The organism is Mucilaginibacter gossypii (assembly GCF_017569325.2).
GTDB lineage: Bacteria > Bacteroidota > Bacteroidia > Sphingobacteriales > Sphingobacteriaceae > Mucilaginibacter > Mucilaginibacter gossypii.
On the sequence record NZ_CP071878.2, the window covers coordinates 5,244,763 to 5,706,135 of the forward strand.

Below are 461,373 nucleotides of genomic sequence, written 5' to 3' on the forward strand. Positions count from 1 at the left end.
CGCAAAAAATAGCCAACTTATTATTGGGTGTTTCCCAAAAGCGGGAACAAAAGCAGGGAGCCGAGATGCCTGGTTTTAAGAAAGGCGACGAGATCGCTTATATGGATACCACCTATAAAGTGCTGGAAACCTACAAAACCAAGAGCATTAAAGTGGAAGATGGCGAAGGCGCGCGTAAAGTACTAAAGCCGGATTACGGACTTTATAAATCCTTACTGGAGGCGAAAACCAATCCTCGTGAACCGGAAATGGTTTTAGAGGAAGAACAGGGCCAAGCCGAGGAACAGGGGCAACAACAAAAAATAGGGCGTTAACATGAACCCGATAAAGTTTCACGAAGATGATCTCCCGGTCAAGGATCTGGAGACCATTGGACTGGCCTCAGGAGGTCAGCTCCTGTTAAACGTCGATGACCTGAAAGCCTTGCTTTCAGGTCGCCGCACAAGCTTAATGGAATTGCATGACCTCGAAGCCGAAAATATCAAGATCAAATCTATCAATGCGAAGATATCATTGAAACCTAATGAAAAGGGCCAGCTTGATCTTTTGATCCATCCGATTTACCGGGATGCGGAGATCCCTGATCTGTTGACCAATAATGAAGCCCTGCAACTGCAAAAGGGTGAGGTAGGCAGCGTACTAAGAATTACCCTCGATAACCATGGCAATAAAAAGGAAATGCTCGTTGAATTTGATCCGGAAACAAAAGAGTTTATCGTTTCGGATACGGAGAAGATCCTGGCCCCTGATATGGTCAATAACGAATTCCTGACCCAGGCTCAAAAAGAGAACTACCGGAAAGGCAAGGAAGTGCAGGTACCGGACGGCACCCGCTTCAGCTATTCGGCAATAGACAAGCATGGCATCCGCTCCAATAAACTGGCACTGGTTGCATCCATCCTGATGGATGGCGGTTTATCCTATATGGTTTTTAAAGGGCTGAATGCCTTATTCAACCAGAAACGTGACCAAAAGGCTGCTGAGAAATTGAGCCCCGGTTATTACCAAGCGATCAAGGATATTGAGAATCAGCACGGATTTAAACCGCATCAGTTTGAACGCTCCCAACATCGCAACGGCAGATAATACCAATGAACACCATGTTAACAAGGCTTGGAGTACCACCGGAACTCCAGGCCTTTTTTAATATTGACGATGATTTGGACTTTGATTATTGTGATGCGTATGAACATTGTGGCGAGGGCTTTCATAAGATTCCGACAACCCAAAATCTTTGGGTGGCTGGAAATAACACCGCCTCAACAGTGATCATTACCTATTCCGTAATGGAGGCCATCGCGTTTCTAACGCTTCACCGTCACCGGTATCCACGGTTGGAGCAATTGGCAGTCGTGGCCATTGGAAACAGATTTTATAAAGAACAGGCCAATTGGATCAGGGAGAACTTTCGCGGGAGAAAATTTGTGCTTGTTTTTGGTAAAGACCTTATTGGTCATCTCACCGATATCAAATTAACAGCCGGAATAAAGAATTTGAACATTAGGATATTTCATTCCGAAAATCAAATTTTGATTTACCGGGGTAATTTATTTCGGGCCTTTGATCAGGAGCGGATCTCCCTTCATGCTTTCCAGGAAGCCTTTAGTATTCGGCCACGTTTCCGAACCGGTAAGCCGGTACAATCATTAACTTTTTTAGATCAATTAAAACATGACGCAGAACGATGATATTTTATTAAAGCCAGCAATGCTGTTTGCATTCCTGAAGGCTTTGCCGCTGATGTTGCTGGCCATCACTTTTCTCTTACTGGCCTGGTGGCTGTCGCCTTATTTTATCCTTTTCAGCCTTGCGGTTTGCGGCGTAGCCTGGTACCGGCTGTTATACATCCGCAGTTTTCAATATTTGATCACTACGGAGTATATCCGCATGACGCGTGGTATATTCTTTAAGCGTGTTGACCAACTGGAAATGTTCAGGGTGAAAGATTACATAATTACCCAATCGTTTATTCTCCAACTATTTAAACTCATGTACCTGACACTGAAAAGTACTGACCCTGAAAACCCAGTAATCCAGTTTATAGGAATCCCTGAATCTGCCATCACCGACACCATCAGGGATAGGGTGCAACAGTCTCGTCATCACAATAATATTTACGAATTAAACTGATATATACTTGAAAATTGCTAATTTAATTAGTAATTTTAATCAATAAATTTGAGTTATGAAAGCCATCGTCCGAAACATTTTATTAGCCTGTTTAATATCCATGTTTGCCTTTTTCGGGGCAGTAGCCAGAAAGCACGCTAAGGATAAAATGACCAAAGCCCAGAAAGCTGAAGCCAGGAAGGAAACATTAACCTGTTTATCTGTGGCATTTTTAGCTTGTGGTGCCTGCGCCTGGCGCTGTAATATCCTTTATAAAAGGATCAACGAAGAACGGGAATACCAGCGCAGGTTCAATGAGTATATGCGTAATTCAGCATTTAACAGGGAGTATTGATACTCGAATTAAATTATCAGTTTGCAGCATCTTAAAGCGGACGTCTTGTCCGCATTCTGATATGGTTTAGGTTAAAAAGTCCGGCGGCAGCGCTTAGAACTTTTTTCTTTTTTAGACCTCTTATCAGCAACTCATTACTTTTTTAATAGCTGACAGCTCAACTGTAAAAGCATTTCCAACTACAAAATCATGGAACAAGAATTAGAGATCATTGCCTTTGGGGCGATCCCCTTTGTTATTGACCGGGAGAAACAGGAATTCAGGCAATTTAACAGGCCGGATAACGTCATCAAATTTGAGGATTTAAAAAAGGAGGAAGGTTATTACTCAGCACGTTTTGATAACAATGCCAATTATCTCTCCATCGCCCGAATGAATTTTGATTCGGACAAAACAGACATCAAGGATGTTTTGCTCCCTGCGCCGATCATTGATTCCCCGGAATTACTAACTGATAATTTCAAGCATGACCTAAATACATCGAGCAATCATCAGGAATGGGGTTTTTACCTGTCTGACCACGCTACGGCGCTACGCCTTTCAGGGACGTTGCCACATATTGATTTGGCAGGTACCGATTTTACTATCGATTGGCGGTTGAAACAATTAAGGGAGACAGAGGAACCTTGGAAAAATATTAGTCTTAAGGAAATGGAAATGTCGGACAGCGGGGAAGAATATCTCTGTTTTTTCAATACCGAAACTCACGAACTATTTGAACCCGATGAAAACCTGTTTGAATTACCGGATAAGGTCGTCGTACTGGAAATACCTTATGAAATAAAACTGGACCCGGTTGCAGTTGCAAGGGAATATGGGATAGGGGAAACGGATTTATTAACCGACCACCCCTTTCAGATGATATTAGTGGCCAAAGTTACACCGTTATCAGAAACCGGGCTGTCGAAGTTCATTGAAGATAATAATAAGAGAAGAAACGATCAACAAGATGACCGCGGCCCTAAACGCGGCCGATAATACATCTTGTAATAGTTGATCCGCAAACCCAGGGCAAGGGCCGCCCGCTCCACAACATCAGACCATGAAAAACAACAGTTTATTAAACAAAGATTTAGCACTTAACTACGAGCAATTTTCCGATGCCATCACCAACGATTTTATAGGCACGGACTTTATTGACCGCCTGGAATGGGCCATGCTCATGATACAGCAGAATTTTAATCAGATGCGTCTGGCGGAATACCTGCCTGCCGTAACACGCAACCATTTCGATAAAGCGTATCTAATGGCCGGGGGCGAAGATAGTTTAAACAATAATGTAAAATTTTTCAGGCCATTCACTGATTTGCAGGCAACACCTGATATCTTCCCTGACCTGAACATTAAAGTAATGACGTTCGAGGAGACCATACAACTTAACAAGGTCAAGCAACTGGATATCCGCACGAAACAAGCGCTAAGATCTAAACTTCATTACGCCTATGAGATTTCTTCCGCATTCTACAACAAAAAGACAGAGGCATTTTATGGTTGTAAAAATGGATACGAATTTAACAGGGGCTTTTTCTCTCTACGTACTAAGGTCGATAACGCGGACAAACTTTCTTTCAGCGAAATACCAAATTCTATTTCCCTGCATCCCAATTATACCATGCCGGCCAACGCGGTCACCTTATTGCCTAAAAAACAAATTGTTGACGTAATGAAGCTGATCGCCATGTCCTACCAGGTAGCTATGTCAATGTATTACGAGTGGTCCATCTATATCAAGGAATATGACAACATAGGGCTGATTGTGCCAATAGAACCGCAGATACTGTCTGAGCTATATAAGACGTCGCTCATCAAGTTTGAAAGCAAAAAACAGATGGTGCACTTTGTTAAGGAGCACTATCGGAGAAAGGTTGCTGCACCCGGGGAAGACTATACCGTTTTTATAAACCGTTATTTGCGCGGTGAACACCGGTTCAATTATCGGGGATTTTATGCAGAAGTTATCCCCCCTAAATATGACCTGGTGCGTGCCAGAACCAAAAAGAAATTTGTTGACGGTTCGAAATAAACCCTATGAATGAACTGATATATTTGTACATACCGATGGCTGCCAAAAGAAAAGTTAAAAATAATAACCCTGTAAAAAGAACGTTGCCGCGTTCCCAGCGCCTCCTCCAAGGCAAAAACTGGATTGGGAATTACAATGGTAAGAACATCGTTCGGGGTTACGCCAAACATTTTCGGGTCGATTTGCTATGCGCAATCAAGGAACTTAGGCTGCTCGGTGTAATCATAACCGAAAAGTATGAGGAAACAGTTCAGCAAGCTTTAGCAGTTCATGCCAGCCAAAAGAAACTGAGGGAAGAACAAAAAGCATCATCAGGTGCCAACGTGTTGGGCGATAGCGATGATAATTTTGCGTTTATCGTTGGCTATACGAACGGCGGCGCTCCTTATGGTGTTCGCTGGGATGACATGCCACCCGCTGACGACGATACAAATTAATGTGCGGTTAATCTCTTCTTCGCACCTATAAACCCGTTTGCCGGCTGATACTATTTTCTGTATACATGGTCTTGCTCAAACGCAGGATTATTCCAGGCTGTTGATTGTTCAATCAACAATACTCAATAACCCTAATAAAATACAATCTACTTATATCAGGTATTAATACCTGTCTCATAATAGCGTTCCGCAGTCGCCGGTTACGCATCCAACCTCTTGATTTATCATCATGGCAATAGAAGTAGTCACTAAAGACGATCTCGAAGCGTTTCGCCAGACGCTGTTGAATGATATCCGCTCATTGTTAGCCAACAATAAACCCGAAGCCAAAGAATGGCTCAGGTGTGCAGATGTCCGGAAATTGCTCAAAGTTTCGACTGGCACCATTCAAAATCTAAGGATTACCGGGAAACTAAAATCCCAGAAAATCGGCGGAATGCATTTTTATAAACTCACCGACATCCAAAATATGCTTAGCGGTAAAAATAATTGACGATGCCTGACACCTACATTATTTCAGAACTCTATGGTAAGATGTCTGAAGATTCCCGCGTAAGCGTATGGCATATCAGCCTTTATATCACCATGCTTATTTTATGGCAACAAAGCGGGTTCAAAAAACAAGTGAAAATTTCGCGGAAAAAACTAATGACGAAGGCCCACATTGGCAGTATAACAACCTACCATAAATGTATAAATCAATTATGTGACTTTGGCTACATTCTATACCAGCCTACTTATGATTGTTATGCGGGTAGCGTTATTGAAGTTATCACTTAGTTTATTAGGCAGCTTTCGCCTGACCCTTCCCTTCAAAATGCCGTTCCGGCGAACTTCCAATCCCTTTACAAACTATTTAAGAGGAGTATAAGACTGTACAGTCTTATACTCCTCTTGTTTAACTATGCTAATGCGGGCCTTTTCTTAATTAAACGCTTCTTCAGCATGTTCATGTCTTCACTCACCTTAAAGTCAAGTGTTTTTGCATAATGCTGCGTTTGCTTTATAGTCGCGTGTCCCAGCATTTTAGATACGGTTTCTATCGGTACACCGTTATTTAAGGTCACCGTCGTTGCAAATGTATGGCGAGCAATATGATAAGTAAGCTCTGTTTGAATGCCACAGCAGTCTGCTATCTCTTTAAGATAGGAATTCATTTTTTGATTAGTCAGTACCGGTAGAACCACTCCATTAACGATACATTTCGGGTGACTGTCGTATTTTTTTATAATGCTAATCGCTTCCTTTAACAAAGGTATTCTTGATAAAGCATTCGTCTTTTGCCGGTTAATAAAAATCCACTTCTCCCCGTCTACCCCTTTTTGTATATCACTCCGTCTTAAGTTTTTTACATCTATATAAGCAAGTCCGGTATAGCAGCTAAAAAGGAAGATATCCCTTACATTACTTAATCTTACGTTTTCAAAATCCTTTTCGGCTATCCGTTGAAGTTCGATGTCTGTTAATGCGGTTCGCTCCAGGGGCTTTCTCGTTAATTTGAAATTGGAGAATGGGTCGCCCGGCAACCATTTACTCTTCACACAGATCAATACGATCTTTTTAAAGTTTACTAAATATTTCATGGTGGTGTTGTGATCGCAATTCCTGACAGTCTTTAACCAGAAAGCATACTGTGAAATAAATTCATGATCGAGGTCCTTAATATCCCTGTCATCAGCTCCATACTTCCACTTTATAAAATCCCTGGTGTGATTATAAGAAATGTTGTAGCGCTGCATGGTGCTGGCGGCAAAGTCAACCCCTTGTAATGCTTTCATCTGGGCGTTATGCACACTGAATACTTCCAGGATCTTTTTACGCTTCTCGACATTGCCGGTAAGTATATCTTTTATCGCCTGTGCGGAAACTTCTCGATCAGCTTCGATCAGTGATCTTTTAGCCTGGTAAATTTGCTGTTCTAATGCATCCAGGTAATAATTTAATTCCCTGGCATCTTCCCTTGTGCCCACGGCTCTTGCAGCGGAAGAGCTCCATTTGGAGGCTTCCCATTTTCGCTTGGAAGACAGCTCAACTGATTTACCATCTACCGTAATCTTTAGGTAAATGTAAAGGGGGCCTTTTTTCTGATTTTTGGACTGTTTCAAATAAAAAAGAAGTCCGAAGCTTTTTTCTAACATAAACTAACATTTTAAAGGTTAAACAAATGTCGGTTTAGATCATCATCCAAACAAGATGTCCACGCGCTGGACATGCTCTATATCAATCCGTTATGCTGTTTTCATTGCGTCTTTTTTCGGTTTTGAAATGACGCAATGAATGACGCAATAGAATTATGTGTTTTAATGCGAGTTTTGGTAAAGTGCTGAAACAAAAAAGGCCCTTAATCTACGATTAAAGGCCTTTTTGATGTTTTTGATAACATAATCAGCGGAATGGACGGGACTCGAACCCGCGACCCCATGCGTGACAGGCATGTATTCTAACCAGCTGAACTACCACTCCTCCGTTTGGGTGTGCAAATATACAAACCATTTTATTCTACACAAATTGTTTTTTCAAAAAAGTTCATTATTTTGAAAATTAAGCACTTTTTTGCGCGGCGTGCCTTTTTTGATGGCTGTAAATTACTGATATTCAACATTAAACCAGGAAATCACATAATATAAATCCTGTAGAAATTTAATAGTAGTTAATTCACTTCAAAGCTAAAATATTGGCTTGCGATGTCACCTTGTAACGTAACCCCTTGTACAATTCCTATATATTTCCCTGTTTGATCAGACGTATAAAACGACAACTGATTTTTACCAGCGGCTGAAGTATTGATATCCGGCCCCCAATAAAGCAGGTTTCTGAAATCGGGTAACCTGTTTTTTACTGACTGTTCAGTGTCGTATACCGGAGAATAAAACTCACGCTGCAATTGCAGACCTTCATAATCGAGCACTACTGCCTTTGGGTCTATTTCAACACCGCCAAGATCGCCCTTATAAGTTGTAAAGCTTAAGATTCCTTCGTAAACAGATGGCCCCCAATAATACCGGTACGGAACATCTTCCAGCTTACGAACTTTCAACGGGTCAATACCCATAACCTTATCTATGTTAAAAACAGGTACGTCATCAAGCATCACTAAGGGGTCGCCATCTAAAAATCCATTACCATTCAATACTTTGATGTGATACCGTTTTTGCGATCTGTTAACCCAAACCTCCTTTACATACTCTCTCAATATCTCTTCCATTGTAGTAAAGCGGGTATAGTTATCCAAAAGATAGGTTTTATAGGGAGTTGTATAAAAACCCGAACTATCAACCTGCGGCTCATAAAAATGCTTGATCTTATTGCCTAAATAAATATTTTGAACCTGCGTGCTCAGGCTTCGTTCTTCAATGGCACTTTGCATGCCCCGGGTTAGGTTAAATTTTAATATTGGGGATTTTGCGAATTGTTCAGAAAAAGGGCTTAAAATATCAATATGATAGGTGGTATCCCGTTCTGAATTGGTTTGAACTACTATTTCGCCGGGACCATAAAGTTGTCTTGTATTAAAAATCAACCTGCCTGTCGAATCGCTTTTTGCGGCATACAGCTGTACCCGTTTTCCCGGGACACTTAAATAAGCTACTACATCTTTGGCAATACCACCGGTTTGCGTATTGGTTATTTTACCGGTAATCAGGTGCCCGTCATACTCTGGCAAAAAACTAAATGCCGCCTGTTTATTACCAAATACATTATCCCATTGAAACCTTCGCCACCCTTGTGTTAGCATGAGGTTATCAAGGGCCGTGTCGGCTTCAGCATCGGAATTTTTGAAATAGTAGCCTGGCGATTCAATATTTCCACGCAAATCTGACTTGAGCCACAGATAGCTGAATATTTCGCCGGCATCAATATTTTGCAATGAATCAATCTTATAAACCGACATTGACAGGTTAGCGGGTTTTACATGCCCCAAAAAGTCTTTTGCATCAATATCAACACTTACTTTTTTACGGCGGGTGTATGAAGGCTGATCAGTGGAGGCCTCGATAATGAGGTCCTGTTTAGGACGTTTAAAATAAAGCCTTTCGCACACGGGTTGTCTGGCGCTATTGAAAATTGTTAAGTGCGACACTCCTTCGCCCAATTTAGCTTTATCAAGCGTAAAAATGGCAGCACCGCTATTAAAGGGTGCTGCCATACCGGCTTTAACCGATTGGCCTGTATGAGCAAACAGATATAATTCGCCAGCTTCAACGCCGGCTCCTTTTACTGTGATCTCCACATGTGTGCTACCTGCATCTTTTACAGCCATTACGTAACCCCGACTTTCAACGGCAGGTAACTCTTTAGTAACAGCCGGGGTATTGCCCGATTTAATAACAGCCGTATAAACATTCCCGGCTATCGGGGTGAATAAAAAGCTGCCAATACCAAATTTCAATGGCCGGAAGCGCGCTACCGTATCGTGCTTCTGATCAACAATAAAACCTCTGCATTCACTTAAGCCTGTAGCGTCTGATGCTGTAAGCTTAAAAGCAACTTTACTGCTAATACCCGCAACAAGGTTCCCTCCTTCCGGGAAAAACTGAACATCGTAGCCCGGTGACTGTGCTTTAGTTATGGCTTCGGGAGATTTTAGAGGATTAATAATGGTTATATTCTTTTCGAAATAATAATCAGGACTGAAATTTTTCATCCAGTTGGTATATGCCCTTAATTTATAATTCCCGTTACTTGCCGATACGGGGATATAAACAGAGCCGCTACCGAGGCCGTTTTTTATTTCTATTTTAGTTTGTATTATGGCATTTTGCTTGTTGTCTAACACATCAACATATACAACTTTGCTAAGACCAAGCGGCTTATGATAAGTGGCGTCAACGTTATATGCCTTAAACCATAAGATTTCGCCGGTCATATAGGCGCTTTTGTCAGTATGTACAAAAATCTTTTCCTGTACAGTACCCTGATAGTATTTGGTAAAGCTGTCGGAGATTTGGCTTATAGTTTGTGCCACCCCGTTCAATGACAACAGTAACATGCCGGAAATCATCGGAACCATAGCAAGTTTTTTAATTTCATTCATAGCCAAACCTTATTGATTTATTTTCATGGCATCATTCATAAACTTTTTTATCTCTCTATCCAAAATGAGGGGGTTTGTACTCGTCCCCTGATCCTGCAATCGGTACATTCAATTGATGAATAAGTATAACCTATTACATTCATTTTCTCGGTTATATCAAGCACAGGTATTGAATTACCATTAATTATGATGCCCAGTACATCATTTTGTTTGGTTTTGGGATTAAAAAAGAGTGCAGTATCAAGGGGACCGCAATCATATGGATATGTAGGCGCCCAATCGCGAGGGAGATCGGCATTATCAATAAATACCCTTTTCGATTGAATGTTGGTTACACTTATATAGCCAATAACAGGCTCAGCCGGATCTTTAAGATTGTGGATATTCCCTGTTAACTGCGATGGCTGGGCGTCAAATATACTTCCTAACTGCTCCGTGTTTTTTTTCATGTTTTCCCAAAACTGGTAAGCTTCTTTAGTTAACGCATATTGCTTTAGTAAAATGGAATAACGGGTTTCTATTTTCTCGGATGTTGAAGCTATGGTTGTTACCGGCTGCTGATATATTACATCTTGCGACAGCTTAGCTGATGATCCTATCACTATGGTGCTTGATTTGCTCCCCGCGAAACAATAATAGCTGCTTTCACTAACCGGCCGAAAAACAACTGCCTTAAGCACCTGGTCAACCATGTATGCCGACTGATATCTTGAATGGAACCGCCAGGTTTCATCATAACTCCAACGATAATAACGGGTGCTATTTGCGGCATCGTGCGTATTCACATAAATCTGCACGTTGTTGTTTTTAATATTAAATCCTATGCTGTCAATAGGTTGTGTCTTTTTAACCACAACATAATCTGATGCATATTCTTTGCTATCTCCTGTAATAATATGCAATCGATATTTTTTTGAGGCATCCAGATTAAGCGCCGGTATAACATAAGTCCCACTTCCCCGGGGCGTAAGTGAATATGCTGCTCCCCCTTCGGCTTCAACAGATACCGCGCAATTATCAACTCCGCTTGTGCTTACAGTGCCCGAAATTTTAACCGTTCTGCTTAATTTTATTATAGTTGAATCGCTGCCATTGTTTATCACCCCTTCAACAACCAGGTAATGATTAGGCGAATCCACAATTTTAGGATTATATGGCTTTTTGCAAGTACTGTAAATACCTGCCAGCAACAATAAAATCAATATGTATCGTTTTCCTTTCATCTCTTTCTGTTAAAACCTGATATTGTAATTAATAAATGGAATAGGTTTAGCAAATATGGATAGCTTATATCCGTTAATGGCCCCGCCCTGTTCGGTAAAGAATGTTGAGTATGCGTTTTGCCTGCCGGTTAAGTTATATACACCTATTGTAAATGAGTTGTGTGTTAACTGATGTACCTTATGGTTCCCCTCTATGTTCATTGAAAAATCCGACCTGAAATAATCCGGGATGCGGTATTGGTTCCTGTCTGAATAAAATACCCGTTCGGAACCACCATATTCATACTTGGCAATAGGTAGCGTAATAGGACGGCCTGTGCTGTAGGTAAGATTTAAGGAAACGCTGAACCTATGTGAAAACCTGTAGTTACTAATAAAATTAAAAGCATGTGGCTTATCAAAATTTGCAGGATAATAAGCCCCTCCATTAATCAAATCGCCTGCGTTAGGATCATTTTGTCTTAAAAACGTACGCGAATAGGTATAGCTGATCCATCCATTGGCTTTCCCGGTGGCTTTTTTAACTAAAAACTCAATCCCATATGCCTTCCCCTGTGTACCTACCACATCTGTTTCAATATGATGGTTTAATACCAGGTTGGCTCCGCTCTTGTAATCAAGATAATCCCTTAACCGTTTGTAGTAAACCTCGACCGACATTTCAATGGTGTTTGATTTTAAATTATGATAAAGGCCTAATGATACCTGGTCACCATATTGCGGTTTGATATTAGGATCGCTTAGTTGCCAAACATCAGTGGGAGATATGGCTGTTGTGTTTGATAACAGGTGAATATACTGCCTGAGGGTGTTATAGCCGCCCTTGATCGATAGGTTATCGCCCAGTTGATATCTGGCCGAAAGCCTGATTTCGGGCCCCGAATAAGTTTTAATAAACTTACCACTCGCGTAATAGGTACTATCCAACAGGTTGGCGCTTGTTTTAGGCAGATTAGGCGCATAATTATACACCGTTTGCGGCCCCAGGAAATTGTAGATTGAATACCTTACACCGCCGCTTATCAACAGGTCGTCGGTCACGTCAAACTTGTCGCCCAGGTATAGGGCGCTTTCCAGAGCCTGTTGTGTAGCGATAACATCAGGAGCTACCAATGATTGGGCGCCAAGAGGCTGAAAGTTGCCTGGATGGAGCTTATAATAAATGGAACTTAGCCCAAAATCGACAGTATTTTTGCGGTTAAGGTAATAGGTAAAATCCGTTTTAAAATTACTCTGGTTAATATCAAAATTCAGCTTGTAAGCATTTACCGGGTTATCGGCGCTTGAAACATCATATTGGTACTTGTCTATCCCGGCCGTAATAACACTGAATAGTTTGTTATTAAAATTATGCTTCCATTTTAGGTTGATATTCCTGTTGCTGTAACTGTAAGCAGTATCGCTATTAAGCCTGAATTTATCTTTGCTTATGTAGCTGGTTAGATACAGGTTGTTTTTATCATCAATCTGGTGGCTTATATCCAGGTTAAGATCATAAAATGAAGCCGAACTGTGTTTGTAGGCATCGGGCAGGAGTTTAAGGAGCCAGTCGGAGTAAGTGGTACGCCCCCCGAATGAAAACGAGGTTTTATTCTTGATGATAGGCCCTTCAACGTTAAGCCTGCTGGTGATTAAACCAATGCCAGCCGAACCGGTAAATTTCTTTTTATTACCCTCACGATTGGTAACATCCAACACCGATGATAAACGCCCGCCGAACCTTTCGGGAATACTGCTTTTATATAATTCAATATCCTTAACTATATCAGGGTTAAACGATGAAAAAAAGCCAAAGAAATGCGAGGGATTATAAATGGTGGCGTCATTCATCAGGATGAGGTTCTGATCGGCCGAGCCGCCACGAACGTTAAAACCCGTGGTAGCCTCGCCTACCGATTGAACGCCGGGCAGGGTAAGCACTACCCTTAAGATATCGGCCTCGCCAAATACCGTAGGTACTTGTTTTATGCTTTTAATATCAAGCCTGTTCACCCCCAATTGAACATTACGCACGTTAGCTACTTTCTCGGCAGAGATCTTTACTTCTTTAAGACTGGTTACCTGTTCCTGCATCTCAATAATGATTTTACCGTCCGAGTAAAGCATGATCTGCCTGCGGGTATCGCGCATGCCAATGCCCCTAACGCTTAAAACCTGCCTGCCTTTGGGTAATTTGATAGTGAAATAGCCAAACTGATCGGTAGCTACACCTGTTTTGGTATTGGTTACATATATGCTGGCACCTGTTACAGATTCGCCCGATTTAGCTTCCTTTACATATCCCGAAAGCGTTGCCGTACCCGCCTCAATAGTGTTGGTTTTGATCCCTATTTCGTATAGCTTATTTTCGGTTGTTGCTTCGGGTATCTTTTTATCTTTATCAAGATCAGCATTAGCCGGGGATACACTCATATTTGCTGCAGTTGCATTGGCAGTTGTAATGCCAAAATAACCTACCGCCAGCCCGGTTTGTATTTCGCGCCCTTTAGTTAAAAACACCTGCTGTTGTTTGGTTATGGCGAAACTAAAACCGGTGTTTTTAAAAGCCTGGCTCAATATGGTTTCAATAGGTTTATTGGTTGCTTGCATAGTTACTTTCAAACTATCAAACTGCATGGCGTCGTAAAAAAAATGAAAGCCTGATTTTGCTTCCAGTTCTGTTACAAACTGCTCAATAGTAGCTTGTTGAAAGTTCACGCTGATTGATTTTACCGGACCCTGCTGGGCCTGACACAGTTTAATTAAAATCAAAAAACAGAAACTTAAAAAGTAAATTTTTTTCATCCGGTTATTTTATTTCCTGCCTTACACATTTAATGCTATATCATTTTTTGCCTTGTTATTAAATAATAGGCACACCACATTAATTTGTTAAATGATCATAATAAGTAGTTACATCCACTATAGCCTGTTCCTGATTTTCGCGAAAGTCAATATGATTTGCTTTTATATATTGCCGCAACTCCTTCTTTTTATCCTTAAAAATATCTAACAGTCCGCCCTTTCCGCTAAAACTGAAATAGTTACCCCCTTTTTTAACATAATAGTCGCTTGTTTCGCTAAAAAAAGATTCGATGGTATTATTTCCCGTGTTGGTTTGGATGCTCTTGGCCCTTTTTACAATGATCCCGATCTTTTTTCCCTGGTATAATTGATCATAAAAACCGGTAGCAGGGCGGGCCTGGCCTGTCGAATCGGTAGTAATGCGTATAAAATGATGGTTAAGCAGCCAAAACTCCGGCACACGCTCGCTTAGTAATGAAATTTTGGTAAAGTGGTTATAAAGCAGTATAACCACCAAATCTTTATTCAGATCATATAACATCGGGACATCGCGATAAACCGCGGTCCCGTATTTTACATCTCCAGCCGTAAATAACTTATTGTCAAAAACATATGCATTACCTTTTATTATGGGATCATAAAACTCATATTCGGGCCCATTATATAGGTGTGATTGTTGACCTATAGTAGTGTGATAATTAGCAATTACGAGGCCTAAACCCGTGCTATCGGCGCCCGTTTGTGCAGAAACGTGACCGTTTGCCGTTGTGCCCCAGGTGATAACTAAGGCCAGGAGTGATTTTTTTAACATTTAGGTTTTTATAAAAACGGAATTTACATGACTTTCACTTAATTACCAAGTGTCTTTCCCTTAATACGCTAAAGCAAGTGTATTAATCGTGTTACATAAAAAAGCGACTGGGGGACTACAACGTACTATTACGAATGAGCTAAAACAAATGCAACAACCATTGTTAAATAATTGCGTATTACGCAACTAAATTATCTCCCCTCTTCTGTAACAACCGCCCCCTGTCATCGTCTTATTTTTGTGTAGACAATTTTACAATATCACCTCAATAAAACATCTACCTTAGATTAAGCGTTTAAATGCCGGTTTGTCTCCGGCTCAATACCTGCAGCGCCGCGCAAACCCAATAGGCTACACAGGTTTTACCTAAAAATAACACATACTAAAATGGCTATTAACTTACAAAAAGGGCAGAAAATTGATATCGGCCTTTCAAAAATGACAGTTGGCTTGGGCTGGAACCCAAACGAAGGCACAGGTTATGACTTCGATCTTGACGTATCGGCTATCATGATCGATGTTAACCGACTAGTACCCCAGGATGAATTTTTTGTATTCTATAATAATGTCGACTCGCCCGAGCAATCTGTACATCATACCGGCGATGACCCAACAGGCGGTAACAGCGATGGCGGCGATGATGAATCGATCACTGTTGACCTCACTAAGGTAGATGCCCGCGTCCAGGAGATCCTGTTTGTGGTAACTATTCACGAAGCACAGGCGCGCCGTCAGAACTTTGGCCAGGTGCGTGACTCATACATTCGTATCTTAGATAACCAGACAGGTGCTGAGGTTTGCAAATATGAATTGGGCGAGGATTTTTCTATCGAAACAGCAATCGAGTTTGGCAGGTTATACAAACGCGGTGGCGCATGGAAATTTGAAGCATCGGGCGTGGGTTATAAAGAAGACCTGGCTTTCTTTTTAAGTAAATATTTCAAAGGGCAAATAATCAAATAAGGCAATGGCTATAAATTTGGTAAAAGGTCAAACAATTGACCTGCGTAAAAATGATAAAGGCGAAAGTTTCGACCTGTCGTCGGTGACTATAGGTTTAGGCTGGGACGTTAGGAAAAGTAATGGTGGCGGCTTTTTAGACAAGCTGTTCGGCGGTGCCGAAGAAGCCGAGTATGATTTGGATGCAATAGCATTTTTATTAGATAAAAACGGCAAAGTGGCTAATCGCGGCTATGCCAAACAAACCGCTAATGGGCGTACCATCAATATGTTCGAGGGAGATGTGATTTACTTTAACTCGATGCGCCATCCTTCGGGACACATCTGGCTTACCGGCGATAACCGCACCGGGGCCGGTGAGGGCGATGACGAGCAGATCATCGTAAAGCTTGATTCGCTCGATCCGAAATATGACCGCATTCTTTTCCTGGTAGCCATTTATCAGGGGCGTAAAAACAATCAACACTTTGGCATGGTGGAGAATGCTTTCATCCGCGCGGTTGACAGCCATGGTAAAGAGATCGCTAAATTCAGTCTCTCCGGCGATTCAACCTATAACGGTATGTGTTCGATGACCTTTGCGGAAGTATACCGCAAAGACGGCACCTGGAAATTCCGTGCCATAGGTGATCCGCATAGTACTGATAGCCTTTCGGAATTGCTTCGAAACTATTAATATAAAAACATGTCATTGCGAGGAGGGACAACGAAGCAATTGCACGTAAGCATAGCCGCTCTGTATAGCAAGCGATTGCCACGCTACGCTCGCAATGACATTTTAGTTAAGTTTAATTCTACCTAAACATAAATGTACCAGCACTATTCATTTGATCTGTGGCTCACGCTGATCAAGTCAAACCCATACTTTAAGATAGAACGCACTAAGATCTTTCACCGGGATTTTAATCCCGGCGGTAAAAGCATTGACGATGTGGCAAGCGCTTTCAGGCAGGTTGACCTCATGTGCAATGCCGTGAACGAACGTACTGGTAAAAACATTGATGCCGATGAAATGTACCTGATGGTGATCAGCGCAATTAATGATAACCAGTATCCGCTTGCCGATGTTAATATAGATAAGCTGTATGCCGACATGGAAACCCTGCTGTTTTACTATCTGCCGGTGCTTTACTCACCTGTAACAATTGAGGTGTTACAGCATCTAAAACAAAAAGGTGATTGCTCATTGAGTATTTTAAGTAATACAGGCTTTATAAAAGGACAAACGCTCCGCAAGGTAATGGTTAAATTGGGGTTGGATACGTTCTTTAACTTTCAGATCTATTCGGACGAAGAAGGGATGTCGAAACCTAACCGGGAACTGTTTAACCTGATGGTGCAAAAAGTTAAAGATTGTAACAAACCAAAGCAGATAAGCCTGACAGATATCATACATATAGGCGATAACCCGGCAGCAGATATAGCAGGGGCTAATGATGCAGGCCTCAATAGCTTGCTCATCAATTCAAACAACTTACCCATTTTAACCTTATTAAGTTTATGAAAGCTACCTACTCGTTACATCACATCAACAGCGCAACACATTTTGGTTTCGATGCCGATGATTACAGTCGCTTTAAATTTGGCGATGGTGAAGTATCCCGTTATTTCGGTACCGATTTGGCAGATGGTTTCATCGCGGAGCATTTAAGCAGGCAGCCCATAAAAAAACAATTAGTAGTGATATCGAGCCCATACTCGTTTATCCCTACGGCTACCTTCGCTATGAAAAACCACTTTGTGTGCAGGCTTAACCGCTGGCTGGCTCATCATGGTTATCCTGTTGTACAGGAAACCAAGGTTCATCGTACCATAACTTATAAGGAAGATTATGGCGAGCTGGATGCCGAGCAAAGGATTAATTTAATAGGTAACGATTCGTTTCATATTGATAAGGATTTTCTTAAAGACAAAACCCTGCTTTTTTTAGATGACATCAAGATCACTGGCAGTCATGAGCGCATGATTATGAAAATGGTACATGAGTATGGCTTACAAAACGACATTTACATGCTGTACTTTGCCGAACTGGTGAACAAAAACATACACCCCAATATTGAGAACTACCTCAATTATCACCATGTTAAAAACATCTATCATTTAAATGATATCATTAAGGGCACTAATTTTTGCATCAACACCCGCATAGTAAAATATATTTTAAATTACGATCACGAAAGTTTTTGCATCTTTATACAAGATCAAGACAGCAATTTCATAAACTTGCTGTATGATATGGCTTTGGGTAATGGTTATCATACCATTGAAGCCTATACACCTAACTTAAACTTTATTAAACAAAACCTATTAATAAACAATAATAAACTAATTCAGCATGGCAATTAACTTGCAAAAAGGCCAAAGGGAAACTATTGGTGCCCCTAAATTTACGATAGGCCTTGGTTGGGATACAAACAGCTCATCAACAGGCTCGGCTTTTGATTTGGATGCTTCGGTGTTCATCATGGGCGATAATAAAAAAATACTGGCCGACGAATTTTTCGTTTTCTATAATAACTCAAAGTCTCCGGATGGTGCTGTTGAGCATACCGGCGATAACCTGACCGGTGCAGGTGACGGTGACGATGAGCAGATTATTGTCGACTTGTCAAAGATCGATCCGCGTGCTACTGAAATCTGCATCGTGGTGACTATCCACGAAGCCGAAAGTCGCCGCCAAAATTTCGGGCAGGTGCGCAACTCTTTCGTCCGCATTTTTGATTCGGCTACCAATACCGATATTTTGAAATACGAGCTGGAAGAAGATTTTTCGATAGAAACTGCCGTTGAGTTTGGCCGCATCTACAAAAAAGATAATAACTGGAAATTTGAAGCTGTAGGCGTAGGCATGAAAGGTGGCCTGCAGGATTATTTAAACAAATACAACTAAACATATGGCTATCAATCTTCAAAAAGGGCAACGGATCAGCCTCGAAAAAAGTAATGGCAGCAAATTGCAAAATGTATGTGTTGGGATAAACTGGGGCGCGATAGAAAGAAAAGGCCTGTTTGGCTTTGGCACTACGAAAGAGGCCGTTGACCTTGACGCCAGCTGCATTTTATATAACGACAGCAAACAGCTAATTGACGTGATCTACTTTGGTAACCTGCGTTCAAAAGATCGCTCGGTTAAACACAGCGGTGATGATCTTACCGGTGACATGGCAGGTAACGACGGGCTGGATAACGAAGTGATTACCGTTGATTTTGCTACGCTTAGCCCAACCGTAAGCTATGTAGCCTTTGTGTTGAACAGCTTCCGCGGCCAGGATTTCGGCAGCATTCCATTTGCATCTATCCGAATTTATGAAGGTACGCCAACCCGCGTTAACGAAATCTTCGCTACTTATGATATTGCGCACAGCAAAGATTTTTCAGGTCACGTATCTATGGTGATGGGCGTGTTTTACAAAAAGAACGGCGAATGGAAATTTAATGCCATCGGCGAACCAACCCGCGACCGTAAATTGGAAGAAACAGTGAAAACTGTAACCGCAACCTACTTGTAAAAGTTTAATTCATTGATCTTAAGTATTAAGCCGGGTGGCGCTTAAGATCAGCTAATTAAGTACTACTAAATCATTAATAATAAGATTATGGAAAGTGCACCAAACAATGATGAACTAAATCTGAATATACCACCGCTGATCACTCCAACCAATCTGGATCTTCCGGCGGCAGCCGCACCAACCGGCAATGTGCCTATGAAGGTGGATAAACAAGGTAATGTAAACCTTGACGCTATACCAAACCAGGATTTGCAAAAATACGGTGAGATGGGTAAGGACATCAACCCAGCTGATGTTAACTCGATACTGAACTACGGCGTTGAGGTACAAAACTCCATGGAGAAATATAGCAATAACTTCCTTACTTCGGTACGTACCTATAATTCAGGCGAAGTAGGCGGGCTGATTAACGAGTTGCTTACCGAACTTAATTATATTGATGTTGATGAGCTGAACCAAAACGCGTTTACGTCATTCATTTCACATATCCCTTTTATGAAAAAGCTGGTGGTTGATACCAAAAAGCTTTTCCAGAAATACGATACCGTGGTTAACAATATTGATAAGATCACCAATAAGATCAAGGCAGGCCGTGTTAATTCGTTAAAGGATAACAGTTCGCTGCAAACCATGTTTGACAGCAATGTTACCTACATTAAACAAATGGAAGACCTGATCATTGCTGGTCAACTCAAGTATAATGAGCTTAACGAAAAGCTGGCAGTGATGGACGGTAACCCAACGGCTTACCAGGATTATGAAATTGCCGACCTGCGCGATTTTGTGAACCGTTTGGATAAACGCCTTGCCGATTTAAAGGTAGTACGCTTTATCATGATGCAATCGCTGGCACAGATCCGTGTGGTGCAGAACAACAATACCACCATTGCCGAAAAAGCACAGTCTATTGTATCAACCACAATCCCGGTTTGGAAAAACCAGCTCACCATAGCTGTGGCCCTGAACCGCCAGAAAGAGAATGTGGAGATGCAAAAGAAGATTTCAGATACAACCAACACCATTTTACAAAAGAATGCTGAAATGCTGAAACAAAACAGTATTGATGTAGCCCGCGAAAATGAGAAAACGGTAGTATCGTTAGACACACTGAAAAAGACTACTTCATCACTTATTGAAACCCTTACCGAGGTAAAACGCATTCACGACGAAGGCACAGCTAATCGCCGCACATTGAATACCGAACTTCAAAACCTGGAAACAGAGTTGAAGAAAACGGTAACGAGTGTGAGTTAAGCGCCCGCATGACGCGATAAATAACCGTCATTGCGAGGTACGAAGCAATCCCCGATGCGCAGAGTCGCTCTGTATAGTTCGCGATTGCTTCGTACCTTATAATGACGTGTCTGTAAGAGATTCATAATCAAGCTGCTTTTTGGAGTGTAAGACCAAGTTTTTGCGCTTCTTTTTGCAGACGGCTGATCTTTCTTGCCTTTTGAACCTCTACATCTTGCTGGACTTTAGTGACATCGTAGGCTTCCTGTTTAAGTACCATATTATAAAATATCACGGCTATTTTCCTGGCCACTGCTTTAATAGCTTTTGCCTTTCCCTTAGTTGCAGCTAATTTTCGGTATTGCTGCCCTAACGGCCCCTTGCTTTGCCACAGGCAGTTTGCCGCCAACCTGAAAGCCTGCGTAGCCGGGTTGTGGGTGATCCGTTTTTCATAGCCTACGAGCTTGCCTCCTGTTATTTTAGGACGGGGTGACAGGTTTAACCAACTTGTAAAATGGCCTGCGGTAGGCCATTTGCTCATCTCAGGCCCTGTTACTGCCAGTATCGTTAGCAAGCCGATCTCATCCAAGCCTTCCACTGCTGTCAGGTCCACGCCCAAAATTGCTACCAGGTAATCTTTTAAGTTGATATGATATTGATTCTTGCGGACCATGCCTTGTTTCTTTGAGCTTTTTATCTCCGGTGCCAATAGTTTAAGCGTTTGTTCGATGTGCTGTTCGTAATAAAGCATCTGCTCTTTAAAAAAGTCGTATGCCTTTAGGCTGCCCCTAAGTGTATTGATCTGGCTGTCCCGGTAGTCTCCCTCAAGAGAATGGAGCAATTCCTGCTGACTTGCTTTCAGCCGTTTATGATCGATACTACAAAGCAGTTTTTCCGGATCTGAGATCCCTGAGCAGATCATCCGCAAAAGCTTCATGCCGCATACACCTTCAATATCGCTGATCAGGTGCTGGAACTTGATATTCATTTTGGTCAGGGTGTTTTGGATACGGTTGAGTGTATCGCTTTTTTGGTCCTGGCAGATCTGCCTTTCATGGATATATTGCCGCAGGTCCTGGTAACAGGCCGGAGCAATATGTGATTCGCGTAAAAGACCATGGGTAAGCAGCTTATGCAACCACTGTGCATCATTAATATCCGTTTTTCGTGCCGATACATTCCGATAATGGCTTGGGTTGATCATCACCACCTTTATGCCCCGGGACTCAAGGATACTATGCAGGGGCATCCAATAGTTGGCGGTTGATTCCATCGTTACGATCTCCACCTTTTCCCCCTGTAGCAAGTCGGCCAGTTTATTAAGACTGGAGGTAAAACTGTCAAACTGTTTCAGGTGGATCTGATCCCTGGAATCAGTGTAAGATACGACCATGAGCATACTCCCTACATCGATCCCGGCTGATCTGGGGTAAAGAATCCCAAATCGTTCCATCTTTTTTGAACCTGCAGGAGTTCCTGCCCCCTTCTTCTTTTTGTTTTGTTTAGCTTTGCCCATATTTTTAAAAAACAGGGCAAACTCTGCCGCTTTAAAAAGTCTAAGCTTAAAAGCGCGGTAAACCACCAGTTGGTCAGAACTGGTGGTTCCCTATAATGTTTTTTGCAAAAAGCGACAGTCCCAAACTCGCAAGCGGGCTCTTAAAGGCCCCAAGGGTTATACGGGGTGTGTAGTTTGCCCGATGTTCAAGACAAATATCTTACTTCTCATCGCAATGCATGTCATTTCATTTTTTTTCAGGGCTTCCCTGATGGTTACTCGCAATGACGGTTTTTGTTTATATTCATTGTCATGCTGAACGGAGTGAAGCATCTTCTTCACCCTGTATTTTAGCTTTGCATTTCCGTTAAGCACATCGAAGAAGAGCCTTCGCTATCGCTCAGGATAACAAATAAAAATCACCCTGCCTCAACCACGCTTTTCCCATACCTGTTTATAACCTCAGCCAAAATCAAATTAGGCACCCAGCTTAAAAAGGCAATGATGAGGTAGTTATTATGAAAGTTTACGCCGTTACCCAAAACAGTAAACAGCCAGATATAAAACCGCAAAGTAACCGCGCCGAAAGCCAGCGCATAACTCCGGTTCATCATTTTAATATGATCATCAATTCGCCCTTTCTTAACCAATAAAAACGCCGCCAGGGTAAAGGCCACCCACAATGTATTCTGAAGTAAAAAAGATATAAATACGCCTGTACCCCGGTTTATAAAAAGCGTCATGATATAAGCGCCCGGTGCCGCGAAAAACAGCACGCCGAACACATACAGCTTTCCCAATGCCCGGTGTAGGGCTTTGTTATTATATACTTTTTTTGAAAACTGGAAAAAACCGGCTAACAGGATCACACTGCTGCCTATAATATGACAATAAAAAGCAGGCAGGTACCACCCGGTTTCAACCGCCTTTTGTTTGATGTGCAAAAAGTAGGAGTCATGATTAAAATCCCAGTATTGAATAAATGTGCCCGCGCAGAGTATAAATACCCAGAAAAAGGCAAAACATCTTAATATGCGGGCGGTAATGCTCATTTAGCTGCAAGTACATTAGGCTTTATTGCCGGCAATCCTTTAAGCTTCTGGTCTATCCACTGGATGTTATACTTATCAATCTCGGTAAGCGAATCCTGAACGCTGACGTTTTCTGATTTATAATGCCCGTAAAATTGTTGTTCGAACATCTCCGTCCAGCGTTTGTCTTTAAACTTATAATTATAATCGGCATAGATTTCGTTTTTCATGTATCGCAGCACTTCTGGTGAAATTGCCCCATTGCTGGTCATTTCATATCGGCCATCGATCATCTTATAACAAACGTAACAGCCATCAATAAAATGGTTGTCCATTTTACGAAATTTAGTAAATGCAAAAACCCTTTTGGTGTTCCTCGTTTCCTCCACCTTGCCGTTTTGTATCTTTAACAGATGAAATACTGGCAGTTCATTTAGGTATGTGTTGTTATATAATTCAATACTTCCAACAGATGTTACTTTGACCTCCAGTAACGAATCGCTGAGCACATTGATGTTAAACTCATTGCAGCGGCCGCTGAATTCGCCGCCCCCCTCTTCGGTGTTAATATCGGTATCGATCCTGTAACCATACAGTTTATTATTCTTGTTATCAATAAGTACCATGTTATTGCTGTCATAAAATTCAGAACGGCCACCTATAAAATAATCGCGGATTGAGTAATAAGCACTTTGGATCCAATTATCGCTGCTTGTTGCTGAACTGTTTACAGGCAAAGCTTTGGCTTTTACAATGTACTGACTGCTTGACTCTTCAAAATAAACATGGTTTCGCAACGGATTTTTAAACTGCTTAATTCCAGAAATTAAATGCAGATCATCAAGGTATGAAGGAGGGATGTAAATTGCACCATGCTGCTCCCTTGAATTAAACTCGGTAATACCACCTGCCGGGCTTTGATTTAAAGTGAACGAAGCCGGTTGCTTAAGTTTACCGAAAATATCCTTCACGTGAATATCCGCCTTTTCCGAAACCGTATAATCGCTTTTCAGCCAAAAATAATCATCACCCTTCCTGATAGCTGCGACGTTTTCAGCATCGTTCAGAGGGAATATCTGGTCATATTCAACAGGTAATACTACTTTGCCGCTAAGATCATAGAAGCCGCGTTTGTGGTCTTTTTCTACTTCAACAAGGTTAGGGAAAGTGCCGCCTATGGTATAAACAAGATCGTATTCGGCCGGAATTATCTCTTTGTAATCAGGACTTACTAAACCCATTTTATAGGTTTTAGCGGTATCTTTTTCCTGCTGAAATTGTTCTGAAAAATCCCATTTACCTTTTACCACATAAAAATAGGTTTGATCTTTAATGTGGCTAAACCAGATTATGCTATCGTATTTGGTCTTTAGGTTATTAGCATCGGCGAAAGCCTTTAAAGTTACCGGGCTGTAAATCTCTTTATCACTGTAATTTTTTTGCCAGGCACTGCTTTTATAAGCTATATAATCGGTCATGAAGCTGGTGCCATCAACCTGGTAAATTTTGTATTTGTTATTCTCTTCTTTTTCAATAGCGAACGTCAAACTACTTAGTCTGTTGCTGAGGTGGTCACCACTAAACGTTACCGGCACAACTGCAACCGCAAGTTCGGGGTTCGTAAAGCTGATTGTGCTTTGATCAACATTCAATTCAAGCTTAAACGAAGTTTCGGGATCTTCGGTTTTGTTGAGCAAAGCCGTGATTAGCCGGTTGATAGGTTCACTGTTTTGTTTATCCGGGAAATATGAAAGCAGTGAGTCGCGGTTACCTTTAATTAACTGTTGATTGAAGCTTTTTAAGAACTGCGTTATATCTTCTTGTTTTGGAGATAAAGCGCTCTTTCCTTTTAGTAAAAAGTATCCGCCTATAGCTAAAACAACAACCGTTACGGTAATAATGAGGATAGGTTTAGTTTTCATACAACCAAGATAATGCATTTTTTGAAATAGTAGAAACGAGCCAAAATACTTAAAATTAGACCAATAAATATTACTTATATTACATAATAACCATATAGTTAAAATCTATATAGCATCAATTATTAGTATTCGGGAGGCGGTTTAAAATTTTTATATTTGCATAAACATTAAAAGAAATATCAAAATATGTTAACGATAGGACAAAAATTCCCCGAATTTTCTAAAACAGCAGTAGTAAGCCTTGAAAAAGGTAAAGAGTTTGAAACCCTTACTTCTGAGTATTTAACCAACGATGACAACGTTTGGACTGTAATGTTCTGGTGGCCAAAAGACTTTACTTTTGTTTGCCCTACTGAAATTGCTGAATTCAACAAAAACTTTGTCGAATTCCGCGACCGCGAAACCCGTTTGATCGGTGCTTCTACCGACTCTGAATTTGTTCACGCTGCCTGGAGAAGAGATCACGACGATCTGCGCGATTTGAAATTCCCTATGCTTGCTGATACTTCAAAATCATTAGCCGAAGACCTGGGCATTTTAGAGCCAACTGAAAAAATTGCTTACCGTGCTACTTTCATAATCGACCCACAAGGTATCATCCGTTGGGTATCAGTTAACGACTTAAGCGTTGGCCGTAACGTGAAAGAAGTATTACGTGTACTTGACGGTTTACAAACTGACGAACTTTGCCCTTGCAACTGGGAAAAAGGTCAGGAAACTTTAACTGTATAATTATACAACAGATAAACGTCCCCGTACTGTATTTCGGTGCGGGGATTTTTTACACCCTTTTTTAAGCTAAGGAAAAGCCAAAAGCGGAAGGCTAAAAGCCTAATGCTGAAAGTTGTTTTTTATATAAAGACGCATAATTGCGTCTCCGTAGGACAAGCCACATTGCATGGTGTTTAACCTCCTTAATTTGCATACAGGAGACGCAATTATGCGTCTCTACAATAAGAAAATCACCCCAAAAAATGAACGAAAGTACCGAAGTGATCCAGGAGATACTTGAAAGTATCGGATTAGATAAAAATTACCGCACAGCCAGCCTGAGCCTTTTAGAAACAGGTGAATCACGCTATCTGCGCGACCTTAAACTGAACTTTACCAGCACCCTTACTTCTGCACATCTAACTAATAAAGAATGCGCCTTGCTGGGTTTGGCTACTGCTGTAAACAATAACAATGTTCCGCTTACCAACTTCTTTACCAAATACGCTAAAGAAAACGAAGCTACCGATGCCGAAATTGCCGAAGCTGTAGGTTGCGCCTCATTGCTGGCATCAAACAACGTATTTTACCGTTTCAGGCATTTTACCCAAAAGGAAAAGTACACCCAGATCCCGGCACGAATCCGTATGCAACTCATGATGAAACCGGTAACCGGTAAAGAATTTTTTGAACTGGCCAGCTTAGCTGTATCGGCTGTTAACGGTTGCGAAATGTGTGTAAACGCACATGAGGATTCGCTTATAAAATTAGGCACCACCGAGGAGCGTATTTTTGATGCCGTACGTATAGCATCATTAATTACCGCTACAGGTAAAGTTATATTTTAACAAGCTTAACTTATTTTAACAATGAAAAAGGCATGAAATTTTATTATTTCATGCCTTTTTCATAAATAGTATTTTATTGCCCAATAAAATTTGCGTTTATTAATTAAAATCCAGTAAATTTATACCTTAAGATTAAACAAGCCCCGGTCGCAATATTCAAATATGTTGTTTATGCGGGAGGAGTTACTTAAATTTTAATTGTTAATTTTTTTTGGGGAAAGCCGTTCCGGTAATAGTGGAACGGCTTTTATTGTTTTAGTGCGAATCGGCAACAGCTTTCAGCTTTTTGAACGGCTGCAGATAAAGCAACGGTATCGAAAATAACATCACCAATCCCGATATCCAATAAGCATCATCATACGTTAACAACAATGTTTGCCTGGTAACCATACCTTCAATAGCCTGGTATGCCATATGGGTAGCATCAATCATTGATTTGCCTTTGGCCATAAATCCCTGGGTAAGCATGTGCAAACGGTCATTAAACGGATTGTTATACGGATTGATATTTACAAGCAGATTATTGCGGTGCACACCCTGGCGTATATGGATGAGGGTGGTTAATGTAGCTATCCCGAAAGATCCACCCAACTGGCGCATCATATTGTTCAAGCCCGATCCCTGGCCTAACTCAGGGCCCTTCAAATCTGCCATGGCCAACGTAGTAAGCGGCACGAACAATAAAGCCATACCCACACCACGGATTAATAACGGTATTAACACATCCTTTTCGCCGGTAGCCAGTGTCGAATTGCTTAACATATGTGTAAATACATAAAAAAGGAACATGCCCGCAGTAGCCATAAACTGGGCTGGTATGCCCTTATTCAGCATTTTGCCTATAAACGGCATCATTACAATGGTACACAAACCACCGGGGAACAACAGCTCGCCTGTTTGCTGGGCATTAAAACCAAGCAGGTTTTGACAAAACACCGGGAACACGAATACCGATCCATACAAACCAAACCCGAGTATAAAGGATGTGAACATCCCCACGGCAAAACTTCGGTGCCGCAGAATGCTGAAGTTTACAATCGGGTGCTCGGTACTCATTTCGCGCCAGATGAATAATATGGTACCTAATACAGCCGATATAGTTAAAACCAGGATGTATGGCTTAGCAAACCAGTCTTCACTTTCACCTTTTTCAAGTACGGTTTGTAAGCTGCCTACTGCAATAGCCAGCAAGATAATACCCCACCAGTCAACAGGTTTGCCTTTGGCATCCTTGGGTGTTTCCCGCACGAAGGTGTACGTACAAAACGCCGCCAGCGCCCCCACCGGGATATTTACGTAAAAGATCCAGGGCCATGAGTAGTTTTCAACTATCCAGCCGCCAATGGTTGGGCCTACAGTTGGACCTACTACCGCTCCCAAACCAAATAGCGCGGTTGCAGTACCTATCTGCTCACGGGGCCAGGTTTCAAGTAATATGGCCTGGGCTGTCGAAATCAGACCACCGCCGGCTATACCCTGAATAATCCTGAACAATACCAGCTCATCCATGCTGTGCGCGTTACCACATAAAAAGGATACGATGGTAAACACGATGATAGATGCCATGAAATAATTTTTACGCCCAAAACGGCCGCCCAGCCAACCCGACATGGGCAATATGATCACGTTTGCTACCGCATACCCGGTAACTACCCAGGCCACATCCTCAAGGGTTGCGCCAAGGTTACCTTGTATGTGAGGCAACGCTACGTTAACGATAGTGGTATCTATCAGCTCCAGTAATGAGGCTGTGATCACCGTAATGGTGATGATCCACTTTTTAAAGCCAGTTTCAGCCATAATGTTATTCTTTAATTACAGATACGTTTACGCTCATACCAGGGCGTAATTTTGCAAGCTCTTCTTTAGTGCCGTTGATTTTAATTTTTACAGGCACACGCTGTACAACTTTTACGAAGTTACCGGTAGCATTATCCGGAGGCAACAGTGAGAATTTGGCACCTGTAGCAGGCGAAAAATTGTAAACCTGGCCTTCCAGCTTCATGTCTGGATAAGCGTCAACTTCAATTTCAACTTTTAAACCATTTTTGATATTGGTAAGCTGTGTCTCTTTGTAATTAGCGGTAATGTAAAGGCTGTTATCATTCACTATTGAAAACAAAGTTTGACCAGCCTGTACCAGCTGACCTAACTGTACATTCTTTTTAGAGGCTAAGCCGCTTGCCGGAGATTTCACCAGCGTGTAACTCAATTGCAGCTTTGCATAATCAATATCAACCTGCCTTTGTGATACACCCGTGTGGGTAACAGCCAACTGGCTGCGGGTTGTACCAATTTGCTGAACAGCAGCTTTGTACTGATCCTGCGATGCCCTGTAATTAGCTTTTGCAACATCCAAGTCGGCCTTAGCCTGGTCAAATTGCTGCTGGGTTACTGATCCGTCTTTTACCAGGTTGGCGTAACGGTCGTAATCTTTCTGTACTTTTTCTAAATGGGCCAGGTTTGATGAAACCTGGGCTTTTGCACTTGCAGAGTTTGCTTCGTTAGCAAAAATTTGCGATTGATTTACATTAATGCCTGCGCTTGCGCCAACTTGTGCCGCCTGAGCCTGCTCTAATTTTACTTTATAGTCGCGGTCATCAATTTTAACCAGCGGCTGACCAACATTAACATGGGTGTTTTCTTCAAAATAAATTGAATCAACGTAACCGCCAACGCGGGCAACTACAGGGCTGATATCGCCGTCGATCTGGGCATCATCAGTATCAATGTGTTTGCTAAAGTAGATGTATTCTTTTATACCGAAAATTACGCCGCCAATAAGTACAATACCTAATATGATGGGGATAACTTTATTTTTCTTTTTCGGTTGTTCCGGTGTTTCTTGTTCCTTTGCCATTTTATTTAAAGGTTTGGTATTATTATTTGTTGATTTTTCCTGTTGATTTTTGTAGCGTATAGTAAGCAAGACCAGCATCGGCTTTAGCCAATTCTAAGTTGATCTGTGCCTGGTAAAGCAAGGTTTCTGCATCTGCCCTGTCTGTTGCGGATGCTATATTGCTTTTGTATTTCGATTCGAGGATTTTGTTGTTTTCACCAGCCTGATCGATAGCGGTTTGTAAAAGTTTAACCTTTTCAAGCGCCTGGGTGTAGTTCTGGTAGCTTTGGTTAACCTCGTCTTTCACACGATCTGTGGTGATACTTTTATTGATGTCAACCTGCTGGCTCTGGATCTGGGCTTCCTTTACCTTGTTCTTGTTAGTCCACAATGAGCCGAAGTTCCATGACAGCGTTAAGCCGGCCGATAGTGGAGTAATAAAATTGCCGCTTTTAGGTATAGGATTGGAGTTAACATCTACATAGTACCCTGCAACCGAAGCGCCTAAAGTTGGCAGCTCATTAGCTTTAATACTCTTGATATTGGTTTCGGCAACACGACTACGCAACGCGAATTGCTTAAACTCCGGGCGTACAGCCATTGCTGTATCAAGGTAAGCTGTCAACGGAGCTACCTGCCTGTCGGCCTCCTTAATCTGATCTATGTTTAACTGTGTACCTTCAGGTAAACCTAACAACACGTTAAGGTTATAGTTAATGATACGGCGGTTAGTTTCCAGGTCAACGCCATTAACTTCAATGTTTGAGCGTTGCAATTGAAAACGCAGTACATCGTTTTTAGTAACTAAGCCTTGTTCAAAAAAGCGTTGTGCCTGTTTAATCTGGGCATCAACAGTAGTTAAGTTTTGTGTTACTACTTTTTTGCTTTGCAATACTTTGTACAAGTTGTAGTATGAGCTGATTATATCGTAAACAATCTGGTCTTTATCATTCTCTACATCCAAACGGGCAACCTGTGTAAGCAAGTCGGTTGACTGGCGGGCATATTTCAATTTACCACCGGCAAATATGGTTTGGTTTAAAGTTAGAATGCCAAGGTAAGCATCAGCGCGGTTAGGCAAATTAAAGCTTGACTCGCCTAATGCAAGCCTGTTGGCCGGAATTTCAGCATGGTTATAGCCGTAGCTCACTTTACCTGTTGGCAGGGCTTCATCTTTGGCCTGGTTGTATTCAGAAACAGCCTGTTCAACCTTTGAGTTTGATAGCTTTAGTGTTTTACTGTTTTCGAGGCCATGTTTAATAGCCTCATCAAGTGTAATTGTCCTGTCTTGTGCGCTGGCAGCAAAAGGCAGGCTTAAAACTATCAGGGCGATACTGCCGCGTAAAACGGGCCGTAACACCTGCTTTAATAGCTTAAGGTGATTGGTTTTGTTATTTTGAGTTGTCATGTTCTTTTACTAAATAAGCTTTTAAAAGTCTTTTCATGTATGTTTTAACACGTGGTTTCAGTTCATTTTCCATAAACTTTTCATCACGAATATCATGTCCCAATACTAATGATGATATCTGAGGCATGTTAACTATATAATTTTTTGTACCAAAAAGGGTTGCTATTACCAACGGTATATCGGCATCTGCATGAAACAGGCCGTTGTTTACACCTTCTTCCATAATTCTTTTTACCTCATATACATTTACCATCAGTATCTCGATGATCTTATCGGTAAGATCGCCACGTTTGTTCATGGACACTTCCCTGTTAATGAGTTTTTGAAAACAGTTGTTGGCGATGATGCGTTCAACGTAATTGTCAATACATTTATCCAATTTATCCCAGGCGTTCATGCTGCCGTCGCTGCTAATATTTTGCAGCAGCGTACGGAACGAATTGATCTTGCGTTCAAAAACTGCCAGGAAAAGTCCTTCTTTTGATCCAAAATAGTAATTGAGCATAGCCATGTTTACACCGGCTTCGCCCGATATGGTACGGGTGGAGGCTCCGTCATAACCCAGGTCCGCGAACACCTTTTCGGCCACGTCGAGGATATGTTCCTTTTTATCTATTTTATCTTTTTCCATTGTTTTAACGGCACAAAATTAATCAAACGATTGATTAAGCGTATCGGATTGAAGCAGAAAAAGTTAATCGGTTGATTAAGATTACCATCGAATGACAGATTTGTTTGACAACCTTAAGAAAATTGTAAAAAATAAAAGTATTTGTTGAAACATTTAATATGAAACATCAAAAATCTTAACAGATTGACGGCCACAGTAATGGTTTTGTTATATTGTTGATACAGGAAATACAGAATATCTATCTTTCAATATATTTGTTGCTATGAAGCGTATCCACCTCATTGTAGTATTTCTGCTAACAACTGCATTTTCAAAAGCCCAAACCAACCCGCCTACCGATCTCGGCACTATTCAGCAAAACCTTAAAAAACTTGATGTGCTTGGCAGCGTATTATATGTGGCGGCCCATCCCGATGATGAAAATACCCGCCTGCTGGCCTACCTTGCGCAGGAAAAACATTATCGTACCGGTTACCTATCGCTCACCCGCGGCGATGGCGGGCAAAACCTGATAGGTAATGAGCAAAGTGAACTGCTTGGTTTAATCCGTACGCAGGAATTGCTGGCCGCCCGTCGCGTTGATGGAGCCGAACAATTTTTTACCCGTGCTAATGATTTCGGCTTTTCGAAAGGACCGGAAGAAACACTAAAAATCTGGGACAAAGAAAAAGTATTGGGCGATGTAGTGTGGGTGATCCGCAAGTTCAGGCCCGATGTGATCATCTGCCGCTTCCCTACAACCGGCGAAGGTGGTCATGGTCATCATACCTCATCGGCCATATTAGCGCAGGAAGCTTTTACAGCTGCTGCCGATCCGAGCCGTTATCCCGAGCAATTAAAATATGTAAAGCCATGGCAGGCCAAACGCCTTATGTGGAACACCTTCAGCTTTGGCAGTGTTAATACTACCGCTCCCGATCAATTTAAAATTGATGTAGGTGTTTATAACCCAATCTTAGGTAAAAGCTATGGCGAAATAGCTGCCGAAAGTCGCAGTAATCATAAAACCCAGGGCTTTGGCTCGGCCAAGCAACGCGGTGAATCATACGAGTTTTTTAAAACTATTTTAGGCGATGCCCCTCAAAACGATTTGATGGATGGTGTTAATACCACCTGGAAACGAGTTAAAGACGGAGACGCTATTGCAGCCATGATAGGCGTGATCAGCCGGAACTTTATCAGCGAAGCTCCTGAAAAGTCTTTGCCCGCATTGGTGCAATTACTGATGAAAGTTGAGAAAGTACCGGATACCTACTGGCGTGAACAAAAAACTAAAGAGCTAAACAATCTCATAGCGGCATGTGCCGGCCTGTGGTTTGAGGCTTATGCTACTGAGTCAACTTACTCACTCGGCGATAAAATAGGCGTGCGCGCGCAGGTGATCAACCGTTTTAATTATCGTGTTAAAATAAACAGCATTGATGCCAATGATAACTCTTTGGCTTTGCAAAGCAAGGAGATCCCATTTAACCAACTCCAAACTTTTGAAACCACTGCCGCAGCTTCCATGCTAACGCAGCCTTACTGGCTGGCCTTACCGCATCCAATAGGTGTTTACACTTTGCCGGATAACACGCTTGCCGGTAACCCTGAAAATCCTGACCTGCCAAAAGTTACTTTCCAGTTTATTATTGAGGGTAAGCCCATAAATATCGACCGCCGAATTGTATATAAATACGTTGACCCGGTTAGGGGCGAGGTTTATCAGCCTATTGAAATAACGCCGCCGGTAACCGCTAATATTGAAGACAAGGATTATATTTTCAGCACGCAACAAGCACAAACAGTACTGGTAAAGTTGAAAAGTTTTACCAAAGCAAGTGGTACCATCAGCCTGAAACCCGCTGCCGGATGGAAAATAAGTCCCGAAAAAATTGACTTTACCGATAAGGACAAAAACGATGAATGGTCGGTGGCATTTACGGTTAGTCCAACCGATACCAAAACCAACACAACCGATCTGGAAGCAGTTGTTAACGCCAATGGCAAACCGTTTTCACTTAGCCTTCGCCGTATCAGGTATGATCACGTACCAGCTATTACCCTATTTCCGCCGGCACAAACAAAGCTTGTTTACCTCGATCTTAAACATAACGGCAGAAAAATAGGCTACATTGCCGGTGCCGGCGACCAGATGCCTGAAGCCCTGCGCCAGGTAGGTTACGAAGTACATATCCTCACCGAAAATGAAGTAACAAACGGCGATCTTTCGGGCTATGATGCCATCGTTACCGGCGTACGGGCCTACAATGTGAACGAGCGACTTGCTTATCAGCAATCGAAGTTAATGGCATATGTAAAGAACGGCGGCAACCTAGTAGTGCAATACAATAACAACAATGGTATTGTTGTAAAGCAAATAGGCCCATATCCGTTTACCGTAGTGAACCGCAGGGTTACTGACGAAAACGCCGAAGTGACGATTTTAGATCCGCAAAATCCGGTATTAAACTATCCTAATAAAATAACCAATGATGATTTTAATGGTTGGATCCAGGAACGCGGATTGTATTTTGTAAGCAATATCGACCCGCAGTACAAACCCATTTTGCAAATGCATGATAAAGGAGAAGAACCCCTTAACGGATCATTAATTGTTGGTGATTATGGCAAAGGCAGGTTTATATATACTTCACTTGCATTTTTCAGGGAGCTGCCTGCCGGCGTACCGGGAGCTTACAGGTTGTTTATTAATCTATTAAGCAAACCAAAGTAAAAGAATAAATGCGTATTGCCAGGCGAAGACATCAGGGTCCTCTATGAGAGACCCTGATGGAACATTAAAAAATCATGATGACGTATAAAAATATTTTAGCGATAGTGCGTGGGCCGCGTTAGTGATAGTAGCGGATACCGGCCTTGTGGCTAATGCCTGTGCAGTATGAGCGGATAGCGCGGCCGCAGGCAACGCCCATATTTATGATATTGATCAAAAAACACATTTAAAAATCAACAACTTACAATAACGAAGACAAAGCGACCGGAGGGAACTCATTAATACCTATATAATTATTAATAATCCCAAACTGTACAAGCAGCCACACAGAACTGCTCTTCTAAGTGGGGATTGCTTCGTACCTCGCCATTAAGGCTATCTTTATCTTTTCCTTTATTAAACGCGACTATCCGGCAAAAAACACTTTACGTTATCAAAACCGTGTCAATTTCAGCTTATTAACATTTTTTTAATATAAAACTCTTTCAATTACAGTAAATTCTATTTACGTTTGAATTTTTTCTTGATGTAGCTTCAAATAATTTTTTACCCTGAAGCACATGTTACGCGTCGACAGTTCCAAACCATGCCAAATTATTTATGCCATTGCCAAGCATGACTACCTGTCGTATGTTATTGAACCACACATTGTTCAGCTTAATCCGAACGGTGAATTTTCACTAACACACCAGCGTTTATTTTCCAATACCGCCAAAGAATTTTGCGAGTTTCTGGACGATACCGATATCAGGCTGATCAAACTACTGGAAGAGATGGAGCAGGGAAATGTGATCAAAAGGTATTATAAAAAGCCAATCCGTCCGTTCGAGTTTTTCTCCAAGATCTTCAACGAGCAGATGTTTGACATGATCCGCCCAAAACTGGAGAAGCGGATAGCTGAAGCGTTATCGTTACTTTGCGGTAAGCAGGTATACCAGATGAGTAAGGAAGGCTATCCGGGCGAACGCAAACTTCAGCTGGCTACCGAGGCGGCATCGGTGTTATTTCATTTCAGGCGCAGTGAAGAAGAGATCAGGTATTTTCCTACCATCAAATATCAGGGCATGCGCATTGAGTTCATGTTTAAAAATGCCGAGATCATTTGCAATCACCCGGCCTGGATGCTGCTCGACGATACCCTGTATTATTTTGATAAGGAGATTGAAGGTAAAAAACTACAGCCCTTTCTGAACAAACGTTTTATTGCCATCCCAAAATCGTCGGAGCAATCATACTTTGAAAAATTTGTAGCCCCGCTTATCGAAAAGCATAATGTTTACGCCGAAGGGTTTACCATCAATACCGAAAAGTATGATGCCTGCCCTGTGCTTAAACCTATTTATATTGAAGGCGGTACTTCGCAGCTGCAACTTTCTTTTAAGTATGCGGGCTATGTATTTCCTTATGGCGATGGCAGGCACATTTCTGTGCGGATGGAAAAAACCGGCGATGATTACCTGTTTCACCGTATTAAACGTTCAACTACCTGGGAAAAAGGCAAAATGCACCAATTGGAGCAAATGGGGCTTAAAATAGCTTCATCATTGTTCCAAAACCTTGAAGTTGCCGGACACGATGAAGATGACGACCGCTCGTTCTCTGTTTTTGAATGGCTCAATCAGCATCATGATCAGCTTATTGAACAGGGCTTTGAACTGGAACAGCCTGAAGGGCAAAAACGCTACGTATTTGGCAGCAGTAAAATTGAACTGGTAGTAACCGAAAATAACGACTGGTTTGATATCAACGCCATGGTGAGCTTCGGCCCCTACCGTATTCCTTTTATCCAGCTTAAAAATCATATCCTCAATCATAAAAAGGAGTTTACCCTGCCATCGGGCGAAATTGCGGTAATTCCTGAACAATGGTTTTCGCAATATGGCAACCTGCTGCACTTTACCGAAGGCAGCAATGATTTAAAACTACGCCGTCACCATATTGGCCTCGTTACCGATTTAGCCGAAGGCGAAATGGCCAGCGTTACCATGACCCGCAAACTGCAAAAGCTCACCAATTTTGATGAGCTTGAGGACGCGCCGATGCCCGTTAATTTTGAAGGCAATTTACGGCCATATCAAAAAGCCGGTTACAATTGGTTCCATTTTTTAAAGCAGTACCATTTTGGCGGCTGCCTTGCCGATGATATGGGTTTGGGTAAAACCATCCAAACTTTATCGCTGCTGCAAAAGCACAAGGAAGATACGGAAGAAGCCGGAGGCAAAGCCACTTCGCTGGTAATCATGCCAACCTCGCTGATATATAACTGGCTTAATGAAGCCCGCAAATTTGCACCGCAGTTAAAGCTTATGGTACATACGGGCACCATGCGTTACCGAAGTGCCGAAGTTTTTGCCAATTACGATGTGGTGATCACTACCTATGGTATCAGCCGCATTGATATTGAAATGTTTAAAGGCTTCTTTTTTGATTACGTGATCCTGGACGAAAGTCAGAACATCAAAAACCCATCATCAAAATCTTACCAGGCGGTTAAACAGCTCAAGTCGCGCTTTAAATTGATCTTGAGCGGCACCCCGGTCGAAAATTCGGTCAACGATTTGTGGACGCAAATGTCGTTCATTAACCCTGGTTTATTGGGTGCACAGCAGTTTTTCCAAAACGAGTTTGTGGCGCCGATAGAAAAGAAAAAGGATGAAGATAAGGCCCGCAAACTTCAGGCCCTGATCAAGCCTTTTGTGTTACGCCGCACCAAAGAACAGGTAGCAACAGAATTGCCACCCAAAACTGAAAATCTTTTTTACTGCCAGATGACCGAAGAACAATCTTCGGTTTATGAAGAGGTAAAATCCGAATACCGGAATGAGTTGCTGAAAAGCCTGGAGGATGGCACGTTCGCTAAAACACAGATTCAGGTATTGCAGGGCTTGATCAAGTTAAGGCAAATTGCTAACCATCCTATCATGATCGATAAGGATTATGAAGGCGACAGCGGTAAATTTGAAGATGTGGTGCATACCTTAGGCAACGTGCTTGATGGTGGTCACAAGGTGCTCATATTTTCGCAGTTTGTAAAACAGCTTAGCATTTACCGCGAGCATTTTGAGCGCGTTGGTATTCCTTACGTCTATCTGGACGGCGCTACGCAAAACCGCGGCGATGTGGTTAAACAATTCCAGGAGGATGAAAAAACGCGTGTGTTCCTAATCTCGATAAAAGCGGGGGGCGTAGGCCTTAATCTTACCGAAGCCGATTATGTGTTTATTCTCGATCCATGGTGGAACCCGGCTGTTGAGCAGCAGGCCATTGACCGCACACATCGTATCGGGCAAACCAAAAACGTTTTCATTTATAAATTCATCACCAAAGATTCGGTTGAAGAAAAGATCCTGGCCCTGCAGCAGCGCAAACTCAGCCTGTCAAGGGCGTTGATCACTACCGAAGAAAGCTTTATTAAATCACTTACGGCAGAGGATATTAAGGAAATATTGGGGTAAATGCTTTTCCCAAGCCCTCCCCTAAAGGGTGAGGGCTTTAAAAGAAAAAGCGATTAGTAATTAATGCTCATCGCTTTTTCTTTTTTCAACATACTCTTGTGCTCGTTTATAACGAGCGCAAGAAGTAGAAGTAGTACTTGAACTATTTTAACTTGCTCAGCGCCGCTTTCACCCTTGGTATCAAGGCCTCAATTTCATGAAGCGGGGTTGCACCGACCGATGCCCTGAACCAGTTCACTTCATCACCTGTACCAAAGGCGGAGAATGGAACAAATGCTGCTCCTGCTTCTTTAATCAAATAAAAGTTAATATCTGCCGAATCTCTTAGCACTTTGCCATCGGGAGTAGTTTTGCCGCTGTAATCTATTTTAAGTGTAAGATAGATAGCGCCCATAGGTTCAATCGAGTCCACATTTAAGCCGCTGGCTTTCATCTCCTGGAAACCTTCGTGCAGGGCAGTAAGGCTTGCCTGAATCTTTCCCTTTAAATCATCAAGATAACTGTTTACATCAGCCTCATCAGTTAAAAATTTGGCCATAGCCATCTGTTCAGGCTTTGGCGACCAGGCACCCATGTGGCCTACAATGGCTTTCATATTTTCGATAACCAGCTCCGGCCCGAAACCCCAGCCTACACGTACACCAGTTGCTGCAAAACATTTTGAACCGCCATCAACGAAAATGGTATAATCTTTTAATTCAGGACGAAGGGTTACCGGATCGTAATGCTTATGCTCGCCAAAAGTTAACTGCGAGTAGATTTGATCGTATAGTAAATACAGTGGTTTCTCACCCACTGCACGGCTCTTGTTTTCGGCAATTACAAGGTCGCAGATCTCTTCCAGGTCCTTTTTGCTGAACATAGTACCGGTAGGATTTAAAGGCGAACACAACGCCAGCAAAGCCGCTCCTTTTAAATGCGGGCGAATATCATCTGCCGTAGGCATAAAATTATTTTCAGGAGCAGTAGGGATAATCACTGCATCGGCATTCAGCAGATCGCTGTAATGGTTATTGTTCCATGACGGTGCAGGGAAAACCACTTTTTCGCCGGGGTTAACTACCGCCAAAAATATAGAATAGATCAGCGGGCGCGAACCACCCGAAATCAGGATTTGGTTGGGTGCATAGTCAAGACCTAAACTTCTTTTCAAAAAGCCACTTACACTCTGGCGCAGATCAAGCATACCATCAGCAGCCGGGTAGTTGGTTTGATTATGATTATAGGCGTCTATAATCTTTTCCTTTAGAGGAGTTGGAATAGGATAAATATTGGAATCGAAATCGCCAATGGTAAGGTTGGCGATATTCTGGCCTTGTCGTTTTAATTCGTTGATCTCGCCCGCAATCTTAATGATCTCCGAGCCATGCAAATTTTGAGCTAATAAAGAAACACTCATGGATTTATGTATTTATGAGCGGCAAAGATAGCCGATTGAGGTGAAAGGCGAAAGGATAAAGGCGAAAGGTTGGGAAGAGCGCAGAAGCTAAATGGTGAAAGACTATTGAGGTGATTATAAAAGCTGTAGGTTAACAAACCGAAATAAAAACCTTTTTCCTTTCGCCTTTGACCTTTCACCTAAAAGAAAAGGTCAAAAGCAGAAAAGAAAACCTTTTGCCTTTGACCTTTCGCCTTTAACCTTAAAAGCTTATAAATACGCTTTGCGCAGTTTAATGATCCGCATCCAGTGCATGAGTTTCATTACGGGGTAAACAGGGTCTATTTCAAACCACTTAGCGCCGAAATTAGCTTTATTCGGATGCTTATGGTGATTGTTTTGAAATAGTTCGCCCAGCATTAAAAAATCAAACGGGGTAGTATTTTTTGACTTATCTCCATTATCAAAATTTTGATAGCCATATTTATGGCCGCACCAGTTTACAATAGCACCATGAATTGGGCCCATTAAAAAGTGAATCGGGATCAGTAGATACATCCACCATGCGGTAGCAAATTCTACATAAAATAAAATATATAAAATGCCGAATGAAATACGGGATACAACCGATGATCCTATGAAATCAACAAAACGCCATTCAGGAATGTTACCTTTAAAACGTTCTTCAGGTTCTTTAAGCTTCTTTACATGCAGCCTGTAGCTCTTAGCTGTATATACCATCATCTGGAAAACATCCTTAAAAAAATGAGGCGAATGCGGATCCTTTTCGGTATCACTATATGCGTGGTGTTCACGGTGCATAATGGCATAAGCCCTCGGGTTTAAAAACGATGATCCCTGGCAAACATAAGTAAGCAGGTAAAACATTCCTTCGTAAAACTTATTGGTTGTGAACATTTTGTGAGATGCGTACCTGTGCAGGAAAAACGTTTGAAAAAATAGCGACAGAAACCAGTGCGCTATAAAGAATATGATAATAACCATTGAATTGTAGAAAATAGACTTATTTATAATCTTTCCAAAGATACGATTTAAAGCCTTATAAAGTTTTTTAATATGTGAATAATGATACCGGCGTTAATAAAAAATGCCGTTACTGGTATAGAAACGGCATTTAATTAAAAAAGTTATTTACCGGAATTACAATAGTTCAAACTGTTTGGCCAACAATCGGTACGATTCAAGCCTGTCTTCAAAGTTTTCGGTAATGGTAACAGCCATGATCTCATCCACTTCATAGTCATTGGCAAGCCACATTAACTTCAGCTTCAGCTCGGCAGGCGAACCGGCAATTACACGGTAACGATTATAACGAATGCGTTCCTGTTCGGCAGGTGTATACTCCACATCTTTCACATCGTCATAGCTTAGCGGCACTATTGGCCCGCCTTTTTCAAACTGCAGAAAGCGATGGTCCATAACGGCCTGGTGTTGCTTTACTTTTTCTTCATCTTCCGAACAGAAGATAAACACCGCTACATTGGCCTCTGGCTGTTGCAGATCATCAGATGGCTGAAATCGCTCCTTGTACATTTTAACACTTTCAGGTCCGCCATTGGGGTTAATAAAATGTGCAAAGGAAAAACCCATACCGAAATGCGCTGCAAACAAGCCGCTTTGTCCGCTTGAGCTTAGCAACCACATGTTAGGCACGGTTTTAATCTGCGGGATAGCCCTGATACGCGCCTGTATGGTTCCCGGTTCGTAAGTATCATGAAAGTAATTCTGCAGATCGGCCAGTTGCTCAACAAAGTCCTGCTCCCTGAACTGGTTTGAAGGGTTAAGCGCGGCTGCGGTGATCCTGTCAGTACCCGGCGCGCGGCCCATTCCAAGGTCAATCCGGCCGGGGAACAGCGCCTCCAGCATCCTAAAATTTTCAGCAACTTTAAGGGTGCTGTGGTTTGGCATCATGATACCGCCCGACCCCATGCGCATGTTTTTAGTTTCGCCGGCCAAATGGGCTAATAATACTTCGGGCGTTGAGCCTGCTATAATACCCATATTATGATGTTCCGAAATCCAGAAGCGGGTGTAGCCAAGGGTATCGGTATATTTTGCCAGTTGTATAGTTTCCTGTATGGCCTGCTCGGCAGTAGCGCCTTTTCTTATTGGCGACTGGTCGAGCACGCTCAGTTTAATTTTGTTTGTGCTCATATCTATTGTGAACACAAAAATAAGCATCGGGTTGCAGGCGGGCTTTATGCCAGGGCTTTTATGGCATTGCAATTACTATTACTGCTGCATTAATTTTGACCCTGGTAATAAATAAGCCCCGCCTGGTGAGCGGGGCCAAACATAATTAACTATTTATAATTGATTTGAAAAAATCCGTATTGATTACGAGCATCCCATTGAGTTGCCGCAGTTTAAGCATTTATAACAGGTACCTGAACGAATCGTGGTATGCCCGCAAACGTTACAGCTTGGCGCATCACTTTGTACACCCATACTAACATCGAAAGATAAGCCTTTTCTTTGAGCATTAATAGAATTATCTGAAGATAGCGTAGATGGCTGGTACACATTGGTTTCATCGGCATTAAAATCCTCATCACCCATTTGCGGGTTTCCCAATATGCCATTTTTATCGGTTATGATGTGTACCAGGTCGGTGCGGTCCTGGTATTCATAGCCCAGCATCCTGAAAATATAATCGATAATGGAGGTTGCACTTTTAATATTGGTATGCCCTACCACCATTCCCGCCGGTTCAAAACGGGTGAAGGTAAATTTTTCTACGTATTCTTCCAGCGGTACACCATATTGCAGGCCGATAGAAACCGCGATGGCAAAACAGTTCATCAATGAGCGGAAGGTTGCACCTTCTTTATGCATATCTACAAAAATCTCGCCCAGGGTACCGTCCTCATATTCCCCGGTACGTACAAATACGGTTTGCCCGTCAATACTGGCCTTTTGCGTAAAGCCGCGGCGTTTGTACGGCAGGTGTTTCTTTTGCACCACGCGCGAAAGCTGGCGCATAAAATTTGTATCCTTTGATTTCTCCATGATGGCCATGGCTGCTTCAATAACCTGCTCGGGTGTCAGATCGCTCAGTTTTACGTTAGCAGCTTCGCCTAATACTTCTTCAATTGTATCCAGCTTGTCATCAGCTTCTTCCTTAACATCTGATTTGGTTGAGAGCGGTTGGGATAGCTTACAGCCATCACGATAAAGTGCGTTGGCTTTCAAGCCCAACTTCCACGAAAGCTCGTAGCAATCTTTGATCTCATCAACTTTGGCTTCGTTTGGCAGGTTGATGGTTTTTGAAATGGCACCTGAAAGAAACGGCTGCGCTGCTGCCATCATTTTGATGTGCCCATGGGCATGGATATAGCGCTGGCCTTTTGCGCCGCATTTGTTGGCGCAATCAAAAATAGGATAGTGATGTTGTTTCAGGTACGGCGCTCCCTCGATGGTCATAGTACCGCAGATATACTCATTAGCTTCTGCAATTTGTTTTTTGCTGAAACCAAGTGCGCGCAGCACATTAAAATCGGGCGCATTATACTGCTCGGCCGTGATGCCCAAACGTTTCAAACATTCTTCGCCCAGCGACCAGATATTGAAAGCAAAACTGATCTCAAAGGCAGATACCAGGCCTTTGTCCAGCTTTTCCAGTTCATCATCATTAAAACCTTTGGCTTTAAGCGTATCTATATTGATATGCGGAGCACCTTTTAGGGTCGCTGCACCTTTGGCATAATTAACAATGGCGGTAACTTCATGTTCCTGGTAACCTAAATTGCGCAAAGCCTCCGGTACGGCCTGGTTAATGATCTTGAAGTAACCGCCGCCCGATAGCTTCTTAAATTTCACCAGTGCAAAATCCGGCTCGATACCCGTAGTATCACAATCCATCACCAAACCGATAGTTCCCGTCGGAGCTATAACAGTGGTTTGGGCGTTGCGGTAGCCATATTTTTCGCCCATTTCAACAGCCTTGTCCCAGGCATTGCAGGCAGCTGAAAGCAGGTAATCGGGGCAATGCTTTGGGTTAATACCCGGAGGGGTAATTTCCAGTCCCTCGTAGTTTTCGGTAGAGTTATACGCAGCATATCGATGGTTGCGCATCACCCGCATCATGTGCTCCTTATTATCATTATAACGGCTGAAAGCACCCAGCTCACGGGCCATTTCGGCTGAAGTTGCATACGCAGTGCCGGTCATGATGGCGGTGATGGCGCCGCCAATAGCACGCGCTTCGTCACTATCATAAGGTATGCCGTTCACCATCAGGGCCGAACCCAGGTTGGCATAACCAAGGCCAAGCGTGCGGTAATCATAGGATAATTGTGCTACTTCTTTTGATGGGAATTGAGCCATCAATACGGAAATTTCCAGTACAATGGTCCACATGCGGCAGGCATGTTCAAAACCTTTTACATCAAATACACGTGTTTGCGGATTAAAGAAATGAGCAAGGTTGATGGATGCCAGGTTACAGGCCGTATTATCCAAAAACATATACTCCGAGCAGGGGTTAGATGCATTGATCCTGCCGCCTTCGGGGCATGTATGCCACTCATTGATGGTGCTATCAAACTGAACACCGGGATCGGCACAGGCCCAGGCAGCAAAAGCGATATCGTCCCACAGTTTTTGCGAGGATATGGATTTAACGGTTTTGCCGCTCATCCGGCTGGTTAAATTCCAGGCCGAGCCGGTTTTAAGTGCTGTGAAAAAGCTATTGGGAATGCGTACCGAGTTATTGGAGTTTTGACCCGATACCGTGCGGTAGGCCTCGCCTTCATAATCAGACGAATAACCTGCGGCTATCAGGGCTGCTACTTTCTTTTCTTCTTCCACTTTCCAGTTCACAAAACCCTCAATTTCGGGGTGATCCAGGTCAAGGCAAACCATTTTGGCTGCCCTGCGGGTTGTCCCGCCCGATTTGATAGCTCCCGCTGCCCTGTCGCCTATTTTCAGGAATGACATCAGGCCTGATGAATAACCACCGCCCGATAGTTTTTCACTCTCACCGCGGATCTTAGAAAAGTTTGTACCTACGCCCGATCCGTATTTGAAAATACGGGCCTCACGAACCCAAAGGTCCATGATGCCGCCCTCGTTCACCAAATCGTCATCAACAGAAAGGATGAAGCAGGCGTGCGGCTGCGGGCGCTCATAAGCTGAAGTTGACTTGCTCAACTGTTCTGTTACCGGGTCGACATAATAGTGCCCCTGTGGTTTGCCGGTAATGCCGTATGAAGTATGCAAGCCGGTATTGAACCATTGCGGCGAGTTTGGAGCAGCCAGTTGCCCAATAATAGTATAAACTATTTCATCATAAAAAATCTCAGCATCTTTTGACGAAGCAAAATAACCATATCGCATGCTCCAATCCTTCCAGCAGTTGGCCATACGGTGGGCAACTTGTTTAATGCTTTTTTCAGATCCGGTTGAGCCGTCGGGTTGAGGTACGCCTGCCTTACGGAAATATTTTTGAGCCAGGATATCAGTAGCCACCTGCGACCAGCCCGCCGGTACCTCAACATCGTTCATTTCAAATACAGCATCGCCTGAGGGGTTGCGGATCACCGACGATCGCTTTTCATATTTAAACAGGTCGTAAACACTGGTACCTTCTTTGGTGAAATAGCGTTCGGCTTTGAGCCCCTTTTCCCCACTTGCTGCGGGCGCCTTCCTGGTAATGTTTTTAGCCATAGCTTTTACAGATTATGATAAAATTAACTGAGTACGTGCAACGTTAAAAAGGTTCAGGGGTTTTAAATCAAATCTATTAGTATGCTGAACAGCATAATAGCCGGAGTTTTCCACATGCCTGGAATAACATGCATCCCTTGTTCTTATGCAAGATAAATTAATTGATTTTTAAATACTTGCAGTGTTGATAATTAAGAATTGATGTATTTTTTTTGAAAAAGGCATATAGTTTTAACAATGCTCAGTCACTGTGTTTTAGCCTGCCGGCGCCAGTCTTGTGAGGTTGCATGTGTGTAAGGTTGACTCTTGCTTTCTAAAACAAAAAGCCTCCGGATTGCTCCGGAGGCTGGGTTAATTGTTATATTAAGATCAGTCAACAATTACATCTCTAAAAAATGGTCGAAAGTATCGCTGCGGATACCTAACCTTAGGGTTTCAAGCGGGATGATATCCGTTGGGGCGATATTACCCAAGCTAACATTTGCACCTATCAATTTAATGAACCAAACCTGCTGTGCTTTTTGAGGCGCTTCCCATATAATTGTCCCTTCGGGGATCTGGGTTAGGATCTCATCAATCAACCCCTGGCGTACCTCTCCCGAATCACGATAGATACCAACGTTACCGCTTTCACGAGCTTCGGCTATCACCTTCCATGAGCCGGCCTCAATTTCGGCATTCATCAATTTGATCCATTTATAAGGAGCAAAAATCTTTTGAACATCTTTTGAGCCAACTTCGGATATTACCGTAACTTGTTTGGCCAGCTCGCTGATATAGTTACATTTTACATCATGCTCAATAGTGATCGAACCATCGGATACTTCGCAATGTTCCAGCTGGTACTTATCCAATAAACGGCGGTAATCGTCAAACTGGTTACGTACAATAAAGGCCTCAAACAGGGTGCCCCCAAAATAAACAGGGATGCCGGCCTCCCGGTAGAGCTTTAGCTTTTGTTCAAGATTAGGGGTTACATATGATGTAGCCCAACCCAGCTTTACAATATCGGTATACGGCCCGCCAACTTCAATAAAATCTTCAACCTGGCGCAAGCTAAGGCCTTTGTCCATAACCATGGTAATGCCTTTATCGCGGGGTTTAGTTGTACGATCAGGAAGATGATTAATAGTGTAGTTCATTGTAAGTATTTGTTATAGCCTATAACTAAAAGTTCTAACGAGGCAAAGGTCGCAACAAATATGCAGATGTGCAAATTTCAAATGTTAAATGATTTTAAAGCTCATGGTAAATTCATTGTTGGTAGTGAGTGGGTTGATATGCCGTCATCTTGCGGCCGCGCGTTTATCTTAAAGCACGAAAAGACACATATTCTATGCGTCTTTTCATGCTTTACCTTATTAACAGATAGAACCATTCACCTAATCAACTCAATCAACCATTCTCCCTACTTAGTATATCTGTTGATAATATCCACAATCACTTTATTCTTTTGCAATTGCGGCAGGTAATCAAACAGGATGTAATGTTTTTCCGGATCGGCTGCTAAAGCATACTCCAGGTTGTTAAGGGCTTCATTGTATTCGCCTTTGGCAAACAGGTAGGCAACCATACGATAGTAAAGCTCGGCCGCTTCGGGGTTATTTTTGATAGCCTGGGCTATAATTTCAATAGCTTCATTAAGCTTTTGCTGCTCGTAAAGTATCGACGAATAATCAAGCCAGGCATCAATATCAAGCGGATTTAGCTCAACCACCTTTTCGTAAGCCTTTTCTGCTTCATCCAAATGCCCGAGCTTATATTCGGCATCGGCAATAGCAAACCAGTAATCGGCATTGGCGATGTCAAGGTCAAGCGCTTTTTTATAAAAGTGCAGGGCCTCAAAATAGCGCTCCTCAAAATCAAGGGTTACACCTATCCCAAACCAGGCATCGGCCAGCTTTGGATCCATTTTAACCGATTTTTTGTAGAAAGCCCGGGCGTCGTCCATTTGCTCCAGCTTTTCGTAGCATTCGCCAATGGCACAATACGTATCGGCATTAGGCTGTTCATACTCAAAAGTATGACGGTATACTTCTATAGCTTCTGCATATTTTTCAAGGTTAACCAGTGCGTTGCCTTTGTTAAAATAGGCCGAAGCAAAGCTGTCCTTAATTAATATAGCATAGTCATAAGCATCGATGGCTTTTTCAAACAGACTCAGCTTGGTATAAGCGTTGCCCAAGTTATACCAGGCCGCGTAGCTGTACGGTTCGTTATCGATATATTGCTGATAAAACTGTACGCTTTCCTGCTGGTTGTCCATTACGTCGTAGCAAAAAGCCAGCTCGTAAAGGGCATCCTGGTTTTCCATATTTTGCTTAAGGCAAAGCTTAAGATAGGTTATAGCAGTATCATAATCGCCCATGTTTTGATAAACGTAAGCTATGTGCAGCAGGATCTCGTCGGTCTCTTCGGCAAGGTCAAGCGCTTTTTCGTAATTTTCCAGCGCCTCGGAGTAACGCTCCAGGCTTTCGTACAGATTACCACGGATGATATAGATATCCGCGTCAGATGCTTCGAGCATAGCAGCTTGGTCCAAAGCGGCAAAAGCCTCCGGAACCTTGTTGCTTACCACAAGCAGTTGGGCCTGTTTAATCAGGAAAATTGCCGCAAAAGGGTGCTGGCTTCTCGCGTACTCTGCTACCTGTAATGCCCTGGCCGGATCATTTTTTTCGATGTAGTAGTCGATAATGTTCTCAAACGCCTGGGCATCAAAAAAGTACAAGTCCTGATTTCTGATCATTTCCTCGTACCGTTCTACCGAGAATTTTGGGTCTTCGGTAAAACCAAATTCAAATTCTTCTTCCATTCAATTTTGTTTGCAGAACATCCGCTTTAGGTTGACAAATTGCCTTGTAAAGACTTATTGAGTTCAAATTACAATAAGTAAGCATCCAAAATGCAATTTAGTTTTCAACATTCAAACATTCTTAACAACTGTTCAATACAAAGCATTGATAATTAATGACAATGGATACAACAGGCAAGCGATGAGTGATTCTGAAAAATTGCCCTAAAGATTTCTACCTTTGGCAAAAGTAACAATTATGGAGCCTAATATTTCAGATATCCTAAAACGTTTACATATAAACGATATTAATGACGCCTTTAGTACAGGCAGTACCTGGGGCAGCAGCAACGGTGCTGCAGTAAAAAATATAACATCGCCGGTCGATGGCAAAAAAATAGCATCAGTAAGGCTGGCAACCGAAGCAGATTATAACCAGACGATTAAGCAGGCCGCCAAGGCATTTAAAACCTGGCGTAAAACCCCGGCACCTAAACGGGGCGAAATAGTGCGCCAGATTGGTGAGGCTTTACGCGCAGCCAAGCATGACCTGGGCACCCTGGTATCCTACGAAATGGGCAAAAGCCTGCAGGAAGGCCTGGGCGAGGTGCAGGAAATGATAGATATTGCCGATTTTGCAGTTGGCTTAAGCCGCCAATTATATGGCTTAACCATGCACAGCGAAAGACCAGAGCACCGCATGTATGAGCAATACCACCCGCTGGGTATAGTGGGTATTATTTCGGCATTTAACTTTCCTGTTGCAGTTTGGAGCTGGAACTCCCTGCTGGCCTGGGTGTGCGGCGATGTATGCATCTGGAAACCATCCGAAAAAACGCCTTTAACAGCTATTGCCTGCCAGCATATAGCACAGGAGGTTTTTAAAAAGAATAACATTGAAGAAGGCGTTTCATGCCTGGTTATCGGCGACCGCAACATTGGTGAGCTCATGGCTGCTGATACGCGTGTTCCCTTAATTTCAGCCACAGGTTCAACCCGTATGGGTAAAGCGGTGAGCGCCGCGGTTGGTGCAAGGTTGGGCAAAAGCCTGCTGGAGCTTGGCGGTAACAATTCAATTATCATCAGCGAAAATGCCGATTTGGACATGTCGCTCATCGGCGCGGTGTTTGGTGCAGTGGGTACTGCCGGCCAGCGTTGTACCAGTACCCGCAGGCTTATTATTCACGAAAGCGTTTACGATGCCTTTAAACAAAAATTAGTTAGCGCCTACAAACAAATCAGGATTGGAAACCCATTGAATGAGCACAACCATATGGGGCCGTTGATTGACGCCGATGCTGTTGCCTTGTATCTTGAGTCGATTGAAAAATGCAAAGCCGAAGGCGGCAACTTTGTAGTTGAAGGCGGCAAGCTGGAAGGCGCAGGTTATGAATCTGGTTGCTATGTTAAACCGTGCATTGCCGAAGTTAAAAATCACTTTAAGATAGTGCAGCATGAAACCTTTGCCCCTATCCTTTACCTCATTAAATACAGCACTATTGAGGAGGCCATCGACCTGCAAAATGGTGTTCCGCAAGGACTGTCATCGGCTATTATGACCAATAATTTGCGCGAGGCAGAACAATTTTTATCCTACGCAGGTTCTGATTGCGGAATTGCCAATGTTAACATCGGTACATCGGGCGCCGAAATAGGCGGCGCTTTCGGTGGCGAAAAGGAAACCGGCGGCGGCAGAGAATCAGGTTCGGATGCATGGAAAGTTTATATGAGGCGACAAACCAATACTATAAACTATTCAAAAACGCTGCCTTTAGCCCAGGGGATAAAGTTTGATTTGTAGTTTCTGAACCAGGATTTGGAGGAGTTTTTAGGATTTATGGGATTGCTGTTCCTATTTTATAAGTAGGACACAAGAAAAAATCCTGTCCATCCCCATAATCCACCCAAATCCCAGTTCAGACAGTGTTAGGGATAGTAGCGGATACCGGCCACGAGCGTAAGGCCTGCAGGCGTATGAGCGGATAGCCCGGCCGAAGGCAACGCCCCGGAAAATAAAAATTAACCTAAATGAAAGCCGGCACGTAAAAAGCCTGGTAAGATTATATAGAAACTAAAACGATTCATTAGTCTTTAAATAAAGACATCATATTAAACACTGTTCATGTTCAAATTTTGCAAGTACTTAAGCGCAACCACTTTATCAGCAGCATTATTAGTTAATTTACCGGCATCGGCACAACAGGCCCCTGTTACCGATCCTGCCCCGCCAAAAGCCTGGCATCTGCTTGATTTAAAGGAGAGCGGCTTTTACGGCATCAGCTTAAAGCAGGCTTATATGTTTGTGCAAGGCAAAAAAAGCAAGCCGGTTGTTGTTGCAACTATTGACAGTGGTGCCGATACCTCACAAACGGATCTTAAAACAGTGCTATGGATAAATAAAAAAGAAATTCCGGGAAACGGCATTGATGACGACCATAACAGCTACGTTGACGATATACACGGATGGAACTTTTTAGGCGGCCCCGGCGGCAAAGCCGACTTTACCGAAACCACAGAAGAGGTACGTGAATACAATAAATTAAAAGGTAAATATGCCTCGGTTACGGATTCGACTGCTACCAATAAAAAAGGATATGCTTACTGGCTGCGTGTTAAAACGGTTTATGATTCAACAGTAAACAAGGCCAATACCGAAATCGGCCAGCTTTCGCCGGTAATGAACGCGTTGATGGTTACCAGCGGGTATATTAAGCGCGGTCTGAACTTACCGGCAAACGGCACTTTTACCCAGGCCGACCTTGTTAAGGTTAAAGCCACTAATGACACCCTAAGCCAAAGCAAATATGTTTGGGAATCGGTATTTTCGCAGGAGGGAGCCGGTTCTACCAACGCTAAAATCATTAAAGACCTGAGCGAATATCTTGCAAAGCTCAACAACGATGTATCGCCTGATCTTACTTCGCGTAAGCGCGTTGTGGGGGATGACCCTGATACTATGGATGGCAAACCATATGGCAATAACCTGGTAAAATTTGCCGATGCGGCACATGGCACCGGTGTGGCCGGGCTCATTGGCGCGGTGCGTAACAACAATTATGGTATCAATGGTGTGGCCGATAATGTAAAACTGATGATCATTAAGGCCATCCCTAATGGCGATGAATATGATAAAGACGTAGCCAATGCTATACGCTACGCGGTTGATAACGGCGCCAGGGTGGTTAACATGAGTTTCGGAAAAAAGATCTCGCCGCATAAGGAATGGGTAGATGCAGCTTTCAAATATGCTGCCTCAAAGGATGTTTTATTAGTGATGGCTGCCGGTAACGATAACCAGGACACGGATCTTCAGCCCGAATTTCCAAATGATACTTTCTTAGATGGCTCGTCGACCGATGCCGATAATGTGATCAGTGTTGGAGCTTCGGGGCCTAAGTTAGGGCAGAATCTTGCCGGCGATTTTTCAAATTATGGCAAAAAAAGCGTGGATATTTTTGCGCCAGGGGTAAAAGTTACCTCCATTACTACCGATGCTGAGGTTGATACAGAAGACGGCACCAGCTTTTCGTCGCCAATAACGGCAGGCATTGCGGCTTTGATATTAGAATACTATCCAAGCCTGAGCGCTAAGCAGGTAAAGGAAGCTATTTTAGGCTCGGCAACACCGCTAAGGGGCACCATGGTATTAAAACCCGGCAGCAAAACCGAAAAGGTTGATTTTACAACGCTATCCAAAACCGGGGGCATTGTAAATGCTTACAAAGCATTGCAACTGGCCTCAAAGATGAAAGGCGACAGCTTAGCAAATTGATTTTTAACAATGTTACAGCGATTTTTGCGCACATAAAAATCGCTGTAACATAACCTTTTACCTTTAACCTGGCGCCTTTCGCCTCTTCAAAGGGGCAAAATAAAAAAACACTTTCCAGTTATGGTATTTTTCTCTACATTTGCGGGCTAATTGTTGCTCATTGAAATCGCTTAAAAAATATTCGATTCCCTTTACGGGGCTTAAACTTGGAAAACACCAGTTTGAGTATGACATACAGGATGACTTTTTTGATGAGTTTGAATATTCGCTCGTAAAAAAAGCAACCCTGCACTGCGAGGTTGAACTGGATAAGCAGGAAACTATGCTGATCCTGAATTTTAAGATAGACGGCACAATTGATACCACCTGCGACAGGTGTTTATCGCAACTGCCGCAGCAGGTTGATATTACTGAACAGCAACTAGCTAAGTTCAGCGATGAATTGATAGATGAAGACGAGGAGATCATTACCCTTGGCAAAAACGATCATGAGATTGATGTAGCCGGGCTGATTTATGAATACATTAACGTTGCAGTGCCGTTTACATCGGTTTGCGACAACGAGGGTGAAACCCCTTATTGTGATAAAGAAATGCTTGAAAAACTAAATAGCTTTTCGGCAAATGGTGAACAAAGTGAGCAAACAGACCCACGGTGGGATGCGCTCAGGAAAATGAATAAATAATTAATATTAGGATATTATGCCACATCCAAAGCGGAAATTTTCGAAATCAAGGAGAGATAAACGCAGAACGCATTACAAAGCGGAAGCTCCAACTTTAACTACCTGCCAAACTACAGGCGCTGTGCATTTGCCGCACAGGGCATATACTGTTGATGGTAATGTTTACTACAACGGTAAAGTTCTTATTGAGAAAGCAGCAGTAGCATAAGTTTAATTTTCTGAAAATGAAGATTGGCTTAGATATTATGGGCGGTGATTACGCTCCCAAAGCAGCTGTTTTAGGAGCTATCGAAGCGTATAAAACTTTATCTGCCGACCAGAAACTGGTGCTTATTGGCGATAAGGAAGTTACAGTAAGTATTCTTCAGGAAAATGGTGTAAGCCCTGATAACTTCGAGTTTGTACATACAACCGAAGTTATTGGTATGGGTGAGCACCCCACCAAAGCTATTGTTCAGAAGCCTGATTCGAGCATATCAGTTGGGTTCCAACTGTTAAAAAGCGGCGAAATTCAGGCCTTCTCATCGGCTGGCAATACCGGCGCCATGCTTGTTGGTGCCATGTTCAGCGTAAAAACTATTCCGGGTGTTGTACGCCCGGCAATGACTACTATTGTACCCAAACTTAAAGGCGGTTTGGGTATTTTGTTGGATGTAGGTGCCAATGCCGATTGTAAGCCCGATGTGCTTGTTCAGTTCGGCGTGCTCGGCAGCTTGTTTGCCCAAACCGTTTATGATATAGCCAATCCACGGGTTGCGCTCATAAATATTGGCGAAGAGGAAGAAAAAGGTAATATCCTTAGCCAGGCCACCTACCCATTAATGAAAGCTACAACGTTGTTTAACTTTGTAGGTAATGTTGAAGGACGCGATCTTTTCAGTGAAAGCGCCGACGTTTATGTATGCGACGGTTTTACCGGCAATGTAATATTAAAGCTTGCCGAATCGTTCTATATTATAACGCGGAAGAAACAGCTAAAGGACGAGTTTTTTGACAGGTTTAATTATGAACAATACGGTGGCAGCCCTATACTGGGTGTAAATGCCCCCGTTGTTGTTGGTCACGGCATCTCGAGCCCCGAGGCAATAAAAAACATGGTCCTTTTATCAAAGAACATGGTAGAGAGTAACCTCGTTGATAAAATAAAACAAGCATTCCAGTAATTTTATAAAGATGAGTAAAGTTCATGCCGCTATTACCGCAGTACATGGTTACGTTCCCGACTATGTATTAACCAACCAGGAACTGGAAACAATGGTTGATACAAATGACGAATGGATAACCAGCCGTACCGGTATCAAAGAGCGGCGCATATTAAAAGGCGAAGGCCTTGCTACATCTGATATGGCGGTCCCTGCCGTTACCGAGCTGCTCAGAAAACGCGGCATCGGTGCCGAGGAGATCGATCTTATCATCTTTTGTACTACTACCCCCGATATGATCTTCCCGGCTACAGCAAACCTTTTAGCGCATAAAATTGGTGCTAAAAACGCATGGGGATTTGATTTGCAGGCAGCCTGTTCAGGCTTCCTATACGGTTTAACATCAGGCGCACAATTTATTGAAAGCGGTAAGCACAAAAAAGTATTGGTAGTAGGCGGCGATAAAATGTCGGCTATTGTTAATTATGAAGACCGTGCTACCTGTATTATTTTTGGCGATGGCTGCGGTGCTGTATTACTTGAGCCAAACGAAGAGGGTAACGGTATCATCGATTCTATTTTAAAGAGCGATGGTTCGGGTGCACAGTATTTAAACCTGAAAGCCGGCGGCTCATTGAAACCGGCAAGCCACGAAACGGTTGACGCTAAAGAACACTTCGCCTACCAGGAAGGCCAGGCCGTATTTAAATTTGCAGTAACCAATATGGCCGATGTTGCGCACGAGGTAATGGAACGCAACCACCTTACCGGTGATGATATTGCCTGGCTGGTACCACACCAGGCCAACAAGCGTATTATTGATGCTACTGCAAACCGTACAGGTATAAGTTCAGATAAAGTGATCATTAACATCGAGCGCTATGGCAATACCACCAACGGCACCATCCCGCTTTGCCTGTGGGAATGGGAAAGCAAGTTTAAAAAAGGGGATAACCTTATTTTAGCAGCTTTTGGCGGTGGCTTTACCTGGGGTTCAGTTTATTTAAAATGGGCTTATTGATGTACAGATTATAGATGTTCAAATTTCAGATGTGCAGATGTGCAAATTTCTATTAAAAAGCATATTTGATATATCAAAAAATTAAAACATCCGTAAAAAGTGCATGTTATCTGCTTATGAACAACGTAACTAACAGGCTACTTATGGTATCCGCTCACTAATTAATCAACACATAACTTGCATATCTGCGCATTTGCATATCTGCACATTTGACTATAACTTAGATATAAACTTTGTCCAAAACCAATTAATCCTTCAACATGGATATTAAACAAATTCAGGACCTTATTCGCTTTGTTTCCAAATCGGGCGTGAACGAAGTATCAATCGAGCAAAAAGATTTTAAGATCACAATAAAAACCAACGAGGTGCAACCTACAGTGGTTCATGCCACTATTCCGGCAGTTACGCAACCTGTTACACAGGCATTACCAACTGCACCGGCTCCTGCGCCTGTTGAGCCTGCTGCTCCTGCTGCTCCGGATACGTCGAAATACATTACCGTAAAATCACCAATGATCGGTACTTTTTACCGTTCATCAAGCCCGGATAAACCCCTGTTTGTTAATGTTGGCGACGAGATTAAACCAGGTAGCGTAGTATGTATCATTGAGGCTATGAAACTGTTCAATGAAATTGAATCTGAAGTTTCAGGCCGTATAGTAAAAGTACTTGTTGATAACGCTTCACCAGTTGAGTACGATCAACCACTGTTTTTAGTAGAACCAGTTTAATTGATGCACATATGTGCAGATTACAGATGTGCAGATGATATTTAATTCGTTTGCACATTTATAATTTACATATTTGCCCCTCAATCATTCATTAATATTTTTCATCTGCATATTTGCACATCTGTAATTTGCACATTCAAGAAAAACAATGTTTAAAAAAATATTAATAGCTAACCGTGGCGAAATCGCCCTTCGTATTATCCGCACCTGTAAGGAAATGGGTATTAAAACGGTTGCTGTATATTCAACTGCAGATCGCGACAGCCTTCACGTTCGTTTTGCCGACGAAGCTGTTTGTATCGGTCCGCCGCCAAGCCGCGATTCTTATTTAAATATTCCTAATATCATTTCGGCTGCCGAGTTAACCAATGCCGATGCTATCCATCCGGGTTACGGTTTCCTGTCTGAAAACGCTAAATTTTCGGCCATTTGCGCTGAGTATGGTATCAAATTTATCGGTGCTACTGCCGAGCAGATCAACCAGATGGGTGATAAAGCTTCGGCCAAAGATACCATGAAAAAAGCCGGTGTGCCTATTGTTCCCGGATCTGATGGTCTGCTTGCCGATGTAAAATCGGGTATTGCTATCGCCAATAAAATAGGTTACCCTGTTATATTAAAAGCAACTGCCGGCGGTGGCGGCCGCGGGATGCGTATCGTTTGGAAAGACGAAGAGTTTGAGAATGCCTGGGACTCGGCCCGTGCCGAATCAGGTGCAGCCTTTGGTAACGATGGCTTATACCTTGAAAAATATGTTCAGGACCCGCGCCACATCGAAATTCAGGTTGTGGGCGATCAGTTTGGCAAAGTATGCCATCTTTCTGAACGTGACTGCTCTATTCAGCGTCGTCACCAGAAACTGGTTGAGGAATCACCCTCCCCTTTCATGACCGAAAAACTCCGTAAAAAAATGGGTGAGGCAGCTATTAAAGGCGCCAAAGCTGTTAAATATGAAGGTGCCGGCACTGTAGAGTTTTTGGTTGATAAAGATCGCAACTTCTACTTTATGGAGATGAACACCCGCATCCAGGTAGAGCACCCGGTTACCGAAGAGGTGATTAACTTCGACCTGATCAAAGAGCAAATTAAGGTAGCTGCAGGAATCCCTATTTCAGGTAAAAATTACGAGCCAACAATGCATGCCATTGAATGCCGTATCAATGCCGAAGATCCGTTTAACGGTTTCCGTCCGTCACCGGGTAAAATAACCAATTTCCACTCACCAGGTGGTCATGGTGTACGTATTGATACACACGTGTATACAGGCTATGTCATCCCGCCAAACTACGATTCGATGATTGCAAAGGTAATTTGCGTGGCCCAAACCCGCGATGAAGCTTTAAGCACTATGGAGCGTGCATTGAGCGAATTTGTGATAGAAGGCGTTAAAACTACTATTCCATTCCATTTAAAATTATTGAAGGATCCTAACTTCCGCGCTGGTAACTTTACCACCAAGTTTATGGATACATTTGAAATATAATTCAAACTATCTTCATAAAATACTACGTACTTAGCAAGATAGCGTTTATACAGCGGTATATATTACAATGAGCGAGAACAAGATCATCAAGGCCATAAAGGATAAAGGTAAAACGTTAGAGGCAGAAATGTCTTTCTTTGATCACCTCGAAGCCTTGAGATGGCACCTCGTAAGAGCTTCGGTAGCAATTGTAATATTTACCGCTGTTGTTTTTTACTACTACGACTGGATCTTTGATACCATTATCATGGGCCCCAGTAAATCAACCTTCTGGACTTACCGGATGCTTTGCAAAATTGGCGCCGCCCTGCACCGTGATGGTTTTTGTATTGACAAAGTAAACATCAAGCTCATTAATACCGAAATGGCGGGCCAATTTACCCTGCAAATCAACTCGGCATTAATTATCGGTATCACATTGGGCGTCCCATATCTGATATGGGAAATCTGGCGGTTTATCAAGCCGGCCCTGCATGACGCCGAGCGAAAAGCCGCAACAGGCTTTGTATTTTATGCCTGTGTGCTTTTCTTTTTAGGGATCACTTTTGGGTACTTTGTGATCACGCCGATGTCTATTAATTTCCTGTCGAGTTATACAGTAAGTGCGGTTATCCAAAATTTATTTGATATCGATTCTTATATTTCGTCAGTAGCTACCCTTACCTTGGCTACAGGCGTTGTTTTTCAATTGCCAATCATCGTTTACATATTGGCCAACCTGGGTGTCATGACCCCTAAGTTCATGAAAGAAACCCGTCGTTATGCCATTGTGGTGATCCTGGTCATAGCCGCCGTAGTTACCCCTACACCTGATATGCTTACCATGACGGTGGTTAGTATCCCCCTGTTTGTGTTGTATGAAGTTAGTATTGTTGTAGCAGGCCTTGTTGAAAAACGTAAGATTAAAAAGGAGCTTGATTTCGAAAAAGGCAACTAACAGGTTTTAATATTGCTGTTTTTATTGCCCGGGATTGCAAATAGGTGAAATCTGCATATTTTATACTGGATTAATCCAATTTTTGAGCAGGCACACACTGGTCGCTTTATAACAAATTATTTACCTTTAAAAAGTAGTAAAACGTTATATTTTTGTTAAATGAAACAGGGACTAAAAATCGCTATCGGTTCGGACCACGCCGGATATGAATACAAACAAATTTTAACAGAGGCTTTATCATCAGTCGAAATAAAAGATTTCGGCACCTATTCATCCGAATCGGTTGATTATCCCGATTTTGCCCACCCTGTAGCCAATGCCGTTGAAAGCGGTGAATGCGACCTCGGAATCCTGATCTGCGGCGCAGCAAACGGTGTGGCTATAACAGCCAATAAACATCAGAACATCCGCGCAGCTATTTGCTGGAAAGAAGAAATAGCAGTACTGGCCCGTAGCCATAACAATGCCAACATAGTTTGCGTACCTGCCCGCTTTGTTACCCCCGAAGAAGCGAAGGCTATAGTAACTACATTTTTAAATACTGAATTTGAAGGCGGCAGGCATGCCAACCGTGTGGAAAAGATAGCCTGCATGTAATTAGGTTAAAGGGAAAAGGCGAAAGGTTAAAGTTTTTTTTATCTCTTCGTTTGTTTTACAAAATGCAGCTGCCTTTTGCCTTTCACCTTTAACCTCAAAAAAAGAACTATTAACTAAAAGAATGAATAAATTACCACTATTGCTGATCGCGCTGGCTTCGGCAACGACAGCCTGCGCCCAGCAGAATGCCACGGCAATGAAATATGCCGGGCTGATAACTGCTGAAGATGCGAAAAAGCACCTGAGCATCCTGGCTTCGGATGCCTTTGAAGGCCGCGAAACTGGCAAACCAGGCGCTGAAAAGGCCGCTAACTATATAGCCGCCGAATTTAAAAAATTAGGGCTTCAGGCTCCTGTTAACGGATCGTACTTTTTTGATGTTCCCCTTACCGAAAATGCGTTAAAAGTAACGGCATTCACCGTTAATGGTAAATCGTTTGAATATGGTACCGATTTTTATTTAGGAGGAGCATTCCCGGATAAAAGCACATCAGTCAACGATATTGTTTTTGTTGGGTATGGTACCGATACCGAAATAGGCAACATCGATCTTGCCGGTAAAATTGTACTTTGGATCAACGAAGACAGGCCCGAAGCAGGCACAACACCAAACACCAGCTACCGCATGAGCAATGCGCGTATGAAGGTTGTAAAAAACTTACAAAGCAAAAATCCGGCTATTATATTAGCTGCTAACCCCGGTATTGCCGCCGCACTGGCCCGTTTTGGAAAAAGCGTAACAAGTCCGCGGTTAACCATTAAAGACGAAGCAGGCAAACCGGCAAACACCAATGCCCCTGCATTTAACATCACTGCAGCGTTGGCTGACGAATTGGTAAAACCAACCGGCAAAACTTATGCTGATCTTAAATCTGCTTCGGCAGCATCTACTACTCCTGCAACAGATATTAAAAACAACGTGGTTATAAACTACGCAACTACTAAAAAAGATGTAAAAGCGGTTGATGTGTTAGGCTATATGCCGGGTACCGACCTGAAAGATGAAGTGTTGGTCTTTTCGGCACATTATGACCACATCGGTTTAAACCCCGACGAAAAGGCTAAAGATAAAGTAAACAACGGTGCAGATGATGATGGATCAGGTACTACCGGCGTTCTGGAAATTGCCCGCGCTTTTGCTAAAGCTAAAAAAGACGGGCACGGGCCACGCCGCAGCATCCTGTTTTTAGGTAACGTTGGCGAAGAAAAAGGTTTATTGGGTTCTGAATATTATTCAGATCATCCTGTATTCCCGTTGGCTAATACCATTACCGATTTAAACATTGATATGATTGGCCGCGTTGGCGAAGAATACATCGGCAAACCCGATTCTGCAAATTACGTGTACCCCATCGGGTCGGCCATGCTAAGCAAAGAACTGCATGAAATTGGAGAGAATGCCAATAACACTTACACCAAGTTAAAGCTTGATTACAAGTATGACGATCCAAATGATCCGAACAGGTTTTACTACCGCAGCGATCATTACAATTTTGCAAAACATGGCGTACCAATCATATTTTACTTTAATGGCGTACATGCCGATTATCATCAACCAGGCGATGAAGTAAGCAAAATCAATTTCCCGCTACTCGCCAAACGCGCTCAACTGGTATTTTACACCGGATGGGAACTTGCCAACCGCGATAAACGCCCTGTAGTGGATGCAACTGCTGCCGGAGGGAAATAGTGAGTGGTTGATTGGGAGAGTGGTTCTCTCATTAAAATAAAACACAAAAGGCGCACAATATGCGCCTTTTGTGTTTTATAAATAACTGCCGCGGGTTTAGCGCAGCGTAACCCGTGGGTTGTATCGGTTAAGTTTTCAACTTAACCGCTGAAGCTGAAAGCTTCAATTATTTAGAACCACGGGTTACGCTGCGCTAAACCCGCGGCAATGAGAAGCTTTTAAAACTTTCTAACATGTTATCTGTTCAAAAACAACCACTCACATAATCAACTTAATCAACCACTCACCCAAAAAATAAAACAAAAATCCTACTTTCGCATATATGGGAGCAACCTCGGAAGAATTTTTGGTAAAATCGGAGGAGAAGGCTTTTGATGCCGATCACCGTCGCATCATCAACTTCAATATTGACCGGTACAATACAGCGGTATCGCGGGGCCTTTCGCGCATTATCAATTTAGATAATGCCAAAAAGAAAGGTCATGTGCTTAAATGGAAGGTGATGGAAAACCTGGATAAGTTCCTACCCGAATTTGAGGCCAATTTTCAGAAACGAGGCGGCAAGGTGATTTGGGCTAACGACGTAGAAGAGGCCCAGCGTGAGATCCTGAACATCATCAAAAAAGCCAACGCCAAAACTGTGGTGAAATCCAAATCGATGGTTACGGAAGAAATTCACCTGAACGAGTTTTTGGAGGGCAATCAAATAGAATCGCTTGAAACCGATCTGGGTGAATATATAGTGCAGCTGTTGGGCCAAAAGCCATATCATATTGTTACCCCGGCTATGCACCTCAGCAAGGAGGATATCGCGAAACTTTTCCACGAAAAATTTGGCACCCCCATTGATGCCACGCCCGAACAGATTACACTGAAAGCACGCGAGTTGCTTCGCGAAAAATATGTACAGGCAGATGTGGGTATTACCGGCGCTAATTTCCTACTGGCGGATACCGGTAGCATCGCCATCAGCGAAAATGAAGGCAACGCACGCCTTTGCACTACATTTCCTAAAATACATATTGCTATTGTTGGTATTGAAAAAATCATCCCTTCAATTACCGATCTGGACCTGTTTTGGCCAATGCTGTCAACACACGGTACCGGCCAAAATCTTACGGTTTACAATACCATATTAAGCGGTCCGCGTAAGCCAGATGAAACCGACGGACCTGAGGAAATGTACGTAGTACTGCTGGATAATGGCCGCACCAACCTGCTGGCAAAAAAAGACCAGCGCCAGGGCCTTTACTGCATCCGTTGCGGGGCTTGCCTTAACGGTTGCCCCATTTATAAAAACATTGGAGGCCATACTTATGCCACCACTTACAGTGGCCCGATAGGCTCTATTATTACCCCGCATACTCAGGGGATGGAAAATTTTAAACACCTGAGCTATGCTTCAAGCCTGTGTGGTAAATGTACCGAGGTTTGCCCGGTTAAGATCGACATCCATAAAATGTTGCTCCTTAACCGCCGCGATGCGGTGAACGAAAACCTGGTTACCAATAAAGAACGCTGGGGCTGGGCTATCTGGAAAAAAGGAATGCTTAAACGCAAACTTACCGATTTTTTTGGCGGCGGCATGAAAAACTTCCTGCTTAAAACCTTCTTTAAACGTAATTGGGGCCATTTACGCGAGATGCCGCATGTAGCTGATAAATCATTTAGCAAGCAATGGCAGGAAATGAACAACACACCCGAAGAATAGTGCTATGCGTAAAATAATCTTAAACGTCGCTGTTAGTCTCGATAGCTATATTGAGGGCCCGAATGGTGAGTACGACTGGTGCTTTGACGACCAGGATTATGGCCTTACCGACTTTTTTAAAGCCTGTGATGCCATGTTCATCGGGCGCAAAAGTTATGAACTGATTATGCGTACCGATCCAAAAATGTTTGCTGCCATGAAAATGTATGTATTTTCGGATACACTTCATGATCCGCAAGCTGATAATGTTGAAATACTGAGGTCTGCTGATTTTAAAAGCAGGATCGAAGAAATCAGGAGCCAGGAAGGACGCGATATCTGGTTGTTTGGCGGGGCAGAACTTGTTGAAGCGTTTATCAAAAAAAATCTAATCTCCGAATTATTACTATCAGTACACCCGGTAATTTTAGGTAGTGGAAAACCACTTTTTACAAATATAAAAGAACGTATTAACCTGGTATTGCTTGGTGCCGAACAATTTTCAAGCGGACTTATTCAACTCAGATATATCGTCAAACCGTAGTTCAAATCTGTAATTACTTGAAAGCTAAAGTTAAAGGCCTATATGCCTGCTCTGCGCTTAGTTGCCCTATCCTACTTCAATAACCACAAAATCCTTTTGCATCCGTTTCACCTGCTCGGCCATGCGTTTAATAAACAGGTAATTTGCTGTACCGCCAATAACCGCGCCTACAACCGGAACCAGGCGTTCGGCAGTGCGGGTGCCTAATATCATGAGCATCCTTTCGGCAATGCCTTCCATCATGGATTTGGTGATAGCCACGCCGGCTTCCACCTTTACTGATGTTGCCACTAACGACATAAAATCGTCGAACCCATTATCATATGTGCCCCGGTAATAATACATAATGCCCATAATAGCCCTAAACTGCTGGGTGATCAAATTGATGAAATCAAATGGGATCCCCGCTACGAGGGTAAACATCCCCCCGCTGCCGGCCATAGCCCCCGAACCTGCTGCAAGACAAGCGCACTGGTTAATAAAACCTTCGAGGCCGAGTTTATCAACGCCGTTTTTTATTTTAAGCTGATCGATACCTTCAAATATTTTCCTAAACCCCATATGGGCAAGGCTTTCGGTATGTAAACGGATATCATTACCTATTTTATTGAATTTGATGAGTTTCATTGTTTATAAATTATTGGCAGTTATTACGCCGCTGTACTATTAACAACAGATCCATCTGCGTGTTTGTAAATTTGGTGGAAACAGAACAAATAAGTTTTATGGGATAGCTAAGCCATATTTTTCATCCTGATCGGGATCGCTCATATAGAGGCAGGCTTTTTCAGGTGGAATGATTTTCTAAAATTGCGAGAAACTAACCTTGAAGGGTAATTAATTTAACCTATATGTTTCCTTAAGTTTTCAATTGCCCCAACGGGTACTGCCAGTTCGCCTAATTTGGCTATTACAACCTCGGGGCCGGGTAAAAACAGTGCCATAGTATTAGCCCGGATAACCTCTTGTACGCGAATCCGCAAAGGCTCACCCAATAAAGATAACCCGCCGCCCAACACTATGATATCAGGGTGAAAAAGATGTACGGCGTGTGATAAGCCGAAGCCCAGGTCGGCAGCGGTATCATTCAATATTTTCAGCGCATCTGCATCTCCCTGTTCCAAAGCAGTTAGTAACATTTTGGCCTCGCCTCCATTTACATCCGCACAAAGTTGGGCCAGTTTACCATCAGGCTTTTGAGCGATTACTGTACGGATCTTTTTGTCAACCGCCCAGCCCGAGCAGCTATCTTCAAGCGTAAGGCCTTCGCGGTTAAGGCGGATGTGCCCTATCTCAGCTTCTCCGGGTTTTGTCCCGTGATAAATTTGGCCGTTAATGACCATTCCGGCACCTACACCACTGCCAAGAGTTACATAAAATACATGTTCATAGTTACGCCCGGCCCCTTTTAATGCCTCGCCAAGGGCAGCTGCATTAGCATCATTCTCCAAAATAACCGGTACATTAACCTGCTGCTGCAACCAGCCCGAAATATTAAATCCGTCCCATCCGCTTAACTGGTGCGACTTAGCAATGCAGCCCGCCTCCCTGTCAACCGGTCCGCCAAAACCGATGCTTATGCCTTTAATGATATACTCTTTTGAAATATTGGTGATGGTTTGGGCAATATGCTCCCTGATCCCTGCGGCACCCAACACTCTGTCTACCACAAAACGAAATGTCCTGTTGATAATAAAACTATCATCGGCCAAAACTACTTGCAGTTTGGTTCCGCCTATTTCAATACCTATATAGCAATTTTGCATGGTTAAAATATCCTGCATCCCGGTTCTAAAAATCTTGCTTCTAATATCTCGCTGTCTTGTCTCCGGTTTTGGCTTCTACTTCCACTTAAAACTTTTAATCATCACCGCCATGTCCTGCTTTATAAAACTAAGCACAGGTTGTATGGAGTCGAGCCGGGGTTCGGTGTTAAAATATAGCGCTCCCCGTATATAATTATGCACACTATCTGTAAGGAAAAACTGCGCCGATGAAGCGGCATTGCCGTCTATGGTATAATAAATGCCATAAACTTTTTTATCGGCATAATGGATGATGCCCTCGTCAATGGATGTGGCTTTTACGGTATGCTTAAAGGCGAAGGTGCGGGCATCCTCCACCAGTTGGTTAAACTCTTTTTTTGAGGTGATGGGCTGATAGCTTAAATGCAGTGTGGCATTAAACCGCGGGAACTGCATGTTTATCCAGCAAGGTTTGGCACCTCGCTTTTTATCCGGTTCTATAAAGGTGTACTTGGGATATGTAAAAGCATACGGGCAACCAGCAGCGTAATCCTGGTATTCTTTTTTTGGGAACGGAATGCGATAGTAGCCGCGGGGCTTGGGCGCGTAATCATGATTGCCGCCGCATGCAGCCAAAAACAATAGCGCCGCTGCCAGTAAACTTACATACTTCATGGATGTTTCTCCTTTGAGTTCCAGATTTCCCATGATTTTTCGGCCTGCAAAACCAGCATTTCATAGCCATTTTTAGTTACCGCGCCGCGCTCGCGGCCGTGTTTTAAAAACAGGGTTTCTTCGGGATTATAGATCAGGTCGTACAAAATATGATTTTCGCCAATAAAATCATAAGGTATAGGCGGGCATTCATCAATATTAGGATGGGTACCCAAAGGAGTTGTATTGATGATAAGTTTGTGCTGTAAGATATGGTGCGGCTGGAGATCTTTAAACAAAATATTATCCGCATGGTGTGTTGGCTTGCGGGTAACAACTTTATATGTGATACCTAAATTTTCCAGTACACATTTTACTGCTTTTGCGGCACCCCCATCGCCCAAAACCAGGGCGTCATCGTTGCCATCGCCAATTAAAGGCTTTAATGATTCCTCAAACCCATAAATATCGGTATTATAACCTTCCAGTCTGAAATCATGGTCTTTAACCCCTATCTCGCCCGAAAATGCGGCTTCAATCGGGCTTTCGGCAGTCACCCTGATACAGTTTACAGCGCCGGCTGTACGGGCGTCATGCTCTATCCAATCTAAAAAAGGCAGCACGTTTATTTTATGAGGAATGGTTACATTAAGACCGCAAATATCCGGATGCTCATCAAGCAGGTCCTGCAGGTCCTTGATATGCTCAATAGGGTAAAGATCATAGCGTGCATCTGTAATCCCTTCGTTTTTGAACTTTTCGGTAAAAAACTTTTTTGAAAATGAATGAGAGAGCGGAAAACCAATTAGCCCGTAGTGTTTCATGGTCAATTTTATAACGATATCAGCTGCTAAAGTAATCAATTATAGCTTAAGCTGGCATAGCTTTAATGGTGTAATATTAACAGCAAAACTGGCAGTTTTAACTATTGATTTAAAACGGGTAAGCTGAAAAAACCTTGGATAAAAATTGTTATAAGGAGATTTATTTCAAATTAAGGTAATTCCGGGCGCCGATAAAATTGTAATTTGGGCTTCAATATCATGACCCCTATTACAATTTACCCTATTCATCTTTTCCGAAGGATCATCCCTTTTTGTGTTATCATTTTATGCAGCTTTGCTGCACTGGCTCAAAGTCAATCCCGGCCCGCTAAAGAACCTGTATTAAAAATGCTCCGCAGCATGAAAAGTCCGGATTCGGCAGCTGTGCTTGCAAAAAAGCTGATCGATTCGGCCAGGAAAAACAACAATAAACCATTTGAAGCGCGGGTATTGCTGGCCCGGGCTTACCAGGCTTATGGCATAGGTAATGAACATGATGCTTTAACGTTTGGCCAGGAAGCTACCAAATTGACAACCACGGCCGATTCACTTACTTATGAAAAAGCACCAATAATGGTAGCCTACATGCTCAGCCGCGAGGCCAAAACGGTTGAAGCCTTAAACGTTGCCTTTAAAATACTGAAAGAGTGCGATAATCAGGGATGGAAAAGTTTGAGTATAGACTGTCGGGCTTGTATTGCCGATATTTATCGATCTATAGGTAACCCTAAACAAGCCCTGCCTTATGCTGAGCAAGCTTCAAAAGATGCATTGAGCATAAAAGATACAGCTTCTTATATTTTTGCGCTGAGTAACCTATCCAACATCCTTTCCGAACGGAGTATATCGTCGCCTGGTAACCTGGTAAAAGCTACCCGGCTAATGGAACAGGTACTTGATAAAAAGTATGCTCATTTTCTTTCAGATTTTAGCATAGCCCGTTACCAGGGTAATCTGGGCCGGCTTTACCTCATGACCAACAAGGATAAAAAGGCTGAGGAGATCCTGATGAAATCACTGGAATTATCCCGCAAAGGCGAGTTCAAAACTCTCGAAAAGCATAACCTTAACGAACTTATGACCATGTATGTTGATCATAAGGAGTTTAAAAAGGCCGCGCGATACGGGGAAATGGCGGTTAGTATCCAACCCGAATCACAAAGTAACATCACCGTCCAAAAAAACATCTATAATCATTTAACCGATGCATATGAAGGTATTGGTGATTATAAAAACGCTTTTAAGTATAGTTATCTGTACCGGCGGCTTAATGACAGCATCAACCAGCTCGATAAAGCAAGGGATGCTTCCGAACTGGATAAAAAATACCAGGCCGATAAACGGTTATTAATAGCCGCCGGTGAGACTAAGCTGGTTGAGGTACAACGGAATTTTTTAATTGTGCTTGCGCTGTTTATAGTAATGTCCTCCATTATCAGTTATCGTTGGTTTATTCTTAAAAAGAAAAGAGAGACGGCCTTACTGGCCGAAGAACATAGTCAGCTGGAAAAAATGGATGCTATGAAAACACGCTTTTTTACAAACGTAAGTCATGAATTACGCACTCCATTAACGCTCATCATGGGGCCGGCGGTTCAGCTCCTGGCTTTTACTAATTATGAAGATGAACAGCGTAACATGCTGCATTCGATATTACGCAATAGCAAAAAGCTACTGAATATGACCAACGAATTGCTTGATCTTGGCAAGTTGGAAGCAGGGAAATTAGCATTACAACCCAAGCCCGTTGCATTATTATCATTTGTGAAGATACTATACCAGGGTTTTGTATCGGCCGCTGAATATAAACAAATCGATTACAGACTGCTCAACTTCATTGATCCGGCGCTTTTTGTTTTGCTCGATCAGGAAAAGTTTGAAAAAATAGCTAATAACCTCATCAGTAATGCCATTAAGTTTACGCCTTATGCAGGTACTATAACCATTACTGCTGATATAAAGCTGGAAATGATTGAGTTTGGAGTAGCCAATACCGGTGTGGGGATTCATCCGGATGATTTGCCCAATATTTTTGACCGTTATTACCAGGGCAGGGGTAATAACGCGCCCTTAGAAAGCGGCACAGGCATAGGCCTTGCTATAGCGCGTGAACTAACAGAACTGATGGGCGGGCATATTACAGTTGATAATAATTGGGGAAAGGGTGTGTTTTTTAAGATAGTTATCCCGTTTAAGGCAACTGAAAAGCCGGCAACTGAAGTGGCCGGAACAGAAGCCGTAATTGTTTCGCATAGTAAAACCGTGGGGAAAGACACTAATGGGGAACTTATTATGCTGGTTGAAGACCATCATGAAATGGCTGCTTATATTGCAGATATTTTACGGCCACAATATCGACTCATCACTGCCGGCAATGGCCGCGCAGCACTGCAAAAACTGCAGGATATGCCGGTAATGCCCAGCCTGATCATATCAGATGTGATGATGCCCGAAATGGATGGCTTTACCCTGCTTGAAACCCTGAAGCAAAGCCCGGCTTACTGCAACATCCCGGTGATAATGCTCACCGCACTGGCCAATACACGGCATAAGCTTAAAGCGCTTCATATTGGTGTTGATGATTATCTCACCAAACCATTTTTAAGCAGTGAATTGCTTGCACGCGCTGTCAATCTTATTAATAACGCAGCCGCCCGCTCCGGGGCTACCATTCCTGATGATGATGAGCTGATTACAGGAACCAACGATCTGCAGATTGAACAACCGGCAGAAAATCCGGGCTTGAAACTTTCGCCTGCCGATTTATCCTGGCTTGCGGAATTAGAAGCCCAGGTACGAAAACATACCGGCAAAACCGATCTTACCCTTGCCGCACTGGGCTATGAACTGGCGATCAGTGAGCGGCAATTGTTTCGCCGCATAAAATCAATTACCGGACTTACGCCTAATAAATACATCCGCGCCATTAAATTACAAATAGCACGCGAAGCTATCGAAAGCGGGAAGTACCGCACCATTGCCGAAGTATCATATGCCGCGGGGTTTGATACACCTGCATACTTTGGCAAATTGTTTAAGGAATATTATGGCCGCGACGTTAACGAGCTACTTTAAACAATCCGGCCGGTTATCATTGTCTTTTTAATTTTCAGAAATCTTTAACTGACAGGAGGCCTTTTTAAGCAAATGGCGGTTTTATAAAGCTAAATGGCAGTTTTATTATATCGCTTTTAGGCAGCTTTGTGAGATACAATCACCCCCTAATATAATGACCGTGACTTTTAATGAGGATAACCTCCGCACCCTTAACAGCCAAACCGATACAATACCAACTATCGGCAAAGCGCCTGATGCAATATGCCCGAGATGCAAAAACAAATTTTGTGACCGGATAAAAAGAGGTGCTATTGTTAAACTGTTGCTTCCCCGGCTTGCAGTAAAACGCTATCGCTGCAGCAGGTGCTCAAACAGGTTTTATAAACGCGGATAAATTTATTTAAGCATCTACCTTTTATTTTTTAGGATAGCAAGAGAAATCAGCCTTTCAACTTAAACCTGAATTATGCCTGATTTTAATTGTGCTTTGCCGGTTTACTTTCGGGTAGCCGGCATTGTTTTTTATGAAGGGACCTCATCTTATATCCTACAAGGCGGAATACACTATTCCATTGATGCCTGCATATACCGCCAACAAAAAAGCCCGCCAGTTATCCCGGCGAGCCTTCTTCATTAAAAGTAAGATTTTAAATAACCTTATTCCACAACGCTTAATTTAAGCGTATTGGTTTTACCCTGTTTAATTATAGGGGTAGAAGCAGTGTTAACAACTACGTCGCCCGTTTTAATCAGGCCTTCGGCTTTAAGAGTGTCATTAACATCAGCAATGGTTTGATCTGTGCTTTCCAGCTGATCATAATAATACGCCCTCACACCCCAAACGAGACTAAGTGCATTCAATAGCTGCTTGTTTGATGTAAAGATATATGTACTGGCTTTAGGCCTGTGGCTTGATATTTCAAATGCAGTATAACCTGAAGTAGTCATGGAAACGATACCTACCGCATTACTTTGCTCAGCAATATGTACGGCAGATTCGCAAAGCGCATTGATCAGGAAATCCGGAGATGACGGATCTTTAGCAGGCGCTTGTTTAGGAGCGTTAAACGGATAGCCTAATTCTTCAACATTGCGTACAATTTTGGCCATAGTTTCAATAACAATAACCGGGAACTCACCAACTGATGTTTCGCCGCTTAACATAACCGCATCGGCACCATCAAGTACAGAGTTAGCAACGTCATTCACTTCGGCACGGGTTGGGCGTGGTGTGGTGATCATTGATTCCAGCATCTGGGTAGCTACGATAACCGGTTTTGAAGCAGCGCGACATTTACGGGCAATCATTTTTTGTAGTAACGGTACTTCTTCAAGCGGCATTTCAACACCAAGGTCACCACGGGCAACCATTACACCATCTGTAGCAGCAATAATGGCATCAATATTTTCAATAGCTTCCGGCTTTTCAACTTTGGCAATTACCTTAGCCGCCGAACCGTTGCGTGCTATAATACGTTTCAAGTCAATGATATCCTCGCCTGTACGAACAAAAGAAAGACCGATCCATTCAACATCCTGTTTAAGGGCAAATTCAAGGTTGATCAAATCTTCTTCGGTTAAGCTTGGGATAGACACTTTGGTGTTAGGCAGGTTAACCCCCTTGCGTGACGTTAAGATACCGCCGTGAACAACCTCACATATAACTGTATCAATTTTGTTGGTTTCAATAACCCTTAACTGCAGTTTGCCGTCATCAAGCAAAATAATTTCGTTTGCCTGTACGTCCTGTGGGAAGGTATCATAAGTAATATAGATCTGCTCATCGTTACCAATACACTCGTGAGTGGTAATTTTAATGTGCGTTCCGTTAACTAAATGAATACCGCCGTCCTTTACCAGTCCGATGCGGATCTTTGGGCCCTGTAAATCGGCCAGGATACCTACGTTGGTTTTGTATTGCTCGTTAATTTCACGGATAAGATCGATCACTACCTTATGATCTTCAGGCTTACCGTGCGAAAAATTAAGACGGCAAACGTTAACACCTGCCTTGATCATCGCTAATAAAACATCCTTTTTAGCTGATGCCGGCCCCATGGTGGCAACAATTTTTGTACGATTATAGTATAGTTCCATATTATTCGGGTTAAAACTGGAGGGTATTTAATGATTGTAAAACCAACATCTTTTTAAATTCGGCGCTAAAATAAAAGATTTTCCCGTGATTTTATTTTTTTTGGGTCAATCTTTACAGCTGCAACTATCTCTGGTATTTTATTAAGCGATGAAATGATCGTATCAAGCTCATTATCATCTATATAGTTGCGGATCATTAAAAAATAGTCGGCACTTTTTATTTCAGGCACCAGGTAGCCATCTGAGCCTTTATTGCCTATAAAGAAGAAGTCTGTTTCGGTGGTCTCCCAACTGTAACGGTATAATGAAAACAAAACAGGTTCGCTCCCGGGGTAAATATCTACTTCCAGGTCATCGGTTTTTACGAAATTAAAATTTAAGTACTTGTTTATAAGAAAACAAACCCGGTAATCTTTAAGTGAGCTTGTTACTGCAATGAGCACAAAATCAAAATCGATCTCAAACTTTAAAAATTTCCTGTTCAAAATCATTACTTTTACGCCGTCAAAATTACTAATACAAACCGTTTCAATAAAATTTTGTTTAGAGATTTATATTGTAAAAGTTTTAGATTTGTTTATTGACAGAATTTATTTTTCTTTGCACTGAATTTTTATTAATCATTAAACTATAAAGACTATGTCTGATATCGCTTCAAGAGTAAAAGCTATTATCGTAGAAAAACTGGGTGTTGACGAAAGTGAAGTTACGCCAGAAGCGAGTTTCACCAACGATCTTGGTGCCGACTCGTTAGACACCGTGGAATTAATCATGGAGTTTGAAAAAGAATTTAACGTGGCTATTCCTGACGATCAGGCTGAAACTATTGGTACTGTTGGCCAGGCAGTTGCTTACCTTGAAAAAAACGTTAAATAAAACTCCTTAACTGGATTAAATGGAGTTTAAAAGAGTTGTAGTAACCGGGCTTGGAGCACTTACTCCTATTGGTAACACTGTTTCAGATTATTGGAACGGACTGATCAATGGAGTAAGTGGCGCTGCCTTGATCAAAAGTTTTGATACCGAAAAATTCAAAACTAAGTTCGCGTGCGAAGTAAAAGACTTTGACGCGGATGGTTTTTTGGGCCGTAAAGACGCCCGCAAATTGGATCCCTTTGTACAATACGCCTTATTTTCAACCGAAGAAGCCGTAAAAGACGCAGGATTAGATTTTTCAAAACTGGATACCAGCCGTATTGGCGTTATCTGGGGCTCGGGTATTGGGGGGTTAAAAACTTTCCTCGACGAGGTGACAGCCTTTGCCAAAGGTGATGGCTCTCCGCGTTTTAACCCGTTCTTCATCCCTAAAATGATTGCTGATATAGCGCCCGGCCATATATCTATTAAATATGGTTTGCGCGGCCCCAACTTCACTACTGTTTCAGCATGTGCTTCATCAAACAATTCCCTGATAGACTCATTTAACTATATCCGTTTGGGTAAAGCTAACATGTTCATCAGCGGTGGTTCTGAAGCCATTATCAACGAAGCCGGCATAGGTGGTTTTAACGCCATGCATGCATTATCAACCCGTAACGATGATCCGGCAACGGCATCACGTCCGTTTGATCTGGACAGGGATGGTTTTGTGGCTGGTGAAGGAGCAGGTACTATTATTTTAGAGGAGTTAGAACATGCTAAAGCCCGCGGCGCTAAAATATACGCCGAAATGGTTGGTGGCGGCATGAGCGCCGATGCCTATCACATGACAGCACCTCATCCCGATGGCTTAGGCGCCGCGTTTGTAATGCGCGCAGCCCTCGAAGATGCTAACCTTAGCCCTGCCGATATTGATTATGTGAACGTTCACGGCACATCAACCCCAATCGGTGATCCGCAGGAAATTAAAGCAATACAGGATGTGTTTGGCGATGATATTTACCGTATCAATATTAGTTCAACCAAATCAATGACTGGCCATTTACTTGGTGCTGCCGGCGCGGTTGAAGCTATTGCATCGATACTGGCATTAAAACATGGTATCATCCCTCCAACCATTAATCACTTTACTGATGATCCGGCTTTTGATCCTAAGATCAATTTCACTTTCAATACCGCTCAAAAACGCGATATTAATATAGTGCAAAGCAATGGATTTGGTTTTGGCGGACACAACGCTTCTGTAATATTTAAAAAGTACGAAGATTAATTGTGGTTTGATGCCTATAAGTCGGTTCTACAAGCTTTATATATCACCCAACAGAAAGTATGTTAAAATTTTAAAGAATTTGCTCGGTTTTGTGCCGGGCAATTTGTCTTTATACCGCATGGCTTTCCGTCATAAATCGGTAGCCCAAAACATCAAGAAGGGGGTAAAAAACAGTAACGAACGCCTGGAGTTTTTGGGCGATGCCGTACTGGGCAGTGTTGTTGCTGAAGTACTTTTTAAATTATACCCTTATGAAGATGAGGGCTTTTTGACCGAATTACGCTCAAAAATAGTAAGCCGTGTAAACCTTAACGCACTCGGAAAAAAACTTGGCTTTGATAAATTGATAGAGTATGACAACCGTATGCTTAACTCGAGCAGGCAGGGATCATTACTGGGCGATGCCTTTGAAGCCTTGATTGGCGCGGTTTATTTGGATAAAGGCTATGACTTTACCAAAAACTTCCTCATCAACCACATCATAAAACCTCATATCGATATTCATACGCTTGAGCAAACGGAAACGAACTTCAAAAGCAAGCTTATTGAATGGTGCCAGCGACATGGCCGCGATATTATTTTTGAACTGGTAACCAACCAGGACGGCGAAAGCACCAAGCTTTTCACTGTACAGGCCAATATAGATGGTGAAGTAATGGGCTCGGGCAAAGAATTCAGTAAAAAGAACGCCGAAAAACTTGCCGCCGAAAAAGCATGCGAAGCCTTGGGCATCTGATTCAAAGTTTTTTAACAATTAAAGCGGTGGCTGCTTTTCTTTTTTAAGCTGCACCGGCCCCTCTCCCAGTTTTACAGTTGAATCGGGCACGATGAATGTTGGACTGTTTAGCTTTTCGAGCTTTTCTTTATCACTGCTGTTTTTGTAATATTCATATGCCCGTATGGTGTGCTTTATCAGGTCATAATCAGTCCAGGCTTTAATATCTTTGTAAGTAGGCGTATAATAATTCATGAATTTACGGGCAAGGCTATCAGTAGCCAGTCCGGTATATTGCTTCACAAATGGGATGTTGTAATGTTTGTGAATTTCGGCCTGCTCCAATTCACTTTGGGCGTTTTGAGCAAAGCGACGTGCGCGATTGGGAGTTGTTCCTAAAAGCTCGTAAAGGCCGGTTACTGGATTACTTAAAAAAGATAACGCGGGCGGCTTGCCATTATAATAAGTTCCCTGTTTCTTATAATCGTTTAACACCTGGTTTATCTCCTGCCTCTTGGTTTGGCCAACAACTTTTACCTCGTCAAGTTTTATAATGGGCTGCATGTAAACGGGCATGTCGCTATTGTTCAGTACCACTACTTTTTGAGGGGTATAGTCATCGCGGGAAAAAAGCAGGGTATCGCCAACACGGGTCTTTATGCTAAACCAGCCAACATCATCACTAAGTATCAATGTTTTGGTATTCAGATCTTTAACAAAAACCTGTCCTACACGCTCATTAGTTACCTTTTTTGAGATAACCCCTTTTACCGTAAACTCCTGGGCCGAAACATGAACGGTTATAAGGCATAGAACGCCTGTTACAAGCAGGTATAAATAGTTGCGCATCAGTGATAATTGAACGTAAATATAGGAAGTGTATTTTATTTGAAATGTGAAAAAGTGTTAAAGGGCTTCGCCCTGGTGGTTAGAGGTTAGAGATTGGAGGTTAGTTTTGCCATGTAAAAGCAAAAAAACATAACATTAATCATAAATGATTACCGTAAACCGTCGTTTCTCCGGGTGAAAAACACTAATCTCTAACCACCAACCACTAATCTCTAAATTTGCTATCTTTGCCGCATGATAAAATCCATGACAGGGTATGGAATTGCCAGTTTTGATTCGGGCAGTACAAAATATACCGTAGAGGTTAAATCCCTGAACAGCAAATTTTTAGAATTATCACTTCGTTTGCCGAAGATTTTTGCCGAAAAAGAGTTTCAACTGCGTAATGACTGCAGCAAACTTATTGAACGCGGTAAAGTTAACTTATCTATTAACACCGAGCAGGTAAGTCAATCAGTAAAAGCGGCAGGCATTGATAAAGATCTGCTTAAACATTACTACAATCAGCTTAAAGCGGTAAGTGAAGAGCTCAGCGAGCCAACCGGCAACCTGCTTCAGCTGGCATTGGGCTTACCGGAGGTTGTGAAATACGAAGAAGATACCATATCCGAAGATGAGTGGAAAGCCGTTGAGAAAACTTTCCAACAGGCGATGGCCGCTTTCCAGGACTTCAGGGCTCAGGAAGGTAATGTTATTGAACAGGAAATCAAAGGTCGTATCAATACCATATTAAAAAACCTGGAGCTTGTTGAACTGGAAGATCCAAAACGTGTTCCTTTGATTAGGGAGCGTCTTAATACATTCTTAGCCGAAGCCGCAAGCCGCGAAGCTATAGATCAAAACCGGTTTGAACAGGAACTGATCTATTATATTGATAAGCTTGATATTACCGAAGAAAAGGTAAGGCTGAAAGCGCATTGCGAATACTTTATCGAAACATTAAAAAACGCTGATGCAAACGGCAAAAAGCTGGGCTTCATTTCGCAGGAGATTGGCCGCGAGATCAATACATTAGGATCAAAAGCCAATGATGCCAACATCCAGAAACTGGTAGTAGGCATGAAAGAAGAGCTTGAAAAAATTAAAGAACAACTGTTAAACGTATTATAGTTCATCAGTTCACTGGTTCATTAGTTCATTGGTATTTTAAAGCTATGAACTATGGCACCAATGAACAACTGAACTAATGAACTAATGAACGATGACCAAAGAAGGTAAACTCATCATATTTTCGGCTCCCTCAGGTGCTGGTAAAACCACCATAGTACATCATTTGCTGGGAAAAATTCCTGATCTTGAATTTTCCATTTCGGCCACCACGCGTGAGCGCCGCGGCGATGAGGTGCATGAAAAAGATTACTACTTTATAAGCAAAGAAGAGTTTTTGCACCGCATTGCCAAAAAACAGTTTGTTGAATTTGAAGAGGTTTATACCGGTACATTTTATGGCACGCTCCGTACCGAAATTGAGCGCATTTGGGCAAAAGGCAAAACGGTAATATTTGATATTGACGTTGAGGGTGGCTTGCACCTTAAACGCAAATATGGTCCCCAGGCTTTGGCCATATTTGTACAACCGCCATCGCTTGAGGTTTTAATTGAAAGGTTGACCGGCCGTGGCACCGATAGCGAAGAAAAACTGAAAGAACGCTTTGCAAAAGCAGAAAAAGAGCTTAAATACGCTCCGCAATTTGATATTATACTCAAAAATTACGATCTTGAAACGGCTTGCGCAGAAGCGGAGGAATTGGTGAGTAACTTTATTAGCCCCCCGGCCCCCTAAAGGGGGAGTGCAAAAAACTCATTTTGTACACCGGGAGCATTTAATCTACAAAACTTTTAATTTCCCCTTTAGGGGTTAGGGGCACAACATGAAGATAGGCTTACTGTTTGGTTCATTTAATCCTATACATATAGGGCATTTGATTATTGCCAATTATATGGCAAACCATACCACGCTTGATAAGGTGTGGCTGGTTGTATCGCCCCAGAATCCGTTAAAAAAGTATGGCGATCTGATCAACACTTATGACAGATTGGAGATGGCCCGCCTGGCTACTGATAATGCAACCAATATTAGTGTGAGCGATGTTGAACTAAAGTTGCCCCAGCCATCGTATACCATTGATACCCTTGCTCATTTAAAGGAAAAATACCCCGAGCATGAGTTTGCCCTCATCATGGGTTCGGATAACCTTGGTTCCCTGCATAAGTGGAAAAACTATAAGCTTATCCTACGCGATTACCGCATTTACGTGTACCCGCGCCCCGGCTATGAAAACGCCGAACTGGCCGATCACCCTTCGGTTACCATCACCATGACGCCGCTTATGGAGCTTTCGGCAACGTTTATCCGCAAATCAATAGCCGAAAAAAAGAACGTGCAGTTTTTTGTACCAGATCCGGTACTGAAATTTATTGAGAGCAAAAGCTTGTACAGGTAACTCTGTAAATCTAAATCGCCCATCATTGCTTCGTACCTTACAGCAATGACAGGCGATTATTAAGTGTGGGTTTACCCAATAAAATGATATAAAAACACAACTTCGCCTGTAAAAGCCGGTTTGCGTTGGTCTTTTATTTCAAGTTCGATGGCCATGGTGGATTTCGTTGTGCCACGAAGGTTAAGCAAGCTGGTTAGCTTTACTTTTAACCGTACCTCATTATCAACCAGCACCGGTTGTGCAAAACGAAGGTTTTCGATACCGTAATTAATTTCCATTTTCAGGTTTTCGATCTTTACGATCTCTTTCCATAGGTGAGGGATAAGCGAAAGTGTAAGGTAGCCATGTGCAATGGTTGACTTAAACGGACTTTCAGTTTTTGCCCTTTCCGGGTCGGTATGGATCCATTGGTGATCGAGGGTTGCATCGGCAAATTTGTTGATCTGCTCCTGCGTAATGGTGTGCCATGATGATACGCCAAGGTCGTTGCCAACCTGCTGTTCAAACTCCTGAAAACTGCTGATTACAATCATATTGGTTTATTGATAGTTAGGTTTTTTTAATATTGAAGCCGCAAAGGTATTAAATTATAGTGTTTATTCGCCCAGTAATGCCTTTAAGCTTTCCAGTGTATCAGCCTCTTCTTTGGGTTTATCATGCCGCCACCTCAGGATCCGCGGAAAACGCAATGCTATGCCCGATTTATGACGGGTGGATTTATTGATGCCCTCAAAACCTATCTCAAACACCAACTCGGGCTTTACGGTACGTACGGGACCAAATTTTTCGATGGTATTGCGTTTTACAAAATAGTCGACCTTATTGATCTCCGCATCGGTAAGCCCCGAATAAGCCTTGGCAAAAGGCACCAGCTTGTCGCCATCCCAAACGGCAAAAGTATAATCTGTATACAGGTCGGCCCGGCGGCCATGACCTTTTTGGGCATAGATCATCACAGCATCCACCGATAGCGGATCGATCTTCCATTTCCACCAATCGCCCCTGCGGCGTCCTACCTGGTAGGCCGCGCTTTTGCGTTTCAGCATGATCCCCTCGGCTATCATAGCACGCGACTGTTCCCTGATACTTCCAAGCTGCTCCCAGCTTTCAAACTGAATCAACGATGAAATACGGAACACTTCGGAATATCGTGTCTCTGTTTGTAACTGTTCCAAAATTTCCCGTCTTTCAGTTTGGGATTTATAGCGGATATCTTCGCCTTTATGTTCCAGACAATCATAAGCAATAACGGCTACCGGGCTTTCTTCCAGAATTTTTTTGCTGAGGTTTTTTCTGCCGATACGCGTTTGCAGCACGTTAAACGGCATAGGCAAGCCATTTTGGAAACTGAGGATCTCGCCGTCAATCACCGTACCATCGGGCAGGGCATTTAAAAAGAGATGCAGCTCAGGAAACTTTTCAGTAGCCAGATCTTCGCCACGGCTCCAGATAAAAATCTCGCCGCCGCGCTTTATCATTTGCGCACGGATCCCATCCCACTTCCACTCAGCCTGCCAATCGGATGCATCACCGAGGGCGATCCCTACTTCAGCAGGAGTTTTTTGTTTTTCGGACGTTTCCTGGATAGGATAGGCCAGGAAGAAAGGATAAGGCCGGGAGATATTAGCTTCGGCATCCTGCTCCGCCATCAATTGCGAAAACTGATAAGTTTCGGGCAGCCAGCTCCCCATAATGCGATGGGTAAGTACTGCGGGTTCGAGTCCGGAAATATCCGCCAGCGCCTTGATTACCAGATTTTGCGATACCCCAACCCTGAAACTGCCGGTAAGCAGTTTATTAAACACAAAGCGTTCCTGGCTATCCAGTATGGCCCATGAATCCATCAGCCATTCTTTTTTTTGCTCTTCAGTTTTATCGTTAAGGGCATTGATCTCGGCTATCCATTCGGTAAGCGTTTTGCTGCTGCTTGCGTCACTTTGTGGCATAAGTAATGCCATAGTTTCCGCCAAATCTCCAACTACATGATAGCTTTCCTCAAAAAGCCAGGCAGGAATGTGTGATGCCTCGATGGCCCAGTTTCGTACCAGCGTTGAATTGATCTGCCGCTTTGGCCGGCGACCTGTAAACAAAGCAAGCATGTGCATTTTATCGGTATCGGGCACTGTATTAAAATAGTCTTTTAATACTTTAACCTTTTCGTTGGTTTTATTGGTTTCGTCAAGCGAAAGAAAGAGTTGGGCGAAGGCTTTCATGAATCGGCCCCTCCAACCTCACCTAAATCCTCTCCAAAGGAGAGGACTTCCTTTTCTGGTTCTCCGGCGCTTGGAGCCTCCCCTTCGGGGAGGTTGGAGGGGTCTTCTTCGCCTCCATACAATGTATGCACCTCCCGGGCATTAAAACCAATCTCACTTAAATATCTCGAAAACGTGGCTGTGTATCCATGGGTAAGGTAAACGCACTCGCAATTCGTAGCGTCAATAGCGCTAATGAGACCATCCCAATCGGCATGGTCAGAAAGCACAAAACCCCTGTCGGCAGCGCGACGGCGTTTAGCCCCGCGAATAGCCATCCAACCCGAACAATAACCAAAACTATACGGCTGAAACTTACGCATCCAGGGCGTACCTACTGATGAGGGCGGCGCTATGATGATGCCTTTCCTAACTTCTTCTTTTGAGCTTTCCTGCGTTATCCTTTCAGTTGGATTTAGTAATACACCATTGCGGCGCAGGGCTTCATTGGTATTTTCGATAACACCATGAGTATAAACCTTGCCATTAAACAGATCGAGGTTTTGCAATATTCGTTGTGCTTTTCCTAAAGAATAACCCACCAATACCGTGGCCAGTCCGTTATCAAGGTTATTACGCCACCAGCTATTAATCTCGTTAAAGGTTTGTACCTGCGGTTTCCATTGGTAAACCGGCATCCCAAAAGTACACTCTGAAATAAAGTGATGGCATTTAACCGGCTCAAACGGAGTAGAGATCCCATCATCTTCTACCTTGTAATCGCCGGATACTACCCAAACCTCGCCTTTGTATTCAACCCGGATCTGCGCTGAGCCGATCACGTGGCCTGCCGGGAAGAGAGACACAGTAACACCATTCTTGTGTACTATTTCACCATACTCAACCGTTTGCAGGTTGATTTCGCCTAAACGGTACAATAAAACCTCGCGCGAAAGATGATGGGCAAGGTAATGTTTATGCCCCCAATAAGCATGATCGGCATGGGCGTGGGTTATTACAGCATTATCAACCGGCTTCCATGGATCGATATAAAATTTGCCCTGCGCGCAGTAAATCCCTCTATCTGTAAATTCAAGCAGCGGTTTTTTAGCCATGTTATATAAACTACTGATAAGCAAATTGGTTTGCCCCCGGGGCCCTAAAGGGGGAGCATCCCAAAAACAAAAAAAATGTCATTTCGATAGAGCAAGGGCAGACTTGAGCGGCGGGGCGAAAGAGAAATCTTATACATCCACCCTCTGTTCGTCGAAATGACATCTTTTTTGAAATCACGTTATGGGCTATTTAAACCACAACCGCGCCTGCTTCTCATCTACCTGTAATCCTACCTCTCGCCCCAACACCAAACTATTGTTATCCGGGATATGCCCGGCCGGGAAATCGAAACATACCGGGTAGTCGTATCCTTTAACTATATCCATCACTATTTGCGAAACAGTTTGACCGAAAGGGATATCATTATCTTTAATATCAGTAAAGCCACCTACTACCAGGCCGGCAAGATTTTTTAGTTTACCCGCCCTGTCCAACATGCGCAGCATTCTATCTACCGAATAAAGATATTCCCCAACGTCTTCAATAAACAGAATTTTCCCCGCATAATCTAAATCGGATACCGAACCTGCAGAAGCCACCAACAGCGACAAGTTGCCGCCTACAATAATACCTGTAGCTTCGCCTGGCTTGTTGAAATCGTGAGTTATAAACTCATAGCTTAAGTCTTCGCCAAATAGTGCCCGCCTTAAGGTATCTATTGAATGTTTAGATGCATCGGGGATATTAACTGGCATTTGTCCGTGTATGGTTTGCGCACCATAGTTAGCGAACAGGTGAGTATGCAAAAGGGTTATATCACTAAAGCCAATAAGCCATTTTGGATTTTTTGCAAAGTGGCTAAAATCCACCTTGTCAATCATCCTGACTGTTCCGTAGCCTCCGCGTGCGGCAATGACGGCTTTGATACTGTCGTCATCAATAAAACGCTGCATATCGGCTGCTCTAAAATCGTCATCACCGGCAAATTGGTGAAATGAGGCTTCTACAGTATCTCCCAAAACAACTTCCAGTCCCCAGCTCTGCAGAAGCGCGATAGCATCTGTCATGGGATTGGGTAGCTTTTTTGCAGGGCAAGTGATGGCTATTTTGTCGCCTTTTTTGAGGTATGGGGGTTGAGTTTGAACCATGATTTTAAAGATTGAACGATTACCTTGATAATAAGAGAAAAAAATCAGGAAATCCTTAAATCATAAGCATCATGGTTCAGGCATTTTTCCCACTTAAATCAATTATCTTTGCACACTATTTACCAAGGCGATATTTAATGTCACAACTCAACAAATATAAACGATTCACCATTACATCGGCCCTGCCTTATGCCAACGGCCCCTTACATATTGGCCACCTGGCGGGCGCTTACTTGCCGGCAGACATTTTTGTGCGGTATTTGAGGCTGAAAAAGAAGGATGTAGTGTATATATGCGGCTCGGATGAGCATGGCGCTGCTATTACCATCAAAGCCAAAAAAGAGGATACTACCCCGCAGGCCATTATCGATAAATATCACAAACAGATAAAAGACAGTTTTGAAGAGTTTGGGATAGCATTTGATATTTATCACCGTACCTCTTCGCCTATTCATCATGAGCTAAGCCAGGAGTTTTTCCTGAACTTGTATGAAAAGGACGAGTTTGTTGAAAAATTTTCCGATCAGTATTTTGACGAAGACTATCAGCAGTTTCTGGCCGACCGTTATATCGTCGGTACCTGCCCTAATTGCGGTAACGAAAATGCCTACGGTGATCAATGCGAGCGCTGCGGTACCTCCCTTAGCCCTACCGACCTCATCAACCCGATCTCGACCCTGAGTGGCAAAACGCCCGTGCTTAAATCAACCAAGCACTGGTACCTGCCCTTGGATAAATACCAGCCATGGCTGGAGCAATGGATTGACGCGAAAGAAGGCAGCTGGAAAGTGAATGTTTTTGGCCAGTGCAAATCATGGCTAAAATCGGGCCTGCAGCCACGTTCCATGACCCGCGACCTTGACTGGGGTATCGACGTTCCATTAGCCGAAGCCAAAGGCAAAAAGCTTTACGTTTGGATGGATGCGCCTATCGGTTATATTTCGGCCACTAAGCAATGGGCTATTGATAATAAAAAAGACTGGAAACTATACTGGAAAAAACAAGCCGACGAGCAGGATGATGCTTGCTTATTGCATTTTATCGGTAAGGATAATATTGTTTTCCACTGCATTATTTTCCCATCTATACTGCATGCGCACGGCGAATATATTTTGCCGCAAAACGTACCGGCCAACGAGTTTTTGAATTTAGAGGGTGATAAACTTTCCACTTCACGTAACCACGCGGTTTGGCTGCATGAGTACCTGGAAGAGTTTCCGGGCAAACAGGATGAATTACGCTATGTACTAACCTCCATCCTACCCGAAACCAGCGACAGCGAGTTTACCTGGAAAGATTACCAGGCCCGGGTAAATAACGAGCTGGTAGCCATATTAGGTAACTTCGTGAACCGGGTAATGATATTGATGCACAAGTTTTACGGTGGTAAAATTGAAGCTGATACCGACAAAATAGCATTTACCGACGACAGCCTGAGCACCGGCATCGGCGAATATTATGATGAGATAGAGAAAAACCTTGAGGCCTACCGCTACCGCCAGGCCTTGCAGGCTGTAATGGATATGGCCCGCTTAGGTAATCGTTACCTGACCGAAAAAGAACCATGGAAAACCATTAAAACAGATCCTGCCGCTGCCAAAGAAGCACTGCACAACTGTTTGGTGCTGATTGGTCACCTGGCTACCGTGGCGCAGGCCTTTTTACCCGCTACAGCTAAAAAGATCATCACCATGCTTAACCTGCCTAATGAGCCGATAGCTTATGACCAGGAAATGTATTTCAATAACGGTCACCAGTTAAACCCGGCTGCCTTGTTGTTTGAAAAGGTAGAGGATGATGTAATAGAAGCCCAGCTTAAAAAACTTGCAGATAAAAAGGTCGTAGCTCCGCCAAAATCAGCCGATGTACTACCTGCAAAGGAAAACGTTAATTACGAAACCTTTGCAACCATGGATATCCGCACCGGTACCATTTTAGCAGCCGAAAAGGTTGCCAAAACCAAAAAGCTGCTGAAGCTGACTATTGACACAGGCATCGACGAACGCACCGTAGTATCAGGCATTGCCGAATATTATGAGCCGGAGAACATCATCGGTCAAAAAGTAAGCATCCTGGTAAATCTGGAGCCAAGAGAGATCAAAGGCATCGTATCGCAAGGCATGATCCTGATGGCCGAAAACAGCGAAGGCAAGCTGAGCTTTGTTGCCCCTACTGAAGATTTCCACAATGGCGCAGTAATCCGTTAAATGTGCAGATTTAAGATGCGCAAATGAGCAGTTTTTAAATTTTGAATTTTAGGGTGTGATTTTTCATTGAAAAATTGCACCTTTGCAAACTAAATAAAAGATCGGTCTTTTTTGAGGCTGATTTTTAAACGGTCCCGTAGTTCAACGGATAGAATAGGAGTTTCCTAAACTCTAGATATGAGTTCGATTCTCGTCGGGACCACTATAAAGCCAGTAATTGAGCATAATTACTGGCTTTTTTGCTTCAAGGGGGAAACAATAGGGGAAATTTATTTGAAGCGACTTGACTGCAAATGATCTCTATTAGGCGTTTGCTAACTTATAATTCAATTATAATAATTTGGATCAGCGGCTGTATTCTTTCTCATTCATCATCAACTCATAAATTTATTATTCATAAGTATCCATTCAATAGATATTAGATTTGTGGTTATATTTATCGGTTAAAAATTCTGATTATTAACCGCGAATATGGCAGAGAAAGTTGAAAAATATACTCCAAAGCAAGAGAACAAGACAGTTGAAACGCCGGATTTAGAAAGGTATTTTTATTGTGATGAAAGCGGATTACCAATCTTTTTAACAAAAGAAATTCATAAAGCTGAAAAGAAGATAATTTTCTATCCATTTAGAATAAATACTGCTGATGGTTCTGTCGTCGCTAAGAGAATTCAAAGGTTAGAATTTATTGGGTGGGATAACGTACAAGATATACCCAACGATTTTAAGTTAAATGGAAAATATGGCCTGAGAACACCGAGGTCTAAGAGTTTCTTTAACGCCTTATATAGCAAATATAAAGACGTAAGATATTTCACCATCGGAATCAATATTGAAAATAGTTTTAAATCAAATCATATAATTTTGAATTGGGCTGATTTGAGATTGATGTTCAACGAAATATATACTCAGCGAAGCTTTTATGAAAGAGAAAGATCATATCTGATAAACAAGGGTCTTTCTAAGATAAACGACGCTTTATTCCTGCCTCCAAGGCATCTGCGCGGAGGAGATATAAACAAATTTCTGCATAAATTTGACTCATTCGAAAGGATAGCCCCCGAAGATTTAGACTCCCTTTACGCTGTGTTGGAGGTCGTACCGCCAAGTATAATTAAGACAACATCCAATTTTATAAATGCCAAGGAACAGATCAATAAGGTTTATATTGAAGACATAATAGAAAAATTTGAAAAGCTCATGTCCTCAACGAAGGACAATGAAAAGCAGTGGCAAGAGTTTTTTGAGAAAAACACATGGATATTGTCACACCTTTTTCCATATGAGGTTATATTACGAGAGCGGGAAGCATATATTGGCGGTAAAACTATTGGTAACGACAATGGGAGAATAATTGACTTCTTGTTTGAAAATGGATTTAAAGATAATTACGCGCTGTTAGAAATAAAAACTCATAAAAAGGAACTCCTTAAAAAACAAGTTTATAGAAAACCTTCTGTTTTCGCTATGTCAGATGATTTTTCTGGAGGTGTTGGGCAGTGTTTGGATCAGAAAGATATATATTTAAAAGAGTTCGGGAAGTCACACGCTTCATTTGACCCCAAATGCATTCTTATTATAGGAATGAAAAGTATCTTAAGTGCCGAACAAAAACATTGTTTTGAGTTATTAAGATCGAGTCAAAAAAATATAGAAATAGTAACCTTTGATGAGATTTTAATGAAATTAAAAGGGTTGATGAAGGTCTTGAGTTATAGTGTATAAAGCTAATATATATACCGCTTCAAAGGTTAATGAGATAACTGAGCGTCTTAGTTATTCTCAATAAATTTCATACGTTTTGATGAAAATTTCCCCTACTGTTTCCCCCATCAAATCTATAAGCACTAAAATCTTGTCCTATTTTTAAATTTACAACCTTCTCTATAGTCCTAATAGGAATCGAAAATTAAGCGTTGTCTATGAAGTCAATGAAAGGCCTTAATATATAAAATAGAACATATTCACTTAAAGCCCAATAATAAAAGTAGTATTATGGGATTTCTTCAATAATATGCTTTGAAAATAGAAAATTGATGTTTAGGTTTAATGAAAAGTTTTATGTAAACCTTTCACAATGAGCATTCATAATAATTATTTTAAGCTAAATCTGTCAAAGTTTATTGGCATTATCTTAATAGCGATCACGCTGTGTTTATTTGGTATTTTTTTTAAGATTACAAATCCACAAATCAGCAGCTTGATTTCTGGACTTGCGACCGGATTTGCGTTAGCAACCGTTCAATTTTTTTTCAGTTGGTATGAGTACGCCAAAATTGATAAGTATGAAAGGTTGAAGATTAGAGATATTAGGCCAGACCGTGACAATAGAGAGTTATATGAGTCTTTAATCATCAATTCCAAAAAGGAAATAATTGTTTTAGGCTCTACAGCAACACGTTTGATAAATGATTTTGCTGATTCGAACAGTAGTCAACCGCGGAACAAAGTGCTTCTCAGCGCTTTAAGTAAAGGAGTTGTTGTTAAGATTCTTTTACCGGATCAAATTTTTTTACATACCAATCAACAAGCCCAGTTTTCCATAATCAAAACAAAATTTGAAGCGATTGCTGGACAGTATCCTAATTTTCAGTTCAAATATTTCCAACACGAGCCCTATCATAGTATTTTTTTAGCTGATGACGACTGCATCTTAGGGCCAATTTTTCCAGGGGTATCGAGTAAAAACACTCCGTCAATACACGTAGATTCATCAAGTCCTTTTGCAAAAACATACTTAGATTATTTTAACAATGAGTGGCAGTAAAGTAATAACGATCAAGGCATATCCTCGCATTCACGTCACTTTGATAGGAATGAATGATGTAGGGCTGAGGATTAATGGCGGTATAGGCTTTTCAATTAATGAACCATTTATTGAGATAAAAATTTTGGAGTCAAAGACCTTTGACATAACTGATAATAGAAGTGTGCCTATGGATGATTTACAACGCTCTCGCCTAAAAATCAAGCTGGAGGCGATAAGGCAAAAGCTAAGTTTAAATTTAAATGTTAATGTTGTAATTACTGGTTCTCTTCCAACCCATTCAGGCTTTGGTTCTGGTACTATCATTAGATTAGCATGCATTGAAGGTCTGCTCATCATAAATGAATATGTTTTTAACAGAGACGAACTTGTTCAAATGTCTGGCCGCGGTGGAACATCTGGAATTGGCATTCGGACATATTTTAAAGGTGGCTACGTCTTCGATATTGGACATAAAAATTGGGGACAAAAGCTTCTACCATCATCTAACAAAGAAAGTAACCCAATACAAACATTATTAATTTCGGAAGGAAATATTCCCAAATGGAGTATTGGTATTTGTTATCCGATTCACCCTATTCCGATGACGGATACTGAAAACCAATTTTTCTCAAAGAATACCAAGTTAAAAGAAGTGACTGTTTATGAGACGTTGTATCACGTTGTATATGGAGTATTGGCGGGAATAAAAGAAAATGACATAAAACTTTTTGAAAAAGGAGTGAAGGCAATCCAACATTGCGAATGGAAAAAATCTGAGCGTGATTTATATTTCAACGAACTCCAAAATGCCGAAAAAGTATTGTATGAAAATGGCGCGTCAATGGTGGGGATGAGCAGTCTTGGTCCCGGGCTTTTCTTTTGGGGGAAAGATATTTCGTCTGTGATTGTTCAATCAAGCCAAAATCTGCGCAATTGGAATTTCTTAAATACATTTACGAATAATTTAGGAAGGCTTTTAACAATCGAAAATGCTTGAATTGATATTTCTTACATCCAGTAAAGAAAAAATTGCGCATGCAAAATATTTATCAAGAGATTATCCTGTCAAGATTTCGAAAAAGAGAAACTATGGTATAGCGTATATAGAACCGAGAATAAATGATCGGGAAGAGCTAATAAAGCGAAGTGTAGAAGATGCAAAGATTAGATTTAAAAAAAATACCGCTAACGCAGAGGAAAAGCTCTTTTTTATCGAGGATACATCTGTAATTATTCACGCATTAAGCGACAAAGCAGAGTATCCAGGTGTTGATATTAAGTATTGGATGAGGGAGAATGACTTTGATCAAGTAGACAAAATGCTTAAAAACGCGGGGAACAACCGCAATGTCACTGTGAGATCAGATGTCATGTTAGTGCTGGATAAGAACTTACAAGAAAAATTTGGGACCACATTCATTACATTCACGAGTTTCTCAGACGGAGAAATAATTGCAAAAGAAATTGAGCTTAAAACACAGCCCTTGTATCCTTGGCTTAACAATTTCACGTTCAATAAATGGTTCGTACCCGCAGGTGAAAACGTTCCTATGAGCAAATTGCCTATCGACAAGGCGGATAAATATGATTTTCGATCAAAGGCTTTCAGGGAGATGTATGTTTTTCTTAAAGCAAATGGTTATCTAAAAAGTGACTTACCTCATCAACAATTAGAATTATTTGAGCCGGTTGTATTTGTTATATGTGGACCTTCATGTGCGGGCAAAACTACATTATCTTCCTTCCTTCAAAGTAAGTATAATTATTACCACTTTGAAGCCAGCGATTTCATGTACCTAAGTTATTATGAAAGTCATGGTATAAACTCATCAGTCTCGATTGGTGATTTTGCGGCATCCGCACTAAAGAGCAATCCATCAATAGTGACGGATCAGATACTAAATCATATTCGAGGGTTTAAACACATTCCAATTGCAATAACTGGTTTTCGTTCGCCAATAGAAGTTGATGAATTCTTAGAGAGATACAGAGGTTCCTTGAATGTAAAAGTCGTTTACATAGAGTCTAATGAGCAAATTCGTTTTCAAAGAAATCTATTAAGGAATCGAAGTGATGTAGTTAATTCTTTTGATAAATTTCAAAAAAAAGACGAGCAACAATTCAAAATGGGGCTAAATATTATCAAAAATAAATATTCAAACGGAATATTAAAAAATGAATCGACCCTGAGAGAGTTCCTCGAAACCTTTGAACATATATATCGAAACGAATTACAGGGGGGGTTCGTTAATTATGCAAAGAAATTACCCAAGTTTATGCGAAGAAAAAGTTTGGAAAACATAATTATTCAAACTCTATATGACAATACCTTAAAATCTTACACAACAACTGAGATTTCTCATTTGATAAGAAAAAGCGAGTACAAATTGACTAAAAACAAAAACAACATTAGTAGATATTTCAATCAGACCTTTCATCCATTTTATGAAATATTAATAAATGAAGATGGAAAGGTTTCTTATCAGCTATCTCAAACAGGCAAATCTTACGGAAAGTTATTAAGACAAGATAAGGCCGATGACCTCTGATATTTATTCTATGAAAGAGTTGTCATAACCATCAGTATCAACTGTTGCAATAAAATATCCGGCGCCCTGCAGCACATTAGCCGAATGTATTGTCTCCTTGGGTATAAAAAGTAGTAGCTGGTGACTTTACTTCATACACCTCATCATCAAGTGTTATCTCAAATATTAAATTTTCCGAGCCTCCAATCATATTCCATTCATCACAAGAATAGCGATGCCTTTTTGAATATTTCCGACGCTCGAATGAGAGTTCACCTCGTATCTCATGTATAGCTATATGCATCCCCAAATTAGCCCCGCTCCTATTCCTGACATTAACAGTCTTTTAATAGGCGCTACGCCATAATACCTTATATTTTCAAGAGGAACCTCGATGCCATGCGAGATCGGTTTTTTATTTTTTTGCGTCATATATATATTCCTTAAAAAGAGTTTGCGTTCCCATTTATATATAGAAGATTATAGTACCTCGACAGCACAATCTCTATATTTTATATTGCCGATTGGTGATAGGCTAATTCAATTACAAGTATTTACCAACATCTCAATTAAAGATTTAAGTCATCATAAGAATTAATCATCATCTACGAAATTAAGGAAAACGTTCAAGCAATGAAGACCGTTTCTTTAAAATAACCCGGCAGATAATATTGTAACAAACTGGGGCAAGATGGGTAAGTCATATTTGTTTTAGTAAAAAACAAGTAAATTGTTACTTCAAGGAAAATGGATATCTTTGTTTCGATGACCGAAAATAGTACTATCAATTTTAAATCATTTCCAACAACAAGATATCAAGGAAGTAAAAGAAAAATTTTATATTGGATACATGAATGCATAAAGGAATTAAATTTCAAGCAAGTTCTTGATGCATTTGGTGGCTCGGCCAGTTTTAGCTATTTAGCAAAAAAAATGGGTAAAGAAGTCGTATATAACGACTTGATGAAATTCAATTACCTTATAGGAATCTCTTTAATTCAAAATCAAACTGTTACGGTTAGCCAAGATGACATTGACTATGTGCTACAAAACAATCCATTATCAGATGCTTCAAGATTTATACAGGATAATTTTCAGGATATATATTTTCTTGATCATGAAAATGAATGGCTTGACCGCATCATATCAAATATAAATACCTTAAAATCAAGCGAGGATGACTTGTTATATAAGCAAGCGATTCTTTTTAATGCTTTATTTCAATCAGCCCTGGCTAAACGCCCATTTAATCTTTTTCATCGAAAGAATCTTTATATCAGAACTGCCGATGTAAAACGTAACTTCGGAAACAAAACAACTTGGGAAAAATCTTTTGAAGCGCACCTTGTTACTTTCATAAATCAGATAAACAATGCAGTTTTCGACAATGGAAAATACTGTTTGGCGAAAAATGAATCAGCGTTTTTACTTGACCGTTCGGACGCAGATTGTGTATATTTAGACCCACCATATTATGGATTGACTGGAACTAATGAGACCTCAAATTATTTTCGATGCTACCACTTTTTGGAAGGCATCGCAAATTATGGAGACTGGGACAAACTGATAAATAATGAGGCTGTTAATAAGGGGTTCAAGGCTGAAGTTACCGCAGGTCACTTTAACAAGTTTGATATTAACATTTCCTTTGAAGAACTTTTCCATACCTTTATGCATAAAACCATTATATTATCATACAAATCGGGAGGGAACCCTTCTATTGAACACTTAGAAAGTATGCTGATGAAAATGGGAAAGAATGTCACGACTAAAACAATTGGATATTCATACGCATTAAATCGCGATGGCAAAAAAGGGACACCAACTGTAGAGGCACTAATTGTAGCGAAATAATGGCATCACGTATATGGCCTAAAAAGATTACTGTTGATAGGAAGATTGTACAAACTCTTAGCGGAGCTACTTATGACAGCTTTCCTAAGTCAATTAAAGAACTTATCATAAATAGCTTTGATGCCTTATCTTCAGAGGTAAATTTATCTATTGACCTAAATACCCAAACTCTCACTGTTGAAGATAATGGTGTAGGTATGACCGATGATGATTTTGATTTTTATATCAGGATTGCAGGCAGTACACGTAACAAAGAAAGCTCGGCCCACGGACACTATTCCCGCCCAAAAGTGGGTAAATTTGGCATTGGCTTTTTATCCACTTTCCCTTTCTTTCAGAACTTTTATATTGAAAGTAAGAAAAAGAACTCATCCGAGTATCTATACGCAAATATTCCTTGTGCTCGATATTTTGATTCAGAAAACAGAATGTCTGACGTTAGCGACATTCCTATTTCGGGCGGTATCAGAGCTAACAGTACAGAAAGGTCAAGGCAATACACTAAAATTGTGCTATCAGGATTTACCAAGTTGTCTTGGGCCTTCTTTAATGAGGAATATAATATCAAGGGGCGAAGGGATACAATATTAAAGTATTCCGCTTTGGACAGGCTTGAATGGGAATTATCAGAGGACTTACCAGTTCAGCATGAAGATCCTCGCTTTGATGAAATAATACAGTTTGATCCAGATCAATTGCCTTTTCATGTGTATTTAGATGGCAATGAGATAAAACGAAAGTCATACGGTTCGACTGTATTAGATAGTAGTAGCAAAATTGAAGAAATTGGCAATATAAAATTTAAATATTTTATTGCTACTAACTATAATCCTATAACCCCTGTCGAATCTCGGTATTTAAAAATTAGAAATTTAAACGTTGGTGTGGGAGGGCGAGAGACGTTTGGTATTGGGTTAGAAGGACGTTTATACGGAAAATTGGCTTGGATAACGGGCGAAATAAATGTATTAGAAGGATTAAATGATTTAATTGCAGCATCTCGTGATAAATTCAATTACAGCCCCGATTTCGAAGACTTCAAAGAGTTTTTTCGTGAAAAACTAAGAACATGGTCAACTAATATAGAAGCCGTAAATGATTTACAAAAGGACATCACTAATGTTCAGCAGAATACATCAGTCAAGACACTTAAGAGCATTACTGGCAACAGTATTGAAAAGCAAATTCAAAGCCTCGAAAAAAAGGGATTTACGGTAAAAACTGGTTCACAAGGTGTATCGTCATCGCCTATTAGCTTAAATAAGACTGCAAAAGAGATAACAATATACCAACCTGTTGTTGAAATTGAAAAGATGCTAAAGATTGGTGATGAGACATATGTGTTAAAGGACCAAAAATGGGATTATAGAAGTGATATTTTTCCCGCTTGTAAAATAGTTAGCAATACCCTTATCATAAACAGTGATTATCCTTTGTTTAATAGAAGTATATTCGACTCAATATTGAAAATACAGGTAATAATTTTAAATAATCATTTATCTGGATTGATTGATATTGCTACTTTTACCAAACTTCAATCAGACATACTTAAAACCTTTTTATGATTATTTCAAGCGTTAAAATTAACAATTTCAAAAGCCTGATAAACATTGAAATCAACACATTGAAAAGTGTTAATTTACTTTACGGCTATAATAATAGCGGTAAGTCGAACATTCTTAAATTTCTTGAAATAGTTTTTAAGAAAAAGTCATTTGAACAATTTGCTCAGTCGAACATAAGCGGTAGTAGTGACACAATTACAAGAAGATCTGTAATAGAAACAACTGACTTTCACAGAGGTGAGATTTATGACTACCCTTTCTATTTCTTTCAGAATGGTTGGAATAGTGGGGACACTATTGACTTTGAAATTGAGCTTGACGTAACGAAAGAAGAGGTTGCTACAGTTCCTTATCTACTTGAAAATTCACTTTATATCGTAAAAGACAAAATACCTGTAATTATTACAGGGCGATTTTTGCCTAAAACTTACGATACATTTGAGATGGGGCTAACCCGAGTAATACTTGACGGTAATACCATTCAAACTTTCAACGGACAATCCACAATTTTATTCCCTACAGTAAAAGGGGCAAGAAGTGAAGCAGAACTCGACAATTTCTTGCGATTGTTTAATGATATGGTTTTGCTAATAGATAGTGACCGCTATTTTCAGGACGAAAAGTTTGGCTTTGAAAGTGGCATTGAATTGAACTCAAAAACATTAAAACGCTGGTATTATGAACTATCTCTTGATTTTGAGCAAAATGATTATTTCAAAGATATTCAGGCATTCATAAATGGTTTTGATATTCAAGATGAAGCCAACGAAAATTTTAATAATTTACCATTCAAAGGTGATATTTCTGTAAAAAAATTAGCTGAAAATATTGAGGTCTTCCTAAAAACCGGCACAATGAATTTACCAGTCAAAAATTTTGGTACAGGCATTCAACAAATCTTCTACATCCTAACGAAAATCTTTTCATCAAGAGCAAAAATTATTTTAGTTGAAGAGTTCGAACTTAATCTTTCTAAAAGATATCAGATTGAATTTCTGTCGTATCTTAAAGATTATTTTCAAAAGTCAGGAAAGCAATTAATATTTACTTCTCATAGCCCTTACATAACAGAAAAAACCGGTATTATTGATTCTCATTACGAGGTCTCAATATCGAAAAAAGGAATTACATCAATAACATCGGAAGAAAGAGGAGAAAGTGGGCATAAGGACTGGATAATTAACCAATAGGGGTTGCTATATGCAACAGGCTTAGATAACGCAAGATATCTTCATTAATAATGGAGAGAAATGCTTCTAAAGAAATATCCTTTGCCGCTGAATTCTACAAAGTCTAAGGGTACCAAATGGGTAAAATTCCAACGACATGGAAACTTACCCGCCTGCATAAATTTGACAGCCAATAAAGATGAAATGTCAAAAAAACTCATACTCGATATTATTCTCGTCGGAAAACGAACTTGAGCAAATAATTTACAGTATGCCTTTATTGTTCGGTTGTTCGGTAAAGAAATGATAGCGCAAAATTTAGCAACAAAATATTTGCTCTATTTAAAAATATTATAAAGCTGACATAAGAGTCAGCTTTATAAGTTTCCTTGCCTCTCAAGTGAGATAAAATCAATAAAACGCAAAATTAAAAGTTAATAACTCATCTGAATCTTTTTTAAATCTTCGCGAGTTACTTTTTTTGATTTCTGAATACTTGATTTCTGCTTGCTTAATCCTAAACTCAACTTTTTCTCGCACATAAGGCGATTGCTCTTCTTTTCTTTGCTTCTTTCTTTTTGGAATCGAAAAAAAGAAAGAAGGTCTTTATCATCTTAATTACATTACCTAAAGACCGTAATCTCGACCTAAGTTATATCGCGTAAACGATTTACAGAACCAAATCAAGGTTTATTCGAGTAAAAATTAAGATGAAAAAATCAAACGCATTCAACGAAGCCGAAGGTCAAGAAAAATTCAAATCAGCCTATGAAATGTTTAAAAGAGATCACCGTACACTTGTCGCACCTACAGCTGTCTTCTACGATCAGAATTTAACAATACCGGCACGGATATTATTTACTGTGATAATCGGCCTTTCATTCAAGCAAGGGTACTGTTACGCTACTAATGACTACTTAGCTGCAAAGCTCAATGTTAAACGTACCACTATCATAAAATATGTTGCTGAATTAGAAAAGCAAGCATTAATTACACGAGAACCTTTTGTAAGGAAAATGATGAAACGAAGGAAAATCTATGTTCAATTCGCAGAGATGTGCAAAAGATACCCTGCCGAAATTGAAACAGCCTGATAAGATAAATTTTCACTTTAAAAACTTGATATTTTAACCATGCTTTTTAAATTCACGTCGAACAACTGAACAATTAAGAGATGAATTTGAGCGAGGCTGAAGACAAGGTATACAAATTAGTAAAAGAGATAAAAGATGCACTAAACAATAGTCATTACGAAATACGTGAAAGTCTTGAAATTGGTGAAACTGGTGCTCAGGTATCAATTTTAGATTTGTCAACACATGTTGGATACAGGGATCATTTTTTAGATCTTGGAGACGAATTGGTAGATACTTTGTCTTTCCTCAGTACCTCAACGAAATTCAATAACAATAAACTGATCATTTGGGTTATAAATGAACTCAATCCTTACACCTCTTTAATCTGGTCAGTTAAACATATCGACGGAAGCTTATCATCATATGAAGAATTAACAGATCCTAACATATTGAATGAAATAAACCTTTTTGAAGAAGAAAAGAAAAAGGCTCAGGCAGAACTTATTTCAGTCCTAAAATCCTTGCTCGATAAAAAGCTAATTCTGAATTTGCCCCAACTTACGTGGAATGGTTCACAAATACAACTAATCTCACTGTTCTATAAGTTGGTAGAAAGAGGTTGGCTTGAAGAACCCAAAAATAGTATTAACGTCGTTGATTACGCAGCTTTACTGGACGCTGTATTCAACTTTGAAGTCGGTGAGAAAAAAGGGAGCACTAATAAAAGCGAAAATCTCAGGCGTTATTTACAAGCTGATAAAAAATCAGATGTTATTAATTCAGGAAAATCTTTTGACAACATTAGGCACCGGAGCAAATAATTGTAAAACAGATAGTTAATTCAAAGATAAATCCACAAAATCATTGTGATTGCTTAGTGGCTGAAACAGGCTCATCTTTGTTTCAGCAAAAGCAAATCGCATGGAAAAAATAAAAAAATTACATTTAGAAAAACTAAACCGCGCACAGACCCGACTGTTAGATTTCGAAGAAATCTCCTATAACGGAGCGCTAATAGAGATCCCCATCAAAGAACTTGTACGCCCCAATTACAGTTCTCGCTTACTTGTAGACAATCAACAAAAAGCCATTGCAACATCCTTATCCAGATTTGGGTTTTTAGGAGGCATTTTTATTGAAGGCAGAAGCAATCATGTAATCGATGGTTGGCACAGAGCCGAACAATGGAGAAAGATGGGTCAGAAGCTCATCCCTTGTTACAAGGTTGTTTGCACGCCAGAGCAAGAGCGCTCATTACATCTGAGTTTAAACCAACAATCAGCTACTTGGAATCCAGAAACATTTGGTATTGAGTTTAAGGACTTCAATCTGGAAGATGACTTTGGTATAAGGCCAGACGACCTTCGCTTAGAAAGTAAACCCTTTACATCAAAGTTTAACGATCGCCCAAACGAAACTACGAGTGATTTTATCAAGTTTTCCACCACGATTCCCGCAGAGCTTTATGATCGCCTAAAGTTGATCAGAAAACAAATGCAAGCCCCGTCAATTGCAGCGGCAGTCACAAATCTGATCAAATTCTACGATGAAAGCTATTAGAGTTATTTCAAAGCACTTAAGCGTTCAAGAGCTTCGTTTGCTTAAAAAAATGCAACCTGCCGCCGAACATGTAACGGAAATAATTGATAACGACGCGATTGTTTTTTGCGGTGGAAAAATCGTTGCGGTTTACAAAAAAGTTGACTTTAATACTGATGAGGCTCGCCGAGCTTGCTTGCAAATGAAGTTCACAAGTCAAGTGAGATCAAGTGGAATAAGTTCATTAACAGTGAATATCAATGCATCACCCCGAAGACCAAACTTGGATAATAAATGTTGGATTTCGAGGCTTCGCAGATCAAGTGTGTTGACCCACCAAATATTTGAGCAAACGGCCAGGGAGTTATCAAAATATTATCGTAGTTACTTCAAAAAGAGATTTGTCAATCAAGTAAAAACTACTTTTTCGGGTGTAAAAAAAGTTGATAAGGCCTATAGGATCAGGGGGACTCCATTTACCGGGGGAGTTGTCAATAAAAATTCTGCTTTACCATATCATTTTGATTTAGCAAACACCGATGATGGTATATCATGTATGCTGATTCTTAAATGGGGTGTAGCAGGCGGTGAATTGATATTACCTCAACTTGATATAGGTTTTGCTTGTCAAGATAACTACGTGCTATTATTTGACGGTAAATCTTACTTGCACGGAGTAACTCCCATAATCAAATCAGCAATAGGCACAGGATACAGATACACAATCGTGAATTATAATAACAGCGGCATGGACTTGTGTTTACCACCTTTCGAAGAAGAAGTACATTATCAGCAACACTTGGAAAAACAGTCCGATATAAAACGCAAAAAAATTAAGAACAATGAAAAATGAATGGATAAAAGAATCAAATCAGAATAATAAAAACAACAAGTCGATAGCCCAAAAAAAGAAGGATGTACTTCTTCACTTGCAAGAATGCTATGGCATCATAACTATTGCCTGTAAGCGTGCAGGCATCGGACGCACGATGTTTTATGAGTATTTAAAAGATCCCTCATTTAAAAAAAAAGTTGATGAAATTAATGACAGCTACGTCAGCTATGCTGAAACTCGCCTTATGGACCTGATCAGAACAGGTGATAGATCGGCAATCATATTTTACCTAAAAGCCAAGGGCAAAGACAGAGGATATTGCTAAATATCAATAAGTTATTGATAATCAATAACTTAAATATAAATAAATTTTAAAATCTCAAATATCCGCTGGATATTAATCAAAAAAAATAATTCAATATGGAACACTCATATTCTGTTAAAACACACCTTCGTTTAGATAAAACGAGGGCGGACGGTACCTGCCCGATATACTTTTTTCTAAGATTTGGAGCAGTAGTTACCAAAATTCCATCTAAGAAATACATCGATCCTAAAGATTGGAACTTCAACGACAGTAAGCCTAAGTTATCGGCAAAAGATGGACGGTTGCTTGCAAAGTTTTTAAGTGATAAAGTTAATGGTTTTGATACGTTTATGCTTGGGGAGCAAGCATTAGGTAAACCTGTCACCCTGCTTGTAGCTAAATCCTATTTTAGCAATAAAACTAAACTTGATTTATTTGACTTTTGGGAGCAGCAAGTCAGCTTATGGGAACATAAACTATCTCCCAATACCATTAAATCATATAATTCCGTGTTGGGAATACTAAAAGGATTCAACAAGAAGCTTTCCTTCGGCGATCTAAGCCCATTACTCATAAACAAATTTGATGAATACCTTGCTAAGAAAAGGGCTAATTCTTTAAATGGTAGGTTCGTAAAGCACAAGTGCTTTAAGTCAATCATTAACCAAGCTATTAGTAATGGTTATATCAAAGAAAACCCGTATCGTTTCTTCAAGATCAAATCTACCCTTGGTATCCGGGAATATTTAACGATTGAGGAAGTTAAACTCCTGATAAACGCCGATATCCCAGCAAATATGTCAAATTTATATGTTGTAAGAGACCTGTTTCTCTTTAGTTGCTACACCGGACTAAGGTATTCGGACGTTATGAACCTTAGAGTTGAAAACGTTAAGATTGATAAAGACCAACCACGGCTAGAAATACAAGTCATTAAAACTGAAAGGAAATTGATTGTGCCACTATCCCAGGAGGCCTTAGATATAATTAAGTTATATACAAAAATCAATTCAAAAAATCTGCAAAGGCTCGCTTTGCCTACTATGGCAAACCCAACAATTAACAAGGCCTTAAAAGATTTGATGGAGATCGCGGGAATTGAGAAAAGCATATCTTTTCACTGCGCAAGGCATACTTTTGCAAGTAACCATGTTGAAATTGATACATCCATCGTACACTTAAAAAATTTATTAGGGCATAGGAATTTGGCCCAAACACAATTATATGCAAAATCGACTATGGACGACCTTTTCGGCTCTGTAGCGAAAATGAACGATGCTTATAAAACAATAAAACCAGCATGAAAACAAATAGGTTCAATTTACTTATAGAAGAGTTGTTAGATGTCAACATTCAGGGCAGCCTTCCGATTACGACTAATTACGTTTCACTACGTTATGTGAATACAGACTTGATCATGTTTATCAGCAGAATCATAAATAAACATCAAGAATTGGAGAAAAAAATATTGATATTGTTGAAGTTCAAAAAGATTATAGCTCAAACACCACGGGTTCCAGATGAAGAACAATATAGGACTGATAGGGCATTTTTTGACTCTATCGAACGAGAGCAATTGTTAAATGACCCGATCAAGTTCATAGACGCAGAATTGGGTTATTTACAGGAAAGGCAGGCAACCATCTTAGCATCAAATGATAGTCCGCAAAAAGATTGGTTGACTGCAAAAGAAGTTTGCTTAAAGTTCGTTTTCAGCAGATCTTCCTTGAACAGGCGTGTAGCAGAAGGGTTGCCTTATGTACAGCTGGGAGGTAAGAAGATGTTTAGTGTTAGTCAAATTTCTGATTGGCTTAAAAATCAAACAGACTAATAAACAGCATGAAGGGGGCACGTAAAATTGTCCCCTTAATTGTTATTTTTGAGCATGTTGTAATAGCTTAGGATCACCGTCAGCGCCTACAATCATCTGCGTTTGTTAAATAAAAGGTATAACCTCTCGATTGTTTGAGTTTAAAGCACTAAATAGCAGCGTTAAACACGCAAATTGACTTAGAGTGAGATAATGTCCAGTTAAGATAATTATTTGTCTTAGGGCATCTAAAATTACCGGATAACTTTACAATCAATAAAAATTAGTGTCATCATGACAATATATTGAGTTCTTGTTAACAATCAACGTATTGCTAAAAGCCTAATCACATTATCGATTTGCTTTTGCTAAAGCTTGCTAAGCACAATAACAATTATAGTAACAAATAAGATTATTCCGAATATAAACCAATCAACTCTTTTATTTCGGGGTATCTTTACAATTAATGGAGTTTCAGCTTTCTCATAGGTTATGGCTCCGTTATTATCAGTTATTTTGATGTCACCTCTTCCCGGATAAAATGCGTTGCCACACATGAGACAGGTTATTACTATTCTGTTTGCTTCGTTGGCGCTGGCAATATATCCGAACACTCGCAGATCGGTGGACGTATATCCCCTTTTATTTGATGATATTTGTTCCGATTGGCATTTAGGACATACAACTTCTCTTTTCATCGATAATTGAATTAATAATTAGTAGAGAGGAATAGCGTCAGAAGTTTGGATTCCATTAGCTTTTTGAAAATCAGACCATTTTGAAGTAACATCGACCTCATAGTTAAATTCCTTTTCATCATTAGTAGTGATGATTGTTAAAGTCGATTTTAAAGTAGCTGATTTTGGAGTTCTTTTAAAGTTATCTAAATCAATATAAGGGTGATTTTTAAAAGGGTCTATCGCAAACTTTATGCGGTTAACTTGATCTTTTAACCAAGTTGTTTTACCTAATACCATCATATCAAGTTCATCCTTACTACCATCTTTGTATTCTATTTTTAAAGTGGCTTCTTTGATTTTGATATCCACTATATCGTGACCTGTGCTATTTTCAAAAGCAACTGTTCCGCCAAATACAATCTGTTCATTATAGACAGAATGAATAAAAGATAAACTATCTTGATTAGAAATGCTTTTTAGAGGAGATTTACCACAAGAAAATAGAATTAAACTATAAATTATGCTTATCAAAGCAAAAACTGGGAAGATTGATTTTTTTATCATCGGTTAGGGTTTTAATAACAAAGCGTGGAACGTCACTAATGCTCTGCTACTGAGGGGGTCGAATCCCTATCTGACAAAGCATAGCAACGCCCACGCTTTACCGTGAGCGTTATCGCTAAACTTCCCCATCAGATTTGAATGTTTCGACCTTTCAGTAGTGGGATTGTTTGCTTAACGCAAAATCTTATATGTTTTTAGTTACATTTATTTCATGCTCTAAAGTAATAAACTGATTTGAGGGGCGAAAATTTATTTATATCGACTATTAATATTATTTACAATGTGCTATCTTCAAATATTAATTGGGGTAAATGAAATGCCATAGATTCATTGATTTTTTTGAGGAAGCCGTTGTACCTTATAAAGAACGGCACAAGGAACATATAAGATTAGATGGTAGAACTTCAGGAGGTAACAGGAAGGCCTTTGGCCACTTTTATTACCAAGATAAATATTGGAAAGTTGATAGCGACACTTGGATAGAGAAGTTAGACATTGCTTTTAATGAACTGCAAAAAGGAGTAGATCCATTTCGAATTATGAAAACAAGAAATAGCAAAAACGAATGCCTGATTATAACGGGTCAGAAAGGAGCCAAGCACTTCTATGTTTATGCTATTTAGAGCCTAAAAGCAATAATTTTCTATAAATATCGAGGGGAAATTATAGGGGAAATTTATTTGATTTAAAATGGTTTTTGATGATTTAATTTGGATCAAAATGCTTTGTTTTTACACATCATATGCTAAATAAGGTTGAGAAAAAGAGTTTCGTCGGGACCACTTAGAACGCTCTTTTCTTATGTGAAAAGAGCGTTTTTTCGTAAAAAGGTAAAGCTATAGGGCGAATTTGAGTAGTTGGGAATGACAATAAAACAGAGTGATTCGAAGCTCAAATTTGTTTGAATGGCTTAAACCTATAAATTTTTCCATTCTATCTTATATCGTGATTTGTATGCAATTTTGCTTCTTTCCTCAAATTTAAATCACAACAGTGCACGTCTGATCCAGCTTTATTGATGAAGTTAAATTGGGAAATATAGGTAATGATGTAAAAACAACGCGCTTTATGCAAACGTGTTGTTTTTACTTGGTACGTGATCGCCCTACAAATCTGGATGAGTGACTTCCTCGTTCGAAGTCGAGCTGCAGTCGATTAATTCACAGATTCGATTGCAGTTTTTACACGGCGTGCAAATTGTTCCGCTTCATTTTCTGTCACTATCGTAACCTTAACCACAGTATCACTTTGAGATAGGGTGTCTTTAATGAAGCTTGCTAAATGATCGCTGTCCCTTGGAGAGGTTGTCAGAAAGAACAAGTTCATTTTTTCGTTGGATGACCCGAGCTCCTTGATGATCCCCGACCATTTATAAACCTTCGTCTTTATAGCATCTTCCCTCTTTAAATCGAATGAAAGACTTTGATAGCAGTTCCAAACACCGTTCTTCCACGCCTTGTCAAATTTAATTTGATCATTGTGTGTTTTTACTGTATGATCCTTTAACCTAGCAGTGATTCCAAGCTTATCAAAATGTGTCTTATATATTTTATTCCATGCATAGGAATCAGTATGGGCTTCTTTCGATGCATCGGAATTATATTTTTCAATCAAACGAACAAATAGGTCTTGTAACGCCTTCTCCGGGCGGATATCCAAACAGCATTTAACTTCAGATAATTGTAATGAGTTGTTATCCCTCAGTAATATACTTTTCGTTATGTCCGATAGTTTTGGATCCTCCTTCAGTCTAATCGATTCACTTGAACTAAAAAAAAGTAGGTCGAGATTAACAGTCTTGATCTCTTTTTGAAAATGTTTGAGCGTGTTGATCAGGAAATGCCCATTAAACTCTTCAAAGAAATTGGAAATACGGCTAAATTTGTTTAAAACACGTGCTTCCAGGAAACGACTTTGAGGTTCAAAAACAACGATGCCGACGTTGACAAACTCGCCTGTCGTCCGATCGTGTACATATCTCAGGATTTGATACTCGATTTTTTTCATAACAGTATACGGTTTAACTCATTGGAAAATAGATCTGCATTCGCAATTAACGAATTTAAATAGGCTTTAATATCCGTTACCTGATTACTTAACCATTCAGCAGGGATAATAGTTTCTATTTTATTCCAAAATGTATTATCGATCAGACTTAACTTATTCTGAAATCTTGAAAAATCAAACTGCTTTCCCTTCAATCTATTGAAGCAAAAATTTTGGCTGACCCATTGCATATCGGATTCCCTGATCAGCCATGGTTCTTGGTTTCTCATAAAGGGTAGTTCCAGTGTATAGCTGAATGCCAATTCATGATCAAAAATCAAGATATCATCCCCATTCGTTAAAAAATTCGGCTTATCAACTCTGCGATCAACGTTGCTGATACATAGATCAAAAGCGTAAAGATCGACCAAGTTGGCTTCGAGCCGTTCTGTAATAACTTGGTCTTTCATAACCGGTAGATAACCTCTTTGATATTCACTGCCAAAATTAAAGCCTAAACTATTTTGTGCAACCCTAAAATTGTCATTACCATGCATTAATTTGACAAATTCATCCGAAATATGGATTATTACAGGTTCCGGTACATTGAAATCAAGCTCTCGCGCGATTAATGCAGCGATCAGTTCACGTGCACTAGCATTCGGTGACATGCGCTGCGATCGGATAAACTTTATTACGTAGTCACCTTTAATTTGGTTTTGTTCACAAATGCCTACAATGAGTTGGGGCAACGTGGTACCAGAGTCAAAAAGCTCACCTGGCTCGACCGCATGGACGAGTGGAAGAAAATAATCGGGATGTGATAGTTTAAGCACTGAAAATGATGATGGTTGTAAATGTAATAAATTTTGCCTTGAAAATGAAAAGCATCCATTTATAAATTAATGGTAATAAGTAATATTCCGACGATAGAGGATTGCTTATGTTTAAGCAACGACAATTACATTAAAATGAGATGCATCAAATAAGCGCAAGTCTTCCAAAAATGGGGGATGATTTAAAGCTTTCGGGATCTCTAAAGGCACCAACCGGCAAAACTGCATCGACATGAAAGCGTGCCTTTCTCCATAGATTTGACAACCAATAATAATAAAAATCAGTAAAAGCCCACTTTGTATATTCTCATCGAGATCGCTTAATAAGAAAGCCTCAAGTCAGAAGATTTGAGGCCTTTTTGTTTGATAAAAGTGCTCCCCCTTACCCCTGCTCAATCTGCTTCAAACTATCCATCTTTTTATAGGCCAAAAACCCTTTGATATCCTCAAAATGTTCACGAACGCGTTTGTTGCCAAACTCGAATACTTTTTGCACCAGCCCGTCAAGAAAATCACGGTCGTGAGATACCAGGATCAGTGTTCCGTCGAAATCTCTTAGGGCATCTTTGATGATATCCTTGGTTCTCATATCCAAGTGGTTGGTTGGCTCATCCAGGATCAATACGTTTACAGGTTCCAGCAACAGTTTGATCATTGCTAAACGTGTTTTCTCACCGCCCGAAAGTACCTTTACCTTTTTGGTGGTATCATCGCCGCTGAACATAAATGCACCCAAAAGATCTTTGATCTTTACCGTGCCATCGCTTAAAGGGATCTGATCTATAGTTTCAAATACTGTTAAATTCTCATCTAACAAAGCCGCCTGGTTTTGGGCAAAGTACCCGATCTTGGCGTTGTGACCTACTTTTAAACTTCCCTCAAAATCAATCTCGCCCATAATAGCTTTAATCATGGTCGACTTACCTTCACCATTTTTACCAACAAAAGCCACTTTTTCGCCCCGCTCAATCACCATGGCTGCCTTTTGGAACACTACATGGTCACCATAGGTTTTTGTCAGGTCTTCAACCATTACCGGGTACTGTCCAGAACGTGGCGATGGTGGAAATTTCAACCGCAAGGCAGATGTATCCACTTCATCTATCTCAATGACCTCAAGCTTTTCGAGCATTTTTACGCGGGATTGTACCTGCAAAGTTTTGGAGTACGTGCCTCTGAACCGGTCAATAAATTCCTGGTTATCGGCTATAAAACGCTGTTGTTCTTCGTATGCTTTTAATTGATGTACCCGGCGGTCAGCACGCAACTGGAGGTAATGGGTGTACTTGGCTTTGTAATCGTAGATCCTGCCCATGGTAACCTCGATGGTACGGTTGGTGATGTTATCAACAAATGTACGGTCGTGGGAGATAACCATCACCGCCTTTGCCGAGTTAACCAGGAAGTCTTCCAGCCATTGTATACTTTCAATATCCATGTGGTTGGTAGGCTCATCCAGCAAGATCAGGTCTGGTTTCTTTAACAGAATTTTGGCCAGCTCGATCCGCATGCGCCAGCCGCCCGAAAACTCGGAAGTTTGGCGGGTAAAATCCTTGCGTTCAAAACCTAAACCCTTCAATACCTTTTCTACCTCCGCATCATAATTCACCTCCTCCTGCGAATAAACTTTTTCGCTCAGCTCCGATACCCGTTCAATCAGCTTCATGTAGTCGTCACTATCGTAATCGGTGCGGATGTTGAGTTGTTCATTCACCTCGTCCAGCTCTTTCTGCATCTGATTGGCCTCGTCAAAAGCTTTCATCGTTTCCTCAAAAACGGTAACGTTATCCTGGGTAAGCAAGTGCTGCGGCAAATAGGCTATTACCGCGTCCTTTGGTCCGGTTACGTTACCTGTAGTAGGTTTGGCAGCGCCGGCGATGATCTTGAGGATGGTCGACTTGCCTGCACCATTCTTACCCATCAGGGCTATCTTATCATTCTCGTTGATAGAGAAGGTTACATCGCTAAATAAGGTGGTTCCGCCAAATGAAACGGAAATGTTGTTGACATTGATCACTGTATGCTAATATTGAATTGCGCGCAAAGATAAGCGAAAGACATAGAATTATGGCAGGAAGTATGAAGAGACACTATCGGACGGCGTTTGCCTATACCGACGTTGAAGATTTGCAATCCACCTATATCAAAAAAATAAATAGCAAATAGCCCAATTTAGGAAACACTGCAAGCTATGAGCTTAGAAATATCCTCGCTGAGGCCGAATTATCAGTAAAAAGCCTTCAATCTTCAGATCAAAGGCTTTTTACAAGATATAGGTTAACGGTGGGGAGATCATCTAACCATCCGCTGAATCTCCGCTGTTTCTTTTTAATAGTAAACCTGGGTTACTGGGTAATATTCACCGTTCCCATATCAGTGACGGTGCCGTTTGTTACCGAAATGTTAGTTACTGTTTTGATGGCATAGGGGCTAACCGGCACAAATTTCACCTGGTAACTGCCTGCTGCGAGGCCAGGAAAATAATATTTACCGGTGGCATCTGTAGTTGAGCCAATGGTGTCGGCACCTGTAATAGCGTATACCTTCGGTGAGGATGCGACAGGACTAACTACACCGGTCAGCGCACCCGAAGCGGCAGTGGCAATTGCGCGGATCACTGGTTTGAGGATGTACTTGCCATTACCGGTAAGTACAACGGATTGCGCGGCGTCGAAGTCCAAACGCATAGTATAAGCGATACCGGCGGTAAGCTTATCATGAACGTTCAGCTTCACGCCGGAGGTCTGGCCGCTTGGCGTAGTCAGGTCATATGATACTCCGGCTACAATCACACGGTTACCGCTGTCGTTCAACACCAGGCGCACCTGCTGAATAGTCCCTGCGGGGATATCCTGGTCGGCCAGCACAGTATCACGGCCCGAACGGAAACGCAGGATATCAACCGCGCCTCCATCCACATTGAGCGTTTGTTCACCCTTGTCGGTTACAATGATCACACTTTTGATATTCAGGATTACGGCATCAAAAGCGCCGGGGGCATCGGTCATCTTCACGGTTACGTGGGCGGTACTCCCGTTATTGGTACTATCCTTTTTACAGGAAAAGAGCATAAGGCTTAGGGCTGCAGTAAATAAAAATAGCTTTTTCATGATTTAAAAAGTTTGTTTATTTGAGGGAACAAATCCGCCTATTTTTTGTGTCAATGTGACGATGAATGAGGTAATTGTGTCGACGAATAGCCGCGGAATGGTTTTTCACCGATGCATTATTCCCTTTTGCCGCAAACCCTGCTCAAATCAGTCGTACCTTCATTCGTAGCGGTACTCCAAATACTGATATCATTTTAAGCAATAAAGGCACGGCTTATAGCACAATTCATTATTTCGAAGAAATTATCATGCCTTGCCTCCATTTGGCCCGAACAGAAAAAGGTATAATCAATTAACATAAATACATTCTTCACAATTATCAATCCCCCTTTCTTTTTAAATTAAATACCTGTATTTTAGATAATTAATTTCTCCCGCCGGGTAGAATTCGCCGAAAGGCATCACCAGTTTTAAACCGATAATTACTAAAAAAATGGAACAGCAACCTAACCAGCCATCACCCGAAAACATTATGAAAATTGGCACAGGGTTTTGGGCCTCAAAAATCCTTTTAACCGCCGTAAGTTTTCAATTGTTCACCCGGCTTGCCGAAAAGAAAACCATGAAAGCCAACGATATCAAAAACATTTTAGGGCTTAAATGTACCGACAGGAATGTTTACGATTTTTTAGATGCGTTAACCATTTTTGGGTTTTTAAAGCGTGAAGGTATTTTGGATACGGCTATTTATTCAAATTCTCTCGACACAGATACATTTTTAGATAAAAATAAGCCATCATATATTGGAGGCATCCTTGAAATGATGAACAATCGCTTATATACATTTTGGGGTAGCCTGGGCGAAGGGCTGCTTACCGGGCTTCCGCAAAACGAAATAAAAAAAAGCGAGGATTTTTTTGGCTTAATATATTCAGATCCTGAAAAATTGAAAGGGTTTATTAATGCAATGAGTGGCATTCAAATGGGGAACTTTATGGCCTTTGCTCAAAAATTTGATTTTACCCAATATAAAACACTGATTGATGTAGGCGGTTCGGCCGGGCTACTTTCATTGATGGTTGCCAGGCATAATGCCCATATGCGTTGCATCAGTTTTGACCTCCCGCCGGTTGAGCCTGTCGCAAACGCAACTATACAGCAATTCGGGCTATCCGACCAGGTAAAAACAGCAAGCGGCAACTTCTTCACTATGCCGATACCCAATGCTGATGTTGTTGTAATGGGAAATATCCTGCATGATTGGGATGAGGAAAATAAAATATCATTAATGAAAAAAGCTTATGACGCGCTCCCCGCCAACGGAGCATTTGTAGCTATCGAAAACATAATAGATGATGAGCGAAAGCAAAATGTTTTTGGAATGTTGATGAGCTTGAATATGCTTATTGAAACAGGTACCGGATTTGATTACACATTTGCCGACTTTAACAGATGGGCAAATATTGCCGGGTTTAAATCAACTTCAATTATTCCATTAACCGGGCCATCAAGCGCGGCAATTGCATACAAATAGATCAGGGGTTCGATATTACTGAGAGTAAAAGAAATACAGGCAAGAAGTTAGAACCTAATTAAAAAATAGCACGGCTGGCACCTCCGTCTACCTGTATGGTTGTCCCGCTGATGTATGCCGCCTGGGCAGATGAAAGGAATGCTACCAGGGCTGCAAACTCTTCCGGCTTACCAATGCGTTTGAGTGGAATGCTTTTAGCTTTTTCCTTAATTGCCTCTTCGGGGTCCACGTCCTGGGGCAGTGTGTGCCTGATCCGATCTGTCAAAATAAGGCCCGGCGCAATGTTATTGACGGTAATTCCATAAACGCCTAATTCGTCGGCAAGCATTTTGGCCGTACCAACTACGCCCATACGCATCGCGGTAGACAGCACCGAGTTGGTCAATACAGACTTGACCGAACCGCTAACGATATTGATAATACGGCCGCTGCCTGCCGTTTTCATGAACGGCAATACCAACCGGGATGTGCGAACGAAACTGAGCATATTTTGTTCATAAGCCTGTTGCCATTGAATGTCGTCAAAGCTCTCAAACTTTCCGAAAGGTGGCCCGCCGGCGTTATTAACCAATATATCTATCCGTCCGTATAGGCTGCCCGCCCCATTTATAAACGAAGTCAATTGCCCGCTATTGCTAACGTCTACCGGGAAGCAGGACACTTCATTGCCCGTTTTTGAGCTGATTTCTTCTGCGGCCTCGTTAAGTTCTGCCGCGTTCCGGGAACCGATGATGACTTTCGCGCCTTCTGCTGATAAAGCCATTGCCGAGGCTTTTCCTAATCCTTTACTTGCAGCCAGCACTACAGCTACCTTTTGATCTAATCCGAGGTTCATAAGCAAATCTTTTAAGAAGCAAATCTCCTGAATTTTTAACTATAAGACCTGCTGTTCTAAAAAATTGACGATTAGCCCACAGTCAAACAACTATTCAGTTTTTTGCGAAAGATTACAAATACTCCATGTGGTTATTACTTTGATTTTGGGCTGATTTTTCTTTCACCTGTTTGCCCTGCTCAGTTTCCTTCTAAACCTTGAAGCCAGGGATTCCAAATCGCGTTTCTCAATGTCTTCAGGCTTATGGAACTGGGATAAAACAAGGGCCCTTGAAAGTTGAATAGTACCGTTGGTGGTTTTTACAAGAACGTTGTCTCCGCGTTCTGAATGATTTTTATAATTTCCGATTTGAGGATCGATACCGGCAAGGCGCATCAATAATTCAACTATAGCATAGAGCGGCAGTTTGTTCTTCGACATACATTTTGCTTATGTTGTTTAATACTAAGTTAAGTATATTTTAACAATTAATAAATAATACCCCTTCTCTGGCCTTACAAGGCGTGGTGTGATAAGGCCGGCCAAACAAAAATTTATAGCCTAAAACTATCTTCATTCTTTATTATCATATATCATAAATTTACCTCTATGAAAAAACTAACCTTTTTAACCTTATTTGCCCTGCTCAGCAAATTTGGTTTCGCACAAAATTTAAACAGTATGCAATGGTACAGTAAACCTCAAAAATCATTAATAGAAGGCAGTACGCTGCACATGACCGTTGACCCCGCAACCGATTACTGGCGGATAACACATTATGCCTTTATCAGGGATAACGGTCCATTTTATTTTACCGAACAGGAAGGTGATTTTGAAGCCAGCGTAAAAATTACCGGGGCCTACAAAGAGCTGTTTCACCAGGCCGGGTTAATGGTAAGGATAGATAACAAAAACTGGATAAAAACCGGAATTGAATATGTTGACGGAGTGCAAAACGTAAGCGCAGTGGTTACCCGCGAAGTTTCAGACTGGTCGGTAGTGCCGAGGCATGACAGTCCCAAATCGGTTTGGCTGAAACTGCTGCGTAAAGGCGATTTCGTAGAAATCAAATATTCGTTCGATGGTGAAAAATATGATATGCTCCGCCTGGCTTATTTTCCGCCCAATGTAAAAGCGATGATTGGCATGGTTGCGGCAGCACCCGGCAAACAAAGCTTTGATGTAAAGTTTGAAGATTTTAAAGTACAGAAGATCAGCAAGTAATTTTGCCGGAAGATGGATAGAGCTAAGTCTTTGAACTGGAGTTTGAAGGCTTTTTTATTTTAAAAGTATTATGGTAGAAAGAGGAAGAATACCGCTTTCATTACATTTCCACCATTTTTATTATTTTTGCCCCGGTAACCAACCATTCCCTTTATGTGATAAATAATTTCTTTCAGGACAAATAAACAGCGCCGTTACCACAACGCCCCTGCAATTATTCACCTTTTTAAAGAAAGAAATTATGCTTATTCTGCACGATATCACTTATATACACCCTAACCGCGATCTTTTATTTGCCGGTATAGATCTCGTAGTTAATAAAAACGATAAAATAGCCCTGATAGGCAACAATGGCACCGGGAAATCAACCCTGCTTAAAATATTAGCCGGAAACTTACAACCCGCAAGCGGTGTGGTAAAAACCGGTTCGAAACCATATTATGTACCCCAGATTTTTGGACAGTACAATGCGTTTAGCGTTGCCGAAGCCCTGCAAATAGCCGATAAACTAAACGCCTTAAAGCAGATTCTTGAAGGCAATGTTACCGACGAAAATATGACCCTGCTCAATGACGACTGGGCTATTGAGGAACGCTGCCAGGAAGCGTTTATACATTGGCAGCTTAAGGATATTGATTTGTCGCAAAAAATGGGCACGCTTAGCGGCGGGCAAAAAACAAAAGTATTTTTAGCAGGCATCGCCATTCATCGCCCCGAAATAGTTTTGCTGGATGAGCCGAGCAACCATTTGGATAACACAAGCCGGGAGCTGTTGTATAATTATATCCAATCAACCAATAATACGCTGGTGGTGGTTAGTCACGACCGTACCTTACTCAACTTACTTACTACGGTTTGCGAACTTAGCAAGCGGGGCATAACCGTTTACGGGGGAGACTACGATTTTTATGCCGAACAAAAAATGATGGAGAGCGACGCCCTGAACCAGGATGTAAAAAGCAGGGAGAAAGCGCTCCGCAAGGCTAAGGAAACAGAAAGGGAATCAGTTGAACGGCAGCAAAAGCTGGATGCCCGTGGTAAAAAGAAACAGGAAAAAGCCGGTGTGCCCACTATCATGATGAAAACGCTTAAAAACAGTGCCGAAAAAAGCACCTCGAAGATGAAGGGTGTCCATGCCGAAAAAACTGATGCTATCGCACAGGAACTAAGCCAGCTGCGTACACGGTTGCCGGATATTGATAAAATGAAGATGGGTTTTGACAATTCGGCACTTCATAAAGGGAAAGTACTGATAACCGCTAAAGATCTCAACTTTGGATACGGAGATCAGCAGCTCTGGAACCCGCCCCTAAGTTTTCAAATCAACAGCGGCGAAAGGCTGGTGATCAAAGGGGCAAACGGCTCGGGCAAAACAACGCTGATAAAGATGCTGCTGGGCTCACTGAAACCGCAATCCGGCACAATTGAACGCGCGGCAGTTAAAGCCATTTATATCGACCAGGATTATTCACTCATCAATAACAAGCTCAGTGTTTATGAACAGGCAGAAGAATATAATTCGGGCGTATTGCAGGAACATGACATCAAAATTCGCCTCAACAGGTTTTTGTTTACTAAGGCGTATTGGGATAAACCATGCAGCGCCCTGAGCGGTGGCGAAAAAATGCGGCTGATGCTCTGTTCATTAACCATCAGCAACCAGGCACCAGATATGATCATCCTGGATGAGCCCACCAATAACCTCGATATTCAAAACATCGAAATTTTAACAGCAGCTATTAACGATTACCAGGGAACGCTCATCGTTGTATCGCACGATGAATATTTTTTAAAGGAGATAAACGTAGAACAGGAGATTTTGATAAGGTAAAAAGATAGAAAAAAAGGGGCCACCGTTTGCTTTGCATACAGCTGGCCTCTTTTGTTTTACATTTATTTAAAACCCCTTCTTCCTTGTGATCCCCGGCTTTCTGCTTTTCCGCTCTGCAGGTTCGGGAACACCTTCGGCACCATAGCTGCGGGCCATTTTGGCTATGCGCTCTTCCATGGTCTCGGTAGTCAGTTTTTCCCGGCCAAGACTGTCAACCATGATCGGAAAGGCGAAAGGTGTTGGTCGCTCAATCACTTTCAAAATGATATTTTGTGTTTGGATCCGTTGCAAAGCAGCCCTTAGCCTGAACTCTTCTAATTGAAAGGCTAAAGCCTCATTATAGGCCTGGCGTACCAGTAAGTTATCCGGCTCATACTCGCTGAAAACTTCAAACAGCAATGAGGTTGATGCCTGCAAATGCTTATTCTTAACCTGCTGACCGGGATAACCCGTGAAAACCAAGCCACCGATATGTGCTATATCCCTGAAACGGCGGCGGGCCATTTCATTGGCGTTTAAACTGTGCTGAATATCATCTATCAGGTTATCTATCGAAAAAAAGCCGGTATCCTCCAGTGCTTCTTCAATAGGTATATCTTCGTCGGTAAGCAATTCAAAGCCGTAATCATTCATGGCGATAGAAAAACTTGCAGGCCTTATTTTACTGATGCGATAAGCCAGCAGCGATGCCATACCTTCGTGAACCAATCGTCCCTCAAAAGGGTAAAACAGCAAGTGGTGCCCCTCTTTTGATTTAAATGACTCGATCAAAAACTCATGGCTTTGCGGCAGGTGCGATAACTGTTGCTGCAAATCAAAAAGCGGCTTCAAAGCTTTAACTTCAACGTCTTTTTCGATGCCATGCGCCACCTCATCCAGCTTAAGCCTGAATACAGCCGCCAGTTGCGATGACAGCGGCATGCGTCCCCCGTTCCAACTCGGGATGATGCCTTTGGTTGAGTTGGATTTTTTAACGTAGGCTGTCATTTCTTTCACCCGTACAAACTCCAAACTCCGGCCTGCAAACCAAAAGGTATTCCCGGGTTTTAACTTCGATACAAAGGACTCTTCAATAGTACCCAAACTACCGCCGCTTAACCATTTAACACGGATACTCAATTCGCTGGTGATGGTACCTATACTTAAGCGGTGCCGCATGGCTACTCTGCGGCTATTTACTTTATACAATCCGTTTTCAACCTCAACTTTTAAAAATTCATCATACTGGGCAAGTGTTTTACCGCCGCTGGTGATAAAATCAAGTAGCTGACCAAATTCGTTCCTGCTCAGATCAGCAAAGGCATAGGTGGTTTTAACCTCCTTAAACAGTTCATCGGCGTAAAAACCATCAGACACGGCCAATGTCACCATGTACTGGATCAGCACATCCATGGTAAGCAGCATCGGATCGCGGCTTTCAAAAATCTTATCCTTAATAGCTTCCTTCAGCGCCGCGCCCTCCAATAACTCGAGCGAGTGCGTGGGTACAAAATAAGCCAGAGATGTCGCTCCCGGATGGTGCCCGCTTCGCCCGGCACGCTGCATAAAACGGGCTACACCTTTAGGACTGCCAACCTGTACAACGGTATCTACAGGGCGAAAATCAACCCCCAGGTCCAAACTTGAGGTGCACACCACCAGTTTTAGGGCTTCGGCATGCAGGGCGGCTTCTACCCAGTTGCGCAGCTCGTTATCCAATGAGCCATGGTGCATGGCTATGATGCCCGCATACTCGGGGTAATTATCCAAAATGGCATGGTACCAGATCTCCGATTGAGAACGGGTATTGGTGAATATCAGTGTGGTTTTACTTTTGGCAACTATTTCCATCACCTCGGGCAGCAGCTTTAAACCGATATGCCCCGCCCAGGAGTAATTCTCAATATTTTGCGGAATAATAGACCGGATATCCAGCTTTTTCTCCAGGTTAGCGCGCACCATTTTAACCTGTTCCGACGGAAAATCATTTCCTAATAAAACTTCGGCAGCCTGTTCAAGATTGCCAATAGTTGCGGAGATACCCCAGATTTTCACCCCACCCCAACCCTCCCCCTCGGGGAGGGAGCTTTTTTCTAAATATTGCTTAATGGAATCAATTACCTTTTCAGGATTTTGCAACACTTCATCATTAGTATATCTCAGCACGGTATATCCCTGTGAATTTAAATATGCTGTCCTTTCTTCGTCTAAATGTTGTTGTTCTATGCTGTTATGATATCCTCCATCAACCTCAACAATCAATTTCTTCTCAAGGCAGATAAAATCTGGTATATAATTCAACACAAGATGTTGCCGCCTGAATTTATATCCAGTCCTTTTACCTCTCAATAATTGCCACAAAATATTTTCAGCTTCGGTAGGTTGATGACGCATAAACTTTGCATTATCAATATTTGCCTGCCAGCTCAAAGCATCGGTTGTATGATAGCCGGGATATTTTTCTTTTACTTTAGTATCTAACTTTTCGGCTCCCTCTCCTTTGGAGAGGGTTGGGGTGAGGTGCTTTAACCTGGACAAACCCAACTCCACCTGCACTCCCCTCTTCGTACCCAACAACTCGTGCCATTCATCAATTACAACCACCTGCAGCTGACTGAACAGTTTAGGATATTCCTTTTGGGCAAGCATGAGGTGCAAGCTTTCCGGCGTGGAGAGCAGCACTTCGGGCTGCTTTTTTTTGAGGGCCTGTTTTTCGGCAGCGGGGGTATCCCCGGTTCGGGTAGCTATGCGCCATGGTAAACCTATCTCATCGCAGGCTTCCTGCATGGCTTTACGGATATCGTTGGTAAGCGCCCGTAATGGCGTTATCCAAAGCATCAGCAAACCGTTATTTTGTTTTGTTTTATAGGTATCGGGATGTGTGTTGATGAACGCCGCCAAAAAAGGCAGGAACAGGGCAAAAGTTTTACCGCTGCCAGTGGGAGCATTCAACAAGCCTGAATAGCCGCCAAGGTACGCCTCCATCATTTCGGCCTGGAAAGGGAACTGCTCCCAGTTTTTTTCCGTGTACCATTGCTGTATAACCTGTTGGCCGATGCTTGTCATTATCCTGTTAACAAAAATTTTGTTGTTTGGTTATAGGTGAACCAAACATGCCAACAAAATAACTATTAAATTGGTTATACTCTTATGATCAGAAATAGCTTAATAATTATCTCGATCGCCATATGCCTTTTAGCCTGTGGCAATAACTCAAAAAAAGAAACAACTTTAGCCGATACCAATCACATACCCAAGGACACCACAGGCCAGCATTCAGGCAATAAAAACGATACCACCATTCATCATACTATGGCATCGGATACCGGCACCGCCAATGTCCCCCAATCCGGCTGGCTGATAACTCCCGGCAAAAGCATCGGGCATATTATTTTAAATGATGATGTTCAAAATGTGATAAAGCAATTGGGCAAGCCCGATAGCTCCGACGCGGCCATGGGCAGTTCATTGATGACCTGGTTTGCCAAACATGATATTACCCGTTACCGTACCGCTGTTTTTTCGCACCGCAACATGGGCGGTAAGGATGAATCAATAAGTCACATACAAAAGATCCTCATAACATCGCCACGGTTTAAAACCGGTGAGGGCGTAAGTGTAGGTTCAACCAAACAGGATATTAAAAAATATTATTCATTAAAGCCAACCTCTACCTATACCAACAATGGCGATAAGGTGCAGATTTATACTGATTTGGCTAAAGGCATCTCCTTTGAAATAGATGGCAGCGGCCGTTGCGTTGGCGTGGTAGTGCATAAAGCCAATAATACTGCAGTGGCTTATTTGAATATGCATTGATTGTTTTCGACGTAGAAACACATAATTGCGTCCTGGGCATACAAATCATGATAATTAGGCAAAGCCGCCTGTCCTCCGGAAGACGCAAATGTGATGCGTCTCTACAAATAAAGAAGGCCTTCCCAAAACGGAAAGGCCTTCTTTATTATGATATCGACTATCCTTATTTCTTTTCGGGCATCAATATCAGTTTAATCAAATTTTTACCGCTCAGGTATTTATTGGCGGCATCTTTGGTGCTTTGAGGGGTTATTTGTTCAAGGCTGCTTACATGCCCCAGGATCTGATCAGGGTTTTCGCCGTTTTGCGATGTAGAGGCAAGATATCCTGCCCAGAAAACATTTTGTTTAAGCTGTTGCTGGGTTGAACGGGCTTCTTCGGCAACAAATTTCTGGATATCTGCCGGCAAGGCGCCGTTCTGTTTAATTTTGGCTATCTCCTCCATGGTAGCGTTGATCAGCTTATCCACATTTTCGGGTGCGCAACCAAAAGATATGGTAAAAGTGTAACGGCCTCCCGGAATTTTATGGTAGCCGGCCCTTACCCCGGGAGCATATACACCGCTTTCCTGCTCACGTAGCCGTTCAATAAGTTTAATGTTCAGTACTTCTTCCAGCGCATCTACCTGTATATTGTTAGCTTCATTGTAATCATAATCGCCGCTAAAAACCAATTGTACTGTGCTTTTTTCACCTACCCCTTTATTCACCGTTTTGGTGATCAATCCTGCAGGCGGCTCAATATTCATGTTTTTATAAGTTTCCTTGCTATTGGTTGAGGGCAGGCCGCCAAGGTAATGCTCCAGGTATGGCTTAATTGTTTCCACGTTAAAATTACCCACCAGGGTAAAGGTAAAACCACTGGCGTCGGCAAAGCGTTTTTTGTAAAAATCGTAAGCTTTATCAAGTGTTGCCGCATTTAACCTTGGTAAGGTAGTTACCATGCCACGGAAATTATAGTTACTTAATACAGCCGATACCGTATCCTGGTAAACACTTCCGGGATCAAGCCCGCGGGTACTCAATACCGACCTGGTTTGATCGATGTTGGCATCCCAGATGTCTTTGTCTTTACGCGGCTGGGTAAAGTACAGGTAAATCAACTGAAGGGCTGTTTCAAAATCGGCTGGTGAGGTATTTCCCGAAATACCCTGTGCAAACTCACTGATATACGGCGAAATACTCAGGTTTTTGCCGGCCAGTTTTTTATCAAGCATACCCTGGTTAAACTGCGCTATACCGCTACCGCTGATAATAGATGAGGCCAGATTTGCCGACGTAAATTCATCATCACTTGCCAGTGATGTACCGCCAAAAGCATAACCGTTTATCAGGATCTGATCGTTACGGTATTCAGTAGGTTTTAAGATCACTTTTAAACCATTGCCTAAAGTAAGGGTGGTTGTACCAAGGGCCTCATCTGTTTCTTCTTTAGCAACTTTAGTACCTTCAGGAACTTTGGCCAGCAGCGGGTCACTTGATACATTATCAATATAGGCAGTTACATTTTGGCCGCCTGTGGCAATCCAGTTCAGCAAGGTTTTTTCATCGGGCAAATTAGCTTTTTCTTTATCCGGGGCCTGTACTACCACCACACGGTTTTGATCGCTGATAAATTTACCGGCCATAGCATTCATATCGGCCAGGCTTACTTTATAGATATTGCCTATATAAAAATTGTATTCATAGCTGATGCCGGGGATAGCCTCGCCGGTTAAAAAGTTGGCCTGGTATTCACGTACAAAATTTGCCGAAGGGGTTTTATCCCTCTCCCGGTAAGCATTCCCAATACCAACCAGTGCATCCTGCTTGGCGCGCTCCAGTTCGGTAAGGGTAAAACCAAATTTGCGGGCGCGTTCAGATTCGGCCACCACGGCTTTAACCGCTTTTTCAAGTTCGCCGGGTTTGGCGACAACCAGTGAAGTATAAGCATCCTGGTCGCCAATAAAATTACCATAGCTGGTACGGCCATATAAAAACGGTGGATTAGGTTTTTGCAGCAACTCGTTTATGCGCGAGTTAAGCATCTGGTTAAACAACTGTATCCTTACCTGCTGCATGTAATCGCCGGTAGTTTTAGTAACCGTGCCGGGATGTTTTACAATGATCTGTGCAACAGTGTATGGATACTCCGGATCCGTAACAATTTTTACCGCCGTACCCGGTGTTGCAGGTACGGAATATTTTGTCCTCGGCTTTTCGGCGGCCGGGTTTTTAAGCTGTGAAAAGTTTTGTTTAATGAGCGCCTCAACACGTTTTGGGTCAAAATCGCCCACGGCAACAACAGCCTGCAAATCGGGGCGATACCAATCCTGGTAAAAAGCTTTGATGGTTTCCGGCTTAAAGTTTTTCAGGATGTCTTCTTTACCTATAGGCAAGCGCAACGCGTACCTTGAGTTATTAAGCAGTACGGGCAATGTTTGTTGTTGTAAACGTTCCTGGGCATTTTTGCCACGAAGGCGCTCTTCTTCCAAAACAACGCCGCGTTCTTTATCAATTTCTACAGGATCAAAACTTACATACCCGGCCCAGTTAGCCAGTATATTAAAGCCTTTTTCAAACACGCTGACGGTATCAGTTGGCAGAGGTAATTGATATACAGTTTCGTTAAATGAAGTGTAAGCGTTTAAATCGGCGCCGAATTTTACGCCTGCTTTTTGCAGGTAGTCAACCATCTGATTTTTTGGAAAATCGCGTGTGCCGTTAAAAGCCATGTGCTCGGTAAAATGGGCCAGGCCCTGCTGATCGTCATTTTCCAAAACCGAACCGGCTTTATTAACCAGGTAAAGTTCGGCCCTGCTTTTAGGCTCAACATTGGCACGGATATAATAAGTTAAGCCATTGGGTAATTTACCAATGATCACATCCTTGTCAACCGGTAATATATCGCTCTTGGCAGCAATGGCCTGGGTGCCGGGTTTATTTTTAGGCGACGGAACAGGTTTCTTTTTTACTTGTGCAAAAGCACTTCCGCCCGAAAGTGTTAAAGCCAATAGGGCCAGCGGAACGTATTTGTTCAGGTTCATTATAAAGTTTAAATAGTCAGGGTACTAAGATGCAAAACGAAAATCTTAGTTACAAAGTATTGTTATGAAAATTAATGTTTTGTAGCTGATTTTGAGGCTGGCTTTTTAGCGGGAGCGTGATTAGCCGGAGCCTGGTTAGAAGAACCAAAAGCATCCTGCATCATTTGTGTTAGCTCATCTTTATGTTCTGCAACGGCATTCTGGCCAACCATCATCCCCCTTTGCATTAACGCAGGCAATTTTGAGCTTACTTTTTGTCCTATCGGTGAGCTATAAAACACAGAAATCTGATTAAGCTCATCTTCAGTAAATTCTTCAGCATAAATAGCTGCCATCTTATCTTTAAGCAAATCCCAGGTAAAGTATTTGTTCATAAAGGTTTTCATCACATCAATGAATTTGGCACGCTGCTCTGCAGGCATTTGACTACTTGAAGTGCTAATGATATTATCCATCATTCCGCCAAACTGTTTATCTATACCAATAGAAACTAACAATTGCTCAGCGGCCTTTAAATGTGATTGGGAAATAGTTTGAGTGTTTGTTTGCGCTTTTAAGCTTGAAAAAGAAAACAGGATGATTCCTGTTAATGCGATAAGTTTAAGTTTTAGGTTCATATTAAATTTTGATAAAGATCTTTTTGATGTAGAGCACCCACATCACTACCCATAAAATGAGCACCGTAAATATAGCGCTAATCAGCGAAGCATTTACAGGTGAAAAATAAGGAGCAAAAAAAGTTTGATAAATAGATGAGCCGTTTATTTTAATCATCCCCATATAATGCGGAATAAAGCCCGACAGCACATAAGCTGTTATGGCATTTGCACCAAATACCACAAAGGGATAAGTAAAGCGTTTGTACCCTTGTACGTCAATAAGCCAGTAGCATAAAGCCAGCCCAATGGTTGCCAGGCCTCCGGTATAAAGCACAAAGGAACTTGTCCACAAGGCTTTGTTAATAGGAAAAAACAAATCCCAGAACAAGCCTGCTATAACCGCGATTATTCCGTAAACAAACATCCAGTTAGTTTTGATGTTGTCATCGTGGTCTCTACGTTTTAGCCAGCTGCCCACCCTAATGCCAAACAGGGCTGTGGCAACGGCGGGAATAGTTCCCAGCAAACCTTCCGGGTCCCAGGTATGCGATTCGCGCCAGAGGTGATCGGGCGTAAATACCAGCCTGTCTATCCATGCCCCCATATTGGTTTCGGGCTCCAGGTTGGCATAACCCACGCCCGGTACCGGGATAAAGGTCATGATGATAAAATAACCTATAAGTGCGATGGCAAAAATCCAATCGCGTGTTTTTTGTGATGTTTTGAGATAAAGCACCGTGCTGATGAAATATACCAGGGCTATGCGCGGCAACACACCTGGCAAACGTAAATGAGCCAGCCCGGTATCGGGGTGAAAGATTAGTTGAGTTATCCAGGGGATCAGCAGCAGGATCACGGTACGGCGCAGCGCCTTCAGGATGAGTTTACTATGCGATACCGTAGCCTTTTTACTTTCCATGGCATATATAACCGATACGCCAACCATAAACAAAAAGAAAGGAAAAACCAGGTCGGTAGGTGTACAACCGTTCCATTTAGAGTGTTCGAGCGGTGCATAGATATGCCCCCAATCACCGGGATCATTAACGAGGATCATCATGGCGATGGTAATGCCCCGGAACACATCAAGAGAAAGAAGGCGTTTTGGTTTTTCGATTATAGCTGAGGTCATAGGCTACATTAAAGAAATTCCCTCCCAAGGGAGGGGTGCGTTTGGAATGTGCATTGGCAGGGAGGGGTTTATATACCTTGTTAAAAAACAGTGCTAATCGATGAAACCCCTCCCTACACCCTCCCAAGGGAGGGAATCGCACAAGGCCTCCAATTATTAACCCCATTGTCCACTTCAATTGACAATAGGGTTCAATCCAAATCCTTAAAACATATATCGTTTAAACGCCTCCATAGCCTCATATTCAGCAAGGCCAAGGCGGTCATAGCGCTGGGCGGTGTCGCGGGTGCGGTCTTCTGCACGTACCCAAAACTCCCTTGCATCATCACCAGGGAATACAGGCCTGTCCTTTTGCGACTGGTGTTTGAAGATCGCATTTCGCTTCCTGATCACCTCCTGTGGCGACAATGGTACTGCCATCTCTATCTCATGTGTTTCAAACTCATGCCATGCACCACGGTACATCCACAGCCAGCAGTCTTCTACCCAGGCTTCTTTACCTTTTAACCTGTCCAGTGCAGCTAAGATGATCTTGAAGCACACCAGGTGCGTACCGTTAGGATCTGCAAAGTCACCTGCCGCGAAGATCTGCTGTGGTTTTACTTTTTGAAGCAGGTCGATGGTTAATTGAATATCTTCCTCACCTACCGAGTTCTTCTTCGTTTTACCGGTTTCGTAAAACGGCAGTGCCATGAAGTGGATATGATCATCCTGTAAGCCTGCGTATCTTGCGCCTGAAATCGCTTCCGTTTTCCGGATGAAGCCTTTTACGTTTCTGATTTCCTGGGTATCAATTTCGTTTGGTTGTTTGGTTGGGAAGAAGGCACGCATATCTTCATATGACTTTTGAAGATGAGCGGTGTCTTCGCCGATGCTCTTTGTGAAATCGATAGCAAACTCCATGTACCTTAGCACGTCATCATCCCAAACGGCGGTATTGCCTGATGTTTGGTAAGCTACGTGTACATCATGCCCCTGGTCTACCAAACGGATAAATGTACCGCCCATCGAAATCACGTCATCATCCGGGTGTGGTGAAAAAATGATACTTCTCTTTTTAGCAGGCAGTGCCCTTTCCGGCCTTTGTGAATCATCCGCATTCGGTTTGCCACCCGGCCAGCCGGTGATGGTATGCTGGATCTGGTTAAAAATATCAATGTTGATATTATATACAGGCCCCTGCTCTACTGCAAGTTGGGCCATGCCGTGGTTATTGTAATCTTCTTCGGTTAGTTTCAGTACCGGTTTGTTAACCTCATCCGCCAACCAGATCACCGCCTTTTTCTTTAACTGGTTATCCCAAACGCAATCTTTCACCAGCCACGGGGTATCAAACCTGGTTAGTTCTGACGCGGCATCTGCATCCAGTACAAACTCTACATGTTGTGACAATTGCAGGTAAGTTGCAGGTACTTCACCCGAGATCTCCCCTTCCACCGCTTTTTTGATGATCGGTGCTTTCTTCTTGTTCCAGGCCATCAGGATGATTTCCCGGGCCTTGAAAATAGTACCGATACCCATGGTAATGGCTTTAGTTGGCACATTCGCCTTACCACCAAAATCCCTTGAAGCATCACTCCTGGTCAGGTCGTCAAGCGTTACCATCCTGGTTCCTGAGTTTGGTGCAGAACCCGGCTCGTTGAAGCCGATGTGACCTGTACGACCGATACCCAGGATCTGAAGGTCTAAGCCGCCAAGTTCTTCTATCTGCTTTTCGTAAGCCAGGCAGTAGCCTGCTACGGCTTCTTTATCCAGTGTACCATCCGGGATGTGCACATTAGCTTTATCTATATCAATATGGCTGAACAGGTTTTCGTACATGAAGGTTACATAGCTTTGTGCTGCTGTGGGCTTCATGGGGTAGTACTCATCCAGGTTGAAAGTGATCACATTCTTAAAGCTCAAGCCTGCTTCTTTGTGCTGCCTTACCAGTTCGGCATATACCCCTATCGGGGTTACACCGGTGGCTAGCCCTAATACCGCTTTTTCGCCTTTAGCTTGTTTCGCGCGGATCAGATCTGCTATCCGGTTCGCTACCGCTACCGAAGCTTCCTGCTGGTTGTTGTATACGCTTACCGGTAACTTCTCGTAACGTGTCTCTTCCAATAAATTTAATCGTGCCATGAATCTTAGGAAATGAAAATGAGGTTAGTTGTTGTAAACAAATATATCAGATATTTACATAGTGCCGTTATTATTTTAACTTTTGCGGTGGTGTTAACCCATCTAAATGGGGTTAACACGGGTTAACACATTTCAAACCTTCAAAATACAAAACATTAATAATCAATAATTTAAATACAGTCGCGGGTTACTCTAAACTGATATTTTCGAGCAATTAATACATCCAAACGTTTGCCCCTGTTATTGACAAAAGCAGGTGCTGATGACGCCTGCCACGTTTAACCGGCATTAGACCATAAGACAAGTATCATTAAATACTGATAGTTTGCCGACATCATTATCTTATTTCGTTAGCTATTTTAACAACAAATCATCGTCACTAAAATATTAAATGCATTGCCCCAACTTTTGCGGGTTGCCGTACAAATAGTAATTTAAGCCCATGATAGCATTGAACCATAACCTGCAGCACCTGTTTAGCATCGCTCAAAAACCATCAAAAATGGGTGTCGGCCTAATGTCTGGCACCTCATTGGATGGGCTTGACATTGCCCTGTGCAAATTTACCAGCAATGGTTTAAGCACTCATTTTGAGCTGGTGCAATTTATCACAATCCCCTATCCGGATGAGTTTAAGCTGCAAGTTCAGCAGGTATTTGCCCGGCGTAATACAGATCTGGAAAAGGTAACTTTACTTAACGCTTATATAGGCAGCTACCACGCCGAACTGATATTGCAGGCACTTGGTCAATGGAACGTCGACCCACAGGAGGTTGATTTTATCGCCAGTCATGGTCAAACTATTTACCATGCCCCCCAGCGTTTACATCAGCATAAAAACTATCCTAACGCCACTCTGCAAATTGGCGACGGCGATCATATCGCCGTAAAAACCGGCATACTAACCATCAGCGATTTCAGGCAAAAGCATATTGCTTCCGGGGGAGAGGGCGCTCCGCTGGCCTTATATGGTGATGTATTATTGGGCAATAAAACCGGCCAAAACCGGGTGCTGTTAAACATAGGAGGCATTGCTAATTTAACCTGGCTTCCCGGCGATGGTGATTTTAACCGTGTGCTCTGTACAGATATTGGACCCGGCAATACACTCATCGATGCTGCCTGCCGAAAATATTTTGATAAGCCTTTTGATGAGGATTCAGCCATAGCTTACAGCGGGCAGGTAAATGATGATCTATTAACGGCGCTCCTCTCCCATCCATTTTTTGACGAAAAAGCCCCTAAAACCACCGGACCAGAACTGTTCAACCTTGCCATGGTTGCTGAAGCACAGCAACGGTCAGGTACCGGGCAAATTAGTGGTGAAGACCTTATTTGTACCCTAAGTGCCTTCACCGCGGCATCCATAGCCGGTTTTGTTAAGGAAAATATCACAGGGGATCATGTTAAAATTTTTACCAGCGGCGGCGGGGCGCGAAATCCATTTGTTATTGGGGAATTAAAAAAACTATTGCCCCAAGCGACAATAGAAGATAGCAGTTTACTGGGGATCAACCCCGATGCCAAAGAAGCTATATTATTTGCTTTATTAGGTAATGAAGCCTTATGCGGTGAGCCGATCAGTATCGGTGTTAACCCGGCAGTATTGATGGGAAAATTCTGCTTCCCAGTTTAAGCGGGGAGTTCAAATTGATTATTCCCACGCAGAGCGGCATCACATACGTCTATACACTTGCGCTGTAAACGCATTAAATAGCTTATCGCCCCATCTGCTGCTTCATGAACCTTCTGATCCGCTGCAACAAGGTACCCTTTCTGTTTGCCAGGAAATTTTTGATCGCCTTATAAGCCTCTTCATTCTCCTCTATGGTGTCGGGAAATTGCGTTACCTGTTTGCGTCCCATTTGCACATGGTACATATCCTCTTTATTGGAGTGCACGCCAGTACCATCATGGCCTATATTTTGAATAAGCGACTGCGACGGGTTCAGTGTCAACCCGTTCTTCAAAAAAATAGAGGCATACCAGCGAATGGCCCATGAATTATTTTTACCGGCCTTAAACTGCTCTATCTGCTTCCAGAAATTCATTTTGCCTTCTATCGAAAAGCGGGCTATTTTCAGCGTATCAAACTGAGCAATCAGCTTATCAACATCGGGTTCAAAGTTTTTCCAGGCGCGGGCCCAGGTTGCCCAGCCCCAGCTGGTGGCTGCACGATAAAAGAATGTTTCGGGTAGTTTTTTGTCGTGCAAATTGTACATATAGGCGCCGATATGCATTACCTGTTCCTGGTTTGCATATTTTGTTAATGCGTCATTAAAATACTGCAAAGTATATGGGGAAGATAACAGATCGTCTTCAAAAACAATCACTTTGCCATATTCATACACCAACTGTGTTACCCCGCTGATGATGGATTCGGCCAGACCGAGATTATGATTACGCAAAATAATTTTTACCGATTTAAAACCGCTTACATCTTTTACCAGTTGCCTCACCTGTTCAACCTTTGGCTTATCGGCATCAGTTTTGGCTGAATCGCAAAAAATATACAAGCGCGACTCATCGGCCAGCAAATTTTGCTGCAAATAACTGATGGTACGGCGGGTATGGTCGGGCCGGTTATAAACAAAAAGAGCTATCGGGGCAAGATTTTGCATGGTATGATTTCAGCAGATCAGGTATTTCTATTTAAACACCTTGCATTAAGCGGGGCATTTAATTTGCAAGGCAAAATTATACCATAACCTTCCGATTACAAACAAATAAAACAATTTGTTTTTATTCTGCCGATTTTACCGTAAATGTGGTACGGCGGTTAAGTTGCCTGCCCTCGGGGTTATCTTTGCCATTTGGTAATTTGTTTGGGGCGATGGGCATTCTTTTGCCATAGCCGCGGGCTGTGATACGTGCAGACTTAATGCCTTGCAGTAACAGGTAATCAACACAAGCCTCCGCACGGGCCTGCGACAACTTCATGTTCGCTGCGTCAGTGCCTATCCCATCGGTATGCGAGCCAAGCTCGATCTTAATTTTAGGGTTATCGTTCATGATGGCAACCAGTTTATCCAGCGTATCAAATGATTCGGATCGGAGATGGGCGTTACCAAAATCAAAATAAATATTCTCGATAGTTATCTGAACATTGATCTTATAATTCTGCAGGCAAATTTCGGGGTTAATGAGCGTATCAATACCCGGCTTTACTATCGGTGCAGGAATAACTTTGGTAAAGTACCCCTTTTGCGAAATCTCCAGCTTATACCTGGGCAGTTTTTCCTTTACCTGGAAAACATAATCGCCTTTGGCATCGGTTACCTTAACGGCCAAACCCATTTTCACATCGGGATCTTTAAGGATTACCCTTGCCCCTGCCATACCACCGTTAGTGTGGCAATCAATTACACGGCCACTGATATATAAAAATTTATACTGCCCGGTAAACAGGCTTAAGCAGCAGTCAGAGCCGCGTGCCGAACTCAGGTAAAATTTATTTGGATTGGTTGGATCAAGGCTATAGTATAAGTCGTCTTTAGATGAGTTAACCGGGTAACCTAAATTAACCGGGGCCGACCAATGACCAAAATCTCCTTCGCTGCGGTAAACATCAAAGCCGCCCATACCGGTAAAACCATTCGAGCTAAAAAACAACACTTTATCGGCCTGGTCATAATATGGCGACTGTTCATCATATGCTGTGTTTACCGCATCGCCCAGGTTACTTACAGTTTTCGGTTGCCCGGCATCATCAAGGTTACTTTCCCAAATGTCGTCACCGCCTTCACCGCCGGGCCTGTCGGATGAGAAAAACAATCGCCGGCCATCAGCGCTAACAAAAGGATGCTTGGAATTATAGCCTTCGGCATTAACAGTATTATTCAGCCTTACCGGCTGCTGCCATACGCTGTTTACCAGTTGACTAAAATAAATGGCAGATACTGTTTTCCCGTTCTTTTTATACCAGCGGGTAAGGTACATCCTGGTGCCGGTACCATCAAGCGCAGGTGTAGCGTATTCAATTTGTCCTTCTTTATCAAACGCGTTAAAGTTTGTGGCAAGCGCTTTAGTTGAATCAAGGATGGCCGAACTGTAAACCCTGTTGGTATAAAACTTATCCTTATCAACCAGGCGCGATGAGGTAAACCAATACCTGCCCAGGTTAACGGTAAGGGCGTAGTCGCCCTGGTCTTTATTTAAAAACACCAAAGCTGATACATCAACGGCGCGTGGGTGTTCCAATTGCTTCAAGGCATATTCGCACGAGATTATTTCTTTTTTAGCGAGAGCGGCATACTGCGGATCGGGAGCGTTGCCTGCAAAATGCTTTAACTGGACCAATGCTTCATTATACTTCCCGTTTGCCTGCAGGCAGATGCCGTACCAAAGCGGTATTAACGGATATTGGCCAGCTGGTGCTTCATTAGCCAATTGGGCATACCATATGGTAGCATCAGTATAGTCTTTATACAGACGATATGATTCGGCCAGGCGATAAATGATATATTGATTGGTCTCAGCCTTTTTTGAACTGATTTTTTTGCCCGCAGATGAACGCGGCACACTGCTTTTGGGCTCATCAGTTGTACCATCGGCAATATGCTTGTAATAATAGGCGGCAGTATAGTACTCATGCCTGTTAAAGGCAGTATCGGCCAGTGCCCTGTAGTTTTTCGCCTGTCCAAATGAAACCAACGGAAAAAACAATAGTAAGAAATAAGGTAATAGTTTTTTCATATTATATCCTTGGGCAAATTGGGGCCGGGGAATCAGTGTAGCGACTAAATATATAGCTTATTGATAGTTCAAAACCGCCGCGGCCTGATGTAACCGCGCGAAGCCCTGAAGTATTAAAATCATAACTGGCACCAATCACCATCCTGCGTATATGGTAACCAACATTGGCAATTGCAGCGTCCTGTAAGCGGACCATACCACCGAGTACAAGTCCGTTATCATCGGCAAACTTAAGTTCGGAATATAATCCGAAAGCTTTGATCTCGCCTTTACCTTGTTTAACGTAAACTGCGTTTGGGATCAGGTCAAAAAAATCAGACGCTTTTATACGGACGCCGCCATGTGCAGTAAACCGCATAGGCAATTTGCTGGCTATACCGCCAGCGGCAAAAGGATCTGTTACATCATTGATATGGTTAATGCTAAGCCCGCCAAACAAATTGGCTTTATTCATCGGGTCGGCATTGTAATAATAGATACCGGCGCCTGCATCAAATACCGTTTTTGACGAATAGCCAAAATTTTCGAAATTGGGCAAGGTAGGGTCAAAGCCGCTGTTCGGGTCGTACTGGTTATCAGACTGGAGTTTACCCGGATCAAAATTACGGCTGATAACTCCCGCCTGCAAACCAAAGTGCAGCCGCTGATTACCATCGCCTGACAGGGTTATGCCATAACCAAATGAACCATAAGCTGTAAAGTAATTATACCCGGCAGTGCCTGCTTTTTGATCAAGTATATTAAGGCCTAAGCCCACTTTATCGGTTGGTTTAAAATCGGCAGATACCCCTGCTGTGCGGTAGCCATTGCTGATGTTTGCCCACTGGTCCCTGTAGTTGGCAGATAAGCGTGTGTCGCCGTCAAAAACGCCCGTAAGCGCCGGGTTAAGCCAAAGCGGGTAAGCGTAGTATTGTGAAAAATGCGGATCAACCTGCGCCTTCACCTTTCCTGCAACTGCAAACTGCAGCGCTATCGTAATAATGAGTAGTAGTTTCTTCATCTTAATAGCGTAATTGTTCCTTTTTTATTCAATTGCGCCCCGTTATTCATTGTAGCTTTTAAATAGTATACATATACCCCTACAGGCATCAATGAGCCTTTATAATAACCATCCCATCCTTTGTTAACATCAGTTGATGTAAAAACCAATTGTCCCCATTGATCATACACATAAAAAGAAAGTGTTTTTATATTTTTTCCATGTGCATAAATAATGTCGTTATTTCCGTCGCCATTGGGGGTAAAGTTGTTGGCTACATATATTACATTGTTATTATCGATGGTGGCGGCAGTAACCGCGGCCGATGCCCCGCTAAGCGTACATGACGATGCTCCCAAAGCCTTCACTGTAATGGTAACAGACTCGTTTAGGCCAAGACCTCCCACTTTATGCGTTAAACCGTTACTGCCCGAACTTGGCGCAGTATAGGTTAAACCATTGTTGGTACTTACCAGGTAACTGGTAGCGCCGCTTACCGCGCTCCACTCAAAAGCTACGCTCGATGACGTAACTTCGCCAACCGTTACCACGGGCGCATTAAGCGGTTTGGTCATCTGTACCTGCACTGTGACTCTTCCGCTGCTGTTACACCCAGTGCTGTTGGTTGCTTCCAGGTAATAATTTTTTGCCGATGTTAAGTTAGCCGCAACATAGGTATTGCCCTGGGCAAGCAGGTTTCCACCCGTCGGTGCATCGTACCAGGAAATGACTGCTCCGCCTGATGCTGAAGCGGTTAATGTAGCGCTGGTGCCCGGGCAAACAGATGTTCCCGAACTGCTTACTGTAACCACCGGCAACTGAATGATAGCTACGCTAACCGTTCCCCGGGCCGAGGAACCGCACCCTGCAGCGTTGACAGCCTGTACATAATAGGTTGTTGCCGCTGTTACGTTGCTGATTGTATAACTGGTCCCTGTATGTAAAATGTTAGCTTCGGTTGCGCCGCCGTACCAGTTATAAACAGCACCACTTTGCGCGTTTTGTATGGTAATTGTCGTTGTGGAGCCGGAGCAAACGCTAATAGTGCTTTGCGTAAATTGCGGTACCGCCGGTAATGGCGAAACAGTTACCTGTATTGTTGTTAAAGGACTGCTGCAGGTGCTATTAGATGCCTCAACATAATAACTTTTGCCTGCGTTTAATACAGGAGTAGTGTATGACGTACCTGTAGCAAGCACCGTGGTTTTAGCCGACGAATCATACCAGTTGTATGTAAATCCGGCCTGCGGCGAGGCAACCGTCAATGTCGCCGGGGTTCCCTGGCAAATGGTTATCGTTGACGCTGCAAGCGATGGAGGAGGTGGTGGTGTTGAAACCTTAATGAGCACCACATTACTAAGCGCCGGAGTTGTACATGCCCCGGAAGAAACCATACGGCGATAATAAGTATCATTGTTTAGCACCGGCGGGTCATAGTTTTTCGATACAGCACCCGAAATATCATTAAATGTTGCGTTATCTGTGGATGATTGCCATTGATATGAAAAAGTTCCATCGCCCCCTCCGGGCACGCTACCCGTAATAGCCGCTGGATTACCTGTTGAACAAAATTGGGTAACAGCTGGCGCTACTATTGTATTGTTATTGACTGCTGCTATCGGCCTTACGGTAACATCATAATAAGAATCATAATCCACTACGCCGGCGGTAGAGATCCTGCGGCGCAGGCTGTATACAATACTTGAAGCAGATGTATTTGTTAACGAAGATGTGATATAATCTTTTTGAGTATTTGCCGACGGTGCATTTACCCAGTTTCCGTTGTTATTTATTTGCCATAGATAACTGTCGGGCACAGGGTTTTTTATATCGCCGTTAAGTACAGCCGCAGCAGCGGAGCAAATGGTAATTGCCTGCAGGGGGACGACCCTAATATGGTATGGAGTAAACCTTGGTTCAACAGACCGCGGCTCCACGTTAACAGGCAATGGGGTTTCAAATGCCCGGCTAAACCCAGCGAACGGGAGAAAAGACAGGCAAAACATTGCCCATAATACTATTTTATATAGAGGTGCAGGTTTAGGGCGCATAGTTTAAATTAACGGATAATGATAATAATTATCTTTCATATTACTAAATTTTCAAAATATTTTAATCATTAACGAAACGATTTCAAAGCCAATCCGCGTTGAGTTAGCCCAATCAGTTATGTTAATTAATTATTTTTGTTAATTCAGGTTTATCAATAACGTTATATTACAACGGTATCCTAAGCTCTTCTACGGTACAATTAATTATAATGTTCACATTATCAAAAAATTTCAAACTATACTTTACTGCAATTGAAGCTATCACAAATTTTTACCTTTTAAAGGACAGGGCAAAGCCGTACCGGTTGAGGGCATGGTGTGAAAAAACATGAATTATTAATAGCCCAATTTACAGGAAGCACATTGAATAAAGGCCTGATGAAGGGGGCGGCCTGCGGCGCTAACGGTTTTATTTAATTAACCATAAAGGGTAAATGCAGCCCGGATAATAACATAAACGGCAATAATATTGTGAACGGATGGCAATAAAACTTTATAAAGGCCTGGAATACTATAGCAATTAATACAACTTAACTCATACCTTTTTCAGGATGCGATCAAATACTATATTAATATCTTCTGAAATTTTTAAAATATATGCCAAAAACACATAAACCACGCCCACGATAACCGATCTGTAAATCATATCTGCGAATACATTCTTTAACGACGGAAGATAAAGCCCGATAAGCAGACAAACCGTAAAAATCAGTAATATATAAACGTGCGCCATTGCAAGAGGCTGCAGGTTAAACTTAATTTTAACAAACAACCAATAAGCAAAGTTTAGTACAAACATGGTGATCAGGTATGATAAGGCGGCTCCCATCATGCCTAACATAGGTATCAGAACCAAATTTGACAGTACACAAAAAACCACCCCCGAAACAATAAAAACAGTGGTGAGCTTGTAATACTTGGATACATTCATGATATAGCCATTTAACCCTCCTGTCATATCAACCAGAAAGGCAACGCCCACTATAATAAATACATTGAAATAATTGGCGTACTCAGGTTTATGTAACAACATTATAATAAACGACCTGTTAATAACCAAGCCTATGAAAAGCAGGCAGCCGATAAGCATTTGTACTACTGATGTCTTGTAATAAATTTTACCAATCTTTGCCAGATCATTGGTAACCCATGACTGGGCTATGATCTGCAGTGAGGTGCGGCTCAATGCCTTTGCCGGTAAACTTATTACTACCGCAATGGCGAAAAACGTACCGTAAATACCTACATAACTAAATGACTCTTTGGTAAGCATGCTCAGCATCAGGGTATCAAGGTTCTGGATCATTACAAAGGAGCTGCCACTTAATACCGTAAAAATGCCATAACTAAAAAACGTTTTTCTTTCGTTCAGCAGCTGAGCACCAACAGTCGAAAACTTAAAGTGCCGGCCTTTTCTAATATAAGCAAGCAACACCAATACAGCCACCAGGTTAGCTGCTATATATATCATCAAAAAAACATGGTAATCAACCAGCTTAATAGCTATGAGCAAAACGCCCGCAGTTGTGAACAAACGTAATCCTACTTCGCGCAAAAAGGAAGAAAGCACATTTTTAAATACCGTAAGCGCCAGGTTTTCCAGAACAGAAAATACCAGCGTAAAAAATGACAACGGAATAAGGTAATAGAAATACCTGATCAGTAACGGAGCTCCATTCTTATTCTTATAGTAACTAATAATAAAATCCTTAAAAACTACAAAAAGCACCGTGAAGATCGCAAAACCTATCAGGCTCCAAACAGTTACAAAAGATGCGAAACCGCCATGTTTTTTATCGTCGCTGCGATAGTAAGGGAAATATTTAAGAATGATATTACCAATACCTAATCCCGCAAGTTGTGCATACAGCAGCGATATGGTCCCCATTAAAATAAAAAAACCGATCTCTTCTGTGGTAAGGATACGCTGAAAAAGAATGATAAGATTAAAGAAGCCTAAAGCAACTCCCGCATACAATATGAGGCTGTTAAAAAATCCCTGCTTTTGTAAAAGATTCATTTAATTTTATTGTTGCTTATACTACTTTGAATAATATGATCAAGCAAAGCGATGCGCATGTGAATATCATAGTTTTTGACAATATGATCATGAGCAGCTAATCCCATTTTCGCGGCTAATTCCACGTCGCCCGCAATACGCGTCATTTTAGCTGCCATATCATCGATGTCGTGTTCAGCAACCAGAAAACCTGTTACGCTGTCAATAACAGCCTCTTTTATACCGGCGTGAGCTGTGCTTACGATGGCCAAACCTGCAGAAGCTGCTTCAAGAATGGTATTGGGAGTTCCCTCCATATCACCGTCGGCGGCCGTTACCGAATGCTGTACAAAGCAACGTACTTTTTGCATAAGTGCTCGGATCTCAGCAGACGTCATTACACCGGTCAATGTTACACTATCTGTAAGGCCAAGTTCTGATATTAGTTGCCTTGTATTATCAAAAAGAGGCCCGTCGCCTACCATCCATAAATGAGCTTCCGGAAAACCCAAATGTACCTGCATAAAGGCCCGGATGACCGATTGAGGTGATTTTTTTTCAACAAACCGGCCAACTGACAAAAAATAAGGACCGGAATTTATTATATCCATCAGTGGAAACTTAGCTCCGTCAACGCCATAAGGATTAAGATGTATTTTTGATGCCGGGGCACCCATTTCTTTTAAAGCCTTAACCATATCGTTTGATACCGCAACAATTGCAGAAGCATAATCAAAGGCAACACGATAAAGTGGCAAATATTTTGCTATCGTTGGTTTGTGATGCGCATCTGCACCATGAAAATGAATAATCAGTGGCACACCGGCCATTTTACAAGTCGATGCAATCGCCGCACCTACCATACCATATTCGGCAAGTACAACATCGATCTTATTTTCCTTTAGATAAGCAGAAAGAGCTCTTATGCGAACTCCTATCTCCTTTTTTTTTAAAATCCTTTTTTGAACGAGATAAGCTAACAGCGAGAACTTTGAGCGGATAAGAAATTTCCCTTCATGGTTATAAAGCGGAAAGTCGCCGCCATAGAGTACTTTTTTGTTCCCCTTCAACCTATCGATATGAGCTTGTATAAAGGTTTCAGAAAAGGTGGATTTATTTGGCTTAACTATACACAAGTTGAACGTATCCTTCATATCAACCAAGTTTTCTCTTCACGTAAAACCTACGAAATACGCTGCTAAACTTATTAATGGCTTTGTTTATAATACGCTTTGCACGTTGTGAAGATGTAACGGGCTTGGGATAAAAGAAAGCAGCCTCAAAGTCGTCATTTTTTTCCAGTACAATGTGGGCATAATCACCTACATTCCAAACACTTTTGGATTCATACAGTATTACTTCTGCACCTATATCGGCAGCCAGTTTGCCAACGGTTTCAAAAGATATATGCTCATCAACCGGCTGCATCGTTTCCGGCTTGTTTACCAATGACCATTTAAGGTTATGCGGTGTGGGCACGGTTAAAACTATCCGCCCCTTATTACTTAATATTTTTGCAAGGGCCGCGTGTACCTCCGGCCTGTCAACAACTGCAATATGCTCATAAACGTCCATAAAGATGATCAAATCAAATTGCTCATCAAACGTATCTTTAGTAAGTATACTTTCCCTAAAATCCAGTTTATTATCTGCAAAAAGCTTTTGGGCAACCTGTATAGATAAGGTGCTGATATCAATACCTGTTATAACCGCATCTGGCCAATATTTATGCATCCGTGAACAGATATTGCCCATGCCACAGCCTACTTCCAATATCCTTTTTGGTTTCGTTGTAAATCGTTTTATGGTTTCCCAGCCAAGCTCTATGCGGGGATTAACTACGATGTAGTCGTTAAGCTTATTTTTAACGTGCTCGTCGTAGTATGACACTACATTTTCGCGGTTGGGATTTTCGGTCATTACAGATACAGAGTAAATATGCTTTGCTTTGCAGGCGCAAAGTTAATAAATAATATTAAAGGGGGCTTTTGGAGCAGCGATGACATAGATAGCCCTATTGCATTGTGCCGGTGTTTATCTGTTATTACCTTTCACACATAGCTAATTTACCAGTTTTAAATAACAAATAAACCCAGACTGGAACAACCTGAAGAGTTGCAATACGCGGTTGTATTAAAAAAATAAGAAGACCGGAATATCATTAACCGGTCCTCCTATTTTTTAATTATCCGTGCAGCTCTTAATATTTCTTTGATATAAATAATTTATGAATTTCATAGGCACTCAAGGCCCTGTGATAAATCCTTACTTCATCCATAGCACCACGTACAAGGTACCCGTCCGATGAAACACCTGGGTTATCACGCCCAATATACAGGTCGGCATCTGTGTTCATGTTAGGCACCGGCATATTGTTTGTTATGTTATCAAGCACACCGTCAATATAGATACTTAGCTGATGTTTGGGCAGATCGTAAACACTTGTAATTAAATGCCACTGATTTAAACTAACAACTTGAGTTCCGCGTGCTGCGGCACTGCCGCCTCCTGTGCCGTAAGTTACAATACCCAATGTTGAAAACCCATAGCCCGTGATACCCCAGGCCCATCCGTTTTCAATGCCTGAATAATGCTTCGTTAATAGATTGACACCGTACGAGTAATTGTACTGATCTAACTTAACCCATGTACTTAATGTGATGCTTGTATTGCTTAAACGTAAAGCCTGGTTATCTTTTACAACAATATAGCTGCTCGATCCATTGAAATAGAAAGCACTGTTTGCGTTTCCGAACCTATCGGTTGTTGATGATATGTCATTGGCTTTACCGTTATTTTTATAGGGCGAAAAATCGTTAAGGTTATTATTGAAAGGGTAATACGCCAACAGGCCTATACTTAAGCTGTCCTTAACAGTTACCAGGCAGGTGGCTGTTTTTGTTTTGGCAGAATCAGTAACCCAAATCTTTGAGGTGCCTTCATTCTTAACGGTGATTTTTCCTGTTTTAGACACAGAAACAATCGAAGTATCAGAAGATTGCCATAAAAACTTTGAGGTATCAAACGAAACGGGATCTACCTTCAAATCCATTTGCAACACGTTACCTATGTAAGCGGTTAAAGTATCAGTTATTGTTATTCCCTGAAGCTTTACAGGCTGAGGAGTGGGATTGTTTTGCTCTTTATGACAAGATGAGTAAATGACAATAGCGATTAAAGCCAATAAAAGCGGTATTCTTTTTTTCATGTAATAAGGTTTTGGCTTCAAAGATATAAAACTTCGCATAAATTAGCACAACACTGCGCCAAAACCCATCAATACCAAAGGAAAATCAATTGGCGGCTTTCACCGGACTACCTGAGGCTGCCTTTTTCTTAGCAGCTGTTTTTGTAGTCACCAGCACAACACCATTTACGGCCCTCTCGCCATAAATAGCCACAGTATTTTTATCTTTTAACACACTTATCCGTTCGATATCGTTCGGATTAATTTTACTTAACGATGTACCCTGGGCCAGGGCTATCCCATCTATAATAATTAAAGGCGCTGATTTACCGCTATACTTGTCACTAACTATCACATGCTGCCTGGTGGTATCAACAACCAAACCGCCATATATTGGCCTGTCTTCGCCCGACGGATTTACAACATCCCCGGTTTTATTTTCGCCTGGTTTTGCAGATTTATCATCGGCCAGTGTAAAGCTTATCGGCACAGAATACTGTACTTTCACCGGCTTGCCATTCTGAATTCCAGGTTTCCAGGCCGGCGATATACTAAGCACTCTTACAGCTTCCTCGTCGCAACCTGAGCCTATCCCTCTTACAACCTTCATGTTTGATAACGACCCATCTTTTTCAACAACAAAAGTTATGATCACCCTGCCCTGAACATTATTATCACGGGCGGTTTTGGGATACCTCAGGTTAGTCATCAGGAACTTTCCAAACGCTTCCAACCCACCTTTAAACTCAGGCACCTGCTCAACTGATGTAAATACCGGATCAGAACCTGATTGAGCCGAAACTATTGAGAATGTTACAGGTGCAGTAGTCTTTGTAGTATCATCGCTGGGAGCAAGTGTAAAACTGATAGGCACTGAATATTGAGTCCTTACCGTCCGATTTCCCTGCATACCGGGCTTCCAGTTAGGCGATAGTTTTATCACCCTTAATGCTTCGTTATTCAGATCATCCGTAATACCCTTTACAATCCTTTCATTTGAAAGCGTGCCATCCTTTTCAACAACAAAGGTTATGATCACCCTTCCCTGGATCTTTTGTTCACGGGCTGTTGCAGGGTATTTTATATTGGTAGATAAAAATTTACCAAAAGCCCCCAGCCCGCCCGGAAACTCGGGCAAACGGGCAACCGCAGTATATACCGGTGAGGTATCAGCTGCTACAACCTGCCTTTCAAGTTTAAGAGGCTCATCAATAGTAATCTCCGCCACTTTACTGGCCGGCGTCGAGAAAACTTTATCGGCCTTAGTGTTGATGACCGTAATGGTATCACTATTATTAATTGTAGCTGATGACAGTACCATCATCAAAATAAACAGAGGGGCCGACAGTCCGTATTTAATAAGTGTTATGCGGTGCGATTTATTTTTTTGCAACATGATAATACGTTCTTTCAACAAACTTTTGTTAAAAAACGAATTAACCAAGTTGTGTGAAGGCGTATTAAATGTTTGGCTTAAAAGCAGCATGGCATAATCGGCCTTATCCGTACCGGCTTCAACAGCATGCCTGTCGGCTATAAACTCGTGAATATGCTTGATCGCCCGACGATAGAAATAAACAATCGGGTTAAACCAGTTAATGATCATCACCAGTTCAACCAGCAACACATCGGCCGAATGCCATTGTTTGGCATGTACATCCTCATGCGTGGCAATTGCTTCATTGGCCTCCCCATCGGCATTTAATTTCACGGTTTTGAAAAAGGAATAGGATACCTGTGATTGCGGCTGACTAATCACCTTTTTTAGCTTAAACAACTGCCAGATCAATCTGAGCGATAAAAAAACGATACCCGCCGCATATATAATAAACAGCACCTCCCCTATACTAATAGGCGATTCTTCAATAGGTTTAAAGTGATAAACCAATACCGGGCTACTGTACAGGGTATACTTTACCTGCTGGGTAATAAATAGATTTTGCACCCAATCGGCCTGGATAACGGGTATCATAAATGATAGTAAAGCGGCACTTACCAGGTAAAGCCTGTTAAGCTGAAAAAAGGTTTCTTTGCGAAGCAAAAGCACATAAAACCCGTAAAACAGCAACAGGTATATGTTTACCAGTAATAAATATTGCCACCAGTTCATAATTACTTTTCTTTTAGTTTTTCAATCAGTTTCATGATCTCATCGGCCTCTTTCAGGTCGATCTTTTCTTTCTTTACAAAAAATGAAAGCATACGGTTAACAGAGTTGTCAAAATAACCGCTCAGTAATTTGTCGGCAGCAAAATTCTGGTATTGCTCCTTGCTGATTACCGGGTGATACTCATGACTTTTACCAAACGCTTCATGCCCAACAAAACCTTTTGTTTCCAGGATCCGGATAATTGTCGATACCGTATTGTAAGCTGGCTTGGGTTCAGGTAACTGTTCGATAACGTCTTTAACATACCCTTTTTTTAATTGCCAGAGCACTTGCATAATCTGCTCTTCGGCGCGGGTTAACTCTTTAATTTCCATGTGCGTACTTTAAATATTAATACCTCGTGTATTAATGTGTTTAATTGGTTAAACTAAGGTAAGAGATGTATTTTATATTTACAACTAAATTTTTAGTTATTAATTTCTTAAACTTTAAATCATCATATTCGTTGTGATACTTCATACCATTTTATAAATGAACATAACCTTCCATGGTGCTGCCCGTAACGTAACCGGCAGCAAGCATTTACTCCGCTTAAACGACGGTACCAGCATATTATTAGACTGCGGCATGTTCCAGGGCCTGGGCGAGCAAACCGAAGAAATGAACGAACATTTTGGCTTTAATCCCAAAGGTGTAACGCACATGATCCTTTCGCACGCGCATATTGACCATTGCGGTTTAATTCCCCGGCTCGTTGCCGAAGGATTTGAGGGAAACATTTATTGCACCTCGGCCACGATGGACCTTACACGCATCCTGCTGCTCGATTCGGCAAAGATCCAGGTACAGGACACCGAGTATAGTAACAAACACCGCATCCGCAAAGGCTTGCCGCTGCTTAATCCTCTGTACACCGAAGAGGATGTGATGGAGGCCCTTCGCCTGTTCAAAATTGTTGAATATGGCGAAGAGTTTGAAATTACCCCTGCCGTAAAATTCAACTTTACTGATGCCGGGCACATTCTGGGCAGCGCGGCAGTGCATATTACCGTTACAGAAAACGGCAGGGATACCCACATTACTTTTAGCGGCGATGTTGGTCGTTATGACGATCTGCTGTTGAAAAACCCGCAAACATTTGAGCAGGCTGATTATATTTTACTGGAATCAACCTATGGTGATTCCCTGCATAAAGAACTGGGGCCTATTGAAGAATCGCTGCTGGAGATCATTAAAGAAACCTGCGAAGTTAAAAATGGCAAGGTAATTATCCCGGCATTCAGCGTTGGCCGTACGCAGGAATTACTGTACGCCTTAAACAGCCTGGAACTGAAAGGTATCCTGCCGGATGTTCCTTATTATGTAGATAGCCCGCTATCGGAAAAAGCAACCGAAGTATTGATGAACCACACCGAGGTTTATAATAAAAATGTGCAGGAAGTTTTAAAACCGATGCCAATCCTTTTGGGTTTAAGGGCTTGCGCTTTATTGAAAGTGTAGAGGAATCAAAGGCACTGAATAACGATCCGCGACCTTGTGTCATCATTTCCTCATCGGGCATGGCTGAGGCCGGACGGGTAAAGCACCACATTAAAAACAATATCAATAATCAAAAGAACACTATTTTAATGGTAGGCTATGCTGAGCCAAATTCATTGGGCGGCCGGTTATTAAAAGGCGATCATGAGGTACATATTTTTGGTGAAATGTATGAGGTAAAAGCCGAGGTCCGCTCCATCAAATCAATGAGCGCCCACGGCGATTATGACGACCTGCTCCATTTCCTGGCCTGCCAGGACCCCGCATTGGTAAAAACCGTGTTTCTTGTTCACGGCGAGTACGAAGTGCAGCAGCATTTTGCCGCGAAAATTAAAGCGCACGGCTTTCATCATGTTGAGATCCCGTACCAGCATCAGAAGATAGTTTTGGAATAGGGAGTTTAAACAAATAAAAACAAAAAATTGTCATTTCGATAGAGCATGGGGGGATATGAGCACCGCGCGAAAGAGAAATCTTATACACCCTGTAAATCCCCTAAGCACATCTCATAAATCCCACTATACCTCTATGGAAATGACAATCTTCCAGTTACAAAATATCTACCTTTAAAAATGTGGAATCATAATTATTACGTCTATATCACTACTAACCCAGGCAAAACTGTATTGTACATCGGAGTCACCAATGATATAAGCATAAGGGTTTTGCAACATCTCGAAAATAAAGGAACTAATAAATCTTTTGCGGGCAAATACTACTGTTACCATTTAGTTTACTACGAACATTTCACCCACGTTGAGCACGCCATAGCCCGGGAAAAGGAGATTAAAAAATGGCGCCGAGAAAAGAAAATTGCTTTAATCGAGTCGACTAATCCGGGCTGGGAATTTTTAAATCAAAGTGTAATCGACTAATATCAATTGCCACTCATTTGCATCAAACAGCGAAGGCAAGACACCTCAAACAAAAAGCCTTATGCAAAACACATTAATCTAACGTGGTGTATAAGATTTCTCTTCAGCGCGACCGCACAATCCCCCCTTGCTTCATCGAAATGACATCAGCTTGTATTTATATCTATGGCATTTTTTTACTCTTTCCCTACCTGTTTTATCACCGCTATAATATCCTCTTCGCCAAAAGCAGCTTCGGCGGCCTGATAGGTTTGATAAGCAGTTTCTCCAAGCGGTGTAGCCAAACCGAGGCCTTTAGCCAGGCGCAGATCTTTAGCGATATGTTTTAAGGCGAAAGCTGCCTGGTAATTATTGTTAACAATGGCATCGCCTTTTATTTTGATAAAGGGACTGCCTAAAGCACTATTGCTGATCAGCGTAGTTAATGCTTCTGCTTCAATGCCATTTTGTTGTGCCAGCGTTATTGTTTCGGCAAGGCCTTGTGCAACAATACCAAGCAAAGTATTAATGGCCAGCTTAGCCGCGTTACCTGCACCGGTACCACCAACCAGTATAACCAGTTTACCCATTTTTTCGAGGATAGGTTTAGCCTGCTCAAATGCGCCGGCCTCGCCTCCAACCATAATAACCAGCATAGCATCTTCCGCTTGTTTGACACTGCCTGATACCGGGGCATCCAGGTAATAATTACCTTGAGCCTTGCATGCCGCTGCTATCTCCTTACTGATAGCAGGCGAAACTGTGCTCATGTTAATGATTATTTTGCCGCTTACTTTTGCCGCAAGTAAACCTTCATCACCATGAAAAATATCATTAATCGCATTATCGTCTGATACCATGATAAAAACAACATCAGCAGCATTCAACAATAAGGCAGGCGAAGCAGCTACACCAATGCCCTGTGCCTTAAACGCCTCTTCCTTATCCTTGCTTCGGTTATAAACACTGAGCGGATATCCGGCTTTAATTAATTGCTGCGACATTGGAACGCCCATTTTACCTAATCCTATCCATCCTGTTTTAACTGTATTCATAGTAGCTATTTTATTTTTGTTTTATATAGATTTTATTGATGTCAATTTCTCTCTTCTAAGTCATCTAAACAGACGACAAAAACCTAATTACCGAATATTTTTACGGATCCGGCTCAATGATTGAGGCGTTACGCCCAGGTAAGACGCAATATCGGTAAGTGACACTCTCCCGGCAACCTCGGGCTGCCGTTCCAAAAACAACCGGTACCTTTCCGACGAATCGTAACCAAGATAGGTGTTGCGCGTTTTTATCTTCTCCATAAGCGTATGCTGCGAAATCTGATCGATCATTCCTTTGAGATAAGGCAGCTTTTCATATAAAGCCAGCAGGTTGCTTTTGCTAACAACCAATAGTTCTGTATCGCAGGCGGCCTGAATGCTTTCATCAGCGATCAGGTTGTTATTAAAGCTGTACAGAATGGTGCAAAACTGATTGTCCTTTAAAAAGAAATAAGTAACCTCATTCCCCTTGTCATTTCGCGCCATAATACGCAGTATGCCGTTGGTAATAAAAAAGAGCTGTCTTGCTACATGCCCCAGCTGCAACAGCGTATCCCCTTCCTTAAATTTCATGGGCTCAAAGGCTTTTAGTATAAGCTCCTGATCATCAACCGGGATAGGTTTTAACTGCTGTAACCTGGCTATAAGTTGCTGTTGCATGATACAAAGATCAGGTAAAATAGAAGTAAAAGCATCAATAAAAAAAGCCATTGTGAACGAAGCACAAGCCCTCTCTTCCGGGGAGGGTTTGGGTGGGGCTAACCCGCCTGCCCTATTTCCAATTTACTGATCTTATTGCCGGCACCAATCGTAAAATTAAAATAGGTTTTAAAATCGCCCCACTGGTCGCTGTGAAATTTGCCGTATAGGTGCAGGCCGTTTTGTTCCACCTTATCGATACTGGTAAAACGTTCATGGCCTAAAGCTTTTTCAAAAAAAGTTTTAAAGTCCATTTTATTACCATCATCAAAAAGCTGGGCATCATTGGTGAACAAGCTAAACCAAGCCTGCTTATCTCCGCTTTGCAGGGCGTCGATGGCTTGTTTTACTATCGGGTTATTTAACTTTTCGGTGTTCATGGTATTGATGTTTTGGATAGTTGCAGCAAGTGTTTTTGCAGCCTGAGCGTTTACTGCAGAAGTAATTAATGTGCCATATATGATATAATGATTAAGCGTTTTCATGACATGGTAGATGTATAATCAAATAATGCTACTTTTTGAATTAAATACAGGTAGCAGCTTATAGCTATGACTATAAGCTGCTACCCTATGTTACTAAACTGACCGTTAATTTGTTGCGCCGCCGTTTACCAACAGGTGTTGTCCGTTCACAAATGAGGAAAGATCGCTGGCAAAAAACTCGGCCACATTGGCCACATCTTCAACTTCGGCCAGGCGGCCCATCGGACAACTGTCAAGCAATTGTTTTCTTAACGCGGGGTAACTATCAGCTTCGGCAAAGATACCTGAATGATCAACAGCAAACGGTATGATAGAGTTAACTGTTACACCATGGTGACCAATTTCTTTCGAAAGGATATCAACCAAATACCTTGGCGTAGCTTTGCTGCCACCATACACTGCCATTCCGGGTACAGGGAATGAGGTTGTGCTTGAAGCGATGTAAATAAATACGGCCATTATCTTGTACATTTTTAGCAGCCTGCTGCATAGTAAAATAAGTGCCTTTTGTATTAATGCCAAATACACGGTCGAACTGTTCTTCGGTAAAATCAGTTACCGGGGTTTCCACCAGTTCGATACCGGCGTTAGCTACTACGATATCTATTTTACCAAACGCTTCTTTAGCTTCTTTAAAAAGCCTTTCAATATCAGCTACTTTACTTACATCGGCCTGCACAGCAATTACATTTGCACCCATCGCTTTGATGTTGCTGACCACTTCATCCGCCGATGCTTTATCGCGCGAATAGTTGATCACGATATCGGCACCTAATGCTGCATAACGTTCTGCAATTGCTTTACCTAAACCACGGGCCGAGCCTGTTATTACCGCTACTTTATTATTTAATGAGTTCATTATTGTTTTTTTTTGATTACACCGATGGGATTTGATTTCACCGATGCTTGATTAATGATTCTGTGATTATTATTGTCTTATTTCGTGATTCTTGCCGTCTTGCTTCTATCATTCCCCCTTCAGGGGGTTAGGGGGCTTACGCCATTGCACCATTAGCCCCGATATTTTGTGCAGAGATCCATTTGGCGTCGTCGCTTGCCAGGAAGGTTACTATTTTGGCAATATCTTCAGGCTCACCGATGCGGTTAAAAGCTGATAATGACGCCAGGCGGTCGATCAGCTCCTGAGGTTTGCCTTTGGTAAACAGTTCGGTATTTGTTGGCCCGGGAGATACTGTATTGACGTTGATACCCCTCGCGCCAACCTCTTTGGCAAACACGCGGGTTAATTGCTCCACGGCGCCTTTGGTGGCTACATAGGTAGCATAAGTTGGCATCATAACGCGGGTAGTGGTTGATGAAAAATTGATGATACTGCCGCCATTGGCCAGTTTAGTTGCGGCTTCGCGCATGGTATTAAATGTTCCGCGAACGTTGATATCAAACTGGCGGGTAAAATCCTCGTCGGTAGTGTCTTTTATTAATTTGGTGATCATGATGCCGGCGTTGTTTACCAGTACATCAATTTTGCCGTAATGGGCTATCGCTGCGTCAAACATAGCTGCTACTTCGTCAGCTTTGCTAACTTCGGCCTGCAGGGCAATGGCATCGCCGCCTTGTTGTTTGATAGAGTTTACGGTTTGGTCAGCAGCTTCTTTGCCGCCTGCGTAGTTGATAATTACTTTAGCGCCTTCGGCTGCTAATTTGTGAGCTACTGCTGCACCGATACCTCTTGAGGCGCCGGTTACTAATACTACTTTTGATGCTAATGTGTTCATGGTTTCCTTTGTTGTGTATGTTTTGTTGTCGTAGATTGACAATACAAAGGTGGCAAGGGCGAGGCCCCTGAATGATACACATATCAAAGCATTACATACGAATATCTAAGATTGGCTTATAAATTTTGTTTGAGATGGTTTAAAGTAGAGACGCCTTACATGCCTCTCCCATAGGACAAGCAGCCTTGTAAGTTATCAAGCCAGCTTACTTTATAGACATCTTTATTAAGAGGATACCCTATGGTGCTCCCTCCTGAACAGCACCGGCGACAAATCAGTATGCTTTTTAAAATAATTACTGAAATGGGTAGCTTCAGAAAAACCCAGGCGATAAGCAATTTCTTTAATGGAGAGTTTTGAGTTCTGCAAGAGGGCCTTGGCCTCAGTTATAGTTTTTTCGGCAATCCATGTGCTGATGGTTTTGCCGGTTTTTATTTTGATAACATTACTCAGATAGTTGGGATGAAGGCTTTGCGCATCGGCGTAGTCCTGCACCCTGAAAGCCTGTTCGGCTGTACCATTGCTCAGGTCGCGATAATGTTTTTCAAGCAGGCGTTTAAAGTTTTTTACAATTTCCGAGCTCCGGTTGCCTTCATATATCGGGTTATAATCTTTCCAGAAATATTCTTTGAATTTTAACAGTACCACCACAAACAGGTTACCGATGACCCGGTAACGGTATGGGCTATCTGAATTATACTCTTTCAGGATCTGGTGATATAAAATATCAAACTCCTCAAAAATTTCGGGCGTAAGTACGCGGGCCGGAAATGTTTCGGCCAGCAAAAAAGGGAACTCATCAAAAATATTGGCATGTACGTTTTCCTTCAAAAACGATTCGCTCAGCGTAAACAGGTATACATCACCAATACGCTCCCAGTTAAACGAACGGAAATGGCCCGGATTGGTAAAGTAAATAGCTCGCGGCTGTAGCTTATGATTTTGCTCATCAATGGTATAATCACCACTCCCATCTTTAATGAAGGCAAAGACAAAAAAGTTAAGCCTGCTCAAGGGCGATTTAAACGGCGTAGGCTGATTAATATCTTTCAGGTTAAAAACCGTAAAATCGGTATGTTTTATCAGCTCAAGTGGCAAGCCCAGGTGCTTGTACTGATCATAAAGTGTATTAAAGATCTGTTTTTCATTATCCTGGTGATGCATGACGAGATGTTTGCACCAAAGCTATGAGGGATACGGTAGATTTGCAATAACGGGCTAATCAATAAAAAACGGCGCATCAGTTACAATACGCCGTTTTCTATTTTAGATCTAAAATATTTTTAATCAAAGCTTACGCTGCCGTAACTGGTATTGATGGTAATGGTTTTATCACTACCACCTTTACCTAAATGACCTTTGTAGGTTTTTGTCGGACTATAGCCACGTTCACCGTCGGCAGGGGTTTTACTGGTGATGTTAACATCATGGCCGCTATAGTTAAAGCTACCGTAGTGCACAGTGATATCAAAATCAGCATTCTGGCCGTCGCTCACTCCCAGTTTTACACTTGAATATGATGAATTAACCGAAAGATTTTTCACATTTTTATCAACCTCTTCAATCTTTAACGCCCCACTGAATTTAACGTTGATATTACCCGAAGTAGTAATACGGCCAATTTTGGCCGAGCCGTAGCTTACATCAGCATTGAGTTTATCACAATCACCAAGATTAAGGCTGCCATAGGCTACATCCAAATCGCTGCCGGTAAGGTTGCCGATAGTTGCACTGCCATATTTAACCCTGATCTGGCAAGCTGGGTTGCTTAAGGATTTGGCGCTAAGGCTGCCATATGAGTTATTGATATTGAGTTTACCGCTCAGGTCGGGCAACTCGGTACTGCCATATTTGTTGTTAATGGTAAGCGGATTTTTGGCGGGCATGTAAACGGTATAATTGATCTCCATTTTACGCACAGAGTTTTTCTTACCAAACAGGTTGCCCCAACTGCCGTTATCATCATCGTTTTGATTGATGTAAGTTTTGAACGATACACCCGAGCCGTCTTTGCTATCCCTGATAGTTACGTTATCAAGCAGTTTTTGTGCTTTATCTTCATCATTGGCCCCAACTTTAATCTGTACATCAACCTTAACCTCGCTTTTAGCCCAGGTAATTACCGTGATTTTGCCAAATTTATTATCAATGTTAATCACATCGTTGCCGTCAACATTATAGCTTTTGCTGTAGCTTTTTGTTTTTTCAACTATATCGCCATTCTGCACCTGTTGCTCATAGCGCTCATCACCATTGTAACTGTAGCTAAAGTTCTGGTCGAAGTTTTTAAAGCCGAAATTTATATTAGGACTAAGCATCTCAAATTTATCAGCAAACTTCAAGCTGTCAAATCCTTTAAATTTCAAGCTATCCTTAAACTTAAAAGCAAGCTGTTTGTTCAGCTTCAGCATATTTTGCATTTTAAAATGCATTTGCTTTTGCTGCTGCACGCGCAGGTTGCTCATTTCCTTTTGCAGTTCGTGCATTTTGGCATTCAGCTCCTTCATTTTTTGCTGATACTCCTTACTGTCGGTTACCGAAGTCCAGTTCTCCACGGTCAACCCGGCAGCAGGCGGCGGCGTGGGAGGTAATAGGGGTTTTACCGGTGCAGGCGGGGCTGCAGGACTTACCTGTGCAAAGTTTGCTGTACTTATGGCTAATAAGCCGATAAGCATAAGCAGGGCCGGACTAAATATTTTTGGTTTCATTGTTTTGTTCCTTTTTCATCTGGTTAAACTGTTCAATTACATTTAATTGCTGAGTTAGCACCTCGGTTTGTATTTGCAGGTTCCGGATCATTGCACGTAAAACACGTTCCTGGTTAGGGCTGGTGGCTAAATCACTGTTTAGTCTTTTATAGGTGGAATCCATCTTGGCTATCTCGGCGCTGAACTCCTTGTATAGCTGAGGATCATTTTTAGATGCTGACTTAAGTTCGGTAAGCTTGGTTTCAACAAGCGATGCATAGCGCACCTGCTGTTGTGCGTACTCGGGGTTAATAGCGGCAAGGTCAACGCCTTTTGTGCCTTTTTGGGTTTGTATATATATGCCGAAGCCTATGCCCATTATGATGATGACCGATGCGGCCACTTTTAGCACGAAGCCCAGCGAAAAAGTCTTTGCTTCCCGCTTTTTTGGTTGTTCCTGCTCCTGGTCCAAAAAATTGAGCTGTGCCTCAATTTTACCCCACAAATCTGCCGATGGTTCTATTTCGTTAAATTCCTCGTTATTGTCGTGCATGAAATCTTCAAATCGCTTGCTCATGATACTTGTCCTTTCCTGTTTAAAATTTCAATTAACTTTCTTTTAGCTCTCAAAAACTGGGTTCTTGATGTGTTTTCTGATATATTCAATATTTGACCTATTTCTTCGTGGTCATACCCTTCAAGCAGATATAATGATATCACCACGCGATAGCCATCGGGCAACTGGTTCATGCCTTCTTTTACCCTGGCAACCTGGTACTGCAGGTCTTCATCGTCCCAGCTCTCGTCATCGGCAATATTTTCAAGATGGCCATCTTCCAGCTCAACCAGTTCCAGCTTTCGTTTGCGCAGCAGGTTGATCGACCGGTTTACAACGATCTGCTTAAGCCAGAGGCCAAATGTGGTATCCTGCCTAAAATCCTTCAGCTTGGCAAAGGCATCCACAAAAGCTTCCTGCAGCACATCTTCTGCTTCGGCAATATCGCCCACGATCCTAAAGGCCACGTTCAGCATAGCTTTTGAATACAGACGGTAAAGCTCATAGCAGGCTTTTTTGCTACCCTGCTTGCACTCAACTACCAGGTTGTAATGTTTATCAATATATATTGCTTCCAAATTCGTGACCGGCTTCAGGTTAATAGACGCAAGGCATTTTACAACGTTGCACGTATGTGAAAAATATTTTTTTAATAAGGAATAATTTTTTTGACAGTTTTAAGTTAAGATGGATTTAGATAAGCAAATCGCCTGAAAAATGCCTGACAAAATAGTTTGATAAAACAGCATAATCAAGACGTGTCAATGCTTCGTTCCTAATGATGCACTCATAAGTTATTGATTATTAAATATATTTTAAAAATCAACTCTATAAATATTGGGCGTTGCCTGCGGCCCGTGCTATGCGCTCATACTGCACAGGCATTAGTCACAAGGCTGGTATCCGCTCCTATCACTAACGCGGCCACCGCACAACATCGCTAAAATATATTGTACACGTTATCATTTTTTTCAGGATTTCACATGGTGGTTCCTCGCAATGAGGCTTTTTTAAACATCATCCGCACATCATCCGGCAATCCCTTAATCTCAAAAATCAGGGTTCAGATATTCATCCACCGCTTTCACCGCATTATCATACCTATCCTGCCCAAGGCCTGATATTACTACATACCGGGCGTTGAGCGCCTGGAGTTCGCGGTGCCAAACGTTCATGAAATATGCGCGCTTGGTTGGGAAATTGCGCAAGGGATCATCCTGCCAGGGCAGATCGATATCCAGCAGTAAATAAAAATCATAAGGATGGTGGGGCAATTCGTCAAGCACCTCCTGCGGGGCGCTGCCAAACATTTCCTCGCTCCAAATCTTTACTGTTAAAAAAGTAGTATCACAAATCAGGATTCTGTTGGCTTGTGGCAGCAGTTTTTTTTCGAGCGCCAGCTGGCCATGAAACATGTTTATCTCATCCTGCCAGGTGCAATCATCAATGAGATTGGCACAATACTCGCGCGAATACTCAGGTACAGCTATTGTGTTATAATGTGCCGCCAAATATTCGGACATCGTGGATTTACCTGTCGATTCGGGGCCTACAACTGCTATTTTGAGTATTTTGTTCATGAGGTAAAATTACAGTAAATAACCCCCCCCTCATGGGAGGGGATTTCCGTCAAAGTGTTCTTTTTTTCGCCAATGACAACAGCGCAGCTATTGGGAAGACAAAAATGTCATAGGAGGAACAAAAGTAATCGTATGCTATACAGGGCGGCTTTGCTGCTGTGCGATTGCCACGCTATCGCTCAGCAATGACATGTTCTTTTATTCTTTTCTGTAAAGGGAGCAAACTAATCTCTAATCACTAACCTCTAATCACTTATTCCGTTTTCTTCGGAACCCTTGTTGGTGTATCCTGGCCCGAAACTATAGTGCGCGAGCTCAGGGCTATCGCGCGGATGGCCGAAGTGATATTATTCACATCCAGCGAACTAAATTCATCGCCAACAGTATGATATAATTTGTCAATATCAATCTGGTCGGTTGAGATGGTGTGGGCCGGTACGCCAACTTCGGCCAGCGACGCGTTATCACTTCTGTAAAACAGGTTCTGGTCTGGGTAAGGGTCCGGGTAAAACTTAAAGGCGGTACCTTTTAGGTTCTTCTGCAGGATCTTGCCAAAATCAGATCTTTCAAACCCGGTAATAAATGCCGAGTTAGTGCCAAATTTAGATGCCTTACCAATCATTTCGATGTTGAACATAGCAACTACCTTATCTGCATCTATTTGTTTGGCAAAATACTGCGACCCGTATTCGCCAATCTCTTCGGCAGTAAAGGCTACGAAAATAAGCGTACGGGCATTATTGTTGAGCTTTTTATAGTATTTAGCCAGGCTCAATACCGCGGTTGTGCCCGAGGCATCATCATCCGCGCCATTGGCAATACTATCAGTTACTCCGGGCTTATCGGGTTTGATAATGCCCAAATGGTCGTAGTGGCCCGAAAATACCACGTATTCATTCGGTTTGGTTTTTCCAGGGAGGATACTGGCAACATTAAACAGCGGCAGTTCTTCGTTTTTGATATCGCAGTTAACATCAAATGATGCTGTGTTATCGAACTTGCCCAATACAAATACCAGGGGCCGTTTTACTGTGCCTTTAAAATTTGTGCTGCCTGCCCCAAGGTACGACTTAACCCGGCTAAACAGATCTTTAAACTTAGGGTCGATCAGCAAAAGTGTTTTTTTGCCGCTTTGTGAAGCTGCCCGGTACTCGGTCCTGAAATTTTTATCCGCACCAACGGTAACTACCTGTACATCTTTATCGCTTGCCCATTTAAACGAATCCGTACTGCTTGCAAACGCGCTGTCGGCAGCTATAGCTTTGCCATTGATGCTTACAGTCAAGCTAACAGGGGTCGACCGTACCATCGTAAAGTTTTGACGGTAACCGGTATTACCTGCCATAGGTTTAAGGCCGGCCTTTTTATATTCGCTTTCAATAAACTGAGCAGCTTTTTCAATGCCCGGCGTAAAAGTGGCCCTGCCCTGCATATCATCGGCCGACAGGGTTTTGATAATCCGGGCTACATCATCTTTACTAATGAGTTTATTAACATCCTGCGCAAAGCTATAAGCCGAAACGCTTAACAATGCCGCTGTTATTATTGAGATCTTTTTCATAGTTATTTGACTTTTGACTGTAGCCAGTTGTTACGGAAAGTTTCCTGTTCTTTGCTCAATTGTTTACCTGCCTTTTCAAAGGTTACCACTTCAAAGTTGGGGTTTTCCTCAAGCGTTATCGTAGTTTCATGGGCACCGGTCCGGTTTTTATAGTTTACCATGATCTTATCGCCCGGCTTTTTATCGGCGATGGCATCATTAAACCCTTTCTGATCTTTAATATCTTTTCCATCAACTTTCAGGATCACATCACCCGCATCGATGCCTGCCTTGTAAACCGGGGTACCTATAGTCGTGCTTGAAAGTATTGGCAAACCTTCGGCATCTGCAGCACGTGCCTGCCCGGCGCGGCCACGGCCCGGAGTAACCGCCAGCGGACCAGCCCAGCCTTTGCCCGGCTGTACTTTACGTAGTACGAGACCTGCTTTAGCTAACAGTTCTTCGTAATTGTTTTTGTCGGTTCCGTTGATGTAACGCTTAAAGAAATCGGCCGCAAACTTAGGGTTATTGGTTACTTTACCTAAATCGGTTTGCAGATCAGGAATGGTATACGGTTTCATTACTTTACCCCTGCTAAGCCAAACAGCACGCATATAATCATCAAGCGTCATGTTAAAATCGCTGCGGAGGCGAAGATCGAGCGCCAACGCAATAGCACCGCCATAAGTGTAATAACTGGTAAAATCGTTAACGTTATTATTAGGGTCGATAGATACTCCTGCATCTGCAAAAACCGAATAGCGGCTCATTTGGGCGGCCGAATATTTGGCAGCGGCAGGTGTGTTTAAGATCTGGTTTACCAAACCGGCAATGGTTTTGGTATAATCATCAACCGTTACAAAACCGGCGCGGGCAAGTAATAATTCGCCATAATATTGCGTAAAACCTTCGGCAAACCAAAGCTCGCTGCTCATGTTGGCGTGTTCAAAGTTAAAAGGCTCCAATGATTTTGGACGGATGCGTTTTACATTCCAGCTATGGAAGTATTCATGTGCATAAACACCCATGAGGTTATTTTCAAATCCTTCAACCTTGGGTGCCGGAATAGTTATAGAAGTTGAGTTACGATGTTCCATACCGTCGCCTGATACAGCGGGGTTTACATCGCTTACAAAAGTGTACTCGCCAAAATCATAAGTGGGCAGTTCGCCAAATACGGCTTTTTCTTCCAGCACCAGCTTCTGGATCATCTTGCCGAAGTTATCAATCACCGCCTGGCTATCGTCTGAGTGCATGGTAAGGTTTATTTTTTCTTTCTTGCCATCGGTATTTACTACTTCCCAACTGCTGACGTTATAATTGGACAGTTCGGTAGGGCTATCCATCATATATTGCAGATTGGGTGCGCTGTACACATTTGAGCCTTCATGTTTAAGTTGTGAAGCTACTTTCCAGCCGTATTTATCAATGTCGTTAAACTCAAAAGTAAGGGGGCGTTTATCCTGCCCTACCACCCACATAAACGTGGCGGGCATATTCAAGTGGGCATGACTCGGATCGATAGAAGCATAAGTACCATCGGTCCAATTGCCAAAAAGTGTATAGCTCACTTTCACCGCTGCCGGATGTTCTCCCACTTCGTAAACATCGCCTTCAATTTGGGTTAAAGGCAGCTCCTTACCTTCAACATCGGTAGCTTTAACGTTGTAAATATTTTTACCAAACTCATGGGTTGCATACCGGCCGGCAGATGAGCGGCTCATCCGTACCCTGAAAGCGCCTGATGGTGCCTGCGGAATGGTCATGCTTATCTCAGCCTCGTGATGGGCCGCGTTTGGAAACGATATGGAATAGTAAATAGCTTTTTGTGGTTCCTGCTGTGCCATAACACTGCACGCAAGTACCGAGGCGGCGGTAAAGAGTAGTAATTTTTTCATCAACTTAAATTATCAGCGTTGAAATTACTATTAAATCGCGAAAAAATAATATCAATATTATTATGCAGAAAATCGTTCTTTAAATAGGTAATGCAATCAGCAGCGGATAAAATGAATTTTTGCGTTCACTTCTACATATTAACTGTGGCAGGTTTAAAAAGCGTTAGTGTAAAGAACCTCTACACCCCATTTAAAAAGGCTTAATCCGGTCGCTTTCATTTTATTATATGTACATTTAAAGAAATTCGCCGGCTTATGATCCTTTTTTCAAAGAGAAATCTATACTACACCGATTACCAATGGACTACTTACATCCCGAATGATCCGCGTGTAAATGGCAGGCCCGATCATACTGCGTTCAATAAAAATGAAGGGAACGAGATGGTATACCTGATCAATAAATTAATGGTGATTTGGGATTACCGTTTTGCCAATACCGGCAATAAAATGGAAAAACTGATCCACAATGAACTTCCTGCCGATATCACCAGCCAGGAAGGTGTGCAGAACTGGCTTAAAACAAATTTGAAGTTTTAGAGTGAAAAAGCAAAAAGCGGAATGCTTAAAGCTTAAAGCCAATAGTTTTATGATCATTGCTATCTAACAACACTATAAAAAGATAACATGAAATCAATTAAACGCTTTGAGCTTTCTGCCTTAAGCCTTAAGCTCCCCTCTTATCCAAACAACAAGCTAAAAACCTCTTCGATACTACTTACAATTTTGATGTCGATATCGTAGCGGGACAAATCCATACGCTTTTTATCCTGGCCGCTGGCGGGGAGGTTATATTTGGAGATAAAGATCTGGTTAAAGCCAAGCTTCTGCGCTTCGGCAATGCGTTGCTCTACGCGGTTTACCGCCCTGATTTCGCCCGAAAGTCCCAGTTCGCCTGCAAAACAGGTTTTGAACGGAATGGGCATATCTTCGTGCGATGAAATAATGGCCGCCGCCAAACCAAGGTCAATAGCCGGGTCCTCAACCCTAATACCGCCGGTAATATTCAGGAACACATCCTTTGCACCCAACCTAAAACCGCAGCGTTTTTCCAATACAGCCAACAACATACTCATACGTTTGGTATCGAAGCCTGTAGCAGTACGTTGTGGCGTTCCATAGGCCGACGCACTAACCAAGGCCTGGGTTTCAATCAGCATCGGTCGCATCCCTTCCAAAGTCGCCGAAATAGTAATACCGCTTAATGGCGCTTCCCGGTGCGAGAGCAGGATCTCCGACGGGTTGGACACTTCCCTCAATCCTTCACCCATCATTTCGTAAATACCCAGCTCTGATGCCGAGCCGAAACGGTTTTTGATGGTACGCAATATGCGGTAAACGTGGTGCCTGTCGCCCTCAAACTGCAGCACGGTATCAACCATATGCTCCAGTATCTTAGGCCCGGCAATCATACCGTCTTTGGTAATATGACCAATTAAAAATACCGGCGTCGAAGTCTCTTTAGCGAAGCGAAGCAATTCGGCGGTACATTCCCTAACCTGCGATACACTGCCCGGCGTTGATTCGATATGTGCCGAATGCAGGGTTTGAATCGAGTCGATCACCACCATATCCGGTTCTAATGATTCTATCTGTTTAAATATGTTTTGGGTTGAAGTTTCTGTCAGGATGTAACAAGCACCGCCCCCCCCGCCCCCTAAAGGGGGAGCTACTATTCCACTTCGCCCTGTATAGTTTCCGCTGTTGGCCTCCCCTTCAGGGGGCGGGGGGGGCGAGATCAACCTTTCGGCACGCATTTTTATCTGCCGTTCGCTTTCTTCGCCCGATACATACAATACTTTTTGGTTAGGCATGTTAAGAGCAAGCTGCAGCATCAGCGTTGATTTGCCGATACCGGGTTCGCCACCAATGAGCACCAGTGAACCGGGCACTATACCTCCGCCTAAAACGCGGTTAAATTCTTTATCAGGCGTGGGTACACGATGTTCTTCGGTATAGGTGATATCAGCCACCTGCACAGGTTTATTGGCCCGCTGCTGACTGGTTGACGCAGGTTTCCAGGCAGGTACCGCCGCATTGCCTTTTTCAATCACCTCCTCAACAAAAGTGTTCCATTGCTGGCATGACGGGCATTTACCCAGCCATTTAGGCGATTCAAAGCCACAGCTTTGACAAAAATACGCGATCTTGGATTTGGCCATTATTTATTCAGATGTGCAGATTACAGATATGCAAATATGCAGATTATTTTGATTTTTACTAATTAAATTAGCAAAACAATATCTATTTCTTATCAGCATAAATCCTGAAGTACCCGCATTCTTTGAGCGCTTCTTTATAGTAAGCCGTGTTATTGTATTTCTCTTTTAACTGTGCGAAATATTTGTAATACGCATTCGTAACAGGCTGACTGGCTTTTATATCGGCAAACTTATCGGCACCTTTAAATTCCGGATCATTATATATTTCATTCAGGGCACATTTACTCAGCATAAATGTACAGCGGGCTCGCTGTTCATCTGTGGTGGCGTTTGTGCGGGCCAGTTGATAGTACTTCATCGCAATTTGCATCGATGTCAATTTATCTTCCATGCGCTGTTCGCCTTCATAATAATAGCGGCCGGTTGGCCCGGTAGCTACCACATCCGATTCGTAAAACAACCGGGCGTTACCGTAGTATGTGATATTGTAATAGGCATTCGCAATGGCATAGGTGTTACTGTATATGTTTTTGCCTTGCTTAATTTCTGTATTTAAAGTGTTAAGCGTTTGCAGAAAACTTAGCGGCGTATATTTTTGCTTTTGCCGGGCTGCATGATCACAGTCATGGCAGTCAACTAATCTACCGGTAAAGGGGTTGCCTGCAAGCACAAAATCTTCGGGCTTCATTTTTTTGAGTTGAGCAATAGCTTCAGGTAACTTTTGCTGATAAACCAATGTGATAGCCTGATGGTAATATAAATTGTTAAGGGTTATAGGATAATAACGCAACATCGTTTGTTCAAAAGCAGTTTTATCCGGTTTATTTAACAGATCTATCATGTGCTGCACCCTTGTGCTATCCGCATAAAAATCCTGTGCATTGTTGTTAAAGCATACCTCCCTTATTGGGTTGCCTTGCTTTTTATAAAGCCGCGATATGGCAAGGTTACAAACCGAAATGGCATTATCAAACCGCAGGTCTTTGATCTTAATCTTACTATCGCGCAGGTTGGCAAGCCAGTTAAGGGGCTCCGTTAATTTTGCCTCTGCAGTGGCATCCATTTTTTTAAGGTTTTTGATATATAACATAAGGTCGAGCAACTTGCCCTGTGCTACAATCATTTTATCGCCGGCGGGGAACTGGTTTTTTGCTGTAGCATAAAACTTACCGGCTGCGGTGTAATTGCTATCCAAAAAGTTAAGGTAACCTGCCGCGAGGTTCCAATAGTAAGGCTTGGCTGTATTATTTTTAAGGGCAATGTTTTCAACAAGCCGTTTACCATCGTTATCGGATTTTATTACCGAATCAGCAGGTTTACCGCCTCCTGTTGTGGCCTCCCGGATGTTAATCAGACGGCTTAGCAGCAGGTCCAGTTTTTCGGATTTTGGGTTGATAGCCGCGATAGTTTTTATAGCCCTTGCGGCATCATATTGTACGCCCATCATATGCCACAGGGTTATTTTCTCTTCTGGCGTTTTGGCGAGCCTGAGTGTGGCATTCCAATCACTTTCATTTTGCGGGTGGAAGCTCCAGAAACTCGGGATCTTTAATTTATAAGTGTAATCATAACAAAGACTATACAAGTAGTTTGATAGGGCGTAGTTTTTTTGCCTGTAATAATATCCGGCTATATAGCCCATTGTACGGTAGTAAATGAGGTTTTTAGGAAAATGATCTTTGAACTGATTGAACAATTTAACAGTTATTGCCGACGACGAATTATCCAGGAAGTAATAATAACGAACGGCTTGAAACCATAAACGCTCCTTGATAAAAGGATCTGTTTCGGCATCGAAGGCACTAATCAGCGTTGAAGCCAGCTTTACCGGCGAATGATTGGGCTTTACTTTGTCCCACGAATAATATTGATCGTTTACCGAATAAGCCTCACTTATTTTCGCCAGCTTCAGGTAGCTATAAAAAGCTTTGAGCATTTTTGCTGATACAGTACCGGTACTCATAACGGGGTATTTAGCGGGCAATACTTTGAGCGCGCCGGCTGATTTTTGGGAAATGGAATCAACAGCGCCGGCACTGGCTTTAATAAGCAGGTACTGAAGTGAAGCTTTGCTGAATTGATGGTTAAAATGATCGTACCATTCGTCAACAATAATATCGTTATACCAGGTATTGCTCCCATCCGTATAGCCTAAGCCATAGTAAACCTCGTTGCCGGTATAAAAGAATGGGGAGTATTGCTTGTTGACAAAATATTCGGGAGTGAAAACGGAATATTCTTGCTCGTACGAGTCGGCACAAGCCCAGATCATGCCTGCTATCGTTAGCGTACATAAACTAAAAACGAGCAGAAATTTGCGTAAGGGTTTCCTGGTTAAATTTTGAAAGGTCGATATTGGCCAGTTCATAGTAAATGATAGTTGTATGTTTTTGTTTAGGCAGATGCTGTGTTAATTGTTGGGCAGCAGCGTTCAATGTATTGCTGTCCGTTTCTTCAAGTTTAAAAATATCATTTTGTTTGATATAAATTCCATCAAGAAAAAAGCTTGTTTTGGCCCTGTAATTTGCCTGCCCTTCAATTGGTTCAAAATGAGCCTGATCGGAAAGTTGCCTTCGCCCTATTTTTCCATATACCTGGATCACCCGGCCCTCCCTGATATGAATAGCCCAGGAAAATAAAGGCAAAGCAATATCCAGCTTCAGGGGATATCTGCCCAGGTAAGCGATATACTTATCCGCATCATCGCTATTGTATATTGAATTGGGCTGCTGCAAATCGGAGTTGAGCTTGCCCATGTTGTAAAACATCAATACCCCGCGGTCGGCAGGAGGCACACCTGTACGGTCTTTAAATTTAACCTGGTGCAGGCGGATGGTTGCTTCCAGTTGTTTTTTGTTAAGCTTTTTAAAAGCCTTAAGGAAGCTGAAGTATTTATCCCTGGTGCTTAATGACCAGTCACAATCAACCTGTACTTTGGTATAGTTGATCTTCCTTTCCGCGGCCAGTTCATTGATCAGCTTATTGCAATGTTCGGCAAGGCTGACTACAGCAGTATCTGCAGTGTTTTCGAAAGTTTTATTGGTGATGTAAATAACCGGGGTAATATTTAAGCCCGCCGGGAGCTCATTAAGTTGAACAATCGCATTAGGATATGAGCGTTGTTCTCTATCGTTCCAGCTTACATCAAAAAAACGGATATAGGCATTGTTGCCGGTTTGCTTTAGTAAGGCTGTTTGCTGTTGATTAAGGTTGAAGCCGGTTTTCCAGTAATAAAAGGCTGTTGTGGCATTGCCGGGTTTGCGACAGGAAGCCGTTGTTAACAATGCAGCCATTACTATCAACCACCGGGAATATTTAAGCATAGGTTATGAAATAGGTTGTTAACGATGGTAAAGTAAGGGATTTTTTTTATATTGTTTTAGAGGGGATAGGCTTGCGCCCGTACCCATATAAAAGATGCTTATGGTAGAAATTGTTTTCTTGAATGAACCCGATAAATATTTTGATGAAGGCGAATTTATCGCTCATCTTCCTGCAGTTGAAGGAGAAGGTGAATTGTTAAAAGAGCTGAGTGCGGTACTTAAATTTCCAGACTATTTTGGGGGTAATTGGAATGCCGTTTACGATTGCCTGTGTGATTTTCATTGGATAGAAAAGAAAGGAGTTGTGCTGGTGCATAGTGTTATGCCCATGCTTACCGAAGAAAAGCTAAAAGCATATATAGAGGTACTTCATGATGCAACTAAAAGCTGGGCCATTGATGAAGCACATTATTTTAAAGTGATTTTCCCTGTAAAATCGATGCCGTTTTTAGAGCATATTTTGACGGATTTTAAAAAATAAAAACCTGAACTTCGACCCATCTTTGGTTAAGATCCAATAATCAATAATAAAGTAAGCTATGGAGATAAAATACATGAAGGTACTGAATGACAACCTATCAGTAACAGCAGCGTATACCGGAGTTAAAGAGGCTGTAAGCCCGATTTCAGTTGAAGAAATTATCGCCTTGGAAAACAAGTATAATGGTGGCAGACTATTTCCTGCAGCCTTGCGTGAATTGTTGTTTTTAGCCGGAGGGGATTGTTATGTACTGGATTATGGAATGAATGATAGTCAGGAACAGATGCAGGAGAGCTCCAGAAAATATATGACTGTTTTCGGGCGTAACAGGGTTATTGCGAGGCCTTTTTATGTGATAGACGTTTACAACACAGGAGATCAGTTTGTATTTGTGTATCTGGACGAAGGAAAAGATGACCCTGATGTTTATGAGGCTTTGATAGGATATAGATTAAATGATTGGATACATCTTGTTAAGTCTCCTTTGAGTGCTCTTATAGATGGCCGAATAAAGAGATTTTTAAGTGGCGGTAATCCGTTTTGAGAAGGTTTTAAAAACTTTCAACTTAACTGTATAAGAAAACAAATTCCTATTTTATATAAGAGGGCACACAAGCAGAATGCTTGCCTTATCTTAGGCCGAAGTTACGCTGCGCTAAACACCAGAGAAGTAGAGAGGAACTTCGGCCAGCATTATTAATACCTTACTTATTCAATTTCTTTTCAACTGCACTTCGTTGGTTGGAGCCTGCTGATTTTTTTGCCGCTTCCACCTTTTTTGCGGTTGCTCCTTCTTTGCGTGCTTCATAGTTCAATTCGTGTGGTTGCTCTGATACAGAGTTCCTTTCCACTTTTACTCCTCTTTTTGACATAGCTTTTCTTATTAGATGTAACAGTTTAACAACGTCACATTTCAATGATTTTAACCACCAGGAAAATAATTATCTTTTTTAATTAATTACAACTAAATGAAATGTAGCTTGTTCAGCTATAAAGAAAAAAGCTATGAAAAACCTATTTGCACAAAAAAACAATACCGGATTATGGATCACAGCCGGCATAACAGGAGTTTTGGCAGCAGGCGCGGGGATCTGGTTTTACTTCCGCGGCAAAAAATCAGATGAAATAGCCGGCTCCCAACAGGAACACGTTCAGGATTATCTTGAAGCCAAACACCCCAAAAAGAAAAAACATAAAACCGATGTGGATGAGCTGGCAGACCTGGTACATCATCAGGCAACCTGAAAAGACTGTACGCCCCTAACTGGTCGGAGTTAAGCAGCTGGCACACCTTCGACCAGGAGGGTTGCCGGCACGAACCAAACCGGAAGCAATACGACAACTATTATTAAGTAAACGTTATCTATGTGAGGGAACGTACCGGTACTTAAACAAGTATTTACTCTTCTGATGTTAGCATTACGGCGCACAGCGCCCTTATGGTTTCAGCTAACTTACCTTCCGCGTTTAATGCTATAAGTTCAGTCTCCCTAAAAACCCGTTTATGTGATTTCCCCTCGTGCTTTGCCTCAATAGTAATAAAGGCTTCGGCGTTTAAGCTATCAGGACCTGATCTCGTTACCTTTAAAACTTCGAAGTTTGGCTCGAAAATCTCTTTTATTTTATCAATTATCTCCATATCTCAAAAATAAATGTATTGGTTTTAAAAAACATCAGATCAAATCGGGCTATTTTTCACATTTACTTATGTCTTGCTTTTAATAACCAACATTTGATTACCTCCTTTTTGAAATTCGTAATCTACTTTTTGTATATCAATATTAAAATCGCTGCCAAGCACCTCAAGTAATTCGTCAAAAAACACTGGAGCCCCGGCATTGAGGTTTAATATTGGGAAGATCCGCAATTCGGGGCATATGCGCATGATCTCCCGTATCGCCTCTGTATGAAATTTTAACCCCAGGTTATCATACAGCAATAAAAAATGAGAGCTTAGGCCCAACTCAAATGCGTTATCCGCGAAAGAGGTTTTAGCGGGCATGGCATATTTAATATATCTTTGCCGAAAGCAGTCCTGGTCAAAATCCCGCAGAAAATGGTTCATCGCGGTCATTCTTATTTCCTGCAGTTTTTCCACATCTTTAATGTTGTTCCAAACAAACTTATCGGCGTTAGCCCTCACCTGGGCTATCACTTCTACACAGGTTTCATCAATCCGTTTTCGGATATCATCGGTCGAAAATTGATATAAAGGATCGATGGAGGTAACCTGCTTACCCACTGCGTGCATTTCCGCATTAAAACTTGCCGGACCATCACCTATACTGACAATCTTTTTGGTAACATCATTGGCGCTGAGGTTAAACATTTGCTGATATTCGGTAAACGTGCGGCCCCAGGGCACAACGTTATTTAGTTCAAAAGCCATTATTATAATTTTTGTTACAGATAAAAAAGACGGACCTATATAATGATACTGCCGGACGGATACTGAAAAAAGGACTAATACCTGATAGTCGTTATGATACCGGCTGCACAAAGCTGTGACGCCACCAATTGAGTTTGGTTATGTGATAATTGATCATTGATGGGCAAGATATGATTAAAGACTGGCAATAGCAAGGTTTGTTATTTATTCCAAATGCTAACCAACATAAGGCTGACGTCATCTCTGCTGCCATAAGGCTATTGCACCTGATACATATGCCGAACACAGCGACAGCCACGACAGGTAACCCTGTTTTGAATTGGATTTAAGGTACCCTAAAAACAAAAAAGAGCAGGTGCTCATCCAACACCTGCTCTTTTTAAAGATCTTTAATTTTGTGCCATTTTCAAACAGTTGCACTTCTGAATTTTTACAGTTTGATTTCTTCGTCTTTTGATGAGAAGAAATGGAATTCCGTGATCTGATACGATGGGTTACTTTTAACCTTTATCCATTGGCCATATTTGATAAACCACTTCATTTGGCGGTTATAGATGCCCTTTTTAATAAAAGCCTCAATATATGGGTGTACGCACAGGGTTATTCCTTTTTCGTTTTGCTCGGTAAGGATATAATTGAAATTGTTCTCAATATCATCCATCAGCAAAATGGTTGGCCTAATAGTCCCTGTACCATTACAGGTAGGGCAAACCTCGCTGGTAACGATGTTCATTTCGGGCCTTACACGCTGACGGGTGATCTGCACTAAACCAAATTTGCTCGGAGGCAAAATGGTGTGCTTGGCACGGTCGTACTGCATTTCGGCACGCAGAAAATCAAAAAGCTCTTTACGGTTTTGCGGTTTGTGCATGTCGATAAAATCGATTACCACAATGCCGCCCATATCGCGCAGGCGTAACTGCCTTGCAATTTCTTTAGCTGCTTCTTTGTTTACCTGGTAAGCGTTCTCTTCCTGGTTTTCTTTGCTGGCCGTACGGTTACCGCTGTTTACGTCAATGACGTGCAGGGCTTCGGTATGCTCAATTACCAGGTAAGCGCCGCCGGCAAGGTTAACTGTTTTACCAAATGCGCCTTTAATCTGCTTTTCGATACCGAAATGGTCAAATATAGGCTCCTTATGCTTGTGCATGCGGACTATACTCTCCATATCGGGCGAGATTTCATGAATGTATGACCGAATTTCTTCGAACATACTATTGTCATTGGTATAAATGTGCTGAAAATCGGGGTTCAAAATATCCCTGAGGATAGTTGATGTGCGCCCTATTTCGCCCAATACCTTTTTTGAAGGCTCAACAGAAGGAAGCTTGGTAATAAACTGTTCCCATTTCGAGATCAGGTCAAGCAAATCTTTCTGCAGCTCATCAACCCCTTTACCTTCGGAAACTGTACGGATGATAACGCCAAAATGCTTTGGCTTAATGCTTTCAACTACTTTACGAAGACGTGTGCGCTCGGTATTGCTTTTTATCTTTTTCGAAATAGAAATTGCTTCCGAAAAGGGTACTAAAACAACATACCGCCCTGCTATCGACAGGTCGGAACTTAAACGCGGCCCCTTAGTTGATATGGGTTCTTTAGCTATCTGTACCGGGATAAGCTGATTTTTGGTTAATATCTCGGAGATTTTTCCTCCCTTATTGATATCGGCCTCAAGCTTAAACCCATCCAGTAGCTTTGACTGATATCCCCCGCTACGTACTTGCTTGGTTAGTTTAAGCAGGCTTTGTACCTGCGGACCAAGATCAAGATAATGCAAAAAGGCATCCTTCTCATAGCCAACGTCAACAAAGGCGGCATTTAGGCTGGGCATGATCTTTTTGATACGGCCCAGGTAAATATCGCCAACTGTATAGTTGTTGCTTACCTGTTCTTTGTGAAGCTCTACGAGTTGTTTATCCTGTAATAATGCAATGGTAGCCCCGTTGGGGGATGAATCGATAATTAATTCCTTTATCAATTGCTACTCCATTTCTTATAACGGTAAAAACCGTGTGTTAATAAGTGGGTAAAAAACACTAATAAATAAAAAGTACCCACCCCGGTTTGGGGCAGGTAAAATCACTAATGTTTAGTCTTAAGTCGTTGGTCGAAAGTTTAAAGTCAGAAAAAAAGACTTTGTACTTAAGACTAAGAACTATCGACTTAACATAAATGCTTATTTCTTTTTATGTCTGTTTTTTCTTAAACGTTTTTTACGTTTGTGGGTAGCCATTTTGTGTCTTTTACGTTTTTTACCGCTCGGCATAATAATAATTTTAAAATGTGTGTTAGTTATTTAATTCCTTAATATATCCATCAATGCGCTGACTGAAAACAGGGTCAGGCATCATTTCTTTGCATTTCTGGTAAGCGTCAATAGCTTCCTTTTTCATGCCTAATTGCTTATAGCTTTCGGCTAAATAGAAAGTAGGTTCCAGTTCCTGCTTTTGCGCAAGCAGTGTTTTAAACCTGCTTACCGCTTTTTCATACTGACCCGATTTCATGGCGAACATACCTAAGTTAAGGTTAGCGTTCCAATTTTTCGGGTCTTTTTTAACAACCTCAAGCAACAGCGCTATACCCTGCATAGGGCCTGCTGCGCCATTAACGTAAGCTATGCCCAACCCGGTTTTACCTTCAAGGCTTTCGGGTTGTAATTTCAAAGCATTTTGAAATGCTTCGGCAGCATCATTCACAAACGCAGGTTGAAATAAAGTATCCTGTGTAAGTTTATATGCATCATTAAAACGGTTACCTGCATTTATCCAGTCTTGTACCTTGTTTTCTTTACGGGCTAATGCCTGGTAATAAAACGCTGCAGGTGCGGGCTGGTTAACATCATCCCAGTGCTTGGCAAGCTGCGCTTGCAAAACCGGTGCATCTGCGTCTGATGCTTTTTTTAACTGGGCTTCAAGGTCATTGATCTTAGCCGCCAATGCATCCCCAATAGCTGCTTTGGCAGGGGCCGACACCATATCAACGGTAACATTAGCTGCCGGTTTAATAGCGCCTGCTGAGGCGGCCATGGCCGGTTTGCCGTTTTTATCGTCTTTTGGTTTTACTAAACCTTTTACGGGCAACCAATACAAATAGCCCATAATAACAACTACGGCTGCACTAACGACTATTTGTTTTTTATTCATGATGGCGTATAATTATTTTTTGCTGGTTTTGTTACCTGACTTTACTTTCTCAACAAAAGTTTTGGCCGGTTTAAAGCTTGGCACAAAGTGCTCAGGGATAATGATGGCAGTATTTTTTGAAATGTTACGTGCTGTTTTCTTAGCTCTTTTTTTAACCACAAAGCTACCGAACCCTCTTACATATACGTTTTCGCCGCCAACCATTGAGCTTTTAACAACTTTGAAAAACGCCTCAACAGTTTCCTGCACGTCTACTTTCTCTATACCTGTTTTTGATGAGATTTCAGTTATAATTTCTGCCTTAGTCATATCTTATTTACTTAATTTAATTTTATAAATACTTAACTGTTTTGGGGTTGCAAAAGTATCGCTTTATCCGTTAACAGCGAAATATTTATCCGTTTTTTTTTGCCAGGGGCGTAAAACCTACATTTTCGTTACAATTTTGAGTATGAGAGGCTTATAAATTACTGGTTAAACATCAATTTGCCGGTGTAAAGAAGTGTGAAAAAAAGTGTGAAAATCGATCAATCCAACTGGTAGTAAAGGGCTTGTACTTTCACAGGTTAGTTGCCAATATTTATCTCTGATTTTTAAATATCAACTCCCCGGCCTCCTGGCTTTCCTCCTGGTTTCTGAATCTTGATTTCATATCTCCAAACCCTCCTCCCTCTTGTTGGTTCTTGATTGCCTGCCTCATGATTCCCCCTCTATGCCTCCTGCCCTCCTCTCTTGATTCCTGATTCTTACCTTCTTGTTTCCTGCCTTCTTGTTTCTTAATTACTTTTACAACAATGAATTTTACCGACGAAGTTGTACAATGGTACTTAAACAACAAACGAAACCTGCCCTGGCGCAATACTACCGATCCTTATGTGATCTGGCTATCTGAGATCATACTGCAGCAAACCCGGGTTGAACAGGGCATGCCATATTTTTATCGTTTCCTGGAAAAATATCCTGATGTAAGCAGCTTTGCCGCTGCTCATGAAGATGAGATCCTGAAGCTGTGGCAGGGACTGGGTTACTACTCAAGGGGGCGCAACATGCTTAAAACAGCCCGGTTGGTACAGGAGCTCCATAACGGACGTTTCCCGGATAGCTATAATGAACTGATAAAACTAAAAGGTATTGGCGAATACACAGCCGCCGCTATCGCTTCGTTTGCAGCTAATGAAGCCAAAGCCGTGGTCGACGGTAACGTTTATCGTGTACTGGCGCGATACCTGGGTATCTATGAGCCTATCAACTCAACCGGGGGTAAAAAAACATTTCAACAAGCTGCCGACGATTTTCTTAATAAGAAAATGCCGGGACTGCATAATCAGGCCATGATGGAGTTTGGTGCCATGCTGTGCAAACCTAAAAATCCGGCCTGTGGTATTTGCCCTGTCCGCCTGGGTTGCGTGGCCTTTAACACCAACACTGTTGCCGCTCTCCCGGTGAAATTAAAAACTGTAAAAGTACGTGAGCGCTTTTTTAATTATTTCCTGGTAACCAACGGCGATACCATTTTGATGAACAAAAGGGGCGATAAAGACATCTGGGCTAATATGTTTGATTTACCTATGGTTGAAACAGATACGCTTTTAAGCCTTGAAGAATTATTAAAACAACCCGAAGTTTTAGCTGTTTTTGGTGATGGTATTGAAGCTACTGAAATCTCGCCGGTTCATAAACATATCCTTACTCATCAGCGGCTTTTTGTAAGACTGATAAAAATTAAAAACCAGCCACTCAAAACGCACGAAAACTGGGTTAAAATTAACGTTCATAACCTGCCTGAGTTAGCTTTACCAAAAATCATTTTTATATTATTAAAAAATATTTTTAATTTGTAAAATAATTTTACGTTAATTTATGGCATGTCTGGAATAAACAAAGTAATACTCGTTGGCCACTTAGGCAAAGACCCTGAAGTACGGAATTTAGAAGGTGGCGTATCTGTTACGAGTTTCCCTTTAGCTACTTCCGAAACTTTTAACAAAGATGGCCGCAAGGTTGAACAAACCGAATGGCATAATATTGTAATGTGGCGCGGACTGGCAGAAGTAGCGGCCAGGTTTCTTTCAAAAGGGAAACTGGTTTACATTGAGGGCAAACTCCGTACCCGCTCATTTGAGGATAAGGAAGGTATAAAAAAATACACTACCGAAATTGTGGCCGAAAACTTCACTATGCTTGGCCGAAAAAGTGATTTTGAAACCGAACCGTTAAAATCACCCGCAAAAAACGGAGATTCGTTTATAGATCATTTAAATGCCGAAGATTATTAAATTACCGATACTTACTAAAACATCCCAAAGAAAAAATGCCGATAACACTTGTCACTGGCATTTTTTTATCCCGGAGAATTGCAAAACAGTTATTGCTTAAAATAGTTCACACCCTGCGGCGCGGTACAATCGTCGGCCGGTCCGCATATATATGTCAACGTAAGTACATTCCCTCCGGCATTTAAAACCATAGTGTAGTTGGCCGTTACCGCAATGACATTGCTAACCGCCGCCAGTTCGGAAACCGGACCAAAAGCATTGCTTTTGTTTTGATAATCGGTTATATCATACAAGGTTAACACCGAATTCTGGATCTTATACTTTCCAACCCTTTTTGACGCTGTTCCGATAAGCTTTTTGGAAACCGAGTCGATACTGGTCACCGCACCTTCAAATGTGTGGTCGGTTTTAAAATCGTATTCGTATTGAACCCACTGTTTTGAAAAGGCAGCAGGAACAATCCATTTTCCGGATATTTTTAGCTCACTATTGGTTACCGTCTCTTTATGACAGCCCCAAAAAGCTGTCACTAAAACAATGGCTAATAAGCCTAACACTTTGGCAGGATTCGTAATTTGTTTCATATCAATGATTACGCTTAAAAAAAGCATAATGATACAGCAGCATATTTCTTTTTCCCGGCAAACGCAAAAGCCCTCATATAATGGACTATATGAGGGCTTTGCCTGTTAATATGCTATCTTCCTCCTGGAGGGCATTTAGCTTTCAGATACTGTGTAAATAACGTGCGCAAATGCTGTGTTGTACCTTCGCCTTCCGATATCGAATGCGTACGGTTAGGGTATGACATCAGCTGGAACTGCCTATTGTATTTCACCAGTTCATCAATCAGCAGCTCGGCATTTTTGTAATGCACATTATCATCGCCCGTGCCATGAATGTAAAGCAGGTTGCCTTTCAAATTCTTAGCATAAGTAACCGGCGAACCTTTGATAAACACTGCACGGCCTGCATCATCGGTTGGTACGCCCATATAGCGCTCCTGGTAAATGTTATCATAAGTAAGCTGGTTGCCTACTGCCGCTACCGCTATCCCTGTTTTATAAATATCTCCATACTGGAACATCAGGTTAAGAGTTGATGAACCGCCGCCGCTCCAGCCGTGCACTGCTATACGGGCTGAATCGACAAATGGCCATTTAATGATCTCTTTGGCAGCCATAGCCTGATCGCGGATATTGATGATCCCTATGTTCTTGTAAATAGCCTTGCGCCAGGCTGTACCTTTAGGGGCGGGGGCGCCACGGCCTTCAACCGACATGTAAATATACCCGTCATCGGCCATACTGCCTTCATACAGCCTATTACGACCTGTTCCCCAGGTATCCGTTACGGTTTGTCCGGCCGGTTCGCCATAAACGGTAAACAGTACCGGGTATTTTTTATTGGGGTCGAAATTGGTTGGCTTTACCATCCAGCCGTCCACTTCAATGCCATCAACAGTTTTTACTTTGAAAAACTCAGGTTTATTTTTAGCGTTTTTATCAACGGTTATTACAGTACCGCCGATATGCTTGTGAGCTGGCAAACTGATCACCTCGCTTTGGGGGTGGGTATAGCTGTTGCTGAAATTATGCAGCGCAACCTTGCCATTCGGCGAAATATCATAGCTATGCGTGCCCGGTTCATCAGCAGGCGAAACACGCTCGGCCGTGCCGCCGCTTAATTTTATTTTGTAAAGATATTTCTGTGTAGCATTATCAGGCGAAGCGATGAAGTATACATAACCCAAAGCTTCGTCGATCATGTCGATACCGATCACATCATAATTGCCTTTGGTGATCAGGCTTTCTTTGCCTTCACGGCTTATTTTATACAAATGGCGCCAGCCATCCTTTTCGCTCAGCCATAAAAAACTTTTGCCTTTTTCAATCCAGCCCCAGCCTACCGGGTCGCCCCCGGCTACACGTGCTTTAACATCAATCCATGAATCATTATGCTCTTCGCGGATTACACGGGTTGTGCCGTTTGACACGTTGCCTATAAACACGCGGCTTTCATTTTGCGCACGATTTAGTTGTTCAAGAATAACTTCGTTTGAGTTATCGGCCCATTCCATATTAGGGATGTAATGCTGCACAGCATCGCCGGGCACATTGATCCAGGTAGTTGTACCGGTAGCGGTGTTAACAACGCCCACTTTACATGAGCTTGGATCTTCGCCCGCAACAGGGTACTCAACCGGCACAACATAGGGATAAACCGAATCGGTAGTGTTCAGCATCAAATAGGTTTTGATCTTGCTGGCGTCTATTTGCCAGTAGGCTATCGATTTACTATCCGGCGACCAGCGGAAACCATCGCGGCAGCCAAACTCTTCCTCATAAGCCCAGTCAAAAGTACCGTTGATAAGCGTTTGGGTACCATCGGTAGTTAATTGTTTTACCGAACCATCGGCCAAATCTTCCATGTAAATGTTATGCCCGCCTACGTAAGCAGCTTTACTGCCATCTGGCGAAAATTTGGCGAACATCAGTGATGATGCCGGCAGGTTTTTACCCAACTGCCAAAGCTTTTTGGTATTAGAATCATACACCCAGTAATCGCCTCGGGTATCATAACGCCATACTTTTTTGGTATTGGTATTAATGAGTACTTTTTTGTTATCATCGCTCACCGTAAACCTTTTAACACTGATAGGCGCTTTGCCTGCTGGTGTCAATTCTTCTTTGGTAATAAAAACAGTTTTTTTGGAAGTATCGCGGGCATCAATCATGATAATCTGCCCGCCGGTTATGCGGTAATACTGATAGCCGTCTTTTGTCCAGTTAACGGCGGCCCGTTGCGCCCGGGCCGTATTTTGCAGTAAGATTAACAATAGCGCAGTAAGGAAAAATAATCCCGAACGGTAAAATTTCATATACATTTAGTTTGAATTAATAGAGCGGCGTTATTTTTATTTATTAAATAACGTCACTGTAAATTTTGCGTTAAATTAGCACAATAAAGAACTCTAAAGCCCTCTGTAATGAAAAAAATACCTCTATTGCTTGCTGCCTGCATGTTATTTTTCACATCGGTAAACGCCCAGCGGGCCGACAGGAGCAAATTCATTAAAGACAGTTTAGATCTATATATCAGCAAGGCCTTAACCAACTGGCGCGTGCCGGGCATAGCTGTTTGTATTGTGAAAGATAACAAGGTTGTGCTGATGAAAGGTTATGGCATTAAAGAGCTTGGCCTCATGAACAAAGTTGATGAAAATACCTTGTTCATGATAGGCAGCAATACCAAAGCTTTCACGGCAACAGCGCTTGCCATGCTGGAGGCAAACAAAAAACTGTCATTAGATGACAAGGTAACCAAATACATACCTGAATTTAAACTGGAAGACAAAAACGCAAGCGACCAGGTAATAGTGCGAGATCTCCTTTGCCACCGCCTCGGCTTCCGAACCTTCCAGGGCGATTTTACTTTTTACAATACCAACCTTACACGCCAGGAGGTAATTCAGCGTTTGGGCAAGCTTAAAGCTACTTATCCGTTCCGTACACGCTGGGGATATACCAACGCGGCATTTTTAACGGCCGGCGAGATCATTCCGAAGGTTACCAACGGGCACTCATGGGAAGCTTACTTAAAGGAAGCCATTTTTGCACCACTGGGTATGGGCAATACTTTGGCCCTAAGCAAGGATTTGCCAACATCCTTAAACCGCACGGTGCCGCATACTATTGTCGACGGCAGGCTTACGCCAATCCCTTATTGCCAGATAGATGGGATCGCACCTGCGGGATCTATCAGCTCGTCTGTAAATGACATGAGCAAATGGGCACTTGCTTTACTGAACGATGGTAAGGTTGGGCAGCGTCAGGTAATCCCTTCCGCAGCCATCCAGGCAACACGTGTGCCGCAGGATATTGTGAGTAGTGTTCATCATATGAACGGCGAAAATAACTTTGAGCTTTATGGCTTAGGCTGGTTTATCCAGGATTACTCGGGCCACAGGCTGGTGATGCATGATGGCGGGGTTAACGGCTATTTGTCGTCAGTAACGCTTTCGCCGCAGGATAACCTGGGCATCATCATATTAACTAATACCGATCAGAACCAGTTGTTTGAGGCCCTGCGCTGGGATATTTTAGATGCTTATTTCAAACAACCCTTCCGCAATTACAGCGAAGGTTATTTAAAACAATACAAAGCCAATATCGCAACCGAACAGGCTGAAGATAAAAAGCTGAAGGATTCTGTACTTTTAAACCCCAAACCAATGTTGTTGCCAAACAAATACATTGGCAAGTACAGCAACGATTTTTATGGCAGCATGGAGGTTACCCAGGGCGAGGGCAACAACCTCGAAATGCGCTTTGAGCATCACCCTAAAATGTATGCCTTGCTAAAACCACTTGGCGGTAACCGCTTTTATGTAACTTTTTCTGACCCTACACTGGGGAAAGCTGTATTTCCGTTCATGGTACAAAACGGCGAGGTTACGGGAGTACGCGTAAAAGTGGCTGATTTTGTAGAGCGGGGTGCGTATGATTTTAAGAAGAATTAGGGAGGTAGGGAAGTTTACATGAAGGTGAATGAACTACCCCTGCACGTCATGCCAAACTTGTTTCGGCACCCCACAGGACAAGTAGCCGGTTTACTCAGCAGGGTTGCTTAGCGCGTGAGGTGTTGAAACAAGTTCAACATGACCGCAATTATCAAGTCATATGCAGACGCGAGCCCGTTCTTCGCCTCTGTACACAATTCTGTACTATGAAGAAAATCCTTCAGCAGAAAACCACTGCATGTAACTTCACATCTCCTCACATAAAAAAGCGGGATAATTTTTCCCGAAAGAAAAACTATCCCGCTGAAAATATTTAAACAATTAAGCTTATTGCAGCACAATCTTACGGATTCGGTTGTTATAATAGTCGGCTACGTAAACATTGTTACCGGCATCAACGGTAACACCCTGCGGCGAATTAAAAATCCCTGCAGTGCCCACACCTTCTGCAAAACCGCTTGTTCCGTTACCGGCAATTACTTTTAACACTTTATCCTTGGTAATCTCCAGGATCCTGCCATTCTGATCGGCTATGAACAGGTTCCCGCTTTTATCAAACGCAATGGCCGACGGGTTGCCAACAATCCCGGTTTGTTTATTACCGCCAACAAAAGTAGTAACAACGCCCGCCGGGGTTATTTTACGAATGGCATGATTAAGCGTTTCGGCTACATATATATTATTATTGGCATCAATAGCTATGCCGTTGGGCTTATTAAAAGTAGCGCTGGTTGCGGTTGCATTATCCAGGTAGTTCGCACCCCTGCTACCTGCAAATGTGGTAACAACACCCGCCGGTGTTATTTTGCGGATCAGGTTATTGCCCATATCGGCCACAAAAATATTTCCGGAGCCATCAATTGCTAACCCGCGCGGACTGTTAAACGTTGCTTTCGTTCCTGTACCATCGGCATATCCGGCATCGCCGCTGCCTGCAAAAGTGCTTACCACACCTGCCGGGGTAATTTTACGGATATTATTATTACCATAATCGGCTACATAAATATTGCCTGTTGCATCGGTAACCAAACTTTGCGGAGCATAAAACTGGGCAGTGGCTATAGGGCCGTCAACATAGCCAATGCTACCGTTGCCCGAAAGTGTAGTGACATCTCCTGCTGCAGTAACTTTGCGTATGGCACTGTTAAATGAATCGGCTACATAAATATTGCCGTCGGCACCCACGGTTATCCCCTGCGGACTGTTGAAAAGAGCGGCGCCGCCCAAACCGTCAACAAAGTCGGCCGCGGTATTACCCGCCAATGTGCTAACTGTACCTCCTGTTGATGCTGTACCTTCGCCGGTGGTAAACTGCACCACTTTACCGTAGCCTGTACCCGCGCTGTTTACAGCATATGCGCGTGCATAATAAGTTGTTTTAGGGCTTAAGCCGGTAAGCTTTGTAGTATAGGCATACAAAATTACCGTATCGGTGGTTTTTTTATCAGCAGTGGTAGGAGTTTGATTGGTGGCGCTGTAACAGATACCGTAGCTGCTCAGGCTCACGTCAGTCGATCCATTAAATAAACCGCCTGTATAGGCTATGGTTCCACTTTCGGTAGTCACCACATCCATTGTGGTTAAATCAGGCACGGTTACGGGTGTAACGTTTCCTTTTTTACCACAGCTTGTGCCGGCCAAAGCAACGGCAAATAAAAACGCGGCAAATAAAATTGTTTTGGTAAAGCTCTTTTTCACGAGTTAGTTTAAAAGTTATATGTAGTAAGTAAGCAAAATTAACTTATCAATACGTAGCAAATTACTTTAAAGTAACATTTTAACAAATATTAACATACTTATTACTTACCAAAAGGCTCCGCCGCCCTACAAACACAAATAAAACCAGTTAACTACTGCCACACGGGGGCAAAATCATCAAAATCCGGCAACATTTTTGGTGTATACCTGTTATTAATTTACTATGAAACTCATAACGCTGTTCATATCCATTTTGATAGCCAATACAGCTATTGCGCAAAAACATGTACCACTACCCCACGGAATGATATTTGGCGAAAAGCCCGACACGATAGCTTTAATGCCCGCCTCCAAACTGGAAGCTTTTATGGGAAAAAAAACACGGGTCACCACGGCCATCAGTGGCAGGGTTATTAAAGTAATCAAAGAAAAAGGCGGCTGGTTTGAAATGGATGCGGGTAACAACCGGGTCATAACTGCCCATTTTACCAATGCAGGGATAAACCTTCCCAGGCAATTGGCGGGCCGTACGGTAATCATTTCGGGAATAGCAGCCAGGCAATTCATTGCCGACGACCTGCAGCATATGGCCGGCGATACGGTTAGCGGCAAAAAGCAGCATAATGTAAATGCCAACCCTGGCCGAAAGGTTAGCTTTGAAGTAAAAGGATTAATGATAGATAAATAAAGCTATTCAAGCCGGGTAAATATCTACCCGTTTGTTACTATGAGCTGCCTTAATTTTTCAGAAACCTCGTTTTTGTTTACTGCAGATGCTTCGCGTTTGCATTTCATATAATGTTCGCGGGCAATTTTTTCGGCCAGGTCGCCGATGGTTTTTACATGCATCTCTTTGCCAAAACGGCCTGCAAGTTTTAAACCAATCCCGGCTATTACCATACCGGCAATACCTAGGGCCAGGTAATAAAAGGCCAAAACAAAGCTAACCACCAATATCATGGAAAAAAGGTTAACTATCCACTGCTTGGGCTGAAGCAAACGGATCTGGAAACCCATCTCTTCTTCAATAGCGGCCACAGCCTCAATACGGCTATCGCGCGGAAAAAGATCAGCGAGTTTAGTTTGGGGCTTTATGATATCCTTATCATACCCCGATGATGTATTGATGGCATTACGGAGTTTGTAAAACGCCTGCTGTGTGGTACAGCCATCATTTGTTTTTTTTACTTTTTCAACAACAACGTCGCAAAGTTTACCAAAATTTTGCACATCGTTTACCGATGTATCGTTTAAACTGATGTTAAATGATTTTTCAATTTTCACTAAAACATCATCCATATCTTCAGGATCAACACTCTTCAGGTTGATTTCCTGACCATTAGCCGTATTAACTTTCAATCTATAGCAACTAAATACAACAATAGTGAACCTGCAATTAGGGTTGCAGGTTCACGTTATTAGCAATTAAACTACAAAGGCTGCAATTTAATGTTTTAATTATTTACTCAAATACATTGATTTCTCTTTGTACAGATGCCTGAAGTATGGGTCCTGCAGGTTAGGGATAAAGCGGATAGCCTCACCTGTTGATTTCATTTCAGGGCCAAGCTCCTTGGTAACTTCAGGGAACTTATCAAACGAGAACACCGGTTCTTTAATGGCATACCCCCAAAGCTTGCGTTCGATGGTAAAGTCGCTCAGCTTATTGGCTTCAAGCATAACCTTTGTGGCTATGTTGATATATGGCACATCGTAAGCCTTGGCGATGAAAGGCACCGTACGCGAAGCACGCGGGTTGGCCTCAATCACATACACCTTATCATCCTTAACTGCGAACTGTATGTTAAGCAAACCGCGTACGTTAAGCGCTTTAGCTATCTTTTTGGTATATTCTTCTATCTGGTGAATTACATTATCCGACAGATCGAACGGAGGCAGTACAGCGTATGAGTCGCCTGAGTGGATACCGGCAGGCTCGATGTGCTCCATCATACCAATGATGTGTACATCCTCACCATCGCTGATCGAATCAGATTCGGCCTCGGCGGCACGGTCAAGGAAGTGGTCGATCAGTACACGGTTACCGGGCAGGTTGCGCAGCAGGCTTACTACCGCTTTTTCCAGGTCCTCATCATTGATCACAATGCTCATACCCTGGCCGCCTAATACGTAGCTTGGGCGTACAAGTACCGGGTAACCAACCTTGTGGGCAACTTCAAGTGCTTCTTCAGCGCTTTCAGCTACTCCATATTTTGGATATGGAATGTCAAGGTCTTTCAAAAGGTCAGAGAACCGGCCGCGGTCTTCCGCGATGTCCATATCATTGAATGATGTGCCAATGATCCGGATGCCGTGCTCGTGCATTTTCTCGGCCATTTTAAGGGCTGTTTGGCCACCCAACTGAACAATTACACCATACGGCTTTTCAAGCTCGATGATCTCGCGTACATGCTCCCAGTAAACCGGCTCAAAGTACAGCTTATCGGCCATGTTAAAGTCGGTTGATACGGTTTCAGGGTTACAGTTAACCATGATGGCTTCAAAACCTGCTTCTTTAGCGGCAAGTAAGCCGTGCACACAGCTGTAATCGAACTCGATACCCTGGCCTATACGGTTAGGGCCCGAGCCCAACACGATGATCTTTTTCTTGTCAGATGCTACCGACTCGTTTTCGCCTTCATAGCTTGAATAATAGTATGGAGTTTTAGCAGGGAACTCGGCAGCGCAGGTATCAACCATTTTGTAAACGCGGTGCATCCCTAAAGCCTTACGGCGCTGGTATACATCTTCCTCGGTTACGTTACCCAAAATGTGGGCGATTTGTACGTCTGAGAAACCTTTTTGTTTCAGGGTATACAGGAACTCTTCAGGAACATTGTTCAGTGAGTAGCGGCGAAGTTCTGTTTCAAGGTTAACCAGGTCCTGGATCTGGTTCAGGAACCAGCGGTCGATTTTGGTTGCTTTACGTACCGATTCGATAGGCACGCCAAGGCTCAACGCATCATAAATGTGGAACAATCTGTCCCAGCTTGGGTGCTCCAGGCTGGCCATGATCTCTTCGAGGTTACGGCTCTGGCGACCGTCGGCACCTAAACCGGCACGACCGATCTCCAAACTTTGACAGGCTTTTTGTAAAGCCTCGGTAAAGCTGCGGCCGATACCCATAACTTCACCTACCGATTTCATCTGCAGGCCAAGTTCTTTGTTAGCGCCTTTGAACTTATCAAAGTTCCAGCGAGGTATTTTAACGATCACGTAATCCAAAGTTGGCTCAAAGTAAGCCGAGGTTGTTTTGGTGATCTGGTTTTCAATTTCGTCGAGGTTATAACCTATAGCAAGCTTTGCAGCAATTTTAGCGATAGGGTAACCGGTAGCTTTTGAAGCAAGAGCCGATGAACGGGATACACGCGGGTTGATCTCAATAGCGATGATCGCTTCGTCAGCAGGGTTTACCGAGAACTGAACGTTACAACCACCGGCAAAGTTACCAATGGCACGCATCATTTTGATAGCCTGGTTACGCATTTCCTGGTAGCAACGATCGCTGAGGGTCATGGCAGGGGCTACAGTGATCGAATCGCCGGTGTGGATACCCATCGGATCAAAGTTCTCGATAGAGCAGATAATGATTACGTTATCGTTGCTATCGCGCAGCAACTCCAATTCGTATTCTTTCCAGCCTAACACAGCCTGCTCAACCAATACCTCATGGGTTGGTGAAGCCTGTAAGCCACGGTTAAGGGCGGCATCAAAATCTTCCTTTCTGTGAACAAAACCTGCACCTTTACCACCCAGTGTGTAGCTTGGGCGAATAACCAGCGGGAAGCCAATTTCCTGCGCGCCTTCTTTACCTTCAAGGAAAGAGTTGGCGATTTTTGATTTGGCAACCCCTACGCCGATATCAACCATCAGCTGGCGGAACGCCTCGCGGTTTTCGGTTTTTTCGATGGCAGCAATATCTACACCGATAACCTTAACGCCATACTTTTCCCATATGCCGCGTTCAGACGCTTCGATACAAAGATTCAACGCGGTTTGACCGCCCATGGTAGGCAGCACAGCGTCTATCTGCTGTTCGGTTAAAATTTTCTCAATGCTTTCGCAAGTGAGCGGCAGAAGATAAACATGGTCGCTGATAACTTTATCCGTCATGATAGTTGCCGGATTGCTGTTAATAATAGAAACGGAGATGCCTTCTTCTTTTAGCGAGAGAGCGGCTTGTGAACCGGAATAATCAAATTCGCAAGCCTGGCCGATAATGATTGGGCCGGAGCCAATGATCAGAACGGATTTGATGGAGGTGTCTTTGGGCATAGGGCTTTTTTTAAGTCAAAAGTTCTAAGTCAAAAGTCAAAGGCATTTAAGCCTTTAAACGGTTTTTCCTATGCGCTGAAAGCCAAGAAATCCCGACTTCAGCGTCGGGGTGCAAAGATAGAGTTTTAACAAACACCATTCATGTTTTTTTTCACATTTAATGTTACAGCAATAACACCCGGCATTTTTTAAGTTTCGGGGCACATTTTCTTAAAACAATAGGCTCACTATTTCCGTAAAATCTCACTATATTTACTTGTAGACCGGCCTGTAATTTCCAATTGAACCTGTAATTGCGTGAAACCGCAAATACTTTTTATATTTAAGAACTATGATAAAGAAGCCTGTTTTTATATTGCTTGCGGCTATTTTATTTTTTGGCAGCTGCGCCATGCTGCAATCAGTTGTTAAATCAACATTTCCATATACTGCAACCATGGTTATTCCGGCGTCGGCCAAAGTTGATGAGGCGCAAACTGCAATAAGCACGGGTAACAGCTTTGACCAGGATTTTACTAAAGATGGCAATAATGCCAGCAGGATAAGCGAGGTACGCATCATATCAGCCAAACTGCAGTCGAGCGACCCATCAGATTATAACATTGGCAATATAGCTTCATTAAGGGTATACATGGCTAAAAACGATGGCAGTGAAGAGGTGATGGTGGCTATACGTAAAGATATAAGCCCCAATGCCGGCAACAGCATAGTACTTGACATTGACAACTCACACTTTTTAGACGAACTGGTGCGCCAGCCAAGCGTGCGCATCCGGATGGTTTACCGCCTGCGTAAAGCTACGGCAACTGATGCCAGCCTGAAAGTATCATTAGGAATTGGATCGTACCCGGCGAATTAAACCGGGGACCTTACAAAAAATTTACTTAATCAATTTATTATCCGAATCGGGGAATATTAAAATAGGTTCGTAATTGCGGGCTTCTTCAACCTCCATATAGGCATATGACATAATGATCACAATATCGCCTACCTGTGCCAGGCGGGCTGTAGCTCCGTTAAGGCATACAGTGCCTGTTCCGCGTTCGCCTTTGATAACATAGGTTTCAAAGCGGGCGCCGTTATTATTGTTCACTATCTGAACCTTTTCGTTGGGGATGATATTTGCAGCCTCAATCAGGTCTTCATCAATAGTGATACTGCCCACGTAATTCAACTCCGCCTGCGTAACCTTAACCCGGTGAATTTTGGACTTTAATATTTCAATTATCATGGCGCAAAGTTAGGAATAAATTTAGTCGATAGTCCATAGTCGATAGTCCATAGATTGTAAAAGATTTTCCATCGGCCGGATAACCAGTCTACTGAAGCATCCATGGACCATCGACTAAGAAATCAACACATTATCAATCAATCTTGTTTTACCTACGCGTGCTGCAACAAGGGCAACAATAGTTTCGGATGCGGGGGTGGCATGATGCAGTGTTTTGCCATCGGCTATTTCAAAATACTCCAGCTCAACGCCGGGTTCGTTGCTGATCATTTGAGCTGCCTGCTGCTGCAGGGTGTCAATTTTGTTAATATCGAAGTTTTCCTTAACCCAGTTAAGTGCTTTGGAGAGAATGAGCGAGTGTTCTCTGTCATACGGGGTTAGGTGGATGTTCCTCGAGCTCATGGCCAGGCCATCAGGTTCACGCTCAATCGGGCACATCACCAGCTTAACGGGCATCTTCAGCACCTCAACCATTTTATTAATCACCATAAACTGCTGATAATCCTTCTGCCCAAAAAAAGCGATATCGGGCTTTACAATATTGAACAGCTTATTTACTACCTGAGTAACCCCCTGATAATGCCCGGGCCTGAATTTTCCTTCCAGCAGGTATTCCAGATCGCCCATGTCAAAATGCCATTTTTCATTATCAGCATACATCTCGGTAACCTGCGGATTAAACAAAATATCGCAGTTAACTTCCTCAAGGCGGCGGATATCGTCAGTAATGGGGCGAGGGTATTTTTCAAGGTCCTTGGGGTCATTAAACTGGGTGGGGTTTACAAAAATGCTGCAAACAACCTGGGTGCTTTGCTGCTTTGCCAGTTCAATTAAACCCAGGTGCCCTTTATGCAATGCGCCCATGGTTGGTACAAAGCCAATTACTTTTACCGGCTTACGGTTAAAATAATCGGTTATCTCGTTTTTAGTGCTGAATATTTTCAACGTAATAGGTGTTACAAAATTTGGCAAAGGTGTACAATTGATTAAAAATAACCAAAAGTTACTTGCATAATTCGTTGGCAGTTTATATAATAATAGTTATATTTGCAAACTCAAATTTTTTGACTTCTTTACATTTTAAATACTGATTTAGTGATGGGTAAATCTAAGCTTTTGTTTATAACTCATGAAATGTCCCCTTTCCTTGAACTCACAAAAATTGCTGAAATAACACGCCAACTTCCGCAGGCCATGCAGGAGAAAGGTTACGAGATCCGTATCCTTATGCCGCGTTTCGGCAATATCAATGAGCGCAGGAACAGGCTTCATGAAGTGATCAGGTTGTCGGGTATGAATATTATTATCGACGATAATGATAACCCGCTGATCATCAAAGTAGCATCTATCCCGGCGGCGCGTATGCAGGTGTATTTTTTGGATAATGAAGAATATTTTCAGCGTAAGCATGTTTTTGCAGACAAGGAAGGTAAATTTTACGCCGACAATGACGAGCGTATGATCTTCTTTTGCAAAGGTGCATTAGAAACTGTTAAAAAATTAGGCTGGGCGCCGGATGTGATCCATTGCCATGGCTGGATGAGCGCGCTTGTGCCTGCTTATCTGAAAACAACCTACAAAGACGATCCTACATTTAAGCACTCAAAAATCATTTACTCTATTTATGAAAATGATTTTAAAGAGCAATTGCACAATGACTTTGCTACAAAAGCCATCATGAGCAATATGAATGAGCAGCATGTGGAGCCGTACAAAGGCGGCACCAATTCGGCGCTGTATGCCGGTGCAATCCACTACTCAGACGGTATTGTTTTGGGCAGCCCCGATATTGATGCAGATGTGTTAAATAATGTTAAAAACAGCAATAAATCGGTTTTAGAATTTGATTCTACCGCAGATTTCGAAAATTATTACAATTTTTACGACGAAATTACCAACGACGAATTGGTGGATGTTGCATAAGACTTAATATTATATATGAAATTTTTCCGATTAGACTTATTGACCCTGTTAATAAGTCTTTTTATTTTGAACAGTTGTAAACGCCAGGATGGTATTGGTTTGGGCGTCAATGATCAAAACGAGATCAATGGCAACCTGATAGTTGATACCAACATCGTTATTAACACTGTTGTTGATGATACCGCGGCTACCTCGGGTCAAACCCGGACACCGCTTGCCAACTTTACCGACCCGGTATTCGGCACAACAAAAAGTATTGTTGCTTTAGGTGTTAACCTGCCTAACGGCGCCGCTTACACTGTTCCTGCAGGCACCCTGACAATTGACTCGGCTGTACTTGTGCTTAGATATTCGGACGGTTTTTATGGCGATTCGCTGGCTTCACGCTATAAAATAAACGTGTACCAGCTTCAACAAAAGGTAGAAAGCAAAACCTACTATAGTAATAATCACTGGGATGCCGACCTGGGCACTTTGCTTGGTTCTAAGACCTTCACAGCCCGTACGCACGATAGTATCACCATAGCACGCATCCGTACTGACACATTAGATACCGTTCAGCGCGTAGCACCTCAGTTACGTGTGCCGCTTAGTAAAGCCTTTATCTATAATAACCTGTTTAATGCGAGTGGTGCTGTACTTGCATCACCAACAACTTTTCAAAGTACTGTAAAAGGCCTTTACCTTTCGTTAGACAAGGCACAGGCCAGTGATGCTGGCGGTATTATCCAGCTTAATCTGGCCTCATCGCAAATTGATGTATTTTATAAAGTTGTTACTGCTGCTACCAGTACTACAAGCAGTACTATTGATACAGCATCGGTAACCCTGCCGTTCTTTAACCGTGCTGCCGAAATTACGCATACCTACAGTACTACTATCCAGGCAGCACTGAATAATACAACAACATCGCAAAATACGGTTTACCTTCAGGGGCTTGCAGGTTTAAGGGCTAAGCTTAGTTTCCCGGGCCTTGACAAGCTTGTTGACTCATCGATAGTATTAAACCGTGCCGAAATTGTGATAACACCACGTGCCGGTTCAGGTGTACCTTATGCGCCTTTACCTAAGCTTACCATGTACAAGCTGGATATAGCCAAACAACGGGCACTAATACAGGATGCCTCGGCAAGTGACCCGCGTTCGCAAACAAGTTTATTTGGCGGCCGTTATGATCGTACCAAAAAAGAATACCACTTCCTGGTTACAGCTTTTGTACAGGATCTGATCCGTAAAAAAACTGTTGATTACGGCACTTATATTGCCCCGGTTGATACCACCCTTGTTAACACTACAACAGGTATTGACGTGGCGCCGTCAACACAAACGGCAGCCCGTACGGTAATAGTGGGGAGCGATAAGTCAACCCCGGGTTACAGCATCCGCATGAACATCATTTACACCAAAGTCCGCAAGTAAGATATCTCTCAATAAACAAAAGAATCCCCGCTTAGGGGATTTTTTTGTTTAAGACAAACACACTTCTTAAAATACTTTTTTAAGTATTTCAAAACTTCCTCATTTTCGAAAAAAATCAAAATAATTATTGCGGATATGTGTTATATAGCTGTTTATTTTGCGGCGTTTAACATTTATACTTGATTATTTTATGTGCGGAATTGTTGGTTATATAGGATTCAGGGATGCTTACCCTATCGTTATAAAAGGGCTTCACAGGCTCGAATACCGGGGCTATGACAGTGCCGGTGTTGCCCTGCTTGATCATGACCTTAAAGTTTATAAAAAGGCCGGCAAGGTTGAGGACCTTGAAAATTTTGTGAAGGGAATTGACCTGAAGGGGACAATAGGAATGGGCCATACCCGCTGGGCCACCCACGGCGAACCGAGCGACCGTAACTCGCACCCCCATTCATCGGGCGACAGGAGGCTTACCATTATCCACAATGGTATTATTGAAAACTATGGCGTGATCAAGGAAACACTTACAGCTAAAGGCCACGTTTTTAAAAGCGATACAGATACCGAGGTTTTAATACACCTGATTGAGGATATCCAAAAGGCAACCGGCCTTGATTTGAAAGACGCCGTACGCGTTGCATTAAATAAGGTAATAGGCGCATATGCCATCGTTATCATGAGTGCCGATGAGCCCGATCTGCTTATTGCAGCCCGTAAAGGCAGCCCCATGGTAATTGGCGTAGGCAAAGGCGAATATTTCATAGCTTCGGACGCTACACCTATTGTAGAGTATACTAAAAATGTAATTTACCTGAATGATAACGAAATTGCCTATGTACACCGCGAAAGCCTGCTGGTAAAAAACATCGACAACTCGGTACAAACACCCTATATCCAGGAACTGGACTTAAAACTGGAAATGCTGGAGAAAGGCGGCTACGACCATTTCATGATGAAAGAGATCTATGAGCAGCCCCGTTCCATCCGTGATTGTCTGCGTGGCCGTATTTACCCCCAGCAGGGCAAAGTTCAGTTGGGCGGCATTAAGGAATACACCGAGAAACTTAAAAATGTTGACAGGATCATTATCGTAGCCTGTGGCACCTCCTGGCATGCCGGGTTGGTGGGCGAATACCTGATTGAAGAATACGCGCGTGTGCCGGTAGAAGTTGAATATGCCTCCGAGTTCAGGTACCGCAACCCAATCATTACTGAAAAAGACCTGGTGATAGCTATTTCCCAATCGGGAGAGACAGCAGATACCATGGCCGCCATTGAACTGGCTAAGGAAAAAGGCGCTACCATTTTCGGCATTTGTAATGTGGTCGGTGCATCTATTCCGCGTTTAACGCATGCGGGCGTTTATACCCATGCCGGGCCCGAAATTGGTGTAGCATCTACCAAAGCCTTCACCGCCCAGGTAAGCGTGCTAACACTAATAGCTTTTTATATAGCCCAGCAGCGGGGTAAAATTACCCAAAGCAAAATGGTTGAATATTTAACCGGCTTAAACGAGATCCCTAACCTGGTACAGGAGGCCCTGAAATTAAACGAACATATCCGGCAAATTGCAGCCCGGTTTAAAGATTCGACCAATTGCCTGTTCCTGGGCAGGGGCAGCTCATTCCCTGTAGCCCTGGAAGGCGCTTTAAAGCTCAAGGAGATCTCCTACATCCATGCCGAAGGTTATCCCGCCGCCGAGATGAAACATGGCCCTATCGCCTTAATTGACGACGAGATGCCAGTGGTGTTCATTGCCACCAAACATTCATCGTACGAAAAGGTGATCAGCAACATACAGGAAGTAAAAGCCCGCAAAGGCCACGTAATTGCTATTGTATCCGAAGGAGATACCGAAGTAAAAGGCATGGCCGATTATGTGATAGAGATCCCGCAAACCAATGAGGCGTTTGTGCCGCTGGTGGCAACCATTCCGCTGCAGTTGCTGGCTTATCACATAGCCGTGATGCGCGGCTGTAACGTTGATCAGCCCCGTAACCTGGCAAAATCAGTTACAGTTGAATAAAAACCAGTTATAAACCTAATTTTTTGCAAACCCCTACCAGTAACGGCAGGGGTTTTGTTATTTTTGGGAAGAAACAAATACCTGCAACCTATGAGTTTTGAAATTTTCGAACACGCCGAATCATGGATCTCCTTAATCACACTAACCTTACTGGAGATTGTTTTAGGCATCGATAACATTGTATTTATCTCAATCCTGTCCGATAAACTTCCCGCCAGTCAGCAAAGCAAAGGCCGGAGGGTTGGTCTTGGTATGGCCATGATCACCCGTGTGCTGCTGTTGTTATCCATCAGTTGGGTAATGACTTTAACAGCGCCCATGTTTAACCTAAGCTCCATTTTCAGTATTACGGATGCCGAATGGGTTGAGAAACTGGCTATTTCCGGCCGCGATCTTATCCTCATCATCGGCGGTTTATTCTTGATTTACAAAAGCACCGCCGAAATCCATCATAAAATTGAAGGCGAAGAAGAGGCAGAAGGCAATGTAAAGAAACATTCGTTTTGGGGTACCATAATTCAGATCATGCTGCTGGATATCGTTTTCTCGCTCGACTCGGTGATCACCGCGGTAGGAATGGCCAGCCATGTGGAAATCATGATCTTAGCCGTTGTTATAGCCGTAGGTATTATGATGTGGGCATCAAACGGGGTAGCATCGTTTGTAAACAAGCACCCAACCGTAAAAATGCTGGCGCTATCATTCCTGCTGCTGATTGGCGTTTCGCTTTTGGCCGAAGCTTTTGAACAGCATATCCCAAAAGGTTATATCTATTTTGCCATGGCGTTCTCTGTTTTGGTAGAGATGCTGAATTTAAAAATGAAAGCGAATAAGGGAAAGAAAGGACAAAACAATAAGTAATTTCATTGCGAGCGTAGCGCGGCAATCGCATGCTATATAAAGCGGTTATGCTTCCGTGCGATTGCCGCGCTACGCTTATAATGACATAATGGGAGAAAATCCTAATGACTCAAATGACGCACTATAGCGCCACTACCACCGCTTTACCTGCATATTTAACAACCTTATCAGCCTTGGCAGTTAAAGCTACATCCGAGCCATGGGCGCCTTTAACCATCACAATGTTAAACGTACGGCTTTTCAGCTGGCCCGGAAAATGGCCTTTAGTATCAGATATGCTAAGTTTACGTGTTTTATCGTTCCAGCTTAATGTAAACGTAGCTGATTGTCCTTTTTCGTAATTGTAGTTATCGTTTTCATCCTCGTAAAACTTAAATGAAGCATCAGCGCCGGGATAGATGCGAAGCTCAATATTGCTGTTTGGTTTTTCGGTTGCGTATTCAACATCCGGGCCCATTGGTATAATTGAGCCCGCTTTTACATATAACGGCAAAATCTCGATAGGTGCCGCAGCGCTGATGGTTTGGCCACCGTCAAGCAGTTCGCCTGTCCAGAAGTTATACCATTTGCTGGCGGCAGGCAGGTAAACCTGGCGCGCCTTGGCTTTTTTATCTGCATCACTTGAAGTATATAGTTGTTCGGTTACCGGGTTAACCATAAAGGCCGGCCCGAACATATATTGGTCAGGAATACCGTAAACCTTGCTGTCGCCGCGGTAATCAAAAGCCAGCGAACGCATAATGGTATAGTTATCGTTAGTTACACGGCCTGCCAGTGAATAAATGTAGGGCATCAAACGATAACGGAGCTTGTCAAAATTAAGCAGGATCGACCTTGTATTTTCGTCCCAGTTTTTGCTGAAGATGGCTCGCTCACCTTTACCGTGGATTCGAAAAATAGGGCAAAACGTACCAAACTGAAACCAGCGGGTAAATAACTCCCGTTTATCCGGCTGCGACCAATCGGCAGGTTTCCAGTGGTAATGATAGCCGCCGATGTCTGACGTCCAGTAAGGGATGCCGGAGGTACAGGCGTTGATGCCCTGTGGCACCTGGTCTTTAAAATCATGAAAAGTACATTCAATATCGCTCGACCATAACGTAGAGGCGTTGCGCTGCTCACCGGCGAACGACTGCCTTACCAAAAAGAAAGCGCGCTTACCCGGGATATCCCTGCGCCAGCCTTCGTATACGCCTTTAGTATGCTGTAATGAATAAGTGTTAAAATAGTCGATGCCTTTACCAATGGCAAAATTACTTTGACGGCGGGCGTCAAGTAAAGCGCCATTATCCGGCTCACACTGGTCAATCCACCAGGCATCCCAGCCGTAACGTTTAATGAGGCTGTCGCGGGCCTGGTCCCAGTAAAGCTCACGGGCTTTAGGGTTGTGGGCATCATAATAAGTATCAAAAGTGTGGGTAACCACGTTATCCCAGGTGATATCGGTTAAACCTCCCATTTTGTTCAGCGCATCATAATTAGGGGTGCCTTTACCAAACACCGGCCAGATAGAGATCATAGCATGGATATTGGCTGCGTGTAAAGCATCAACCAATTTTTGCGGATGCGGGTAACGTTCCGGTTTCATTACATGTGAGCCTATCGGCAATGGGTCCCAGTAGTACCAATCCTGTACAATCACGTCAACCGGGATATGGTTATTGCGGTAATTATCCTTTACGGTAAGGATTTCGTCCTCGCTCAGGTACCTGTCTTGCGATTGAAACAAGCCATAAGCCCATTTACCAAACATCGGCGCTTTACCGGTAGCTGTGCGATAAAGATCGATGATATGGTCAAAGCCCGGCCCGTAAAAAAAGAAATAATCAACCTGCTTACCGCTTTCCGATACATATTTAAATTTAGTGTTATCCGCTTCGGCACCATAAAAATTACTGGCCGAATAGTTATCCCACATCAAGCCATAGCCCTTTGTTGACAACAGTACTGGGATAGCGCCGGTAAGATATTTGATAGCCAGGTCCTGGTTACGGCCTTTATAATTGATCGACATGGAATCTAAAGGATGGCAACCTAAACCGAACAGGGCCTCATCTTTAGGCGACGCAAATTGGGTAGTAACGTTATAAGTGCTGATCCCTGCGATGGTTGCTGGAGTAATGGATTTATTGTCGCTGTCTTCGGCAGTAATCACGTTACCCTTCAAATCAGTATAGGTGATGGCATTCGTAGCCTTATTGATCTTTACTTTCAGCTTTGCCGTAGTAATAACCACCTCGGTTTTCCCATCAGTAACCTGGTACGGTGAGTGCTGAACCCATTTATTATTCACAACCAATGACGGCTTGATCTCAAAAGCATCAAAGATGGTATATTTTACTTCGATGATATCGTCCCTGCGGATAAGCACTTTCATCAAACCTTTGTCGAGCGTGAAAGTAACCCCATCAGCTGCCTTTTTGAAAGATTTAATAACTGCTATAGCCGGCATGGCAGACATGCCAGCTAAAAGAAAAACAAACCACGCAATCGATTGCCTAACTTTTGCGCCTTTATGAAATACCTTTTTAAACATCATGACTATCACTGATTTGGTTTATACTGAGTGTGAGATTAACACTTAATTTGACACCGTGAATATAGCGTACTTTTTTTAATTGGAGTAATTTTTTTAATGTTGAATTATCAGCTAGCCACTATAAGCCCCGGATATTGGGTATATCTTAAAAGTGATACAATTTGCCACGCATTTTTAAGCCAAATGGTGACACTGTATGGTCAGTGTTCAAATGTTTAAAACAGGGTATTCTACTAATGGAATGAAGTTTTATAAATTACTGATTACCAATACCATTCTGCTCATGCCGGTTGTAAGGAGATTTTGGCAGGATTATAACCAGTTAGTTATCAGATACAATTATCCTGCAGGGTTTAACAAGTGTTCACACCTATAAAAATGGGCCGTGGGTTGTAACCGGGTCGATGCCTGCAATCGGCTATTGGGTGAATAGTAGCGTGGCGGGACAGAGGGCTTATCAAAGGCCAATAACGCAAAAAGCCTTAGTAATTAGCTAAGGCTTTTGCGATTATTGCACTATTGAAAGTGATAAAGGGTGGCACCGACCTACTCTCCCACGTTTTACCGCAGTACCATCGGCTCTGGCGGGCTTGACTTCTCTGTTCGGAATGGGAAGAGGTAGACACCGCCGATATAGGCACCTGAATTTCTTTTGGTTCATTTGTTCATTCGTTCAGTAGTTCATTGGTATGAGCTTACTGATGAATGTTCATTTTATCGAACCTATTATTTTATTTGTTTCCTGTTCTTTTATCCACCATGCTTAGCCCTAATGAACCAATGACATCAATGAAACCAATGAACATTTTACAAATGACATATTATTGAAAGAAGTGATTGAATGTAAGAGAAAACAACAGCTTTTGTTGTTTTTGTTGTCACCGGCTCACTTATCCCTCATTCTACGATATTGCTACCAATGAACTACCGAACAAATGAACCAGTGAACGTTTTTCTATCTGAAGAAAGCTTCGGGCAATTAGTATTACTCGGCTATGATGTCACCACCTTTATACCTGTAACCTATCAACGTAGTAGTCTCCTACGACCCTCAATGGAAGTCTCATCTTGTGGCTAGTTTCGCACTTAGATGCTTTCAGCGCTTATCTATTCCCAACGTAGCTACTCTGCAGTACACCTGGCGGCATAACAGATTCACCAGAGGTTAGTCCAACCCGGTCCTCTCGTACTAAGGTCAGCCCCACTCAAACTTCCTACGCCCACAACAGATAGGGACCGAACTGTCTCGCGACGTTCTGAACCCAGCTCGCGTGCCACTTTAATGAGCGAACAGCTCAACCCTTGGGACCTTCTCCAGCCCCAGGATGTGACGAGCCGACATCGAGGTGCCAAACCTCCCCGTCGATATGAGCTCTTGGGGGAGATCAGCCTGTTATCCCCAGCGTACCTTTTATCCTTTGAGCGATGGCCCTTCCATGCAGAACCACCGGATCACTATATCCGTCTTTCGACCCAGCTCGACTTGTCTGTCTCACTGTCAAGCAAGCTTATGCTATTGCACTCCACGTACGGTTACCAAGCGTACTGAGCTTACCTTTGAAAGCCTCCGTTACCTTTTTGGAGGCGACCACCCCAGTCAAACTACCCGCCAAACAATGTTCTCCTCTTTGAAGAGTTAGACACCAAATACAGAAAGGGTGGTATTTCAACGTTGACTAACCGACTCCTAGCGAAGCCGGATCACAGTCTCCCACCTATCCTACACATCCTGTATCCGATATCAATGTTAAGCTATAGTGAAGGTGCATGGGGTCTTTCCGTCCCGTTGCGGGTAACCGGCGTCTTCACCGATACCACAATTTCACCGAGCTCATGGCTGAGACAGCGCCCAGATCGTTACACCATTCGTGCAGGTCGGAACTTACCCGACAAGGAATTTCGCTACCTTAGGACCGTTATAGTTACGGCCGCCGTTTACTGGGGCTTCGATTCAATGCTTCGCCTTGCGACTAACATCCCCTCTTAACCTTCCAGCACCGGGCAGGTGTCAGGCCATATACGTCATCTTGCGATTTTGCATAGCCATGTGTTTTTGTTAAACAGTCGCCTGGGCCTTTTCACTGCGGCTGACATTGCTGCCAGCGCCCCTTCTCCCGAAGTTACAGGGCCATTTTGCCGAGTTCCTTAGCCATGATTCACTCGAGCACCTTAGGATTCTCTCCTCGACTACCTGTGTCGGTTTACGGTACGGGTTTTTATTACCTGAAGCTTAGCGGGTTTTCTTGGAAGTCTGATTACCTGAACTATCACCTTGTCCGAAGATTTGGTGTACTATCAGCTTTCAGCAAAGTCTGCGTACTTAACTACAAACTCTATACCTACAGCCTTTAACGAACTATTCCGTCAGTTCGCGTCAGTGTCACTACTCCGTCACCGCATCGCAGTAATAAAAAGTACTGGAATATTAACCAGTTGTCCATCGGCTACGCCTGTCGGCTTCACCTTAGGCCCCGACTAACCCTGATCCGATTAGCGTTGATCAGGAAACCTTAGTCTTTCGGTGGGCGGGTTTCTCTCCCGCCTTATCGTTACTTATGCCTACATTTGCTTTTCTATTCCCTCCACAGTCAGTTACCTTCCTGCTTCGCCGGATAATAGAATGCTCCCCTACCAGTCATATTAATATGAATCCATAGCTTCGGTATACTGCTTGATGCCCGTTTATTATCCATGCCCGATCGCTCGACTAGTGAGCTGTTACGCACTCTTTAAATGAATGGCTGCTTCCAAGCCAACATCCTAGCTGTCTGTGCAATCGGACCTCGTTAGTTCAACTTAGCAATAATTTAGGGACCTTAGCTGATGGTCTGGGTTCTTTCCCTCTCGGCCATGGACCTTAGCACCCATAGCCTCACTCCAGCGTATATTATAAAGCATTCGGAGTTTATCTGGATTTGGTAGGATTTGACTCCCCCGCACCCAATTAGTAGCTCTACCTCTTTATAACTCAACCGCCAGGCTGTTCCTAAAAACATTTCGGGGAGTACGAGCTATTTCCCAGTTTGATTAGCCTTTCACCCCTACCCACAAGTCATCCGGAAACTTTTCAACGTTTATCGGTTCGGTCCTCCAGTACCTGTTACGGCACCTTCAACCTGCCCATGGGTAGATCACAAGGTTTCGCGTCTACCTCCCCTGACTATACGCCCTTTTCAGACTCGCTTTCGCTTCGGATCCGTGTCTTAAACACTTAACCTTGCCAGGGAAGAGTAACTCGTAGGCTCATTATGCAAAAGGCACGCCGTCACCCGTTGCCAGGCTCCGACCGCTTGTAAGTACACGGTTTCAGGTTCTATTTCACTCCCCTGTTCGGGGTTCTTTTCACCTTTCCCTCACGGTACTGGTTCACTATCGGTCTCTCAGGAGTATTTAGCCTTACCGGATGGTGCCGGCAAATTCCCACAAGGCGTCTCCGACCTCGCGGTACTCAGGATACCACTATCCTACTATCAATTACCCGTACGCAGCTCTCATGCTCTATGGCCGGGTTTCCCACCCCGTTCCGGTTCTCTTTAATATTCATGTTGTGGTCCTACAACCCCTGCTATGCCGTAACATAACAGGTTTGGGCTTCTTCCATTTCGCTCGCCACTACTCTGGAAATCACTATTGTTTTCTCTTCCTCTGCTTACTTAGATGTTTCAGTTCGGCAGGTTAGCGCATTTATGCAGTTATTCTTCAAATAACTAGGTTTCCCCATTCGGAAATCTGCGGATTAATTCATATTTGCTAATCCCCGCAGCTTATCGCAGCTTATCACGTCCTTCTTCGCCTCTGAGAGCCAAGGCATCCCCCGTGTACCCTTTCTTACTTTCTTCTACTCTTGCGCCTTTTGCGCCGCAAGGTATGTCTTTATTTTAGTCCGTCATTGGTTCATTAGTTCATTGGTTCATTAGTATTACTACTTATTTACCTTTGAAGTCTTGAATTCAACAACTTCCTATCTGTTGTTTTCTCTTGTTTTCAATTACTTCTTCCAATATGTCAAAGAACGTTAGTTTTCATCTGTAGCGTAACCTATATTATAGTTACTGTAGAATACTTGGTGGAGAATAACGGATTCGAACCGTTGACCCCCTGCGTGCAAGGCAGGTGCTCTAGCCAGCTGAGCTAATCCCCCGAAGGATAAATTAATTAGTGATTTGGTGATTTATTGAATTAGTGATTGCTTTTCAATTCACTAACTCACTAATTCCTTAACTCGCTAATTGCCTTTATAGTAGTCCCGAGCAGATTTGAACTGCTGACCCCTACATTATCAGTGTAGTGCTCTAACCAAGCTGAGCTACAGGACTAGTTGTTTTTAGTTGCAGTTATCAGTTGCAGTTTGCAGGACTTTTCTGCCTACTGCTGCTGCCACTGCTTACTGCCACTTGTCCTGTGCTTACTTTCGTTTGCACATTCCACAGATGGCTTCATCTTCTGGGTTTCCTTTTGTCTTTTTGTTTGTGTTTTAAGAAATATCATGTAGGTAACAGTTCCGAGTCTATCAGAGATTCTGCTCCAGAAAGGAGGTATTCCAGCCACACCTTCCGGTACGGCTACCTTGTTACGACTTAGCCCCAGTTACCGACTTTACCCTAGGACGCTCCTTGCGGTTACGCACTTCAGGCACTTCCAGCTTCCATGGCTTGACGGGCGGTGTGTACAAGGCCCGGGAACGTATTCACCGCGTCATTGCTGATACGCGATTACTAGCGAATCCAACTTCACGGGGTCGAGTTGCAGACCCCGATCCGAACTGTGAATGGCTTTAAGAGATTGGCATCCTGTTGCCAGGTAGCTGCCCTCTGTACCATCCATTGTAGCACGTGTGTAGCCCCGGACGTAAGGGCCATGATGACTTGACGTCGTCCCCTCCTTCCTCTCTATTTGCATAGGCAGTCTGTTTAGAGTCCCCACCTTAAATGCTGGCAACTAAACATAGGGGTTGCGCTCGTTGCGGGACTTAACCCAACACCTCACGGCACGAGCTGACGACAGCCATGCAGCACCTAGTTTCGTGTTCCGAAGAACTGTGACGTCTCTGTCACATTCACTAACTTTCAAGCCCGGGTAAGGTTCCTCGCGTATCATCGAATTAAACCACATGCTCCTCCGCTTGTGCGGGCCCCCGTCAATTCCTTTGAGTTTCACCCTTGCGGGCGTACTCCCCAGGTGGAACACTTAACGCTTTCGCTTAGACGCTGACCGTATATCGCCAACATCGAGTGTTCATCGTTTAGGGCGTGGACTACCAGGGTATCTAATCCTGTTTGATCCCCACGCTTTCGTGCCTCAGCGTCAATCATACTTTAGTAAGCTGCCTTCGCAATTGGTGTTCTGTGACATATCTATGCATTTCACCGCTACTTGTCACATTCCGCCTACCTCAAGTACATTCAAGCTCTTCAGTATCAAGGGCACTGCGATAGTTGAGCTACCGTCTTTCACCCCTGACTTAAAAAGCCGCCTACGCACCCTTTAAACCCAATAAATCCGGATAACGCTTGGATCCTCCGTATTACCGCGGCTGCTGGCACGGAGTTAGCCGATCCTTATTCTCAAGGTACATTCAACCCGGTTCACGAACCGGGGTTTATTCCCCTGCAAAAGCAGTTTACAACCCGTAGGGCCGTCTTCCTGCACGCGGCATGGCTGGTTCAGACTTCCGTCCATTGACCAATATTCCTTACTGCTGCCTCCCGTAGGAGTCTGGTCCGTGTCTCAGTACCAGTGTGGGGGGTCATCCTCTCAGATCCCCTAAACATCGTCGCCTTGGTATGCCGTTACCACACCAACTAGCTAATGTTGCGCATGCCCATCTTGATCCTATAAATATTTGATTATAATACGATGCCATATCATAATGTTATGCGGTCTTAATCTCTCTTTCGAGAGGCTATCCCCCTGATCAAGGTAGGTTACATACGTGTTACGCACCCGTGCGCCACTCTCATTAGGAGCAAGCTCCCAAATCCCGTCCGACTTGCATGTATTAGGCCTGCCGCTAGCGTTCATCCTGAGCCAGGATCAAACTCTCCATTGTAAAATGCTTTGTTTAACCACTGACCCTATTATTAATTAATAGAATCTGTATTATATATCTTTATACAGTCTCTCTTCTTTTTGTAACTCTTCAATCTTCCTCTGCCTTAGCTTTGGTTAATCTCCCGTTACGCTACATGATTTCCATTTCTTAAAAGAACTTGCTCGCTTCATCATCCGAATCAGCTATTATGTCGTCGCAATCTTCATCGCTTAACTTGTCAGTTTGTTTCCCCGAAAATCGCTTTCGGCTCTCTTGTTTTACTCATTAACTATTGTTAACTTTCTTCCTTCTTTTATTGACTGAACTCGCTCAGCCTCAACTTCTTTTGCTCTTTCAAGCTCCCTTCCGTTTGGGTCTGCAAAGGTAGAAAACCTTTTCTTATTTCCAAAACTTTTTTATTTTTTATTTTTCAAAGTTTCAGACCCGCTTCTCTCTCTCCTTTTCCTCTTTTGCGGGCTGCAAAGGTGTGGATTTTTTTTCATTCCCACAAAAAGATTTTAATCTTTTTTTTCCTTTACTTTTCTATCCTTTTCAATGTACTAACCCCGCTCAACTCGCTTCCTCGTTTGCGGGCTGCAAAGGTAGCCACTTTTACGCCTTCTCCAAATTATTCTTTACTATTTTCCTTAATGTTTCCTTAACTAACTATTCCTCAACGAGAAAAAGTTTATACAAGCCTCGAAAACCAGCATTAGGGATAGCAGCGGGTACCGGCCAACGAGCGTAAAGCCTGCAGGCGTATGAGCGAATAGCCCGGCCGAAGGCAACGCCCTCATTCAGCTTGCTGTTTTGAGCACCGCAGTTAACACTTACAAAAATCAGGACTCATCAACATCGGGACTATAGATAACTTATCCATTTGCAATCTCTACTATATATAGATAGATAACCGCGGAAAACTCATCCAACGATGACTTGCATACCCCCGGCACACTATTTCTCTAACTTTTCATTTACCATGCCTAAAACGATTTATAGAAATCTATATTTGTTAAACAACCAATTCAAAACACAACACATCTTATATAATGGAGGAAAAACCGCTACGAAGCCGGCAATGGTTTGGTAAAAAAGGCAAGGATGGCTTCATATACCGCGCCTGGATGAAAAACCAGGGGATCCCGGCACATCAGTTGCAGGGGAAGCCGGTGATCGGAATCTGCAATACATGGTCGGAGCTTACACCCTGCAATGCCCATTTCCGGGAATTAGCCCAATCTATAAAAAACGGCATTTATGAAGCCGGTGGATATCCCGTTGAATTCCCGGTGATGTCATTAGGCGAAACTTTGGTTAAACCTACTGCCATGCTGTACCGAAACCTGGTAAGTATGGATGTTGAAGAGAGTATCCGTGCAAATCCGCTTGATGGCGTGGTGCTGCTTTGCGGCTGCGATAAAACCACGCCTGCACTGGTAATGGGAGCCTGCAGCGTAAATATTCCAACCATAGTAGTATCGGGCGGGGCCATGCTGACAGGTAAATACCGGGGCCGGGATATCGGTACATCGGATATCTGGCGCTTTTTCGCCGATCATCAAACCGGGCAAATGAACGATGAAGACCTTTATGCTGCCGAAGCCTGCATGGCCCGCAGCCAGGGGCATTGCGCGGTAATGGGAACGGCATCAACAATGGCCTGCATGGTCGAATCGCTGGGACTTTCACTGGCAGAGAATGCGGCTATCCCAGCGGCCGACTCTCGTCGTAAAGTATTAGCGCACCTATCGGGCAATCGCATTGTTGATATGGTGCATGAAGATCTGAAACCTTCAGACATCCTTACCCGGCAGGCTTTTGAAAATGCCATCACCGTTAATGCGGCTATTGGCGGCTCTACAAATTTTATTATTCACCTGCTGGCCATAGCAGGCCGCATCGGGATTGATTTAAGTATGGATGATTTCAATACATCATCCCGCAAAATACCCTTACTGGCCAATCTGCAGCCCTCGGGCAAATATTTTATGGAGGATTTTTATTACGCTGGTGGTTTACCGGCCTTAATGAAAGAGCTGCATGAACAACTTAACAGCGGTGCCATAACCGTAAGCGGCCACCCTATATTGCGTAATTATGAAAACAGCGAATGTTTTAACCGCGAACTGATAGCGCCGGTTGATAATCCTTTTAACCCAACAGCAGGTATAACGGTACTTAAAGGTAACCTTTGCGAAAATGGAGCAGTGATGAAACCGTCGGCGGCAAGCCCGGGCTTAATGCAGCATACCGGTAAGGCCGTTGTATTTGAAAATATAGAGGATTTTAATCATCGCATTAACGACCCGGCATTGGATGTGGATAAAAACAGCGTTCTGGTATTGAAAAATGCAGGCCCAAAAGGCTACCCCGGTATGCCCGAAGTTGGCAATATGCTGATCCCCAAAAAACTGGCAGACCAGGGTATTACCGATATGGTACGCATCTCTGACGGGCGGATGAGCGGTACGGGCTTTGGCACGGTAGTACTGCATGTGTCACCAGAGGCAGCCATTGGCGGAACATTGGCTATAGTACAGGATGGCGATATGATTAAACTTGATGTACCCGCCGGTACACTGCACCTTGAGGTTAGTGATGAAGAAATTGCCGAAAGAAAATCAAAGCTGGCATTAAATAACAATATCAGCAAACGGGGATACACTTATTTATATCAAACGCATGTAGAGCAAGCCCATCTTGGGGCTGATCTTGATTTTTTAAGAGGGGGCTCGGGGAGTGAGGTTTTAAGGGATTCGCATTGAGAAATTAAAAAAATGTCATTTCGACGAGAAGGGATGGACTGCGCTGTGGAGTAAGGAGAAATCTTATACACCATGCATTTGGATTATCGCTTGTATAAGATTTCTCCTCACCCCGATCATTCCCCAACACACATGTTCGTCGAAATGACATAATGCAATAGATTATTAAACCATCAACCTAAAAAATGATAACTGATAAATTTAGCGGACAGGTAGCAATAATAACCGGTGCCGGGCAAGGGATAGGTTTTGAAATAGCTAAACAGCTAAGTCTCGCCGGTGCGGATGTATTATTGAATGATTTGAGTGAGGAACTGGCTGTTCAGGCATCCGATACCATTAATGGGCTCGGCGGTAATTGTTACCCGATAGCCGGCGATGCTTCGGACATTGATTTTATACAGCAAATGGTTGATGAAGCGGTACAGCGTTATGGCAAACTTACCATTGCCGTTGCCAATGCCGGGATCACTTTGTTTGGCGATTTTTTGAATTACCCTGCCCAATCCCTGCAAAGTGTAATGAATGTTAATTTGCAGGGCAGTTTCTTTTTGGCGCAAAGGGCAGCCAGGCAAATTGTGAAACAAAAAAACGGGGGCAGCATCCTGTTCATGTCCTCGGTTACGGGCCACCAGGCCCATCAGGACCTTGCCGCTTACGGTATGACTAAAGCAGCCCTCGAAATGCTGGCCAAAAGCCTGGTGGTTGAACTATCACAACATCAAATTACCGTGAATACCGTGGCGCCCGGTGCCACCCTTACCGAGCGCACGATGGAAGATGCCGGATATCAAAAAACCTGGGCCCGCATTACCCCTATGGGTCGCGCCGCAACTGTTGAAGATGTGGCAAACGCGGTGTTGTTTTTGGTTTCGCCAGATGCAAGGCATATTACCGGGCAAAATTTGGTAGTTGATGGGGGATGGACGGCGGTTAGTACTTCTCCGTATTAGTGAGTGGTTACCCTTCTTTAAATTAAAAACAGACTTGCGAAGTTTTGAAAACTTCGCAAGTCTTATCACAGTTCGAGGTTATTCAACAGATAATCAAAGGTAAACTTTGGTTCATAACCAAAATACCGTTTAGCCTTGTTGCTTATATAAACCCGGTCAATGCTTTTCGGAAATGTCCAGCCATTTAATTCGTAAATAGCTTTAGCCTGCGGATAGTGCTTTATGATCACTTCTGCCGGGTTATGTTTTAATTGTACAAGCTCATCCTTTTTAAAAGGAGAACTACTGGTGATATTAAAGATCTCGAACTCAGGAAAAGTTTGTTCCAAAGCTAATAGGAGGCCTTCGGCACCATCGCGTTCATCGAGGCCGCGGTACAGGCGGTGATTTAGTTTGAGGTTATCCGTTTCGGGCAGGAAACGACCAACGCGGTAAACCGATGTTTGCAAGCCTTCGCGGTAAAAGAAATCCTTACAAAGGTGCTCGGCGGTTTGCTTGGTGATGTCGTAAATATCCCGTGGTTTAATAGGCAGTTCTTCATCAACCCAAACGGCCTTTTCTTTATCTACCATTGCATCTATAATCGAAAAAACCAAAAGTACATTTCATAAAAACGAAAAGTACATTTTTGGTACAAAAACCAATTAATGAGCAACATTAAAGCCCCTTTAAATCTATTTTAGAGGGGCTTTAATATTAATTTAAAATACTTTATTTTATTTAAAAAGTGACCAATCAAATGACACAGCGCCGGTTATTGCCGAAGTAAATACCACGTCAAAAGTATTCGTGGTTTTATTGGTTACGTAATATGGCGCTGATAAAGAAGTAGGGGTAACATTTATTTTGTACGTCGTGTTAGCTTGGGTGCTTCCTATGCTTACCGTAAACGTTGTTTGGGATGTTGCAGATGTTGAGTAACTACCTGAAGGAAAATCTTCGCGTAAAGCTACACTACCACCGTAAGGAGGCATATACCAAAAAACATTTGAAGATAGCGCCCCTACATTTAGCGTGCCGTAATTAGAACTGGAATTATCATTGAATTGATACCCAAACGAATTAGTAGCCCCGATCCCGCCATTAAAAACAGAGGCTCCATTAAATACCTGCGATACAGTCCATGTATTTACCTTGCCAAAAATATTATTGATAGCTGTTGTAACGAATGCATCTGTACTAATTTTATTACTATTATCCCCGGCCGCTTGCGTAGTAGCTGTTGTGCCATTAGGCAGTGCTGTTAAAGTGGTTATGTTTTTACTCGCATCAGTTCCTAATATAGAACTTGCTGTTTGCGTTGAAAAATTAACAGTTCTATTAAAGGTGACAAGTCCATTACTTATAACTACTTCGTTAGCCCCGGAATTATTGTTTAGATTAAAATAAAATGAACCAGACCCTGATTGTCTATAAAATGCAACATCCCCCGCAGCTGTCCCTGTTATATATTGATTAGCACTGGCAGCAACGCCTATTATAAGTTCAGTCGCAGTACGGCCTATTTGGATATCAGAGCGCAATGAACTTGACCCTGATAGGCTTTGGATTGCCTGAACGTTATTACCAGCTTGTGTTAAAAACAAACTTCCACGATTAATTACGCCATTAAAGTTGATACCATCGTGGCTAAGTATATTACCGCGCGAAACAACATCTGCCAATGACTGTACAGCGTTAGATTGATCCGATGTGGCTTGCGGGACTATTGTCTGTACCTGGTAAGGTCGCATCGGGTAATCCATACCTGATAGTTTTTGTGCAATTTGATACACATACAGATTTGGAGAATAGGTATACGTGCCGCCAGTTGTCAAATATTTGGTATTATCATTAGCAACAATAAAATATCTCGTTTGGTTATTGTTGCTAATGCCTAATATTGCCGGGTGCATTGGTGGAGAAGCGCCATTATTTATAGGCGGTGCAAATGTCCCTAACCGGCCTCCGCTTCCGTCGATATTATAATAATAAATAGCGTTCGTGTTAAGCCCGGTTGACATAAAATATGATTTCCCACCGAACAAAACCACCTTATTACCCTCCCGCCTTACGAGCGTATCTTCAGTAAACAATGTTGTAGTAGTAACAAAATCCTTTGTCCTTACTATGTTTACCTGCTCTGACACCGTTGATGAATTTATTTTACTTAAAATGCCATACCAATACCCATTTTTCCTTACAAAAGAAGCGTCCAAAGTACCGGCCCCAGGATATGGATCGTATACCTGCATGCTATCTATAAGACTAACGCCCTGTAAGATATTCTGCTTAATACCATGCCGGTACATTGTTTTTAGGTTATTAAGGCTACCTGCTATTACTGTGCTGTCAGCATAATTCCCGACGAAGTAGCTAAATGTATTTGTACTGTCGTTGTAAATAATCTGCGGGCTATAATCACCGCATATCTTTGCGCCGTTTTTCCTAAATATAATGCCAGAATTATCAATATGGCGCGTTGAGAGGTCAAGTGAAATAACGCGTACCCATGAGTTATTATAAGCCAATCCAGTTGTAGCACCGAAGCCGTGAGCCGTTGAGCTGAAAAAGGCTTTACCATTTGAGATATATGGCGATCCGTTAAGAGTGGTAACTAAATTATAATCAGATGCACCGAGACCTTTCCAATAGCCAGCTTTTATAGATTTAATGTGAATTGTGGTAGATGTTGTATAGTCAGAATTAATTCCGATTGCAAAACGCCAATTTTTGAACGTGGTGGTATCATTTGAGTTAATATATGAGCCGACATTCATCTGACCGGCGTACACGTAATTACCATACGCATCTTTACGGTAAGCATTGATATAATCGTTGTTAAACGTAAAATAGTAAGTGTAGGAACTTCCGTTAAAAAAAGCTGGTGTCGTGCTATTTGTAGAAGTATTTGAAACACCGTTAATGATTGCGTAATTTTTATTATCGGTTCCCACGATATTACCGCCAAGCGTGCTGCCAATAAAATTATCAGAAGTGCTGCCATCCTTAATCATTCCATACCTTATCTCGGCACGTGTTCCTGTGCCTCGCACATAAGCTGTATCAATCGTAACCTCAAGGCATCCAGCACCCGCTTTAATGAAATTACTTAGCGATATATAAGCCACACCAGTACCGTTTTTCACTACTGTTATACCACCTTTATAGGACGTTACAGTTGCAGACGTGGCCGAAATATTGGTTACTTTGAACTTGGAAACATCTTTAAAATGTTCTTCCCGGTTAAAGTTATGAAGTACAAGATTTGGATTATCTTCAACATTTCCAACCAATGGAACCTTATCATAAGCGCCGTCGTAAGTAATTGTGGAAGGGGAAATAGTTCCTACCGGCGCAGTATATAAATTATATGGCTTCACAACATTCCCTGTATCAGCCTTGCCAGCGGATACGGCATCAACATAATCTTTACTTGCGAAAGTATTAGAATTATAAACACTGTCGAGATTAACCCCACCTTGTACAGTGAACGTGCTGTCAGAATTAATATAAATCTGCTTTTTGGTTCGAGAATTAAAAACGAGGCTCTGCGGCGTTATCTCTTTATAAGGAGACCTGCCAGGTGCAATTGTATATACGCCAGACGAATTAGCTACCCACACTGTTTTATTTGCAAGGTCGTATATTTCATTAACCCCAGCGCCCGCAAATGATACATTGGTAAACTTAGCCGCAGCCTGTGACTGCGAAGCAAAGCCATACCTGGTTGAGCCCCTAAACTTATTTAAAACAGTATCAGAAGCAAGCGGCACTACCAATGTGTACGCTAATGATCCCTTACCGCCTGGTGCATCGGAAAAGTTACTTGTTGAAGCGTATAAAGTATCGTTACGCATTATTAACTGTAGGTCTACTGTCACGCCCGACCATCCCGCAGTAGTATTATATAAGCCTGGCATTGAACTGCCATTTGCTATAATTTTTTGATTGGTTTTTCTATAGTTGTACCAAATAACAAATGATTGCGTAATATCGTCCCTGTTCCGGATTACTGTCAATGTATATTGCTCTGGTATAGTAGGGGAAGTAACATCTATCGGCCAGTTGAAATCGCCTGAACTCATGCCATAGGCTTTATTTATAACCTGTTTGCTCGTTTCTGTATACCCAGCGATTAGACCAATCCTATCGTTATCTGCATCATTAGCCGATAATGTTGCTTTAAATGTATACGATGGAACTGCTTTGGGTGAAATAAGTCCTAGTAGGCTACCTGAATTATTTGTGTTGTAAAAAAAGTTTCCAGGTGTATCGTAGAGCCATGAATTAGACTGCTGGGGGTTAACCAATAAGGTATCGTTTAAAGACTGGTTAGTAATATCACCTGATCTTCCGCCATGAACTATATGTTTAAATGTTGAATAAATAGTAGCATTGCTTACGTAAGTTGTTTTTGCACTGTCCAGCTCGGTAGCAGTAGTAACATAATTACCAAAAGTAACCTCTGGCTGTGTTTTATAGGTATTTAAATTATCGCCTGTTAGTTTTATTGTCTCTCCTGACTTACCGAATGGTAAAATAGTTTTTGCAACACTATCAACCCTTTTGTTTGATACGGTTGCTTTTTGCTGCTTATCCCATTTTCCAGATATGCAATTATAGACATACTGGCTTGTATCGGCGGTGCGGTAAAAAATAGCACCACATTTGATGCTGTCAGGCACATATGACGGAAAAACAGGAAAATCGCCCTTTGGCGTACCCATAAAATAACGCGACCATGTAGCACGGTCGGCCATTACCTGGTTGGTGGTTGTTCGGTCATACGGTGGTTTTTGCTGGGCCTGCAATGTTGAGGCCAGCAGCATAAGTAATAAAAACTTAAGTAACTTATTCATTTTAATAGGGGTTTAAAAGGGGTTTAAATGCCGACAAATTCAATCCATAGCCCTATAAGGTATGGGTTCATTATTTCAATTGGGGCTGGGTTTGCGCTTCCCGCGCTTTCAGTATACTTTTCGTCGTTTCCTTGCACCTGTCCGCGTACATAACCGCTGGTGGTGCCGCTACCTTGTGTTTGTATTTTTATGAATTTATGCACGTGCTCAATTAGGTTTTCTAATTTCATCTTAACCCTTTTTAACCCTCCGGTTGTGCCTATCGCGCCTTTAAAATCATCATCCGCTGGGTCTTGCGCCATCGGGAAAACACCGCGCATGCTAACGCATTCCTGCCATCCTGCCGGGATGGTATCAACGGTGCCTATCCACCACACTTTCGCACCATTAACGCCTAAAGCTGTTTTTCTAAATGGCGCTGTAAGTAGTTTTAATTCGGCTACATCGGCAAGCAGTTGTATATAAGTAACATCTGAACTCGTTGCATTTCCGGGAACAATAAGCGATAAGTGCTGACCATCATCCAATTGAAATCCGGTAATAATGATCTGTCCCTTAGTATCGTCGACCGGATCTATTGGTACATATGTTACCAGTTCCGGGTTAATTTCTCCCCCTCCATACTGGGACGCAAGTACCGGGTAAAGAGTCCTGTTCTTTAACCGAGTATCACTTATGGTTACAGTATTCGTCCCTTCATCATAACTATAGTTTTCGCTATTGTTAAAAACCATGAAAGGCGAAGGGTTCGTAACCACTTCACCACCGCCGCCGCCGCCACCTTCACTAAATGGTAGCTCTGAAACTTTTGATTTGCGGAGCTTGCCTGTAGAGATATCCCATAGCCATACGTAATCATCCCCTGACGGACTTTGCCCATCTGGATAGTCGGGCGATTCGGGCATCTTTATTGTTATCATTTGATCAGGTTTAATAGTTTAACAAAAGTTGATTGAACAGCTACACTATCGGCAAGCTCCAGTGTGTATATAGCAGGGTTACGAAGGTTACGGGTATAGCTCATTAGCCTAATGGTGCGATCTATCTGAAATTTGGTGCTTAGCAACCTGTATGTCTTGCCGAGTTGAAGCTCAATACCTTCACGCAGAAACCAAAGGTCATTAGCATCTACAGGGAATGTCACTTTACCAGGGCCATTCTCATTGAGATAGGCGATTCCCCGCTGTTTAAGTTCAGCTTCAGCAGCAGTAATATAGCTGAGGGGCATTTTAATACCAATGATAATATACTTATCGCCTACAGCCGGTTTAATAAAATCCGTTGGGAGATTGGTTGTTTCGTTCGTAAGCGCATTTATAGTAAATGTTTTGGTATCGTTAACAAAAGCATGCACATCAAATGTTGAGCCCGCTAACTGGCCCGTATTAAAAGTGACCTGAATGGTAACGCCAGGAAGCTCATAATCCATCACATTAAATTCGAGCGTCGAATCTGAAAAGGTGAACTTATCACCAATGCTGGTTACGGAGCCTTCACGGCGAGGGTAAACGTCATCAAAGTACACGGTATGCTCATACACGCCAAATACGTCGGGGTTCTTGTCAACGTAAGGCACATCACCAATACGCAGGTATTTAGCGCCATCACGATAGTTTTGTCCGATATTTCTGTTGCCGCCGTAAACATACAGCCGGGTTATCAGCTGCGGAGCCGTTCCTGTATCCTGATTAGCCTTTGCAATTGACATCAGGGCTTTCCCTTGTCCATATTCCAGTGTTACGCCGCTGGCTGGGGCTTTCTTGGTAAGTGAGATCCTTTTTCCGCTACCCTCAAAGTAGTATTCTGTTTTGCACTGATCAGCTAACTTGTTAAGCGCTTCCAGGCAGTTCTCACTATCAAAGTCAAGGGTAATAAAATCGGTGTCCAATACATCGCCTACAGTCCAGCCACTGCCGGGGTTCCAGCGTTCCATATTATGGATAATCAGGTTCATGAAATCTATAGCGCGCCCCCTGAAGCTGAATTTACCTTCCGTAAAGTGGTTATTGGCATCGAGGGTAAGGAAGTTAGCCCTCAGCAGATCATACTGCCAGCCTTCAAATGTAAGGTCATATTGAATGTCCCTGTCAGCAACCTGCTTAAATGGCACTTCCCGGTTTAACTGGTAATGGCGACCAAAAACCGTTGTATAATCGCCTACAGCAAAAAATATCGGGTTAGTAACCGCAAAGCTCAGTTTGATAATATCATTGCGCATAATGCCGATATCCTGAACGCTTTTGTCGTCAGGATTTATAACGGCTCGGATCTCGCTTGTGCCTTTTTTATATACTGTTACTAATTCCATTACGCTATTAAAAAATTGTCCTCGTCATCAACCAAGTAAACTTTAGGGATATTATCTGCCGGGTTGGTTTCTCCGAAAATCAAATCGAACTTTACACCGCATTTGTCGCGGTCTATCTGCGACAGCTTGGTCAGGTTCTGCTGATCTTTATAGTATACCAGGAAAGTCCTGTCCAGGTCTTTAATGTATAGCTCATGTGTCCCCAGCTTACTCAATTCGGTAAAAAAGCCATTGTACTTATTATTAAAGTCAGCAAGGCCATAAGCTATCAGGGCACAGGTTAGCTTAAACTCACGGGCTTCGAAATGCGGATCGTTCAAGTCCTTGTCGATACCGTCCTGCTCAGGCCAGTTCATTTCCAGGCTATCTTTCCGTTTAGGGAAAGCAAGGAAGGTCTCTGATCCGTTGCTGATCAGTACACCGTAGGTTTGCTTCAAGTCATGTCCGTTTAAACTGTACTGCATCATAATCTTAAGATTTTCCGGCTGCCCTGAACACGTTGGTCAGGCTTGCCGATGAAGTATTATTGTCGATATTATCAAGGCTCGAAACCATCTTATCGGTATTGTCAGCGGTACGCCTGGTATTGGCCTCTATCTGTTTTTGCAAAAGGGTTTGCCCCTTTAGCTCAAGCAGCCAGTCGGCCATGCTTTTGAACCCGCCGCTAATGAAATTGGAGATCTCCAAAAGCGTTTGCTGCATCCCCCTGATAGCACCTTCCAAAACATTTGCCTGGTCGGCAGTAATGCCTGATATGGCACCGGATAAACTTGATGACGATGAGGAGCCGCTTCCGTCTGGCTTGAAAAGGTCAAGTCCATTCTTTTTAGCCTCCGCCTGTGCTGCTTTTAAAGCATCCTGGTATTGCTTAACCAATGGCCCGGCGTCCTGGTAAAACTTGGTGATATCGTCAACGGCGTTCTGGTCGCCGGTGACGCTGAATGAGGCTTTAAGCTCGTCAGATAGCTTGTCAAACTCGCCGCCAAAAATGTTCTCAAACAGGAATTGCGCTACAATGTCCTGTATACCTTTTTCAACGGTTCCTTTAAATGACTGGAAAGCATCCGTACCGTTTTCAAATGCGGCGACTAATGAGTTTTGCAAGTCGGTTCCTAAGTTGCCTGCCAGGTCTTTAATATCCTGATTGATTTGATCTATAGCTGCCTGGCGGGCGTCATTAAGGTCTATGGTATTTTGCAAAAGCACTTTAGTGCTATCGTTTACCAGGTTATTTTGAATCAGGTTCTTGGCAAGGGCCGCGTTAAATTGATCAGTACCATCCTTAGCTTTTGTGATAAGTTCGGGATACTCTCCAAGCAAGCTTCCGTAAACGTCTTTCTTTTTCTTGCCACCAAACAGACCGCCTATCGCGCCCACAACGCCGCCAACAACCGCACCAACGGCATTACCAATGCCGGGTATGATAGAACCCAATGCAGCGCCCGCGCCTGCGCCTTTCAGCACATTATTCCAGTCTACAGCGTTACGCTGTCCCACTTTAGCCTGTCCGTTTTGTAGTGCACCCAATGACGTTTGAAACGCCCTGTTAGCCGTAGCCAGTGAGCTGGCCGCATTTGCTATGTCCTTTTGATAGTTCTTAAAAAAAAGGTTACCGTTTAATTGCTCCTGGAGCCTGATCTGCTCAATGGTGTTTATCTTGTACTGGTTTTGGAAGGCAAGTACCGAGTTTTGGTAAGCCTCTTCGGCTTCTTTCCGCTGCTTGGCTGCTGAAGTGAATATCCCGACCAGATTTGCAGCTGAGCTTATGGCAGCGCCATAAAAATTTGCGCCTGCTATAAATTTTGCCTGAGAGCCCTGCGCAGAATCAAATGCGGTTTTAAGCTTTCCAATACCGGCAACTGAATTAACTGTTTTAGCTAATCCGCCAACAAGATCACCCAGGCCTGAGCTGATCCCGCCCAGGCTCCCTGATAATGATTCAAGAGCGCTCCCAACGGCAAGAAGCTTGTCAGCGTTCATATTAGCTATTTCGGCACTTGCTTCATGAATTTCTTTTTTTAGTTTGAGGTATGCCTCTTCAGTCATTAAGCCTGCCTTAAACTGGCTATCAGCGTAGGCGTTCAATTGTTTTATGTCTTGCTGGGATCGTTCAACTGAAATTTTATGCAAGCCGTCGAAAAGCTCCTTATATGAAGTAAGTTTTTCGGTGTTTGAATTATCAAGCTGAGTTAATTCCTCCTGTCCGTTGGCTATTGCTTGTGACGCCTGAGTATCAAGCCCATGTTTACGAAGTTCTGAAGCTTGCAATAAATACTTTTGGACAATAGCATTTCTTTGCTGCTCGTAAGTAAGTGTTGAAGCTAATAGTTGTGCAAAATTAGTAAGCTGTGCTTTTTGATCTTCTTTATTAGCCGTAACTATCAGTTTACTCAACATATCCCTTTGGGCATTTGCTTTAGCGGATAGATCACCTGTTTCTGGCATCAATGATTTGAGATACTCAACATAAGTCTTGAATCCCTGTAATTGCCCTGAATACAATTGATTTGCAGCTGCTTCCCCGTGATCTATCTTATATTGCTCAAATGCATCAAAGATCTCTTTCTGTTGGTCAATGACAATCCGCTGCTTTTCGACTTGTTGTTTAGCTATGACATCAGCAACAGCAGCCTGCTCAGCAGCAGGAATATCGGTAACAATGCCGTTTACTTTAAATTTTGCAGGATCTATTTTCTTCCATTTGTTTCGCTCAGCCTTGACATTATAATCATCAATCATTTTTAGGAGCTGATCATACTTTTGCTTAGCCTGAGCAATCTCTTTTTGATCATTGGTAAGTGCATTTTGCCTGCTATCCTCATTTATAGCTGCTACTTTTTCAGCAATAGTGTTCCTCGCATCAATTTCTGCGTTAGCCGCCTTCTGCAACTTCACATCCTCACCCGGATCATAAGTCTTAATAAGATCCTTTACCTCAGCAAGCCTTTTCTTGAGTGCTGCCTTTTGGGAATCATTAGGGGCCAGGGCCTTTAGTTTAGCAGATAAACCGTCTCTGAGTGCCTCAAGATCGGTTTCGCTGTTCGCTTCTTTTAATATGGTATTGAAATTATCCAGGATACCCTTAACGCCATCCCCGGCTAAGGCCGCTTTCAGATCCTTGCCGAATTTAGATGCGAAGTCTTTCGCTCCCGTATTGCCGGTTAAGGTCTTTTTAATCTGGTCTCCAAATTGGGCATCTATTTGCTTATTAGCATCCTCGTAGGTTTTCACCAACTGGGCCACGATCTGCTTATTATCAGCATCAGTCGAAGTCGTGAAGTTTCCGGAAAAGAAGTTTTTGAGGCTATAGCCTACGCGTTCAGTACTGCTAATGGCATCAATACCCTTTGTTTTAAGCTCGGTTATCTTTTTTAAGTTCTCAAGCTTTTGACTATAGGCAGCTTCGCCCTGAAGCTTTTTATCAAGGTCATCGAGGTAGTCCTTGATTGCTTTTGATGCTGCTTTCGTATTAGCCGTTTCAAGGGTGATGTTGCCCAGGTATTCAGGCGCAATAGCGTTAAGTTTTTTAAGCGCCGCTAATCTGTCCTCCTGGGTATTGTTATGATCGTTAATGATCTTATTAAGATCGTTTATTTTAGTTTTCTGAACCTCAACCTGTACGTTGGCGTCACTGGTGATGGCGTTTGTCTCGCTGTTGATCCTATTGGTCAAATCGCTTGCGTCGTGCCATGATTTCAGGGCAATAACAAGCGCCGATATTACAGCTGTATAAGCGGCTGTAGTTGCTATAGTGAGGATCTTTTCCGCATTTAATACTTCGAGGCCATCCCTAAGCAACCGGTATGCAACGGTTTCGAGGCCGATTGCCACAGTATTGGCTCCGGAAGCGATTGTGCTTGCGATGGTCGAAGCTGTTTGTAAAAGCAGGGCGGCGCGGTATGCCCCGTAGGTTATTATCAGCAGTTCGACAATATCAATTACCTTCTGATAATTGGTCACCAGGCTTGCAGCCAATTCGATACCGCCTTTCAAGATACCCTCGTTGCTTTCACCGATACTGTTCAGCATCTGCGAAAACGCATCTTCCAAATTGCTGAGCATGCCAGTAAGGGTATGGCTTTGCTTTTCCATCAGGTTGTAAAATATCCCTGACGATCCTGTTAAGCTTTCAAAAGCCTTTTGCACCTCTGGGAAACCAACTTTACCGGCCTCAACCAGTTTATTAACTTCCTCTTCGCCTACATGGAATTGCTTGGCAAGCTCCTGGATTATCGGGATCCCGCGGCCGGTAAACTGCCTGATATCCTGAGCGTACGCGCGGCCCTGGGTTTTCAGCGTGCCGTACAGGTAAACGATATCACCTAATGGAACCGAAACACCTGCAGCGATGTTTCCGGTAGTGGTAAGCACGTCGGTTATATCTTTAGCTGCAAAGCCATATGCAAGCAACTGCTTTGTGGCTGTAGCAACGTCAGTAAGGTTAAAGGGGGTCGTAGCTGCAAACTTTACAGTTTCAGCAAACAGGGCATCGCCTTTCGCTTTGCTCTTCAGGATGGTATCGTAGGCAACATTCAGCTGCTCAAATTCGCCACGTACCTTAATGATCTCCTGTACGAAGTTCTGAGCGGCCTGTATTGAAAAAAAGGAAGTAGCAGCAATAGTCGCCTTTTTGGCCCAGCCGTCAAGCGCCTCGCTCATCTGCTGACCTTCGCGGGTGATCACACGGTTGGTATTCTGCGTGTCCTGCTCTGCCTGGCGCAATGAGCGGAGCAAAGCAGGATTGTTTATCAGAATATCTATATCTATTGGGCCTAATCCGTCCATTTGTTTAATCCATAAAGGCTTTAAAATCCTCGAACGAGTTCGCTTCCGTTACCCCGTCCTTTTCTTTGCTTTTGTAGCGCGGCGCATCGGCCAGCATCATCAGCACATTTACCCAGCTGATCTTCCACATCAGGTAATCCCAGGTGAAACCCAGTTCTTTTAATATGCTGTAGTTAATACCCCAGGGGCTATGCATGCCTTCGCATGTTAACTCCCCTGACTTTTTTGGCTCAGGTTCGGTACCGTCATTCTCATCGCTGCTACCGATCTGATAGAACTCGTAAAACTTTCCTTGCTGCTCAGCATCACTAGCACACCTACCACGGTCAGCATCTGCGTATTATTCAGGTGCCAGTACAGCCATCTGGCTACAATGCCGGTGAATAGCTTGCCCCGCCATTTGCCGTAAAGCCAGGCTGTCGCTATTATCCTAGTCATGGTCATGCCGTGTGCTTTATGCAGCTCGTGCGCGTTCATTTCGTCAAGCTGCTCGAGCTGCTCAGGCGTAAGCCCGGTTGATAGGAATAGGTGATCTATTCTTAAAAGCGTGCCCTGGTTTGGAGGCAATATGTAAAGGCCTATCGTCCGCTTGCGGAACAGCCTAAACAATAAAGGTGCAGTTACCCGCACCTTTATACCATAGTTAAGCAGTCTTGCGGCCGCGTTCTGTTCTGCACTCATCTTTATGGCAAGGCTACTGTTACGGTTACTGTCGCTTTATTTTCAAAGCCGTTCTCATCGGCTACGGCAAGTTGAAACTTGTAGGTGCCGGTTACCAAACCTGTAATAGCAGTGTTCAACGTAGCCGGAGTTGTAATGCCGGGATCTGCTGCTGCAACTGGCTTCTGAACGCAAGTCCAGATCTGTGAAGAGATTGTACCACGGAAGGCCGAAGCAGTACCAGTTAGGTTGGCATTAGCAACAGTGATATTTTGAGCGTTCCCGGCGCTTACCATAGGTAATTTGTATTTACCCATAAAAATTGATGCTACACCTGCACCACGCGGTTTCAACGCGGTAACCGTATTTTCCAGCAGTGCTACGCCGTCCTGCTTCATTTCATAGTTGAACTTAGAGCGTAGTTTGCCGCGGGGGATTTCTACCAGGTATCCATCTTTTGAAATGGTTTGCCAGCTCCGCTCAATTTCAGGAGGATAAGCAGGTTTGGCCCACATATCATCATCAGTAATTGAGCCGCCTTTATATGCAACCAGCATTTCAGGATCATAGTCATAGGTACTAAATACCAATGTTATCAATCCTTCGGTGGTAAACGATTCATCCGGCTCTGGATATTCCTCTGCCAGCACATCAAAAACAGTCGAATCCGCTTCCTTAATTGATGCTGTGCCTTTGTAGGTCGGGCCACGCTTAACAAGCATGTCCGACATCGTACCTTCATCAGGTATCTCCCCGTCTTTAAGGGATAATAGTGAAAAGACAATTTGTTTTGCCATCTTGATTTTAATAGGGGTATCGTAATAACCTACCATCGGTTAAACCGAGTGCAGGACTTTAATTATGTGGTTTTATTATGGCTTAGGCCTGATCACCGGCAGCGGGCCCGGAGGCGGAATCATCCTGATCGGCACTTTTGGCGCTATCTTTGGATTCATCGGCATTTCCCGCTTTATCAGCTTCGGTTTCGTCATTGGCTTTTTCCGCTTCAGTAACTACCTCTGTTGATTTTCCCGGTTTCTCTTTAGGAGCCTTCGCCGGTTTTTCTTTAGGATCTTTTACAGGCTCGGGTTCTTTCTCTTTCCCTCTGCCTTTAAAGCCATCATCATCCTGATCATCATCTTCGATGTCGTCATCATCAATTTCAGGCTTCGAGGGCTCGATATCTTCCCGCCTTATCGTTTGCGTTGACTTGTCTTTTAATGACTTATTGTGGTTGTTGCGGTCGCTTTCATTGAAAAAAGCCTGACCATCACCGGCGAAGTAAACTTCGTCTTTGGTTGAGTGGGCGGCGAAGATCTCTGTTGCCCGCCTGATGTTCTTTTCTTTATCCATTGGTTTCAAAAATTTAAGGTTAAAAAACAGCGGTGCTTAAGTCCTGTTTATTTGTTTCGCGGCCCATGAGGGCTCTTCCGGGTGTTGACCTGCCCGCTGTTTTAAATATTGTTTAAACTGCTTTTAAAAAGATGTTTTTAAAGTAGTACTCCACGGCCCCGATAGCTTCAGTCCACGTTACCCGGCCATCGCTTACGATGATTAGCAGCCGTGATGCCATGCTATGATAAAGGGCATCCTGATCTTCCTTATCCGAAAACCTAATTTTCTTCAGGAGATCATCAAGCACAGTCTCGCTGTTATAGCTTACCTTGCTATCTTTTGCGAACGTAAGCCCGGCGAGCAGCTGAGGCAGGAAGTCTGACAGCTTTGTCCGGATAGCATCATCAATGGTGCCGGGGATCAGTGTTGTAGCCAGTATCGCAAATGGCGAGTTAACCGCTTTTTTTATGTTCTCAACAATCTTGATCACATGGTCTATTTCATCCACGGTAACCGTGGCGGGGAGAGTTTCAACTTTAGTGCTGAACCACCCGGCAATGGCCGACCAGGCTTTGCCTATAAATTCCTTTATTTTCATGCTGTTATCTGGTTACAAACAATCTGCGTTCTTTCTCACGGCGCTTTACCAAAACTGCTGATATTACCTTTTCGCCGTTCCTGGTGATCTTATTCCATTTCAGGAACTCGTCGGCAGCGCCCCCGTAATCACCGGCATTCAGCTTTTTGAGCAGCGTACTCACAGCAAGTGCGCCGGTATTGTACTGGAAGCTTACCAGGGCATCGAACTGGTTTTGCGTCAGGGGAACCTTTACCAGTGTGTTAACCTGTAACTCCCGGCTTTTCAGGCTTTGCAGCAACAGGGCATCAGCAGCGGCCACGTTTGGTAGTTGCTGCCCTTTTACTACCGGCTTACCGCCTACATAAGTATTGCCCCAACCTATCGTCCAGATCCCGGCTATATCCTGGTATGCTTTTAATCTGCATCCTTCGAAGCCTTTTAAAAGCTCAAGACCGCCAACGCTTTGACTATGCGCAATTGTCGCAATACTTTTGAAGCCTTTTATCAGGCTAACACCTAATGACGATACCTGCATTTAGCTATTTATTGCGCCACATGGCGGTGGTTACAACTGTCGACGTTTGCGTGCCAGATCCTTTATACACTGCCTTGTAATATTGAAACTTAGAAGGCGAGATCACCCACGTTTTAACCTGCAATGGCGTGACGTTTCCCACTGCGAGCGTATCGGTCGAGGTCGTGGCAAAATCATATTTGATATTATCAACCGAGCCGTAAAGCTTCACGGATCCGCCAGGCGTACCTGTTAACTTGGTTACTCCCGCCTGAATTGTGATCAGATCCTGGTAACCTCCGATCTGCAATACCTGTGATACGCTGCCGGCGTTTGATACGGTGTCCAAGCCAGCCTTATGTACGCCCTGGTCTGACTGTAGGTTTTTAAGGTTAGCCTGGGCCTTAACCCCAAATGATAAAAGCGCGAGTGCTAAAAAGAAGATCAATTTTTTCATGATTATGAGTTAAATAGTGAATTAAACTTGTTAGTGATCCTGGTTACGATGGCATCTTTCTCGCGCCCATTTATGGTAGCGATGTTTTCAAGTATGCTGATCGTATTTTCAAAACCTACCTGTGTTACCAGGACAATGTGCAGCCAGTTAAAAGCCCATCCGGCAACCTCCTCGTTGTGCCCCTTGAATGACTGGTAAAGCGAATAGCTAACGCCAATCATAACCAGGTAACAGGCAACTTTAAGACTGAACCTGGAAAGCTTGATGCTGCTGATAGGCTCCTTGCGAACCCTTGCCGCCCAGATCCCGCTGATCAGCTCAGTCATGAAGATGACGAGCAGCGCAATAAAACCGGCTTGGTCAAGCCCGAACACTTTATCAACTGCTGTCCAGGTAACGGTAATGATCATTAGCTGGGCTGTAAAGCCATACCTGTTACTTGGTGCCAGGCTATGCATAAACTCAGTCAATGAGTGGTAATCAAAAGTTTTCAATAGTCGGGCGAAATGGTTCATTGATCCGAAGGCTTTTCAATACCGCCCCGCGTTGGCGGGGCGGCGGTTTGCATCTGCTATCTGTCTGGGGTGTGTTTATCGAGGGTTAAGCGGCCGCAGGGGAGTACGTTGAAACAATTGCTCCAATGTACTTAGCCTGTTTAGGAACTGCCATAAAATAATGGCGGTAGGCCAGGTCATTACTTTGGTTGGCCGGGTTTAGCGGCGCTGGTAAAAAGTACTGACGAGTGTAGCCAGTTTTCTTTGCAATATTTGGCGTATAGAATGACACCGAAGCCTTGTATTGATGATCGCCAGGAACAGAGCCATAAGCAAGCTTAGCCAGAGTATCGCCATTATAAGACGGGTTACCGATGTATTGATAAAGTTCGAAGCCTGCAATCATTGGCACTGTAGAACCTTTGGTGTAATTAACCAATAGGTCTCCGAAACGTTTACGATCCAACAGCAGGTCATTCCAGTGATCTGAGCATAATACGAGGCGGCGACCAACCTCGGGTACCTCCATCAAATCATACTGCTTTTTATGGTCGACCAAATCTTCATAAACCAAGATCAGTCTATCACCATCCCGCAGGATAATTTCATCTCCGTTTGCGTCAAATTTGCCGCTGCGCCCGGTTGTTTTTAAAATTGGTGTCTTATCTGTGTTTCCGGCCGGTGCAATTGAATGAATGGCTTTTTTATATTTGGTTATAAGCATGCCACGGGTCATCAAAAAGGTAACCGCGTCAATTCGCTTATAAGATGCTCCGGTTGCCTGATCATCACTGATTGGCACTACCTTAGTTTGATACTTGTCAAGCTGCAAGGTTACGCCGTCATCTGAATACTGCTGAACAGCAATCGGATAAGCAGTATTATTGATTAAGATATCAACCTCAAACTCGGTGGTCGGTATATGGATCAGGTTTTGCTCGCCTGCTGAGCCTGAGCCAACCTCTATGATTGCAGTATCAATTTCGGTGATACCATCCAACCATGGGGCGTTATCAGCAGTGGTAAGGTTGTACTCAACCCTGTTAACCCACATTTCGGGGAAATTCGCTGGCATAGTTTCTTTGTTTTAGTTATTAAAATTTTCGGGGTATTAAATTTCTCGTTTCGATTGTTCGCTTATTTAGCGAACAGGGCTGCATATCCTTGCGGGTTCTCTGCTTTAAAAGATAACTGCTCGCTCAGGCTCAGCTTTTCAAAGTCATCCATTGTTTTAACCTTGGCATCAGCCCCCCCGGCAGAGTTGTTAAGTTTGCCGCTCAAGCTAACCTTACCTGGTATTTTAGCAATCTGCTTTGAAGCAAGACTATAATTTGCCACTGCAAGCTCAATCCACTCTTCACGGTCGCCGGCAAGTAACTGCTCATTAGTGATAGCGCCATCTACAAGGGCTTCAGCCTGAAGCTTAACCTGCTTATCAAGCTTACCCTGTAATTCAATTACTTTAGCTTCGGCAGTGGTTTTATCAGCATTTAGCTTTACAACAGCATTGCTGATCTCAAGAACATCGTCGGTTTTCGTGATACTCAACCCAACCAGTACCGCTATTGCTGCGGATGATAAAATGATTTTTTCCATCTTAGGAGTATTTATTTTTAAATCGTTTGCTGATAAATTCTGAACAGAAAGCCTGATCTGATTTTCGGCGATTAGCTCACCAGTTGCTTTGTCATAAAGCGCAAGAGCGCCGGAGTTACTGGGCACGGCACAAATGGAAACCTCCATGAGTTCGCATTTAACCAGCTCCCAAACACCATCCGGTGCTTTTTGCCAGGTATCTTCGTCCCAATCAATCCCAAGCCCCATTGAACAGGCTTTGATCACATTACGGTCGACCTGACCTTCAACCTCTTTTACATCGTCCCGCACGCTATCAAATACAGTTTCTCCCTGAAGTTTAAAGCCTTCAGTTTTCCAGTCCTTCCAGGTGCCCAGTGTCATCTTGGTAGTATTGACGTGGCTGTTTAGCATTACCGGATTACCCGAAAACCGCTTTAAACTGATACCGCCATTCAGCGTACGGAAGCCGTAACTATTAACCACCGTCTCATCATTCCATACAAATACAGGCATGTGTTTTTGAATTTTTCGTTATTGTTGAGACAAAGATGCAAGCATCTTTAAGGCAGTCCGAATATGTGTGCAAGCCTTGCTTAACTATTTATTTACGAGCTGTTTAAGAGGGATTTTTGCTGATGCAAAAAGAAATTTAATGGCTACAAAAGACAATATCAGGCAACATGCAGAGGATTGGTTTATAGAGCATGCAGACTGCACACAGGTGGAGATCGCCGAGAAATTTAATGTTACCACAAACACGGTAAGCACCTGGGCTAAGAAATTTGAATGGGATAAAAAACGGATCGACTACCATTCGTCGCCGGTAAAGATCAAGCAGCTGCTTCAGCAGGAATTAATGAGTGTTGCGCAGGGTAATGACGCCAAGCTAAATGCCGATGCTATCTCTAAGCTTAATGCTGCGCTTGACAGGCTTGACAAAAAGCTTGACGCCTTCGTGGTAAAACGTGTATTGGTAGAGCTTGATAACTTTATCAGCCAGACTGAACCTAAGTTCGCCGCTCAGTGCACGCCGTTTCACAAAGCCTATTTACAGCACCGCATTAACCTGGAAATAGCATGAGTATAGATAACAGGAAATACCTCAAGCTGCTATCTGACTATGATAAGCACTGTGCCATGATAGCCCAGGCAACGGAGTTCGATATTCACGAAAAACCCGAGGCTAAGCTTGCCAGGGTACGGAAACAAGAGGCCAATTACGGCGACTGGTTTGAATACAACTTCCCAAACTTCGCCAAAAAGAAATGCGCCTGGTTCCATATCTGGCTCGCTAAGCTGATCATTAACAACAGACGCATCAGGTGTCTTGCCGAATGGTTCCGGTCGGCAGCAAAATCTGTTCATATCGATATGGGGATCCCGCTTTACCTGTACCTGGTAAAGAACGACCTGCGGTTTATGCTCCTGATAGGCGAAACCGAGAGTAAAGCAGCTGCTCTGCTATCCGGTATTCAAAGCCAGCTACAGCACAATAAGCGACTAAGGAACGATTACGGTGAAAAGTTCCATCATGGCAACTGGGCTGAAGGCGACTTTACTACGACAGACGGTGTGCGCTTTATGTCGCTTGGTTTCATGCAAAACCCCAGGGGAGCCAGGGAACAGGGCGAAAGGCCTGATTACATCGTCGTGGATGACGTGGACAGCAAGCGCCACGTGAACAATGACCGCATGATGCGTGAGGCTATTGATTTCATTACGGAAGATGTATGGGGCTGCTTTGACACCGACGAGGACGCAACAGAGCGCTTTATCTATGCGAATAACAACTTCCACAAAAACAGCATTACCAACCGGCTAAAAGAATACTTCGTGTCCGTAAAGCAACGACAGAAGGAAGAGCGCCGTGGCGTTCGCACCAGGGCGCGAGGCAACCTCGACAAGGCAGGAAGTATAAAATATGAGGTAAGTACGGTATGTGCTGTAAAAAGCCTGGTAACCTTTGAGCCAAACTGGCCTGAGAAGGCCTCGGCTGAATATTGGCGCGAAAAGTTTGAAAACATGCCGTACCGTTCTTTCATGCGGGAATATATGCATGTCCATATCGAAGATGGCGCCATTTTTAAATATGAGGACATCCTCTATTGCGTACCACACAGGCTTAAGGAATATGACGCCCTTTGCCTGTATGGTGACTTAAGCTATAAGGATAAAGGCGATTATAAGGCGCTTGTGATGGTTGGTAAAAAGGATAAAGAGTTTCACATCATCCTAACCTACCTTCGCCGCAAGAGCCGGGCTGATGCAGCTATATGGCTTTATGATCGCTACGAAAAGCATAAGCTTGACAAGCACAACATACGCTACCTCATAGAAGGCCTCTTTGCGATGGACGAGTTTATAAGCGACTTTGATACGGAAGGGGAAAAGCGTGGGTACTATATCCCGGTAGTAGCAGATAAAAGGCCAAAGGCTGAAAAGTTCGATCGTATTGAAAGCCTTGCCGGTCATTTTGAACGCCACAACGTATATTTTAACGAATCCCTCAAAACGGAGGATCAGCAGCGCCTCATAGATCAGTTCCTCGCATTTGAAAAGGGCAGCCAGGCAAATGACGACGGCCCCGATGCTACACACGGCGCAATAGCCTATCTCAATAAGCGTACACGCAAACAAAAGACCTCATACGCTTTCTGCGAGCGGGTTAACAACCATTTTTAACTATGGCATACTTAGTAAAATCAGAACTTAAAAGCGTGATCAGGCTCTATGAGCTTGACGCCATCACTGCCGAAGATGACGGCATCGTAGAGGAAGCCATTGCCAAGGCCATTGAAAAGGCTGCTAACATCCTCACACCTAATGACAAACTGGAATGGTATGACGGCAGGATCCTATATGATGCCCCGGCCATATTTGCCGCTGAAGGGAGCGCCCGTAACCTCCTTGTTCTTGGATATGTTAAATCCATCACGCTCTATTTTATCTGCGAGCTTTATAACATAGGGGCTGACTATAAAGACGTCCAGGACAGGTATGACCGCGCCGAAGGGGATCTCAAGGATCTTGCATCAGGCGTAACCAATAGCAGCACGCTCCCCAGGCTTACAACCGCCCCTCCCGAAGAGAAGGAATCTTTTTATATGGGTAGCAGGCGGAAATTCAATCACGAATAACTTTTAATCACATGAATTTAATAACCACTATAAAAAATTGGTTTGGCGGATCGTCAACATCTGCCGACACCACGCAATACGCGGAGCCTCTTGATTTAATAAGCCTGGCAGCCAGTCAGAAGCAGCAGGGCATCATTACAGACGATACCAAAAAGCGGTATCTGGATTATGATGTTAAAGCGATCTTCAGAACGAGGATGGATATCAAGAACTGGAACGCTTCCATTGATCAATATCAATACATGCAGCCTAAGAACTGGATGATACAGCTTTTGTATAACGAGATCCTGATCGATGCCATGTTATTTTCACAATATCAGAACCGGGGACATCGCCTGTTCAGCCTTGACTTCAACCTTAAAAATCCGGATGGCAGCAACAACGAGGAGCAAAAGGCGATACTTAAAAACATGCCTTTTTATCGTTTTGCCAATTGGGAAAAGTATAAGTCGATATTATTAGGCTACAGTGTGGTGGAGCTGAGCATAGGAAAAACTGTCGATGGCAAACCATTCCTGATCGGTGACAGCATACCACGCACGAATATCGTGCCGCAAACAGGCCTGTTTTATTCTGATTATTACGATGATGTGAATGTGGTAAAATACCGCGAGATGCCCGAATACGGCACATGGCTTCTTGAATACAATAGCAAAGACATCGGCTTGCTTAACAAAACGGTACCGCATGTCTTATTTAAAAGGTTCGCTCAAAGCTGCTGGTCTGAGCTATGCGAGATCTACGGTATCCCGCCAAGGGTGCTTACTACTAATACCCAGGATAAAACCATGCTGAACCGGGCTCAAAAAATGATGAGGGACATGGGCGCTGCCGCATGGTTCATTATTGATGAGGATGAAAAGTTTGAATGGGCCCAGGGCGTGGCAACTAATGGCGATGTATATAAAAACCTGATCGACCTTTGCCGTGATGAAATCTGTCTTGTTATCGCAGGAGCCATTATTGGACAGGATACCAAGAACGGGAGCCGGTCAAAAGATCAGACAGCGCAGGAAATGCTGTTACTGCTCCAAAAGTCGGATATGGCTACGTTGCAAGAGTACTGGAATAACATCACCATACCGGCCCTTAAGAAACATGGTTTCCTGAAAGGTGACCTTACTTTCGAGTTTGTCCCGAATGAGGACACCGCAGAGCTTGTTGACTGGATCCTGAAGTTTGCAGAATATTTCGAGATCGATATAGACTGGATCAAACAAAAGACAGGCATTGAGATTGTGAAGGCCCGCGAGACACCGGTACCGGCTGCCGACAAGGCAACCAAAAAGCTTAAAGCAGATCTGTTGGAGGACGATGATTTTTTTGGCAAGGCCCGTCAGCGATTAAGTGCCTGAACGGGCGTAATAGCTTAAATTTCGAAGAGCTGCAAAGTCGGTTAAACTACCTGTATCACAACTGTTGCAGCACAGATACGATCAACCTGAGCATTGATGATGCGCCGGAGGAGTTTCAGGGATACATTGATGATCTCATAAACCGTATCCACAAGGCGGGTGCAGCGCCCGAAGCAGATCCTAACCTGGTGCGGGCTTACGGCAAAAAGCTTGAATCAGGGGTTATAAAAGGCTATGGTAAAAAGCTGTCAGATGTAGACTGGGATACGCCGGACTATCATACCATCACGGCGCTTCAAAACAATGTATGGCAATTTAGCGCTGCTAAAACGCATACGCAGTTAAAGGACATGAGCGCCGCCCTGGTTGATGCAACCGGCAAGATTAGGAGCTTGCAAGAGTTCAGAATAGAAGCGCGCAATATATCAGGGCAGCAACTTAACTGGCTTGGCACCGAATATCAAACCGCTATTGCAAGCGGTCAGATGGCCGGTAAGTGGGTGTCCATCCAGGAGCAAAAGGAAACATTCCCTTTTCTGGAATTTGATGCCATTGTTGATGATCACAGCTCGAACATTTGCCCGCCGCTCAATAAAGTGATCAAACGGGTTGATGACCCTTTCTGGAAAAAGTATTATCCGCCCAATCACTTCAATTGCCGCAGTACTGTAAGGCAGCTCAGGGATGCAAAGGAAACACCGGATAAAGACATCGTTTACCCCGAAAAGGTGGGAGCCATATTCCAGAACAACGTTGGCATTACCGGTATGGTTTTCCCTCGCGATCATGCGTATTACGTGGATGCTCCGCCGCACGTGATCAATAATGCCACGCTTTATATGCCGGTTAAGGATCAGTACATCACAGCTTATAAATCTGGTGATGGTACCGAGCTTGCCGTTAACCGTAAAACAGCTATCGAAAAAGCGCCGGATCTGGAAGATCTTATAAAGGTCGGTAAGGTTTTAGCAGATAAGGGGATCGCCGTCGACATCCTTCCAGGAATCCATGCGAGTGAAACTGATTTGCGCAAAGTACTGCTGCCCGGTGTGCCAGAGGGCAAAAACCCGGATCTGCTGATCAATGGGGAAGGCTATGCCGATGTTAAGAAGCCCGAGACACCGATAACCTTCCGAAAACTGCAAAGGAATATTGCCAATGGCACTAAGCAGGCCGACAGGGTGATCGTATTGCTGGATGAGGAGTATGACATAGAATTACTGAAGCAGGCCGCTGCCGATCGGTTCAGGGCGTTGGAAGGCATAAACGAGATTGGCTTTGTTACGCAGGATGGCGAATACATCGAATATAAAAGGCCTAAAAATGAGTAAAGCAGCAGAAAATGAATCCTGCTGCCTTACTACGGCGAGGTACGCAGCCCCGCCATCACAAATGTACAACTAATTATTTAATAATCAAGCAATGAGCGCACAACAGGTAACAGCGATATTTGCCAGGATAGAAATGGAGCTCAACCGGGTAATCGAAGTATTGCCGACTATTGTAGGAAACGAAGCTGTTAACTACAGTCTTGAAGCTTTTAAAAACCAGGCATGGGAAGGTGCCCCCTGGCAAAAGCGAAAAGATAAAAAGGATGCTGCCCGAAATCTGCTCGTTAAGTCATCGAGGCTGAGGCGTAGCATCAGGATCATTCGAACTACAGCAGATTCTGTGACTATTGGATCCGATGTGCCCTATGCAGCGGTTCATAACAACGGAGGTCAGATCAACAGGGCTGCACGCTCAGAAACGTTTGTACGCAACCGGTACACTCATGGCCCTAAAAGCAAATATTTTGGCGGGCAGGGTACATTTAAAAAAGGAACTACTAAAGGTAAGGGCTTAAGTTTTAAGGCTCATAGCTTCAACATGCCTAAACGCCAGTTCCTGGGAAACACAGTAGCCTTTGAACGGGCCATGCGCAAAGTTGTGCGCGATGAATTTGATAAAGCAATTAAACACCTCAAATGATATGAAGACAACTTTTTTAACAACCAGGAACCTGATCAGCCAAATACCATCGATCACCTGGGTAGATAAAGACAAGGGGCAGCTTGAAAATTATGACAGCATGCCTCCGATCCCTCCAAACAGCGTACTGATCACTGTAAACATAAACCGTACGCAGGAAATAGGCGACGGTCGCAAGATATGGTTTGTAAGTATTATTATTAGGTTTTACGCTGATGTGGTGAAATCAGAAACAAGCAATAAAGCCCCTGATGAGGCTGTTGAACGAAGCTTAAAATATTACGATGATGTCGAGGCCATCTATGATAAGCTTCAGGACTATACAGATAATGAGCTCGACACATTTAACATGCAAAGCGCTGCTGAGGAGAGCAGGCGTGACGGGTTGACGATAATGCGCTTTGTATTTAATACGAGCTTTGTCAGGCTGATCGCCTGATCAGCTTGCCTGGGCGAAAAGGCTAAGCTGTTGTTCCTGGTATTCTGAAGGTTTCATGCTTTTATAATACATGAGCGTGCGGTAACTGATATGAATGTTATGCTCAGGCAGCTTTTTGGCAACAATGCGCGTATCTGGTATATCAGTCTCTTTGATAGACTGATATACGCTCAATACATGCGCTATTTTCTTTTTATGATTTCTGCTGTTGTAGGCCACTGATACAAAAGTAAAACAGGCGTTTTACTTTATTGGAGACACTATAGGGTATTTGGATTGGTAGGTGTATAATTGTAAAACAGCGCCCTTGCCGTTAAATAGATCACTCATTGACTTATCTCCATATACCAGTCAGTAACTGCCCCGAACCTATCCCGCTGTGGTTTTAAACCTAACTCCCGTAAATGCTTCCAGTAATCCTTCCGGTCATCATCTTTAAGTTTATCTTCGAATGCTTTACTCCAATGATCAGGGAACTTTGAAGCCGGGCCAGCGGCTATTTCAGCAAGCAGCTCATTATAGTACTTAACCAGGTTACTGATACTGTGCTTACCTTTAAACAAGAAATTTTCTGACTTAAAGTAGGCGGTTAACATAGGTTCATCTATCTTGATCAGCTTGATCTTGCCACTATCAGCCGGGCTCACCTTGTACTTAATCCCTTTAAACGTCTCATAGATCCCGCAAAACAGGGCTATCTTTTTATTCGCAGGCATAGCCGCTGTAACGACCAGGTTAAGCTTTTTCAACTCGTCAATCTCGTCTTCCCGCTGCCTGATCACCGATACCAGGGCGGTAAATTGAACGTCATTTAAAGGCTGTTTAATTGCCATTAAAATACAAGTTAAAAGGCCGCCGGTATACTGCAATTCAATATGCCCGCTCATTCTCGGGCTTGTTAAAGTGTAGCTGTTCATTTCTTGCGTTTTTTCTTTTTAGGTGTAAAATTTGTTCCTTTACCATGGCGTTTCTTTTGCCCTTCAGACATCCCTATCGACCTGTAATGGATAGGCTGAGTATTATTAAAACTTTCGTCATTATCAAGTAAATCGGCCATGTGCTTTGCTTCGTCCATCGACAGTCCGTGTAATTCTTTAAATGATTGTTCTGTGTACATACGTTACTTGTTTAAGGCTTTCAGGTAATCTGGGTATACTTTGGTTTCAAAAATGGTGACCATTACATTTAACTCCTGCGGGGTTAGCTGCATTAGCGGCCTTCGATACTTTTGTTTCATCAGCCAGCCATCCAGCGCGGGTCGGATCTCTTCAATAGTTTCTCCCCATTTCATCAGGCTTGCAATGCTGATCAGCTTTTTACGCTGCTGATCACCGGCAGGTACCCGGTTATATGGTTCAAGTCTATGCATGAGCTGAGCGAACTCCGAATCACTTAAACTGCTCAGGATATCAGTACGGTTGTCTGTAAAATCTTTAACCACGTCCTTGTAGTTTAGATCATTCTTTGCCATAATGGAAAAGAACTGTTTATAACTCCTTCCCATGTGCTAATACCTAAAATTTGTCCAATGGATAATCTTTCTAAACATGAAGTAATCAGGCTGTTTAGCCAGTTCAGGATACCACCACTTTTTAAATTCATATAGTGAGGGGAAGCCATCATTAATCGCAAGCTGCTCCTGCTCTGCTTCGGTCAAGATCCTTTGCCCGATTTTCATTACCAGCACGCTTAAACCGCCTTCGTCATCTTTTTCCATGAACATAATGAGCTGTTGCGTAGAAATACAGGGCGTTTCATTAAAGCACCTATAATATTTGGTGCGTACGCCGGTTGCCTGATGCATCATCATTCCAGGCTTCCAACGATTGTGAGCATCCTCCCTGATCGTGTGAATTTTCGTTCCTGCCTTTATCGGCGCTTCGAATTGTTTTTTAAATCCTATTACCATCGTTTTTTATGTAAATCTTAACCAGTCGTTTTCTTTTACTATTGTTGTTTGAAACGGGAACTTATCTTTTGGTACCTGCTCTATCATTTCCATCAACCCTTTTGATCCTGTGAAAACAACATGATAGTTGTTATTGATGGATATCTGAATGTGCAGGCATTGAGTGCCTGGTTCCTGTTTGCTATCTGTTATCTTATAGTCATGAACCGTTATCTCCCGATTCAGTAACCTGTCTGTTTTTATCTTATCTCCCTTAAAGCTTTGTTTTTGAGTGTTTATGTTGAAGTCGCTGAACTTGTTCATGAGGTAGTAGTTTTTTCAGTAGATTTAGGCTATTGCAATGCTTTGCCCATCCGTAATAGGCGGCAATTGATTCAGGCCGGGGGCTGCGTGATATCATCCTGGCAAAGCTTTGTTTAATTGTTTTTCTTAGGCGTATGTGTGTATGGTAGAAAACATAACCCACAAAGTCAATTCCTTCTTTCACCTGGAACACCCTGTAGTTATGTTTTAAAGTCAGTCTCAAATTATCTTGCAGGTAAAGCTCTATCCTATAGCGTAAAGCGTGCAAATAAGGTTTATGGTGATGCAGGATGACGATATCATCAGCATACCTGAAATAGTTCCGTACAAGGGTCTGCTCTTTAAGGTAATGGTCAAACGGCGTTAAATACAGGTTAGCAAAATAAGCGCTGAGGTAGTTGCCAATAGGCAGGCCTGGCGCGCTGTCGATGATGTCATCAAGCAAACGAAGCAGGTCAATATCTTTTATCTTACGCCTGACGATAGCCTTTAAAATATTATGGTCTATGCTGGGGTAAAACTTTTGAATATCAAGCTTAAGGCAGTACTGCGTTCCTTCAACATCTTTTAGCGCCTTTGTAACATCATTAGCGGCTCCATGTATGCCCCTGTCCTTGATGCTGCTATAAGTATGCGAAATAAACATCGCGTTGAATACAGGCTCTAAATGCAGCATAATAGCATGATGTACTATCCTGTCCCGGTATGGTAAAATAGATATCTCACGTTCTTTAGGTTCATAGATGAGCTTCTTTTGATAAGGTGAGGTTGTATAAGTTTTGTTAACAAGGTCATGATGAAGCGCCAATAGGTTAGCATCCTTGTTTTTATCCCAGTCTTTGATACCTGATTGCTTTGCTTTGCCTTTACGGGCAATGCTGTCCGCTAATTGCAGGTTTTCGAGACTGATGATCTTATAAAAAAGGTTGCCTATTCGTTTCATTGTATGCCTTTGCTTTGTAGGTCGTTTTCCCTTCCGGTACCAACGCCCTTAAGTTTGTTTGTTATTTTTCGCCATGTTGGCGGGGCCTGCGCTGCTTAAGATCTTGATAGCAAATGTGGGCACCGAGGTTCGTATTCGTGTTCGTGTTGTTCGTGTTCGAGTAGACGAACGCACCAAGCGAAGGAACTCCGGCAAGCGCAGCGCACAGCCTTTCATTATTTTACGCTGCTCTGTGCAGGTCGTTGATCAGATCAATATGCATCATGCCGAACGATTTCGCGCTCTCGTGATCCGGGAACCAAAAGCGGGCACCGAGGTGCGTAAGCGTGCCCGTGATGTACGAGAGCGAGCAGACGAACGCACCAAGCGAAGGTGACCAAACTAACCAGGGTGTATACTTGTTCCAGTTTGACCAGTCCGGTTTCCAGTCGCCGACCGTAGCCTGGTGAATAATTTCGAGTTTGTAGTCAGCAATATGTCGTTTTGCCATTACTTCGCTTAATCCTGCGGTGTTTGGTAAGAAATTAGGATCTGTGCCGGTTATCTTACATGCTGCTTCAAATGTTTTGGGTACTTTGTACATGATTGTATTATTTTGATGGATTTAAAAATTCGTTCCAGATGTCTATGAATTGCTTACCGATGTAAGTAGCATAGTCGTCGTTTTCCGTGCAAAGGCGGGCACCGAGGGTCGTATGCGTGTTCGTGTGGCACGTGCGCGAGTAGACGAACGCACCAAGCGAAGGTGACCACTCAAACCAAGGGTAATATTTCCACTGGGTTTTGTTCGCATAGTCGGGAATCCATTTTTCGTTAAAATCATCGCCGGTGCGTTTATTGAATGCTTCAAAGATCACTGCAAGCTTGAAAGCCGCGTTAGCCAGGCGCTCAGCTGGCTTCTCCGGGAACTTGTAAGGCATATCATCTGTCCTGATGCGTTCAGCATCCGCTACGTCGTCCCATGTCTTAAAAATCTCACACGGATCAGGATTGGTTATTTGCTTCCCGAATAATGTACCAAGCATAACCCTGGTTGTGCCTTCTGCCTGGTTGTAGGCAGCAATGGCGTTTTCTCTATTAATTGTTATTGTGCTCATTTATTTATTGATTTAATTTTAGTGGATAACCGAAAGGCCGAGGGGCTGCGAAAGCTCAAACTCAAGACGGGCTCCTTTACTGTCGTGCCAGTCATTCAGCAGGGCAATAGTGCCAGATGATGCCAGCAGGATCACGGCTACGCGCATTGCTTTGTCCCAGTCCTCCGTTTCTGATATAAAGTCACATGGGTTCAATACGAAATAGCCTTCTGCTTCAAGTTCGGCCTGCTTAAGCTTGAATTTGGCGAACACTTCACCATATGGAAGATCTGTAACCTTACCGGCTACATATGCAACCGGTAGTTTACCTTTGTTTGATGCCAGGTGTGTGGCGATCTGGATTAGGATCTGTATCATTTAAATGGGATTAAAGCGTAAGTTTCTGCGCCATTAGTTGAGTTTTTATCATTTCAACCTGTGTTTTGCCGAGTTCGATGAGACTTTTTAACTGGTCATTAATTGCGTTAGCCTGGGGAATATATGCCGGATCTTTTTTAACCATATCGATATTCTCCATGATCAGATCCCCCAGGGCTTTTGCATTCTGCCCAATTACTGATGATTCCAACAGTGCCCCGCTCACTTGAGGTGAAGGCATAGTGACATTCATTTCTACAGGTATAAACTTTCCGATTTCTTTTTCAAAATTTTCGTTCGCTACCGGCAGATTTACCTTGTCAGTATGAATAGTTATTACTTTATCAGTTGACCTGTAGCTTTCTACTTTCACCAGGTTTTTTCCATACCTGAAATAGTTCCCTAACATGGGTTTAACCATTTCTTCGATCTCTAATTTTGTCATTTTCTTTTATTGCTCTTTTTAATAATAATTGATTGCGTTTTAATTCGATAAGTTCAGGGTGTTTCAGGAGCTCAGCCTTCAGATCAAGATCTACCTTCCTTGATTTTGTAGCGAGATAATGAGCGACAGTGGTATCAGTGAGATTGATTGTTCCGCTGTTCCTGAGCGCGTTTTCGGCCATCGACAATAATTCCAGGTTGCTGATATCGCAATTAAGGCTATTCTTGTCACGGAAGGCTATCACATGCTTTGGCGGTATTTTACCGTGGTGCTGCTCCCAAACATGCCGTTGAAGCAATTCCCACTTGCCTAAGCTTACCCTGATGTATTGATATGGGATGCCTGTTTTGTCCATCCTTACAGATATTTCAAAATCAGTCCTGGTATTGTGAGGAAGATGCCCTTTCTTAAACCGGGTATTTGTAGTCCTGGCAATGCCTTCAGGCGACATGAACTCAGCTTGCTTTTTACCTTTGTTCATTGGGGATGCTCCTTGTTGAAACCTGCTTTCTTTTTTCCTGTTTTCAACGAGTTCAGCTGGTATTCTTAACCCCATTGCCTTTAACCTGCCAGCCACACCGGTAAAGCTTCGCCCAGGCAGGAACTTATCTACAAGTGTTTTTACAGGGTAGTTAATATATTCCCTCCTGATGATGTCATCTTCTTCCTGTGAGAAACTCGTCCTGCCGGTCATTGCCTCTGTTTTGAATTTGGCCCTTATATCTCGTGGAACATGGATCCCGTTCGATTTTAAAAAGCGTTGCACTACTGACTTGCTGCATCCAAATAGAGTAGCCATTTTACTACAGCTTATTACCAGGCAGTTTTCCCTGATGAAAGCTTTATTTTCGTTTGTTAATACCTGCTTTGGCATTTTATTTAGATTTTTCGATGCTTGTTATTTCCGAGTGGTTATCAAGGTGATCATAAACGGATTGTTGGTTATTCATACATATGCTCAGGTATATCCAGGTGGTGAGCAGAGCAATGATTACAGCTATGAGCCAAAAAGTTGTCTGTTTCATTTCTCAATGTCTCCTTTCGATAGTTCATTCATGGCCCTGGCAAGCGTTATTACAAGCGCTAAGACCACCAGGGCAACGCCGCCGAAGTATAGGAACCTGCCTGTTTTAGCTACGCCAAACAAGGCTATCATTGCGCCGATCATGGTTAATGTTATTACCGGTACTTTGACATATTTTGCTTTAATTCTCATAATTGGTAAGGTTTAATAAACAGGCCGGGGTAAACCCGGCGCTGATCAGATGGCTGAAAAATTTAGTTGAACGTCCTGGTATTGATTGTTGGGGCCCTTTACCCAAACCCTGAAGTATTCTTTGCTTTCAGGACGGCGGATCGCTCTTTTAATAAGGCCCATTGCCTCAGTATAGCGGGGATCATCTACACGGCTTTCGTACTTTGATAGACCGAGCACACGCTTGGTATCCATTTTACCGCGACTGGTCTCAAAGGCTCCCATAATCCATTCCTTAATAAAGTCCTTCGCTCCCTGCAGGCCGTCTTCCAGGATCTCGTCAAGCTTCTGCTTTGCAAGGTCGATGAGATTGTCGTCGAATGTAATCGGCTGACCTATAGACACCTCGACTTTGATGCTTCTGTCAAAGTTGTATATGGTATTTCCGCCTTTGCCTTTGCCCTTTGGCTTGCCGTTGTTTTCAACCAAAAAGGCCTGGTAAAGCTCTTTAGCTGTTTTTTCTACTCTTTCCTTGAATTCTGTAAGCTGTTTATTGATAGCAATAGCTTGTTTAGCAATTACACCAGCGTGCTTTTCGCACTGCTTCTCATAAGGGGTAAGGCGCTTAACGTCAACTTTCTTTCCCTCTTCATCCAGCCAAAAGCCGTCCTTAATTGTTTGTGTTCTGATCTGTAGCTCTTTCATATTTTGATTATTGTTTATGCGTAAGTTTGGTCAAGCACCAACAGGTGCGTTGTTATCATATTTTGCTCGTATATCCAATCATTCCCCAGGTTCCTGTTATTGAAGTACACGTAATAGGCTTTGGCTTCGATATCTGTTAGCGACAGGCTATAGCCATCGCCTTTAAATCTGCTTTCAACCTTGTTTCTAAGCTTTTTAAATACCTGGAACATGATATCCTTAACCAGGCTTTCAGCTATATCGGCAGGCTGCTCCGGGTTGATGAACTTTTCGAACAGGTGCATAAGCGCCTTGGCATTATCATATGTTAGTTTCAAGGTCATGCTGTAGCCCTTTCCAGTTTTTTAATATTGTAGATAGTATCGTCGTATTTCGCCCTGAACTTGCCGTCAGTGATCAGCATATCATGCACCCTGTTTCCAGCGTATACCACAGTTGTATGATCTCTTTTGAAGTAATCAGCTATCTGATGCAGGGTAATACCAGGTATCAATAACCTCATCAGGTGCATGGCGCAATGCCTTGCTTCCGCGTACTCATGCTTTCTGCAATCGCCTAAAATGTTCACAGCAGATACTTTGTAAAATCGGCTTGTCATATCTATGATATTAGCCTTCGTGATTGTTGTTTTTGGCCTGAATGGTATTTTAACCGATTGGTATGTTACCGGCATGCAATACCTCATACATTTTCCTCCTCTAAATCGGCCATTATCTTGCCGCAGTCCAAATAGAATTTTGTTATCAATTTGTTATCTCCCAAAAGTTCAGTTGCCCGCCTCAGGGCTTTATGGGTGTGTTTCCTGGAAATATCCAGTGATGCCGCGATGGCTGTATTTTTATACCCCTGCTCTTCCATAAGCAAAATGGCTACATAACGGGCATAGGTATAGTAGTGAGGCATCTTCCGGCTCAACTGGTCAACCTTTACGCCGGTAACCGATTGTACTAAGTCTATGATCTCCGCTATCGTCATTATATCATCCTCATTATTTGAGCATACCTGCCCATAAAATTCTCATCATTAAGCAGGCGCTCGTGATCGTGTATCAGCAGGTACTCTTTGGTGATGTACCAGGTATCATATTTGAAATCATAAGCCATCGGCAGAAATTCAGTCTCATTACGGAGGTTCCACTCATTATTAAAAAACCCCCTGAATACGGGCGAGTATTCTATTTCGAGCTTTACCCTGGGCCAGTCATGGCACAACTCAGCTACCAGTTTTTGATAAATTGCAAACTGATGCTCGCAATATTTATCGCGGCTCCAACCAAATAGCTGGCATACCTCATTGAGCTGATCATCATTATCGATCCTTACCTGGGCGATATGTGTTTTGGGTGCGTTGAATATTTTAAACCGGGTGCTCATACTGCTTTGTTTAATGGCTGCTGTCCGTGGTACAGGTCAGCGCCTTCTTTCCATACTACTTTTTGTCCTCCGTTTGGGCCTATGTAGCGGCCTTTACTGAAAGCCACAAAACCCTCGACGTATATTTTAAGATCCGCGTCGTACATGACGGATTCAGCGGCAGATCCTTTAGGGTTCTTTCCCGTGGCCTGGCTCACCACTATAATGAGCTTATCGCTGTGTTTCTCTCTAAAGTCAATGAATCGTTCATAACTCATTCTTGCGTACTGGTAGCTGTCTATCACCCAGAAGTCGGCACTTTTAGGCTGTTTCATTCGGTAACTCATGTCGCTTAAAGGCTCCTTTATCACCTGCATTCGCTTGGAAACACTTATCATGTTACTGCGCTTTATCGCGTTTTGAAAGGTTTTTCGTCCGCCTTCTTCCAGCGTATTGTAAACCAGCCGTCCAAACCGGCAAAGCTCCTTACACAGTTCCATTACCAAAGTGGTTTTACCGCTTCCACTTGTTCCCCAAATGAACCAAACACCGCACATTTCTGGTTTATCAAACGCCTCGTACCACTCACCTTCGAACTCGAAACACTTGAATTTTTGCCGCTCAATATTGCTTATCGATTGGGCTTTCTTCATCTACGCTGCGTTAAGGATCAATAATGTTTTCGCCTTTCGTAAGCCGCCGATGTTCATCGCCTCGTCATCATCGGTATCATCTGTGGCGATACACTTATTGACTATCTTTTTCATCAGCGCCTTATCCTTCATGTTGATGCTCAGCACATCGGTAACAAGCTTGGTATAAAAGGCTATCCTTTCCGCCCTGTTGGTAGGTGCTACTTTCATGAACTTATTTCCGTATCTGTTGAAAAACTCCCGGTAGCCCGGTACATCATTCTTGATCCCACGTTCAATAGCTTTTTTAAAGCCTTCAGCGCCCATCATATACCATCCGCAGATACCATTGGTGGTTGCGTTCCAGAGTTCCTGTAACAGTTGCACAATAGCTTTATTCACAAAGCCGCCTTCGTCTATGATGATCATAGGCTGCTCAAGTACGCCTAAGCAGTATTTGATCCGTTGTATCACTTTAAACAGCCTATCCTTGTACTCAACACCTATAGCTTTGGCAAGCGTTCTTACAAAAGCATCCTTTGTACCGCACTGGCTCAGGTCGATGTAAAAACAGTTATTGAGTGTTTTGCTGAGGTGCTTACCGGTGAAGCTCTTTCCTATGCCGCAATCATCTACTATGATCATGGCCTGTCCGTTTTCTTTGCAAAAGGTGATGTCATTACTGATTGCCTGGTATACCTCTGTCTCGGCCTTGATAAACTCAAATCCGGTATTGCTTACGTCGAGATCCTGACCGATAGTGATCCACTGGTCATTGCTTAAAATCTTTTCAATTTCACCTTTCTTTAGCCGGCTCCATACAGAGCCATGGATGCCCCATTGTTTGGCGAAGGCCGCGTCAGATCCGCCGTATAGCTTACGCATATCCTTCAGCGCTGCTACCACCTTGTTTTTAAAGTCATCAGTTAGTTTCATATCAGTTGGGAATTAATTGTTAAAATCTGCTTGCTGTATCCAGTTTATACCCGGTTTTTCTTTCCATTACCTCAGTATCATCAGGCCGTGATCCGGGGATCTCTTTAGCTGGTTCCGGTGATGGTGTGTATTTCTTTACACCGCCTATCTTGAACCTTGTTGATTGCTCTACAGGTCTTTCAATGATGGTGATGCGTTCTATTTCGGAGGCATTTCTTCGGATATAACCCTGCACCGTTGCGCTGTAAGCGCTTTGCAGTGTGCGATTAGCCTTGTCCTCGTCCGTTTGCTCAAGCGTTGCCCTGTTGTATTCCAGGTCACCTAAAAGTTCACAGATCAGTGTACCCTGCATGTCGTACACCAGCGATTTAAGTACGTCGCCCTGGTTATCTTCCATCCAGTACACCACCACTTCATGGCCTTCAATCTTTTTCATTACATTGATCAGCGTTTCGCCCAGGGCTACCTTTCCTTCAAAGCCAACAACACGGGCTTTGCCCTGCAACATGATCCTGCCTGCTTTCATACTTGATTTTGTCCTGGTGCCGAGGTATGGAAGGATGCCTGCCCAGTTTGTTGGTACAAGCTGAGGATGCTGTTTGTCTAAAAACACATCCCAACGGGTCATCCCTGGGTGTAGTTCCTGGTTACTATGCAGCGTATTGTTCCATGTTTCTATATCGCGTAAGCAGCCTTCAATTATTTCAGATTTCGGGATCAGCTCTTTCCCTCCGTTGTGTGCCTGGTTACTTTCAGACAGTGCGAACGGACGGGCAAGCCAGGCGCGACGAAGTTTTTCAAGACCGTACCGCAGTTTCCGGTAATAGCTTTCGATCTTTTTACCACGGGCGTTATTAGCCTCAATACGCACACGCTGAAACATGGCTCCGTTTTCCAGGAATGTGTTAACGAATGAACTATTCAGGGATAGCTCACCTTCAAGCTCGTAGGGAAGGGGTAGTCCCCATTCGGTATAGTTACGTACAAGCTGTTTGTAAAAATCAATGATGATGCCTTCTTTGGTTTCTCCGTATACCCAACAGGTAAAGGCTTCGCTTCCCAGGTCAATAGCATTATAAAACCACATCCTTTTGCCTGGTGCATATTCAAACGGCGGCTGACGGTCATCCACACTGATCAGGCTTCCTGCATATTCCGGTTGCTTTAGCTTGTGGTACGGTTCGTAAATGCCTTTGAATTTTTGACGGTCTCCGCTCCTGATGCTGTGTGTAGCTATCCTGTTTTCCCAAAGCTCCTGATAGCTGTATACCGTACCTTCAGATGCAGCCCTGAAGCATTCGGCTTTATAGTCGTATACCTCGCCCGTATCATTATTGATGATATCAGCCTGTCCGGCAAGGAACTGATTGTATTTTACCGAAACCTCAAAGTAGGTAGGCTTGTGGTTTTTCTGGCCGGCGTATATCTCTTTCCATATCTTGATCATTTCAGGGGTCACGATCTGGGCATTACTGTTATTATTACGGCCATCGATAAGGCTGTCGTAACCATGCCTGATATAGGCATTAAGTTTTCGCGAAAGGCTTCGCTCGTTATTAGGAAGGGTATGCTGTGTATTATGGTTTGCTTTTAAGTAGTTGTTAAACAGGATAGCATCATTAGTGATCGATTTTAACAGGCCCCTGAGGCTTCCGTTACGGCTTTTCCGGCTACTTTCCCGGTATGTTTTAAGGTCTCGCAACGCATTAAGAACAGACGCGTTAACAGTATATCTCTTTTTTTGTGCCGGTGTCAGGTAATCGCCGCTATCCTCAAACTGGAACTTGTCATAATAGATCTTGGCAGCGCCGTCCATCTTGAAAAATTTCTGCAACGGGCTTACGTCAGCCTGCGGGTTGCCAAAACGCTCTATGCACTGCTTTTGCCAGTTATCTGGTAACTTATCCCAGGCAATCAGAACTTCGTTACCCGGACCCAGTCCTGCTCTAAGCTTAAATTCCGGATACCGGCATGCTTTCTGCTTATAGGAACTATATGACATCACTCCCAGGCTATTATCTGTACAACGATCTATGTCGCTGATCAGGTAACTTAGCCGTACACCTATCTTGTTATTGTGAAATTCGTATGCGCCTTGCATGGTCTATTAATTAGGATTGTTATTACTGGCTCCCGCCCGGTGGCGATGACCGGGTTACGCTTTCGGGACAGAGGCTTTTTAGGCCCCGAAAAAGGCTACTCCGATTCCTGCTATGGCGCAGAATGCTGTAAGCCCGATAAACTCACCTGTGGTCAGTTCGTCACTTACAAGACGATGGATAAATGCTTTCATGATCGTTAGGTTATTGGTGTAACTGGTTGATTAATTCGATGTGCTGCTGTCCGAAATAGCGGGCCGCGTCCCGTGTTGCGAACCAAAAGCGGGCACCGAGGCTCGTAACCGTGCACGTGTAGTACGAGTCCGAGCAGACGAACGCACCAAGCGAAGGAACGTATTCTAACCAGGCAGTGTACTTGTCCTGATCCCAGTCACTGAAGTCCGCTTTCCAGTCGCCGTTAGTGGCCTGTTCTATGATCCTGAGCTTGTAGCCGGCAATTATACTGTTGGCAATGTTTTCTGGCAGTCCGGTTACGCCTGGTAAAAGGGTCGGATCAATGCCCAGTATTTCACAGGCGTGTTCGAATGAGGTAACTTGTTTCATGATGATTATTGGTTTAAAAGAGTTTTAAGACGAGGTACAATGTTGTTGCCCTTGTAATGGCCGTTTACCAGGTTGCTAAGCACTACGCGGCTTATATTCAACTTTCCGGCAAGGAAACTGATCGACTTGCCTGACTCCTTTATTGAATCCCTCAGCGGTAAATTCTCAGGATATTTAACTTTTTTGTTGGAAGCTTCCATTTATTTATACTTTTGTAAATACTTATACAAATATAACATTACTTTACATTTTGTCAATACAAATTGTATTGACAAATACATAAATACTTATAAAACATTGACTACCAAAGGGAAAAAATTAAAATTAGCTCTCAGGGGAGCTGGTTACACGCAGGAAGAGGCTGCAAACAAGCTGGAAATATCCAGACAAACACTCTCTAATTACCTAAAAATGGCAGAGTTTCCAGATGTTCTTTTACAAAATGTAAAGGCAAGACTCGGAATAGACTTGTTATCGGAAGGAGACCAGGCATTTGAAACGGCAAAAAAAAATCCAGCTATAGCTTTAGGCGAGTTGAAGATTGAAGGAAATGAAAGCCCATACATTGACATGGGGAACGGTCAGTTTTTAATGGTAGTGCCATTAATACCTATAAGAGCATCAGCCGGATATAGAGAACATTTCCAGGACGAATCTTATATTGACAGTCATTACGACAAGCATTATTTCCCAGTAACAAGGCAATATAGAGGCAAATATTTTGCCTTTGTAGTAGACGGCGATTCTATGGAAAATTGGACTTCTGAGGAAATGGCTCGCCAATCAATATCAGAGGGGGCTACAGTTACAGGAAGGGACATTCCGAAACAACATTGGGTCAATAAATTTCATTTGAAAAGCTTTCAAGACTATGTAATTGTACACAAAGACACTATTCTGGTTAAACGGATAATAAATCATGATACAATAAATGGTATTATAACCTGTAATTCACTTAACCCAGACAAAATTAGACACCCCGACTTCGATTTAGATCTAAATGATTGCTTGCAGATCCTTAACATAGTAAACGTAACACAGGCCCGATAAATAAACCTTAATAATGAAAAATTATCTTTTAATTAATACCATAAGATTAACATTTTTAATCACTTTTTTATTCAATTGTCACTTTTCTGATGCCCAAACCTTTAAAGTAGATCCTGACACTCATACTCAGGGGTGGACGAAATCAAACTACATGATAGATACAGTGGTACAGAGTCAATATTCTAAAAGCCAGCTATACAGTAATGGGATTGCTTATATCGCCAACACTTTCAAGGACAGTAAATTTGTTTACGACTCAAAAGACAGCGATTCTGGGGAAATATTATTTCATGGCAATATATTCAAGGACACAATTACCAGCTACGTTGATAAAAAAGGTAAGACATCCTATAGGGAAGTGACTTTTAGACTATTCTTTAAATGCAAATTTTACTTCAAGGACAATAGATTTAAAATTATTCTGTCGTCACTTGAATATCCTTTTTCTGAACTATTTGACTTGCATCAAAATATTCCATTACAACCCGATGGTGAAAATAGAATCAATAATGTTGTAGCAAAATCATTAGCTCTTGGTCTGATTAAAGACATGTCGACCAAACTAAACAAGAAACCGGATAATGACTTTTAGTACAACATTTTATGCATCCGATGTATAAAATAGATATAAGGGAATTTTGAGAAATATTGCAAGTTGCTAAATATCAAAAAGTTAACAATTATTTATATATTAAAAATGAAGATTAGGGGGGTATGTATATCATTGCTAAACCTATTTAGCAAATGCCAATAATGGTATTATGTGGGGGTCTATAGGCCTATTTTAAGTATAGTTTTGTCACCCTATTTGTCACCCTATTTGTCACCCTATTTTTTCAAAATGTAAAATACAAAGCAAAAAGCCCTTATAAAGTTGCGCTGCCAGGCACATACTTTATAAGGGCTTTTTATAACGTTTAAATGTACTTAAAACGCCTTTTAAAGGCCGTTTAAGGCCGTTTTTTTATGTTTTTATAGTAGTTATCATCGTATTAGTTGTATAAACTAACCTGGTTATACAACCAATATCGTAGCAAATACCATTTGTATTTTTCGTTTTACTTATGCCCAGTGCAAAACCATTCCAAAAAACAGCCTCTACACTATCAAAAACGCCGTTTTTTTCAATTTTGCCGTTTTCTTTCTATTGTATATCTGGTTCTACCCCCTATACATCGCCATAAATAGATGTGGTGCTGGTATATAATAATTTAGATATGCCATTTGTAACGCAGGCATTGAGCAAATTGAGCGTACCATAAATATTTACGTCGATGAAAGCTTCGCGCGGATAGTTCAATTCATAATGCTTACCGTGGATAGCGGCAGTATGAATAATTGCATCGATATTTTGGGTAACAGCTAAAACAGCATCTTTATTTAAAATATCGATCAACGCATCAGTAGTCTCAGCCGGGATCAGATCTATGCCGGTAACATCATGCCCATGAGTGCGCAAATGTTGAACCGTAACTGCTCCTAACCTTCCCGATGAACCCGTAACTAAAACACGCATAAATTAGTGACCTGGTGCTATAGCCAAAATTCGGGACCACTCCGGGTGGCGTTTCAGGTATGATACCACATAAACACAAAGGGGCACCAGTTTGAGGTTATTCTGTTCGATATAGTTGAATGTTTTTTCAACAATGGCCGATGCCACGCCTTTGCCTTCCAGTTCAACCGGCACTTCGGTATGGATGAGGTAAATTTTATCGTCCTTTTTTTTGTAGTCGATAAAAGCACGATGACCTTCAACAATCAATTCAAAATTGTGAATGGCTTCATTATTTACAAGGGGAATTTCTTCGTATTTCATAGCTGTATTTGTTACGGGGTGAACAAATGTATAAAATGTTCGCCCCGTTTAACAGAATTTACTTCTTAATTCCCCAAACCGATAACGATCCCGCTTTAACTTTAAACTCAGCCCAGCCATCAGCCGTGATCACCACTTCCTCTCCGTCATGTTTGTTTAAATAGTCCACAAAAACTTTACCGGCATGCCCGGCCCCAATTTCCATTTCCTTAAAACCATCCTCACTATTTGAAATCACTACGGCACAACCTGAATCTTCGTGATCTGTATCGCCTTCACGCGTCCAGCCTACACAATTTGGGTGGTCAAAATAATCGCGCTGAGTTCCGTAGGCCATGTTTTTCCTTACATAAAGCATGGTTTCCAGTTCGGTTACTACAGGCAGCTCTATCTCATGATCTTCGCCGTCACCACCTTTGTCGGTATATTTTGCGCCGTACATGTCGGCATAAAAAACGCATGGGTAACCGGCTTCACGCAGCAATATGAGCGCATAGGCCAAAGGCTTAAACCATTGATCGATTGGTTGCTCCAACGACTGCAGCGGCTGGGTGTCGTGATTTTCTACAAGTGTAACTGCCAGTTCGGGTTTTACACTTAAAAGTGTGTTATCAAAAATAGTGGTGAGGTCATAATCCTTCCCGGCCCTCGAGGCATGATGAAAGTTATCATGCAGCAGGGTATCAAAAAGCGACATACGCCCTTCTGTCACCTCAATGTATTTTAATAATTTAGGCAAATCGAAAGCCCAATACTCGCCAACAGTAAAAAATTCCTGCTTAAACTCATTGCGCATATAATCAAGCCATTCGTTGTAAAAGCCATGATCCATATGTTTAATGGCATCAAGCCTGAAGCCATTAAATTTTGCGGTTTCAAAATACCATTTGCCCCATTTTTTCAGTTCCTCCCGTACGCTTGGGTTACGGGTGTCGATATCTGAAAGCATAAGGTAATCAAAATTGCCGTTTTCGTCGTCAAGCACATCTTTCCAGCCTTCGCCATATTGGTTCTGGATGCTGAATATGGCCGTTTCTTTTTTATAGGCATCATAGTCAATACCCGAAAAGCACTGCCAATCCCATATAAATTTGGAGTATTTCCCCTTGCGGCCCGGGAAAGTGAATTTGGTATATGCGCCTATTTCGTAAACCTCGCTTATAAACTCGTTACGGTTGGCGGGGTCAACCTTGCGGGCATTCACCTTTTCAATTTCATCAGCACCGCCCATATGGTTAAGCACCACATCAACATAAACCTTTAACCGGGCTTTTTGCGCCGCAGCTATCGCATCGAGATATTCTTGTTTGGTGCCGTATTTTGTTGCGATTGTACCTTTCTGATCAAACTCGCCAAGATCATAAATATCGTAAACATCGTACCCGGCCGAGAGCCCTCCGCTTGCCGCTTTATAAGCCGGCGGAAGCCATACCGAATCGATCCCTTTTTTCTTCAAGTTTTCTGCATCATTTTTTAACTGATTCCACAATCTGCCTCCGGCTGGGTAATACCATTCAAAAAACTGCAGCATTGTAAAATTTTCCATGCCTTTAATTAAGTAAGCTAATTATAAATGACTACTTAACTAAATATAAACAGAAAGGTTTTAGCAAGACTTAACGACAGCGTTAAATCATTGTGAACCCCAAGATTTACAGGACATGAACCTGTCAAAGCTTTTCTGTTTACACCATCAGGAAATACAAAACCCCGGCTGTTTAAAGCGGGTTGTTATTTAAAACTTATCTTCTCTAATCGCTTTCATACCCTTTGTCCACCTTACCAATTGGTCGAACATAATTTTGGCATTTTTATCCAGTCTTTCATCCGCCATAAAGTTATTGTCCTCGTCAACAAACTGATTTAGCTGAGGGATATTTACCATTTCGGCAAGGGTTACATTTTTTAGTGAGAGCAAATCGGTTTTTAAACTCATAACTGCTCTTACTCCGGCAAAAGGGCCTATAGAATAACTTACAATGCCACTTGGCTTATAAGCCCACTCGTGTACTAAGTACTCAATTGCATTTTTAAGCGGGGCAGGATAACTATAATCATATTCGGCAGTTACGAAAATAAAGGCATCCGCCTCTTCAATTTTAGCGCTCCATTGTTTGGTATAGTCGTGTTCGTATTGCTTAAGGGCAGGATGAACAGGCTCATTCATCAGGGGGAGGTTAAGTTCACCAAGGTCAATCATTTCAGCCTCGAAACCATGGCCGTTGGCAGCCTCAGTTATCCATTTTGCTACTGCAGGCCCTTTACGACCCGGACGTACGGTTGATGTTATTACTTTGAGTTTATACATGCTCATCTGTTTGCGGTAAAAATTAACAATTCATTAAGACGCAAACTTAAAAGACAAGATGATAAAGTAGATACAAATATTTATTTAAGGATCAATACCGGGTGCCTGGCATTTAAAGACAAAGCTTCGGTTATGCTGCTGTGGGTTAAATTATAAAAAAAGCTGTGTTTGCCCGGTAGGGCAATGATCAATTGTACTTGCTGTTCTGTAGCAAAATTGAGTATGCCCCGTACAATATTTTTATCCTCCGAATAATGAAGCTTACATTCATAACAATTAACCAGTTGTTTTACCGACGCTTCAAATTCGGCCTCCCGGCCAATATGCTTTTTCTTCGGGTCGACATACAGGAGCATCAGCCTTGGGTTAAGCCAGCTGTGCGACGTGTTAAGGCCTTTTAAAACGCCGAGCCGGGCTACGGCTTCCAAATCACAGGGTACCAGTGCCTGTTCTATTTTCTGATAGCTACAATCGGGCGGAATAATCAATACTTTTACCGGGCTGCTTTTTGCAATTTCGATGATCTGTTCGCCAATCATACTTAACTCATGCCCCATATCGCCGCCAACTATCATCAGGTCGGGGTGCTGATCTTCAACTACATTGTGTATAGCCCTAACGATAGGCTCAGTGCTAACCACCGTTTCTATCTCAATATTTTCGTGGCAGCGGTTTTTCAGCTTTTTCATGAGTTCCTTAAGCTGAACTTCTATTTTTTGCCGCTCATTTTCAATATCATCAGCGCTTATCAGTAAAAAATCGGGCGAAGGAAGGATTTGTTCATATACCGATGTATAATAACTTTTGAGCAGTATAATTTTCTTTACCGGCATATCACAACCCATGTCGGCTGCATATTTTATAGCATTGGTATTGGTGTCGGAAAAATCTACCGGTATTAATATAGTTTTCATAACAAACAATTTAGGTACGTACAAGACCCGTGCGCTTAATGCTAAATTTACGATTTGTTTAACTATTTAATACAACTATTTGTAGCTAAAACGCTAATAAAACCTTCCCCCCTTTATCATAAGCAAAAGCCTGCGCAAACTCATCAACTGTATAAGTTGCCGATGGGGAAAGCTGAAACTCGGCCCTGCCAATGGAATGTACTAAATGACTGATCATCTGAGTTTTTTCTTCGAGCGAAAGCCCTGCCACATATCCCCTCACACCAAAACCCTTAATGACCAGGTTTTTAAACACGACTTCGGCGTTGAGGTAGGCAGCTGGCTGTGGATCAAGCAAACCATAAACAATAAGGTGCCCTCCGGGCGACAACGAAGATATTATTTCAGTAGCCAGCTCCCCGCCTACCGCGTCAAGTGCGGCTTTGATGCGCTTGCCTTTGGTAATTTCATCAATAACCTGCTTAAGCTTACCAGGTTCGGGAACTATTACTTCCTCGGCTTTTAAAGCTAATAACTCTTGCTTTTGCGCCTCATCGCGTACGGTGGCTATAACACAAATACCTTTTTCGGCGGCAAGCTGTATCACTATGCGCGATACTGTGGAATGGGCCGCGGTAAGCAGCAGCCAATCGCCGCTTTTTACTTGTGCTTCTTGTATTAAACCATATGCGGTGTACGAATTGAGTAATAATTGCGCGGCTTTTGCCAAGGGGAAGGTATCGGGCAATAATACCACGTCCTGCTCGTCAACTACCACATATTGCGCCCACGCCCCTATTTTGCTAAAAGCTACCAGGCTGCCTTTGGGGATAATACTGTCATGTCCGGCTTCTTCAACATAACCGGCGCCTTCCAGTCCCGCTATTTGGGGCAGCACCGGCTGATAGCGGTATTTTCCGGCAATAAAAAGCAGGTCGGCCGGGTGTACAGGGCAAGCCTTCACCCTGATGAGCAACTGGCCGGAAACCGGTTTGGGGTAGGCTAAATGTTTCAGTTGTATCACATCAGCGGCATTGCCTGCCTGCTCAAAAACCAATGCTTTCATAGTTGAAATACAAATTTCGGCTATGAAAGTTTTTAATGAGGTTAACATCTGCCACATGGAGTATAAAGTAAACAAGCATGTTGACAGGTCTGGTTTGCAAAATTGAGCTAAAAAGCGCTAAAATTTATACCCCAAAGCAATGCCCAGGTTCCGGGTCCTGGTTTTCTTGTACGGGTAATTACCAACCTCGATATTGGCAAGCCCTAAATTATGAACCGCATTAATCATTAAACCGTTATCAAACTCAAAGCCGGCGACTACGTTAGCTCCATAGTCGAAAGATTTAAAATTGCTCCTGTCATCACTGCCGAATTTGGCTTTGAAGCTAAAGTCGGCGGGAGATGATTGCCCCGGCGATTCGTTGCCTGCCGGTGTAAACCTGCCTGACAAAGCCCAACCAATATAAGGCCCGGCGCCCAGATAAAATTTGCCTCCATGAACCGGAATGTTATAAACCAGGTTAACCGGCACCTGGATATAATATAAACGCCATTTGCCATACATCCGGTAAACAATATCTCCGCTTAAAAGTTCTTCGGTAGTTTTACTGCTTAATGAATTGAAAATAATAGCCGGCTGCAACGAAAACCTGTTGACGTTAAAGCTGGCAAAGGCCCCGGCGAAATAGCCGGACCCGCTTTTTTCGGCATCGCGGATCTGCACATCCGTACCGGGCGTCCGGGATAACCAGGTGCCGCTTACGCCCGCCCTGATGCCAAATTGAATAGCGTTTGTTTGTGCGGACAATTTAAAACATGCCAATAATAGCAGGGACGACAAGGTTAAATGTAATTTCATGTTTGTGTAAAGTATGGTTTAGAAGGGATACGAAAAAATGCACCGGGATGCGACATTCAACAATAAATTTTAGCGATAAAAAAAGCTTACCCTTAAATGAGGTAAGCCTTTTATATATAATTGTATGCGATTATTTTTAAAACTTAATACCCATGCTTAATGTACCACGAGTTGGGTTTTGTGGCGCCAAACGGAACGACCAGTATTTTTCATTGGTTAGGTTATCCAGCTTAAAGCCTATGCGGTATTTAGGCTGATCATAAAACACAGTGGCATCAACCGTGGTATATGACGGTATGGTGAATTTAAACGCAGCGGTATTGGTTTGGTACGAATCACTTCCGTAGTTGCCGCCCACTCCAAAACCCAAACCCTGAATTTTGCCATGGGTAATTCGGTAACTCATCCATAGGTTAGCCAACCTTGCCGGGCCGGAGTTAGCAGGACGTAAGCCCAGAATACTGGCAGCACCAGGGGCTGCATTAGTAATTTTACTGTCGTTATAAGCAAAACCAGCGACTATATTGAAGCCACTCAAAGGATTGGCGATCACTTCGGCCTCGATGCCCCTGCTTAACTGGGTGCCTGCCTGTGTAATAAATCCAGTATGTGCCGGATCATCCATTATGGTATTAGTCACAGAAATATTATAGTAACTAACTGTCGAGCTGATTTTATGATCCCAGATGTCGGCCTTTATACCACCTTCCCATTGGTTGGCATATTGGGGTTTAAAAGTTGAGTTATCAAAGCTTGTGGCTGTAGGAGTAGCATTATTAAAACCATTCATATAATTACCAAATAACGATACCTGGTCTTTAACTACCTGGTAAACCAAACCAAATTTGGGCGACCATGCCGTTTGACTGAAATTGCCGGTGGTTTTGCCATCAGCGGGTGTGTAAGCGCCTTTGTTAACAAACCTATCGATACGGATGCTGGCCATGGCATTTAGGCGTTCGGTGATATTAAACACATCCGATACATAGGCCGCATATGAACTTTGATTGTTTTGAACATAATCGCCGGGCTTGGGAGCGGCGGCGGCTACAAGTGCCGAAACTTTGTCTGCCGTAAAACTATTATAAGCTGCTCCCGGGTTAAGATAACTTATTGCCGGTGTGCTTACGGTAACGTTGGTATTATTGCTTTTTTGATTATAATACTCCAAACCTGCCACAATGCGGTTACGGAACTGACCGATTTTAAAATCGCCTATAAAATTTTGCTGTACGTTGGTGATATAGTAAGGATAATCTTCCTGGGTAGCCTGTCGTTTTATTTGTTTGGAACTATCAACAAGCGTAAATGCCGTAACCATGCCCTTGGTAGTCGAAAAAGTTTTATTGAACATGGTTTGCGATTTCCAGTGATCCGAAATTTTGTAATTGATCAATGAATAAAGATCAATTTGCCTGCTCAGGTAATCAACGCTATTGTTACCGAAAGAACGTTTATAGTCGATGCCCAGATCTTTAACATTATAGGTCTTTCCTTTGATATCCGGGGCAAGCCTGTAGGCCGAAGTGGCGTTTGAGTTACCTATTTCCGCGTCAACATCAACCGATAAACGATCATTAACGATGTAGGTTATGCTGGGGGCTACAAAAAAACCGCGGTTAAAGCCCGCATCCTGGAAACTGTGCTCATTGTGCAGCGCCGCGTTAACGCGGAACAATACGGTTTTATCCTTATTTAAAGGCATGTTAACATCGGCCGTAAGGCGGTTGAGATCGAAGCTGCCCGTTTGGTAAGCGATTTCGGTACGTGGTGTTTCATTGGGTTGTTTGGTAACACGATTAAACAAGCCACCGAATGAAGCCAGGCTGCTATTGAACAGTGTACCGGTAGGGCCTTTTATAGCTTCTATCTTTTCAATATCGGCAGGGTCGATACTATTAAAATTATACCCCGCCACGCTGTTACGGATAAAGTTGCCGGTAACAAAACCTCTTGATAGCAAGGTGGTACGCCCGTTATTATATACTAATGGCACACCTGTACCCGGGATATTTTTAAAACCATCTGCATAACTGGTTACAATCTGCTCTTTCATCAGTTCGCTGGTAACTACACTGTATACCTGCGGGTTTTCAAGGTTTTTCAGCGGCAGGCGGGCAACATCTTCAGTTTCTTTCTTCAGGAATTTGTTGTGCCTGGCGCTTTTAACGTACACCTCCTGCAGGTCTTTTGCCCCTTCGGTTAAAACAAAACCTACTGTGGTGGTTTCACCTGCACTAACAGTAATCTCTTTGGTTTGACTTTGCAGGCCGATAAAGCTTGCAACAATAGTGTATGGGCCAGCCGGAATATTCTTAATAGTAAAATGACCGCTTTGCCCAGTAGTAGCACCAAACTTAGTATTGGTTAAAAAAATATTGACAAACTCCGCAGCCTTACCATCGGCCGTTTTTACAGTACCCTTTACGGTTCCTGTGCCGGTTTGCGCAGTTGCATTGTAGTTTAAAAACAGCATCGTCAGCATGAAGCTAAAAGCTATTTTCATTACTACTTTAAAATTTGAAGAAACATTTGTTATGGCCGGCTTACCGGAAGCAAGAATAGGGGTAAATGTAAAATGCATATTTTACTTAATAATGAATTGATTAAAGGATCAGTATTAACTGATCCGGGCTACAGAGTGCACCTGCAACCCGGAACCGGCGCAAAGTTATATTTATTTAGATTAATTACAAATAAGGTTTTAAAATATAGACTTCTCAGCTAACCATGAACATGTTTCACAAAATCATCGGGAAGTTTATTTGACGAGCTAAATGCGCCAGCAAAGAGATCAGTATTTTCCCCGGTTTAGGGTCCGGGCCTGGGCATTACAAAGAAGTGTTGCTATTTACGTGGGACCTGATGCAAAGAAGTTTAGGTATTTGCCTAATCAAGATATAGATTTGATATTGTTGCTTATGCGGTGATCCCTACCCTTTTATTCAAGGCGCTATCAATAGTTCTGTAAACGCTTTCAACCGGCACCCGCAATTCATCAAGCCTGCCACTATCCAACAGGGATTTCTGTTGTTTAACAAAACCGGTGATATCCTCAATGCGGATAATTTGTTTTTTTCCGAAGTTTTCAAGCAACCCTCCTTTTAAGCCTAACTGTATAGCGCGGCGTTCCTGCTTATGGCCATATGGGTCATGATCGGGATCCCATTGCAGGCGTACTTCCCTTTGGTCGAGATCAGCCCGCCATTGTTCGTGGTTATCATGGTAACTGGGATTAAAGGACGAGATCACAGCTTCATTTAAAATAGACTCAAAATCTTTTTTTCTTATCCATAAAGCCAGCACACTTTCCTGGTTTTCCTTTTCGGCCCAGCCGCAGCGGTACATCATCCACAAAAAATTAGGCTTAATCCACGACATGCGATTGTAGCTGTATTCATTCCCGCCTAAAAACTGGTTTTCGGCAGCGAAGCGGGCAATACTTTTTTTGTAAGCCTGGTAAACTACAATTTCCTCATTTGTTTGATGAGCAAGAATATGTTGCCCGGTTTTTGGCCAGTGTTCAAGGGCCTGTTGGTAAAATTCTGTTATAATATTCATATTATAATATAACAAATTTTCACGGCAATATCAAGCACTACGGCCTTACCGTGTTTAGAAAACTACTCCTCCCTCCCCGGAAAACTTTCACTGCCCCGCATATAGCTGCCCAAACGTTTCAGCAGATAGGTTGCTTTTATCAGCAATGTTTTATCGGTAACAAACTCGCTGATATCGTCTGCTTTGTTCATCAGCTCCTGCTTATACACGTCCTTAAAATCGAAATAATTGAGCGCAAACTTCCATTTGCCGGTTAAAAACGAAAAAACTTCGCTGTCGTTTTCAAGCAACTGCGAATAGTTAATTACCAGGTAATCATCGGGCTTCAGCTTTTTAAGCATTTTCAATATTGCTTCATTGTAATTGATCCATACTTTTAAATAACTTTCGGCATGGTCATGATAAAATGCTTTCAACCTGCGTGGCCGTCTGAAATGAGTCCATACCTGGCGCTGAATATATTTACGGGCCATGTACTTTTGATCAACGGATACAAAATCGCGCCTGAGCAATGAGCTAACCACCGATTGGTAATTACGCAAAACCACCAGGTACCTGGCGCCTGGCAGCAGCTTTGCATAGGTATCCAAAAAAAGGCAGGTGCGCGGGTCTTTCCAGGCCCATTGCTCATAAAGCTGCTGTTTAATGCCAATTACTGCCTTCATCTTTTCAAGTTGGTAAAGCGGCACCTCAATATCCCGGGTATCGGTTAGCCCCGATACTTCCAAACTGTTACGATCAAGGATCTCTTCATGCAGCTTCAAAAACTCCAGATCTTCAAAGTGGCCATCAACATTGCCTGTACCGCTGCCGCATAAGCGCTCGCCAATTTGCAGGCCGCAGCGGTTTAACCAGTTGGTTATAAGCGATGTACCCGAACGGTGCATCCCCGCAATAATTAACGTTTGCCGGGGCGTGAATTTAACTGTTGTATTGATCATAGCTTGGTTAATAACGGCCGGCTGGCTGTAGTTGCTTAATTTGCTCCTGCTGATAGTTGTCAAGAATAAAACCTGCCAACATTTCGGTTGCCTCTGTCTGCCTGGTAATATGGGTGTTGATATACAAATCAGGCGATGATGGGATTTGGAAAGGGTCATTAACACCGCTTAGGTTAGTTACCTTGTCCGGATGGCCCTCGGGCAATAACGCGCGCTTGTAAAGGCCTTTGGTATCCCTTTGCAACAGCGTTTTAACCGGGCAATCAATATGGATCAGCTTCACATCAGGGTAAGTCGCTATCAGTTCACGGCGGATCACATCATATGGGTTTATAGCGCTGACAATAGTCACCACACCATGCCCGGATAATTTACCGGCAATAAAACCGAGCCTGCGGATATTTTCAAAACGGTCTTCCCTGGTGTAACCCAGATTAGGGAACAGCTTTTGACGGTATACATCAGCATCAATAATTTCAACAGGGATATCAGTATCAGATAACCTCATTTTAACATGTTGAGCAAGGGTGGTTTTACCTGATCCGGATAACCCGCAAAGCAGAATAATCATAAGGTGGTGTGTTAAGCGTTAATAATAATTGTTGTGTAAACCGTTATTGAAAGCTTAACGCAAATATTTCGGACGAAATTGTTGTTAACACTTACTGTATCGATACATGGCAACATTGTATCGATGAACAGCAAAATGACGTAGACGGAGAGAAAACTTCAGCAGTTAATTATGATTACTGCTTCTGCATGCACCAGGTTGTCATACAGCGCAGGTTTTGCACGTTGGTGGTTTTTATAGGTTCATAAAGTTGAGCGCCCAGTTCACGGGTATATTCAAGCAGGATGCCTTCATTTACCAAAAATCGTTCGGAGCCGTCGGGCAGCAGGTAGCGGTAATTGCCTAAAGGTTGTACCAATGTTTCAATGCCGATATCAGATGCAAGCCTTGCAAAGAAATAACCGCCTGGTTTCAGTACGCGCCAAAGTGAGCGCACCATATTGTCAAAATGCTCGGCATCATTAGCAAAATGCAACACGGCGCTGCAAATTACCAGGTCAAACTGTCGGTCATCAAAAGGTAAGTCTTCAACAGTACACCGTTTAAAATTATCAGGCGAATGATCAGGGCACAGATCGGCGGATAGCCGTTTGGCCAGTTCAACAGCATGCTCGCTTTGATCAATACCATAAACCTTGAAGCCGTTTTGCAAAAAATAAGCTATGTTTCGCCCTTCGCCGCAGCCAGCGTCAAGTATAGTGCGGCAATCGTCAAAACGCCCTTTTAATAACTGGTCGAATAAATAGATATCGATATCGCCGTATAATTTCCGGAGGTTATTGCTGTTCATGGCCAATCCTGTTTTCACCCGAAATTACTGTTTTATTGGTTGCCATGGAGAAAACTTATTAACTTTAAGTATGGCTACCGATATGTATATTTTTTTTCAATTTATGAAAAGCACCTTGTTGCCGCTGCCGGGTGTTACCCATAAAATGCACTTTGAGCATCCTGCATTTTACGTTAACGATAAGATCTTCGCCAACATACATGAAAAGGATGAGCAACTGGCTATTTACACCACCGAGCGCGAAAAATGGATGGCGCTTGACCCGCATACCTTTTTCATTACCCCGCATTACCAAAATTATAAATACATGCTGGTGAGCCTCGAAACCGTTTCACCCGGCGATCTGAAGCACCTGTTAATAACAGCTTACCTTGCAAGGGCCACCAAAAAACTGATCAGGGAATATGAAAAGATGGTAGCAAATGGGTAGCTGGATATCAACAAACAGGCTTATTCTCCTTAGGGCCTTACGCCATTCAAAGCGTCGCGGTTAAGATAAACGTAAATCAAAACTCCTACTACTAAAACCGCCAGCACTAAAAGCCCGATCTTCCCTTTTTTCTTATCCTGGCGCATAAGCCAAACCATCGCTGCTATTAGCGGAATAACAAAAACAATGTAAAAAATATATCCTGATGCGTTCATATGCCCCCTAACCCCCTAAAGGGGGAATGTTAATGTGTTATTTATTTTTATAATATCATCTTTATACTAAGCTTCAGCCATACCTCCCCCTTTTGGGGGCCGGGGGGCTAAAAAGCCATCCTTGCCATCGGGGCAACGTCCTGCCCTATAAACTCGCCTTTAAGGTATTTATGATAGCCTGCTATGGCAATCATGGCGGCGTTATCAGTACAGTATTCCATTTTAGGGATAAAGCTGTTCCACCCATTTTGTTCGGCCATGGCCTGCAGTCCTAACCTTAAGCCTGTATTGGCCGATACGCCACCCGCCAAAGCTATATCTTTAATGCCATATGCCTGCGCCGCTTTTTGCAGTTTGTTAAGCAAGATGGTAGCGATCCGTTTTTCTACAGATGCGCAAATATCGGCCATGTTCTGGCTAACAAAATCAGGGTTTTGAGCTACGTTATCGCGGATAAAATACAGAATGGAAGTTTTCAGCCCGCTAAAGCTAAAATCATACCCCGGGATCTGCGGCTCCGGGAACTTATAAGCATCAGGGTTCCCCTGGCGTGCATATTTATCAATGAGCGGTCCGCCGGGATAAGGCAGGCCTAAAATTTTACTGGTCTTATCCATGGCTTCGCCGGCGGCATCGTCAAGGGTCTGGCCTATGATCTCCATATCAAAATAATCTTTCACCAGCACAATTTGCGTATGGCCGCCAGATACGGTAAGGCAAAGGAAAGGGAACGACGGGTTTTTATCGCCGATAAAATGGGCCAGAATATGGGCCTGCATGTGGTTAATATCAATAAGCGGGATGCCTTTTGCCAGTGCGAAAGCTTTGGCAAATGATACGCCCACTAAAAGAGAACCTAAAAGTCCGGGACCGCGTGTAAAAGCTACCGCATCAATATCATTTTTGCTTACTTTTGCGTTTAATAATGCCTGCTGAACAGCCGGAACAATATTTTGCTGATGAACCCTTGAGGCTAACTCCGGGACTACGCCTCCATAGGCCTCATGTATGGTTTGATTGGCAATAACATTGCTCATGATCACACCATCAACACAAACCGAAGCTGAGGTTTCATCACATGATGATTCGATTCCTAAAATTACGGGCACGTGTTTATTAATTATTGATTTACTGATTTAGTGAATTAGTGATTTATTAATGAGAAGCAAACCAATCCCTCTTACTAATTGTATAGGGATAGAGGAAAATTCACCAACTCATTATTTCGCTAACTCACTAATTAAAGGTGCAAAGTTATTAAAAAAGTACTCAAAATATTCCTGGGCCTGGTATTGTTCATTTTATTGACATTGAGCATACTTTTGCTCACATTTCAGTTTAAGCCGGTACAAACCTGGGCTGCCAAAAAAGCAGCAGCTTACCTTGCCGGCGAATTGAAAACCAAGGTTGGGATTAAAAGCCTTTACCTCAGGCCATTTCGCTCGGTGGTAATTGAGGGGCTTTATATTTTGGATAAAAAGCGGGATACTTTACTAAGCACACCCCGATTAGCTGTTGATATTGAGGATTTTTATCTTTTCAGCAGTATTAAACGCCGCACCATCAACTTTTCCAATATCGAACTGGATAATGGCTCCTTCTATCTCAAAAAACAAAAAGACAGTACTACCAACCTGCAATTTGTTATAGATTATTTTAATTCGGCCGATACCACCAAAAAAACCCAAAACAAACCCTGGACGCTAAATTTTGGCACTATTGCTATCAATAACTTTCATTTCAGGTATAAGAATAGCCTGCGCGATACGGTAATAGCCGGGGTTAACTTTAACGACCTGGATGTTCAGCATTTCAGCACGTTGATACAGGGTATGGATTTAAAGAACCACCTGTTTAAAGCCAATATAAAAAGCCTAAGCCTGCATGAAAAAAGCGGGTTCACCGTAAAACACTTCGCATCGGATGCTACAATAGATACCAATCAGATTTTACTTAGGCACCTGGCCATTCAAACACCCCGATCAGACCTGAAGGATTATTTCAGGATGAAGTTTAAATCGTTTGATGATTTTGATGATTTTGAAAACAAGGTTCACATGGATGCCAGCTTTAAATCGTCACGCATTTCGTCATCAGATATTTCCTACTTTACCAGTTCATTAGAAAAAGTGAGTTTTGATTTGGGTATTGACGGGCAGGCCAAAGGCTATGTGAACAACCTAAAAGCAAAAAAAGTGACCATTACCGGCGGGCAGGCCACTTTTGTTAAAGGCGATTTTAACCTGCACAACCTTACCGATTGGGATAATGCATTCCTGGAGCTAAAATTTGACCAGGTTGCCTCCAACAAAAAAGACCTTGATTACCTGATCAGTCATTTTTCGGGAACGCCTACAGAAAAGGCTCCGGCCATACTTTCCAAATTCGGCAACTTTAATTTTACCGGCAGGTTTACCGGCTCACAGAATGATTTTGTTGCTTATGGTGTTTTCAAAACCGCACTCGGTCGTTTTGATTCAGACATCAACCTTAAAATTGATAAAAATGGCCACCCAAGCTACAGCGGCAGGGTTAACGCCTATGCTTTTGACCTGGGCACCCTGCTTGATCAAAGCGATTTGGGCAGGGCCACCTTTACTTCAAACATACAGGGCAGCGGCGACGCGCTGAAAAGCCTTACTGAAAAAGTGGATGCAAAAATCGCATCCATCACTTATAATAACTACACCTATAACAGGCTTACGCTTAACGGCAGTTTTATAAACAGGCTGGCCAACGCTCATATTACCATAAACGACAGGAACGTAAAGCTTGATCTTAAAGGCAAGGTTAACCTTAACCCTGCTTTGCCAACTTATGATTTGACTGCCGATATCAGGGACGCTAACCTGAACAAGCTCGGTTTTACCAAAGATACTTTAACTGTAAGCACACTGCTTAAAACCCAGTTTAAGGGCGATGACCTGGCCAATTTGCAGGGGAACATCCTGTTTTCGCCGGCAAGGGTGGTCAATCCGCGAAATAATTATGCCGTTGACTCTCTGTATCTATCAGCCGACGGCATAGGTAATAACCGCACCATCGCTTTAAAATCTGACTTTGCAGATGGCAGTATCAAGGGCAAATACGATCTTGCAACCCTGCCTTCGTATTTTAAAACCATCGTTAAAAAGTATATCCCTTCCATAAAAACAACTATAGTGCCGCCTAAGCCCGAAGAGTTTGATTTTAACCTGAACCTTAAAAACCTCGATCCGCTTACAGCGATTTTCCTGCCCGATCTGAAAATCCCTGAGCAAGGAACTTTTGTTGGGCAGTTTAACTCGGAAAAGAAAACAGCTACGCTATCGGGCTATATCAAAACGCTTAAATACGGCAAAACCGTTTTCCATGATTTTATTATTGACGAAAACACTACCGATAGCTTGCTGGGCCTTAACGTATCGCTGAGGCGGGTTGACTTAACGGACAGTCTTTTTATCAAGGATATCAACATTACCAACTTCCTGAAAAACGACAGCCTTAACTTTAACGTTAAGCTCTCGGATAAAAACGCTGTTAACCAGCTGGATCTTTATGGCCTGGTTGAATTTGGCCGCGATACTACAGCCAAACTGAAACTGCTGCCATCAGACATCATACTGGAAAAAGAGAAATGGAAGATCCAGGAGCAGGTGCGCATCCGTTTACTGGACGGCAAAACACAGGTATCGGGCTTTGAACTTTCAAACGGGCCGCAAAAAGTATTTATCGATGGTTTTATATCCGATAACCCCGCCGATCAGTTAAAGCTCTCGTTCCAGAAATTTAACATGCGTACGTTTAACCAGCTCACGCGCACTTCGGGGGTAAACTTAAAAGGCTACCTGGATGGCGACGTTAAACTGACCTCGGTGCTCAAATCCCCGGGGATTGATTCGCATTTAACTGTTGATTCGCTTGTCATGAACAAGACATTGGTGGGCAATGTAAAACTGGTTACCACACTTGGTAACGACCGCAAGCAATCCGATGTTAATATGAATATCATTAACCGCGGCCTGGAAACCATGAACATTGGCGGCACCTACTCGTTTGGCAAAGAGACTGATGATAACCTTGATTTTGATATCAAGATGAACCAAACCGAAGCTATTATATTTGAGCCTTTTGTTAAAGACCTTGTTTCGGATATAAAAGGCCATGTTTCAACCGACCTCAAACTTACCGGCAAGCCCTCAAACCCGCAACTTAACGGCACAGTTACACTTGTTAACACCGGCCTTACCGTTAATTATTTAAAAACAGCTTATACGGTTAATAACAAGCTGGATGTCAACAACAGCATTATCAGCATTAAGGATATGGTTTTGAAAGACATTCACAAAGGTACCGGAACCGCCAATGGAACCGTAAACCTCAATAACCTATCCAACCCGGATATTAATGTAAGCCTTAAAGCCGATAACCTGATGGCCCTGAATACCACATTTAAAGATAACCACCTTTATTATGGTACGGCTTATGGTACAGGCACATTTAACTTCAACGGCCCGGTTGATAACATGAAGATTGATATTACCGCCAGCACCAATGCAGGTACCGTTTTCAATATCCCCCTTAATACCTCGTCAACCGCCAATGATTACGATTTCATTAAATTTGTAAGCCATAGTGACACCGCTAAAGTTGTTGCCAAAGAGCGTGCTTTTAACGGTGTTACCCTAAACTTTGATTTAAGCGCCGATGAAAAAACTATTGTAAAAATAGCTACTGATTATGGCCAGCTTGAAGGCAGCGGCGTTGCCCGTAATTTAAAATTGAATATTAACAGCCTGGGCGATTTTGAGATGTACGGTGACTTTTTAATATCATCAGGTAAGTTTGAATTTACTGCCAAAAACTTTATCAGTAAAAACTTTACTGTAAGCCAGGGCGGTACCATAAGGTGGACGGGCAACCCTTCAAACGCGGAAATAAACCTTAAAGCCTTGTATGAAGTCCGTACCAGTAAAGCGCCGCTGTATACTGCCGCAGGCCTGCAAACTCCAACCTCGGGGCAGCAAACTTTGGTACAGGCCGAACTGATCCTGACCAAATCACTGTTACAACCTAATATTGATTTCGACTTTAACTTTCCTACCGATCCATCTGTTAAGGACGACTTGGCGACTTACCTCGCTGATGCCAATAACCGGAGCCAGCAGGCTATCAGCATTATCGTTCGCCGTAACTTTACCTCAAACAGTAATAACTTAACCAACCAGGTGCTGGGTACAGCCGGCGAGGCGGTGAGCGAATTTGCATTTAACAAGCTTAACAGCCTGATTTCGCAATCGAACATTAAATATTTTGATTTGAACATTCGCTCATTAAATGAAGCAAGCGCATCGTTCAGGTTTTATGGCGACAGACTTACATTTAACGGAAGCTTATTTAGTAATAATGGATCAAATGATATTTTTAATAATAACAACAGCAACCTGTTTAACCAACGGTTTAACAGCCTTACCAAAGACTTTGAGGCCTTATACAAAATACGCCGAGATGGCAACCTAACGGCGCGATACTCTTACAGGGCGTTAAACAACGTAACACTAAGCAGCCTTACAGATGTGTTGGCACCACAGTATGTAAACGGATTAGGTTTGGTTTACCAGCGTGACTTTGACACCTTCGGCGAGTTTATCCGGAACATATTCAGACAGGGCCGCCGCAAAAACGCACCGGTTAACCCCGCTCCTATCCCATCATCAATTACTACACCGGCAACCAGGCCCGATGAAGATGAGGACCAGTAGAGCCGAAGGCTAAAAGCCAAAAGCTTTCCTGCACAAATACATTGAATAGTAAAAGGCTTAAAGCAGATCGCTTTAAGCCTTTTACTATAAATATTTATTTCGCTTTAGGCTTTCAGCCTTTCGCTTTTAGCTTATAACGATCAATGATCCCGCATAATGGCATGGTCCATCTTGTCGCGTTTGGTGCGCAGGTAAGCTTCGTTATGAGGGTTTGACGCTATTTCAATAGGTACGTTTTCAACAACTTCCAAACCGTAGCCGATAAGGCCTGCACGTTTTTTGGGGTTGTTGCTCATTAAACGCATTTTGGTAATACCCAGGCTGCGCAGGATCTGCGCACCGATACCATAATCGCGCTGATCCATCTTAAAACCCAGCTTCAGGTTGGCATCAACAGTATCATAACCGTTTTCCTGCAAATGATAGGCCCTTAATTTATTGATCAGGCCAATGCCGCGGCCTTCCTGGTTCATGTAAACAATAGCGCCCTTACCTTCCCTGCTGATCATCTCCATCGCTTTATGCAACTGCGGACCACAATCGCAACGGCACGAGCCAAAAATATCACCGGTCATACATGAGCTATGCACGCGGACTAAAATAGGTTCACCGGGCTCCCAGGTTCCTTTTACCAGGGCGAGGTGATTTTCGCCGGTATCAACCTGGGTATAAGCTATCATATCAAAATCGCCCCATTCGGTAGGCATTTTAACAGCAACTTCACGCTTTACCATCGACTCATGCTCCAGGCGATAAGCGATCAAATCTCTGATAGATACTATTTTAAGGTTAAATTCTTTGGCTATCTCCAGCAAATCGGGCAGGCGGGCCATATCGCCATCTTCCTTCATAATTTCGCAGATAACGCCGGCTGGCTCAAAACCGGCTAAAACTGCCAGGTCAATAGCAGCCTCTGTATGCCCGGTGCGGCGCAGTACACCGCCATCCTTGGCTATCAGCGGGAAAATATGCCCCGGGCGACCAAGATCTTCGGGTTTAGTAGCCGGATCGATCAGCGCAAGTGTGGTTTTTGACCTGTCGCTTGCAGAAATGCCTGTAGTGCAGCCATGCCCAAGTAAATCGACAGAAACCGTAAAATTAGTTTCGTGCGATGTGGTGTTATGGCTTACCATAGGCATCAAGTCAAGTTCGCGCGCCCTTTGCGCCGTAATTGGGGCGCAAACCAGGCCGCGGCCATGGCGTACCATAAAATTAATTGTTTCGGGGGTGGCATTGCGGGCGGCCGTTAAAAAGTCGCCCTCGTTTTCACGATCTTCGTCATCAACTACGATAATTGTTTTACCTGCTTTGATTTCTTCAATCGCTTCCTGTATGGTGTTTAACATTCTATACTTACTTGTTGGGTAGCGCCTAAACGCTTGTTTAATCTAAATCAAATTTAACGCATATTACCATGACTTGGGTCGGCCTTGTGTAAAATGATAATGCTTTTATAATATGGCGTTTATTAAATATACCGTTAATGACCGTGGCGGGTTGCCTTGGGCTTAAACTTTGCTGCCACGCGGTTTACAAAGCGTTTATAAATCTCCATATCAAACAGGGCGGAGTCTGTAGCCGCTTTATAAGAAAGGAACAAACCGATAGGCAGCAGCGTGATAATAGAAATCCACATGCCCAAATACTTGTTAATATCACCGCCCTTAACCGATTTTTCGCCAATAGTGGTAATGATATAGTAGATGAGGAAAAATACCACCGAAACTACTACCGGCAAGCCCAAACCACCTTTGCGGATAATGGAGCCCAGCGGCGCACCGATTAAAAACAATACCAAACAAGCTACCGAAAGGTTATATTTTTTTTGATACTCTACAAAATACCTGCGGATACCTTCCGAATCGCCTTTATACCTGTCGCTCCGGTTTTTGATCACATCCTTGATCGACCTTATTTCGGAAGCCGCACTGTTGAGGCTCATTTGCTGTTCGGATAAGGTAAGGCCCTGAAAAACATCTTTTTTAGGATCAAACTCTTTATATTTTTTAATAACCTTTGATTGCGCAGGTATTGAATAGTATTTAATGTATGGTGTAACCAGTTTATAATTCACCATCACATTGCTATCTACTGAACGCTGCGACGAATCGAGATAATGCCTCAGCTGTTTAATGTTCATCATTTGAGATGCCTGCTTAAACTCGCTTTCATTGGTACGGGTAAGCTTAAATGCCGACAGATCAAACTTGGTTTCGGTTTCCTTAAAACGCTCCCGCAGCAGGCGCTGCCGCGTATTATATGTGGCATTTTCGGAAGCGGTTTCTTCATATGTCACCCCGTCCTTTAAACGTAATACCAGGTATTTATCGCCCATGGCGCGGAACATGGTGCCCTCGCGGGCCAGGATCACCGAATTGTTATTATCACCTTTCTCACTTTTTTTATAGATCATGATATCGTACAACCGCTGTCCGTCCGGATCCTTACGTTTTACCCGGATTGTATAGCCGGGAAAACTGGTACTGAACACGCCCTCGGGCAGCAAATCGGCCGATTTTTGTTTCCGGGCATCATACAACAGCGAATAATATTTAAGGTTGGCCACCGGCAGCATATAATCAGAAAAAAAGAACGCCGCGATACTAAGTATGGAAATGATCACGATCATTGGGTACATGGCCCGGCGCAACGAAATGCCTGCCGCTTTGATGGCAACAAGCTCGTAATTTTCGCCAAGGGAGCCATAGGTCATGATGGTAGAGAGCAGGATGGATAACGGGAGGGCCATTTGAACATTGGTGGCCGAATTATACATCATGAGCTCCAGGATGGTGTACCAGGCAAAGCCCTTGCCAATAAGGTCGTCAATGTATTTAAACAAAAACAACATTAGCAACACAAACATCACGATGAAAAGCGTAACCAAAAAAGGCCTTATAAATGATTTAAGGAGTAAAAGGTGGATCTTCTTCATTAGTGCTATTTGCAATTAACAGGGGCAAAACCAGTTAGCCGCACAGTTAAAACCAATTAACGTGCAAAACCAGTTCAGCGTACAAAATTAGCTAAAATAAAGTTTTATCAGGCGCCCAATACACTTATGAGGTAATCGATAGAGTTATCCCAGATCTGCTTTCGTTCTGTAATGGCATCTTCCGTTGCAAAATCAGTAATGGCCAGGGCTACATCATTGGTAAGCTCATCCTGCATTATTTCCATTTCAAAATAATACTGGGCATCATCATCGAGCCATTTAAAACGTACAGACCTGTTTTCCTTAACTGAACAAAGTTTGGCTTTTTGCGATTCGTCATCCCATGTAAAAGTATAAACATGGTCACGAATATTAACCTCATCGGCAAACCATTGAGACAAGCCATTAGGCTCGCTTAAGAAGCTGAACAGGATACGCGGAGATGACTTAATCTCGTACTCAATGGTAAATTTTTTCTTTTCGGACATTCGGTTTACACTTAAAAAAACAGAAACAAAAGTAAATGTGAAACATTTTTTCTAAAGAAAACGAATTTCTACTATATTTGCAAACCTTTTTAGGAACGGCCACTTGTTTTAACGCAAGGCCACTCTTTTTATTAACCACAAAAAGAGTCATAAAAATAAAAACGGCGGGGTAGCTCAGATGGTTAGAGCGTAGGATTCATAACCCTAAGGTCGGCAGTTCGATCCTGCTCCCCGCTACTTGAAGATGAAGCAGTTACAGTAAAACGTAGCTGCTTTCGTTTTTTCTGGTCATACAATGTTCATGCCACCCCTTAATAATGGAGTTAACGCAATGAATTTACCTGCTTGGGCGAAAACCCGAAATGCCTTGAAAAACTTGCTGAAAAACTTGCCGGACTGCTGAAACCGACTTGGTAAGCTACTTCCGCAATGGTGGCTGTGCGGCGCGCCAGGAGATCGTGTGCATGTTGTAGCCGTATTTCGCGTACCAGTTCGCCAGGGGCCCGGCCAGTTATTGCCTTTAATTTTCGATGCAGTTGAATTCTGCTCATACCAATATCTCCAGCCATCTGATCAGTCCCATAGCTGTTGTCATCCAGGTTATTTTCAACCGCGGCTTTTATCTTATTTAAAAAAGCCTGCTCTATCGTCGGCATATTGGGCAACTCTATCAGCCATCTCTTGTGCATTGCAACATGTTGTTTCAAAATATTGCGCGTCCCGATCAGATTCCCGATCAGGGCCAGCAGTTCGCGCCTCTCAAAAGGTTTGGCAAGATAAGCATCAGCTCCTGTTTGAATACCTTTTACACGGCTATCTACGTCGGCCTTTGCTGTCAGCATGATGACCGGGATATGGCTTGTCCGTTCGTCTTTTTTCAATGTCCCGCACAACTCATAACCATCTGTATCGGGCATCATCACATCGGTAATAATGAGTGCCGGAATTTGTTCTATACCCATTGTGATTCCTGCCTTGCCGTCCGAAGCGGTAATTACCCGGTACTGCTCCGAAAGCTGGCGTTCAATAAAGTCACGGAGCTCCCGGTGATCTTCTACCAGCAAAATCAAGTCCATATCTGCCTCGGTTTTATCAGGGTTTGCTTCTTCGCTTTCAGCGGCTGCTTTCATAGCCTTAAACTCCACTACACCCTCATGAGCGCCCGCAGCTTCGTCTAAAGGCAACTGGATCACCACTTCGGTAAATGCCCCTTCCCAGCTATTTGCCGCAATACTGCCGCCCATTAGCTCAATCAGTTCTTTACAAAGTGCCAAACCGATACCGCTTCCTTCTGCAGCCTGGCTGCCCGGCGAATTGGCCTGGTAAAAACGACTGAAAATATAGGGAAGCTTTGATCTGGGTATCCCTTTACCTGTATCGCGAACGCGAACTACATATTGATTCCCGGGCATCCCATCATCGTGATAAAGAAAAATCTCCACCCTGCCTATCGCCGTGAATTTTACCGCATTCCCGATAACGTTCAGCATGACCTTGTCCAATTTATCCCGGTCTGCCATTACCCAAAGTTCGCGATAGCTTGACCGAAAATGCAGTGTGATGCCCTTTTGCAATGCAAGCGGCTCAAAACTTTGGACATGGCCTAATAATAATGCGTTTAAATCAAGCGGTTCGTACAACAATTCCATTAATCCCTGCTCCAGTTTACTCAGATCAAGCAACTGGTTAATGAGCCTCAGCAAGCGCTCGGCATTATTCAGGATCATCCGGTAATCCCGCAGCAATGATGGATCGGTGGTCTGGCCGGCAAGCTCCTTAACCGGATTGAGGATAAGCGTTAACGGCGTCCGGAATTCGTGCGCGATATTGCCGAAAAACCTTGATTTAACAGCGTCCAGTTCACGCAGCTTATCCGCCTTTTCTTCTAGTTCTGCTGTGCGTTGCTGTACAATAGCTTCTAACTTCCTGGCTTCAGCCGCAACCTGTTCGGTTCTTTCAGCTTCTTTTAACAGTGCAGAAGCCGACAATGCTTCAACCTCGGCCAATTGCGCGGCCAATTGCTGGTTTGTGCCGGCATAATCGAGCGCGAGATAAAGGGACAGGCACACCGGTAAAACAAGTTCGCCCGCGCTCATCACAAATACCCGCATTGAATTATAACCGTAAGGCCATACGCCGAACGTATCATCCCAGCAAAAAATATAAACCAGGAAAACTGCCATTACACCCGTTGTAACTAACCACGCCTTGCGCCTGCCTTTACGTATAAGGTGATATACACAGATAAAGCCATCCACATTGCAAACAAGGAACACTAACGAAAAAAAATCTGGAAAATCAGTTTCTTTTAAAATATGAAATTTATAAAAGTAAAAAAGTAAATAGGCCGAGCATACGCACGCCAGGGTAACCTGGCGCCATCGATGTACCTGGCCATAATCTAACTTATACAGCAAAATGAGGCCCCACCACAACAGCAACACCTTCAGGTTATAGGTCATGTAATGAGCAATATATTGCAGCTGCGGATGGGCGGTTAAATAAAAAAGGTATATACCCGCGCTGGTGATGCCTGTTAGCATAACAAACAATGCATAATAAAAATTCAGCTTCTGCTTCGGATAAAACAGAAAAAGCAAAAAGTGCAGCAAGCCAAGAATGAACGCAGCGGCGGCACACATTGGCACAAAATTATATAGCGTCCGGGCGCGCATTATCCGCTTGCTATACAAATCGTAATTGGTAAGTAACACTTCAAAGCCTACAAAATTACGGTATACACCAAAAGGGTTGGCGTAGTGAATAGTTACCAGATGCGGCGCATTGTCCTTTAACCAAAAGGGTATCATCTCTAATGGTGCCCGGTTGGCTTCCGTTGCTTCAACCGGATGGCCTATTTTGCCATAGCCGCCTATTGGCTCACCATCAATAAATATTTCTGACGCGCCGTCATGATTAATGCGCAGGCCAAATTTTTGGCCCGCCACATCCTTACCTGCTTTTACCCAAATATTAAACCAGCCAATACCTTTCCACCCGGCGGGTAGCTTGTCTGTGCCAAATGCCGTGTACTGTACAGCCTCCCAGCCGCCGGAACGGGCATCAGGCGGTGTATTTGCGTTATTTATTTCCGGATGAAAGAACCAGTGTTTATCACGCAGCGATATTTCATTGTAGGCGCCGAAATCTTTGTGATGCAGGGTTACCGTGTCCTGTGCATCGGCCGCACCATACAAACCCAATAGCAAAAGCAGTAAAATGGAGCATTTAGCCAGATGCATAATATGTAGATTATGTTTGCGTAAAATCGCAGGGCCTTTTATAATCAAAAATAATATTTTATTTATTATAATATACAGATACTACAGGGCTTTATTCATCACCAGAGCGGCTTTAATATTAGTTAATGCCTTTTTCCAGCCTGGCGTTTTGACCCGCAAATATCTTCCATTCACCGTCCCGTTTTACCACGACGATCATCCGGCGAAACTCAAACGTTTGACCCGGATATCGTTCGTCGCCGGCAAGACCTGTTCGTACATGTACAACCGCAAGGTCCTGATTCAGATAGGTAATATCTTCAACAGCCCGGGTATAGTACCGGGTGTTTTTAAAATAAGTATTATGAACCTGCTTATAATGCCTAAAAATATCATCCCGACCTTTATAGTAGGCGCCAAACCAGTTTACCCAGGTAGCATCAGAGGTGTAGTTGGCCGCCAGTTTTTCGGGGCTATGGCTATTCCATGCATCTTCATAATTTTTGATCATCTGCCGTATCGCAGCGTTATTCGATGCTGTGTCAGGCTGCAGGGCCAGTACGCTGGTACTGCATAGCCATATCAGAAGTATCAGGCTTGTTATCTTTTTCATAGGTATTTTATACAGGTGGACAAACATCCATAGCGGATACTACAAATAAAGGTGATACTTCATGATGTTACTTATGTTTATGTTACAAATCCTTTATCTTTTGTTACATAAAGCTAAACCCGCCCTATTCATGAAACGATTTTTTACGGCATGAATATTGAAATTAATAGTGTTATGAAATACACACACGCTATTTTAGGAGGAACCGGCCATATCGGTGCCGCGCTTTCGACCGCTTTGCTGCAAAGCCAGCAAAAGGTCATGATCATTGGCCACGATCCGGCTAAAGCTGCCGAATGGACTGTTAAGGGGGCAGCCTATGAGGTTGCAGACATCCGGGACACAGCCCGTTTAAAAGAATTGTTCGGACAGGCGGAGCGCCTGTTTGTGCTGAACCCGAATGCGGCTCCCGATAAAGATATCGATGTGGTGGAAAGGGAACAGATCGGCAGTATCCTAAACGCGCTTGAAGGGACGAAACTGAAAAAGATCGTCGCCGCTTCTACCTATGGCGCACAGCCCGGAGATCATATTTTTGACCTCGGTGCGCTGTATGAATTAGAGCAGGGTTTAGCCAAATTGAACATCCCGCTGGCAGTGATCCGCAGCGCTTATTACATGAGCAATTTTGACCAGGCAATACCAGCCGTCCGGGAAAAGGGAGAATTGACCACTTTGTTCCCGGCGGACTTTAAGCTGCCAATGATCGCCCCGGCAGATATTGGTGCATTTGCAGCCAAATTAATGCTGGACGACCGGACCGGGCTGTTCTTCCTGGAAGGGCCTGAAACCTATTCTAATCAGGATGTGGCTGAAACATTCGGTAAGCTATTGCACAAAACGGTAAACGTAGTGACTGTCCCCGAAACTGATTGGAAAGACTTTATGATAAAAGGCGGCTTTTCCGAAAAAGCGGCGGCATCTTTCGCTAATATAACGAAACTTACCATTAGCCAGCAATCGGAAATACCAACCGCCCAACATGGGCCTACTACCTTGTTTCACTACCTGGAAAAGCAATTGCAGGTTAATGGTGCTTAAAATACTGTATCTCTTTTTCGTGTTTCATCGCGGCTTCTTTTGAATCGAAAGTGCCGAGATTTTTACGCTTGTGGGTTTTAGGATCGACTTTTTTTGAGTAGATCCTGTATTGCCCTGATTTTAATTTCCTGATCATTATTTATTAACATACCCCAAGCGGCAATGTTTACGCCAACCAACAACAGAACGTATTAGCCGTGATGCCTCGGCAATATTGACAAATGGCCATGAGGTAAAAGTCGTGACATGGCAACAGAATACTGCAGCTTTTTTATTCTAATCGATTTAATATATTCAGTGCCGTTTAAAAAATTCGGCCATTTGCGCCAAACCAGTTTTTGAAAACATTCTCTCTGAATTTTCGAGTGTATCTTTTGTGGCTTTAGCTCCTCTTGCAACCATTTCTTTTTCAAAATGGGCAATCGCTGTTTTGATATCAGTAAATTGATTCCCGGTTAAGCATTCGGCCAGTTCAAACGAATCCTGCAATGCCACATTAGCACCTTCGCCTGCATATGGTGGCATCCGGTGCGCGGCATCCCCAATCATTGTAAGGCTCTCATCCGTTTCCCAGCTTTGATTTAATGGAAAATAATATTGTGGGCGGGGAATGAAACAAACTGCATCATTTGTAAAAAACTCATGCCATTCATCGCTCCAGCTGGCAAAATCTTTCTTAAACCATTCAAAAACTTCCTCTCTGTTATTGAAATTAATGCCGCTTTGTTCCAGCCAGTTTTCGGGCGTTTTAAAATTCACCACAAACATAATTGAGCCATCGGCTTTTGTGCCATAACCTACAAATTGTCCGTCATCAAACGCCATTACTTTACCTCCTCTTGCAAAGGAAAAAAGTTTTGGGGTGTATTTTTCAGCATTGTAAATATTGCCTTCAATCAGCGTGATACCTGAGTAAACCGGTTCAACATCACTTAAATAAGGCCGCACTTTTGAATTGGCCCCGTCAGCCGCAATTACCAGATCGGCATAGGCATTCGATCCGTTTTTAAAAAACAAACGCCAGCCTTTTCTTTCTCTTTCCATTGAAATGAAATGGCTGTCCCATACCACGGTATCCTGCCGCAATGAGTTCAATAAAATATCCCGCAAAGGCGCACGGTCTATTTCGGGGCGGGTTTCTGCGGTAATAGTCGCAAAGTTGTGGTCATCAAATGCAATATCGAGCATTCTGTCTACAAGCAGCATCTTACTTGCTACAGGACGGTGGTATTTATAAAATTTATCCAGCAAACCGCTCCGTTTCAGCGCTTCCAGTCCTGTGCCTTCGTGCAGGTCGAGCGTGGCGCCCTGCACCCGTACATTTCTGTCTATATCCCGTTCATATACTTTTACATCTGCACCTTTAAGTTGTAAAAGCCTTGCTAAGGCCAACCCCGCTGGTCCGCCACCTACTATGGCAACCTGTTTATTATCTAATAACATAATTTTTCATCGTTTAATTACGATGCAAAATTATTTATGCCTGATGGCCGATAATAGTATAAATCGGTCGTTTTTGTTTTTAGATAATTCTTTGGGTACAACGCCCGAAAACTTCTTCACTTCTTTGATAAAGTGGTTCTGGTCAAAAAAGTTCTCCTCCGGAAACAGCCGGCCGTCTGCAATATGCTCCAACGAGGCGCGGAAACGAAGAATGTTACAATAGGCTTTAAGTGAGATCCCGAATTGCTGATTAAAGTAGCGATTTATCTGCCTGCTGCTCCAAAACACTTTTTCGGAAAGCTCTTTAACCGTGATCGTCCCTTTCGTTACATAAATCAGTTCAAACAATTTTCGTTTACGTTCATCTATTTCTTCCGGTATAAGCGATCTGATTTTTTGCGTTGCTTTTTCTACAAAGCAGTCAAAATCCAGCAGATCGTTTTCGGTAAACCCCCAATAGCCATCTGGTAAGAACCTGCCACCGTTTACTATATTGGCAATGGCCTCTCCAAAAATATACTCAACGGCAAGCAATTTGAAGCTAATGCAGAATATTACGCTATTGGCCGAAACTTTGGCCTGTTCAAACTGGGTTAACCCTCCAAGCTGTGCAATACTAAAAGGCTGTGTAGCGGATTTAAAAAGCAATATATCTATAAGTCCGTCGGGTAACCCTGTTGTATCTTTATCGGCGTCAGATAGGTTACGTAAAAACCAAAAGCTATCAACAAAATCCGAAAGTGGTTTACCGGGCCTAACAATTCTGTATTCCAGGTTATTGCTCATAGCTTTTGTTAATTTGCTTTGTTGTATTGTAAATCCGCAGTTATCATTGATTTACCGGCGGTTTAACTATTAAGCAGCAGGTAAACTTAAATAAAATGTGGTTCCTGTGCCCATAGTTGTTTCAAACCAAATTTTGCCGTTGGCATTTTCAATAGAGTTTTTGATGAATGCAAGGCCTAAACCCGTTCCGGAGCTTTTGGTGGTAAAGTTTGGCTCAAAAATCTTTTCACGCATCTCTTCCGGAATCCCGTTACCGTTATCTTTGATGGTAAGCAGGATGTTTTTGCTGGTTACCAGGTAATTGATATCTATGATGCACTTCCTGTCTTGAGGGGTGGCTTCAATAGCATTTTTCAACAGGTTATTAAAACAGCGCAATAGCTGGTCGCGGTCGGCATTAATAATGAACGCACTTTCTGGTTGCAGATAGGTGATCTGCACGTTATCCATCTGTTTAAAAATGGTAACTGCCTGGTTTAACATATCAAAAATATTGATCTGCTCAATACGGGTATCCGGCATCTTGGCAAATGCCGAAAACTCCGACGCTATCGACGACAGGCTTTCAATCTGCTCTACAAATGACTTGCTGAAACGTTCAAATTTTTGATCAAACCTGGGATCTTTGTCCTTCCATGATTTATCAAGCAGTTGTAAGCCCAGTTTTAGCGGCGTTAGCGGGTTTTTGATTTCATGCGCAACCTGCTTGGCCATTTCGCGCCAGGCACTTTCGCGTTCGGATTGTGCCAGCCGCTGGGCACTGTTTTCAAGGGCCGATATCATTTTGTTATACTCCTTAACCAATGCGCCGATCTCGTCATCGCGCGACCATTTGATATGTTCGTTCTTTTTACCGTAGATGGTTTTGCTGAGGCTTTGTTGTATAAAGTTTAAGGGCGCGGTTATTTGCCTTGCTATAATAATGGCAAATAAGCCAATTGCTATAAAAACTATGGCGTAAACGTTTATCATCACATTAAGCAATGAGCTTATTCGCTCTCGGTAATCGGCTTCATTACTAAAATAAGGCAGCTGAATATAGGCAACCGTTTTGTTTGATGCAGTAAGGGTTACCGGGGCATAGGCCGCTTTATAGCTCAGTTCGCCAATTTTTTCATCGTTTACAAACTCGGTTTTTTGCAATTTGCTCAAAAAGATGAATGCACGGGCGTTCATCCGTTTTGCCACGAGGCCGTTTTCATAAATTTTAGGCTGAGTGGTTAGTAAGGGAACACCATTGGTATCAAACAAAGTGAGATCGGTTGCGTAAGTATTGGCCAATTCATTGAAATGAACCTGGCTCTCCTCATTGAGATGCTCAACATACTGGGTAAAAAGGCCGTTTTCAAATGCCGATGCTATACGGGTTATTTTATCCCTGATCATTTTTTCCTGCTGGGTATAGTACTGGTTACTGATGGATAAAAAAGTAATAAACCCAACAAGCACCAGGGTAACCACTACGGCCAGTATCATCGAGATCTGGATGCGGGTTTTATACAATACCTTATCAAAATTTATCCTGAAGTTTATCTTCAGTCCGTCTTCGGCTATGTTAAAGATCTTGATGCGGGCCCACGACCATTTTAAAGTGATGATAACCGCGCTGAATATCAGTATAACCACCAAAAAGAAGGTGAGCGAAGTAACCGCATAGTAAAGTGAGTTTTCCTCCCTGCTAACAACAATAAGGTTTCTTTCGCTGGGCCTGTATATCAGGTGATTGTATGTTGTAAAGCTTTCGTACCAGGCAGTGCTGCGGTTTTTCGTGGTTTTTTCGGTGTATTTTTTCAGGTCGCCTTTAAACTCCCTGTTGTCAAGCGAGTAAACATAGGTGCCGCGCTGGCTCAGCAATTTGTTATCGCTATAAAAGGCGTATGAATAATCTTTAAAGTCATTTTCCGGGCTTATGTTGCCGTCAATCAATAACTCAGGGAAAGCACCTGATAATTGCAGCGGTTTTGATTTAAGCTCAATTACAATAGTGCCCAATTGCTTATTACTGGTATTTACAGGCAGTATGGCAAAGTAATTCTGATATCCGAATGATTCGTTTTCGCGGTAAAAATAGTCGGATACCTTAAATGAGCTATATAGTACGAGGTCTTTAAACACACTCAGCGAGTAGTTTTTATCTGGCGAGGTAGGTTCATCATTGGCATCAAATTCATGAACTTTAAACTCGTACTTTGACAGGTAGCCATCAAAATAAAGTTTTTGGAAACGGGTTTTAAGATAATCGCCGTTGTGCAGGCCGTTGGTAAAATAGCGTACTATGGCCGTATCCGTTATAATTTGGTTTTCTATCCTTTTAAAAATATAATCGGCCGTAGCATCATCCGGGATCTCCAGTTTTTGTACCAGGGCCCTCCGGGTTTCGTGCTCTTTCTGATCTTCAAAATGATTAAGCTTAATGGCTGCTATCAGGGCACAAACAAACACGATACCTAAAAACGATGTGGCATAAAGCTGCTCTTTATAGTAAATAAAATTATAAGCCCTTATCAGTACCAACAGTGCCCACAATATGTAAAACAAAGTAAATTCATTATAATAGGTAAACACGGCGGTAGCTATGATAATTCCAGTCAAAAACAGGAATAACTGGTGCGTTCGGGGTACGTTAAGCTTCAGACATATAGTTAAAATGATTTCATTGAGCAGGTAAAATATCAAAAAGCTAAAACACAGCATTAATACCCCCAATATGCTGAACCCCGTTAAGCTGAGTACATTGTTTACATCAAAATTGATTTTTGAGTTGATAACCAGGCCATGAAACAAACGCAATAATGATGTTGACACCCCTACAAGTGTTAAAATAGCAATAACCACAATAACATAGCCGGCAGTTTTGCTTTGCACATTGGTTAAAAACCTGCGGCGCTGCCTGTACACAAAGGCTACAAACCAAAAAATGACCAGGATATTGATACAAAAATCGCCCAGCGAAGGATAAACCAGGCTTGAGCCATAAAATGCCGGATTGAAAATGCTAAGCTTATAAGTAAAATCGGGCAGGTTATAATGCAGGTTAACAAACCTGAACAGCACAATATATAAAGCAAGGAATATGATAGATAATACCACATACCCTTTTGATGCCACGTAATTGCAAATATTATGCATCAATACACAAAGCGTAATGGCGGTGAGTATCCAAAATGAAAGCTCATAGTAAACAAAATCATTATTGGCGTCATTATTTTTAAGCTTTACCGAAAACAGGTAATCATTGTCGCTGCTATGAACTTCATAAACGTTGATATCTGTAAAATCGGCTATGTCAATATTATCATCGTCGAGCAGATCCCTGGCAAATTTGTTTTGAAGGTATTTATTCTGGAACGCATAATTGATCTTAACCGGAATAAAGAAGATAACCGAAAAATTCCCTTCCGTTTTCCGGAACGTTTCATAATACCCATTGGGCTGCTTAATAAAGGAATAACCATCTTTAATGGTATTGGTACTATCGGGCAATACCTTTATGCCACTCCAAAAGCTTAATTTATTATTGGTTAAGGTTATAAACCAAATGCTGTTTTGGGTGGTGAAATTTTCAATAGCATTAATAGCGTCCTGCTCATTATTGCGCAGGTTCATCATCTTTTTAAAACGTTCGGTGCCGTTAAGCTGCTTATTTATAAAAGCTTCTTTGTTATGGAGATTGTCTTCAAGTATCCGGGCAGACTGCACAAGGCTATTTACGGGCGTATATGTTTTTTGAACAATAACGGCCGTAAGCAGCAAACTAAGCCCTAAAAGGGCAAGCAATAGGCGTATTTTTCCGGAAGTAGTCAAGATGTTGCTATACTATGGATTTTTTGTTTAATACAAGCCTATAACAAAAATAAAAGCCACATGTTGTATGTGGCTTTTAAAAATTATTGCGGTAACGCGGCGCTTGCAGTTTCAACGGTTTTATCAACCTTTTTAACAAGGCCCTGCAGTACGTTACCCGGCCCTACTTCGGTAAATGAAGTAGCACCATCTTCAAGCATATGCATTACGGTTTGTGTCCACCTAACGGCACCGGTAAGCTGAGCTATCAGGTTGTGTTTAATCAGTTCAGGATCGGTATATGGCTTGGCATCTATGTTTTGATAGATGGGGCAAATGGGGGCTTTGATCTCGGTAGCCACAATCGCGGCCTCCAGTTCAACCCTCGCGGCTTCCATTAACGGCGAATGGAACGCTCCGCCTACTTTGAGCTTCAGGGCACGTTTTGCACCGGCTTCGGTCATCTTAATACAAGCCTCGTCAATACCGGCAATGGAGCCCGATATCACCAGCTGGCCAGGGCAGTTGTAATTTGCAGGCACAACAACCTCGCTTATGCGCTGGCAAATATCTTCTACAGTAAAATCATCCAGGCCTAAAATAGCGGCCATGGTTGATGGTTGTATTTCACAAGCTTTTTGCATAGCGTTGGCACGTGCTGCTACCAAACGCAAGCCATCTTCAAATGATAAAGCGCCTGCGGCTACCAGGGCCGAAAATTCACCCAATGAGTGGCCCGCAACCATTTCGGGCTTAAAATCATCACCCAAAACTGTGGCCAAAATGGTTGAATGTAAGTAAATAGCAGGCTGGGTAACGTTGGTTTGCACCAGGTCATCGGCTGTGCCTTCAAACATTACATCAGTAATGCGGAAACCCAGGATTTCGTTGGCTTTTTCAAACAGCTCACGTGCTTTTTCTGATTGATTGTACAGGTCCTTGCCCATACCCGGAAACTGGGCGCCCTGGCCCGGGAAAATATATGCTTTCATTAGCCCCCTAACCCCCTAAAGGGGGAATTTTGTTTTAGTGTTTATAATATGATTTTTTCGGCTCCTCACTCCCCCTTCAGGGGCAGGGGGGCCTAACTCAATTTCGAACTTATCAAATTCAAAAACTCAGTCCTTGTTTTTTCTTTCAGGAACTCGCCGGTAAAGGCCGACGTGGTGGTTACCGAGTTTTGTTTTTGTACGCCGCGCATGCTCATGCACAGGTGGCGGCATTCAATTACCACACCAACGCCTACAGGGTTCAGTGTTTGCTGAATACAATCGCGGATCTCGTTTGTTAAACGTTCCTGCACCTGCAAACGGCGGGCGAAAACATCAACCACGCGTGGGATCTTGCTTAAACCAACCACATGTCCGTTAGGAATGTAGGCCACGTGCGCCTTGCCAAAAAAGGGTAGCATATGGTGCTCGCACATCGAATAAACTTCAATGTCTTTTACTACCACCATCTGGCTGTAATCTTCCTTGAATTTGGCCGAGTTCAGGATTTCTTCGGCATTAAGCTCGTAACCGTGGGTTAAATAAAGCATGGCTTTTGCAACGCGTTCGGGGGTTTTTAACAAACCCTCGCGTGCGGCATCTTCGCCTAATTGCTTTAGTACGTCTCGGTAGTTATCTTTCAAACTATCAATCCGGTCCTGATTATAACGATCTATTTTAATGTATCCGCCGAAATCGTCATCGTCGGTATCCTGGCTAAATTGTGAGTCGCTCATTTTATAAAATTAACCGCCAAAATACTCGGCAGAATTATTTTCAGTTTCGTAAAGCTTAACCGAATGTAAAAACACACCCTCATAAGCTTCTATAGGTCCTTTTAACTGGTTAAAGATCTCAATGCAGAGCAACTCGGTCGATGCCATTTTGCCCGCCATAAAATCAACATCCTTGTTGATGTTTTTATGGTCAAGTTTTTCAATAACATACTCGTTGATTATAATTTTAAGCTCTTTTAAATCGATAAGATAACCGGTAGCGTGCGTGACTTCGCCCTTTACAGTTACAAACAGGTTGTAATTGTGACCATGCCAGTTGGGGTTGGCGCATTTGCCAAACACCTCAAAGTTTTTTTCAGCGCTCCATTCCTCACGGTACATCCGGTGAGCGGCATTAAAATGTTCCTTGCGCGTTATATGTATCATCATAACAAAAGTGGGTGCAAATATACAAAACAAAAACAGGGTAGTTGTTTTATATTAGCCGTCAAAATAATGCAATATGCTTATACTCATTGTTGCAGCTACCAAATTTGAGGTTGCCCCCCTGGTAAACCAATTGGGCAATAAGGTTGATGTACTGATAACCGGTGCAGGCATGGTACCAACAGCCTTTGGCATGGCCCGGCAATTAAGCAACCATACCTATGATCTTGTACTCAATCTTGGCATAGCAGGCAGTTTCGACCGTAATTTCAATTTAGGCGATGTGCTGGAAGTAACCGAAGATACCTTTGCTGAGCTTGGCGCACAGGATAACGAAGCTTTTATCCCTATTGATACGCTTGGCTTTGGCGAGAGTGTTTTTTTGCCCACAACATCGCTTGAGCAGGTTTATCCAAACTTTTTTCTGAAAAAGGCAAAGGCTATAACCGTTAATACGGTGCACGGCCACGAGCCATCCATCCAAAAAGTACAGCAACGGTTACACCCGAAATTGGAAAGTATGGAAGGTGCGGCTTTTTTTTACGCCTGCCGGCAGATGAACGTACCTGGCATGCAAATCAGGGCAGTGTCAAATTATGTTGAGAAACGTAATCGTGAGGCCTGGAACATTGGGCTGGCCATTAAAAATCTGAATACATTTGCCATCGACCTGGTGAACCAGATCATTAACAGTTAATACTACCCGCATGAAACTAACGCTCGGATTTTCGCCCTGCCCTAACGATACATTTATTTTTGATGCCCTCATCCATCATAAAATTGACACCGAAGGCCTGGAGTTTGAAGTATTTTATGATGATGTGGAAACGCTTAACCAAAAAGCCTTTCGCGGCGAATTGGACATTACCAAACTGAGCTATCACGCTTTTGCTTATGTAACTGACAAGTATGTACTGCTTGACTCGGGCAGCGCGCTGGGTTTTGGGGTTGGGCCTATGCTTATTTTCAACCCACCGGTAACGCGCTTTGTAAATGATGAGGATAAAGAAATATTTAAGGGAGAATCGGGCACAAGTGAAAAAGTTGATTTAGCGCCTATTGTTTCTAAATCCAAAATTGGGATCCCTGGAAAATATACAACCGCCAATTTCTTACTAAGCCTCGCGTTTCCGGAAGCAAGTAACAAAACAGAAATTGTTTTTTCTGAAATAGAAAATTCTGTACTAAACGGAACCATTGATTTTGGATTGATCATCCACGAAAACAGGTTTACTTATCAGGACAGGGGACTGGCTAAATTAATCGACCTTGGCGATTACTGGGAAAAACGTACAGGTTGCGCTATACCGCTTGGGGGCATTGTAGCCAACCGTAATTTACCCCTTGATGTTCAGCATAAAATTAACCGGGTGCTTCGTAAATCGGTTGAGTTTGCTTTTGCCAATCCAAAATCAGGCCTAGAGTTCATTAAACAACACGCCCAGGAAATGAGTGAAGAAGTGATGTACAAGCATATTGAACTTTATGTAAACCAATACTCAGTTGAGCTGGGGGAAGAAGGGCGTAAAGCTATTAACCTGATGTTTGATACCGCATTGGAGAAGGGCATTATACCGGAGGTAAAGCAGGGTATCTTTTTGACTGATTAGTCTAACTGCATTGCTTCCAAAAACAAAAGAGGGACTCACCAAAAAGTGCGTCCCTCTTTTGTTTATATTATTTTCAACCAATTATCAATACAACAAAGCGTCATACGGATACCTTTCAGTATGTATAGCCTTCACTTCTTTATAAAGTAAGGCCCTAAACTCCTCCACATTTTCCTTTTTAGTTGCGGAGATAAATATGGCAGGAGCATTGTTTTTGGCCATCCAGCTTTGTTTAAAGTCTTCCAGTGTCAATGGTTCTTCCTGTTGCGGCACCTGGTGATCTTCGGGTTTAAAGGCATCTATTTTGTTAAATACAGTAATAATGCGTTTATCAATAGCGCCGATATCTTTGAGGGTTTCATTAACCGTACGGATCTGATCTTCAAAATTGGGGTGCGAAATATCCACTACATGGATCAGGATATCTGCCTCGCGGGTTTCATCAAGCGTCGATTTAAAACATTCAACCAAATGGTGCGGCAATTTGCGGATAAACCCTACCGTATCCGACATCAGGAAAGGCAGGTTCTCGATCACAACTTTCCTCACCGTAGTATCCAGTGTGGCAAACAGCTTATTCTCCGCAAACACTTCCGATTTGGCTATCATATTCATGATAGTTGATTTACCTACGTTGGTGTATCCCACCAGTGCGGTACGCACCAGCTGATGGCGGTTTTTGCGTTGTGTTTCGTTCTGTTTATCTATCTGCCTTAGCTTATCCTTTAGTAAGGAGATTTTATTCAGGATCAAACGACGGTCGGTTTCAATTTGCGACTCACCCGGGCCGCGCATACCAATACCACCCTTCTGGCGCTCCAGGTGGGTCCAGAGGCGGGTAAGGCGGGGCAGCAGGTATTGCAATTGCGCCAGTTCAACCTGAGTTTTGGCCTGCGCTGTTTGGGCACGGCTTGCAAAAATATCCAGGATCAGGTTATTCCTGTCCAGGATCTTTACCTGCAGTTCGTTCTCAATATTACGCAGTTGCGATGGCGAAAGGCCATCATCAAAAATAACTATATCAATTTCTTCTTCTTTAACGTAGGCTTTAATATCTTCCAGCTTACCTGTGCCAACAAAAGTTGCCCTGTCCGGGCGCTGTAGTTTTTGAGTGAAATGGCTCACCGTTAACGCTCCCGCGGTGCTGGCCAAAAACTCGAGCTCTTCCAGGTGCTCTTTCTCAATCTCGTCGGTTTCATTGGGGGTTATTACACCCACAAGTACCGCTTTTTCCTGCTTCACAGCAGTATCATAAAATTTTTGCTTCATTAATTACAGTATATCAATCAAAGTGCCAATTAAATAAATGTACGTAAACGGGGCTATGAAATAAAATTTTAATGTCAAAATAACATAAGCGGGAATAAATTCATGACACGAGCTTTCATTAAAAAATTAAATTAAAATGACTAAAAAAATTTGCTTTTAAATATTCCGACAATTGTTATTTTTGATTTGATTAAACCTCATCACGATGAACAGGCTCTTACTGCTGCTTGGAGCAGCCCTATTTGCGTTACCGGTAAACGCTCAAAAAACCGAAACCCCTTCTAAAGTTTTACCCTTTGGCAAAATTGAAATCGCGGACCTTGAGATGACCAAATGCGATTTTGAGCCCGATGCCAATGCCGAAGTCCTTTTTAACAAAGGCGATGTTTATTACGATAGTTCGTTTGACATTAGCGGCGAGTATCACAAAAGGATCAAGATTTTTAACGATAATGGTAAAGATGAAGCCAACATCCGTATTGAATATTACGGCGGTAACCGGCTGGAATATATTAACGATGTGCAAGCCGAAACCATTAACCTGGTTAACGGAAAGCCCGAAATAACCAAGCTGGATAAAAAACTTATCTATACCCAAGCCATTGATAAAGTACGCAGCGCTATTGTATTTTCAATGCCAAACGTTAAGGCGGGGTCAGTAATTGAATACAAGTATAAATATCATACTGTTTCGATAAGCAATTTCCCGTCGTGGGATTTTCAGCAAAAAATACCGGTGCGGTACAGCGAGTTGGATACGTCTATTCCCGATCTGTTGTATTTCCGCACGGTGAACCACGTTTGGATGCCTTATTCAAAAGCAACCCATGATTCAGAAGCCCGCACCATGCCCGGCACAAATCCTTTATCATATAATGATGAAAAAGATTTTAGGGTTATGGAAAACATCCCTTCGCTGCATGATGAGCCTTACATGCGCTCATATACCGACAATATCATGTCGTTACAGTTTAACCTTACTTCTGTAAAATCAAGCTATGGCTTTTACAAGTCATATTCAGATACCTGGGCTAAAGTGGGCGGTCTTATTGCCGATGATGAAGATTTTGGCGGCCAGTTAAAACGTAAATTAAAAGACGAAGAGCCCATTATCACCAAAGCCAAAACCTTTAAAACTGATGATGAAAAAATAGCTTACGTTTTTAACCAGGTAAAAACCCTCATGAAATGGGATGGAGTTGACCGCTGGTATACCAACGATGGTACTTACCGGGCATGGGAAAAGAAAACGGGCAATTCGGCCGAGGTTAATATTATTTTATACCACCTGCTTAAACAATCGGGCATTAAGGAAATCTACCCAATGATTGTGAGCACCCGCGAACACGGAAAAGTGAACCGCTTCAACACCTCGCTTTCGCAGTTTAACCGTGCAGTGGTTTATATTCCTGTTGATAGCACAAAAGAGTACATACTTGATGCTACAAACAAATACAATTTATATAATGAAACACCCGATATGCTATTGAATTCATCGGGTTTGTATATCGATAAGCAGGCCAACGCTTACGATATGCTTTATATTACAAAAGCAGCTCCGGCCAGGCAGGTGGTTATGATTAATGCCGACATTAAGGCGGATAGCAAAATGACCGGAACTGCAGATATCAGCAGCTTCAGCTACCACAAAATAAGCAGTGTTGAACGCTATAAAACCGATGGTGAAAAAAAATATATCGACTACATAAAGGCCAACGACAATAACCTTAAAATATCGTCATTAAAAATGAAGGATATGGAGTCAGATACCCTGCCACTGGTACAAAATATAGCTTTTGACCTGGAGCTCACCGGTTCCGACGGAACATATATATATTTTAACCCCAACCTTTTTACCCCTATACGTACCAACCCTTTCCTGAGCGAAAAGCGCGCTACTGATATTGATTTTGGGCATCGTAACAGGTATGAGATAAACGGTACCTACAAAATTCCGGCAGGTTATAAAGTTGATGCGCTGCCAAAAAGCATACGCATGGTTATGCCCGATCAAAGTATAAGCCTTAAACGTTTTATTGCCGAACAGGACGGAATGATTGTAGTGCGATATGTTATATCATACGAAAAGGCTTTTTACGAAAAAGAAAGTTATCCTGAGCTGAGAGAGTTCTACAAACAAATGCAGGATATGCTTACTGAGCAGATAGTACTTAAAAAAGCCTGATCGAAAACATGAGCACTACATATTTTTACAGGCTGCTAACTATTGCAGGCATTGTCATTTTATCAATCAAAAGCTATGGACAGGATAAAAATCTCCCGAAAGAATTTTATATAGCATCAACCATCCCCGATTCATTAAAGGGAGAAGCAAATTCGGTTGTGCGGTATTCTTCAGACGAGGTTACCGTAAAAGCAGCTGGTAAAATGACGCTAAAGCATCACGCCATCATTACTGTTTTAAATGAAAAAGGTGATGCCGCTGCTCAACTTGGCCTGGGTTACGATAAAAAATTCAGCAGTGTTGATAACGTGCAAATGCTGGTTTACAACGCTGATGGAACGATGATAAAAAAATATCACAAGAGCGATTTTTATGATTATGCCGCTACCGATGGGATCTCGATTGTAACGGACGACCGGATGCTGGCCATAAAACATCCGATATCTGCATATCCAACTACTATTGAGGTAATGTTTGAGGAGGATATGAACAGCTTTCTTGATCTTGGTGAATGGGAGATCCAACGATCTGAAAGGGCCGTCCAAAACGCGGAGTATACTGTCCTGGTCAATCCTTCGGTAGGCTTCAGGTACATGAATAAGAATACTACCATCAAGCCCGAAAAAACACCTGCCGGCGAATTTGAAAAGTACACCTGGCATGTAAAAAATTTAAAAGCTGTAAAGCCCGAAGACGATGCTGAATCATGGCAGGTTATGCCGCGGATCATGTTTGCAGCAAACTCATTCCAGTTTGGTGGTATTCCCGGCGACATCAGCACCTGGCAAAATTTTGGCAAATGGCTGCAGGCCCTCAATGCAGACGTATGCTCGCTTAGTCCGGAGCGGATAGCCGAGGTTAAAAAAATGACGGCCGACTTTAAAACAGACAAAGAGAAAGCCAGATTTTTATACCAATACATGCAGCAAAACATGCGTTATGTAAGTATCCAGCTCGGCATTGGAGGTTTAAAGCCATTCCCGGCTACATTTGTCGACCAGAAAAAGTATGGCGATTGCAAGGCATTATCAAACTACATGTATGCCTTATTAAAGGCAGCTGATATTCCATCGTATTATGCCATAATAAACGCAGGTTCAAACGAAGAGCCCGCTGATCCTGCATTTCCAAGCGATCCCTTTAATCACATTATTTTATGTGTACCTTTTAAAGGCGATACTACCTGGCTTGAGTGTACCAATATGCAAAAGCCATTTGGTAAGCTTGGCCCATTTACCGAAAACAGGTATGCATTGCTGGTTACCGAAGATGGGGGCAAACTGGTTAAAACGCCACGCAGTACAGATATTGATAACCAATTTAATAGCGAGGCGCATGTGGTACTTGACGCGGATGGCGGCGCAAAGGCAACACTTAAAATTTTAAGCACAGGCGAATATCGCGATGATTACCTTGGTATAGCAGCTTTAAAAACCGACGAGCAAAAACAGGTATTGATTAAGATGCTGAACATGAAGCAGCCATCAGTTTTTGAGTTCAAGCCATCAACAGATAAAGACGGCATAAAAGAACTGGACATTGAGCTGGAGTACGATAAATTTTGCGATGTATCGGCGGGCAACAAGCAGTTTTACAAACCCCGTGTTTTTGATCTGTGGAAAACAACCGTACCCATACTTGAAAAACGAAAAAGCGATTTTTTCTTTGAAATTCCCATGTTAAAAACATGCGTTACCACCATTGATTTGCCTGCCGGCTTTGAAATTGATGCTTTGCCTGCCGATCAAAGCCTTAAATTTACTTACGGCACTTATGATGTTAGGTATGTTTATGACGCAACTAAAAACCAGGTGGTAAGCACTACCAAATTCAACTTAAAAAACCATGTAATCCCCGCCGCCAAATACACCGAATTGCAGGTTTATCTGGATGCGATAGCCAAAGCCCAAAATAAAAAGCTGGTGATCCGCCGTAAAGCATAAATTTGCGCCTGATGATATTCAGGCTCGACGAACGTTTAATATTTCCAAAGCCCGATCTGGCCGAACCAGACGGGCTTTTGGCTGTTGGCGGCGATTTGAGTACCAAACGGTTATTGCTGGCCTATCAAAACGGCATTTTCCCCTGGTATAGCGATGATACACCCATCCTGTGGTATTCGCCTCATGAGCGGTTTGTTTTATTTCCTGATGAGTTGAAAGTATCCAAATCCATGCGGCAGGTATTACGCTCCGGCAAACTGAAGGTTACTGTTGATACCTGCTTTAACGATGTCATAACAGCCTGTTCAACCGCTCCGCGCGAAGGGCAGGACGGCACCTGGATAGTGCCCGATATGATATCCGCTTATAACCGCCTGCATTTGGAAGGCTATGCCCATTCGGTTGAAGTATGGCAGGATGACAAGCTGGTAGGCGGCCTTTACGGTGTACACGTAGGTGATGTTTTTTGTGGTGAGAGTATGTTTAGCCGCGTCAGCAACGCTTCAAAAACAGCGCTCATCTATCTGTGCAATACAGGGCTGTACAAGCTTATCGATTGCCAGGTACACACCGGTCATCTCGAATCGCTTGGAGCAAGGATGATAAGCCGGGAGCAATATATGGATGTATTGCTAAATAATTTAGTTTGATTAGTTACCTTTGGGCCATATGCAGCAGGTGGTAAATTTAAAGGAAAGGATCATTTTAGGTATCGACCCCGGCACAGCCGTTATGGGTTACGGACTGCTAAAGGAAACCGGCCCTAAAATTGAGCTACTTGCTATGGGCGTAGTAAAAATGCCCGTTACCGACGATCATATGCTTAAGCTGCAGCGCATCTTTGAAAAAACCGTTGCCCTCATTGATAACTACCACCCCGATTGCCTCGCTATAGAAGCCCCCTTTTATGGCAAAAACATACAGGTAATGCTTAAACTCGGTCGCGCGCAGGGCATGGCTATAGCCGCGGCATTATCGCGCAATGTAGAGATCACCGAATATGCCCCGCGTAAAATAAAACAATCCATAACCGGTAACGGAAACGCTACCAAAGAACAGGTAGCCGCTATGCTGCAAAGCCTGCTAAAGTTCAAGGAAACTCCCGATTTTTTGGATGCTACCGATGGTTTGGCTGTGGCTGTTTGCCATTCATTTCAACGGATCCCTACAGGTTCGGGTTCTGGAAAATCGGGCTCTAAAAAATCATATTCAGGTTGGGATACTTTTGTGAAAGACAATGCCAAGCGGGTTGTGAAGTGAGATTATCCATCAAATGTAGAGGCGCATAATTGCGTCTCCCACATGCAAATTACAATAGACCATCATACGGCATGTCCTATGGGAGATGCAATTATGCGCCTCTACATTAATGTTATATTTTAATATCTTACGGCTTCACCACACTTTTCACATACTTACCCACACGCCCGTCTTTAATCACCCCTTTCCAGTTTAAGCCGAAACCAAAATCATATTTATTGCCCTGTTCATCAACATAGCATTTCATATCGTGAGGAACATCCTCAAACTGCGCTTCAACGGCTTTCATATCCACCGGCATTTGCAGCGGTAACAATGCAGATGGCTCTGCTTTACCTGTCATGATATCAAGCGAGGCCTGGCCTTGCACGCCGAAATCAACAATGATAGCATTGGCATCCTTTTCAAATTCAGCAAATACCATCGGATTGCTCATATTAACAGATACAATAACCGGCTTCCCTTTCATTTTGGCATAAGTATCGGTAACCATAGCCAAATCGGTAACATTAATAGCAGTACTTGATTTACGCTTGTAAGTACGATTGGTAAATTTCTCCAGCGGGTCGCCACCTGCTATACTGGTTGCACGGGCATCGGCAGCAGTGTATGTTCCGTATTGCAGGTTCACCGGCACATAACCTGTTCCGCCGTTTTTGGCGTCGGCGCTGTTATAACCGCCGCCACTGTTGGGGCTGGCAATAAACACTAATGCATAATCGGCTTCATCAGGGTTATCAGTCACTTTAAAATACTTTTTAACAGTTTCCATATTTACCGGGTATTCCAATTTTTCAGGTGTCTCCATTCCCAAAAAATTCCTGCCGGCCGGGGTGAATTTTTTAGGAACATATACCGTTTTGCCGCTTTGCAAAGGCAGAATATTAGCCTTATTTTTAAGCATCACTATTGATTTAAGCTGCGCCTGGTAACCGGCATCCATAAACTCGGGCTTGCCAACAACTTGTTTGGAAACTTCGGGTTCCAGGTAAGGGTTTTCAAATAATCCCGTCCTGAAAATATTGCGCAATAACCTCACTGCCGATTGCTCAAACCTTGCCCGCATAAACGCTTCGCCATGTTCTTTTATACCTATTTGGTATGCTTCAACAACCGGGGCAACCTCGTTATTGCCGCCAAACTGATCAACACCCGCCATCAGCACCTTGTAATGGCGCTGCGCTATAGAAAGGCCTTCTACGCCCCATGATTTGCCCGAAAGGAAGGAATCAACCGTAGTTTCATCGCCGGTAACCAGCCAGTCGGTACAAACTACGCCATCGTATTTGTATTTTTTACGGAGGAGGTCGTTGATAATGTAGGAGTTATAGTTGTTGGCCACGTTTTCGTGGTTTTTGATATCCTGGTTGTATGAGATGGTATAATAGGGCATTACGGCCGCAGCCATGCCTGTTTTACCCTGCAGCTTAAATGCGCCCTCGGTAAAAGGGATCAAATGCTGCTTAAAATTGTTGCCCGGATAAACCGCATACTTGCCATAAGCATAATGCGCATCCCTGCCACCCTCTCCTGCACCGCCGCCTGGCCAGTGTTTAACCATAGCGTTTACGCTGTTATAACCCCAGCCATTTTTAATTTCCTTTTCGGCAGCCGAAGTCTGGAAGCCATCGATATACGCACGGGCCATATCGGCAGCTAATTGAGGGTCTTCGCCAAAAGTACCGCTCACACGCGCCCATCGCGGATCGGTAGCGATATCTACCTGCGGCGAAAGCGCCGTTGAAATACCCAAGGCCCGATATTCCTGCGCAGCTATATGCCCAAAGTTTTTCACCACTTCAGGATCAAAGGTAGCAGCCAATCCAAGCGAGCCCGGCCACATGGAAATAGCCCCTCCAGCCCCGGCATTGTATTCGGCTGTTGCCACGGTGCCATGGCGGGGATCAGAACTGTTATTGTTGGGGATACCTAAACCCAGGCCTTCTACAAAAGCCTGCGCGTTATTATTCCATTGCGCGGCTATTTCCGGGCTTTGTACCGATGTTACCAGTACATGTCTTACATTATCCTTTGCTAAAAACTGCTTTTGCTGATCAGATAGGTCGGACGCTTTAGCGCCACTTTCAGTAAAAACCTTGTTGTTATAAGTACCTGCAAACGGACCACCTGCCGCCGCTGGGATTGGTTGATGACGGCTGTACAACATCAATCCTGCAATTTGCTCAACGCTCATTTTTGAGGCGAGGTCTTTAGCACGTTCATCAACAGGCAAGCGCCAGTCTTCATACTTATCCAGCTTACCATTCTTGTTCAGATCTTTAAAAGCAAAGCCATCAACAGTCAATATTTTCACACCCGATGTGGTGGCATAACCCAGGTTTTGCCCGCCTGTGTTAGTAACAAAAGCAATATCGCCCGCTTTTCTTTCTGTCCATTTGTTTTGTGCTATAACAGCGGTTGCCGGCAGCAGGGCCAGCAGGGTTATCAGTTTAATAGGTTTGGCCATGATCATTCATGATTCAGGTTAAAGAAAAAAGCCCCTGCAAAAAATATGCAGAGGCCGGGGTTGGTTTTACTTTAGTTTTAGTTCGTTTATGGTTTGTTCGGGTAGCAGCGCCTTGTTTACTTTTTCAACAGTGATATCTTTGGCGAGGCTGAAAGATGCCGTTTCCTCTATTTTGCGCGATGATGAACCTATTTTCACTTTATAGTCTCCTTCATCAGCTATCCAGGCCTGCCTGTCGGTATAAAACGAAGCCAGGTCGGCCGCTTTGATAGTAAACGTTAAGGTTTGAGATTGGCCCGGTGCCAGCAGCTTTGTTTTACCAAAAGCCTTCAGTTCATCTTCCGGTTTATCCAGGTCCTTTTTAGGAGCCGCGAGATATAGCTGAACCACCTCTTTACCTGCTACATCGCCGGTATTTTTAACAGTAACCGAGGCAGTGATCATGTTTTTGAAAACCTTCGAACTTAATTTCAGATCGCTGAATTTAAAGTTGGTGTATGACAATCCGTAGCCAAACTCATAGGCCGGGGTAACTTTAGCGGCATCGTAATAACGGTATCCCACGTAAATACCTTCCTCATAGATAACCTGTGTTGGTTTACCTTCGGGCGTACCGGGGAAGTTATTAGCCGATGGCACATCTTTATAGTCGGCAGGGAAAGTAGTTGCCAGTTTGCCCGATGGGTTTACTTTACCGCTTAACACATCGGCAATGGCGTTACCGGCTTCCAGGCCTGGCTGCCAGGCTAATAAAATCCCGTCAACCTTATCGCGCCAGGCGGTAACATCAACAACACCACCTACGTTAAGTACAACTATTACCTTTTTACCTTTAGCATGAAACGCGCTGGCAACACCATTGATCAATCCTTTTTCGGCATCGTTTAAATAATAATCGCTTTCCAATTTTCGGTCAGCACCTTCACCTGCGTTACGGCCTATCGTAATCAGCGCTTCATCAGCACCGTTAGCTTCTTCGCCTACGATAGCGTTTACATCCATTTCGGGGATTGGTGCGGGATGGTCAAAAAAGTTTTTAGGTTTTGGCTGTTTGGCCTTCATATCTGTGAGGTACGCTTTATAATTATTGGAAAGCGTTTCCTGTAGCTTAAAATTGGCATTGGCCAAACCTTGCATCAATGAAATAGTATATGCTTTGTTTACATCGCCACTGCCGGTACCGCCTGCAATAATATCATATGAGGTATTGCCGAAAACAGCAATCCTTTTACCTGTACCAAATGGCAATGCGTGATCATCATTTTTCAAAAGCACCATACCCTGCGCGGCTGCCTCACGGGCTACAGCAGCATGACCGGCCAGATCAGGGGCATCAGAATATTTATATTTTTTAAACGTAGGCGATTGAACTATCACATTCAGGATGCGCTCAACGTTGGCATCAAGTTGCTGAGCGCTAAGCTTCCCGCTTTTTACAGCAGCCACTATGTCATCAGATTGGGTTGGGTTACCCGGCATCAGCAGATCGTTGCCTGCTTTCATCTGCGCTACGGCATCTTTACCGCCAAACCAATCAGTCATGACAAAACCTTTAAAACCCCATTCCTTTTTAAGAATGGTAGTGAGCAGGTCGCGCCTTTCGGATGTAAAAGTGCCGTTCAGTTTGTTATATGACGACATCACCGTCCATGGCTGCGCTTTTTTTACCGCAATCTCAAAACCGCGCAGGTACAACTCACGCATAGCACGTTCGCTTACTATGGTGTTGATGGAGTTACGGTTGGTTTCCTGGTTGTTAGCCGCATAATGTTTAATAGAAGTACCTACTCCGTTTGATTCGATACCGTTAACAATGGCAGCGGTCATACTGCCGGCCACTAAAGGATCTTCAGAATAGTACTCAAAATTTCGGCCGCCGAGCGGGTTGCGGTGAATGTTGAGGCCCGGCGCCAGCAAAATATCCACACCGTATTCGCGCACTTCGTTACCAAAGGCAACGCCTACTTTATTTACCAATTGTGTATCCCAGGTTGAGGCCAGCAAGGTGGCAACCGGGAACGCCGTAGCATAATACGTTTTTGATTTATCGCCATTGCGGATAGGCTCAATCCTCAAACCTGCCGGACCATCAGATACCGTGATAGACGGGATACCTAAACGTGGAATAGCATGCGTGCGACCGGCAGCCCCGGGAACTTTTTCGGGGATATTGTAAGCATCCGGATCAGAGGGTGGCAATTTAAAACCACCTATATCAATAGCTTCGGGCTTTTTACCCTTTACCGGCGGCGGTACACCCGGCATTTTAAAACCCATTCCCACAACAAGCTTCGATTTTTCTTCGAGTGTCATGGCAGCAACAATCTGCTTTACGTTTGTTGCGCTTAATTGTGGGGCAGGGCTTTTGCTTTGGGCTTGTACTGCCTGGTGAATACCACCGGCAAATAAAACGCATGCTAAAGCAACGTGTAGTTTGTAGCTCGTTCTCATTTTTTAAAATTAAATAGGTTAAAGGGGCTAATTGGCGATAATAACAGCAAGGAAAATATACTCTTTGTGTCATTATTACACAATAGTAAAAATTAAGTTTTACAATAGCAAGTTTTATCGATGAATAGATGAAGAATACGGATGGGAAGGTAGGAGTTGTGATGATGAAGCCTTTCTACCCGTCATTGCGGCAATCCCCGACTTTACAGGGCGAATGTGTAAAGCGGCTCTGCTTATTGGGGATTGCTTCGTGCCTACCCATGACAACTTAAAAAGGGGGTCATGCTGAGCCTGTCGAAGCATGGTGAGTAGGCCTCTGCGCACGAGTCTTCGACAGGCTCAGACTGACAGGCCCTCTTTGTCATTTCACCTTCAGAGGCCTCCGGATTTAAACACTCGCAATGACGATTTTTCGGCATTTTCCAGGTTACGGGCTGTATCCACAGTTAACTCAAATCAGGGTACTACGCCAACACCTCTTCCAGCACATCAGCCGATTTGATATTGCCGAAGCCCTCGATATGCATAGCGTAATATTCCAGCAGCTTTTGCACCAGGTAGCGGCGTTCATCATTGTTTAGCTTAAGGTGGAGCATGTCTTCAAAACCGGTTTGCAGCACCAATGCAAAATTCCGGGCGTGCGGAGGTGAAAGGTATGAAATGCTTTCGGGCTTGTAACGGGTAAACTGCCCGTTTTTAATGTCGAAATAATCAGCCTCATCCTCCATATATCTGTCGGGGTAAAAACCGAGGTAACGGGTAAGCCGGGTTAAAAATATTAGGTGAAAGTTGGCAACACTTTCTGTTTGATGATCGAGCCATTCAATAGCGCTGAAAATAAAATCGAACAGGTTCTCATCCGGCGATTGCTGCTTTATCGCTTTGTACAACACTTCGTTCAAAAATATGGCTATACAGCCCTTAATCACATCGTAAGGGATACTAAGCAATACCGGCGCGTTCTTTAATTCGGAAATGCGCTGCACGCTGCCTGTATTTTTGTGATAGACCACCAGATCTAACAAATGCAGGGGTTGCAGCATGTTCCTGCCTATTTTAGCCTTGGGCTTTTTAGCACCATTAATGATGTACGATTGCAGACCAAATTTCTCGGTAAAGATTTGTACGATCACACTGCTTTCACCGTAATCAGTAGCCCTGAATATGATACCCCGGGTTTTATGCAGCATGCCTTATCAATAAAATGATCTTCGGTAAAAAAATAACTATTCCGGTTATCAGCGCGAACAATGCAGCCACAACAACAGCGCCGGCAGCTATATCTTTTACATGCCCCGCTTTTTCGTTATAAGTAGGCGAAACCAGGTCGGTCAGTGTTTCGAGCGAAGTATTGAGTAATTCGGTGATAAGCACCACGGCAATGCAGGCCAAGAGCCAAAGCCACTCAGCAGTTGAGATCTGAAAAAGTAAGCCCAGGATTACTGCAATCGTTCCGGCCACCAAATGAAACCTGAAGTTAGGCTGGGTTTTAGCAGCATACCCCAAGCCCTTAAACGCAAAACCAAAACTGCGTACCAACCTTTTCATGTTCAAAAATACAAAGTTTAGGCACAAATGCGGATAGCGCATTTACAGCGCTCCTGCCATAGGTAACGGCACCAATAGCAAAGGGCATAATACAAGTGTTCAATTTTTAAAAAAACCGGTGTTCAACTTTTTCTTTTACCAAAACACAAAACCCTGATTATCAACACCAAATCGTTCAAATATCCAAAAACAGCCAATTCAACAAAACGTAACTAACTGATTATCAATGTCAATATTTTATGAAACAACAACAAGTGTTCAGCCCTAAAAAAATTGAACACTAAACGCTGCAAGTAGATCAGGCGATAACGTACAATCCTTTACCCGTTAACTCATTGTCACATTATCACTATCATTAATAGGCAGATAACGCATTTTTTGTAGTTTTGCGCCTCTCTCTTATATATTGTTAATAATGTTCTGGAAACATATAGCTTCTGCAATTCTTAAAAACAGGCTGATAATTTTTATTTGCGTTTTAGCGCTGAGTGCCTTTATGGGCTATGAAGCGTCGAAGGTAAAAATCACCTTCAATGGCGGCAAAGTGCTTCCGGTTACTGATTCGGCGTTTATCCGCTACGCCGAGTTCAAGAAAACTTTCGGGCAGGATGCTTCATCGATGGTTATTGGCATTAAATCGCCCAATATTTTTGATAAAGATGTTTTTAACGACTGGTACCAGATTGGCGAACAGTTAAAGAAAATAAAAGGGATCAAGGCTGTGATCTCGGCGGCTAATATCTACAACCTGCAAAAGGACACCCTGCAGCATAAATTTGTATTGAAGCCTTTAGTTTCCGGTCCGCTGCAAACCGCCGAGGCTGTCGACAGCGTAAAACAACAGCTTGCTTCCATGCCTTTTTACAAAGGGTTGGTAATAAGCAACGACGGACAAAGCACCCTCATGGCTATTACTTTTGATGACAAGATCATTAATACGCCGTTCCGCGTGCCCATCATTAAAAAGATCGATCAGCTTGGGCAGGCATTTGAAAACAAGCATAATATCAAAGTACATTATTCGGGTTTACCGCTTATCCGCACCGTAGTGGGCGACCTGGTAGCTCATGAATTTTCATTATTCCTAAGCCTGTCGGTTGTTATTACTGCGCTGATCCTGTTACTGTTTTTCCGTTCGGTATTCCCGGTTATTTTTCCGGTGCTGATCGTGATATTGGGTGTAATATTCAGCCTCGGCGTATTGCAAATGATGCACTACGAAATGACACTTTTAACCGGTATCATCCCTCCGCTTATTGTGGTTATCGGTATCCCCAACTGTGTATTTATCCTCAATAAGTATTTTCATGAGTACGGCATCAGCAGCAATAAAATGGCTGCTTTGGAGGTTGCCGTTGAGCGAGCAGGTATCACCACCTTTATAGCCAACGTTACTACGGCTATTGGCTTTGGTGTGTTATGCTTTACCAATAGCGAATTGCTTACCCAATTTGGTTTGATAGCCTCAATTGGTATCATGGGAACTTTTGCCTTGAGCCTTATTTTGGTTCCTATTATATTCAGTTTTCTGCCTGCACCAAAGGCAAGCCAAACCGGGATTAAAGACAGTAAACTAATGGATGGGCTGCTGGCCACTTTAGATAAGCTGGTGCATACCAAACGTAAAACCATTTATTTAACCACCGCCCTATTGGTTCTCATTGCCATTGTTGGTATGGTCAGGATTAATATCAATGGATATGTGGTTGATGACCTGCCCCAAAGCAATAACACCCTGCACGATCTTAAATTTTTCGAATCGAATTTTAACGGGGTGCTTCCTTTAGAGGTTAGTATCGATACCAAACGCAAAAACGGGGTAATGAATTTAGCAACGATCCGAAAGGTAGAGAAACTGGAAAAACTGATCTCTTCCTACCCGGAGTTTAGCCGTTCGGTATCATTGATCCAGGTTTTAAAATTCAGCACGCAGGCATTTTATGGTGGCAGCCCTGAGTATTACCGCCTGCCCGATGGGCTGGAGCAAAACTTTATCCTCAACTATGCCGGCAACTCAGGCAAAGGTACAAGCGGTTTGCTAAAAACCTATCTGGACAGTACTCACCGCGTTACCCGTGTTACCTTTGAAATGGTTGATGCCGGTTCAAAAAAAATGAATACCGTACTGGCCGAATTGCAACCACGCATCGATTCTATTTTCAATCCGAACAAGTTCCACGTTGAGCTAACCGGCTCGAGCATCATATTTATAAAGGGCACCAACTACCTGTTGAAAAACCTATATGAAAGCCTGGCCTGGGCTATTGTACTTATTGCAGGCGTAATGTGGATCCTTTTCCGGGGTATAAAAATGATTGCCATATCACTGGTACCAAACCTCATTCCTCTTATTATCACGGCAGGTATTATGGGCTTTTTTGGCATCCCGCTTAAACCGTCAACCATATTGATTTTCAGTATTGCCATGGGCATCTCGTCCGACCAGACCATTTACTTCATTACCCGTTACCGTCATGAATTACGCCACAGCAAAAAGAGCATCTCGCAAATAGTCTCAGATACCATTCGCGAAACCGGGGTCAGCATGATCTTCATTGCTACGGTGCTGTTTTTTGGGTTCGGTATTTTCGCGATATCAAATTTTGGCGGCACCGTTGCCCTGGGCGTACTATTATCTATAACCCTGCTGGTGGCTATGATCAGTAACCTGACTCTGCTGCCCGCGTTTTTGCTCTCGCTTGAAGGCGGCGTTGACCGGGATAAGATCAAAGGCCCGGATATTGATGAAGCTTAAGCCAGAGCTTTCATGGATTGGTATTGCCTGTTACCTTAATTTTACCATAAGTATAGCCAACACTGCCATCCATATTAGTACCTTCTAAAATATAGGTGTAAGTTGATGGCTTATCAGCGGTATAAAATGATATGGTTGCTTTGCCATCGGCGCCTGTTGTTACATTGGGCTCCCAATGTATGGTTGAACGCAAATCCGGAGTATGTTTATTGGTATTATCAGGTAGATAACGCGGGCGATAAAAGCGGGAGGGAACACTTAATGCTAATGGTTTATATAAATAAGCCCCGGGGGTATGCCCTATCGCGGGCCCTTTACCGCTGCGTGTGGTAATCTCAACAAAAGCTATCTGAGCTGGATTTAAAGAATGCTTCCAATCCTCAAGAATATATCTCCAGAAATACTCCCAGCTATACTTGCTCGAACTATTAACCTCAATCCCCTTAACATCTTCAGCAGTATTTGATTCAAGATAGCTCTTAATATCATTTCCATTTGGCTCGTTAAGTGACATTACCTTGATTACGCTTCCAAAGGAAATCCCGTCAACTATCAACATCATGGGTTTGTTATCTATCAAATACCACGGAATGGTAGGTGTAGGAGGTATAGGAACAAATTGAAATATCGCGCTAATTTCATCCTTTGACTTATCCTGCAAAGCAAACCTTAAATTATATTGTTTGGTTAAAGTCCCCCATTTCAGGTTTGGAACATGTTGCTCTAAAAAATTCAGCAGGCTCTTTTTACCCGCTTTCACCATGTCGCCCTCGTCAAAGGCCAAATCAGCATTGCCCGCACCATTCAAATTTTGTGAGCCTTTAACTATTTTCTTTGCTGTAATTTTTACCTCTTTTAACGCTTTCGTGTCAGCAGGCAGGTTGTCGGCCAGGTTTTGCCGTATCCGGTTATTTTTTAAACTGTTGAACAAAGTAGTGTCATTGCTTACATACCAGGGCATTGGTGTGGGGCCGGCAGATGCCAGCAGCACTGGTGGCGGCGCATCATCCATTACAATGCCAACATTAAACTTTTTAGCGGTTTTAATAAAATAAGCTGGGGTATCTGCAAGTGGGAGATTACGAAACGCGAACCTGCCATCCTTATCAGTAAGCGTATCAGTTACAACTACGGGCGATTTTGAAAACAGCTGCACTTTAGTTTGTTTAACAGGTTTGTTAAAAACGTTAATTACACGGCCCTTAACTGCTGTCTCAGTTTCGGCAGCGTAACCAGGGTTATCCTTACCATCGGGCCAGTTGTAACTTACCCAGCCCTGTGTAAGCAACAGGTTATCAAGTGCCTCTTTGGCTTGCGAATTGTTGGCGATGAGATAATAGTTGGGTTGCTCCACAAAGCCTTTCAATTCGGATGTAAGCAGCATGCGGGTAACAATATTCTCGTTGCTCAGGCTATCCTGATGTACTTGCGCGTCATCGGTAACCGCCATCGAAAAATTGCCCCTGAGTGGATTACCCAGGGCATCCTGTGCGCTAATGTGTAATGCTATACTATCGCGCAGGTTATAAGCCATTTTATCTGCGTTAATGTTTAAATGCAGGTTGTCATGCCGGTTAATGAAAATCAACCGCTCATTTAACGGCTTGTTGTTTTTATCAAGCAGCAAAAAATGAGTGATGCCGGAAGGGAAAAGCTTTTTGTTGATTTTTTGGCTAATGGATGTCCCGTTTTTAAAATCAACCATTGCACCATAACAAATAATTTCGCGGGCTTTACCAATCAGGAAATAGCTTTCACCCGACCGGGCAATTTTATCAGTTGCGGAAAGCAGGACTTTTACAGAATCTTCATTGGGGGGATTGATCACATTCAGACCGATCCCTTCCTTTTTAACATCGGGCAAGGTAAACTCACGTATTGCGCCACCCGGTAGGGTTACTTTAGCAGTATAATTTTCGCCGGTATTAACAACGGGCAGGTTAAAACTCCCCATGCCTAAATGCTCCGATTCAAAATTAGCAACAACCTGTTTTTCATGATCCAGAACTGCGCCTGAAACATTGATGCCCTTACCGTCCAAACCTATCGCTTTAAAACCAACATGTGCCGGTAAACCTGCTATCAGCTCGCCCCCTTCTGGCATAAACTGAACATCGGCATCTTGGGGGCGATTAAAGTTTAGTGGGATATTTACATGGTTACCTGCACCATCTCCGGCAACAATGCGAATATCTCCCGGTTTGGCCGGTAGCTTAAAAGTAATATCTATAAGCCCTTTTTCATCTGTTTGAATTGCTTGCCGATATAGTTGTCTCCGGCCTTTCAATACCGATAATTGAACAGGCTTACCCGCTACGTTGGCTTTATAGATATCACTCAGCAGTAGCTTAACATGTGCCTGCTCCTTGTTATCAGCCATCACACTTGAGCAGGTATAATTAGCCAGCCAATTGCAGCCTGTGTCATCGGCAACGGTAAATTGTTTACGAAAAAAACAATCCTGGCTAAAGTTTTGAAGCCATTGGGTATAGGCAATGAGCGTGTAAGTGCCGGCAGGTATATCTTTCAGGCTGATGTTGCCCCAGCTAAGCCCTTTCTCAACAGGCAATCGCTGCTTTTTTACCATTACATTGCTATCGGTAACAATGCTCACATACATGATACCGCTTTTGGCCGACAGGTTAAGTGTAGGCGCGTTAAACAGATAAGCCTTAAACCACAGGGTATCGCCAGGGGTATAAATGCTTTTATCCAGTTGAACATAGATCTTTTCGGCAGGGTTTTGGAGGGTAAGGCTATCCTGTGCCGATTTCATTTCACGCAACTGCGAAGCAGGGTCTTTTTCTTGGGCATAGCCCTCAACTCCTAAAAACAAAAAGCAGGCTAAAAATATGAGGCAGGCGATAAAACTCCGCATTACTTTTATCAAATAAATAAATACCGGTTTGGCGGAGCCGAGAATTTTCAATTTGGATATATTTAGGTTTATAATTGGGTGATATAAAGTTAATTATTATTACCAATAAATAAAAGATTGTACATTTATAATATGCCGAAAGATGAGGTTACCGATCTGCTTTTCTTTATGAGGACTTTTCCATCTGAAGTGAGGGAACGGGCCTTATGGTTGCGCGATTTTATATGGGACTTGTACCCGCAGGCCAATGAACTTATTTACGATAATTATAATGCATTGGCCGTGGGCTGGTCGCCTACCGAAAAAATGAGTCACATATTTTGCTCGTTTGCCGTATACCGGGGCATTAATTACAATACCCATTTTGGCTTTTATTGGGGCTCCGAGCTTTCCGATCCGCAAAAAATACTTATCGGCGAAGGCAAGCAGTACCGCTATTTGCTGGTGAACAATATTGAAGCTTTTCCGCAGCAGGAAATAAGAAAGTTAGTAGACGAAGCCTGGCAAAATTCACTGGCAAAAGTTAAAGATGCCAAACAACTAACACAGGGTAAAACCCTTGTAAAAATGATATCTGATAATAAGCGCGAGAAGAAACTTAAAGTCCCTAAGAAGTGACCCGCTTAAAGTTTACAAATCTGTCAAGGCTTTTACAGGCTACAACGTTCCTGGCTCTTATGTCTAAAAGTCTCGATTCTTTTCCTGCGCTTATCCCCTAAATACCTGCACTCATGTACTTTATCTTTTAACTGTATAATAGTTTTTGTTGCTTTGGTAAAACAATTCGGCAACAAGTAATTGAAACAACAGGTAACTATATCGCTTTATTGGAAATGTCAGCTCATTGGCTGGTCGGTTGCGGCGCTTTACTGGGGGTATACGGGCTACAATCAGCCAGGCTTTAACTGGTGGTTAAGCATTCTTCAATTTACTACCGATGTTGCTCTTTATATCCTCATTACTCACTTATATCGTTGCCTTGCCTTAAAATTGGGCTGGCAAAACCTGGGATTAAACAAATTATTACCACGATTGGTACTCGCTGTTTTTATATTGGGGTTGGTTTACCTGTTTGTAACTGTTTCGAAGGTTTACCTTTTCAGGGTTTGGTTTAAACCGGGGTTTTCGGAACCGTTCGGCGATTTTTTTGATTTCTATCGCGATAGCATTTTTGTGGCCGGGGTACGATTGATGTCGATCTGGCTACTGGCTTATCATCTATACCACTACGCAAAACGCGAAATCAATATAGCCCAAGAAAATGCCCGGCTGGCGGTTACTACCCGCGATGCACAGCTTAGCAATCTTTCGGCACAACTTAACCCTCATTTTTTGTTCAACTCTTTAAATAATATCAAAGCTTTAGTTATTGATGATCCCAAATCGGCAAGGCGGGCAATTGACCTGCTGGCCGACCTACTGCGGAACTCCCTTTACAGCGGCGACAAACAAATGATCTCCATAAAAGAAGAGCTGGAACTTGTTAAAGATTATCTCGAACTGGAAAAACTCCGGCTTGAAGAGCGGTTGCAGTATCACATTGAAGCGGGCGATGAGTATCATAGTATACTTATTCCCCGCTTGTGTATTCAAACGCTTGTTGAAAATGCTATAAAGCATGGCATCAGTCAGCAAAAACAAGGTGGGCTCATTCGGGTACAACTTATTAATGATCATGACAATTTGATAATATCCGTAAGTAATCCCGGCCGGTTAAATCCGACGGACGATAGCAGCGGGCTTGGCCTTAAAAACCTAACCGAACGCTTAGAATTACAATACAAAGACTTTGCCCATTTTACCCTCAGCGAAACAAATGATATAGTAACAGCAACCATTAAAATTCCTGTTTTATGACAAAGATAAGGGCCTTGATTGTTGATGATGAACGTGCTGCCAGAAATGAAATAACGCGTCTGCTTGCCGGTTACCCTGATTTTGAAATCATGGGAGAAGCCACCAATGCCGACGATGCCCTGAAAATGATAGGCGAGGAAACCCCCGACCTCCTTTTCTTAGACATCCAGATGCCCGAAAAATCAGGCTTTGATTTGCTTGAATCGTTAGATCAGGTACCACCGGTGATATTTACAACGGCTTATGACCAATATGCGGTTAAAGCTTTCGAAGTAAGTGCGCTTGATTACCTTGTAAAACCTATCCGCGAAGAAAGATTTGAAAAAGCCATAGCGCAGTCAAGGCAGCGCCTGGGTAAAACAGACCCTGCCGGACAGATCTTTGTGAAAGACCGTCAGCAATATCATTTCATTCAGTGGAGCTCTGTACACCTTATTGAATCGATGGATAATTATGCAAGGATCTTTTTGGGCGATAAAACGATGTTCCTGAAAAGCTCTCTTAACCAGTTGGAGGATAAATTGACCAGCAATATCTTTTTCAGGATCAATCGTGCGCAAATTGTTAACAGGCAATACATACAAACTATAACAACGGTGGATGGCCGTTTAAAAATAACGCTTAGTACAGGTGCTCAACTGGAGGTTTCCGAACGACAGTCTGGCAAATTCAGGCAATGGATAGCAAGTAAGTAAATCAACCAACACATATATAAACAATAAAAAATGATGAGAAAATTATTCTCCCTGCTATTGCTATGCTTTGTTTTTGGCAGCATGGCATCGGCACAAAGCAAAAAAGCTACGGGATCTTACCTTCAGGATAGCGTATTGCTAAAAACACGTGACGGCGCATTTGTTACCGTGATGGTGGCCCGCAAAAAAGGCGTAACCAAAAAGCTGCCAGCTATTTTCCAGTTTACCATTTATGCCCGACGAACAGATTCGTTAAAAATTCAGGAAGCTGCAGACAGAGGTTATGTTGGTGTATTTGCCTATACCCGCGGCAAATGGAGCAGTCCCGGTGAGCCGCTGGCTTATGAAACCGATGGCCGCGATGCATACGATGTGATTGACTGGATCAGCAAACAACCCTGGAGCGATGGCCGGGTTGGCATGTACGGTGGAAGTTATAACGGCTTTACCCAATGGGCAGCTGCCAAAAAGCTTCACCCGGCGCTTAAAACCATTGCACCATCGGCCGCGGTAGCACCAGGGCTTGATGTACCCATGACCAATAACGTGCAAATGAGCTTCGTTTTTCCGTGGACTTATTACACCAGCAACAATAAATTCCTGGATGAAAAAGATTACAACAGTCCGCAATGGAACCAGTTGTACTGGAAGTGGTATAACGCAGGGTTAGCATATCACACGCTCGACAGCCTAACCGGCAGAGGGGCCAACAACATGTTCAGGCATTGGGTAGCACACCCAACCTATGATCAATACTGGCAGAACATGATCCCTTATAAAAAAGACTTTGCAGATATCAATATACCCGTGTTAACAACCACCGGCTATTACGATGGCGGGCAAATTGGCGGCATGTATTACTATCGCGAACATCTGAAATATAATGCCAATCCTAATCATTATGTAATTATCGGGCCATACGGACATTTCGGCTCACAGGGGCATCCTGATTCGGTTTTTAACGGTTACCGCATTGATGATGCAGCGCGGATCAATATCCACGAAATTATTTATCAATGGTTTGATTATATCTTCAAATACAAACCCAAACCTGCTTTTCTGAAGGATAAATTCAACTTTGAAGTTATGGGCAGCAACGAGTGGAAACATGTGCCTTCATTAAAGCAAATGAGTAACGATACCCTGAAATTTTACCTGGATAACTCCCGGTTAAACCCTGTTAAGCCATTGAAGAAGCACTTCACCTCACAACGTGTAGATTTTGCCAACCGGGATAGTATCAGCAGTTATTATTTTTTAAATCAGCTTATTTACGACACGCTGAATACCGGCAGCAGCCTTGTTTTTAAAAGTGATCCGCTCGAAAAGCCTTTAACTATAAGCGGAGCTTTTTCGGGCGTTTTAAAAACCATCATCAATAAAAAAGATATGGACTACCACGTGGTGATGTTTGAAGAAATGCCCGACGGGAAATACTTTTACCTCACCTACTTTATGGGGAGGGCGAGTTATGCCGGCAACCCGGAGGAAAGACATTTATTAAAACCGGGACAAATGGAAAACATTCCCTTTACTAACAGCTATATCACCAGCAAGCAATTTAGCAGAAGCAGCCGTATTGTGATCCTGCTCAATATCAACAAAAGCCCTTTTGAGCAGATCAACTATGGAACGGGCAAAAATGTAAGCGATGAAACTATCAGTGATGCTAAAGTGCCGCTGCAAATAAAATGGTTTAATGATAGTTATATTAATATTCCGGTGCTCAGGTGAGGAAAGACGCAAGACGCCAGGAAACAAGGGACAGGAAGATAAAATATATCGTCACGGTGTAGAATCCAGACTTACGAAGTTTTTGAAACTTCGTAAGTCTTCACACGTCAAATTTTCTACCTCACAACAATGACGATTCGTTATGAACAAGCCTTATAACTTCTTAATCTCAATATTCCTGTACCACACATCCGCACCATGATCCTGCAGCACGATGTGGCCGGTTTTAAACGTACCGAAGTCCGGCCATTCCTTGAATTTGCTGCCTGCTACCAGTTTTTTCCAGTTATCGTCCCACAGGGTGGTTGACAGTACATGTTCGCCGTTAATGGTGAAATCAAGCTTGCTGTTGTTGCAAACAATCTCCACCTTATTCCATTCGCCGGCAGGCTTAACAACCTCTTTTGATATCGAGATCAGGTCATACAGATCTCCTGCACGGTGTTTGACGAGTTTACCGTCTTCGTTCTCCTTGTTATCAACAACCTGGCATTCGGGGCCGGTAAAATAGCTGTACTTATATTTGGTAGTATCTTCCTTAACATGAAACAGGATCCCGCTGTTGCCGCCTTTGGAAATTTTCCATTCAAGCTTCAGGTCAAAATTTTCATATTCACCATTGCTAACCATGTCGCCGCCGTTTTTGCTTTGCCAGGCGCCTTTTTGCGATGCGTCAAGATGCAGTACGCCATCTTCTGCTTTCCAGGCCAAACCCGGTGCCGGTTTACCGTATGCATGCCAGCCGTCGGTAGTTTTACCATCAAATAGTGGCTCAAATCCAGTAGTTGTGACCGCCGTTTTTTTGTTGGTATCGGCAACAACGGTGCTGTCATTATTATAGTTTTTTGGGGTGGATGAATGGCAGCCGCTTATGGCGATGGCTGTTAATGATATTAAAAATACCTTGTTCATTGGTGTTATGTTTAATTAGTAAGTTTTAAAGATTTCCCTTTTTAAATTCGCCCACCGCATAAGTAGCAGCACGGGCCGTTAAAGCCATATACAAAATTGAAGGACTTTGGTTTCCGGTAGTCGCCATACAAGCGCCATCGGTCACAAACACGTTTTTGCACAAGTGGAGTTGGTTCCATTGGTTAAGCAGCGATGTCTTTGGATCTTTCCCCATGCGCACCCCTCCCATTTCATGGATATCGAGGCCCGGCGCCTGTTTGTTTTCGTGCTTTTGAATATTGGTACAGCCGGCTTTTTCAAACATGGCAGCAGTCTGGGTTAAAAAGTCCTGGATCATGCGCTCATCATTGTCATCATATTCAACCGAAGTGATCAGCAGCGGAATGCCCCATTGGTCTTTTTTATCCGGACTTAAGCGCACATGATTACTGGCCTTGGGTATGGTTTCGCCCTGCAGGTACATGTAAGCGCTCCATCCGCCCGGTTCTGTAAGCGAATCTTTGTAAGCTCCTCCTACCTCGCCTTCGGCAGTTTCTTTTGGTCCCCGGTTACGGTACGCCCCCATAAACGTGGTGAAGCCACCTTTGTAATCGGTTTCCTGTTTATGGAGGTTACGATAGTTGGCGAGGATTAGCTCGGTTGGGTTTCGGCCGAAGTAATAGCGGTTTAAAAAGCCATCCATATCTGCTGTTACCGATGCCCGGTAATTTTGAAAAGCGATGTATTTACCCAGCAGGCCGTTGTCATTACCCAGCCCGTTCGGGAACCTTTCTGATTTTGAGTTGAGCAGGATAAGGTTAGTATTCAGTGCCGATGCATTCATAAAAATGATGCGGGCTTTATACACAAACTCCTGTTTAGTGTTGGTATCAATAACTTCTACCCCAGTAGCTTTGCCAAGCTTTTCGTCATAAATAATTGAATGCACTACCGAAAAGGGACGTATAGTGAGGTTACCCGTTTTTTTGGCCCAGGGCAGCGTTGAACTTACCGAACTAAAATAACCACCGAAGGGGCAGCCGCGCATACACAGGTTCCGTGCCATACATTTAACGCGCCCCTGATCTATGTGGATCTGCTTCGGCTCAGTAATATGCGCCCAGCGGGCATGTACCAGGTGCCTGTCGGGATAGTTTTCTTTTATCTTTTTGCTGATATGTTCCTGCACTGCGTTCATATCAAAAGGAGGCAAAAACTCGCCATCGGGCATGGCTTCAATGCCGTCTTTATTACCGCAAACGCCTATGAATTTTTCTACATGTGAGTACCATGGCGCTACATCATCGTAACTAATAGGCCATTCAATGCCGTAACCAAAACGGGCTGGGTTTTCAAACTCAAACTTGCTCCATCGCTGGCAAGCCCGCCCCCACGTAAGCGACTTACCACCAACCTGGTAACCTCGGATCCAGTCGAACGGTTTTTCCTGTATGTAGGGATGATCTTTATCTTTTACGAAGAAATGAGCATCATCTTCGCCATAACCTGCCGCGCGACTGATTAGGGGATTTTCTTTCAGGAAATCCTTCGTCATTTCGCCACGATGTTTAAACTCCCAGGGATCCATCGTTGCTGTTGGATAATCCTTGATATGCTGCACATCCCGGCCCCGTTCAAGTACCAAGGTTTTTAAGCCCTGTTCGCAAAGCTCCTTCGCTGCCCATCCTCCGCTAATACCCGAGCCTATCACTATAGCATCATAGGTAAACTGATCTTTAGCATTTTGGGGTTCTTGAGGCATAGTTACAATTGGTTATGATTAATAAACTGTTTAATTGTCAATAGGTTTTATAAAGCTGAAAGCAGAAGGCCGAAAGCTGAAAGCTTTAAATTTTTGCCTTCAGTCTTTAGCTTTAAGCCTCCAGTTGTGCGGCCGCGGCATCATCCATAAATATCTGCGCATTTTGCAGCGTTTTAAATATCGATGCCGGTACATCGTTGGTAACACATCCTTGCAATGCCTCAGCAATAATTGGTGCTTTTTTACTTCCGCTGGCTATCAGCACCGGTACGGAGGCTTCGGCCAGGTGCCTTAAGCCAAGGGTAATACCTTCGGTTAAAACAGTATCGGTAGTAAAGTATTTTTGTGCAACCTCTATAGTAATAGGTGCTAAAGGCGAATGATGCGAGTAAGAATGAAAATCGGAGCCGGGTTCATTAAGGCCGATGTGACCATTAAGCCCTACTCCAACCACCATCATATCCAATCCGCCAAGTTTATCAATATGTTTATTCATGGCCTGGCATTCGGCATCCAGGTCATCAGCAACAGCGTTAAAGAACTTTACTTTTCCGGGCGAAATATTAAGCGGCGTAAAAAAGTGCTTTTCGAGGAAATAAGTGCAGCTGCCATCATTAGTACGGTCGAGGCCAACCCATTCATCCAGTCCCACAAAGTTGGTTTGGCTAAAATCGACCCGTCCGTTATTTGCATACTGAACCAGGTAACTGAACATACCGGTTGGCGAATCACCGGAAGGGAAGCAGATCAACGCGTCCGGCTTTTGGTTAACCAGGGTAACTACCAGGTCGGCCACTGCTTTCGACATGGTATTATAATCAGGATATGTATGTAGTTTCATTTGTTATTTATTATCGAGCCAAAGATTTACAGGTTTATCAATCTTTGCAGAAAATGGCAGCTCAATTTTTTTGCCGGCACCTGCCGAGGCATAAGCTGCGTAGATAAGTTCGAGCACAGCTCTGCCGTCTTCCCCGGTTACAAGCGGGGTTTTGTTGTTCTGTACACAATCAATAAAATGTTTGAGCTCATGCGGATAACCCTGGTTAAAAGCCTCTTCAAAAATGGTGAAACTCCAGCCCTGTGTGGTATCTGATTTTTCCATGGCATAACCGTATCCGTCCCTGCTGTAAGTTACTGCCGCGTTACCCATAAATAAATCGGCGTATATAACACCGCCAAGACCGTGAATCTCACACCTGTCATCCATGCCACCATGTTTGGCCCAGCTATTTTCGGCAACGGCTGTTACACCGTTCTCAAACTCCACAATAATTACCGAATTATCCTCGCCCCTGGTACGGCCTTTATGCAGTACCGTGCTCATACTGGCATAAACGCTTTTAGGCTTGACATTGTCCAGCATCCACCTAAACCAACCTAATGCATGGCAACCCATATCCATGATCACCCCACCGCCCGAAAAATTGATATCATAAAACCAATCCGAATGCGGACCGGAATGTTTTTCGCCCTGCTTCAGCATATAGATCTCGCCAACGGCGCCCTCTTTTACCAAATGCCTTGCCCGCTCATATTTGGGTGCAAAGCACAGCTCTTCGGCATACATCAGTTTTACATTGTTGGCCTTGCATGCGGCAATCATTTCGTCGGCCTCTTCAAGCGTAACAGCAAGTGGTTTTTCAATAATTACATGCTTGCCTGCTTCCGCGGCTTTGATGGTGGCTTCGGCATGCAGATAATTTGGCAAGCAGATATCCACCACTTCGCAGCCCGATTCGGCGATGAGTTTATCAATATCATCAAACCATTGGGCTATGTGATATTTTTCGGCAAAGGCTTTGGCTTTTTCGGGCTTGCGGGCATAGCAGGCCACAACATCAGCTTCGGGAATGAAACGATGGTATGATTCCATGTGAATATCGGTGATAAAACCGGCACCCAGTATGGCTACTTTAGTTTTGTTCATAAAATGTATATATAATAAAGCGCCGATAATTGGAACAGCGCACAGGATTTACCTGGTTAAGAATACCGTTCAAGATTAACGAATAATATTTAGAAATTGAAAATTTTTGGAAGATGCTTGTTGGGGGCATGTAAGGGCTGCTGCGGTATCCAAGTTACATTGGCCCGCTCAATCGCCGCGGATTGGCTTTGTTCTTTTTCTTGATAAAAAGAACCAAAACCGAGCCGAGTGAGCTCATGAGCACCTATAAAACAAAATACTTCGCGAATAAATCAAGTCAGCAGATAGGCTTCTATGTGCGCAAGGCCTTGCCCTGCAAACCGGGCAGAACCACGGGCTGCAATTATTTTGCCCTGACTTCACCGGCTCCCGCTCCTGCAAAAACTTGCTATGCCCTTTCCTGCGCTCTTGGCCACCATTGTTCTACCCGCTTTCGTCCGAAGCTTACCTGCTGACAGAAGCGGTTTCAAATATGTTACGGGAATTTAACGAGAGCCTTTATAAATACCATCCCCAAGTTTAAAGCAACAGTTTTATCTCCTACCCTTCCATGATATGCTTTTTTATAAACTCAATGGTTGATTCGGGCAGGGCATTGCCGCTGGCCTGTGTAAGGCTGCCGTCGGGCTGCAGTTCCAGCTCGGCATTGATGTTGTTATCAATAAAAACATGCAGCTTATTTTGCTCTTTTTCAACATGGCAGGTAAGCTCACGTTCTGAGTAGTTTATCAGGAACTCATATTTCCCGTCTTTCGCGGCCGGAGTGGTGTCTTTTTGATCGATCATGGCAGTTTGTTTATTGAGATAACATACCACGATTGATGATGTTTACTTTATTGACAAATAAAACAGCTGTTTAAACATGTTTTAAAATGAGGCAGAAAAAAAAGAGATAGCCCGCCGGCTGTCTCTTTTTTAAATTTAAGTTGACTGACCTCATTATTTATCATAAAGAACTAATTGGTTAGAACGATAATAACAATTAGTCAAATATAAGCACTATAGAATTAGTAGACTAATTTTTTTGATAAAAAATGTTACTTTTTTTTCATTTTGGGTCAGTTTTTCTTAACAGATGGCGTTTTGTTAACAATACTATCCTTTTTCTGCCCATTTCCGGGTAGTTTTGGCGCAAAATTTCTGATTATCGTATCCTTTTTAAATTTTATCGCATTATTCTTCCCAGTATCAACTTTTAGGGTACTATCCGGGATGTTTTTTATTCCGGGGCTCTTCAGGCTATCCGTTTTGAGGCTTACCCCCGGCTTAGCAGTTCCTGGTTTAGCAGGAGCATTTTTCCCTGGAGATTTAGTTGTCGGTGCTTTTTTACTACGCTTTTTAATAATGTCTTCTTTTGATGCCGGACGCTCTTTAGGTTTCCACAAAAAGCCTTTCAATATCTTATCATCCTCTTTAACTTTTTCGATAGGGATATAACGGTTTTCGGGCTTGGTTAAAAAGTAAATATCCGTAGCCTGGTTCTTTTTAAAAACGGTACGGATCCGGCTGCTTAATGACCGCTGCATACCCGAAACCTTGCCGCTGTCGCGCTGAAAATAAATGGTTTCGGCATTGCCAAACGTATACATCTGGTCAAGCTTATCGTCTTTAAAATACCCCCGCATTTTCTTACCCGATACCTGGTTAAAATGCGTTGAGTCATCCTTTTCAATATTTACGATAAATGCCGAGGGGAAAAGTTCAATATTATCCAGCTTTTTATGGCGCATTTGCATATATACGGTATCCCCGCTCAATTGCGAACCCTGTGTCCAGATAATCGGGTTTACATACATGCGCATGGTAGAATCGCTGTTGCTATAAAATACCGAATCGGATTTAGCCTGCAGATCTGATTTAAAGATTTTAACGTGGTGATGGCCAATAAGCATCCGTACGCGTGCCGTATCTTTCAAATTAACCGGGTATTGTTTAAAAACCGGGTCCCGCTGCATTTGTTCACGGTATATACTATCCTGTTTTGCTTTTTTAGCGGCAGCGAGTGCGTCCTTTTTCCGTTGTAATGAATCATTTACCGGTTTAGGCTTTCCAAAAAAATCGCGATGAAAATAACTTGTATCTTTAGGCACCCTTATATAATAAGCAGTGAGGAACTTTGACGATTTTTTATCCGCTGCCAGTTTACGCTGTTTTAGTGTAGTATCACGTAAGGTCCGCTGGCGTTCCTGGTAAATTTTCTGGTTTTTATAGGTCATGATCTGCGTTTCAATGGTATCGGCAGTCATGTATATCGAATCGCGTTTGACGTGGCTGGTATCTTTTGGCGCTACAGTTGTTTTTACTGGGACAAGCTTTCCTGCTACTTTAGCAACTCCAGGCTTAATAGCATCGGCCACCCCAGCCAGGCTGCCTATGTTTTTTATATTCGCTTTATCCTTATTGTTTTTTAATACAGGAGCCGCCGCCTTCAGTGCCGAATCGATCAGCTTTTCGTTCCCTTTTTTAGCCTGCGTTGTAGCTTTTATCAAAGCATCGGCATTGGCATCTTTATTATTTTTTAAAGCACTCTGTACCAGCGTAGCCGCCATATCAACATTGGCACTATCCTTTTTGCCTATGGCAAATGGCTGCTTAATGGGCATGGTATTGGCCGGGGCCCTATGGCTGCTATCAGGCTTTATAGCATTTGCAATTTTAGTAAGATCAGTTACTTTTTTGGCCGCCGCTTTGGCATTCTTATTTGCGGCGGGTAATTGCTTAGCTGTGGTATCGGTTTTACTGGTGTCCTTTTGCTCGGAGATCAGTACCACATAAGCGTTTTCGGTAACAACGGTTTTTTCTTCGGCCCTGTAATAAGTACCCAAATCGCCTTTAATGGTTACCTTTTGTTCCTTGTCTTCAAAGGTGATGTTCTTTACCGCGCGGCCATATCCTTTTAGCTTATCGTAAAAAAGGCTGTCCCCTTTTAATGATTTGGTTCCTTGCCTGTATGAATTTTTTTTACCAAAATAAGCCTGCTCGGTAACGGTGTTATACAAACCGTTCTCGGTATACAGGGTATCCTTGTCCTTAGTACCGTAAATATTGGTTGGCCCGAAAAAATAGGCAATACGCGTACCCGTGTTATATTTGAGCGTGTCGTTTTTTATCAAAGCATCGGGTGTGGTAAGCACTACATCGTACCGAAAATAAGAGTCGCGGCTAAAAGCAAAATAATAGCCATTTTTACTGGTAAGCACATTATCCTTATTCACCAGTTTTCCGCCGCCGGTATATGTACCTATACGACTGGCGGTGTTGTAGGTAAGGTAATTGGTGGTTAGCGTGGCATCACGGTCAACCATTTTAACGTTATCGGTAAGGATGGCTGTTTTGGTGTTGCCATTATAGTTCAACTTATCTGAAAATATGTTCAGCGTATCGCCCTGGTTTATGTTTACGTTACCAAAGGCGTCAAAAGCATTATCGCTGGGATAAAAGTAAGCACTATCCGACCGGAGGATAGAGTAATCCTGCTTAAACACACCTTTATATACCTTAATCAGCTGTTTGCCGCTAGCCGTTTTTCCGCCGGTGCTTCGTTCAGATTGTATCAGGTTTACAATTGATTTTTTTTGAGCCATGGCTGTAGTTGCCATCGCCAAAAACAAAAAGCATAAAACGTATTTCCTCACAATGGCAAAATTAGTTTTTTGTTGGGGTTATTAAATTAATAATTTTGATGAATGCTGCCAGTTAATCAGTTTGTTAATTTTATTGAGCAAAACAGCTTATTTACGCCTGCTGCCAAAATACTGGCAGCTGTAAGCGGCGGCATCGATTCGGTTTTAATGGTACACCTGCTTAAAGCCGCGGGTTATGATTTTGGTATTGCCCATTGTAACTTTCAACTGCGTGGTAATGAAGCCCTGCGCGATCAGGCCTTTTGCCGTGATCTCGCCACAGCTCTTGGTGTACCTTTTCATACTGTTAATTTTGATACGGAGCAATACGCCGCAGACAACAGGGTATCCATACAAATGGCAGCCCGCGATTTGCGTTATCGGTGGTTTGATATCATCAGCCAGCAATCAGGTTATGAGGTTGTTGCGCTTGCTCACCACCAAAACGATACTATCGAAACAATATTGTTAAACCTTACACGTGGCACCGGAATTGCAGGCCTGCATGGCATTTTGCCCAAAAACGGCAAGTTGGTGCGCCCGTTGCTATTCCTCAGCCGTACAGAAATACAGACCATTGTTACAGCCGAAGGTTTAACTTTTGTGGAGGACAGCTCTAACGCATCAGCAAAATATGCCCGTAATAAGATCCGGCTTGAAGTAGTACCTAAGCTGAAGGAACTGAACCCATCGCTGGAAAAAACATTTGAAAACAACCTGTTCCATTTCCGTGACCTGGAACTATTGCTTGAACTTAAGCTTGATGAATTAAGGCAAACGTTGCCTCAGATACATAATGACCTCAAATATCTGCCCATTACCAAAGTAAAAAAACTAAACCCCAAACGGCTGCTTCTTTTTAAACTGCTGGATGAATACGGTTTTAATGAAACTACCATCGACGATCTTATTGCCTCACTTGATAAACATCCGGGCCGGGTATTTGAGTCCGGAACACATACCTTATTGCTCGACAGGGAAAACATCATTCTCAAACAAAAAACTGCGACCCACCTGTCCGAAGTTAATATCAATGCCACAGACCATGAAGCAAATTTTGGCGTTTATAAACTTAACCTGCTGCATGATGATAGTCCGCTGATTATAAAAGATAATCCGTTGGCAGTATCCATTGATGCTGATAAGTTAGTTTATCCGTTAAAAATGCGTACCTGGCACAAGGGCGATCATTTTTTCCCTTTGGGGATGAAGGGCAAAAAAAAGCTGAGCGACTTTTTTATTAATCAAAAAGTGCCGCTGCACCAAAAGGAAGAAATCCCAATCCTGGTAAACGGCAATGGCGAAATTATGTGGATTGGCGGCTATCGCCCCGACGAAAGGTATAAAGTGAGTGATAACACTAAAAAAGTTACTATCTTCGAACTGTTTAAACTAACATGAGCGATAAATCCGTTTTTACCGAAAAACAATACCTTGGCCGGGAATTTATACCGCTAACCATACGCCTGGTTTTAGCCATGTTCTGTTTTGCAGCCTACTTTTTCACCGACGAACGCGAACGCAACGGCGATTTACTGGTTGTTGTAGGTTTTGCCATCATCATTATTTCCATTATCCTGGGGTTCCTCCTGCATTTTCGCACCCGTGTGGAAAACAAAAGCGTCATGCTTGACGGCTTGTGGACAACCAAACTGGTAAAAATAGATTTGAACAGCATTGTCAAGGCTGAAAAAGGTACCTATAGCCGCTATCTTTTCAACAACCCTGTTTATAACCTGCATACCAAAGGTACCATCCGTTTTTTTACCTCAGGCAATGAAGCCATCCACCTTACTGATCGTGACGGACTGCTTTATATAATCGGCTCCAAACACCCTAATGAGTTTTTGAGGGCGATACGGGAAGAGATGAAGAAGTAAGTAATACCTCTCCCATAGTTATATAAATACAATCATTTTTTTACAGTAGATCAGATGGAAAATTTCATCTCATACGAAGGCCTTCCGATAAGTTCATGGGGAGCACACAGAATTAATGGCCGTTCTGCAGATGAAATTTACGATTCGCTATCCAAGTTTACTTCCATATTAACCAGCACCAATAAACCTCATCGTCTTATTATTGAATTTAACAGTACCATAAACAGTGATGCTTCTAAATTTAAAACTATCTGGAAACTGATCTTAGCTTGTGGCCTACCAAAGCTCTCAATAAGTGAATATTTTAGCACCAAGCAATTAAAATGGCATTGGCCTTTAAGAACCGGCAGTATCAACAAGGCCATGAAACTTCAGCAGCAATACCAGAATATTACATTTTCGGCTTTATGGTGCTTTTATTTTACCGATCCCAACTCAAAAGAAGTATTACCGGGGCAGGATTCGATCCCAGTTATAGACGTAAGATTAAAAAATTCACAAATCTATTGGAGACATGGGAAAACTTCATCAATATCGCTTTGGTTTACTTTGCCATTCAAAGAGTTTGATGATCAGGCTATCAATTATATTAAATTATTACATGCGAATTTACCTGTTAAATTATCCCGTCATCATTGGCGATTATGGCGCAATTCTAAAAATGGACTGTCGCCAAAGAAATTGACTTGCGATTTTTTGGATTAAAAATACGAGCCAGACATTTATCTTAATAAATCTGTGAGATTTTACTTTATTCACTCTCCATCACCTTCATCAATTCCTCAATAAATAAAATAGCCGCGCGTTTACGGTAAACACCTTTTTGCCAAAGGATATATGATTGCCGTTTGATATCTTTTGACTCGATAGGGATGGCGGTTACTTTATTCCAGCCTATTATAGCTTTTTCATTCAGGATGGTTGCCCAATGGCCGTTCTCAACCAGGGCCAGTAATGAATGCACATCATTGAGTTCAATTTTAATATTGGGCACTATCTTTTTACGGTTAAACAAATCATTAATAAAATCGCGCGAGCTGAAGCCTTTTCCCGGCAAGATGAGATCGAGTTTGGCAAGCTCTTCCGGGTTTATTTTCTTGAGTTGGGCCAGCGGATTATTTTTTGAAACCACCATTACCACGCTCGAGCTAAACAATTCCTGCATTTCCAGGTCTTCGTCATCACTTTCATTGTGGAAAGCGAGGATCATATCCAGCTCGGCCAGTCGTAGTTTTTTTTCCAATTCTTCCGGGCTGCCATAGGTAATAAAGATTTTGATGCCGGGGTATTTGGTACTGAACGGAGCCAATGCGGGCAACAATAAAGAAGTAAATGCATATGAAACGCCGATGTTGAGCTCGCCGATGGTAGCATTTTGCAATTCACTTATGGCCTGCTTGCTCCGCTGCACATCGTTAAGGATCTTGCGGGCATGAGTTAAAAATATATGACCAGCCTCAGTGATCCGTACATGCTTGCCTATCCTGTCGAACAAAAGCAAGCCCAGCTCCTCTTCAAGCTGCTTTATTTGTTGCGATAGCGTGCTTTGTGTAATGAATACCGCAGCAGCAGCCTCGGTAAAGTTCATGGTTTCGGCAGCCTTAACAAAGTATTGCAGTTGACGTAATTCCACAATCAATCGTTTTTATCTATCAATCCTATTAAAACAATCTATTTTACAAATGTATTGATATGGGCGATATTTGCAGCATAAAACAATTCAATAGTCTTGCATTAAGTACTCCCCTGAATTTGCTTTTGTTATGAATTGAACAAATGAATGTGTTTCGCTCTTTAAAGTACCGTAATTTTAAGCTGTTTTTTTACGGTCAGTCAATATCCCTCATTGGCACATGGATGCAAAAAACAGCAGTGAGCTGGCTTGTTTACCGCCTCACCGGTTCGGCTCTTTTATTAGGGATTGTGAGTTTTGTGAGCCTGATCCCGTCATTAATATTGGCACCCTATGCAGGCAGTATTGTTGACAGGCATAACCGTTACCGCATTTTAGTTATTACCCAGGTAGTATCCATGCTTCAAGCCGGTGCTTTTGCGTTCATGATCTTTTTAAAAATCTATAATATTCCCGCTATTATTGGCCTCAGCCTGTTGCAGGGTATTGTAAATGCCTTCGATGTAACCTGCCGCCAATCATTAATGGTGGATATGGTTGATGACAAGGCTGATTTGCCTAATGCCATCGCTTTAAACTCAACCATGACCAACCTGGCGCGTATTGCAGGCCCGGCAATTGCAGGTATCGTATTAAGTGCTTTTGGTGAGGATGTTTGTTTCTTCGGCAACTTTTTGAGCTATATCCCTGTGCTCACCTGTTTATTTATGATGAAGCTAAACACCATAGTGCCTGTCCGTTCAGAAAAAAGCATCTGGACAGAATTACAGGAAGGTTTCAGATACGTATCCGGCGACAGCGACCTGAGCAGTATGATCCTGATGCTTACCGCAAGCAGCCTGTTTGTGATACCATTTAACACTCTAATGCCGATATTCGCCAAAGATCTTTTTAATGGCGATGCAAAAACCTTCAGCTGGTTTGAGAGCGCAGCTGGTTTAGGGTCGGTAATTAGTGCTGTATATCTGGCTAACCTGAAGAGTAATAAAAACCTTGTAAAGATCATGTCGATAGCAAGTCTTATTTTTGGTACAAGCGTGCTGATGGTGGCCTATGCAGGCAAACTACCTTTTGCTTTAATATTTATGGTATTTACTGGCGTTGGTATGATGGCGCAAACATCGGCCATCAACACCTATATCCAAACCCATGCTATCCCGGCTATGCGGGCAAGGGCCATCAGCTATTATGTGATGGCTTACCAGGGCATGATTCCGGTGGGCAGTTTGATGGCCGGTTGGTTGGCCAATGAACTTGGGCCGCGCAGGGCTGTTTGTATCGAGGGAATTATTGGGGTATTGGCCACTGCATTGTTTGTATTATATAAAAGAAGACAGGCAGCAGGTGAAGCCGTTGAAGGCAAAGCGATGTTCGTTAAGTAAATCTATTTCATCTACCTGTTTAAATAAAGAAGCCCTTTCAAGTTTTGGAAGGGCTTTGTTATGATAAAAATGTCATTGCGAGGAGCAAAACGGGAATGAGCTTAGGCGCGACGTGGCAATCGCATGCTATACAGGGCGACCATGCTTCCGTGCGATTGCTTTGTATCTTATAATGACGTGATTGTAAATCATTGACTATTAAAGGTAAATTTTTGTTTTTAATTATAATGTGGGCGTTGCCTCCGGCCCGGGCTATCCGCTACAAGTCCTCGCCTTGCCCACACACAAGGCCTCCGCACGCTGTGGGCTTTTCGCTACTATCCCTAACGCTGCCTACACACCATAGCTTAAATATATCAAATCGGAGACGTCATTTAATTTTTTTTTCAGGGTTTTCCTGGTGGTTATTCACAATGACGCTTTTTTTTGACCTCCTTTATATTTTACATCTTCAAACCAATCTCCCTTAAGCGTTCATCCAGATACTCACCGGCAGTGATATCAGTATATAATTTAGGATGCTGTTCATCAATGCACGATTCAAGACTGGTCAAATCCATGCCTGATTTTGGGTGAAGGAAAAACGGCACCGAAAAACGGGAGAACTTCATCAACTCGCGTGGCGGGTTCACTACGCGGTGTGTTGTTGATTTTAGCTTGTTGTTGGTTAAGCGCTGCAGCATGTCGCCAACGTTAACTACCAAATCTTCACCATAAGCTTTAACCGGGAACCAGGTATTATCGCGGGTTAACAGTTCAAGACCGTCGGCGCTGGCTCCTATTAACAGGGTGATCAGGTTAATATCTTCGTGGGCTCCGGCACGTACAGCATCATCAGGCACCGAATCAGGATCGGTTATAGGGAAATAATGCAGGGTGCGAAGTATAGAATTACCGTTATGTACTTTATCGTCAAAATAGTTTTCGGGCAATTCGAGGTAAACGGCAATTGCGCGGAGTAAATGTTTACCAGCTGCTTCCAGTTTTTTGTAAACTTCGATGGTGGTTGGGTTAAATTCGGGCAGTTCATTAACGGTTACATTATCCGGGTACTGTGCTTTCAGTACCTCGTCATCAGTTACGGTTTGGCCAATTTGCCAAAATTCTTTCAGGTCGGGGGTTTTAAAACCTTTTGCCGTTTCCTTGCCTTTACCGGTGTACCCGCGCTGGCCTGCTAAGCCCGGGATTTCATATTGCTGTTTTACTGCATCGGGCAGGGCAAACAGCGTTTTAACCTGGTTGTAAAGCCTATCTATCAATTCTTTACTAAGACCGTGATTAGTAATGGTAACAAATCCTGTTTCGTTAAAAGCCTTGCCAATATCGTTCGAAAATTGCTTGCGTTCATCGGCACTGCCGTTTATATAGGTATTCAGGTCCAGGCGTGGAATGTTTACTGTGCTCATAGTTATCGTTTATAAAACAGGTAGCAAAATTATTTAATTTTTAAGCGAGGAATACAAGATAGTGATAAAATTTTATCCCCATAATTACGCTGACCCTGTTCTCATTAACTCTTTAAAACAATTTTTGCTTTAAACGTTTTATACTTCTGCTTGTCATACATTCAACAACACCAATGTGACAGGCCATCTTAAACATACATTATTATGAAATTTATTAATAAAATATGCGGTATTAGCTTAATAGCATTTTTAATAATGCTTGCCGCACCAAACATGAGTAAAGCCCAGGAAGGAGGCTATGTATCCGACCAGGAGTTTTACGACGAACTTGATCCATACGGTACCTGGGTTAACGACCCGCAGTACGGTAACGTTTGGATCCCGGACGCCGGTGACAATTTCAGGCCATATGCTACCCGGGGCCACTGGGTAGTAACCGACTATGGCAATACCTGGGTATCCGATTATGAATGGGGCTGGGCTCCGTTTCATTATGGCCGTTGGCGCTATGATGATTATTATGGATGGGAATGGATTCCAGGCCATGAATGGGCCCCGGCATGGGTAAGCTGGAGGCACGGCGGCGGTTATTACGGCTGGGCGCCTTTACAGCCAGGTATAAGTATCAATATCTCTTTTGGCAATAGTTACAATGTGCCCGACAACTACTGGGTTTGCGCACCACAGGCATATATTACCAGGCCGAATATCTATAATTATTATGTGCCGCAAACACGAGTAGTTAACATTATTCATCAAACAACAATTATTAACAACACTTATGTTAATAACAACCGTACTTATATAACCGGCCCAAGAGTAAATGAGATCAGGCAGGTTACTAACAACCGTAACGTGCGTGTTTACAACATTAACAACGTTAACCGGCCAAACGGCGGCGGCAGGATAGTTAATAATACAGTAAACATTTACCGTCCGGAAGTAAGAAAAGCACCCGATGCACGACCTGCAAGGGTGGTAAACGCTGCGGCTTACAGGCAGCAAAACCCTAATGATGGCATCGCCAACAGACGCGGCGGTAACGCTACTATCAACCCCAATAATGCGGCCCGTCTGCGTCAAATTGCCCGTAACGAAAGACCTGATAACAAAATAGTACAGGTTAACCATCCAGGCCCGGCAGCCCGGCCTAACCCGGAAAATGGAGCTCGCCCAAATCAGCCAAATGCAAGGCCAGGAGACAATCAAGCTCAGCGTCAGCAACAGGCTCAACAACGCCTGCAACAGCAACAAGCACAAAGGCAACAACAGCTTGATCAAAGACAAAATAATCAAACCCAACGCCAGCAGCAACAACAAGCCCAGCGTCAACAACAATTACAGCAAAGGCAGCAAGATCAACGGGTAAAAAGCGAGCAGCAGAACCGTCCGCAGTCCCAGCAGGAACAGCAAGCCCAAAGGCAACAACAAGTACAGCAAAGACAGCAGCAACAGCAAGCTCAAAGAGAGCAGCAGCTACAACAGCGCCAGCAGCAGGAACAGCAGCAGGCTCAACGTCAACAGCAGCAGCAACAACAACGTCAGCAACAAATGCAGGCCCAACGCCAGCAACAGGAACAACAGCGCCAGCAACAAATGCAGACTCAACGTCAGCAGCAGGAACAGCAACGTCAGCAACAAATGCAGGCCCAACGTCAGCAGCAGGAACAACAGCGCCAGCAACAAATGCAGGCCCAACGTCAGCAGCAGGAACAACAGCGCCAGCAACAAATGCAGGCCCAACGTCAGCAACAGGAACAACAGCGCCAGCAACAAATGCAGGCTCAACGTCAACAACAGGAACAGCAACGCCAGCAACAAATGCAGGCTCAACATCAGCAGCAGGAGCAGCAACGCCAGCAACAACAACAGCGTCAGCAACAGCAGCAACAACAACAACGCCAGCAGCAGGAAAGGCGACCTGCAAACCGGTAAAATAAATTTATAACCGCTACAATAAACAGCACGTATAAAGCATTATATACGTGCTGTTTTTATTTATAATCGCTATTATTAACAATGAAGAAATTCCTGCATATTAATTATTTTATCATCGCACTTGTTATCGTACTCAGTTCCACCGTCAGGGCACAGGAAAACGTAAGCAAGTCATCAACCCAAATCAACTTTATTGAAAACTCCTGGACCGAAGCTCTAAAACAGGCTGCCCGTCAAAACAAATATATTTTTGTTGATGCTTATGCCACTTGGTGTGGTCCCTGCAAAATGCTCAAGGCTACCACATTTAAAAACAACAAAGTAGCCGATTTTTACAACGATAATTTTGTAAATGTAGCTATCGACATGGAAAAAGGACAAGGCCCTGCCCTGGCTGCCGAATGGGGACTGCAGGCCTACCCTACCATGATTATATTTACCAGCAAAGGCAAACCCGTATCAGGAACCGTAGGCTATATCAGGGCAAATGACCTCATTAAATTTGGCAGGCAGGCATTGAATAAATAGTTCAATTGAACCTATAAAAAAGACCGGCGCTATAAGCAACCGGTCTTTTTTTTAACTCAATTAACAACTTTATTTAGGTGTAGATAAAAGTACCTACTAATAAAGCCAACACCTGGTCTATAGATAATGGCTCGTCAAAAGCAGCGGTAGCAACGGCTACTGAAGTAGATGTGCCTGATACACCCGGCAATGTGGTGAGATTGACGCCGCCCTGGGTAACGTTTTGTTCGCCATCGTAATTTCCGTTAACCTGCGGTACACCGGTATCGTTGCCTAAAGTAGCGGTACTGGTGATCCACGGGGAAACGCCCAGCAACTGCCGGATAGCCGATGCGTGACGGGCTTCAACCGCATGGATTGATAAAGCCGCGGTCAAAATATCTTTGTTACCCAGCAAGTTAGGTGCCTGGCCTTTATAAGCACGTACACCTGTATCTTCAAAAGCCAATGCTACCTTCAAAAACAAGTTGTAATTGCCAAACAAACCTTTAAAGGGCCCCTCACCTGTGCCGCCGCCTGCTGTAAAATCAAACTTGGGCGAAGTAACCGGCGTACCGCCCGAAGCTGTAATAGCTGATTTCAGGAAGGCCACGTGTTGGTTTTCGTCTTCTTTTACTGCGTTGATATAAGAGGCGCCTGCAGCAGGGATCAAACCTACTGAGGCAGCACCTGTATTATAAAATGACGACTCAAGATATTCAAGTGTTAAAGCATAATTTAAAACCTCAATCACTGTTGGAGCAGCAGCAGCCCCGTACGCCTTTTTGAGCATGGTACCCATGGCAAACGGCACAGCGGCCATAGCCACTTTTGAACCGAAGCTGGTTATATTTTTGATAGCTGCACGACGCGGATTAAGCCTGTCGTTCAGTTCGGGATCAAATTTTTCTATCTCGTCTATTATATTAAATAAATTCATGGCGATGTGTGATTAAGCTGTGTAACTATAATTGGATGCACTCACTTTAGTTTTGAGGTAGGTGTTTGCGATAGGCAATACCTCGGCAATGGTAGCTGATTTATTCAAACCGTTGCTGTCTACCTGGTCATCAGCAGCAAATGACCCTGCAACAAGCATATTGCTAATCAATGCAGCGTGCCTTGCCTCAACCGATACAATTTTACCCGCAATGGTTAAATAACCGGCATCCTGAATCAGGTAACCGGCACCATCATAAGCTTTAACACCGGTATCTTCAAATGCTTTAGCTGCACCAAGCACTGCAGATTTTTTGGTAAAATCGATAGTGCTGAAATCAACAGTAAGCGCCGGGATTGCGTTACCGCCCAAAGCAGCTTTGAAAAATTCGCGGTGTAGCACCTCATGATCACGAATACTTGTGAAAAGCGCTTTTTCATCGGCAGTCATGCCCGAATATGGCGTGGTAATTACCTGGATATAAAATGCGGCTTCCAGTTGCTCAAGCGCGTAAGCGTAGTTAAGGATCGCAAGATCGCCTTTGGCACCGATATCAATGCCCCCGCCAACAATTACCTTGTGGTCTTTGTGACAAGCTGCTGTAGCTAAGAGTCCGGCTGATGCCACGCCTAACCCCGCATAGCGTAAAAATGACCTCCTGGCCATATTTGCTCCGCCTATGCTTTCCTGTTCAGATGTTTTCATAGAGTTCGATTTTTAATGCTATAATTAGTTATCTTGTAGATGGATATACGCCCGTAATAACCCGCCGGATTTCAATTTGCGATAATTAAGCTACTCTTAATTGGAGTGTTTAACTGCGGGTAAAACCTATGGCTCTATTTACAGTTAAAAAGACCTCCCCAAAATTCGGAATAATAAAAAAGGCCGAAACGCTCTCGCAGCTTTTCGGCCCTACATCTACCTATGAAAACAACCCTTTGAGAAGGGTATTAATACTTATCCAAACCTGGTGCCAAATCCTAAAACCGCTTTTAAACTTCTATAAATAAGCTTTTGAAGCTAACAGATATCCCCGTGTGGAAAGCAATCCCAAAATCGGGAATTATAAGCTACTATCATTAACCATTCTTAATTAAAAAGCAATCAGATCATAGAGAGAGATTGAAATTTCCGCTAAATAAAAAAGGCCGGACAACTCTCGCAGTTATTCCGGCCCTACATCTACCTATGAAAAACAACCCTTTGAGAAGGGTATTAAACTATATTCAAACCTGATGCCAATGTTTAAAAATGGCTTTAAATGCCTAATTGGCAGCTTTTTAAAACACAAACACTTCTCAATGTGTAGAAATGACACCCAAAACCGGGAATTAATTTCCCATTGGTTAATTTCGACAGGCTACATTTTAATCATCAGGCAACATAACGCCGTAATAAAAAAGGCCGGACAACTCTCGCAGTTGATCCGGCCCTACATCTACCTATGAAAAACAACCCTTTTTAGTAAGGGTATTAACTTTAATTCAAACCGGGTGCCAAATACCAAAACGCCTTTCCAGTATCCTAAACGCACTTTCAAAGGCCTAATGAATATAAAGTGTGTAAATACTTTCCGGGAATAGTGGTATAATTTTCCCAAAAGTTAAAACTTGACCGGCTAAACTACCTTGCCTGTCATCACATGCCTGGATGACATATCCAGTTATATAAACCTGCTTTGGAGAGGAAACCGGCATTAAACATTTGATAATAAAAAAGGTCGAAATACTCTCGCAGTATTTCGACCCTACATCTACCTATGAAAAACAACCCTTTGAGAAGGGTAATAACATTTATTCAAACGAAATGCCAATTAATAAACATGCACCTATATGCCTTAAAAACAGGTTTTTAATATTACTTAAATATTAAACTGTAGATTTTTTCCCCAAACGAGGGTGCTATTTCCACACCCAGGGGAAACGATTAAAAAGTCAAACAATTTTTAACATAAATGCTTAATCAGGAAACCATCCCATATAAACTTTGTTAAACCGATTATGGACTATAATGTATATTTACTGGCAACCGATCCTCAAAACCCCTGCAGGGATGTGATCCACTCCAGGGATACACGCCTCAAGGTAAAAGTTTACTGCCTTGATGAAGAACAATTTAGTCCAGATGACAACGAAATTCAGCTTTACGGCTACGCCGACCAGAAGCTTTACGCTTTTGAAACGGTTAGCGTGGCTGCCGAAGACGCGCTGGATTTGGTAGGCGCCATACAATGGTATGCCCACTACATCGAATTTCCGGAAATGGAAATTCTTCCGGAAGACCCCCGCCCGCGTGCCCAGTACAGGGATGTGAAGTAAATTATTAAAATACATCTCATTAAAAATCAACACATTACAAAAAATGCAAAATATTTTTTGAAGAATAAACATCAAGCCCTATATTTGCAGTCCCAAAAGCAAGGGAGCTTAGCTCAGCTGGTTCAGAGCATCTGCCTTACAAGCAGAGGGTCACTGGTTCGAACCCAGTAGCTCCCACTAAAAGCCTGACAGCAATGTTGGGCTTTTTTATACTTGCAATCTTCGCTAAATACTTCACAAAAGTATTTGCATTATACGGCAAAGTGATTTAACTTCGCCGCTCGGTTTTACCAAAACGATGGTAAAATTAAAAACAAAGGGAGCTTAGCTCAGCTGGTTCAGAGCATCTGCCTTACAAGCAGAGGGTCACTGGTTCGAACCCAGTAGTTCCCACAATAAAAAAGCCCTGCAAATCGCAAGGCTTTTTTATATCAGCCTTTAAAGTCTTTCAAACTCATTATTATCGCAATACGCTTTGAGTTAATCCCCCTTGAAACTAACCACAAAAGCTTTAACCGCATCAGCAGTGGTTTGAAAGAACGCCGGCCCTGCAAGCAGCGTTATTTGAGTAACAGGCTTAGCGGAACTCAGCGAATGGCTTTTCAAAAAAGCCTCGGTTTCATAGGCGCTTATAGCACCTTTAATAACATTGACAGCAACAACGCCTGTAGGTGAATCAATACCAGCATCCTTTAAATCGCTGGCATGCGAGTAACTGCTTACCCCCAACCTTAAAGCTTCGCGCATTTCCACACGGCCAACGCTGATCATTAATTCGGGATTAAAGGACTTTCGGTCGCCAAGCCCTATGATCAGCAACTTTCCGGCAGGCAAGCTGCCAACTGACGGTGTAATGAGCATTGTTTCCAGGGCCCTGCCTTCAAACCGGCCGCTTTTACGCAATTCGGTGAGTATCCCTTTTAAGGCCTCATCTACATGTACAAGGCCGTTAAGATTACGTGGCAATGCGGGCGGCGAATTAAAAATATCGCCCTCTGTGTATTCAAAAACACAAATTACCTGAAGTGGTGTTTGCTGATTAGAGGGTGATTGAACGGCAGTTGATATTGTTATACCGTCTATTTGGCCAATTGTTACCGATGTACCGGAAGCGGGTAAAGTTGACGCTTGTGTTTGTGCCCAACCTTTTGTAAAGCCTACTAAGCTGATGATTGCCATTGCAAACATCAGCTTTAACAAGCCCGTATGCGATTTTATAGCTACTTTCTTGATTATTGTAATATTGTGTTCCATGGATGACGATGTTCAAATTGATATTATTTATCTCTCTTACTAATACATCAAAAGTGGAGGAAATTGAAAAACAAAAAGATGACGTAGATTAAGAAATAAAAAATCATCTTAAAAGCTAAATAAATCTAAACGCGATTCCACCATATCATATATGAGGCACAACCGAAATGTTAAGCATTTTTTGTTCTTTTGCTTTAGCCTATGCAAACGTTAAAACAGTTAAAAAACGGAGAATTAAAAGGAGCAGTATCGCTTAAACTATCAGAAAATCTTTCCCACTTTCCTGTTGAAATTTTTGAACTGGCAGATACACTGGAATATCTTGATCTTTCATTCAATAAACTGGACGCATTACCGTCAGATTTTGGCCGGCTCAAAAAACTGAAGATCTTTTTCTGCTCAGAAAACCAATTCACTGTTTTGCCGGAAGTATTGTCCGATTGTCCGTTGTTGGATATTGTTGGCTTTAAATCAAACCAGATAAAAACCGTACCGCCGGCATCGCTTAATCCTAATCTTCGCTGGCTCATCCTCACCAACAACAAGGTTACCGAATTACCTGCCGAAACAGGCAGTTGCAGCAGGATGCAGAAACTAATGCTTGCAGGCAACAGACTAACAAAACTGCCGGCTACACTTGCTGGCTGCCGTAACCTGGAGTTACTCCGGATTTCCGCCAATCAACTAAGTGAATTTCCCGGATGGCTCTTATCTATGCCCAAACTATCATGGCTGGCTTTTTCGGGTAATCCTATCAGCTATAAACCAACTGTACATTCACTTACAGCAATTGATAGCAGCGAATTGGAAATTAACCAATTGCTCGGCGAAGGCGCATCCGGTGTTATCTCCAAAGCTACCTGGCGGCATGCCGGTGAAACCACTGAGGTTGCGGTTAAAATATTCAAAGGAGCAATTACCAGCGATGGCCTGCCCGAAGATGAGATGAACGCCTGTATTACCGCAGGCAACCATGAGGGATTGGTAGAATTAATAGGCCAAATCGCCAATCATCCCGAAAATAAAAAAGGACTGGTGATGAAACTCATACCAGAGAGTTTTTACAATCTCGGCCAGCCTCCCAGCCTTGTTAGCTGCACGCGTGATGTTTTTAAGCCTGATCTGACTCTGACACCCGAACAGGCACTAAAAATTGCAGGCACCATTGCATCAGTAGCGGAGCATCTGCACTACAAGGGGATTATGCACAGCGACCTGTATGCACACAATATTTTGATTGATGATGAAGCCAACACACTGTTCAGTGATTTCGGGGCAGCCTGCTTTTATGATAAAGCCAATACAACAATAGCCAACAAACTTGAACGGCTTGAAGTAAGGGCTTTTGGCTATTTATTAGACGACCTGGCAAGGCTATGCAATGATACAGAACATCCTGATCTTAAAAAGTTATTAGTTTTGAAAGAAAGCTGCCTTAGCGAACAATTAACAAACAGACCCACATTTCAATATTTAAACGCAAAATTTTCCGGATTAAAATAGTCAGCCAAACCTGCCGTATTCATCCGGAACGCTACAGCGAAGTTCATTTCTCTGACGACCTGTTTTATTTTGGAAAAACGAGTTACCTGCCCGCAATATTTTTAATTTTTTAGAAAAATTTAAACAAAAAACGATAGTTTTTGATAATCCGTCGATTCATTTAATCTATTCGCCGGTTTTTTTTTGATTTTAATAATTCTTATAGTAGATTTGTAACTATTTCAATACAAGGTTACCACCTTGATTTGTGATAAGGTTTAGGTTTAAAGCCTCCAAGCAGCGAGTGCAAGGAGGCTTTTATTTTTTACCCTTATCCATAACGCATCAACTAAAATTTTAGTATATAAAAAAGTCCTGAGTCGAAAGTATTTAGCACCGATGTTGGTGTTGTCAAAAACATCTTTGTCCATTTGTCTTTTTAATGGAGAACTACGCCACAAGCATGGCGTAAAGACGTTGGTGATAATACCAACATCGGCAAGAGCCAACCAACCGTGAGATCAGCGATTTATGATTAAATACGGTGGCGGTTCCGGTTGAGCAATGCTGCACTGCCTATCCAACTTTGAACTTAAGACTTACGACCAACAACTCAGTACCTAAGGCTTACTTATTTTCCTTCACCACGTCAATAAGCCAGGTCACCAGGCCGATAAAGCCGGCAATAAATAAACCAGCTCCCGCACCGCGCGCATAATCATCCCATTTTTCGTTGGGGCCGCTGGGAATGGCCATCCCTGCCGAAAACAGGATTATCCCGATTAATAAAAGATAAACAGAGCGTTTTGCTTTATTTTTCATCGGCGTAAATTAAAAAAATCATTTTTAAATTCTGTATTTTTGCAACCTCTTAAAAACGAGGTGAAATTATAGATGTACAAGGAATATAAGCAGTTAAACTTATCGCAAACCGGCAAAGAGATACTGGACTTCTGGAAACAGAAAAACATTTTCGAAAAAAGCATTACCAGCCGTCCGGCGGGTAGCCCTTATACTTTTTATGAAGGGCCACCGAGCGCTAATGGTATGCCCGGGATTCACCACGTAATGTCGCGCTCAATTAAAGATATTTTTTGCCGCTACAAAACCCTTAAAGGCTACCAGGTAAAACGTAAAGGCGGCTGGGATACCCACGGTTTGCCTATTGAGCTTGCCGTTGAAAAGGCCCTGGGCATCACTAAAGATGATATCGGCAAAAAAATAAGCGTAAAAGATTATAACGATGCCTGCCGTAAGGAGGTAATGCGCTATACCGACGTTTGGAACGACCTGACCGAGAAAATGGGTTACTGGGTCGACCTGAACGATCCGTACATCACTTACAAAAACGAATACATTGAAAGCCTTTGGTGGATTCTTAAACAGCTGCACAATAAAGATCTGCTGTATAAAGGTTACACCGTACAGCCATACTCTCCAAAATCAGGTACCGGCCTTAGCTCACACGAGCTTAACCAGCCGGGCACCTACAAAATGGTGAAGGATACCACCATCACCGCCCAGTTTAAAGTTAAACGCGATAGTGATTCGGAGTTTTTGTTCAACGGAATAGATACCGATGTATTTATTCTGGCCTGGACAACTACCCCGTGGACATTGCCTTCAAACTGTGCCCTTGCTGTTGGCGAAGAAATCACTTATGCTAAGATCAGCACCTTCAACCCTTACACTTACCTGCCGGTTTGTGTAGTTTTGGCTAAAGACCTGATTAAGAAATACTTTAAAGCTGAAGGTGAGAACGCTTCGTTCGCTGATTACAAAGGTGGTGATAAGATCATCCCATGGAAAATTGAGGCAGAAGTAAAAGGCAGTCAACTGGTGGGCATCCACTACGAGCAGTTGATGCCTTATGTAACTAACGAGGATCTGGAAAAAAACGCTTTCCGTGTTATCCCAGCCGACTTTGTTACTACCGAAGATGGTACTGGTATAGTACATACCGCATCTGTTTTTGGTGCTGATGACTTCAGGGCCTGTAAAGAAAACAATGTTCCATCGGTAATGGTTAAAGACGAAACCGGTAAAGATGTTCCGTTGGTAAACAAACAAGGCCGTTTTGTTGATGAGGTTACCGATTACGCCGGCCGTTACGTTAAGGAAGAATATTATACCGACGCCGAGCGTGCCGAAGAAGGTTTTAAACCGACCGACGTACTCATCTCTATCAAATTAAAAACCGAGAACCGCGCGTTCGACGTTAAGAAATACGAACACAGCTACCCGCACTCATGGCGTAGCGACGAGCCGATACTATATTATCCGCTCGATAGCTGGTTTATCCGCACCACAGCGGTGAAGGATAAAATGGTGGAGCTGAACAAAACTATCAACTGGAAACCGGAATCAACCGGTACAGGCCGTTTTGGTAACTGGCTGGAAAATTTGGTGGACTGGAACCTATCGCGTTCACGCTACTGGGGCACCCCGCTGCCTATCTGGCGCGAGGAAAATGGAGCTGAGGAGATCTGCATAGGTTCAATTGCAGAGCTTAATGCAGAGATCGCGAAATCGATCAAAGCAGGTTTCATGCCCGAAGATTTTGTACTGGAAGACATGCACCGCCCTTATGTTGATGATGTTGTTTTAGTATCATCAACCGGCAATAAAATGCTGCGCGAGCCCGACCTGATCGACGTTTGGTTTGACTCGGGCGCTATGCCTTACGCACAATGGCATTTCCCATTTGAAGGCCAGGAGGAATTTAAGAATGCTTACCCGGCAGATTTCATTGCCGAGGGCGTTGACCAAACCCGCGGCTGGTTCTTTACCCTGCATGCCATAGCGGTAATGCTAAGCGAAGCAAGTGATGAGGTGAAAGCCATCAATGAGCAGGTAGGTAATAAAGGCATCGCCTTTAAAAACGTGGTATCCAATGGTTTGGTGCTGGATAAAAACGGCAACAAAATGTCTAAACGATTAGGCAATGCCGCTGATCCCTTCGAAACCATCGAAAAATATGGCGCTGATGCCGCCCGCTGGTATATGATCAGCAATGCATCGCCTTGGGATAACCTTAAATTTAATGAAGAGGGGATAGATGAAGTTAGGCGTAAGTTTTTTGGCACGCTGTACAATACCTACTCGTTCTTTACATTATATGCCAATATTGATAAATTCACATACAGTGAACCAGAGATAGAGAACCGCAAACGCCCGGAGATAGACCGTTGGATCATATCCCTGTTAAACACTTTAAGCAAAGAGGTTGACGGTTATTATGCCGATTTTGAGCCAACCAAGGCGGCCCGTGCTATCCAGGAATTTGTTGACGTGCATTTCAGTAACTGGTTTATCCGTTTAAGCCGCCGCCGTTTCTGGAAATCTGATAACACAGAAGATAAACTTTCGGCTTATCAAACTTTATATACCTGTTTAATTTCTATCAGCAAACTGATGTCTCCAATTGCGCCATTCTTTGCCGATAGGTTATATTGTGACCTGAACGCTGTTACCCGCAAGGAAGAGTTTGAATCGGTACACCTTGCTTACTTCCCCGAGTACAACAGCGCACTGGTTGATGCCGAACTGGAAGAGCGTATGCAACTTGCACAGGATATTTCGTCGTTAGCGCTTTCGTTACGTAAAAAGGTGAATATCAACGTGCGCCAGCCATTGAGCAAAATTTTATTGCCAATACTGGATAAAAGCTTTAAATTACACGTTGAGGAGGTTAAAGACCTGATTTTGTCTGAAACCAACATTAAGGATATCGAGTATATTACCGATACCGCAGGTTTCATTAAAAAGAAAATAAAGCCAAACTTCAAGGCCTTAGGCCAAAAAGTTGGTAAGGATATGAAAGTTGTAGCCGAAGCCATCACAAATTTCTCCCAGGATGATATAGCCGCTTTAGAAGCCAATGGCAACATCCCGGTCCTTGATGGCAAATACGAAGTATTGGCTACCGATGTAGAGATTATAGCCGAAGATGTACCCGGATGGCAGGTAGCAAATCTGGGAAAACTAACCGTGGCTTTAGATGTTACCATAACCAATGAATTAAAACAGGAAGGTATCTCGCGCGAGTTTATCAACCGTGTGCAGAATATACGTAAGACCAAAGGATTTGAAGTAACTGACAGGATAAACGTGCAGGTAAGCAGCACCCCGGCGATCAGAGAGGCCGTGGAAAACAATCTATCCTACATTTGCGCCGAAATTTTGGCCGACAGCATTACGTTTGTGGATAACCTTACCGGGGGCGAGCCTGTTACAATTGACGAACAAGAAATATTGATTGCTATTAGTAAAGTATAATGAAACAAGAACAAGAAAAAACCAGATATTCTGAAGCTGACCTGCAGGAATTTAAAGGGATTATCCTGGATAAAATGCGCATAGCCCGCGAGGAATTAAACTCATTGGCTACCTCATTGAGTTCGCCTAATGCCAACGGCACCGATGATACTGCCGGTACTTACAAAACATTAGAAGATGGTTCGGCCACGCTTGAAAAAGAGCAGATAAACCAATTGGCCGCCCGTCAAAAAAAGTTTATTGAGCAGCTTGAAGCCGCGCTTGTACGTATTGAAAATAAAACTTACGGTGTTTGCCGCGAAACAGGCAAGCTGATCCCGAAAGAGCGTTTACGTGCTGTTCCGCACACAACCCTCTCTATGGAAGCTAAATTAAAGCAATAAATGAAGGCTGCTTATACCAAACCTTTTTTAACTGCTGCCTTCATCATCCTTGCCGACCAGATCATCAAGACCTGGGTACGTGCACACATGCAGCTCCAGGACGAAATTCGCTTCCTGGGAAGCAGGGGAATGCTGCATTACACCGAAAATAACGGTATGGCATTTGGTATGGAGTGGGGCGGCGATGCGGGCAAACTGGCTTTAACGCTGTTTCGCATAGTTGCGGTTTGCGGTATAATTTACACCCTTATTTATTTAATTAAACACAAATACCATCGCGGGCTCATCATGAACGTAGCGCTCATTTTAGCCGGCGCCATGGGCAATATTATCGATTCAACCTTTTATGGTATAATGTATAAATATGCCCCTTTATTTCATGGCCGTGTGGTTGATATGTTTTACTTTCCGCTATTGCGTGGCACCTATCCGTCATGGTTCCCGTTTTGGGCAGGCGAATCGTTCGAGTTTTTCAGGCCGGTTTTTAACCTGGCCGATGCCTCTATCTGTGTAGGCGTAATTATGGTCCTCTTATACCAGAAACGCTATTTTAAACACGAAAAACCAGAAGTAGCCAGCCCCAACAGCGAAATGGTTGAAGAATAGAATTATTAAATACTTAATATATCAAAAGCCGCGATGAGCGGCTTTTTTCGGCTCATCGCCTGTCGCCCAGGGTTAGTCGAAGGGTTACGGAGGCCCGTCCACTATGCTTCGAGAACCTAAGCATAACATCCTTTTTCTTTACGTGCCGGCCTGTCACCCTGGGCTTGTCGAAGGGTCGCGCGCAGAGGCCTGCCCACCATGCTTCGAGAACCTCAGCATGACATCCTCTTTTTAGTTTCCTCAAAAATCCACGTAAACCAACCTGCAAACCTGCTTACTACTCCTGTTGGCATCGGTAACAATCAATGCCCCCTTCTTAAACAGGGCTATACCTTCCCAGTTATTTTTAACACCATCAAATGAACGTATATATTTCCACTGCTTACTTTTACGGGTATTCAACATTACTATTGCAGCGTAAGGGTTGTTATGGAGGTAGTTAGGATCGGTTCTTAATTTACTGCCAATCTCCGGGACTGCTTTGCTAATATTAGCCTCTGACTTTTTCACCCAATCGTTATTTAGATAAGCATCGTAATCACCGTTCCAGAAATAATTTACACCGTAGATCTTCCCGTCACCGGCTGCTGCTATGTCCGTAATCCTGAAATACAGGAATGGTGTTATAATTTGCTGAGGCATCTTACTAAACGAAGTATCTATCAAGTAGCCGCAGCCACCTTTAGACATTGCATTAAACTCATAATAAGCCAGCAATTTGTTTTCTTTAGGGAGATAGGTAACACTTTCAAACCCGGCATTGCTGATGGATGGATATCTTCGCAGGGAAATAAAATGCTCCGGGTCAATTATCACTTCTCCTTTAGCGGTATCTAATTTCCCCTTCAGTATAAAACAGTAAGCGTATTTATCGTCCGTTTCGATAGAAAGGAACACAGTATTATTAGCGATGCTGATAGCTTCAAAGCCTTCATAGTTTGCTTTTACAGAATCGGGGAGCAAGTTCAAATTTTTTACGCTGATGGTTTTAAAGGCTGATAATGCTGTATCCTGTCCGTCTATAACCCTGTTGATGCTATCTGCAAGGATGCTATACAGGTTAAATGTACCATCCAATTTTGTTTCTTTATGATCGCCATATTGCGGTTCGAGGTAAAGGCGACCGCCATAAATGGTCATACCTGAAAATTCTTCGTTTACACCGTTGATGGCTTTTGGCAGAGGGATATTTTTATACCTATTTTGCGCCCTCGCAGCCATTGCCGAAACGACGGTTATCACCAGCATAAATAACAATCTTCTCTTTTTCATATCGCCCGGATAATGTTGATTAAAAATAGATAATAAAGTCCGGAAAACTTTAACCTATGCCAATTCAATAAAACCCGTTTTAACACGTTATATATTACCGCAAGCGGCTAAATAGTGTATATTGGGACTTAACATAGCCGGATTTAACAATTATCACCAAACATTGTGAGTGTTAAACAGATATATCCGCCGCGATATATAACGATTTAACACTTTTTAACATTTAAGCATGGATTTTAGTTGGCGAAAAATTGAGCGGGTGTTTAAGTTTGCCTACCGAAACAAAAAAATTAATGGAAGAACAAAATAGTTACACAGGAAATGTTTCATCAGCAGCTCCGGCAGCTCCAACATCGTATTCAACCGATATCAGGGCACTGAATGAAATGATACAAAGGGAAAGCGCGTTTATCGACCTGCTGCTTATGGAGATGGATAAAGTGATCGTTGGTCAGCGTTATATGGTTGAGCGTTTGCTGATCGGTTTACTGGCTAATGGGCACATTTTATTGGAAGGTGTACCGGGACTGGCTAAAACGCTGGCCATCAATACCCTGTCAAGAGCCATTCAGGCCGATTTTAGCCGGATCCAGTTTACCCCGGATTTGCTCCCTGCCGACGTATTGGGTACCATGATTTACAACCAAAAGAAAGAAGAGTTCATTGTGCGTAAAGGCCCTATCTTCTCCAACTTTGTTTTGGCCGATGAGATTAACCGTGCGCCTGCCAAAGTGCAAAGCGCGCTGCTTGAGGCCATGCAGGAACGCCAGGTAACTATTGGCGATACCACCTATAAACTGCCCGATCCGTTCCTGGTACTGGCAACCCAAAACCCTATTGAGCAGGAAGGAACCTATCCCCTGCCCGAAGCTCAGGTTGACCGTTTTATGTTAAAAGTGGAGATCAAATATCCTAACAAAGAGGATGAGAAAAAGATCATGCGCGCCAATATCTCGCCGTCAGGCATGAATAAGCCAAACGCTATCATCAAGCCAGATGAGATCATCAAAGCCCGCAAAATTGTGCGCGAGGTTTATATGGACGAAAAGATAGAGCAATACATCATCGACATTGTTTTTGCAACCCGTTTCCCCGATCAGTTTAAGCTTGCCAAATACAAAACGCTGATCACCTTTGGTGCATCGCCAAGGGCAAGCATCAGTTTGGCACTGGCAGCAAAAGCATACGCCTTTATTAAACGCCGCGGTTATGTGATCCCTGAAGATGTACGTGCAGTTTGTCATGATGTATTAAGGCACCGTGTTGGCTTAAGCTACGAGGCCGAGGCCGAAAACATCACCAGTGAGGATATCATTACCGGCATCCTAAACGTGGTTGAGGTACCGTAAACCTTACCCCTGCCCTCTCCAAAGGAGAGGGAGATAAAAAGATAAAATTGTTAATTAAAAGGCTTTTAAAGTCCTCCCCCTCGGGGGGATTTAGGAGGGTATATGGCTAAAGACACCAAGGATCTGCTAAAAAAGGTAAGGAAGATAGAGATCAAAACCCGTGGCTTAAGTAACCACTTATTTTCGGGCGAGTATCACTCGGCTTTCAAGGGGCGTGGTATGGCCTTTAGCGAGGTGCGCGAATACCAGATCGGCGACGAAATCCGTACCATCGACTGGAACGTTACCGCCCGTTTTAACCATCCGTATGTAAAAGTGTTTGATGAGGAGCGCGAGCTTACCGTTATGGTGCTGATGGATGTGAGTGGTTCTGAAAACTTCGGCACGCAAAATCAGCAAAAGCAGGATCTGGCAACCGAACTCTGCGCGGTACTGGCATTTTCGGCCATACAGAATAATGACAAGGTGGGCGTAATCTTTTTCAGCGATAAGATCGAGAAGTTTATTCCGCCCAAAAAAGGCCGCAGCCATATCCTGATGATCATCCGCGAGCTGATTGCTTTTCAGCCCGAAAACAAAGGCACTAACGTGGCCGAAGCGTTGAAATACTTCACAAGCGTTATCAAAAAGAAATGCACGGCCTTTGTGATCTCTGACTTTATTACCCCCGAATTTGAAAACGAGCTTAAGATCGCCAATAAAAAGCACGATATCATCGCTTTAAAACTCTACGACAAACACGAGGAAGAGTTCCCGAACCTGGGACTGATCCCGGTTAAGGACGAAGAAAGCGGCCATATCATGTGGGTAAACACCGGCGACAAAGCTGTTCGCGACGCTTTTAAATGGGATGCAGTGAAACGCAACGCCGCCCTGCAGGATGCTTTTCGTCGCTCGGGGGTTGATTATACTACCATTGGCACACATGAATCATACGTTAAACCATTAATGACATTATTTAAAAAGCGGGAAGGCCGGCGGTAAAATATATGAACAGGTACATGAAATACACCCTGGCTATGTTGGTATTGCTTGCAGGCTTTTACCAAACAGGCAGGGCTCAAAACTTTGGGGCTAAAGCTACACTGGATAAAAAATCGATCCTGATAGGCGAACAAACACAGCTCAACTTAAGTATTCGTTTTCACGCTAAGGACAGCATAGGATTTCCTAAACTGGCCGACAGCATCGGCAAGATCCGGATTGTAAACTTTAAGGCAGATACTGCTTTTGACAAGGGCGATCAATCCATCGAAACCATCAACAGGCATTATACCATTACCGCTTTCGACAGCGGTACTTATATCATCCCGTCATACGTGTTTAAATCGCCGGTAGGCGATTTACTAACGGACACATTGAATCTTGATGTCAGAACAGTGGCCGTTGATACAACTAAAGCTTTCTATGACATTAAACAGCCGCTGGCTGTTAAATACACTTTTTGGGACTGGCTGCGTGATAACTGGAAGCTGGTTACAGGTATATTGCTTGGCTTGATCGTTATTGGCGCCGTGGTTTATTATCTGTTAAAACGGCCTAAAAAAGAAGTGATCGTTGAAGAAGTTAAGCCCGATATCCCGTTGCATATCCAGGCCCTTCAAAAACTCGAAGAAATCAAAAACAAGCAGCTTTGGCAGCATGACCAGGTTAAACAATATTATATTGAACTGAGCGACGTGGTGCGCGAGTACCTTGAAAAACGGTACAACATCCAAGCCTTGGAGCAAACATCTGAAGAGATCTTTGCCAGCTTAACGCACATGGACATAGCCAGCGAAGACAGGAACCTGTTAAGGCAATTACTCATACTTGCCGATATGGTAAAGTTTGCCAAAGAGAAACCCGCGGCCAATGAAAATGAAAAGAGCATGGAAAACGCCGTTACTTTTATTAAAGATACGCAACCCCATGCCAGGCCAACCGATGTAAATGTGAAGGGAGATGAGGCAAAATGATTTGGTTTAAAGGAATAGAATTTGCTCATCCGGGCTTTTTCTGGCTGTTCATCAGCATTCCGCTTATGGTGGGCTGGTACATCTGGAAACAAAAGCAACTGCAGGGTAACCTGGCCATGCCTACCATCAGGGGTTTTGCCATGATCACCAAAAGCATGCTGCCGCGTTTCAGGCATTTGGGCATCATATTACGCTCATTTGCAATGGCTGCGCTTATCATAGCACTGGCAAGGCCTCAGTCGTCATTAAGCTGGCAGGATACTACTACTGAGGGCATCGATATCGTTATTGCATCAGATATCTCGGGCAGTATGCTCGCCGAAGATTTTAAGCCCAACAGGCTTGAGGCCGGCAAAAACATCGCTATTGATTTTATCCAGAACCGCCCTAACGACAGGATAGGCCTGGTAGTTTTTAGTGGTGAGAGTTTCACGCAATGTCCGCTCACCATCGATCACTCGGTACTGGTAAACCTTTATGCCGATATCAAAAACGGGATGATTGAAGATGGTACCGCCATCGGGATGGGCTTGGCTACGGCTGTAAACCGTTTAAAAGATAGTGAGGCCAAAAGTAAAGTAGTGATCCTGCTTACCGATGGTTCAAACAATTCGGGCTCTATCCCCCCGGTTACCGCTGCCGAAATTGCCAAACAATTTGGTGTTAGGGTTTATACAGTAGGCATCGGCACTAACGGCTTTGCACCTTACCCGGTTCAAACTCCAATGGGCATCCAATATCAGCGCATGAAGGTTGATATTGATGAGGGTACATTGAGCAAAATCGCCACAATTACCGGCGGTAAATACTTCAGGGCAACCAACAATAATGCTTTGAAGGATATTTACGAGCAGATTGACAAATTGGAAAAGGCCAAGATTGATGTTACCCAATACCGCAAAAAAACAGAACGGTTTTTACCTTTCGCCATTATTGCGCTGGCGCTTTTATCGTTAGAATTTTTAACAAGAAACACCCTGCTTAAGGGAGCTATAACATAACAGCATGCTACGTTTTGCAAATACAGAATTTTTATGGGGATTGCTTGCTATTCCGCTGCTGCTCTTTATTTTTTTGAGGGTAAACTGGTGGAAACGTAAAGCAATTGCCTCGTTAGGCAATAAGGAAGTGGTGATGCAGATGATGCCGCAGGTTTCCTTTTCACGCCCATGGATCAAATTTATCTTTTTCATAGTGGCCTATGCCCTGCTTATAGTGGGCATAGCTGATCCGCAACTGGGTTCAAAAACCGAAGAGGTAAAGCGCAAAGGCGCCGATTTGATGATACTACTTGACGTATCTAACAGTATGCTGGCGCAAGACCTTGCTCCTAACCGTTTGGAAAACGCCAAGCGCGCACTATCTCAATTGATTGATAAGCTGCATGACGACCGGATTGGCATTGTAGTATTTGCCGGTCAGGCTTATGTACAGCTTCCGGTAACTACGGATTATGCGGCAGCTAAACTGTTCCTCAATACCATTAATACCGAAATGGTACCAACACAGGGCACAGCTATTGGCGCTGCAATTAATTTAGGTATGCAATCGTTTGATTTTAAGAACGGAACCGGCAAGTCCATTATTATTATTACCGACGGTGAGAACCATGAGGACGATGCCGTATCGGCAGCCAAAGCCGCTTTAGCAAGAAATGTTACGGTAAATGTGGTTGGAGTAGGTTCGGAAGAAGGTGCACCAATCCCCATTTATCAAAACGGCAAACAAACTGGTTTCCATAATGACAGCACCGGCCACCCCGTAGTAAGCAAGCTTAATGAGCAAATGGGCAAGGAAATTGCCGAAGCAGGAAACGGTGTTTATGTACGTGCCAACAATGCCAACAGTGGCCTCAACATTGTAATGGACCAAATAGCTAAGGTGCAGCGCAAAATGACGGATACCAAACAGTTTAAGGACTTTGAAGACAGGTTCCAGTTTTTCCTGGCCATTGCCTTTGTATTGTTATTGGCCGAGTTCTTTATTTCCATCCGTAAAAACATGCGCCTAAGCAAGATCAAATTATTTGAAGTAAAAAACACATGAAGCAATATATCATAGCCATTTTATTAGTGCTGCAGGCTTCATTTCTTTTTGCCCAGCAGGAAAAAAAATACCTGAAGCAGGGTAACGAGCTTTATCAGCAAAAAAAGTTTAAAGAAGCTGAAGCGGCTTACCGCCAGGCCATGAGCAAAAAGGAAAAAACCCTGGAGGGTAATTTTAACCTTGGCGACGCCATGTTTAAGCAAAAGAAATATGATGATGCAGCGGCGCAGTTCAATAAACTGGCAACGGCATCCATTGATAAAAATGTAAAAGCAGGTGCCTATCACAACATCGGCAATTCATTTTTGACCGAAAAGAAATACCAGGAAAGTATCGACGCTTATAAAAAGGCCCTCATTAATAACCCTAAAGATGAGGAAACCCGGTATAACCTTGCCTATGCTCAAAAAATGCTGAAAAACCAGCAGGATAAGAATAAAGGCGGCGGGGGCAACAAGAATAATAAGGACAAGGACAAAAACAAGGATAAGAATAAAGATAACAAAGACAATAAGGACAAGGATAAAGACAAAAAAGACCAGGATAAAAATAAGCAGGACCAGGACAAGAAAGATCAGGATAAACAAAACCAGGATCAGAAAGATCAGCAGGGACAACAGCCTAACCAGTTGTCAAAAGATGACGCCCAGCGTATGCTTGATGCCCTTAACAATGATGAAAAGCAAACCCAGGATAAGCTTAAGAATAAAAAATTAAAAGGTGCTAAGGTGCCTATTTCAAAAGATTGGTAAATCCTGTTGTTTTGTAGATACTAATGAAAATTAAACTTTCCATATTAACGTTGCTGCTGTGTTGCTCAAGCCTGATTTTTGCGCAGGTAAAGTTCACGGCATCGGTAAATAAAACCACCATAGGCACAGGCGAAGTACTTGAAGTAACCTTTTCCATCAATGCCAATGGCGATCGTTTCGCGCCACCGGCTTTTGGCGGCTTCCAGGTAGTGGGCGGACCCAATGTATCCAACAGTATGTCCATGATCAATGGGGTTACTTCATCAAGCATTGCTTACGGATATGACCTGGTGCCTACCCGCGAAGGCGAATTTACTATTGGCCCGGCTACAATTATATCGGGTGGACGGTCTTACAGTACATCCCCGATTAAAATTAAAGTGGTAAAAGGCCAGGGCGGGCAGGCTAACCAGCAGGCTCAGCAACAACAAAGTAACGGCCCCGATAGCCGCAACATTCAAAAAGGACGTGTAAGCGATATCTCCAAATCATTGTTTTTACGTGCTGAGGTAGATAAAACAACGGCCTACATGGGTCAACAGATCATGATGAACCTGCGCCTTTATACCCGGGTTAACATCGCCAACGGCGAACCGGAAAAAATCCCTGATCTGAACGGATTTTACAGCCAGGAGATCAAAAACAATAATCCTAACGCCCAATGGCGCACCGAAATTTTAAATGGCGTACGGTACAACGTAACCGACATTAAGCAAACCGTACTGTTCCCAGAGCATGAGGGCGATATCACCATTGAGCCTTCGGTCATGAACTTCATAGTAAGGCAGCAAGCAGCTTCATCATCAGGCGACCCATTCGATGCATTTTTTGGCGGATACGAGGATGTGAAGTACAAGGTTAAAAGCACTCCTGTTGTTATCCACGTAAAACCATTGCCGCTGGCAGGCAAACCTGCCGAGTTTACCGGCGCGGTGGGTAAATTTAATATTGAAGCTTCGCTCGATAAAAAAGATGTAAAGGCTAATGATGCCATTAATTACACCATAAAGGTAAGCGGTGCTGGAAACCTGAAATTATTAAAACCGATAAGCCCAACTTTCCCGGCTGACTTTGAGAAGTATGAGCCCAAGATCACCGATACTATTACCATAAATGCCAGCGGGGCTTCGGGCAGCAGAAAATACACCTATCTGCTGATCCCAAGGCACCAGGGTGACTTTACCATCGATCCGGTTAAATTCGCATACTTTAACCCAGCTACCGGCAGATATGTTACTTTAACTACCCAGGCATTCCATATCAAAGTAGCTAAAGGCTCCGGTGATGGCAGTAACGTTACCGCCTTTTCAAACGCGGGCAAACAGGATGTTAAGGTGCTGAGCAATGATATCCGTTACATAAAAACCGGCAGCGAGCTAAATGAAGTAGGCAGCGATTTTTATGGATCGGGATTGTATTATTTCCTGCTGATCCTGGGTCCGGTAGGTTTTGTTGGCGCTTTGGTTTACGGTAAATGGCGCGATAAAAACAACGCAGATGTGGTTGGTTTAAAAAGTCGTAAAGCAGGTAAAGTGGCAGCTAAACACCTGGCCAGTGCCAAACAGCAACTAAACGATAAAAAGGCTTTTTATGAAAACCTTTTCCGCGGTTTATATGGCTACTTGAGTGATAAACTTAATATTCCTTACGCAGATCTTAACCGTGAAAAGATAGCTTCGGAACTAAAAGCCCGCTCGCTTGATGAAAGCCTCATTAACGAGATGTTGGACACACTCGATCTTTGCGAAATGGCCCGCTATGCACCGGTATCGGGGATTACCGAGCAACAAGTGTTTGACAAGGCCCAGAACATGATCAATAACATTGAAAATAAAATATAACATGATGAAGCGCATTATATACTTACTGCTCATCATCGTTATGCCGATATCTGCATTAGCTAACGATGAAGCTAACATCCTGTTAAAAAAAGGAAACGACCAATATGCCAAAGGCCAGTACAAAGAGGCTATAACCACGTACCAGAAAATTGTGGACGACGGGCACCAGTCGGCATTGGTTTATTATAATTTGGGCAATGCCTACTTTAAAAATGAGGATGTGCCATCTGCCCTGCTGTATTACGAAAAAGCGCACAAGCTTTCGCCGGGCGATGAGGATATCAATTTCAATATCCAGTTTGCCAATCAAAAAACAACAGATAAGGTAGAAGCCGGTACCGAGTTTTTCATAACCAAATGGTGGCACTCGTTTATTCTCCGCTTTTCGTTAACAACTTTGGCAGTGATGACAATCCTGTTCTTTGTTGCAGGATGTGCATTGCTGATAGTGTATAGGTTCACTAATTCGGTAAGCATAAAAAAATGGTCGTTTTATTTGGCTTTAGTGATATTGATTTTCGGATTTGCAAGCATGTTTGTTGCAAGTCGCCAGGATCAATATTTTGACGCACACCATGGCGCAATCATTTTCAGCACATCGGTAAACGTAAAAAGTGCTCCCACACCCAATGCCAAAAACCTGTTCCTGATCCATGACGGTACCAAGGTTGAAATACTGGAAAACAATAACGACTGGATGAAGATCAGGCTGGCCAGCGGCAACGAGGGCTGGATCAATGCCTCGGACGCTAAGGAGATATAGTTTTGAGGAGGTGAAAGGATAAAGGTAAAAGGCGAAAGGTTGCAGTCCTGATAGAGTTTAATTCACCACGATGTCATTTCGACGAACAAAGGGCGGCTTGTGCGGAAGGCTGTGAGGAGAAATCTTTACGCCCTACTTAGCGACCATGAAAGCGTTAGTACAGAGCGTATAAGATTTCTCTTTCGCCCTATAGCTCTTACCCTCCACCGCTCTATCGAAATGACAAAAAAATAAAAATGCTTTTTGCCTTAAGCTTTCGGCTTTAAGCTGTGTTTTGCTAACAGTTCCAGCACATCCTCTTCTGTTCCGGTAAAAGGGCCTGATGATTCTATTTTAAAACTGGCCATAGCAGCAGCAAACTCGCCGGCTTCCTGGAAATCTTTGCCTTTGGCACGTTGATATAAATAACCTGCCATGTAGGTATCGCCGCAACCGGTAGCATCAACTACTTCAACCGGTTTATATGCCGGGATCTGGTAATAAACACCGTCATTGTAAATAACCGAACCCATGCTGCCCAGGGTTACAACCACTTCTTTAACGCCCCATTCGTTTAACACTTTGGCACCTTCATGGATATCAGTGATACCGGTAAGTACTTCCATTTCGTGCTCGTTTACTTTCAGAATGTGGATGTGTTGCAGGGCTTCGCGTTTTTCGGGCCAGTCGATAGCCACTACGTTTTTATCTTCCACTTTACGCAGGTACCCCTGCGCATCAAGAGAAAGCTTGCCGCGCAGAGCGAGAGCTTTTATAAATTCTACGGAGATATCATCGGCCAATAAAGGGCCTAAATGATACACGTTAGACTGGATTTCATCAAGTTGTTCGATAGTGAAAGGATCAGCTTTTTGCAGCACACGCTGAGTACGGTGATCCTGGTTAACAGAGTAAATGTTTTCAAAGTAAACCGTTTCGCCGCCGGTAGTGGCATGTACTTCGATACCTTTGTTACGGAGTTTTTCAACAACCGGCATTTCGCTCAAAGCAAGCGAGGTAACCAGGGTATAATTCACATCCATGTTACGGATGGCGTTTGAAAAGTAAAAAGAAGTACCGCCAGCCATATGCTTCACCGCTTGCGGCGTTACCACTTTATCTAACGTAATATGCCCTACACAACAAATATCGTACATGAAATTTCCCTATTATGATTTGATACTCAGCTCCTATTATAAAAACAAACGGCAAATGTAAGAAATAGGATTTTGAGTACAAGAAGTTATCTGTTTTGTGACATACTATTGAAATATAAAAAAGCTGATTTTTACTTACTTCGCATGGTTATTAACAGCGCCATAAGTATAAAATACCGGCGTTTATTTTTTGTCCAATAATAATCAACTATCTATTCTGCTCTAATTGATTAATTGTAACCCCCTCTTTTGTTTTCCAGGCGTCTCTTCCATTAATATTATATCCCAATATAACTGCAGCTGCAGCAGACGGGCTTGAGAACTCATAATCGACCAAAAACTTTCCGGAAGAGAAGCTTACAATGCCCTGATCATTAAGGGACTGCCTCAGCAAACCGTAATTACCACTGATGGCTGGAGATTGCACAGGTGATATTGTGCTTAATTTTTTCACAACAATTCCTTTAGGCGTCAAATAGCCCTGCGCCTTCTGATTATTTATATTTAAGAAAAGTAATTGCTCCCTGACTCCCAGATCTCCGGGCTTTAGTTTTTCAAAGAAAGGAAAACCCAATACAGGCAATAATAATTTCAGAAAATCCAAATAGGTTTCCATTTCAGCCATGCTTGCCTCTGGAAGTTTCGGTTTGGTAACATTGATATTTTCAAGACCTACCCGTGCTTGCTTTTTTAGTTCCTCTTGTAATCTAAACTCTAAATATCGAACATGTCCTTTGGTCAAGTTCTCGTCTTTACTTGAAAACACGATAGCTTGTTCCCAAAAATCCTTTTTTAAATCTCTGTCATGTTCTGTTAACCTAATATCCAGCCCTTCGCTTTCCCCTACATAAACAATCCATTTGTTAACTTCTGTTGGATCTTGGCCAATCAAAAAATAGACTCCAGGCCGTTTAAATTCATCCCTGCTTCTTGCTGCACCTAATAGATTTCTTGGAAATTTAAGACACTGCCCTGTCCAGTTTGATATATAAGAAGCGACAAGACCATCTGGATCACCCTGAATTAAATATTGCGTTATTGTAAGTGCCTTTATTTCCATTTCTGCTTTTTTCTATTTATTCCGCATAGTTATTAACAATGCGGTAAGTGTAAAATACCGGCTTAAACCTTCGTCTGATAACCCCGGGGTAGTCTTAAACCTTGCTTCCCTTACTGCCTCAATATCTTCTGGTTTTAGTGCATTTGCTGCTTCGCAGATAAAATTTTCGTCGTATGATGATGCATTTAATTTTTGAAGTGCATCTGCTCTTGTTATTACATTTTTACAAGCTGTTTTTATGTTAAAATCCTGTTTGTCTTTCAAGATGAAATTTGATACAGAATCAGGCAGCTCTTTATTTTGGATTAAGCGATTAACTAAACTATCTCCTTTTGGCGTTGATATCATATTCAATACAACCACAGCATTATGTTTGCCGGTTGAATTGCCATTGGCGATAATATTAAACAAACTTTTTTCGGCTTTAACGGCACTCATGGTGTTATAAAGAAACAAGCTGGCGTCTATGGCATTAAGCGTTATAGCGTGTTGAGTTAAGCTAACATGGGCATTTGGATAGCTAAGCAGCTTTTCGGCTAAAGCACTTATATCATTCCCTTTTTTGCCCAGGAAAAAACTTAATTGCACATAAGGTTGAAGGTCAAGGTCTTCGAGATTACTTTTTTTAACACCCTCTAAGACGACGCTTTGATATTCTTTTGTTTCATCCAGTGAAAGTAACAGCGATGAAGCATCAAAGCAAAAGTAAGAATCATTGTTTTCTGCCAGGATTAGATTTTTCAAGCAAAGCGCGGCTTCTTTTTTATTGCTTTTGGCTAAATCCCAGAACTTATCCAGCTGCGCCGATTTTGCTTCTCTCTGTGCCAGGCTAAGCGACTTTGGTGTAAAACCATAACACTCATGCTTTAGTTTTGTTATTTTTTCGCAAAATGTTTGCGCCTGAATGGTTAATGTAATTACGGATAATAAAATGGTTAGTAAAGGTTTGATCATGTGTAAGGTTTAAAAGTTAAATATATAACATTTAATAAAAAACCGAACTATCCCACCTCATTCAACACATCCGCACCCGCCATTTCGGCCAGATCATCAAAATATACTGATGCCAGGTGCTCCCAGCTTAAACGGCTGCTGTATTGAAGTCCCTCTTCAATAAATTGTTCTCTCAGGCTATTACTTTTAAGCAGTAGTTCAATCCTTTCAACATAACAGGCGGCATTATAGGGTTCGCATTTAAAACCGTTAATGCCTTGCTCAATAAAATCTTTTGAACCGCCGCCATTGGCGATAACGCACGGCAGTCCGGATGCCATAGCCTCAAGTACAACGTTACCGTAAGCCTCAGATACAGAAGGAAAAAGGAACAGGGTTGACGATGCATACAATACCGAAAGCGTTTTATGATCTACCTTACCGGTAAACACCGTATTGGGCATCTTTGCCTCGCAGGCCTTACACGCAACGCCGTCACCGGCAACGATGAAGTTAACTTCGGGCTGGCGATCCTGCATGATGGCATAGATTTCAAATAGGGTCTCCAGGTTTTTCTCCCAAACCAGGCGACTGGCAAATAAAATGGTGGGATTATCATTTCCAGTCAACGAGCGCAGACTTTTTTTATGCCGTGGCGAAAACAGGCTGGTGTCTATTCCTCTCTGCCATAGTTTCATGCGATAGGTATCAACCCCCATATCAATCAGTTCGTCCTTCATAGTAACTGAAGGAACATACACCTGATCGCATTGATTATAAAAAGCTTTGTGGCTTTCCGACATCATCTGTTTAACCTTATTAATCAGGAATGGGGTATGTTTCAGGTAGTAATCGATATATGAAATAAAATGTGTGTGATAGATACTGATAACAGGCAGCCCCTGCTGAGTAGCATATTTTAACGCGAAACTACCTAAAAGCGATGGCGTAGCAATGTGTACAACATCTGGCGAAAAGTTATCTATCTCTTCTTTTAGCTCGCTCATCACCAAGCCAGGTATTGCCATGGTGTAACCGGTGTTAATGGTAATGTTAAAGCCGGAACTTTTAATGATTCAAATCCGGCTATACTGTCGGGACCGGCACCATAAACAAACAGAAATTCAAAAATATTCCGGTCTATACGTTTAATGAGCTGATACATGGTGCGTATTGCACCGTCAAAATCTTCAATAAGTATCTCGGCGAAAAATGCTACTCTAATCTTTTTCATCTTATTGAGTGATTAGTGGGTGTTACCTGGTGTTCACCTTCGCGTATCTTACAGGCTCCGGCCCCGTCATCAGGAACTCTCTTAATTCGGCTAATTTATCGGTGTTGATCAGGTCTACCTCACATTCAAGCAAAGCTTTCCATACTTCTTTATTTTCGGGGGATGCCCACAAGCGTACCCTCTTTTTATAGTGATGTGCCGCGGCTACATAATCGCGAAGCAATTGTCTCTGATCTTCGGGCATCGGGCCTTTACCTGTCCAGCTGATCAGGCGCGAATATTTGCAGCTGGCAGTTTTATAAACAGTGTTTGAAAGTGTATCGGTATGCACCTGCATCAGGTCTTCATCAATAAAAGCGTAGCGCTGCTTTTGCGCCTGAAGCATTTTATAAGGTTTATTGCCGGTGATGACAATTGTTACTTTTCCCTCTATTATTTCGCCATCATTATAACTCGACAGCATAGGCGCATAGCGTTTTAAAACTTCTGCCAGCTTTGCGTAAGTTTTTTCGGCGTCTGATTTAATATCGATCATCAGCGTAACAGGAGCAAGCGGGTATACCACCTCCCTGTTTTTGCCCTCATAACAGTTAAACAGTGGTTTTAAATAAAGCTGCTCCAGGGTGCGTTTTTTTTGAAAAGCAGGCAGCATATGTGCAACCAGCAATTCGTCATCGCGCAGGTAAATATCAGCCTCTACATTTTGAAAACCGTTATCCAAAGCATCGTACAGAGGCCGGTTGTGCCAGTAGTCATTGTGCGCGAAACCTTTGGAGAGGGGGCTGTTTTGAGCCTGGCAGGTAATAGCTCTGAAAGTAAGGATAACAAAAAACAGAAATTTCAGGTGCTTGTGGCAAAATGCTGCTTGCATCGTAATTTGTATTTGTTGCTACAAATTTACCCCACAGATATGTACAGGCAGTTATGTCATGGTAAAGTAAAAGCACGAACTGCTTTAATTTATTGTAAATGACTTAACATTTTCATCACATTAAAACATACAAATTGACATCGTTCGATTAAGCTGGAGTCACATTAAACAGATATTTTATAAAGAAGTGTTGATAAACCTATGAAAGCTTGCGAAGAATTGATGCCGCAAGCTCCTGCCAGTTATTTGCTTTTTCGGGAAGTGAACAAAGATCTGAGATAAGCATAAATACATCTTCCGCACTTTTGCCTTCCTGACTTAGATATCTAATCGACGTTGAACCGGCCGATTTGGATAGCTTTTTACCATCTGCTTCAAGCAACAGCGGATGATGATAAAATACGATATCATTAAAAGTCTGCTTCTCCAATACAGTCGCCACCTGAATCTGCGCCAGTGTTGACGCCCATAGATCTTCGCCCCTTACAATCAGGTCAACGCCATAAAACAGATCGTCAATAACTGAGGTAAGCTGATAAGCCGGGAAACCGTCTTTTTTCCTGACCACAAAATTTTCCATTTCGGCAGGTAGTTGAGTTAGGATAATTTTATCGTTATAACTTTTCACCTGCAATGTAGCAGCGTTATCTGTACGTAAGCGCCAGCTCGCTTCAGGGGTATTTAAAGGGATCTGCTTATCTGAGCAGGTACAGCTTCCCGTTTCACTCATCTGCTTCCGCGAACAGGTGCAGGCAAAAACAAAATCACCCGCAACCAATTGATCAAGAGCTTCGTTGTACAGCTGCATCCGATGAATTTGGGAGAATCTGGATTCGAAATCATCCGTATCCTGCGGGCCTTCATCCCAGGGGATTTCTAAGAATCGGAGCGTATCAAATATATCAGTCAGGTATTCCAGGTTAACCCTTGCACGGTCGAGGTCATCAATCCTCAATAAAATTTTAGCACCATGTTTACGCGCCAATGCCGCGGTAATTGAAAACGACAAGATATTGCCCACATGCAAAAACCCGCTTGGCGTCGGCGCAATGCGGGTTTTATTAAAATGTATCCGTGGGATTTTCAATTGTTTTTAAGATTGATGAACGCCAAGATACAAAAGCGGGATGCATTATCACTAATAGAAAAATGTCATTTCGACGAACCGAGGTTGGGATTTGCGCATCGGGGTGAGGAGAAATCTTCTGCGCCCGGCATCTACAAATATAGTCGTAGAGCCAGCTGTAGAAGATTTCTCTTTCGCTCCGCTACACAGCCCGTCCCTGCTCTATCGAAATGACACTTTCTTCTTATCCTCAAAAAAGAATTGAAAATTATACTCCGAAATTCGCTATGCCAACAAAGTCCCCCCGTCAACAACTAAATTGAGGCCCGTCCCAAAGCTTTGTTTCATAAGATAAACAAAGGCAAGGGCAACATCCTCCGCATGACCAACTCGACCAAGCAATAACGTATCTTTTGCCCAATTGTAAAGGCCTTCTTTGTCTTCGGCAGGCATACTATCCCAGAGGTTAGTATCAATTACGCCCGGCACTACGGCGTTTACACGTATTGGAGCAAGCTCAACGGCAAGCGCTCTCACCAAACCTTCCATGGCGCCGCAAATACTGCTTGCTATCGACCAACCGGCTGCCGGTCTTGCCCCTGCCGTGCCACCGGTTAAATTTACCGAGCCACCTTTGTTAATGAACGGCACGCCATATTTAACAGCAGCATAAGCTCCCCAGTAACGCAGATTAAAAAACTTACGCGCAGCCTCGATCTCTGTTTGGCTAATATTACTGAGATTAAGGTTTTCCGCAGCCGTATAAACCAAATGATCAAAATTGCCGGCTTGCTCAAAAAGCGATTTTATATTTTCCTCTTGTGATAAGTCGACAGCGTAGCCCTCTGCATCTTCAGGCAGCTGGCTTAAAGCGTTGTTGATCTTACTTTGATTTCCTGAAACAATGACAACTTTAGCACCTTCGGCAGCGGCAGCTTTTGCTGTTGCGAAGCCTATACCAGTACTCCCACCCAATATAATTACCCTTTTGCCATTTAATGACGATTTACTTTCAATTTGATTGTTCATGATGTTTATTCTTTTTTTGACACCACAAAGTTCCCACGCAAAAAACCGGTTCCACTTACCATTTGGTAAAAAGCGATTAGCCTTCAGAATTTATAAAATGCTAAATTTGAGTTATGACACTTGCAGACCGGATTATCCAATTCAATGAGCAGCTAACCTATACCGGTGAACCTTTACCCGAAGGCATCCGCATCATGAACCCGTTTAAGGAGCATCCGCAAACTATGCGTATTGTTGATGAGTTTTATCATAAATATTACAACGATAATCAGCAGCGTCACATCATTTTGGGTATCAATCCCGGCAGGTTTGGCGGCGGCTTAACAGGCATCCCTTTTACAGATCCTAAGCGGTTGATATCTGAATGCCACATCAACTACGAAGGCAAAATGTCGCACGAGCCATCATCGGTATTTGTTTATGAGGTGATCAATGCCTTTGGCGGACCGGAAGCTTTTTATAAACAAATCTATATTAATTCGCCCTGTCCGCTCGGTTTTACCAGTATTGATACCAGCGGCAAGGAAAAGAATTATAATTACTATGACAGCAAGGAGTTAACCAAAGCCGTTTATCAGTTCATGATTGAAAACATCCGCAAGCAGATTGACCTGGGCATTAATACTGATAAATGTTTTTGCTTTGGCACAGGCAAGAATGAAACATTTCTGCGCAAACTAAATGATGAGTACTACTTTTTTGGCGAGATCATAGCATTGGAACATCCGCGCTTTATTATGCAATACAAAACGGCAAGTAAGCAATTTTATATTGATAAATATCTTGAAGCTTTTGGAAGTATTGCGGGATAAATAATCATCGTCAAGCAAAAGACTTCTAAACTCCTCTCTTGAGAGTAATCCATCAAAAGATAGTGAGTGGGCTGTGCGATTCCCTTCCCTGGGGAGGGTGTAGGGAGGGGTTTCTGCAAGATGTTTGGTCGTTGCAATGGCGCATAACCCCTCCCTGCCAATGCGCAATCCTAACAATTCCCTCCCAAGGGAGGGAATTGTTAATCCTGCACTCTTAATTAATCTAAAGCAATAAACATCCTCTTGTTTCAGGTTAAAACGCTTATATTGTGTACTGCAACCAATTAACCTTTAAGCTATGACCCAAAGCAAGTTTTTAACATTCCTGCTGATGCTTTTTATTTTTCCTTTTGTTTCAAAAGGGCAATCAGCTGCAAACAATAAACTCATTTCGCCCCGTATCAGGGTGATTATGGATAATGATTTTAGCGGCGACCCGGATGGCTTATTTGCGTTAACACATTTGGTATTATCACCATCGGTTGACGTTAGAGGGATCATTGGTTCGCACCTGAATGCCAATGATGGGTTCGACAAATCTAAAACCCAGGCCGAAAAGGCTGCAAAAAAAGCTGCCGAGCTATTGGCTGTTTTAAAAATCAAAGATCAATTCCCGGTAATTGCAGGCTCTAACACCGCGATGGTAAACGACAGTACCCCGGTAAAAAGTAAAGCTGTCGATCTGATCATTAAAGAAGCATCCCGTACAGATACCTCGCTGCCCCTTTATATCCTCTGCGGTGCCGGGCTTACCGAAATTGCGTCGGCAGTGCTAACCGAACCTAAAATTGCCGACAAACTCACACTGGTGTGGATTGGCGGCCCGGAGTACAGCGATCTTGCACTACCCCCACCCAATTACAGCAGTCCCGAGTATAACCTCAATATCGATATCAATGCGGCGAGAGCTGTGTTTAACCATTCTCAGCTAAAATTATGGCAGATTCCGAGGGATGGGTATCGCCAGGCGATACTTTCCTACTCAGAATTACTGCTTAAAGTAAAGCCGCAAGGCGAAACAGGGAAATACCTGGCTGGTGCACTTGAAAACGTCATGAAGCTCATCCAGCAATATCATCTTAATTTGGGTGAAACCTATATCATAGGTGATAGTCCGCTGGTGTTGCTTACCGCGCTGCAATCATCCTTTGAAGCCGATCCATCATCAAGTGAATATGTGTTAAAGCCCTGCCCGCTTATTAACGCGCAAGGGGGATATGATTATAATGCCAAGGGCCGTAATATCCGTGTTTATCGCAGGTTAGATATCAACCTCATGTTTAATGATTTTTTTGCCAAGCTGGAGTTGGCAAAATAAACGCTGCATTTGGTATATTTTTAACCATAAACCGTTTATTTAGTATTACCAAAAGCGCTGTTTTGTAATTATTTTGCATGGTCATAAACCTTTGTTATCATGCTTAAAATAATTGGCAAAAAAACTCAGAATACGCTCCTGCTTACATCACTATTATTTGCGGGGGGTAAAACCCTTGCCCAAACTAATGATGCATCGCTACCCCGGCTTATCGAAAAAAATGGCAGGCACGCGTTTTTAGTTGATGGCAAACCATTTTTAATGCTGGGAGGCCAGGCGCACAACTCAAGTGCATGGCCCGCTTTAATGCCACGCGTATGGAAATCGGCCGGGGCAATGCACCTTAACACGCTTGAAGTACCCATTTACTGGGAGCAAATAGAACCCCAGCCCGGAAAGTTTGATTTTTCGCTGGTTGATACTTTGCTTACCCAAGCCCGGCAGCATAACGTTCATTTGGTACTATTATGGTTTGGTACCTGGAAAAACGGCAGTAACCATTACATGCCCGAATGGATGAAACGCGACGCGGAGAAATATCCAAACATAACAGGTAAAACAGGCAAGCCCATTGACTCGCCTTCACCTCATTCAAAAGCCACTTTAGATGCTGATATCAAAGCGTTTTCGGCAGTTATGCGCTACTTAAAGCAGGCAGATACGCAGCATACAGTTATCATGGTACAGGTTGAAAACGAACCCGGCTCATGGGACACCGTTCGCGACTATTCAGTCAAGGCGCAAAAACTGTTTGAAGCCGATGTACCCGCCCAACTATTAAAACCGGCCATACTAAAAGCCCTGAACGTGCCGGAAAACTCAAAAGGCTCATGGGCCAAAGTTTTTGGTGAAAGGGCTGATGAATACTTCCAGGCCTGGTCAATAGCCCGGTTCATTGAACAGGTCGCAGCAGCGGGTAAGGCTGAGTATCCGCTGCCGCTATATGTAAACGTGGCACTTCGCGATCCACTTACCAATCCGTCGGCAACCCATTATGAAAGTGGGGGCGCGACAGATAACGTAATCCCAATCTGGAAAGTAGCCGCACCATCAATTAACCTGCTTGCTCCTGATATTTACCTGTCGGGCAGCGAAAGAGTGCTGAAAGTAATTGACCTGTATACCCGCGCCGATAATCCCCTGTTTGTACCCGAAGCTGGTTTAGTGGCTGATAATGCCAAATATTTTTATGATGTGTTGGCCCACGGTGGTATTGGCTTTTCACCTTTCGGGATAGATGATAACGGCGATAGTTCAAACGATGAACATCTGGCGGAACACCTTGCACCCTTTGCGCAGGAATACGCAATGGCAGCTCCTATGATGAGGGAGATGGCGCAATGGGCATTTGACGACAAGATAAAAGCGGCTGTTGAACATGAAGACGGCGTGGAGCAAAACATTAAGCTTGGTGCATGGGAAGCCATTATAAAATTTGGCAGCGGCCGAGGCGGTGAACTCAAACCCAATAAAGACCATAGCGGCAAAGCCATGATTGTTAGCCTCGACGAAAATAAATTCATCGTGACCGGTACCAATTGTCGCATCACTTTCCAACCGGCCGACAGCAATACCGGCAAGGCATGGCAATACCTTAAGGTTGAGGAAGGCTGCTATGAAAACGGCGTATTTAAATCGCTTCGCATCCTTAATGGTGATGAAACAGATTGGGGTGGCCCGGCCATTGGCGATAAGCCGAGGGTCTTGCAGATTTCGCTGGTGGTGAGGTAAGATTAATAAATGTAGAGACGCATAATTGCGTCTCTCGCAGGCAGGTCACGCATGCAATTTTCAATTAAATGAGACTCTGTACATTAGGAGACGCAATTATGCGTCTCTACATTAAACCCCTCCTACTTCAACTCATAAACCACCGCCTCATACGGCATAAGTGTACCACTTTTTGACGGCTTTTGATAATTGTCGATTAAAACCGTTGCATTGCCCAAATCCATACCTGTTTGAGCCGGAGCTGTTTTACTTGTAAAATTCAGGAGTACCAGCAGCTTCCTGCCGTTCAACTCCCGGGTGTAAGCATAAGTACCGGGGTTTTGTGCATCGAGCAATGTATATTTTCCGTATACCAGTACTGGGTTATCCTTCCGCAGCTTTACTATCCGCCTGAAATAATTCAACGTGCTATTGGCATCTTTTTCCTGCGCAGCAGCGTTGACACTTTTATAATTGGGATTTACCTTTATCCAGGGTGTACCCGTTGTAAAACCGGCATTGGCCGTGCTGTTCCATTGAAATGGAGTGCGCCCGTTATCACGGCTTTCAAAGGCTATTCGTTTTAAATATGTAGGCAAATCGGCACCAATATTTTTTTGCCGCTGATATTCGTTTAACGTTTGCACGTCACGATAGTCATCAATTGTGCTAAAGCCAGCATTGGTCATGCCCAGTTCGTCGCCATTATAATAGTATGGCGTACCGCGCATAGTCATCAAAAATGTAGTGAGCATCTTTGATGATACAGCCCTGAACTCAGGGCTATCATTACCGAACCTGCTTACCAGCCGGGCCTGGTCATGATTAGCCAGAAATATAGATAGCCAGCCCTTTGCTGCAAATGCACTGTCCCATTTGGTGAATACCTGCTTTAAATGAGTTAAACTATAGCCTTCCGGTTTGGCAATATCCACTGCTTCAAAAGCGTAAGCCATGTTCAATTCATTCCTGTCGGCATCAACTAAATTGTGCCCATCTTCAAATGTGTTACCGGCACCTTCGGCCACACTCATTACGTTATATTTACTGAGCACTTCTCTGTTCATTTCCTGCAGGTATCCGTGCAAATTGCCCTGTACGCCGTAATATTGGGTAAAGTTTTTTTCAAACCCTTTCGGAAAGGCCGGGAATGTGGTATCCTTCGCGGCAAACTGGAAAGCATCCAGCCTGAAGCCGTCAATCCCCTTATCAGCCCAAAACTTCATTATGCCGTATACTTCATTCCTGAGTTTTGGATTTTCCCAGTTAAGGTCGGGCTGCTTGCGCGAAAAATAATGCAGGTAATAGGCATTGGTAAGCGAATCATAACGCCAGGCATCATGATTTACGTCAAATAAACTGTAGCGATAAGCGGGTTTGCCCTTTTCGGCGTTCCACCAGTGATAATATTCCCGGTACGGATTGTTGCGCGAGCTCCTGCTTTGCTTAAACCATTCGTGTTCATCGCTGCTATGATTTACTACCAGATCCATCACCAGTTTTATACCGCGGGAATGCATGCCTTTCAGCAAAGCATCAAAATCATCCATGGTTCCAAAATCCTTCATGATGTTGCGGTAATCGCTTACATCATAGCCATTATCGTCATTAGGCGAGCTGTAAATTGGGTTAAGCCAAACAACATCAACACCGAGGCTTTTGATATAATCAAGTTTGGAGATAATGCCTTTCAGGTCACCAATACCGTCTCCATCGTTGTCCTTAAAGCTTCGGGGATAAACCTGGTAAACTACGGCTTCCTTCCACCATTTGCGGTCAATAGTGTCTGCTCTGCCTTGATTGATTTGCGCAGCCCCTGAAAAGGCGACAAACATAAAAACAATGAGGGCCACAAAACGAATGTAAGGTACGTTCATGATTATAATTGGTTAAGTTTTAGCAGGACGAAGCCGACTTTCTGTGGTTTATAACAAGAGAATATTAAGGTAGCAATATTTAAGCGAAACAAAAAATAATGCAACTAAATCCGTCGCCTTAGCACCCGTACAAATTTGAAGTTCAAACATTATGCACATTTCGGGGTTTAGAAATGAGCTAACACCTATCACAATTAAACAGTCAGTAAATTGAATTTTTAATATTTATATCCGTTAGCGTGCATCACAAACCACCACATAAAATCTCTGACCTGCTTTTAAAAACAGTTTTATTCATACTATTTACAGGCATATCGGTACATGCTTTCGGCCAGGTACCTGTACCTGCCGATTCGGTAAAAGCCGATTCATTGCGCATTAAAGAAAAAGTAGTACAAGCGGCCAAACCGACTGATACTTTATATAAACAATATGACTTTGGCGACCTGGTGCGTAACATACTTCATCCCGGCCGACCGGCTGCAGCCGCCAATAAAAAGTCATCGGGAATTACCATCATACCCAACGTGGCATCTAATCCAACCATCGGGTCGCAAATTGGCATCAAGGCTGTAGCAGGTAAAAAATTAGGAAACGATCCTAATACCCTGTTATCGGTTGCTGCCACATCGGCATCTATTACCACCAAGGGGATCATCTATTTTTATATCAACCATAACATATATACACCTGGTAATAAATGGAATTTTCAGGGCAGTTTGGTTGCAGCCAAAACGGTTTCGCCCGATTATGGCTTGGGAATTGGCCAGGCATCAAGCGGCAGCGAAGCCGATCAGGTGCTGGCCAACCCCGGGCGTAAAGGCAGAGCGCTGCATTCGCAATTTTATAATATCCGCGAGAAGGTATACAAAGAAATTGATAAGGGGTTATTTTTAGGTGCGGGCGCTTCCTTTGATATCAGGCGAAAAATTGAGGATACCAAATCAACAACTAATCTTACCCCATACAATATCTATAGCGACCGTCATGGATTTGCCCGCGACCATTATGCTGCTAACGGCTTGCTTTTTAACCTGCAATACACCACCCGCGACAATCAAAACCGGGCCTACAGAGGGATTTACGTCGATGCCGGCTTCCGCATTAATCAAAGCTGGATGGGGAGCTCCAAAAATGCGGTACAGTTCACTACCGATTTCAGAAAGTATTTCAGCCTGTCAGAAACTAACCCCGAACATGTTGTTGCTTTCTGGAACTGGGGCTCATACCTTATCAGCGGTAACATCCCCTATCTCGAGTTGCCAGGCACCGGCAAAGATCCGGGCTTCCGGAGCGGCAGGGGTTATGTAGTACAATATTTTAAGGGTACGCAATATAACTACTCGGAAGTAGAATACCGTTTCCCAATACTGCGGAATAAATTTGTAAGCGGCGTGGCATTCGCCAACCTGCAAACAACCAATGATGAATCGGGCACCAAAATATTCCAGGTATGGCAACCGGGTTATGGCGGCGGTTTGCGGGTACTATTTAATAAAGCAACCCGTACCAATCTTTGTCTTGACTATGCCTTTGGTCGGTATGGTTCAAAGGGGTTCTTTTTGGGCTTGAATGAAGCATTTTAAAACGGCCTCTATGTTAATCACGAAGGCCGTTTCGTTAAATCGACTACGATAGTTTTGTATAGCTTACCTAGTATAAACAGCGAACTTAGTATTTTTAGCATTGAGCGGTGTCATCCATTTAATATCTTTTCTTTTGATCGTGCCGTTTAGTTGATCTGCAATTACCAATTGTTTTTTATTTATCAATATCGAGTCCTTATCGGAAGATATCACGATCCATCCTGTTTCATCCACCATATAAAACTTATTATCAACCTTAACCAACACATCCTGATTGCCAGCTTTTGCTGCAGATAGCTTATTATCAAATGTTCGGGCGATTTTTATTTGATCAAAATGTTCCAGCGTACTGTGATAATCCAGATCGCCAATCGCCTTGTTTACCATTTTTGAAAAAGAGTTTGATCCTGATCCTTTATCTAACCCAAAATACATCAGCGCTTTTGTATCTCCCGGCAAATTGCCCCAATGCTCGCTTTGCATAATGTTATTATAGCCTTTTTTAATAATCTTTAACTTAAACCTCATTTCCCCATCGGCCATAAAACTAAGAGAGATCTTAAAATAGCCCCTTACATCCGTTTTGCCAAGCAGTTTTTCATCGGCCCCGTAAATACCAGCTGCTTCAATTGGTAATAAGGTTTTTGAATCAACAATGAGACCAGCGATGTCTATATTTCTTGTCATTTTGTTATGTGTGCTGGCCAATAGCACGGCCGGGGTGAAAAACAGAAGTATCGCAACAAAAGACAACCTTGTTATTAAAATTTTATTCATGACAGTATTTAAGTTTAGGTGAAGATAGGAGTTTAACTAAAGAAAAAAAAATACGACATAAAATATCTGTGCTGTTAATTATTATTCTTAATTTTATATTACAAGCACCTGTGAAACAACCATGTAAATAAAAATACATGACATTCCTAACCCTATCAATAACCGGGAAGCATGGCCAAAAAGAAAACAGCCGATAAAGACAGCATATGGAAAAGCCTGCAATTGAAACTGGGCGTAATCACTGTTATTTTAGGTTTACTAACTACCGGGTATAATTTGATTAAGAGAGACCCGCCACCGCCGGTTAACCCTGATCTGAAGGCCAGCCTGGAAATTTCCTATATCAGCATGGTCAATGATATTTATGCCCTGGCGGGGGGTGATAGTGCTGTTCGGAAAAAGGATGCCTTTTATCTTGATTACCCCATACTCACCAATGAAATTTCGGATAAAAACCTGCAGAAAACCGATCAGCTTTTTAACGACACCACAGCTAACGATTATGACCTGTTTATCACCTGCCTGATGATCCAGAACAAAGGCAAAGGCGATGCATCAGACATTGAGCTTGACATGAGCAAGCTCAATATTAACCAGCCGCTTACCGTAACTGAAGACCCTCAAAGCAAAAATGATTATGACAGCCAGATCAGGGCCAAAGGCAACGCTGTAAAACAAATTATAAAACTACCTTCAAGGCTTTCAACCGGGCAAGGAATTTTAATCCCCCTATTCGTGACCTATGATAAACCAAACCCTGTTAATAAAAACAGACAATGGAAAATTGAATCGAAAACAATTTTTCTGCCGGATAATATCCGCTATACAGAACCGGCAGATACCGCCCGGAAATCATTAACAATACGAAAAATGCTGAGCCCGGTGAGGCTGGCCGAAGGTGTACAGGGGCGCGGATAGTTCGACAATGATCAGATATTCATAAGAATGGAAAATAACGAAAACCCAATACCGGTCAAACAACCTAAAAACAGCCTCGCCCTTATCCTGATAGTGGCTGGCTGTATTTTGATCATTGGCAACCTGTATTTTTATATTGCCCGGCAAAAGCGCAATACTATAAAAAGGCAACAATTGGACAGCCTTGCCAAACAGCTGGACACCGCTAACGCGAAATTTGAGATTGGTTATGGCGAAATGAGCATAGCCTCATACAACAAGATGAAAATAGCTGCCGGCCAAAAAGATCATAGCCCTTTGGTTTACCCGGTAATGAAGAACGAAATAGATGATCTCATTACTGCAGGAAGCTATCACCCCGACTATGGAATTTCTTCCACCTACCTGGAGGAGTTTACAACTTTATACAGGCAAAAAAAGCTGAAGCCAATGGGTACGGCAGTAGCCTGCTTAATTATTAAACAAGTTGGAAAAGGCAAAGCAGAATCTGTAAAGCTCGACATCAACCGTTTAAAGCTTGATGAAATAAGTGAAATGTATGACCCTACCGATATCAATAAATTTACAAATCCGGAACGTGCCGCTAAATCTTTCCATTCTAATTCACTGCAAATAGATCTTGGCGCAATGGATACCGGAGAGGCCTTGCTTATGCCCCTTTACATCAGCGACGGCTTCTTGAGATTAACAGAAGGCGGCGATCCGCCGGGATGGTCGGTTACCGCCGGGCCAATACTTCTCCCGGTTAGTTTAAATTATATCAAAAAAGATAAGCGTATTCAAAAGATCCCGCTGCAAGAAGTACTTAACCGGCCTATAGAGATCCTGGATTAGGAATCAGTTAAGGTACGATATGAACTATCTGCCGGTTAAACAAATTTTATAAATAAACAGGCCGCTCTAATCACAAGAAAAGCGGCCTGTTATTTTGTTACTACTGAAACTGGTTATTGACCGCTTGTAGCGCTCCAGCCATCACCCCAGCCACTGCCGGCTGCTGCTTTGGTACCTTTTAAAAGTTTATCATATTTTACTGTCTGTTCTTTAGTTAAAACAGCTTTGATCTTTGAGATGGTAGCTTCCCGTAATGGCTTAATATCAACCATCATTTTCGTATTATCACCTTTATCAGCGGCTTTGATCTTTTCAAACTTATCGGATGATTCCTGGTATATCACCGCAATTTTTTCGGTTTGTTTATCAGTGAGCTTTAATTGCTTTTGCAGGTCTTTTGATTTTTCAACAGGTTTGGCACCGGGTTTGGTTTGCGCGTTGCCTGCTACAGCCAATCCAATGAACATGCAGCATAGTAATAAGAGTTTTCTCATGGTTAAGATTTATTTTAATTGTTGTTGATATAAATGTAACTATTTTGGTATAAAACCAGAGCTAATATTTTCTATTACAGAAACATAATTTAATTTGTTTTGGCTGCCATTTGCATCGGCATACAACCCGGCATGTTTTTACTGCGGAAAATCAATTTTGTTAATTGGAGGGTTTTGTATTGTGCATTACCCTCGGTAATGTTTAAAAACTGGTTAGGGGCAACATTTTTAAAGTGCTGTACAGCGCCGCTTCCTGCCCACTTGATCTCAATTTCATCAATTATCCTGGCCTGGCCAACGCCTATCTCCTGCTGCAATGGCGATGACCCAAAGCTCCCGCCCGAGTTAACATCTTTATAAACAGAACGTTTAACCCCATTTTCGGTAAAAGTAAGTTTGATATGGCTCCCAATGGCTGCATTATTGGCTTTTATGCCGTTCAATTTCAGGCTAATCCAGTTATTATTACTTACACCGGGGTTCATGTATAGTGAACTGGTATATGAGTCGCCGATGTAAGCCCCGCCCATTTGGGCAAAAATATCCTGATGGCCGTTGTTCCGCAAATCGGCAAATGCAACACCATGGCCTTTTTGCAAATTACCCATACGTGATGACGAAGTAATATCGGCAAATCTTTTCCCGCCGATGTTCCTGAAAAATTTGTTAGGCACCAGCGATTTAAAATCGGGGTTACCTGTACCAAAATACATATCAGGATAGCCATCATTATCAATATCGCCAAAGTTAGCGCCCATGCTGTAAACTACCTTATCCAAACCTGCTTCTTTGGTTACGTTAGTAAAAGTGCCGTTATGATTGTTTTTGTATAGATAGATGTTGCCGGCTTCTGGCATGGCTTTGCCCAGGGCAGCAGCGGCACTGTAATACCCCAAAGTACGATCAAAGTGATAGTTGGCAACCATTAAATCGGGCCAGCCATCATTATTATAATCATAAAACCAGGTAGTAAAAGTCCGTTGTTTGATCTGGTCAAGGCCCGATTGTACGGTCACATCTTCAAAATCAACCCCGGCTTCGGTTTTGCCTTTATTTCTAAGCAGGTATTTGCGCCCGTCCATGGTTGAGATAAATATGTCGGCAAAGCCGTCGTTATCATAATCGGCAGATGTTATCCCTTTTACAAAAGCTTTGATGCCGCAATGGGCAGCCGTGGTTACGTTGCTGAATGTGCCATTACGGTTATTCATGTATAACTGGCAGGTTGATTCATCGGCGTAGTACATCGACTCCGAATTTTCGTTACCAACAAACACGTCTAGCCAGCCATCGTTATTAAAATCGGCCCAGGTTGCCGTTTGAGTAGGGTGAAGCATAAATAAACCACTTATGGAGGTTACATCAGTAAAAGTCCCATCGCCATTGTTGCGCAATAAGGAACTTGGTTGGTTGCCGAAGCCCTTGGTGAGCCATGCGCCACGCAAAACAAAAACATCCAGCTTACCATCATTGTTATAATCCGTTTGCTGGATATTCAGCCCCCCGGTAATCCCTTTTAAACCGGCGGCTTCGGTTCGGTCACTAAACGTGCCGTCCTGGTTATTTTGAAAGTAATGCATCGGATCGCTCAGGTCCCAGCCCGATGTCATGATATCAAGGTAACCATCGTTATTAAAATCATCAACAATGACCCCGCCTGCCCGGCCGTTGATGTTAAGGCCAAGGCTACCGGCCACATCAACAAAGGGTTTAACCTGTGATGCAGTATCCGGGTCGGCATTAAGGCCCGGGATCAGGGCATTCTTAGGCACTTTTTGCGGATACTCGCCAAGCGTCATATAGGCTATATTGATCAACCAGCGCGACTCATAATCATCCGGGCGAAGCTTTAACAATGCTTTATACACTTCAATTGCTTTTCTTGAACCTGTTTGGATCTTGTGCACCCCATCATCTTTAATTGGGAAGATACATGATGAGCCGGTATGGTTAAGCATACAATTGCTCCGTTCACCCAAACGCATGTAAGCTATGGCCTGTTCGGACAGCATCTCATCGGTCGACATAAAGTCGATATTATCCATCAGGTACTTATAAATGTTTACAGATTGCTGCTCCTGCCCGGCCTTTAACAACAGCGAGGCCTTTGAAAATAAAACCTCCTGGCTTTTGGCAAGCCGTTTAATTTTAAGCAGCGAATCGCAATAAGCCAGCTTCATTTCGGGGTTAAACGGGTTTGAAATGGTGTTATTCTTTTTATTTATCTGCTTCAACACCTGGGCCATCTCCTCATTAGATGAGTTTTGGCATGATGCTATTATGGTGAAGCCGCACAGCAGCACAAGCGCGGCGGTAACTTTTTTCTTTATCATAGGATGTTTATATACCCTCGCGGATAAAATGCCATGGCTTTTACCCGCGATAGATGTGGTATTAAATTGTCAATAGAAATTTCGGACAACACGACCATGGGCATTAAAACAAATGCAGGTCGGTAAATAGACTAAATGGAGAAAATCAGCAGGTTGCTTTGGGTGGTTGTTCGGGAATATCCTGATGAGAACTTACTAACGATTGCACAGGTTGTACAACGTTTTCAGGCAATGGTGTTACAGGGCAGTAAAATTCAAATTGCACAAATGAAAGGTTTACATTATCCTTTAAAACCATTTTGCCAAAGGGCACATGCTCTTTGGGAGAAACAGGAGCACCCTTTATTCCTTTTGCATCAAGCACATTGCTATCGGCAAAGCGGGTAGTTTTATAATTAGGAATGCACATCAGGTGAAGGGCATTCCTCGTCAATCGCATTTTTACGTAATTGTAGGTGGCGTTTCCAAATGTAATGTGCCCCGATATATTTTCAAAAGTTCGCCAATCATGAATAGCAGGTAAGTTAACCGGGATAGAGACTTCGGTAAGGTCATTTACATTATACAAGCCTTTCCCAACCTGTTCATTAAAAAACCGGTCCGATTTATAAACCAGGTATTGGTGCAAAGCCAGCTGCCCGCCAATGTTAAGCAGGTAAATATTGAGCAATATTAAGGCAACAATCTTTTTCAAATGGTTTATAGTAATCTAAAGATGAGGTTTATAAACGATATTTTCAAGCTTTATCTATATTATTATGCAATTAATATTATTTAACGGGATTTAAAATATATAATACCAGGCGCATAATTGACTCACCTTGTCGGCGCTCGGCCGGACCACCCTCTCTATAACTTCGCAGCATAGCGAGTAGGGAAAATAAAAAAACAGACAGAGGCTGTATCATAAATCATGATCAGCTTTTCTTTAATTTATTCAGATACTTAAGCGATATATAGTTTTGGGTTGGATTGCCCTGTTAACAAAAAGAGGGGTTAACAGGGTTAACACAATTCAGGATTAACATTCATACATATAACTAACAATCAGAGAATTGAATGTTTTTTTTCGAAAAAACGTCAACCCCTTTTTGTATAAATATTATCGGCTAATTTTAATTCATAAGTAACACCACACCAGGGGCGATCAATTTGATTTATGATACAACCCCTACCAGCACAGCGATGTTCGGATGGGTCGATGCGTTTAATGTATACAATCAGTATTATGCCTTTTTCAGCAGGAAACGTTTCTTTAACCAATCTCTGACAGGCTCATCATACAATTTGAGGCAACCGTAGGCAATAGCTATACTGACTATAAAAATCCCCAGCCCGCCAAGCAGGCCCTGTGCCATGGGTACCTTATTATTTGTTACCCAGGCTACGTGAAAATATATTAAAGGATAATGCGTAATGTAAAGCGGGTACGAAATATCCCCCATAAATTTGCAAATCCTGATCGAGTTTTTACTTTTTAAACTCCCGCCGGCGCCGATAGCAACAATTAACGGAAAAACGATAATAATACAAAAGGACTCATACAAACCATTCATCCATAAATGTTCAGCCCCTCCTATTCTTGGCACGCATAAAACAGCAATGATCAAAATACTACAAACCGTAAACGCGCCTTTAACATGAATGAGTTTACCCATGCGACACAACAACATGCCAGCAAAAAACGGATACAGCAACCGCGTGAACCCAATATAGAGCTGTGTTTTATCAACCGACCAGCCGCCGATGACATCGCCCTGCGGCCCCATCACGGTATAATGAATCAGAAGGCAGGCCGATGCAAAAACCAATATGGCCAGCAAGGTTTTGGAGAACTTGCGGATCACCAGCGCGTACAGGATATTAGCGATATATTCAAAAAACAGTGACCAGGCCGGCCCATTTAAGGGGTGCATTTCCTGCCAGCCGCGGATATCCATAGACGGCAGTATGGGTATCAGCGTACAACCAACCAACATTACCAATAGCATTTTCCAAACCGGCGTATCATGAATAAGCGGAAAGGCTGTGCCGCTTTGCGAATAGAAGAACAGCGCACCAATAATTGATCCGACAATAACCATTGGCTGCAGACGAATAAGACGGCGTTTATAAAAATCCCATTGGGTCATTTTGCCCCAGCGGTCATCATAGGCATAGGCAACAACGAAACCAGAGAGCACAAAAAAGAAATCGACTGCCAGGTATCCGTGATTTATGATTTGCTTAAAGCGGTTACCATCAGCATAGGTTTCAAAAACATGGAAAGCCACTACAAAGAGGGATACCACACCACGCAATCCGTCAAGAATTTGATAATGACCTTTTGATTCAAGGTACGTAGGGTTTTTACTCATCAGCAGGAAAAATAAAATTGGTTGTTTTGGGGTTGATAGCACGCACTGCAAACAGGGCATAGCACCATGGGTATAAAGATGCTTTAATTTGTTGGCAAGTCAAAACCGCTGCTGCTGAATAGCTTAAATTTGCGACAAATACATAAAAATAAATTGCTTGTACTCCCGTTATAAGTCAGGAAATATTACATCCCTTAATATAAACCAACCTTTATCATGAAAAATATGCTAAAATATCCGCTAAGCGTCATCCTCTTATTTATCTTAAGCGCAATTGATCCCGCTTGCGCGCAAAAAAAGATTTCCAAAAGTGCCGACTCCGCAGCCCGCGTAAAAGCTTTGGAAATAAAAAAGTTTCAGGAGGCTGTAGAAGCAACTCCGGATAGCCTTAAAGCACATGATGCATACATCGGGAAAACGGGTATATATAATCCTGCGCTTATTATCCAATACGACAAGTGGATGAAACAATATCCGCAAAAAGCAAATATTCCCCTTGCCATAGGCGAGGCTTTCTATAACCGAGAAATGCCGCAAGCAAAAAAGTACTTACTGAAAGTTACAGAAATAGCTCCTAACATAGCCAAGGTATGGTATATGCTCGCTTTTGATGCTGATAGATGGGGGCACGACACCGAGGCGTCAGAATATATGAAAAAGGCAAGTATCGCCGATACTACCGATGCCAGTTATGCCTATTATTATGCCGAAACACTTAAAAAACACGACCCAAATCTATACAAACAGAAAGTACTTGATATTGTGAAGCGCTTTCCTGGTAATGAGCGTGGCGCCCAGGGTTTGTACTGGCTTGCTGAAAGGGCGGTTGACACTGCGGATAAGATCGGGTACTTTGAGCAGCTGCATTCACTATATCCACCGAAAAAATCCGAATGGTCAAATGCAGGCATGCAAAGTTTATGGGGTGTCTATATAATCACCGATCCGGAAAAAGCCCTTTCATTAGCTACCGAAATTGGAAACTATCAAAACTGGAAACCTTTAAGACTTTTTACGGAAAATGTTATTGCCGAGCGAAAGTTGGCTGCAAACCAGGATTATAGAGGTGCGGCAACGTTGCTTGCACAGGTAAAACCGCCAAGGTATCCTGATATCAGTGATTTTTATTCGCAGGAACAGGCTTCTTTGCAGGAAAAAACAGGAGATGTTAAAGGAGCCTACGATACGTTGGTTAAAAAACTTGCAAAAATGCCAATTGAAAGCACTATGGCTATAACAAAAAGATATGGGGAAAAATTGGGCAAAACCAACGATGAAGTACAACAGGATATCCAAAATATCCGGGCCGGGGCCGCTGTTAACGCATATCCATTTGAACTTGGTCTTTATAGCGGTAAAGGAAAGCTTGGTTTAAAAGACCTTAAGGGGAAGGTGGTTTTGCTGACCTTTTGGTTCCCTGGCTGCGGGCCATGCCGACGAGAATTTCCGCATTTTCAAAAAGCTATAGACAAATTTAAAGGCAAAAACGTAGAATACATAGGGATCAATGTATTGCCCGAGCAGGATGCCTATGTATTGCCATTTATGGCAAATACTAAATTCTCATTTATCCCTTTACGCGACACGCAGGGTTTTGCTTCAAAAGCTTACGGCGTTACCGGCGAACCCGAAAATTTTTTGATTGACCAAAACGGAAAAATCATGTTCCGCAACTTCAGCATTGACGAAAATAACGTCCATTCGTTAGAAATGATGATCTCATCTTTATTGGAAAAAAGGCCATAAGGCTTAAGGTAAGAATGTTGGCATGCCCACAGCTACAATCGCGGCTTAGCGGCCAGCACTATTGGCGTGGTTTCCACAAGCTCAAGCGATTTAACCATATCTTTTGTGGTGCTTTTGTATTTTTTAAAATGAGGTGTTTGCAGGTGGGCCTGGTATGCAGCGGCATTAGCATAAATTTCAAAAACTGTTATGTGGGTGGGGTTATTCTTTTCGGCTACTGCGTATAGGGTTAAAACGCCGGGTTCAACGCGTACGGCGGTTTCGGCATGCTCTTTAAGTGCAGCCATATAATTCTGCAATTGAGCAGAATCAATTATAAGTTTGGCTATGCGTACCACATTGTTTTTATCCTGGGCGGTGGCACTATGTGGCGAAGATATCGATAACATAAAAATTATTAAAACTGATAGCAACCCGCTGCCAAAAGCTGGTATCCATGCTGTGCGGGTATGTTTTCCTGTTGGTTCTGAAATTTCATTTATAGCTTCCATTTTTTACTTTTTATAAATAACTCAACCACCATTTTCCTTTATTGGCCTGTTTGTAATCATCATAGCGCTTGCATAAAGGATATAAGGCCATTACTATTCCAATCCAAACAAGATACGCAACCGGCAATGAAAACCCGTAGCCCTTCAGGTTTGTTGTAAACCAGATAGGTTGTTTCAGGAACCAGATCGTCCAGTCCTGCCCGGGCGTAAGCGCTGATGCGATAATTGCTATCAGGTGGATTATATAAATATGAATAAGGTAATAAAACATGGGCACCCTGCCATATACCGAAACTACTTTTACAACAGCTCCTTTTGATTTTTCAGTGAATGACAGGAACAGAAAGGCCGCACCCAGCGTCAACAGGAGGTACAACAACGATGGCGGATATTTATTTACCTTAATAAATGACAGGATGGTAAATAATGTATTTTTCTGTACGCTCCATTTCACCGGATCTCCATATAGATTGGTATAACGTAATACAATAAACAAAGTAATACAAGTGGCACCGGCTATCCATAAGTTTCGTTGCCTTTTGCCAACCTCATAGCCCGCCGTATACCATCCGCCTAAACAATAACCTAATGACATAACCGCCATAAGGGGTACAATGGGATACCCTACCAATAAAATTTCCTTATGCCAGGTAAAAAACTGCTGGTCATGAAGCAGCGACCAGCCAAAAGCCGGCAAAGTGCTGCCCGGCACATGAACGCCGTCTAAAAGATTATGCCCCAATATGATTATAACGCTAATGCCCAGGACCAATTTTTTAGGCAGATGGATCAATGCCGCCAGTATGATCATGCTTAAGCCCAGCGCCCATATCGTAATAAAGAAAAACATGGGAAATGTGATATTGAAGTTCCAGCCGAAGTTAACCACGAACATTTCGAGAAATATGAGCCACAATCCCCGTTTTACCAGGAATATGGATAACTCTTTTTTAGTTTTCTTTTGCCCGATGAGGTATGCCGATGTTCCGGCAAGCAGCATAAATATCGGGGCGCAAAAATGAGTTATCCACCTGGTGAAAAATAATATGCCGCTTGTTTTTGTAAGGTCAAGCGGATCATAAAAAAATGACCCGGAGTATAAATAATCCCTCACATGATCAAGTGCCATAATAATCATGATAGTACCCCGTAGAAAGTCAATAGAGGTTATCCGGTTTTTTAAAATTGTGCTCATTCAGGTTTTTGGGGTAAAATTAAAGATAGCACTTTTTTGTAATCCGTTTTTTACAAAGATTTGTCAAATTTCATAGCCGACAAAGAGGGGCTGTAAAAAGGTCGCACGCAGAGACCCGGATTAAACACTCAGTATAACACCAATTCAAGTCTGACTATAGACAATACTAATAAATTTTATCAGATATTAAAATTACCATATTAGCCAATTCATCATTCACCAGTATACCACATGCCATAACATTCCTTTTAACCTGTGAATATGGTGAGGCTATTTGTACCACGCAAGTGCCGCAACTACCCATTCCGCAACATAATCCCAATCCCGGGATTGCCAAATAATCTGCTATGAGCGACATCAAACTATGATACTGCCCATGAACAATTTGTAACCGGTGACTTTCGCCCAGATAATTAAGTGTTAGCGGTATTTTATTGCTTTCCATTATTTGCAGGTAGTAAACGCCGGTTTAGTAACTAATAAAAAACTATCTTCTCCGCCCTATAACTACTGCAACAATGACCATAGCGGCAGCGGGAAATATCTTATTAGTTGTAACCGCATGTATTCGGCGGTTCCCGGTGTACAATGTTATTAATAACGCCCCAATAATACACGGGTAAGCAGCTTATCCGAATATATCCCATAACTATAGTTGTTAAGTTTGATAGTATCAATCCTCATACAAACGTTACCTGCTAACATTTAAAAATTTGTTGAGGCGTTAAATTGGTGGCCACTTTATGAAAATATTACGTTTTACTTCACCACCTCACTTACCAAAATAACAGGACTGACATTAGTATAATTTGCAAAATCCGCACGGATGGCGTCTCTTTTGGGCGCTATAGCGGTTTGATAGTCGCTTAGGCTTTTTACATAAAAAGTGCCGACTGCCATAAAAGGCAGCGGTTGGTTAGGGATACCACTTGCAATCCCTTTTTCAATGGTGTATTTAACCAAATTTGATCCTAAAAGCTGCGCCACCATCGGCATGTGCTTCGTTTCATAATATTCCATATTAAAGGTTTTACCTTCAGCATAAGGATACATGACTGATATTTTAACTAAGCATTTTTCAACAATAGCTTCGTTCTTCTTTTCCTGACTAAACGCAGTAAAGCAAGTGGCCAAAAGGATAAATGATAAAATTAGTCTTAATTTCATAACTGGTTTATTTAAATGATAAAGCATTCTATTTTAACAGATTACACAAATATTAAAATATTGCCATTATTCACAAAACATTATGCTGACTAATGTTTAAAGTCGCACGAACGGACATGCCACGAGATTACTTATAGGACAAAAACAAAAGCCTCAAATCTTTCGACTTGAGGCTTTTGACTTTTTTCTGGTAGCGGGAACAGGACTCGAACCTATGACCTTCGGGTTATGAGCCCGACGAGCTACCAACTGCTCCATCCCGCACTATTTTGATAGTGCAAATGTACAATAAGTTATCACATCTGTTTGTCACAAATTGGCTCATGTGGCCAACAATTTCTTAACACACTATAATCTAACCTTTTAATTTGGTTGATATAAGTCAATTTCTTTCTTACTATAAATCAATGTGTGGCGTTTGGGTACTTTGCACCTTTGTGATACCCTGACCGATGAACGGACAGGATCATAAAATTTCAAAGAAATGAAAACCGCTAAAGAATTATTGCTCAGCTATCTTGAGCATGTCAATAACCCCGATACAGCTATTGAACTTTTTGCCGACGACGCAGTGTTCGAGCTTCCCTACCTTGCAAGTTTAGGTTTACCCTGGCAATGGAAAGGCCGGGACGTAATATATAATTTCCTTAAAAACCTACCTAAAACATTCGGCAACTTCAAATTTCAAAACATCAGGATCCATATTGATACACCTGATCAGGCCTTTGGCGAATATGATGTGAACGCTATAGTCAATTCGACAGGCCGGATTTATCCGCAAACCTATATGGGGCGCGTGGTTGCCGAAAATGGTAAGATCAAACTGATCCGCGAAGCGCTTGATATGGTTGTAGTGGCCAAAGGAATGTTTCCTGACGGGCTGGCACACTTAGCTTAAAGCAACCAACCATAAGCTGAGGTTCTTTTATAAAAAAATGGTAACCAGAGCATAATTTGGATGATGTTAATCTGCTCCCTTAAACTTGATAATAATCGGGCGCAAGAGAGGCTATCAGAGATAGTTATATTTTTATTATCATTGCTTCAGACATAAGAAATATCAATGAAACAGGATCAAATATTTAATTTATTGTGGAAGGGGTTACTGCTTACTTTTCCGTTCAGTTCTTTATTGACATTGATAATAGTTCAGATTGCTTTTGGGAAGATGTCGCAAAGTTTTGAGGGCGGACAAGGTGTTGTTCTGCTTTCCATTGGTGGCGTACTTTGGTGCCTTGCACTTACAATAAGCGCCGCAACGGTATTTTTCAATTTATATCCCGCTATAAGAGATAATATATATTACTGTTTTTTGAGTTATTTCATTGTACCTTTTTTTATTGCGTTATATATTGGGCTCAATGCTAATGCCTCTGATATGGCGAAATATTTTTTTGCTCTAACCGTACCTTTCTTTGTTGTACAAACCTGGTTTTTCATAAAATTTATTACCCAAAAAAAATGTTTTGATCAAAATCACAAAGGCCTCAACTAAAACAGTTGAGGCCTTTGTGATAACAAGATATTCTTCTATCAATTAGCCACATCACTATTTTCAATCCCTGTTTTGTTTTTATTGATCCTGTCTTTTAAGCCTCCAAAATTGTAGTTCAGGCTGATGCTGAATGACCTGTAATAATTCATGCTTTGGTAGGTTTGATTAAATTGAGGACCAAATGTTTTGCTTACACTGTTGCGGTATTTGGTAAACGGATTTTTGATCCCCCCAGAGATACTGAACTTATTTTTTACAATATCCTTGTTGAAATTTAATGCGCTGTAAAAAAAGCCGTTGGTATACCCCTGTAAACCTGTAGGGTTGCGGCTATTTATACCCAAATCGGCATTCAGGGCCCAGCCATGGTTCTGGCGTACTACGTTTGATAGCGTGGCCCCATACATCAGCAGGTTATTGTTCACTAATTTTCCACCGGCCTGGCCTTGCAGCCACAAGTACATCATATTACCATTGAGGCTTACGTTGTAAATTTTAGTCACAGGGTAACTAAGGTTAAAATTAACGCCTGCACTGCTGGCCTTGCCGGTATTAGCATAGGTAACTTGTGTAACCTGGGTGGTCCGGTCAAAATTAACTACCTGCAAATCGAGGTTGTTCATGAACGAATAGTCGAGCCCGATGTTTACTGATAATTTTTTATTGCTGCCATACCCAAGCTGGATATCGTTCAATAAAACAGGTCTCAGGTTGGGGTTACCGGTAACTTCATAATTAGGGTTTGAGCGGTCAACATAAGGGTTAAGCCTGTTGATTCCCGGCCTCCTGATCCTTTGCGAAAAACCGAAGTTGATACTGCTTTCGTCTTTAAATCTTTTACTTACCGAAACAGAAGGAACAATGTTAAAATAGTTTTGATCGGCCACAGATGCCGTGCTCATGAAATCAGCCCGGATCACGGTTTCCTCAACCCGCACACCGGCATTGATGTTCCAACTGTTTAAAGCCAATTGATAGGAGTTATAAGCGCTAAATACATTTTGGGTATTGGTAAACGCGTTTGACTGCGCTGCATCATGCTCATATATACCAGTTGTTTCATTTAATGAGCTATAGCTAAAATCGCTGCTGTTATTCCTGAATATAGCTTTAATGCCGCCATCAATGGTCATTTTATTTACCGGGGTAACAAAATCAACTTGTACAGTGTGTTCTTTAAATTTTTGTTTATCGCTTTGTTGAAAATTGGGGCCCGGGAAATTTACCCTGTCAAAAAATTGAACGTCGCCATTTTTGTTATTTGTGTTGCTGCTGTACATGTATGAGAATGTAAGTAGCCTGTTTTTAACTCCTTTAAAGCCCAATTCATAATTGATACCTGCATCAATGCCGTGGCTGGTGGCCTTATTATTGTTTTGAAAACGGTATTGCTCAGGCTGACTATCGCCGGTTAGCAGAGACGACTGCCCGTTATGATCGGTTGCACGGCTGCCGTTATAATTGAACTGGGCGGTTAATAAATTCAGTGTATCTATCTGCAGACTTAATTCGGTTCCGAAATATGCGGTTTTATTATTTGAATGTTGATAACCGGTTTGCGCCAGCGTTGTACCGGCAGTATCAACACGTTTGTTGGTATTATAGGTTTGCGGCGAATTGTTGATGCTGCCACCGCCAAAAGCAGAAACACCAAACTTGCCTTTTTTAGCCGTAACAGAACCTCCAATGCCAGGGCCACCTGTAGGCAAGCTTTCATTGATATTTACAGAACCATTGATACCATCGTTGACTTTTTTGCTGGTGATGATGTTAATGATGCCCGCCAAACCTTCGGCATCATATTTTGATGGCGGTATGGTGATCACCTCAATCCGCTCAATGGTTGATGCCGGTATGCTTTTTAAAACGGCTTTAAGGTTGCTTTCCAAACTGCCGGAGGGCTTACCATTAATAAGCACTTTAAAGCTTGAATTTCCTTTAAGCAGTAAATTATCATCCCCATCCAATGACAGGTAAGGAATTTTCCTCATCATGCTTAGTACATTATTTCCCTTACTTTCAGGATCCGCCTTCAGGTCGTAAATTATTCTGTCGGCCTTTTGCCTGATAATCGGTCTTTCGGCGGTTATGGCAACCTCTTTCAGGTTAGTCATTACATCACTCAAATAAACCGGTTTTAGCACCAGTGTTTGCTGCTGATGTGTAAGATCGAGGGCTATTGTTTTTGAGCTATAGCCAATAGCGTTAATCGACAGCGAATAGTTTGACGGTTGTACCGAAGCAAAACTGAAGGAGCCATCGTCTTTAGTAACAGCAACCATAATGGTTTCATTGGCAGCATTCTTTAGCCGTACGGTTATCAATGGCAAAGGCGCTTTGGTTACTGAATCAGCAATATCCCCTTTTACCTGCACCGGGGTTTGGCTATAGCTATTGAGGTTATAAATGATTAACACAGCTATCATCATGATGAACTGTATTGCTATTTGTTTAGTTTTCATATTTGTGAGGGTGTTAGATTTTGGTTGATTTTTTAGGCAAAAGGATTCCCGGAAAGAACTTCTCCCTTTAAAATTTGATGGCACAAGCGATTAAACCGCCCGCTTAGTACAATAAATCAGGCTGATTATTTAATCCTTACGGCGGCGAAGCAGCAGGTAATAGATTAGAAAGCCGGCTGAGATAAAGATCATTTCAACTCCGTAAGGAACGGGCGAATCTTCGGCACTGTAGGGGATGAATTGCATTACTATAAAACCTATACCGGCGCAAAGAAGGATGAGCCCCCATTTTAAGGCCTCGTTGCCTGAGTTTAACTCGGACAGAAATTTCACGCTGTTCTCATCCAGCGGCCCCGATTTAATAATGCGTTTTTTCAGCATGTAATTATAAAGGGCAAGTATGAATATGGCTATCAGTATAAAGAATACAATGATTACGATGAATGGCATTAACTGTTTCATGATCTTGTTTGTTTAAGTATTTGCTACAGTAGTCAACACATGCTGTACCGCGGTTGCAATTATTTTTAAATATTTTTTATTCTTTTTTGCAACCGCTAAACCTTATATATTGACTACTGTAATATGTTTAATGAACACGAGGTTGTATCCAGAATATTAAATAAAGATCTCCGGGCTTTTGAACTGCTGGTAAAGCAGTACGAAAAGCTGGTTTTCTTTGTGATAAACCGGCTGGTGCAAGACCAGCAAAACAAGGAGGATATATGCCAGGAAGTTTTCATTAAGATTCACCAAAACCTGCACCGGTTTGAGTTTCAGTCGAAACTGTCAACCTGGATAGCACGTATAGCCTATTTAACGGCTATAAACTATTTAAAAAAGAACAAGAACAATTTCCCTGCCGAATATCCCGAAAATATTGATAATTATCATTTTACAGATGAAAACCCCGAACAGGAACTGATAAAAAAAAATAGCGCAGCTTATGTTAACCTGCTTATTGAGCAAATGCCGCATCAATATAAAACAGTGTTAACGCTGTACCACCTAAATGAGTTTTCATGTGCTGAGATCGAAGAGATCACGGGCATCCCGGAAGGAACAGTGAAAAGCCATCTTTTCAGGGCGCGAAAATTATTGAAAGAGAAAATTGAAAAAGACCTTAAGAAAGAAAATATATGAAAGAGCTGGATGACGACGAATTACAGGAACTATTGAACAGCGGCTTGGTTCCGGATAACAAAACACTTTCGGAAGAAGATAAGAACGATCTGCTCGCTTATCAAAACTTATTTACCGCACTGGGTACCGAGCCAAAAGAAGGCCTGCCTATGAGTTTTGCCGCTAACGTTAGGAGAAAACTGCAGGAACAAATCAACCGTAAAAACGATCTGCGCTTTAACTTGTTGGCGCTTGGGATATTTGCAGCGGGTTTGGCCCTGGCCTATGGGTTGCTATCGATAATGAGCCCAGAAAGTGGTGATATGTTTCTAAACGCTATGATCAGCTTTAAATGGGTATTATTGGCGCTGGTTGTTGGCTTCGTTGGATATCTTTTTATCGACCAACGATTGGTAAAGAGAAGTTATTAAAGAGCAGGAAAATATAGAGATGCATCATTGGGGAATGGGGGTTAACAGGGTTAACACAAATTCAGAAATATACTTTCAAATAACTAATAATCAATTAAATAAAACACACAAGGGGTTACACATCTTACAATGCACAGAGCAGGCTTACATGTTTTGCAACCTGCAAACGGGAGACGCATGTGATGTGTCTCTACATTAAGATTAACGGGCTTCTTCTAACGTATCAGGAACAGCATCTTCATCCTCTTCCTGTGGTTGAGACTCTTCCTTAAACACACGGATGGTTTTAATATACCTGCGCTGGTAACGTTCGTTCATGGCGGTTTCAGTAACGCCATTTTCATCACCCGATGTAGAATGGATAAACACCAATGGTTCACCAGGTTGTGATATCACAATACCAATATGCCCTGCACTGTGGTAATTGTGACTGCGGGTTCCGGTAAACAAAATCAGATCGCCAAATTTGGCGTCTTTAATATCAATCCCCTTAACCGGCGCAAAATCCGATGAACTGCGGGGGATAGAGATGCCGAAATGGGTAAAAACATAATTAACAAAACCCGAGCAATCAAAACCTTTTTCCGGGTTGCTTGAACCATACCGATACCTAACGCCTTTCAGGGTTTGGGCAAATTCAACCAACTCGTCGGGTGTGGTTTCGCCGGTTTCATAATTGGCCTCAACTTCGGCATAATGATGCCTCAGCCTCGCATGGCTATGCGATTTTACCGTTTTATTTGCTTTATGTTTTTTTGATGCGTGAAGTACGGCAGGCTTTGCCGGCTTCATAAGTGATAAACAAGCTACAAGGAGGAGTTTGGAACCAATTACAACATGCATTTTGTAATGATAGGTAAAAATTTCCACGGATAGTAATCAAAATGTAAAAAAGATGATTAAATCTGATACTATTATTTCATTTGCTTCATCAAAAAAAGCAAAATGGGTGTTAAAATAACAATTAATAAAAACATTACCTACTTTAGTACCGCTAACCCAATGTAATACCCAATCATGATGACCCGGAAAATAACTCATCGTTTTTTAACGCTGTTCTCCATATTAGTTTGCTTTTCCATTCCCCTTCACGCACAGGTACAAACGTCGCTGCATTCATTTCAGCTCCAACAGGTCACCCTGCGGCCAGGTGTGTTTAAGGATGCGCAATTAACAGATAAGGCATACATGCTGGCTTTAGACCCCGATCGTTTGCTCGCTCCTTATCTTACTGAAGCAGGGCTCAAACCTAAAAAGAAAAGTTATGAAAACTGGGAGAACACAGGGCTGGATGGCCACATTGGCGGGCATTATTTATCGGCCTTGTCTTTTATGTATGCCGCCACCCACGATGCAGAATTAAACCGCCGGTTGGATTATATGCTTGCCGAACTAAAACGCGCCCAGGATAAAACAGGTAGCGGTTACCTGGGAGGCACTCCCGGTGGCACGGCTATGTGGAAGGATATTGCCGCCGGTAAAATTGAAGCCGACACCTTCGCCCTGAATAAAAAATGGGTACCACTTTATAACATTCATAAACTTTTTGCAGGCTTACGCGATGCTTACCTGATCGCCGGCAAAACCCAGGCAAAAGAAATACTGATACGGTTAACAGACTATATCTATGGTGTTTCCCTCAAATTAACTGATCAGCAGATCCAAACCATGCTGATTTCTGAACAGGGTGGCTTAAACGAAGTTTTTGCCGATGTATCGGTTATAACCGGCCAGAATAAATACCTCACCCTGGCCCGGAGATTCTCACATAAAGAGATCTTAAACCCATTGATCCAGGGGCATGACGAGCTCAATGGACTGCACGCCAATATGCAGATCCCGAAAGCCGTAGGTTTCCAGCGCATCTCGGAAGTTGGTGGCGATGCCGATTATGGCAAGGCTGCTCAGTTTTTCTGGGAAACGGTAGTAAATAACCGTTCGGTAGTAATAGGCGGCAACAGTGTAAATGAGCATTTTAACCCAACGGGCAATTTCACTAAAATGATCACGGATATTGCGGGCCCGGAAACTTGTAACTCCTATAATATGCTTAAACTAACCCGCCATCTTTTTGAAAAGGCTGCAGATGTAAAGTATATAGATTTCTATGAGCGGGTTTTGTTTAACCATATCCTTTCGAGCCAGCACCCCGCACGCGGTGGCTTTGTTTATTACACCTCCATGCGCCCGCGGCACTACCGCGTTTATTCTCAGCCACAGGTTGATATGTGGTGTTGTGTTGGTTCGGGCATGGAAAACCATGGCAAATATGGCGAGCTCATCTATAGCTATCAGCAAAAAAATCTGTACGTAAACCTGTTTATCGCTTCCCGGTTAAACTGGGCTGCACAAGGGCTTGTACTTTCTCAGCAAACAAAATTTCCGGACGAGGAAACTACCAAACTTTTAGTTGAAGCCGTGAGGACCGGTAAATTTGACATTAACATCCGTTACCCACATTGGGTAAAGGCTGGCAGGCTGCAAATAAAGATCAATGGTACTGAAATAGCCGTTAATGCCCGCCCCGGCTCATATGTAAAGCTTAACAGGCAGTGGAAAAAAGGCGATGAAATTGCAATCCGTTTACCCATGGAACTAAGCACCGAAGCATTACCGGATAGCTCGCATTATATAGCTTTTTTAAACGGGCCCATTGTATTAGCGGCTAAAACGGATACTACCGATCTTGATAACTTAATTGCAGATGGAGACCAGTTTGGAGGTTATCGCGCCCGTGGTAAAACATATCCATTAAATGAGGCTCCTATACTGGCAACCAACCAGCCTGATCCTGAAAAGTACCTGAAACCAGTAGCCGGAAAACCACAAACTTTCATTGCGCCTGAACTGATCAGTCCTGCTAAGTTCAAAGGCTTGGAACTGATCCCTTTTTACAAATTACATGATGCCCGGTATATGATCTACTGGCACCAGGGCGACCTGAAAGATATGGGAAAATAAATATGTTAGAGCCCGAACCTACGGATTATAAATTATGCCCCTCAAGCTTCGCTATTGCCTGTTCAACAAATTTCTCATTGGAGAAAAGTGTCCGTTTTCTGTCGCTCCAACCGTGAAGACGGTTTAATTAAAACAAAAAGCCTCAAATCTTTCGATTCAAGGCTTTTCATTTTCTTCGTAGAAGGAACGAGCCAAATGTCGAACTTTATGGAGGACTTGAAAGCGATAACAATTAATAATTTCAAATAATCAAACTTTATGAACTCACAAAGAGGGGATAATATTCATGATCCTTTGTAGTGAATTAATCTAAAAAGCCACACAAATGAATGTGTGGCTTACAGGTATAACTCTATACCTGTACATTTACTTATGCCCTGCTGAAGATCGTTACTCCTTCACCAAGATGGTTAATGCCCGATATATCAATTGCATCAATATGCCAGCTTTGTGATCTGGTAGACCAGAACACCATATAGGCAGTGATTGTTGCCGATCCATCACCATTATTCTCCTGAAGGAGAAAAAGGTTTCCTCTCGAATTGTTTAATACTCCTGTGGAACCGTTAGGTTGCGATTTTGTCAGCTTACTAATCCAATTTTGTATCTGATAGGTATTATCAAACGTGGTAATGGAATAGGTAACGATAGCTTCTTTAAGAGTTGTCCGTTGAGACAAAACGACCTTGGTGTAACTTTGGGCATTAGCAACAATTGAGAATAATAGGATAAAAGCTGCGATAAGTACTACTTTTTGAGTTTTCATGATGTTTTATGGTTTTACCGCAAACTCCGTAGAAGAATTTCTGGAAAAACCATAAAACGATTGCAAGGAACTTATAACAAAATCATATCACAGATGATGTAATTTGTCAAGCTTTTAGTAGAAGTATGGTGATAGGATTATTAGGGTTGTGGTAATAGAGAGAACTTGTAAAAGCCCTGCACTACTGCATCAGAAAATCTGTCTTTTACGATAAAATTCATATAAAAAACTCTCGATAGATTTCCTTTTTTCAACGTAGGTGTATTATACATAAATACAAACTGAAATGGTTCATTTTTGTTGATGTTGGCTATATTTTCCTTTTTTTCAAACACTTCACCATTTTCAAATGTGACGCAAGTTGAATAAATAAAAGAAAAGCTATCATCCACGCGCTTAAATCCGTCTATAAGTACAACCGTTGATAAATTCCCATTACTTTTAACTTTTAAATTCCCTCGCTCTGAATCGTCAGTTATTCCACCAAATAGGGCCGATTTGACTGATGCAATGTTACTCTTATAGTAAAGAGTGCCATTAGCAATTTTATAATCACCTTCAGAGTATTTGAAATTATAATATCCCGCATTAATTGAGTTGCCATTTGACGCTTGCGAATAGCATTCAGTAGCTGTAAAAATGGCTATAGCTAAAAGCAAAAAAGATAATGTTTTTCTCATTTTTCCTCTATTGAATTACAACATAAAACCTATTTCAGTATTAATTATTCCATTGTTGTGATGCAACACTTTCCAGACGACAATATCATTAATATTTATTGCAATTATGAAAAAATAAATTGATATTTATTTGACTTATAACCCATTAACTGACCCCCAATATGAAAATATTGATCCGCTGTTTTTTAGTAATTATATTGATCGGGGGTATTTCATCGCTTTCAGGCTGTATGGCTTTACTTGAATTAGGAGAAGTATCAGAATTAGGAGCCGCCGGTTTTGAAGTAGAGGGAACAGGCTTATTAAGGATTGTTAGTGCTGAAGCTGTGGCCGAGGAAATTAGCAGCGTTAGAATGATTGAATCAGGTGATTTGGGGATTATAAAAAACGGCAGAATGACAAAATTTGCCGAATTGCTTGATAACAACAGAATAATTTTAGAAAATGGAAAAATCATACAAATTCCAGGGACAATTTACGCCGTAAGTGAAGAAGTGTTTGTTCGGCAAGCCCCTTTTGAAAATAGTAGTATCATAAGCAGTGAACATTATTCAAGCGGTCGCTTAGTAATAGTTAATGACATGATTAATGGATGGTACGAAATAATGCTTCCTAATCATGCATTCGGCTTTATCCCGGCAAACGCAGTAGCTATTGCTCATCCAAGACACTTCAATACGTATAAAAAGAAAGCCATGAGACAAAAAAGCTTTCATAAAGGAGTTAATTATATTATTAATAATTCCTTTATTAATGACCTACAAACAAAAGACATGATCGTCAATATTACTTATGATGACGGTAGCTTTGATGAAATTTCAAGTCTTAAACTCAATAGTATTGCCATCGAAAAAGGATATCGGGCCACACCATCATTCTTTTCGAAATATTATTATATCGACGAACTCGGGAGCCAGCTTCGGAGCGGAAATCTCACCTACATAAATGAGCTTAATTTGAGCAAGTATGCTGACTACCTTCTAATAGGAACTCATTCAACCAGAATCAGGCCTAACCAGGTCGAAGCCAATATGCTGACATCTGATTTTACCTATATCGTCAACCTTGTGAACCTAAAAACTGGAACCATTGAAAAGTCATTCGTTGATACAATACACGGCAATGGTTGGACAGACTCAGAAGCCAGAGAGGATGCATCGCAGGCTTTTTATCAAATAATAAAAAATAAATTTTAAATGCTCCTTATGAGAAAGCTCGTTCTCGTCATTTTGCTAATATTGACAAGCAGGATCCAGTTGGTACAAGCTCAAGGAGCAAATGCATCATTTGATTCAAGCTTACAGCACTTAACCGATCAATTGTCGGTAAAGCTTACCAGATATACTTCTTTAAAAATGGCGGTTTGGGAATTAACCGATTTGGACGGCGGTGTGTCACCAATTGGCAAATATGTCGCCGAAGACATTTCTATTAACCTTTCTGATAAATTCCACGTAGCGAATAGAAATCTATTAAGTACGCTAATAAAGGAGAACAAGCTAAGGACTGAGGGTTTTATTAATCAGGCCACATTAACACAGTTCAAAAAGCTATCTGATATAAATATTCTGATTACCGGGACCATCGCCGTCTTACCACAAAATATTAAAATTACGTTACAGGCACTGGACGTTGACGGCAACATCTTAGCAGCAACAAAGGGCGACGTTGTTAGAAATGATAATATTAACGAACTGCTTGGTGTAAATACAGGAAGCTCAAATCAGGGCTTTAACAGATCGCTAAATTCAAACGAACAAAAGAACAGCCCACAAACGGTAGGCAGTGAATGCGCGAGTCAGCATACTGGCGATTATTGCTTCAGAAACTCCTCAAAAGATAACTTAAGTGTGACTGTAGATTACGTTTACCTATCGAATGGGATGCACGATTTTGGTTCCGATTTAACATTTAATCTTAAACCAGGTGAATCAAAATGTATTAATGGATTGATTGCTTATGGTCGCCGATACAATTTTGTGGCAACCAGACAGCCTCGCGCTGATCAGAGCCTTGTTAATTGTGACGGATGTTACGATACTGTTGACAAAGGAAATTTTTTAGTCGAACAATGTAAATCAAGAACCTATGAAATAAAGTAATATTTATTATCCGAACCTTTCGACTGTCACCGCACTAAATCCTTTACTCTCCGCTCCGTCAATCAGCAATTTTATGTAGATATGATACTTCGGCAGACTGATAAAGTCATCATAGGTAAATATCGGGTAAAACTCTCGCTCCATCACCTTGGCATCCTCCAAGCCAATGCGAAAGATTATTAACGAACCGAAATTAGCAAGTATTGCACCTCTCGTTTCGCTATCAAGCTGGCTAAGATGTTGGTTCGCCAAAAACAACCCTAAGCCGAATTTGCGAACCTGTGGAAGCATGGTAGCAAAAGAAGTTGACACAAAATTTTGCGCCTCATCAATGTATAGGTAAAAAGGCTTTCGCTGTGATTCGGGAATAGAGGCTCTTCGCATTGCCGCATTTTGTATAGCGGTAGTAATAAAACTGCCAAGCACTGTTGCCACGTCTTCGCCAACCTCTCCCTTTGACAGATTGCATAACACGATCTTGCCCTCATTCATGCACTGGTCAAATGAGATACCGTTTTGCTGTCCGAAAATGCCCCGCAATGTGTCATTCGCAAGGAATACGCCTATCTTGTTCAAGATAGGCAAAATGGTGCTGGCTTGTGTGCTTGCAGACTGCATTTCATATTCCGTTTCCCAAAAAGAACAGATATAGGGATTATTGACACTTTGAAGTACCTTGCCCCGAAATGATTTGTCTGTCAGCAGGGTATTTATATCAAGCAATGTCGCGCCGGGGTATTCCAATAACGTCACAATGGCAAATCGCAAGATATACTCCATCCTATTGCCCCACGAATCCAAGAACAGCTTTTTAAACGTAGTTATCATTTCAGAGGCGACCAATTGCCGTTGGTGCTCCGGCACGTTGGCAAGGGGATTAAACGCTGGCAATGCGTTGGTATTAGTGGCATCGAAATACACCAAATCGTTTCTCCTGTTTTCAGGAATCCGGCACAATATTGCTTTAACTGTATCGGCATGGGGGTCTAATACGCAGATTCCTTGCCCTTTGTATATGTCATCGCATGCCATATTGATGAGCAAATGACTTTTTCCGGTGCCGGATTTTCCAAGCACGAAAATGTGGCTTAATTTGTCGTTTGGCTTAATTCCAAAAAGCTGATTGTGGTTGCGCCAGTTGGTGACGCCGATCGGGGAGAAATATTTGAAGTTATACATGTATTAAGCCTATAAAACTTATCAATGCCTCGTTAGTCTCCTTTTGATAAACGCTTCTTTAAAAACGGGAGACTAAAAAACTGCGGCGAAAATTGAAACGATATTGGCATACGACTTTATTTTTTGCCTATGACTAAGCCTCAATTTTCCTCACAATCTACACCTCCTACTTTTCACCCTAAGCCGAAAAGGCGGCAAAAGCTCGAACAGCCTGTCATTGAATACGTGTACGTAGAAGACGCTGAAAAATTGGCGAAAGCCTATGCTATACTTTTTGAAGCAATCATTAATAAACGAGGCAATAAACTATGAGTACCACCAAACTAATAGCAGTGTACGCACGCGTGTCGACGGCAAATCAAGAGAAAGAGCAGACCATAGAAAATCAGCTTTTAGTCATGCATGAATATGCGAAAGACAACGGCTATATCATTGTCAAAGAATATCTCGATGAGTTTTGGACAAGCGATACATTGAAGCGTCCCGCACTCGACCAATTGCGTCAAGATGCAAAAGCCAACCTTTGGCAGGGCGTCTTAATCTATGATCCCGACAGATTGGCGCGACGATACTCCTATCAGGAGCTTGTAATTGATGAACTCAAAGAAGCGGGAATTGAGGTGATGTTTATAACTGTTACTACCCCGGAAAACAGTGAAGATAAAATTTTATACGGGGTGCGCGGTTTGTTTGCGGAATATGAACGAGCGAAAATAACTGAACGCTTCCGACTGGGGAAGCTTCGCAAGGTAAAAGGGGGACATATCTTAGTGAGTGCGCCGCTCTATGGATATACCTATATCCCCAAAAAAGAACTTCAACATGGGTACTATATAATCAACGAAGAAGAAGCAAACACAGTGAGGCTTATCTTTTCAATGGTCGCCAATGAAGGATTAACAGTCAGAAAAGTAACGACACGGTTACAGGAACTTGGAATTAAGCCGCGTAAGAGCAAGCGGGGAGTGTGGAATACCAGCACCCTTACCACCTTACTACGTCATCGCGGATATATCGGCGAAGGCAAATGGGGAAGCACGACAGCGGTTGCGCCTAAAAAACCGCTCAAAGTTCAGAAATACAAACGAGTGCTAAAAAGCAGCAGAGTAATCAAACCGAAAGAAGAATGGTTTATTATTCCCATTCCTCCTATTATCGATCAAGCGCTTTTCGACCAAGCACAATACCAATTGTCAATAAACTCCCGTATGTCACAGCGAAATAAGAAAAATGACTATTTGTTGGCTGGCGTAATACGGTGTACATGTGGTCAGACAAGAACAGGAGAAGGTCCCCAGCACGGCAAACACCTTTATTATCGCTGTGCAGATAGAGTGTTAAAACATCCACTACCTCGAACGTGCTTTGAGGGCGGCGTCAATGCTCGCATTGCTGATAAACTCGTGTGGGATAAACTAACTGCTCTCATGACGTCGCCGGAATTGCTAAAACAGCAGATCGAAGATTGGCTAAATAATACTCGGGAAAAAACAGTATCTGTTGTAGATAATATTGAGCCTTTGATTAAGGAGATTGGCAAACTTAAAGAAGAACAGTCACGATACACAAAAGCTTACGGCCAAGGGCTTTTTACAATAGAACAATTGCAGGAATATTCTGAACCGGTTAGAGCTCATATTACAAAACTGGAAATGCAAATACAAAATGCAAGGGAAGCAGAACGAGAGTTGGAAACGCTGAATATACCAGATCAGAACGAAGTAGAAGATTTTGCCACAGAAGTGATGACTGGGCTTGCAGGCTTGAATTTTATTGAAAAACAGGGCATAGTACGCTCTGTTATAGATAAGGTCGTCGGAAATCAAGAACATTTAGTAGTTAGCGGATTTATTCCGATGGAAAATATCAATGTCAAACTTAACGATAGGTACGGTAAGGAAATACCACAACATAATAATGATAAAGTTATCCCATTTTCCTTTGTTATAAAACTACCTCCACCCCTTAAAAGAGGAGTAGATTACGGCTTTATATCTTCAAAAAAGAATAAATCTTCTCCGACATCATTATCGTGCTAAACTTCATACATGAGTGATGAAGAATCAGCTATAGTTGAGAGAGCAGTAGAATTTGCAAAAGCAAACAAGAAAGCTATTGCAAAAGAACTCACTGATAAATCAACTTTCCCACCGGATGACCTTCCTGTGTCAATTTTTATGGCGGGATCGCCAGGAGCGGGAAAGACTGAAACATTAAGAAGTCTTATTAAGGAAATTACTACGGATGAGAAGTCTGTGATACGAATTGACACCGATGATCTTCGTTCCGTATTTAAGGAATATAATGGAATAAATTCGAGTTTGTTTATGGCTTCAACGTCCATACTGGCGGAAAAAATTCAAGACATGGCACTTGAAAATAAACAGAGTTTCTTTTTTGACGGCACCTTTTCTCATCTCGACAAGGCGAGACAAAACATAGAGCGTTCACTTCACCGCGGCCGACTGGTACAGATAGTGTATGTTTATCAGGAACCGATACAGGCATGGAAGTTCGTACAGGCTCGCGAGCAGAAAGACGGAAGAACGATCCCAAGGGAGGCTTTTATAGAGCAATATTTTGCGGCCAGAAAAAACGTCAACGCTCTGAAAAAGGAGTTTGGGAATGCCATCCGAGTCGACCTTGTTATTAAAAACATGGAAGGTACCGATGTCGAATATCACCGGAATGTGGATGTCATTGACAATTACATATCAGAAAAGTATACTCAGGATGATCTCGAAGCATTAATCAATCTTTAACCATGTTTGAGAAAATCTTTCCAAAAAAGACCAAAACAAAAGAAAAATCAAGCAATTTTTCCAGATTTTTCAGGGAAGCTTCTTCGGCAGAAAGAAAGAAGGTTTTTTTGGCTGCTGCCCGACAGGCAAACAAGGAACAGTTGGAAATCATTCGCCAAGCGGAAATGGCACGATCATAAAAAATAACAAAAAAGCACCTCCGAAGAGGTGTCTTTTTGTGTGCTTGGTTACAGTTTTGTCTTTAACCGTGACGGAGTAACGACCCCTCCAAACGCAATCCAATGATATCATGTAGTAGTGCCTAATGTCAACAGTCCTAACTTATATTACACTCCAAGAGAAAGTGTGCGATACTATACGCAAATCGCACATAATCTCAATATGAATAATATCAACAAACTTCTGAGCCTCTTTGAGCAGTACGCGTATACGCAAAACTATGCTGTAGCCCTTAATGACTTTATTGATTACTTTCTCTTAGGATTTCGATATTACGAAACCGGCGACGAGCAAAAACAGGCACTTGAAACACTCATAAGCCACCCGAAGCGGAAACTGCTCTCGAACATGCTTATCGAGGTAGGAGAACGTTTTGAAAACTTCAATGATCCGTTGGGTGAGCTGTATGAAACCCTAATATCAAAAGGCAAAAACGGGCAATTCTTCACTCCTGACCCAATAGCGGATTTGCTGACAGCCCTTGTTTACGATAGCAACGTAAAACAAGGAGACAAGGTACTTGACCCGGCCTGCGGATCAGGAAGAATGCTGCTGTCTGCGGCAAAGCGCAATCGGCACCAACTCTTCTATGGCGCAGACATTGATCCGCTGTGTTGCAAAATGGCACTGATGAATATGTTGTTGCATTCGTTGACAGGTGAGATCGTACACATGGATTCGCTTTCCAACAAATTCTTCCAAGGGTACATCGTCGGCACCATTCTTTTGAATGGCCACCATCACCCCTACTATAAGCCTTTTACTGATCCTGAACAAAGTAGCATTTGGCTGCGCTCGAAGGAAAACCGTTCACAGCAAGGATTTACTAATCCATCTGAGCCAATAGGACAGTCCTCAGAAAAAGGAGTGCAGGGAAATTTGTTTGATGCACTATAAACATACACACCGGGAGTTCCGGTGTTTTTTCTTAAGGCAATACTTTATGCAGGATTTGCATAAAGTATGCACAAAGTGAATTGGATTGGGCGATAGAGCGCACGAACTTAGTGGTGCACTAAACCCACACACTCAAAATGAAAAAAGCATTTTTGTTGATATCGTATACCGTTCTCTTTACGAGTGCAATGATATTATTGATTTCTTGCGGCAAAGGCACCTCCGACACTCTCGACAACATGAACAACGGTGGGCACATTAATATAGAACCGACCAACAAAGGAGCTGTCACCACAACCTCGGTCGATTCTGTTACCTCCGGTCATGCCGTCATCAAGGGGGAACTTGTCAGCTTGCCGGAACTGCAAACCGCGGTACACGTTGGCTTTGTTTGGGACACTAAGTCGCATGCCAATATTGCCGACTATCCAAATCAGTATTTCACCCTCGGAAAGCAGTCAGCCGGGAAGATTCGATTCAAGCGAGCCGGATTTGCAGGCGGAACGACTTACTATATTCGGGTTGTCGCCCGGGCCGCCGATTTCGACCCAGTGATATACGGCAAAGAACTCTCCTTTACTACCAAACCATCCAGCATGGAGTATGGCGAATCTATAAACGGAGGCATTTTGTTTTACGTCGACGGTTCCGGCAAGCATGGCCTGGTTGCTGATCTTGATGCGCTTGTCTATAACTTCGGTGGCGGGCCGAAATGGATCGGTGATAATAACTCTGGCGCCCTGTTTACTACCGGCAAAGCAATTGGTACCGGCAATGCCAATACCAACAAAATTGTTTCCCAATATGGCACCTCCCCAATAATTGCCTATGCGGCATTAACCTGTTACAACCTCGACAAAAATGGATATAGCGATTGGTACTTACCCTCAATTGATGAGTTATCACAATTGAAGAAAAACCTCTATGACACTCCGCTTGGGCTGGCACCAGGGCATTTTTGGAGTTCCACCACTACACTTGCAGGGTATGCGTGGTGTTTAGGCACTGATGCCGTGTCTGATGCGCCCGACCAATTTTTGATATCATCGTATGCAACAGTATGTGCGGTACGGAGTTTTTGATATTGCTAAGGCCCATCGCTGACATATCGGTGCAATTAAAGCTTGCGAACCTGGACACCTCCATACATTAATAATTTAACAAATATTAAATAAGCTTTGAAATATTAATAAGCTTGTTTATTTTAGTAAGCATGATTTAATCCTATCACGATGCATTCATTCACTTTTCAAGATTACCAGTCCGGGTTGTCCCGTAGTTTTTACTTTCAAGGTCATTTCAGTCATAACAAAGCGCAATCTAATGTCCTTCATTAACGCTCCCTTTCTTTTCTAAAATAGTCAGGAGCCTCCATAGGAACTGCTTGGTAACGGCGAGCCATATTCCAATGAAGGCCTCTCAATCAAACCCGTTTATCACTATTGCATTATGCGAAATTTTATACGCTTCCAGTTTATCATTATCTTCTTATTTTTCAGCAGAACAACATTTGCCCAGCACCGGGTAAATGTGAACACACTAACAGGTGCCGGGATCGTTACCATCCCCGTGACCGAGATCCATAAAGGCGGTGTGTCGGTTCCCGTTGGCCTGGCCTATTACGCCACAGGTATTAAACCCAAAGATGTGGAAAGCACTGCGGGCATGGGCTGGAACCTCCAGGTAGGTGGACAGGTAAGCAGGCAGGTCAGGGGGCTGCCTGATGATTGTACAGTAGCCAATGATGGTACCACATCGTTATTGGGCTGGCTGAACACCCCTCATACCAATATCTCAAGTTTTAATATTGGTAACGACGGTACAGCGGTTTGCGATAATGAGGTGCCGGATGTCAATTATATTAATACTAATTTCAGTTACAACAAAGACAGCGAGCCCGACATATTTAACCTGAGCGCGCCGGGTCTTTCCGGACAGTTCGTATTTGACGCTTCGGGCAACATCAAACTCCTGACTTACCAGGACCTGAAGATCACTTATACAAAAAACAACGGTACCGGGGTATTGGGTACAGCTATTACTTCGTTTACCGTTACGAATGACCAGGGTATCAAATATATTTTCTCGGCAGTTGACGCCGTAACACAAACGGCTGTTCAGAAGAGTGGTGTTAGTGTTACCTATTTTGGCAGTCAGTTCAACCAGTATAAGCTGGGCGTTAAGTATTATAGTAGCTGGCACCTGACCAGCGTAACCGATCCGAACGGTAACGCGGTAACGCTGAGTTATGCTCAAGCGCCGCCCAGGGGAGGTAAAGATTCGACCGATTTGTTTATCGCAGGCTCCACAACCAAAACCTGCCAGTATACGATGAACCAGTTGGTGAACGCCCAGGTAGTTTCCATAATAACTAACGGAACCGACCAGTTGAATTTTACCTGGAGCGGAAACCCGCATGATATCGTCATGCCGGATAACAGTATCAAAAACGGTACGGATATGACATATATCGCGGGTATAACCGGGATGGGGCGCACCTATACCTTTACTTATCGGGCTGACGCTTATATAAGGACGGGTAAACCGGACTATATCCGCAAATTCCTGGATACCTACAGCGAGGCGGGCTGTAACTCGCCGGTATATTACCAGTTCAGCTACTACGGGCAATCAACCACAGGGTATAATACGACGACACTACCCGATTCCGCTAACGTGAACATAGATTACTGGGGGTACGCGAAAGCCAGCACCACTGGTACATTGATCCCGTCAGTTTACGTGAACCCTTCCAATACGGCGATTCCGAGGTACTCCAATTACACCTATCCCAATCCATTGAGTACAGATTACAGCTATACCTTGGGCACGACAGGCAGAAGCGCGGATACGAGCAAGGTTTATGCCGGTTCTTTGGCTACGATAACTACCGTCAACGGCGGGATCACCAGGCTGATATATGAAAGCAACGATTATCTCGACGTACCATCAGGTAATACGATGTATGGAAATGGCATCAGGGTGAAAAAGATAGTTGATTACGACGGTATCAGTGCAAGCCATAATATCAGCCGCAATTACACTTACCTGAACCCTGCCACAGGTAAAACGAGTGGCAAACCCGTTTCACTGCCGGTATACGCTTTTACGATACCCTACACCGGTACAGCCACCGGGGGCGCTTACTGGAATAATTCTACAGTATTATCGGCGGTCGACCTGTCAGACGAGGATCACACTATTATGTATGGCTATGTCCGGGAAAGCAGCACAGGCGCGGGTTCTACACTTACACAATATTATGTCCCTGCTACAGAATGGGACAATAGCGCAACACCCGGATGTGTGTCCTGCAGTATGGCAGAATGGGCACCCGTAAAAAATCTGGTGTCGCGGCCAATCTGTACCACTGCTTTAGGCAGTGTCATATCCGCCGTGCATTCATACCCGTTTATACCATCTTCCAATTATGATTTCGAAAGAGGCCTGGTACAAAAAGTTTCCAATTATAATGACGCGGGTACCCTGGTTGCCGAAACCAACTACACCTATCAGAGAACAGGAACGCCGGCAAATATCACCGGCTTCAGAACAGAAGATTTCAACGGGCTGAAAGCTTATAACAAATACGTGCTTTATGCTTCGGCAGGGGAACTGATCAAAACACAATCAAATAAGGTTTATGATTCCCCCACGCTTGCTGTTTCGCGACAAAGCATAGTTACCTATGTTTATGCTTCAGCAAACCACAAGCTTCCGACACAAGTACAAACCACCAACAGCGACAACAGTGTATTGCTGACCAATAACCTATATGTGAAAGATTACGCCTCATCGGCAAGCGGCGACACCACCACCCAGGCGCTATATGAAATGAAACAACGCAATATGAACGCGCTGGTAGAAAGCTACAGCCAGGTGACCAAAGCGGGAGTAACCAAAGTTACTTCGGCCAAACTGACCAAGTATAAGCTATTTTCGGTAGGCGGGAACACATTTTGCCAGCCATCCCAAGCACTCGGCTATGTAGCACCTGACGGGATCGCTTCGGCGAGCTTTGTGCCCTCGGCCATTACCTCAAACAATTTTGCCTATGAGAGCACTAAATATGTACCCCAGGCCAATTATGTAGCCTATGACACCAAAGGCATTCTGCAAAGCCTCGATGACAATAACCGCAACGTTAGCGGGGTGATTACGGACTGGAGCTCGGGCAAGCCTGTAGCGGCGTTTAAAGGCGCGACAGCAAGCCAGGTGGTGTTTAATGATTTTGACAGCAACTCCAATGGCACCTCCTTCGTGATCACTGGTAATTATGACGGAGACTTCGGATCCAATGGCAGCCATTCCGGCCTAGCTATCGGTTTTGGCACCACGCAGGGGCTTACTGCAGGTGTAAGTAAAAAGGGTGGTGTCAATAATTATATTTTTTCGGTATGGTTGAATACGGCAACGGCCGGTACGTTCAACATTGTATTAAAAACCAGTGCCAATCAAACCTTTACTTATCCAAAAAACATTGCAGGTAATGGCGCCTGGACCTATTATGAATGGTCAATACCGGTAAGTAATATGACAGCTACATTTACGGCCAGCTTGAGCTGTACAGTAAACGTATCGGTTGATGATATTATTTTTTACCCGGAAAATGCAGAGGTAAATACGATCACCTATGACCATGTACAGCGTCAAAAAATAGCGCAGACCAATACCAACGGGGTATCTGCCTATTTTGGCAACGACCAATGGGGCCGTAACCTGTACGTATGGGATCAGGACAAAAACATCGTTCAGCGCAATAGCTATATCACCAACAAGAACTTTGTTGATTTTGTGCAGCCGGTGATCTCAGCCCCCGCGCCGGGTATTAATACCCAGCAAAGCATTACGTTCAGCGCAACGACCTACAATCCCTGTATCGCGGGTGGTATCACCTACACCTGGAATTTCGGCGACGGAACAGCCCCGGTAAATACCACGGGCGCTACATCGCCTACGCACAGTTATGCTACAGCAGGTACGTACACCGTGCAGGTGACAGTGACTTCGCCGGTATACGGGCAAAAATCAAATACCACGAGCGTGATCATCGGTAACGGCCCGATCACCCTCAGTTATAACTCTTATACTTCGGGAGGAGGCGATATCAGCACTGTCGAATTTTATAATACCTCAGGCACCCGCCTTTACCTGTTCACCGGGTCGCAGCTTAACGGTGCCACTATACCTAAGGGGGTTTACAACGTGCGGGTAACAGTAAGCGGAGGTACGCTTTATAACGCAGGAACGGGTACTGGATACTCATGTGTGGTACTTACCCGTGATGGGGAGTCGTACAGCTGTGCCAACTTCACCTCCAGTAATATTTATAATTATTCTGAAACGTTAACGGTTGTCAATACCCTGAACTTCACGGTATCGCAGTTTAATTGCACCCATTTTCAAAATATTTAAACCCAACCTTATCCAGCAGCTATGTTAAGCAACAAAATAAAATTGGTATTGGCGTTTGTCCTCTCGGTATATGGAAGGGAAGCGCTGGCACAGATTAGCCCGGGTTACATACAGCAGGAAAGCATCAAACTGCCCGGCAAAACAACCGATGCCCAGATTGACGCGCTGTCGGTGACCGATAAACAGGTTACCAGGACCTATATAGACGGCATGGGCCGTACACTGCAGCAGGTGGCCGTACAGGCGAGCCCATTACAGAACGACATCATCCAACCGGTAGTTTATGACAATCTGGGTCACCAAACTGTGGGATACCTGCCTTACGCTGGCAAAAGTACCGACATCGACGGCAGCTACCGTGCAAACGCGATAACCGACCAGGCTGCTTTTTATAATAACGGCACAGCCGATAAAGTCGCCGACGACAGCACGCCCTACAGCCAGCAGATATTTGAGAACAGCCCTTTACTACGGCTGCTTACCGCGGGAATGGCGGGCAGCGGTTTTCAGCCAACGGTAAGCGGCAACCATTACAAAACAGTAAAATACCGTTATAATAGCGCTACAGCAGATGGCAATATCCTGACATGGAATGCCGACGGTACTTTTACGGCAGGCACTTATTATGCAGACAATACCCTTTCAGTTACCGACGGCATCGACGAAGATAACGTGGAGACGCTGAGCTACGCGGATATTGCCGGCCGCACAATCCTGAAGCGGCAGATGCTCAGTGCGGGCAACCTGGATACTTATTATATCTACAACCTGGCCGGGGCTATCAGTTATGTCGTTCCGCCAAAAGCTACCACGCTTTTGGCGGCCAACAGCTATAACCTGTCGGCAGCCCCTTTGAGCAACCTGGTATTTAAATACCTGTACGATGCCAGGGGCCGGATCATTGAAAAAACGGTGCCGGCAAAAGGTAAAATGGTGATCGTTTATGATCCGCTTAACCGGCCGGTGCTGTTACAGGATGCCGCAATGGCCCTGGTTAATAAATGGAACTATATCAAGTACGACTCGAAGAACCGGACGATCAGCCAGGGCATCTACCTTGACAATACGAATATCGGCCGCGCAAATATGCAAACTTATGTAAGCGGGCTTGCCATTTACAATACCACCTGGTTTGAAAACCGCTCGGGAACAGTCATTAACAGCGGCTATTATACCAACAGCAGTTTCCCTACAACCGGGATCACACCGCTGGCCTACGCTTATTTTGACAATTATGACCTGAACCAGGACGGGACAGCCGATTTTACTTATACGGCACAGGGGCTCAGCGGGGAAGGAAGCGCGACAACAGCACCGCTTAAAGGCGTCCCCACCGTCATCAGCCAAACCACCGTTGGAGCCGGCCTGACCAATACCCTGCTTACCAAAGTAACCTTTTATGATAAAAGGGGTAATGCCATACAGGTTAAGAGCAATAACCAGGTCTATTATACTGGGGCCACTACTTTAACCGACACCAAAACCGTGGTGCCCGACTTTACGGGTGCGCCGCAGGTAAGCCTGGTGATTAAAAAGAGCAGTGCTACTGCAATGCTGGCCGTGCAAACTACCCTGTCCTATGATCATATGAAAAGGGTTACGGCGGTTGATCAGCGGTACAACGGGGCCGCCCCGGTCAGGGTGGCAGCTTACACGTATAATGAGCTTGGACAGGTGATTGATAAAAATTTAGGATCGACCAACGTGGGCAACACGGCCTGGCTGCAAAGTGTGGATATGCGTTACAATATCCACGGCCAGTTGCTGAGCATCAATAACAGCAAGCTGAGCAATGACGGTGTAAAGAACGACGACAGCAATGACCTGTTTGGTATGGAAATGTTGTATGACCAGGCAGATGCCAACGTAGGCAACACGGTACGGTACAATGGGAACCTTTCTGCAGTTAAATGGATGACTAAGGATGGTTCGGGGGTAAGCACTTACGAGCGAAGTTATAAATACAGTTATGACGCAGTAAACCGCTATACGGGGGCAAGCTATGCCGAGCGGACAACGGCAGGCACCGGCGCTTTCAATAACAATATCGGCGGCTTTAACGAAGCGGTAGGGAGTTATGATGCCGGCGGCAATATCCTGACGCTTACGCGCAACAGCTCTACGCAGGGCACCAACAGCAATGTACAAATAGATAACCTGGCTTATTCCTACGATACGAATAACCCCAACCAACTGAAAACGGTAACGGATGCAACCGGAAACACCGGTGGGTTTAAGGTTTACCCGAATACCACGGGCAGTAATTACACCTACGATGTGAACGGTAATTTGACTGCAGACCCCTATAAAGGACTTACGATTAATTACAATGTGCTTAACCGGACGGATAAGATCACGGTGACCACTTCAACCGGGCGTTATATTAACTATACCTATGACGCCGGGGGGGCGCTGGTCCGCAAGCAGGCTTATGATAATAACGTATTGGGCACCACTACGGATTATGTGGACGGATTTGTATATTTGAACGGTGTGATCAGTTACTTTGCCATGCCGGAAGGCAGGGTACGGAACACAGGTTCGGGAACAACGGTAACGCTGAAGCAGGAGTTTATTGTAACCGACCAGCAGGGCAACGCGCGGATCAGTTTTGAGGACCTCAACAATAATGGAATTGCTGTGGTACGGCAGGAGACCAGTTATTATGGCTTCGGGCTGAGTTTGGCTAACAGCCCGTTGCCACCATTGACTGATAACAATAAAAACCTGTACAACGGCGGCAGCGAATGGCAGAACGATTACGGGAACCTACCCGATTTGCAGCAGACGTTTTACCGTAATTATGATGCCGCATTAGGCAGATGGATAGCGGTTGACCCTGTAGCCGAAAGCGCCGAAAGCATGACGGTTTACCAGTATGCAGGGAATAACCCGATCATGCTGAATGACCCGCTGGGGGATAAATTGCCGGCGGAAGGATCAGGTATAACCCTGGATTGGACAACCAATGCTACTCCTTATGTGCCTCACCGCAGTTTATTTGGATCGGGCATTGATCCAACAATCCTCCAAGCAGGAGAGATGTATGTTTCGGGCAACAGCTATGGTGATTATTCGGCCCTTTGGGTGAATATTTTTAAAGCTGCAGGGTATACTGTTGACAAAAATGGCATAGCAACAAATTCCAATGCGGATCCAAAATTGTCAGTTGATTATTATGTTGATGCTGATGGGAAACTTATTGCAAAGTCATCTTATGATGGTGGACCAGGCGGAGCACACTATTATGGAGTAACTGTTAACGGTACAGACCACGGCAAAGCGAAATATGTGGTTAATGATGAAATTTCTTTGGATGAGGTTTGGGCAAGGAGATTCGAGGCAAATACCGAAAAATGGGTGGCAGACTATCATCGGTTCCAACAATCTGTTAGCAATGCTTGGAATAGTGATTTTGCAAGAGGAATAATTAATGACGACCTTGGCGTACATCTTGGTGCGACTCTCGTACCAACAGTTGGGGCAGGATATAGTTATAATTTTGATCTGATAACAAGGGGGCCAGATGCCGGACTTCATATGAGTCAAACAGTGTCAATCCGCGTAGGTGAAGAAGCGGGAGTTTCTGCAGTATTTGTTCGGGGAAATTATCATGGTCCCGTGAACGAAATTACTTATGGCAGCCAAGGGGGTTGGGGGGGAGATATCAATGTTGCAGCTGGACCGGTAAGCGCTGGAGGGTGGAGATCTGTGTCGATAGAAGGCGGACAACTTAAAACTTTATGGACCGGTACAAGTTTGGGTACGGGGTTCGGAGTAGGAGGTTCTGGTGGAATTAGCTATACTTGGATTGTACACTAAATAAAATTGTGAAAAATAAAATTTTTAGATTTTTAATAATAGCGATATTGTGCTATTTGGTTTTGGGTCTTTGGGAAAAAATTTCCGATAACAAGGAGAGAAATTACGAATTTGCAGGAATTCTGCAAAAGATTGACTTTGATGAGAAAGGAGTGCTTGAAGTCGTCATTAACGAAAAAAAATATTATAGCCTTTCTACAACGCGAAGGTTTAGTAAGCAAATGGCAGTTGGAGACTCATTGATAAAACGAAAAGGATCTACGACGTACATACTTGTCAAACACGATACAGGGATAGTACTTATTTCAAAATATTAAATTAATAAAAAGAATTGCATTATCTGATTTTTAAATTATGGCCTTGAGCACGACGAAAATGGCATTTGTTTTAACCTTTGTTTCTGTGGTGTTAGTGCAATGCACATTTAATAATATTCGCATAAACGCTGCCGAGGACAATAATGACGGCAAGGCGTTTCTAAACATGTATTATTCTAAAGTTAAAGCCAAAGATTACAATAGCTTGGACAATATGTTAAGTGATAGTTTAAAACGATTAACTGGAAACAATGGATTCAGCAAAATGCTAATATTTATCAATTCAAAAGTAAGCACATATAATAGTTACAAAATAGAGGACTATTATGTAAGACGTATAACAGGCAGTGTGAATGAAATCTCATATAATTACAAGCTGAAAGTAACATATCAGAAGGGAACCACTGAAGAAATAATCGGGTTTAAAAGACTTAATGGCGGTTTGATAAAGGTGAATTCTTATCACGCTTATTCTGATTTGTTAATTCATTAAGTTTTAAACCTTTTAGCACAGATATTTAAGTGGGTAAGTAACTATGTTGTTATTAAATGGTCGATTATTAACTTTTAACATCGAATTAAAGACTGTATCTATACCAAAGCGAAGCCTTTAACAGCTTCGCTTTTTTATTTTCTCATAATGTTTTCAACATAAACTTTAATTTAATTTTAGGGTACTTACAATATACTTGCGACTATTGGTATCGTATAAGTGTGGATTACAAACAACAACAATATCCAAATAAGTTGAAAGCAATCCGCCGAAAAGCGCACTATACGCAAGAACGCGTTGCAACGCTGCTGGGGCACAACAACACCGTCACTATAAGCGCCTGGGAAACTGGTAAGGCTATGCCGAGCGGCACCAATCTGATGAAGCTATGCATTCTTTACGAGAAATTGCCACAAGAACTCTATCCTGACCACTATAACCGAATACAACAATACTTCCGCTTTATATAAGCTTTAAGGGCAAATTACAGCCTTTCACAACATAATACATTCCCAGACCACCGTTTCCGGCAACGCTGCTTTCCCGTGCCCGCTTTTTGAAAAAACGGTAACGTTCGAAACGCTAATAAAAAAATAACGTTACGAACGATACCGATCCAATTATTAGCTCTTTATGTTCATTATGACAACTAAAAAATGCCTATGCACACAGCCAAAGAATTAGAGTTGGCGCATCAACTCGCAGAAGCGCTGGATGACCAGAAGTCGCTTGCCTTCTACCTCTCCTGCGCGAAAAAGTATCCGAAAGAATATCTGCTTGCAACGCTCACCCATGTGGTGACACTGCCGGGACATTCAATCCGCACCACACGAGCGCGCCTCTTCACCAACATTGTTACCAAATCAGTCTACAATACCAATGACTATCATTGGGATTAGTCTCGGCTCGTCCCGCACTGCGGTTTGCGTCCTCAAAGACGGCCTATTACTCGAAGATGAACTGCATATGCATAGCTTCGACGCCCAATGGTCGGAGAAAAAACTGCGCACGATCATCAATACTTATAAACGCTACCTGCACAGGAATAACGTGCAGGCAATCATGGTGAAAATACCGCCATTAAGAAAGCACAGCAAAGCCATCACGCAACTACTCAAGCGACTTGATATATTGGCCAAGGAGTACGACTGCAAATTCGATCTCATCACCAAGAGCGAATTGAAACACGTCAACCATCTTCGCTCAACCAACGAAATCATCGACTTCACCAAACGGCTCTACCCTGAATTAACTGAAATATTTGAGAAGGGAATAGATAACGATCACCGATACTACAAAAAGCTCTACGAAGCGATCCTGGGCGCACACACGTACCAAGAATGGCAGCGCATCAAAGCACTGCGAATAGCGGACACAAGCAAATAATATATTCAAACAGGGCATCCGCCCTGTTTTTTATTTTGCTATTACTATTAGTAGATTTTTGACATCACAAATTTATCAGTACTTTAAAGTATGGAAAAAAGCAGCGACATACCAGTACTTTATATTGATGCCCTCTATGGAAACATTGATGAAACATTTCGTACGGGCAATAAAAAAATGGAAGGGGAGCTATTGGCTCTATTTGCAAAAGGGAAGGTCAAAGGGCTCTATTTTGAACCAGCAATGTATCCTATGAAAGGGCCGTATGCTGATTTGGATAAACAGCTGATTGTCCTGCAAGCCGGCTTCCTCTCATATTTATGGACTGTTTGTTATTTTATGATTGGCCTGATAGATATTTACCAGGAAGGAGCGTTGCAATCCGCAACAGTCTTGCGGCTAAGCGATGATGATGAGTTCCTTATGCTTAATAACACCCTTGGATGGGGGCGATCATTGAAATTTGGGGACGAAGATGAATTGACACCATGGCCAGCCCACATACCCAACCCTACCCAATCCGAACGGCGCGTACTGCAAGCAAATCACATCTTTGTTTTAGCAACATGCTATCTCATGTACCATGAAGTGGGGCATTTAGCATTTCATGCGGATGCAAAGGACTTTATAAAAACAACTAAAAGTTCTGGTTATGTACTTACCAACGAAGACAAGCGGAGGATTCGGACGATGGAAACTCAAGCAGATTTTTACGCCTTAGACTGCATGATTGCCTCAATTGACGGCGAGCATGGGCGATATCACAGGTTTCTGGGGGCGATCATAGCCCAATTGTCGGAGTTTTTTGTTCGCGTCTTGCCAGCACATACTCGCGGTGGTATGCATCCTGACCTCGATGAACGGCTAAAACGCATTTTAAACAGGGCAGACATTCAACATCCGGGATATAAAGTAAATATTGACTTAACTTCGACCATAGGCTTGCAACTATTTTTTGCTTTAACATTCGCCAACTATATTCCCGAAGATCAGAGCAATTTCACCTTTGACAGCTTTGAAGATCTAAAGAAATATCTTTTCAACATAATTGGTGAATGGAAAGACAAGTATCATGCAGAAGCAAACAAGAACCAATAATTTTTGAATTCTATTCTACCTCTTTGGCAAAAGCGACTCTATAATAAGTTTCAAATGGGCTATTTCCTCATCTTTGCTTGTTAGCAACTTTTCGTATAACTCCTTTTGCTCGATATTGATCGTTCCAATTGATCCAAATGGTGCCGCTCCGTGATTCGGGCCGTAAAAGTTCACCACTACCGGCTCCGCGCTCATGATGTCTGATGCGCTCACCCCCAACTCTTTCGCGAGCTTTTCAAGCAGGGAAGTGTCAAGCTTCGTTTGATTATTCTCAATCCGGGAATAACTTGCTTGCGTCATTCCCAACTTGGCGGCGACATTCTCCTGGGAATAGCCGCGCAATTCCCGTATCATTCTGATTTTTGCTCCGTACATGCGTTTGTAACAAATGAACAGTAAATGTATGAAAAACTGGATACATTATGCACTCCCCGCATAAAGCATTCACATAACGCATAGTACATACGCCCATCGAAGATAGTAGCATAAAGAACGCTTTAACTTATGGGTACTATTTTCAGCATTCGTTCCGATTTATACTGCATAAAACGCCCTTTATGCAAGCACACGACAACGGACACAAAAAACTGTTTCAATTCATTTGCGGGGCATTGCTCTGGTTGCTCATCCTGTACGCCATCCTCGACGGCATCATGCGGCTGTTCGGATGGTAACAAATAAGGTTGCTGAAAAGCAGCCTTTTATTTTGCCTACAATACAGCATAATAAAAATTTCATCATGTGTCCCCGGAGGGACACACTATCTTGCTCTCTCCTCCCAGTCCCTTTCATCACGGTCCCGGCCGGCCTGCCGCTCCCGTATGCGCCTAATTTCTTGCAATGCCTGCTCCTCTTCATTTCTCTCTACAGGCAATGCATCAAGGCGCATACCAGCGAGCAGTCGTGAAAATTCCATTTTCATGCCATTTGCCTCCACTCCCGCAGGTCGTCCGTGCCGTTCGTAATAATCCAGCCGCTCTGTTCGCAATAGTTCAAAGAACTGCTGTTGCGACTTTGCTTGCGCAAAGCACCGCTTCGCCGTTTCAGCAATCAGCTCCCGCTGATTCGCATGCCATTGCCCGTGCCGCAGATACGGCTCGGCCTTGCCATGTTCGACCACGCTCTTGTCAATTCCAGGATACCATCGTTGGTGGTATTCCTGGAATGAGACTTTCAACTCGTGCATTTGCGCTTTCGACAGCCCAAACGACAGGCCAGTCCGAAAGTGTAATGCAGACACGCAAAAATGGACATGCACATGCTCCCGGTCATGGTGCACGGCACCGATCATTACGCCTGTGTGCCCTCGTAAGCGTATGTATTCCTGCACCAGGTCATCTAACACCTCTGGTGTCAGCAAGGCCTTGTCTTCGCCAGCGTGGAACGAAATAATCTCATGATATAAATACACCTGATCTTCGCGATATTGTCGCCTAAAGGCTTCATTTTCGATAAATTCCTGCACATAACCGGGTATCGTATCTGAACGGAGATTGTTGGTGAATACTTGCATTTGGGCGCTCTTATCCTCATTCAAGATATAACGAATAAGAGAAGCATAAGACGGGTTGTGACGAGCAAGAATCTTGATGATTGCCATACGGTAAATTGGCTTTGCTCTAAAGTACGGGTATAAAAAAACCAATGCAAATGCATTGGTTGTGTTTGTGTTACTTTTTCAGGAACTGTTGCAATTCTTCCGGGAACTCTTCCATCGGCCAGCCTTTTTTCAATGTTTCGATAAGCAGATAGTATGCTTCTTTCCATGAACCTTTGAAGTTGTATAATTCTGGATAGGCTTCAGCATCTTGCAATGTTGGTAAATTAAATTTAGCAGATCCGTCATCTTTAAGGTGCACTTCAAAGCCCCCATGATTAATTGCAATATTCTCTAAATCCATGGCATACGATAGCGACGGAGAGAACATTGTAACGATTAAGGTATTCAAATTCAACAAAACCGCTTCTTTGTTATTTGTCCTTATACAAAGCGTCGAATTGTTATAACTCGGAATATTCTTAAATAGTACTTCCCATTGGTCGAGAATTGCATCAATTTTGTCTGTATCCCATAAAAGGATCGACAATGGCAAATCCAAAGCAACATTATCTGTAAGCAGGTTTTCGACGTTAGGCAGATTTGAAAGAAAGCTTGTTAAACTTTGAAGGTCTGTAGGAGTAAGTGCTTCTCCCATTAACAATTTAGAGTTAATTGCAATGAGTTGATCAATGTCTGTAATAAGTAATGATATTTGTTTCATGGTCATTTGGTGACCAGAAATTAAATACACTTACCCTCTGGTCACCAAATGACTATGTCGATTAGGAACAGATTTATTTAACATAATGTCAGACTTATAATATCTTGTCAAATAAAATCTACTTCCATAAAATTTTTCAAGTAGAACTTCTTTAATGCATCTTTACTATTTGATGCAACATATAGTTCTTTTAAAAGATCGGATTTACAACCCTTTTCAATTAAAAGGGATGCTATATAATTGGCGGTTCTACAGCCATCTTTTTCGTCATAAAGTTCTGCTGCAAAACGTATTAGTTGGTCTTGTTCGAATCCAGCAAGCTCGTTATTTAACAGATTTGTGATTAATTCTTCCATATATCGTTGAAATTTGAGTCCTTTAAAAGGCGGTTGCAATTTTGTATAAACAGCTCTTACCTCTTTTCGATTCATATACTCTTCTTTTTCTCTTAAATAAGCTTCCGTATCAAATTTTTTATAACTCCATTTGAATTCTTCTAATAGGACATTGCGTGCGTGCACAATAAGAAATTGTTCAGCGACGTCCTTCATACCAAAGTCTATAAACAACCCAGCTATTTCCAACATAAGCTTATCCTCAAAATACCAGTTTATATTTGGTGCAATACTCATAGCTTCGGCAATGCAGATATGTTGAAAATCAATAAAATACTTATGCTCATATGAAAAACCTTCGATTTTTTTAAATGAAAAATAATAAGCAAGTGTCTTGCAAATATCTTTCTGATTATTAAATGCCAATAATTCTTTCGATGGTAAATCGTTGTTATTGTAATAATCACTCAACGTTAATAATGCGCGCCACGTCAACAATGGCCGGAATTCGTTACAACGACTACTTACACAGGCCCAATAATAGAGTGTCTTTGCAAGGCCGGGAAATGAATAATAAATCCTTTGATAGTCATTTTGTACTACCGAATTAAACTGAGCCCAAAGATCCTGTGTATCAACTTCCAAGATATCACCTCTTTCCTCTACTTTTCTGATAACTATAAAAAGTATAATAAATATTGGAGATGTATCTAAACTTTTATTGTCCATCATAAGCTTTATAATTTCAAGCCATTGAGCAACATTGGTTTGCGTCGACGCACGGTGATCTATTTCAAGATAATTTTCCATTTTGGACAGTATATGCGACAATATATTCTTGTTTTCAGATAACTCTAATCCAAAAATATTTCTTCCGTACAGGTAATCAGACCACTCTGATTTAATACATGTGTCTGCGATCACGATGGCAACATTGGTATATCCTGTCAGGTTCCTAAACAATGTATTTATTGATTTTCTATCGCCACTTGTGACTTTCTCCCAATCATCAATTATGAGTAAAAATGGTTGATTGTTATTAGAAATATACCTGGAAAAATAACTATTAAATTTTTCCAGGTCTTCAACCCAAAACGTTTGAAAAATACTTTCATACTTAATGCAAATTAGCGCCAAACGTCTAAGTACTGTTGATTTACCAATGCCATGTGTTCCTACGACAGCAGCGCAAACCTTGCTTATTCGTTTACTTTTGATTGCAATCAATATTTCTTTTTCTAATTTTTTCAGAACAGGCCTATTAAAATCTAAATCCTTTGTAATACCTAACCATTGATTGCCTCCATCTATTCTGGATGAATAAAAATCTACAAATCTCATGGTTTTAGACAGTAATTCAATTTTGTTCTTAAAAACTTCATTAATAAGTTTCGCTCCTATCAGTAAAGTATTATTAATGTCGTTTGAACTTGACCTTTTCTTTTCTTGAGCTATTTTAAAATAATCATCTATTGTTTTTCGAATCGCCGATGTTAATTGAGTATTTGTTTGATTAACCAAGTTTTGATACGTGTGAAAACTAAGGGGCGTTTCTTTTTCAGGCTTTAAAAGATTTCGCATATCCTTATTAATCTCAACAAAATTGCCACCATGCGGGTACAGGGTTAGGTCCTTGGCTGTTATTTCACTATCAGTCGAATTGTTATAAGCAGAAATTAACCTATCCCGATAAATTTCAATGAGAGGAGTTTGTTTATTGTTGACATCCATTTAATCTCGATTCTTTAAAAACACAATTAATTCAACATTAAAACGACATTAGAACCGCACTAAGGTTCTCTTACTATTTTTCAAATTTTGATATAACAAAATATCAAGAAAATGAAAAAGTTACAACAGAAACATTTCTCGATTTCATCCCCAGCAGATAACGTTCACGTTATTGCTTTAGAAGATCGACAACTCAAGTTAGGTCAGCTATTGAAGGCCGTCTACACAGGTATTCACACCGAAGAAACACTTCAAATCATAAAACAAATCAAACCCAAGCAAAATGAAAATAATTGAAAAAACCATGCAACAAAGGCCGGAACTAACGGCCTTTGTTCAGGAACAACTGAAACAGTTCGACCAGCACAACCTCATTGATGCAGAAAATCATGGGGGAAGAAATATGCCTGCATTGTCAGAGCAGAATATCAAACCGTATCTCATCGGTAATCACCATAAAGCGCAGTCCATAATCGGACATGTAGCAACCGACTTACAACCCGCAATTTTGGTGTCCGAAGTGATTGAAAACGAAAAGATCACACAACGAAAACTGCAAACCTTGCTAAACAAGCTGGTTGCAGTAAAGGAAAAGGCAGTGCAATTAGAAAAGACAGTAAAAGCAACGCAGTTTGAGGTCGGTGGGTTTCATCTATACTTAATATGGCTCTGCGTATGTATACCACTATTAGGTGATAGTATGCTGAACCGACCAGCGTTTGAAATCTACGGGTACACCTTCATTGAATCATTGGGCATAAGCATATTGCTTGCAGCAGCACTTGCAGTGCTTGCTCATTGTTTCAGTCGAATTGTGGCATTGGGAAAATCAGTTTGGCATAAAAGAGCAATTGCAATAACAGTTTTCCTATTAGTAACAGCTTTATTTTATTATTTGGCTGATACGCGTATCTCGTACCTCTCCATTGAAACCGATGCGGCAAACACCCATCTCACCGCTTTTCCCATTGCAGCAATGTCAGTATTGTTATTCGGAGTCGCAATAGGAATAAAGAATTTCTTTTATCCCACAAGAGAGCAACGCACAGCAATGCGTGGATATCAAGCTTCAAAACAACTGCACGATGAGAACAGAGCCGAACAGCAACGCATTGAACAGGAAATAGAGATGCTGAAACAACAACAGGAGGAATTACGGCAGGTGAACACTTCTCTGTATGTATATGGCAGCCAATTAGAGGAGATGATTATCGCTCACGCGCATGCCGGATTCGCCGCCTGGCAAAAGGTCAACGCGATGCACAGAACGGACAACGGCAGGCCGACGTGCTTTAACGAACAATATCCTTTTGTATTCCAACGAAACTTCAAACCTATACACCTCTCTTGATATGAAAGCGATTTCATTATATATAACAGTCACATTGAGCATAGTGCTCATTGGCTGTAAAAAACCATCAAATCGCTATGATACGGCAATGACCGTCATGATTGACGAAACGGATCAACTCCCTGTCTATCCTACTTCCCAAACGTTGCTTGCGCCCTTTAAGCTTGCAGACAATCCATGGCAGCAGGGCTTGCAGATAACATTGGTTGGCATCACCGACAAGGACGTCAATACCGCCAAAGTCGTGTCCCTGCCAAAGGAAGACCGGCTCACCGGCAACATCACCGTCAGGCGGGCAAAGGTGCAACGCTTCGTCACCGACGTGCAGGCCAATCTTTCCCAGTTTGACAGCACCAGAAACTATCCGCACTCCATTATTTTCAGAGCAATCGAGCATCAGGCAACGATATTGGCGAAACGTTCATCGAGACATCGGTATCTTTTAGTTTACAGCAATTTGCGCGAAAACAGCGAGGTGAACTTTTACAACCCGCAGACCCTCGCAGTATTGCAACAGCATCCAGACCTGATAAAAAAGCAATTCGAGACAAATTCCCCCCTGCCGTCACTCAAAGGCATCCAAATTTGGTTCTTGTTCGCACCGAAATCATATCGAGAAAATAATCTGTATATCCCGATTGCCCGATTTTACGAGCAGGTCTACAAAGCGCACGATGCTGATGTCCATATTGAAACTCAATTTTCTTTACCATGAAAGTGATAGTTCAACTCTTAAAATTTCTCTGCTACAGCGTAATCGTTGTAGTAGAGTACATCCTCATGATGCTGTTAGACATCGTTAAACATATGAAAAAGGCATTTCAATAAATCTATTACTATGACAGAAATCATATCAATCCTCTTAGAATGTATTCAATTTATGTTCTCGTTAATCGCTGATATTTTCAGTGTCATTATTGACGCATTTGCTAAGCAAAAAGGATTTAACGCGGAGTTCGGTAGCGAGCGGTCTATTTCGTCTCGGTTTAATAAGGGTTTTGTCATCTCTAAAAACAGACGCTTATCTCGAAAAGCATCCTTTTCAAACCTTCTATTGGTCGGCCCCACAGGGTCAGGCAAAACGTCAAGGATTTTGTTAAAAAATTTGTATTCTCTAAAGCAATCCAGCATCATTTTAAATGATCCTTCTGGGGAGTTATTTTTACTTTCAAGTGGCTATTTAAGCCGATATTTCAAGATACTTACCATCAACTTTTCTGACAGCTCAGCCAGCACCGGAGGGTTCAATATTCTCTCCCGCATTAGGAAACCAAATGATGTCAATAAGATTGCACATCTCTTAGTTGCAACAAGCTTAGATAAAGGCAATTCTGATCCATTCTGGTCGATCAGTACGAAAAGTTTATTGTCCATACTAATACGTGTTACACTCTTCCAGCCAGAACAATACCGGAATATGGCCAATGTATTACAGTTGTTGCACATTCTTGCTGCATATCCGGAAAAGATAGATGTTCTAATCGCTAACGCCCAAGACGAAAAGCTAATACTCGATTACAAGTCATTTATTAGTACTCCAGAACGCACCTTACAAAACATTATTGCTTCGGCTAAAGCAGCACTACAATTGTTTGACGATCCGGAGATTGCCAAAACGACCGCCCACGACAGCATCAGCTTTGACGAATTACGGGCAACACCGACGATTATTTTCCTCCATAACAGCGTCGGCGACCAAAAGTATGTAAGCATTCTCAGCAGTATCTTTTTTGAGCAATTCTATAATCATATTTTACAGCGACTTCCTTTGAAGCGGGAATTAAGCATACAAGTAATTTTAGAAGAGGCGTCTTCAATGTATATCCCGCTACTTGCGTTAGCGACGGCGAATTGTAGAAAGGCCAGAGTTGGGAATATCATAGCCGTACAGACCAAAGGCCAGCTTAAAACATTTTACAAGGATGATGCGGAGAATATTGCCGCTAACTGCCTTACCAAATTATATCTTCCTGGTTTAACTGCTATGGACGAATTGCGAGAAATCGAAGCATTGGGAGGTAAAGCAATGTATACAGATGAGAAAGGGATTGAACGAGTAAAAGCGCTTGTTACCGCCGACGAAATACGCCTGCTACACGAAAATCGCTCGATTATCATTTCCGGCAATAAGCCGCTCATCAAAGGAAGAACATCGCCGTATTACCGTTCATTAATCTACGGCAGGTATGCAAAAATACCGCCCGTTTCTTTAGAAGGGGGCATTCCCGATACACCTGTACCGCTCATTGAACTGAAATGAAAACGCGAAGTGCCCTCTTGTATCAGTATTTGCTTTCTGCCGGCGTCATCGGCAAGTCGGAAGAAGATATTGCCCGTGCAAAGGCGCAATACAGAAGGCTATACAAAAAGGCTTGGAAAGCGAAACATCGACCTCGCAAAGAACTTCGTATCGAAGTCACCTTGAAGCAATTGGCAGACATCAAAGTGAAAGCCGCTTCCGCCAACATGCGGCACACCACGTTTGCAAGGTCGATACTACTGCTTTCGTTAAACGAGCCGCTGCCGCTCTTTCATCGCGATACCTTACTACAGGTATTGCAGTATATCAGCATGGCAAGCATCCAAATCACCCGCAGTAATCCCAACAGGATACAGATTTTACGGTTAGTGCAACAGGCAGAAGCAGCATTACTACAATACCTCGATCAGCTGCCATGAAAAAGCATCTGCACATAGATTACTTGCGCCAAGATGATCTGACCATCGAAGAGGTCAAGGCATGTGCCGTGTTTGAACATCTGACAGATGAACAGGCCAAAGAAGTCATTGCAACACTCAAAACATTTACAAAAATTGTTTACGATTATTTCAAAAAAGAAAACAAAAGCCATTGAAAACCAAGTGCTTTTTCGTATCTTACTGTCACAATAAACGACGGAATACCTATAATTATGAGCGAGTTAGCAATCTTTCAGCAGTTCGGAAAAGGCTCCCAATTGCATGCGGTACAAGGCTCCCAGTGTGTTATTTATACAAGGGTGAGCACGCCAGACCAAACCGAGAATCTTAGCCTTGAAACGCAGCGTAAATCATGTGTCGAATACGCCAAGAAACACAATTACACAATTGTGGAAAGTTTCGGGGGCACGCATGAATCGGCCGCCAACGACGAGCGCAAAGAGTTTACCCGGATGCTTGATTTTGTAAAGAAATCAAGGAAGCGCATCTCTCATATAATAGTATATAGCCTCGACAGGTTCAGCCGTAACGAACATGCTATTTGGCTAAGTGCACAACTTCGTAAACTCAACATCGAAGTAATCAGCGTCACCCAACCGATGGATACAACAAATCCAGCAGGGCAAATGCATCAAAGGCTCGTCATGGTGTTTAATCAATTTGAAAACGAACTAAGAAAGCAAAAGTGTACAGCCGGCATGAAAGAGATGTTATTACGTGGCGACTGGCCAACGAAACCACCTCTTGGGTATGACAGTATACAAAAAAATGGCGCGCGAACGATCGTTATAAACGCAACAGGAAAGCTATTGCGTCACGCCTTCATATGGAAGCATGAAGAAGACTTATCGCACGATGCCATACGCGCCCGGCTCGCACAAAAAGGAGTGGTGCTATGCCGTCAGCGCATCACTGCCGTGCTGCGCAATCCCTTCTATTGCGGCCTACTCTCTCATAATATGTTGGATGGTGCAATTGTACAAGGCAACCACGAACCATTGATATCGCGTGAACTGTTCCTCAAAGTTAACGGTGTTATGGATACGCATACCCATGGCTACAGCATACAGGAAGAGAACGAACATATTCCATTAAAGCGGTTCTTGTTGTGCGAGAAATGCAGCAAGCCGTTGCGCGGGTATATCGTGAAGAAGAAGGGTATACATTACTATAAATGCTGCACCATCGGCTGCGGTACCAACCGCAACGCGCAGGTACTCAACGACCGCTTTGCGGAAGCATTGGAAGCGTTCAAGCTTGACCACGACCCCGAATTGCTTCACCTTATCAAACAGCAAACTGCAGCCACGTTCAACCAATACATGCAGGGCTATCAAGACGAAGCTATGATACTTATGCAAAAGCAGCAGGAACTGAACAAAAAAATAGAACGGTTGGAAGAGCGGTTTATTGAAGAAGAACTGACCGCAGACCTCTATAATAAATACATGGCAAAGTATAACGAAGAACTAAACGACATAGAAACAGCGATAGCAAAGGCTTCCCAAGTGTCGAACCTACAGGAGTGTGTCAACCTTGCGGTCGATTTCGCCGTTAACATACCTAAAAAGTGGGTTTTGGCCGATTATTTCACCAAGCAACGGATACAAAATCTGCTCTTCCCCTCGGGTATCCTCTACAACAAAGAAACGGATGGGTGTCGAACCGAGCGCGTGAATTCAGTGTTTTTATATCTCGCTCATTGCAAGCAGATTGTGCTAAAAAAACAAAAGGACATAGTAGGTTTTACTATGCCCTTGTTCGATTTGAATCGTTCCGTAGCGGGAGCAGGACTCGAACCTACGACCTTCGGGTTATGAGCCCGACGAGCTACCAACTGCTCCATCCCGCACTGTATTGTGCTATATATTTGAGATCCGGCCATAACCCCGGAAAGGTGCTTCCAATTATCAAAATGCAAATTTGCACTCCGTTTTAATTGGACTGCAAAGATATAATTCGTTTCTTTGCAGTCCAAATATATTTTTAATTATTTTTTTATGGCTCATCAGGCAGGTTTTGTAAGTATAATAGGTAAACCCAACGCAGGGAAATCAACCCTTATGAACGCGCTGGTGGGCGAAAAAATGTCCATCATCACCCCTAAAGCGCAGACTACACGCCACCGCATTTTGGGTATTGTGAATGACGAAAACTACCAGATCGTGTTTTCGGACACCCCTGGTGTTATCAAACCGCACTACGCCCTGCACGAAAGCATGATGCACCAGGTTGACGGTTCTATTGTTGATGCCGACCTTATTTTGCTGGTTACAGACATTTATGAAGAATATGACGAAGCAGACGTTCTTAAAAAACTGGAACGTTCATCAGCGCCTCTTGCCGTACTCATCAACAAAATTGACCAAAGCGATGAAGAAACCGTAAAAAAGAAGGTCGAATTTTGGCAGGAGAAATTAAACCCTAAAGCCATCTTCGCGATATCGGCATTGCATGGGCACAACATTAAGGCCATTATGGATTTCGTGATCGAAAACCTGCCGGAGCATGCCGCTTATTACGAAAAAGATGCGCTAACCGACCGTAACGACCGCTTTTTCGCTTCAGAAATGATCCGCGAACAGGTGTTTAAACAATACAAAAAAGAAATTCCGTACAGCACCGAGGTTATTGTAACCGCCTTTATTGAGGGCGAAAAGCTTTACCGTATCAGCGCAGAAATTATTGTTGAGCGCGAATCGCAAAAGAACATCATCATAGGCAAAGGCGGCGAAATGTTAAAAATTACCGGCACCTATGCCCGCCGCGCCATGGAAGACTTTTTTCAGCAAAAAGTTTTCCTGGAGATGTTTGTAAAAGTGATCCCCGACTGGCGTACCAAAAAGAATTACCTCAAACAATTCGGGTACGAATAGAAAGAACAGAACCAAGACTTTTAGAATCAAGATGCAGGATAATCCAACATCTTGATCTATCATTAATAAAAATTAAAAATTTCGTAGAAGCATTTGTTAAGTTAGATAGATTTGTATTCCTGAATCTTGATTTCTTGCATCCTGACTCTTAATAAAAAAGCATGAGTAACATAGTAGCCATTGTGGGCAGGCCCAACGTAGGCAAATCAACATTATATAACCGTTTAACCGAAAGTCGCAAGGCCATTGTTGATGACTTTAGCGGTGTCACGCGCGACAGGCATTACGGCGTTGCCGAGTGGCTTAACCACAATTTTACCGTTATTGATACAGGCGGCTATGTAGCCAATTCAGACGATGTTTTTGAAACCGCCATCCGTGAGCAGGTTGACATTGCCATTGAAGAAGCTTCGGTAATCCTTTTTGTTGTTGATGTTACAACCGGCATCACAGATTTGGATGATGAGATTGCCAACCGCCTGCGCAAAAGCAATAAACCTGTTTTTGTGGTAGTAAACAAGCTGGACAATAACAACCAGGTTGCCGATGCTATGGTGTTTTACAGCTTCGGCCTTGGCGAAATCTACAGCATTTCATCAATGACCGGCTCAGGTACCGGCGAATTGCTCGACGAAGTGGTAAAACACTTTGAAGACGAAGTACTGGAAGAAAACACCCGCCCTAAATATGCTATTGTCGGTCGCCCCAACGTGGGTAAATCATCTATCATTAACGCACTTATCGGTAAAGACCGTAACATAGTTACCCCTATTGCCGGTACCACCCGCGACTCTATCCATATCCATTATAACCAGTATGGTCATGATTTTATGCTGATAGATACAGCCGGGATGCGTAAAAAAACCAAGGTTAAGGAAAACATTGAGTTTTACTCGGTAATGCGTACCATCAAAGCACTGGAAGAAGCCGATGTAATTATCCTGATGATTGATGCGGTTGAAGGCTTTGAATCGCAGGACATCAATATCTTTCACCTGGCCGAAAAGAACAAAAAAGGCGTAGTAATTGTGGTGAATAAATGGGATTTGATTGAGAAGAACAGCAAAACCATCAAGGTTTTTGAAGAGCAGATCCGCGATAAGATAGCCCCCTTTACCGATGTGCCTATTGTATTTACCTCAGTTACCGAAAAGCAAAGGGTATTAAAGGTGATCGATGTAGCCAACCAGGTTTACCAGAACCGCGCCCGTAAGATCCCTACTTCAAAACTAAACGAGGTAATGCTGCCAATTATCGAAAACTACCCGCCACCATCAATTAAAGGTAAATACGTTAAAATAAAATACATTACCCAAATTGCCGGCACTTCGCCAATGTTTGCGTTTTTCTGCAATTTGCCGCAATATGTAAAGGAGCCTTACTATCGGTTTATCGAAAATAAACTAAGGGAAAACTTTGATTTTTCGGGCGCGCCGGTGCAGGTATGGTTCAGGCAGAAATAAGAACCTTGATTTTTAGGATTTGAGGATTACCTTGAATTTGATCTATCAAATCCAGACTTTCAAAGGTTCACCACCGCGTCATTGCGAGGAACGAAGCAATCCCCTATTCGAAGGTACGCCCTGCATAGTCCGCGATTGCTTCGTCCCTCGCAATGACGTTTTTTACCCCCTGGTTGTTACGTTTCCATCTCCCTCTCCGTAATACTGCTAAACCTCAATACTTTACACTTCATGAAAAAGTTTTACTGTTTAGTACTAATAGTACTGGCCGCTTTTACTGCATGCAAAAAAGGCGAGCTATCATCTACCGGCGGAGAAGATAATGGCTGCATCAGTCGCGTTAAACGTGATTATAGCGACAGCAATAGAGTTGAACTGGCAACAGCTATTACGCTCCTGCAAAAAAATAATATCCCGGTTAACGGCCTGGTAATATATAGAGTTATTTTAAACGATAGCATAAGCAATAATGGTCCGCTTAATATCTACCAGCATGTTATAGCCTATGAAGAAAGCAAAGGTTTACCCATCTTTAATTCGGGAATAGGCTATCATTTTAGGAACGAGGTTTTTTCAACTACCATTGGCCGGCGCTATGGCACACTTAGCCTAAATACTACAGCAACGGCTCCGCTGCTCCAAATACGTAAAATTTTTATTGATGCTTTTAAAAAAGATGGCTATACCATTGATAACCGCGTTAATGAATCATCATGCCTTAATGCGGAGTTCGGGTATTACAACCTAACGCCGGATACGCCTGATCAGCCTCATTTTGCCAAAGTATGGAAGGTTACTTTTATGAATTACGATTATCCGGTGGCCTACATTCAGGATGATAACCGAAAACTATTATCCTATTTCAACGGATTATTAACACTGAACAAAACCAATAAAAAATAAAATACCGGCGCAATTGGCATTTCTTTAGCCAGCCGGCCATTCTACTTTGTCAGTTTAAAAACACAAAATGCAACATGGTTGCATTTTGTGTTTTTGTCATTTACCTTTATCCATAATTAACCGCAATATCATATGAAGGATTTTGATGTGATCATTATCGGCGGCAGCAGCGCCGGTTTATCTGCAGGCATGGCTTTGGGCCGTGCCATGCGTAAAGTATTAATTATTGATAGTGGCATGCCCTGCAACCGCCAAACGCCACACTCACACAACTTTTTTACCCGCGATGGTCAAACCCCGCACGAGATTTTGACTATTGCCCGTGAACAAACTTTAAAATACCCAACTATCACGCTGCTCCATAGCGAGGCCACTCAATGTACACCAATAACTAAGGGCTTTGAGGTTAGTACAATATCCGGTGAAACATTCAGCGCAAAGAAAATTATCCTTGCTGCCGGTATTAAAGATCAAATGCCTGACATTCCCGGCTTTGCCGAATGCTGGGGAATATCGATTATTCATTGCCCCTATTGCCATGGTTATGAATACGGCTATCAGCCTACAGGCATATTTGCTAATGGCGAAATGGCTTTTGAGCTGGCTAAACTTATTTCAAACTGGACCAAAGATCTCATCCTGTTCACTAACGGAAAATCAACTTTAAACGAAGGTCAGCAATCCATTATCAGTCATAATAATATACAAATTATTGAGGGGGAAATAGCAGCGTTTGATCATCATGACGGCCAGATAACTACCATCCATTTGCAAAACGGCTCCGAAATAAAACTTAAAGCATTATATGCGAGGCTCCCATTTGTGCAACACAGTGATATTGCATTACAATTAGGCTGCTCATTTACCGATCAGGGCCACATCCAGGTTGATGCACAGCAAAAAACAACGGTACCCGGCGTTTACGCCGCCGGCGACAGCGCTTCGGGCATTCGCTCCATAGCCAATGCGGTTAATAGCGGCACAATGGCAGGTGTTATGGCAAATTTGGAATTGATTAATGAGATTTTCCTGGCGGAAAAGAATTAGGATACGTAGAGCGTAAAAACTACTGTCATTTCGACGAACAAGCGCGGGGATCGCGCTACGCCAGTGAGGAGAAATCTTATACGCAGGCACAGCCATACAAGCATAATGTATAAGATTTCTCTTTCGCCCCGGCGCTCATGCCCCTCACGGACTCACTCGAAATGACATCTTTTGTTTAGCCTCCTTACTGCTCCAAGCCTTTTTTAAAGGTCACATCATCGGTGTTGATCACTTTAAAGTAGGCGTTATCACCCCATTTAAAGCGGGCCGCCTGGGCTTTGAGGATCGTTTTAATAGGCTCCCTTGAGATCTGTACTTCGTGCGAATCCATTTCTTTAATGGTTTGCGAGGCATACAGTATAAATTTATCTACCTCGTCATTACTAACAGCATATTGAGTTAAAAACTCAGCTTCAGTCGGATATTTTTTAAGTAATTGCTGCTGGCGGTCAACAACGTAAGCGGTAAATAATTGCTGCTGGCTCAGGTCCTGGATAAGAGGGGTGAATTTGCTGGTATCCGCCGGTACAAAAACATCGGGCATAATGCCTCCGCCGCTAAAAACTTTACGCCCGCTTGAAGTATGGAATGATGGGGTACCTTTAAAAACACTATCATTAAGGTTGCTTTGTTCTGAAAAAAGTTCGCCTTTTTGCATACGCTGGGCAAGTTCATTGCGATAACTGTCAACCCCGTTTTTGTATGATTTCTGGATAGAGCGGCCCGAAGGGGTATAGTACCTGGCCACTGTTAAATTCACTGCTGAACCATCGTCAAAAGCAAACTGCTGCTGTACCAAACCTTTACCAAATGATCGCCGACCAACAATAGTAGCCCTGTCAAGGTCCTGCAGGGCCCCTGCTAAAATCTCACTGGCCGAGGCCGAATATTCATCAATAAGCACGGTAAGTTTCCCTTTCTGAAACATGCCCGAATCGGTGGCAAAATAATCTGTCCGGGGCTCGTGAATACCTTTGGTATAAACTATCAGCTTTCCATCAGTTAAAAACTCATCGGCTAATGAAGTAGCGGCGTTAAGATAGCCACCACCATTGCCTCTCAGGTCGAGTAGCAATTTATTCATACCGTCAACTTTTAGCGCCGTTAACGCCTTTCTGAAATCGAGGTCGGTAGTGGCCGAAAACTTACTGATCTTGATATAGCCGGTGTTAGCATCGGCCATATAGGCGGCATCAACGCTGCTTAGGTCAACATGTCCCCGTTTAACCGTAAGTATTTTTAAATCTTTGCTCAGCGGAGGCACAACACTCAGTTTTATTTCTGCATCCTTTTCACCCCTGAAAACACCATTTATCCGGGAGGCTGTTAGCTTGCTCCCCGAAAATTTTTTATCGTCAACATTGATCACCTTACTGCCCACCAGTAAGCCTGCTTTTTCGGCCGGACCGCCGGCATAAACCTGCGTAATGATCAGCGTATCACGCAGTAACTGGTATTCGATACCAATACCGTTAAAACCACCGTCTAACCGTTCATTAATGGATTGCGCCTGCTGCTGCGGTAAATAAAGCGAATGCGGATCAAGGTTTTGAAGCAGGTTATTTACCGATACACCTTCAATACTATCGATATTAACGCTGTCAACATAGTTGCGGTCAACCAGTTGCAGCACCTTTGCTATTTTACTATTACTCACAAAGGAGAAGCCAAGGTTACGCGCGGCAAAATCCTTGTTAAGCACCTGGCCTATCATCACCCCTACCAGCAGCAGGATTATTGTCCGGAAAATTACACCCGCGGTCCTCTTCATAACTTATTACACACAAAGTTAATAATTGCAGGGTCAATAATTTTTACCCACGCCCTTGCATTTGATGATTTTTACCGAATTTTGTTATAAATTATTTGAAAATAGGCTATGGAAACCACCACCGAAAGGGAATCGCACTATAAAAACCTCGAAAAACAGACCGTAAGGGAAATTTTAGAAAACATTAATAACGAGGATAAAACGGTTCCGCTGGCTGTGGAAAAGGCATTGCCACAGATAGAAGCCCTGGCAACTATCACCGCAGAAAGGATGAAAAACGGCGGACGTTTATTTTACATAGGCGCCGGCACCAGTGGCCGTTTAGGCGTGGTTGATGCATCGGAATGCCCGCCAACATTCGGCGTTCCGTTTGATATGGTGGTGGGCTTAATAGCAGGCGGCGATGGTGCGATCCGCAAAGCTGTTGAATTTGCAGAAGACGATGCTGTACAGGCCTGGAAAGATTTAGAGGCCTTTGACATTAATGATAAAGACGTAGTTGTTGGCATAGCCGCTTCGGGCACTACACCGTATGTGATCGGTGGCTTAAAAACAGCCAATGAGCATAATTTAGTTACCGGCTGTATTGTTTGTAACAGCGGCAGCCCGGTAGCGGCTGTGGCACAGTACCCTGTTGAAGTAGTAACAGGCCCTGAGTTTTTAACCGGGTCGACCCGTATGAAGGCCGGTACCGCACAAAAATTAGTTTTAAATATGCTGAGCACAAGTGTCATGATCCAGCTTGGCCGTGTAAAAGGGAACAGGATGGTTGATATGCAATTGAGCAACCACAAATTGGTGAACAGGGGCACCCGCATGGTAATGGACGAAACCGGGCTGAACGAAGAAGAAGCAGCCGGGTTACTGAAACAATACGGCAGCGTACGAAGCGCTGTTGATCATTATTTAAAAAAATAAACTGAATTTGAAGATGTGTTGATTTGGAAATTTGAAGATGCTTGTATTCGATAAATTCTCAAATTCAAAAAATTCGGGTTCAGACAATTTGAAATCAAAAACATGCACGATATTGAACCATATTACCGCTGGAGAGACGATTACATAGCATCAGAAGATGAGTTTTCGCCTTTCTATGCGACAGAATACAGCGAATTTGAATTTGACAAGCAGGTATACAATTACCTGCTGCACCCGCAATGGGACTCATTCGGCTCCAATACCCTTTATTTAAAAGTGCTTTTTGCCGATTATGATAAAGGCTACACAATTATTGAGCTGATAGGTGAATGGAATGATGCCATCAATAACGACATTATGATGCTGAAGCGTGAGCTGCTCGACCTGATGATAGATAATGGCATCACTCATTTTATCCTGATCGGCGAAAACGTACTCAACTTTCATTCAAGCGATGATTGCTATTACGAAGAGTGGTTCCAGGATGTAGAGGACGGCTGGATAGCAGGCATCAACTTCCGCGAACACGTGATAGACGAATTTAAACACAGCAATATCGACTATTACATCAATTTTGGCGGCGAACTCGATAGCATTGGCTGGCGTACCCTGAAACCCATACAGGTTTTCAAAAAGGTTGAAGAGCAGTTGATGAGGAGATTGAATTAGGGGTACAGAGTCAGGAAGAACAGAAATCAAGACTACAAGAGTCAAGAAACAAGAATCAAGAAACAAGACATTTCGGAAAACTTTCCTGTTTCTTGACTCTTGCAGTCTTGCTTCTTCATGTTGCATTCACCTTTTATTTATATATTCGTATTATAATTTTTAACACAAAATGGAATTTAAAGAATCTAAATACAACTTCGATAATGTAATCGAAGTTAGGGATCAATCAGAAGTTGCTTCACGCAGGTTTATGGCCGGCGTTTTCAGCTGGATGTTCGTTGCACTTGGCGTATCAGCAATAACAGTTTATCTATTTTTAAATATGGGCCTGATCAGTCTGATCGTTGCACCAACAGGCGGCCTTACAGGTTTTGGCTATTTTGCGCTGTTTTCGCCACTGGCGTTTTCATTGGTAATGCAATTTGGCTATAACCGAATCTCTTATCCGATATTGGTGCTGCTTTTCGTAGCTTATGCAACGCTTATTGGCATCAGCTTAAGTTTGATATTTCTGATCTACACATCTGCATCAATATTGGGTGTTTTCATTACCGCATCAGTAACTTTCGGTATTATGGGCATTGCCGGTTATACTACCCAGATGGATTTAACAAAGTTTGGTTCAATCATGTACATTCTGTTCATTGGGATTTTTGTAGCTTCATTAGCTAACTTCTTTATGCACAGCGAACAAATGAGTTACATCATCAGCTACATAGGCATAGCTGTATTTACTGGTTTAACTGCCTACTATATGCAAATGTTAAAACGCATTGGAGCAGGTATTGAATACGGTGATGCAAGCTCGAAAAAACTGGCCCTGATGGGTGCACTAACATTGTACATCACACTGATCAACCTGTTTTTTATGATCCTCCGTTTATTCGGCAGAAGAAGATAATCTCATTAAGAAATTCAATCAGAAAGCTGCCTCCGCAAAAGGCGGCTTTTTTTGTTTAACAATGTGGCTTAGCTATGATATTTAGCGTACGTTATACACTTGCAAATGATAACTTTATTGCGCAACTTTGCAGTGCTTATGGAGAAAGACGGAGGGATTAGACCCTGCGATGTCTTAGCAACCTGTGCTTCACAAGGTGCTACATTCTACTCAGCAGCCAAACGGCCCCTGAGACAGATAAGCGAAAGTCATAACAATACCCGACTTTTCGAGATAAGCTGTATTTAGATTTGAGATATTAGACGTGAGATTTGAGATAGCATCTGCTTTTTCAAGTTGCCTGTTTAGTGTCTTTTTATCAGATATATGGGATTAAAGATTTGAGGATCTGGCAAAGACTTTTTGCCAAGGTCTCACATCTCATATCTCATATCTCACATCTCAAAAAATGGACATTAGAAAAGAATTACAGAAACGCATCCTGGTGATTGACGGAGCAATGGGTACCATGATTCAAAGGTACCAGCTTACCGAGAAGGATTTTCGTGGCGAGCGTTTTCGCGATCATCATAGCGACCTGCAGGGCAATAACGACCTGCTCAATATCACGCGCCCTGATATTATCAAAGCCATCCATGCCGAATACCTGGATGCCGGTGCGGATATCATTGAAACTAACACTTTCAGCACACAGGTAATTTCCCTTGCCGATTATCACCTGGAAGAACTGGCTTATGAACTAAGCTACGAGGGTGCACGCATTGCCCGTGAGGTAGCCGACGAATATACCCGTCGCAACCCTGCAAAGCCGCGCTTTGTTGCCGGTGCCATCGGCCCAACCAACCGTACTGCTTCCTTATCGCCTGATGTTAACGACCCCGGATATCGCGCCGTTACTTTTGATGACCTGGCCGAGGCCTACTATGACCAGGTACGCGGTTTGGTTGACGGAGGATCGCACCTGTTGTTGGTTGAAACCATATTTGACACCCTGAATGCCAAAGCTGCTTTGTTCGCTATAAAACGTTATGAGCAGGAATGTAAAGCAGCCGGTAAAGATTTCCCTGCTTTCAGGGATTCGGGCGGTATCATGATCTCAGGAACCATTACCGATGCTTCAGGCCGGACCCTTTCAGGGCAAACTGTCGAAGCTTTCTGGAACTCGATAAGCCATGCCAACCTGCTATCGGTAGGCCTAAACTGCGCTTTGGGTGCGCGGGAAATGCGTCCGCACCTGGCCGAGCTTTCTGAAAAAGCAGGCGTGTTTATATCGGCCTATCCCAATGCAGGTCTGCCTAATGAGTTTGGTCAATACGACGAAACTCCGCATGAAACCGCTCACCAGGTTGACGATTTTATCAAAGCCGGCCTGGTTAATATAGTTGGTGGGTGCTGCGGTACCACGCCCGAGCATATTAAATGTATTGCCGATAAGGCTGCCAAATATCCGCCCCGCCCCATTCCGGAAATTGAGCCGGACATGCGCCTGAGCGGTTTGGAATCCGTTACCATAAAACCCGAAAGCATTTTTGTTAATGTGGGTGAGCGTACCAATATCACCGGTTCACCAAAGTTTTCCAAATTGATCCTCGCCGAAGATTATGAGGCAGCTCTAAGTGTTGCTCTGCAACAGGTAGAAGGCGGCGCGCAGGTCATCGATATTAACATGGATGAGGGCATGATTGATTCGGAGGCTGTGATGGTAAAATTCCTGAACCTGGTTGCTTCTGAACCGGATATAGCCAAACTGCCTATTATGATCGACTCATCCAAATGGACGGTGATTGAGGCTGGTTTAAAATGCGTACAGGGAAAAGGTATCGTGAACTCTATCTCCCTTAAAGAGGGCGAAGAAAAATTTAAGGAACAGGCCCGGAAAATCTTAAGCTATGGTGCTGCCACCGTTGTAATGGCCTTTGACGAAACCGGTCAGGCCGATTCACTGGAGCGCCGGATCGAGATCTGTAAACGGTCATACGATATACTGGTGAACGAAGTAGGATTCCCGCCGCAGGATATTATTTTCGACCCAAACATCTTAACAGTTGCTACCGGCCTGGAAGAACATAATAATTACGCGGTTGATTTTATTGAAGCTACCCGCTGGATCAAGCAAAACCTGCCGCACGCTAAAGTGAGCGGCGGTGTGAGTAATATTTCATTCTCGTTCAGGGGTAATAATACCGTGCGCGAGGCTATGCACTCGGCTTTCCTGTACCATGCTATTAAAGCGGGTATGGATATGGGTATTGTAAATGCCGGGATGCTGGAGGTTTACGAGGAAATTCCGAAAAACCTTTTGGAGCTTGTAGAAGATGTACTCCTTAACCGCCGCCCGGATGCTACCGAGCGCCTGGTTGAGTTTGCCGACACCATCAAAAGTAAAGGCAAAGAAGTAGTACGCGACGAAGAATGGCGCAAAGGCACCGTTCAGGAGCGCCTCTCCCACTCGCTGGTAAAAGGCATTGTTGAATACCTTGACGACGATGTGGAGGAAGCCCGCCAGGCCTACAGCAAACCCCTTGAGGTTATTGAAGGTCCGTTGATGGACGGTATGAATATCGTAGGCGACTTGTTTGGTGCCGGTAAAATGTTTTTACCACAAGTGGTAAAATCAGCCCGTGTAATGAAAAAGGCTGTGGCTTACCTGCTGCCTTTTATTGAGGAAGAAAAAAAGAACAACGTAAATGCCGATCAGCGCGCCAACGCCGGTAAGGTGTTAATGGCCACCGTAAAAGGCGACGTACATGATATCGGCAAAAATATAGTTGGCGTAGTGCTGGCTTGTAACAACTTTGAGGTGATTGACCTTGGTGTGATGGTGCCCGCGCAACGCATTATTGAAGAGGCTAAAAAGCAAAACGTTGATATCATTGGGTTAAGTGGTTTAATCACCCCATCGCTTGATGAAATGGTACATTTTGCCAAGGAAATGGAACGCGAAGGTTTTACCATTCCGCTAATCATTGGTGGTGCTACAACGTCGCGCATTCACGCTGCCGTAAAAGTGGCGCCGCAATACTCAGGGGCTGCCATTCACGTTTTGGATGCTTCGCGCAGCGTTACCGTTTGCAGCAATCTAATGAGCAAGGACAACCGGGATGCCTATATCCAGGGCATTAAGGATGAATATGCCAAAGCCCGCGAGGCACATGCCAACAAAAAATCGGACAAGCGTTTTGTAACTATCGAAGAAGCCCGTGCCGGTAAATTCCAGATTAGCCTGGATGGCGATGTGGCGCCGAAACCCGCGTTTACAGGCACCAAAGTATTTGAGAATTTCCCGCTGGAAGAGTTGCTGCCTTATATCGACTGGACGCCATTTTTCCATACCTGGGAACTTCGCGGCAGCTATCCGAAGATCTTTGACGATAAGTTTGTAGGCGTTGAAGCCAAAAAACTATTTGATGATGCGCAGGTATTGATGAAACGTATTGTTGACCAGAAACTGTTCACCGCGAAAGGTGTAATTGGCTTCTGGCCGGCCAATGCCGTAGGTGATGATATTGAATTATATACCGATGAAAGTCGCACAACAGTTTTAAACCGCATCCATACCTTACGCCAGCAGGCCGAAAAGGTGAAGAATGATCCGTATTATGCCTTGTCAGATTTTATCGCACCAAAAGAAAGCGGTGTGCCTGATTATTTCGGCGGCTTTGCGGTAACAACCGGTTTAGGTTGTGATGAATTGGTTGCTGAGTTTGAGGCCGACCATGACGACTATAACAGCATTATGGCCAAAGCCCTTGCCGACCGCCTTGCCGAAGCCTTCGCCGAAAAAATGCACGAACTGGTACGTAAGGAATACTGGGGCTATGCCAAAGGCGAACAGCTAAGCAATGCCGACCTGATCAAGGAAGAGTACCAGGGCATCCGTCCGGCACCGGGTTATCCGGCCTGTCCGGACCATACCGAAAAAACCACCTTGTTTGAATTACTAAAAGCAGAAGACAACGCAAACATGCACCTAACCGAAAGCCTGGCCATGCTGCCGGCCGCATCGGTAAGCGGTTTCTACTTCGCACATCCGCAGGCAAGATATTTTGGCTTGGGTAAAATCAGTAAGGATCAGGTTGAGGATTATGCTATCCGTAAACAAATGCCATTGGAGGATGTGGAAAGATGGTTAGGGCCGAATATTAATTATTAGCCCCCCGGCCCCCTAAAGGGGGAGTAAGGGAAGAAACGACAAAGCGAGGGCTTGTGCGATTCCCCTCTTGAGAGGGGTGGAGGGGTGTATTAACGGAGCGAAAAATAAACGCCACATAATACACCCCGCCAACACACAATTCCACCGCGCCCCCTCTCAAGAGGGGAACTTAAATTGTAATTATAAAACTTAAATAAAAAAATTCCCCCTTGGGGGTTAGGGGTCAAATGAAAATACCTGAACATATAGCAAACGCCAATGGCAAAACACTCTTTTCTTTTGAACTGATCCCGCCTTTAAAGGGGCAAAGTATCCAGGGCATCTATAATGCTATTGATCCGCTGATGGAGTTTAAACCTCCGTTTATTGATGTTACTACCCTGCGCGAGGATTTTATTTACAAGCAGCATCCAAGCGGTTTGCTCGAGAAACTATCGTACCGCAAACGCCCGGGCACTATTGCCATCTGCGCGGCTATCATGAACAGGTATAAGGTTGATACCGTGCCCCACCTGCTTTGTGGCGGCTTTACCAAAGACGAAACTGAAAATGCCCTTATCGAGCTGGAATTTTTAGGCATCGAAAACGTGCTGGTTTTACGCGGCGACGCTCGCCTCGGGGATTCATCATTTGTACCTACACCTAACGGTCATTGTTATGCTACCGATCTGCTGCAACAGGTGGTAAACCTTAACAACGGTATTTATTTGCATGAGGACCATGGTAATACAGCCAAAACAAACTTTTGTATTGGCGTAGCCGGTTATCCCGAAAAACATTTTGAAGCCCCGAACCTTAAAACCGACTTTAAATACCTGAAGCAAAAGGTAGAAATGGGTGCACAGTTCATTGTAACCCAGATGTTTTTTGATATTGGTAAATACAAGGAGTTTGTAAACGGCTGCCGGGCCAATGGCATCAATGTGCCTATTATTCCGGGGCTGAAACCGATCACATCATCAAAACAATTGGTTACGCTGTCAAAGACATTCCATATTGATATTCCGGAAGATCTGAGCGATGCTATCCACGCCTGTGCCACCGAAAAGGATGTAAAAGAGGTAGGCATTGAATGGATGATTAAACAGTGTAAAGAACTGATTGCTTTTGGCGCACCGGTACTGCATTTTTATACCATGAGTAACGCCGGGCCTACTAAAAGGATTGCGGAGGCGATATTTTAAGAGCTTTTCACAATGTTTATTGTGGGCTAACCATTCCCAGATTTAATAAAATGAGAGGGCGCCGACATGCAACGGCACCCTCTTCCCCCGTTCACATGCAGGTTACTTGCAAAAGATAACCTGGTTCGTTTTTCCCCAGTCGTTAATTTCGCCGGTGGTTAATTTGCGATAGGTTGTCAGGGTTAGGCTATAGGCGCATGAGGGCCATGCGCTAAAAGGTGGAGTTAAAACAAATGGTGACGGCGAGGCCATGTCAAATTTCTTAGCATCTCCGCGCGGAGTTGTGCCACTGGGCAAACCGCTGACCGTACCCGTAGCGTTTGACCATACACCCAGCGACCAGCTGGCAATCAGTTCATGATCAACTGTGTAATCGGCATGGGCGGTTCCGCTTACCGGAGTGCAGCCGCTGCCTCCGCCAGCAAAAAGCTCCTCCAGCTTCAGCAGGTTCACTTCGTTCCAGTTATTCACATAGATTTTGCCGATAAGCGATTGGGTATTCAGGTTTGGCGAGCCTGGATTAGCCGGATCATCAGTAGTTTGAAATTGGATGTATAACATTCTGCCGTTTTTCTGATCTGCCACAGGCACAGCTAAACCAGGCGTTAACCCGGCGCTGGCATCGCCGCCGCCGATAATGGTAGTTGTGTTTAAGTAAAACAACGAGCCATAAAAGCCATTATCAAGCGCGGGTTGGTCAACCCGTACCCAGCCGTTAACATCCGGGTGCAGCACATGATCCGGGATCGGGTTAGGATAATTATCTGCCGGAACGCTATCGGGCACGGAAGCAGGTTGATTGATATCGATCACTACATCCTGAAAGGCGGTTGTACCATTCCAGGTGATTTGCCGGGTGGCAACTTTTAAGGCTGTAGTTTCCATCTGGGCGGTAGTTACCGGGTTGAAGTTCACATTATCTGTCGAGAATAAAAAGCGGTAAAAAAGCGGGCTGGCCGGCGCGGTGGGCACCTTTTTGGTGGCATAGCCCCCCAGCTTAACCGAACCAAAGAAACCGAAGCCGGTGCCACCCGCTCCAAATTTGCTGATGAGGGTTTTGCCTCCTGCGTCAATATCCGAGGTAATGCTGAAATAGCCTACCGAAGTAAACCAGGGCACTTCGCCACCACCCTTGGTACAAAGTTTTACACAAAAGCAGTTATTGGCATTGTGCCTGTCGTTCTGCCGGCCACGGGTACGGTCTTCATTTAACAATACCGTTCCTGATGAGCTCTCGATCCTGAAATAATAGTCAGGCCCGGCGGGCCATTCTACGTTAAGCCAGGGCAGCAGCGTTTTCCTGAAATTATCACCGGGATAAACAATGGTAAATTTTCCGTTATTATCAGTAAAAGCGTTACCAAGGGCATCATCCTGCAGCCAGTCTACATCGTAGGCAAACACTCTAACCCCGCCAATAGGTGCTTTGGTTTCACAATCGGTAACATAACCGCAAACCACCCAAATATCAAGCAGCGTAAGGATACGGCAAAACCATTTGGAATCTATTTTATAATCAAATCTTGCATATTGAGCATTTTCCCGGGTGCTTTTATACAAGGGTTGCAGTGTGGTAATGTGGAATTGCGATACCGGGCCTTTTTTAGGCAGGGGAATTTTGAAAGGTACGTTGCCGCAATACCAGTCTACATCAATGCTGCCGCCTTCATAGCCTGATTTACCTCCGTCAATTTCGATAGTAAAATCACCATTTTCCTGCACATCGGCCTGGGTAATGAACAGCCGTTCCTTGGCTTTCAGTTCATCATCATTTACCTGGTGAAAGGTTTGTTTGGGATCGGCTACAGCAAGCCGGGTTTCATTTTGCTGATCGGACGGGCGATAAACTTTTACCGATGTACCCGCAACGGGCAGTTCGCAGTCTGAACATAATAAACCGCGCAGGTTCCCTTTAATAATGTAGTTCATAAGTTTTTGATTAGTATTTGTACCGGCTTACTCTTTAAACTGGATTTTCAGCATACTCCACCGCAAGCAGGCTGATGCCCAGCTCATTTGCTGTGTCAAAGTTTGGGTAAAACGGGTGCGTAATCAATGTTGCCAGTACGCTATTATAGCCTGTAGTGGTACGCTATATTAAAACGTATCATCAACATGAACCAAACGTAGAATTACGTTTTAATGAAATTCCGTATAAACAAAAGAAAGCGCCTTTCCGGGCAGGAAAGACGCTTTGCAATCACATTTTAGGTTGTTATTGATACAGATATGTTTCGGCGAGGTGCTGCATAGCTTCCTGGAACAGGACGAAAGCAGTTTCCTCATCATTTTGGTTTATCGCGTTAAGCGATGTAGCAATATATTTATCGTACAGGCCTTTAAATATCGCCTCTTGGTTTGGTGTTTTGTCAATAGCTTCCAGCAGCGATGCAGAAATGGTGTAATATTTCTCAACTTCCACACCACTAAACTTATCGGTTAATATTTTGTCGCGGAACGCGCGAAGTGTATTTAACTGGCCTTCGGCTTCTGTGCCTAACATAGCAGTTGTAATACGGGTAAGAGCGCATGGATCATTTGATGTGGTGACGGCGGGACAACCAGCAGTGCCCGGGCAAGGCACGGCCTGCTCCACATACATTCTCATACCATCTGATGGCTGAATAATAAGCTTATAAGGTAGATTTTCTTCCGCCAGGTGCCCGAAATGATAAATAAAATCATCACAAGCGGTGTTCTTTAAAAATTCGGACAACCGTACCCTACCCATGAATGATCCGCGATTAATCTGGGTATACACCGTAGCCGGATCAAGCTTCTTAAAATTCAATACGTGGTTAAACAACACCTGCCATGTTCTTTCTAATGAAATAACTTCACCAGTGTTAGTCATAAAACCGTGTTGATTAATTATGGAGTTAGGTAAACTGGCAGTTACTGTGTAATTACAAGGGATCAGCACCAACATCCTTGATGATGGATCATTGGCATCTTCAAGGCCGTTCATAAACTTGATACCAGATATGTTTTCAGCGTTCAAAACTGTTTCAACAGCTGTACGGCTAAGCATTACCGACTTAACTTCTGTAGGGAATTTTTGCTGAAAATTTTCGGTTAACTCTTGATAAAAGCTTTCGCTGATGAACTCGCCTACCTGATCAGGACTGATCTGTGTAATTAGCATTTCTTGTTTCATAAAATTTGGTTTTAGGTTTTTGTGATATTATTATCAAAAGCAATTTAATAAACAATATCCATATTTAGATATTATATTAAAACTTTTTTGCATCCTGAAAAACAGGATTATTTAAGCATAAAAGGCCTATATAACCAGCAATTTCATGCCACGTAAGATTACAGTTTCTGATACGTAAAAATACGTATAATACGCGGGTAATAAAACGCATCTAATTTGTAATTAACTAACAACCAACAATATAAAACCAAATCAAAAACCTATCATAACCTATATGGCCGGGGCATCTCATTGAAAGAGATACTTATTAGTATTAGTTTTATGCAAAAAAATCCCTACACGCTATTATTTTTTATGGAAACACAAGAAAAAAGACCATCATCACCCATTACAGGAAAAGAAGGCGCACCGATTGAACTTGATTTAGCTGCACAATGGACTGAAAATCACAGGCATCGCAACCCAAAAGACAACATATCACAATTTTTCGGACGCGAAATATTAAATACCATACTTAACCAGCCCGATTGTATGGGGATCCGTATCTATTATGCTAATGATCAAAGGCTTAATAGCTGGCAAAAATTCTGGATAGCAATAAGCAATTTTCTATTATCAGTAATTGCCAACGTTGGTGGACAGCAGCATTTTATTATAACCGGGGTTCTTGAAACAGGCGAAGATCAGCTACCTGAAGAAAATGCGCCTAAAGCCAAAGCACCTGAAGGTGTTCAAACCTTTGCGTTGATGTCAGCAACTACTGCTAATATACTTGGGGAACAATCAATGCCATGCCCCGGTTCGTCAAGCTGTCCTCAAAACAGGCTCACTGGAAAAACAATGTAATTAAATACTTAAAATGTCTGTTAATTATACGCGGCAATTGGAGAGCATCTCTGTTATATCGGGTATTTTCCCGATTGCTGCTGCTTTATTAAATTTCCGAAACCTAAACTCTCCACTGAAAATAATCGCCGCGTTGTTTCTTTTTTCATTTACTATAGATGCAGGCTTATGGATTGCTTTAATAAACGGCTTGAAAAATGACATGTATGTAATTCATATCTATATCATAATAAGCTTGATCTTTTATGCGGTCATATACTATAAACTATTCGAAAGAACTGCATTGAAGAACGCAACGATAATACTTTCGTGTATAGTTGCAATCATAATGCTTGTTTATAATCACAATCTAAATCAATACCCATCCGTATCAAATACTGCGCTTGGCGTACTTCTTATAATACTATCGCTTTGCTATTTCTACCAACTTCTTAACCCTCATGAATTTACACATATAGAAAAACAAGCCTTGTTCTGGATTAATGCAGGAGTATTATTTTATTCGGCCGTTAACATCTTTTTATTCATGCTTTTAGACCGAATCCCAAAGGATGAACAACATAATTACTACATGATCCATAGTGTTACGAATATTATAGCTAATATATTATATTCGATAGGTTTACTATGCAAACCACAAAAAACGTCATAAATTTAGGTTTGTATATATAATAACCATGTACAACAGCCCAATCTTACAAGTTTCCGAAAACGGCCTTATCCCTGTTCTGATCATCGGGACACTTGTGGTAGTTATATTGATTATTTTTTTATTTTTCTTCGTGATCGTATATCAGCGGAGGATGCTAAAAAACCAGGCAGAGCTACGCGCCATGCATGATGCCAGGCAAACAGATTTAATGAACGCCGTTTTTGAAACCCAGGAAAGTGAACGCCGGCGGCTGGCCGAAGACCTGCACGACAGCGTAGGCCAGGTGCTTTCGGCTATAAAGCTTAACCTGCACCGGCTGGACAAAAATTGCGTGAGCGAGGTAAGCCAACCCCTGCTGATAGATACCCGCAAACTGGCCGATGAGTGCATCCAGGAGATCAGGAACATTATACAAAATGTGCTGCCCCCTATACTTACCGACTATGGACTACTGATTGCCGTCGAGGCGCTGTGTACCAAGGTGGAAAACAACACCCATATCAAAGTTAATTTCACTAAAAATTTTGCCGATAAGCGCTTCTCTAATGAAATTGAACTGGCATTGTACCGTATAGCCCAGGAGTTGTTTGGTAATGCTATCAAACACTCGGAAGCTACGATCATAAACCTTAATATGGCCTTACAAGCCGGCTACCTCATTATGGAATTTAAGGATAACGGCAAAGGCTTTAATATGGGCGATGTTAAGCAGGGCTTTGGTCTTAAAAATTTACAAAGCCGCGTGCAACTCATTAATGGCGAAATAAATACGTACAGCAAACCTCTTAGCGGGGCAATCAGTATCATTAAATTAAAAGTAGCATAGTTAAAATCAATAGTTTATATTTATTGATAATTTGAATCTTGTTAACAACCTATGGGCCCAATTAAATTAGGTATAGTAGACGACCATAAAATTTTCAGAAATGGTTTAAAAGCTACCCTTGAAGATTGCGGAGGTTTTGAGCTGGTACTCGAGGCTTCGAACGGCAAAGAGCTGATAGGCTTATTGACCGACAAAACCCCCGATGTTATATTGATGGATATTAAAATGCCCGAAATGGACGGCATACAAACCGCCACCTATGTTCATCAGCATTTTAAGGACATTAAGATCCTGGCGTTATCCATGTTTAATGAAGACAAATACATTGTGGATATGATGAAGGCCGGCGCATCGGGCTACCTGCTTAAAAATGCCGAACCGGAAGAGATCATCGAGGCTGTATCAACCGTTTATAACAAAGGTTTTTATTTTAATGAGCATCTCTCTATAACGCTCATCAAACAGTTGGTAGGTAACGACCACGCCGACAATATCCCCAATAACAAAACCGACCTTAACGAGCGCGAAATTGAAGTGCTTAAACTGGTTTGCCAGGAATGCTCCAACCAGGAGATAGCAGATAAAATTTTTCTGAGTGTACGCACGGTTGAAGGTTACCGCGCAAGGCTGTTTGAAAAAACCGGGTCGAAAAATTTAGTAGGGTTGGTTATTTACGCTATTAAGCGTGGTATTATTAGTGTAAATTAGTCGTCAGTCCTAAGTTGTAAGTCTTAAGCCATTAATTATAAGTAAGAAGTACAAGACCTGACCGACTTCTGACTAAAGACTTCCGACTTAATACTTAATTACGCTGATAACTTTTTATCGCCGGCCAGGTTGCGCATAAATCTTTTGCGGTAGTTAAGCGGACTCAGGTTCATTTTGGCTTTAAACATTTTATAAAAGTGCGATACATCGCCAAAGCCACTCTCATAGGAGATCTCTGAAATAGGCTTATCTGTTTGCACCAGCTGCTGTATGGCATAATTAAGGCGGTACTCAATTATAGTTTCCATGAATGTTTTGCGGGTAACTTTTTTAAAGTATTTGCAAAAAGCATTCGGGGTCATATTGGCAATACCGGCCGCTTTATCTAATGATACATGTTTTCTGAAATTTTCAACCAGGTAAGCAAATACCGGGTTAATACGCTCACGCTCGGTATTTGAGCGCTCGCCTATGATCCGGTGCTGATCGAGCAGCACGTACTCTTCTGATGAAGCCATACGGTGCAGGATCTCGAGCAAACCTATCAGCATCCTGAAATTACTTTTCTCTTCAACCACGCTAAGCAGTAGTTTGTTAACTTCGGCACGCGTTTCGCCATAAAATGACACTCCGCAACCGCTTTGCTGAAAAAGTTTTTTGATAAGCTGAAGCTCAAATTTGTTAAAAAACTCCTCGCCCAAAAAAGCATCATTAAACTGGATCACCACCGCGCTTGCCTCGCGAAGCACTGTTTCATTGGGTTCAAGTTTCCAGCAATGCGGCAGGTTAGAACCAAGCAACACCAGATCGCCGGACGCAAAATCTTCCATGTGGCTGCCAACATAGCGTTTGCCGGTGCCGCTGATGATACACGTTAATTCATATTCTTCATGAAAATGATAAGGGGCATCAAATGCCAGCTTATCAAATTTCCGTACCAGAAATGACTGCGTATTTGTAGGTTGAAGAACTTCGTACGACGCTTTTATCATTGCATATTTTAACGTAAATAAAATTCTAATTCAAATTACGGATAAAATCATCCATAAATGTACCATTCATTTCATTTTTTTTCAACTAAAGTTAACCTTACTTTGAAATATAAACCTAAAAACTATGGATACACAGATCGCTCATTTACCGTCACTTGATAATTTTATAAAACTATCCAACCACAATATTAATGAATTTCGTGAAAAAGGCCATACCCTTGTACACGAAGTGCTTACAAAAGATGAAATTGCTGCCTATCGCCCCGTAATTGTTGGCGCGGCCGACAGGTACAACACCGAAAAGCGCAAACTGGAAGAGCGCGACACTTATGGTAAAGCCTTTTTGCAGATCATGAACCTTTGGCAGGTTGATGAAGATGTTAAAACGTTTGTAATGGCCAAACGCCTGGCCAAAATTGCCGCCGACCTGATGGGGGTTGAAAATGTACGTATCTATCACGACCAGGCACTCTTTAAAGAGCCCGGCGGTGGCCCTACCCCATGGCACCAGGACCAGTATTACTGGCCCATCGATACCAACAACACGGTAACCCTTTGGATGCCCCTGGTTGATATTGACGTAAACATGGGTATGCTAACCTTTGCCTCGGGTTCATACGTTAATGGCGCTGTATTTAACCATGAAATTTCTGACGAATCGGAATCAGCGTTTGACGAATATGTGAAAGAGAAAGGATTTGAAATAACCCGCGCCCAAACCATGAAGGCCGGCGATGCAACCTGGCACCGGGGATTTACCATCCACAATGCCCCCGGCAATAACTCAAAAAAAATGCGCGAAATAATGACCATCATTTACATGGCAGACGGTGCCCGCGTTACTCCATACAAAAATGACTGGCAAAAAAATGATCACCACAAATGGCTGATGAGTAAACCAATCGGCGAATTGATAGATTCAGAGTTGAATCCGAAGGTGCTCTAAACCGTTGATATTTTTTGATTACACTGATTACGTTGATTTTTCTGAGCATATTAAAGCATCAGCGAATCAACGCAATCATTATTCATCAACGGTCACGCTGCTACCCAAACCGCGTCTATAAACCATTTTTTGGCATCAAAAAACTGACCTATCGGTTGAAAGCCTGTGTTTATGGCTATCTGATCGGTTTGCATAAGGGTGAACTTTTGGGAGATCTCCATGTAGATGTATTCATCTTTCTTGAAGTCTATTTTTTCGCTTCCTATCGTTACCTGCTGATCCAGTAAACTGATGAGATAACTTTTGCAGGCCCCGGTTTCAGGATCATAGGTTGGATAATGTTCAAACTTGCTTACATCAAAATCGGCATGCAGCTCGCGGTTAATACGGCGAAGCAGGTTGAGGTTAAACTCGCGGGTAATGCCCTCTTTATCATTATAAGCGGCGAGGATAACCCGTGGATCTTTTTTCAAATCCATACCAATCAGCACCATATCCCCTTCTGAGAGGGCATTCCTTAATTCGCGGCAAAATTCTATAGCCACATCAAGCGGCATATTGCCAATGTTTGAACCTAAAAACAGCACCACTTTACGCCTTGGTGAAATAGCGGCGGCCTTTTTCAGCATCTCAAAATACTCGCCATTAAGCCCTGTGATTTTTAAACCCGGCAAGGTTACAGGCAAGGTTATGTTAAGGTATGATATTACATTATCTGAGATATCAATAGGCAGGTAGGTAAAATCAGCCTTTTTATCTAACAAATATTTAAGCAGGTAAGAGGACTTTGTGGCATCACCGGCACCAAGTTCTATCAGGTCAAAAGCATCACCACCGGCAATCAGCGCGTCGCAGATCTCAGCTGTTTTTTCTGAAAAGATCTCAAGCTCGCAATTGGTAGGATAATATTCAGGGCAGTTCATGAGCTCCTGGAACAGCTTATCCCCATTTGCATCATAAAAATACTTTGAATTAAGATGCTTAGGCTCCGATTGCAGCCCGGCAATAACATCGACATAAAACTGCCTGTTTTCGGCGCTTATGACACAATTAACAGCTGTTGGCGTAAAGGCTTGGTTCATAGGTGGTGGTGTTTTTGTGTCAAATTACTTCGCAAGTCTTATGCCAGTAAATTGCCATCGTAAATTTGTCTGAAAAAAATTGCGATAAGTTGCACGACTATGACCCGGAGGTGTAACTTCTGACGCGCCGCGCAAAACTTTCTGGTTAACCATAAACTTGCCATTGTATTCGCCTATGGCACCCGGCGCTTTGGCAAAACCCGGGTAAGGCAGGTAGGAACTTTCAGTCCACTCCCAGCGGCGCCCCCAGTTAAATTTTGAAGAGGCAGCTTCCCACTCAAACTCGGTCGGCAACCGCAAGCCTTTCCAAGACGCATATGCATAAGCTTCAAAATAGCTGATATGTGAAACAGGATCTTTTAAATGCAGGGGCTCTAAACCGTGATAGGTATAGTTATGCCATTCATTATCTATCAAATGCCAATACAAAGGCGCTTCTACTTTATTGGTTTTCACCCAATCCCAGCCTTCGGCATGCCAGTGCCGGAAATCATGATAACCGCCGCTGTTAATAAACTCCAGGTATTCGGCATTGGTTACCAGTTTAGAGCATATTTGATATGCATTGAGATATACTTTATGGCGGTTAAGCTCATTATCGAAACAAAATCCATCGCCGTTAAAGCCCATTTCATAAATGCCTTCATCCATGCTGATAAAAGCATCATCCTTCCCTTCATCAACATGAGGCGCTGTATAATTTTTATTATAGGCAGGAAACAACGGATTATGGCCCAGGATGTATTTAATATCGGTCATTAAAAGCTCCTGGTGCTGCTCCTCGTGGTTAAAACCGAGAATAAGGAGTTCTTTAACATCGTCGCTTACTTCGCCGCATAAAAAGCCCTCCATGGCCTCGTCAACATATTTACGGTAACTGTAAATTTCAATAACCGTTGGGCGGCTCAGGTTGCCGCGGTCGGTACGGATCACGCGTGTGCCAACAGTTTCGTAGTAACTATTAAAAACGAAGTTGTAATCAGGGTTATATTCCTGGTAACCCATAAAGTAAGGCTTGAGGATAAACGTTTCAAAAAACCAGGTAACATGCCCGATATGCCATTTAGGCGGACTAACATCCACTACGGGCTGTACCACATAGTCTTCGGTTTGCAAATACGAGCAAATTTTTTCTGTACGTTGGCGTACCTCTTTGTACCGGGCTATTAAATCCATCGATGTTATTTCTTATCCAAAAACTGTTTTAAGTTTGAAATTGTTTTAATCCCCAATTGCCTGGCCTGCTGCTGCCTCATCATTAAAGCATAGGCATTATTAAAACCAATGGGTTTAAGCCATTTAATTTGATACCTGCTTTCAAACTGGCGTTGTACATAATTGTATGTGCTATCCCTGTTTACTGTTACCTCATTAACCGTTTTTGGCGATGCCTGTAAAATGGCCAGCAACCCTGTACCCGTATATTCAGGGTAAAAATCTATCTGGTTATTGGTTAGCGCGTCAAAACAAATTTTGGTGCCGCCAAGGCCTGTTTTGGTTGATACATCATGATCTGTATAACCCTTTATCAGCATGCTGTACATATTGGCCAGTATGTATTGTTCACCAAATATCTTTGAACCTATCCGCACTATACCATCGTTCCCGCCCCGTTCCGGCCGCCATAATTTATTGGCAACCAAAAAATTCTTTGCAACACGCTCGGGGCTTTGGTGAAGATAGTCGGTACGGTAATTTAAAACCGTCATGACTGAATCATTTATTTTGCCCGCGAGCAGATTTAATGTCGGTTCAAGGTCAGGAAATTTTTTCAAGGCATCATCGCGCACAATAGGTGCTGCATAATATGGTGGAAAAATGTGCTTATCATCATCCAGTACAACCAAATCGTAAGCTTTTAGCCTGCCATCGGTTGAGTATCCGCTGATCACGTCGAGATGCTTCTCAAACGCAGCTTTATACATTACAGCATCGCTTATCACGATGGTATGGATCTTTAAGCCGTATTTACTCCGGAGGCCGAGGTCGCCGTCCTGCCTGCCCATAAATTCGGGCGTAAAACCCGCGGTAAGCTTTCCTTCTGATTTTGCCGGAACTATATAAAACAAGCATAAAACAATCAGCAATACCGGGAAAACATATACCACCCGTTTAAGCTTTTTAAAGCTGACCTTCTGCACCATCGACAGTAATAAATCAAAAATAACAGCGAGCAAGGCCGAAGGAATCGCCCCCGCCAGGATCATATTGGTATTATTAAGCGAGATCCCACCGAAAATAAACTCGCCCAAACCACCGGCTGCAATAAGCGAGGCCAGCGTTGCCACACCTACGTTGATCACCGTAGCGGTACGAATGCCGGCAAATATTACCGGCATAGCCAGGGGCAATTCTACCTTAAACAGTATTTGCCATTTGCTCATCCCCATAGCAACAGCAGCTTCTTTAACCGACGCATCAACCCCTAAAATGCCCGTGTAGGTGTTGCGGATAATGGGTAAAAGTGCATATAGCAATAGCGCAACAATAGCTGGCTTAGGGCCGATCCCCAAAAGCGGGATCATGAAACCAAGCAGGGCTATACTGGGGATAGTTTGTAATACCCCTGCAATCCCTAAAACTATGCCTGATAATTGTTTTTTACGAACGATAAGAATGCCCAGCGGCAAGCCAACCAATACAGCTATGCACAGCGAAATAAAAGTAAGCCCGATATGCTGCAAAGTTTGCTCCTGCAACTTGCCGGCCTGCTGCTGCATAAACTGCCATAAGGTTTGCTGCTGCTCATTCATGGGCCTGATGGTTTTTATATTGATAAAAGGCCGTCATCAGTTGTTCAAAGCTTACAGTTTTAACCTGGTTTTGATCTTTGCTGATATTAATGGTTTCGCCGTTATTAAATTTAAAACTCTCCAGGGCTTCCCACAGGTTAGTACCGGCATCAAAAGATGAAGCTTTCGCTTCTTTATTTAATTCAGGCAATAATTCCCAAAGATCAATCAGCTTAATGGCCTTAAATTCCAGTTGCAAGCGCTGATGTTTCAAAAAATCTTTTACAAAATCATTTATGGGATTAAACAGTAATTGCGCTGGCGTGCCCGACTGTACAATTTTCCCTTTATCCATCAGGCAGATCCTGTCACCCAGTTCAAAAGCTTCCTGCACATCATGCGTTACCATGATAATGGTTTTACGCTTAAGCTCATCAAGGGCTTTAAATTCGGCATGAATCTTTGAGCGGGTAACATTATCCAGCGCGCCAAAAGGCTCGTCCATCAGCAACACCGGCGGATTCGACACCAATGCCCTTGCCAAACCAATGCGCTGCTGCTGGCCACCGCTCAGTTCGTTAGGGTAAATATTCAGATACGAAGCATCGAGGTGGAGTTTTTCCATTAGCTCGGCCGTGCGCTTTTCAGTTTTCTGTTTATCCCATTTTAACAAGTTAGGTACAACCGCTATATTTTGAGCAACCGTATAATGCGGAAACAAGCCATTATTTTGCAATACGTAGCCAATTCCGCGGCGCAGAATTTCAGGCTGCTGCTCCATGATGTTTTTACCATCAATGTAAATACTGCCTTTGGTTGGCTCAATAAGCCGGTTGATCATTTTTAGCGTGGTGGTTTTACCGCAGCCGCTGGTGCCCAACAAAATGAGGTTCTCCTGCTCCTCTACCTCGAAAGATACCCCATCAACTGCTTTAACCCCACCAAAATATTTGCTTACCTTATCAACCTTGATCATGCGCGCTGGTTTAATCCCCAAGGGTCATGAAAAGGTTATTCAGCGATTCGGAATACAGTGGATGGGCAAAAACACAATAGCGGATCCTGTCGTAAGTGATCCCACCTTCCATAGCCATTTGCAACACACTCATGATTTCTCCGCCCTCGGGGCCAAGTACGGTAGCACCTAAGATCTTTTTTGTATCCGGATCAACAATGGCTTTCATAAAACCACGTGTATCGCCGGTTTCAATAGCACGCGCCACATGGGCCATGGGCAGCTTTGCTACTTTATATTTAATCCCCAGCTTTTTTGCCCCCGTTTCATCCAAGCCGATCCTGCCCAATTGCGGATCGGTAAACATGCAATAAGGCACCGGACGGTCCTGGATATTATAATCCGTTTTTTCAAAAAGGTTACGGTAAACAATGGTATAATCGTTATAGGAAATATGCGTAAATGCCGGTCCTCCTTTTGCATCTCCCAATGCATAGACACCGGCGACGGAGGTTTCCAGCTTATCGTTGACCCTAATATTACCATGCCCATCTGTTTCAATCCCGGCGACGGGCAAATTCAAAGCCTCCGTTTGCGGTTTACGGCCGATGGCCACCAATACATGGGTGCATTTAATTTTGCGCTCCTCCCCTTTTTGAGCTATCGTCGCTGTTATTGTGCCGCCGGCTTTTTGTTTAAACTTAAGGGCCTGGGCATTCTTTAGGATCTCGATTTTCTCCAGTTCGAGGATCTTTTGCATCTCTGCCGAAATATCCTCATCCTCATGCGAAACTATCCTCTCCGACTTTTCTAAAATAGTAACCTTGCTGCCAAACCGCCGAAACATTTGCCCAAACTCCAGTCCAATGTAATTTCCGCCAAGCACAAGCAGATGCCCCGGTACTTCTTCCAAATCAAGTATGGTGGTTGAGTTGAGATATTTTATCTCATTCAATCCTTCAATTTGGGGAATCAAAGGCAGCGCGCCGGGGTTTAAAAAGATAAGATCGGCAGTAATCGTTTGCTTTTTGCCGCTATTAAGTTTAACCTCAACCGTTTTTTCGCCGGTAAAAGTTGCCTCGCCTAACACCACATCGAGGTTTTGTGTTTTTTCGGCAGATTTTAGTCCGCCATTACGCGAGCGTAATACGATATCATCCTTACGTTTTTTTATAGCAGCAAGATCAACCGAAAACTTTTTTACCGGCACACCCAATTCATGACTTTTACCGGCCATGTAAGCCGCCTTTGCCGAAGCAACCATGGTTTTAGTAGGCGTACAGCCATCGTTAACGCAAGTACCGCCATAAAATCGTTTCTCAATTATAACGGTCTTTTTTCCGGCATTAGCCAATTTTTTGGCTAACGGAGCGCCGGCCTGACCGGCGCCTATAACAATGGCATCGTAAGTTTTCATAGTTTTATTCGGTAATTTTCACACCCTTCCAAAACGCCACATAGTTGGTAATGTTTTTTGCAGCATCTTTTGGTTCGGGATAATACCAGGCGGCATCCTGGTTTTCTTTGCCGTCAACTTCGAGGGAATAGTATGATGCCAGCCCCTTCCATGGGCAGGTTGTATGCGCGTCGGACGGTTTAAGATACTCGGCCTTAACACTTTCTTTAGGGAAATAATGATTATTTTCAACAACAATAGTGTCATTGCTTTCGGCAATGACCTGGTTATTCCAGATAGCTTTCATAAAAAGATGATTGATTTATGGAATAAAGATAGCTTTAACCCGGCAAGGTTTGCAAGCCCCATCTTAATTTTTTATTTTATTTAATTGATATACAATAACTTTCATCAACAATTTGGATTTTTTTTATTCTTTATTTTAATTTTATTATTTAAACTCTATCTTTGCAATCCCAAATCAAGGGAAACAATAAAAAAGGCCCGTTCGTCTAGGGGTTAGGACAGGAGATTTTCATTCTTCAAACAGGGGTTCGATTCCCCTACGGGCTACTAAAAACAATACCAAAAGATGCTAAAACCCTGCAAATCAAACATTTGCAGGGTTTTTTGTTGGCATCAAAACACCATATTATGCACCAAAACGCAACAAAAATGAGCGTAATTCGGTGCGTACCTAATGGCAAAACACTACGCACCGAATTGCTTTTAATTAATTGATTATCAACCTGTTCAGCGAGTGAACATCTTGATAAAAGCAGATTACAAACTTACTTTTGTTTCACTTTTAAGCTTGTAATTATGAAAAGTAATTTCCATCTGCTTTTTTACATCAGAAAGCAAAAAAACTACAAAGGCGGTGCAATGCCTATCTACATGCGTATTACCGTTAACGGCAAACGTGCGGATATGTCTGCCGGACGCGAATGCGAACCCGCCAAATGGAACAGCCATGCAGGGCGTGCCATTGGTACAAAAGAAGAAATCAAGTCCCTTAACAATTATCTGGACAGCCTGCAAAGCAAAGTAAGGGATGCACACCAGGCATTGATTGATGCAAACCAAACCATAACAACCGAAAGTTTGCTGAACCAATTTACAGGTAAAACTCAAAAGAGCCGTTACCTTATGCAACTGTTTACCGAGCATAATGCCAAAGTAAAAGCATTGATCGGCAATGGATTTGAGGCAAATACATTAAAGGGGTACAATACTTCTGAAAAACACCTTACAGGCTATTTGCAAAATGAATATGGCAAAACCGATATTGAAATTAGCCAATTGAACCATGCTTTTATCACGGGCTTTGAATTTTACCTGAAAGCAGAGTGTAAAATTAGCGGAGTATCGGCAGCCAAATACATTAAGCACTTGAAAAAAATTGTTAATCACTGTATTGCCAATAATTGGCTGAAGCAGAACCCATTTGTGAATTTCAAATCTTCTGCAAAAGCAAAAGAACGTACTTATTTAACACAACAAGAATTGGATGCTATCACCAATAAGAAATTTGTTGTTGAACGTTTAGTACAGGTGCGGGATGTTTTTGTGTTTTGTTGTTATACCGGATTATCTTATGCCGATGTTAAAAAACTAAGGAGAAACGAGATAGGTATTGGTATGGACGGTGATAAGTGGATATTCACAAGCAGGCAAAAAACAGATACATCTTCAAGAATACCGCTTTTACCCGTAGCCTTAACCATATTAAACCGCTATCAGGATCACCCGCAATGTGAAAATAAGGGCTTGTTACTGCCAGTATTGAGTAATCAAAAAATGAATGCCTACTTAAAAGAAATAGCGGACTTATCCGATGTAGTGAAGCATTTAACATTTCATTTGGCAAGACATACTTTCGCAACAACAGTTACTTTATCCAATAATGTACCGATTGAAACGGTCAGTAAAATGTTAGGCCATACCAATATTAAGACAACACAGCACTACGCTAAAATATTGGATTTAAAGGTTAGCCATGATATGGCCGCCCTCAAACAGAAATACGCAGGAATTTAGTTTTAAATCTCTAAGGTCACATTTTGTGACCTTAGAGATTTTCATTGATCACCCAATAAATTTTAAAATGGAAAATCAAATTATACCTGATGAAGTTATCATGACTAAGATATTTTATATCAGAGGACAAAAAGTAATGCTTGATAAAGATTTGGCAGAATTGTATGGTACAGAAACCAAAAAGCTTAAGCAACAGGTTAACAGAAATCTTAATAGATTCCCAAGCCACTATATGTTTGAACTTACAAAAGAAGAAAATGAACTTTTAAGGTCGCAAAATGCGACCTTAAAGAAAGGGGAACATTCCAAATATCTACCATTTGTTTTTACTGAACATGGTATCTTAATGTTGTCTAATGTACTTAAAAGCGAAAGCGCAGTACAGGTAAGCATTCGGATTATAGATGTATTTGTCAGACTAAGGGAGGTCTATGCCGAACAAACAGAAGTTTGGTTAGCTATTGAAAAGATCAAATCTAAGCTTGATAATCAAGATAAAAACATGGAAATCGTATTCCGCTATCTTGATGAACTAATTGATAAAAAAGAAAATCAGCCACCACGTAAAACCATTGGCTTTAAACCTGATGGCTTTTGAAGAACCATTTTAAAACAAAGCTTTATTGTAAATTTGTTATCTACCTAAGAAACAAGTTTATGAGAACACAATATTTCAAACACCGTCATTGGGCTGATTTTTCAAAAGACATCAACGATATAGGCCGCCCCTTGTTTTGGCCAAAAGAGAACGAAGACAATCATTTTTTATACAGATTATATGATAAGCAGGAAGCCCAATTTCCTGCTTTTTATCAATACCACCTCGATAATTTTCTAAAGCTTTATCCTGATGCAGAAGAAAAAGAATTTTTTACACACGTTTGGGAAATTATTGATGATACCACCGCCGAATTAAAAGTAAAAAATCGCTACACTTCCAGGCATGCAATGGAGTTCAGGAACAAGCAGCATCTAAAGACCTTTTTAGGTTATCTCAAAACTATTGACCAGTGGGACACAGGTAGAACCAAAGACGAAATAATTGCGGACAAGGAGGGTGAAATAAGAAGCCTGAAAGAACAACTGGCAGAACTTAAAGAAGACCTGAAAGCCGCAAGAAAGTTAGATACCGAAGACTTTATTAATATCCAAGATGGGGAGCTTCTCACCTTTGTAGACTTGTGCCGGAAGATGCAGAAATTGGAATTAAATGGAAAGGAGTTAGTCTTTTCACAAACACAAACCGTTTGGGTAAAAATGATCTGCAAAAATTTCAAGCATGGTAATAAGGAAATAAAATTTGATACCATCCGCCGTTATTTTCCCGGTAATCCCAATGAACCGAGCCGCAGATCGGCAGCGGTCCCGGCTAAATCCCAACACTTTCAAATAATTCCAACGAATAAGCGCAGTTAGAACAGGTGCATTAAACTGTTATCTCCTATCGATATGTTCAAATAGCATTTTATTGATAATGAGTTATTTGTATAGCAATTAAACTTAACTCAAACCACTCCAATTTAACCATGCGTTTCTGCATGGTAACGAAAAAGTACGTTTTCACTATTCCTTTGATCCAAAATCAAAGGCTATGGAAATATTCAGCACAGACGCCCTAAGCCAATGCATACGCGAGGCAGTCAGGGCAGAATTACAAGAACATTTTAAAACAGGCGGCGGTCAGCCGTCAAATTCAGAAAAACTTTTATCCAAGCAGGAACTTGCCGCCGAACTCGGCGTGTCGTTGGTAACGCTTACCGACTGGATGAAAAAAGGCTTACCCTATTTGCGCCTGCATAAAAGGGTGTACTTCAAAAAAAGCGAAGTGCTCAATGCCATGCAACAAACTATTAAAGATTAAAAGGAGGATGACAGATGAATGTGGAATTAATCACAAGAGAAGATTTAAGGCGGTTGGAAAATTTATTGAACGAGATCAAACAGATTGTTCAGCCGGGACAGAGCCAGCCTAAAAAATGGCTAAAGAGCAGCGAGGTGAGGAAGATGCTAAATATATCACCAGGCACCTTACAGAACCTACGCATCAACGGTACACTACGCTTTACCAAAATGGGCAGCATCATGTATTACAAGTTAGAGGACATTAACAAGGTATTGGAGGAGAACGGACAATGATTATCACAAAAGAATTAAATGGTTACAGCGCCATTGTTAAGCGCATGGGAACTGATAAGCGGGTACTGGCAACGCACGTTAGCCTATTCACTGCTCTATTTATTTTTTGGCAGCGGGATGGCTTTGTTAGCCCCTTTGCTATCACCCGAAAGACGGTAATGGCGTTTTCAAAAATTGCATCCATTGCCACTTATCACAAGTGCATCAGGGAACTGGACGAGTACGGCTATATCCGTTATCAACCATCTTTTCACCCTGCAAAAGGCAGCTTGATTTATTGGCCGGATGGCCTAAAAGCCACAGGCTTTTAGGCGGTTTGAGATAAACAGATATACCGACTATTCCCGCTTGCGGGGATAGCGGTTTTTTATCCGCTTGTAAGGAGCAAGTTTGTGTTTTTGTTGCCACAAAAACATCCCGGATGCCTACGGCACCGGGCAAACTTGCCTTTTGCGCCCGTTGGTTGCAAAAGGAAAAATTGAAGAAAGAGTGAGGAGTTAACAGATGGAAGCGACAGTAAAGACAACTAACAAACAACAGGTAAACCAACCAAAAAATAAAGGAGGTGCGCCGAAGAAAAGGGTTAAACGGGAGTTGATTATACGTATTAGGATGACCGCTACCGAGCGCTTTTTTATCGACAATAAAGCCAAGACCGCAGGTATGCGGTCAAGCAGTTGGATAAGGGCAGCAGCTAAAAGTGCAAAGATAGTTCCGAGATTAACGGACGATGAGCGCCGCATCCTTTGGATGCTTGCCGAGCTTGCCAATAACCTAAACCAGTTAACTAAGCTTGCGCACCAGCTTGGACTTTTAACGGTAGTAAGGGATTGCAGTAAAATTTTGAACGAAATAGATATTACTTTAAAACACCTCAATAGTAATGATAGGGAAAGTGATAACGGGTAGAAGCTTTGGCGGGTGCATTCGCTATGTGGTTCAAAAAAATGATGCGGTTATCTTGGATGCGGCAGGTGTAAGAATGCAGCAGGTTAACCAGATTATCAATGATTTTAACCTGCAACGAAAGTACAATCCCAATTTAGGAAAGGCGGTCGGTCATATTGCTTTAAGCTGGAGTGTAAACGATGCCGCCAAGTTAAACGATGAGGTAATGATAAATTTAGCTAAAGAGTACCTGCAAAAAATGAAAATTCAGGATACGCAGTATCTAATTGTTAAGCACCGGGATAAAGATCATCCGCATATTCACATCATTTACAACCGGGTAAACAACAATGGTAAAACCATTCCCGATAATTTTCAAAAGCAACGGAATGCGTTGATTTCAAAAGATATGACCTTAAAGCATGGCTTTTATTTATCGCCGGGAAAGGAGCAAGTAAACCGTCAACAGCTTAAAGGCGAAGACAAGATCAAGTATGAACTGTTCGATGCCATAAAAATCGCCAGTAAAAAAGTGAAAAATATCAATGAGCTAAAACAGGCATTGGCTAAACAAGGCATTGTTACCCATTTCAAATATAAAGGTGGCAGCAACGAGGTGCAGGGTATCAGTTTCAGTAAAGGCGAATACAAATTTAAAGGGTCAGAGATTGACCGCAGTTTAAGTTATGCTAAACTTAACCAGGCAATAGAACAACAGCAGACCAAACCGGAAAGGAGTTTAGCTGATCAGTTAAGGGAAGTAATGAGAAATGCCGAACAGGAAAAAAGCAATAGTCAAAAGCCGGAACAAACCACTTATTTAAAGCCCCAACCGGAAACACATTATTTGAAACAAGCCTTATCGGCGGGAACTGGCCTGTTAGGCGGTTTACTTGCGAATATGCCGGAGGAAGACGATACACCGGAGCGTAAAAGGAGAAAGAGAAATGAACACGAACAAAGCAGGGGAATATCAAGATGAAAGAATTAGACGACATTAACGAAAGAATGGATGGCAACGATGAAATCGTAGATAGCCTTATTAAAAAAATAGGTGAACTGGAAAAGCGGGAAGTAAAAACCATAGATTACACACTTCACTTTGAAGCGTTGCAAAAGATTTTTGAAGCGTTTTTGTTAAGGTACAATAAGGAAAATGCAGAATTAAAAACTGCTGTTAGCCAGCTCAATATTAGCTACCCAGCGGAGCAAATTCAAAATACATTGGCAGAGGTTAAGAAAATATTAGAGGTAATTGGAAAATCGCTGCCTGTAAAAGTAAAGCACGAATTTGATCCTAAAACTAAAGGCTGGATTATTGCCGGGGTAATACTGTTAATTGTAACCGCTATCTGCGTAGGTCTATGCTGCCATTTATGGACAGAAAACAACCGTTTACAAGCTCTTGACCTTAAGTACCGCCTCGTGCGGCAAGTGGATTCAGTCGGCACCAAATGGGCGGATAGTATATATATGAGCAATCCTGACAAAGCGGCGAAAATAGTTATTAGGATGGAAAACGAAAAAGTCACAAAAAATAAACCCAGCAAAATGAAAATTAGCAAGCGGAGAAAAGAGCCAAGAAAACGACTTAGGTAAAAAACTATCATTAAATCAAATTGTAATAAAACCGCAAACTATTAGCGGTTTTATCTTTTTACTTTCAGTTAAAAAGCCTGTCCTATCCCAGCCGCAACTAGTTTTTCCATAGTAATCCCTTCTTCTGAATTGGGAATAGCTTTTCCATTAATAACAACAGAAGGCAAAGAAGTAATTTTATATTCTTTGAGTTTGTCAACGTAAGCTTCGGGATCAGACTGCTCTGCCAGGTTGTAAATCTGGACATCACAATTTTCGCAGGTGAGCGATTTTACCATTTCAATTACGGGTGCACATACAGGACATCCTGCTGTGAATATTTCAATTTTCCTTTTCATATTATTTTTTTTGTTGACACAAATTAACGCTGCGGTGTGGGGTGGTCTCCAAATGTTTTTAGTTTTTCCTGTTTGTTTTTTTGCATTTGGTCATATGCCGCCTGAATTTCTTTCATTTTTTTTGTCAATTGATTTTGTTCAAGGGTCGGAAATTGCATCCTCAACATCTCGATGATATCTTCCTGACCACAATTTCCAGGACAGGCTTGCAGCGTTTCGGATATTTTCGCGGCAAGCGATTTGCGATACGTCTCATCCAATAAAAGTTCCTCTGCCATCAGGAGAGCTTTGCCAGCAGCTTTAAATTGATTTAGAATGTGTTCAGGATCTTTATCGTCGTCCAGCATTTTTACAATGCCTTCTAATTGACCTTTGACGGTATTGAGCCTGGTTTTTATATCCCGTGTTAAATCTTTTTGTAGCATTATTATTTTTTTTACAAAATACGCGGAAGATGGAGGTCATCTCCAAATATAAATATGGTTTTGCTGAAAATAGTTTGAAATAACTTCCACGATAATTTGGACACCACCCTATCGCCCCTTTTACATTAGCGAAATTAACGCACGGGTTATAATATTTGCCTTACGGCTGTGCATGTAAGGGAACTAAAATCTATTTTTATGAAAACAATAAATGAAAAAATGCAGAACTGCATTGATGCCTGTTATGCAGCTGTTACAGCGTGTAAGGTTTGTTTAAATCAGCATTTAGGCGAACCGGAGATGAAAAGGTGCCACCAGTTATGCCTCGACTGTATTGAAGTTTGCAGAGCTTGTGCGAGTTTATGTGCAACTAACTCAAATTATCAAAACGAATTAAACAGCCTTTGTGCTCAAATCTGCAAAGACTGCGCTGCTGAATGTGCTAAATTTGACAGCGCAACATGCAGGGAATGTGCCGAAACTTGTAAAGCATGTGCTGAAAAATGTGAAGCAATGGTTAAGTAGTAAATAAATACCTGACTAACTTTATTTGTACGTAGTCAGGTATTTTATAAAAATATGATTAAGAATACTCAGGTTCATCCCCAATTTAATTGGAAACATTGCAAACACCTTCATTTTTCGATCAACTGATAGAATTGTTCCCAGTTGGCGCAAGCAAAGCTATTTTTTGCTAATAATTCGATGAAAAAACACATCAGACAAATCTTAGATTTCTTTATCTACACTCATATTTTCATTGCCTTTTGCGCCATTGCTCAAGGTCTGGTAACTTATTACCTACTTCGGGCTCAGATTGATAAAAATATACTGGCAATTTTATTTTTTTCTACAGTAGCTATGTATAATTTTGGTGTTTTGTTATCCAAGCCATCTAAAGCTCAAAATTCTACATCTCCAAGGGTTAATTGGATATTCGATCATATCGGTTTAATAAAATGCCTGACTTTTCTTGCGGTAGTTTCGCTGACTTTATTGACAATTTTTATTTCTTCCACATCCCGTATATTACTGCTGTTTCTGGCAATACTTTCAATAGCGTATAATTTGCCCCTGCTTAAAATTAACAGCAAGTGGATGAATTTAAGAAATGTTCCTGGCCTGAAATTATTGTTAATTGCTTTAGTATGGTCTGTAAGCTGTGTAATCTTACCTATTGTGGAGTTACAAGTTCGTCAAATTACAATAATTTCAGCAGGGCACGCTTTGATACTGTTTGCCAATCGTTTTCTATTTTTTGCTGCTATAGCCATCCCATTTGATATCAGGGATAAATTTCAGGATAAGAAATATGGGCTTAAAACAATCCCTGTTTTATTTGGCGAAAAAAAAGCGTATAACTTTTGTCTTTTCTTGCTTGCAGGTTATCTTCTTTTGTTATTCCTTTTAACTCAACATTTTGATTTGAACTTTTTTGCATTGTTGATAGCGATCATATTTACCTGGTGGCTAATTTTTCGATTCAATCGAAAATTCAGCGATTATTACTATTTCTTATACCTGGACGGAACGATGATCCTACAATTCGTCATGCTGCTATTAGTTGTTTCTATTTAATTTCATACGTTGGGATAAGTAAAAAACTATCGTATGGTAATTATTAGTGAAAAAGTGAAATTTATATTTGGGGAAGACCCCCTGTTGAATACGACCTTTACCCTTATTGTTATTAATATCTTATTCAAATACACATGAAAACAGAAACAGTTCAAATGAAGGTATCAGGATTAATGTGTTCTTTCTGCACCATGAGCGTAGAAAAAGCCCTTAAAAGATATCCAGCGATCAAAAGCGTTATGGTTAATCTGGTTCATGGCATCGTCCTGGTCGAAGCTGATACTGCTCAGATGAGTCGTGAAGAGCTTGCAAATGCTGTAGAAAAGCTCGGTTACAGCGTTTCCTCCACTGAAGTACAGCAATATAAAACAGATGAAGATTTATTCCAGCTCATAAAGCGGCGTGGAACGATAGGGATTATTATTTCTGTTACTGACCTTTTAATTGATCCTTTAAATATTTTTTCTATACCGGCTAATTATAGATCCTGGTTTAGTTTTATTGTAGCTGCTTTCGTTTTACTCTGGGTGGGTTACCCCATTTTTAGAAAAACATTGATGGCTATCAGGCAAAGAGTGATTAATGCCAATGTACTGCTATCAGCCGGGGCCTGGGGTTCCTTTATAATAGGTACATTATCTCTTTTCAACCCGCATTGGCCAAATTTTTTGCCTGTCGCCGCCTGGTTAATGTCCCTGCATCTATTTTTTGGATATTTTAAACTGGACACCCGTAAAAAAGCTTCTGAGGCTGTCAGAAAGCTTCTTTCGTTGCAACCCCCTAAAGCCAGAGTTCTTAGGGGCCGACAAATCATTGAAGTCTTGACTAACGATGTGGTAGTAGGGGAAGTGGTTGAAGTTCGTCCGGGGGAGCGAATACCACTTGACGGTAGGGTGCTAGACGGAATAGCAAGTGTTGACGAATCAAGCTTTACCGGAGAATCGGTACCGGTGACTAAGGAAGTAGGATCGTCTGTTATTGGAGGAACGCTGAACTTAGACGGGGCACTTCAAGTCCAGGTCAGTAAAATAGGAAGTGATAGTTTCCTAAGCCAGATTATTCGGCTGATGAGCCAAATATCAGATAAAAAACCACCTATCGAACTTCTGGCTGACCGATTAATGAATTACTATGGGCCCGTGGTATTTATAGTAGCGGCGATATCTTTCGCGGGTTGGTCGCTGTTGACAGGTGATTATACCAGAGCTACTATTGTTTTGATTACAACCATTATTATGGGCTATCCTTGTGCCCTTGGTATTACTACCCCCATGTTAGCTGCTATTGCCGGGGGAAAAGGTATTTCAATTGGACTACTGGTAAAAGCAAGTGAGGTTTTCTACGGGCTTTCTAAAATTGACACCATTGTATTTGATAAAACCGGAACACTTACTTATGGCAGACCTACGGTTACTGATGTAGAAGCTTTTGAGATCAGCAGCATAGAGCTTCTCTCACTGGTGGCTACCATTGAAGCAAAGTCTGAACACCCATTGGGCCAGGCGATTACTTTTTATGCACTACGTGAAGGCGCTGCAATCCATGACTTAAAAAATTTCAAGGCTGTTCCGGGAAAAGGGGTGACAGCTACCGTGGAGGACAATGAAGTGATGATTGGTAACCCTACTTTTATGAAAGAGAACGGAATTATTTTTTCTGACAACGTTAACTCAAGAATAAATGCATTTGGATTGGAAGGTAAAACGGTGGTTGTTTTGTCTCGAAAAAATGAAGTTATCGGCCTTATCGCGCTCCAGGATACCCCACGTAAAGACGCCGAGCAAGTAATCAAAAAATTAAGCCAGAAAAATTTTCATACGGTGATGCTAACCGGTGATTCCAAACCGGTGGCCGGAGCAATAGGAAGAGCTTTAGGTGTAAACCAGGTACAGGCTGAATTACTTCCCGCCGATAAGGTGGCCGCTATTGCCGCTTTACAAAGCGAAGGAAAAAAAGTCGCCATGATAGGTGATGGAATAAATGATGCCCCGGCGCTTGTTCAGTCAGATGTAGGTATTGCCATCGGTGCAGGGACAGATATAGCGATTGAGTCAGCTGGTGTAATCCTTATCGGGGACAAATTAATAGATGTATTAAATGCACTTATACTGGGTAAGGCGAGTTACCAAATTATGACTGGCAATGTGATAGTAGCCGTGATATTTAATATTGTGGGAATGACTTTAGCCGCTTTAGGCTACATAACCCCGTTGCTTGCAATAATCGTCATGATACTAAGCATATTTACAATTCTGTTTAATACACTCAGAATTAGAGGCATTAAGCTGGAGACAACAGATGAAAAGAATGTAAACGCTATTTCTTTTATTGAGTACAAAATACCAAACATGGTATGTGAGGGGTGCGCAGAATCTATTACAAATAGTCTTAAACAGTTACCTGGTATACTAAGAATAAAACCTAAGGTCATGCAAAAACAGGTGTTAATAGAATTTAAGCCGGATCAGGTAAAGCAGGAACAGGTTAAAGAGGCCATCAAAAAAGCTGGCTTTACAGCAATAGAATTATAACAATTATAAAATGAATTTAAAAAACGAAACAAATATTAATATCGTTAAAGGGAGAGAGCGTCTTTTATGGGTGTTTTCTGCTGCAACCTTTATTATATTCTTTCAGGCTTATATGATAGCCCCTCTGATACCTAAAATGGCATCCCTGTTTAAGGTTTCTGAGCAAACACTCGGATATTTAATTCCAGCGTACCTCATACCTTATGCTATTACAACGTTATTTTATGGTTTACTTTCTGATCGAATAAGCGCTAAAATCATTATCAGCCTTTCACTACTTGCTTTTGTCGTATTAACTGCTTTAACGGCAACAGCCCATAATGCAGAACAATTAATCTGGTGGCGTCTGGCAACCGGCATTGGAGCAAGCGGAGTGGTACCAATCGCCCTTGCGCTTACAGGGCGTTTTTTCCCTTATGAAGAACGGGGAAGGCCTTTAGGCTGGCTGTTCGGCGCAATGGCCGGCGGAGCTGCTTTTGGATCAACGCTTGGCGTCATTGCAGAGCCTCTAATCGGCTGGAGATTTTTGTTTATCAGCGTGGCAGGATTGGGCTTTATTATTTTAATATTTCTTTATTTCATTCTTGAGAAACTGGAATTAAAAGCTGCACCGGCGGGAACACTTACCTTTAAAAAAATGTTAAACGGATATTTTAAATTACTTTCATTTGGGCGGGGCCTAAGAACTTACCTTTATGTATTTTTAAACGGGCTTTTTCATTCCGGTGTCTTTACTTGGTTGGGCGTTTATTTTAAAGAACGATATGGCTTAGGTGAGTTGGGGATTGGATTGGCATTGCTGGGTTATGGAATCCCCGGATTTTTATTAGGCCCCTATATTGGTAAGATCGCTGACCTTAAAGGCAGGAGGTGGCTTTTGCCTTTTGGACTGGCAGTTAGTGGGATGGCAGTATTAGTGTTGGTTTTCCAGGTACCGTTACTAATTGCAGCATTAGCTATAACAGTACTTTCACTTGGATACGATCTTACACAACCTTTACTTGCAGGTATTGTAACCGATGTCGGGAAGAACCAGCCGGGACAAGCTATGGGACTAAATGTGTTTATGCTGTTTATGGGTTTTGGAATAGGAAGCTTTCTTTTTGGGCAGCTTCTTTCTATAGGATTGAGCGCTGCTCTGATAATTTTTATCCTTTTTCAAACAGCGCTTTTCCTGGTGGGTCTTAAAGTATTTAAGTCAGAGCGAAAACAGCAATTAATTGTTAAATAGATAAACTAATTAAGATGAAAAAATTAAAAATGAAGCAATCTAAGATGTTCACTTATGTTTTTATACTCGCTTTTGTGGCGATGGGGTTAAACGCTTGTGGCCAGGAAGTAAAAAAAGATGGGGGGACAAAATCCAATAAAACTTTAACCAATGCAGGGGTAAAAACGCTGTTAATTCCTGTTGAAGGAATGTCCTGCGGATCTTGTGCATCACATGTGAAGAAATCAATAAAATTTTTGCAGGGGATAAATAGTGTCGAAGTAAGCCTGGAAAAGCGGCAGGCTAAAGTGAGCTATCTTCCACAAAAGATTTCTCCTGCAAAAATTCAGGAAGCAATTTCCGCCAGCGGCTATAAAGCCGGTAAACCGGTAGTTCAAAAAGACGAATAATGACCCTCGAAGATTTTTTTCACAGATTTGGATCATACATTGATCATGGGTCTATTCTGGCGGTAATTATAGCATTGTTTGCCGGTGTTATAGCCACAGGTATTTGTCCTTGTACTTTACCTGTAGGATTGGGCATCGCAGGATTGGCAGGAAATACCAGTCAAAATAAAGAAACAAATAACGGCGTCGCTATTGCCGGAGCTTTTTTTGCCGGAATTGTTGTCTGTTTAACGCTTTTAGGCGCTTTAGCAGGAAGATTGGGAATGGTGCTGTCAGAAAGCTTTGGGCAATTTTGGGCATTAGCTATGGCAATTTTCTCTTTAGCAGCCGCAGTAATAGCCTTTTATGGCCCGAGGTTAAAAATAGGCCAGTTACAAAAAATGCGAAGTCCTGGTCTGGGAGGAACATTTATTTATGGGTTTGTGTTTAGCCTGGGAACGTCTGCAGCGCCTTTATTGCTTTTAATATCGGTAGCCGCTGCGCAGGCCAACCCCTTAAGAGGAATTATTCTTGCAGTTGCTTTTGGAGCAGGCCGGGGATTACCATTCCTAATTGTAGGTGTTTTTGCCAGTGCTGTAACCCGCTTAGCACAATTAACCTGGCTTAGGCGTTCGATTCAAGTGCTAAGCGCCTTTGCGCTTTTGTTTGTTAGCTATTATTATATACGTGTATTTATAGATTTACGATAAATTATATTTTGAAAAGTCAGTCTGATGCCTCTAACTAATCAGGTTATAACATATAAACAATGTCTGAAGCATTAGTCGGATAAGAAAAAATCATTTTTCTTAACTGATCCCCTTTTATGTTCCCATTCATCGCTACTGTAAAAATATTAATTATCTCTTCAGCGTGTGGGCCCAATAAGTGGGCACCTAACACCTGATTTGTATCCTTATCTAAAAGAACTTTATAAGCCGAAACGGGTTCATTCAACCTTTTTGAAGCGAACCAACTGGTAGTTTCTTCATAATTTACTTTGTAATTCAGCCCCTGGCTTTTAGCAGCTTGTTCAGTTAACCCTACCATTGCAAGGGCCGGAACAGTAAATACATTTGAAGGAATGTGACCGTAATCAATCTCGGTATGGTTTCCCTTTAATAAATTAGAAGCAACTATAATAGCTTCTTTTGCCCCCACCGGAGTTAAAGGCAACCCTCTATTATTCACATCACCGCAGGCATAGACGTTTGGATTTGAAACACTTTGCAGGTAATCGTTCACCTCCACGCCTTTTGTGCCGTAGGCAACATTGGCCTTTTCCAATTGCATATCATCAATATCTGCCGTTCTACCCGCAGCATGGGCGGCTAATGCCGTCACGAAACTAATTGCTTTGCCTTTGGCTTCCGCATGAACAACTAACCTATTATTTTCTTTAACTACTCCTTTGACTTCTGTATCTAAGAATAATTCGATTCCGAGCAGCTTCGTAGCTGTCAAAAGGTTTCTAACCATATCCTGATCGAAATTCTCCAATGGCATTTTCCCGCGATGAATGATTTTTACTTTGACACCCATCCTTGCCGCTAAATGTCCAAACTCAAAGGCGATGTATCCGCCGCCTATCAACAAAAGTTCATCAGGAAGCTCATTTAAACTTAGGAATGCGGTACAGTCAATGAAAAACTGTTCGCCTGGTATTGATAGTTTAGCAGGCTTTGCACCACTGGCTAAAACAATTTTTTCAGCCTTTAGCAATTGGCCGTTTACCTGTAATATATTTTCTGATTGAAAGGCGGCGCGTCCATGGAACGTTTTAACTCCGGCTCTTATTAAACTTTGATCGTTTTTTGATGGTGTGGGGTCGGTGAATGTGTGCTTAAACTTCATCATATCTTTCCAAGATAATTTAGCGGGTTCCGTTACGCCCTTATAATGTAAGCGATTTGACATATCCAATGCCTGCGAAATACCTACCAGGACTTTTTTAGGGTCACATCCGCGCAACTGACACGTGCCTCCATAGGGATTACTATCAATAATGGCTACTTTTTTTCCTGCCTTTGCACATTTATGTGCGACAGAAGCCCCTGAGCCTGTCCCAATTACGATTACATCAAAAATTTCGGTTTCCATAAATTGTGTTTCCTAATTTTGTTAAACAATAAACTATGCAAAAATAACATGATTGTCATGAAAGAGTTTTAATTTATTTAAGTATTTGCTTAAATAATTAATTTAGCATTATCTTTGTAATCAAATAAACACAAATGGAACAAAATAGCTGTATCAGAATCTTTGCGGATGAGGTTCAAATAAAAAATTGCCGTAACAAGCTTTTAACCGCTGAAGTATCATTTACCCAGTTAACCCAGGTTTTAAGTTTGGCTGGAAATGAAGTGAGGTTGAAAATCTTATACCTGTTAGAAGAAGAAATTGAATTATGTGTTTGTGATATAAGCGATATCCTGGGTATGAGTATTCCCGCTGTGTCGCAACATTTGAGAAAATTAAAAGATGCTAATGTAATTAAGTTTCGGAAATCAGGTCAGACTATTTTCTATTCGATGAAACAAGAGCATTTACATATCATAAAACCATTATTTGAACATATAAACCATAAAGATATTAAAACACAAACTGTATGAACAATTTAAAATCATCTCAAACATGGTTAGGTGCCGGGGTAATTACCGCCATCGGAGCTTCCTTATGCTGCATTACACCAGTTCTCGCACTTATATCAGGTGCTTCCGGTATAGCTTCCTCTTTTTCATGGATGGAGCCATTCAGGCCTTATTTAATAGCGATCACTTTGGGCGTTCTTGGTTTTGCCTGGTACCAGAAATTAAAACCCAAAACTGCTGAAGAAATCGCTTGTGCTTGTGAAGATGATGAAAAGCCATCTTTCTTCCAATCAAAAACGTTTTTAAGCATCATTACAGTTTTTGCAATCGTAATGCTGGCCTTCCCGTACTACGGACAGGCCTTTTATCCAAAGGAGAACAAAAATATCGTTGTTGTATCTGCCGACAATATTAAACAGGTAAACTTTAAATTAAGGGGTATGGACTGTGCAAGTTGTGAAGAACACATTAAATATTCGGTAAATAAATTACCCGGTATATTGGAAACCAAAGCAGACTATAAAACAGGTATCGCAAATGTTAAATACGACCAGTCAAAAACCAATAAAAATTCGATAATAAAGGCCATTGATGCTACAGGGTACAACGTAACAGGGGAAGTGCCGTCATTAAGTTCCAGCTCGCTTATTAAACCTGAACACTGTGGCCCTAACGGATGTAAATAACAGTCAATTAAAACTAAATTAAAGCGATTATGAAAAATTTGATTTTAGGCTTTTCTCTTGTAGCCGTTTTCGGTGTGACCCAAGTGTGTGGTTGCGGGGTTTGTCAAGCCTCAGCACGTGCCATTTCTTACAAAACAATTGCTATAGATGAACCCAAAGAAGTAACGCTAAGAATTACGGGTATATCATGTGCGGGATGTTCTAATCACATTCATACTTCACTGTCCAAAACCGTTGGGATAATTAGTGATGACGTGAAATATCCTGGTGATATAGCAACTGTTAAATATGATGCTTCCAAAATTTCAGAAAAAGAAATTATAGCAGTGATTGAGAATGCGGGATATAAGGCTGAGATAATAAAGCAGAAAATTAAAACACAGCATTCATAAAGACATTCAATTTCTTTTCTGAAATATTTAAAAAAAGCGTATCAAAATTAGAAATTATGTGGATTCATTATGTGTGCTGTGGTGCAATACTGCTGTTTGTTGTAATATTATTGGGGTTCAAATATTTCAACAAGCAAAACAAGGATAGTTAATACCATGCAACTTAAAAGTCATCTAACATTAAATATGTAATTATGAAATCAATAACAATAATCACTTCTGCGGTTATGCTCGGTTCGGTATGCTGTGCTTTTTTTCTGATGTCGTTTAAGGCAAAATCAGGCATTAAAAAGAATGTTGTAACTTTCTACAAAGTGCCATTAGTATGTAGTGCAGCCCCGGAGATTGGTTGTGGTAGTAAAGCGAAACCTGTTTTAAAGCAGTTAGAAAAAAACACCAGTGTTGCCGAAGCATGGCTCAATCATACGGGGACAGTGATTGCGGTAGTTTGGAAGGCGAATAGTAATATGGCCGCCAGTGAAAAGAATACAATGGCTATTTTTAAAGAACAGAATCTGGATGTGCAGATGGTTAACGGAAAAGAATACGATGCAATGCTCAGCGATTTTAGTAATAAAAAGAACTGGCTGCGCCATACAGAGGTGGATAAGCTCAGTATGATTGAAGCAGGAGAAATTGGATCAAGGCTTGTTGCCAGGGTAAATGCAAAAACCCCACTAAGCAATGAAACATCATCTTCACTGAAAACCGATTTTGAAACTCTGTTCAAAAAACGGTTCATTACGATGAACACGGCTGATGTTAACAAAGATCCCAATTTAATTGAAACATTCAGACAGCAAACAGAGAATGATTTGTTAGCGATTGGTAAAAAATATTTAGACTCCGTGCAAATGAATGCCTTACAAGCAGCAATAACATTAGGTTTACAACCTGCTGAAGGAGAAACCGGCTATGCAAAAGACGGCTGTTGCAGTAAATCCGATGATACTAAACAAAAGTGTGAGCCAGGTAAGAACGAGAAAAAAGGATGTTGTTCAAAAACAAAAACGAACTAAAAAACAAAAAATGAATTTTCTGAAAAATATATTAGACAAAGGAACCGTGCAAAAAAATGGATCGGCACTGAAAGAAGAAAAACTATCGGTTGAAATTACAGGTATGACTTGTGACCATTGTGCGGTTAGCATTGAACGTTTGCTTGAACAAAAGAAAGGTATTGTTTCTAAAAAAGTAAGTTATGCATCAGGCAAAGGGGATATAACTTTCAATCCTGCTGCTATTTCAAAAGACGAAATTATCAGCACGATCAATCAAACTCCCAATTACCGGGCGAAAGAAATAAATGGTATTCACAACAACAATTTAAATACTGCCCAGTTCGATTTAATTATTATAGGTGGCGGCTCTGCTGCATTTGCTGCTGCCATCAAAGCCAATGAGTTGGGTTTATCCACCCTGATGGTTAATAGCGGTTTGGACTTTGGGGGCACTTGTGTAAATGTAGGATGTGTGCCGTCCAAAACGCTCATACGCGCTGCTGAAACCGCTTACCACGCCAACCATTCCAACTTTGCCGGTATAAAACCTAAAGGGTTTGATATAGATTTTGCTCAAGTAATTAAGCAGAAAAAACAGTTGGTAAAAAAGCTCCAGCAATCAAAATACATGGACGTCGTAAGTGATTTTGAAAACTTAAAATTGTTGGAAGGCTGGGCTGAATTTATCAATGATAAAAGCATTTTAGTAAATGGTAAAGATGAATATACCGCTATAAAATTCATTATCGCCACCGGGTCCACAACAAATATCCCGGATATTGACGGGTTGAAGGAAGTAGGCTATCTCACCAATGTAACGTTATTTGATTTGGAAGAACAACCCGAAAGCATCACCATCATGGGTGCAGGATATATCGGGTTGGAAATTGCAATGGCTTATAACCGCCTGGGTACAAAAGTACGGATCATTGAATTTACTGACCGCGTTCTTAGGACGCAAACACCTGATATAAGCGAAGAAATAGAAATGCACATGAGGCGGGAAGGCATCGAAATATTACCCAACTTCCGTGCAGTTAAATTTGAAAAATCAGGGAACGACACTATCATTCATTGTAAGTGCCCCGATGGTTCATTCACTAAATTAATTGAACCGGGCAAAGTAGTAGTGGCATCCGGTACAAAAGCAAACACTCAAAAACTTGGTTTAACTAATATTGGTTTGCAACTTACCAAAAGCGGACACATAAAGGTTAATGCTTTAATGGAAACCAATCTTAAAAATATTTACGCCGTTGGTGATGTCGTTAACACCCCCGCGTTTGTTTACACAGCTGCTTATGAAGGAAAAATTGCCGTAGAAAATGCCTTTACGGGAAGTGGAAATAAAGCTGATTATTCTTCTTTGCCCTGGGTAGTTTTTACTGATCCACAAATAGCGGGTGCTGGTCTGGATGAAGTTCAGGCAGCTACCCAAAACATTCCTTTTGAGGTATCCAAACTTACGCTGGATAACGTTCCGCGTTCCCTTGCGGCAAATGATACAAGAGGATTTATCAAACTCATCCGTAATCCTGAAACGGACAAATTGATTGGTGCAAGAATAGTAGCACCGGAAGGTGGTGAATTAGTCATGGAACTCAGCTTAGCTATAAAGTATGGAATAACGGTAACTGATTTGGCTCAAAGTTTCCACCCTTACCTAACATTAGGTGAAGGTATAAAACTAGCTGCTTTAACATTTGGGAAGGATGTTGCAAAATTAAGTTGCTGCGCGAGTTAAAATGTGAGGCCATTAATAAAGTTACTACGCTATATTGGGTAATAACACCTAACGGATAAACTGATTTTTTTGCCATGAATAATATAGATAATAAAACATCAAAAAAAGGCTTTTATGCTGCTATTGCAGGTATAGTCCTTGTGGGGCTTTGTTGCTTTACTCCTATCCTGGTAGTTACTTTGGGGGCAATTGGCTTGAGCGCCTTCACCCCTTATCTCGATTATATACTTATAGCAGCTTTAATAATATTGCTTGTTTTAGCATGGCTTTCAGACAAAAAATATAAAAAGTCTGTTTAGGGTTATTACAATACCTGATTGGGTTCGAAATTTCCATTTCTATATAAAATCACGAGAGGATATTAATCTAAAATTTAAATCAAATTTTCATAAAAACACTCCTACAATCCTTTAGATTTTAGCGGGTAAAGTATCTTTGAGTATAGAAATATTGAAATTAGACTATTTACCCTTTAAAAGTTCAATTTTTTCTTTTTCAGCTTGCAACAAACGTTCGTATAGCTTTTTATTTTCTTCTACTAACTCAATAAGTTTATCTAAAGGATTAAATGTACAATGGTGTAATCCACTGTAATTACTTGAAGAACCTTCGTAATTATTCTGTATATTATAGATCACCGCTTCGTCGCTGTAGTTTTTTATAGCTTCGGCTGAAACGCCGAGTACCCCGGCTACTTTAGCTAAAACATCATCCTCAATAGTTTCGCTTTGCTCAATACGGGAAACCGTTTGTTGGCTTACTCCTAATTCAGAGGCCATTACTTCCTGCTTGATACCCCGCAGTTCACGGATACGGCTGATTTTACGCCCTATATGGTTATTGGATGGTTTAGCTGTTGTTTCCATATCTCCAAATATACAAAGTTTTCCTATTGGTAAAAATAACGAGGTTTCAGGTAAAATACCCATGTTTTGGGTTTTATACACAGCATCAATGGCAGAAATTTGATTACCAAGTAAAATAATTGCGCCATGAAAGTAATAATCAATAACATCAATATCTATCACATTCATGATAACCGCTTTTATAATAATGGCAACAATAGTCACCTGGACGTGGATTTGGGGAAACCCAAGGATGCAGATTTAAGCGACTATACTTCATGCATTATTGTCAATGATGATCTTGAAAATAACGACACCCCGTTAATTGCACAATTAAAGGAGCGCATTCTAAAAAGTGAACTTGAATTGAAAGAACTTTTAGATCAGTTAACTAACGAAAATAAATAGTGGTATGGAAAGGAAAAATGTCAACCTAACAACTTCACAATGCAAGGAACTTGATGAAGTTATTACATCACTTGTAAGTAAGTATAAAACGGAATATATATTTTGCTTTAGCTGTCTAAATGATGCAAAAACAGCAACCAGTTGTTTTGCAGGAGATACCAAAGTAAGTGATACCCACTACTTTTTATTGATGCTTACAACGGATATAACCCGCATTGAGCATGAGGTACAGGATTATGTTAATGGTTTTTTTGAAAGGGGCACTATTACTATAATCGTGCATGGGCTTGAAACAGTTACAAATGCTATAACACAGGGAAGTCGTTATTTTACCGCAGTTTGCCGTGATGGAATGCAGCTTTATTCTGCAAGCGGATTACGTTTAAATATAGATTACCCTAACCTTAACCCGGCCACGACTTTTGCCAAAGCGCAAAGGCATTATTTTCATCGGTTTGGAATGGCCTGGGGTTTTATGGAATCCGCAAGCTCCTCTTACGATAATGGGTATTACAGCAATTGCATGTTTGAGTTACACCAAAGTATTGAACAGGCATGTATAGCAGTCATAAGGGTTTACATGGCCTACCGTTCCGATATGCACAATCTCGCACGGTTACTAAATCTTTGTAAATGTTTTTCGGACGGCCAGATTGACTTATTTCCAAGAAGAACGGAGGAAGATAAACGCCTTTTCCAGTTACTACTTAGAAGCTATTCGGATACCCGTTATAAAGACGATTACAAGATTGTCGATCATGATGCTGATGAATTTTGCACACGGGTAAGGGAATTTTTGGAACTCATCAAAAAGCTTTGCAAGCAAAGATTAGCGGAATACCGGCAAGAAGCGGAAGAAGCAGGTAAGGAAATAGAAGAATATCTACCCCTTTATCCTGAAACGCTATTTGTATAATCGACCAGTAAACATCAATTTAAGCAATTTCATTATGCCAAAAAAGATAAAATTGGGAACTATCCTGCCGCCTAATACCTTTTTCTATACGATAGCATTCGAGCAGCCCGGTCAAAGACTAACAAGGGAGATACTTGAAAAACATTACCCCGTGCCAAAGGGCAGAAAGGCGCACAGGGGAATTCATACTGAATATAATGCTTTTAAAAACGGCATGGTGTCGGTTGAAGTAAAAGCACCTGATAATTCCGAAAACATGTTATTTCTGCATGTAGGTTTAACCGAATTAGACGTAGCCTGCACTTGTGGTATGCCGGATGGAAAACTTTGTTATCACGCTTATATGGGCTTACATAGTCTTGCATGGTATCATTACTTAGACTTAGACAGGTATTACTGGCCGGGACTTACGGCAGATGATAATATTAAGAATAAGTTTTTAACCACCGAGGTAACCAAAAACTGGATTACCGTAAAACCTAAAGCTAAATATGGGAACATCTTCAAATCTACATTTGGATTTGAGGGAGATAAATATCTTGAGATTAACAAGCCTGTAAAGCTTGAAAACGTAGTAATTGGCGGTCAAGAGGCTGTTGCCTATTGTTTGGCTTATAACGTGGGCAGTTATGGAAATTCGTTTTTACCTGTTCTAATTCCCTGCTTAGGATTGACAAGTAAGAATAACGAGGAGATGATAAGCTTTAAACAATTCGGTAGAGCAGACAAACCCATTCAAAATATTACCTATACCTCAAATCAGGAACTCCTTAACGATATTGGTTTTAAGCAATATGATATTGCAAAAACTTATGACAATCTCGACGGTCAGGAAAAAAGGAATGAATTGCTCCACCTAAAGCAGAATATACTTACTCTATGGGAGCAGGCAATCCCTTTGCTTTCGAACGAGCAATATATTTACGGCTACTATACGTATTGGCTGAAATATTTAAAAGATAAGCCCCGTAAAGCTGATATAAGAGATTGTAGATATAGTTTGAAAAGGCCTGTTTTAAGCTTCGCCTTAAAATTTCACCAGGATCATTTCTCATTCGCTGCAATAGTTTCGGTTAATGATAAGCCATTGAAATTTAACTACAAGCCGCATCTGTTTGTATTTGACAACATTACGGAGTTATGTTATCTCATGCCATCGGTTCAGGATGATAATTTGCTGATGTGGGTGTTATCCAATAATAAAAGGTTAACCATTCTTAAAGAACATTTTACAGAATTTCATGATGCGTTCCTTGCAAAGGTTAGTTCATTTTATTTGGTTTTATTTACCCATCCTAAATCCAAAAAGGCCGTCCCATATAGTTTTGAAATGATTTCCAGTGAAATAATTTAAGCGAAATAAGCATGGAAAATAATAATCAAAAGGATTTTAAAGAGCTTGCATCAAGCGAAGTCAGGGACTTACAATTAGCTATGCGGCATTTTTTTATAAACTATCCGCAAGAAAAACTCAAAGGTGTAATATGGGATTTGTACCGGGGTTGGGTGTTCAATTCGGCGGAATATGTAGAAAGAGAAGAAATAAAAGATATGTTGTTATTTTATGAAGCGATCCTTGAATTTATGAATGATGTAAATAATTATTGTCAATATCTCGACCGAACTGTTTTAAAAAGCGATTAATACAGTTTCGTACAAATAAGGCAAATATATTTCCGCTAATTATCCCCATGCGGTGAGATAGAGGGCTGCATTGCACCACACGTTTCGCTCCGGGTTTCATGCCGCCAACCATCTCACCGCCGCACAGCAAAACTGAAATTCGCTATGCTCATAACAGATTTGCTTTTGGCCACCCCTTGACTATTTCATTCCTCATTCACCAGTACAGCAAAGGTAGCCACCGCCGGGATAAAAAGTAAAGGCTATACAAGCGGGCAGTTGTGTTTTGTTTTTTAGCGGCTTGCCCGTATTCTAAGACTTTGTCAAGTATTATTTTCATCTTTTCTCTCCACAAAGTTTTTATTTTGGCCGGAACCCGTCAAGGGTAATATAAACAGCTCCGCCCACAGGCCCGCGCTTCGCTGCCCTTGACGGAACCCGACCAAAATAAGAAGAGGTGTTTACGAGTTAAGATGAAAAAGCACTAAGCTGCATATTTCATCAGATCTACATAAGCACTACCACGGTTAACAACTGCAAACATTCTGGCAATAAGCTTATTACGAATGATATTGATTGTGCTCATTTTGTTTTTTCCTTCACTCACCCTTCTTTTATAATAGACTTTTAACTCTGGATTATATGCGCAGGCGCATATAGCTACCAAGTGGATCAATTTTTTTACTTGCCGGTTCGATAAGCTGCTGACCCGTGTTTTTCCTTTTATACTGGTGCCTGATTGATGCTCAAAAGGTGCAGTTCCTACATAACAGGCAAACTTTCGCCAATTGGTAAACCTGGTGAAATTATGGGTGCAAGCGATCATATTAGCAGCTAAAATAGGCCCAACGCATTTAATACTGGTAAGCAGTTGATAGTTTACTTTGATTTTTTCATCACTTTCTATGACCGCTTTAATCTGATTTTCAAGCTTCTTAATTTGTATTGTTAAGTTCTTGACGAGTGATTTATAGATTTGAAACATACCCTTATACTCCTTATCGTCCAGTGCCTTGTTTTGTTCTTTCCAGGTAGCCTCAAAGCCGCCACGATCACATACGAGGCGGTTTCTTAGCGTAAGCAGCGATTGAAGTCTGAGGATACCCTTGGCCGGTAATACTGTTGCCTGCAACGTTTCCCGGTGCAGCCAGGCATATTCGGCAATTCTTTGCGCATCTATCTGATCATTCTTTCCTCTCCTGATCCCAATGGATTGCTTGATCTGAAGTGCGGGAAGCATGGCAAAGGCTATATTAGTTTCATTTAGGTACATGGCCAGCTTGATAGAATACATGCCGGTATGTTCAAAGCATATAATAAGCTTTGTCAGTTCAGGAACTTTACCATATTTTTTCACCCATATTAAAAGTGATGCAAACCCCTTTTCGTTGTTGCTAAATGTTTTGGAAAGATTAATTAAATGAAGGTGGGCATCAATAGTAAGCTTTGATACATCCACACCAATAAACGTGTTGTATTTCATATTGAATAGATTAATGTGATGTACTCAGACTAAAACCTTTATAAGACCTTGTGTCTAAAATTCTAATTTGTCATTGACATCGACTTGTGACTCGGAACAGGGACTAATACGGGCGATGGGTCTTTAACCTGGGCCTTGACTTGGTTCACCCTATTCTTTGTCAACAAGATAATTGTTATTAATATCTACTTGGCAATCTAATGACTTGAAACAAGGACTAATACAGGCGATAGGTCTTTAACCTGGCCTTGACTTGGTTCACCCTATTCCTTGCCATTAAGTTCACTGCTGTTAGCTTTTCCACAAGAGGACTGTTAGTCAAAAAGAAAAAGAAGCAAAAAGAAAAAGGTGTGGAAATGTGGGAAACTCGATCGAGTTTCCCACATTTCCACACCCCAACAATAACAAGTTTTTTATTAATGATTTCATTCTGCTAATCTAAAGGGCCTTGACTTTTTACCCGGCTCTCGCTTTTGGTTGCTTACATGGTGAAAATGGAATGGTGTGTTCATCTCCTTTCCGTTGGACAATAAAAAGGGAGTTTTTAGGAATTTAATTATAATAAAATTGGTGAATTTTGCCATATATTTTGTATCTTTATGGTGTAAGATTTGTATTGATCTGCATCAAAAAAATGGTTAGTAATTCGGTGCGTAGTACATCGACAACCACATAAAGTATTGTAAGTCAATGGGATTTTAATCGGGTTCGATTCCCCTACGAGCTACGAAGCCGCTTTGCGAAAGTAAAGCGGCTTTTTATTTTTTAATCAAGACACGCAGCACAGTTTATCAGCAAAGCCATTTTTTTTGTAATACAGAACTATAGACAACCATTAAAAAAAATTTCTGTTATTATAACTAATATTAGACCTCGACACCTGTAATAAAATAAAGCATGTTGTTTTCATTTTAAAGCACACTTCTATTTTACTATAAGTTATTTTATTAATCAATGGATTACTAGCAATCATGGCCGATATTCATTCCAAAGATGTAAGAAGTTACAACATGTCGAAGATTAGGAGCAAAAACACAAAGCCAGAACTATTAGTACGTAGATTTTTGTTTTCAAGAGGCTTTCGATACAGACTTCATGACAGGAGACTTCCCAGAAAGCCGGATATTGTGCTGCCCAAATACAAGACCGTTATTTTTGTCAACGGCTGCTTTTGGCATGGTCACAAAAACTGCCGTTACGCTCCTGTATCGAAAACCCGAATCGAATTTTGGGACGCCAAAATCAAAAGAAACCAAATGAAGGATATTGAAGCAACAAACGAGCTTCAGGTTCTGGGCTGGAACATTATAACTGTTTGGGAATGTGAGCTAAAACCTAAGTGCGCAAACCAAACATTAAACAGTTTACTCAAAACACTGAAAAATACACTGTTAATAAGCAGTCATGATTTATAAGGTCCTAGAAATTTGCCGCCATTGAAATGAACCAGGTGATCAGGGTTATCAGCTGTCCACACTTCGGTTTCCCATCCTATATCTGCGATGTTTTTCCGAAAATCGCTTTTCGATGTAAAAGCGGTAACGAAAATTAGGTCTGCAACACAATTTTTCAATGCCTTTTTGAGCTCAAGAATACGTTCCTCACTCATAGGACCCGATGTATAAAAGGCCTCGATAAGAAATATCCAATTCTTCTCAAAATTATAAGCGACCACATCTGGCAACGAATCATGCGTAAGCTCAAAGAAGCCGAGCGACCGCAATTTATCATCCTCGCGTAAGAGATATTTATCAGTTGCATCACCGACATACAAAACTTCACACTGACCTGCAAATCGCGGTAAAAATTCCTCTATAATTTCACGCTGAAGTTGATTATGTCCACCTCTTGAGAAATCCAAAATATGCCCCGTCGATAGAGTTACCCGAACTTTTGGCATATCTCTTTTTCGCCGAAGAATCTCGCTTAAACTAGGTCTGTTTTTAGTAAAAAGTTTCAGCTTAATTGCCCAATCTTCCGTTCCGTAATAGGTAATCAGATCTTTAAATTCACTGCTCAACGTATACCCACGCGTAGGATCATTGGGAGCAGCACTTGGGTTGTTTGCACTGTTAAGTACTAAATCTGCCAGTACTAATAATTTAAGATGTTTACGCCTAACGTCATCATAAGAACCAGGTGATATGTTTTCTTCAAAGTGCTCGTTTTCAAATTTGATAATGTCTCTGGTTTTGATGTGTCTATGTTCGTTCTGTCCTTGAGCTTCCTTCCAGGATCGCTTTATACCTGCAACAGCAAGAAAAGCCAGCGCCATACTCTCTAGGCCACGAGGCCCTTTTCCCGAAAAAGGAATACCCACATTATACAAAATATCGAGCGCCTCATTCGCTAGGTCTTTTATACGCTCCGATTTTTTCGATTTAGGCAAATAGTCAATCATATCCTACAGACAAAGTACGGCTAGGCAGCAAATTGAGACGGTTTTTCTTTACAATAGCATTCTTTTACAGCCTGAGCCATTTTATAAGCAAGCATTGGAGGTACTGCATTTCCAATCTGATTGAATTGGTTAGTTTCAGCACCAGTGAAAATAAAATGATCAGGAAAGCTCTGAAGCCTCGCAGCTTCTCTAAGGAGCAAACGACGGCGCCTGCCATCCGGCAGTTTGACTCTATGCATATCACCGGTAGCGCCAGATAAGTTTCTACAAGTCAAAGTACGTGAAGGTCTATCTGCATATATATCTCGTGGATTTATACACTTAGAGGCTTTCTCATATTTTGCTATATAAATATCTTGAGCTTCCGTCAAAAATTTACTTTCTTGAGGCACTGTATTCATTAAATCAAAAATCGCTTCACCGGCTGTGTATTTTTTTAATTCAGGTGCAGGAAAGCTAAATTCCGAATTATGTCCCACCAAAAATAGTCTTTCTCGATTCTGCGGAACGCCATAATGAACGGCATTAAGCAATCTACAGTTCGTTTTATAGCCAAGACTTTCTAATTCCTCAATAATTAATTCAAGATACCATTTATTCGAATACAGCAGGCCCCTTACATTCTCAAATAGAAACATTCTAGGTTTTACTTTGCGAATTGCATCAACAAAAAAGGGAAAACCATTTCTTGAATCATGGATACCGTTTTGATTGCCCCCAACGCTGAATGGCTGACATGGCGGTCCGCCAATCACGATATCCGCAGCAGGGTATTCGGTATCCAATGTAAGTTTTTCGGTTCTACAATCCCCTTTTAAATTTGCACGGTAAGTATTTGCTGCATCAGGATTCATTTCAAAGCCAAGCGTTTCAAATCCCGCGGCTTCGAAGCCCAAGGCCAAACCACCGCAACCTGCAAATAAATCAAGCACCAGCGTTTTTTCTGTAATTTTAGGCGTAAGCAACTGGTTAATTAAATCCAAATAGGCCATGACTGAAGTAATTGCGCAAAAGTAATATAAATACTAACAATAATAGCACCAAGAACATCGCATTTTCTAAGTTATGCATTTAAAATAAAAGGTCCGGTTTATTTTTTTAACCGATGAACTTAAACTAAAAGCAGACTAAAAGATATAGTGTTTTTTTCAATCATAATTTACTTTCTAAGAGAGCTTTAGGAAAACCAAAGAGAATAACGTCGTATGAGATTTACATCTAACATTAGTAATAGCAATAAAAAATTTGTTTAATTATCTAAATAATAGATCAACAATACTGCATAATAACGAATCTGCTTATGATCCTATTCTTTGTACCACTAATGCAGATTAACTTGGTCAAAGTTCGCTACCTTTCTGGTTAGTTGTTTTCACCCTTGTAAAAAAAGCTTATATAATTGCCAGTCGGAGCTACGAACAAAGCCGGTTAGCTTTCACTAAACGGCTCTCTTGTTGAAAATCGGGACACTTGATTAAGTAACCCGGTGTACTTTTAAATTTACCCGTTATGATTGAGGATCAAATTCCACTATCCATTCAATACCATATTTATCTCGGAACATACCGGCGTATGTACCCCACGGACTGTCGCCAATCGGCCCTTCAACTTCTCCGCCTGCCGATAATCCGTTAAATATTTTGTCGGCTTCTTCACGACTTTCGGCGCTCGCATATATTTTAGACCTGTTTTCGTTTTCGCTTACCCGTCCCATAAATTCAGGCACATCATTAGCTATCAATACGTTGTTTTTGCCAAGGGGTAAGCCAATGTACATTATTGTGTTTTCTTCACTTTCTGCCACCTGAAACTCAGGACCAGCCAAATCTTTAAAACGAATGATCTTGGTGAACTCACCGCCAAAAACTGATTTGTAAAAATCGAATGCTTCCTGGGCGTTGCCATTGAAGTTGATCCAGGGATTAATTGCTCTCATAATTTTAGTTTTTAATTGTTATGTTTTTTGTTTATCTCTCCGATTATTAATAATTGGCTATTCTCCTTGTGTTTTTTGCGATAAGGTTGCAAACAGCTCGTCCAGGTTTTTCAACATCAGCATCATTCCTTGGGTGAAGCCCTCTGTTAAGCGCTCCATGCGTTCAAGCGATTCATTATAAATGGAAATATTCACTGTTGTTATGCCATCTTGTTCGCTGAAATTGTAATCCCATTCTGAGCCCGGCAATTCGGGATTTTCGTCCTCGTCGGCAAAAGAATTATATAATTGAAAATTGGTTTTGGGGGTAATAGAAGTATATTTCTGCAGCAGCCAGCGTTCCTGTCCGTCGGGGCTTATCATGGCGTAAAATCTCCGTCCCCCAACTTCAAAATTCATGTATTTGGTTTTGGAGCGCATTGGTGCGGGTGCGGCCCATTGGTCAAGTATTTCCTGTTTGGTAAAAGCATCCCATACCAGTTCAAGCCCCGCATCAAACTCACGGGTTATAAATACCTTTTGCGCTGCTTTATCAACGGTAAAATCAAATAGCAAATCGTTGTTCATATTTTCTGTTGTTTAATTGTTGATAATACTTTGTCGAGCTGATTAAACTGTGTTTCCCAGCTCTGCCTGAATTGGGCCAACCAATTATCAAACTCCTGCATTTTCTTTGCATTAAAGTGATAATAAATTTCCCTGCCCGAATGCTCTGGTTTAATGAGTTCGCATTCATGCAGTACTTTAATATGTTTAGATACTGCCTGCCGGGTCATATCAAATTTTTCGGCCATTGCATTCGGCGTCAAAGCCTTAATAGCAATTAAAGTTAAAATAGCTCTGCGTGTCGGATCGGCTATGGCCTGGAATAGATCTTGTTTCATTTTAAAACGCGCAACTTTTAAGTTGCGTAAATATATATGCAACTTTTGAGTTGCGCAAATTTATTTGCGATTATTTTTTAGATGGTTATTGACGGGAAGCCTATGGGTTGATACAAGAAGCATTCATTCTTTAAATAAGAGTTCCTCTTCTTCACGAAGAATGTCCATTAACATTAAAAGATTTTGTTTCAATACTTAAATATCTTTACCGAATAAATCTTCCATTTTTATTATTAATTTTAATCAACTGATTATCATTCCAATAACCATGAGAAGACTGCTACTCCTATTTTCCTGCCTTCTTGCAATTATTTGCGCCGCCTCATGTCGTAAAAGTGATAATGCTACCCTTTCAAAGCCGAGTCCCGATTCGTTGAAAAAACCGGTTGTTATCACACGGCCCCCAGTAACATTGGTTGGCCGGTGGGATGTAAGCGCAGAAAAATTCGTAAAATATCGGGATGGTGCAGAAATATCGAATACCACCGGCGCAGCTGCTCCTTATAATTTAGCTTACGTAATTTTTAATAACGACAGCACTTATACGTGTTTAGCGATGGACTGGTACCCGGCACTTTCAACATATGGAGTGGTGAAGGACGAAGTTGCCGGGACTTATCGGCTTGCTGACAGCAGTTTATCCGTATCCTCCTACCTGGCTGGTTTAAATACGATATATTATGGTGGCCCTCCAAATTCGCCGCCTACCTTGACGCCCGTTTCGGATAAAATGGTGTTGAGACAGTTTACGGATTCCACCCTCACTGTGCATCACGAATATGTATTTAATGCCACCGATCCATCGGCCGGGCCTATTGGTAATTACAAGTATATCTGGGACCTGTATTACAGGAAACATGGTTATTAATCAGTTCCTGCAAGGTACAATCATACTGTTAAAACAGGTCGCATTCTTGCTTTCGGTACATAATTAGGGCTTAAATAGAACAATACCGGCAACATCTGTGTCGCGATCCACCCCGCAACTTGTCGTTTTCACACAGTACACAAGCCTAAAATACCCACCATCTTTGTATTGTCAATCAAATCGAAACAATTAAACTAACATTCCATGAAAAGAGTATTTAAAGGATCTAATGTCATCCAACCGGTATTGATAATTGCTATGTTTCTTTTTACAATATTTCAATGTAAAGGGCAACAGCTTAAGCCTGCCGCCAGTGGCTATGCACCGGTTAATGGCATCAAAGTTTATTACGAAGTTTATGGCGAGGGTAAGCCTATCGTTTTGCTGCACGGTGCATTTTATACCATTGAGCTGAACTGGGCGCAGTTAATCCCTGAACTCTCAAAAACAAGAAAGGTAATTGCCCTTGAAATGCAGGGGCACGGACATACGCCATATTCGGACAGAAAATTAGACATTGCTACCCTGGCAAGTGATGTGGAAGGAGTAATGGATTTTTTAAAAATTGATAGTGCCGATGTTGCAGGATACAGCATGGGAGGCTCTATAGCTTACCAGTTCGCCGTAAAAAGCCCTAAAAGGGTGAAAAAATTGGTGATCATTTCATCCACCTACAAAACTAATGGCTGGCTACCTGTGGTAAATGGTGGTTTTAAAGGCTTTAAGCCTGAATTTTTTGATAATACCCCTTTAAAAACTGCATATGATGCAGTAGCACCCGACAAAACGAAATGGAGAAAGTTTATAGAACAAATGATTGTTTTTGCCGGGGTACCCTTTGACGTGGGTGATGCCAATATTGCAAAAATCGCCTCGCCGGTGTTGCTTATTTCTGGCGATAATGACGGGCTGGACAAAGTGGAGTTGGCAAAAACATACCAATTATTGGGCGGTGGTGTAGCTGCAGATTTAGCCCCCATGCCAAAATCGCATTTAGCCATTGTACCGGCGCAGAGCCATGTGGGCTTAATGCAGCAGACCAAAACTATCTTGGATCTTCTGAATGGCTTTTTACAATAACAAATCTTCAGTTTTGAAAATAAGGAGTTTGAAATTTTGAGCAAATTCCATTTTCAAACGGAGAATATAAATGACAGATTTATCTATAAACCAATTATACATAAATGAGAAAAATCAGAATTTTTGAACATATCTCGCTGGATGGTGTGATAGAACATGACGGAGACTATACCTATGGCGCATGGACAACACCCTATCGCAGTCCTGCCGGGGCGGCAACCCTCCTGGAGGCTTACGGGCCAAACTTCGACCTGCTGCTTGCCCGCCACACTTACGATATATTTAGCGGATTTTGGCCTACTGCCGGAGATTTCCCAATGGCAAATGCTATAAATGCCGCAACAAAATACATAGTAACCCACAGGCCCGACAGCCTGGAATGGGGGCCGGTAAAGGGTTTGGGCGAGGACGTTATAGCGTCTATTCGCGATCTCAAATCAACCGATGGCCCCGACCTGATCGTCGTTGGAAGTTCAACGCTAACTTCTGTGTTACTCGAGCAGGGACTGGCTGACGAGGTTGTGCTCATCACCTACCCGGTGTTGCTTGGCCGGGGTAAACGCTTATTGTCGGACACTATTGACGCCCGGGAACTTGCTTTTGTCGACTCGAAGAGTACGCCCACAGGTTTGCTCATCAACACGTACCGGCACGTCGGCACGTTGAAAAAATAACTTTTCGCCCCGGAGGGAAGAATTTCCCAAACACACTACAAAGCCACTTTACAAAAATAGAGCGGCTTTTTTAATTACGTCCGGGAACACAGCACCTACCCTTACAAACTGACATTTGATAAACCGTGCCAACTGCATTTAATTGTTAATTTTGCAACAGATAAAAATTTAAGAATGTCGATAACTACCGAAGACGAAAAAATTGGGATGCAGCAGGCAAGTGATGCTGTAGCCATTACGCTCAGGAGGATGCGGGAGTACGCAAAACCGGGTATCTCTACAAAAGAGCTTGACGAATACGGCGGCGAATTACTGGCACAACTGGGTGCAAGATCTGCACCTTTGTTAACCTACAATTTCCCGGGACATACTTGTATAAGCGTGAATGAGGAAGCAGCGCACGGTATACCTTCGGCCGATAAGATCCTTAAAGAAGGCGACCTGGTAAATATAGATGTATCGGCAGAGCTAAATGGTTACTGGGCTGATAACGGCGGGTCCTTCGTTTTAGGGCAGGATATCCACGGCTATGGCAAACTGGTGGAGGCCTCGAAAGAGATCTTAAAAAAAGCGATCAAAAACATTAAAAGCGGTGTCCGGATTTCGGAGATCGGCAGGTTAATTGAAACTGAAGCCAAAAAAGCCGGCTACACGGTAATAAAAAACCTGACCGGACATGGTGTTGGCCGCAGCTTGCACGAAGAGCCGCATGAAGTTGCCAACTTCTGCGACAGGTATAACACTGCGCGCTTTAAAAAGAATTCGGTGGTGGCGATAGAGACATTCATTTCAACACGGTCGACAATTGCCGATACTCAAGCCGATGGCTGGACATTAATTGGCAATAAAGGTGGTTTTGTTGCACAGCACGAGCACACCATTATGGTAACCGGCGGTGAGCCGGTAATATTTACCGCACAGAACGGTATTTGGGATTAATTCTTTTTGGAACAGATGGCACCGCGAAATGAATTAATTTAAAAAAATAATGTGCAAGCCTTTGGATGGACACCCAAAGGCTTTATTTTTAATGGGTGAAAAATCTTATCTCAAATATTTTCCTGCTAATATATCTTGCGTTGATTACAAGTTGCCAGTTTGATCCATACGCAGGAGATTTAACCACAGAGCAACCCAAAAGAGAAGACGTTATAGGAGTTTATCAATTTAAAGAGCAAACTATATCTCAAATTCAAATTGATAAACGCGGACAAAAGGCAACAATTACTTTAAAATCAGACGGTACATATCAGGCCAATAACATACCAAATGTTTTTGGCAGGCCAAACGCCGAAAACCACAAGTACATTTCAGCTAAAGGCAGTTGGAAAATCCAAACAATAGGAGCAGTGGATAATGGCTGGGGGCATCCAAAACCAAACTGGGGAATCACATTAACATCGATTGATGAAAGTTTGACAAATATTGGTTTTACGGGTAAAAAGAAGCCCTATGGACTGATGGTTAGCATTGATGATCCGGATTTAGCTATGGTTATGCTTTTTAAGAAAATAGATTAAACTGCCGGCTTGCTCTTCCCAAACCGAATACAACTTCGTTCCGTTAATATACCACCTGCTTTAATTTACCCGTTAACCTATTATCCATTAGTATTTTATTAATTTGGAGTAGTTATAACCCTCATTTAGTTGAAGCCGTATACATTCCATATCACCCTTTATGACGCCGCGTTTTTTGGGATGCTGTTTATCGGCCTCACTTTTATCCTGCTTTTATGGTTCGCCAGGAAAACAAACCAGTCGGCAAACCGTTTTTTGGCGGTCGCATTGGCTATTGCAGCTTTGTGGATAGTCCGGATCCTAGGCACCGATATCGGGCTGTCAACCTATATTACCAACTGGGGCCGGCTGCCGCTGCAGTTTTCGCTGGCATTTGGCCCGTTCATTTTCTTGTATGTACTTAAAATAACCCGGCCGGAGTATAAATTCACCCGCAGGGACCTACTGCATTTCAGCCCCTTGTTAGTCGAACAAAG

415 protein-coding genes, 10 tRNA genes, 3 rRNA genes, 1 pseudogene and 1 riboswitch (2 of these 430 cut by a window edge) are annotated in these 461,373 nt (G+C 42.6%); of the genes and pseudogenes, 205 read left to right on the forward strand and 224 right to left on the reverse strand.

Annotated elements, in window-relative coordinates:
• From J3L18_RS22050 to J3L18_RS22095, 10 genes are all read left to right on the forward strand, one after another.
• Positions 1–314, forward strand: partial view of a zincin-like metallopeptidase domain-containing protein gene (locus J3L18_RS22050; protein ID WP_112570978.1) — the 3' portion only. 865 nt of this gene lie to the left of the window's left edge; only the last 314 of its 1,179 coding nucleotides appear in the window; its start codon lies off the left edge, out of view; its stop codon occupies positions 312–314.
• A 1-nt stretch (position 315) separates the two neighbouring features.
• Positions 316–1,086, forward strand: a complete 771-nt coding sequence (locus J3L18_RS22055) for a DUF4099 domain-containing protein (protein ID WP_112570976.1) — start codon at positions 316–318, stop codon at positions 1,084–1,086.
• A gap of 14 nt (positions 1,087–1,100) precedes the next feature.
• On the forward strand, positions 1,101–1,688 hold the full coding sequence (locus J3L18_RS22060) for a hypothetical protein (RefSeq protein WP_129567797.1): 588 nt from the start codon (positions 1,101–1,103) through the stop codon (positions 1,686–1,688).
• A complete protein-coding gene (locus J3L18_RS22065) occupies positions 1,672–2,130 on the forward strand; it encodes a PH domain-containing protein (RefSeq protein WP_112570972.1) in 459 nt (152 codons plus the stop codon). The genes J3L18_RS22060 and J3L18_RS22065 overlap by 17 nt, the downstream gene beginning before the upstream one ends.
• A 55-nt stretch (positions 2,131–2,185) precedes the next feature.
• Positions 2,186–2,464: a hypothetical protein gene (locus J3L18_RS22070; protein WP_129567798.1), complete on the forward strand. Its 279-nt coding sequence runs from the start codon at positions 2,186–2,188 to the stop codon at positions 2,462–2,464.
• A 189-nt stretch (positions 2,465–2,653) separates the two neighbouring features.
• Entirely contained in the window at positions 2,654–3,442 is a 789-nt protein-coding gene (locus J3L18_RS22075) for a hypothetical protein (protein WP_112570968.1), read from the forward strand.
• 64 nt (positions 3,443–3,506) lie between these two features.
• Positions 3,507–4,487, forward strand: coding sequence for a hypothetical protein (locus J3L18_RS22080; RefSeq protein ID WP_112570966.1), 981 nt, complete (start codon positions 3,507–3,509; stop codon positions 4,485–4,487).
• Positions 4,488–4,492: 5 nt separating this feature from the next.
• Positions 4,493–4,924, forward strand: a complete 432-nt coding sequence (locus J3L18_RS22085) for a hypothetical protein (RefSeq protein WP_112570964.1) — start codon at positions 4,493–4,495, stop codon at positions 4,922–4,924.
• 229 nt (positions 4,925–5,153) lie between these two features.
• Positions 5,154–5,417 carry a helix-turn-helix domain-containing protein gene (locus tag J3L18_RS22090; protein ID WP_112570962.1) on the forward strand — a complete coding sequence of 88 codons (264 nt, stop codon included), beginning with the start codon at positions 5,154–5,156 and terminating at the stop codon, positions 5,415–5,417.
• A 2-nt stretch (positions 5,418–5,419) separates the two neighbouring features.
• Positions 5,420–5,704, forward strand: a complete 285-nt coding sequence (locus J3L18_RS22095) for a hypothetical protein (protein ID WP_112570960.1) — start codon at positions 5,420–5,422, stop codon at positions 5,702–5,704.
• Positions 5,705–5,826: 122 nt separating this feature from the next.
• On the opposite strand, the gene J3L18_RS22100 is transcribed toward J3L18_RS22095, so the two are convergent.
• The 6 genes from J3L18_RS22100 to J3L18_RS22125 form a co-directional block, all read right to left on the reverse strand.
• A complete protein-coding gene (locus J3L18_RS22100; RefSeq protein WP_112570958.1) occupies positions 5,827–7,062 on the reverse strand; it encodes a site-specific integrase in 1,236 nt (411 codons plus the stop codon).
• 251 nt (positions 7,063–7,313) lie between these two features.
• Positions 7,314–7,387, reverse strand: a tRNA-Asp gene (locus J3L18_RS22105).
• A gap of 187 nt (positions 7,388–7,574) precedes the next feature.
• Complete coding sequence (locus J3L18_RS22110) at positions 7,575–9,959, reverse strand: hypothetical protein (protein WP_129567799.1); 2,385 nt, start codon at positions 9,957–9,959, stop codon at positions 7,575–7,577.
• 47 nt (positions 9,960–10,006) lie between these two features.
• Positions 10,007–11,182 (reverse strand): DUF4249 domain-containing protein, encoded by a 1,176-nt coding sequence (locus tag J3L18_RS22115; protein WP_129567800.1) that lies wholly within the window; start codon positions 11,180–11,182, stop codon positions 10,007–10,009.
• 9 nt (positions 11,183–11,191) lie between these two features.
• A complete protein-coding gene (locus tag J3L18_RS22120; protein ID WP_223266073.1) occupies positions 11,192–13,879 on the reverse strand; it encodes a TonB-dependent receptor in 2,688 nt (895 codons plus the stop codon).
• 166 nt (positions 13,880–14,045) lie between these two features.
• A complete protein-coding gene (locus J3L18_RS22125; RefSeq protein WP_129567802.1) occupies positions 14,046–14,777 on the reverse strand; it encodes a hypothetical protein in 732 nt (243 codons plus the stop codon).
• 387 nt (positions 14,778–15,164) lie between these two features.
• Here J3L18_RS22125 and J3L18_RS22130 point away from each other — a divergent pair, with 387 nt between their 5' ends.
• The 7 genes from J3L18_RS22130 (at position 15,165) to J3L18_RS22160 (ending at position 20,500) form a co-directional block, all read left to right on the forward strand.
• Complete coding sequence (locus tag J3L18_RS22130; RefSeq protein WP_129567803.1) at positions 15,165–15,740, forward strand: TerD family protein; 576 nt, start codon at positions 15,165–15,167, stop codon at positions 15,738–15,740.
• Between the two features lie 4 nt (positions 15,741–15,744).
• Positions 15,745–16,413 (forward strand): TerD family protein, encoded by a 669-nt coding sequence (locus J3L18_RS22135; protein WP_129567804.1) that lies wholly within the window; start codon positions 15,745–15,747, stop codon positions 16,411–16,413.
• Between the two features lie 132 nt (positions 16,414–16,545).
• The gene (locus J3L18_RS22140; RefSeq protein WP_129567805.1) at positions 16,546–17,241 is read left to right on the forward strand and encodes an HAD family hydrolase; all 696 of its coding nucleotides are present in this window, start codon (positions 16,546–16,548) and stop codon (positions 17,239–17,241) included.
• Positions 17,238–18,083: a phosphoribosyltransferase family protein gene (locus J3L18_RS22145; protein WP_129567806.1), complete on the forward strand. Its 846-nt coding sequence runs from the start codon at positions 17,238–17,240 to the stop codon at positions 18,081–18,083. Before J3L18_RS22140 ends, J3L18_RS22145 begins: the two co-directional genes overlap by 4 nt.
• Positions 18,073–18,627, forward strand: a complete 555-nt coding sequence (locus tag J3L18_RS22150; protein ID WP_091172923.1) for a TerD family protein — start codon at positions 18,073–18,075, stop codon at positions 18,625–18,627. Before J3L18_RS22145 ends, J3L18_RS22150 begins: the two co-directional genes overlap by 11 nt.
• A gap of 4 nt (positions 18,628–18,631) precedes the next feature.
• Positions 18,632–19,246 carry a TerD family protein gene (locus tag J3L18_RS22155; protein WP_129567807.1) on the forward strand — a complete coding sequence of 205 codons (615 nt, stop codon included), beginning with the start codon at positions 18,632–18,634 and terminating at the stop codon, positions 19,244–19,246.
• A gap of 87 nt (positions 19,247–19,333) precedes the next feature.
• Positions 19,334–20,500 (forward strand): toxic anion resistance protein, encoded by a 1,167-nt coding sequence (locus J3L18_RS22160; RefSeq protein WP_129567808.1) that lies wholly within the window; start codon positions 19,334–19,336, stop codon positions 20,498–20,500.
• Positions 20,501–20,627: 127 nt separating this feature from the next.
• Here the strand turns inward: J3L18_RS22160 and J3L18_RS22165 are convergent, their stop codons facing one another.
• The 3 genes from J3L18_RS22165 to J3L18_RS22175 form a co-directional block, all read right to left on the reverse strand.
• Positions 20,628–21,995, reverse strand: coding sequence for an IS110 family RNA-guided transposase (locus tag J3L18_RS22165; RefSeq protein ID WP_223266314.1), 1,368 nt, complete (start codon positions 21,993–21,995; stop codon positions 20,628–20,630).
• A 398-nt stretch (positions 21,996–22,393) separates the two neighbouring features.
• Positions 22,394–23,026, reverse strand: coding sequence for a DUF2306 domain-containing protein (locus tag J3L18_RS22170; RefSeq protein WP_129567809.1), 633 nt, complete (start codon positions 23,024–23,026; stop codon positions 22,394–22,396).
• Positions 23,023–24,927: a YARHG domain-containing protein gene (locus J3L18_RS22175; RefSeq protein ID WP_189549037.1), complete on the reverse strand. Its 1,905-nt coding sequence runs from the start codon at positions 24,925–24,927 to the stop codon at positions 23,023–23,025. The genes J3L18_RS22170 and J3L18_RS22175 overlap by 4 nt, the downstream gene beginning before the upstream one ends.
• Before the next feature lie 186 nt (positions 24,928–25,113).
• Between J3L18_RS22175 and J3L18_RS22180 the strand changes: the two genes are divergently transcribed.
• Positions 25,114–25,659 carry a peroxiredoxin gene (locus J3L18_RS22180; RefSeq protein ID WP_129567811.1) on the forward strand — a complete coding sequence of 182 codons (546 nt, stop codon included), beginning with the start codon at positions 25,114–25,116 and terminating at the stop codon, positions 25,657–25,659.
• Positions 25,660–25,901: 242 nt separating this feature from the next.
• A complete protein-coding gene (locus J3L18_RS22185; protein WP_129567812.1) occupies positions 25,902–26,486 on the forward strand; it encodes a carboxymuconolactone decarboxylase family protein in 585 nt (194 codons plus the stop codon).
• A 255-nt stretch (positions 26,487–26,741) separates the two neighbouring features.
• Here the strand turns inward: J3L18_RS22185 and J3L18_RS22190 are convergent, their stop codons facing one another.
• From J3L18_RS22190 to J3L18_RS22205, 4 genes are read right to left on the reverse strand one after another with little or no spacing between them, the layout of a single operon-like run.
• Positions 26,742–28,286: a DHA2 family efflux MFS transporter permease subunit gene (locus J3L18_RS22190; protein ID WP_090535020.1), complete on the reverse strand. Its 1,545-nt coding sequence runs from the start codon at positions 28,284–28,286 to the stop codon at positions 26,742–26,744.
• Positions 28,287–28,290: 4 nt separating this feature from the next.
• Positions 28,291–29,346 carry an HlyD family secretion protein gene (locus J3L18_RS22195; protein ID WP_091173137.1) on the reverse strand — a complete coding sequence of 352 codons (1,056 nt, stop codon included), beginning with the start codon at positions 29,344–29,346 and terminating at the stop codon, positions 28,291–28,293.
• A gap of 22 nt (positions 29,347–29,368) precedes the next feature.
• Positions 29,369–30,733 carry a TolC family protein gene (locus tag J3L18_RS22200; protein ID WP_129567813.1) on the reverse strand — a complete coding sequence of 455 codons (1,365 nt, stop codon included), beginning with the start codon at positions 30,731–30,733 and terminating at the stop codon, positions 29,369–29,371.
• A complete protein-coding gene (locus J3L18_RS22205; RefSeq protein WP_091172957.1) occupies positions 30,717–31,364 on the reverse strand; it encodes a TetR/AcrR family transcriptional regulator in 648 nt (215 codons plus the stop codon). Before J3L18_RS22205 ends, J3L18_RS22200 begins: the two co-directional genes overlap by 17 nt.
• A gap of 262 nt (positions 31,365–31,626) precedes the next feature.
• On the opposite strand from J3L18_RS22205, the gene J3L18_RS22210 reads away from it, so the two are divergent.
• Positions 31,627–34,080, forward strand: a complete 2,454-nt coding sequence (locus J3L18_RS22210) for a PIG-L family deacetylase (protein ID WP_129567814.1) — start codon at positions 31,627–31,629, stop codon at positions 34,078–34,080.
• Between the two features lie 560 nt (positions 34,081–34,640).
• Positions 34,641–37,535, forward strand: a complete 2,895-nt coding sequence (locus J3L18_RS22215) for a DEAD/DEAH box helicase (RefSeq protein ID WP_129567815.1) — start codon at positions 34,641–34,643, stop codon at positions 37,533–37,535.
• A gap of 142 nt (positions 37,536–37,677) precedes the next feature.
• Here the strand turns inward: J3L18_RS22215 and J3L18_RS22220 are convergent, their stop codons facing one another.
• From J3L18_RS22220 to J3L18_RS22245, 6 genes are all read right to left on the reverse strand, one after another.
• On the reverse strand, positions 37,678–38,934 hold the full coding sequence (locus J3L18_RS22220; protein WP_129567816.1) for a pyridoxal phosphate-dependent aminotransferase: 1,257 nt from the start codon (positions 38,932–38,934) through the stop codon (positions 37,678–37,680).
• Between the two features lie 249 nt (positions 38,935–39,183).
• Positions 39,184–39,918: an acyl-CoA desaturase gene (locus tag J3L18_RS22225; protein ID WP_091172976.1), complete on the reverse strand. Its 735-nt coding sequence runs from the start codon at positions 39,916–39,918 to the stop codon at positions 39,184–39,186.
• Positions 39,919–40,074: 156 nt separating this feature from the next.
• Positions 40,075–41,088: an LLM class flavin-dependent oxidoreductase gene (locus tag J3L18_RS22230; protein WP_091172979.1), complete on the reverse strand. Its 1,014-nt coding sequence runs from the start codon at positions 41,086–41,088 to the stop codon at positions 40,075–40,077.
• 183 nt (positions 41,089–41,271) lie between these two features.
• The gene (locus tag J3L18_RS22235; RefSeq protein ID WP_129567817.1) at positions 41,272–44,601 is read right to left on the reverse strand and encodes a vitamin B12-dependent ribonucleotide reductase; all 3,330 of its coding nucleotides are present in this window, start codon (positions 44,599–44,601) and stop codon (positions 41,272–41,274) included.
• A 380-nt stretch (positions 44,602–44,981) separates the two neighbouring features.
• On the reverse strand, positions 44,982–45,743 hold the full coding sequence (locus J3L18_RS22240) for a phosphosulfolactate synthase (protein WP_090534791.1): 762 nt from the start codon (positions 45,741–45,743) through the stop codon (positions 44,982–44,984).
• Positions 45,744–46,009: 266 nt separating this feature from the next.
• A complete protein-coding gene (locus J3L18_RS22245) occupies positions 46,010–47,413 on the reverse strand; it encodes a tetratricopeptide repeat protein (RefSeq protein ID WP_091172989.1) in 1,404 nt (467 codons plus the stop codon).
• 238 nt (positions 47,414–47,651) lie between these two features.
• Between J3L18_RS22245 and amaB the strand changes: the two genes are divergently transcribed.
• The 13 genes from amaB (at position 47,652) to J3L18_RS22310 (ending at position 61,687) form a co-directional block, all read left to right on the forward strand.
• Entirely contained in the window at positions 47,652–49,193 is a 1,542-nt protein-coding gene (gene amaB / locus J3L18_RS22250) for an L-piperidine-6-carboxylate dehydrogenase (protein WP_129567818.1), read from the forward strand.
• Between the two features lie 321 nt (positions 49,194–49,514).
• Positions 49,515–51,164, forward strand: coding sequence for a S8 family serine peptidase (locus tag J3L18_RS22255; RefSeq protein ID WP_129567819.1), 1,650 nt, complete (start codon positions 49,515–49,517; stop codon positions 51,162–51,164).
• Between the two features lie 160 nt (positions 51,165–51,324).
• Positions 51,325–51,849 (forward strand): YceD family protein, encoded by a 525-nt coding sequence (locus J3L18_RS22260; RefSeq protein WP_129567820.1) that lies wholly within the window; start codon positions 51,325–51,327, stop codon positions 51,847–51,849.
• 16 nt (positions 51,850–51,865) lie between these two features.
• The gene (gene rpmF, locus J3L18_RS22265) at positions 51,866–52,057 is read left to right on the forward strand and encodes a 50S ribosomal protein L32 (RefSeq protein WP_090534782.1); all 192 of its coding nucleotides are present in this window, start codon (positions 51,866–51,868) and stop codon (positions 52,055–52,057) included.
• Positions 52,058–52,073: 16 nt separating this feature from the next.
• Entirely contained in the window at positions 52,074–53,012 is a 939-nt protein-coding gene (plsX, locus tag J3L18_RS22270) for a phosphate acyltransferase PlsX (RefSeq protein WP_129567821.1), read from the forward strand.
• Between the two features lie 10 nt (positions 53,013–53,022).
• Positions 53,023–54,012, forward strand: coding sequence for a beta-ketoacyl-ACP synthase III (locus J3L18_RS22275; protein ID WP_091173008.1), 990 nt, complete (start codon positions 53,023–53,025; stop codon positions 54,010–54,012).
• Positions 54,013–54,272: 260 nt separating this feature from the next.
• Positions 54,273–54,746 carry an acetyl-CoA carboxylase biotin carboxyl carrier protein gene (gene accB, locus J3L18_RS22280; protein ID WP_091173011.1) on the forward strand — a complete coding sequence of 158 codons (474 nt, stop codon included), beginning with the start codon at positions 54,273–54,275 and terminating at the stop codon, positions 54,744–54,746.
• Positions 54,747–54,894: 148 nt separating this feature from the next.
• Entirely contained in the window at positions 54,895–56,229 is a 1,335-nt protein-coding gene (gene accC, locus J3L18_RS22285) for an acetyl-CoA carboxylase biotin carboxylase subunit (protein ID WP_129567822.1), read from the forward strand.
• A gap of 67 nt (positions 56,230–56,296) precedes the next feature.
• Positions 56,297–57,166 carry a twin-arginine translocase subunit TatC gene (gene tatC, locus J3L18_RS22290; protein WP_129567823.1) on the forward strand — a complete coding sequence of 290 codons (870 nt, stop codon included), beginning with the start codon at positions 56,297–56,299 and terminating at the stop codon, positions 57,164–57,166.
• Positions 57,167–57,325: 159 nt separating this feature from the next.
• Positions 57,326–57,763 carry a ribose 5-phosphate isomerase B gene (gene rpiB / locus J3L18_RS22295; protein ID WP_129567824.1) on the forward strand — a complete coding sequence of 146 codons (438 nt, stop codon included), beginning with the start codon at positions 57,326–57,328 and terminating at the stop codon, positions 57,761–57,763.
• Positions 57,764–57,884: 121 nt separating this feature from the next.
• Positions 57,885–59,453, forward strand: a complete 1,569-nt coding sequence (locus J3L18_RS22300) for a M28 family peptidase (RefSeq protein WP_189549039.1) — start codon at positions 57,885–57,887, stop codon at positions 59,451–59,453.
• 322 nt (positions 59,454–59,775) lie between these two features.
• The gene (locus tag J3L18_RS22305; protein WP_129567825.1) at positions 59,776–61,164 is read left to right on the forward strand and encodes a LutB/LldF family L-lactate oxidation iron-sulfur protein; all 1,389 of its coding nucleotides are present in this window, start codon (positions 59,776–59,778) and stop codon (positions 61,162–61,164) included.
• Positions 61,165–61,168: 4 nt separating this feature from the next.
• A complete protein-coding gene (locus tag J3L18_RS22310) occupies positions 61,169–61,687 on the forward strand; it encodes a dihydrofolate reductase family protein (RefSeq protein ID WP_129567826.1) in 519 nt (172 codons plus the stop codon).
• A 66-nt stretch (positions 61,688–61,753) separates the two neighbouring features.
• Here J3L18_RS22310 and J3L18_RS22315 read toward each other — a convergent pair whose 3' ends face one another.
• From J3L18_RS22315 to J3L18_RS22330, 4 genes are all read right to left on the reverse strand, one after another.
• Positions 61,754–62,314: a hypothetical protein gene (locus tag J3L18_RS22315; protein ID WP_129567827.1), complete on the reverse strand. Its 561-nt coding sequence runs from the start codon at positions 62,312–62,314 to the stop codon at positions 61,754–61,756.
• A 215-nt stretch (positions 62,315–62,529) separates the two neighbouring features.
• A complete protein-coding gene (locus tag J3L18_RS22320; RefSeq protein WP_129567828.1) occupies positions 62,530–63,453 on the reverse strand; it encodes an ROK family protein in 924 nt (307 codons plus the stop codon).
• Positions 63,454–63,528: 75 nt separating this feature from the next.
• Positions 63,529–64,107 carry a gliding motility lipoprotein GldD gene (gene gldD / locus J3L18_RS22325; RefSeq protein ID WP_129567903.1) on the reverse strand — a complete coding sequence of 193 codons (579 nt, stop codon included), beginning with the start codon at positions 64,105–64,107 and terminating at the stop codon, positions 63,529–63,531.
• On the reverse strand, positions 64,104–64,910 hold the full coding sequence (locus J3L18_RS22330; protein ID WP_091173039.1) for a shikimate dehydrogenase family protein: 807 nt from the start codon (positions 64,908–64,910) through the stop codon (positions 64,104–64,106). The genes gldD and J3L18_RS22330 overlap by 4 nt, the downstream gene beginning before the upstream one ends.
• A 219-nt stretch (positions 64,911–65,129) precedes the next feature.
• Between J3L18_RS22330 and J3L18_RS22335 the strand changes: the two genes are divergently transcribed.
• Positions 65,130–67,985, forward strand: a complete 2,856-nt coding sequence (locus J3L18_RS22335; RefSeq protein WP_129567829.1) for a hybrid sensor histidine kinase/response regulator transcription factor — start codon at positions 65,130–65,132, stop codon at positions 67,983–67,985.
• Positions 67,986–68,624: 639 nt separating this feature from the next.
• Here the strand turns inward: J3L18_RS22335 and pyk are convergent.
• Positions 68,625–70,064, reverse strand: a complete 1,440-nt coding sequence (gene pyk / locus J3L18_RS22340) for a pyruvate kinase (protein WP_129567830.1) — start codon at positions 70,062–70,064, stop codon at positions 68,625–68,627.
• A 65-nt stretch (positions 70,065–70,129) separates the two neighbouring features.
• Positions 70,130–70,549 carry an IPExxxVDY family protein gene (locus J3L18_RS22345; protein WP_090534796.1) on the reverse strand — a complete coding sequence of 140 codons (420 nt, stop codon included), beginning with the start codon at positions 70,547–70,549 and terminating at the stop codon, positions 70,130–70,132.
• 154 nt (positions 70,550–70,703) lie between these two features.
• On the opposite strand from J3L18_RS22345, the gene J3L18_RS22350 reads away from it, so the two are divergent.
• The 3 genes from J3L18_RS22350 to rnc are packed head-to-tail and all read left to right on the forward strand — an operon-like array spanning position 70,704 to position 72,949.
• Positions 70,704–70,940, forward strand: a complete 237-nt coding sequence (locus tag J3L18_RS22350) for an acyl carrier protein (protein ID WP_031266521.1) — start codon at positions 70,704–70,706, stop codon at positions 70,938–70,940.
• A 19-nt stretch (positions 70,941–70,959) separates the two neighbouring features.
• Positions 70,960–72,213 (forward strand): beta-ketoacyl-ACP synthase II, encoded by a 1,254-nt coding sequence (fabF, locus tag J3L18_RS22355; RefSeq protein ID WP_129567831.1) that lies wholly within the window; start codon positions 70,960–70,962, stop codon positions 72,211–72,213.
• A 10-nt stretch (positions 72,214–72,223) separates the two neighbouring features.
• On the forward strand, positions 72,224–72,949 hold the full coding sequence (gene rnc, locus J3L18_RS22360; RefSeq protein WP_090534754.1) for a ribonuclease III: 726 nt from the start codon (positions 72,224–72,226) through the stop codon (positions 72,947–72,949).
• A gap of 18 nt (positions 72,950–72,967) precedes the next feature.
• Here the strand turns inward: rnc and J3L18_RS22365 are convergent, their stop codons facing one another.
• On the reverse strand, positions 72,968–73,777 hold the full coding sequence (locus J3L18_RS22365; protein ID WP_129567832.1) for a hypothetical protein: 810 nt from the start codon (positions 73,775–73,777) through the stop codon (positions 72,968–72,970).
• A gap of 234 nt (positions 73,778–74,011) precedes the next feature.
• On the opposite strand from J3L18_RS22365, the gene J3L18_RS22370 reads away from it, so the two are divergent.
• From J3L18_RS22370 to nadD, 3 genes are all read left to right on the forward strand, one after another.
• Complete coding sequence (locus J3L18_RS22370) at positions 74,012–74,887, forward strand: YicC/YloC family endoribonuclease (protein WP_223266075.1); 876 nt, start codon at positions 74,012–74,014, stop codon at positions 74,885–74,887.
• A 91-nt stretch (positions 74,888–74,978) separates the two neighbouring features.
• Positions 74,979–75,560: a guanylate kinase gene (gene gmk / locus J3L18_RS22375; protein WP_090534749.1), complete on the forward strand. Its 582-nt coding sequence runs from the start codon at positions 74,979–74,981 to the stop codon at positions 75,558–75,560.
• Between the two features lie 88 nt (positions 75,561–75,648).
• Positions 75,649–76,221, forward strand: a complete 573-nt coding sequence (gene nadD, locus J3L18_RS22380) for a nicotinate (nicotinamide) nucleotide adenylyltransferase (RefSeq protein WP_091173065.1) — start codon at positions 75,649–75,651, stop codon at positions 76,219–76,221.
• Positions 76,222–76,292: 71 nt separating this feature from the next.
• Here the strand turns inward: nadD and J3L18_RS22385 are convergent, their stop codons facing one another.
• The 4 genes from J3L18_RS22385 to J3L18_RS22400 all read right to left on the reverse strand — a co-directional run bounded on the left by J3L18_RS22385 (position 76,293) and on the right by J3L18_RS22400 (position 80,617).
• Positions 76,293–76,754, reverse strand: a complete 462-nt coding sequence (locus J3L18_RS22385) for a MaoC family dehydratase (protein ID WP_090534746.1) — start codon at positions 76,752–76,754, stop codon at positions 76,293–76,295.
• A gap of 63 nt (positions 76,755–76,817) precedes the next feature.
• Positions 76,818–78,434: an ATP-dependent DNA ligase gene (locus J3L18_RS22390; RefSeq protein WP_129567833.1), complete on the reverse strand. Its 1,617-nt coding sequence runs from the start codon at positions 78,432–78,434 to the stop codon at positions 76,818–76,820.
• Positions 78,431–79,528: a ligase-associated DNA damage response exonuclease gene (locus J3L18_RS22395; RefSeq protein WP_129567834.1), complete on the reverse strand. Its 1,098-nt coding sequence runs from the start codon at positions 79,526–79,528 to the stop codon at positions 78,431–78,433. The genes J3L18_RS22390 and J3L18_RS22395 overlap by 4 nt, the downstream gene beginning before the upstream one ends.
• 186 nt (positions 79,529–79,714) lie before the next feature.
• Positions 79,715–80,617, reverse strand: coding sequence for a S66 peptidase family protein (locus J3L18_RS22400; protein WP_129567835.1), 903 nt, complete (start codon positions 80,615–80,617; stop codon positions 79,715–79,717).
• Positions 80,618–80,754: 137 nt separating this feature from the next.
• Between J3L18_RS22400 and metG the strand changes: the two genes are divergently transcribed.
• The 16 genes from metG to J3L18_RS22480 all read left to right on the forward strand — a co-directional run bounded on the left by metG (position 80,755) and on the right by J3L18_RS22480 (position 98,277).
• The gene (gene metG / locus J3L18_RS22405; protein WP_129567836.1) at positions 80,755–82,824 is read left to right on the forward strand and encodes a methionine--tRNA ligase; all 2,070 of its coding nucleotides are present in this window, start codon (positions 80,755–80,757) and stop codon (positions 82,822–82,824) included.
• 130 nt (positions 82,825–82,954) lie between these two features.
• Positions 82,955–83,026: transfer RNA gene (locus tag J3L18_RS22410), tRNA-Arg, on the forward strand.
• 269 nt (positions 83,027–83,295) lie between these two features.
• Positions 83,296–84,549, forward strand: coding sequence for a Shedu immune nuclease family protein (locus tag J3L18_RS22415; protein WP_129567837.1), 1,254 nt, complete (start codon positions 83,296–83,298; stop codon positions 84,547–84,549).
• Between the two features lie 352 nt (positions 84,550–84,901).
• The gene (locus J3L18_RS22420) at positions 84,902–85,591 is read left to right on the forward strand and encodes a hypothetical protein (RefSeq protein WP_129567838.1); all 690 of its coding nucleotides are present in this window, start codon (positions 84,902–84,904) and stop codon (positions 85,589–85,591) included.
• A complete protein-coding gene (locus tag J3L18_RS22425; protein ID WP_129567839.1) occupies positions 85,578–86,570 on the forward strand; it encodes a beta-ribofuranosylaminobenzene 5'-phosphate synthase family protein in 993 nt (330 codons plus the stop codon). The genes J3L18_RS22420 and J3L18_RS22425 overlap by 14 nt, the downstream gene beginning before the upstream one ends.
• Positions 86,563–88,122 (forward strand): non-canonical purine NTP pyrophosphatase, encoded by a 1,560-nt coding sequence (locus J3L18_RS22430; protein WP_129567840.1) that lies wholly within the window; start codon positions 86,563–86,565, stop codon positions 88,120–88,122. Before J3L18_RS22425 ends, J3L18_RS22430 begins: the two co-directional genes overlap by 8 nt.
• A 726-nt stretch (positions 88,123–88,848) precedes the next feature.
• Positions 88,849–89,955: a DNA adenine methylase gene (locus tag J3L18_RS22435; RefSeq protein ID WP_129567841.1), complete on the forward strand. Its 1,107-nt coding sequence runs from the start codon at positions 88,849–88,851 to the stop codon at positions 89,953–89,955.
• Positions 89,955–91,520 (forward strand): ATP-binding protein, encoded by a 1,566-nt coding sequence (locus tag J3L18_RS22440; protein ID WP_129567842.1) that lies wholly within the window; start codon positions 89,955–89,957, stop codon positions 91,518–91,520. Before J3L18_RS22435 ends, J3L18_RS22440 begins: the two co-directional genes overlap by 1 nt.
• On the forward strand, positions 91,517–92,710 hold the full coding sequence (locus J3L18_RS22445) for an AAA family ATPase (RefSeq protein ID WP_129567843.1): 1,194 nt from the start codon (positions 91,517–91,519) through the stop codon (positions 92,708–92,710). The genes J3L18_RS22440 and J3L18_RS22445 overlap by 4 nt, the downstream gene beginning before the upstream one ends.
• A 689-nt stretch (positions 92,711–93,399) precedes the next feature.
• Positions 93,400–93,783, forward strand: a complete 384-nt coding sequence (locus tag J3L18_RS22450; RefSeq protein WP_129567844.1) for a helix-turn-helix domain-containing protein — start codon at positions 93,400–93,402, stop codon at positions 93,781–93,783.
• 80 nt (positions 93,784–93,863) lie between these two features.
• A complete protein-coding gene (locus J3L18_RS22455) occupies positions 93,864–94,586 on the forward strand; it encodes a hypothetical protein (protein WP_129567845.1) in 723 nt (240 codons plus the stop codon).
• A gap of 100 nt (positions 94,587–94,686) precedes the next feature.
• A complete protein-coding gene (locus tag J3L18_RS22460) occupies positions 94,687–95,325 on the forward strand; it encodes a ParB N-terminal domain-containing protein (RefSeq protein WP_129567846.1) in 639 nt (212 codons plus the stop codon).
• On the forward strand, positions 95,312–96,157 hold the full coding sequence (locus tag J3L18_RS22465) for a hypothetical protein (protein ID WP_129567847.1): 846 nt from the start codon (positions 95,312–95,314) through the stop codon (positions 96,155–96,157). The genes J3L18_RS22460 and J3L18_RS22465 overlap by 14 nt, the downstream gene beginning before the upstream one ends.
• Positions 96,147–96,464: a hypothetical protein gene (locus J3L18_RS22470; RefSeq protein WP_129567848.1), complete on the forward strand. Its 318-nt coding sequence runs from the start codon at positions 96,147–96,149 to the stop codon at positions 96,462–96,464. The genes J3L18_RS22465 and J3L18_RS22470 overlap by 11 nt, the downstream gene beginning before the upstream one ends.
• A gap of 95 nt (positions 96,465–96,559) precedes the next feature.
• Positions 96,560–97,750 carry a site-specific integrase gene (locus J3L18_RS22475; RefSeq protein WP_129567849.1) on the forward strand — a complete coding sequence of 397 codons (1,191 nt, stop codon included), beginning with the start codon at positions 96,560–96,562 and terminating at the stop codon, positions 97,748–97,750.
• Complete coding sequence (locus tag J3L18_RS22480; protein ID WP_129567850.1) at positions 97,747–98,277, forward strand: helix-turn-helix transcriptional regulator; 531 nt, start codon at positions 97,747–97,749, stop codon at positions 98,275–98,277. The genes J3L18_RS22475 and J3L18_RS22480 overlap by 4 nt, the downstream gene beginning before the upstream one ends.
• A gap of 695 nt (positions 98,278–98,972) precedes the next feature.
• Here the strand turns inward: J3L18_RS22480 and J3L18_RS22485 are convergent.
• Complete coding sequence (locus tag J3L18_RS22485) at positions 98,973–99,500, reverse strand: hypothetical protein (protein WP_129567851.1); 528 nt, start codon at positions 99,498–99,500, stop codon at positions 98,973–98,975.
• Positions 99,501–99,811: 311 nt separating this feature from the next.
• On the opposite strand from J3L18_RS22485, the gene J3L18_RS22490 reads away from it, so the two are divergent.
• Positions 99,812–100,123 (forward strand): hypothetical protein, encoded by a 312-nt coding sequence (locus tag J3L18_RS22490; RefSeq protein ID WP_129567852.1) that lies wholly within the window; start codon positions 99,812–99,814, stop codon positions 100,121–100,123.
• A 532-nt stretch (positions 100,124–100,655) separates the two neighbouring features.
• Here J3L18_RS22490 and J3L18_RS22495 read toward each other — a convergent pair.
• The 4 genes from J3L18_RS22495 to J3L18_RS22510 all read right to left on the reverse strand — a co-directional run bounded on the left by J3L18_RS22495 (position 100,656) and on the right by J3L18_RS22510 (position 105,432).
• The gene (locus J3L18_RS22495; protein ID WP_129567853.1) at positions 100,656–101,507 is read right to left on the reverse strand and encodes a DUF3037 domain-containing protein; all 852 of its coding nucleotides are present in this window, start codon (positions 101,505–101,507) and stop codon (positions 100,656–100,658) included.
• Positions 101,504–102,322 (reverse strand): HipA family kinase, encoded by an 819-nt coding sequence (locus J3L18_RS22500; protein ID WP_129567854.1) that lies wholly within the window; start codon positions 102,320–102,322, stop codon positions 101,504–101,506. Before J3L18_RS22500 ends, J3L18_RS22495 begins: the two co-directional genes overlap by 4 nt.
• 382 nt (positions 102,323–102,704) lie before the next feature.
• The gene (locus J3L18_RS22505) at positions 102,705–104,339 is read right to left on the reverse strand and encodes an ABC-F family ATP-binding cassette domain-containing protein (RefSeq protein ID WP_129567855.1); all 1,635 of its coding nucleotides are present in this window, start codon (positions 104,337–104,339) and stop codon (positions 102,705–102,707) included.
• 328 nt (positions 104,340–104,667) lie between these two features.
• Positions 104,668–105,432: a DUF4382 domain-containing protein gene (locus J3L18_RS22510; RefSeq protein WP_129567856.1), complete on the reverse strand. Its 765-nt coding sequence runs from the start codon at positions 105,430–105,432 to the stop codon at positions 104,668–104,670.
• A 433-nt stretch (positions 105,433–105,865) separates the two neighbouring features.
• Between J3L18_RS22510 and J3L18_RS22515 the strand changes: the two genes are divergently transcribed.
• On the forward strand, positions 105,866–106,906 hold the full coding sequence (locus J3L18_RS22515) for a methyltransferase (RefSeq protein ID WP_129567857.1): 1,041 nt from the start codon (positions 105,866–105,868) through the stop codon (positions 106,904–106,906).
• A 58-nt stretch (positions 106,907–106,964) separates the two neighbouring features.
• Here J3L18_RS22515 and J3L18_RS22520 read toward each other — a convergent pair whose 3' ends face one another.
• Both J3L18_RS22520 and J3L18_RS22525 read right to left on the reverse strand, forming a co-directional pair.
• Complete coding sequence (locus tag J3L18_RS22520) at positions 106,965–107,741, reverse strand: SDR family oxidoreductase (RefSeq protein WP_129567858.1); 777 nt, start codon at positions 107,739–107,741, stop codon at positions 106,965–106,967.
• Positions 107,742–107,903: 162 nt separating this feature from the next.
• Positions 107,904–108,161 carry a hypothetical protein gene (locus tag J3L18_RS22525; RefSeq protein WP_090534727.1) on the reverse strand — a complete coding sequence of 86 codons (258 nt, stop codon included), beginning with the start codon at positions 108,159–108,161 and terminating at the stop codon, positions 107,904–107,906.
• A gap of 168 nt (positions 108,162–108,329) precedes the next feature.
• Here J3L18_RS22525 and J3L18_RS22530 point away from each other — a divergent pair, with 168 nt between their 5' ends.
• Together J3L18_RS22530 and abc-f are read left to right on the forward strand one after the other, a co-directional pair.
• The gene (locus J3L18_RS22530; RefSeq protein WP_129567859.1) at positions 108,330–108,944 is read left to right on the forward strand and encodes a DUF1349 domain-containing protein; all 615 of its coding nucleotides are present in this window, start codon (positions 108,330–108,332) and stop codon (positions 108,942–108,944) included.
• A gap of 241 nt (positions 108,945–109,185) precedes the next feature.
• On the forward strand, positions 109,186–110,775 hold the full coding sequence (gene abc-f, locus J3L18_RS22535) for a ribosomal protection-like ABC-F family protein (protein ID WP_129567860.1): 1,590 nt from the start codon (positions 109,186–109,188) through the stop codon (positions 110,773–110,775).
• Between the two features lie 66 nt (positions 110,776–110,841).
• Here the strand turns inward: abc-f and J3L18_RS22540 are convergent, their stop codons facing one another.
• Positions 110,842–113,820, reverse strand: a complete 2,979-nt coding sequence (locus tag J3L18_RS22540; RefSeq protein WP_223266076.1) for a ligase-associated DNA damage response DEXH box helicase — start codon at positions 113,818–113,820, stop codon at positions 110,842–110,844.
• Between the two features lie 84 nt (positions 113,821–113,904).
• Here J3L18_RS22540 and J3L18_RS22545 point away from each other — a divergent pair, with 84 nt between their 5' ends.
• A complete protein-coding gene (locus J3L18_RS22545) occupies positions 113,905–114,573 on the forward strand; it encodes a hypothetical protein (protein ID WP_129567861.1) in 669 nt (222 codons plus the stop codon).
• A 163-nt stretch (positions 114,574–114,736) separates the two neighbouring features.
• Here J3L18_RS22545 and J3L18_RS22550 read toward each other — a convergent pair whose 3' ends face one another.
• From J3L18_RS22550 to nagB, 4 genes are all read right to left on the reverse strand, one after another.
• A complete protein-coding gene (locus J3L18_RS22550) occupies positions 114,737–117,598 on the reverse strand; it encodes a M16 family metallopeptidase (RefSeq protein WP_129567862.1) in 2,862 nt (953 codons plus the stop codon).
• A 71-nt stretch (positions 117,599–117,669) separates the two neighbouring features.
• Positions 117,670–118,215, reverse strand: a complete 546-nt coding sequence (locus J3L18_RS22555; RefSeq protein ID WP_129567863.1) for a DUF2059 domain-containing protein — start codon at positions 118,213–118,215, stop codon at positions 117,670–117,672.
• A gap of 1 nt (position 118,216) precedes the next feature.
• Complete coding sequence (locus J3L18_RS22560) at positions 118,217–119,329, reverse strand: acyltransferase family protein (RefSeq protein ID WP_129567864.1); 1,113 nt, start codon at positions 119,327–119,329, stop codon at positions 118,217–118,219.
• Between the two features lie 204 nt (positions 119,330–119,533).
• Positions 119,534–121,453: a glucosamine-6-phosphate deaminase gene (gene nagB, locus J3L18_RS22565; RefSeq protein WP_129567865.1), complete on the reverse strand. Its 1,920-nt coding sequence runs from the start codon at positions 121,451–121,453 to the stop codon at positions 119,534–119,536.
• A 442-nt stretch (positions 121,454–121,895) separates the two neighbouring features.
• Here nagB and J3L18_RS22570 point away from each other — a divergent pair, with 442 nt between their 5' ends.
• Positions 121,896–123,089 carry an anhydro-N-acetylmuramic acid kinase gene (locus J3L18_RS22570; RefSeq protein WP_223266077.1) on the forward strand — a complete coding sequence of 398 codons (1,194 nt, stop codon included), beginning with the start codon at positions 121,896–121,898 and terminating at the stop codon, positions 123,087–123,089.
• 82 nt (positions 123,090–123,171) lie between these two features.
• On the opposite strand, the gene J3L18_RS22575 is transcribed toward J3L18_RS22570, so the two are convergent.
• The 10 genes from J3L18_RS22575 to J3L18_RS22620 all read right to left on the reverse strand — a co-directional run bounded on the left by J3L18_RS22575 (position 123,172) and on the right by J3L18_RS22620 (position 136,848).
• Positions 123,172–124,074: a glycosyltransferase family protein gene (locus J3L18_RS22575; protein WP_129567866.1), complete on the reverse strand. Its 903-nt coding sequence runs from the start codon at positions 124,072–124,074 to the stop codon at positions 123,172–123,174.
• 121 nt (positions 124,075–124,195) lie between these two features.
• Complete coding sequence (locus J3L18_RS22580; protein ID WP_129567867.1) at positions 124,196–126,148, reverse strand: OmpA family protein; 1,953 nt, start codon at positions 126,146–126,148, stop codon at positions 124,196–124,198.
• A gap of 1 nt (position 126,149) precedes the next feature.
• Positions 126,150–127,148 carry a PorP/SprF family type IX secretion system membrane protein gene (locus tag J3L18_RS22585; RefSeq protein ID WP_129567868.1) on the reverse strand — a complete coding sequence of 333 codons (999 nt, stop codon included), beginning with the start codon at positions 127,146–127,148 and terminating at the stop codon, positions 126,150–126,152.
• Complete coding sequence (locus J3L18_RS22590; protein WP_129567869.1) at positions 127,145–129,178, reverse strand: T9SS type B sorting domain-containing protein; 2,034 nt, start codon at positions 129,176–129,178, stop codon at positions 127,145–127,147. The genes J3L18_RS22585 and J3L18_RS22590 overlap by 4 nt, the downstream gene beginning before the upstream one ends.
• 535 nt (positions 129,179–129,713) lie before the next feature.
• Positions 129,714–131,198, reverse strand: a complete 1,485-nt coding sequence (locus J3L18_RS22595; protein ID WP_112657341.1) for an oligosaccharide flippase family protein — start codon at positions 131,196–131,198, stop codon at positions 129,714–129,716.
• Positions 131,195–132,331, reverse strand: a complete 1,137-nt coding sequence (locus tag J3L18_RS22600) for a glycosyltransferase (RefSeq protein WP_129567870.1) — start codon at positions 132,329–132,331, stop codon at positions 131,195–131,197. The genes J3L18_RS22595 and J3L18_RS22600 overlap by 4 nt, the downstream gene beginning before the upstream one ends.
• Before the next feature lies 1 nt (position 132,332).
• Positions 132,333–133,097 (reverse strand): class I SAM-dependent methyltransferase, encoded by a 765-nt coding sequence (locus tag J3L18_RS22605; RefSeq protein ID WP_112657337.1) that lies wholly within the window; start codon positions 133,095–133,097, stop codon positions 132,333–132,335.
• Between the two features lie 280 nt (positions 133,098–133,377).
• Positions 133,378–134,385 carry a LamG-like jellyroll fold domain-containing protein gene (locus tag J3L18_RS22610; protein WP_208102401.1) on the reverse strand — a complete coding sequence of 336 codons (1,008 nt, stop codon included), beginning with the start codon at positions 134,383–134,385 and terminating at the stop codon, positions 133,378–133,380.
• An 85-nt stretch (positions 134,386–134,470) separates the two neighbouring features.
• Positions 134,471–136,474: a M56 family metallopeptidase gene (locus tag J3L18_RS22615; protein ID WP_129567872.1), complete on the reverse strand. Its 2,004-nt coding sequence runs from the start codon at positions 136,472–136,474 to the stop codon at positions 134,471–134,473.
• 2 nt (positions 136,475–136,476) lie between these two features.
• Entirely contained in the window at positions 136,477–136,848 is a 372-nt protein-coding gene (locus tag J3L18_RS22620) for a BlaI/MecI/CopY family transcriptional regulator (RefSeq protein WP_090534685.1), read from the reverse strand.
• 157 nt (positions 136,849–137,005) lie between these two features.
• On the opposite strand from J3L18_RS22620, the gene J3L18_RS22625 reads away from it, so the two are divergent.
• From J3L18_RS22625 to J3L18_RS22635, 3 genes are all read left to right on the forward strand, one after another.
• The gene (locus J3L18_RS22625) at positions 137,006–137,974 is read left to right on the forward strand and encodes an MBL fold metallo-hydrolase (RefSeq protein ID WP_223266078.1); all 969 of its coding nucleotides are present in this window, start codon (positions 137,006–137,008) and stop codon (positions 137,972–137,974) included.
• Complete coding sequence (locus tag J3L18_RS22630; protein WP_223266079.1) at positions 137,953–138,408, forward strand: MBL fold metallo-hydrolase RNA specificity domain-containing protein; 456 nt, start codon at positions 137,953–137,955, stop codon at positions 138,406–138,408. The genes J3L18_RS22625 and J3L18_RS22630 overlap by 22 nt, the downstream gene beginning before the upstream one ends.
• A gap of 177 nt (positions 138,409–138,585) precedes the next feature.
• Complete coding sequence (locus J3L18_RS22635) at positions 138,586–138,888, forward strand: GIY-YIG nuclease family protein (RefSeq protein WP_129567873.1); 303 nt, start codon at positions 138,586–138,588, stop codon at positions 138,886–138,888.
• A gap of 176 nt (positions 138,889–139,064) precedes the next feature.
• Here J3L18_RS22635 and J3L18_RS22640 read toward each other — a convergent pair whose 3' ends face one another.
• The 13 genes from J3L18_RS22640 to J3L18_RS22700 all read right to left on the reverse strand — a co-directional run bounded on the left by J3L18_RS22640 (position 139,065) and on the right by J3L18_RS22700 (position 151,103).
• The gene (locus J3L18_RS22640; RefSeq protein ID WP_129567874.1) at positions 139,065–139,922 is read right to left on the reverse strand and encodes an NAD(P)-dependent oxidoreductase; all 858 of its coding nucleotides are present in this window, start codon (positions 139,920–139,922) and stop codon (positions 139,065–139,067) included.
• 87 nt (positions 139,923–140,009) lie between these two features.
• Positions 140,010–140,582: a Crp/Fnr family transcriptional regulator gene (locus J3L18_RS22645; RefSeq protein ID WP_189549042.1), complete on the reverse strand. Its 573-nt coding sequence runs from the start codon at positions 140,580–140,582 to the stop codon at positions 140,010–140,012.
• 98 nt (positions 140,583–140,680) lie between these two features.
• The gene (locus J3L18_RS22650; protein WP_223266080.1) at positions 140,681–141,106 is read right to left on the reverse strand and encodes a hypothetical protein; all 426 of its coding nucleotides are present in this window, start codon (positions 141,104–141,106) and stop codon (positions 140,681–140,683) included.
• A gap of 105 nt (positions 141,107–141,211) precedes the next feature.
• Positions 141,212–141,577 carry an SDR family NAD(P)-dependent oxidoreductase gene (locus tag J3L18_RS22655; RefSeq protein ID WP_311084212.1) on the reverse strand — a complete coding sequence of 122 codons (366 nt, stop codon included), beginning with the start codon at positions 141,575–141,577 and terminating at the stop codon, positions 141,212–141,214.
• Positions 141,465–141,965 (reverse strand): SDR family NAD(P)-dependent oxidoreductase, encoded by a 501-nt coding sequence (locus tag J3L18_RS22660; protein ID WP_262511167.1) that lies wholly within the window; start codon positions 141,963–141,965, stop codon positions 141,465–141,467. The genes J3L18_RS22655 and J3L18_RS22660 overlap by 113 nt, the downstream gene beginning before the upstream one ends.
• Positions 141,966–142,101: 136 nt before the next feature.
• On the reverse strand, positions 142,102–142,842 hold the full coding sequence (locus J3L18_RS22665) for an SDR family oxidoreductase (protein ID WP_129567876.1): 741 nt from the start codon (positions 142,840–142,842) through the stop codon (positions 142,102–142,104).
• A gap of 225 nt (positions 142,843–143,067) precedes the next feature.
• Positions 143,068–144,006 (reverse strand): helix-turn-helix domain-containing protein, encoded by a 939-nt coding sequence (locus tag J3L18_RS22670; RefSeq protein WP_129567877.1) that lies wholly within the window; start codon positions 144,004–144,006, stop codon positions 143,068–143,070.
• 119 nt (positions 144,007–144,125) lie between these two features.
• Positions 144,126–145,550 carry a DUF4097 family beta strand repeat-containing protein gene (locus J3L18_RS22675; RefSeq protein ID WP_129567878.1) on the reverse strand — a complete coding sequence of 475 codons (1,425 nt, stop codon included), beginning with the start codon at positions 145,548–145,550 and terminating at the stop codon, positions 144,126–144,128.
• Positions 145,531–146,106, reverse strand: coding sequence for a hypothetical protein (locus tag J3L18_RS22680; RefSeq protein WP_129567879.1), 576 nt, complete (start codon positions 146,104–146,106; stop codon positions 145,531–145,533). Before J3L18_RS22680 ends, J3L18_RS22675 begins: the two co-directional genes overlap by 20 nt.
• Positions 146,103–146,663, reverse strand: a complete 561-nt coding sequence (locus J3L18_RS22685) for an RNA polymerase sigma factor (protein WP_129567880.1) — start codon at positions 146,661–146,663, stop codon at positions 146,103–146,105. The genes J3L18_RS22680 and J3L18_RS22685 overlap by 4 nt, the downstream gene beginning before the upstream one ends.
• 471 nt (positions 146,664–147,134) lie before the next feature.
• On the reverse strand, positions 147,135–147,665 hold the full coding sequence (locus tag J3L18_RS22690; RefSeq protein WP_129567881.1) for an AAA family ATPase: 531 nt from the start codon (positions 147,663–147,665) through the stop codon (positions 147,135–147,137).
• Between the two features lie 253 nt (positions 147,666–147,918).
• The gene (locus tag J3L18_RS22695; RefSeq protein ID WP_129567882.1) at positions 147,919–149,226 is read right to left on the reverse strand and encodes a M20/M25/M40 family metallo-hydrolase; all 1,308 of its coding nucleotides are present in this window, start codon (positions 149,224–149,226) and stop codon (positions 147,919–147,921) included.
• 2 nt (positions 149,227–149,228) lie between these two features.
• Positions 149,229–151,103, reverse strand: coding sequence for a M61 family metallopeptidase (locus tag J3L18_RS22700; protein ID WP_129567883.1), 1,875 nt, complete (start codon positions 151,101–151,103; stop codon positions 149,229–149,231).
• Positions 151,104–151,358: 255 nt separating this feature from the next.
• On the opposite strand from J3L18_RS22700, the gene J3L18_RS22705 reads away from it, so the two are divergent.
• A complete protein-coding gene (locus tag J3L18_RS22705; protein WP_112657307.1) occupies positions 151,359–151,640 on the forward strand; it encodes a hypothetical protein in 282 nt (93 codons plus the stop codon).
• Between the two features lie 140 nt (positions 151,641–151,780).
• On the opposite strand, the gene radA is transcribed toward J3L18_RS22705, so the two are convergent.
• The 3 genes from radA to J3L18_RS22720 form a co-directional block, all read right to left on the reverse strand.
• Positions 151,781–153,262, reverse strand: a complete 1,482-nt coding sequence (radA, locus tag J3L18_RS22710) for a DNA repair protein RadA (RefSeq protein WP_129567884.1) — start codon at positions 153,260–153,262, stop codon at positions 151,781–151,783.
• A gap of 82 nt (positions 153,263–153,344) precedes the next feature.
• On the reverse strand, positions 153,345–155,630 hold the full coding sequence (locus J3L18_RS22715; RefSeq protein ID WP_129567885.1) for a hypothetical protein: 2,286 nt from the start codon (positions 155,628–155,630) through the stop codon (positions 153,345–153,347).
• Positions 155,560–156,585, reverse strand: coding sequence for a hypothetical protein (locus J3L18_RS22720; protein ID WP_129567886.1), 1,026 nt, complete (start codon positions 156,583–156,585; stop codon positions 155,560–155,562). Before J3L18_RS22720 ends, J3L18_RS22715 begins: the two co-directional genes overlap by 71 nt.
• Before the next feature lie 100 nt (positions 156,586–156,685).
• Here J3L18_RS22720 and J3L18_RS22725 point away from each other — a divergent pair, with 100 nt between their 5' ends.
• A complete protein-coding gene (locus J3L18_RS22725) occupies positions 156,686–157,066 on the forward strand; it encodes a barstar family protein (RefSeq protein ID WP_189549044.1) in 381 nt (126 codons plus the stop codon).
• A gap of 58 nt (positions 157,067–157,124) precedes the next feature.
• The gene (locus J3L18_RS22730; protein ID WP_129567888.1) at positions 157,125–157,610 is read left to right on the forward strand and encodes an SMI1/KNR4 family protein; all 486 of its coding nucleotides are present in this window, start codon (positions 157,125–157,127) and stop codon (positions 157,608–157,610) included.
• A 160-nt stretch (positions 157,611–157,770) separates the two neighbouring features.
• On the opposite strand, the gene J3L18_RS22735 is transcribed toward J3L18_RS22730, so the two are convergent.
• Entirely contained in the window at positions 157,771–157,938 is a 168-nt protein-coding gene (locus J3L18_RS22735; protein ID WP_129567889.1) for a DUF3606 domain-containing protein, read from the reverse strand.
• A gap of 133 nt (positions 157,939–158,071) precedes the next feature.
• On the opposite strand from J3L18_RS22735, the gene J3L18_RS22740 reads away from it, so the two are divergent.
• Positions 158,072–158,311, forward strand: coding sequence for a hypothetical protein (locus J3L18_RS22740; protein ID WP_091175686.1), 240 nt, complete (start codon positions 158,072–158,074; stop codon positions 158,309–158,311).
• 154 nt (positions 158,312–158,465) lie between these two features.
• On the opposite strand, the gene J3L18_RS22745 is transcribed toward J3L18_RS22740, so the two are convergent.
• The 5 genes from J3L18_RS22745 to J3L18_RS22765 all read right to left on the reverse strand — a co-directional run bounded on the left by J3L18_RS22745 (position 158,466) and on the right by J3L18_RS22765 (position 162,910).
• Positions 158,466–158,705 (reverse strand): hypothetical protein, encoded by a 240-nt coding sequence (locus J3L18_RS22745; RefSeq protein ID WP_090534650.1) that lies wholly within the window; start codon positions 158,703–158,705, stop codon positions 158,466–158,468.
• Between the two features lie 66 nt (positions 158,706–158,771).
• Entirely contained in the window at positions 158,772–159,455 is a 684-nt protein-coding gene (locus J3L18_RS22750; RefSeq protein WP_129567890.1) for an SAM-dependent methyltransferase, read from the reverse strand.
• 430 nt (positions 159,456–159,885) lie between these two features.
• Positions 159,886–161,436 carry an Rne/Rng family ribonuclease gene (locus J3L18_RS22755; protein ID WP_090534648.1) on the reverse strand — a complete coding sequence of 517 codons (1,551 nt, stop codon included), beginning with the start codon at positions 161,434–161,436 and terminating at the stop codon, positions 159,886–159,888.
• A 310-nt stretch (positions 161,437–161,746) separates the two neighbouring features.
• On the reverse strand, positions 161,747–162,601 hold the full coding sequence (locus J3L18_RS22760; RefSeq protein ID WP_129567891.1) for a tetratricopeptide repeat protein: 855 nt from the start codon (positions 162,599–162,601) through the stop codon (positions 161,747–161,749).
• A 12-nt stretch (positions 162,602–162,613) separates the two neighbouring features.
• Complete coding sequence (locus J3L18_RS22765; RefSeq protein ID WP_090534644.1) at positions 162,614–162,910, reverse strand: HU family DNA-binding protein; 297 nt, start codon at positions 162,908–162,910, stop codon at positions 162,614–162,616.
• Between the two features lie 485 nt (positions 162,911–163,395).
• Between J3L18_RS22765 and mutY the strand changes: the two genes are divergently transcribed.
• Both mutY and J3L18_RS22775 read left to right on the forward strand, forming a co-directional pair.
• Positions 163,396–164,442: an A/G-specific adenine glycosylase gene (gene mutY / locus J3L18_RS22770; RefSeq protein ID WP_129567892.1), complete on the forward strand. Its 1,047-nt coding sequence runs from the start codon at positions 163,396–163,398 to the stop codon at positions 164,440–164,442.
• 24 nt (positions 164,443–164,466) lie between these two features.
• Complete coding sequence (locus J3L18_RS22775) at positions 164,467–164,877, forward strand: single-stranded DNA-binding protein (RefSeq protein WP_091175697.1); 411 nt, start codon at positions 164,467–164,469, stop codon at positions 164,875–164,877.
• A gap of 89 nt (positions 164,878–164,966) precedes the next feature.
• Here the strand turns inward: J3L18_RS22775 and J3L18_RS22780 are convergent, their stop codons facing one another.
• On the reverse strand, positions 164,967–165,461 hold the full coding sequence (locus J3L18_RS22780) for a hypothetical protein (RefSeq protein WP_129567893.1): 495 nt from the start codon (positions 165,459–165,461) through the stop codon (positions 164,967–164,969).
• Between the two features lie 113 nt (positions 165,462–165,574).
• A complete protein-coding gene (locus tag J3L18_RS22785; protein WP_375339171.1) occupies positions 165,575–167,758 on the reverse strand; it encodes a S9 family peptidase in 2,184 nt (727 codons plus the stop codon).
• Positions 167,759–167,866: 108 nt separating this feature from the next.
• On the opposite strand from J3L18_RS22785, the gene J3L18_RS22790 reads away from it, so the two are divergent.
• A complete protein-coding gene (locus J3L18_RS22790; RefSeq protein ID WP_129567895.1) occupies positions 167,867–169,399 on the forward strand; it encodes a serine hydrolase in 1,533 nt (510 codons plus the stop codon).
• A gap of 327 nt (positions 169,400–169,726) precedes the next feature.
• On the opposite strand, the gene J3L18_RS22795 is transcribed toward J3L18_RS22790, so the two are convergent.
• A complete protein-coding gene (locus tag J3L18_RS22795; protein WP_129567896.1) occupies positions 169,727–171,097 on the reverse strand; it encodes an NHL repeat-containing protein in 1,371 nt (456 codons plus the stop codon).
• A 223-nt stretch (positions 171,098–171,320) separates the two neighbouring features.
• Between J3L18_RS22795 and J3L18_RS22800 the strand changes: the two genes are divergently transcribed.
• The gene (locus J3L18_RS22800) at positions 171,321–171,785 is read left to right on the forward strand and encodes a DUF4920 domain-containing protein (protein WP_129567897.1); all 465 of its coding nucleotides are present in this window, start codon (positions 171,321–171,323) and stop codon (positions 171,783–171,785) included.
• Between the two features lie 23 nt (positions 171,786–171,808).
• Here the strand turns inward: J3L18_RS22800 and J3L18_RS22805 are convergent, their stop codons facing one another.
• Entirely contained in the window at positions 171,809–172,456 is a 648-nt protein-coding gene (locus J3L18_RS22805; RefSeq protein WP_129567898.1) for a hypothetical protein, read from the reverse strand.
• A 99-nt stretch (positions 172,457–172,555) separates the two neighbouring features.
• Complete coding sequence (gene carB / locus J3L18_RS22810) at positions 172,556–175,372, reverse strand: carbamoyl-phosphate synthase large subunit (RefSeq protein ID WP_112657265.1); 2,817 nt, start codon at positions 175,370–175,372, stop codon at positions 172,556–172,558.
• 331 nt (positions 175,373–175,703) lie between these two features.
• On the opposite strand from carB, the gene J3L18_RS22815 reads away from it, so the two are divergent.
• Complete coding sequence (locus J3L18_RS22815) at positions 175,704–176,231, forward strand: hypothetical protein (RefSeq protein WP_112657263.1); 528 nt, start codon at positions 175,704–175,706, stop codon at positions 176,229–176,231.
• Between the two features lie 21 nt (positions 176,232–176,252).
• Here the strand turns inward: J3L18_RS22815 and panD are convergent, their stop codons facing one another.
• A complete protein-coding gene (panD, locus tag J3L18_RS22820) occupies positions 176,253–176,603 on the reverse strand; it encodes an aspartate 1-decarboxylase (protein WP_090534618.1) in 351 nt (116 codons plus the stop codon).
• A 114-nt stretch (positions 176,604–176,717) separates the two neighbouring features.
• Positions 176,718–177,548 carry a pantoate--beta-alanine ligase gene (gene panC, locus J3L18_RS22825; protein ID WP_129567899.1) on the reverse strand — a complete coding sequence of 277 codons (831 nt, stop codon included), beginning with the start codon at positions 177,546–177,548 and terminating at the stop codon, positions 176,718–176,720.
• 153 nt (positions 177,549–177,701) lie between these two features.
• Between panC and J3L18_RS22830 the strand changes: the two genes are divergently transcribed.
• The 4 genes from J3L18_RS22830 to J3L18_RS22845 all read left to right on the forward strand — a co-directional run bounded on the left by J3L18_RS22830 (position 177,702) and on the right by J3L18_RS22845 (position 182,832).
• The gene (locus J3L18_RS22830; protein WP_091175730.1) at positions 177,702–178,526 is read left to right on the forward strand and encodes a glycogen/starch synthase; all 825 of its coding nucleotides are present in this window, start codon (positions 177,702–177,704) and stop codon (positions 178,524–178,526) included.
• Positions 178,527–178,592: 66 nt separating this feature from the next.
• Positions 178,593–179,945 carry a DUF4270 family protein gene (locus tag J3L18_RS22835; RefSeq protein WP_208102400.1) on the forward strand — a complete coding sequence of 451 codons (1,353 nt, stop codon included), beginning with the start codon at positions 178,593–178,595 and terminating at the stop codon, positions 179,943–179,945.
• A 190-nt stretch (positions 179,946–180,135) separates the two neighbouring features.
• The gene (gene glmS / locus J3L18_RS22840) at positions 180,136–181,971 is read left to right on the forward strand and encodes a glutamine--fructose-6-phosphate transaminase (isomerizing) (protein WP_129567900.1); all 1,836 of its coding nucleotides are present in this window, start codon (positions 180,136–180,138) and stop codon (positions 181,969–181,971) included.
• A 90-nt stretch (positions 181,972–182,061) separates the two neighbouring features.
• Positions 182,062–182,832: a TerC family protein gene (locus tag J3L18_RS22845; protein ID WP_129567901.1), complete on the forward strand. Its 771-nt coding sequence runs from the start codon at positions 182,062–182,064 to the stop codon at positions 182,830–182,832.
• Between the two features lie 121 nt (positions 182,833–182,953).
• Here the strand turns inward: J3L18_RS22845 and J3L18_RS22850 are convergent, their stop codons facing one another.
• From J3L18_RS22850 to J3L18_RS22875, 6 genes are all read right to left on the reverse strand, one after another.
• Positions 182,954–185,371 (reverse strand): glycoside hydrolase family 31 protein, encoded by a 2,418-nt coding sequence (locus J3L18_RS22850; protein WP_091175742.1) that lies wholly within the window; start codon positions 185,369–185,371, stop codon positions 182,954–182,956.
• A 533-nt stretch (positions 185,372–185,904) separates the two neighbouring features.
• A 5S ribosomal RNA gene (gene rrf, locus J3L18_RS22855) occupies positions 185,905–186,016 on the reverse strand.
• A gap of 314 nt (positions 186,017–186,330) precedes the next feature.
• Positions 186,331–189,210: ribosomal RNA gene (locus J3L18_RS22860) — 23S ribosomal RNA — on the reverse strand.
• Between the two features lie 225 nt (positions 189,211–189,435).
• Positions 189,436–189,512, reverse strand: a tRNA-Ala gene (locus tag J3L18_RS22865).
• Positions 189,513–189,612: 100 nt separating this feature from the next.
• Positions 189,613–189,687 (reverse strand) — tRNA-Ile (locus J3L18_RS22870).
• A gap of 212 nt (positions 189,688–189,899) precedes the next feature.
• Positions 189,900–191,420, reverse strand: a 16S ribosomal RNA gene (locus J3L18_RS22875).
• The 16S, 23S and 5S rRNA genes sit together here with 2 tRNA genes alongside, the layout of an rRNA operon.
• 1,031 nt (positions 191,421–192,451) lie before the next feature.
• Between J3L18_RS22875 and J3L18_RS22880 the strand changes: the two genes are divergently transcribed.
• Positions 192,452–194,167 (forward strand): IlvD/Edd family dehydratase, encoded by a 1,716-nt coding sequence (locus J3L18_RS22880; RefSeq protein ID WP_129571974.1) that lies wholly within the window; start codon positions 192,452–192,454, stop codon positions 194,165–194,167.
• Between the two features lie 185 nt (positions 194,168–194,352).
• Complete coding sequence (locus tag J3L18_RS22885; protein ID WP_129571975.1) at positions 194,353–195,120, forward strand: SDR family NAD(P)-dependent oxidoreductase; 768 nt, start codon at positions 194,353–194,355, stop codon at positions 195,118–195,120.
• A 65-nt stretch (positions 195,121–195,185) separates the two neighbouring features.
• Here J3L18_RS22885 and J3L18_RS22890 read toward each other — a convergent pair whose 3' ends face one another.
• The 16 genes from J3L18_RS22890 to J3L18_RS22965 form a co-directional block, all read right to left on the reverse strand.
• The gene (locus tag J3L18_RS22890) at positions 195,186–195,692 is read right to left on the reverse strand and encodes an NAD-dependent epimerase/dehydratase family protein (RefSeq protein WP_129571976.1); all 507 of its coding nucleotides are present in this window, start codon (positions 195,690–195,692) and stop codon (positions 195,186–195,188) included.
• A 144-nt stretch (positions 195,693–195,836) separates the two neighbouring features.
• Positions 195,837–199,961 carry a hypothetical protein gene (locus J3L18_RS22895; RefSeq protein WP_311084234.1) on the reverse strand — a complete coding sequence of 1,375 codons (4,125 nt, stop codon included), beginning with the start codon at positions 199,959–199,961 and terminating at the stop codon, positions 195,837–195,839.
• 23 nt (positions 199,962–199,984) lie between these two features.
• Positions 199,985–200,881, reverse strand: a complete 897-nt coding sequence (locus tag J3L18_RS22900) for a hypothetical protein (RefSeq protein ID WP_129569632.1) — start codon at positions 200,879–200,881, stop codon at positions 199,985–199,987.
• On the reverse strand, positions 200,878–202,269 hold the full coding sequence (locus J3L18_RS22905; RefSeq protein ID WP_129569631.1) for a phage tail family protein: 1,392 nt from the start codon (positions 202,267–202,269) through the stop codon (positions 200,878–200,880). The genes J3L18_RS22900 and J3L18_RS22905 overlap by 4 nt, the downstream gene beginning before the upstream one ends.
• Positions 202,269–202,736 (reverse strand): hypothetical protein, encoded by a 468-nt coding sequence (locus J3L18_RS22910; RefSeq protein WP_129569630.1) that lies wholly within the window; start codon positions 202,734–202,736, stop codon positions 202,269–202,271. Before J3L18_RS22910 ends, J3L18_RS22905 begins: the two co-directional genes overlap by 1 nt.
• 4 nt (positions 202,737–202,740) lie before the next feature.
• Entirely contained in the window at positions 202,741–207,054 is a 4,314-nt protein-coding gene (locus J3L18_RS22915) for a tape measure protein (RefSeq protein ID WP_129569629.1), read from the reverse strand.
• Positions 207,055–207,058: 4 nt separating this feature from the next.
• Positions 207,059–207,250 (reverse strand): hypothetical protein, encoded by a 192-nt coding sequence (locus tag J3L18_RS22920; protein WP_129569628.1) that lies wholly within the window; start codon positions 207,248–207,250, stop codon positions 207,059–207,061.
• Positions 207,251–207,261: 11 nt separating this feature from the next.
• Positions 207,262–207,735, reverse strand: a complete 474-nt coding sequence (locus tag J3L18_RS22925) for a hypothetical protein (protein WP_129569627.1) — start codon at positions 207,733–207,735, stop codon at positions 207,262–207,264.
• 2 nt (positions 207,736–207,737) lie between these two features.
• On the reverse strand, positions 207,738–208,511 hold the full coding sequence (locus tag J3L18_RS22930) for a PKD domain-containing protein (protein WP_129569626.1): 774 nt from the start codon (positions 208,509–208,511) through the stop codon (positions 207,738–207,740).
• Positions 208,512–208,593: 82 nt separating this feature from the next.
• The gene (locus tag J3L18_RS22935) at positions 208,594–209,067 is read right to left on the reverse strand and encodes a hypothetical protein (RefSeq protein WP_129569625.1); all 474 of its coding nucleotides are present in this window, start codon (positions 209,065–209,067) and stop codon (positions 208,594–208,596) included.
• A 112-nt stretch (positions 209,068–209,179) separates the two neighbouring features.
• Positions 209,180–209,647, reverse strand: coding sequence for a hypothetical protein (locus J3L18_RS22940; RefSeq protein WP_129569624.1), 468 nt, complete (start codon positions 209,645–209,647; stop codon positions 209,180–209,182).
• A 4-nt stretch (positions 209,648–209,651) separates the two neighbouring features.
• Positions 209,652–210,164 carry a lysozyme gene (locus J3L18_RS22945; protein ID WP_129569623.1) on the reverse strand — a complete coding sequence of 171 codons (513 nt, stop codon included), beginning with the start codon at positions 210,162–210,164 and terminating at the stop codon, positions 209,652–209,654.
• Positions 210,165–210,168: 4 nt separating this feature from the next.
• Positions 210,169–210,600 (reverse strand): hypothetical protein, encoded by a 432-nt coding sequence (locus J3L18_RS22950; RefSeq protein ID WP_129569622.1) that lies wholly within the window; start codon positions 210,598–210,600, stop codon positions 210,169–210,171.
• Positions 210,601–210,602: 2 nt separating this feature from the next.
• On the reverse strand, positions 210,603–211,115 hold the full coding sequence (locus tag J3L18_RS22955; protein WP_129569621.1) for a phage holin family protein: 513 nt from the start codon (positions 211,113–211,115) through the stop codon (positions 210,603–210,605).
• Between the two features lie 85 nt (positions 211,116–211,200).
• Positions 211,201–212,169, reverse strand: a complete 969-nt coding sequence (locus J3L18_RS22960; protein WP_129569620.1) for a hypothetical protein — start codon at positions 212,167–212,169, stop codon at positions 211,201–211,203.
• Between the two features lie 62 nt (positions 212,170–212,231).
• The gene (locus J3L18_RS22965) at positions 212,232–213,185 is read right to left on the reverse strand and encodes an HK97 family phage prohead protease (protein WP_129569619.1); all 954 of its coding nucleotides are present in this window, start codon (positions 213,183–213,185) and stop codon (positions 212,232–212,234) included.
• A 139-nt stretch (positions 213,186–213,324) separates the two neighbouring features.
• On the opposite strand from J3L18_RS22965, the gene J3L18_RS22970 reads away from it, so the two are divergent.
• The 7 genes from J3L18_RS22970 (at position 213,325) to J3L18_RS23000 (ending at position 219,574) form a co-directional block, all read left to right on the forward strand.
• Complete coding sequence (locus J3L18_RS22970; RefSeq protein WP_129569618.1) at positions 213,325–213,753, forward strand: hypothetical protein; 429 nt, start codon at positions 213,325–213,327, stop codon at positions 213,751–213,753.
• Entirely contained in the window at positions 213,750–215,354 is a 1,605-nt protein-coding gene (gene terL, locus J3L18_RS22975) for a phage terminase large subunit (RefSeq protein ID WP_129569617.1), read from the forward strand. Before J3L18_RS22970 ends, terL begins: the two co-directional genes overlap by 4 nt.
• Positions 215,355–215,356: 2 nt before the next feature.
• Entirely contained in the window at positions 215,357–215,809 is a 453-nt protein-coding gene (locus J3L18_RS22980; RefSeq protein WP_129569616.1) for a hypothetical protein, read from the forward strand.
• A gap of 11 nt (positions 215,810–215,820) precedes the next feature.
• Entirely contained in the window at positions 215,821–217,164 is a 1,344-nt protein-coding gene (locus tag J3L18_RS22985; protein WP_129569615.1) for a phage portal protein family protein, read from the forward strand.
• Positions 217,165–217,352: 188 nt separating this feature from the next.
• A complete protein-coding gene (locus J3L18_RS22990; protein ID WP_129569614.1) occupies positions 217,353–218,495 on the forward strand; it encodes a CdiA C-terminal domain-containing protein in 1,143 nt (380 codons plus the stop codon).
• A 91-nt stretch (positions 218,496–218,586) separates the two neighbouring features.
• Positions 218,587–219,135, forward strand: a complete 549-nt coding sequence (locus J3L18_RS22995) for a phage virion morphogenesis family protein (protein ID WP_129569613.1) — start codon at positions 218,587–218,589, stop codon at positions 219,133–219,135.
• Position 219,136: 1 nt separating this feature from the next.
• Positions 219,137–219,574 (forward strand): hypothetical protein, encoded by a 438-nt coding sequence (locus tag J3L18_RS23000; protein ID WP_129569612.1) that lies wholly within the window; start codon positions 219,137–219,139, stop codon positions 219,572–219,574.
• On the opposite strand, the gene J3L18_RS23005 is transcribed toward J3L18_RS23000, so the two are convergent.
• From J3L18_RS23005 to J3L18_RS23120, 24 genes are all read right to left on the reverse strand, one after another.
• Positions 219,575–219,793 (reverse strand): hypothetical protein, encoded by a 219-nt coding sequence (locus J3L18_RS23005; protein ID WP_129569611.1) that lies wholly within the window; start codon positions 219,791–219,793, stop codon positions 219,575–219,577.
• A 107-nt stretch (positions 219,794–219,900) separates the two neighbouring features.
• Complete coding sequence (locus J3L18_RS23010) at positions 219,901–220,491, reverse strand: hypothetical protein (RefSeq protein ID WP_129569610.1); 591 nt, start codon at positions 220,489–220,491, stop codon at positions 219,901–219,903.
• Positions 220,488–220,691 carry a hypothetical protein gene (locus J3L18_RS23015; protein ID WP_129569609.1) on the reverse strand — a complete coding sequence of 68 codons (204 nt, stop codon included), beginning with the start codon at positions 220,689–220,691 and terminating at the stop codon, positions 220,488–220,490. The genes J3L18_RS23010 and J3L18_RS23015 overlap by 4 nt, the downstream gene beginning before the upstream one ends.
• Positions 220,692–220,694: 3 nt before the next feature.
• Positions 220,695–221,045, reverse strand: a complete 351-nt coding sequence (locus J3L18_RS23020; protein WP_129569608.1) for a hypothetical protein — start codon at positions 221,043–221,045, stop codon at positions 220,695–220,697.
• 36 nt (positions 221,046–221,081) lie between these two features.
• Positions 221,082–221,483, reverse strand: coding sequence for a hypothetical protein (locus J3L18_RS23025; protein WP_129569607.1), 402 nt, complete (start codon positions 221,481–221,483; stop codon positions 221,082–221,084).
• A gap of 6 nt (positions 221,484–221,489) precedes the next feature.
• A complete protein-coding gene (locus J3L18_RS23030; protein WP_129569606.1) occupies positions 221,490–221,786 on the reverse strand; it encodes a DUF8468 domain-containing protein in 297 nt (98 codons plus the stop codon).
• Positions 221,737–222,729, reverse strand: a complete 993-nt coding sequence (locus J3L18_RS23035) for a reverse transcriptase/maturase family protein (RefSeq protein ID WP_129569605.1) — start codon at positions 222,727–222,729, stop codon at positions 221,737–221,739. Before J3L18_RS23035 ends, J3L18_RS23030 begins: the two co-directional genes overlap by 50 nt.
• A gap of 220 nt (positions 222,730–222,949) precedes the next feature.
• On the reverse strand, positions 222,950–223,312 hold the full coding sequence (locus J3L18_RS23040) for a hypothetical protein (RefSeq protein ID WP_129569604.1): 363 nt from the start codon (positions 223,310–223,312) through the stop codon (positions 222,950–222,952).
• A gap of 7 nt (positions 223,313–223,319) precedes the next feature.
• Positions 223,320–223,826: a hypothetical protein gene (locus J3L18_RS23045; protein WP_129569603.1), complete on the reverse strand. Its 507-nt coding sequence runs from the start codon at positions 223,824–223,826 to the stop codon at positions 223,320–223,322.
• An 18-nt stretch (positions 223,827–223,844) separates the two neighbouring features.
• Positions 223,845–224,183 carry a DUF4406 domain-containing protein gene (locus J3L18_RS23050; protein ID WP_129569602.1) on the reverse strand — a complete coding sequence of 113 codons (339 nt, stop codon included), beginning with the start codon at positions 224,181–224,183 and terminating at the stop codon, positions 223,845–223,847.
• Between the two features lie 10 nt (positions 224,184–224,193).
• The gene (locus tag J3L18_RS23055) at positions 224,194–224,628 is read right to left on the reverse strand and encodes a hypothetical protein (protein ID WP_129569601.1); all 435 of its coding nucleotides are present in this window, start codon (positions 224,626–224,628) and stop codon (positions 224,194–224,196) included.
• On the reverse strand, positions 224,597–225,502 hold the full coding sequence (locus J3L18_RS23060) for an HNH endonuclease signature motif containing protein (RefSeq protein ID WP_129569600.1): 906 nt from the start codon (positions 225,500–225,502) through the stop codon (positions 224,597–224,599). The genes J3L18_RS23055 and J3L18_RS23060 overlap by 32 nt, the downstream gene beginning before the upstream one ends.
• 1 nt (position 225,503) lies before the next feature.
• Positions 225,504–225,653, reverse strand: coding sequence for a hypothetical protein (locus J3L18_RS23065; RefSeq protein ID WP_189549236.1), 150 nt, complete (start codon positions 225,651–225,653; stop codon positions 225,504–225,506).
• Positions 225,650–225,844, reverse strand: a complete 195-nt coding sequence (locus tag J3L18_RS23070; protein WP_129569599.1) for a hypothetical protein — start codon at positions 225,842–225,844, stop codon at positions 225,650–225,652. The genes J3L18_RS23065 and J3L18_RS23070 overlap by 4 nt, the downstream gene beginning before the upstream one ends.
• 45 nt (positions 225,845–225,889) lie before the next feature.
• Positions 225,890–226,528, reverse strand: coding sequence for a DUF3164 family protein (locus tag J3L18_RS23075; RefSeq protein WP_129569598.1), 639 nt, complete (start codon positions 226,526–226,528; stop codon positions 225,890–225,892).
• Between the two features lie 14 nt (positions 226,529–226,542).
• Entirely contained in the window at positions 226,543–226,851 is a 309-nt protein-coding gene (locus tag J3L18_RS23080; protein ID WP_129569597.1) for a hypothetical protein, read from the reverse strand.
• Positions 226,848–227,126: a helix-turn-helix domain-containing protein gene (locus J3L18_RS23085; RefSeq protein ID WP_189549234.1), complete on the reverse strand. Its 279-nt coding sequence runs from the start codon at positions 227,124–227,126 to the stop codon at positions 226,848–226,850. Before J3L18_RS23085 ends, J3L18_RS23080 begins: the two co-directional genes overlap by 4 nt.
• 83 nt (positions 227,127–227,209) lie before the next feature.
• Positions 227,210–227,503 carry a hypothetical protein gene (locus J3L18_RS23090; RefSeq protein ID WP_129569595.1) on the reverse strand — a complete coding sequence of 98 codons (294 nt, stop codon included), beginning with the start codon at positions 227,501–227,503 and terminating at the stop codon, positions 227,210–227,212.
• Positions 227,503–227,901, reverse strand: coding sequence for a hypothetical protein (locus J3L18_RS23095; protein ID WP_129569594.1), 399 nt, complete (start codon positions 227,899–227,901; stop codon positions 227,503–227,505). The genes J3L18_RS23090 and J3L18_RS23095 overlap by 1 nt, the downstream gene beginning before the upstream one ends.
• Positions 227,898–228,533: a hypothetical protein gene (locus J3L18_RS23100; RefSeq protein WP_129569593.1), complete on the reverse strand. Its 636-nt coding sequence runs from the start codon at positions 228,531–228,533 to the stop codon at positions 227,898–227,900. The genes J3L18_RS23095 and J3L18_RS23100 overlap by 4 nt, the downstream gene beginning before the upstream one ends.
• The gene (locus J3L18_RS23105; protein ID WP_129569592.1) at positions 228,534–229,448 is read right to left on the reverse strand and encodes an AAA family ATPase; all 915 of its coding nucleotides are present in this window, start codon (positions 229,446–229,448) and stop codon (positions 228,534–228,536) included.
• Between the two features lie 19 nt (positions 229,449–229,467).
• Positions 229,468–231,549 (reverse strand): hypothetical protein, encoded by a 2,082-nt coding sequence (locus tag J3L18_RS23110; protein ID WP_129569591.1) that lies wholly within the window; start codon positions 231,547–231,549, stop codon positions 229,468–229,470.
• Between the two features lie 202 nt (positions 231,550–231,751).
• Positions 231,752–232,111 (reverse strand): hypothetical protein, encoded by a 360-nt coding sequence (locus tag J3L18_RS23115; RefSeq protein ID WP_129569590.1) that lies wholly within the window; start codon positions 232,109–232,111, stop codon positions 231,752–231,754.
• A 5-nt stretch (positions 232,112–232,116) separates the two neighbouring features.
• Positions 232,117–232,311 (reverse strand): hypothetical protein, encoded by a 195-nt coding sequence (locus tag J3L18_RS23120; protein WP_129569589.1) that lies wholly within the window; start codon positions 232,309–232,311, stop codon positions 232,117–232,119.
• 97 nt (positions 232,312–232,408) lie between these two features.
• On the opposite strand from J3L18_RS23120, the gene J3L18_RS23125 reads away from it, so the two are divergent.
• Both J3L18_RS23125 and J3L18_RS23130 read left to right on the forward strand, forming a co-directional pair.
• Positions 232,409–233,161, forward strand: a complete 753-nt coding sequence (locus tag J3L18_RS23125; RefSeq protein ID WP_129569588.1) for a LexA family transcriptional regulator — start codon at positions 232,409–232,411, stop codon at positions 233,159–233,161.
• A 13-nt stretch (positions 233,162–233,174) separates the two neighbouring features.
• The gene (locus tag J3L18_RS23130) at positions 233,175–233,753 is read left to right on the forward strand and encodes a hypothetical protein (protein ID WP_129569587.1); all 579 of its coding nucleotides are present in this window, start codon (positions 233,175–233,177) and stop codon (positions 233,751–233,753) included.
• A gap of 576 nt (positions 233,754–234,329) precedes the next feature.
• Here the strand turns inward: J3L18_RS23130 and J3L18_RS23135 are convergent.
• From J3L18_RS23135 to J3L18_RS23190, 12 genes are all read right to left on the reverse strand, one after another.
• Positions 234,330–234,677, reverse strand: a complete 348-nt coding sequence (locus tag J3L18_RS23135) for an NAD-dependent epimerase/dehydratase family protein (protein WP_129569586.1) — start codon at positions 234,675–234,677, stop codon at positions 234,330–234,332.
• Positions 234,678–234,680: 3 nt separating this feature from the next.
• On the reverse strand, positions 234,681–234,980 hold the full coding sequence (locus J3L18_RS23140; protein WP_129569585.1) for a GNAT family N-acetyltransferase: 300 nt from the start codon (positions 234,978–234,980) through the stop codon (positions 234,681–234,683).
• 58 nt (positions 234,981–235,038) lie between these two features.
• Positions 235,039–236,526, reverse strand: a complete 1,488-nt coding sequence (locus J3L18_RS23145) for an alpha-amylase (protein ID WP_129569584.1) — start codon at positions 236,524–236,526, stop codon at positions 235,039–235,041.
• A 189-nt stretch (positions 236,527–236,715) separates the two neighbouring features.
• Complete coding sequence (locus tag J3L18_RS23150; RefSeq protein ID WP_129569583.1) at positions 236,716–237,288, reverse strand: NADPH-dependent FMN reductase; 573 nt, start codon at positions 237,286–237,288, stop codon at positions 236,716–236,718.
• A gap of 80 nt (positions 237,289–237,368) precedes the next feature.
• Positions 237,369–238,202, reverse strand: coding sequence for a universal stress protein (locus tag J3L18_RS23155; protein WP_129569582.1), 834 nt, complete (start codon positions 238,200–238,202; stop codon positions 237,369–237,371).
• A gap of 85 nt (positions 238,203–238,287) precedes the next feature.
• Positions 238,288–239,247, reverse strand: coding sequence for a zinc-dependent alcohol dehydrogenase family protein (locus J3L18_RS23160; RefSeq protein ID WP_189549232.1), 960 nt, complete (start codon positions 239,245–239,247; stop codon positions 238,288–238,290).
• Between the two features lie 117 nt (positions 239,248–239,364).
• Positions 239,365–240,045 (reverse strand): porin family protein, encoded by a 681-nt coding sequence (locus J3L18_RS23165; protein WP_129569580.1) that lies wholly within the window; start codon positions 240,043–240,045, stop codon positions 239,365–239,367.
• Between the two features lie 136 nt (positions 240,046–240,181).
• A complete protein-coding gene (locus J3L18_RS23170; RefSeq protein WP_129569579.1) occupies positions 240,182–242,629 on the reverse strand; it encodes a TonB-dependent receptor in 2,448 nt (815 codons plus the stop codon).
• 335 nt (positions 242,630–242,964) lie between these two features.
• A complete protein-coding gene (locus J3L18_RS23175) occupies positions 242,965–243,606 on the reverse strand; it encodes a DUF4291 domain-containing protein (RefSeq protein WP_129569578.1) in 642 nt (213 codons plus the stop codon).
• Between the two features lie 62 nt (positions 243,607–243,668).
• Positions 243,669–244,547, reverse strand: a complete 879-nt coding sequence (locus J3L18_RS23180) for a sulfotransferase (RefSeq protein ID WP_129569577.1) — start codon at positions 244,545–244,547, stop codon at positions 243,669–243,671.
• A 7-nt stretch (positions 244,548–244,554) separates the two neighbouring features.
• On the reverse strand, positions 244,555–245,118 hold the full coding sequence (locus J3L18_RS23185; RefSeq protein ID WP_091176522.1) for an adenylyl-sulfate kinase: 564 nt from the start codon (positions 245,116–245,118) through the stop codon (positions 244,555–244,557).
• Between the two features lie 175 nt (positions 245,119–245,293).
• The gene (locus tag J3L18_RS23190) at positions 245,294–245,926 is read right to left on the reverse strand and encodes a class I SAM-dependent methyltransferase (protein WP_223266173.1); all 633 of its coding nucleotides are present in this window, start codon (positions 245,924–245,926) and stop codon (positions 245,294–245,296) included.
• 85 nt (positions 245,927–246,011) lie between these two features.
• Here J3L18_RS23190 and J3L18_RS23195 point away from each other — a divergent pair, with 85 nt between their 5' ends.
• Complete coding sequence (locus J3L18_RS23195) at positions 246,012–246,338, forward strand: MmcQ/YjbR family DNA-binding protein (protein WP_189549230.1); 327 nt, start codon at positions 246,012–246,014, stop codon at positions 246,336–246,338.
• 29 nt (positions 246,339–246,367) lie between these two features.
• On the opposite strand, the gene J3L18_RS23200 is transcribed toward J3L18_RS23195, so the two are convergent.
• On the reverse strand, positions 246,368–246,553 hold the full coding sequence (locus tag J3L18_RS23200) for a hypothetical protein (protein WP_129569574.1): 186 nt from the start codon (positions 246,551–246,553) through the stop codon (positions 246,368–246,370).
• A 107-nt stretch (positions 246,554–246,660) separates the two neighbouring features.
• Entirely contained in the window at positions 246,661–247,662 is a 1,002-nt protein-coding gene (gene tsaD / locus J3L18_RS23205; protein WP_091175954.1) for a tRNA (adenosine(37)-N6)-threonylcarbamoyltransferase complex transferase subunit TsaD, read from the reverse strand.
• A gap of 201 nt (positions 247,663–247,863) precedes the next feature.
• On the opposite strand from tsaD, the gene J3L18_RS23210 reads away from it, so the two are divergent.
• On the forward strand, positions 247,864–252,294 hold the full coding sequence (locus J3L18_RS23210; protein ID WP_146749913.1) for a translocation/assembly module TamB domain-containing protein: 4,431 nt from the start codon (positions 247,864–247,866) through the stop codon (positions 252,292–252,294).
• Positions 252,295–252,434: 140 nt separating this feature from the next.
• On the opposite strand, the gene J3L18_RS23215 is transcribed toward J3L18_RS23210, so the two are convergent.
• The 3 genes from J3L18_RS23215 to J3L18_RS23225 form a co-directional block, all read right to left on the reverse strand.
• Entirely contained in the window at positions 252,435–253,640 is a 1,206-nt protein-coding gene (locus J3L18_RS23215) for a bifunctional 3,4-dihydroxy-2-butanone-4-phosphate synthase/GTP cyclohydrolase II (protein WP_091175949.1), read from the reverse strand.
• Between the two features lie 134 nt (positions 253,641–253,774).
• Positions 253,775–255,229: an LptF/LptG family permease gene (locus J3L18_RS23220; protein WP_129569572.1), complete on the reverse strand. Its 1,455-nt coding sequence runs from the start codon at positions 255,227–255,229 to the stop codon at positions 253,775–253,777.
• Between the two features lie 107 nt (positions 255,230–255,336).
• Positions 255,337–255,717, reverse strand: a complete 381-nt coding sequence (locus J3L18_RS23225) for an START-like domain-containing protein (protein WP_090534561.1) — start codon at positions 255,715–255,717, stop codon at positions 255,337–255,339.
• Between the two features lie 163 nt (positions 255,718–255,880).
• On the opposite strand from J3L18_RS23225, the gene J3L18_RS23230 reads away from it, so the two are divergent.
• Positions 255,881–255,954, forward strand: a tRNA-Met gene (locus tag J3L18_RS23230).
• A gap of 86 nt (positions 255,955–256,040) precedes the next feature.
• Here J3L18_RS23230 and J3L18_RS23235 read toward each other — a convergent pair.
• Positions 256,041–258,959, reverse strand: a complete 2,919-nt coding sequence (locus tag J3L18_RS23235; protein ID WP_129569571.1) for a response regulator — start codon at positions 258,957–258,959, stop codon at positions 256,041–256,043.
• A 118-nt stretch (positions 258,960–259,077) separates the two neighbouring features.
• Positions 259,078–259,551 carry an SgcJ/EcaC family oxidoreductase gene (locus tag J3L18_RS23240; protein ID WP_167516275.1) on the reverse strand — a complete coding sequence of 158 codons (474 nt, stop codon included), beginning with the start codon at positions 259,549–259,551 and terminating at the stop codon, positions 259,078–259,080.
• Positions 259,552–259,725: 174 nt separating this feature from the next.
• Between J3L18_RS23240 and J3L18_RS23245 the strand changes: the two genes are divergently transcribed.
• Positions 259,726–260,592 carry an NmrA family NAD(P)-binding protein gene (locus J3L18_RS23245; RefSeq protein WP_189549228.1) on the forward strand — a complete coding sequence of 289 codons (867 nt, stop codon included), beginning with the start codon at positions 259,726–259,728 and terminating at the stop codon, positions 260,590–260,592.
• On the opposite strand, the gene J3L18_RS23250 is transcribed toward J3L18_RS23245, so the two are convergent.
• The 7 genes from J3L18_RS23250 to J3L18_RS23280 all read right to left on the reverse strand — a co-directional run bounded on the left by J3L18_RS23250 (position 260,579) and on the right by J3L18_RS23280 (position 268,756).
• Positions 260,579–260,728: an AP2/ERF family transcription factor gene (locus J3L18_RS23250; protein ID WP_189549226.1), complete on the reverse strand. Its 150-nt coding sequence runs from the start codon at positions 260,726–260,728 to the stop codon at positions 260,579–260,581. The two genes, J3L18_RS23245 and J3L18_RS23250, sit on opposite strands and share 14 nt — an antisense overlap.
• A gap of 158 nt (positions 260,729–260,886) precedes the next feature.
• On the reverse strand, positions 260,887–262,035 hold the full coding sequence (locus J3L18_RS23255; protein ID WP_129569569.1) for an FAD-dependent oxidoreductase: 1,149 nt from the start codon (positions 262,033–262,035) through the stop codon (positions 260,887–260,889).
• A gap of 30 nt (positions 262,036–262,065) precedes the next feature.
• The gene (locus tag J3L18_RS23260) at positions 262,066–262,821 is read right to left on the reverse strand and encodes a helix-turn-helix domain-containing protein (RefSeq protein WP_129569568.1); all 756 of its coding nucleotides are present in this window, start codon (positions 262,819–262,821) and stop codon (positions 262,066–262,068) included.
• 69 nt (positions 262,822–262,890) lie between these two features.
• Positions 262,891–266,625: an ATP-binding protein gene (locus J3L18_RS23265; protein WP_129569567.1), complete on the reverse strand. Its 3,735-nt coding sequence runs from the start codon at positions 266,623–266,625 to the stop codon at positions 262,891–262,893.
• 83 nt (positions 266,626–266,708) lie between these two features.
• Positions 266,709–267,596, reverse strand: a complete 888-nt coding sequence (gene fabD / locus J3L18_RS23270; protein ID WP_112657051.1) for an ACP S-malonyltransferase — start codon at positions 267,594–267,596, stop codon at positions 266,709–266,711.
• A gap of 92 nt (positions 267,597–267,688) precedes the next feature.
• Positions 267,689–268,330, reverse strand: a complete 642-nt coding sequence (folE, locus tag J3L18_RS23275) for a GTP cyclohydrolase I FolE (protein WP_091175918.1) — start codon at positions 268,328–268,330, stop codon at positions 267,689–267,691.
• Between the two features lie 9 nt (positions 268,331–268,339).
• Positions 268,340–268,756, reverse strand: coding sequence for a 6-pyruvoyl trahydropterin synthase family protein (locus J3L18_RS23280; RefSeq protein ID WP_090534603.1), 417 nt, complete (start codon positions 268,754–268,756; stop codon positions 268,340–268,342).
• A 76-nt stretch (positions 268,757–268,832) separates the two neighbouring features.
• On the opposite strand from J3L18_RS23280, the gene mqnB reads away from it, so the two are divergent.
• Both mqnB and J3L18_RS23290 read left to right on the forward strand, forming a co-directional pair.
• Complete coding sequence (gene mqnB, locus J3L18_RS23285) at positions 268,833–269,453, forward strand: futalosine hydrolase (RefSeq protein ID WP_129569566.1); 621 nt, start codon at positions 268,833–268,835, stop codon at positions 269,451–269,453.
• 10 nt (positions 269,454–269,463) lie between these two features.
• Entirely contained in the window at positions 269,464–270,366 is a 903-nt protein-coding gene (locus tag J3L18_RS23290; protein WP_129569565.1) for a menaquinone biosynthesis family protein, read from the forward strand.
• An 84-nt stretch (positions 270,367–270,450) separates the two neighbouring features.
• Here J3L18_RS23290 and hflX read toward each other — a convergent pair whose 3' ends face one another.
• On the reverse strand, positions 270,451–271,635 hold the full coding sequence (gene hflX, locus J3L18_RS23295) for a GTPase HflX (protein WP_129569564.1): 1,185 nt from the start codon (positions 271,633–271,635) through the stop codon (positions 270,451–270,453).
• A 205-nt stretch (positions 271,636–271,840) separates the two neighbouring features.
• Between hflX and J3L18_RS23300 the strand changes: the two genes are divergently transcribed.
• The 4 genes from J3L18_RS23300 to ruvC are packed head-to-tail and all read left to right on the forward strand — an operon-like array spanning position 271,841 to position 277,023.
• A complete protein-coding gene (locus tag J3L18_RS23300; RefSeq protein WP_129569563.1) occupies positions 271,841–273,820 on the forward strand; it encodes a DUF3858 domain-containing protein in 1,980 nt (659 codons plus the stop codon).
• Positions 273,821–273,828: 8 nt separating this feature from the next.
• Entirely contained in the window at positions 273,829–275,763 is a 1,935-nt protein-coding gene (locus J3L18_RS23305) for a DUF3857 domain-containing transglutaminase family protein (protein ID WP_129569562.1), read from the forward strand.
• An 11-nt stretch (positions 275,764–275,774) separates the two neighbouring features.
• Complete coding sequence (gene aat / locus J3L18_RS23310) at positions 275,775–276,413, forward strand: leucyl/phenylalanyl-tRNA--protein transferase (RefSeq protein ID WP_129569561.1); 639 nt, start codon at positions 275,775–275,777, stop codon at positions 276,411–276,413.
• A 19-nt stretch (positions 276,414–276,432) separates the two neighbouring features.
• Entirely contained in the window at positions 276,433–277,023 is a 591-nt protein-coding gene (ruvC, locus tag J3L18_RS23315) for a crossover junction endodeoxyribonuclease RuvC (RefSeq protein WP_129569560.1), read from the forward strand.
• Between the two features lie 127 nt (positions 277,024–277,150).
• Here the strand turns inward: ruvC and J3L18_RS23320 are convergent, their stop codons facing one another.
• The 4 genes from J3L18_RS23320 to J3L18_RS23335 all read right to left on the reverse strand — a co-directional run bounded on the left by J3L18_RS23320 (position 277,151) and on the right by J3L18_RS23335 (position 283,489).
• Complete coding sequence (locus J3L18_RS23320) at positions 277,151–279,490, reverse strand: glycoside hydrolase family 3 protein (RefSeq protein ID WP_129569559.1); 2,340 nt, start codon at positions 279,488–279,490, stop codon at positions 277,151–277,153.
• Positions 279,491–279,556: 66 nt separating this feature from the next.
• Positions 279,557–281,941: a glycoside hydrolase family 3 C-terminal domain-containing protein gene (locus J3L18_RS23325; RefSeq protein ID WP_129569558.1), complete on the reverse strand. Its 2,385-nt coding sequence runs from the start codon at positions 281,939–281,941 to the stop codon at positions 279,557–279,559.
• Between the two features lie 464 nt (positions 281,942–282,405).
• Positions 282,406–283,131 (reverse strand): DNA repair protein RecO, encoded by a 726-nt coding sequence (recO, locus tag J3L18_RS23330; protein WP_129569557.1) that lies wholly within the window; start codon positions 283,129–283,131, stop codon positions 282,406–282,408.
• On the reverse strand, positions 283,121–283,489 hold the full coding sequence (locus tag J3L18_RS23335; RefSeq protein WP_112657021.1) for a diacylglycerol kinase family protein: 369 nt from the start codon (positions 283,487–283,489) through the stop codon (positions 283,121–283,123). Before J3L18_RS23335 ends, recO begins: the two co-directional genes overlap by 11 nt.
• A gap of 415 nt (positions 283,490–283,904) precedes the next feature.
• On the opposite strand from J3L18_RS23335, the gene J3L18_RS23340 reads away from it, so the two are divergent.
• Positions 283,905–286,244, forward strand: a complete 2,340-nt coding sequence (locus J3L18_RS23340; RefSeq protein WP_129569556.1) for an efflux RND transporter permease subunit — start codon at positions 283,905–283,907, stop codon at positions 286,242–286,244.
• A gap of 10 nt (positions 286,245–286,254) precedes the next feature.
• Here J3L18_RS23340 and J3L18_RS23345 read toward each other — a convergent pair whose 3' ends face one another.
• Positions 286,255–289,173 carry a hypothetical protein gene (locus J3L18_RS23345; protein ID WP_129569555.1) on the reverse strand — a complete coding sequence of 973 codons (2,919 nt, stop codon included), beginning with the start codon at positions 289,171–289,173 and terminating at the stop codon, positions 286,255–286,257.
• Positions 289,174–289,254: 81 nt separating this feature from the next.
• Here J3L18_RS23345 and J3L18_RS23350 point away from each other — a divergent pair, with 81 nt between their 5' ends.
• The 4 genes from J3L18_RS23350 (at position 289,255) to J3L18_RS23365 (ending at position 293,408) form a co-directional block, all read left to right on the forward strand.
• Positions 289,255–289,740 carry a hypothetical protein gene (locus J3L18_RS23350; RefSeq protein ID WP_129569554.1) on the forward strand — a complete coding sequence of 162 codons (486 nt, stop codon included), beginning with the start codon at positions 289,255–289,257 and terminating at the stop codon, positions 289,738–289,740.
• 180 nt (positions 289,741–289,920) lie between these two features.
• Positions 289,921–290,979, forward strand: coding sequence for a sensor histidine kinase (locus tag J3L18_RS23355; RefSeq protein ID WP_129569553.1), 1,059 nt, complete (start codon positions 289,921–289,923; stop codon positions 290,977–290,979).
• Positions 290,976–291,674 carry a LytR/AlgR family response regulator transcription factor gene (locus tag J3L18_RS23360; protein WP_129569552.1) on the forward strand — a complete coding sequence of 233 codons (699 nt, stop codon included), beginning with the start codon at positions 290,976–290,978 and terminating at the stop codon, positions 291,672–291,674. Before J3L18_RS23355 ends, J3L18_RS23360 begins: the two co-directional genes overlap by 4 nt.
• 30 nt (positions 291,675–291,704) lie before the next feature.
• Positions 291,705–293,408 (forward strand): CocE/NonD family hydrolase, encoded by a 1,704-nt coding sequence (locus tag J3L18_RS23365; RefSeq protein WP_208102396.1) that lies wholly within the window; start codon positions 291,705–291,707, stop codon positions 293,406–293,408.
• A 153-nt stretch (positions 293,409–293,561) separates the two neighbouring features.
• Here J3L18_RS23365 and J3L18_RS23370 read toward each other — a convergent pair whose 3' ends face one another.
• The 6 genes from J3L18_RS23370 to J3L18_RS23395 all read right to left on the reverse strand — a co-directional run bounded on the left by J3L18_RS23370 (position 293,562) and on the right by J3L18_RS23395 (position 301,626).
• Positions 293,562–294,320, reverse strand: a complete 759-nt coding sequence (locus tag J3L18_RS23370; RefSeq protein WP_129569551.1) for a 3-keto-disaccharide hydrolase — start codon at positions 294,318–294,320, stop codon at positions 293,562–293,564.
• A gap of 25 nt (positions 294,321–294,345) precedes the next feature.
• Positions 294,346–296,061 (reverse strand): GMC oxidoreductase, encoded by a 1,716-nt coding sequence (locus J3L18_RS23375; protein WP_129569550.1) that lies wholly within the window; start codon positions 296,059–296,061, stop codon positions 294,346–294,348.
• Positions 296,062–296,173: 112 nt separating this feature from the next.
• Positions 296,174–296,902, reverse strand: coding sequence for a glucosamine-6-phosphate deaminase (locus J3L18_RS23380; RefSeq protein ID WP_129569549.1), 729 nt, complete (start codon positions 296,900–296,902; stop codon positions 296,174–296,176).
• 3 nt (positions 296,903–296,905) lie between these two features.
• Positions 296,906–297,991 carry a Gfo/Idh/MocA family protein gene (locus J3L18_RS23385; protein ID WP_129569548.1) on the reverse strand — a complete coding sequence of 362 codons (1,086 nt, stop codon included), beginning with the start codon at positions 297,989–297,991 and terminating at the stop codon, positions 296,906–296,908.
• Positions 297,992–298,531: 540 nt separating this feature from the next.
• Positions 298,532–298,777, reverse strand: coding sequence for a hypothetical protein (locus J3L18_RS23390; RefSeq protein ID WP_129569547.1), 246 nt, complete (start codon positions 298,775–298,777; stop codon positions 298,532–298,534).
• A 272-nt stretch (positions 298,778–299,049) separates the two neighbouring features.
• Positions 299,050–301,626 (reverse strand): OstA-like protein, encoded by a 2,577-nt coding sequence (locus J3L18_RS23395; RefSeq protein ID WP_223266172.1) that lies wholly within the window; start codon positions 301,624–301,626, stop codon positions 299,050–299,052.
• Positions 301,627–301,677: 51 nt separating this feature from the next.
• Here J3L18_RS23395 and tilS point away from each other — a divergent pair, with 51 nt between their 5' ends.
• Genes tilS through J3L18_RS23410 form a run of 3 tightly spaced genes read left to right on the forward strand, consistent with a single transcriptional unit; the run spans position 301,678 to position 304,199 of the window.
• A complete protein-coding gene (tilS, locus tag J3L18_RS23400) occupies positions 301,678–303,015 on the forward strand; it encodes a tRNA lysidine(34) synthetase TilS (RefSeq protein WP_129569546.1) in 1,338 nt (445 codons plus the stop codon).
• Entirely contained in the window at positions 303,012–303,494 is a 483-nt protein-coding gene (locus tag J3L18_RS23405) for a hypothetical protein (protein WP_129569545.1), read from the forward strand. The genes tilS and J3L18_RS23405 overlap by 4 nt, the downstream gene beginning before the upstream one ends.
• Positions 303,495–303,548: 54 nt before the next feature.
• The gene (locus tag J3L18_RS23410) at positions 303,549–304,199 is read left to right on the forward strand and encodes a hypothetical protein (RefSeq protein ID WP_129569544.1); all 651 of its coding nucleotides are present in this window, start codon (positions 303,549–303,551) and stop codon (positions 304,197–304,199) included.
• Positions 304,200–304,245: 46 nt separating this feature from the next.
• Here J3L18_RS23410 and J3L18_RS23415 read toward each other — a convergent pair whose 3' ends face one another.
• Entirely contained in the window at positions 304,246–305,127 is an 882-nt protein-coding gene (locus J3L18_RS23415; RefSeq protein ID WP_129569543.1) for a LysR substrate-binding domain-containing protein, read from the reverse strand.
• A gap of 143 nt (positions 305,128–305,270) precedes the next feature.
• Here J3L18_RS23415 and J3L18_RS23420 point away from each other — a divergent pair, with 143 nt between their 5' ends.
• Positions 305,271–306,509, forward strand: coding sequence for an MFS transporter (locus J3L18_RS23420; protein WP_189549224.1), 1,239 nt, complete (start codon positions 305,271–305,273; stop codon positions 306,507–306,509).
• Positions 306,510–306,952: 443 nt separating this feature from the next.
• Here the strand turns inward: J3L18_RS23420 and J3L18_RS23425 are convergent, their stop codons facing one another.
• Positions 306,953–307,915: an isopenicillin N synthase family dioxygenase gene (locus J3L18_RS23425; protein ID WP_129569542.1), complete on the reverse strand. Its 963-nt coding sequence runs from the start codon at positions 307,913–307,915 to the stop codon at positions 306,953–306,955.
• A 204-nt stretch (positions 307,916–308,119) separates the two neighbouring features.
• Here J3L18_RS23425 and J3L18_RS23430 point away from each other — a divergent pair, with 204 nt between their 5' ends.
• On the forward strand, positions 308,120–309,850 hold the full coding sequence (locus J3L18_RS23430; protein WP_208102395.1) for a DUF6600 domain-containing protein: 1,731 nt from the start codon (positions 308,120–308,122) through the stop codon (positions 309,848–309,850).
• Between the two features lie 84 nt (positions 309,851–309,934).
• On the forward strand, positions 309,935–310,381 hold the full coding sequence (locus J3L18_RS23435) for a thioredoxin family protein (protein WP_091173590.1): 447 nt from the start codon (positions 309,935–309,937) through the stop codon (positions 310,379–310,381).
• 73 nt (positions 310,382–310,454) lie between these two features.
• Here J3L18_RS23435 and J3L18_RS23440 read toward each other — a convergent pair whose 3' ends face one another.
• Positions 310,455–311,300, reverse strand: coding sequence for a ferritin-like domain-containing protein (locus tag J3L18_RS23440; protein ID WP_129569540.1), 846 nt, complete (start codon positions 311,298–311,300; stop codon positions 310,455–310,457).
• A gap of 12 nt (positions 311,301–311,312) precedes the next feature.
• A complete protein-coding gene (locus J3L18_RS23445) occupies positions 311,313–312,005 on the reverse strand; it encodes a ferritin-like domain-containing protein (protein ID WP_129569539.1) in 693 nt (230 codons plus the stop codon).
• A 1,298-nt stretch (positions 312,006–313,303) separates the two neighbouring features.
• On the opposite strand from J3L18_RS23445, the gene J3L18_RS23450 reads away from it, so the two are divergent.
• The 3 genes from J3L18_RS23450 (at position 313,304) to J3L18_RS23460 (ending at position 314,014) form a co-directional block, all read left to right on the forward strand.
• Positions 313,304–313,621: a hypothetical protein gene (locus J3L18_RS23450; RefSeq protein WP_090535036.1), complete on the forward strand. Its 318-nt coding sequence runs from the start codon at positions 313,304–313,306 to the stop codon at positions 313,619–313,621.
• A gap of 102 nt (positions 313,622–313,723) precedes the next feature.
• Positions 313,724–313,798: transfer RNA gene (locus J3L18_RS23455), tRNA-Val, on the forward strand.
• A 141-nt stretch (positions 313,799–313,939) separates the two neighbouring features.
• A tRNA-Val gene (locus J3L18_RS23460) sits at positions 313,940–314,014 on the forward strand.
• Positions 314,015–314,101: 87 nt separating this feature from the next.
• On the opposite strand, the gene J3L18_RS23465 is transcribed toward J3L18_RS23460, so the two are convergent.
• A complete protein-coding gene (locus J3L18_RS23465; protein WP_223266221.1) occupies positions 314,102–314,875 on the reverse strand; it encodes a M17 family peptidase N-terminal domain-containing protein in 774 nt (257 codons plus the stop codon).
• A 201-nt stretch (positions 314,876–315,076) separates the two neighbouring features.
• Between J3L18_RS23465 and J3L18_RS23470 the strand changes: the two genes are divergently transcribed.
• Positions 315,077–316,378: a leucine-rich repeat-containing protein kinase family protein gene (locus tag J3L18_RS23470; RefSeq protein ID WP_129570457.1), complete on the forward strand. Its 1,302-nt coding sequence runs from the start codon at positions 315,077–315,079 to the stop codon at positions 316,376–316,378.
• Positions 316,379–316,984: 606 nt separating this feature from the next.
• On the opposite strand, the gene J3L18_RS23475 is transcribed toward J3L18_RS23470, so the two are convergent.
• Complete coding sequence (locus J3L18_RS23475; protein ID WP_091173572.1) at positions 316,985–317,179, reverse strand: hypothetical protein; 195 nt, start codon at positions 317,177–317,179, stop codon at positions 316,985–316,987.
• A 72-nt stretch (positions 317,180–317,251) separates the two neighbouring features.
• Here J3L18_RS23475 and ileS point away from each other — a divergent pair, with 72 nt between their 5' ends.
• The 3 genes from ileS to J3L18_RS23490 are packed head-to-tail and all read left to right on the forward strand — an operon-like array spanning position 317,252 to position 321,624.
• A complete protein-coding gene (gene ileS, locus J3L18_RS23480) occupies positions 317,252–320,635 on the forward strand; it encodes an isoleucine--tRNA ligase (protein ID WP_129570456.1) in 3,384 nt (1,127 codons plus the stop codon).
• On the forward strand, positions 320,635–321,018 hold the full coding sequence (locus tag J3L18_RS23485) for a TraR/DksA family transcriptional regulator (protein WP_090533802.1): 384 nt from the start codon (positions 320,635–320,637) through the stop codon (positions 321,016–321,018). Before ileS ends, J3L18_RS23485 begins: the two co-directional genes overlap by 1 nt.
• Positions 321,019–321,624: a lipoprotein signal peptidase gene (locus J3L18_RS23490; protein WP_129570455.1), complete on the forward strand. Its 606-nt coding sequence runs from the start codon at positions 321,019–321,021 to the stop codon at positions 321,622–321,624.
• 240 nt (positions 321,625–321,864) lie between these two features.
• Here J3L18_RS23490 and J3L18_RS23495 read toward each other — a convergent pair whose 3' ends face one another.
• Positions 321,865–322,896: a hypothetical protein gene (locus J3L18_RS23495; protein ID WP_129570454.1), complete on the reverse strand. Its 1,032-nt coding sequence runs from the start codon at positions 322,894–322,896 to the stop codon at positions 321,865–321,867.
• A 293-nt stretch (positions 322,897–323,189) separates the two neighbouring features.
• Between J3L18_RS23495 and J3L18_RS23500 the strand changes: the two genes are divergently transcribed.
• From J3L18_RS23500 to J3L18_RS23535, 8 genes are all read left to right on the forward strand, one after another.
• Positions 323,190–324,245, forward strand: a complete 1,056-nt coding sequence (locus tag J3L18_RS23500) for an AAA family ATPase (protein WP_129570453.1) — start codon at positions 323,190–323,192, stop codon at positions 324,243–324,245.
• A gap of 102 nt (positions 324,246–324,347) precedes the next feature.
• Positions 324,348–325,229 (forward strand): DUF58 domain-containing protein, encoded by an 882-nt coding sequence (locus J3L18_RS23505; RefSeq protein ID WP_091173557.1) that lies wholly within the window; start codon positions 324,348–324,350, stop codon positions 325,227–325,229.
• 17 nt (positions 325,230–325,246) lie between these two features.
• Positions 325,247–326,203, forward strand: a complete 957-nt coding sequence (locus J3L18_RS23510; protein ID WP_243771442.1) for a BatD family protein — start codon at positions 325,247–325,249, stop codon at positions 326,201–326,203.
• A complete protein-coding gene (locus J3L18_RS23515) occupies positions 326,200–327,204 on the forward strand; it encodes a vWA domain-containing protein (RefSeq protein WP_208102394.1) in 1,005 nt (334 codons plus the stop codon). The genes J3L18_RS23510 and J3L18_RS23515 overlap by 4 nt, the downstream gene beginning before the upstream one ends.
• 4 nt (positions 327,205–327,208) lie before the next feature.
• Positions 327,209–328,249 carry a vWA domain-containing protein gene (locus J3L18_RS23520; RefSeq protein WP_129570451.1) on the forward strand — a complete coding sequence of 347 codons (1,041 nt, stop codon included), beginning with the start codon at positions 327,209–327,211 and terminating at the stop codon, positions 328,247–328,249.
• Complete coding sequence (locus J3L18_RS23525) at positions 328,246–329,001, forward strand: tetratricopeptide repeat protein (protein WP_129570450.1); 756 nt, start codon at positions 328,246–328,248, stop codon at positions 328,999–329,001. The genes J3L18_RS23520 and J3L18_RS23525 overlap by 4 nt, the downstream gene beginning before the upstream one ends.
• 23 nt (positions 329,002–329,024) lie before the next feature.
• Complete coding sequence (locus tag J3L18_RS23530; RefSeq protein ID WP_129570449.1) at positions 329,025–330,842, forward strand: BatD family protein; 1,818 nt, start codon at positions 329,025–329,027, stop codon at positions 330,840–330,842.
• Between the two features lies 1 nt (position 330,843).
• Positions 330,844–331,605, forward strand: coding sequence for a tetratricopeptide repeat protein (locus J3L18_RS23535; protein ID WP_223266220.1), 762 nt, complete (start codon positions 330,844–330,846; stop codon positions 331,603–331,605).
• 248 nt (positions 331,606–331,853) lie between these two features.
• On the opposite strand, the gene J3L18_RS23540 is transcribed toward J3L18_RS23535, so the two are convergent.
• The 8 genes from J3L18_RS23540 to J3L18_RS23575 all read right to left on the reverse strand — a co-directional run bounded on the left by J3L18_RS23540 (position 331,854) and on the right by J3L18_RS23575 (position 339,024).
• A complete protein-coding gene (locus J3L18_RS23540) occupies positions 331,854–332,741 on the reverse strand; it encodes a PfkB family carbohydrate kinase (RefSeq protein ID WP_129570448.1) in 888 nt (295 codons plus the stop codon).
• Positions 332,742–332,949: 208 nt separating this feature from the next.
• Complete coding sequence (locus J3L18_RS23545; RefSeq protein ID WP_129570447.1) at positions 332,950–333,801, reverse strand: GIY-YIG nuclease family protein; 852 nt, start codon at positions 333,799–333,801, stop codon at positions 332,950–332,952.
• A gap of 12 nt (positions 333,802–333,813) precedes the next feature.
• Positions 333,814–334,755, reverse strand: a complete 942-nt coding sequence (locus J3L18_RS23550; RefSeq protein ID WP_129570446.1) for a hypothetical protein — start codon at positions 334,753–334,755, stop codon at positions 333,814–333,816.
• A 47-nt stretch (positions 334,756–334,802) separates the two neighbouring features.
• On the reverse strand, positions 334,803–335,762 hold the full coding sequence (locus J3L18_RS23555) for a glycosyltransferase (protein WP_223266219.1): 960 nt from the start codon (positions 335,760–335,762) through the stop codon (positions 334,803–334,805).
• Positions 335,741–335,968 (reverse strand): hypothetical protein, encoded by a 228-nt coding sequence (locus tag J3L18_RS23560; protein WP_223266218.1) that lies wholly within the window; start codon positions 335,966–335,968, stop codon positions 335,741–335,743. The genes J3L18_RS23555 and J3L18_RS23560 overlap by 22 nt, the downstream gene beginning before the upstream one ends.
• A 22-nt stretch (positions 335,969–335,990) precedes the next feature.
• Positions 335,991–336,839: a phosphatidylinositol-specific phospholipase C/glycerophosphodiester phosphodiesterase family protein gene (locus J3L18_RS23565; protein WP_129570445.1), complete on the reverse strand. Its 849-nt coding sequence runs from the start codon at positions 336,837–336,839 to the stop codon at positions 335,991–335,993.
• 199 nt (positions 336,840–337,038) lie between these two features.
• Positions 337,039–337,926, reverse strand: a complete 888-nt coding sequence (locus J3L18_RS23570; RefSeq protein ID WP_129570444.1) for a glutamate--tRNA ligase family protein — start codon at positions 337,924–337,926, stop codon at positions 337,039–337,041.
• A gap of 264 nt (positions 337,927–338,190) precedes the next feature.
• Positions 338,191–339,024: an SDR family oxidoreductase gene (locus tag J3L18_RS23575; protein ID WP_311086354.1), complete on the reverse strand. Its 834-nt coding sequence runs from the start codon at positions 339,022–339,024 to the stop codon at positions 338,191–338,193.
• Between the two features lie 23 nt (positions 339,025–339,047).
• Between J3L18_RS23575 and J3L18_RS23580 the strand changes: the two genes are divergently transcribed.
• The 3 genes from J3L18_RS23580 to J3L18_RS23590 all read left to right on the forward strand — a co-directional run bounded on the left by J3L18_RS23580 (position 339,048) and on the right by J3L18_RS23590 (position 342,795).
• Positions 339,048–339,746, forward strand: coding sequence for an SMUG2 DNA glycosylase family protein (locus J3L18_RS23580; RefSeq protein ID WP_129570442.1), 699 nt, complete (start codon positions 339,048–339,050; stop codon positions 339,744–339,746).
• A 298-nt stretch (positions 339,747–340,044) separates the two neighbouring features.
• Positions 340,045–341,064: a nucleoside hydrolase gene (locus tag J3L18_RS23585; protein WP_129570441.1), complete on the forward strand. Its 1,020-nt coding sequence runs from the start codon at positions 340,045–340,047 to the stop codon at positions 341,062–341,064.
• A 99-nt stretch (positions 341,065–341,163) separates the two neighbouring features.
• On the forward strand, positions 341,164–342,795 hold the full coding sequence (locus J3L18_RS23590) for a GH35 family beta-galactosidase (protein WP_129570440.1): 1,632 nt from the start codon (positions 341,164–341,166) through the stop codon (positions 342,793–342,795).
• 122 nt (positions 342,796–342,917) lie between these two features.
• Here J3L18_RS23590 and J3L18_RS23595 read toward each other — a convergent pair whose 3' ends face one another.
• Positions 342,918–344,651 carry a glycoside hydrolase family 13 protein gene (locus J3L18_RS23595; RefSeq protein ID WP_223266217.1) on the reverse strand — a complete coding sequence of 578 codons (1,734 nt, stop codon included), beginning with the start codon at positions 344,649–344,651 and terminating at the stop codon, positions 342,918–342,920.
• A 239-nt stretch (positions 344,652–344,890) separates the two neighbouring features.
• Between J3L18_RS23595 and J3L18_RS23600 the strand changes: the two genes are divergently transcribed.
• A complete protein-coding gene (locus tag J3L18_RS23600; protein ID WP_223266216.1) occupies positions 344,891–346,237 on the forward strand; it encodes a BamA/TamA family outer membrane protein in 1,347 nt (448 codons plus the stop codon).
• Between the two features lie 63 nt (positions 346,238–346,300).
• On the opposite strand, the gene J3L18_RS23605 is transcribed toward J3L18_RS23600, so the two are convergent.
• Positions 346,301–346,924, reverse strand: coding sequence for a hypothetical protein (locus J3L18_RS23605; RefSeq protein ID WP_129570439.1), 624 nt, complete (start codon positions 346,922–346,924; stop codon positions 346,301–346,303).
• 261 nt (positions 346,925–347,185) lie between these two features.
• Between J3L18_RS23605 and J3L18_RS23610 the strand changes: the two genes are divergently transcribed.
• Entirely contained in the window at positions 347,186–347,932 is a 747-nt protein-coding gene (locus J3L18_RS23610) for a hypothetical protein (RefSeq protein ID WP_129570438.1), read from the forward strand.
• Positions 347,933–347,959: 27 nt separating this feature from the next.
• Entirely contained in the window at positions 347,960–348,766 is an 807-nt protein-coding gene (locus J3L18_RS23615) for a hypothetical protein (RefSeq protein WP_129570437.1), read from the forward strand.
• 113 nt (positions 348,767–348,879) lie between these two features.
• Here J3L18_RS23615 and J3L18_RS23620 read toward each other — a convergent pair whose 3' ends face one another.
• The 4 genes from J3L18_RS23620 to J3L18_RS23635 all read right to left on the reverse strand — a co-directional run bounded on the left by J3L18_RS23620 (position 348,880) and on the right by J3L18_RS23635 (position 353,950).
• The gene (locus tag J3L18_RS23620) at positions 348,880–349,260 is read right to left on the reverse strand and encodes a hypothetical protein (protein ID WP_129570436.1); all 381 of its coding nucleotides are present in this window, start codon (positions 349,258–349,260) and stop codon (positions 348,880–348,882) included.
• Between the two features lie 89 nt (positions 349,261–349,349).
• On the reverse strand, positions 349,350–351,593 hold the full coding sequence (locus J3L18_RS23625) for a CRTAC1 family protein (protein WP_129570435.1): 2,244 nt from the start codon (positions 351,591–351,593) through the stop codon (positions 349,350–349,352).
• 145 nt (positions 351,594–351,738) lie between these two features.
• The gene (locus tag J3L18_RS23630) at positions 351,739–352,287 is read right to left on the reverse strand and encodes a hypothetical protein (protein WP_129570434.1); all 549 of its coding nucleotides are present in this window, start codon (positions 352,285–352,287) and stop codon (positions 351,739–351,741) included.
• A 532-nt stretch (positions 352,288–352,819) separates the two neighbouring features.
• Complete coding sequence (locus J3L18_RS23635) at positions 352,820–353,950, reverse strand: acyltransferase family protein (RefSeq protein WP_129570433.1); 1,131 nt, start codon at positions 353,948–353,950, stop codon at positions 352,820–352,822.
• Positions 353,951–354,166: 216 nt separating this feature from the next.
• On the opposite strand from J3L18_RS23635, the gene J3L18_RS23640 reads away from it, so the two are divergent.
• Positions 354,167–355,696, forward strand: coding sequence for a TlpA disulfide reductase family protein (locus tag J3L18_RS23640; protein WP_129570432.1), 1,530 nt, complete (start codon positions 354,167–354,169; stop codon positions 355,694–355,696).
• 32 nt (positions 355,697–355,728) lie between these two features.
• On the opposite strand, the gene J3L18_RS23645 is transcribed toward J3L18_RS23640, so the two are convergent.
• From J3L18_RS23645 to J3L18_RS23665, 5 genes are all read right to left on the reverse strand, one after another.
• A complete protein-coding gene (locus J3L18_RS23645; protein ID WP_189549324.1) occupies positions 355,729–356,187 on the reverse strand; it encodes a putative quinol monooxygenase in 459 nt (152 codons plus the stop codon).
• Positions 356,188–356,197: 10 nt separating this feature from the next.
• Positions 356,198–357,382, reverse strand: coding sequence for an acetyltransferase domain-containing protein (locus J3L18_RS23650; RefSeq protein ID WP_129570431.1), 1,185 nt, complete (start codon positions 357,380–357,382; stop codon positions 356,198–356,200).
• A gap of 166 nt (positions 357,383–357,548) precedes the next feature.
• Positions 357,549–357,827 carry a hypothetical protein gene (locus tag J3L18_RS23655; protein WP_129570430.1) on the reverse strand — a complete coding sequence of 93 codons (279 nt, stop codon included), beginning with the start codon at positions 357,825–357,827 and terminating at the stop codon, positions 357,549–357,551.
• Between the two features lie 314 nt (positions 357,828–358,141).
• Positions 358,142–358,549: an EthD family reductase gene (locus J3L18_RS23660; RefSeq protein ID WP_129570429.1), complete on the reverse strand. Its 408-nt coding sequence runs from the start codon at positions 358,547–358,549 to the stop codon at positions 358,142–358,144.
• 188 nt (positions 358,550–358,737) lie between these two features.
• Positions 358,738–358,813 (reverse strand) — tRNA-Met (locus J3L18_RS23665).
• Positions 358,814–359,033: 220 nt separating this feature from the next.
• On the opposite strand from J3L18_RS23665, the gene J3L18_RS23670 reads away from it, so the two are divergent.
• Complete coding sequence (locus J3L18_RS23670; protein WP_129570428.1) at positions 359,034–359,447, forward strand: nuclear transport factor 2 family protein; 414 nt, start codon at positions 359,034–359,036, stop codon at positions 359,445–359,447.
• Positions 359,448–360,082: 635 nt separating this feature from the next.
• On the opposite strand, the gene J3L18_RS23675 is transcribed toward J3L18_RS23670, so the two are convergent.
• Together J3L18_RS23675 and J3L18_RS23680 are read right to left on the reverse strand one after the other, a co-directional pair.
• Positions 360,083–362,506, reverse strand: coding sequence for a TonB-dependent receptor domain-containing protein (locus tag J3L18_RS23675; protein ID WP_129570427.1), 2,424 nt, complete (start codon positions 362,504–362,506; stop codon positions 360,083–360,085).
• A 129-nt stretch (positions 362,507–362,635) separates the two neighbouring features.
• Positions 362,636–362,968 (reverse strand): DUF6249 domain-containing protein, encoded by a 333-nt coding sequence (locus J3L18_RS23680; protein ID WP_129570426.1) that lies wholly within the window; start codon positions 362,966–362,968, stop codon positions 362,636–362,638.
• Between the two features lie 123 nt (positions 362,969–363,091).
• Between J3L18_RS23680 and J3L18_RS23685 the strand changes: the two genes are divergently transcribed.
• Both J3L18_RS23685 and J3L18_RS23690 read left to right on the forward strand, forming a co-directional pair.
• Entirely contained in the window at positions 363,092–363,649 is a 558-nt protein-coding gene (locus J3L18_RS23685) for an RNA polymerase sigma factor (protein WP_129570425.1), read from the forward strand.
• Complete coding sequence (locus J3L18_RS23690; RefSeq protein ID WP_129570424.1) at positions 363,646–364,059, forward strand: hypothetical protein; 414 nt, start codon at positions 363,646–363,648, stop codon at positions 364,057–364,059. The genes J3L18_RS23685 and J3L18_RS23690 overlap by 4 nt, the downstream gene beginning before the upstream one ends.
• Before the next feature lie 201 nt (positions 364,060–364,260).
• Here J3L18_RS23690 and J3L18_RS23695 read toward each other — a convergent pair whose 3' ends face one another.
• Positions 364,261–364,851 carry a C40 family peptidase gene (locus J3L18_RS23695; protein ID WP_189549322.1) on the reverse strand — a complete coding sequence of 197 codons (591 nt, stop codon included), beginning with the start codon at positions 364,849–364,851 and terminating at the stop codon, positions 364,261–364,263.
• A 225-nt stretch (positions 364,852–365,076) separates the two neighbouring features.
• On the opposite strand from J3L18_RS23695, the gene J3L18_RS23700 reads away from it, so the two are divergent.
• On the forward strand, positions 365,077–367,020 hold the full coding sequence (locus J3L18_RS23700) for a glycoside hydrolase family 127 protein (protein WP_129570422.1): 1,944 nt from the start codon (positions 365,077–365,079) through the stop codon (positions 367,018–367,020).
• A 370-nt stretch (positions 367,021–367,390) separates the two neighbouring features.
• Here the strand turns inward: J3L18_RS23700 and J3L18_RS23705 are convergent, their stop codons facing one another.
• Both J3L18_RS23705 and J3L18_RS23710 read right to left on the reverse strand, forming a co-directional pair.
• Positions 367,391–367,786 (reverse strand): hypothetical protein, encoded by a 396-nt coding sequence (locus tag J3L18_RS23705; RefSeq protein WP_129570421.1) that lies wholly within the window; start codon positions 367,784–367,786, stop codon positions 367,391–367,393.
• Between the two features lie 140 nt (positions 367,787–367,926).
• Positions 367,927–368,466 (reverse strand): hypothetical protein, encoded by a 540-nt coding sequence (locus tag J3L18_RS23710; protein ID WP_129570420.1) that lies wholly within the window; start codon positions 368,464–368,466, stop codon positions 367,927–367,929.
• Positions 368,467–368,627: 161 nt separating this feature from the next.
• Between J3L18_RS23710 and J3L18_RS23715 the strand changes: the two genes are divergently transcribed.
• Entirely contained in the window at positions 368,628–369,662 is a 1,035-nt protein-coding gene (locus J3L18_RS23715) for a hypothetical protein (protein WP_129570419.1), read from the forward strand.
• Between the two features lie 9 nt (positions 369,663–369,671).
• On the forward strand, positions 369,672–370,568 hold the full coding sequence (locus tag J3L18_RS23720) for a CsgG/HfaB family protein (RefSeq protein ID WP_129570418.1): 897 nt from the start codon (positions 369,672–369,674) through the stop codon (positions 370,566–370,568).
• A 6-nt stretch (positions 370,569–370,574) separates the two neighbouring features.
• Here the strand turns inward: J3L18_RS23720 and J3L18_RS23725 are convergent, their stop codons facing one another.
• On the reverse strand, positions 370,575–371,747 hold the full coding sequence (locus J3L18_RS23725) for a type IV secretory system conjugative DNA transfer family protein (RefSeq protein WP_129570417.1): 1,173 nt from the start codon (positions 371,745–371,747) through the stop codon (positions 370,575–370,577).
• A gap of 308 nt (positions 371,748–372,055) precedes the next feature.
• Here J3L18_RS23725 and J3L18_RS23730 point away from each other — a divergent pair, with 308 nt between their 5' ends.
• The 4 genes from J3L18_RS23730 to J3L18_RS23745 all read left to right on the forward strand — a co-directional run bounded on the left by J3L18_RS23730 (position 372,056) and on the right by J3L18_RS23745 (position 375,625).
• Positions 372,056–373,786, forward strand: a complete 1,731-nt coding sequence (locus tag J3L18_RS23730) for a recombinase family protein (RefSeq protein WP_129570416.1) — start codon at positions 372,056–372,058, stop codon at positions 373,784–373,786.
• A gap of 9 nt (positions 373,787–373,795) precedes the next feature.
• Positions 373,796–374,509, forward strand: a complete 714-nt coding sequence (locus J3L18_RS23735) for a zeta toxin family protein (RefSeq protein WP_129570415.1) — start codon at positions 373,796–373,798, stop codon at positions 374,507–374,509.
• Positions 374,510–374,511: 2 nt separating this feature from the next.
• Positions 374,512–374,688: a hypothetical protein gene (locus J3L18_RS23740; RefSeq protein ID WP_189549320.1), complete on the forward strand. Its 177-nt coding sequence runs from the start codon at positions 374,512–374,514 to the stop codon at positions 374,686–374,688.
• A 202-nt stretch (positions 374,689–374,890) separates the two neighbouring features.
• The gene (locus J3L18_RS23745; RefSeq protein WP_129570414.1) at positions 374,891–375,625 is read left to right on the forward strand and encodes an HsdM family class I SAM-dependent methyltransferase; all 735 of its coding nucleotides are present in this window, start codon (positions 374,891–374,893) and stop codon (positions 375,623–375,625) included.
• On the opposite strand, the gene J3L18_RS31120 is transcribed toward J3L18_RS23745, so the two are convergent.
• The gene (locus J3L18_RS31120; RefSeq protein ID WP_129570413.1) at positions 375,620–375,757 is read right to left on the reverse strand and encodes a hypothetical protein; all 138 of its coding nucleotides are present in this window, start codon (positions 375,755–375,757) and stop codon (positions 375,620–375,622) included. The two genes, J3L18_RS23745 and J3L18_RS31120, sit on opposite strands and share 6 nt — an antisense overlap.
• Positions 375,758–375,762: 5 nt before the next feature.
• Between J3L18_RS31120 and J3L18_RS23750 the strand changes: the two genes are divergently transcribed.
• The 9 genes from J3L18_RS23750 (at position 375,763) to J3L18_RS23790 (ending at position 388,156) form a co-directional block, all read left to right on the forward strand.
• On the forward strand, positions 375,763–376,707 hold the full coding sequence (locus J3L18_RS23750; protein WP_129570412.1) for an Lcl C-terminal domain-containing protein: 945 nt from the start codon (positions 375,763–375,765) through the stop codon (positions 376,705–376,707).
• A gap of 367 nt (positions 376,708–377,074) precedes the next feature.
• Complete coding sequence (locus tag J3L18_RS23755; protein ID WP_223266215.1) at positions 377,075–381,040, forward strand: PKD domain-containing protein; 3,966 nt, start codon at positions 377,075–377,077, stop codon at positions 381,038–381,040.
• Positions 381,041–381,061: 21 nt separating this feature from the next.
• The gene (locus J3L18_RS23760) at positions 381,062–384,862 is read left to right on the forward strand and encodes a DUF6443 domain-containing protein (protein WP_129570411.1); all 3,801 of its coding nucleotides are present in this window, start codon (positions 381,062–381,064) and stop codon (positions 384,860–384,862) included.
• Between the two features lie 8 nt (positions 384,863–384,870).
• On the forward strand, positions 384,871–385,179 hold the full coding sequence (locus tag J3L18_RS23765) for a hypothetical protein (RefSeq protein ID WP_129570410.1): 309 nt from the start codon (positions 384,871–384,873) through the stop codon (positions 385,177–385,179).
• A gap of 37 nt (positions 385,180–385,216) precedes the next feature.
• Positions 385,217–385,672: a hypothetical protein gene (locus J3L18_RS23770; RefSeq protein ID WP_129570409.1), complete on the forward strand. Its 456-nt coding sequence runs from the start codon at positions 385,217–385,219 to the stop codon at positions 385,670–385,672.
• Between the two features lie 221 nt (positions 385,673–385,893).
• Complete coding sequence (locus J3L18_RS23775) at positions 385,894–386,142, forward strand: helix-turn-helix domain-containing protein (protein WP_189549318.1); 249 nt, start codon at positions 385,894–385,896, stop codon at positions 386,140–386,142.
• A gap of 192 nt (positions 386,143–386,334) precedes the next feature.
• Positions 386,335–386,571, forward strand: coding sequence for a hypothetical protein (locus J3L18_RS23780; protein WP_129570407.1), 237 nt, complete (start codon positions 386,335–386,337; stop codon positions 386,569–386,571).
• On the forward strand, positions 386,552–387,058 hold the full coding sequence (locus tag J3L18_RS23785) for a hypothetical protein (RefSeq protein WP_129570406.1): 507 nt from the start codon (positions 386,552–386,554) through the stop codon (positions 387,056–387,058). The genes J3L18_RS23780 and J3L18_RS23785 overlap by 20 nt, the downstream gene beginning before the upstream one ends.
• Before the next feature lie 90 nt (positions 387,059–387,148).
• Complete coding sequence (locus J3L18_RS23790; RefSeq protein WP_129570405.1) at positions 387,149–388,156, forward strand: phage exclusion protein Lit family protein; 1,008 nt, start codon at positions 387,149–387,151, stop codon at positions 388,154–388,156.
• Positions 388,157–388,171: 15 nt separating this feature from the next.
• Here J3L18_RS23790 and J3L18_RS23795 read toward each other — a convergent pair whose 3' ends face one another.
• From J3L18_RS23795 to J3L18_RS23810, 4 genes are all read right to left on the reverse strand, one after another.
• Positions 388,172–388,531, reverse strand: coding sequence for a helix-turn-helix domain-containing protein (locus J3L18_RS23795; RefSeq protein WP_129570404.1), 360 nt, complete (start codon positions 388,529–388,531; stop codon positions 388,172–388,174).
• A 385-nt stretch (positions 388,532–388,916) separates the two neighbouring features.
• Positions 388,917–389,756 carry a relaxase/mobilization nuclease domain-containing protein gene (locus tag J3L18_RS23800; RefSeq protein ID WP_129570403.1) on the reverse strand — a complete coding sequence of 280 codons (840 nt, stop codon included), beginning with the start codon at positions 389,754–389,756 and terminating at the stop codon, positions 388,917–388,919.
• A gap of 70 nt (positions 389,757–389,826) precedes the next feature.
• Positions 389,827–390,417, reverse strand: a complete 591-nt coding sequence (locus J3L18_RS23805; RefSeq protein ID WP_129570402.1) for a hypothetical protein — start codon at positions 390,415–390,417, stop codon at positions 389,827–389,829.
• 107 nt (positions 390,418–390,524) lie between these two features.
• A complete protein-coding gene (locus tag J3L18_RS23810; RefSeq protein ID WP_129570401.1) occupies positions 390,525–392,483 on the reverse strand; it encodes a P-loop NTPase in 1,959 nt (652 codons plus the stop codon).
• A 111-nt stretch (positions 392,484–392,594) separates the two neighbouring features.
• On the opposite strand from J3L18_RS23810, the gene J3L18_RS23815 reads away from it, so the two are divergent.
• The 7 genes and pseudogenes from J3L18_RS23815 to J3L18_RS31125 all read left to right on the forward strand — a co-directional run.
• On the forward strand, positions 392,595–392,780 hold the full coding sequence (locus J3L18_RS23815) for a hypothetical protein (RefSeq protein WP_129570400.1): 186 nt from the start codon (positions 392,595–392,597) through the stop codon (positions 392,778–392,780).
• Positions 392,767–393,834, forward strand: coding sequence for a hypothetical protein (locus J3L18_RS23820; protein ID WP_129570399.1), 1,068 nt, complete (start codon positions 392,767–392,769; stop codon positions 393,832–393,834). The genes J3L18_RS23815 and J3L18_RS23820 overlap by 14 nt, the downstream gene beginning before the upstream one ends.
• A gap of 1 nt (position 393,835) precedes the next feature.
• A complete protein-coding gene (locus J3L18_RS23825; RefSeq protein ID WP_129570398.1) occupies positions 393,836–394,549 on the forward strand; it encodes a hypothetical protein in 714 nt (237 codons plus the stop codon).
• Between the two features lie 123 nt (positions 394,550–394,672).
• Complete coding sequence (locus J3L18_RS23830) at positions 394,673–396,094, forward strand: type IV secretory system conjugative DNA transfer family protein (RefSeq protein WP_129570397.1); 1,422 nt, start codon at positions 394,673–394,675, stop codon at positions 396,092–396,094.
• Entirely contained in the window at positions 396,091–396,513 is a 423-nt protein-coding gene (locus J3L18_RS23835) for a hypothetical protein (protein WP_129570396.1), read from the forward strand. Before J3L18_RS23830 ends, J3L18_RS23835 begins: the two co-directional genes overlap by 4 nt.
• A complete protein-coding gene (locus tag J3L18_RS23840) occupies positions 396,510–396,689 on the forward strand; it encodes a hypothetical protein (RefSeq protein WP_129570395.1) in 180 nt (59 codons plus the stop codon). Before J3L18_RS23835 ends, J3L18_RS23840 begins: the two co-directional genes overlap by 4 nt.
• A gap of 57 nt (positions 396,690–396,746) precedes the next feature.
• Positions 396,747–397,565, forward strand: a pseudogene (locus J3L18_RS31125) (recombinase family protein); the annotation flags it as partial.
• 60 nt (positions 397,566–397,625) lie between these two features.
• On the opposite strand, the gene J3L18_RS23845 reads toward J3L18_RS31125, so the two are convergent.
• Positions 397,626–397,871, reverse strand: coding sequence for a hypothetical protein (locus tag J3L18_RS23845; RefSeq protein ID WP_129570394.1), 246 nt, complete (start codon positions 397,869–397,871; stop codon positions 397,626–397,628).
• 442 nt (positions 397,872–398,313) lie between these two features.
• Positions 398,314–398,386: transfer RNA gene (locus J3L18_RS23850), tRNA-Met, on the reverse strand.
• 148 nt (positions 398,387–398,534) lie between these two features.
• On the opposite strand from J3L18_RS23850, the gene era reads away from it, so the two are divergent.
• From era to J3L18_RS23870, 4 genes are all read left to right on the forward strand, one after another.
• A complete protein-coding gene (era, locus tag J3L18_RS23855; RefSeq protein WP_090533711.1) occupies positions 398,535–399,410 on the forward strand; it encodes a GTPase Era in 876 nt (291 codons plus the stop codon).
• 161 nt (positions 399,411–399,571) lie between these two features.
• Positions 399,572–400,873, forward strand: a complete 1,302-nt coding sequence (der, locus tag J3L18_RS23860; protein ID WP_091173447.1) for a ribosome biogenesis GTPase Der — start codon at positions 399,572–399,574, stop codon at positions 400,871–400,873.
• Positions 400,874–401,104: 231 nt separating this feature from the next.
• Complete coding sequence (locus J3L18_RS23865; protein ID WP_091173445.1) at positions 401,105–401,776, forward strand: hypothetical protein; 672 nt, start codon at positions 401,105–401,107, stop codon at positions 401,774–401,776.
• 132 nt (positions 401,777–401,908) lie between these two features.
• The gene (locus J3L18_RS23870) at positions 401,909–402,823 is read left to right on the forward strand and encodes an NAD(P)/FAD-dependent oxidoreductase (RefSeq protein ID WP_091173442.1); all 915 of its coding nucleotides are present in this window, start codon (positions 401,909–401,911) and stop codon (positions 402,821–402,823) included.
• Positions 402,824–403,007: 184 nt separating this feature from the next.
• On the opposite strand, the gene J3L18_RS23875 is transcribed toward J3L18_RS23870, so the two are convergent.
• Complete coding sequence (locus J3L18_RS23875) at positions 403,008–404,594, reverse strand: S41 family peptidase (protein ID WP_129570393.1); 1,587 nt, start codon at positions 404,592–404,594, stop codon at positions 403,008–403,010.
• 108 nt (positions 404,595–404,702) lie between these two features.
• Between J3L18_RS23875 and murQ the strand changes: the two genes are divergently transcribed.
• The 5 genes from murQ to J3L18_RS23900 all read left to right on the forward strand — a co-directional run bounded on the left by murQ (position 404,703) and on the right by J3L18_RS23900 (position 412,419).
• Positions 404,703–405,512, forward strand: coding sequence for an N-acetylmuramic acid 6-phosphate etherase (murQ, locus tag J3L18_RS23880; RefSeq protein ID WP_129570392.1), 810 nt, complete (start codon positions 404,703–404,705; stop codon positions 405,510–405,512).
• A 102-nt stretch (positions 405,513–405,614) separates the two neighbouring features.
• Entirely contained in the window at positions 405,615–406,181 is a 567-nt protein-coding gene (locus J3L18_RS23885) for a hypothetical protein (RefSeq protein ID WP_129570391.1), read from the forward strand.
• A gap of 169 nt (positions 406,182–406,350) precedes the next feature.
• On the forward strand, positions 406,351–407,082 hold the full coding sequence (locus J3L18_RS23890; RefSeq protein WP_129570390.1) for a Bax inhibitor-1/YccA family protein: 732 nt from the start codon (positions 406,351–406,353) through the stop codon (positions 407,080–407,082).
• 133 nt (positions 407,083–407,215) lie between these two features.
• A riboswitch (SAM riboswitch) is annotated at positions 407,216–407,326 on the forward strand.
• Between the two features lie 204 nt (positions 407,327–407,530).
• A complete protein-coding gene (metH, locus tag J3L18_RS23895) occupies positions 407,531–411,235 on the forward strand; it encodes a methionine synthase (RefSeq protein ID WP_129570389.1) in 3,705 nt (1,234 codons plus the stop codon).
• 227 nt (positions 411,236–411,462) lie between these two features.
• Complete coding sequence (locus J3L18_RS23900; protein ID WP_129570388.1) at positions 411,463–412,419, forward strand: methylenetetrahydrofolate reductase; 957 nt, start codon at positions 411,463–411,465, stop codon at positions 412,417–412,419.
• 102 nt (positions 412,420–412,521) lie between these two features.
• On the opposite strand, the gene J3L18_RS23905 is transcribed toward J3L18_RS23900, so the two are convergent.
• Positions 412,522–414,348 (reverse strand): hypothetical protein, encoded by a 1,827-nt coding sequence (locus tag J3L18_RS23905; RefSeq protein WP_129570387.1) that lies wholly within the window; start codon positions 414,346–414,348, stop codon positions 412,522–412,524.
• 286 nt (positions 414,349–414,634) lie between these two features.
• On the reverse strand, positions 414,635–415,576 hold the full coding sequence (locus J3L18_RS23910) for a CFI-box extended C-terminal domain-containing protein (RefSeq protein ID WP_129570386.1): 942 nt from the start codon (positions 415,574–415,576) through the stop codon (positions 414,635–414,637).
• 291 nt (positions 415,577–415,867) lie between these two features.
• Between J3L18_RS23910 and J3L18_RS23915 the strand changes: the two genes are divergently transcribed.
• The 3 genes from J3L18_RS23915 (at position 415,868) to J3L18_RS23925 (ending at position 418,608) form a co-directional block, all read left to right on the forward strand.
• The gene (locus J3L18_RS23915; protein WP_129570385.1) at positions 415,868–416,422 is read left to right on the forward strand and encodes a hypothetical protein; all 555 of its coding nucleotides are present in this window, start codon (positions 415,868–415,870) and stop codon (positions 416,420–416,422) included.
• Positions 416,423–417,099: 677 nt separating this feature from the next.
• Positions 417,100–417,900 (forward strand): sensor histidine kinase, encoded by an 801-nt coding sequence (locus J3L18_RS23920; protein WP_129570384.1) that lies wholly within the window; start codon positions 417,100–417,102, stop codon positions 417,898–417,900.
• A gap of 51 nt (positions 417,901–417,951) precedes the next feature.
• Complete coding sequence (locus J3L18_RS23925; protein WP_090533679.1) at positions 417,952–418,608, forward strand: response regulator transcription factor; 657 nt, start codon at positions 417,952–417,954, stop codon at positions 418,606–418,608.
• Positions 418,609–418,706: 98 nt separating this feature from the next.
• On the opposite strand, the gene J3L18_RS23930 is transcribed toward J3L18_RS23925, so the two are convergent.
• A complete protein-coding gene (locus J3L18_RS23930; RefSeq protein ID WP_129570383.1) occupies positions 418,707–419,600 on the reverse strand; it encodes an AraC family transcriptional regulator in 894 nt (297 codons plus the stop codon).
• A 124-nt stretch (positions 419,601–419,724) separates the two neighbouring features.
• Here J3L18_RS23930 and J3L18_RS23935 point away from each other — a divergent pair, with 124 nt between their 5' ends.
• Positions 419,725–420,546 carry a phytanoyl-CoA dioxygenase family protein gene (locus tag J3L18_RS23935; protein ID WP_129570382.1) on the forward strand — a complete coding sequence of 274 codons (822 nt, stop codon included), beginning with the start codon at positions 419,725–419,727 and terminating at the stop codon, positions 420,544–420,546.
• Positions 420,547–420,638: 92 nt separating this feature from the next.
• Here J3L18_RS23935 and J3L18_RS23940 read toward each other — a convergent pair whose 3' ends face one another.
• The 6 genes from J3L18_RS23940 to J3L18_RS23965 are packed head-to-tail and all read right to left on the reverse strand — an operon-like array spanning position 420,639 to position 427,018.
• Positions 420,639–421,628: an L-histidine N(alpha)-methyltransferase gene (locus tag J3L18_RS23940; RefSeq protein ID WP_129570381.1), complete on the reverse strand. Its 990-nt coding sequence runs from the start codon at positions 421,626–421,628 to the stop codon at positions 420,639–420,641.
• 24 nt (positions 421,629–421,652) lie between these two features.
• Positions 421,653–422,804, reverse strand: coding sequence for an ergothioneine biosynthesis protein EgtB (gene egtB / locus J3L18_RS23945; protein WP_129570380.1), 1,152 nt, complete (start codon positions 422,802–422,804; stop codon positions 421,653–421,655).
• 5 nt (positions 422,805–422,809) lie between these two features.
• On the reverse strand, positions 422,810–424,381 hold the full coding sequence (locus tag J3L18_RS23950) for an ABC transporter permease/substrate-binding protein (RefSeq protein WP_129570379.1): 1,572 nt from the start codon (positions 424,379–424,381) through the stop codon (positions 422,810–422,812).
• On the reverse strand, positions 424,374–425,336 hold the full coding sequence (locus J3L18_RS23955; RefSeq protein WP_129570378.1) for an ABC transporter ATP-binding protein: 963 nt from the start codon (positions 425,334–425,336) through the stop codon (positions 424,374–424,376). The genes J3L18_RS23950 and J3L18_RS23955 overlap by 8 nt, the downstream gene beginning before the upstream one ends.
• 10 nt (positions 425,337–425,346) lie before the next feature.
• Positions 425,347–426,732 (reverse strand): mercuric reductase, encoded by a 1,386-nt coding sequence (locus J3L18_RS23960; protein WP_129570377.1) that lies wholly within the window; start codon positions 426,730–426,732, stop codon positions 425,347–425,349.
• A gap of 4 nt (positions 426,733–426,736) precedes the next feature.
• Positions 426,737–427,018, reverse strand: coding sequence for a DUF427 domain-containing protein (locus J3L18_RS23965; RefSeq protein WP_129570376.1), 282 nt, complete (start codon positions 427,016–427,018; stop codon positions 426,737–426,739).
• Positions 427,019–427,212: 194 nt separating this feature from the next.
• On the opposite strand from J3L18_RS23965, the gene J3L18_RS23970 reads away from it, so the two are divergent.
• From J3L18_RS23970 to J3L18_RS24015, 10 genes are all read left to right on the forward strand, one after another.
• Positions 427,213–427,284 (forward strand) — tRNA-Glu (locus tag J3L18_RS23970).
• A gap of 249 nt (positions 427,285–427,533) precedes the next feature.
• Positions 427,534–428,751, forward strand: a complete 1,218-nt coding sequence (locus J3L18_RS23975) for a site-specific integrase (RefSeq protein WP_129570375.1) — start codon at positions 427,534–427,536, stop codon at positions 428,749–428,751.
• A gap of 67 nt (positions 428,752–428,818) precedes the next feature.
• Complete coding sequence (locus J3L18_RS23980; protein ID WP_129570374.1) at positions 428,819–429,349, forward strand: ORF6N domain-containing protein; 531 nt, start codon at positions 428,819–428,821, stop codon at positions 429,347–429,349.
• Entirely contained in the window at positions 429,346–430,167 is an 822-nt protein-coding gene (locus J3L18_RS23985; protein WP_129570373.1) for a hypothetical protein, read from the forward strand. Before J3L18_RS23980 ends, J3L18_RS23985 begins: the two co-directional genes overlap by 4 nt.
• Before the next feature lie 175 nt (positions 430,168–430,342).
• On the forward strand, positions 430,343–430,612 hold the full coding sequence (locus J3L18_RS23990) for a helix-turn-helix domain-containing protein (RefSeq protein WP_129570372.1): 270 nt from the start codon (positions 430,343–430,345) through the stop codon (positions 430,610–430,612).
• Positions 430,613–430,626: 14 nt separating this feature from the next.
• Positions 430,627–430,887: a helix-turn-helix domain-containing protein gene (locus J3L18_RS23995; RefSeq protein ID WP_129570371.1), complete on the forward strand. Its 261-nt coding sequence runs from the start codon at positions 430,627–430,629 to the stop codon at positions 430,885–430,887.
• Positions 430,884–431,198: a hypothetical protein gene (locus J3L18_RS24000; RefSeq protein ID WP_129570370.1), complete on the forward strand. Its 315-nt coding sequence runs from the start codon at positions 430,884–430,886 to the stop codon at positions 431,196–431,198. Before J3L18_RS23995 ends, J3L18_RS24000 begins: the two co-directional genes overlap by 4 nt.
• 193 nt (positions 431,199–431,391) lie before the next feature.
• Complete coding sequence (locus J3L18_RS24005; RefSeq protein ID WP_129570369.1) at positions 431,392–431,796, forward strand: plasmid mobilization protein; 405 nt, start codon at positions 431,392–431,394, stop codon at positions 431,794–431,796.
• A complete protein-coding gene (locus tag J3L18_RS24010; RefSeq protein WP_129570368.1) occupies positions 431,771–432,757 on the forward strand; it encodes a relaxase/mobilization nuclease domain-containing protein in 987 nt (328 codons plus the stop codon). The genes J3L18_RS24005 and J3L18_RS24010 overlap by 26 nt, the downstream gene beginning before the upstream one ends.
• A complete protein-coding gene (locus J3L18_RS24015) occupies positions 432,754–433,374 on the forward strand; it encodes a hypothetical protein (protein WP_129570367.1) in 621 nt (206 codons plus the stop codon). The genes J3L18_RS24010 and J3L18_RS24015 overlap by 4 nt, the downstream gene beginning before the upstream one ends.
• Before the next feature lie 68 nt (positions 433,375–433,442).
• Here the strand turns inward: J3L18_RS24015 and J3L18_RS24020 are convergent, their stop codons facing one another.
• Positions 433,443–433,712, reverse strand: coding sequence for a thioredoxin family protein (locus tag J3L18_RS24020; RefSeq protein WP_129570366.1), 270 nt, complete (start codon positions 433,710–433,712; stop codon positions 433,443–433,445).
• Between the two features lie 23 nt (positions 433,713–433,735).
• Positions 433,736–434,137 (reverse strand): metal-sensing transcriptional repressor, encoded by a 402-nt coding sequence (locus tag J3L18_RS24025; protein WP_129570365.1) that lies wholly within the window; start codon positions 434,135–434,137, stop codon positions 433,736–433,738.
• A 198-nt stretch (positions 434,138–434,335) separates the two neighbouring features.
• On the opposite strand from J3L18_RS24025, the gene J3L18_RS24030 reads away from it, so the two are divergent.
• From J3L18_RS24030 to J3L18_RS24055, 6 genes are all read left to right on the forward strand, one after another.
• A complete protein-coding gene (locus J3L18_RS24030; protein WP_129570364.1) occupies positions 434,336–434,662 on the forward strand; it encodes a four-helix bundle copper-binding protein in 327 nt (108 codons plus the stop codon).
• Between the two features lie 180 nt (positions 434,663–434,842).
• A complete protein-coding gene (locus J3L18_RS24035; RefSeq protein WP_129570363.1) occupies positions 434,843–435,715 on the forward strand; it encodes a UbiA family prenyltransferase in 873 nt (290 codons plus the stop codon).
• A 134-nt stretch (positions 435,716–435,849) separates the two neighbouring features.
• Positions 435,850–438,246 carry a heavy metal translocating P-type ATPase gene (locus J3L18_RS24040; RefSeq protein ID WP_129570362.1) on the forward strand — a complete coding sequence of 799 codons (2,397 nt, stop codon included), beginning with the start codon at positions 435,850–435,852 and terminating at the stop codon, positions 438,244–438,246.
• Between the two features lie 10 nt (positions 438,247–438,256).
• Positions 438,257–439,477, forward strand: a complete 1,221-nt coding sequence (locus tag J3L18_RS24045; protein WP_129570361.1) for an MFS transporter — start codon at positions 438,257–438,259, stop codon at positions 439,475–439,477.
• 14 nt (positions 439,478–439,491) lie between these two features.
• The gene (locus J3L18_RS24050; RefSeq protein ID WP_208102393.1) at positions 439,492–439,866 is read left to right on the forward strand and encodes a heavy-metal-associated domain-containing protein; all 375 of its coding nucleotides are present in this window, start codon (positions 439,492–439,494) and stop codon (positions 439,864–439,866) included.
• Positions 439,866–440,555 (forward strand): cytochrome c biogenesis CcdA family protein, encoded by a 690-nt coding sequence (locus J3L18_RS24055; RefSeq protein WP_129570360.1) that lies wholly within the window; start codon positions 439,866–439,868, stop codon positions 440,553–440,555. The genes J3L18_RS24050 and J3L18_RS24055 overlap by 1 nt, the downstream gene beginning before the upstream one ends.
• A 43-nt stretch (positions 440,556–440,598) precedes the next feature.
• Here the strand turns inward: J3L18_RS24055 and J3L18_RS24060 are convergent, their stop codons facing one another.
• Positions 440,599–441,945, reverse strand: a complete 1,347-nt coding sequence (locus tag J3L18_RS24060; RefSeq protein ID WP_129570359.1) for a dihydrolipoyl dehydrogenase family protein — start codon at positions 441,943–441,945, stop codon at positions 440,599–440,601.
• A gap of 134 nt (positions 441,946–442,079) precedes the next feature.
• Here J3L18_RS24060 and J3L18_RS24065 point away from each other — a divergent pair, with 134 nt between their 5' ends.
• The 6 genes from J3L18_RS24065 to merF all read left to right on the forward strand — a co-directional run bounded on the left by J3L18_RS24065 (position 442,080) and on the right by merF (position 446,558).
• Positions 442,080–442,457: an ArsR/SmtB family transcription factor gene (locus tag J3L18_RS24065; protein WP_129570358.1), complete on the forward strand. Its 378-nt coding sequence runs from the start codon at positions 442,080–442,082 to the stop codon at positions 442,455–442,457.
• Positions 442,454–443,122: a mercuric transport protein MerTP gene (gene merTP, locus J3L18_RS24070; protein WP_129570357.1), complete on the forward strand. Its 669-nt coding sequence runs from the start codon at positions 442,454–442,456 to the stop codon at positions 443,120–443,122. Before J3L18_RS24065 ends, merTP begins: the two co-directional genes overlap by 4 nt.
• 29 nt (positions 443,123–443,151) lie before the next feature.
• Positions 443,152–443,514: a heavy-metal-associated domain-containing protein gene (locus J3L18_RS24075; RefSeq protein WP_129570356.1), complete on the forward strand. Its 363-nt coding sequence runs from the start codon at positions 443,152–443,154 to the stop codon at positions 443,512–443,514.
• Positions 443,515–443,708: 194 nt separating this feature from the next.
• Complete coding sequence (locus J3L18_RS24080; protein WP_129570355.1) at positions 443,709–444,533, forward strand: hypothetical protein; 825 nt, start codon at positions 443,709–443,711, stop codon at positions 444,531–444,533.
• Entirely contained in the window at positions 444,460–446,259 is a 1,800-nt protein-coding gene (gene merA / locus J3L18_RS24085; protein WP_223266214.1) for a mercury(II) reductase, read from the forward strand. The genes J3L18_RS24080 and merA overlap by 74 nt, the downstream gene beginning before the upstream one ends.
• 74 nt (positions 446,260–446,333) lie before the next feature.
• Complete coding sequence (gene merF, locus J3L18_RS24090; RefSeq protein ID WP_129570354.1) at positions 446,334–446,558, forward strand: mercury resistance system transport protein MerF; 225 nt, start codon at positions 446,334–446,336, stop codon at positions 446,556–446,558.
• Positions 446,559–446,720: 162 nt separating this feature from the next.
• Here merF and J3L18_RS24095 read toward each other — a convergent pair whose 3' ends face one another.
• On the reverse strand, positions 446,721–447,293 hold the full coding sequence (locus J3L18_RS24095; protein ID WP_311084353.1) for a helix-turn-helix domain-containing protein: 573 nt from the start codon (positions 447,291–447,293) through the stop codon (positions 446,721–446,723).
• Between J3L18_RS24095 and J3L18_RS24100 the strand changes: the two genes are divergently transcribed.
• Genes J3L18_RS24100 through J3L18_RS24115 form a run of 4 tightly spaced genes read left to right on the forward strand, consistent with a single transcriptional unit; the run spans position 447,252 to position 450,072 of the window.
• On the forward strand, positions 447,252–447,512 hold the full coding sequence (locus J3L18_RS24100) for a hypothetical protein (protein ID WP_129570353.1): 261 nt from the start codon (positions 447,252–447,254) through the stop codon (positions 447,510–447,512). The genes J3L18_RS24095 and J3L18_RS24100 overlap by 42 nt on opposite strands.
• Positions 447,513–447,516: 4 nt before the next feature.
• Positions 447,517–448,428: a HEPN domain-containing protein gene (locus J3L18_RS24105; RefSeq protein ID WP_129570352.1), complete on the forward strand. Its 912-nt coding sequence runs from the start codon at positions 447,517–447,519 to the stop codon at positions 448,426–448,428.
• A 34-nt stretch (positions 448,429–448,462) separates the two neighbouring features.
• Positions 448,463–449,782 (forward strand): hypothetical protein, encoded by a 1,320-nt coding sequence (locus J3L18_RS24110; protein ID WP_129570351.1) that lies wholly within the window; start codon positions 448,463–448,465, stop codon positions 449,780–449,782.
• Positions 449,783–449,793: 11 nt separating this feature from the next.
• Positions 449,794–450,072, forward strand: a complete 279-nt coding sequence (locus J3L18_RS24115) for a hypothetical protein (protein WP_189549313.1) — start codon at positions 449,794–449,796, stop codon at positions 450,070–450,072.
• Between the two features lie 463 nt (positions 450,073–450,535).
• Here the strand turns inward: J3L18_RS24115 and J3L18_RS24120 are convergent, their stop codons facing one another.
• Complete coding sequence (locus J3L18_RS24120) at positions 450,536–451,534, reverse strand: IS110 family RNA-guided transposase (protein WP_129570350.1); 999 nt, start codon at positions 451,532–451,534, stop codon at positions 450,536–450,538.
• Between the two features lie 971 nt (positions 451,535–452,505).
• Here J3L18_RS24120 and J3L18_RS24125 point away from each other — a divergent pair.
• Positions 452,506–452,949: a very short patch repair endonuclease gene (locus J3L18_RS24125; protein ID WP_129569431.1), complete on the forward strand. Its 444-nt coding sequence runs from the start codon at positions 452,506–452,508 to the stop codon at positions 452,947–452,949.
• Here J3L18_RS24125 and J3L18_RS24130 read toward each other — a convergent pair.
• The 5 genes from J3L18_RS24130 to J3L18_RS24150 form a co-directional block, all read right to left on the reverse strand.
• Complete coding sequence (locus J3L18_RS24130; protein ID WP_129569432.1) at positions 452,937–453,935, reverse strand: BsuBI/PstI family type II restriction endonuclease; 999 nt, start codon at positions 453,933–453,935, stop codon at positions 452,937–452,939. The genes J3L18_RS24125 and J3L18_RS24130 overlap by 13 nt on opposite strands.
• A 20-nt stretch (positions 453,936–453,955) precedes the next feature.
• Positions 453,956–454,927, reverse strand: a complete 972-nt coding sequence (locus tag J3L18_RS24135) for a DNA cytosine methyltransferase (protein WP_129569433.1) — start codon at positions 454,925–454,927, stop codon at positions 453,956–453,958.
• Positions 454,928–455,442: 515 nt separating this feature from the next.
• Positions 455,443–455,871, reverse strand: a complete 429-nt coding sequence (locus J3L18_RS24140) for a VOC family protein (RefSeq protein WP_129569434.1) — start codon at positions 455,869–455,871, stop codon at positions 455,443–455,445.
• A 57-nt stretch (positions 455,872–455,928) separates the two neighbouring features.
• On the reverse strand, positions 455,929–456,438 hold the full coding sequence (locus J3L18_RS24145) for an SRPBCC family protein (RefSeq protein WP_129569435.1): 510 nt from the start codon (positions 456,436–456,438) through the stop codon (positions 455,929–455,931).
• A complete protein-coding gene (locus J3L18_RS24150) occupies positions 456,435–456,755 on the reverse strand; it encodes an ArsR/SmtB family transcription factor (protein ID WP_091173358.1) in 321 nt (106 codons plus the stop codon). Before J3L18_RS24150 ends, J3L18_RS24145 begins: the two co-directional genes overlap by 4 nt.
• Positions 456,756–457,023: 268 nt before the next feature.
• Between J3L18_RS24150 and J3L18_RS24155 the strand changes: the two genes are divergently transcribed.
• The 6 genes from J3L18_RS24155 to J3L18_RS24180 form a co-directional block, all read left to right on the forward strand.
• The gene (locus J3L18_RS24155; protein ID WP_129569436.1) at positions 457,024–457,623 is read left to right on the forward strand and encodes a hypothetical protein; all 600 of its coding nucleotides are present in this window, start codon (positions 457,024–457,026) and stop codon (positions 457,621–457,623) included.
• A gap of 204 nt (positions 457,624–457,827) precedes the next feature.
• Positions 457,828–458,703: an alpha/beta fold hydrolase gene (locus tag J3L18_RS24160; protein WP_208102392.1), complete on the forward strand. Its 876-nt coding sequence runs from the start codon at positions 457,828–457,830 to the stop codon at positions 458,701–458,703.
• 104 nt (positions 458,704–458,807) lie between these two features.
• Complete coding sequence (locus J3L18_RS24165) at positions 458,808–459,377, forward strand: dihydrofolate reductase family protein (RefSeq protein ID WP_129569437.1); 570 nt, start codon at positions 458,808–458,810, stop codon at positions 459,375–459,377.
• A gap of 174 nt (positions 459,378–459,551) precedes the next feature.
• The gene (gene map, locus J3L18_RS24170; protein WP_129569438.1) at positions 459,552–460,316 is read left to right on the forward strand and encodes a type I methionyl aminopeptidase; all 765 of its coding nucleotides are present in this window, start codon (positions 459,552–459,554) and stop codon (positions 460,314–460,316) included.
• A gap of 95 nt (positions 460,317–460,411) precedes the next feature.
• Positions 460,412–460,897: a hypothetical protein gene (locus tag J3L18_RS24175; RefSeq protein ID WP_129569439.1), complete on the forward strand. Its 486-nt coding sequence runs from the start codon at positions 460,412–460,414 to the stop codon at positions 460,895–460,897.
• Between the two features lie 129 nt (positions 460,898–461,026).
• Positions 461,027–461,373: the 5' end (the start) of an ABC transporter permease gene (locus J3L18_RS24180; protein ID WP_129569440.1), read on the forward strand. 3,316 nt of this gene lie beyond the right edge of the window; only the first 347 of its 3,663 coding nucleotides appear in the window; its start codon is at positions 461,027–461,029; the stop codon falls past the right edge of the window.

What these genes read in the sequence shown, in the direction of transcription:
- J3L18_RS22525 (WP_090534727.1), bottom strand. Translation starts at nt 108,161, where the DNA reads ATGTCGAAGAACAAACTGCCGCTCTATGCTATAGTTGAATTATTGATG.
- J3L18_RS23080 (WP_129569597.1), bottom strand. Translation starts at nt 226,851, where the DNA reads ATGACCTTGAAACTAACATATGATAATGCCAAGGCGCTTATGCACCTG.
- pyk (WP_129567830.1), bottom strand. Translation starts at nt 70,064, where the DNA reads ATGGAACTATACTATAATCGTACAAAAATTGTTGCCACCATGGGGCCG.
- J3L18_RS23515 (WP_208102394.1), top strand. Translation starts at nt 326,200, where the DNA reads ATGATTTGGTTTAAAGGAATAGAATTTGCTCATCCGGGCTTTTTCTGG.
- J3L18_RS23885 (WP_129570391.1), top strand. Translation starts at nt 405,615, where the DNA reads ATGCACGATATTGAACCATATTACCGCTGGAGAGACGATTACATAGCA.
- J3L18_RS22420 (WP_129567838.1), top strand. Translation starts at nt 84,902, where the DNA reads ATGAGCATTCATAATAATTATTTTAAGCTAAATCTGTCAAAGTTTATT.
- J3L18_RS23465 (WP_223266221.1), bottom strand. Translation starts at nt 314,875, where the DNA reads ATGGAACACAATATTACAATAATCAAGAAAGTAGCTATAAAATCGCAT.
- J3L18_RS22905 (WP_129569631.1), bottom strand. Translation starts at nt 202,269, where the DNA reads ATGGAATTAGTAACAGTATATAAAAAAGGCACAAGCGAGATCCGAGCC.
- J3L18_RS23090 (WP_129569595.1), bottom strand. Translation starts at nt 227,503, where the DNA reads ATGACGATAGCGGAGATCATAGACTTAGTACAATCGGTTACCGGCGTA.
- J3L18_RS23225 (WP_090534561.1), bottom strand. Translation starts at nt 255,717, where the DNA reads ATGTCCGAAAAGAAAAAATTTACCATTGAGTACGAGATTAAGTCATCT.
- J3L18_RS22520 (WP_129567858.1), bottom strand. Translation starts at nt 107,741, where the DNA reads ATGAACCTCGGATTAGATCAAAAGGTAGCTGTAGTGCTGGCTGCAAGT.
- J3L18_RS23645 (WP_189549324.1), bottom strand. Translation starts at nt 356,187, where the DNA reads ATGGAAGCTATAAATGAAATTTCAGAACCAACAGGAAAACATACCCGC.
- J3L18_RS23140 (WP_129569585.1), bottom strand. Translation starts at nt 234,980, where the DNA reads ATGAAATACGAAGAAATTCCCCTTGTAAATAATGAAGCCATTCACAAT.
- J3L18_RS23520 (WP_129570451.1), top strand. Translation starts at nt 327,209, where the DNA reads ATGCTACGTTTTGCAAATACAGAATTTTTATGGGGATTGCTTGCTATT.
- J3L18_RS22670 (WP_129567877.1), bottom strand. Translation starts at nt 144,006, where the DNA reads ATGCATCACCAGGATAATGAAAAACAGATCTTTAATACACTTTATGAT.
- J3L18_RS22230 (WP_091172979.1), bottom strand. Translation starts at nt 41,088, where the DNA reads ATGAGCACAAACAAAATTAAACTGAGCGTGCTCGACCAGTCGCCAATA.
- J3L18_RS23940 (WP_129570381.1), bottom strand. Translation starts at nt 421,628, where the DNA reads ATGAACCAAGCCTTTACGCCAACAGCTGTTAATTGTGTCATAAGCGCC.
- J3L18_RS22435 (WP_129567841.1), top strand. Translation starts at nt 88,849, where the DNA reads ATGGATATCTTTGTTTCGATGACCGAAAATAGTACTATCAATTTTAAA.
- J3L18_RS22585 (WP_129567868.1), bottom strand. Translation starts at nt 127,148, where the DNA reads ATGAAGAAACTACTACTCATTATTACGATAGCGCTGCAGTTTGCAGTT.
- J3L18_RS22090 (WP_112570962.1), top strand. Translation starts at nt 5,154, where the DNA reads ATGGCAATAGAAGTAGTCACTAAAGACGATCTCGAAGCGTTTCGCCAG.
- glmS (WP_129567900.1), top strand. Translation starts at nt 180,136, where the DNA reads ATGTGCGGAATTGTTGGTTATATAGGATTCAGGGATGCTTACCCTATC.
- J3L18_RS22100 (WP_112570958.1), bottom strand. Translation starts at nt 7,062, where the DNA reads ATGTTAGAAAAAAGCTTCGGACTTCTTTTTTATTTGAAACAGTCCAAA.
- abc-f (WP_129567860.1), top strand. Translation starts at nt 109,186, where the DNA reads ATGCTTATTCTGCACGATATCACTTATATACACCCTAACCGCGATCTT.
- J3L18_RS23625 (WP_129570435.1), bottom strand. Translation starts at nt 351,593, where the DNA reads ATGATAAAGAAAAAAGTTACCGCCGCGCTTGTGCTGCTGTGCGGCTTC.
- J3L18_RS23160 (WP_189549232.1), bottom strand. Translation starts at nt 239,247, where the DNA reads ATGAAAGCATTGGTTTTTGAGCAGGCAGGCAATGCCGCTGATGTGATA.
- J3L18_RS23535 (WP_223266220.1), top strand. Translation starts at nt 330,844, where the DNA reads ATGATGAAGCGCATTATATACTTACTGCTCATCATCGTTATGCCGATA.
- era (WP_090533711.1), top strand. Translation starts at nt 398,535, where the DNA reads ATGGCTCATCAGGCAGGTTTTGTAAGTATAATAGGTAAACCCAACGCA.
- J3L18_RS23380 (WP_129569549.1), bottom strand. Translation starts at nt 296,902, where the DNA reads ATGAAACTACATACATATCCTGATTATAATACCATGTCGAAAGCAGTG.
- J3L18_RS23615 (WP_129570437.1), top strand. Translation starts at nt 347,960, where the DNA reads ATGGAAAATAACGAAAACCCAATACCGGTCAAACAACCTAAAAACAGC.
- J3L18_RS22170 (WP_129567809.1), bottom strand. Translation starts at nt 23,026, where the DNA reads ATGAGCATTACCGCCCGCATATTAAGATGTTTTGCCTTTTTCTGGGTA.
- J3L18_RS23220 (WP_129569572.1), bottom strand. Translation starts at nt 255,229, where the DNA reads ATGAAGAAGATCCACCTTTTACTCCTTAAATCATTTATAAGGCCTTTT.
- J3L18_RS22275 (WP_091173008.1), top strand. Translation starts at nt 53,023, where the DNA reads ATGAGTAAAGTTCATGCCGCTATTACCGCAGTACATGGTTACGTTCCC.
- J3L18_RS23235 (WP_129569571.1), bottom strand. Translation starts at nt 258,959, where the DNA reads ATGCATCTGGCTAAATGCTCCATTTTACTGCTTTTGCTATTGGGTTTG.
- J3L18_RS23695 (WP_189549322.1), bottom strand. Translation starts at nt 364,851, where the DNA reads ATGAAGCCGGCAAAGCCTGCCGTACTTCACGCATCAAAAAAACATAAA.
- J3L18_RS23770 (WP_129570409.1), top strand. Translation starts at nt 385,217, where the DNA reads ATGGCCTTGAGCACGACGAAAATGGCATTTGTTTTAACCTTTGTTTCT.
- J3L18_RS22455 (WP_129567845.1), top strand. Translation starts at nt 93,864, where the DNA reads ATGAATTTGAGCGAGGCTGAAGACAAGGTATACAAATTAGTAAAAGAG.
- J3L18_RS22675 (WP_129567878.1), bottom strand. Translation starts at nt 145,550, where the DNA reads ATGAAACCAAAAATATTTAGTCCGGCCCTGCTTATGCTTATCGGCTTA.
- J3L18_RS23825 (WP_129570398.1), top strand. Translation starts at nt 393,836, where the DNA reads ATGAAAGCGATTTCATTATATATAACAGTCACATTGAGCATAGTGCTC.
- J3L18_RS22945 (WP_129569623.1), bottom strand. Translation starts at nt 210,164, where the DNA reads ATGCAGGTATCGTCATTAGGTGTTAGCCTGATAAAAGGCTTCAAAAGT.
- J3L18_RS23130 (WP_129569587.1), top strand. Translation starts at nt 233,175, where the DNA reads ATGAAAAATTATCTTTTAATTAATACCATAAGATTAACATTTTTAATC.
- J3L18_RS24010 (WP_129570368.1), top strand. Translation starts at nt 431,771, where the DNA reads ATGATAGGGAAAGTGATAACGGGTAGAAGCTTTGGCGGGTGCATTCGC.
- J3L18_RS24160 (WP_208102392.1), top strand. Translation starts at nt 457,828, where the DNA reads ATGAAAAGAGTATTTAAAGGATCTAATGTCATCCAACCGGTATTGATA.
- J3L18_RS23365 (WP_208102396.1), top strand. Translation starts at nt 291,705, where the DNA reads ATGATGAGAAAATTATTCTCCCTGCTATTGCTATGCTTTGTTTTTGGC.
- J3L18_RS22680 (WP_129567879.1), bottom strand. Translation starts at nt 146,106, where the DNA reads ATGAGCAAGCGATTTGAAGATTTCATGCACGACAATAACGAGGAATTT.
- J3L18_RS23010 (WP_129569610.1), bottom strand. Translation starts at nt 220,491, where the DNA reads ATGAACAGCTACACTTTAACAAGCCCGAGAATGAGCGGGCATATTGAA.
- J3L18_RS23800 (WP_129570403.1), bottom strand. Translation starts at nt 389,756, where the DNA reads ATGGCAATCATCAAGATTCTTGCTCGTCACAACCCGTCTTATGCTTCT.
- J3L18_RS22775 (WP_091175697.1), top strand. Translation starts at nt 164,467, where the DNA reads ATGTCTGGAATAAACAAAGTAATACTCGTTGGCCACTTAGGCAAAGAC.
- J3L18_RS23690 (WP_129570424.1), top strand. Translation starts at nt 363,646, where the DNA reads ATGAAAGAGCTGGATGACGACGAATTACAGGAACTATTGAACAGCGGC.
- J3L18_RS22185 (WP_129567812.1), top strand. Translation starts at nt 25,902, where the DNA reads ATGAACGAAAGTACCGAAGTGATCCAGGAGATACTTGAAAGTATCGGA.
- J3L18_RS23425 (WP_129569542.1), bottom strand. Translation starts at nt 307,915, where the DNA reads ATGAGCACAGTAAACATTCCACGCCTGGACCTGAATACCTATATAAAC.
- J3L18_RS22955 (WP_129569621.1), bottom strand. Translation starts at nt 211,115, where the DNA reads ATGAACCATTTCGCCCGACTATTGAAAACTTTTGATTACCACTCATTG.
- J3L18_RS22305 (WP_129567825.1), top strand. Translation starts at nt 59,776, where the DNA reads ATGGGAGCAACCTCGGAAGAATTTTTGGTAAAATCGGAGGAGAAGGCT.
- J3L18_RS22720 (WP_129567886.1), bottom strand. Translation starts at nt 156,585, where the DNA reads ATGCTTAAATATTCCCGGTGGTTGATAGTAATGGCTGCATTGTTAACA.
- J3L18_RS22760 (WP_129567891.1), bottom strand. Translation starts at nt 162,601, where the DNA reads ATGAATAAAAAACAAATAGTCGTTAGTGCAGCCGTAGTTGTTATTATG.
- J3L18_RS23470 (WP_129570457.1), top strand. Translation starts at nt 315,077, where the DNA reads ATGCAAACGTTAAAACAGTTAAAAAACGGAGAATTAAAAGGAGCAGTA.
- J3L18_RS22530 (WP_129567859.1), top strand. Translation starts at nt 108,330, where the DNA reads ATGAAAAAACTAACCTTTTTAACCTTATTTGCCCTGCTCAGCAAATTT.
- aat (WP_129569561.1), top strand. Translation starts at nt 275,775, where the DNA reads ATGATATTCAGGCTCGACGAACGTTTAATATTTCCAAAGCCCGATCTG.
- J3L18_RS24115 (WP_189549313.1), top strand. Translation starts at nt 449,794, where the DNA reads ATGGAAAATAATAATCAAAAGGATTTTAAAGAGCTTGCATCAAGCGAA.
- J3L18_RS24155 (WP_129569436.1), top strand. Translation starts at nt 457,024, where the DNA reads ATGAGAAGACTGCTACTCCTATTTTCCTGCCTTCTTGCAATTATTTGC.
- J3L18_RS22690 (WP_129567881.1), bottom strand. Translation starts at nt 147,665, where the DNA reads ATGAACAAAATACTCAAAATAGCAGTTGTAGGCCCCGAATCGACAGGT.
- J3L18_RS23810 (WP_129570401.1), bottom strand. Translation starts at nt 392,483, where the DNA reads ATGGATGTCAACAATAAACAAACTCCTCTCATTGAAATTTATCGGGAT.
- J3L18_RS23060 (WP_129569600.1), bottom strand. Translation starts at nt 225,502, where the DNA reads ATGCCAAAGCAGGTATTAACAAACGAAAATAAAGCTTTCATCAGGGAA.
- J3L18_RS23905 (WP_129570387.1), bottom strand. Translation starts at nt 414,348, where the DNA reads ATGAACTACATTATTAAAGGGAACCTGCGCGGTTTATTATGTTCAGAC.
- J3L18_RS22335 (WP_129567829.1), top strand. Translation starts at nt 65,130, where the DNA reads ATGACCCCTATTACAATTTACCCTATTCATCTTTTCCGAAGGATCATC.
- folE (WP_091175918.1), bottom strand. Translation starts at nt 268,330, where the DNA reads ATGAGCGACTCACAATTTAGCCAGGATACCGACGATGACGATTTCGGC.
- J3L18_RS22545 (WP_129567861.1), top strand. Translation starts at nt 113,905, where the DNA reads ATGATCAGAAATAGCTTAATAATTATCTCGATCGCCATATGCCTTTTA.
- J3L18_RS23335 (WP_112657021.1), bottom strand. Translation starts at nt 283,489, where the DNA reads ATGAAAAGGTTGGTACGCAGTTTTGGTTTTGCGTTTAAGGGCTTGGGG.
- J3L18_RS22605 (WP_112657337.1), bottom strand. Translation starts at nt 133,097, where the DNA reads ATGACCGAAAATCCCAACCGCGAAAATGTAGTGTCATACTACGACGAG.
- metH (WP_129570389.1), top strand. Translation starts at nt 407,531, where the DNA reads ATGGACATTAGAAAAGAATTACAGAAACGCATCCTGGTGATTGACGGA.
- J3L18_RS22580 (WP_129567867.1), bottom strand. Translation starts at nt 126,148, where the DNA reads ATGAAAAAACTATTACCTTATTTCTTACTATTGTTTTTTCCGTTGGTT.
- J3L18_RS22070 (WP_129567798.1), top strand. Translation starts at nt 2,186, where the DNA reads ATGAAAGCCATCGTCCGAAACATTTTATTAGCCTGTTTAATATCCATG.
- tilS (WP_129569546.1), top strand. Translation starts at nt 301,678, where the DNA reads ATGCTGCCAGTTAATCAGTTTGTTAATTTTATTGAGCAAAACAGCTTA.
- J3L18_RS22595 (WP_112657341.1), bottom strand. Translation starts at nt 131,198, where the DNA reads ATGAATCTTTTACAAAAGCAGGGATTTTTTAACAGCCTCATATTGTAT.
- J3L18_RS22210 (WP_129567814.1), top strand. Translation starts at nt 31,627, where the DNA reads ATGAAGCGTATCCACCTCATTGTAGTATTTCTGCTAACAACTGCATTT.
- J3L18_RS22470 (WP_129567848.1), top strand. Translation starts at nt 96,147, where the DNA reads ATGAAAAATGAATGGATAAAAGAATCAAATCAGAATAATAAAAACAAC.
- J3L18_RS23610 (WP_129570438.1), top strand. Translation starts at nt 347,186, where the DNA reads ATGGCCAAAAAGAAAACAGCCGATAAAGACAGCATATGGAAAAGCCTG.
- J3L18_RS22650 (WP_223266080.1), bottom strand. Translation starts at nt 141,106, where the DNA reads ATGAAAACGCTTAATCATTATATCATATATGGCACATTAATTACTTCT.
- J3L18_RS22365 (WP_129567832.1), bottom strand. Translation starts at nt 73,777, where the DNA reads ATGCGCAACTATTTATACCTGCTTGTAACAGGCGTTCTATGCCTTATA.
- J3L18_RS23100 (WP_129569593.1), bottom strand. Translation starts at nt 228,533, where the DNA reads ATGAAGAAAGCCCAATCGATAAGCAATATTGAGCGGCAAAAATTCAAG.
- J3L18_RS22445 (WP_129567843.1), top strand. Translation starts at nt 91,517, where the DNA reads ATGATTATTTCAAGCGTTAAAATTAACAATTTCAAAAGCCTGATAAAC.
- J3L18_RS23250 (WP_189549226.1), bottom strand. Translation starts at nt 260,728, where the DNA reads ATGATCAGGAAATTAAAATCAGGGCAATACAGGATCTACTCAAAAAAA.
- J3L18_RS23510 (WP_243771442.1), top strand. Translation starts at nt 325,247, where the DNA reads ATGAAATACACCCTGGCTATGTTGGTATTGCTTGCAGGCTTTTACCAA.
- J3L18_RS22465 (WP_129567847.1), top strand. Translation starts at nt 95,312, where the DNA reads ATGAAAGCTATTAGAGTTATTTCAAAGCACTTAAGCGTTCAAGAGCTT.
- J3L18_RS22845 (WP_129567901.1), top strand. Translation starts at nt 182,062, where the DNA reads ATGAGTTTTGAAATTTTCGAACACGCCGAATCATGGATCTCCTTAATC.
- J3L18_RS22815 (WP_112657263.1), top strand. Translation starts at nt 175,704, where the DNA reads ATGATAAAGAAGCCTGTTTTTATATTGCTTGCGGCTATTTTATTTTTT.
- J3L18_RS24015 (WP_129570367.1), top strand. Translation starts at nt 432,754, where the DNA reads ATGAAAGAATTAGACGACATTAACGAAAGAATGGATGGCAACGATGAA.
- fabF (WP_129567831.1), top strand. Translation starts at nt 70,960, where the DNA reads ATGGAGTTTAAAAGAGTTGTAGTAACCGGGCTTGGAGCACTTACTCCT.
- J3L18_RS23750 (WP_129570412.1), top strand. Translation starts at nt 375,763, where the DNA reads ATGAAAAAAGCATTTTTGTTGATATCGTATACCGTTCTCTTTACGAGT.
- nadD (WP_091173065.1), top strand. Translation starts at nt 75,649, where the DNA reads ATGAAGATAGGCTTACTGTTTGGTTCATTTAATCCTATACATATAGGG.
- J3L18_RS22180 (WP_129567811.1), top strand. Translation starts at nt 25,114, where the DNA reads ATGTTAACGATAGGACAAAAATTCCCCGAATTTTCTAAAACAGCAGTA.
- J3L18_RS22235 (WP_129567817.1), bottom strand. Translation starts at nt 44,601, where the DNA reads ATGGCTAAAAACATTACCAGGAAGGCGCCCGCAGCAAGTGGGGAAAAG.
- J3L18_RS23835 (WP_129570396.1), top strand. Translation starts at nt 396,091, where the DNA reads ATGAAAACGCGAAGTGCCCTCTTGTATCAGTATTTGCTTTCTGCCGGC.
- J3L18_RS24045 (WP_129570361.1), top strand. Translation starts at nt 438,257, where the DNA reads ATGAATTTAAAAAACGAAACAAATATTAATATCGTTAAAGGGAGAGAG.
- J3L18_RS22980 (WP_129569616.1), top strand. Translation starts at nt 215,357, where the DNA reads ATGGCATACTTAGTAAAATCAGAACTTAAAAGCGTGATCAGGCTCTAT.
- J3L18_RS22695 (WP_129567882.1), bottom strand. Translation starts at nt 149,226, where the DNA reads ATGAAAAAGATCTCAATAATAACAGCGGCATTGTTAAGCGTTTCGGCT.
- J3L18_RS23200 (WP_129569574.1), bottom strand. Translation starts at nt 246,553, where the DNA reads ATGAACGCATCAGGATATATTTTTTACATTGTTTTTGTTATTCCGCTA.
- J3L18_RS23495 (WP_129570454.1), bottom strand. Translation starts at nt 322,896, where the DNA reads ATGAAAAAGAGAAGATTGTTATTTATGCTGGTGATAACCGTCGTTTCG.
- J3L18_RS23785 (WP_129570406.1), top strand. Translation starts at nt 386,552, where the DNA reads ATGACTATCATTGGGATTAGTCTCGGCTCGTCCCGCACTGCGGTTTGC.
- J3L18_RS22490 (WP_129567852.1), top strand. Translation starts at nt 99,812, where the DNA reads ATGAAATGCCATAGATTCATTGATTTTTTTGAGGAAGCCGTTGTACCT.
- J3L18_RS22425 (WP_129567839.1), top strand. Translation starts at nt 85,578, where the DNA reads ATGAGTGGCAGTAAAGTAATAACGATCAAGGCATATCCTCGCATTCAC.
- J3L18_RS23995 (WP_129570371.1), top strand. Translation starts at nt 430,627, where the DNA reads ATGAATGTGGAATTAATCACAAGAGAAGATTTAAGGCGGTTGGAAAAT.
- J3L18_RS22575 (WP_129567866.1), bottom strand. Translation starts at nt 124,074, where the DNA reads ATGCAAAATCTTGCCCCGATAGCTCTTTTTGTTTATAACCGGCCCGAC.
- J3L18_RS22790 (WP_129567895.1), top strand. Translation starts at nt 167,867, where the DNA reads ATGAAAAAAATACCTCTATTGCTTGCTGCCTGCATGTTATTTTTCACA.
- J3L18_RS23980 (WP_129570374.1), top strand. Translation starts at nt 428,819, where the DNA reads ATGGAAAATCAAATTATACCTGATGAAGTTATCATGACTAAGATATTT.
- J3L18_RS23065 (WP_189549236.1), bottom strand. Translation starts at nt 225,653, where the DNA reads ATGAAACAGACAACTTTTTGGCTCATAGCTGTAATCATTGCTCTGCTC.
- J3L18_RS23170 (WP_129569579.1), bottom strand. Translation starts at nt 242,629, where the DNA reads ATGCATTTTACATTTACCCCTATTCTTGCTTCCGGTAAGCCGGCCATA.
- J3L18_RS23870 (WP_091173442.1), top strand. Translation starts at nt 401,909, where the DNA reads ATGAAGGATTTTGATGTGATCATTATCGGCGGCAGCAGCGCCGGTTTA.
- J3L18_RS22350 (WP_031266521.1), top strand. Translation starts at nt 70,704, where the DNA reads ATGTCTGATATCGCTTCAAGAGTAAAAGCTATTATCGTAGAAAAACTG.
- J3L18_RS22300 (WP_189549039.1), top strand. Translation starts at nt 57,885, where the DNA reads ATGAATAAATTACCACTATTGCTGATCGCGCTGGCTTCGGCAACGACA.
- J3L18_RS22150 (WP_091172923.1), top strand. Translation starts at nt 18,073, where the DNA reads ATGGCAATTAACTTGCAAAAAGGCCAAAGGGAAACTATTGGTGCCCCT.
- J3L18_RS23740 (WP_189549320.1), top strand. Translation starts at nt 374,512, where the DNA reads ATGTTTGAGAAAATCTTTCCAAAAAAGACCAAAACAAAAGAAAAATCA.
- J3L18_RS23110 (WP_129569591.1), bottom strand. Translation starts at nt 231,549, where the DNA reads ATGCAAGGCGCATACGAATTTCACAATAACAAGATAGGTGTACGGCTA.
- J3L18_RS22390 (WP_129567833.1), bottom strand. Translation starts at nt 78,434, where the DNA reads ATGAAAGCCTTCGCCCAACTCTTTCTTTCGCTTGACGAAACCAATAAA.
- J3L18_RS23745 (WP_129570414.1), top strand. Translation starts at nt 374,891, where the DNA reads ATGAATAATATCAACAAACTTCTGAGCCTCTTTGAGCAGTACGCGTAT.
- J3L18_RS23505 (WP_091173557.1), top strand. Translation starts at nt 324,348, where the DNA reads ATGGCTAAAGACACCAAGGATCTGCTAAAAAAGGTAAGGAAGATAGAG.
- nagB (WP_129567865.1), bottom strand. Translation starts at nt 121,453, where the DNA reads ATGGCACGATTAAATTTATTGGAAGAGACACGTTACGAGAAGTTACCG.
- J3L18_RS23795 (WP_129570404.1), bottom strand. Translation starts at nt 388,531, where the DNA reads ATGTACGGAGCAAAAATCAGAATGATACGGGAATTGCGCGGCTATTCC.
- J3L18_RS22440 (WP_129567842.1), top strand. Translation starts at nt 89,955, where the DNA reads ATGGCATCACGTATATGGCCTAAAAAGATTACTGTTGATAGGAAGATT.
- J3L18_RS23955 (WP_129570378.1), bottom strand. Translation starts at nt 425,336, where the DNA reads ATGATCAAGGTTGATAAGGTAAGCAAATATTTTGGTGGGGTTAAAGCA.
- merTP (WP_129570357.1), top strand. Translation starts at nt 442,454, where the DNA reads ATGAACAATTTAAAATCATCTCAAACATGGTTAGGTGCCGGGGTAATT.
- J3L18_RS22110 (WP_129567799.1), bottom strand. Translation starts at nt 9,959, where the DNA reads ATGAATGAAATTAAAAAACTTGCTATGGTTCCGATGATTTCCGGCATG.
- J3L18_RS22485 (WP_129567851.1), bottom strand. Translation starts at nt 99,500, where the DNA reads ATGATAAAAAAATCAATCTTCCCAGTTTTTGCTTTGATAAGCATAATT.
- J3L18_RS22085 (WP_112570964.1), top strand. Translation starts at nt 4,493, where the DNA reads ATGAATGAACTGATATATTTGTACATACCGATGGCTGCCAAAAGAAAA.
- J3L18_RS23000 (WP_129569612.1), top strand. Translation starts at nt 219,137, where the DNA reads ATGAAGACAACTTTTTTAACAACCAGGAACCTGATCAGCCAAATACCA.
- J3L18_RS22320 (WP_129567828.1), bottom strand. Translation starts at nt 63,453, where the DNA reads ATGCAAAATTGCTATATAGGTATTGAAATAGGCGGAACCAAACTGCAA.
- J3L18_RS22645 (WP_189549042.1), bottom strand. Translation starts at nt 140,582, where the DNA reads ATGCAACAGCAACTTATAGCCAGGTTACAGCAGTTAAAACCTATCCCG.
- J3L18_RS24040 (WP_129570362.1), top strand. Translation starts at nt 435,850, where the DNA reads ATGAAAACAGAAACAGTTCAAATGAAGGTATCAGGATTAATGTGTTCT.
- J3L18_RS22080 (WP_112570966.1), top strand. Translation starts at nt 3,507, where the DNA reads ATGAAAAACAACAGTTTATTAAACAAAGATTTAGCACTTAACTACGAG.
- J3L18_RS24100 (WP_129570353.1), top strand. Translation starts at nt 447,252, where the DNA reads ATGAAAGTAATAATCAATAACATCAATATCTATCACATTCATGATAAC.
- J3L18_RS23525 (WP_129570450.1), top strand. Translation starts at nt 328,246, where the DNA reads ATGAAGCAATATATCATAGCCATTTTATTAGTGCTGCAGGCTTCATTT.
- J3L18_RS22540 (WP_223266076.1), bottom strand. Translation starts at nt 113,820, where the DNA reads ATGACAAGCATCGGCCAACAGGTTATACAGCAATGGTACACGGAAAAA.
- J3L18_RS23030 (WP_129569606.1), bottom strand. Translation starts at nt 221,786, where the DNA reads ATGAACAAGTTCAGCGACTTCAACATAAACACTCAAAAACAAAGCTTT.
- panD (WP_090534618.1), bottom strand. Translation starts at nt 176,603, where the DNA reads ATGATAATTGAAATATTAAAGTCCAAAATTCACCGGGTTAAGGTTACG.
- J3L18_RS22950 (WP_129569622.1), bottom strand. Translation starts at nt 210,600, where the DNA reads ATGAAAAAATTGATCTTCTTTTTAGCACTCGCGCTTTTATCATTTGGG.
- J3L18_RS24020 (WP_129570366.1), bottom strand. Translation starts at nt 433,712, where the DNA reads ATGAAAAGGAAAATTGAAATATTCACAGCAGGATGTCCTGTATGTGCA.
- J3L18_RS22495 (WP_129567853.1), bottom strand. Translation starts at nt 101,507, where the DNA reads ATGAAAAAAATCGAGTATCAAATCCTGAGATATGTACACGATCGGACG.
- J3L18_RS23560 (WP_223266218.1), bottom strand. Translation starts at nt 335,968, where the DNA reads ATGAAAAAGATTAGAGTAGCATTTTTCGCCGAGATACTTATTGAAGAT.
- J3L18_RS24110 (WP_129570351.1), top strand. Translation starts at nt 448,463, where the DNA reads ATGCCAAAAAAGATAAAATTGGGAACTATCCTGCCGCCTAATACCTTT.
- gmk (WP_090534749.1), top strand. Translation starts at nt 74,979, where the DNA reads ATGACCAAAGAAGGTAAACTCATCATATTTTCGGCTCCCTCAGGTGCT.
- J3L18_RS22995 (WP_129569613.1), top strand. Translation starts at nt 218,587, where the DNA reads ATGAGCGCACAACAGGTAACAGCGATATTTGCCAGGATAGAAATGGAG.
- hflX (WP_129569564.1), bottom strand. Translation starts at nt 271,635, where the DNA reads ATGAAGCAAAAATTTTATGATACTGCTGTGAAGCAGGAAAAAGCGGTA.
- J3L18_RS23135 (WP_129569586.1), bottom strand. Translation starts at nt 234,677, where the DNA reads ATGCGTGTTTTAGTTACGGGTTCATCGGGAAGGTTAGGAGCAGTTACG.
- J3L18_RS23680 (WP_129570426.1), bottom strand. Translation starts at nt 362,968, where the DNA reads ATGAAACAGTTAATGCCATTCATCGTAATCATTGTATTCTTTATACTG.
- J3L18_RS23545 (WP_129570447.1), bottom strand. Translation starts at nt 333,801, where the DNA reads ATGGAAATAAAGGCACTTACAATAACGCAATATTTAATTCAGGGTGAT.
- J3L18_RS23055 (WP_129569601.1), bottom strand. Translation starts at nt 224,628, where the DNA reads ATGACAAAATTAGAGATCGAAGAAATGGTTAAACCCATGTTAGGGAAC.
- J3L18_RS22610 (WP_208102401.1), bottom strand. Translation starts at nt 134,385, where the DNA reads ATGAAAAAAAGAATACCGCTTTTATTGGCTTTAATCGCTATTGTCATT.
- J3L18_RS22900 (WP_129569632.1), bottom strand. Translation starts at nt 200,881, where the DNA reads ATGATAACAATAAAGATGCCCGAATCGCCCGACTATCCAGATGGGCAA.
- J3L18_RS23820 (WP_129570399.1), top strand. Translation starts at nt 392,767, where the DNA reads ATGAAAATAATTGAAAAAACCATGCAACAAAGGCCGGAACTAACGGCC.
- J3L18_RS23830 (WP_129570397.1), top strand. Translation starts at nt 394,673, where the DNA reads ATGACAGAAATCATATCAATCCTCTTAGAATGTATTCAATTTATGTTC.
- J3L18_RS23075 (WP_129569598.1), bottom strand. Translation starts at nt 226,528, where the DNA reads ATGAAAGAGCTACAGATCAGAACACAAACAATTAAGGACGGCTTTTGG.
- J3L18_RS23735 (WP_129570415.1), top strand. Translation starts at nt 373,796, where the DNA reads ATGAGTGATGAAGAATCAGCTATAGTTGAGAGAGCAGTAGAATTTGCA.
- J3L18_RS22075 (WP_112570968.1), top strand. Translation starts at nt 2,654, where the DNA reads ATGGAACAAGAATTAGAGATCATTGCCTTTGGGGCGATCCCCTTTGTT.
- J3L18_RS22930 (WP_129569626.1), bottom strand. Translation starts at nt 208,511, where the DNA reads ATGGCAAAACAAATTGTCTTTTCACTATTATCCCTTAAAGACGGGGAG.
- fabD (WP_112657051.1), bottom strand. Translation starts at nt 267,596, where the DNA reads ATGAAAGCATATATTTTCCCGGGCCAGGGCGCCCAGTTTCCGGGTATG.
- J3L18_RS22315 (WP_129567827.1), bottom strand. Translation starts at nt 62,314, where the DNA reads ATGAAACTCATCAAATTCAATAAAATAGGTAATGATATCCGTTTACAT.
- J3L18_RS23590 (WP_129570440.1), top strand. Translation starts at nt 341,164, where the DNA reads ATGCTTAAAATAATTGGCAAAAAAACTCAGAATACGCTCCTGCTTACA.
- carB (WP_112657265.1), bottom strand. Translation starts at nt 175,372, where the DNA reads ATGCCCAAAGACACCTCCATCAAATCCGTTCTGATCATTGGCTCCGGC.
- J3L18_RS23550 (WP_129570446.1), bottom strand. Translation starts at nt 334,755, where the DNA reads ATGATCAAACCTTTACTAACCATTTTATTATCCGTAATTACATTAACC.
- J3L18_RS23875 (WP_129570393.1), bottom strand. Translation starts at nt 404,594, where the DNA reads ATGAAGAGGACCGCGGGTGTAATTTTCCGGACAATAATCCTGCTGCTG.
- ruvC (WP_129569560.1), top strand. Translation starts at nt 276,433, where the DNA reads ATGCAGCAGGTGGTAAATTTAAAGGAAAGGATCATTTTAGGTATCGAC.
- J3L18_RS23105 (WP_129569592.1), bottom strand. Translation starts at nt 229,448, where the DNA reads ATGAAACTAACTGATGACTTTAAAAACAAGGTGGTAGCAGCGCTGAAG.
- J3L18_RS23700 (WP_129570422.1), top strand. Translation starts at nt 365,077, where the DNA reads ATGATGACCCGGAAAATAACTCATCGTTTTTTAACGCTGTTCTCCATA.
- J3L18_RS22620 (WP_090534685.1), bottom strand. Translation starts at nt 136,848, where the DNA reads ATGGAAATTAAAGAGTTAACCCGCGCCGAAGAGCAGATTATGCAAGTG.
- J3L18_RS24130 (WP_129569432.1), bottom strand. Translation starts at nt 453,935, where the DNA reads ATGATTGACTATTTGCCTAAATCGAAAAAATCGGAGCGTATAAAAGAC.
- J3L18_RS22560 (WP_129567864.1), bottom strand. Translation starts at nt 119,329, where the DNA reads ATGACCTCAGCTATAATCGAAAAACCAAAACGCCTTCTTTCTCTTGAT.
- J3L18_RS23155 (WP_129569582.1), bottom strand. Translation starts at nt 238,202, where the DNA reads ATGAAAACTATATTAATACCGGTAGATTTTTCCGACACCAATACCAAT.
- J3L18_RS22330 (WP_091173039.1), bottom strand. Translation starts at nt 64,910, where the DNA reads ATGAAACACTACGGGCTAATTGGTTTTCCGCTCTCTCATTCATTTTCA.
- J3L18_RS22225 (WP_091172976.1), bottom strand. Translation starts at nt 39,918, where the DNA reads ATGGTTATTATCATATTCTTTATAGCGCACTGGTTTCTGTCGCTATTT.
- mutY (WP_129567892.1), top strand. Translation starts at nt 163,396, where the DNA reads ATGAATTTTACCGACGAAGTTGTACAATGGTACTTAAACAACAAACGA.
- mqnB (WP_129569566.1), top strand. Translation starts at nt 268,833, where the DNA reads ATGCTTATACTCATTGTTGCAGCTACCAAATTTGAGGTTGCCCCCCTG.
- J3L18_RS23720 (WP_129570418.1), top strand. Translation starts at nt 369,672, where the DNA reads ATGAGAAAGCTCGTTCTCGTCATTTTGCTAATATTGACAAGCAGGATC.
- J3L18_RS22920 (WP_129569628.1), bottom strand. Translation starts at nt 207,250, where the DNA reads ATGCATAGCCCCTGGGGTATTAACTACAGCATATTAAAAGAACTGGGT.
- J3L18_RS22785 (WP_375339171.1), bottom strand. Translation starts at nt 167,758, where the DNA reads ATGAAATTTTACCGTTCGGGATTATTTTTCCTTACTGCGCTATTGTTA.
- J3L18_RS22910 (WP_129569630.1), bottom strand. Translation starts at nt 202,736, where the DNA reads ATGATGCAGTACAGTTTAAACGGACATGACTTGAAGCAAACCTACGGT.
- J3L18_RS22750 (WP_129567890.1), bottom strand. Translation starts at nt 159,455, where the DNA reads ATGGCTTTTGAACTAAATAACGTTGTGCCCTGGGGCCGCACGTTTACC.
- J3L18_RS22935 (WP_129569625.1), bottom strand. Translation starts at nt 209,067, where the DNA reads ATGGATAAAGAAAAGAACATCAGGCGGGCAACAGAGATCTTCGCCGCC.
- merF (WP_129570354.1), top strand. Translation starts at nt 446,334, where the DNA reads ATGAATAATATAGATAATAAAACATCAAAAAAAGGCTTTTATGCTGCT.
- J3L18_RS23020 (WP_129569608.1), bottom strand. Translation starts at nt 221,045, where the DNA reads ATGGCAAAGAATGATCTAAACTACAAGGACGTGGTTAAAGATTTTACA.
- J3L18_RS23325 (WP_129569558.1), bottom strand. Translation starts at nt 281,941, where the DNA reads ATGAGAACGAGCTACAAACTACACGTTGCTTTAGCATGCGTTTTATTT.
- J3L18_RS23475 (WP_091173572.1), bottom strand. Translation starts at nt 317,179, where the DNA reads ATGAAAAATAAAGCAAAACGCTCTGTTTATCTTTTATTAATCGGGATA.
- J3L18_RS22160 (WP_129567808.1), top strand. Translation starts at nt 19,334, where the DNA reads ATGGAAAGTGCACCAAACAATGATGAACTAAATCTGAATATACCACCG.
- accB (WP_091173011.1), top strand. Translation starts at nt 54,273, where the DNA reads ATGGATATTAAACAAATTCAGGACCTTATTCGCTTTGTTTCCAAATCG.
- J3L18_RS22765 (WP_090534644.1), bottom strand. Translation starts at nt 162,910, where the DNA reads ATGACTAAGGCAGAAATTATAACTGAAATCTCATCAAAAACAGGTATA.
- J3L18_RS22745 (WP_090534650.1), bottom strand. Translation starts at nt 158,705, where the DNA reads ATGGAGATAATTGATAAAATAAAAGAGATTTTCGAGCCAAACTTCGAA.
- J3L18_RS22125 (WP_129567802.1), bottom strand. Translation starts at nt 14,777, where the DNA reads ATGTTAAAAAAATCACTCCTGGCCTTAGTTATCACCTGGGGCACAACG.
- plsX (WP_129567821.1), top strand. Translation starts at nt 52,074, where the DNA reads ATGAAGATTGGCTTAGATATTATGGGCGGTGATTACGCTCCCAAAGCA.
- J3L18_RS23385 (WP_129569548.1), bottom strand. Translation starts at nt 297,991, where the DNA reads ATGAACAAAACTAAAGTAGCCATACTGGGTGCCGGTTTTATCACCGAT.
- J3L18_RS23910 (WP_129570386.1), bottom strand. Translation starts at nt 415,576, where the DNA reads ATGAAACAAGAAATGCTAATTACACAGATCAGTCCTGATCAGGTAGGC.
- map (WP_129569438.1), top strand. Translation starts at nt 459,552, where the DNA reads ATGTCGATAACTACCGAAGACGAAAAAATTGGGATGCAGCAGGCAAGT.
- terL (WP_129569617.1), top strand. Translation starts at nt 213,750, where the DNA reads ATGAGTATAGATAACAGGAAATACCTCAAGCTGCTATCTGACTATGAT.
- J3L18_RS23485 (WP_090533802.1), top strand. Translation starts at nt 320,635, where the DNA reads ATGAAACAAGAACAAGAAAAAACCAGATATTCTGAAGCTGACCTGCAG.
- rnc (WP_090534754.1), top strand. Translation starts at nt 72,224, where the DNA reads ATGCCTATAAGTCGGTTCTACAAGCTTTATATATCACCCAACAGAAAG.
- amaB (WP_129567818.1), top strand. Translation starts at nt 47,652, where the DNA reads ATGGAGCCTAATATTTCAGATATCCTAAAACGTTTACATATAAACGAT.
- J3L18_RS24000 (WP_129570370.1), top strand. Translation starts at nt 430,884, where the DNA reads ATGATTATCACAAAAGAATTAAATGGTTACAGCGCCATTGTTAAGCGC.
- J3L18_RS23585 (WP_129570441.1), top strand. Translation starts at nt 340,045, where the DNA reads ATGACCCAAAGCAAGTTTTTAACATTCCTGCTGATGCTTTTTATTTTT.
- J3L18_RS22780 (WP_129567893.1), bottom strand. Translation starts at nt 165,461, where the DNA reads ATGAAACAAATTACGAATCCTGCCAAAGTGTTAGGCTTATTAGCCATT.
- J3L18_RS24165 (WP_129569437.1), top strand. Translation starts at nt 458,808, where the DNA reads ATGAGAAAAATCAGAATTTTTGAACATATCTCGCTGGATGGTGTGATA.
- J3L18_RS24120 (WP_129570350.1), bottom strand. Translation starts at nt 451,534, where the DNA reads ATGAAATACAACACGTTTATTGGTGTGGATGTATCAAAGCTTACTATT.
- J3L18_RS22550 (WP_129567862.1), bottom strand. Translation starts at nt 117,598, where the DNA reads ATGAACCTGAACAAATACGTTCCGCTGGCCCTATTGGCTTTAACACTT.
- J3L18_RS23705 (WP_129570421.1), bottom strand. Translation starts at nt 367,786, where the DNA reads ATGAAAACTCAAAAAGTAGTACTTATCGCAGCTTTTATCCTATTATTC.
- J3L18_RS22310 (WP_129567826.1), top strand. Translation starts at nt 61,169, where the DNA reads ATGCGTAAAATAATCTTAAACGTCGCTGTTAGTCTCGATAGCTATATT.
- J3L18_RS22245 (WP_091172989.1), bottom strand. Translation starts at nt 47,413, where the DNA reads ATGGAAGAAGAATTTGAATTTGGTTTTACCGAAGACCCAAAATTCTCG.
- J3L18_RS23840 (WP_129570395.1), top strand. Translation starts at nt 396,510, where the DNA reads ATGAAAAAGCATCTGCACATAGATTACTTGCGCCAAGATGATCTGACC.
- J3L18_RS22195 (WP_091173137.1), bottom strand. Translation starts at nt 29,346, where the DNA reads ATGGCAAAGGAACAAGAAACACCGGAACAACCGAAAAAGAAAAATAAA.
- J3L18_RS23280 (WP_090534603.1), bottom strand. Translation starts at nt 268,756, where the DNA reads ATGATACATATAACGCGCAAGGAACATTTTAATGCCGCTCACCGGATG.
- J3L18_RS22255 (WP_129567819.1), top strand. Translation starts at nt 49,515, where the DNA reads ATGTTCAAATTTTGCAAGTACTTAAGCGCAACCACTTTATCAGCAGCA.
- J3L18_RS24140 (WP_129569434.1), bottom strand. Translation starts at nt 455,871, where the DNA reads ATGAGAGCAATTAATCCCTGGATCAACTTCAATGGCAACGCCCAGGAA.
- J3L18_RS23710 (WP_129570420.1), bottom strand. Translation starts at nt 368,466, where the DNA reads ATGAGAAAAACATTATCTTTTTTGCTTTTAGCTATAGCCATTTTTACA.
- der (WP_091173447.1), top strand. Translation starts at nt 399,572, where the DNA reads ATGAGTAACATAGTAGCCATTGTGGGCAGGCCCAACGTAGGCAAATCA.
- J3L18_RS23565 (WP_129570445.1), bottom strand. Translation starts at nt 336,839, where the DNA reads ATGCAAGCAGCATTTTGCCACAAGCACCTGAAATTTCTGTTTTTTGTT.
- J3L18_RS23620 (WP_129570436.1), bottom strand. Translation starts at nt 349,260, where the DNA reads ATGAGAAAACTCTTATTACTATGCTGCATGTTCATTGGATTGGCTGTA.
- J3L18_RS24005 (WP_129570369.1), top strand. Translation starts at nt 431,392, where the DNA reads ATGGAAGCGACAGTAAAGACAACTAACAAACAACAGGTAAACCAACCA.
- J3L18_RS22965 (WP_129569619.1), bottom strand. Translation starts at nt 213,185, where the DNA reads ATGCCTGTATTTGTATGGAATGATGAGACGGTGGTTAATAGTTACGGC.
- J3L18_RS23660 (WP_129570429.1), bottom strand. Translation starts at nt 358,549, where the DNA reads ATGAAATTAAGACTAATTTTATCATTTATCCTTTTGGCCACTTGCTTT.
- J3L18_RS22985 (WP_129569615.1), top strand. Translation starts at nt 215,821, where the DNA reads ATGAATTTAATAACCACTATAAAAAATTGGTTTGGCGGATCGTCAACA.
- J3L18_RS23180 (WP_129569577.1), bottom strand. Translation starts at nt 244,547, where the DNA reads ATGATCAATACAACAGTTAAATTCACGCCCCGGCAAACGTTAATTATT.
- J3L18_RS23655 (WP_129570430.1), bottom strand. Translation starts at nt 357,827, where the DNA reads ATGGAAAGCAATAAAATACCGCTAACACTTAATTATCTGGGCGAAAGT.
- J3L18_RS22515 (WP_129567857.1), top strand. Translation starts at nt 105,866, where the DNA reads ATGGAACAGCAACCTAACCAGCCATCACCCGAAAACATTATGAAAATT.
- J3L18_RS23375 (WP_129569550.1), bottom strand. Translation starts at nt 296,061, where the DNA reads ATGCCTCAAGAACCCCAAAATGCTAAAGATCAGTTTACCTATGATGCT.
- J3L18_RS22730 (WP_129567888.1), top strand. Translation starts at nt 157,125, where the DNA reads ATGGAGATAAAATACATGAAGGTACTGAATGACAACCTATCAGTAACA.
- J3L18_RS24060 (WP_129570359.1), bottom strand. Translation starts at nt 441,945, where the DNA reads ATGGAAACCGAAATTTTTGATGTAATCGTAATTGGGACAGGCTCAGGG.
- J3L18_RS24050 (WP_208102393.1), top strand. Translation starts at nt 439,492, where the DNA reads ATGAAAAAATTAAAAATGAAGCAATCTAAGATGTTCACTTATGTTTTT.
- J3L18_RS23410 (WP_129569544.1), top strand. Translation starts at nt 303,549, where the DNA reads ATGGAAAATTTCATCTCATACGAAGGCCTTCCGATAAGTTCATGGGGA.
- J3L18_RS23650 (WP_129570431.1), bottom strand. Translation starts at nt 357,382, where the DNA reads ATGAGCACAATTTTAAAAAACCGGATAACCTCTATTGACTTTCTACGG.
- J3L18_RS22570 (WP_223266077.1), top strand. Translation starts at nt 121,896, where the DNA reads ATGATAGCATTGAACCATAACCTGCAGCACCTGTTTAGCATCGCTCAA.
- J3L18_RS23430 (WP_208102395.1), top strand. Translation starts at nt 308,120, where the DNA reads ATGAAATTTATTAATAAAATATGCGGTATTAGCTTAATAGCATTTTTA.
- J3L18_RS23025 (WP_129569607.1), bottom strand. Translation starts at nt 221,483, where the DNA reads ATGGTAATAGGATTTAAAAAACAATTCGAAGCGCCGATAAAGGCAGGA.
- J3L18_RS22395 (WP_129567834.1), bottom strand. Translation starts at nt 79,528, where the DNA reads ATGGCTAAAAAACCGCTGCTTGAATTTACAGATAGAGGGATTTACTGC.
- J3L18_RS22415 (WP_129567837.1), top strand. Translation starts at nt 83,296, where the DNA reads ATGGCAGAGAAAGTTGAAAAATATACTCCAAAGCAAGAGAACAAGACA.
- J3L18_RS23555 (WP_223266219.1), bottom strand. Translation starts at nt 335,762, where the DNA reads ATGGCAATACCTGGCTTGGTGATGAGCGAGCTAAAAGAAGAGATAGAT.
- J3L18_RS22190 (WP_090535020.1), bottom strand. Translation starts at nt 28,286, where the DNA reads ATGGCTGAAACTGGCTTTAAAAAGTGGATCATCACCATTACGGTGATC.
- J3L18_RS22430 (WP_129567840.1), top strand. Translation starts at nt 86,563, where the DNA reads ATGCTTGAATTGATATTTCTTACATCCAGTAAAGAAAAAATTGCGCAT.
- J3L18_RS24080 (WP_129570355.1), top strand. Translation starts at nt 443,709, where the DNA reads ATGAAATCAATAACAATAATCACTTCTGCGGTTATGCTCGGTTCGGTA.
- J3L18_RS23990 (WP_129570372.1), top strand. Translation starts at nt 430,343, where the DNA reads ATGGAAATATTCAGCACAGACGCCCTAAGCCAATGCATACGCGAGGCA.
- J3L18_RS23085 (WP_189549234.1), bottom strand. Translation starts at nt 227,126, where the DNA reads ATGACAAGCCGATTTTACAAAGTATCTGCTGTGAACATTTTAGGCGAT.
- J3L18_RS22510 (WP_129567856.1), bottom strand. Translation starts at nt 105,432, where the DNA reads ATGAAAAAGCTATTTTTATTTACTGCAGCCCTAAGCCTTATGCTCTTT.
- J3L18_RS22140 (WP_129567805.1), top strand. Translation starts at nt 16,546, where the DNA reads ATGTACCAGCACTATTCATTTGATCTGTGGCTCACGCTGATCAAGTCA.
- J3L18_RS23370 (WP_129569551.1), bottom strand. Translation starts at nt 294,320, where the DNA reads ATGAACAAGGTATTTTTAATATCATTAACAGCCATCGCCATAAGCGGC.
- J3L18_RS22385 (WP_090534746.1), bottom strand. Translation starts at nt 76,754, where the DNA reads ATGATTGTAATCAGCAGTTTTCAGGAGTTTGAACAGCAGGTTGGCAAC.
- gldD (WP_129567903.1), bottom strand. Translation starts at nt 64,107, where the DNA reads ATGAAGTATGTAAGTTTACTGGCAGCGGCGCTATTGTTTTTGGCTGCA.
- J3L18_RS23500 (WP_129570453.1), top strand. Translation starts at nt 323,190, where the DNA reads ATGGAAGAACAAAATAGTTACACAGGAAATGTTTCATCAGCAGCTCCG.
- J3L18_RS24065 (WP_129570358.1), top strand. Translation starts at nt 442,080, where the DNA reads ATGGAACAAAATAGCTGTATCAGAATCTTTGCGGATGAGGTTCAAATA.
- radA (WP_129567884.1), bottom strand. Translation starts at nt 153,262, where the DNA reads ATGGCCAAATCCAAGATCGCGTATTTTTGTCAAAGCTGTGGCTTTGAA.
- J3L18_RS22475 (WP_129567849.1), top strand. Translation starts at nt 96,560, where the DNA reads ATGGAACACTCATATTCTGTTAAAACACACCTTCGTTTAGATAAAACG.
- J3L18_RS23390 (WP_129569547.1), bottom strand. Translation starts at nt 298,777, where the DNA reads ATGATCGATCAAAAAGACACCACTCCGGCCGCGAAAGACGGGAAATAT.
- J3L18_RS22970 (WP_129569618.1), top strand. Translation starts at nt 213,325, where the DNA reads ATGGCTACAAAAGACAATATCAGGCAACATGCAGAGGATTGGTTTATA.
- J3L18_RS23350 (WP_129569554.1), top strand. Translation starts at nt 289,255, where the DNA reads ATGCCGAAAGATGAGGTTACCGATCTGCTTTTCTTTATGAGGACTTTT.
- J3L18_RS22065 (WP_112570972.1), top strand. Translation starts at nt 1,672, where the DNA reads ATGACGCAGAACGATGATATTTTATTAAAGCCAGCAATGCTGTTTGCA.
- J3L18_RS23920 (WP_129570384.1), top strand. Translation starts at nt 417,100, where the DNA reads ATGTACAACAGCCCAATCTTACAAGTTTCCGAAAACGGCCTTATCCCT.
- J3L18_RS22705 (WP_112657307.1), top strand. Translation starts at nt 151,359, where the DNA reads ATGATCCTTTTTTCAAAGAGAAATCTATACTACACCGATTACCAATGG.
- J3L18_RS22725 (WP_189549044.1), top strand. Translation starts at nt 156,686, where the DNA reads ATGGTAGAAATTGTTTTCTTGAATGAACCCGATAAATATTTTGATGAA.
- J3L18_RS23685 (WP_129570425.1), top strand. Translation starts at nt 363,092, where the DNA reads ATGTTTAATGAACACGAGGTTGTATCCAGAATATTAAATAAAGATCTC.
- J3L18_RS23930 (WP_129570383.1), bottom strand. Translation starts at nt 419,600, where the DNA reads ATGATAAAAGCGTCGTACGAAGTTCTTCAACCTACAAATACGCAGTCA.
- J3L18_RS23890 (WP_129570390.1), top strand. Translation starts at nt 406,351, where the DNA reads ATGGAATTTAAAGAATCTAAATACAACTTCGATAATGTAATCGAAGTT.
- metG (WP_129567836.1), top strand. Translation starts at nt 80,755, where the DNA reads ATGTCACAACTCAACAAATATAAACGATTCACCATTACATCGGCCCTG.
- J3L18_RS23440 (WP_129569540.1), bottom strand. Translation starts at nt 311,300, where the DNA reads ATGAATTTATTTAATATAATAGACGAGATAGAAAAATTTGATCCCGAA.
- murQ (WP_129570392.1), top strand. Translation starts at nt 404,703, where the DNA reads ATGGAAACCACCACCGAAAGGGAATCGCACTATAAAAACCTCGAAAAA.
- J3L18_RS23050 (WP_129569602.1), bottom strand. Translation starts at nt 224,183, where the DNA reads ATGATACAGATCCTAATCCAGATCGCCACACACCTGGCATCAAACAAA.
- J3L18_RS22740 (WP_091175686.1), top strand. Translation starts at nt 158,072, where the DNA reads ATGAAAAACCTATTTGCACAAAAAAACAATACCGGATTATGGATCACA.
- J3L18_RS22915 (WP_129569629.1), bottom strand. Translation starts at nt 207,054, where the DNA reads ATGGACGGATTAGGCCCAATAGATATAGATATTCTGATAAACAATCCT.
- J3L18_RS23925 (WP_090533679.1), top strand. Translation starts at nt 417,952, where the DNA reads ATGGGCCCAATTAAATTAGGTATAGTAGACGACCATAAAATTTTCAGA.
- J3L18_RS23150 (WP_129569583.1), bottom strand. Translation starts at nt 237,288, where the DNA reads ATGTATAAACTCAAAGTAATAACATCAACCGTACGTCCGGGTCGTAAA.
- J3L18_RS22895 (WP_311084234.1), bottom strand. Translation starts at nt 199,961, where the DNA reads ATGAATAAGTTACTTAAGTTTTTATTACTTATGCTGCTGGCCTCAACA.
- J3L18_RS23975 (WP_129570375.1), top strand. Translation starts at nt 427,534, where the DNA reads ATGAAAAGTAATTTCCATCTGCTTTTTTACATCAGAAAGCAAAAAAAC.
- J3L18_RS22960 (WP_129569620.1), bottom strand. Translation starts at nt 212,169, where the DNA reads ATGCCAGCGAATTTCCCCGAAATGTGGGTTAACAGGGTTGAGTACAAC.
- J3L18_RS22220 (WP_129567816.1), bottom strand. Translation starts at nt 38,934, where the DNA reads ATGAGTGTTTCTTTATTAGCTCAAAATTTGCATGGCTCGGAGATCATT.
- J3L18_RS22460 (WP_129567846.1), top strand. Translation starts at nt 94,687, where the DNA reads ATGGAAAAAATAAAAAAATTACATTTAGAAAAACTAAACCGCGCACAG.
- J3L18_RS23815 (WP_129570400.1), top strand. Translation starts at nt 392,595, where the DNA reads ATGAAAAAGTTACAACAGAAACATTTCTCGATTTCATCCCCAGCAGAT.
- J3L18_RS23530 (WP_129570449.1), top strand. Translation starts at nt 329,025, where the DNA reads ATGAAAATTAAACTTTCCATATTAACGTTGCTGCTGTGTTGCTCAAGC.
- J3L18_RS22655 (WP_311084212.1), bottom strand. Translation starts at nt 141,577, where the DNA reads ATGTACAAGATAATGGCCGTATTTATTTACATCGCTTCAAGCACAACC.
- J3L18_RS23040 (WP_129569604.1), bottom strand. Translation starts at nt 223,312, where the DNA reads ATGTACAAAGTACCCAAAACATTTGAAGCAGCATGTAAGATAACCGGC.
- J3L18_RS22130 (WP_129567803.1), top strand. Translation starts at nt 15,165, where the DNA reads ATGGCTATTAACTTACAAAAAGGGCAGAAAATTGATATCGGCCTTTCA.
- J3L18_RS23780 (WP_129570407.1), top strand. Translation starts at nt 386,335, where the DNA reads ATGCACACAGCCAAAGAATTAGAGTTGGCGCATCAACTCGCAGAAGCG.
- J3L18_RS24075 (WP_129570356.1), top strand. Translation starts at nt 443,152, where the DNA reads ATGAAAAATTTGATTTTAGGCTTTTCTCTTGTAGCCGTTTTCGGTGTG.
- J3L18_RS22095 (WP_112570960.1), top strand. Translation starts at nt 5,420, where the DNA reads ATGCCTGACACCTACATTATTTCAGAACTCTATGGTAAGATGTCTGAA.
- J3L18_RS23900 (WP_129570388.1), top strand. Translation starts at nt 411,463, where the DNA reads ATGAAAATACCTGAACATATAGCAAACGCCAATGGCAAAACACTCTTT.
- J3L18_RS22940 (WP_129569624.1), bottom strand. Translation starts at nt 209,647, where the DNA reads ATGAAAATAAAGGAATTTATAGGCAAAGCCTGGTCGGCCATTGCCGGG.
- J3L18_RS23865 (WP_091173445.1), top strand. Translation starts at nt 401,105, where the DNA reads ATGAAAAAGTTTTACTGTTTAGTACTAATAGTACTGGCCGCTTTTACT.
- J3L18_RS22155 (WP_129567807.1), top strand. Translation starts at nt 18,632, where the DNA reads ATGGCTATCAATCTTCAAAAAGGGCAACGGATCAGCCTCGAAAAAAGT.
- J3L18_RS23965 (WP_129570376.1), bottom strand. Translation starts at nt 427,018, where the DNA reads ATGAAAGCTATCTGGAATAACCAGGTCATTGCCGAAAGCAATGACACT.
- J3L18_RS24105 (WP_129570352.1), top strand. Translation starts at nt 447,517, where the DNA reads ATGGAAAGGAAAAATGTCAACCTAACAACTTCACAATGCAAGGAACTT.
- J3L18_RS23245 (WP_189549228.1), top strand. Translation starts at nt 259,726, where the DNA reads ATGAAATACACACACGCTATTTTAGGAGGAACCGGCCATATCGGTGCC.
- J3L18_RS23790 (WP_129570405.1), top strand. Translation starts at nt 387,149, where the DNA reads ATGGAAAAAAGCAGCGACATACCAGTACTTTATATTGATGCCCTCTAT.
- J3L18_RS23290 (WP_129569565.1), top strand. Translation starts at nt 269,464, where the DNA reads ATGAAACTAACGCTCGGATTTTCGCCCTGCCCTAACGATACATTTATT.
- J3L18_RS23300 (WP_129569563.1), top strand. Translation starts at nt 271,841, where the DNA reads ATGAACAGGCTCTTACTGCTGCTTGGAGCAGCCCTATTTGCGTTACCG.
- J3L18_RS23755 (WP_223266215.1), top strand. Translation starts at nt 377,075, where the DNA reads ATGCGAAATTTTATACGCTTCCAGTTTATCATTATCTTCTTATTTTTC.
- J3L18_RS23635 (WP_129570433.1), bottom strand. Translation starts at nt 353,950, where the DNA reads ATGAGTAAAAACCCTACGTACCTTGAATCAAAAGGTCATTATCAAATT.
- J3L18_RS23675 (WP_129570427.1), bottom strand. Translation starts at nt 362,506, where the DNA reads ATGAAAACTAAACAAATAGCAATACAGTTCATCATGATGATAGCTGTG.
- J3L18_RS23670 (WP_129570428.1), top strand. Translation starts at nt 359,034, where the DNA reads ATGAAAACCGCTAAAGAATTATTGCTCAGCTATCTTGAGCATGTCAAT.
- J3L18_RS23045 (WP_129569603.1), bottom strand. Translation starts at nt 223,826, where the DNA reads ATGAGCACAATAACAATTAATAGAGAAAACGCCATTGCTGCCTACAAC.
- J3L18_RS23725 (WP_129570417.1), bottom strand. Translation starts at nt 371,747, where the DNA reads ATGTATAACTTCAAATATTTCTCCCCGATCGGCGTCACCAACTGGCGC.
- J3L18_RS23260 (WP_129569568.1), bottom strand. Translation starts at nt 262,821, where the DNA reads ATGAGCAATAACCTGGAATACAGAATTGTTAGGCCCGGTAAACCACTT.
- J3L18_RS23450 (WP_090535036.1), top strand. Translation starts at nt 313,304, where the DNA reads ATGGACTATAATGTATATTTACTGGCAACCGATCCTCAAAACCCCTGC.
- J3L18_RS22200 (WP_129567813.1), bottom strand. Translation starts at nt 30,733, where the DNA reads ATGACAACTCAAAATAACAAAACCAATCACCTTAAGCTATTAAAGCAG.
- J3L18_RS22400 (WP_129567835.1), bottom strand. Translation starts at nt 80,617, where the DNA reads ATGGTTCAAACTCAACCCCCATACCTCAAAAAAGGCGACAAAATAGCC.
- J3L18_RS23445 (WP_129569539.1), bottom strand. Translation starts at nt 312,005, where the DNA reads ATGAAAACATCTGAACAGGAAAGCATAGGCGGAGCAAATATGGCCAGG.
- J3L18_RS23165 (WP_129569580.1), bottom strand. Translation starts at nt 240,045, where the DNA reads ATGAAATTACATTTAACCTTGTCGTCCCTGCTATTATTGGCATGTTTT.
- J3L18_RS22165 (WP_223266314.1), bottom strand. Translation starts at nt 21,995, where the DNA reads ATGGGCAAAGCTAAACAAAACAAAAAGAAGAAGGGGGCAGGAACTCCT.
- J3L18_RS22925 (WP_129569627.1), bottom strand. Translation starts at nt 207,735, where the DNA reads ATGAGTGCAGAACAGAACGCGGCCGCAAGACTGCTTAACTATGGTATA.
- J3L18_RS23305 (WP_129569562.1), top strand. Translation starts at nt 273,829, where the DNA reads ATGAGCACTACATATTTTTACAGGCTGCTAACTATTGCAGGCATTGTC.
- J3L18_RS22055 (WP_112570976.1), top strand. Translation starts at nt 316, where the DNA reads ATGAACCCGATAAAGTTTCACGAAGATGATCTCCCGGTCAAGGATCTG.
- J3L18_RS23175 (WP_129569578.1), bottom strand. Translation starts at nt 243,606, where the DNA reads ATGAATATTATAACAGAATTTTACCAACAGGCCCTTGAACACTGGCCA.
- J3L18_RS23595 (WP_223266217.1), bottom strand. Translation starts at nt 344,651, where the DNA reads ATGAACGTACCTTACATTCGTTTTGTGGCCCTCATTGTTTTTATGTTT.
- egtB (WP_129570380.1), bottom strand. Translation starts at nt 422,804, where the DNA reads ATGGATTTAATAGCCCGGTACAAAGAGGTACGCCAACGTACAGAAAAA.
- J3L18_RS23950 (WP_129570379.1), bottom strand. Translation starts at nt 424,381, where the DNA reads ATGAATGAGCAGCAGCAAACCTTATGGCAGTTTATGCAGCAGCAGGCC.
- J3L18_RS22600 (WP_129567870.1), bottom strand. Translation starts at nt 132,331, where the DNA reads ATGAAGGATACGTTCAACTTGTGTATAGTTAAGCCAAATAAATCCACC.
- J3L18_RS22850 (WP_091175742.1), bottom strand. Translation starts at nt 185,371, where the DNA reads ATGATGTTTAAAAAGGTATTTCATAAAGGCGCAAAAGTTAGGCAATCG.
- J3L18_RS23605 (WP_129570439.1), bottom strand. Translation starts at nt 346,924, where the DNA reads ATGACAAGAAATATAGACATCGCTGGTCTCATTGTTGATTCAAAAACC.
- J3L18_RS22735 (WP_129567889.1), bottom strand. Translation starts at nt 157,938, where the DNA reads ATGTCAAAAAGAGGAGTAAAAGTGGAAAGGAACTCTGTATCAGAGCAA.
- J3L18_RS23435 (WP_091173590.1), top strand. Translation starts at nt 309,935, where the DNA reads ATGAAGAAATTCCTGCATATTAATTATTTTATCATCGCACTTGTTATC.
- J3L18_RS22590 (WP_129567869.1), bottom strand. Translation starts at nt 129,178, where the DNA reads ATGCGCCCTAAACCTGCACCTCTATATAAAATAGTATTATGGGCAATG.
- J3L18_RS22635 (WP_129567873.1), top strand. Translation starts at nt 138,586, where the DNA reads ATGTGGAATCATAATTATTACGTCTATATCACTACTAACCCAGGCAAA.
- J3L18_RS23070 (WP_129569599.1), bottom strand. Translation starts at nt 225,844, where the DNA reads ATGAGAATTAAAGCAAAATATGTCAAAGTACCGGTAATAACATTAACC.
- J3L18_RS24030 (WP_129570364.1), top strand. Translation starts at nt 434,336, where the DNA reads ATGAAAACAATAAATGAAAAAATGCAGAACTGCATTGATGCCTGTTAT.
- J3L18_RS23730 (WP_129570416.1), top strand. Translation starts at nt 372,056, where the DNA reads ATGAGTACCACCAAACTAATAGCAGTGTACGCACGCGTGTCGACGGCA.
- J3L18_RS23035 (WP_129569605.1), bottom strand. Translation starts at nt 222,729, where the DNA reads ATGAAACGAATAGGCAACCTTTTTTATAAGATCATCAGTCTCGAAAAC.
- J3L18_RS23405 (WP_129569545.1), top strand. Translation starts at nt 303,012, where the DNA reads ATGAGCGATAAATCCGTTTTTACCGAAAAACAATACCTTGGCCGGGAA.
- J3L18_RS22700 (WP_129567883.1), bottom strand. Translation starts at nt 151,103, where the DNA reads ATGAAAAAATTACTACTCTTTACCGCCGCCTCGGTACTTGCGTGCAGT.
- J3L18_RS23115 (WP_129569590.1), bottom strand. Translation starts at nt 232,111, where the DNA reads ATGAAACAAGTTACCTCATTCGAACACGCCTGTGAAATACTGGGCATT.
- J3L18_RS23760 (WP_129570411.1), top strand. Translation starts at nt 381,062, where the DNA reads ATGTTAAGCAACAAAATAAAATTGGTATTGGCGTTTGTCCTCTCGGTA.
- J3L18_RS23185 (WP_091176522.1), bottom strand. Translation starts at nt 245,118, where the DNA reads ATGATTATTCTGCTTTGCGGGTTATCCGGATCAGGTAAAACCACCCTT.
- J3L18_RS23015 (WP_129569609.1), bottom strand. Translation starts at nt 220,691, where the DNA reads ATGTACACAGAACAATCATTTAAAGAATTACACGGACTGTCGATGGAC.
- J3L18_RS23805 (WP_129570402.1), bottom strand. Translation starts at nt 390,417, where the DNA reads ATGAAACAAATATCATTACTTATTACAGACATTGATCAACTCATTGCA.
- J3L18_RS23340 (WP_129569556.1), top strand. Translation starts at nt 283,905, where the DNA reads ATGTTCTGGAAACATATAGCTTCTGCAATTCTTAAAAACAGGCTGATA.
- J3L18_RS23640 (WP_129570432.1), top strand. Translation starts at nt 354,167, where the DNA reads ATGAAAAATATGCTAAAATATCCGCTAAGCGTCATCCTCTTATTTATC.
- J3L18_RS23360 (WP_129569552.1), top strand. Translation starts at nt 290,976, where the DNA reads ATGACAAAGATAAGGGCCTTGATTGTTGATGATGAACGTGCTGCCAGA.
- J3L18_RS22145 (WP_129567806.1), top strand. Translation starts at nt 17,238, where the DNA reads ATGAAAGCTACCTACTCGTTACATCACATCAACAGCGCAACACATTTT.
- merA (WP_223266214.1), top strand. Translation starts at nt 444,460, where the DNA reads ATGATACTAAACAAAAGTGTGAGCCAGGTAAGAACGAGAAAAAAGGAT.
- J3L18_RS22890 (WP_129571976.1), bottom strand. Translation starts at nt 195,692, where the DNA reads ATGGTAGATAAAGAAAAGGCCGTTTGGGTTGATGAAGAACTGCCTATT.
- rpiB (WP_129567824.1), top strand. Translation starts at nt 57,326, where the DNA reads ATGAAACAGGGACTAAAAATCGCTATCGGTTCGGACCACGCCGGATAT.
- rpmF (WP_090534782.1), top strand. Translation starts at nt 51,866, where the DNA reads ATGCCACATCCAAAGCGGAAATTTTCGAAATCAAGGAGAGATAAACGC.
- J3L18_RS24150 (WP_091173358.1), bottom strand. Translation starts at nt 456,755, where the DNA reads ATGAAACAAGATCTATTCCAGGCCATAGCCGATCCGACACGCAGAGCT.
- J3L18_RS22215 (WP_129567815.1), top strand. Translation starts at nt 34,641, where the DNA reads ATGTTACGCGTCGACAGTTCCAAACCATGCCAAATTATTTATGCCATT.
- J3L18_RS22175 (WP_189549037.1), bottom strand. Translation starts at nt 24,927, where the DNA reads ATGAAAACTAAACCTATCCTCATTATTACCGTAACGGTTGTTGTTTTA.
- J3L18_RS22880 (WP_129571974.1), top strand. Translation starts at nt 192,452, where the DNA reads ATGGAGGAAAAACCGCTACGAAGCCGGCAATGGTTTGGTAAAAAAGGC.
- J3L18_RS24055 (WP_129570360.1), top strand. Translation starts at nt 439,866, where the DNA reads ATGACCCTCGAAGATTTTTTTCACAGATTTGGATCATACATTGATCAT.
- J3L18_RS23490 (WP_129570455.1), top strand. Translation starts at nt 321,019, where the DNA reads ATGAAGGCTGCTTATACCAAACCTTTTTTAACTGCTGCCTTCATCATC.
- J3L18_RS23580 (WP_129570442.1), top strand. Translation starts at nt 339,048, where the DNA reads ATGACACTTGCAGACCGGATTATCCAATTCAATGAGCAGCTAACCTAT.
- J3L18_RS22665 (WP_129567876.1), bottom strand. Translation starts at nt 142,842, where the DNA reads ATGAACACATTAGCATCAAAAGTAGTATTAGTAACCGGCGCCTCAAGA.
- J3L18_RS24135 (WP_129569433.1), bottom strand. Translation starts at nt 454,927, where the DNA reads ATGGCCTATTTGGATTTAATTAACCAGTTGCTTACGCCTAAAATTACA.
- J3L18_RS22205 (WP_091172957.1), bottom strand. Translation starts at nt 31,364, where the DNA reads ATGGAAAAAGATAAAATAGATAAAAAGGAACATATCCTCGACGTGGCC.
- J3L18_RS24095 (WP_311084353.1), bottom strand. Translation starts at nt 447,293, where the DNA reads ATGAATGTGATAGATATTGATGTTATTGATTATTACTTTCATGGCGCA.
- J3L18_RS24035 (WP_129570363.1), top strand. Translation starts at nt 434,843, where the DNA reads ATGAAAAAACACATCAGACAAATCTTAGATTTCTTTATCTACACTCAT.
- J3L18_RS23215 (WP_091175949.1), bottom strand. Translation starts at nt 253,640, where the DNA reads ATGTTAAACACCATACAGGAAGCGATTGAAGAAATCAAAGCAGGTAAA.
- J3L18_RS24125 (WP_129569431.1), top strand. Translation starts at nt 452,506, where the DNA reads ATGGCCGATATTCATTCCAAAGATGTAAGAAGTTACAACATGTCGAAG.
- J3L18_RS23255 (WP_129569569.1), bottom strand. Translation starts at nt 262,035, where the DNA reads ATGTTATTAGATAATAAACAGGTTGCCATAGTAGGTGGCGGACCAGCG.
- J3L18_RS23540 (WP_129570448.1), bottom strand. Translation starts at nt 332,741, where the DNA reads ATGTACGATATTTGTTGTGTAGGGCATATTACGTTAGATAAAGTGGTA.
- accC (WP_129567822.1), top strand. Translation starts at nt 54,895, where the DNA reads ATGTTTAAAAAAATATTAATAGCTAACCGTGGCGAAATCGCCCTTCGT.
- J3L18_RS23320 (WP_129569559.1), bottom strand. Translation starts at nt 279,490, where the DNA reads ATGGCCAAACCTATTAAACTGATAACCCTGCTGGCCCTGCTGCCGGCA.
- J3L18_RS23715 (WP_129570419.1), top strand. Translation starts at nt 368,628, where the DNA reads ATGAAAATATTGATCCGCTGTTTTTTAGTAATTATATTGATCGGGGGT.
- J3L18_RS22060 (WP_129567797.1), top strand. Translation starts at nt 1,101, where the DNA reads ATGTTAACAAGGCTTGGAGTACCACCGGAACTCCAGGCCTTTTTTAAT.
- J3L18_RS22555 (WP_129567863.1), bottom strand. Translation starts at nt 118,215, where the DNA reads ATGAACCTAAAACTTAAACTTATCGCATTAACAGGAATCATCCTGTTT.
- J3L18_RS23935 (WP_129570382.1), top strand. Translation starts at nt 419,725, where the DNA reads ATGGATACACAGATCGCTCATTTACCGTCACTTGATAATTTTATAAAA.
- ileS (WP_129570456.1), top strand. Translation starts at nt 317,252, where the DNA reads ATGTACAAGGAATATAAGCAGTTAAACTTATCGCAAACCGGCAAAGAG.
- recO (WP_129569557.1), bottom strand. Translation starts at nt 283,131, where the DNA reads ATGCTGCATAAAACCCGGGGTATCATATTCAGGGCTACTGATTACGGT.
- J3L18_RS24025 (WP_129570365.1), bottom strand. Translation starts at nt 434,137, where the DNA reads ATGCTACAAAAAGATTTAACACGGGATATAAAAACCAGGCTCAATACC.
- J3L18_RS22615 (WP_129567872.1), bottom strand. Translation starts at nt 136,474, where the DNA reads ATGAACTGGTGGCAATATTTATTACTGGTAAACATATACCTGTTGCTG.
- J3L18_RS22715 (WP_129567885.1), bottom strand. Translation starts at nt 155,630, where the DNA reads ATGAACTGGCCAATATCGACCTTTCAAAATTTAACCAGGAAACCCTTA.
- J3L18_RS22885 (WP_129571975.1), top strand. Translation starts at nt 194,353, where the DNA reads ATGATAACTGATAAATTTAGCGGACAGGTAGCAATAATAACCGGTGCC.
- J3L18_RS24145 (WP_129569435.1), bottom strand. Translation starts at nt 456,438, where the DNA reads ATGAACAACGATTTGCTATTTGATTTTACCGTTGATAAAGCAGCGCAA.
- J3L18_RS23960 (WP_129570377.1), bottom strand. Translation starts at nt 426,732, where the DNA reads ATGAAAACTTACGATGCCATTGTTATAGGCGCCGGTCAGGCCGGCGCT.
- J3L18_RS22135 (WP_129567804.1), top strand. Translation starts at nt 15,745, where the DNA reads ATGGCTATAAATTTGGTAAAAGGTCAAACAATTGACCTGCGTAAAAAT.
- J3L18_RS22800 (WP_129567897.1), top strand. Translation starts at nt 171,321, where the DNA reads ATGAAACTCATAACGCTGTTCATATCCATTTTGATAGCCAATACAGCT.
- J3L18_RS23240 (WP_167516275.1), bottom strand. Translation starts at nt 259,551, where the DNA reads ATGAAAAAGATAACAAGCCTGATACTTCTGATATGGCTATGCAGTACC.
- J3L18_RS22480 (WP_129567850.1), top strand. Translation starts at nt 97,747, where the DNA reads ATGAAAACAAATAGGTTCAATTTACTTATAGAAGAGTTGTTAGATGTC.
- J3L18_RS22640 (WP_129567874.1), bottom strand. Translation starts at nt 139,922, where the DNA reads ATGAATACAGTTAAAACAGGATGGATAGGATTAGGTAAAATGGGCGTT.
- J3L18_RS23195 (WP_189549230.1), top strand. Translation starts at nt 246,012, where the DNA reads ATGAAAAGCACCTTGTTGCCGCTGCCGGGTGTTACCCATAAAATGCAC.
- J3L18_RS22660 (WP_262511167.1), bottom strand. Translation starts at nt 141,965, where the DNA reads ATGAACTCATTAAATAATAAAGTAGCGGTAATAACAGGCTCGGCCCGT.
- J3L18_RS23420 (WP_189549224.1), top strand. Translation starts at nt 305,271, where the DNA reads ATGAATGTGTTTCGCTCTTTAAAGTACCGTAATTTTAAGCTGTTTTTT.
- J3L18_RS22370 (WP_223266075.1), top strand. Translation starts at nt 74,012, where the DNA reads ATGATAAAATCCATGACAGGGTATGGAATTGCCAGTTTTGATTCGGGC.
- J3L18_RS22625 (WP_223266078.1), top strand. Translation starts at nt 137,006, where the DNA reads ATGAACATAACCTTCCATGGTGCTGCCCGTAACGTAACCGGCAGCAAG.
- J3L18_RS22240 (WP_090534791.1), bottom strand. Translation starts at nt 45,743, where the DNA reads ATGAACTACACTATTAATCATCTTCCTGATCGTACAACTAAACCCCGC.
- J3L18_RS22115 (WP_129567800.1), bottom strand. Translation starts at nt 11,182, where the DNA reads ATGAAAGGAAAACGATACATATTGATTTTATTGTTGCTGGCAGGTATT.
- J3L18_RS22450 (WP_129567844.1), top strand. Translation starts at nt 93,400, where the DNA reads ATGAAAAAATCAAACGCATTCAACGAAGCCGAAGGTCAAGAAAAATTC.
- J3L18_RS23145 (WP_129569584.1), bottom strand. Translation starts at nt 236,526, where the DNA reads ATGGAAAATTTTACAATGCTGCAGTTTTTTGAATGGTATTACCCAGCC.
- tatC (WP_129567823.1), top strand. Translation starts at nt 56,297, where the DNA reads ATGAGCGAGAACAAGATCATCAAGGCCATAAAGGATAAAGGTAAAACG.
- J3L18_RS23120 (WP_129569589.1), bottom strand. Translation starts at nt 232,311, where the DNA reads ATGGAAGCTTCCAACAAAAAAGTTAAATATCCTGAGAATTTACCGCTG.
- J3L18_RS23095 (WP_129569594.1), bottom strand. Translation starts at nt 227,901, where the DNA reads ATGAGCACCCGGTTTAAAATATTCAACGCACCCAAAACACATATCGCC.
- J3L18_RS22830 (WP_091175730.1), top strand. Translation starts at nt 177,702, where the DNA reads ATGGGTAAATCTAAGCTTTTGTTTATAACTCATGAAATGTCCCCTTTC.